General features: G+C 39.1%; 411 protein-coding genes, 10 tRNA genes, 3 rRNA genes, 3 pseudogenes and 1 riboswitch (1 of these 428 only partly in view). Of the genes and pseudogenes, 184 read left to right on the top strand and 243 right to left on the bottom strand.

Annotated features, from left to right (window positions below):
• Together yihA and SOI76_RS02140 are read left to right on the top strand one after the other, a co-directional pair.
• Positions 1-585, top strand: the 3' portion of a protein-coding gene (gene yihA / locus SOI76_RS02145; RefSeq protein WP_104079803.1) for a ribosome biogenesis GTP-binding protein YihA/YsxC. It extends 192 nt beyond the left edge of the window; 585 of the gene's 777 nt are visible here — the last part of the coding sequence; its start codon lies beyond the left edge, outside the window; it ends in the stop codon at positions 583-585.
• Between the two features lie 124 nt (positions 586-709).
• Positions 710-1660: a metal-dependent hydrolase gene (locus tag SOI76_RS02140; protein WP_080631032.1), complete on the top strand. Its 951-nt coding sequence runs from the start codon at positions 710-712 to the stop codon at positions 1658-1660.
• Positions 1661-1705: 45 nt separating this feature from the next.
• On the opposite strand, the gene SOI76_RS02135 is transcribed toward SOI76_RS02140, so the two are convergent.
• The gene (locus SOI76_RS02135) at positions 1706-2971 is read right to left on the bottom strand and encodes a dicarboxylate/amino acid:cation symporter (protein WP_104079833.1); all 1266 of its coding nucleotides are present in this window, start codon (positions 2969-2971) and stop codon (positions 1706-1708) included.
• Positions 2972-3080: 109 nt separating this feature from the next.
• Entirely contained in the window at positions 3081-3953 is an 873-nt protein-coding gene (gene tesB, locus SOI76_RS02130; protein ID WP_104079802.1) for an acyl-CoA thioesterase, read from the bottom strand.
• Positions 3954-4229: 276 nt separating this feature from the next.
• On the opposite strand from tesB, the gene plsB reads away from it, so the two are divergent.
• Entirely contained in the window at positions 4230-6803 is a 2574-nt protein-coding gene (plsB, locus tag SOI76_RS02125; RefSeq protein ID WP_104079801.1) for a glycerol-3-phosphate 1-O-acyltransferase PlsB, read from the top strand.
• Positions 6804-6849: 46 nt separating this feature from the next.
• Here plsB and SOI76_RS02120 read toward each other — a convergent pair whose 3' ends face one another.
• Entirely contained in the window at positions 6850-7833 is a 984-nt protein-coding gene (locus SOI76_RS02120; RefSeq protein ID WP_104079800.1) for a putative solute-binding protein, read from the bottom strand.
• Positions 7834-7912: 79 nt separating this feature from the next.
• The gene (locus SOI76_RS02115; RefSeq protein ID WP_104079799.1) at positions 7913-8728 is read right to left on the bottom strand and encodes an NAD(P)H-binding protein; all 816 of its coding nucleotides are present in this window, start codon (positions 8726-8728) and stop codon (positions 7913-7915) included.
• 20 nt (positions 8729-8748) lie between these two features.
• Between SOI76_RS02115 and recG the strand changes: the two genes are divergently transcribed.
• Together recG and comF are read left to right on the top strand one after the other, a co-directional pair.
• Positions 8749-10794 (top strand): ATP-dependent DNA helicase RecG, encoded by a 2046-nt coding sequence (gene recG, locus SOI76_RS02110; RefSeq protein ID WP_104079798.1) that lies wholly within the window; start codon positions 8749-8751, stop codon positions 10792-10794.
• The gene (gene comF, locus SOI76_RS02105; RefSeq protein ID WP_104079797.1) at positions 10787-11416 is read left to right on the top strand and encodes a ComF family protein; all 630 of its coding nucleotides are present in this window, start codon (positions 10787-10789) and stop codon (positions 11414-11416) included. The genes recG and comF overlap by 8 nt, the downstream gene beginning before the upstream one ends.
• A 1-nt stretch (position 11417) precedes the next feature.
• On the opposite strand, the gene mutT is transcribed toward comF, so the two are convergent.
• Together mutT and SOI76_RS02095 are read right to left on the bottom strand one after the other, a co-directional pair.
• Positions 11418-11819 carry an NUDIX hydrolase gene (gene mutT, locus SOI76_RS02100; RefSeq protein WP_002116701.1) on the bottom strand — a complete coding sequence of 134 codons (402 nt, stop codon included), beginning with the start codon at positions 11817-11819 and terminating at the stop codon, positions 11418-11420.
• A 14-nt stretch (positions 11820-11833) separates the two neighbouring features.
• The gene (locus tag SOI76_RS02095; protein WP_104079796.1) at positions 11834-12415 is read right to left on the bottom strand and encodes a TIGR00730 family Rossman fold protein; all 582 of its coding nucleotides are present in this window, start codon (positions 12413-12415) and stop codon (positions 11834-11836) included.
• Between the two features lie 158 nt (positions 12416-12573).
• Between SOI76_RS02095 and SOI76_RS02090 the strand changes: the two genes are divergently transcribed.
• Positions 12574-13587, top strand: coding sequence for a magnesium and cobalt transport protein CorA (locus SOI76_RS02090; protein ID WP_016142961.1), 1014 nt, complete (start codon positions 12574-12576; stop codon positions 13585-13587).
• A gap of 72 nt (positions 13588-13659) precedes the next feature.
• On the opposite strand, the gene SOI76_RS02085 is transcribed toward SOI76_RS02090, so the two are convergent.
• The 9 genes from SOI76_RS02085 to dxs all read right to left on the bottom strand — a co-directional run bounded on the left by SOI76_RS02085 (position 13660) and on the right by dxs (position 22432).
• Positions 13660-13947, bottom strand: a complete 288-nt coding sequence (locus tag SOI76_RS02085) for a lipid asymmetry maintenance protein MlaB (protein WP_016142960.1) — start codon at positions 13945-13947, stop codon at positions 13660-13662.
• A gap of 11 nt (positions 13948-13958) precedes the next feature.
• Positions 13959-14600 carry a phospholipid-binding protein MlaC gene (locus SOI76_RS02080; protein WP_032054643.1) on the bottom strand — a complete coding sequence of 214 codons (642 nt, stop codon included), beginning with the start codon at positions 14598-14600 and terminating at the stop codon, positions 13959-13961.
• A gap of 25 nt (positions 14601-14625) precedes the next feature.
• Positions 14626-15309 carry an outer membrane lipid asymmetry maintenance protein MlaD gene (locus tag SOI76_RS02075; RefSeq protein WP_014207762.1) on the bottom strand — a complete coding sequence of 228 codons (684 nt, stop codon included), beginning with the start codon at positions 15307-15309 and terminating at the stop codon, positions 14626-14628.
• Positions 15309-16085, bottom strand: coding sequence for a lipid asymmetry maintenance ABC transporter permease subunit MlaE (gene mlaE / locus SOI76_RS02070; protein WP_002117010.1), 777 nt, complete (start codon positions 16083-16085; stop codon positions 15309-15311). The genes SOI76_RS02075 and mlaE overlap by 1 nt, the downstream gene beginning before the upstream one ends.
• On the bottom strand, positions 16082-16900 hold the full coding sequence (locus tag SOI76_RS02065; protein ID WP_002116999.1) for an ABC transporter ATP-binding protein: 819 nt from the start codon (positions 16898-16900) through the stop codon (positions 16082-16084). Before SOI76_RS02065 ends, mlaE begins: the two co-directional genes overlap by 4 nt.
• Positions 16901-16990: 90 nt before the next feature.
• Positions 16991-17200, bottom strand: a complete 210-nt coding sequence (locus SOI76_RS02060; RefSeq protein WP_104079795.1) for a hypothetical protein — start codon at positions 17198-17200, stop codon at positions 16991-16993.
• Between the two features lie 106 nt (positions 17201-17306).
• Complete coding sequence (deaD, locus tag SOI76_RS02055; protein ID WP_016143582.1) at positions 17307-19169, bottom strand: DEAD/DEAH box helicase; 1863 nt, start codon at positions 19167-19169, stop codon at positions 17307-17309.
• A gap of 406 nt (positions 19170-19575) precedes the next feature.
• The gene (gene suhB, locus SOI76_RS02050) at positions 19576-20406 is read right to left on the bottom strand and encodes an inositol monophosphatase family protein (protein WP_002117045.1); all 831 of its coding nucleotides are present in this window, start codon (positions 20404-20406) and stop codon (positions 19576-19578) included.
• A gap of 121 nt (positions 20407-20527) precedes the next feature.
• On the bottom strand, positions 20528-22432 hold the full coding sequence (gene dxs, locus SOI76_RS02045; RefSeq protein ID WP_104079794.1) for a 1-deoxy-D-xylulose-5-phosphate synthase: 1905 nt from the start codon (positions 22430-22432) through the stop codon (positions 20528-20530).
• 303 nt (positions 22433-22735) lie between these two features.
• On the opposite strand from dxs, the gene ribA reads away from it, so the two are divergent.
• From ribA to aroE, 3 genes are all read left to right on the top strand, one after another.
• Positions 22736-23338: a GTP cyclohydrolase II gene (gene ribA, locus SOI76_RS02040; protein ID WP_002116908.1), complete on the top strand. Its 603-nt coding sequence runs from the start codon at positions 22736-22738 to the stop codon at positions 23336-23338.
• A 126-nt stretch (positions 23339-23464) separates the two neighbouring features.
• Complete coding sequence (hemF, locus tag SOI76_RS02035; RefSeq protein WP_014207767.1) at positions 23465-24415, top strand: oxygen-dependent coproporphyrinogen oxidase; 951 nt, start codon at positions 23465-23467, stop codon at positions 24413-24415.
• Positions 24416-24595: 180 nt separating this feature from the next.
• Positions 24596-25384, top strand: a complete 789-nt coding sequence (aroE, locus tag SOI76_RS02030) for a shikimate dehydrogenase (RefSeq protein WP_104079793.1) — start codon at positions 24596-24598, stop codon at positions 25382-25384.
• 47 nt (positions 25385-25431) lie between these two features.
• On the opposite strand, the gene SOI76_RS02025 is transcribed toward aroE, so the two are convergent.
• Entirely contained in the window at positions 25432-27774 is a 2343-nt protein-coding gene (locus tag SOI76_RS02025; RefSeq protein ID WP_104079792.1) for a hypothetical protein, read from the bottom strand.
• Positions 27775-28031: 257 nt separating this feature from the next.
• Here SOI76_RS02025 and mmgC point away from each other — a divergent pair, with 257 nt between their 5' ends.
• Positions 28032-29855: an acyl-CoA dehydrogenase C-terminal domain-containing protein gene (gene mmgC / locus SOI76_RS02020; RefSeq protein ID WP_104079791.1), complete on the top strand. Its 1824-nt coding sequence runs from the start codon at positions 28032-28034 to the stop codon at positions 29853-29855.
• Between the two features lie 69 nt (positions 29856-29924).
• Here the strand turns inward: mmgC and SOI76_RS02015 are convergent, their stop codons facing one another.
• On the bottom strand, positions 29925-30572 hold the full coding sequence (locus SOI76_RS02015) for a hypothetical protein (RefSeq protein WP_104079790.1): 648 nt from the start codon (positions 30570-30572) through the stop codon (positions 29925-29927).
• A 248-nt stretch (positions 30573-30820) separates the two neighbouring features.
• Between SOI76_RS02015 and SOI76_RS02010 the strand changes: the two genes are divergently transcribed.
• Complete coding sequence (locus SOI76_RS02010) at positions 30821-31075, top strand: PspC domain-containing protein (protein WP_104079789.1); 255 nt, start codon at positions 30821-30823, stop codon at positions 31073-31075.
• Between the two features lie 63 nt (positions 31076-31138).
• On the opposite strand, the gene SOI76_RS02005 is transcribed toward SOI76_RS02010, so the two are convergent.
• From SOI76_RS02005 to SOI76_RS01990, 4 genes are all read right to left on the bottom strand, one after another.
• Positions 31139-32239, bottom strand: a complete 1101-nt coding sequence (locus tag SOI76_RS02005) for an HPP family protein (RefSeq protein ID WP_057074650.1) — start codon at positions 32237-32239, stop codon at positions 31139-31141.
• Positions 32240-32371: 132 nt separating this feature from the next.
• Entirely contained in the window at positions 32372-33169 is a 798-nt protein-coding gene (locus SOI76_RS02000) for a TIGR03915 family putative DNA repair protein (RefSeq protein ID WP_104079788.1), read from the bottom strand.
• A gap of 2 nt (positions 33170-33171) precedes the next feature.
• Entirely contained in the window at positions 33172-34434 is a 1263-nt protein-coding gene (locus SOI76_RS01995) for a putative DNA modification/repair radical SAM protein (RefSeq protein ID WP_104079787.1), read from the bottom strand.
• 109 nt (positions 34435-34543) lie between these two features.
• A complete protein-coding gene (locus SOI76_RS01990; protein WP_104079786.1) occupies positions 34544-34960 on the bottom strand; it encodes a lysozyme inhibitor LprI family protein in 417 nt (138 codons plus the stop codon).
• Positions 34961-34989: 29 nt separating this feature from the next.
• Here SOI76_RS01990 and SOI76_RS01985 point away from each other — a divergent pair, with 29 nt between their 5' ends.
• The 4 genes from SOI76_RS01985 to SOI76_RS01970 all read left to right on the top strand — a co-directional run bounded on the left by SOI76_RS01985 (position 34990) and on the right by SOI76_RS01970 (position 39605).
• Entirely contained in the window at positions 34990-35415 is a 426-nt protein-coding gene (locus tag SOI76_RS01985; RefSeq protein WP_104079785.1) for a hypothetical protein, read from the top strand.
• A gap of 89 nt (positions 35416-35504) precedes the next feature.
• On the top strand, positions 35505-36482 hold the full coding sequence (gene glyQ / locus SOI76_RS01980; protein WP_104079784.1) for a glycine--tRNA ligase subunit alpha: 978 nt from the start codon (positions 35505-35507) through the stop codon (positions 36480-36482).
• On the top strand, positions 36482-38551 hold the full coding sequence (gene glyS / locus SOI76_RS01975; protein WP_104079783.1) for a glycine--tRNA ligase subunit beta: 2070 nt from the start codon (positions 36482-36484) through the stop codon (positions 38549-38551). The genes glyQ and glyS overlap by 1 nt, the downstream gene beginning before the upstream one ends.
• A gap of 223 nt (positions 38552-38774) precedes the next feature.
• Positions 38775-39605 (top strand): hypothetical protein, encoded by an 831-nt coding sequence (locus SOI76_RS01970; RefSeq protein WP_104079782.1) that lies wholly within the window; start codon positions 38775-38777, stop codon positions 39603-39605.
• A 58-nt stretch (positions 39606-39663) separates the two neighbouring features.
• Here the strand turns inward: SOI76_RS01970 and SOI76_RS01965 are convergent, their stop codons facing one another.
• Both SOI76_RS01965 and ydfC read right to left on the bottom strand, forming a co-directional pair.
• Positions 39664-39948 carry a YciI family protein gene (locus tag SOI76_RS01965; protein ID WP_104079781.1) on the bottom strand — a complete coding sequence of 95 codons (285 nt, stop codon included), beginning with the start codon at positions 39946-39948 and terminating at the stop codon, positions 39664-39666.
• 67 nt (positions 39949-40015) lie between these two features.
• Positions 40016-40918: a DMT family transporter gene (gene ydfC / locus SOI76_RS01960; RefSeq protein WP_104079780.1), complete on the bottom strand. Its 903-nt coding sequence runs from the start codon at positions 40916-40918 to the stop codon at positions 40016-40018.
• A 108-nt stretch (positions 40919-41026) separates the two neighbouring features.
• Here ydfC and ilvY point away from each other — a divergent pair, with 108 nt between their 5' ends.
• From ilvY to SOI76_RS01945, 3 genes are all read left to right on the top strand, one after another.
• A complete protein-coding gene (gene ilvY / locus SOI76_RS01955) occupies positions 41027-41893 on the top strand; it encodes a LysR family transcriptional regulator (protein WP_104079779.1) in 867 nt (288 codons plus the stop codon).
• A 147-nt stretch (positions 41894-42040) separates the two neighbouring features.
• Complete coding sequence (locus SOI76_RS01950) at positions 42041-42460, top strand: hypothetical protein (RefSeq protein WP_032054665.1); 420 nt, start codon at positions 42041-42043, stop codon at positions 42458-42460.
• 94 nt (positions 42461-42554) lie between these two features.
• Positions 42555-42986, top strand: a complete 432-nt coding sequence (locus SOI76_RS01945; protein WP_104079778.1) for a hypothetical protein — start codon at positions 42555-42557, stop codon at positions 42984-42986.
• Between the two features lie 101 nt (positions 42987-43087).
• Here the strand turns inward: SOI76_RS01945 and SOI76_RS01940 are convergent, their stop codons facing one another.
• The gene (locus SOI76_RS01940) at positions 43088-44443 is read right to left on the bottom strand and encodes a S8 family peptidase (protein ID WP_104079777.1); all 1356 of its coding nucleotides are present in this window, start codon (positions 44441-44443) and stop codon (positions 43088-43090) included.
• 35 nt (positions 44444-44478) lie between these two features.
• Positions 44479-44787: a hypothetical protein gene (locus SOI76_RS01935; protein WP_104079776.1), complete on the bottom strand. Its 309-nt coding sequence runs from the start codon at positions 44785-44787 to the stop codon at positions 44479-44481.
• Positions 44788-45377: 590 nt separating this feature from the next.
• Between SOI76_RS01935 and SOI76_RS01930 the strand changes: the two genes are divergently transcribed.
• Positions 45378-46211 (top strand): hypothetical protein, encoded by an 834-nt coding sequence (locus SOI76_RS01930; RefSeq protein ID WP_104079775.1) that lies wholly within the window; start codon positions 45378-45380, stop codon positions 46209-46211.
• A gap of 62 nt (positions 46212-46273) precedes the next feature.
• Here the strand turns inward: SOI76_RS01930 and astE are convergent, their stop codons facing one another.
• The 8 genes from astE to SOI76_RS01890 form a co-directional block, all read right to left on the bottom strand.
• The gene (gene astE / locus SOI76_RS01925) at positions 46274-47248 is read right to left on the bottom strand and encodes a succinylglutamate desuccinylase (RefSeq protein ID WP_104079774.1); all 975 of its coding nucleotides are present in this window, start codon (positions 47246-47248) and stop codon (positions 46274-46276) included.
• Positions 47249-47260: 12 nt separating this feature from the next.
• The gene (gene astB, locus SOI76_RS01920; RefSeq protein WP_002116805.1) at positions 47261-48604 is read right to left on the bottom strand and encodes an N-succinylarginine dihydrolase; all 1344 of its coding nucleotides are present in this window, start codon (positions 48602-48604) and stop codon (positions 47261-47263) included.
• A gap of 18 nt (positions 48605-48622) precedes the next feature.
• A complete protein-coding gene (astD, locus tag SOI76_RS01915) occupies positions 48623-50092 on the bottom strand; it encodes a succinylglutamate-semialdehyde dehydrogenase (protein WP_104079773.1) in 1470 nt (489 codons plus the stop codon).
• Complete coding sequence (gene astA, locus SOI76_RS01910; protein ID WP_104079772.1) at positions 50092-51123, bottom strand: arginine N-succinyltransferase; 1032 nt, start codon at positions 51121-51123, stop codon at positions 50092-50094. Before astA ends, astD begins: the two co-directional genes overlap by 1 nt.
• Positions 51124-51141: 18 nt before the next feature.
• On the bottom strand, positions 51142-52356 hold the full coding sequence (gene astC, locus SOI76_RS01905) for an aspartate aminotransferase family protein (RefSeq protein ID WP_005078409.1): 1215 nt from the start codon (positions 52354-52356) through the stop codon (positions 51142-51144).
• A 135-nt stretch (positions 52357-52491) separates the two neighbouring features.
• Positions 52492-53763, bottom strand: coding sequence for a Glu/Leu/Phe/Val family dehydrogenase (locus SOI76_RS01900; RefSeq protein WP_032054674.1), 1272 nt, complete (start codon positions 53761-53763; stop codon positions 52492-52494).
• Between the two features lie 1033 nt (positions 53764-54796).
• A complete protein-coding gene (locus SOI76_RS01895; RefSeq protein ID WP_104079771.1) occupies positions 54797-56230 on the bottom strand; it encodes an amino acid permease in 1434 nt (477 codons plus the stop codon).
• A 413-nt stretch (positions 56231-56643) separates the two neighbouring features.
• On the bottom strand, positions 56644-57921 hold the full coding sequence (locus SOI76_RS01890; protein ID WP_104079770.1) for a hypothetical protein: 1278 nt from the start codon (positions 57919-57921) through the stop codon (positions 56644-56646).
• Positions 57922-58048: 127 nt separating this feature from the next.
• Between SOI76_RS01890 and SOI76_RS01885 the strand changes: the two genes are divergently transcribed.
• Positions 58049-58837 (top strand): class I SAM-dependent methyltransferase, encoded by a 789-nt coding sequence (locus SOI76_RS01885; RefSeq protein ID WP_104079769.1) that lies wholly within the window; start codon positions 58049-58051, stop codon positions 58835-58837.
• A 26-nt stretch (positions 58838-58863) separates the two neighbouring features.
• A complete protein-coding gene (locus tag SOI76_RS01880) occupies positions 58864-59394 on the top strand; it encodes a hypothetical protein (protein WP_104079768.1) in 531 nt (176 codons plus the stop codon).
• Between the two features lie 52 nt (positions 59395-59446).
• On the opposite strand, the gene SOI76_RS01875 is transcribed toward SOI76_RS01880, so the two are convergent.
• Positions 59447-60010 (bottom strand): hypothetical protein, encoded by a 564-nt coding sequence (locus SOI76_RS01875; RefSeq protein ID WP_104079767.1) that lies wholly within the window; start codon positions 60008-60010, stop codon positions 59447-59449.
• A gap of 138 nt (positions 60011-60148) precedes the next feature.
• Complete coding sequence (locus SOI76_RS01870) at positions 60149-60616, bottom strand: Holliday junction resolvase-like protein (protein WP_104079766.1); 468 nt, start codon at positions 60614-60616, stop codon at positions 60149-60151.
• A gap of 158 nt (positions 60617-60774) precedes the next feature.
• On the opposite strand from SOI76_RS01870, the gene parA reads away from it, so the two are divergent.
• From parA to yccS, 4 genes are all read left to right on the top strand, one after another.
• Positions 60775-61419, top strand: a complete 645-nt coding sequence (parA, locus tag SOI76_RS01865; RefSeq protein ID WP_104079765.1) for a ParA family protein — start codon at positions 60775-60777, stop codon at positions 61417-61419.
• Between the two features lie 123 nt (positions 61420-61542).
• Entirely contained in the window at positions 61543-62661 is a 1119-nt protein-coding gene (locus SOI76_RS01860) for an AI-2E family transporter (RefSeq protein WP_104079764.1), read from the top strand.
• Between the two features lie 125 nt (positions 62662-62786).
• On the top strand, positions 62787-63356 hold the full coding sequence (sodC, locus tag SOI76_RS01855) for a superoxide dismutase family protein (RefSeq protein ID WP_079284299.1): 570 nt from the start codon (positions 62787-62789) through the stop codon (positions 63354-63356).
• 203 nt (positions 63357-63559) lie between these two features.
• On the top strand, positions 63560-65710 hold the full coding sequence (gene yccS / locus SOI76_RS01850) for a YccS family putative transporter (RefSeq protein ID WP_104079763.1): 2151 nt from the start codon (positions 63560-63562) through the stop codon (positions 65708-65710).
• Between the two features lie 41 nt (positions 65711-65751).
• Here the strand turns inward: yccS and cmr are convergent, their stop codons facing one another.
• Both cmr and SOI76_RS01840 read right to left on the bottom strand, forming a co-directional pair.
• Positions 65752-66981, bottom strand: a complete 1230-nt coding sequence (gene cmr, locus SOI76_RS01845; RefSeq protein WP_104079762.1) for an MFS transporter — start codon at positions 66979-66981, stop codon at positions 65752-65754.
• Between the two features lie 372 nt (positions 66982-67353).
• On the bottom strand, positions 67354-67722 hold the full coding sequence (locus SOI76_RS01840) for a hypothetical protein (protein ID WP_014207798.1): 369 nt from the start codon (positions 67720-67722) through the stop codon (positions 67354-67356).
• 237 nt (positions 67723-67959) lie between these two features.
• Between SOI76_RS01840 and mdaB the strand changes: the two genes are divergently transcribed.
• Positions 67960-68547, top strand: a complete 588-nt coding sequence (mdaB, locus tag SOI76_RS01835) for an NAD(P)H-dependent oxidoreductase (protein WP_014207799.1) — start codon at positions 67960-67962, stop codon at positions 68545-68547.
• 13 nt (positions 68548-68560) lie between these two features.
• A complete protein-coding gene (locus SOI76_RS01830) occupies positions 68561-68875 on the top strand; it encodes a putative quinol monooxygenase (protein WP_104079761.1) in 315 nt (104 codons plus the stop codon).
• Positions 68876-68921: 46 nt separating this feature from the next.
• On the opposite strand, the gene SOI76_RS01825 is transcribed toward SOI76_RS01830, so the two are convergent.
• Both SOI76_RS01825 and SOI76_RS01820 read right to left on the bottom strand, forming a co-directional pair.
• Entirely contained in the window at positions 68922-69290 is a 369-nt protein-coding gene (locus SOI76_RS01825) for a hypothetical protein (RefSeq protein ID WP_017400479.1), read from the bottom strand.
• Positions 69291-69385: 95 nt separating this feature from the next.
• Positions 69386-70795: an FAD-binding oxidoreductase gene (locus SOI76_RS01820; RefSeq protein ID WP_104079760.1), complete on the bottom strand. Its 1410-nt coding sequence runs from the start codon at positions 70793-70795 to the stop codon at positions 69386-69388.
• 378 nt (positions 70796-71173) lie between these two features.
• Here SOI76_RS01820 and serA point away from each other — a divergent pair, with 378 nt between their 5' ends.
• From serA to SOI76_RS01805, 3 genes are all read left to right on the top strand, one after another.
• Positions 71174-72406 carry a phosphoglycerate dehydrogenase gene (serA, locus tag SOI76_RS01815; RefSeq protein ID WP_004705258.1) on the top strand — a complete coding sequence of 411 codons (1233 nt, stop codon included), beginning with the start codon at positions 71174-71176 and terminating at the stop codon, positions 72404-72406.
• Positions 72407-72504: 98 nt separating this feature from the next.
• Positions 72505-73389, top strand: a complete 885-nt coding sequence (locus SOI76_RS01810) for an EamA family transporter (protein WP_104079759.1) — start codon at positions 72505-72507, stop codon at positions 73387-73389.
• Positions 73390-73482: 93 nt separating this feature from the next.
• A complete protein-coding gene (locus SOI76_RS01805; protein ID WP_104079758.1) occupies positions 73483-74346 on the top strand; it encodes an EamA family transporter in 864 nt (287 codons plus the stop codon).
• A gap of 7 nt (positions 74347-74353) precedes the next feature.
• On the opposite strand, the gene SOI76_RS01800 is transcribed toward SOI76_RS01805, so the two are convergent.
• The 3 genes from SOI76_RS01800 to truB all read right to left on the bottom strand — a co-directional run bounded on the left by SOI76_RS01800 (position 74354) and on the right by truB (position 76711).
• A complete protein-coding gene (locus SOI76_RS01800) occupies positions 74354-74797 on the bottom strand; it encodes a hemerythrin domain-containing protein (RefSeq protein WP_001019905.1) in 444 nt (147 codons plus the stop codon).
• A gap of 212 nt (positions 74798-75009) precedes the next feature.
• Positions 75010-75786: a sulfite exporter TauE/SafE family protein gene (locus SOI76_RS01795; protein WP_000525218.1), complete on the bottom strand. Its 777-nt coding sequence runs from the start codon at positions 75784-75786 to the stop codon at positions 75010-75012.
• Positions 75787-75805: 19 nt separating this feature from the next.
• A complete protein-coding gene (truB, locus tag SOI76_RS01790; RefSeq protein WP_104079757.1) occupies positions 75806-76711 on the bottom strand; it encodes a tRNA pseudouridine(55) synthase TruB in 906 nt (301 codons plus the stop codon).
• A 153-nt stretch (positions 76712-76864) separates the two neighbouring features.
• Here truB and SOI76_RS01785 point away from each other — a divergent pair, with 153 nt between their 5' ends.
• Both SOI76_RS01785 and lip read left to right on the top strand, forming a co-directional pair.
• Positions 76865-77896, top strand: a complete 1032-nt coding sequence (locus SOI76_RS01785) for a lipase secretion chaperone (protein WP_104079756.1) — start codon at positions 76865-76867, stop codon at positions 77894-77896.
• 115 nt (positions 77897-78011) lie between these two features.
• Complete coding sequence (gene lip, locus SOI76_RS01780) at positions 78012-78953, top strand: lipase family alpha/beta hydrolase (protein ID WP_104079755.1); 942 nt, start codon at positions 78012-78014, stop codon at positions 78951-78953.
• 51 nt (positions 78954-79004) lie between these two features.
• Here lip and rplS read toward each other — a convergent pair whose 3' ends face one another.
• The 12 genes from rplS to ispH all read right to left on the bottom strand — a co-directional run bounded on the left by rplS (position 79005) and on the right by ispH (position 89934).
• Entirely contained in the window at positions 79005-79373 is a 369-nt protein-coding gene (rplS, locus tag SOI76_RS01775; RefSeq protein WP_002116654.1) for a 50S ribosomal protein L19, read from the bottom strand.
• A gap of 219 nt (positions 79374-79592) precedes the next feature.
• Positions 79593-80348, bottom strand: a complete 756-nt coding sequence (gene trmD / locus SOI76_RS01770) for a tRNA (guanosine(37)-N1)-methyltransferase TrmD (RefSeq protein ID WP_104079754.1) — start codon at positions 80346-80348, stop codon at positions 79593-79595.
• Between the two features lie 42 nt (positions 80349-80390).
• Entirely contained in the window at positions 80391-80939 is a 549-nt protein-coding gene (gene rimM, locus SOI76_RS01765) for a ribosome maturation factor RimM (RefSeq protein ID WP_104079753.1), read from the bottom strand.
• 19 nt (positions 80940-80958) lie between these two features.
• Positions 80959-81210, bottom strand: a complete 252-nt coding sequence (rpsP, locus tag SOI76_RS01760; protein ID WP_000260334.1) for a 30S ribosomal protein S16 — start codon at positions 81208-81210, stop codon at positions 80959-80961.
• Positions 81211-81356: 146 nt separating this feature from the next.
• Positions 81357-81821: a type IV pilin protein gene (locus tag SOI76_RS01755; protein ID WP_104079752.1), complete on the bottom strand. Its 465-nt coding sequence runs from the start codon at positions 81819-81821 to the stop codon at positions 81357-81359.
• Positions 81815-82285, bottom strand: a complete 471-nt coding sequence (locus tag SOI76_RS01750; RefSeq protein WP_250621809.1) for a type IV pilin protein — start codon at positions 82283-82285, stop codon at positions 81815-81817. The genes SOI76_RS01755 and SOI76_RS01750 overlap by 7 nt, the downstream gene beginning before the upstream one ends.
• 21 nt (positions 82286-82306) lie before the next feature.
• On the bottom strand, positions 82307-86083 hold the full coding sequence (locus SOI76_RS01745) for a PilC/PilY family type IV pilus protein (protein WP_250621808.1): 3777 nt from the start codon (positions 86081-86083) through the stop codon (positions 82307-82309).
• An 11-nt stretch (positions 86084-86094) separates the two neighbouring features.
• On the bottom strand, positions 86095-86859 hold the full coding sequence (locus tag SOI76_RS01740; protein WP_104079750.1) for a PilX N-terminal domain-containing pilus assembly protein: 765 nt from the start codon (positions 86857-86859) through the stop codon (positions 86095-86097).
• 2 nt (positions 86860-86861) lie between these two features.
• Positions 86862-87836, bottom strand: a complete 975-nt coding sequence (locus SOI76_RS01735) for a PilW family protein (protein WP_104079749.1) — start codon at positions 87834-87836, stop codon at positions 86862-86864.
• The gene (pilV, locus tag SOI76_RS01730) at positions 87836-88339 is read right to left on the bottom strand and encodes a type IV pilus modification protein PilV (protein WP_104079748.1); all 504 of its coding nucleotides are present in this window, start codon (positions 88337-88339) and stop codon (positions 87836-87838) included. The genes SOI76_RS01735 and pilV overlap by 1 nt, the downstream gene beginning before the upstream one ends.
• Positions 88339-88812 (bottom strand): Tfp pilus assembly protein FimT/FimU, encoded by a 474-nt coding sequence (locus SOI76_RS01725; protein WP_104079747.1) that lies wholly within the window; start codon positions 88810-88812, stop codon positions 88339-88341. The genes pilV and SOI76_RS01725 overlap by 1 nt, the downstream gene beginning before the upstream one ends.
• Positions 88813-88983: 171 nt before the next feature.
• Positions 88984-89934, bottom strand: a complete 951-nt coding sequence (gene ispH / locus SOI76_RS01720; RefSeq protein ID WP_016143645.1) for a 4-hydroxy-3-methylbut-2-enyl diphosphate reductase — start codon at positions 89932-89934, stop codon at positions 88984-88986.
• A gap of 122 nt (positions 89935-90056) precedes the next feature.
• On the opposite strand from ispH, the gene gmk reads away from it, so the two are divergent.
• The 5 genes from gmk to SOI76_RS01695 all read left to right on the top strand — a co-directional run bounded on the left by gmk (position 90057) and on the right by SOI76_RS01695 (position 93882).
• Entirely contained in the window at positions 90057-90686 is a 630-nt protein-coding gene (gene gmk / locus SOI76_RS01715; RefSeq protein WP_002116973.1) for a guanylate kinase, read from the top strand.
• Positions 90687-90758: 72 nt separating this feature from the next.
• Entirely contained in the window at positions 90759-91037 is a 279-nt protein-coding gene (gene rpoZ / locus SOI76_RS01710) for a DNA-directed RNA polymerase subunit omega (protein ID WP_002116990.1), read from the top strand.
• Between the two features lie 38 nt (positions 91038-91075).
• The gene (locus tag SOI76_RS01705; protein WP_014207816.1) at positions 91076-91231 is read left to right on the top strand and encodes a hypothetical protein; all 156 of its coding nucleotides are present in this window, start codon (positions 91076-91078) and stop codon (positions 91229-91231) included.
• Positions 91232-91246: 15 nt separating this feature from the next.
• Entirely contained in the window at positions 91247-93352 is a 2106-nt protein-coding gene (gene spoT / locus SOI76_RS01700) for a RelA/SpoT family protein (RefSeq protein WP_032057263.1), read from the top strand.
• 146 nt (positions 93353-93498) lie between these two features.
• Entirely contained in the window at positions 93499-93882 is a 384-nt protein-coding gene (locus SOI76_RS01695) for a RidA family protein (protein ID WP_002116996.1), read from the top strand.
• Between the two features lie 32 nt (positions 93883-93914).
• Here SOI76_RS01695 and SOI76_RS18670 read toward each other — a convergent pair.
• Positions 93915-93998 (bottom strand): annotated as a pseudogene (locus SOI76_RS18670) (hypothetical protein); the annotation flags it as partial.
• A gap of 102 nt (positions 93999-94100) precedes the next feature.
• On the opposite strand from SOI76_RS18670, the gene bfd reads away from it, so the two are divergent.
• Together bfd and bfr are read left to right on the top strand one after the other, a co-directional pair.
• Positions 94101-94295 carry a bacterioferritin-associated ferredoxin gene (gene bfd, locus SOI76_RS01690; RefSeq protein WP_009392016.1) on the top strand — a complete coding sequence of 65 codons (195 nt, stop codon included), beginning with the start codon at positions 94101-94103 and terminating at the stop codon, positions 94293-94295.
• Between the two features lie 243 nt (positions 94296-94538).
• The gene (bfr, locus tag SOI76_RS01685) at positions 94539-95003 is read left to right on the top strand and encodes a heteropolymeric bacterioferritin subunit Bfr (protein ID WP_016143648.1); all 465 of its coding nucleotides are present in this window, start codon (positions 94539-94541) and stop codon (positions 95001-95003) included.
• 43 nt (positions 95004-95046) lie between these two features.
• On the opposite strand, the gene SOI76_RS01680 is transcribed toward bfr, so the two are convergent.
• From SOI76_RS01680 to pilM, 16 genes are all read right to left on the bottom strand, one after another.
• Positions 95047-96675, bottom strand: coding sequence for a PglL family O-oligosaccharyltransferase (locus SOI76_RS01680; protein WP_104079746.1), 1629 nt, complete (start codon positions 96673-96675; stop codon positions 95047-95049).
• A gap of 148 nt (positions 96676-96823) precedes the next feature.
• Positions 96824-97306, bottom strand: coding sequence for a pilin (locus SOI76_RS01675; protein WP_104079745.1), 483 nt, complete (start codon positions 97304-97306; stop codon positions 96824-96826).
• 347 nt (positions 97307-97653) lie between these two features.
• Complete coding sequence (locus SOI76_RS01670) at positions 97654-98214, bottom strand: TPM domain-containing protein (protein WP_104079744.1); 561 nt, start codon at positions 98212-98214, stop codon at positions 97654-97656.
• The gene (locus tag SOI76_RS01665) at positions 98208-99290 is read right to left on the bottom strand and encodes a TPM domain-containing protein (RefSeq protein WP_104079743.1); all 1083 of its coding nucleotides are present in this window, start codon (positions 99288-99290) and stop codon (positions 98208-98210) included. Before SOI76_RS01665 ends, SOI76_RS01670 begins: the two co-directional genes overlap by 7 nt.
• Positions 99291-99314: 24 nt before the next feature.
• Positions 99315-99905, bottom strand: a complete 591-nt coding sequence (locus SOI76_RS01660) for a LemA family protein (protein ID WP_002117090.1) — start codon at positions 99903-99905, stop codon at positions 99315-99317.
• Positions 99906-100035: 130 nt separating this feature from the next.
• Positions 100036-100923, bottom strand: coding sequence for a metal-dependent hydrolase (locus SOI76_RS01655; protein ID WP_104079742.1), 888 nt, complete (start codon positions 100921-100923; stop codon positions 100036-100038).
• Between the two features lie 173 nt (positions 100924-101096).
• Positions 101097-102518 carry a glutamate synthase subunit beta gene (gltD, locus tag SOI76_RS01650; RefSeq protein ID WP_104079741.1) on the bottom strand — a complete coding sequence of 474 codons (1422 nt, stop codon included), beginning with the start codon at positions 102516-102518 and terminating at the stop codon, positions 101097-101099.
• A 69-nt stretch (positions 102519-102587) separates the two neighbouring features.
• The gene (gltB, locus tag SOI76_RS01645) at positions 102588-107063 is read right to left on the bottom strand and encodes a glutamate synthase large subunit (protein WP_171293229.1); all 4476 of its coding nucleotides are present in this window, start codon (positions 107061-107063) and stop codon (positions 102588-102590) included.
• A 461-nt stretch (positions 107064-107524) separates the two neighbouring features.
• Positions 107525-108409: a hypothetical protein gene (locus SOI76_RS01640; protein WP_104079738.1), complete on the bottom strand. Its 885-nt coding sequence runs from the start codon at positions 108407-108409 to the stop codon at positions 107525-107527.
• A gap of 16 nt (positions 108410-108425) precedes the next feature.
• Positions 108426-109508: a 3-dehydroquinate synthase gene (gene aroB, locus SOI76_RS01635; RefSeq protein WP_104079737.1), complete on the bottom strand. Its 1083-nt coding sequence runs from the start codon at positions 109506-109508 to the stop codon at positions 108426-108428.
• Between the two features lie 28 nt (positions 109509-109536).
• Positions 109537-110106, bottom strand: a complete 570-nt coding sequence (gene aroK, locus SOI76_RS01630) for a shikimate kinase AroK (RefSeq protein WP_016142884.1) — start codon at positions 110104-110106, stop codon at positions 109537-109539.
• Between the two features lie 11 nt (positions 110107-110117).
• Positions 110118-112283 (bottom strand): type IV pilus secretin PilQ family protein, encoded by a 2166-nt coding sequence (gene pilQ, locus SOI76_RS01625; RefSeq protein WP_104079736.1) that lies wholly within the window; start codon positions 112281-112283, stop codon positions 110118-110120.
• A gap of 63 nt (positions 112284-112346) precedes the next feature.
• Complete coding sequence (gene pilP / locus SOI76_RS01620; protein ID WP_104079735.1) at positions 112347-112874, bottom strand: pilus assembly protein PilP; 528 nt, start codon at positions 112872-112874, stop codon at positions 112347-112349.
• An 11-nt stretch (positions 112875-112885) separates the two neighbouring features.
• A complete protein-coding gene (locus tag SOI76_RS01615) occupies positions 112886-113665 on the bottom strand; it encodes a type 4a pilus biogenesis protein PilO (RefSeq protein ID WP_104079734.1) in 780 nt (259 codons plus the stop codon).
• Complete coding sequence (gene pilN / locus SOI76_RS01610) at positions 113662-114303, bottom strand: PilN domain-containing protein (RefSeq protein ID WP_104079733.1); 642 nt, start codon at positions 114301-114303, stop codon at positions 113662-113664. The genes SOI76_RS01615 and pilN overlap by 4 nt, the downstream gene beginning before the upstream one ends.
• Positions 114303-115361, bottom strand: a complete 1059-nt coding sequence (pilM, locus tag SOI76_RS01605) for a pilus assembly protein PilM (protein ID WP_205668420.1) — start codon at positions 115359-115361, stop codon at positions 114303-114305. The genes pilN and pilM overlap by 1 nt, the downstream gene beginning before the upstream one ends.
• A 161-nt stretch (positions 115362-115522) precedes the next feature.
• Here pilM and ponA point away from each other — a divergent pair, with 161 nt between their 5' ends.
• Positions 115523-118084, top strand: a complete 2562-nt coding sequence (ponA, locus tag SOI76_RS01600) for a penicillin-binding protein PBP1a (protein ID WP_146065068.1) — start codon at positions 115523-115525, stop codon at positions 118082-118084.
• 53 nt (positions 118085-118137) lie between these two features.
• Here the strand turns inward: ponA and rrmA are convergent, their stop codons facing one another.
• The 9 genes from rrmA to sbp all read right to left on the bottom strand — a co-directional run bounded on the left by rrmA (position 118138) and on the right by sbp (position 127719).
• A complete protein-coding gene (gene rrmA / locus SOI76_RS01595; protein ID WP_104079731.1) occupies positions 118138-118962 on the bottom strand; it encodes a putative RNA methyltransferase in 825 nt (274 codons plus the stop codon).
• Positions 118963-118964: 2 nt separating this feature from the next.
• A complete protein-coding gene (locus tag SOI76_RS01590; RefSeq protein ID WP_104079730.1) occupies positions 118965-119297 on the bottom strand; it encodes a hypothetical protein in 333 nt (110 codons plus the stop codon).
• Positions 119298-119356: 59 nt separating this feature from the next.
• Positions 119357-120475 carry a phospho-N-acetylmuramoyl-pentapeptide-transferase gene (mraY, locus tag SOI76_RS01585; protein ID WP_002116751.1) on the bottom strand — a complete coding sequence of 373 codons (1119 nt, stop codon included), beginning with the start codon at positions 120473-120475 and terminating at the stop codon, positions 119357-119359.
• Complete coding sequence (murF, locus tag SOI76_RS01580; protein WP_104079729.1) at positions 120476-121876, bottom strand: UDP-N-acetylmuramoyl-tripeptide--D-alanyl-D-alanine ligase; 1401 nt, start codon at positions 121874-121876, stop codon at positions 120476-120478.
• A gap of 8 nt (positions 121877-121884) precedes the next feature.
• Positions 121885-123384, bottom strand: a complete 1500-nt coding sequence (gene murE, locus SOI76_RS01575; protein ID WP_104079728.1) for a UDP-N-acetylmuramoyl-L-alanyl-D-glutamate--2,6-diaminopimelate ligase — start codon at positions 123382-123384, stop codon at positions 121885-121887.
• A gap of 3 nt (positions 123385-123387) precedes the next feature.
• Positions 123388-125220 (bottom strand): penicillin-binding protein PBP3, encoded by a 1833-nt coding sequence (gene ftsI, locus SOI76_RS01570; RefSeq protein WP_104079727.1) that lies wholly within the window; start codon positions 125218-125220, stop codon positions 123388-123390.
• Between the two features lie 11 nt (positions 125221-125231).
• Positions 125232-125564, bottom strand: a complete 333-nt coding sequence (ftsL, locus tag SOI76_RS01565; RefSeq protein ID WP_016142872.1) for a cell division protein FtsL — start codon at positions 125562-125564, stop codon at positions 125232-125234.
• A complete protein-coding gene (gene rsmH, locus SOI76_RS01560) occupies positions 125564-126487 on the bottom strand; it encodes a 16S rRNA (cytosine(1402)-N(4))-methyltransferase RsmH (RefSeq protein WP_016143670.1) in 924 nt (307 codons plus the stop codon). Before rsmH ends, ftsL begins: the two co-directional genes overlap by 1 nt.
• Positions 126488-126717: 230 nt before the next feature.
• A complete protein-coding gene (sbp, locus tag SOI76_RS01555) occupies positions 126718-127719 on the bottom strand; it encodes a sulfate ABC transporter substrate-binding protein (RefSeq protein WP_104079726.1) in 1002 nt (333 codons plus the stop codon).
• Between the two features lie 399 nt (positions 127720-128118).
• On the opposite strand from sbp, the gene SOI76_RS01550 reads away from it, so the two are divergent.
• From SOI76_RS01550 to SOI76_RS01515, 8 genes are all read left to right on the top strand, one after another.
• Positions 128119-128418, top strand: coding sequence for a hypothetical protein (locus SOI76_RS01550; protein ID WP_104079725.1), 300 nt, complete (start codon positions 128119-128121; stop codon positions 128416-128418).
• A gap of 116 nt (positions 128419-128534) precedes the next feature.
• Positions 128535-130043, top strand: coding sequence for a glutamate--tRNA ligase (gene gltX / locus SOI76_RS01545; RefSeq protein WP_017400508.1), 1509 nt, complete (start codon positions 128535-128537; stop codon positions 130041-130043).
• Positions 130044-130100: 57 nt separating this feature from the next.
• Positions 130101-130176, top strand: a tRNA-Ala gene (locus SOI76_RS01540).
• 25 nt (positions 130177-130201) lie between these two features.
• Positions 130202-130277 (top strand) — tRNA-Glu (locus tag SOI76_RS01535).
• Positions 130278-130405: 128 nt separating this feature from the next.
• Positions 130406-131827: an amino acid permease gene (locus SOI76_RS01530; RefSeq protein WP_104079724.1), complete on the top strand. Its 1422-nt coding sequence runs from the start codon at positions 130406-130408 to the stop codon at positions 131825-131827.
• A 120-nt stretch (positions 131828-131947) separates the two neighbouring features.
• Entirely contained in the window at positions 131948-132847 is a 900-nt protein-coding gene (locus SOI76_RS01525; RefSeq protein ID WP_104079723.1) for a hypothetical protein, read from the top strand.
• A 121-nt stretch (positions 132848-132968) separates the two neighbouring features.
• Positions 132969-133044: transfer RNA gene (locus SOI76_RS01520), tRNA-Glu, on the top strand.
• 28 nt (positions 133045-133072) lie between these two features.
• Positions 133073-133148: transfer RNA gene (locus SOI76_RS01515), tRNA-Glu, on the top strand.
• A gap of 90 nt (positions 133149-133238) precedes the next feature.
• Here the strand turns inward: SOI76_RS01515 and SOI76_RS01510 are convergent.
• Positions 133239-134186, bottom strand: coding sequence for a hypothetical protein (locus tag SOI76_RS01510; RefSeq protein ID WP_104079722.1), 948 nt, complete (start codon positions 134184-134186; stop codon positions 133239-133241).
• A 275-nt stretch (positions 134187-134461) separates the two neighbouring features.
• Between SOI76_RS01510 and SOI76_RS01505 the strand changes: the two genes are divergently transcribed.
• On the top strand, positions 134462-134800 hold the full coding sequence (locus SOI76_RS01505; RefSeq protein WP_104079721.1) for a hypothetical protein: 339 nt from the start codon (positions 134462-134464) through the stop codon (positions 134798-134800).
• An 18-nt stretch (positions 134801-134818) separates the two neighbouring features.
• On the opposite strand, the gene SOI76_RS01500 is transcribed toward SOI76_RS01505, so the two are convergent.
• The 5 genes from SOI76_RS01500 to SOI76_RS01480 all read right to left on the bottom strand — a co-directional run bounded on the left by SOI76_RS01500 (position 134819) and on the right by SOI76_RS01480 (position 142141).
• Positions 134819-135769, bottom strand: a complete 951-nt coding sequence (locus SOI76_RS01500; RefSeq protein ID WP_104079720.1) for a cation diffusion facilitator family transporter — start codon at positions 135767-135769, stop codon at positions 134819-134821.
• 132 nt (positions 135770-135901) lie between these two features.
• Positions 135902-139060 (bottom strand): efflux RND transporter permease subunit, encoded by a 3159-nt coding sequence (locus tag SOI76_RS01495; RefSeq protein WP_104079719.1) that lies wholly within the window; start codon positions 139058-139060, stop codon positions 135902-135904.
• Positions 139050-140270 (bottom strand): efflux RND transporter periplasmic adaptor subunit, encoded by a 1221-nt coding sequence (locus SOI76_RS01490; RefSeq protein WP_104079718.1) that lies wholly within the window; start codon positions 140268-140270, stop codon positions 139050-139052. The genes SOI76_RS01495 and SOI76_RS01490 overlap by 11 nt, the downstream gene beginning before the upstream one ends.
• A gap of 2 nt (positions 140271-140272) precedes the next feature.
• The gene (locus SOI76_RS01485; RefSeq protein WP_104079717.1) at positions 140273-141688 is read right to left on the bottom strand and encodes a TolC family protein; all 1416 of its coding nucleotides are present in this window, start codon (positions 141686-141688) and stop codon (positions 140273-140275) included.
• A 54-nt stretch (positions 141689-141742) separates the two neighbouring features.
• Positions 141743-142141: a cation efflux protein, CzcI-like gene (locus tag SOI76_RS01480; RefSeq protein WP_205668419.1), complete on the bottom strand. Its 399-nt coding sequence runs from the start codon at positions 142139-142141 to the stop codon at positions 141743-141745.
• Between the two features lie 158 nt (positions 142142-142299).
• Between SOI76_RS01480 and SOI76_RS01475 the strand changes: the two genes are divergently transcribed.
• Both SOI76_RS01475 and SOI76_RS01470 read left to right on the top strand, forming a co-directional pair.
• The gene (locus SOI76_RS01475) at positions 142300-142992 is read left to right on the top strand and encodes a hypothetical protein (protein WP_104079715.1); all 693 of its coding nucleotides are present in this window, start codon (positions 142300-142302) and stop codon (positions 142990-142992) included.
• A 331-nt stretch (positions 142993-143323) separates the two neighbouring features.
• Positions 143324-143707 (top strand): tetratricopeptide repeat protein, encoded by a 384-nt coding sequence (locus SOI76_RS01470; RefSeq protein ID WP_016142857.1) that lies wholly within the window; start codon positions 143324-143326, stop codon positions 143705-143707.
• Positions 143708-143752: 45 nt separating this feature from the next.
• Here the strand turns inward: SOI76_RS01470 and ettA are convergent, their stop codons facing one another.
• Positions 143753-145414 carry an energy-dependent translational throttle protein EttA gene (gene ettA, locus SOI76_RS01465; RefSeq protein WP_005067029.1) on the bottom strand — a complete coding sequence of 554 codons (1662 nt, stop codon included), beginning with the start codon at positions 145412-145414 and terminating at the stop codon, positions 143753-143755.
• 295 nt (positions 145415-145709) lie between these two features.
• Between ettA and metY the strand changes: the two genes are divergently transcribed.
• Together metY and SOI76_RS01455 are read left to right on the top strand one after the other, a co-directional pair.
• Positions 145710-146987: an O-acetylhomoserine aminocarboxypropyltransferase/cysteine synthase family protein gene (metY, locus tag SOI76_RS01460; RefSeq protein ID WP_104079714.1), complete on the top strand. Its 1278-nt coding sequence runs from the start codon at positions 145710-145712 to the stop codon at positions 146985-146987.
• 273 nt (positions 146988-147260) lie between these two features.
• A complete protein-coding gene (locus SOI76_RS01455) occupies positions 147261-148151 on the top strand; it encodes an SDR family NAD(P)-dependent oxidoreductase (RefSeq protein ID WP_002116932.1) in 891 nt (296 codons plus the stop codon).
• Positions 148152-148220: 69 nt separating this feature from the next.
• On the opposite strand, the gene ychM is transcribed toward SOI76_RS01455, so the two are convergent.
• Entirely contained in the window at positions 148221-150407 is a 2187-nt protein-coding gene (gene ychM, locus SOI76_RS01450) for a SulP family inorganic anion transporter (protein WP_068564004.1), read from the bottom strand.
• Positions 150408-150705: 298 nt separating this feature from the next.
• Entirely contained in the window at positions 150706-153054 is a 2349-nt protein-coding gene (tex, locus tag SOI76_RS01445) for a Tex family protein (RefSeq protein WP_104079713.1), read from the bottom strand.
• Between the two features lie 667 nt (positions 153055-153721).
• Here tex and ompR point away from each other — a divergent pair.
• The 5 genes from ompR to ypeA all read left to right on the top strand — a co-directional run bounded on the left by ompR (position 153722) and on the right by ypeA (position 158229).
• On the top strand, positions 153722-154486 hold the full coding sequence (gene ompR / locus SOI76_RS01440; RefSeq protein ID WP_000060753.1) for a two-component system response regulator OmpR: 765 nt from the start codon (positions 153722-153724) through the stop codon (positions 154484-154486).
• Between the two features lie 17 nt (positions 154487-154503).
• Positions 154504-155961, top strand: coding sequence for an ATP-binding protein (gene envZ / locus SOI76_RS01435; protein WP_057074855.1), 1458 nt, complete (start codon positions 154504-154506; stop codon positions 155959-155961).
• A 33-nt stretch (positions 155962-155994) separates the two neighbouring features.
• Positions 155995-156117 carry a hypothetical protein gene (locus tag SOI76_RS01430; RefSeq protein WP_078210314.1) on the top strand — a complete coding sequence of 41 codons (123 nt, stop codon included), beginning with the start codon at positions 155995-155997 and terminating at the stop codon, positions 156115-156117.
• Between the two features lie 35 nt (positions 156118-156152).
• On the top strand, positions 156153-157667 hold the full coding sequence (locus tag SOI76_RS01425; RefSeq protein ID WP_016142851.1) for an acetyl-CoA hydrolase/transferase family protein: 1515 nt from the start codon (positions 156153-156155) through the stop codon (positions 157665-157667).
• Between the two features lie 130 nt (positions 157668-157797).
• The gene (gene ypeA, locus SOI76_RS01420) at positions 157798-158229 is read left to right on the top strand and encodes a GNAT family acetyltransferase (protein WP_104079712.1); all 432 of its coding nucleotides are present in this window, start codon (positions 157798-157800) and stop codon (positions 158227-158229) included.
• Positions 158230-158406: 177 nt separating this feature from the next.
• Here the strand turns inward: ypeA and SOI76_RS01415 are convergent.
• The 3 genes from SOI76_RS01415 to SOI76_RS01405 all read right to left on the bottom strand — a co-directional run bounded on the left by SOI76_RS01415 (position 158407) and on the right by SOI76_RS01405 (position 159174).
• Positions 158407-158482 (bottom strand) — tRNA-Phe (locus tag SOI76_RS01415).
• 126 nt (positions 158483-158608) lie between these two features.
• A tRNA-Phe gene (locus SOI76_RS01410) sits at positions 158609-158684 on the bottom strand.
• A 106-nt stretch (positions 158685-158790) separates the two neighbouring features.
• The gene (locus SOI76_RS01405; protein WP_002116928.1) at positions 158791-159174 is read right to left on the bottom strand and encodes a GNAT family N-acetyltransferase; all 384 of its coding nucleotides are present in this window, start codon (positions 159172-159174) and stop codon (positions 158791-158793) included.
• Between the two features lie 102 nt (positions 159175-159276).
• On the opposite strand from SOI76_RS01405, the gene hisB reads away from it, so the two are divergent.
• The 5 genes from hisB to hisA all read left to right on the top strand — a co-directional run bounded on the left by hisB (position 159277) and on the right by hisA (position 162740).
• A complete protein-coding gene (hisB, locus tag SOI76_RS01400; protein ID WP_002116767.1) occupies positions 159277-159870 on the top strand; it encodes an imidazoleglycerol-phosphate dehydratase HisB in 594 nt (197 codons plus the stop codon).
• Complete coding sequence (hisH, locus tag SOI76_RS01395) at positions 159870-160487, top strand: imidazole glycerol phosphate synthase subunit HisH (RefSeq protein ID WP_104079711.1); 618 nt, start codon at positions 159870-159872, stop codon at positions 160485-160487. The genes hisB and hisH overlap by 1 nt, the downstream gene beginning before the upstream one ends.
• 150 nt (positions 160488-160637) lie before the next feature.
• Positions 160638-161186, top strand: a complete 549-nt coding sequence (locus tag SOI76_RS01390; protein WP_104079710.1) for a DUF805 domain-containing protein — start codon at positions 160638-160640, stop codon at positions 161184-161186.
• A gap of 86 nt (positions 161187-161272) precedes the next feature.
• Positions 161273-161914, top strand: coding sequence for a 3'-5' exonuclease (wrn, locus tag SOI76_RS01385; protein WP_104079709.1), 642 nt, complete (start codon positions 161273-161275; stop codon positions 161912-161914).
• A gap of 94 nt (positions 161915-162008) precedes the next feature.
• Positions 162009-162740 carry a 1-(5-phosphoribosyl)-5-[(5-phosphoribosylamino)methylideneamino]imidazole-4-carboxamide isomerase gene (gene hisA, locus SOI76_RS01380; RefSeq protein ID WP_000905538.1) on the top strand — a complete coding sequence of 244 codons (732 nt, stop codon included), beginning with the start codon at positions 162009-162011 and terminating at the stop codon, positions 162738-162740.
• 55 nt (positions 162741-162795) lie between these two features.
• Here the strand turns inward: hisA and SOI76_RS01375 are convergent, their stop codons facing one another.
• Both SOI76_RS01375 and SOI76_RS01370 read right to left on the bottom strand, forming a co-directional pair.
• Complete coding sequence (locus tag SOI76_RS01375) at positions 162796-164487, bottom strand: ATP-binding cassette domain-containing protein (RefSeq protein WP_104079708.1); 1692 nt, start codon at positions 164485-164487, stop codon at positions 162796-162798.
• A gap of 154 nt (positions 164488-164641) precedes the next feature.
• Positions 164642-165193 carry a helix-turn-helix domain-containing protein gene (locus SOI76_RS01370; RefSeq protein ID WP_104079707.1) on the bottom strand — a complete coding sequence of 184 codons (552 nt, stop codon included), beginning with the start codon at positions 165191-165193 and terminating at the stop codon, positions 164642-164644.
• A gap of 99 nt (positions 165194-165292) precedes the next feature.
• On the opposite strand from SOI76_RS01370, the gene SOI76_RS01365 reads away from it, so the two are divergent.
• Positions 165293-166195 carry a DMT family transporter gene (locus SOI76_RS01365; RefSeq protein WP_104079706.1) on the top strand — a complete coding sequence of 301 codons (903 nt, stop codon included), beginning with the start codon at positions 165293-165295 and terminating at the stop codon, positions 166193-166195.
• A 33-nt stretch (positions 166196-166228) separates the two neighbouring features.
• Here the strand turns inward: SOI76_RS01365 and SOI76_RS01360 are convergent, their stop codons facing one another.
• From SOI76_RS01360 to thrB, 3 genes are read right to left on the bottom strand one after another with little or no spacing between them, the layout of a single operon-like run.
• Positions 166229-166624: a DUF4870 family protein gene (locus SOI76_RS01360; protein WP_009391942.1), complete on the bottom strand. Its 396-nt coding sequence runs from the start codon at positions 166622-166624 to the stop codon at positions 166229-166231.
• 36 nt (positions 166625-166660) lie between these two features.
• Positions 166661-167290 (bottom strand): DUF1294 domain-containing protein, encoded by a 630-nt coding sequence (locus SOI76_RS01355; protein ID WP_104079705.1) that lies wholly within the window; start codon positions 167288-167290, stop codon positions 166661-166663.
• 12 nt (positions 167291-167302) lie between these two features.
• Positions 167303-168253 carry a homoserine kinase gene (gene thrB, locus SOI76_RS01350; RefSeq protein WP_104079704.1) on the bottom strand — a complete coding sequence of 317 codons (951 nt, stop codon included), beginning with the start codon at positions 168251-168253 and terminating at the stop codon, positions 167303-167305.
• 112 nt (positions 168254-168365) lie between these two features.
• On the opposite strand from thrB, the gene hisF reads away from it, so the two are divergent.
• Entirely contained in the window at positions 168366-169124 is a 759-nt protein-coding gene (gene hisF, locus SOI76_RS01345) for an imidazole glycerol phosphate synthase subunit HisF (RefSeq protein WP_000880078.1), read from the top strand.
• 40 nt (positions 169125-169164) lie between these two features.
• On the opposite strand, the gene SOI76_RS01340 is transcribed toward hisF, so the two are convergent.
• Positions 169165-169803, bottom strand: coding sequence for a hypothetical protein (locus SOI76_RS01340; protein WP_104079703.1), 639 nt, complete (start codon positions 169801-169803; stop codon positions 169165-169167).
• A 109-nt stretch (positions 169804-169912) separates the two neighbouring features.
• Here SOI76_RS01340 and SOI76_RS01335 point away from each other — a divergent pair, with 109 nt between their 5' ends.
• The 3 genes from SOI76_RS01335 (at position 169913) to SOI76_RS01325 (ending at position 171945) form a co-directional block, all read left to right on the top strand.
• Positions 169913-170917 carry an AraC family transcriptional regulator gene (locus SOI76_RS01335; RefSeq protein WP_104079702.1) on the top strand — a complete coding sequence of 335 codons (1005 nt, stop codon included), beginning with the start codon at positions 169913-169915 and terminating at the stop codon, positions 170915-170917.
• A 132-nt stretch (positions 170918-171049) separates the two neighbouring features.
• The gene (gene aqpZ / locus SOI76_RS01330) at positions 171050-171739 is read left to right on the top strand and encodes an aquaporin Z (protein ID WP_016803075.1); all 690 of its coding nucleotides are present in this window, start codon (positions 171050-171052) and stop codon (positions 171737-171739) included.
• Positions 171740-171780: 41 nt separating this feature from the next.
• The gene (locus SOI76_RS01325; RefSeq protein ID WP_080749798.1) at positions 171781-171945 is read left to right on the top strand and encodes a hypothetical protein; all 165 of its coding nucleotides are present in this window, start codon (positions 171781-171783) and stop codon (positions 171943-171945) included.
• Between the two features lie 10 nt (positions 171946-171955).
• Here SOI76_RS01325 and SOI76_RS01320 read toward each other — a convergent pair whose 3' ends face one another.
• From SOI76_RS01320 to SOI76_RS01310, 3 genes are all read right to left on the bottom strand, one after another.
• A complete protein-coding gene (locus SOI76_RS01320; RefSeq protein ID WP_000476055.1) occupies positions 171956-172198 on the bottom strand; it encodes a hypothetical protein in 243 nt (80 codons plus the stop codon).
• 45 nt (positions 172199-172243) lie between these two features.
• Entirely contained in the window at positions 172244-172843 is a 600-nt protein-coding gene (locus SOI76_RS01315; protein ID WP_205668418.1) for a LysE family translocator, read from the bottom strand.
• A 98-nt stretch (positions 172844-172941) separates the two neighbouring features.
• Entirely contained in the window at positions 172942-174021 is a 1080-nt protein-coding gene (locus SOI76_RS01310) for a DNA/RNA non-specific endonuclease (protein WP_005804493.1), read from the bottom strand.
• A 255-nt stretch (positions 174022-174276) separates the two neighbouring features.
• Between SOI76_RS01310 and SOI76_RS01305 the strand changes: the two genes are divergently transcribed.
• On the top strand, positions 174277-174711 hold the full coding sequence (locus SOI76_RS01305) for a hypothetical protein (RefSeq protein WP_032054442.1): 435 nt from the start codon (positions 174277-174279) through the stop codon (positions 174709-174711).
• A gap of 55 nt (positions 174712-174766) precedes the next feature.
• On the opposite strand, the gene trkD is transcribed toward SOI76_RS01305, so the two are convergent.
• Positions 174767-176644, bottom strand: a complete 1878-nt coding sequence (gene trkD, locus SOI76_RS01300) for a potassium transporter Kup (protein ID WP_032054443.1) — start codon at positions 176642-176644, stop codon at positions 174767-174769.
• 118 nt (positions 176645-176762) lie between these two features.
• Here trkD and SOI76_RS01295 point away from each other — a divergent pair.
• The 3 genes from SOI76_RS01295 to elbB all read left to right on the top strand — a co-directional run bounded on the left by SOI76_RS01295 (position 176763) and on the right by elbB (position 178553).
• Positions 176763-176852, top strand: a tRNA-Ser gene (locus tag SOI76_RS01295).
• A 136-nt stretch (positions 176853-176988) separates the two neighbouring features.
• Positions 176989-177801: a helix-turn-helix transcriptional regulator gene (locus SOI76_RS01290; RefSeq protein ID WP_104079701.1), complete on the top strand. Its 813-nt coding sequence runs from the start codon at positions 176989-176991 to the stop codon at positions 177799-177801.
• A gap of 89 nt (positions 177802-177890) precedes the next feature.
• The gene (elbB, locus tag SOI76_RS01285) at positions 177891-178553 is read left to right on the top strand and encodes an isoprenoid biosynthesis glyoxalase ElbB (RefSeq protein WP_104079700.1); all 663 of its coding nucleotides are present in this window, start codon (positions 177891-177893) and stop codon (positions 178551-178553) included.
• A 58-nt stretch (positions 178554-178611) separates the two neighbouring features.
• Here the strand turns inward: elbB and SOI76_RS01280 are convergent, their stop codons facing one another.
• Positions 178612-178953: a DHCW motif cupin fold protein gene (locus SOI76_RS01280; RefSeq protein ID WP_104079699.1), complete on the bottom strand. Its 342-nt coding sequence runs from the start codon at positions 178951-178953 to the stop codon at positions 178612-178614.
• 130 nt (positions 178954-179083) lie between these two features.
• Positions 179084-179641 (bottom strand): NAD(P)H-dependent oxidoreductase, encoded by a 558-nt coding sequence (gene ywrO / locus SOI76_RS01275; RefSeq protein WP_104079698.1) that lies wholly within the window; start codon positions 179639-179641, stop codon positions 179084-179086.
• 116 nt (positions 179642-179757) lie between these two features.
• On the opposite strand from ywrO, the gene SOI76_RS01270 reads away from it, so the two are divergent.
• Both SOI76_RS01270 and SOI76_RS01265 read left to right on the top strand, forming a co-directional pair.
• The gene (locus SOI76_RS01270) at positions 179758-180093 is read left to right on the top strand and encodes a winged helix-turn-helix transcriptional regulator (RefSeq protein WP_104079697.1); all 336 of its coding nucleotides are present in this window, start codon (positions 179758-179760) and stop codon (positions 180091-180093) included.
• A gap of 27 nt (positions 180094-180120) precedes the next feature.
• Positions 180121-180339: a DUF6500 family protein gene (locus tag SOI76_RS01265; RefSeq protein WP_104079696.1), complete on the top strand. Its 219-nt coding sequence runs from the start codon at positions 180121-180123 to the stop codon at positions 180337-180339.
• A 64-nt stretch (positions 180340-180403) separates the two neighbouring features.
• On the opposite strand, the gene SOI76_RS01260 is transcribed toward SOI76_RS01265, so the two are convergent.
• The 3 genes from SOI76_RS01260 to SOI76_RS01250 are packed head-to-tail and all read right to left on the bottom strand — an operon-like array spanning position 180404 to position 182357.
• On the bottom strand, positions 180404-180760 hold the full coding sequence (locus tag SOI76_RS01260; RefSeq protein WP_061874375.1) for a hypothetical protein: 357 nt from the start codon (positions 180758-180760) through the stop codon (positions 180404-180406).
• Entirely contained in the window at positions 180760-182004 is a 1245-nt protein-coding gene (locus tag SOI76_RS01255) for a hypothetical protein (RefSeq protein WP_104079695.1), read from the bottom strand. The genes SOI76_RS01260 and SOI76_RS01255 overlap by 1 nt, the downstream gene beginning before the upstream one ends.
• 2 nt (positions 182005-182006) lie before the next feature.
• Positions 182007-182357, bottom strand: coding sequence for a hypothetical protein (locus SOI76_RS01250; RefSeq protein ID WP_104079694.1), 351 nt, complete (start codon positions 182355-182357; stop codon positions 182007-182009).
• Positions 182358-182437: 80 nt separating this feature from the next.
• On the opposite strand from SOI76_RS01250, the gene SOI76_RS01245 reads away from it, so the two are divergent.
• Positions 182438-183088 (top strand): hypothetical protein, encoded by a 651-nt coding sequence (locus SOI76_RS01245; RefSeq protein WP_104079693.1) that lies wholly within the window; start codon positions 182438-182440, stop codon positions 183086-183088.
• A gap of 58 nt (positions 183089-183146) precedes the next feature.
• Here the strand turns inward: SOI76_RS01245 and SOI76_RS01240 are convergent.
• A pseudogene (locus tag SOI76_RS01240) lies at positions 183147-183695 on the bottom strand (TetR/AcrR family transcriptional regulator).
• 772 nt (positions 183696-184467) lie between these two features.
• Here SOI76_RS01240 and SOI76_RS01235 point away from each other — a divergent pair.
• Positions 184468-185370 (top strand): helix-turn-helix domain-containing protein, encoded by a 903-nt coding sequence (locus SOI76_RS01235; protein ID WP_104079692.1) that lies wholly within the window; start codon positions 184468-184470, stop codon positions 185368-185370.
• Between the two features lie 111 nt (positions 185371-185481).
• The gene (locus SOI76_RS01230) at positions 185482-186483 is read left to right on the top strand and encodes an aldo/keto reductase (protein WP_104079691.1); all 1002 of its coding nucleotides are present in this window, start codon (positions 185482-185484) and stop codon (positions 186481-186483) included.
• A gap of 45 nt (positions 186484-186528) precedes the next feature.
• Here the strand turns inward: SOI76_RS01230 and SOI76_RS01225 are convergent, their stop codons facing one another.
• The gene (locus SOI76_RS01225) at positions 186529-186921 is read right to left on the bottom strand and encodes a hypothetical protein (RefSeq protein ID WP_104079690.1); all 393 of its coding nucleotides are present in this window, start codon (positions 186919-186921) and stop codon (positions 186529-186531) included.
• Positions 186922-186946: 25 nt separating this feature from the next.
• A complete protein-coding gene (locus tag SOI76_RS01220) occupies positions 186947-187690 on the bottom strand; it encodes a hypothetical protein (RefSeq protein WP_104079689.1) in 744 nt (247 codons plus the stop codon).
• A gap of 228 nt (positions 187691-187918) precedes the next feature.
• Here SOI76_RS01220 and SOI76_RS01215 point away from each other — a divergent pair, with 228 nt between their 5' ends.
• Complete coding sequence (locus SOI76_RS01215) at positions 187919-188803, top strand: DMT family transporter (RefSeq protein WP_104079688.1); 885 nt, start codon at positions 187919-187921, stop codon at positions 188801-188803.
• Positions 188804-188901: 98 nt separating this feature from the next.
• On the opposite strand, the gene SOI76_RS01210 is transcribed toward SOI76_RS01215, so the two are convergent.
• The gene (locus SOI76_RS01210) at positions 188902-189519 is read right to left on the bottom strand and encodes a TetR/AcrR family transcriptional regulator (protein ID WP_104079687.1); all 618 of its coding nucleotides are present in this window, start codon (positions 189517-189519) and stop codon (positions 188902-188904) included.
• A 133-nt stretch (positions 189520-189652) separates the two neighbouring features.
• On the opposite strand from SOI76_RS01210, the gene SOI76_RS01205 reads away from it, so the two are divergent.
• Positions 189653-190780 (top strand): efflux RND transporter periplasmic adaptor subunit, encoded by a 1128-nt coding sequence (locus SOI76_RS01205; protein ID WP_104079686.1) that lies wholly within the window; start codon positions 189653-189655, stop codon positions 190778-190780.
• Positions 190777-193821, top strand: a complete 3045-nt coding sequence (locus tag SOI76_RS01200) for an efflux RND transporter permease subunit (protein WP_104079685.1) — start codon at positions 190777-190779, stop codon at positions 193819-193821. The genes SOI76_RS01205 and SOI76_RS01200 overlap by 4 nt, the downstream gene beginning before the upstream one ends.
• A 449-nt stretch (positions 193822-194270) precedes the next feature.
• Here the strand turns inward: SOI76_RS01200 and SOI76_RS01195 are convergent, their stop codons facing one another.
• The 3 genes from SOI76_RS01195 to sxtR form a co-directional block, all read right to left on the bottom strand.
• On the bottom strand, positions 194271-195065 hold the full coding sequence (locus tag SOI76_RS01195; RefSeq protein ID WP_104079683.1) for a TauD/TfdA family dioxygenase: 795 nt from the start codon (positions 195063-195065) through the stop codon (positions 194271-194273).
• Positions 195066-195098: 33 nt separating this feature from the next.
• Complete coding sequence (locus tag SOI76_RS01190) at positions 195099-196061, bottom strand: isocyanide synthase family protein (RefSeq protein ID WP_057068927.1); 963 nt, start codon at positions 196059-196061, stop codon at positions 195099-195101.
• Between the two features lie 897 nt (positions 196062-196958).
• A complete protein-coding gene (gene sxtR, locus SOI76_RS01185) occupies positions 196959-197858 on the bottom strand; it encodes a multidrug efflux pump transcriptional activator SxtR (protein WP_104079682.1) in 900 nt (299 codons plus the stop codon).
• Positions 197859-197998: 140 nt separating this feature from the next.
• Between sxtR and sxtP the strand changes: the two genes are divergently transcribed.
• The 3 genes from sxtP to SOI76_RS01170 all read left to right on the top strand — a co-directional run bounded on the left by sxtP (position 197999) and on the right by SOI76_RS01170 (position 199780).
• Positions 197999-199243, top strand: coding sequence for a multidrug efflux MFS transporter SxtP (gene sxtP, locus SOI76_RS01180; RefSeq protein WP_104079681.1), 1245 nt, complete (start codon positions 197999-198001; stop codon positions 199241-199243).
• A gap of 23 nt (positions 199244-199266) precedes the next feature.
• Complete coding sequence (locus SOI76_RS01175) at positions 199267-199593, top strand: gamma-glutamylcyclotransferase family protein (RefSeq protein ID WP_104079680.1); 327 nt, start codon at positions 199267-199269, stop codon at positions 199591-199593.
• 111 nt (positions 199594-199704) lie between these two features.
• Positions 199705-199780: transfer RNA gene (locus tag SOI76_RS01170), tRNA-Thr, on the top strand.
• Positions 199781-200272: 492 nt separating this feature from the next.
• On the opposite strand, the gene SOI76_RS01160 is transcribed toward SOI76_RS01170, so the two are convergent.
• Complete coding sequence (locus SOI76_RS01160) at positions 200273-207139, bottom strand: Ig-like domain-containing protein (protein ID WP_414017394.1); 6867 nt, start codon at positions 207137-207139, stop codon at positions 200273-200275.
• Positions 207140-207927: 788 nt separating this feature from the next.
• Between SOI76_RS01160 and SOI76_RS01155 the strand changes: the two genes are divergently transcribed.
• On the top strand, positions 207928-208086 hold the full coding sequence (locus SOI76_RS01155) for a hypothetical protein (RefSeq protein ID WP_005134555.1): 159 nt from the start codon (positions 207928-207930) through the stop codon (positions 208084-208086).
• Between the two features lie 16 nt (positions 208087-208102).
• Positions 208103-208330: a helix-turn-helix transcriptional regulator gene (locus SOI76_RS01150; RefSeq protein ID WP_017402813.1), complete on the top strand. Its 228-nt coding sequence runs from the start codon at positions 208103-208105 to the stop codon at positions 208328-208330.
• A gap of 30 nt (positions 208331-208360) precedes the next feature.
• Here SOI76_RS01150 and SOI76_RS01145 read toward each other — a convergent pair whose 3' ends face one another.
• Positions 208361-208615 carry a helix-turn-helix domain-containing protein gene (locus SOI76_RS01145; protein ID WP_017402814.1) on the bottom strand — a complete coding sequence of 85 codons (255 nt, stop codon included), beginning with the start codon at positions 208613-208615 and terminating at the stop codon, positions 208361-208363.
• 118 nt (positions 208616-208733) lie between these two features.
• On the opposite strand from SOI76_RS01145, the gene SOI76_RS01140 reads away from it, so the two are divergent.
• From SOI76_RS01140 to SOI76_RS01115, 6 genes are all read left to right on the top strand, one after another.
• Positions 208734-209273 (top strand): hypothetical protein, encoded by a 540-nt coding sequence (locus SOI76_RS01140; protein ID WP_104080813.1) that lies wholly within the window; start codon positions 208734-208736, stop codon positions 209271-209273.
• A 62-nt stretch (positions 209274-209335) separates the two neighbouring features.
• Complete coding sequence (locus tag SOI76_RS01135) at positions 209336-209662, top strand: hypothetical protein (protein ID WP_020753523.1); 327 nt, start codon at positions 209336-209338, stop codon at positions 209660-209662.
• Positions 209663-209718: 56 nt separating this feature from the next.
• Positions 209719-210168, top strand: a complete 450-nt coding sequence (locus tag SOI76_RS01130; protein WP_020753524.1) for a hypothetical protein — start codon at positions 209719-209721, stop codon at positions 210166-210168.
• A gap of 77 nt (positions 210169-210245) precedes the next feature.
• Positions 210246-210776: a hypothetical protein gene (locus SOI76_RS01125; protein ID WP_020753525.1), complete on the top strand. Its 531-nt coding sequence runs from the start codon at positions 210246-210248 to the stop codon at positions 210774-210776.
• Positions 210763-211104: a hypothetical protein gene (locus SOI76_RS01120; RefSeq protein WP_020753526.1), complete on the top strand. Its 342-nt coding sequence runs from the start codon at positions 210763-210765 to the stop codon at positions 211102-211104. Before SOI76_RS01125 ends, SOI76_RS01120 begins: the two co-directional genes overlap by 14 nt.
• Before the next feature lie 60 nt (positions 211105-211164).
• Entirely contained in the window at positions 211165-211443 is a 279-nt protein-coding gene (locus SOI76_RS01115) for a hypothetical protein (protein WP_038346619.1), read from the top strand.
• A 105-nt stretch (positions 211444-211548) separates the two neighbouring features.
• Here the strand turns inward: SOI76_RS01115 and SOI76_RS01110 are convergent, their stop codons facing one another.
• Positions 211549-212031 carry a hypothetical protein gene (locus SOI76_RS01110; protein ID WP_104080814.1) on the bottom strand — a complete coding sequence of 161 codons (483 nt, stop codon included), beginning with the start codon at positions 212029-212031 and terminating at the stop codon, positions 211549-211551.
• 224 nt (positions 212032-212255) lie between these two features.
• On the opposite strand from SOI76_RS01110, the gene SOI76_RS01105 reads away from it, so the two are divergent.
• From SOI76_RS01105 to SOI76_RS01095, 3 genes are all read left to right on the top strand, one after another.
• The gene (locus SOI76_RS01105) at positions 212256-213026 is read left to right on the top strand and encodes a hypothetical protein (RefSeq protein ID WP_104080815.1); all 771 of its coding nucleotides are present in this window, start codon (positions 212256-212258) and stop codon (positions 213024-213026) included.
• 229 nt (positions 213027-213255) lie between these two features.
• Positions 213256-214452 (top strand): tyrosine-type recombinase/integrase, encoded by a 1197-nt coding sequence (locus SOI76_RS01100; protein WP_104080816.1) that lies wholly within the window; start codon positions 213256-213258, stop codon positions 214450-214452.
• A gap of 70 nt (positions 214453-214522) precedes the next feature.
• A complete protein-coding gene (locus SOI76_RS01095; RefSeq protein WP_104080817.1) occupies positions 214523-216643 on the top strand; it encodes a DEAD/DEAH box helicase in 2121 nt (706 codons plus the stop codon).
• A gap of 128 nt (positions 216644-216771) precedes the next feature.
• Here SOI76_RS01095 and SOI76_RS01090 read toward each other — a convergent pair whose 3' ends face one another.
• Positions 216772-218106: a putative phage abortive infection protein gene (locus SOI76_RS01090; RefSeq protein WP_104080818.1), complete on the bottom strand. Its 1335-nt coding sequence runs from the start codon at positions 218104-218106 to the stop codon at positions 216772-216774.
• Positions 218107-218245: 139 nt separating this feature from the next.
• On the opposite strand from SOI76_RS01090, the gene SOI76_RS01085 reads away from it, so the two are divergent.
• The 5 genes from SOI76_RS01085 (at position 218246) to SOI76_RS01065 (ending at position 222696) form a co-directional block, all read left to right on the top strand.
• Positions 218246-219298 carry a nucleoid-associated protein gene (locus SOI76_RS01085; protein WP_104080819.1) on the top strand — a complete coding sequence of 351 codons (1053 nt, stop codon included), beginning with the start codon at positions 218246-218248 and terminating at the stop codon, positions 219296-219298.
• 41 nt (positions 219299-219339) lie between these two features.
• The gene (locus tag SOI76_RS01080) at positions 219340-220317 is read left to right on the top strand and encodes a GTP pyrophosphokinase family protein (RefSeq protein ID WP_104080820.1); all 978 of its coding nucleotides are present in this window, start codon (positions 219340-219342) and stop codon (positions 220315-220317) included.
• 171 nt (positions 220318-220488) lie between these two features.
• Positions 220489-221268, top strand: coding sequence for a hypothetical protein (locus tag SOI76_RS01075; protein ID WP_104080821.1), 780 nt, complete (start codon positions 220489-220491; stop codon positions 221266-221268).
• A gap of 531 nt (positions 221269-221799) precedes the next feature.
• Positions 221800-222198: a lysozyme inhibitor LprI family protein gene (locus SOI76_RS01070; protein ID WP_104080822.1), complete on the top strand. Its 399-nt coding sequence runs from the start codon at positions 221800-221802 to the stop codon at positions 222196-222198.
• Positions 222199-222225: 27 nt separating this feature from the next.
• The gene (locus SOI76_RS01065; RefSeq protein WP_104080823.1) at positions 222226-222696 is read left to right on the top strand and encodes a hypothetical protein; all 471 of its coding nucleotides are present in this window, start codon (positions 222226-222228) and stop codon (positions 222694-222696) included.
• Positions 222697-222740: 44 nt separating this feature from the next.
• Here SOI76_RS01065 and SOI76_RS01060 read toward each other — a convergent pair whose 3' ends face one another.
• From SOI76_RS01060 to SOI76_RS01040, 5 genes and pseudogenes are all read right to left on the bottom strand, one after another.
• On the bottom strand, positions 222741-224069 hold the full coding sequence (locus SOI76_RS01060; protein ID WP_104080824.1) for an McrC family protein: 1329 nt from the start codon (positions 224067-224069) through the stop codon (positions 222741-222743).
• A gap of 2 nt (positions 224070-224071) precedes the next feature.
• Positions 224072-226114 carry an McrB family protein gene (locus SOI76_RS01055; protein WP_104080825.1) on the bottom strand — a complete coding sequence of 681 codons (2043 nt, stop codon included), beginning with the start codon at positions 226112-226114 and terminating at the stop codon, positions 224072-224074.
• Positions 226115-226222: 108 nt separating this feature from the next.
• Complete coding sequence (locus SOI76_RS01050) at positions 226223-227140, bottom strand: helix-turn-helix transcriptional regulator (RefSeq protein WP_064479365.1); 918 nt, start codon at positions 227138-227140, stop codon at positions 226223-226225.
• 215 nt (positions 227141-227355) lie between these two features.
• Positions 227356-228672 carry a hypothetical protein gene (locus SOI76_RS01045; RefSeq protein ID WP_064479366.1) on the bottom strand — a complete coding sequence of 439 codons (1317 nt, stop codon included), beginning with the start codon at positions 228670-228672 and terminating at the stop codon, positions 227356-227358.
• A gap of 894 nt (positions 228673-229566) precedes the next feature.
• A pseudogene (locus SOI76_RS01040) lies at positions 229567-229698 on the bottom strand (hypothetical protein); the annotation flags it as partial.
• Between the two features lie 174 nt (positions 229699-229872).
• On the opposite strand from SOI76_RS01040, the gene SOI76_RS01035 reads away from it, so the two are divergent.
• Positions 229873-230256 (top strand): hypothetical protein, encoded by a 384-nt coding sequence (locus SOI76_RS01035; RefSeq protein ID WP_032054466.1) that lies wholly within the window; start codon positions 229873-229875, stop codon positions 230254-230256.
• 228 nt (positions 230257-230484) lie between these two features.
• On the opposite strand, the gene SOI76_RS01030 is transcribed toward SOI76_RS01035, so the two are convergent.
• The 4 genes from SOI76_RS01030 to SOI76_RS01015 form a co-directional block, all read right to left on the bottom strand.
• A complete protein-coding gene (locus tag SOI76_RS01030) occupies positions 230485-230910 on the bottom strand; it encodes a GFA family protein (protein ID WP_205668444.1) in 426 nt (141 codons plus the stop codon).
• 8 nt (positions 230911-230918) lie between these two features.
• A complete protein-coding gene (chiG, locus tag SOI76_RS01025; protein WP_104080067.1) occupies positions 230919-231746 on the bottom strand; it encodes an SAM-dependent methyltransferase in 828 nt (275 codons plus the stop codon).
• A 4-nt stretch (positions 231747-231750) separates the two neighbouring features.
• Positions 231751-233049, bottom strand: coding sequence for an FAD-dependent oxidoreductase (locus tag SOI76_RS01020; protein WP_050598812.1), 1299 nt, complete (start codon positions 233047-233049; stop codon positions 231751-231753).
• Between the two features lie 440 nt (positions 233050-233489).
• Positions 233490-234362 carry a pirin family protein gene (locus SOI76_RS01015; RefSeq protein ID WP_005066907.1) on the bottom strand — a complete coding sequence of 291 codons (873 nt, stop codon included), beginning with the start codon at positions 234360-234362 and terminating at the stop codon, positions 233490-233492.
• 277 nt (positions 234363-234639) lie between these two features.
• Here SOI76_RS01015 and ycaC point away from each other — a divergent pair, with 277 nt between their 5' ends.
• Positions 234640-235266 (top strand): isochorismate family cysteine hydrolase YcaC, encoded by a 627-nt coding sequence (gene ycaC, locus SOI76_RS01010; RefSeq protein WP_104080065.1) that lies wholly within the window; start codon positions 234640-234642, stop codon positions 235264-235266.
• 20 nt (positions 235267-235286) lie between these two features.
• Complete coding sequence (locus SOI76_RS01005) at positions 235287-236261, top strand: LysR substrate-binding domain-containing protein (protein ID WP_104080064.1); 975 nt, start codon at positions 235287-235289, stop codon at positions 236259-236261.
• 104 nt (positions 236262-236365) lie between these two features.
• Here SOI76_RS01005 and SOI76_RS01000 read toward each other — a convergent pair whose 3' ends face one another.
• Together SOI76_RS01000 and gabT are read right to left on the bottom strand one after the other, a co-directional pair.
• Positions 236366-237814 (bottom strand): NAD-dependent succinate-semialdehyde dehydrogenase, encoded by a 1449-nt coding sequence (locus SOI76_RS01000; RefSeq protein WP_104080063.1) that lies wholly within the window; start codon positions 237812-237814, stop codon positions 236366-236368.
• Complete coding sequence (gene gabT / locus SOI76_RS00995; RefSeq protein WP_104080062.1) at positions 237811-239103, bottom strand: 4-aminobutyrate--2-oxoglutarate transaminase; 1293 nt, start codon at positions 239101-239103, stop codon at positions 237811-237813. The genes SOI76_RS01000 and gabT overlap by 4 nt, the downstream gene beginning before the upstream one ends.
• A 156-nt stretch (positions 239104-239259) precedes the next feature.
• Between gabT and SOI76_RS00990 the strand changes: the two genes are divergently transcribed.
• The gene (locus SOI76_RS00990) at positions 239260-240759 is read left to right on the top strand and encodes a PLP-dependent aminotransferase family protein (RefSeq protein WP_205668443.1); all 1500 of its coding nucleotides are present in this window, start codon (positions 239260-239262) and stop codon (positions 240757-240759) included.
• 60 nt (positions 240760-240819) lie between these two features.
• Here the strand turns inward: SOI76_RS00990 and SOI76_RS00985 are convergent, their stop codons facing one another.
• Both SOI76_RS00985 and ydcN read right to left on the bottom strand, forming a co-directional pair.
• A complete protein-coding gene (locus tag SOI76_RS00985; RefSeq protein WP_104080060.1) occupies positions 240820-242262 on the bottom strand; it encodes an amino acid permease in 1443 nt (480 codons plus the stop codon).
• A gap of 305 nt (positions 242263-242567) precedes the next feature.
• The gene (gene ydcN, locus SOI76_RS00980; protein WP_002117406.1) at positions 242568-243116 is read right to left on the bottom strand and encodes a helix-turn-helix domain-containing protein; all 549 of its coding nucleotides are present in this window, start codon (positions 243114-243116) and stop codon (positions 242568-242570) included.
• A 68-nt stretch (positions 243117-243184) separates the two neighbouring features.
• On the opposite strand from ydcN, the gene SOI76_RS00975 reads away from it, so the two are divergent.
• Complete coding sequence (locus SOI76_RS00975) at positions 243185-243880, top strand: AzlC family ABC transporter permease (protein ID WP_104080059.1); 696 nt, start codon at positions 243185-243187, stop codon at positions 243878-243880.
• Positions 243877-244200 carry an AzlD domain-containing protein gene (locus tag SOI76_RS00970; protein ID WP_104080058.1) on the top strand — a complete coding sequence of 108 codons (324 nt, stop codon included), beginning with the start codon at positions 243877-243879 and terminating at the stop codon, positions 244198-244200. The genes SOI76_RS00975 and SOI76_RS00970 overlap by 4 nt, the downstream gene beginning before the upstream one ends.
• Before the next feature lie 44 nt (positions 244201-244244).
• On the opposite strand, the gene ssb is transcribed toward SOI76_RS00970, so the two are convergent.
• From ssb to SOI76_RS00955, 3 genes are all read right to left on the bottom strand, one after another.
• Positions 244245-244832 (bottom strand): single-stranded DNA-binding protein, encoded by a 588-nt coding sequence (gene ssb, locus SOI76_RS00965; RefSeq protein WP_005066890.1) that lies wholly within the window; start codon positions 244830-244832, stop codon positions 244245-244247.
• Between the two features lie 51 nt (positions 244833-244883).
• Positions 244884-246248 (bottom strand): MFS transporter, encoded by a 1365-nt coding sequence (yajR, locus tag SOI76_RS00960; protein ID WP_005066887.1) that lies wholly within the window; start codon positions 246246-246248, stop codon positions 244884-244886.
• A 146-nt stretch (positions 246249-246394) separates the two neighbouring features.
• Complete coding sequence (locus SOI76_RS00955; protein ID WP_104080057.1) at positions 246395-247477, bottom strand: DUF475 domain-containing protein; 1083 nt, start codon at positions 247475-247477, stop codon at positions 246395-246397.
• A gap of 262 nt (positions 247478-247739) precedes the next feature.
• On the opposite strand from SOI76_RS00955, the gene tenA reads away from it, so the two are divergent.
• Positions 247740-248414: a thiaminase II gene (tenA, locus tag SOI76_RS00950; protein WP_032057178.1), complete on the top strand. Its 675-nt coding sequence runs from the start codon at positions 247740-247742 to the stop codon at positions 248412-248414.
• Between the two features lie 49 nt (positions 248415-248463).
• Here the strand turns inward: tenA and glpM are convergent, their stop codons facing one another.
• The 4 genes from glpM to ydhM all read right to left on the bottom strand — a co-directional run bounded on the left by glpM (position 248464) and on the right by ydhM (position 250859).
• Positions 248464-248805: a GlpM family protein gene (glpM, locus tag SOI76_RS00945; RefSeq protein WP_104080056.1), complete on the bottom strand. Its 342-nt coding sequence runs from the start codon at positions 248803-248805 to the stop codon at positions 248464-248466.
• A 52-nt stretch (positions 248806-248857) separates the two neighbouring features.
• Complete coding sequence (locus SOI76_RS00940; protein WP_104080055.1) at positions 248858-249211, bottom strand: DUF1304 domain-containing protein; 354 nt, start codon at positions 249209-249211, stop codon at positions 248858-248860.
• Positions 249212-249275: 64 nt separating this feature from the next.
• The gene (mecR, locus tag SOI76_RS00935) at positions 249276-250253 is read right to left on the bottom strand and encodes a zinc-binding dehydrogenase (RefSeq protein WP_001256580.1); all 978 of its coding nucleotides are present in this window, start codon (positions 250251-250253) and stop codon (positions 249276-249278) included.
• A 3-nt stretch (positions 250254-250256) separates the two neighbouring features.
• On the bottom strand, positions 250257-250859 hold the full coding sequence (gene ydhM / locus SOI76_RS00930) for a TetR/AcrR family transcriptional regulator (RefSeq protein ID WP_000826320.1): 603 nt from the start codon (positions 250857-250859) through the stop codon (positions 250257-250259).
• A 296-nt stretch (positions 250860-251155) separates the two neighbouring features.
• Between ydhM and uvrA the strand changes: the two genes are divergently transcribed.
• Positions 251156-253990: an excinuclease ABC subunit UvrA gene (gene uvrA, locus SOI76_RS00925; RefSeq protein ID WP_104080054.1), complete on the top strand. Its 2835-nt coding sequence runs from the start codon at positions 251156-251158 to the stop codon at positions 253988-253990.
• Positions 253991-254022: 32 nt separating this feature from the next.
• On the opposite strand, the gene SOI76_RS00920 is transcribed toward uvrA, so the two are convergent.
• A complete protein-coding gene (locus tag SOI76_RS00920) occupies positions 254023-255732 on the bottom strand; it encodes a GGDEF domain-containing protein (protein ID WP_104080053.1) in 1710 nt (569 codons plus the stop codon).
• 1012 nt (positions 255733-256744) lie between these two features.
• Between SOI76_RS00920 and omp33-36 the strand changes: the two genes are divergently transcribed.
• Positions 256745-257653, top strand: a complete 909-nt coding sequence (gene omp33-36 / locus SOI76_RS00915; protein WP_032054482.1) for a porin Omp33-36 — start codon at positions 256745-256747, stop codon at positions 257651-257653.
• A gap of 61 nt (positions 257654-257714) precedes the next feature.
• Here omp33-36 and SOI76_RS00910 read toward each other — a convergent pair whose 3' ends face one another.
• The 4 genes from SOI76_RS00910 to SOI76_RS00895 all read right to left on the bottom strand — a co-directional run bounded on the left by SOI76_RS00910 (position 257715) and on the right by SOI76_RS00895 (position 262759).
• The gene (locus SOI76_RS00910; RefSeq protein WP_104080052.1) at positions 257715-259682 is read right to left on the bottom strand and encodes a BCCT family transporter; all 1968 of its coding nucleotides are present in this window, start codon (positions 259680-259682) and stop codon (positions 257715-257717) included.
• Positions 259683-259849: 167 nt separating this feature from the next.
• Entirely contained in the window at positions 259850-260542 is a 693-nt protein-coding gene (locus SOI76_RS00905) for an ion channel (protein WP_205668442.1), read from the bottom strand.
• A 167-nt stretch (positions 260543-260709) separates the two neighbouring features.
• Positions 260710-262425: a cation acetate symporter gene (locus tag SOI76_RS00900; RefSeq protein ID WP_068564525.1), complete on the bottom strand. Its 1716-nt coding sequence runs from the start codon at positions 262423-262425 to the stop codon at positions 260710-260712.
• Between the two features lies 1 nt (position 262426).
• Entirely contained in the window at positions 262427-262759 is a 333-nt protein-coding gene (locus tag SOI76_RS00895; RefSeq protein ID WP_016142785.1) for a DUF485 domain-containing protein, read from the bottom strand.
• Between the two features lie 182 nt (positions 262760-262941).
• On the opposite strand from SOI76_RS00895, the gene luxQ reads away from it, so the two are divergent.
• Both luxQ and SOI76_RS00885 read left to right on the top strand, forming a co-directional pair.
• Positions 262942-266439 (top strand): PAS domain-containing hybrid sensor histidine kinase/response regulator, encoded by a 3498-nt coding sequence (gene luxQ, locus SOI76_RS00890; RefSeq protein WP_104080051.1) that lies wholly within the window; start codon positions 262942-262944, stop codon positions 266437-266439.
• A 388-nt stretch (positions 266440-266827) separates the two neighbouring features.
• Positions 266828-267595, top strand: a complete 768-nt coding sequence (locus SOI76_RS00885; protein WP_005066850.1) for a hypothetical protein — start codon at positions 266828-266830, stop codon at positions 267593-267595.
• A gap of 43 nt (positions 267596-267638) precedes the next feature.
• On the opposite strand, the gene agmR is transcribed toward SOI76_RS00885, so the two are convergent.
• Positions 267639-268289 carry a response regulator gene (agmR, locus tag SOI76_RS00880; RefSeq protein WP_002122041.1) on the bottom strand — a complete coding sequence of 217 codons (651 nt, stop codon included), beginning with the start codon at positions 268287-268289 and terminating at the stop codon, positions 267639-267641.
• A 376-nt stretch (positions 268290-268665) separates the two neighbouring features.
• Between agmR and msuE the strand changes: the two genes are divergently transcribed.
• Positions 268666-269403, top strand: a complete 738-nt coding sequence (gene msuE, locus SOI76_RS00875) for an FMN reductase (RefSeq protein ID WP_002122062.1) — start codon at positions 268666-268668, stop codon at positions 269401-269403.
• Between the two features lie 44 nt (positions 269404-269447).
• On the top strand, positions 269448-270560 hold the full coding sequence (gene sfnG / locus SOI76_RS00870; RefSeq protein ID WP_104080050.1) for a dimethylsulfone monooxygenase SfnG: 1113 nt from the start codon (positions 269448-269450) through the stop codon (positions 270558-270560).
• Positions 270561-270654: 94 nt separating this feature from the next.
• On the opposite strand, the gene lrpB is transcribed toward sfnG, so the two are convergent.
• Positions 270655-271068 (bottom strand): Lrp/AsnC family transcriptional regulator, encoded by a 414-nt coding sequence (gene lrpB / locus SOI76_RS00865; protein WP_005066843.1) that lies wholly within the window; start codon positions 271066-271068, stop codon positions 270655-270657.
• Between the two features lie 105 nt (positions 271069-271173).
• Here lrpB and ywoC point away from each other — a divergent pair, with 105 nt between their 5' ends.
• A complete protein-coding gene (gene ywoC / locus SOI76_RS00860; protein WP_104080049.1) occupies positions 271174-271716 on the top strand; it encodes a cysteine hydrolase family protein in 543 nt (180 codons plus the stop codon).
• Positions 271717-271762: 46 nt separating this feature from the next.
• Here the strand turns inward: ywoC and acs are convergent, their stop codons facing one another.
• The gene (gene acs, locus SOI76_RS00855) at positions 271763-273712 is read right to left on the bottom strand and encodes an acetate--CoA ligase (protein WP_104080048.1); all 1950 of its coding nucleotides are present in this window, start codon (positions 273710-273712) and stop codon (positions 271763-271765) included.
• Between the two features lie 294 nt (positions 273713-274006).
• On the opposite strand from acs, the gene SOI76_RS00850 reads away from it, so the two are divergent.
• Together SOI76_RS00850 and SOI76_RS00845 are read left to right on the top strand one after the other, a co-directional pair.
• Positions 274007-274582 carry a DUF805 domain-containing protein gene (locus SOI76_RS00850; protein WP_104080047.1) on the top strand — a complete coding sequence of 192 codons (576 nt, stop codon included), beginning with the start codon at positions 274007-274009 and terminating at the stop codon, positions 274580-274582.
• A gap of 113 nt (positions 274583-274695) precedes the next feature.
• Positions 274696-275676 carry a mechanosensitive ion channel family protein gene (locus SOI76_RS00845; RefSeq protein ID WP_057075508.1) on the top strand — a complete coding sequence of 327 codons (981 nt, stop codon included), beginning with the start codon at positions 274696-274698 and terminating at the stop codon, positions 275674-275676.
• Here the strand turns inward: SOI76_RS00845 and SOI76_RS00840 are convergent.
• From SOI76_RS00840 to prfB, 5 genes are all read right to left on the bottom strand, one after another.
• Complete coding sequence (locus SOI76_RS00840; RefSeq protein ID WP_104080046.1) at positions 275656-276363, bottom strand: 16S rRNA (uracil(1498)-N(3))-methyltransferase; 708 nt, start codon at positions 276361-276363, stop codon at positions 275656-275658. The genes SOI76_RS00845 and SOI76_RS00840 overlap by 21 nt on opposite strands.
• The gene (gene kdtA, locus SOI76_RS00835) at positions 276360-277652 is read right to left on the bottom strand and encodes a 3-deoxy-D-manno-octulosonic acid transferase (RefSeq protein ID WP_104080045.1); all 1293 of its coding nucleotides are present in this window, start codon (positions 277650-277652) and stop codon (positions 276360-276362) included. Before kdtA ends, SOI76_RS00840 begins: the two co-directional genes overlap by 4 nt.
• Before the next feature lie 156 nt (positions 277653-277808).
• Positions 277809-278867: an alkene reductase gene (nemA, locus tag SOI76_RS00830; RefSeq protein WP_104080044.1), complete on the bottom strand. Its 1059-nt coding sequence runs from the start codon at positions 278865-278867 to the stop codon at positions 277809-277811.
• Between the two features lie 28 nt (positions 278868-278895).
• Positions 278896-279198: an ArsR/SmtB family transcription factor gene (locus SOI76_RS00825; RefSeq protein ID WP_017399836.1), complete on the bottom strand. Its 303-nt coding sequence runs from the start codon at positions 279196-279198 to the stop codon at positions 278896-278898.
• Positions 279199-279419: 221 nt separating this feature from the next.
• A protein-coding gene (prfB, locus tag SOI76_RS00820; RefSeq protein WP_099475557.1) for a peptide chain release factor 2 occupies positions 279420-280515 on the bottom strand; the annotation gives its coding sequence in 2 pieces (ribosomal slippage) (positions 279420-280442 and positions 280444-280515; 1095 coding nt in all).
• Positions 280516-280723: 208 nt separating this feature from the next.
• Here prfB and SOI76_RS00815 point away from each other — a divergent pair.
• Together SOI76_RS00815 and SOI76_RS00810 are read left to right on the top strand one after the other, a co-directional pair.
• Positions 280724-281584 (top strand): putative porin, encoded by an 861-nt coding sequence (locus tag SOI76_RS00815; protein WP_104080043.1) that lies wholly within the window; start codon positions 280724-280726, stop codon positions 281582-281584.
• 334 nt (positions 281585-281918) lie between these two features.
• On the top strand, positions 281919-282686 hold the full coding sequence (locus SOI76_RS00810; RefSeq protein WP_005078653.1) for a putative porin: 768 nt from the start codon (positions 281919-281921) through the stop codon (positions 282684-282686).
• Between the two features lie 45 nt (positions 282687-282731).
• On the opposite strand, the gene recJ is transcribed toward SOI76_RS00810, so the two are convergent.
• The 6 genes from recJ to SOI76_RS00780 form a co-directional block, all read right to left on the bottom strand.
• Complete coding sequence (recJ, locus tag SOI76_RS00805; RefSeq protein WP_104080042.1) at positions 282732-284432, bottom strand: single-stranded-DNA-specific exonuclease RecJ; 1701 nt, start codon at positions 284430-284432, stop codon at positions 282732-282734.
• A complete protein-coding gene (pdxH, locus tag SOI76_RS00800) occupies positions 284433-285089 on the bottom strand; it encodes a pyridoxamine 5'-phosphate oxidase (RefSeq protein ID WP_104080041.1) in 657 nt (218 codons plus the stop codon).
• Positions 285090-285098: 9 nt separating this feature from the next.
• Positions 285099-286436, bottom strand: coding sequence for a phosphoglucosamine mutase (gene glmM / locus SOI76_RS00795; protein WP_104080040.1), 1338 nt, complete (start codon positions 286434-286436; stop codon positions 285099-285101).
• A gap of 149 nt (positions 286437-286585) precedes the next feature.
• Entirely contained in the window at positions 286586-288052 is a 1467-nt protein-coding gene (guaB, locus tag SOI76_RS00790) for an IMP dehydrogenase (protein ID WP_104080039.1), read from the bottom strand.
• Positions 288053-288187: 135 nt separating this feature from the next.
• A complete protein-coding gene (locus tag SOI76_RS00785; RefSeq protein ID WP_104080038.1) occupies positions 288188-288553 on the bottom strand; it encodes a YkgJ family cysteine cluster protein in 366 nt (121 codons plus the stop codon).
• An 89-nt stretch (positions 288554-288642) separates the two neighbouring features.
• Positions 288643-289440, bottom strand: a complete 798-nt coding sequence (locus SOI76_RS00780) for an MBL fold metallo-hydrolase (RefSeq protein ID WP_104080037.1) — start codon at positions 289438-289440, stop codon at positions 288643-288645.
• Positions 289441-289667: 227 nt separating this feature from the next.
• Here SOI76_RS00780 and SOI76_RS00775 point away from each other — a divergent pair, with 227 nt between their 5' ends.
• Positions 289668-291824: a TonB-dependent siderophore receptor gene (locus SOI76_RS00775; protein ID WP_104080036.1), complete on the top strand. Its 2157-nt coding sequence runs from the start codon at positions 289668-289670 to the stop codon at positions 291822-291824.
• A gap of 58 nt (positions 291825-291882) precedes the next feature.
• Here SOI76_RS00775 and SOI76_RS00770 read toward each other — a convergent pair whose 3' ends face one another.
• The 5 genes from SOI76_RS00770 to SOI76_RS00750 all read right to left on the bottom strand — a co-directional run bounded on the left by SOI76_RS00770 (position 291883) and on the right by SOI76_RS00750 (position 298766).
• Positions 291883-292458, bottom strand: coding sequence for a TMEM165/GDT1 family protein (locus SOI76_RS00770; RefSeq protein WP_005804434.1), 576 nt, complete (start codon positions 292456-292458; stop codon positions 291883-291885).
• 15 nt (positions 292459-292473) lie between these two features.
• A riboswitch (yybP-ykoY riboswitch) is annotated at positions 292474-292659 on the bottom strand.
• A gap of 28 nt (positions 292660-292687) precedes the next feature.
• On the bottom strand, positions 292688-292966 hold the full coding sequence (locus tag SOI76_RS00765; protein ID WP_104080035.1) for a hypothetical protein: 279 nt from the start codon (positions 292964-292966) through the stop codon (positions 292688-292690).
• A 147-nt stretch (positions 292967-293113) separates the two neighbouring features.
• Positions 293114-295105, bottom strand: coding sequence for a 2-oxo acid dehydrogenase subunit E2 (gene aceF / locus SOI76_RS00760; protein WP_104080034.1), 1992 nt, complete (start codon positions 295103-295105; stop codon positions 293114-293116).
• Positions 295106-295107: 2 nt separating this feature from the next.
• Positions 295108-297825, bottom strand: a complete 2718-nt coding sequence (gene aceE, locus SOI76_RS00755) for a pyruvate dehydrogenase (acetyl-transferring), homodimeric type (RefSeq protein WP_104080033.1) — start codon at positions 297823-297825, stop codon at positions 295108-295110.
• Positions 297826-298073: 248 nt separating this feature from the next.
• Positions 298074-298766, bottom strand: a complete 693-nt coding sequence (locus tag SOI76_RS00750) for a M23 family metallopeptidase (RefSeq protein WP_016142757.1) — start codon at positions 298764-298766, stop codon at positions 298074-298076.
• 100 nt (positions 298767-298866) lie between these two features.
• Between SOI76_RS00750 and SOI76_RS00745 the strand changes: the two genes are divergently transcribed.
• The gene (locus SOI76_RS00745) at positions 298867-299313 is read left to right on the top strand and encodes a DciA family protein (protein ID WP_081039217.1); all 447 of its coding nucleotides are present in this window, start codon (positions 298867-298869) and stop codon (positions 299311-299313) included.
• A gap of 97 nt (positions 299314-299410) precedes the next feature.
• Here SOI76_RS00745 and lpxC read toward each other — a convergent pair whose 3' ends face one another.
• From lpxC to gshB, 8 genes are all read right to left on the bottom strand, one after another.
• On the bottom strand, positions 299411-300313 hold the full coding sequence (gene lpxC / locus SOI76_RS00740) for a UDP-3-O-acyl-N-acetylglucosamine deacetylase (protein ID WP_104080032.1): 903 nt from the start codon (positions 300311-300313) through the stop codon (positions 299411-299413).
• Positions 300314-300423: 110 nt separating this feature from the next.
• Positions 300424-301599 (bottom strand): cell division protein FtsZ, encoded by a 1176-nt coding sequence (ftsZ, locus tag SOI76_RS00735; RefSeq protein WP_104080031.1) that lies wholly within the window; start codon positions 301597-301599, stop codon positions 300424-300426.
• A 164-nt stretch (positions 301600-301763) separates the two neighbouring features.
• On the bottom strand, positions 301764-303026 hold the full coding sequence (ftsA, locus tag SOI76_RS00730; RefSeq protein ID WP_002122057.1) for a cell division protein FtsA: 1263 nt from the start codon (positions 303024-303026) through the stop codon (positions 301764-301766).
• A 60-nt stretch (positions 303027-303086) separates the two neighbouring features.
• Complete coding sequence (ftsQ, locus tag SOI76_RS00725; protein ID WP_086394796.1) at positions 303087-303941, bottom strand: cell division protein FtsQ/DivIB; 855 nt, start codon at positions 303939-303941, stop codon at positions 303087-303089.
• A gap of 2 nt (positions 303942-303943) precedes the next feature.
• Entirely contained in the window at positions 303944-304870 is a 927-nt protein-coding gene (ddlB, locus tag SOI76_RS00720; protein ID WP_032054508.1) for a D-alanine--D-alanine ligase, read from the bottom strand.
• 37 nt (positions 304871-304907) lie between these two features.
• The gene (murC, locus tag SOI76_RS00715; RefSeq protein ID WP_002122011.1) at positions 304908-306356 is read right to left on the bottom strand and encodes a UDP-N-acetylmuramate--L-alanine ligase; all 1449 of its coding nucleotides are present in this window, start codon (positions 306354-306356) and stop codon (positions 304908-304910) included.
• 11 nt (positions 306357-306367) lie between these two features.
• Positions 306368-307465 carry an undecaprenyldiphospho-muramoylpentapeptide beta-N-acetylglucosaminyltransferase gene (murG, locus tag SOI76_RS00710; protein WP_045900539.1) on the bottom strand — a complete coding sequence of 366 codons (1098 nt, stop codon included), beginning with the start codon at positions 307463-307465 and terminating at the stop codon, positions 306368-306370.
• Positions 307466-307702: 237 nt separating this feature from the next.
• Entirely contained in the window at positions 307703-308647 is a 945-nt protein-coding gene (gshB, locus tag SOI76_RS00705) for a glutathione synthase (RefSeq protein ID WP_001265491.1), read from the bottom strand.
• Between the two features lie 160 nt (positions 308648-308807).
• Between gshB and SOI76_RS00700 the strand changes: the two genes are divergently transcribed.
• Both SOI76_RS00700 and SOI76_RS00695 read left to right on the top strand, forming a co-directional pair.
• Positions 308808-309020 (top strand): DUF1737 domain-containing protein, encoded by a 213-nt coding sequence (locus SOI76_RS00700; RefSeq protein ID WP_000781166.1) that lies wholly within the window; start codon positions 308808-308810, stop codon positions 309018-309020.
• Between the two features lie 228 nt (positions 309021-309248).
• Complete coding sequence (locus SOI76_RS00695) at positions 309249-311438, top strand: TonB-dependent receptor (RefSeq protein ID WP_205668441.1); 2190 nt, start codon at positions 309249-309251, stop codon at positions 311436-311438.
• A gap of 236 nt (positions 311439-311674) precedes the next feature.
• Here the strand turns inward: SOI76_RS00695 and SOI76_RS00690 are convergent, their stop codons facing one another.
• Both SOI76_RS00690 and pyrE read right to left on the bottom strand, forming a co-directional pair.
• Positions 311675-311869 (bottom strand): hypothetical protein, encoded by a 195-nt coding sequence (locus tag SOI76_RS00690; RefSeq protein WP_104080030.1) that lies wholly within the window; start codon positions 311867-311869, stop codon positions 311675-311677.
• 240 nt (positions 311870-312109) lie between these two features.
• A complete protein-coding gene (gene pyrE, locus SOI76_RS00685; protein WP_000211305.1) occupies positions 312110-312760 on the bottom strand; it encodes an orotate phosphoribosyltransferase in 651 nt (216 codons plus the stop codon).
• A 38-nt stretch (positions 312761-312798) separates the two neighbouring features.
• Between pyrE and crc the strand changes: the two genes are divergently transcribed.
• Both crc and yffB read left to right on the top strand, forming a co-directional pair.
• Complete coding sequence (gene crc, locus SOI76_RS00680; RefSeq protein ID WP_002122009.1) at positions 312799-313623, top strand: exodeoxyribonuclease III; 825 nt, start codon at positions 312799-312801, stop codon at positions 313621-313623.
• Positions 313624-314075: 452 nt separating this feature from the next.
• The gene (gene yffB, locus SOI76_RS00675; protein WP_069141335.1) at positions 314076-314426 is read left to right on the top strand and encodes an arsenate reductase; all 351 of its coding nucleotides are present in this window, start codon (positions 314076-314078) and stop codon (positions 314424-314426) included.
• 37 nt (positions 314427-314463) lie between these two features.
• Here yffB and SOI76_RS00670 read toward each other — a convergent pair whose 3' ends face one another.
• Positions 314464-314901, bottom strand: coding sequence for a DUF2147 domain-containing protein (locus SOI76_RS00670; RefSeq protein ID WP_002121971.1), 438 nt, complete (start codon positions 314899-314901; stop codon positions 314464-314466).
• A gap of 152 nt (positions 314902-315053) precedes the next feature.
• Here SOI76_RS00670 and est point away from each other — a divergent pair, with 152 nt between their 5' ends.
• Together est and SOI76_RS00660 are read left to right on the top strand one after the other, a co-directional pair.
• Positions 315054-315965, top strand: a complete 912-nt coding sequence (gene est / locus SOI76_RS00665; RefSeq protein WP_104080029.1) for an alpha/beta hydrolase — start codon at positions 315054-315056, stop codon at positions 315963-315965.
• A gap of 174 nt (positions 315966-316139) precedes the next feature.
• Positions 316140-317333, top strand: coding sequence for a GGDEF domain-containing protein (locus SOI76_RS00660; protein ID WP_205668440.1), 1194 nt, complete (start codon positions 316140-316142; stop codon positions 317331-317333).
• Here SOI76_RS00660 and dsbD read toward each other — a convergent pair.
• From dsbD to SOI76_RS00640, 4 genes are all read right to left on the bottom strand, one after another.
• A complete protein-coding gene (gene dsbD / locus SOI76_RS00655) occupies positions 317328-319154 on the bottom strand; it encodes a protein-disulfide reductase DsbD (RefSeq protein WP_104080028.1) in 1827 nt (608 codons plus the stop codon). The two genes, SOI76_RS00660 and dsbD, sit on opposite strands and share 6 nt — an antisense overlap.
• Positions 319155-319172: 18 nt before the next feature.
• A complete protein-coding gene (locus SOI76_RS00650; protein ID WP_104080027.1) occupies positions 319173-319940 on the bottom strand; it encodes a transporter in 768 nt (255 codons plus the stop codon).
• A 12-nt stretch (positions 319941-319952) separates the two neighbouring features.
• Positions 319953-320498 carry an ankyrin repeat domain-containing protein gene (locus SOI76_RS00645; RefSeq protein WP_032054517.1) on the bottom strand — a complete coding sequence of 182 codons (546 nt, stop codon included), beginning with the start codon at positions 320496-320498 and terminating at the stop codon, positions 319953-319955.
• A gap of 153 nt (positions 320499-320651) precedes the next feature.
• Positions 320652-321002, bottom strand: a complete 351-nt coding sequence (locus SOI76_RS00640) for an HPF/RaiA family ribosome-associated protein (protein WP_001019316.1) — start codon at positions 321000-321002, stop codon at positions 320652-320654.
• Between the two features lie 252 nt (positions 321003-321254).
• Between SOI76_RS00640 and puuE the strand changes: the two genes are divergently transcribed.
• The 5 genes from puuE (at position 321255) to tsx (ending at position 325382) form a co-directional block, all read left to right on the top strand.
• Entirely contained in the window at positions 321255-322220 is a 966-nt protein-coding gene (gene puuE, locus SOI76_RS00635; RefSeq protein WP_205668439.1) for an allantoinase PuuE, read from the top strand.
• Between the two features lie 99 nt (positions 322221-322319).
• Positions 322320-322823 carry a 2-oxo-4-hydroxy-4-carboxy-5-ureidoimidazoline decarboxylase gene (gene uraD / locus SOI76_RS00630; RefSeq protein WP_104080025.1) on the top strand — a complete coding sequence of 168 codons (504 nt, stop codon included), beginning with the start codon at positions 322320-322322 and terminating at the stop codon, positions 322821-322823.
• On the top strand, positions 322820-323143 hold the full coding sequence (gene uraH / locus SOI76_RS00625; RefSeq protein ID WP_104080024.1) for a hydroxyisourate hydrolase: 324 nt from the start codon (positions 322820-322822) through the stop codon (positions 323141-323143). Before uraD ends, uraH begins: the two co-directional genes overlap by 4 nt.
• A 24-nt stretch (positions 323144-323167) precedes the next feature.
• Positions 323168-324535: a nucleobase:cation symporter-2 family protein gene (locus SOI76_RS00620; protein ID WP_104080023.1), complete on the top strand. Its 1368-nt coding sequence runs from the start codon at positions 323168-323170 to the stop codon at positions 324533-324535.
• Positions 324536-324656: 121 nt separating this feature from the next.
• The gene (gene tsx / locus SOI76_RS00615; RefSeq protein WP_104080022.1) at positions 324657-325382 is read left to right on the top strand and encodes an outer membrane protein OmpK; all 726 of its coding nucleotides are present in this window, start codon (positions 324657-324659) and stop codon (positions 325380-325382) included.
• 53 nt (positions 325383-325435) lie between these two features.
• Here the strand turns inward: tsx and hpxO are convergent, their stop codons facing one another.
• Positions 325436-326593 carry an FAD-dependent urate hydroxylase HpxO gene (gene hpxO, locus SOI76_RS00610; protein WP_104080021.1) on the bottom strand — a complete coding sequence of 386 codons (1158 nt, stop codon included), beginning with the start codon at positions 326591-326593 and terminating at the stop codon, positions 325436-325438.
• 199 nt (positions 326594-326792) lie between these two features.
• Here hpxO and alc point away from each other — a divergent pair, with 199 nt between their 5' ends.
• Positions 326793-327803 carry an allantoicase gene (gene alc, locus SOI76_RS00605; protein WP_104080020.1) on the top strand — a complete coding sequence of 337 codons (1011 nt, stop codon included), beginning with the start codon at positions 326793-326795 and terminating at the stop codon, positions 327801-327803.
• Positions 327800-328303 carry an ureidoglycolate lyase gene (allA, locus tag SOI76_RS00600; RefSeq protein ID WP_104080019.1) on the top strand — a complete coding sequence of 168 codons (504 nt, stop codon included), beginning with the start codon at positions 327800-327802 and terminating at the stop codon, positions 328301-328303. The genes alc and allA overlap by 4 nt, the downstream gene beginning before the upstream one ends.
• 124 nt (positions 328304-328427) lie before the next feature.
• Here the strand turns inward: allA and parE are convergent, their stop codons facing one another.
• The gene (gene parE / locus SOI76_RS00595; RefSeq protein WP_104080018.1) at positions 328428-330311 is read right to left on the bottom strand and encodes a DNA topoisomerase IV subunit B; all 1884 of its coding nucleotides are present in this window, start codon (positions 330309-330311) and stop codon (positions 328428-328430) included.
• Positions 330312-330325: 14 nt separating this feature from the next.
• Positions 330326-330907 carry a YqiA/YcfP family alpha/beta fold hydrolase gene (locus tag SOI76_RS00590; protein WP_104080017.1) on the bottom strand — a complete coding sequence of 194 codons (582 nt, stop codon included), beginning with the start codon at positions 330905-330907 and terminating at the stop codon, positions 330326-330328.
• Between the two features lie 211 nt (positions 330908-331118).
• Here SOI76_RS00590 and SOI76_RS00585 point away from each other — a divergent pair, with 211 nt between their 5' ends.
• Entirely contained in the window at positions 331119-332462 is a 1344-nt protein-coding gene (locus SOI76_RS00585; protein WP_032054527.1) for an alpha/beta fold hydrolase, read from the top strand.
• A 62-nt stretch (positions 332463-332524) separates the two neighbouring features.
• Here SOI76_RS00585 and SOI76_RS00580 read toward each other — a convergent pair whose 3' ends face one another.
• From SOI76_RS00580 to gshA, 6 genes are all read right to left on the bottom strand, one after another.
• A complete protein-coding gene (locus SOI76_RS00580; protein ID WP_104080016.1) occupies positions 332525-333250 on the bottom strand; it encodes an SH3 domain-containing protein in 726 nt (241 codons plus the stop codon).
• 511 nt (positions 333251-333761) lie between these two features.
• Positions 333762-334490, bottom strand: a complete 729-nt coding sequence (locus SOI76_RS00570) for a hypothetical protein (RefSeq protein WP_104080015.1) — start codon at positions 334488-334490, stop codon at positions 333762-333764.
• Position 334491: 1 nt separating this feature from the next.
• A complete protein-coding gene (locus SOI76_RS00565) occupies positions 334492-336639 on the bottom strand; it encodes a LysM peptidoglycan-binding domain-containing protein (protein WP_104080014.1) in 2148 nt (715 codons plus the stop codon).
• Positions 336640-336641: 2 nt separating this feature from the next.
• Entirely contained in the window at positions 336642-339968 is a 3327-nt protein-coding gene (locus tag SOI76_RS00560; RefSeq protein WP_104080013.1) for a type VI secretion system Vgr family protein, read from the bottom strand.
• Between the two features lie 157 nt (positions 339969-340125).
• A complete protein-coding gene (locus SOI76_RS00555) occupies positions 340126-340647 on the bottom strand; it encodes a disulfide bond formation protein B (RefSeq protein WP_002121896.1) in 522 nt (173 codons plus the stop codon).
• A gap of 16 nt (positions 340648-340663) precedes the next feature.
• Complete coding sequence (gene gshA / locus SOI76_RS00550) at positions 340664-342241, bottom strand: glutamate--cysteine ligase (protein WP_104080012.1); 1578 nt, start codon at positions 342239-342241, stop codon at positions 340664-340666.
• Positions 342242-342409: 168 nt separating this feature from the next.
• Between gshA and SOI76_RS00545 the strand changes: the two genes are divergently transcribed.
• The 5 genes from SOI76_RS00545 to ypnP all read left to right on the top strand — a co-directional run bounded on the left by SOI76_RS00545 (position 342410) and on the right by ypnP (position 347553).
• Positions 342410-342949 (top strand): DUF924 family protein, encoded by a 540-nt coding sequence (locus tag SOI76_RS00545; RefSeq protein ID WP_032054534.1) that lies wholly within the window; start codon positions 342410-342412, stop codon positions 342947-342949.
• A 59-nt stretch (positions 342950-343008) separates the two neighbouring features.
• Positions 343009-343572, top strand: coding sequence for a CC0125/CC1285 family lipoprotein (locus SOI76_RS00540; protein ID WP_002122008.1), 564 nt, complete (start codon positions 343009-343011; stop codon positions 343570-343572).
• 13 nt (positions 343573-343585) lie between these two features.
• Positions 343586-344896, top strand: a complete 1311-nt coding sequence (locus SOI76_RS00535; protein WP_104080011.1) for a DUF445 domain-containing protein — start codon at positions 343586-343588, stop codon at positions 344894-344896.
• Positions 344897-344924: 28 nt separating this feature from the next.
• Complete coding sequence (gene ybdL / locus SOI76_RS00530) at positions 344925-346079, top strand: pyridoxal phosphate-dependent aminotransferase (protein WP_104080010.1); 1155 nt, start codon at positions 344925-344927, stop codon at positions 346077-346079.
• Positions 346080-346185: 106 nt separating this feature from the next.
• Positions 346186-347553 (top strand): MATE family efflux transporter, encoded by a 1368-nt coding sequence (ypnP, locus tag SOI76_RS00525; protein ID WP_032054538.1) that lies wholly within the window; start codon positions 346186-346188, stop codon positions 347551-347553.
• Positions 347554-347610: 57 nt separating this feature from the next.
• On the opposite strand, the gene SOI76_RS00520 is transcribed toward ypnP, so the two are convergent.
• Positions 347611-348444 carry an SDR family NAD(P)-dependent oxidoreductase gene (locus tag SOI76_RS00520; protein ID WP_002121857.1) on the bottom strand — a complete coding sequence of 278 codons (834 nt, stop codon included), beginning with the start codon at positions 348442-348444 and terminating at the stop codon, positions 347611-347613.
• Positions 348445-348654: 210 nt separating this feature from the next.
• Here SOI76_RS00520 and SOI76_RS00515 point away from each other — a divergent pair, with 210 nt between their 5' ends.
• From SOI76_RS00515 to phoR, 3 genes are all read left to right on the top strand, one after another.
• Entirely contained in the window at positions 348655-349326 is a 672-nt protein-coding gene (locus SOI76_RS00515; protein WP_000224580.1) for a TetR/AcrR family transcriptional regulator, read from the top strand.
• Between the two features lie 254 nt (positions 349327-349580).
• Positions 349581-350291: a phosphate regulon transcriptional regulator PhoB gene (gene phoB / locus SOI76_RS00510; protein ID WP_000650776.1), complete on the top strand. Its 711-nt coding sequence runs from the start codon at positions 349581-349583 to the stop codon at positions 350289-350291.
• A gap of 9 nt (positions 350292-350300) precedes the next feature.
• Positions 350301-351659, top strand: coding sequence for a phosphate regulon sensor histidine kinase PhoR (gene phoR, locus SOI76_RS00505; RefSeq protein WP_002121907.1), 1359 nt, complete (start codon positions 350301-350303; stop codon positions 351657-351659).
• A 66-nt stretch (positions 351660-351725) separates the two neighbouring features.
• On the opposite strand, the gene SOI76_RS00500 is transcribed toward phoR, so the two are convergent.
• Positions 351726-352922: an alpha/beta fold hydrolase gene (locus SOI76_RS00500; protein WP_205668438.1), complete on the bottom strand. Its 1197-nt coding sequence runs from the start codon at positions 352920-352922 to the stop codon at positions 351726-351728.
• A gap of 241 nt (positions 352923-353163) precedes the next feature.
• On the opposite strand from SOI76_RS00500, the gene SOI76_RS00495 reads away from it, so the two are divergent.
• Positions 353164-353922, top strand: a complete 759-nt coding sequence (locus SOI76_RS00495) for an AcfC family putative adhesin (RefSeq protein ID WP_104080009.1) — start codon at positions 353164-353166, stop codon at positions 353920-353922.
• Between the two features lie 26 nt (positions 353923-353948).
• Here the strand turns inward: SOI76_RS00495 and SOI76_RS00490 are convergent, their stop codons facing one another.
• The 4 genes from SOI76_RS00490 to pncB all read right to left on the bottom strand — a co-directional run bounded on the left by SOI76_RS00490 (position 353949) and on the right by pncB (position 358654).
• On the bottom strand, positions 353949-355169 hold the full coding sequence (locus SOI76_RS00490) for an acetamidase/formamidase family protein (protein WP_104080008.1): 1221 nt from the start codon (positions 355167-355169) through the stop codon (positions 353949-353951).
• 426 nt (positions 355170-355595) lie between these two features.
• Positions 355596-356447, bottom strand: coding sequence for an archaetidylserine decarboxylase (gene asd / locus SOI76_RS00485; protein ID WP_032054543.1), 852 nt, complete (start codon positions 356445-356447; stop codon positions 355596-355598).
• A complete protein-coding gene (gene rhdA / locus SOI76_RS00480) occupies positions 356444-357292 on the bottom strand; it encodes a sulfurtransferase (protein ID WP_032054544.1) in 849 nt (282 codons plus the stop codon). Before rhdA ends, asd begins: the two co-directional genes overlap by 4 nt.
• 147 nt (positions 357293-357439) lie before the next feature.
• The gene (gene pncB / locus SOI76_RS00475) at positions 357440-358654 is read right to left on the bottom strand and encodes a nicotinate phosphoribosyltransferase (protein ID WP_005078724.1); all 1215 of its coding nucleotides are present in this window, start codon (positions 358652-358654) and stop codon (positions 357440-357442) included.
• Between the two features lie 168 nt (positions 358655-358822).
• Here pncB and dtd point away from each other — a divergent pair, with 168 nt between their 5' ends.
• A complete protein-coding gene (gene dtd / locus SOI76_RS00470) occupies positions 358823-359266 on the top strand; it encodes a D-aminoacyl-tRNA deacylase (RefSeq protein ID WP_016142711.1) in 444 nt (147 codons plus the stop codon).
• A gap of 44 nt (positions 359267-359310) precedes the next feature.
• On the opposite strand, the gene SOI76_RS00465 is transcribed toward dtd, so the two are convergent.
• The 3 genes from SOI76_RS00465 to serB form a co-directional block, all read right to left on the bottom strand.
• Entirely contained in the window at positions 359311-359790 is a 480-nt protein-coding gene (locus tag SOI76_RS00465; protein WP_025470417.1) for an SCP-2 sterol transfer family protein, read from the bottom strand.
• A 251-nt stretch (positions 359791-360041) separates the two neighbouring features.
• A complete protein-coding gene (aciT, locus tag SOI76_RS00460) occupies positions 360042-360377 on the bottom strand; it encodes a ciprofloxacin tolerance protein AciT (RefSeq protein WP_002119105.1) in 336 nt (111 codons plus the stop codon).
• Between the two features lie 409 nt (positions 360378-360786).
• The gene (gene serB / locus SOI76_RS00455; protein WP_104080007.1) at positions 360787-362010 is read right to left on the bottom strand and encodes a phosphoserine phosphatase SerB; all 1224 of its coding nucleotides are present in this window, start codon (positions 362008-362010) and stop codon (positions 360787-360789) included.
• A 59-nt stretch (positions 362011-362069) separates the two neighbouring features.
• On the opposite strand from serB, the gene SOI76_RS00450 reads away from it, so the two are divergent.
• The 8 genes from SOI76_RS00450 to glmS all read left to right on the top strand — a co-directional run bounded on the left by SOI76_RS00450 (position 362070) and on the right by glmS (position 370333).
• Positions 362070-363377: a hypothetical protein gene (locus SOI76_RS00450; RefSeq protein ID WP_104080006.1), complete on the top strand. Its 1308-nt coding sequence runs from the start codon at positions 362070-362072 to the stop codon at positions 363375-363377.
• Between the two features lie 240 nt (positions 363378-363617).
• Positions 363618-364739, top strand: a complete 1122-nt coding sequence (gene ribBA, locus SOI76_RS00445; protein ID WP_016142707.1) for a bifunctional 3,4-dihydroxy-2-butanone-4-phosphate synthase/GTP cyclohydrolase II — start codon at positions 363618-363620, stop codon at positions 364737-364739.
• Positions 364740-364750: 11 nt separating this feature from the next.
• Complete coding sequence (gene ribE / locus SOI76_RS00440; protein ID WP_002119264.1) at positions 364751-365221, top strand: 6,7-dimethyl-8-ribityllumazine synthase; 471 nt, start codon at positions 364751-364753, stop codon at positions 365219-365221.
• Positions 365222-365224: 3 nt separating this feature from the next.
• On the top strand, positions 365225-365674 hold the full coding sequence (nusB, locus tag SOI76_RS00435; protein WP_032054550.1) for a transcription antitermination factor NusB: 450 nt from the start codon (positions 365225-365227) through the stop codon (positions 365672-365674).
• Positions 365675-365690: 16 nt separating this feature from the next.
• Positions 365691-366608 carry a thiamine-phosphate kinase gene (gene thiL, locus SOI76_RS00430; protein ID WP_104080005.1) on the top strand — a complete coding sequence of 306 codons (918 nt, stop codon included), beginning with the start codon at positions 365691-365693 and terminating at the stop codon, positions 366606-366608.
• Positions 366586-367101, top strand: a complete 516-nt coding sequence (pgpA, locus tag SOI76_RS00425) for a phosphatidylglycerophosphatase A (protein WP_104080004.1) — start codon at positions 366586-366588, stop codon at positions 367099-367101. Before thiL ends, pgpA begins: the two co-directional genes overlap by 23 nt.
• Positions 367102-367117: 16 nt before the next feature.
• Positions 367118-368482 carry a bifunctional UDP-N-acetylglucosamine diphosphorylase/glucosamine-1-phosphate N-acetyltransferase GlmU gene (glmU, locus tag SOI76_RS00420; protein WP_104080003.1) on the top strand — a complete coding sequence of 455 codons (1365 nt, stop codon included), beginning with the start codon at positions 367118-367120 and terminating at the stop codon, positions 368480-368482.
• Positions 368483-368494: 12 nt separating this feature from the next.
• The gene (gene glmS, locus SOI76_RS00415; RefSeq protein WP_104080002.1) at positions 368495-370333 is read left to right on the top strand and encodes a glutamine--fructose-6-phosphate transaminase (isomerizing); all 1839 of its coding nucleotides are present in this window, start codon (positions 368495-368497) and stop codon (positions 370331-370333) included.
• Positions 370334-370550: 217 nt separating this feature from the next.
• On the opposite strand, the gene SOI76_RS00410 is transcribed toward glmS, so the two are convergent.
• From SOI76_RS00410 to hutC, 9 genes are all read right to left on the bottom strand, one after another.
• Positions 370551-370835: a hypothetical protein gene (locus SOI76_RS00410; protein WP_104080001.1), complete on the bottom strand. Its 285-nt coding sequence runs from the start codon at positions 370833-370835 to the stop codon at positions 370551-370553.
• Positions 370836-371614: 779 nt separating this feature from the next.
• Positions 371615-373441 (bottom strand): DUF885 domain-containing protein, encoded by a 1827-nt coding sequence (locus tag SOI76_RS00405; RefSeq protein ID WP_104080000.1) that lies wholly within the window; start codon positions 373439-373441, stop codon positions 371615-371617.
• Positions 373442-373696: 255 nt separating this feature from the next.
• A complete protein-coding gene (gene hutG / locus SOI76_RS00400; RefSeq protein ID WP_104079999.1) occupies positions 373697-374617 on the bottom strand; it encodes a formimidoylglutamase in 921 nt (306 codons plus the stop codon).
• Positions 374618-374627: 10 nt separating this feature from the next.
• Positions 374628-375833 (bottom strand): imidazolonepropionase, encoded by a 1206-nt coding sequence (gene hutI / locus SOI76_RS00395; RefSeq protein ID WP_104080072.1) that lies wholly within the window; start codon positions 375831-375833, stop codon positions 374628-374630.
• 51 nt (positions 375834-375884) lie between these two features.
• Positions 375885-377297 carry an amino acid permease gene (proY, locus tag SOI76_RS00390; protein ID WP_000081461.1) on the bottom strand — a complete coding sequence of 471 codons (1413 nt, stop codon included), beginning with the start codon at positions 377295-377297 and terminating at the stop codon, positions 375885-375887.
• Between the two features lie 64 nt (positions 377298-377361).
• Positions 377362-378900: a histidine ammonia-lyase gene (gene hutH, locus SOI76_RS00385; RefSeq protein WP_000421598.1), complete on the bottom strand. Its 1539-nt coding sequence runs from the start codon at positions 378898-378900 to the stop codon at positions 377362-377364.
• 87 nt (positions 378901-378987) lie between these two features.
• Positions 378988-380655: a urocanate hydratase gene (hutU, locus tag SOI76_RS00380; protein ID WP_014207979.1), complete on the bottom strand. Its 1668-nt coding sequence runs from the start codon at positions 380653-380655 to the stop codon at positions 378988-378990.
• A gap of 261 nt (positions 380656-380916) precedes the next feature.
• Positions 380917-381492, bottom strand: coding sequence for a HutD family protein (locus SOI76_RS00375; RefSeq protein WP_205668437.1), 576 nt, complete (start codon positions 381490-381492; stop codon positions 380917-380919).
• A complete protein-coding gene (hutC, locus tag SOI76_RS00370; RefSeq protein WP_086376018.1) occupies positions 381489-382241 on the bottom strand; it encodes a histidine utilization repressor in 753 nt (250 codons plus the stop codon). Before hutC ends, SOI76_RS00375 begins: the two co-directional genes overlap by 4 nt.
• 352 nt (positions 382242-382593) lie before the next feature.
• Here hutC and SOI76_RS00365 point away from each other — a divergent pair, with 352 nt between their 5' ends.
• The gene (locus SOI76_RS00365; RefSeq protein ID WP_104079998.1) at positions 382594-383706 is read left to right on the top strand and encodes an acyltransferase family protein; all 1113 of its coding nucleotides are present in this window, start codon (positions 382594-382596) and stop codon (positions 383704-383706) included.
• A 31-nt stretch (positions 383707-383737) separates the two neighbouring features.
• Here the strand turns inward: SOI76_RS00365 and zigA are convergent, their stop codons facing one another.
• The 3 genes from zigA to aroP form a co-directional block, all read right to left on the bottom strand.
• A complete protein-coding gene (gene zigA / locus SOI76_RS00360; RefSeq protein WP_104079997.1) occupies positions 383738-385003 on the bottom strand; it encodes a zinc metallochaperone GTPase ZigA in 1266 nt (421 codons plus the stop codon).
• Positions 385004-385151: 148 nt separating this feature from the next.
• Entirely contained in the window at positions 385152-385832 is a 681-nt protein-coding gene (locus SOI76_RS00355; protein WP_104079996.1) for a D-Ala-D-Ala carboxypeptidase family metallohydrolase, read from the bottom strand.
• A 162-nt stretch (positions 385833-385994) separates the two neighbouring features.
• Positions 385995-387383 carry an amino acid permease gene (aroP, locus tag SOI76_RS00350; RefSeq protein WP_104079995.1) on the bottom strand — a complete coding sequence of 463 codons (1389 nt, stop codon included), beginning with the start codon at positions 387381-387383 and terminating at the stop codon, positions 385995-385997.
• A gap of 356 nt (positions 387384-387739) precedes the next feature.
• Between aroP and fahA the strand changes: the two genes are divergently transcribed.
• From fahA to araD, 4 genes are all read left to right on the top strand, one after another.
• Positions 387740-389047 carry a fumarylacetoacetase gene (fahA, locus tag SOI76_RS00345; protein WP_104079994.1) on the top strand — a complete coding sequence of 436 codons (1308 nt, stop codon included), beginning with the start codon at positions 387740-387742 and terminating at the stop codon, positions 389045-389047.
• Positions 389034-389666: a maleylacetoacetate isomerase gene (gene maiA, locus SOI76_RS00340; protein WP_104079993.1), complete on the top strand. Its 633-nt coding sequence runs from the start codon at positions 389034-389036 to the stop codon at positions 389664-389666. Before fahA ends, maiA begins: the two co-directional genes overlap by 14 nt.
• A 17-nt stretch (positions 389667-389683) precedes the next feature.
• On the top strand, positions 389684-390232 hold the full coding sequence (locus tag SOI76_RS00335) for a VOC family protein (RefSeq protein WP_002119119.1): 549 nt from the start codon (positions 389684-389686) through the stop codon (positions 390230-390232).
• A 295-nt stretch (positions 390233-390527) separates the two neighbouring features.
• Positions 390528-391307 carry an IclR family transcriptional regulator gene (gene araD / locus SOI76_RS00330; protein WP_005066619.1) on the top strand — a complete coding sequence of 260 codons (780 nt, stop codon included), beginning with the start codon at positions 390528-390530 and terminating at the stop codon, positions 391305-391307.
• A gap of 70 nt (positions 391308-391377) precedes the next feature.
• On the opposite strand, the gene hppD is transcribed toward araD, so the two are convergent.
• Positions 391378-392433 (bottom strand): 4-hydroxyphenylpyruvate dioxygenase, encoded by a 1056-nt coding sequence (hppD, locus tag SOI76_RS00325; RefSeq protein ID WP_002119157.1) that lies wholly within the window; start codon positions 392431-392433, stop codon positions 391378-391380.
• A 528-nt stretch (positions 392434-392961) separates the two neighbouring features.
• On the opposite strand from hppD, the gene ybbK reads away from it, so the two are divergent.
• Positions 392962-393432, top strand: coding sequence for a DUF523 domain-containing protein (ybbK, locus tag SOI76_RS00320; protein WP_104079992.1), 471 nt, complete (start codon positions 392962-392964; stop codon positions 393430-393432).
• Between the two features lie 4 nt (positions 393433-393436).
• Here the strand turns inward: ybbK and SOI76_RS00315 are convergent, their stop codons facing one another.
• Both SOI76_RS00315 and pncA read right to left on the bottom strand, forming a co-directional pair.
• Positions 393437-394399: a bile acid:sodium symporter family protein gene (locus SOI76_RS00315; protein ID WP_104079991.1), complete on the bottom strand. Its 963-nt coding sequence runs from the start codon at positions 394397-394399 to the stop codon at positions 393437-393439.
• Between the two features lie 52 nt (positions 394400-394451).
• Positions 394452-395096, bottom strand: a complete 645-nt coding sequence (gene pncA / locus SOI76_RS00310; protein WP_104079990.1) for a bifunctional nicotinamidase/pyrazinamidase — start codon at positions 395094-395096, stop codon at positions 394452-394454.
• Between the two features lie 329 nt (positions 395097-395425).
• Between pncA and dapA the strand changes: the two genes are divergently transcribed.
• From dapA to yfdC, 5 genes are all read left to right on the top strand, one after another.
• Positions 395426-396319: a 4-hydroxy-tetrahydrodipicolinate synthase gene (gene dapA, locus SOI76_RS00305; protein ID WP_005300412.1), complete on the top strand. Its 894-nt coding sequence runs from the start codon at positions 395426-395428 to the stop codon at positions 396317-396319.
• Between the two features lie 15 nt (positions 396320-396334).
• The gene (locus tag SOI76_RS00300; RefSeq protein WP_081039214.1) at positions 396335-396937 is read left to right on the top strand and encodes a lipoprotein-34 precursor (NlpB); all 603 of its coding nucleotides are present in this window, start codon (positions 396335-396337) and stop codon (positions 396935-396937) included.
• Positions 396938-396973: 36 nt separating this feature from the next.
• A complete protein-coding gene (purC, locus tag SOI76_RS00295; protein ID WP_002119240.1) occupies positions 396974-397693 on the top strand; it encodes a phosphoribosylaminoimidazolesuccinocarboxamide synthase in 720 nt (239 codons plus the stop codon).
• A 190-nt stretch (positions 397694-397883) separates the two neighbouring features.
• Positions 397884-398087: a hypothetical protein gene (locus tag SOI76_RS00290; RefSeq protein ID WP_104079989.1), complete on the top strand. Its 204-nt coding sequence runs from the start codon at positions 397884-397886 to the stop codon at positions 398085-398087.
• Positions 398088-398236: 149 nt separating this feature from the next.
• Positions 398237-399073, top strand: a complete 837-nt coding sequence (gene yfdC / locus SOI76_RS00285; protein ID WP_104079988.1) for a formate/nitrite transporter family protein — start codon at positions 398237-398239, stop codon at positions 399071-399073.
• A gap of 13 nt (positions 399074-399086) precedes the next feature.
• Here the strand turns inward: yfdC and rarA are convergent, their stop codons facing one another.
• From rarA to SOI76_RS00270, 3 genes are all read right to left on the bottom strand, one after another.
• Complete coding sequence (rarA, locus tag SOI76_RS00280; RefSeq protein ID WP_104079987.1) at positions 399087-400352, bottom strand: replication-associated recombination protein A; 1266 nt, start codon at positions 400350-400352, stop codon at positions 399087-399089.
• Between the two features lie 105 nt (positions 400353-400457).
• Positions 400458-401630, bottom strand: a complete 1173-nt coding sequence (gene yliI / locus SOI76_RS00275; RefSeq protein WP_205668436.1) for a PQQ-dependent sugar dehydrogenase — start codon at positions 401628-401630, stop codon at positions 400458-400460.
• A gap of 110 nt (positions 401631-401740) precedes the next feature.
• Positions 401741-402199: a YcgN family cysteine cluster protein gene (locus tag SOI76_RS00270; protein WP_104079986.1), complete on the bottom strand. Its 459-nt coding sequence runs from the start codon at positions 402197-402199 to the stop codon at positions 401741-401743.
• Between the two features lie 194 nt (positions 402200-402393).
• Between SOI76_RS00270 and SOI76_RS00265 the strand changes: the two genes are divergently transcribed.
• The 8 genes from SOI76_RS00265 (at position 402394) to ahr (ending at position 407679) form a co-directional block, all read left to right on the top strand.
• Complete coding sequence (locus SOI76_RS00265; protein WP_000490267.1) at positions 402394-402552, top strand: DUF1328 domain-containing protein; 159 nt, start codon at positions 402394-402396, stop codon at positions 402550-402552.
• 170 nt (positions 402553-402722) lie between these two features.
• Complete coding sequence (locus SOI76_RS00260; protein WP_016142672.1) at positions 402723-403460, top strand: dienelactone hydrolase family protein; 738 nt, start codon at positions 402723-402725, stop codon at positions 403458-403460.
• 183 nt (positions 403461-403643) lie between these two features.
• The gene (locus SOI76_RS00255) at positions 403644-404006 is read left to right on the top strand and encodes an HIT family protein (protein ID WP_005066600.1); all 363 of its coding nucleotides are present in this window, start codon (positions 403644-403646) and stop codon (positions 404004-404006) included.
• Positions 404007-404147: 141 nt separating this feature from the next.
• Entirely contained in the window at positions 404148-405182 is a 1035-nt protein-coding gene (gene mutY / locus SOI76_RS00250) for an A/G-specific adenine glycosylase (protein ID WP_104079985.1), read from the top strand.
• A gap of 47 nt (positions 405183-405229) precedes the next feature.
• Positions 405230-405766: a M23 family metallopeptidase gene (gene lytH / locus SOI76_RS00245; RefSeq protein WP_104079984.1), complete on the top strand. Its 537-nt coding sequence runs from the start codon at positions 405230-405232 to the stop codon at positions 405764-405766.
• Between the two features lie 9 nt (positions 405767-405775).
• Entirely contained in the window at positions 405776-406021 is a 246-nt protein-coding gene (locus SOI76_RS00240; protein WP_001287364.1) for a hypothetical protein, read from the top strand.
• A gap of 30 nt (positions 406022-406051) precedes the next feature.
• Positions 406052-406612 carry a DNA-3-methyladenine glycosylase I gene (gene tag, locus SOI76_RS00235; RefSeq protein ID WP_104079983.1) on the top strand — a complete coding sequence of 187 codons (561 nt, stop codon included), beginning with the start codon at positions 406052-406054 and terminating at the stop codon, positions 406610-406612.
• A gap of 38 nt (positions 406613-406650) precedes the next feature.
• Positions 406651-407679, top strand: coding sequence for an NADPH-dependent aldehyde reductase Ahr (gene ahr / locus SOI76_RS00230; protein WP_104079982.1), 1029 nt, complete (start codon positions 406651-406653; stop codon positions 407677-407679).
• 2 nt (positions 407680-407681) lie between these two features.
• On the opposite strand, the gene SOI76_RS00225 is transcribed toward ahr, so the two are convergent.
• Positions 407682-409106, bottom strand: coding sequence for a PLP-dependent aminotransferase family protein (locus SOI76_RS00225; protein WP_039766637.1), 1425 nt, complete (start codon positions 409104-409106; stop codon positions 407682-407684).
• 90 nt (positions 409107-409196) lie between these two features.
• On the opposite strand from SOI76_RS00225, the gene SOI76_RS00215 reads away from it, so the two are divergent.
• Positions 409197-409571, top strand: coding sequence for a hypothetical protein (locus tag SOI76_RS00215; protein WP_104079981.1), 375 nt, complete (start codon positions 409197-409199; stop codon positions 409569-409571).
• Here the strand turns inward: SOI76_RS00215 and SOI76_RS00210 are convergent.
• Entirely contained in the window at positions 409555-410457 is a 903-nt protein-coding gene (locus SOI76_RS00210) for a LysR family transcriptional regulator (RefSeq protein ID WP_104079980.1), read from the bottom strand. The two genes, SOI76_RS00215 and SOI76_RS00210, sit on opposite strands and share 17 nt — an antisense overlap.
• A gap of 120 nt (positions 410458-410577) precedes the next feature.
• Here SOI76_RS00210 and dkgB point away from each other — a divergent pair, with 120 nt between their 5' ends.
• The gene (dkgB, locus tag SOI76_RS00205; RefSeq protein ID WP_104080069.1) at positions 410578-411381 is read left to right on the top strand and encodes a 2,5-didehydrogluconate reductase DkgB; all 804 of its coding nucleotides are present in this window, start codon (positions 410578-410580) and stop codon (positions 411379-411381) included.
• A 4-nt stretch (positions 411382-411385) separates the two neighbouring features.
• Positions 411386-412576 (top strand): MFS transporter, encoded by a 1191-nt coding sequence (locus tag SOI76_RS00200; protein ID WP_104079979.1) that lies wholly within the window; start codon positions 411386-411388, stop codon positions 412574-412576.
• A 40-nt stretch (positions 412577-412616) separates the two neighbouring features.
• Here the strand turns inward: SOI76_RS00200 and SOI76_RS00195 are convergent, their stop codons facing one another.
• Positions 412617-413270 (bottom strand): START domain-containing protein, encoded by a 654-nt coding sequence (locus SOI76_RS00195; protein ID WP_104079978.1) that lies wholly within the window; start codon positions 413268-413270, stop codon positions 412617-412619.
• Positions 413271-413320: 50 nt separating this feature from the next.
• Entirely contained in the window at positions 413321-414142 is an 822-nt protein-coding gene (dapB, locus tag SOI76_RS00190; RefSeq protein WP_002119175.1) for a 4-hydroxy-tetrahydrodipicolinate reductase, read from the bottom strand.
• 183 nt (positions 414143-414325) lie between these two features.
• Between dapB and SOI76_RS00185 the strand changes: the two genes are divergently transcribed.
• Positions 414326-414688 carry a hypothetical protein gene (locus SOI76_RS00185; RefSeq protein ID WP_032054586.1) on the top strand — a complete coding sequence of 121 codons (363 nt, stop codon included), beginning with the start codon at positions 414326-414328 and terminating at the stop codon, positions 414686-414688.
• 114 nt (positions 414689-414802) lie between these two features.
• Here the strand turns inward: SOI76_RS00185 and dnaJ are convergent, their stop codons facing one another.
• From dnaJ to SOI76_RS00165, 4 genes are all read right to left on the bottom strand, one after another.
• A complete protein-coding gene (gene dnaJ, locus SOI76_RS00180) occupies positions 414803-415915 on the bottom strand; it encodes a molecular chaperone DnaJ (RefSeq protein ID WP_002119101.1) in 1113 nt (370 codons plus the stop codon).
• Between the two features lie 103 nt (positions 415916-416018).
• Complete coding sequence (locus SOI76_RS00175) at positions 416019-416396, bottom strand: membrane protein (protein WP_002119294.1); 378 nt, start codon at positions 416394-416396, stop codon at positions 416019-416021.
• Between the two features lie 139 nt (positions 416397-416535).
• Positions 416536-419661 (bottom strand): efflux RND transporter permease subunit, encoded by a 3126-nt coding sequence (locus SOI76_RS00170; protein WP_104079977.1) that lies wholly within the window; start codon positions 419659-419661, stop codon positions 416536-416538.
• Complete coding sequence (locus SOI76_RS00165) at positions 419658-420764, bottom strand: efflux RND transporter periplasmic adaptor subunit (protein WP_104079976.1); 1107 nt, start codon at positions 420762-420764, stop codon at positions 419658-419660. Before SOI76_RS00165 ends, SOI76_RS00170 begins: the two co-directional genes overlap by 4 nt.
• 150 nt (positions 420765-420914) lie before the next feature.
• Here SOI76_RS00165 and SOI76_RS00160 point away from each other — a divergent pair, with 150 nt between their 5' ends.
• From SOI76_RS00160 to SOI76_RS00145, 4 genes are all read left to right on the top strand, one after another.
• Positions 420915-421538, top strand: a complete 624-nt coding sequence (locus SOI76_RS00160; RefSeq protein ID WP_104079975.1) for a TetR/AcrR family transcriptional regulator — start codon at positions 420915-420917, stop codon at positions 421536-421538.
• 171 nt (positions 421539-421709) lie between these two features.
• Positions 421710-424394, top strand: coding sequence for a phosphoenolpyruvate carboxylase (gene ppc / locus SOI76_RS00155; RefSeq protein WP_104079974.1), 2685 nt, complete (start codon positions 421710-421712; stop codon positions 424392-424394).
• A 297-nt stretch (positions 424395-424691) separates the two neighbouring features.
• Positions 424692-425987, top strand: coding sequence for a solute carrier family 23 protein (gene ycdG / locus SOI76_RS00150; RefSeq protein WP_104079973.1), 1296 nt, complete (start codon positions 424692-424694; stop codon positions 425985-425987).
• 80 nt (positions 425988-426067) lie between these two features.
• Positions 426068-426970, top strand: coding sequence for a LysR family transcriptional regulator (locus SOI76_RS00145; RefSeq protein WP_104079972.1), 903 nt, complete (start codon positions 426068-426070; stop codon positions 426968-426970).
• Here the strand turns inward: SOI76_RS00145 and SOI76_RS00140 are convergent.
• The 3 genes from SOI76_RS00140 to ilvD form a co-directional block, all read right to left on the bottom strand.
• The gene (locus tag SOI76_RS00140) at positions 426967-427698 is read right to left on the bottom strand and encodes a sulfite exporter TauE/SafE family protein (RefSeq protein ID WP_205668435.1); all 732 of its coding nucleotides are present in this window, start codon (positions 427696-427698) and stop codon (positions 426967-426969) included. The two genes, SOI76_RS00145 and SOI76_RS00140, sit on opposite strands and share 4 nt — an antisense overlap.
• A gap of 78 nt (positions 427699-427776) precedes the next feature.
• Positions 427777-429066, bottom strand: coding sequence for a hypothetical protein (locus tag SOI76_RS00135; RefSeq protein ID WP_104079971.1), 1290 nt, complete (start codon positions 429064-429066; stop codon positions 427777-427779).
• A 313-nt stretch (positions 429067-429379) separates the two neighbouring features.
• A complete protein-coding gene (gene ilvD / locus SOI76_RS00130) occupies positions 429380-431209 on the bottom strand; it encodes a dihydroxy-acid dehydratase (protein ID WP_104079970.1) in 1830 nt (609 codons plus the stop codon).
• 347 nt (positions 431210-431556) lie between these two features.
• On the opposite strand from ilvD, the gene fmt reads away from it, so the two are divergent.
• Positions 431557-432519: a methionyl-tRNA formyltransferase gene (gene fmt / locus SOI76_RS00125; RefSeq protein ID WP_104079969.1), complete on the top strand. Its 963-nt coding sequence runs from the start codon at positions 431557-431559 to the stop codon at positions 432517-432519.
• Positions 432516-433820 (top strand): 16S rRNA (cytosine(967)-C(5))-methyltransferase RsmB, encoded by a 1305-nt coding sequence (gene rsmB / locus SOI76_RS00120; RefSeq protein ID WP_104079968.1) that lies wholly within the window; start codon positions 432516-432518, stop codon positions 433818-433820. Before fmt ends, rsmB begins: the two co-directional genes overlap by 4 nt.
• A gap of 40 nt (positions 433821-433860) precedes the next feature.
• Here the strand turns inward: rsmB and SOI76_RS00115 are convergent, their stop codons facing one another.
• Both SOI76_RS00115 and SOI76_RS00110 read right to left on the bottom strand, forming a co-directional pair.
• Complete coding sequence (locus SOI76_RS00115; protein ID WP_002119126.1) at positions 433861-434004, bottom strand: methionine/alanine import family NSS transporter small subunit; 144 nt, start codon at positions 434002-434004, stop codon at positions 433861-433863.
• A 12-nt stretch (positions 434005-434016) separates the two neighbouring features.
• Positions 434017-435495: a sodium-dependent transporter gene (locus tag SOI76_RS00110; protein WP_017481897.1), complete on the bottom strand. Its 1479-nt coding sequence runs from the start codon at positions 435493-435495 to the stop codon at positions 434017-434019.
• Between the two features lie 639 nt (positions 435496-436134).
• Here SOI76_RS00110 and SOI76_RS00105 point away from each other — a divergent pair.
• Positions 436135-436839: a TIGR04219 family outer membrane beta-barrel protein gene (locus SOI76_RS00105; RefSeq protein ID WP_104079967.1), complete on the top strand. Its 705-nt coding sequence runs from the start codon at positions 436135-436137 to the stop codon at positions 436837-436839.
• Positions 436840-436887: 48 nt separating this feature from the next.
• Here the strand turns inward: SOI76_RS00105 and SOI76_RS00100 are convergent, their stop codons facing one another.
• The 7 genes from SOI76_RS00100 to tyrS form a co-directional block, all read right to left on the bottom strand.
• A complete protein-coding gene (locus SOI76_RS00100; protein ID WP_104079966.1) occupies positions 436888-437484 on the bottom strand; it encodes a glutathione S-transferase family protein in 597 nt (198 codons plus the stop codon).
• A 188-nt stretch (positions 437485-437672) separates the two neighbouring features.
• Positions 437673-437787, bottom strand: a 5S ribosomal RNA gene (rrf, locus tag SOI76_RS00095).
• A gap of 183 nt (positions 437788-437970) precedes the next feature.
• Positions 437971-440861: ribosomal RNA gene (locus SOI76_RS00090) — 23S ribosomal RNA — on the bottom strand.
• 362 nt (positions 440862-441223) lie between these two features.
• Positions 441224-441299 (bottom strand) — tRNA-Ala (locus SOI76_RS00085).
• A 55-nt stretch (positions 441300-441354) separates the two neighbouring features.
• Positions 441355-441431, bottom strand: a tRNA-Ile gene (locus SOI76_RS00080).
• A 59-nt stretch (positions 441432-441490) separates the two neighbouring features.
• Positions 441491-443028: ribosomal RNA gene (locus SOI76_RS00075) — 16S ribosomal RNA — on the bottom strand.
• Together the 16S, 23S and 5S rRNA genes with 2 tRNA genes alongside form the textbook arrangement of a ribosomal RNA operon.
• A gap of 828 nt (positions 443029-443856) precedes the next feature.
• Complete coding sequence (tyrS, locus tag SOI76_RS00070; RefSeq protein ID WP_017481201.1) at positions 443857-445089, bottom strand: tyrosine--tRNA ligase; 1233 nt, start codon at positions 445087-445089, stop codon at positions 443857-443859.
• Between the two features lie 61 nt (positions 445090-445150).
• Here tyrS and anmK point away from each other — a divergent pair, with 61 nt between their 5' ends.
• Both anmK and SOI76_RS00060 read left to right on the top strand, forming a co-directional pair.
• Positions 445151-446278, top strand: a complete 1128-nt coding sequence (gene anmK / locus SOI76_RS00065; RefSeq protein ID WP_104080768.1) for an anhydro-N-acetylmuramic acid kinase — start codon at positions 445151-445153, stop codon at positions 446276-446278.
• A 127-nt stretch (positions 446279-446405) separates the two neighbouring features.
• A complete protein-coding gene (locus tag SOI76_RS00060; RefSeq protein ID WP_104080769.1) occupies positions 446406-447248 on the top strand; it encodes an alpha/beta fold hydrolase in 843 nt (280 codons plus the stop codon).
• A gap of 58 nt (positions 447249-447306) precedes the next feature.
• Here SOI76_RS00060 and erpA read toward each other — a convergent pair whose 3' ends face one another.
• From erpA to SOI76_RS00040, 4 genes are all read right to left on the bottom strand, one after another.
• Complete coding sequence (gene erpA, locus SOI76_RS00055; RefSeq protein WP_002115421.1) at positions 447307-447642, bottom strand: iron-sulfur cluster insertion protein ErpA; 336 nt, start codon at positions 447640-447642, stop codon at positions 447307-447309.
• Between the two features lie 124 nt (positions 447643-447766).
• A complete protein-coding gene (locus SOI76_RS00050) occupies positions 447767-448771 on the bottom strand; it encodes a putative solute-binding protein (RefSeq protein ID WP_104080770.1) in 1005 nt (334 codons plus the stop codon).
• Between the two features lie 351 nt (positions 448772-449122).
• Positions 449123-450130: a putative solute-binding protein gene (locus SOI76_RS00045; RefSeq protein ID WP_002115480.1), complete on the bottom strand. Its 1008-nt coding sequence runs from the start codon at positions 450128-450130 to the stop codon at positions 449123-449125.
• Positions 450131-450385: 255 nt separating this feature from the next.
• Positions 450386-451390 carry a putative solute-binding protein gene (locus SOI76_RS00040; RefSeq protein WP_104080771.1) on the bottom strand — a complete coding sequence of 335 codons (1005 nt, stop codon included), beginning with the start codon at positions 451388-451390 and terminating at the stop codon, positions 450386-450388.
• Positions 451391-451643: 253 nt separating this feature from the next.
• Between SOI76_RS00040 and yheS the strand changes: the two genes are divergently transcribed.
• A complete protein-coding gene (yheS, locus tag SOI76_RS00035) occupies positions 451644-453572 on the top strand; it encodes an ATP-binding cassette domain-containing protein (protein WP_104080772.1) in 1929 nt (642 codons plus the stop codon).
• Between the two features lie 50 nt (positions 453573-453622).
• Here the strand turns inward: yheS and SOI76_RS00030 are convergent, their stop codons facing one another.
• The 6 genes from SOI76_RS00030 to dnaA all read right to left on the bottom strand — a co-directional run bounded on the left by SOI76_RS00030 (position 453623) and on the right by dnaA (position 461313).
• Entirely contained in the window at positions 453623-454549 is a 927-nt protein-coding gene (locus SOI76_RS00030) for a hypothetical protein (protein WP_104080773.1), read from the bottom strand.
• A 125-nt stretch (positions 454550-454674) separates the two neighbouring features.
• The gene (cybC, locus tag SOI76_RS00025; RefSeq protein WP_104080774.1) at positions 454675-455067 is read right to left on the bottom strand and encodes a cytochrome b562; all 393 of its coding nucleotides are present in this window, start codon (positions 455065-455067) and stop codon (positions 454675-454677) included.
• Between the two features lie 35 nt (positions 455068-455102).
• On the bottom strand, positions 455103-457571 hold the full coding sequence (gyrB, locus tag SOI76_RS00020; RefSeq protein WP_002115497.1) for a DNA topoisomerase (ATP-hydrolyzing) subunit B: 2469 nt from the start codon (positions 457569-457571) through the stop codon (positions 455103-455105).
• 52 nt (positions 457572-457623) lie between these two features.
• Complete coding sequence (gene recF / locus SOI76_RS00015; RefSeq protein WP_104080775.1) at positions 457624-458706, bottom strand: DNA replication/repair protein RecF; 1083 nt, start codon at positions 458704-458706, stop codon at positions 457624-457626.
• A gap of 14 nt (positions 458707-458720) precedes the next feature.
• A complete protein-coding gene (dnaN, locus tag SOI76_RS00010) occupies positions 458721-459869 on the bottom strand; it encodes a DNA polymerase III subunit beta (protein ID WP_104080776.1) in 1149 nt (382 codons plus the stop codon).
• Between the two features lie 97 nt (positions 459870-459966).
• Entirely contained in the window at positions 459967-461313 is a 1347-nt protein-coding gene (gene dnaA, locus SOI76_RS00005) for a chromosomal replication initiator protein DnaA (protein WP_414017398.1), read from the bottom strand.
• Positions 461314-461373 lie beyond the last annotated feature (60 nt).

Raw genomic sequence — 461373 nt, 5'->3', positions numbered from 1 at the left:
GCTTTTGCAGGGCGCTCAAATGCTGGTAAATCTAGTGCTATTAATGCCTTGACCAACAAAAAACAACTCGCACGTGCCTCAAAAAAACCTGGTCGCACTCAGATGATTAACTTCTTCAGCTTAGGCAACCCCGATCAACGTTTAGTCGATCTTCCTGGCTATGGCTATGCAGCTGTACCTGAAGATATGAAACGAGTATGGCAAAAAGAATTAGAAAATTATCTAATCCATCGTAAAAGCTTACAAGGTTTAGTATTACTGATGGATATTCGCCATCCATTACAGCATTTCGACATGATGATGCTAGAGTGGGCTTATTCACGTCATCTATTTGTTCATATCCTTCTAACAAAAGCGGACAAGCTTAATCGTGGTCCAGCAAACAAAGTGCTATTAGAAGTTAAGCAGCAGCTGAAAAAAATGAAGCTTGATTTCTCGATTCAACTTTTCTCATCGCTTAATAAATTAGGTTTAGAAGAGCTAGCAAGTGTTATGGCTGGACGATTACATTTTACGCTTGATCAAGAGTCCGAATTTGACGTTGATGCGATTCCTGAAGCATCAGATGAGGACACTGAAAGCTAAATTTTCATAGCAGATACAATTTCTTCATTAAATTTATATTCAAATTGGCCCCTATTGCTAAACACAAATGTAGGGGCTTTTTTTATACTCGTTATAACTTCATCGAGTTAAAAATCAGGACTAAATGATGAAATTGTTATCTTTTTTGAAGAACAAGGCTTTAGGTTCTTCTATTGACTATAAAATTCTTCCACGTAAAGTAAAATTTGACTGGAAAGATACCCCTGTTGACTGGATTCCAAATCAGCCTTTCGCAAGTTATTTTATTAATGAAATTAATAACATTTTACCTGCCGGAGAATTCTGGTTTTGCCGTTTGTACAATAAAGTTTTACCGCAAATTAAAGACGAAAAACTTAAACAGGATGTACAAGCATTTATCCGCCAAGAAGCTATGCATGCCAATGCGCATACTTCTGCCAATAAAGAATATTTAAGTGCGCGTAATATTGATATCCAGCGAAATCTGGACATTATGAATTATCTATTTACAACCGCCTTAGCAGATAAACCTTTTGACAAAGAAGTTCCTCAATTTCTACAAGGGCAATGGGACCTTTTCCGTTTAGGCGTTATTGCAACTGTTGAGCATATGACCTGTGTATTAGGGAAATATGCACTTTATAACAAGCGTTGGGAAGAATTAGGCGCTGACCCTGAAATGGTCGATCTGGTTAAATGGCATGGTTCAGAAGAAATTGAACACCGTACCGTTGCTTTTGATTTATACCGCCATTTGGGTGGTGGATATATTCCACGCTACTATTTAAGTCTTGCAGTGATTGTACTGGTGCTTGGATTATGGGTAGATGGCGCTGCGCATATTATGAAACAAGATCCCCGTTTTGCTGATGCTGCTAAATCTAGATTTTTCCCAGTATGGGTTGCTGTAGAGTGGTATAAAATTAGCAGAAAAGATAATCAGGTTTTACCAAACCCAATCTGGCTTATTGCTCAACAAATTGATTACCTCATGCCTTGGTATGATCCAGTTAAAGAAGGCAGTACTGAAGATGCGGTAAGTTATTTATCTCAATCTCCAGCAGCAAAAAGAGCCGAGCTTCAAGCCGCTTAAAAATATAAAAAGCAGGATTTTAAATCCTGCTTTTTATATAGGAGATTAGACACTGATATCTTTATCTTTTGTATAACGATCTACAACAACACTAATCATCATATCCCCTTGCACATTTACCACTGTTCTTACCGTATCTAATAGACGGTCAATCGGAAGTAAAATGGCGATTGCTTCAGCTGGTAAACCTACCGATTGTAAAACCATAATCATGGTGACCATCCCCGCACTCGGAATTCCTGGCGCACCGAGTGATGCAATCATTGCGGTTAAACACACGATAATTTGTTGTGTCAGGTTTAAGTCTAGCCCCACTAAATTTGCGACAAACAATGCAGCTGCTGCTTCATATAGTGCTGTGCCATCCATATTAAGCTGTGTACCTAAAGGAATTACAAAACCAGCTGTTTGCGGACGAACGCCCAAGTTTTCCTGTGCGCATTTCATACTAAGTGGCATCGTGGCAGAACTAGAGCTGGTTGCAAATGCTGTAATTAGCGCTGTACGTGTTCCTTTGAAAAAAGTCCAAGGACTCATACGGCCAAAAATCCAAAGTAGTAACGGTAAAACAACAGCACCATGAAAAATGGTAGTTCCCGTCACTACAACAGCAAACTCAGCCAAACGACTAAGTACCGAAATATCTTCCGTTGCCATTAACTTTGCTAATAAAGCAAAAATACCCAAAGGTGCTAGCTTCATTACCCAGCCGACTAACATCATCATCATTTCAAAAAACTGATGACTTAATACGTGAATACTTTTGAAACGCTCACCGCCATGAACTAAAGCAACACCAACAAATAAAGCAAAGACCACAACAGCTAAAACATTACCGTCGCTAAACGCTTTAAATGGGTTAATTAATGTATTTTGAATAAAATTGGTGAAAAAACTTGCAGGGTTTAAACTATCTGGCGCCTGATAATTTTGCATAGACGTTTGGAAAATAGAGATATCTATACCACGTCCTACTTCAAATAGATGAGCACAACTTATACCTAAAATTAAAGCTAGTGTTGTTGTGGTCAAACAACATAAAAAGGTAATTTTCCAGACCGGACCTAACTGCCCTCCCGCCTGCAAATTAGAGACGCCCACAACAATTGAGCTAAAAATCAAAGGCACCAACAACATTTTAAGTAGCCCAATAAAGACACTACTTAATATGCCTAACCCATATAAACTATGTTTTACAAACGCAGTATCGGGATACAACGTTAATAAGAAACCAAAGGCTAAGCCTAAAATGGCCGCAATAAGAATTTGTGTGTTTAAGTTCATATCAGCATTATTTTTTTCAGTTGGCAATCCTTTTGCAAATATGACATGAGCTCGCTTTTCATACGAGCAATTTTTTGTCACATCGTTTCAATTAAAAATAAAAAAGCCATCTGATGAGATGGCTTTATAAATGAGTTTATTGCGTTTCAATTTCCCGCAAACGAATTAAACCCTCTTGCACGGTACTGCATACAAGTTGGCCATTTTGCCACATACGGCCAAAGTTTAAGCCGCGAGAAGCTGCGCTAACGGTTGCTTCCATATCGTAAAGCATCCATTCATCAGCACGCAGCGGGCGGTGAAAATAGATGGCATGATCAATACTTGCACACTGCAAACTTGGAGAAATATAGCTGAGCCCATGCGGTCTCAAAGCAGTTGTCATTAAGGTAAAGTCTGAATAAAACGCAACAATCGCTTGATGCAGAGCAATATCACCTAATTGTTTTGGAATACGGTCATGTGTGCGGATATAGTGCGCATTATAAGGAGCTTCAGGTTGCGGTTGAAACGGATTTACCGGATCAATTGGGCGGATCTCTACATGACGCTCACGCATAAAGCTAGCGCGAACATTTTCCGGTACGAAGTTTAAAATACCTTCTTTGAGTTCATTTTCAGATTTAAGAGCCTCTGGTGCAGGGTACTCTGGTTCTTGATGTTGATAATTCAGTCCTTCTTCTGGATTAGCAAAAGAAACCATCGCCGAAAATATAACTCGTCCGTGTTGAATGGCACGAACCTGACGACTTACGAAACTTTTCCCATCACGTAAACGGTCTACTTCATAGATAATTGGGGCATTAATATCGCCACCATATAAAAAATATGCATGCAAAGAATGCGCTGGGCGATCGGTTGTATAAGATGCCGCACGTAAAGCCTGACCCAAAACCTGCCCACCAAAGACACGTTTACCGACAAGATTACGGCTTATGCCACGGTAAATATTTTCTTCTAGCTTCTCTAAAGTAAGAAGATCGACAAGTTCTTGGGTTAACGCATTCATGAGAGATACCTTCATATTTCAGGTAAAAAATCGTATTAAAGTACAGATGTGTAGAATCTATTGTGCCATAAAAAACTATTTGAACATGGAACAATCAGTCAACTTCTGACGAAGATTGCTCATATAACAGCTAAAAATACGATTTTTAACGATAAAATATGCCAAAAGCATTATAATTTATAAGAAAGTAGCATATTGTTTTTTTTAATAAATGCCGCAAAATAATTACCCTCTGCATTTGGTGCTGGGATTTGTCTTTAAGAAGTAGGAGTTCTTATGTCCAAGAGTGGGTTTGGTCAAATGTATCGTCGGCTTTCGAGTAAACTACTTGACCTCGTGGTAACACCACATGTTCTTGGGGAAGTTCCTACTGAACCAGTATCAGAAACAACAGAAACAGAAGCAAAGACTGAGCGCCAAAAAGTGGTTTGCTATGTCTTGCAAAACCACTCTCGAAGCAATGCTCTGGTGGTTGATGGAGAAACGCGTCGTTTAAATTTAAAACCTGCGTTAGACCCACTCATTGTGGGTACTCATCAGGAAAAAGCATCAGTTTTATTTTTACAGCACAATGATGAAAATAATTTACTGAATCCGCCTCCTCATGCTTTTCCACCACGCTTATTAAAACTGATTGAAGTTTTACAAGAAAATCCTGAACTTGATATAGAACTTGTTCCGGTTACAGTTTTATGGGGCCGTTCGCCAGATAAAGAAGATTCTTGGTTTAAATTATTATTTTCCGACACATGGGCAACACCAAGCACAGTTAAGCAACTGGTTAATATTGGTTTGCATGGGCGTCAGTCTTATTTAGAATTTCATGAACCACAATCGCTACGTGAATTGGTTGAATATGCACAGCAGCATTATCCAAATCTTTCACCAGCAACTTATATTGTAAGTACGTTAAATGATTATTTAGACCGTCAGCGTGAAGTCGTGTTAGGCCCCGATTTGTCGGATCGCCGCAATGTCATGCAATCGGTTGTTAAATCTCGTGATGTGCAAGAAGCAATCCGCCGTGAAAGTATTCGCGGGAAAGTGAGCATACTTGAAGCTGAACGCCGTGCGATTGGCTATGTGAATGAAATCGTATCGGATTATTCACACTCAGCAGTGCGCTTTGCCGATCTTGCCTTAACACGCCTATGGACCCAGCTTTATGACGGCGTAGAAGTACATAACTTTAGTACCGTTCGTGAATTAGCAAAAGACTATGAAGTTGTCTACACACCTTGCCACCGCAGTCACATTGACTATTTACTATTGTCATATGTGATCTATAAACGTGGTTTGATGGTTCCGTATATTGCTGCAGGTGATAACTTAAACTTACCATTTGTTGGGCAGCTTTTACGTGGAGGCGGTGCATTCTTTATTCGCCGCTCTTTCCGTGGAAATGGTCTATACACCACTGTATTTAAAGAATACCTATATAGCATCTTGTCACGTAATACCCCACTTGAATACTTTATTGAAGGTGGACGTTCACGTACTGGACGTTTATTACCGCCTAAAACCGGTATGCTTGCCATGACAGTTCACAGCCATTTACGTGGCCGTGCTAAACCGATCGTTTTCTTACCAACTTATATTGGTTATGAACGACTCATGGAAGGCTCAACTTACGTAGGCGAAATGCAAGGTAAGCCAAAAGAAGCCGAATCTATTTTTGGTATTGTGAAAACCTTACGAAAAATTGAACGTATCTTTGGTAAAGTCCACGTAAACTTTGGTGAACCCGTTTTCCTTGATGATCTGCTTAAGCAACATAATGCTGAAAATGTTTACATCGAGAAAAATGACGACCCAATTCCTCAAGCCGTTTCAGATGCAGTAAATAGCTCAGCACATGCAATTTTAGAAAATATTAACCGAGCTGTGGTGATTAACCCTGTTTCTTTACTTTCTATTATTTTGCTTGCAACTCCAAAGCATACGCTTGATGAAGAAATCTGTATTAAACAACTTGAAGCTTATCGTAACTTGGCATCGAACTTCCCATATGATCAACGTATGGAAGTAACACCACTTTCTGGTAAAGAAATTATTGCGTATGGTTTAAAGCTTAAACTCATTAAACGCGTTCAGCATGCACTTGGCGATATTATTGCGATTGAAGATAACCAAGCGGTTCTTCTGACTTACTTCCGTAATAACATCTTGCACGCCTTTGTTTTACCTTCATTAGTGGCATCACTTGTTGAACATAATGGAAAAATCAGTCGTTCAGATTTAACTAATGTCATCTATACGCTCTATCCATTCTTGAAAGCTGAATTATTCCTTAAATGGAAAAGCAGCGAGCTTAAGGCACAAGTTGAGCAATATGCAGATGCTCTAGTTCAATCTAACCTTATTCAACAAGATGATGAAGGTAATTTGATTAGCTCTGCGCCAAATACTGAAGAGCATAATCAGCTTGTTGTTTTAGCGACACCAGTTAAGCAAAGTCTTGAGCGTTACTACATGACGCTTGCGCTCATTACTCAACGTGGTTCTGGTAATATTTCTGCTAAACAAGTTGAAGAATTAAGTCATTTATTAGGGCAACGTTTATCAGTTCTCTATGAATTTAATTCGCCAGAGTTCTTCGATAAAGCTTTATTCCAAAGCTTCTTAAAAGTACTTACACAACAAAATTACATTCGTACTAACGATCAAGGCCAAATTGAGTTTGATGATAATTTCCGTCAAATGGCTGCTGGCGCACAGTTGGTGCTTGATGAAGTAACCTTGCAAATGTTGCAGCACATCACCACCTTTACTGACGAAGAATTGAAAGATGCTCTTGAAGCAATGGCATCTCAACAAGCTAAACGCCGTTTAAAACGCAAAAAAGCTTAAAGTCTTTAGTCAAAATAAAAGGCAACTTCGGTTGCCTTTTATTTTATTAGCGAACTGGACATTCAAAATAACGTGGATCGTCCATACAACGTAAGCGCTTCATAAGCTGAACAAAATAAGCATCGTAATAGCCAGAAAGAACATACTGATTACGTATTTTGGCAACCATCACGTCATAACTTTGCTTTTCATAAAAAGAGACATCCACCCAATAATAAGCAGGTAAATGATTTTCCCATTGTGTCGCACGGTTAGTTAGCAATTGACTATTTTGAACAAACCACCCGCGAATTTTTCGACCAAAATTAGCAGGATAAGCTTGCGGTTTAATAATTAAATTAACACTGAAATATGCCAAAGGAAAATTGATGACTTGAGTATCCGGCCCAAATTCCTTTTGCAAGTTATATGGCAATAACCCATACACTGGTGCAGGAACAATATCGATTTTATTTTGCTTAAACTGCACAATCGCGTTAGACAAATCGACATAGACTGGCCGAGCACCTACACTTCGTACCAATGCTTGTTGTGGTGGATTATTAGGTAGCACCCCAATACGCTGATTTCTTAATTGAGCGACTCTAGAGAGGTTCTTATTTTTTAGAACCATATAAGCAGTTCCAATGGGAATCATTCCTACAGCTTCATAATTCTTAGAAACCAGCCTTTTCTCAATTGTAGGGTGATTTAAAAGTTGCAAGAAGCTTTTGGCTGTACGATTATTAGGAATAAGCCCTATACCGGCGGTACTTCCCATAAATTGGTTATAACGATAAGTATTGAAATTGGATGCCGCTAAACCTGAACATTTCCCATCATCAAAAGCTTGTATGGCCTGCTGTTCTTTTTGATAGGTAACTACTTTAAATTTGACTTGATATTGCTGGGCATATAGCCGAATGTCATTTAAACGGCGAGTAATATCCCCTTGGGACCCAATGGGATCATAGGCACACCACACCTGATCCTCAGCCCAACTCGCAACAGCTGTTATGCTCAAGATAAGAGCTAAACAAATTTTTTTCACTTTCAACCTTTTTATCTTTATCGGCAATTTGACTGCCTCATCAGGTATTTATGTTCTTATTTAAAGTTTAATCAAAATTTCATTTAGTGCTATGAACATTTAAACATAATAAATAGTCATTAAAGCAAATCGGATGTTCTAACTGAAAACCTGTTGTAGATAAATGTTTTGCATAAATTCTTTTACCTGAAATTTGGTTTGATTCTAAAGTTAACTCTGGTAAACCCAATTGTTTTTGAAACCACACAATAACTTCATGCAAAGGTAATGGTTGATTATTAGTCACAATATAGCTTGCTTGATGATTTGCATAATCAGCCATAAAAGCTAAAAATCTTGCTAAATCATCAATATGTATTCGATTGCTATAATGTATATTTGGATAACTTTGATTATTTTCAGCCATTTTTTTTAAACGGGCAATAGAAGTTCCATAAATACCTGTAGGGCGAATAATTACACATTGAGCTGGATAATGTTTCTGCCAAAGGAGTTCCATATTACGTAATATATGGCCTTGCTCATCACTTGGATGAATTTCACTAAAATCATCAATAATCTCTCCTCTATTTTCACCATATACCCGCGTAGAAGAGACAACGATTATTTTTTTCACTGGATGTATTTTTAATGCTTCTCGAATCGGTTCAATACTATCAACATAAGTTTGCTGATAGCCCTCAACCGTACTCTCGTTTGGAGAAAGTAAAATATATACAACATCTACAGGTTCAATTTTACTTAAATCGAGCGAAAAAATATCCTGAACAAGATGTGTTGCGTAACTATCCGTTTTTACACTACGGCTGATTGTGGTAATTTGATGTTCTTTCTCAAATAGTTGTTTAGCAACACGATGAGATGTTTTACCATAACCGATAAATAATATATGCATAGAAAACTCGTTGAGGGGACATGACTTCAGTCCATCAGTTACAAGGCGTTGGATCGGCTTCAGCAGCCCTGCTCGAAAAACTAAATATTTTTACCACAGATGATTTACTGTTTCATCTGCCACGTGATTATGAAGATCGAAGTACGATTATTCCAATGAATCAACTTGTGGTTGGACGGAGCTATTTACTCGAAGGAGAAGTCAAATCAATTGATTTCCCTCCGGGAAAACGAAAATCTATGGCAGCCTTGGTGCAAGATGAATTCGGTAAAGTCACCTTACGCTTTTATCATATTTATAAAAACCTGACTGATAAAATAAAACCCGGTCATCGCTTACGTATTTTTGGTGAAGTCCGTGTAGGTGCTCGCGGCCTTGAGATGTATCATCCTGAAATTCAGCTCATTCATGAACATACGCCCCTCCCAAAAACTCAGCTTACAGCAATTTATCCAAGTACGGATGGGTTAACTCAACCCAAATTACGCGAATATGTTAAACAAGCTTTAAAACATCATAGTGATGTCCTACCAGAGCTACTCCCAAAACAATATACCAATGGCTATGCGCTAAAAGAGGCTTTGTATTACATTCATGAGCCTCCAGTTGATGCCAACATGCTCCAATTGGCTCAAGGCTCACACCCTGCACAGCAACGGCTTATTTTTGAAGAGTTGGTTGCGCACCAAATTAGTTTACTTAATCGCCGTGCTTATATTCGTCAAATTGCGTCACCTGCTTTTTCAAGCAGTAAAGTATTAGCTAAAAAACTATTAGAAGCTTTACCATTTCAAATGACCAATGCACAAAAACGTGTATCTAAAGAAATTTTAAATGACTTAAAACAACATCAACCTATGCTACGTCTAGTACAAGGCGACGTAGGTGCTGGAAAGACCCTTGTTGCAGCTGTAGCCGCTTGTCATGCGTTAGAAGCAGATTGGCAGGTTGCATTAATGGCTCCGACTGAAATTCTTGCAGAACAGCATTATTTAAACTTTAAACGTTGGTTTGAACCATTAGGTATTACCGTTGCATGGTTATCTGGCAAACAGAAAGGTAAAGCCCGTGCCCAAGCAGAACAACAAATTAAAGAAGGCCATGCGGAACTTATTGTCGGTACACATGCCTTATTTCAAGACAATGTTGGCTTCGCTAAATTGGGGCTGGTAATTATTGATGAACAACATCGTTTTGGTGTAGATCAACGTTTAGCTTTACGTAATAAAGGTGCTGAGCAATTCACCCCACATCAACTCGTGATGACAGCTACTCCGATTCCGAGAACACTGGCAATGAGTGCGTATGGCGATTTAGATACGTCAATTATTGATGAGTTGCCACCGGGCCGTACACCAATTCAAACCGTTACGATTCCACTTGATCGTCGCGAAGAAGTACTTCAACGAATTGCTTCGAATTGTAGAGATGGGAAACAGGCCTATTGGGTATGTACACTGGTTGAACAATCTGAAACTTTAGATGCTCAAGCCGCCGAAGCAACTTACCAAGAGATGAAAGAACGTTTTCCTGAGCTCAACATTGGCTTGGTGCATGGCAAAATGAAAGCCGATGAAAAGCAAGCCGTAATGCAAGCATTTAAAAATAATGAATTACAACTTCTTATCGCAACAACAGTGATTGAAGTTGGAGTAGACGTTCCTAACTCTTCCATTATGGTGATTGAAAATGCCGAGCGTTTAGGGCTTTCTCAGCTACACCAATTACGAGGTCGCGTAGGTCGAGGTGCTCAAGCTAGTTTTTGCGTACTTTTATATAAAACGCCTCTCTCTCAAAATGGACAAGAGAGACTTTCTATTTTAAGAGAAAGTAATGATGGCTTTGTAATTGCGGAAAAAGATCTGGAATTACGTGGGCCGGGTGAATTACTAGGAACTAAACAAACTGGGGATATGGGATTTAGGGTGGCCCGATTAGAGCGAGATGATCATCTACTGAGTCAAGCCCACTATGTGGCACAGCAAGTTTTAAAAGATTATCCAGAACAGGCAGATGCTCTATTAAAACGTTGGCTTCCTGAGGCGCCTCGCTACGCCTATGTTTAATTTTTTAAACTTCCAGCATCTTATTCAGTTATTTTCACCTTGCTCATTGTGCGAGTTAGGCATGCGAGAAAAATACTCGCTCTGTAAAGACTGTTGGGAACAGCTACCTTGGCTTAAACAAACGATTCAACGTAATAATCTATCTGTTCTTGTGGCCTGTAATTATGCTTATCCAGTTAACCGGATCATTCAGCAGTTTAAATATGAACAAAAGTTACATTATCAGATCTTATTAGGTGAAATTTTAAAACAATTAAAATTTCCCAAGGTACAAGCGATCGTACCTATGCCCATTTCCAATCAACGTTTAATCGAGCGTGGTTTCAATCAGTCATTATTACTTGCCAATATCTTAAGTAAACACTTAAAAATACCTGTTTGGCAACCAATTCAACGTTTAAATGAGCACTCTCAAAAAGGACTTTCTCGACTGGAGCGCTTTGAAAATATAGAACAACAATTTTTACCTCATCATCAAGAGAAACGACGTTATCGCCGCGTTCTCATTATTGATGACGTGATAACTACAGGAAGCTCTGTTCATGCGCTCAGTCAAGCCCTTAAACCATTAGGCTGCACATCCATTCATACGGCGTGCCTAGCAGCGACGCCGAAGAGTTAAGCTATTGCACTGTAGATAAATACTCTTCACACCAAGGAATGACAATTTCTCGGGTCAATGGTGCAAGTTGAGTTTCCGAATCATTTAAATCTATCCACTTCATTTCTGCAATTTCGGCTGCAATTTTAGGGGCCTGATCAAGCTGAACTAGATATAAATGACTCACCAGAATATGATCTGGCTCATTGGCAGCTGCTGTTTCGAAATGACCAATAAATTGCTCAATCACACAAGAGCTTCCGACTTCTTCTAAAATTTCGCGTTGCATGGTGATCTCTGGTGCCTCATTAGGTTCCAGCTTGCCACCTACTTGCATAAAAGCGTGTGTATTACGCTTTCTTACAAGCAACAACTGATTTTGCTCATTTAAGATCACTGCGGCAGCGACCGTAATTGTTTTCACCTATTTAACCTCGTTTATGGTTGGACGTCTGCGTTTGTCCATTTTGGAGCAGGAGCCTGATATTGCTCAAATTGCTGAAGGATATCTTCAATTTCGTCTGATGCGATCAATTTATCAACGAACCGTGCTTGGCTGAATCCATTATCCACCGTTCCTTGAATCATTTTAAGTAAATCTTCATAAAAGCCCGCTACATTTAAGAAAGCACATGGCTTTTGATGAATCCCTAATTGCGCCCACGTCCATTGTTCAAAGATTTCTTCCAATGTACCAGCGCCCCCCGGCAAAGCAATAAAGCCATCTGAAAGATCCGCCATCTTGGTTTTACGCTCATGCATATTTTCAACCACATATAATCTGGTTAGGCCCGGATGAGCTAACTCACGATCAACTAAAGCACGAGGGATCACGCCAATGACTTGTCCACCTGCTTGTAAGGCGCTATCGGCCACCACACCCATTAGGCCTGAGCGACCACCACCATAAACCAAAGTCTTACCTTGTTTTGCAATAGCCTCGCCTGTAGCTTGGGCAATTTGTTGGAAAATTGGGTTTGAACCAAGAGATGAACCACAGAAAATACAAATTGATTTCATAGTGTAAAAAACCGTTTTATTGAACTGTCATGCTGACAAACTAAACTATCGATAGAGTTTTTTTTTGCAAAATAGCGTATTGGCAAGTGTTTTTCGGCAAATCCTTGTCTAAAATACACCCATCCATTTCCATCAGACTGCGTGAGGAAAAAAGACACATGCTTGAAGCCTTTTATGCCACAGAACGCGGAAGTCTGGAAGATGCCACCATCAATGGTGGATTTGATCTACATCCCGAATTAGTCTGGCTTGATCTTATTGCACCCTCACAAGAAGAGCAACAATGGGTATTAGATGCCTACGACCAAAATCTACCAACACTAAAGTCGCTTGAAGATATTTCATCTTCTGCACGATTTTACCGTGATGATGACGGTATTTTGCATATCAGTACTTATTTTTTAACGAAAAATAAAAACTATCAGGTGGACGGCGACGCAGAAGATTCATCACACATTTTAGCAATGGTGCAAACGGTCGCTTTCATTTTACATAAAGACCGCCTGTTCACAATGCGCGGCGAAAAGTTAGTTGCTTTTCGCGCCTTTCGTGCACGTGCTCGTCGAAATGACTATGATATGGACTATAAAGACCCTACATGGATTTTATTGGGCCTTCTTGAAGCAAAACTCGATGAGCTTGCGGATATCTTAGAAGATATCCACAAAGATTTAGAAAAATACTCCACCGAGGTTCTTAATAACCATCAACGTGAAAAAATTCTAGATCTTGATGACATGATTACACGCCTTGCTCAGCAAGAAGACATGCTAGGAAAAGCGCAGCTCTGTCTGATTGATTTACGACGTGTACTTACTTTCTTATCGCGTCCACGTGCTTTAGGCAGTCATATTTATGATGCAGACATTCGAGAGCTCAGTGAAGATGTACGCTCACTGGTAGAACATGATGCGTTCTTATTCCAAAAAGTACGATTCTTACTTGATACGACGTCCGGATTTATTAACACCGAACAGAATGACACGATTCGTCGATTCTCGATCTTACCAAGTATGTTGGCGCCTCCGATGCTTATTGCCAGTATTTATGGCATGAACACAGATGTATTACCTTTCGCACATGGTACGACCAGTTTCTTCGTTGTATTACTGATTATTATGGGTTTCTTTATCGGTCCAATTATTTACTTCCGCTGGAAAAAATGGATCTAAGCTTTGTAATAAAATGCTAATTTCGAGCATAAAAAAGCACCTAAATATAGGTGCTTTTTTACATCAAAAACATCAAATCAGATGCAGATCTTCCTGCAAATGACAGGCTTGAATGATCTTCAGCATTTTTTCAGGGACATTTTTAAAATGCAAACCAGTATTTTTTGGAGTTTCTCGTAACCACTGAACTAAAACAGCTAATGCCAAGGTACTACCATGCTCAAGCTCAGTTAAATCTACCACTAGAGGGAAGCTTTGTTGCTTCTTTATGATAGCTAAACCTGCTTGATACTGTTGTTCGGCATTTTCAAAATCTATTTTTCCCGAAACAACCAATTGTTGGTTGAGATACTGAACCACTCGTCACCTACTTATTTCTGTTTGTTTTTATTAACAGCTGCGTCTGCATCAGGTTGGAACGTTGCAATTGCTTTATTTAAATCACCGCCATTGCGTTTCACTGTTGCAGCAAACTGATTACGGAACTGTAATCCTAGATCAATACCAGAAACATTGATATTGCGGATTTTCCATTGAGTACCTTTGTCAGCTAACTGGAAAGAGACAGGAATTTTTTCACCATTGTGATTAAAGTCCAATGTCACTACTGGGTTTTTACCCGCAGTTGCCTTGTAAGGACGCATGGTATAGCTTTGATTCGTATATTTAGCAAATGCACTGCCGTAATTTTCAATTAATGTATTACGGAAATTCGTTTCAAACTGAGCACGTTGTGCAGCTGTACTATACTGATTCGTCGCATAAGTACCCATCACAATACGAGTGAACGCTTGTGAATCAACATACGGGTCCAAATTCTGACGTACGATCGTTTTCACCAACGCAGGATTGCTTTGTAATTTTGCATGATCTGCTTTTAAACGAGCGATCAAACCATCAGCAACACGCTTAATAAAATCAGGTGGTGCTTCTGAAGGCGCAGCAAATGCTGTACCTGCAATCATCGTAGACAAAAGACTTGCTGTCAGGGTTTGTTTAAACAACGTATTCACCTGGAACTACTCCTCAAATAATCTTTTACTCAACAAATGATGTTTGTGCACTATCATTATTAGTGCTTGCAGGAGTACCTGCATCTGTTGAGGCTGAACCAGCGGCAACTTTACCTGCACCACCGCCAGTAATGAATTTACTAATTAAATCTTCTAAATCCATGGTTCCTTGAGTATTTGAAATCACATCGCCACGTTTAAGATAGTTTAAACCACCACCCGGAACGACTTTCAAATATTTCTCACCCAACAAACCATTTGTTGCTACCATTATATAAGCATCTTCATCAATACTTGTGATGGAGTTCATGTTACTGGTCAGTTGCTGTTCCATTGCTTTTTGTTGCTCTGGAGAAGCTTGCGTGTAGTCAGAACTATAACGGAGTTCGTCTAAAGCATTTTTCTGAACTTCTTTTAGCTGTTCAGCATTAAAACTTGTCAACTTCCCATCTAAATCAAATGTTACGGTAGCTAAACGCGTAACTGGATCAAGAGTAATTGAATCAACACGACCAATCGTGACACCGCTCATCGTTACTTTAGCACGAGGCTTTAAACCATTGACATTATCAAACTGAGCCTTCATGGTATAACTATCATTTAAGTTGGTACCCACAAGGCCACTAACTTTCATGGCTAAAAAGAACAAGGCAATACCGAAGATAATAACAAAGATACCTACGGCCAGCTCACTACTACGTGATTTCATTAAATCCCTCCGAACATGACCGCAGTCAACACGAAATCAAAACCTAAAACACATAATGAAGAATATACAACTGTTCTCGTCATTGCAGTTGCGATTCCTTCTGGAGTTGGATCACACGCATATCCTTGATATACCGCAATCCATGTACATAACAAAGCAAACACAATACTTTTAATAATGCCATTTACGACATCATGCCCAAATTGCACGTTGTTTTGCATTCCGCTCCAGAATGAGCCTTCATCGACGCCAAGAAAATCGACACCTACCATTTTACCGCCCACAATACCAATCGCAGCAAAAATGACAGTTAGCATCGGCAAACTAACCACTCCCGCCCAAAGACGTGGTGATACGATTTGTTTTAATGGGTCAACCCCGATCATTTCCATGCTGGCAAGTTGTTCACTTTGCTTCATTGAACCAATTTCTGCTGTTAATGCAGAACCCGCTCGACCAGCAAATAATAAAGCAGCAACCACAGGTGCCAATTCACGCAGCAATGTTAAAGACACCATTGTGCCTAGCATTGATTCACTGCCGACGTTTACTAAAATTGAATATCCTTGTAACCCCAGTACCAACCCAATAAATAGGCCCGATACAGTAATAATTAACAAAGACATCACCCCTACCCGATGCATTTGGTAAATAAATCGACCAAAACCACCAGATGAAGGAAAAGAAAAAACAATTTGTAAGAGCATTAGTGCTGCAACACCAATCCCTCGAATCCGCTCAATAACGAGTCTACCTAACCAGGCAATCGTATTCATGGACGAACCTCGTTATCTAAATAGGCTTGATGACTAAATTGGTATTCAACCGGTCCTTCTGCCGAACCTGTTAAGAATTGGCGCACAAATGGAGAAGCATATGCCTGTAACTCTTCTGGCGTTCCTTCCCCTTGAATTTTTCCTTCTGCTACAACGTAAATGTAATCAGCAATAGAAAGGGTTTCAGGAACGTCATGCGAAACAATAATTGTGGTTAAATCTAAAGCTTCTCGCAATGAACGTATTAAACGTGTCAATACACCTTTTACAATGGGGTCTTGCCCCGCAAAAGGTTCATCGTACATGATTAAATCAGGGTCAAGCGCTATCGCACGTGCTAAAGCAACACGACGGTTCATACCACCTGAGAGTTCTGTAGGCATTAATTGTTCAGAACCACGCAAACCAACTGATTCCAGTTTTAATGCAACCAGTTCAGCAATTAGATTTTCAGGAAGCTTGGTATGTGCTCGAATCGGAAATGCCACATTTTCATAGACCGACATATCCGTAAATAAAGCACCGCTCTGAAATAACATTCCCATACGTGCACGGGCTGAAAAAAGTTCCTGACGAGACATTTTTGCAATATCTTTACCGTCGAGCAAAACTTCCCCCTGATCAGGAACTAACTGTCCACCAATCAGACGTAATAATGTTGTTTTACCTGTACCAGAAGGTCCCATAATGGCCGTAATCTGGCCTCGACGTATATTTAAACTAATATTGTCATAAATGACGCGTTCCCCTCGATTAAAACTCAGATTTTTCACTTCAATAAGTGGTTGAGTCGAGAGAGGAGTTTTATTATTCATAATGGCAATCGTTCCTGCACTTTTATGCACGCATACTATAACACTGAAAATTGGCAAACTTGTTGTTATTTTGACAAAAGCAAAGCTAACTTAGTTGGTAGGAATGGATGAGGTATGTTCGTAAAAAGAGGTTAATTCAGAAATTTGAAACTGCTCAATAGAACTTCCAGTTATAAAAGCATAGGCAAAATAAACCCCATTACACAAAACAAGTGCAATAAAAAGATAAGGCAAGCCGTGTTGAACCAGTAAGTTCTTCAACTGTGCCATTATTGTTTCTTTTCGTTTAATTTTACTCATTATTTAATAAAAAATTGAACCAATTCACACTTTGTTATTTTATAACAAAACTGAAAAATAAAAAAGGCCAGTATTTCTACTGGCCTTTCTTTAAACGAACTTTTGATTAACGGTCGAATTTACGACGCGGTTTATCATCAAAACTACGACGTGGACGATCTTCACCACCGAAGCTACGTTTTGGACGATCTTCGCCACCAAACGCTGGACGCTCACCACGTGGTTTATCATCAAAGCTACGACGTGGTTTATCGTTAAAACCACCTTCGCGACGTGGACGATCTGAGTTGAACTCACGACGTGGACGATCTTCGCCACCAAATGATGGACGCTCGCCACGAGGTTTATCATCAAAGCTACGACGTGGACGATCTTCACCACCGAAACTACGTTTTGGACGATCACCAAAACCATTTTCACGACGTGGTTTGTAATCTACGCGGTTACCACGATTGTCATCATTTGAGTCAAAACGCGGTTTATCATTGAAACCACCTTCACGACGCGGACGATCTGAGTTGAACTCACGACGCGGACGGTCTTCAAAACCACCTTCACGACGTGGACGATCTGAATTGAACTCGCGACGTGGACGATCTTCGCCACCGAATGGGCGTTCACCACGTGGTTTGTCATCAAAGCTACGACGTGGACGGTCATCACGACCACCTTCACGGCGTTTGAAGTTGCTTTCGCCTTCAAAACGACGACCACCGCCAAAACCGCCACCACGACGACCATCACGACCACCGTTGCCGCCACGACCACGACCACCGCCATCACGACCTGAACGAGCAGGAGGTGGAGATGGTTCTAAGCCTTCAATTTCAGAAACACTTAAACGTGCATCTAAATAGTCTTCAAGCGCACGGATTTTACCGCGTTCACGATAAGTCGCTAAAGTAATTGCTTGACCTGTACGACCAGCACGACCTGTACGACCAATACGGTGTACATAGTCTTCGTGTTTCATTGGTAAACCGAAGTTAATTACGTGTGAAATTGTCGGTACATCAAGACCACGTGCAGCAACGTCTGTCGCTACCAAGATTTTTGCACGACCTTCACGAATACTACGTAAACGACGGTTACGAACTGTTTGTGGCATTGCACCGTGAAGTGCAACTACAGAGTGACCTGCTTCTGCAAGTTCTTCAGCCAACATATCTGTATCTTCTTGAGTGCTCGCGAATACAACCGCTTGATCAAGAGTTTCATCAGCCAACCAGTGAGTCAGAAGTTTCTTCTTGTGTTCGAAACCATCTGTCCAGTGTAAAGTTTGGGTGATGTCAGTGTTTGTACTATGACCTGTTTCAATTGCAATACGCTCAGGTTCATTCATCATGCGCTCAGCAAGACGAATAATACGGTCAGCGAAAGTAGCAGAGAACATTAATGTTTGACGACGGTTACCAGCTAAATCGCTGATTGCTTCTAAATCTTCAGAGAAGCCGAGGTCTAACATACGGTCAGCTTCGTCAACGATTAAAGCTTCAACTTTATCTAACTTTAATTGACGACGGTTAACTAAGTCTAATAAACGGCCAGGAGTCGCAACAATAACTTGCGCGCCTTTAAGTTGTTGGATTTGCTTACCAAAAGGCATACCACCCATGATTGCAGCAATACGGACACCTTTCATGTGACGTACGAAAGCAATCGCATCTTGGCTAACTTGTTGAGCCAATTCACGTGTTGGGCATAAAACTAAAATGTTAGGTTGGGTCACAGCTTTCATACGTTCTTTGAACGGAACAAAAGTTTCTTGACCAGCTAAATTATGTAATGTCGGTAATAAAAATGCCGCAGTTTTACCAGAACCAGTCTGGCTAGATACTAGAAGGTCTTTTCCTTCTAAAGCTGCAGGAATAGATTGTTCTTGCACAGGAGTCGGGGTAGTAAAACCTAAACCTTCAAGCGCTTGTTGTAAGGTTTCATGCAAAGAAAATTCGGCAAAAGTTTTGCTCATAGAGAGTTTCACCCTAGTGGGTGCTCCATTTTTAATAAATACAAAATAGACATCGGCACAAAGCGGCAAAGCAAAGTTAGCTGAAACGTTTTTTCAGCAGCAATCCGAGTAACGACGATGTGGACTAAACGCACGCTTGATTACGGCCGAACCTGAAGAATCGCTGAGCGATCGGGGCGCAAGAAATGGTCCTCTCTATGGACAGCGTGCGCTTACAATGAATAGAACAGAATGTTCAGGTAATGAACGGAAATTTAAGTGCGTGGGCGGATTATAGCAGAAAGAAATTAAAAGTCATGTGTTTTAATCAACTTTCTTCATATTTATTGAACTCAGTAAAATTTACCCATGGCTTAAAAAAATAAAACCCTCTGATAATAGAGGGTTTTATTTATAAATAATTAAATTATTTTGCGGCTTGACCCCAAGCTGGGACTACAGTTTGCATTAAAGGTTTTAGCATTTTGAGTGAACTTGCAAGCACTTGACCATTTTCAAGAGACTCATTACCACCGCGCGCATCAACCACTACACCGCCTGCTTCTTTAATAATAAGTTCACCAGCAGCGATATCCCATGGTTTTAAACCAAGCTCAAAGAAACCATCAAAACGGCCAGCAGCAACATATGCTAAATCTAGGGCAGCTGAACCACCACGACGAATTTGTGCGCCTGCTTGAGTCACAGCTAATAATGAAGCAAAGTGTTGTTCTGCATAAGATACAATCTCACCAGCACGTTTAGCACGGTAAGGATGGCCTACTGCCAAGAATGTATTTTCTAAAGTATCTTTTACATTTACACGAATACGGCGTTGATTCATCACCGCACCGCGACCGCGACTTGCAGAGAATAATTCGTCACGTACTGGGTCGTAGATTACGCCGTGCTGAGTAACGCCTTTATGCTGAACTGCAATAGAAATACAGAAATGAGGGAAACCATTAATAAAGTTTTGCGTGCCATCAAGCGGGTCGATTACCCAGCACCAGTCTGCATCGTGGCCTTTGCCCTCTTGCAAACCGAACTCTTCACCTAAGAAGCTATGGTTTTTATAACTTTTACGTAATGTATCAATCGTCAATTGTTCCAAATAACGATCTACACGTGTTACTGGGCCATCAATGCCTTTCTCTTCAACTTGCAAATCGAGTTTATGACGATTTTGATGCGCTTTTAAAAGCTCTTGACCAACTGTTTGAGCCGCACGCGCAGCCATAACCACCATAGGTTCCATTGAACACCCACTACAATACAAATTTGAAGATTTTGACAAAGAATAATGCATAAAAGCGCATACATTTTAGCAAATGAATGCGCTTTAGGGGAAAAAATGTTTCAAAAATTTTATTAAAGGCTTAAACCACCTGATTTAGCTTAAGCCAAGCTTGCTCAATTGAGTTTAAAATACCTTTAGCATCTAACCCACAATCTTTTAGCATTTGACCATGTGATGCCTGTTGTAAGAACAAATCTGGCAGACCTAAATTGATAATAGGCTTCACAATTTGTTCTTGTGCCATGAACTCATTTACCGCACTGCCTGCACCACCCATAATTGCGTGCTCTTCAACAGTGACAAATAAATGTGTGTGTTCAGCCAAATCACGAATAATTTTTTCATCAAGTGGTTTCACAAAACGCATATTTACAACACGTACGCCGACATCGTGTTTCTGTGCAAATTGCTCAGCAGCTTCTATGGCAACCATAACGCGGCTACCAAATGCCAGAACCGTAATCTGCTCATCACAAGCAGGCTTAATTTCAGCAACTACTTCTGCCTTACCTAACTCAATAGCAGTTAACTCTTGCTGAATTTCAACCCCTACCCCTGCACCACGTGGGTAACGTACTGCCGCTGGACCATTATAGGCATAGGCAGTATGTAGCATTTGACGGCATTCATTTTCATCTTTTGGCGCCATGATGACCATGTTTGGTACTGTACGCATATATGCATAGTCATATGCACCTGCGTGAGTTGGTCCATCTTCACCCACCAAACCAGCACGATCAATACCGAAAGTTACATCAAGATTTTGTAATGCAACATCATGAATAAGTTGGTCATAACCACGCTGTAAGAATGTTGAATAGATTGCAACAACAGGTTTTAACCCTTCACACGCCATTCCCGCTGCAAGTGTTACTGCATGCTGTTCGGCAATTGCAACATCGAAGAAACGTTTTGGAAATTCTTTAGCAAACTTAACCATGCCTGAGCCTTCGCACATAGCTGGAGTAATCGCTAATAAACGTTCATCTTGTGCAGCTTCATCACACAGCCATTGACCAAATACATCTGAATATTTTGGCGGTGTTTTACCCGCTGAAGTCGCATTAATTTTGCTAATTGCATGATAGGTAATTGGGTCAGCTTCTGCCGGAGTAAAACCTTTACCTTTTTTAGTATAAACGTGGACTAAGCGTGGACCTTTACGTTTTTTTAATGCGTTAAATACTTTAACGAGTTGATTTACATCATGTCCATCGAAAGGACCAAAGTAATCGAAACCAATCGCTTTAAATAAATTATCGGCCGCATCTGTTGCCGATTGATGTAAGCGAGAGTTGTACGTCCATTTCGGATGTGGCTGTACATAAGCCTCTCCATGTTCATCGACATTAACTAAATGACCTTTTTCCCAAATTGCAGCTAAATGCTTAGCAAAACCACCTGTACTGCAAGAAATTGACATGTCATTGTCATTAAGTACAACAATTAAATCAGCATCATGTGCGACAGCATCGTTCATGGCTTCAAATGCCATACCTGCCGTCATTGCACCATCACCAACAATACATACCACATCACATGGGTCGTTTTGATAGCGACGCGCTAAAGACATTCCTAAACCTGCTGAAATTGCAGTTGATGAATGCCCTACACCAAAAGTATCAAAAACTGATTCTTCTCTAGCTGGAAATGCTGCTAAACCGTTCTTAGCCCGGATTGTTGTCATTTGCTCACGGCGACCAGTCAAGACTTTGTGTGGATACGCCTGATGTCCTACATCCCAAACTAATCGGTCATTTGGAGTATTAAAGCAATAATGCAGCGCAACCGTCAGCTCAACCACGCCGAGGTTAGCACCGAAATGGCCACCACTCTGGCCTGCTGCATATAAAATATATTGACGCAACTCATCAGCCACTTGAACCAATTGGCTATGCTCGAGCTGACGTAATTGTTGAGGATGATCAATTGCATCTAACAATGGCGTAACAGGGCGTTGAGTTGGAATTTCGGTATACAACATATGTGGCAAAGCCTTTATAAGCCTGGCAAATCCTAAGCTGGGTCAAAATGGGTCGATCATACAATCGAATGAAGTCACCTTCAATCAGCCACATTTGCGAACGAGGTCATGCAAAGCAGTCTCTCATACAGTATGGGTATGGTTGGCAGATTATCCTGAATAATCTGACTATTTATCAACTATTATCGTCTTCTTTATACAAAAAAGAAAACCTTAGTGCTCAAAATGATTATGACAATTCGACCAATCTCCCAGCATTACGCTATACTTTAAACCGTTTTCGGTTAAAAGATGAGTTAATCTGTGCCTATAGAGTTCATTGCAACATCAAAACTCCCGACTGCTTTTGGTGAATTCAATATTTCTGTGTTTCAAGATCCAGTATCAGGTGAAGAACATGTGGCACTTTCTAAAGGGTTAGAAAATCCACCCACAGGCCCTGTTTTAGTACGTGTTCATTCAGAATGCTTAACAGGTGATGCTTTTGCGTCATTAAAATGTGACTGCGGCCCTCAATTACAGGCAACTCAAAAGCTCATCAACGAAGCAGGTCAAGGCGTTATTTTATATTTACGCCAGGAAGGCCGTGGTATTGGGCTCACAAATAAAATTCGTGCGTATGCCTTACAAGATCAAGGTCATGACACGGTAGATGCAAATTTACTTTTAAATTTACCCGCCGATGCACGCCGTTACGACATGTGCAGCATTATGCTCGATCACTTAAAAGTAAAAGAAGTTAAGTTAATTACTAACAATCCTTTGAAAATTCAGGCACTCAAGGATCAAGGTATTAATGTGGTTGGTCGTGTTCCATTAACGGTTGGACGTAACCCCTTTAATGAACAATATTTGAAAACTAAACGGGAACGTATGGATCACCTTTATCAAAAAGATGATTTCTAAAAAAATTATAAATTTAAAAATAATTGGAAGGGATTTTTAAGACATTTCTTAAAAATCCCTTACTTTTTTTATGGTTTTGTGTTTTGATGTATCTATCTCCTATCTCAATCATCTTTGAGGGTCACTATGCAGCATCCGACTTCAACAGATATTCAACGTGTCCGCGAATTTCTCCTCGATTTACAAGCTCGTATATGTGCTGGTTTAGAACAACAAGAAAAAGCTGGCGGCGGTACGAGTGAATTTATTATTGATGATTGGGAACGCCCAGAAGGTGGTGGTGGTCGTTCACGAGTTTTGCAAAATGGCACTGTGATTGAAAAAGGTGGTGTGATGTTTTCTCACATCAATATTAGTAAACTGCCCGCTTCTGCTACAGAAAGACACCCTCAAATTGCTGGTGCTAAAGCTCAAGCGCTTGGTGTGTCATTAGTGATTCACCCTAAAAACCCAAATATTCCAACTTCTCATGCCAATGTACGTTTATTCGTTGCAGAACGTGAAGGTCAAGATCCGATTTGGTGGTTTGGTGGTGGTTTTGACTTAACACCGTTCTATCCAGATGAACAAGATGTTATCGATTGGCATCAAGCCGCATACGACCTATGTCAGCCTTTTGGAGACAATGTCTATGCTGAACATAAAAAATGGTGTGATGATTATTTTTATTTAAAACATCGAGATGAACAGCGTGGTGTCGGTGGTTTATTCTTTGATGATTTAAATTGCTGGGATTTCGAAACCTGCTTTAAATATATTCAAGCTGTAGGTAATGGTTATTTAAATGCCATTCTGCCAATTTTTGAAAAACACCGTGAACAGCCTTACACCGAAGCTCAAAGAGAGTTCCAGCTCTACCGTCGCGGTAGATATGTCGAATATAACTTAGTCTACGACCGCGGAACATTATTTGGCTTACAAACAGGTGGACGTATCGAATCTATTTTAGTCAGCCTCCCTAACCTTGCAGGTTGGTCGTATCGTCCAGAATGGGATGAAGACTCACCAGAGAAACGTTTAACCGACTATTACTTAAAACCTCGTGACTGGTTAAACCTAAAAGAAAAAGTCGCTTAATTTTTTGCTTTTTTGGAGATTCTTTGGCTTCCACCCTAAAGAATCTCCTTTTTTATTTTCAATTTTCTGAATCTCATTCAAATATTTTTTCTTATTAAAATTTGGCTTATAGTGAGTCCTGCTGAAAATTCAGTACAGACTTTATCTGCCTCATGCCATTTTAAAATTTTGGATATAAGAATGACCAAACAGTTTGCAGTAATTGGCAACCCAATCGAACAATCACGCTCTCCTGAATTGCATCATGCTTTCGCTCAAAAAACAGGTATTGACCTAGACTACCAAAAACGTCTTGCTCCTCTTGATGGTTTTGAGTCGAGTATGCGTAGTTTCTTTGAGAATGGCGGAAGTGGCATGAACGTTACCGTGCCGTTTAAAGAACAGGCATTTGCTTTGTGTGATGTGCTGACTGAACGTGCTCAAATTGCCAAAGCTGTAAATACACTTTGGATGGAAAATAACAAACTGCATGGTGACAATACAGATGGCCAAGGCTTAGTTGCCGCAATTCAAGCTTTAGATTGGAATCTGGAAAATACAACCATTTTAATTTTAGGGGCTGGTGGTGCAACTCGCGGCGTTATTTACCCGCTTGTGCAGGCTGGCGCTAAAAAGATTGTGATTGCAAACCGAACTCTTGCTCGTGCTGAACAACTTGTAGATGACCTAAAAGCAGCAGTTCCGCAAGCTCAATTACAAGCAATTTCTCTAAATGAGCTAGAAGGGAAATTTGATATTGTAATTAATGCAACTTCTGCAAGCCTGTCTGGTGATGCATTACAACTACCAGAAAATTTAGAGTTCAAATATGCCTATGAGATGGCCTATGGCAAGCCATCTAGCTTCCTTGATCAAGCTAAACAACGCAATGTGCCTTATGCAGAAGGTTTTGGGATGTTAGTGGGTCAGGCCATTGAAGCCTTCTATATCTGGAATGGCGTAAAGCCAGAATTAAAAGATTTTCTATAAGTCAAAAAAAGAACCTACACGAAGTAGGTTCTTTTTTATTTCATCTATTATTTTTTAGCTGTAACCATCTGCTTATAAACATCTCGGAAAATCTCATAATCAATAAATTCATTATGTTCAGGTTTTAAATTCTGAATTGTTTTTTCCGTAAGTTGCTGTTTGCGAGCATCGACATAGGCTTTACCTAAAATATCAGCTGTTTCTGACAATAAGTGTTTTTCTTCATCAGAAGTACCATTTTGTTTTTCAAACTCTAATTGATACTGTTTTGAGAAAAGCTGTTCAGGTTGCTTATATTGTTTCTGTAGTTTTTGCCATGCTTCACGCCCAGCTTCACCTTGTATTGTTGTGATCACAATATGGTCCACAGCTCGACCTAAGTCATTATCAAACTGATCTTCTTGTTCAAGATGATGCTTTTTCTGCAATGTCTCAATACGTTCTAAAGCTTTACCTTGAGGGTTATAAGTTTCCTCTTCAGAGAACCAGTAAGCATAAACCTCTGCAATTTCTTGCAACTGTTGAACTGAATAATAATGAATATATGACGGTTTTTCGGCAGTCAATTTTGCAATAAACACAGCCTTATACGTTTTGTCATAAGCACGTGTTGCATCATAAGTCTGGTTAGCCAACAGCGCCAGACTAGAATCTAAATCTTGTACATCGCTATGTGCACCAACTGGATGCTCAGAAACATCACCCTGTCCAAGTTTTTCACTAAATCCTTTTACGAAGTTTTCAAATAAAGAACCTTTGCTTGCCTCTGCAACTGATTTAGCCTGTTTAAGCTGCTGCTGATTAATTGGGGTCGCTTTACCATAATTGAGAATTTGCATGTCTGCTTTAATATTAAAGCGATGGTTAAATTCAGCTGGTGTATACGCAATATCATAATCCGCGTTGACTAAACGGCCCTTTTCATCCAGTCCGACATCAATCGCAACCGGATTTCTTTGTTTTGGTAAAGCTTGTTCAATTTCTGCCTTATGCTTGTTCCATAGAGCTTTGAATGCTTCATCATCAACAAACTGGTTTTGATCATAAGCAGCAAAAGTTTGTTTCAACGCAGCTTGACGAGCTTTAATCTGAGTTTTTTCGGTATTTCCAGCGCTCTGATCAAGCACATCAATACCGTAAATTTGACAGTAATTAATATCACCTAAGGCAACGGAACTTTTTTGAGACTGTAATTCAACACACTGATCTTCTGTAAGTGAAGCCACTTCTTCATCTTGTGTGACTTCTTCAGCATCTGCTACAGCAACATCTTCGGCTTGGGCCGTATCAGAAGCATCCTCTTCGGCTGCACCAGCTTGAACTGCACTTGATTGGTCTTCATCACCATATTCTGAATCTAGAGCATTACCGAAATGAGCATTAATCAGTGAGTAAAGTTGTTGGCTAACTGCGGCTGCATCTTCAGAAGAAACTTTTTGCCCATCAGCATTACCTTCTTTACTCTTCGCTTCTGAAGCAGCTAATTCAGTTGCTATAGTTTCGGCAATCTTTTCTTCATCAAAACCGAAAACATTTTTTTGCAGATATTTAGCATTGACCTGACTATAGAGCTCCGATTGTAGCAATAACGCTTCAACCGTATCTTTTAAACGAATTTTTTCTACAATTCCCGCTTTACGCTCAGCGTCACTAACTGATAAACGCTGTAAATTTTGTGGTTCAGCCAAACGATAAGATACAGCGCCAGAAGCTTTCGCATATTCAACGAATTTCTTCATATCGACATTCGTAAACAGATTTTTATACTTTGAAAAATCGACATACGCTAAATTATTTTGATTATCTTTATTGACCAGATAAGGCATTAATCCGAAATAATTAACGTAAAATTTATAATCCTTCAGATCAAGTACCATTGGCAATTTTGCCTGTACCAAAAGTGTCGGTTTTTCATACCTTGCTGTAAGGTTTAAAGACCCCATTTTTTGACGATAATGAACCGAACCATCATAACTAAATTGAAGATCATTTAATAAATTAATTAATACGGCGTTTACTTTTTCTGAGCGTGATTCACCAGAAATGCCTGAATCCGCTTGCTCATTTGCAATTGCGGCATACAGCGCCTGCTTCTGTTTTTTATTCAAATTAATTTTTTGTTCACGTAAATATTGATCTACTTTTTTTTGCACTACAGCATCTAGCTGCACTGTTTTTTCTACATTATTTATTTTTTTTGACTGATTCGGATCAACACTAACTTTAAAATGCCCACGATAGTCATAGCTTGGGTATTCATATATTGCATTCATACCCTGAATGACTTTTTGATCTAACTGAGTAGATGCTACCGATGGACGTAGGTTATGCTGCGCACAAGCGGTCAAACCCAAACTAAATAAACATAAACTGAGATATTTTAGATGCATAACCTTTTTTAAAACCTTATCGCTTTATCTTTTTAACAAAACTTGCTAAAAATAAGAAAATTAGTTGTTTTTTCACATAAAAGTATAAGTCCTGAATGTAGCAGAAATTATAATTTCAGGTGTATTTATTTTCGACAAAATTCGCTTTTCTGACATTTCTTTCGGGTGCGATTAACATTGTATTTTTATCATGCGAGTGAATAATCAAATCATCGATACAGATAATCCCACAATGATTCAAAATTAGGATTAAAGCCATGCCAGCATATAAAGCTCCGCTACACGATATCCGCTTCTTAATGAATGAAGTACTAGATTACCCTGCTCACTATAAAACTTTATCAAATGGTGAAAATGCTGATCCAGATACTGTTGATATGATTCTTGAAGGTGCGGCAGATTATTGTGAAAACGTATTATCGCCACTTAACCAATCTGGTGATGAAGAAGGTTGCCATTTTGACAACGGCGAAGTAACTACTCCTAAAGGCTTTAAAGAAGCTTATGACCAATTCGTAATGGGCGGTTGGCAAGGTCTTTCTTACCCAGAAGAATTTGGTGGTCAAGGCCTACCAATGTCTTTAAACCTAATTAAATCCGAGATGATGGGTACTGCAAACTGGTCATTTACCATGTACCCAGGTTTAAGTTCTGGTTGTATGAACACTATTTTGCAATTCGGTACTGATGAGCAAAAACAAACATATATGCCTAAGCTTGTTGAAGGCACTTGGAGCGGCACAATGTGCTTAACCGAACCTCAATGTGGTACAGACTTAGGGCAGGTAAAAACTAAAGCTGAACCTCAAGCAGACGGTAGTTACAAAATTACCGGTACAAAAATCTTCATTTCTGCCGGTGAACATGATTTAACTGAAAACATCATTCACATTGTACTTGCTCGCCTTCCAGATGCACCTGCTGGTACTCGCGGTATCTCATTATTCATCGTACCAAAATTCATACCTACAGCTGATGGCGGTGTTGGTGAGCGTAATACAGTCGCTTGTGGTTCAATTGAACACAAAATGGGGATCCGTGCGTCTGCAACTGCGGTACTCAACTTTGATAATGCAACTGGTTATTTAATCGGTGAAGTGAACAAAGGCCTACATGCAATGTTTACCTTCATGAATACAGCACGTATTGGTACTGCTGTTCAAGGTATTGCACACGCTGAGTTATCTTTCCAAGGCGCATTACCATATGCCAAAGATCGTATGTCAATGCGCGCGCTTTCTGGTAAAAAAGATCCAGATAAAGTTGCTGATGCAATCATTCACCATGCAGACGTACGTCGTATGTTGTTAACTCAAAAAGCAATCGCTGAAGGCGGTCGCTCTATGATTTACTACGCTGCTCAAATCGCTGACAAAATGACAGATGCTTTAGCACGTGGTGACCAAGCTGCTTTTGAAGACTACGATGATAAACTTGGTTTCTATACACCAATTTTAAAAGGTTTCTTAACTGAACTTGGTTTAGAAGCTGCTAACCACGGTATGCAAGTTTACGGTGGCCATGGCTACATTAAAGAATGGGGTATGGAGCAAATCGCACGTGATGCACGTATTGCGACCTTGTATGAAGGAACAACTGGTGTTCAAGCACTCGACTTGATTGGTCGTAAAGTGTTGTTAAGTTCAAAAGGTAAAGTAGTTCGTGAATACACTGCTGAAATCTTAAAGTTCTGTGCTGCACATGCACGTAATAAGTATTTACGTCGTTTTGCTTGGGACTTAACTAAGCTTTGTGCTCAGTGGAACACTTTAACAGTTCGTATCATGCTTGCTGCACGTAAAGACCGCGACATCGTATCTTCTGCTTCTGTAGATTTCTTGATGTTCTCAGGCTACGTGATGATGGCTTATTTCTGGGCTCAACAAGCTGTGGTTGCTTCTGAAAAATTAGAAGCAGGTAACGGCCAAGAAACTGCTGAGTTCTATAAAGCAAAAATCAAAGTTGCTGATTTCTACTTTGACCGCTTATTGCCACGTGCTCAAGGCCATGCAGAGTCAATGGTGACTACATCTCGCACATTAACATCATTACCAGTTGAACACTTTAGCTTCGACTACTAATGATTTTTAAGTCGTGAAATGAAAAAGAGCGCAATTTATATTGCGCTCTTTTTTATATTTATCGGATATCTATTCTTTAGTTAAAACATAAGCCTGATTTGGAACAAAATAGTTTTGCTCTAAAAATTCACGATTTTTTCCATAATCACTATAAAATAGTTTTTCTAAATTCGTGACCAATCTTTTCTTTGAATCAAGATTAAAATAAAAATTAACTTTAGATAATGGGCATTGAATCGTTAACTCACGCTCTTTTTCATCTACTTTCCAATTTAGTGTAGGACATAACTGATTTACAGCGGCACTTTTAGCCCCGTCTTTACTTCCTACACGACCAAAATGGACAACATTCCAATAAGCCGATCCATTTGGTAATAAATTTAAAATATACTCTGCTTCGCCCGATTCACAATCAGCAAAAGCATCTTCACATGAAATACGCGTATGATACCTTCCTACATATTGCAATGAGGCGGCACTTAGTTTTTTAGTCTGATCTGAGGTATCTTCGGGTAAAAAAGTACGTCCAGCAACATAGTCTAATGTTTTTATAGATGCGCTACTTTTTATTAAATTTTCTTCATGATTAGAATTAGAACTTGTAGCAGAGTGATCTTTTGAATTGGTATGGTTTATATCGCAAGCACTCATTGTCATGCACATCGCAGCCACTACAACTACATGCTTAACTGAAAAACGAGACCACTTCAAAGTCATATACATTATTCACAGATAACAGCAACAGCTATATTTACAATTCAAATCAAGTATTAGCTAATTGCCGCTTTAAACTCTTAAGCCCTGAAAGGGTGCATTTTAGTAGATGTTGGTTTCGTTCATTTCAATCCTTTACATATTTTAACTATTTTACTTTTTAAAAGACTTTAAACGCGTTATTTCGTCTCCATATTTTTATTAAGCAAGAGCAATAGCTTCTTGTAAATTTTATCTTTAAGGAGAATTAGATGGCCAGTTCTGGTTTATATCGCTCGAACCGACACAGCATGATCGCCGGTGTAATGGGTGGTATTGCTGAACGTTTTGGTTGGAACATAACTTTACTACGTGTCATTTTTGTTTTGATCTCAATTATGAGTGCTGCCTTTCCAGGAATTTTAGTTTATCTGGTTTTATGGTTAGTGATTCCGAAAAAACAGCCAGAACATATTGAAGGCTATCGACAATCCGTCCGGACAGTAAATGAAGAACAAGTACGTTAATTAATAACTTTGGTCGCTACGGTTGCATCCCCTAATCAACCGTAGCTTTTTTTATTATAAAAGTTATAGCTTTCGATTTAACTGTTGCTGTAATGCAGCAATCATATCTGCACGGCTAATCATTCCTATAAGCTTACGATCTTCAACCACAGGAATGTAGTTAAAAGACTTTTCGACAAAGTACGGCACTAAATCTTGAATAGGTTGAGTTGGTAATACCGTGACCACTCGACGGCTCATAATTTGTTTTACGTAATGCTGCCAAGAATTTCTTGGGTCGGCTGCCCCCTTAAACCATTCTACGACTTCATATAACGCTAAAGTTCCGACCAGATGGTTCTCTGCATTGACTACAGGCAAGCTCATTAGGTTCACTTGTTTAAACTTATCGAGTGCCTGATGAATATCATCATCTTCATGTAGTTTAATCACGTCGCGACTCATAATATCCTGACAGACATATTGATTGACCATGCGCTCATTGGCATGCTCTTGCGCTTCTAAAATGATTTTTTCTAAGTCATATTGGCTAATATCTAAAAGTTCAGTGTGATGCTCTAATGCGTACTCAATATCTTTTGGTTGAATCGATACCTTTTGAGTAGGCGTTGGGTCCTTGCTACGCTCATTCAAATGTGCAGTCACCGGATAATGTCGCCCAATTAATCGGTTAAAAAATACGGCAAAACCTAATAGAAGCAATGAGTTGAGTAAAACTGGGTAAAAAATAAAATAAAAGCCTAACTTATGAATCGCAGCTCCACCTAGTACGGCTGTAATCGCAACCGCTCCACTCGGTGGATGTAAAGAATCGGTGGTCATCATTAAAAAAATGGCAAAACCTACCGCAACACTAAAAGCCGTTGTTAAATCAGGAATCCACTGTGCGCAGGCAACGCCAATAATTCCGGCTAAAGTATTACCAACAATCACATTCCAAGGTTGAGCCAAAGGACTGGTCGGCACAGCAAACAATAGAACAGATGAGGCACCCATTGGAGCGATGTACCATGCATTAATCCCCCCTAGAACATACCAACTAATTAAGGAAGAAATTGCTAAACCACACAACGCTCCAATACCGCAAAGTAATCGTTCTTTTAAAGGTAAAACCTTAAAATTTGGTTTTAAAATCTGTAACCATTGTCGCTGTATAACACTCACAGTACACCTTTAGGGATATGCCGTCATTTATAACGGGCAAAAGTATACGCCCAAAGCCACATAAAATGCATTTAAATTATATCTTTGAATAATAAGAAAACCTGCTGAACTATTTTTTATGATTTTAAAACTTTAATATTCCATCAATTTTTCATTTAAATAACGCCAGTAGCGTTTAGGTAAATATTGCACATGGAGTTTTATATTTTGGCGTTCAGTAATATTCACGCTCTTAAAATAATCTTTCCAAAGCTGGTCATATAAAACTTCCTGCTCATCAAGCTCAAGCTGAAAGCTTTGACTCATTCCATTTTTTAAATTACGGTCAACTTCAGAAGCCTCGAGTGAAACTTCATGTATTTCTCGTAAATCATAATAAAGCCCGAACTTACGTTTCTCATCATAAATCAGCCAACGCTGATCTTGATAACGCCGTTTAAAATGCGGCTGAATAAGCGGCAAAACATTAAAATCGGGACGTACTAGACTCAAAAAAAGCTCATCTTTGGTTTTCTTAAAACGAATAAAAGCTTCCATCCGATGCTTCTCTCGTCCGACCTTTTTCGTCCACTGTGCAATCGCTAAAACACTAGGATTTGAATAATCTTTTTCTATGGAAACATGGCTAGTAAACACATAAATACAATAATTAAATAAATGTTGATAGGCATCTAAAGATTCAGATAAAGAGGCAAAATAGAATTGTTTTAATGAAGAAGATGAAAGCTTTTTTTTCAGGGCAGACCAAACACGCTCGGCATGTTGCTCGTTATTTGAAACCTCAATTTTATCAGCAAATAAGCCATGCTGAGCTGCATCATTCAAACAGAGTTTGACCTGTAATTCTTTAAATTGAAATGCACGAAACACACAGCTTAGCAGCCCAACCATTGAGCCATCAAAATAGTAAGCAACTTCCTCATTAAACATGACTAAAACCCAAGGCTTAATTGTGGCGAGAGTTGCTGCACATATTTCGAGGAACCCTGCGTTAAAATCTGCTGCCGAATAAAACTTGAAGACAATTCTTTTTGGAATTTTGGACTGTCTTCACATCGAATAAAGAATTTTGCTCGCTGATAAGCCACACCGAGTTTTTTAAGTAAATCGATATGGATTTTTCCAAAACGGCGAGCTTGCACAATTTTCTTCGCCGACTTCACACCTATGCCTGGTACACGCAAAATCATCTGATAATCGGCACGATTTAAATCTACCGGAAACTGTTCGGGATGCCTTAAAGCCCAGCTTAATTTCGGGTCTACATCAAGATCTAAGTTTGGGTGTTTTTCATTGACGATTTCATTAACTTCAAAACCATAAAAACGCATCAACCAATCGCTTTGATAGAGACGATTTTCCCGTAGTAATGGCGGTGCAGAACCCACTGCTGGTAAATAATTATTTTCAGTATTAATTGGGATATAACCAGAAAAATAGACGCGTTTAAGTTTAAACTCTTTGTAGTGCTTGTCTGCCATAAACAAAACATCTTGATCTGATTCTTGATGTGCACCCACTACCATTTGAGTGGTCTGCCCTGCTGGCACATACTTTGGGACATGCTTAATAATTTGTCGCTCATCTTTAAGCTGAATCAATCTATCACGGACCAAACCTAAATCTTTTTGCACTTCATGATGTGATTTTTCTGGTGCAAAAGTTTTTAGCCCCACCTCGGTCGGCATCTCTAAATTAATACTCATACGGTCAGCATATAAACCTGCCTCATGAATCAGTTCAGGTGATGCTCCCGGAATAGTTTTTAGATGAATATAGCCATTAAAGTTTTCTTCAAGACGCAACTTCTTTACGACTTGAAGCATACGCTCCATCGTGTGATCTGCCGATTTAAAAATGCCTGAGCTTAAAAATAAGCCTTCGATATAATTACGGCGATAAAAATTAATGGTTAAATCTACAACCTCTTGCACAGTAAATGCTGCACGCTGGACGTCATTAGAACGACGTGAAACACAATAGGCGCAGTCAAAAATACATACATTACTAAATAGAATTTTTAAGAGAGATACACAGCGCCCATCTTCAGTATAGCTATGACAAATACCCGAATGGCTGGCATCGCCTAGGCCTTTATCTTTATTTTTACGGTCACTGCCACTTGATGAACAAGACACATCATATTTAGCAGCATCAGCAAGAATCTGTAATTTTTCTCGAATGCGATCAGACATATCAAACGACTCATTTATGGCATCGTTCAAAAAATATCATTTTGCATTCTTAAATTTAATCCAGTGAAGTATGCTAAGCGTCATGAGGTGACGTTTAAAATAATTCGTCTTAATTAACGTATTCTTCAAGCTGTTTTACACGCGCTGCATACTCTTGCATTGGGCAATACGAATACATCGGTGAGCCAATGTATGAGCCTGCATTACTACATTCCTGATCTACATAAGCTTTCCAAAGTCGCTGAGATTTTAAAATATCTTGATAACGCTCTGGCTGTTTATATTCTTCGCTTTGTGTGCGAATTTGATCAATGAGAGCAACAATTTTTTCTTCATAAGTCTTTTTAGCTTGTTCAGAACAGCTATGCACGACCATGTTGTTAATACTCTCAAGCTTCATTTCTTTAATGGTCTGTTCTACACATTGGTTGTATTCATCTTGCTCATCAGTTTCCGTCTGCGCGTAAAGCCATGGACTACAAAAAAGGCTGGATAAAACAATGAGTTTGCAGCAAAATTTCAGCATAATTTATTCTCGATTCTATAATTTTTAATATGCTTCAATATAACAAAAAAATGATTATTCACGCACTTGCGCTTGCACCCATCCCATTGCTGAGTTTATCTGCCTTAGGGGTCATGACATTAAATGCTGAGTTCAACCTTTATTCGATTGGAGTTATTTTTCTAGCCCACTTCTTATTTTATTTACTTTTTTATGGCCTTCTGGTTATTCCTTTTGCATATATCATTTCCTATTTTCTCGCCCGTAAAAATCGTTTAAATCTGATGAGTATTTTCATCAGCGCAACTGCGATTTGGATTTTGATAAGCCCTATTGCACGTTTGATTTTTGTCGGATCGTTTCCTTCTCCTTGGTGGGATATTTATAAGATTTACAGTTTTTATCTCATGATTTTGTTTACTGGCTTTTGCTACTGGTTAAGCTTGAAGTGGCTAAGCCGAAAACAAATAAGCTAATCGCGCATTCCTTTGATTAAGCCTTTGCCACTCCCCTACAAAATCCTTATACTTAGGGGCAATTTTTCTCATAAATTCGTGGATGCTACATGAGTCGCGCCATCTCGCACATTGATACATTTCAGGGCTTAATTCTTGCCCTACAAAACTATTGGGCCGAACAAGGCTGCGTCGTATTACAACCTTACGACATGGAAATGGGCGCTGGAACATTCCACACCGCAACATTCTTACGTGCTTTAGGGCCTGAGACTTGGAACGCAGCATACGTTCAACCTTCACGTCGTCCAAAAGATGGCCGCTATGGTGAAAACCCGAACCGTTTGCAACACTACTACCAGTTCCAAGTAGTACTTAAGCCAAACCCAGACAACATTCAACAGCTTTATCTTGATTCTTTAAAAGCAATCGGGATTGATACGCTTACTCACGACATCCGTTTCGTAGAAGACAACTGGGAGTCTCCAACGCTAGGTGCTTGGGGCTTAGGTTGGGAAGTTTGGCTTAATGGTATGGAAGTGACTCAGTTCACTTACTTCCAACAAGTCGGTGGCGTTGAATGTTACCCAGTAACAGGTGAAATCACTTACGGTTTAGAACGTCTTGCTATGTACCTTCAAGGCGTTGACTCGGTTTATGACCTTGTTTGGACCAAAGGCCAATTCGGTACTGTAACTTATGGCGACGTATTCCATCAAAATGAAGTTGAACAATCGACTTACAACTTTGAATACGCTCCGGTTGAAAAACTATTTGAACTGTTTGATTTTTACGAATCAGAAGCAAACCGTTTAATTGAAGCAAAACTTTCTCTTCCTGCTTATGAGCAAGTGGTTAAAGCGTCTCATACCTTTAACTTGCTTGATGCACGTGGCGCAATTTCTGTGACTGAGCGTCAACGTTACATTTTACGTGTACGTACTTTAGCGCGTGCTATTGCACAAAGTTATGTACAAGCACGTGCAGAGCTTGGCTTCCCAATGGCAGAACCACACTTACGTGATGAAGTATTGGCACAGCTAAAAGCACAAGCTGAAAGTGAAACAGCAAAGGCGGAGAAAAACTAATGAGCAAACATACTGTTTTATTCGAACTTGGCTGTGAAGAGCTTCCACCAAAAAGCTTGAAAACTTTACGTGATGCATTACAGGCAGAAACGGTAAAAGGCTTAAAAGATGCGGGCTTAAACTTCGCATCAATTGAAGCTTATGCAGCTCCACGTCGTTTAGCGCTTAAAATTGTTGATATCGATGCTGCTCAAGCAGATACACAAAAACGTTTTGACGGCCCTGCTGTTCAAGCGGCTTACGATGCAGAAGGCAAACCGACTAAAGCACTTGAAGGCTTTATGCGTGGTCAAGGTATTACTGTTGATCAGCTTTCTACTTTCCAAGCTGGTAAAGTTGAAAAAGTTTGCTATTTAAAAGATGTAAAAGGTCAAAACCTTGACGCTTTACTTCCACAGATTTTACAAACTGCATTAGACAATTTACCAATTGCGAAACGTATGCGTTCTGCTGCAAGCCGTACCGAGTTTGTACGCCCGGTTAAATGGGTTCTTTTACTCAAAGACGACCAAATTGTCGACGCAACTATTCAAGATCACAAAGCTGGTAATGTGACTTATGGTCACCGTTTCCATGCCCCAGAAGCTGTGACTTTAGCGCATGCAAATGACTACTTAGAGGCTTTAGAAAAAGCTTACGTTGTTGCGAACTTTGAAAAGCGTCAAGTAACCATTCAAGAACAAGTGAAAAAGTTAGCTGATGAAGTGAATGCGACTGCGATTGTTCCAGCTGACTTACTTGATGAAGTAACAAGTTTGGTTGAATGGCCTGTGGCTTTACGTGCAACTTTTGAAGAACGCTACTTAGCTGTTCCTCAAGAAGCTCTTATTACGACAATGCAAGACAACCAGAAATATTTCTGTTTGATCAATGCGGAAGGTAAATTGCAGCCTTACTTCATTACTGTTTCAAATATTGAGTCTAAAGATCCGACTCAAATTATTGAAGGTAACGAAAAAGTTGTTCGTCCTCGTTTGTCTGATGCTGAATTCTTCTTCTTACAAGATCAAAAGCAACCGCTTGCATCACGTAAAGAAAAATTAGCAAACATGGTATTCCAAGCACAGCTTGGCACGCTTTGGGATAAATCAACACGTATTGCAAAACTTGCGGTTGCACTATCGCCAATCACTGGTGCAAACCCAGCCGATGCTGAAAAAGCTGCATTACTTGCTAAATGCGACTTAACCTCTGAGCTTGTTGGTGAGTTCCCAGAACTTCAAGGTATTGCAGGTACTTACTACGCACGTATTGAAGGTGAAAACACTGAAGTTTCAGAAGCTTTAGGTGAACAATACTTACCAAAATTTGCGGGTGATGTTTTACCAAAAACCAAAACAGGTACAACTATTGCCCTTGCTGACCGTTTAGATACGCTTGTTGGTATTTTCGGTATTGGACAAGCGCCTACAGGTTCTAAAGACCCGTTTGCTCTTCGTCGCTCAGCAATTGGTATCTTACGTTTAATCATTGAAAATGAATTAGATGTAACAATTGAAGAGTTAGTGAATCTTGCACTTCAAGGTTATGGCGATATCGTTAAAGACCACGACAAAACTCGTGCTGATGCGGTTGCATTCTTGGAAGGTCGTTACCGTGCTAAGTACGAAGACCAAGGTGTTGCTGTTGACGTACTTCAAGCTGTTCAAGCACTTGCACCGAAGTCTCCACTTGATTTTGGCAAACGTGTAAATGCAGTTAACCACTTCCGTACATTACCTGAAGCTGCTGCACTTGCTGCTGCAAATAAACGTGTTGCTAATATTCTTGCGAAAGAAGCAGCACCAGAAGGTTCTGTAGTTGAAGCAAACTTAGTTGAAGATGCTGAAAAAGCATTATTTGCTGAACTTCAAGCAGTTACCCCTGTAGTTGAACCATTACTTGCAGCAAAAGACTACACAGCTGCTCTCTCTAAGCTTGCAGCACTTCGCGCACCGATTGATGCATTCTTTGATGGTGTAATGGTTATGGCAGATGATGCTGACCTGAAGGCAAACCGTTTACGTTTATTGGCTCAGTTACGTAACTTGTTTACTGCTGTGGCTGATGTGAGTGTGTTGCAGGGTTAAAATTATATAAAAATTAATTTTTGTATAATTAAGCTTTAATAAAAACCATGTTTTCACTCTAGTTGGAAACATGGTTTTTTATTGAAGAATTTCATGTAGTATAATTATTAATGATTATTTTATATTCAATTAATAAATAAGAATTATTTACTTCCTTCACTTTTTATCCACAATTCAATAAACTAAAACAAATAATTACCAAACTTAACAAAGTACCATTGCAATGAAAAACTTAAATTTATTACTCATATCAACATTATTATTTACTGGATGTGCAACGACTAAATCGATTCAATATCCAGCTGCGGGTAAACAAACCTCTCTTTCCGTTTCTTCAGAACAATTATCTTCAATGACTGAATCAGGTGCAGGTGATTACTTTATAAAAGACAGCCAAATATTAGTTGGTGATTCAAGCAATGCTTCTACCAGCCCAGTTTCTGGAATGTTCGGTCTTATCGGAGTAGGTGTTGCAATGGCAATTGATAAAAATGCAAATAGTTCAGCCATTGAAAAAAGCTCTCTCAATCAGCCTATTAAATTTGACCAGTTAATACATCAAAAAATTACTGACTCCCTCACCCAAAATAAAGCTGATCCTACAATCAAATTACTAGATTTAAATCAGGCATCTGAAGTTAAAATTGTGCCTTATTCACGTCTTTCTTTCCGTGAAAAGCCAATTGTAAAAGTAAATTTTGGTTTAAAGACCCAATTTAAAAATGCGGCAGACAATAATGCAGATACAAAACGCTTATATCACTATGTAAGTAAGGATCGTATTTCTTTAGCTGAATGGGAAGCTCAAAATAATTTATTATTTATGAAAAAAGCAGATCAAGCATTTAGCGCTCTTAGCCAAGTATTCACTTTAGATTTACAACATCAATTAAATTTAAAAGCATTTGATGAGAGCAAGCAAAAGAACTGTAAAACTAATGCAGATACATCCTTAGTTTCTTTTATCCAAACTCCTGACAATTTATGTGTTGGTGTAGTTAAAACAAATAAAGGAGATGTATTCGAAAATAGTATTTATATTGTTGAGCAATAATAAATATTAACCAAATACATTGGAGAACTACTTAAATTTAAGTTGTTCTCTAATGTAATCAAACAAATGCTTTAATTTCTTCTAAAATTTTCGACGGCTCAAACCACATAAAGTCATAATCAGCTACATCATGAATATAAAACGGATCATTTTTCATGATTTCTTCAGCTTCTTGAATCGAAGAGCTTAAAACCAAAATCACCCCACCTACTCTATTTTCCCGGCGCCCTGATGCCAGAAATTTCTTTTGCTCATAATAATGATCTAAAAATGCAATATGTTCTTTCAGTACAGCATCAACTTCAGCTAATGGTTTTTTATAGGTTAAGGTAACAACAATCATCTCATTCTCTTAAAGTAAGCAGCACATGACATAACATCAATCTACAGATAGTTTAATGATCTATAGCTTATTCGATAGTACGCCTATTCCCCCAATTCATCCACACCAAACTTCCCACAATAATTACTCCACCTAACAGCACCATCATTGATGGTCTTTCATTTAAGAAAAGCACTGCCAAACTCATTGCGACAATGGGCGAACAATATAAAAAATTCGATGCAATCGTTAACGGTATATTTTTAAGAACATAGCCCCAAAGCACATACGCCATCGCACTTGGGAAAATACCCAATAGCACAACCGACATATTGGCTTGCCAACTGGCATGTAAAATTTCACTAGGCAAATGAGCACTATAAAAAAGTAAAGGAATGGTTCCGAACCAGATGATGTAGCACATCATGCTCAAGGCATCGTAATTTAAAGCAAATTTCTTATATAAATTAAAGTAGAGACCCCATGCAATTGCAGCTAAAACAATCAACAAACTATAAGGACTCGGTATACCAAAACCATGGTCACCACTGACCACTAACACCGCTCCGCAAAGCCCCAATAAAATACATAACCATTGTTTGAAACGAATTTTTTCTTTAAAAATTAAAGCCGAAATAATAAATGTAAATAATGGAATAGACTGACTTAAAATGCTGGAGGCCACCGCAGTCACATATTGCTGCCCTGTATTTATCAGCAAGTGATGCAGAGTTACAGAGAAAAATCCTAATAAAGCAAGCGCAGGAGCATCTTTCCAATTTAAAGGCTGAATTCCTTTTTTTATGACTAGAAGTAATAAAAAAAATGAAGCAATTAAAAAGCGAAGCAAGGCTATATGCTGCGGTGTATATGAATGTAAAGCACTATGCACGCCAATAGGTGAATAGCCCCAACAAAAGACAGTCACAGCAATACATAAATAGAGCTTAAATGTGGGAGGCTGGGTTTCGGCAGCAAGAGAAATTGCCATGTTAAATCTGCACTAATGAAATGGAACTCTTTCATCATATGCACATGGATAGTTAAATAAAATTAACTTATATTAAGTCAAATATTCATTAAAAGTGAATGATAAAATATGGATATCGCTCAGTTAAAAATGTTCCAAACCGTGGTTGAATGCGGATCAATGGCTAAGGCATCAATGCAACTACATTGTGTACCCTCCAATATCACAACGCGCATTAAACAACTCGAAGAAGAACTAGGATCACCGCTATTTTATCGTGAAGGAAAAAGTTTAAAACTCACTCCATCTGGTGAGATCTTTCTTAATTATTGCCATAAAATTTTAGCGCTATGCGATGAGGCAAAACGAAGCATTCACCCAGATGCTCCCCCCTCTGGTCCATTAAAAATTGGGGCTATTGAATCTTCTGCTACGACTCGCCTACCCAATTTACTTGCGAAATATCATCAACGTTTTCCAGAGGTTTCCATTCAAATTATTACAGGCACATGGAAACAGCTCTTAGTCAATATTTCTCAGCACAAACTTGATGGTGCAATTGTCGCGGGTAATATCGAGTTTCCTATGCTCAATAAACTGAGTATTTATCAAGAAGAAATGGTCTTGATTGCATCTCAATCTTTAGGAGAAATCTACAACCAAGAAGACTTGATTGGTAAAGAAATTTTTATGTGGACTGAAGGCTGCCCTTACCGAGCAGCTCTTGAAGAATGGCTTAAGCTCAAAAATATTTCACTGCCAATTACTAGCATTACCAGTTACGCCACTATTATTGGTTGCGTGAGTGCAGGTTCTGGCGTGTCTTTGGTACCGAAGAGTATTTATGAACAATATAAAAATTTAACCAATATTCGAGGCTATAAATTTGAACATCTTGCCTTTATGCAGAATCAATTTTTTTGGCATAAAAATGTCAGCAACCATAAAGCCAGAGACATGTTTTTAGATTTGATAAAGTCTGAGTTTTGTTTATGAGTCATTGGGAGAATTACTTTATTGCAATCAAGTGATGATTTATCGTAATCAAATCGTATGGGTTTTATCTCATTGCAGTACAAGCTATATTTTTAACAGTAAGATCACCACTTCATCTTTTGATTCTGGTTGGGGAGATTGATCCATATGAAAACCTTACAAGTGTTATGCGTTGCAAGTTCTATATTGGCTTCATCAACCTTATTTGCAGAAACAACACAGCCACAACAAATTGGTGAAACGACACCTAAAACACAACCTTATGGTGATAATCCTAGCTTAGGACGCGTACTGTTGTATAAAACAGGCAAAGGCATACAAAATTTAGGAAACTCTATTCAAGGTGCTTCTGAAAAAACATCGAATAAAATTAGTGAGAAATGGCAAAACACCAAAGAATTTACTGCTGAAAAAGCAGAAGTCGTTCAACAAAAAGCAGATACAGCTAAAGTATTTACTGAACAGAAAATAGAGCAAGCTAAACAAAATATTACCAGTAGTCGAAATGGTGAAAACATTCCGATTGAGCAAGGTGAGTTAAGTAAATCAAGCACAACAGCTAACTAATTTTTTGGATAGCGCGATAACTTCGCGCTTTTATAAATACAGATATTCATTTAGAACTTTGATCATCAACTATAAAGAGCTAGGAATCTGCCTTATGAATAGTCAAAAACTTCTCTTTTCAACACTATGCTGCTTAGCATTAACTGCATGTGCAACTTCAGCACCTGTCTCTTCTTATTCTCAGGCACAAGTTTTAGAGCAAGATACGAATATTGAAGCTTATCCATCAACTACTGGTAATGTAGCCAAACTCATTAAACAAGATAAGCAAGCTTGTATGATTGAATTTACGGGATATTTAGGCGGTGGACACGTTACTGAACACTGGGTATTTAATGATAAAGGTCTAATTTCAGCCACTTCATTTACCCAACAATACCCTGATGAGTCAGGTATATTAAATCAGGCAACCAACTCTACAACCAAAAGCTCAACGACTTTTAATATTCAAGATCCAGAAATTCAGAATAATTTCAAAAAACTCCAAAGCAACTTTAATCCAGCTAATTTAGCAAAGTGTAATTAATACTTATCCATAAAAAACCCGTTGCAGAAGTTATCCTTTGCAACGGGTTATAGCCATTTATAAATTTCTTGGACCTAATTTAAAAATTATAAATAAGCTATTTAATTAATGGTTAGACCATTTGTTGCCGCTAACAAATCAATACGAGGGAAAACCAAGCCTGTTCTTGAGTCAGTAATTGGCTTACCTGTCGTTTTTAAACGACTAATCGTTTGATCAATACTTTCTGTTGGACTCACACGATTTGCTCGTAATAAAGCAATCGCACCAGCTACATGCGGTGTCGCTTGAGATGTACCGCCCATGGTGTAGCCACCCGCCGTAATCATTGCTCCCGGTGCCAATAAAGTCACAAGGCTACCACCATTACTAAAGCAAGCTACCTTGTCTGCTGCGGTTGTCGGGTCAGAACATTTCACCGGATTACCCCATGACACGCCACCAATATTACTGTCATAAACAGCACCGACTCTTACAGCACCAGCAACACAGGCAGGTGATGAAATCCCATCTGAAAATGCATCATTACCTGAAGCGACTACTGGAACCACACCCGCAGCTCTGGCATTGGCAAAGGCAGTTGCATAACTGCTATTACTACATTCTGAAGTGTATTTAACACCTGGCACGCCAAGGCTTAAATTAACCGCTTTGATGTTATAAGTCTGAGCATTATTCACAGTCCAATTTAAAGCCGCCAGAATATCGCTGTCATAGGCCGTACTCCCCCACTGACCATTCACCCGAACACGTCGGAAGGTATCAATACCAATAATTTTAGTCTTAGATGCAACTTTAGACACAATGCCAGATACGTTACTTCCATGACCATCATCATCTAAAGTGCCATCATCTGGTGCACTATCAAATGAGTAAATCACCCGACATGTGTTTGATGGTGTGTTTACTGCCGTACAACCAAAATCAGAGTGGAGATAATTTACCCCTGTATCAATCACTGCCACACTAGAGCCTTCACCCGTAAAACCATTGGTATTTGCTTGTGGTTGATTAATTAAAGGTAAACTTTCATTGGTCGTAGTCTGGTTAATACGGTTCGGATAAACCGCTTTAACATTCGGATCATTTAATAAAGTGACCAAAGCTTCGCGGTTACTAATCCGATAAAAAGCTAAAGGCAAATTATTGTAGTCTCGCAGTACTTGCACACCGCCCGCCCGATTAAACCTTGCCTGTATATTCTTTTTATTTGTTGCAATATAACTCCGCCGTTCTAAACCGGAAGGCACACTCACCGAAGGAATATTGTATTCGACGATTAAATCATTCGAATCATTATTGACCAAGGCATCCAAATCGATTTTGCTCTGAAATACTTTTTGTTTTGCTGCTTGATTTAACCGCTGTTTAGCATCTTGAGAATCCAAAGGAAGAGCGGATGCAGTTGTACTTAATATCGTACATAGACCTAATAGAAATAACATTTTACTTTGCATTATTTTTCTCCGTAGTTTTTCAACTAACAATTTGCTTATTTCGCTTTTATTTCATTTGCTGGATCTTTTTCTGGATCAATCGGCTGAATAGAAAGATCACTTTTTGTGTCATAAAAAGGAACGGTATCAGCTGATACTGATTGAGGATGAGTTGAAGGTTGAGATAGATTTTTAGTTTGAGCAGGCTCCTTAAGTTTAGAAAGAAAGGACGATGTGTCTGGTTGTGGTGAATTCGATTCATGTAAAGCAGAATTGAACACATCAGATGCACCACTTGTGGGTTTAAAGTAGAAAACAACGGCGATTAAGCCGACCAATACAAGAAGGGAAGCAATAATTTTCATCTGTCATATCTCTGTTTTTTTGTTTATAGACATCTATTTTTATTTTTGATTATTCGAAATAAAGTGCTATTTCTTTAGATATATTTCATGTGAAATTTCTATTTCATGGAATATATAAACATGAGAAAAGCTAAATTACCTTTTCCCGAATAAGCAAAAATACTGTTCTGCCCTGTACATTTATATTTCTGGCAGAATATGGTTCAAAAAAGTGCTAAAAAAACACCCTATTCTCATAATAAGCAATTAGTATGCCGTTTTCTTCAATAAATAATGAGAACTACATCACATATAGAGATATAAGCAAATATCTTATGAATAATGATAAAAAATTTAGGAGATGGAGTTAAAAAGCTGTAAGAGGGAAATAGGGCCAGCTTAATAAGAATAACTAAAAAATAAATGTTCTTTTTCACTTTATTATTAATTTTTATTAATCTTCACAATTCATCCCTAGTCTGTTTACTCAATGTAACACTGTTGTAACATTTTGATGAAGACAGTTCACAAGACTATATTTCCTTGGCTATGATGCGATTGCGTTTATGAAATACCTCACTAAAAGGGTATATTCTTTGAAGGATATCGCAATGAAAATGATGAAAACAGCTATCGTTACTGCAAGTGTTCTTGCTTCTGCCTCTATTTTTGCACAAAGTGCGGGCGTTAATGCAGGTGCTTCTGCTCAAGTAAATGTACAACCGGGTGGTCTTGTTAGTGGCGTAGCCAATACAGTCAAAAATACTGCACACACTGTAGGCAGCACAGCAAAGCATGCGGGTCATGTAGCTGCTGACACTACGGTTAAAGCAACTAAAAAAACAACAGGAAAAGTGACTGAACTTTCTTCTAAAGCTGCAAATGGTACAAAACACTTAGCTACTGAAGCTGCGACAGGTACTAAAAACTTTGCTACCGAAGCTGCAACAGGTACTAAAAATGTAGCGACTAAAGCTGCAAATGGTACTAAGCATTTTGCTACCGAGGCAGTAACAGGTACTAAAGATGTAGCGACTAAAGCTGTAAATGGTACTAAAAATCTAGCAGTTGAAGCTAAAGCTGATACTAAAGCACGTGTTGATGCTGTAAAAACTAAAGTTGCAGAAAAACAAGCTGACCAAAAAGAATTTACTGCTGAAAAACAAGCTAATGCCCAAGCGCATGTAGATGCAGTAAAAACTCGTGTAGCTCAAAACCAAGCTGAGCAAAAAGAATTTGTAGCTGACACAAAAGCAGATGCTCAAGCAAAATTAAATGCAGCTCAACCTGCACATGCCGTTAATGCTCAAACTGGTGTAAATGTTGGTGTTAACGTTGGTCCTGTTGGAGTTAACACAAACGCAAATGTAAATGCTGGTGCTCAAACTTCTACACAAAAAGCTGAAAAGAAATCTTGGATTAAAGGTCTTTTCGGTACTAACTAATTTCTTAAAAATAAAAAAAGGGCAATTAATTGCCCTTTTTTTATTTCTCAAAAATCAAGTATTCAACTCGCTTCAGTTAAAACTAAGCCCGCACGCAAACCAAGCTTCACATTTGGATTTGGAAATAAAATCCAGACCTGATCTTGCTCAACCACATAATTACCAGAAGGTTGAGTCGCAATGATTTCACCCTTGGTAAAAGTTGAAAAATTTGGGGCCTCAGCCGATAAATTCATCTGAAAATCTTCATCTTTTTTAATTAAAGAATCCGATACATTAAAGACCCGAATTTTTGTTTTATTACGTGGTGGTAATGCTTGTTCAGAAACCACATTACGAATGACTTCGTCAATTGCAGCAAACTGGCTCAAGTCATTTTGTCCAAATGGCAAAGCTTTACCTAACTCTAAAGTTGCACTCGCAGCTTTAAAATTTTCACTCGTAAAATGTGTAAACGTTTTACCTACCGCATTGTGATAAACCAAAGCATCTAAATCAGCTGCTTCAAGGCTCGCTTTCAAATCTGCATCATAAGCATGCGTTTGGTATGGAAATAAAGCAAATGTTGGTAACAATGAAGCACGAATTGCTGTGTGTAAATCGTAGTGATAGCGTTTAGCGTCACTTGCACTTTCTTGAAAGAAGTTTGTGACAACTTGCTCTAAAACTTCAGCACGCTTTGATTCTTCAGTCACGGGTAAATTTTTATATCCACCACAAAACATTCGATTTACATCGTCATGCACATAGCGTTTGCCTTGACACATTGCATAAGGGTTACCCAATACAAGCAGCAACCTCACAGCAAGGTTTAAACGCCCTGCAAATAAATCTGTGCAAAGATGAGATAATAATTCAATTGGTGCTGTTTCATTACCATGCACTCCAGCTGACAGTACGACAGCTTTGTCGTACTGTGCGTTTGGCGTACATTCAAGAAGTCCTTCACCCAACCAACGCCAAGAAAAATTATCTTGTTTTCCTTCGCAGGTGTTAGGCTGCTCACCTTGTAAGGTTAATGCTAGAAAATCTTGCATGTCACCTCCTCATTATTTTTGGAAAGGATAAACCGAACCTAAACCTAAAATTTTGGTCAGTTCGTCAAGTGCCATACGGCTTTCCATTAACAAATGCGGATCAGCCAGATCTTCTTGTGCTAAACGATCACGATAATGCTTATCTACCCATTGATTGAGTGTGCCAAACAATTGATCGTTCATCAGTACTTTTGGATTTACAGCATTTAACTCAGTTTCGTTTAAAGCTACACGTAAACGTAGACAAGCTGGACCACCACCGTTACGCATACTTTCGCGTAAGTCATATACCTGAATAGCATCAATTGGTGTACCCATTTGAATCATATCGTTCAAATAGCCCCACACTGCTGCATTTTGGCGAGACTCTTCTGGTACAACAATGGTCATTCCACCATCTGGACGAGTCAAAATCTGGCTATTAAATAAATAGGTTGCTACAGCATCGTCAACCGTAACGCGGTTTTCAGGAACTTCAATCGAGATAAAATCTTCACCGATGCTTGCCATTTTTTGACGAATTTCAGCAAAAGCCTGATCTTGATTTAAAAAGGCATGTTGATGATGGAATAAAACCTGTTGGTTACTTACCGCGATCACATCATTATGGAAAACGCCCTGATCAATTACATCCGGATTTTGTTGAACAAAAACAGTATGTGCATCATCTAAACGGTGCAAACGTGCAATTGCTTCACTTGCCTCACGCGTTTGACGAGCCGGATAGCGTTTTGGTCCCGGCAAGCCATTATTTAAATGTTGTTGACCATAAACAAACACCTGAACACCGCGCTTAGCATAATCACCACCTAAACGATTGTGATTGGCTGCACCTTCGTCACCAAACAACGCCACTTGTGGTAAAGCTTCATGGTGTACAAAGTGGCGTTCATTTTTAAAGATTGCTTGTAAAACTTGGCTTGTAGTTTCAGCTTCAATTGAACGGTGAAACTTATTGTTCAAGTTCGCTGCTGTAAAATGCACGCGCTCATCTTGACTATCTGCCGAAGGTGAAACGGTAGCCGCATTGGCAGTCCACATTGGAGAAGCTGAACTTAAAGATGATAATAGTTCAGGTGAATGACGCATTGCTTGAGCAACAACGCTAATGTCATCCCCAGTAAAACCTAAACGGCGTAACATTGGAACATGTGGACGCTCATGCGGAGCAAGTACACCTTGTTTCATTCCCATGTCAGCCAAAGCTTTCATTTTTAGCAAACCTTGTTTAGCTGCTAATTTTGGATTCGAGGTATTATTACGGTTTTTTGTCGATGCTTCATTACCAAACGACAAACCCGCGTAGTGATGTGTTGGTCCCACTAAACCATCGAAATTTACTTCATATCCTTTCATTTTTTCTTTCCCTAGTGTTTAAGGCAACACAATCCCTGGAGATAATTTTTCTGGTAAGGTTAAGCTGTCACTTTCAAGTGATGCCATTGGCCAAGCACAATAATCAGCTGCATAAAAAGCACTCGCGCGGTGATTACCTGACGCTCCTACACCACCAAATGGCGCGGCACTTGAAGCCCCAGTTAATGGCTTATTCCAATTCACAATACCGGCACGTGCTTCAATGAGTAAGTCATCAAACAGTTCACGTTTTGGTGAAACCAAACCAACTGACAAGCCAAAACGAGTTGCGTTAGCAATTTTTAATGCTTCATCAAAGTTGTCATAACGTTGAATGGTGGTAAGCGGACCAAAATATTCTTCATCTGGAATATCTTTCACGCCTGTGACATCAACAATACCCGGAGTAAGTAACGAGCTGTCTTCTTGAGGACGTGTCATGGCTAATAAACTTTTTGCACCCAGCTCAAGTAACTTTTGCTGAGCATTCATCATGTTTGTTGCAGCAACTGACGAGATTACCCCACCCATAAATGGTTGTTGCTCGTCATTCCAACGGCCAACTTTTAGGTTTTTAGCAACTTCAACAAAACGTTGAATAAATGCATCACCTTCAGCACCATTTTTTACCAAGATGCGGCGCGCACATGTACAACGCTGACCTGCCGAAACAAAAGCAGATTGAATAGCAAGATTAACTACTGCATCGACATCAACAATTTCATCAATAATCAATGCATTATTGCCGCCCATTTCAAGCGCAAGAATTTTTTCAGGTGCACCTGCCATTTGCTTATGCAAGTGATAACCCGTGTTTGCACTTCCGGTAAACAATAAACCATCAATTTCATGTGAAGCAGCTAATGCTTCACCCGTGGTGCGTCCACCTTGAACCAAATTCATCACACCATTTGGCAGACCAGCTTGTTGCCAAAGTTTTACAGTTTCTTCAGCAGTCCAAGGCGTTAATTCACTTGGTTTAAATACAACTGTGTTGCCAGCAAGCAATGCAGGAACAATATGCCCATTTGGTAGATGGCCTGGGAAGTTATATGGACCGAAAACTGCAAGCACACCATGTGGACGGTGACGTAAAGAGGCTACGCCATCGGCCATTTCAGTTGAGCTTTCACCTGTACGCTGATGATAAGCACGGATTGAAATCGCAACTTTGCCAATCATTGATTGAACTTCAGTTAACGTTTCCCAGAATGGCTTACTGGTTTCTTGGCTAATGACTTCTGCTAAATGCTTTTTATTTTCTTCAAGCAAAGCGGCAAATTTTTCAACAATCGCTACACGCTCTGCAAGTGGTAAACGCGCCCAAGCTGGAAAAGCAGTACGCGCTGCCTGACAAGCTTGTTCTACATCAGTAGCAGTAGCCTCGGCACCTGACCATACAGTTTGGTTATCAACAGGATTTGTTTTTTCAAATGTTGCGCCGCTGCCTTGTAACCAGACACCGTTTATAAATAAAGATTTTGACATCAGGATACTTCCATTGGATTTAGTGATAACACACGAACAACGTGACCTTCTTGTACACCGAGTTTTTCAACTTGTTCATGCGTTAAATTTATTGTGTTATCAACAAGATCAAGCTTTAACAACATTGCCTTATAGTCATGATAATTATCATTGGCAATGAGATATTGGGTCTTACCGACCACAGCTTCACTTGTAATTTTGACGTTTAGTAACTGACTTTCTTTTACTGCTCGCAATTCATCAATATTGGCTTCAATGGTTGGACCAGCATCAAAAATATCGACATATCCTTGATAGCGTAAGCCTTCCGACTCAAGCACATGATAAGCAGGCAAAGTTTGTGGATGCATTTTTCCAATCACCTCTTGCGCATCTTTTGGCAAGAGATCTACATAGACTGGGAAACGTGGCATAAGCTCTGCAATAAACACTTTTTGCCCAATTCCACTTAAATAATCTGCTGTTGAAAAATCCATATTAAAGAAATGGTGACCAATCGCATCCCAAAATGGAGAACATCCATTTTCGTCTGAGAAACCACGCATTTCAGCAATTAACTTTTTCTCGAAATATTGCTTAAAGGCAGCGATAAACATAAAACGGATTTTCGATAAGAATTTACCGTTTTGGTTTTCACGACGCTCTGGATCTAAAAATAGTGTACAGAGTTCGCTACTACCTGTTCTGTCATTACTTAAAAATAAAGTAGGTAATGACTTATAGACATTTAATGCTTTTGAAGCGTGTACTTGAGTACCAACATGAAAGTTGTACCAAGGTTCAATGAGCCCTACAGCAACTTCGATTGCACTTAACCCAATAACACGTTGAGCTTCTGTATCTTCAAGAACAAACAAATAACCTTGTTCACTTTTATGGACATTGCCATTTAAAGTATTGCGAGTACGTGAAATTCGAGCCGAAAGTGTATCCATATTTTGTGGCAAGGAAGTCAGGCCTACACCTGACTTACCTGCTAATTTATAAATATCTTCGAGGTCTCGAAACTCGGCATGACGGACGATCATCATGGCTAGCTTTCCTTTTTTTTATTTAGCCAACTTTGCCAATGCGCGTTTTAAACGAGCAATTCCCTCATCAATATCTTGTTCAGGAATAATTAGAGACGGTGTAAAACGAACCACGTTTGGTCCCGCGATTAAAGCAAGCAAACCTTCTTCGCCCGCCCAAGTCGTAATGTCTTTCGCTTTCCCTGCATACTCAGCTTTTAATACGCAACCAATGAGTAAGCCTTGACCACGAATTTCTTCAAAAATCGGGTATTCAGTATTTAATTTATTTAATGCGTCTAGGAAATATTGATGACGATGTTTTACACCTTCAAGTACTTCAGGCGTATTAATAAACTCAAATACTGCACCAGCAACCGCACTTGCTAACGGGTTCCCACCATAAGTCGTACCATGTGTACCCACTGAAAAATGTGGAGCAAACTTATCGGTTGTTAACATTGCGCCGACTGGGAAACCACCACCTAGTGCTTTTGCAGTGGTTAATACATCTGGAATAACGCCAGAGTTCATGTAGGCATATAGTGCACCTGTACGGCCAACACCAGTTTGTACTTCATCAAAAATAAGTAAGGCACCAAACTCATCACACAGTGCTCTTAAGCCTTTTAAAAATTCGATGTCAGCAGGAATAACACCGCCTTCACCTTGGATCGGCTCAACAATCACGGCACAAGTTTGTTCATTAATGACCGCTTTGGCAGCTTCTAAATCATTAAAGGCAACATGGTTGATACCATTTGGAAGTGGTGCAAAGTCTTGTGAATATTTAGGTTGACCACCCGCTGAAACGGTAAATAAGGTACGGCCGTGGAACGCATTGTTAAATGCAACGATACCGCTTTTACCAGCAACGCCGCTGTCGAGTCCAACTTTACGAGCCAATTTTAATGCGGCTTCGTTCGCTTCTGCACCTGAGTTACAGAAGAATACTTTATCTGCAAATGTATTTTCAGTGAGTTGTTTAGCAAGGCGTAGAACAGGTTCATTTGTATAACCGTTACCAACGTGCCAAAGTTTTGTTGCTTGTTCTGTTAAAGCATTTACTGCCACTGGATGCGCATGACCTAATGCGTTTACTGCAATCCCGCCTGCAAAATCGATATATTCTTTATTTTCTTGATCCCAAATACGTGAACCTTCACCACGTACCGGAATGAAATTTGCCGGTGCAAAAACTGGAACCATCCAGTCATTAAAGTTGCTTCGAGTTACAGAAATTGGCTGTTCCATGCTTACCTCAGTATTTATTTAATATATTCGATAACACTTAAATTTGAATAATTCAGAAAAAGGGACTGAACAAATAAATCCTATAACATCCTTTATATTTGCTCAGACCACTTTTTCTAATGTAATTTCCGCAGATTAGCCTGGGAAAATACCGCGCTCTTTACGAGCTTTTAAGATACGCTCACATGCCAAGATGTAAGCTGCTGTACGTAAAGTACAAGCGTTGCTGTTTGCTGTATTCCAAACGTCATCCATAGCTTGAACCATCAATTTATCTAAACGCTCATTGATTTCTTCTTCAGTCCAGAAGTAGCTCGCCATGTCTTGAACCCATTCGAAGTAACTTACAGTTACACCGCCGGCGTTACATACCACGTCAGGAACGACAACAATGCCACGCTCAACTAAAACGTCTTCCGCTTTAGGATAAGTCGGGCCGTTTGCACCTTCTAAAATCAACTTAGCTTTAAGTTTTTGGGCGCGTTCAACAGTGATTTGGCCTTCCAATGCAGCAGGAACAATAATGTCAACTTCAGCTGTCCAGAAATCTTCGTCAGCAATTGATTGAGCACCAGCAAAACCACCAACACCTTGGTTTGCATTTACGTGATCACGTAATGCTTCAAGATCAATACCATCAGCATTGAAAATGGTGCCAGTATGGTCTTGTACGTGTGTAACTTTCGCTTTTGATTCAACAAATAAGAAAGCTGCTTCACTACCTACGTTACCAAAACCTTGAATAGCGATTTTCGCACCTTCAATTGGTAAATTGATTTTTGCAGCTACTTCACGACCTGTAACGAATACACCGCGACCAGTCGCTTTTACACGACCTAAAGAACCACCTAAGTGAACTGGTTTACCCGTTACAACACCTGTTACTGTGTAACCTTGGCTAGTAGAATAAGTATCCATCATCCAACCCATGATATTGGCATTCGTACCAACGTCTGGAGCTGGGATATCTTTTTGAGGCCCGATAATGTGACCGATTTCAGTCGTATAACGGCGAGTTAAACGTTCTAATTCACGATTTGAAAGTTTACGTGGGTCAACACGGATACCACCTTTTGCACCGCCAAATGGCAAGTTCAAAACAGCAGTTTTAATTGTCATCCATGCAGATAACGCCATCACTTCATTTAAATCAACGTTTGGATGGTAACGTACACCACCTTTACCAGGACCACGAGACAAGTTGTGTTGTACACGGTAGCCTTCAAAGTGCTGAATAGAACCGTCATCCATTACGATTGGCACGTCAACAATAAGCGCACGCTTTGGACGTTTTAATGTATCGATAAACTCAGCTAAGTGGTCTAAGTACGGAGCAACACGGTCAATTTGTGCCAAGTAAGTTTGCCATGCATCGCTATGTTCGTTTACGTATGAAAGATCTGACATCTTTTTTCCTATATACCTTCATAGACTCAGATTTGATAAATCTGTAGTCTTTATTATTCAGCAACCAAAACCTTGCAATAACAAAGTCTTAGTTTATTTACTAAACCTTCTGCTCTTCTAAAGCATTAGGTTTTTTAAATTCCATTTGTTGATACTAAAAGTATGATCTACTTTTATATATCGATATCTTTTACAAGCTTTCTTTCATTTAACTTACTGTTTATAAAGCTATCTTTATAAAAGCAAAGTTTAACCACAACCCACTTAATCCAGTCGGCTGAAATATAAATATAAAAGAAATGACATAACCGTTTGGGAGTTAAAAAGAACGATGATTTATAAGAAAATCATGTGTCCATAAAAATTATTTTGACTAATCGATAGATCCCTCCATTAGTCTTTTTAAAAATAAACATTGTTCAATAATGCTACAGATTAATTATCTCTACAGATACCGCTTAAAATTAAACCGGAACATAGCTATAAAATCTTCCATCAAATATAGCATAGAGCGTACTCATTTAGAACATTTTAAAATAAATAAGCAGAGAAAAAATAATCAAATCACCATGATAGTTATAATAAAAAAACAACAAATATTAAAAAAACCTCAACTTTAATAAAAATTTTTTATAGAAAATAAATATCCATAAATAAAAAAAATGTATTAAATTTAAATTATAAAGAACAATAACTTAAAAATTAAATACTCATAAAAACTTATCAAAAAATTATGCGTTCTTCACATTAAATCCATATTAAATTCATTTCCAATTCATATTCCATAAAACCCTAAATTTCTTATTATTAAATAATCAGATGAAACATAGACTTAATCAAATATTAATAATAAATAAATATTAATAAGAATCCGATAAATGGTAATTTTATAAAACAATATTTGTTTCTATGATTAAAATTAAAAAAACATTTTTAAAAAAAATATATAAATTTTACTTTTAGAGTTTCTTCTCATCCATAAAAAAGGCCCCATATGGGACCTCTAAAACTACATTTCTGTATGCTTACAAACTTAGCTCTGCACTTCATCTTTGTTTCGATAAAAAATGAAATAACTTAGATAACAGAGAAGAATAAAAATAATGCAACAGATAAAACCAACTTGCATAGAGGGATCAAACACCATACTGATACAAGTAACGATACAGAACAGTCCACCTACAATTGGAGTAAGAGGGAAAAGAGGCGCCGCGAAACGTAAGTCTTTTGCTGTTTTGCCTGACTTATACCACTGTCTACGGAAGTTAAATTGTGAAACACAAATTGCAATCCAAACCACAACCATTGTAAAAGCTGCAACACCCAACAAATTCTTAAAAATTGTTTCTGGTGCAAATTGTTCTGAAAGCAACCCCGGAATTGCACCAAACATAGTTACAGTAATGGCAACAATAGGTGTTCCAGAAGGAGTTAATTTAGAAAATATTTTTGGTAATTGATTTTTCGCCGAAAGTGACCACATCATGCGTGAAGCAGCAAACAAACCAGAATTTGCAGCAGATAGTAAAGCTGTAATAATTACAAAGCGGATAATATCTTCTGCATATGGAATACCAATATAGTTAAATACCGTCACAAAAGGGCTATTACTTACTTCATTCGCGCTAAGTCCTGCGAGTTGATACGGTAGTAATGAACTAATCACTACAATTGTACCCACAAAGAAAATTAATAGTCGCCAAATAGCCGCGTTGATTGCTTTAGGAACTGTCTGTGCTGGATTTTCAGCTTCCCCCGCCGCCACTCCAATTAATTCTGTACCAGAAAAAGCAAAGTTAACAATCAGCATAGTCGCAAAAATTGGGAAGAGACCATTTGGAAACCAACCGTGAGCCGTTAGGTTGCTAAATAATGGCGCTGTTTCATGTCCGTGGTAAGGAATAAAACCAAAAATTGCCAGTAAACCTAAACCAATAAAACAGATAATGGTGATAACTTTGACGAGCGCCAACCAAAATTCAGACTCGGCAAATAAGCGGGTGGAACTGATATTAAGAAAGAAAACCAAGGCGCCAAAAAAAAGAGTCCACGCCCATACCGAGGTAGATGGAAACCACTCCTGAACCAGTAAAGCCGCAGCGGTAAACTCAGTTCCTAAAGTTGCAGTCCAAGTTAACCAATAGAGCCAAGTAATCATATAGCCCGTACCTGGACCAATATAACGACGAGCGTATTCCCCAAAAGAACCTGATTCCGGCACATGAACCGCAAGCTCACCAAGGCATAACATCACGGTATAGGCAATTAAACCGCCCAAAAAATAAGAAATAATTGCGCCAATTGGGCCTGCTTGGGAAATTACATCACCAGACCCTAAAAAAAGACCTGTACCTATGGCACCGCCAAGGGAGATCATCACCAAATGTCGAGTACTCATTGCTCGTTTCAAAGGTGCAGAACTTCCATGTTGCGATGCATCATTATTCCGATAATTTAATGATTGCATATAAAAAACTGTAACGACAATTTAGTAAAAAATCATTTTAGGAGAAAAAAATAAATATGCAATTATCTTTGAATAGTGAACTTATTTTAACCAAGCTCTTCAGGTAAAAATAAAATATATAGTAAAAACATTTAGTTATATTTTTTTGTAGCTATAACTGTATTTTAATTAATCTTACATTATTTCTATAATTTATATATTAGAAAAACCCATTTATTTTTAAATATAATATTTATATACATTACTAGTTATGCCTACTTTAAATACAGTAGATCACCATATAATAAACCTACTATTTATTTAAATAATGAATTTTAAAATAATATACAAATAAGTTTATAAAAAAATATTTTTTAAGCAAAAAATAAAGCCCAAACCTAAAGGTCTGAGCTTTATTTAAACACTATAAAGTTTTAATAGCTGATGGTAGTCAACTGTTCTGTAGGTTGAATTGAACCTTCCGTAAATTCACACAGCCCTTGTTCATCACAAGATAAATTCAGTTGCTTATAGCTAATCGCAAAGCAGTCGGAATATTTTTTGATTACAAATGGGCTCATATCAGATGATAAAGGCTCTTCACTCTTGAACAATTTAATAACCTTACGATCATTCATCGCTAACAAATAAATTTCATTATTTAATTCAATATGCACTACACCAGTTTGCTCAGCCACAATTGGAACCAAATAAGATTTATTTGCCAGTAGAGTGTCTACCGTGTAACTTTCAAATTTTGAGTTGATGAGGTTGAATACCAAAATTAAACCAAAGCTATTCTGCAAGCCTTCTTTATAATTTGCATCTTCTTGAATTCGAAGCACTTTAATACCAAGCTTTTGAAAGTCTAACTCAGTTGCTTGATTTGTTTTTATCAGACTACGTGTAATAGCCTGTTTAAGTGGGTTATCAAAATAACGTTCATCTAGCTGAAAATCATTTTGACGTAATATTTTTAACAGCATGTCATCATGATGAGTAAGAACATGCGCAAGTACATTACGGAAGTAAAACTTACTTTGTTTTTTGACCTTACGAACTTGCTGATAAAAATAGATTTCATCGAAATCATGTTCAATAAAATCATGTAATAAACTTGAACTAGCCAATACAGACAATGCTTCATGACCAGTAAATGGCAAATGAATCGTATGTAAGCTTGGTAACAGCTCTTTTATTTTTAAGTAATGTTCGCGGTCAATCGAAAAATATGGGTCATAAACAATAACGTATTCACGCGCTGCGTCGACATCTTGCGGCTGAATCTGCATGTCTTTATTTGCAATAGCATCAAAAAACTCAGCGTAGCGTCGGTCTTCAACATGCTCTGGGTCAATTGAATATTGAGGCACAAATGCAATCACACGGTTCATATTCAATAAATTAGAATATTTGATTGCCGCATAGCCGCCCATTGAACCGCCATAACCCACAATATTTTTAAAGCCTTTTAGAATAGGCGAAATTGCTTTTGCCAGCTCAATCATGCTTGCTTGAGGAAACCATGATTTTTGTTTTGGCATTACCCCAATAACATTATATTGGTATTTAATTAGAGACTTTTCAGCATTGATAGATAAGCCACTCGCTCGGGTAATCAAATCGCCAAAAGAGAGAACTAATGTATTAGAATCGCCTGGTAAAAAAATGGCTCTAATGTGTTCGTCTTCAAAAATAATTTGCTTATCCATGCTCACACCGAAAGAAAATTTACTCCCACATACAACGTCAAAAATGAAACAAAATAGGTGTTTTGCCAATTTATGATTGCGGAGTATCTTATTTTATAGATGCCAGTCAGATTAAAAAGCGCAAAATATGACACAATCCTTACATCCTGCCGCTCAAAAAGGCTTCAGCTTAGCTGCTGAACTTTATCAGCAAGTTAGACCTAATTATCCCGCAGAAATAGTAAGTTGGCTGCAAAATTGCCTACAAATACAGGAAAACTATACTGTTATTGATCTTGGATCGGGTACTGGCAAATTCTTACCCTACTTAAAACAAACACATGCAGATGTTATTGCAGTTGAGCCAATTGGCGAGATGTTACAGCAGCTCCAACAAGTTTATCCTGATATCAAAACATTACAGGCTTTTAGCCATTCAATTCCTGTAGCAGACCATATAGTTGATGCCATTATTTGTGCGCAATCTTTTCACTGGTTTGACAACCTCGATACCCTAACAGAAATGCATAGAGTATTAAAACCAGAAGGACATTTAGGGCTCGTTTGGAATCAACGCGACGAACGTACAGATTGGGTCAAGGCTTTAGCTGACTTCCTACTTCCACTTGAAGGTGACACACCTCGTTATCATAGTGAAAAGTGGGAACGCGTATTTGAACAGCAAGATTTATTCGTATTTGATAGCCTACAAACATTCACACAGTCACAACACGGTTCTGTCGAACAAGTCGTGAGTAAACGTTTACTCTCTACCAGTTTTATTGCTGCAATGACTGAAAAAGATCAATTACAACTCAAAGCACAGTTTGAAAAAATTGTTTATGATTTTACGGGATTAGGTCCTCAAGATCAGATTGATTTTCCATATATTACGTATGCATATCACTTTCAGAAAAGTACGTTACCCATTAAATAATTAGTGAATAGGTTTGGTTGAAAGTTATGAAGAAAACACCTCAAATCATATTAATGTCTTTGCTTTGCTCTAGCCTATTTCTGACTGCTTGTAAAAAAGCGGATGAGCCTGCTAAGACGGAGCAACCTTCTAGCACCTCATCTACCGATCAGGTTTTAGAAAAACTGAATGAAAGACCTGTTAAGACCTTCCCTGCCACTGCTGATGATGCACACGATATTGCGCTGTTAGAGGATTATGACCGTCGCTTTACAGAAATGAGTGACGAGATGGAAAGTGAATTAGCAAAAATGCATGAAGCTGGAACCCTCACTACAGAGTTTGAGCAACAGCGTACTCTCGATAATGTGCGCTCTGCTCTAACCATGTTAAAAGATTTAGATCTAAAAACTGAGCAAGGCCGTTACATTCAGGGTCTATTTTATCAATATTGGGAAAACCAAGAAAAACACTTGAGTGATAAGCAAGCCAATAAAGATGAACAGATCAATGATCTTGCCGACTATTTACAAGCGCAAAATCAATTAAAATATTGGAAAGCATCGCAACAGAAATAAGCAAATTAGTGCCTATAAAAAAGCCTTCAAACTTATGAAGGCTTTTTTCAAATTATATATTTTGCTTTTCAACCCAATGAATTGCCTGAACGCGGAATAACTCACATGCACCATCACCCGTATCAGTCGGCGTAAGTGAAGATTTCCAGACTAAATTTTTGTCCTTAATCTCGACAAGGTCACCCTTTAGATAAACTAAATCACCACGTTTAACCTGATTAATCTGCTGAGCAATTTCAGGATTTGCAGGAATGATGTGCATGTTAGACACCATTTGCATTGCTTGCTCTGCTGGAACAGGTAATTTAGGAATTTTCCAGTTTAAATAACGGTCATATTGTTTCACTGAAATATGACGTGCGATTTCAGGCTGTGCAAACAATCCCCAACTTACGGCATAGTCAATAGGAGAAAATTTAGCTTGTTCATCATTTTGATAAACTTTTGAACCCAAGATTCTGAAATTGCCTTGAAAAGGTTGTAATACAGAAATAGATTGATCTTTTTCTATCGGGCTCAAACCATTGGCAATATTATATTCACTTGAGGTCGATGCAAATGTTGAACTCATACCAATCGCGGCGAGTAAGCCCATCATCAAACGTTGTTTTTTCATCGTGTTACACCTCAAATATTGCTAGATCAAAGTGAATAGATCTTCAATTTATAATAGCTTTAAGCGATGAAAAAAATATCGAAATTTAGTAACAATACAGATCAATTTCGTCTATTTTTGTGCTGAATAAACAGCTTGTTAATCTTCGAAATCTATTCTCAAAGTTTCAAAACGAACCTTGCCTTGTTGAACAGCTTGAGCAATTGCCTGTTGACCTTTCGTAAGTCTAGCTCCACCACTTTTTACATCGAGCAAAATAATATTGATGTCTTCTGCCGTACCATCGCCATCACGAAAATCGGTATATCTATCAAAAATAATATAGTCCACCGGATCGCCCATGAATTTTGCATCGCTTGGTAAATACTGAAATTCAGGCAAAATCGGAGCAAATTGTTCTGCCATTTTTCCTTTCAATACCGCACGACTTGTATTTACACTTCTCTTTTGTGCTTGAGTAAGCGCTTGTTGATGCTCTAGTTCAAGTTCAGCAATATATTGCTCATATTCCGCCTTAATTCGTCCATTACGTGTATTTGATAAAATAAGAGTAGTGATAATGATGCCAATACCAGCACCAATAAGCATGGCAAGCCATACAGACATAAATTTTCCTTAAAAAGCGCGAATTAAGATTACAGATCTAATCATATCTAAAATAACGAAACAGCTTAAACTTTTGTCAAATGTGGTCATCTCCTTCACACAAAAAGATGCTAAGGTATAAAACATAAACAAATGTGCTGCTGAAAATAACTGGATTTATGAAAACGATACTTATTGCAAATCAAAAGGGCGGATGCGGAAAAACCATGACAGCCATTACGTTGGCAACAGCATTGGCACAAAAAGGATATAAAGTAGCATTAGCAGATTCAGATAATCAAAAATCGGCTTTACAGTGGTTAAAACAGCGGCCCAACACGGTCGCAACAATTCAAAGCCTCGACTGGCGTCATGAAAAATCAATTGGTGACGCGCCTAAAAATCTGGATTATTTAATTATTGACGCGCCAGGTGCTCTTTCAGGTGAGCATGCTGAACAGCTCATTAGTGAAGCTCATGCCATTATTACTCCACTTCAGCCTTCATTTTTTGATATAGACAGTACTCGTCGCTTTTTGAAGCACTTACAAGATATTAAGCGTATTCGTAAAGGCAAAGTTCAGATTTTACTTCTTGCAAATCGCGTAAAACCAAACAGTGCCAGCTCAAAAGATATTCAACAGTTTTTTGAAAAAATTGAACAGGAGCCTGTTGCATGGATTGCTGAACGCACTGCATATGGTAGCTTAGCAATGCAAGGCTTAAGCATTTTTGATAAGCCACAAAAAAACTTTATTACGATTCAAAATCAATGGCAACCTGTTCTAAACAAGTTAATTGAAGATAAAGCAGAGTGGTTTTAAAGAAATTTTAGTACTGAAACTGAATGTATAAGGTTCTTTACATTAGGGCCCTAAAATTTGCCTCAGGTTATTTTTCAGTTAAGATGACTTTATTCTATGTAGAAAATTAGAGAAATATTGTTCGTGCATCCATACGCTCCTAATTTACAGCGCGTTTTATTGTTTGGGCTGTTTTTTATTTTAATTTTTTTGGGATTTAATATCCTGAAATATTTTATTGTTCCTGTGCTTTGGGCTGCCATCATCGCTTATATGACTTGGCCTATTTATTTAAGAATTCAACGTTTTTTTGGAGAAAGCCGTAATACTTTAAATGCAACACTCATGATTAGTCTGGTCATTTTGGTTGTGGGTGTTCCTTTTACGTGCGCTATTTTTATTTTGCAGCATGAGGGGCGTAACTTATATTTTGATTTACAACGTCAGGTTTTTTCGGGCCATTTAAGCGTTCCTGATTTTATTCGGGATCTTCCTTTTATAGGAAAAGAAATTTCCCGCACACTCAATGAATTAAATAATGATCCTAATAGCACGATTCAAAATATCGCAGCTTGGGTACAAAGCCATTTAAGTTATGGTCGTGTGCTTCTCGGTGAAATTAGTAAAAATATTGTCAAACTTGGCTTTGCGGTATTTAGCCTATTTTTCTTCTATCGTGATGGGCAACTGATTTTATCTCAGGTGAGTAAAGCTTTAGAAATGGTGATTGGTCCTCGTATTCATCATTATCTTGATACGATTTCTGAGACAACCCGTGCAGTCGTATATGGTGTGGGTTTAACTGCAATTGCTCAAGCTGTTTTAGCTGGTTTAAGTTACTTCGTCGCGGGTGTACCGAACCCTATGGTACTTACTATTGCTACTTTCTTATTGGCTTTAATTCCATTTGGTACTCCAATTTCTTATTTAGGCGTTGGCTTATGGTTGTTCTCTCAAGGACAAACCATGGAAGCAATTGGCGTGGTTGTTTGGGGCGTAGTCATTGTCAGCAGTTCAGATAATGTCATTCGTCCACTTGTGATTTCTGGTGCCACCAAAATTCCATTCTTATTAATTATGTTTGGCGTATTAGGTGGTATTGCGAGTTTCGGTTTAGTCGGTCTATTTATTGGTCCTGTAATTTTGGCTATTTTGCTAGCAATTTGGCGTGAATGGTTACATGAAACGATTGAACCAGAACCTATGCCAAAAACCACCATGATTTATGATTCTGATCATGAATCTTCAACAGATAAAGAGTGATTTATTTATTTAATTTAAAAATGTTTCTAGATACAAATTAACTATTTAAATTAACTTGTAGGTTAACCCTGTGTTTGTTTGAATCAAACGATCATACATATTTATAAGGACATCCAATCATGCAGATGTTTAATAAAATTGGCGCAGTCTGCGCGCTTACGGCTCTTTTTACGGTTGGCTGTAGTTCGGTAACAAAAACTGTATCTGACACAGCTCAAGCATTAACCACAATGCATACAAAAAAAGTGGTTGATGTAAATGAAGTAACCGCTAACGGTATTGGTAAAAAAATAGGTACGGTTAGCTTTCAAGATAGCGACAAAGGTTTAATTATTACCCCTGCTCTTGCTGACTTACCAAGTGGTACTCGTGGTTTCCATATTCATGAAAATGGTTCTTGTGCACCTGCTGTAAAAGATGGAAAACCTGGCGCTGCTTTAGCTGCTGGTAGTCACTATAACCCGAACCAAGCACCTCATCATGGTACACCAACTACAGGCCATCTCGGTGATCTACCTGTTTTAGTTGTCGATAACACAGGTGTTGCAACAACAGCCGTAATCGCACCTCGATTAAAACTTGCTGATATTCAAGGTCGAGCTATTATGATCCATGCGGGTGGTGACAATTACTCAGACTCACCTCAACCTCTTGGCGGTGGCGGAGCACGAATTGCATGTGGTGTAATTAAATAATTTATATATTTTTCAAATTGTGGGTATCTAAAAAGATATCCATAATTTTGTTAATTTATTGATCGTTACAGCTTGGTTTAAGTCTAATAAAATCTTAAAAAATGACTGACTTTTGTAGATAAAAAGAATAATATTTTTGAAGTAATAAAAATTTAAAGTTACATACTGCGTTCTCACGTATTCTCTAATTTAGAACAAAAGCCGTGAATTATCTGACCCAAATATTTAATAGCTTTAAGACAAACTCTATTTTAATTTATTGCCTGCAAATTCTGATTGTACTCACTGGCACAACTTTAGGTTTGCTGTGGCTGGGCTATAATCAACTTATTGTTCCCGTGACCTTAGGTGCAATTGCAGCAGCATTAACAGACTTTGATGATCGTTTAAGTATTCGATTACGCAACTTGGTTTATGTTTGCCTGCTGTTTTTTACAGTCAGTAGTATTCTTGGCTTTTTAGCTCCTTACAAAATTTTCTTTATTTTATATCTCTCTATCTCAAGCGCTTTTTTCATATTACTAGGCGCCTTAGGGCAACGTTATGCCACGATTTCTTTTGGCACGATTCTGCTCTCTATTTATAGTATGTTCGGTTTAAGCGAATATACATATTGGTATCAACAACCTACCTATTTTGTTTATGGTGCTCTGTGGTACGGTTTAACTTCTATTTTATTTTTTATTATTAAACCGACACTTCCCTTACAAGATAAGCTCTCACAAATTTTTAAAGAAATTTCTGTTCTACTACAAGCAAAAGCTCGTTTGTTTGATCCGGACAATAAAGAGAATGTTGAACAGCTTTTATATGAATTATCTCTACAAAATACGCAAGTTGCTCAAAGCCTCAATCAAATACGCAGTTCACTACTTACTCGACTCAAAGCCTCCAGAGTCAGTAATAAAAGCATCTATTGGCTGAACCTATATTTTTTCGCACGAGATATTCACGAGCAAGCCACTTCAAATTATTTACATTACGAACATATTCAACAGAATTTCAGCCGTAGTGATCTTATTTTCCGTTTCCAAAAAAACCTGCGTCTACAAGCACAAGCATGCCAAGACTTAGCTCAATGTATTTTATATAACCAGCCATATCAGCCTTCGCAAGAAAGTCAGAAAGTATTAGGACATTTGGAAAGTTCTTTAAAAGATTGGATACAACAACATCCACAAAATTTTGAAGTTAAAAATTTAAAACTTATTTTTGATAATTTAAAAGGAATGCATGAACAGTTTGAACAACTGCAATATGCCCAACCTATTCCTGAAAATAGCACTCAAACAAGACAAGAACACTTAAATTTACTTGATGACGATATTCAAGGATTTTCAGATCTTATCTTAAAACTTCGGCAACAACTGACGCCACAATCGGCGCTATTTAGACATGCAGTACGAATTGCGGTTGTATTTGCCGCAGGTTATGCCATTTCCCTCTTACCTTTTGCCCAACATGGTTACTGGATTTTGCTCACCAGTTTATTTGTTTGCCAAATTACTTACTTTGCAACCAAAAGTCGTTTAAAGCTTAGAACGATTGGGACTTTACTCGGCGTTTTATTGGGTATTCCCATTTTATATTTTGTTCCTAGTATTGAAGGTCAGCTCATTCTTACCATTATTTGTGGAGTTAGCTTTTTCTACTTACGCCAGAAGAAATATGCCCTAGCAACACTGATGGCAACCTTAATGGTATTGCTCATTTTCAACTTAAAAGGTGCAGGTTACAGTATTATTTTACCTCGCCTAATTGATACCTTATTAGGCTGTTTGATTGCATGGCTTGCCGTAAACTTCATTTGGCCTGATTGGAACTTCCGTAATATTCCAAACAATATTAAGAAAAGTAGCAAAGCCACCTTAGATTATTTCAATGTGATTGTTGAACAATATCAATATGGAAAAAATCAGGATATAGAGTACCGCCGAATTCGTCGTGCTGCACATAATGCTCAAATCGAGCTATCCAACATGATCTCGAGCCTAAGTGCCGAACCAAACCCTGACCCTCAACTCATCCATTATGCTTTTCGTTATCTGGTTTATAGCCACAGCCAACTGAGTTACGTAGCAGCGTTAGGAAGTCAGCGTCAAAAAATTGATGATGAGCAGATTTTGCAATTATTGTTATGCTGCCAGCAAATTATAAGCCAGAGTGTTCTTGAGCAGTCACTTCCCGACCCGAAGCTTATTGAACAAACCTTACAAGAAATTCAAAGCATAACTGCACATGAACACCTTTCCGAAAAATATATATTAGTCTTGAAACAAATCACTTTATTGTTAGAAACTTTGCCTGAACTTTTAACGCTTAAAGGCAAGCTTTTAGAACAAGAAATGATGTAAAACTAAAAAAATACCGGAATATTGATTCCGGTATTTTTAATTTAATCATTTCCTTCGAGCTTTCTTTCTTGCATTTCCTGCTTTAGAGCAATTCGCGGTTGGCTAAACCAAAGAGCAATAAAAGTAAATGCAGATAATGCAAAAGCCCATAAATGAAATTGTGTATAGAGATAACGTACAAGTTCAATCATTGCAAAGAAGCTCATCATCAGTAACATCGAAACTGCTGCTGCAACAGTTCCTTTTGATACCTCAGATGACATGAGTGCAAAGCGATATAAGACTGAAAAGCTAATTCCCTCACCAAAACAGATGAGCGTCATCCCTGTAAGCAAACAAGGTATGAGATAGGTTTGCCACACCACACCTAATACTAAAATGAGTGTCCCAATCAGCATAATAGGCAAACCCATCATGACCGTTCTACCTAAAGCCAGACGATCGATAATTTTAATTAAAACGATGTTACCTACAATCAAACCCAAAAATACAGGGAATTGAGCTAAGCCATATTGCACACTGGTGAGCTTTAACTCATCTACTAAAATGATTGGAGATAAAGCAATCCAGAGCATTAAAGGCATACCCACTAAAGGTAATGCGAGGCTTAAACCTAAAAAACGGCGGTTGGTAAACACCTTCTTAAAATCATCAAAAAGATAACTAAAAGGTTGCTTGGTTACACTGAATTGCTGGCTTGGCATCTGTTTTTTCAACCCGATCCAACTGAGTAATGCTAATACAGCGATGGCGACAAAGCCCCAATGCCAAGACACATAATCAATTAAAAAGGCTCCAAGTACAGGCCCCAACAATGGGGCAAGTAACGAGATATTCGCCATGAGTGCCATAACTTTAATTGCATCACGCTCAGCAAAGCTCTCTTGAATAGCAGCATAACCGACTGCTGAAATGACGGTTAAGCCAATTCCCTGCAAAAATCTTAAAGCTAGAAATTGCTCGATTTGTGTCGTCAGTAAAATTAAAAAACAGCATAGAGCAAAGAATAAAACTCCAGCTAATAGTACTTTTTTACGTCCGAGACGGTCCGACAAAGGACCAAGTAACCATGCAACTGTAGCACCGCCTAATAAATAAAATGACATTGAAGAGGGTGCCCAAGTTGCACTTACACCAAAATCTTCAGTAATTGCCAACATGGCTGGCTGAATCAGGTCATTACCAATATAAACCGCAAATTCAAATAGCACTAAGGCCAAAGGAAACATCAACGTTGTACGGTTCAACGTTGTCGTTTGAATATTTTTCATGAGTTGTACACTTCAAAATAGCGGCCAAAATGTCTCAGTAGCTACATATTGAAATAAATAATGTAGTCATGACGATGACATGTATGGTCAATCAATCTTTAGTTAAGTTGTTATATGCCGTGAGAGTGCATGTTTAGAGTGTGAAACACCGTATTCACGAGGTGTCTAAAACGAGAAAAAATATATGACGTGAGATTCGGTAATTTTTACCAATTGGCACAATTGCCGAGCGCAACAATAGCACTTTTTAAATTGATCAGCAATCATGCAATTTCAAGAAGCTTAAATTTTAGTTTTTTGCACAAAAGGGCATGCAAATTATGGTTGTGCACAAACTTAAAGTTATCCACATATTCGATAAAAAATTAAGCATTATGGGCAAGGATTAACTTGAAAATCTGTAGTTTCCTCTCCTTTTGTACATTGATAGCTTTGCTTTTTATTCACAATTTTCCAGATTTGCTGATCTCGTTTTAATAAATATTCAGTACGTGTTTTCGACACCGCATCTGGACTAGGCTCTGTTTGCAAAATAGTAACTTGAGCATTGGAAGGATCATCCGAAGCATTCATTTGCTGTGAAATATCTAAATTGCTTGCATCATTTAAAAGATCTGGTTGATCGAGTAATACAGCCTGTATAGGACTATCAGCAAGTTGAGCAGAAGAATTTTGAGGTGGAGCACAAGCTGTTAATATGCTTAAGCTGAAAATAATCAACAAACCATTCTTTTTCATCACTCTTCCCCTCTATTTACTCAAAATTAATGCTAAAGATAATAGGCCACTTTTTCCTTTTGAGCTTTGTAAAGAGCTATAAATTTATTGATATTAATGAGATAGATTAATTTTAAATAGAAATCCAATAATAATTATTGATTTTTTATCAACAATATTTTTCCTATTCATGCATTTTTCTACAACAGTAAATCTCATAGAGTATGCGTCAAATACAGGAATTTAATGAGAGCAACCTCCATGAGTAAGATTTTAGTGATTAATGGTGCTAAACAATTTGCCCACTCAAACGGTGAATTAAATGACACATTAACCACCCTAGCAACCACACACCTCACGGAACTCGGCCACGAAGTTCAAGTCACCCGTGCAGACAGCAATTATGACGCTGAAAGTGAAGTTGAAAAATACTTATGGGCAGATGTTGTTATTTATCAAATGCCAGGCTGGTGGATGGGCGCACCTTGGACAGTCAAAAAATACATTGATGATGTCTTTACCACTGGTCATGGTTCACTTTATGCAAGTGATGGGCGTAGCCGTTCTGATGCCTCAAAAAAATATGGTTCAGGTGGTTTAATTCATGACAAAAAATATATGCTGTCATTGACTTGGAATGCTCCAATGGAAGCATTTGAAGATGCAGATCAATTCTTCCACGGCGTAGGTGTAGATGGTGTTTATTTACCATTTCATAAAGCCAATCAGTTCTTAGGCATGAGCACCCTTCCGACATTTATCGTAAATGACGTAATTAAAATGCCTGACGTTGATAGTTATGTTGAAGAATATAAAGCACACTTAAATACTGTATTTGCAGCAGCCTAATAAGGAGAAATCCATGCTAACCATTATTGCGGAAATTCGTACTAAATCGGGTGGACAGCATCGCCAGAACGTATTGGATGCATTTCAAAAAATCATTCCAACTGTTTTAGCAGAAGATGGTTGTCATGGTTATGAGCCTTTAGTTGATCACAAATCAAATGCGAGCTTCCAAACTAAAGAGCCTGACATGATTGTCATGCTAGAAAAATGGGAAAGTGTTACTCATCTTGAAGCGCATTTAGCTACACCGCATATGCAAGCGCATCATGAAGCCGTTAAAGATGATGTAGTTGACGTCAAAATTAAAATTTTAGAAAGCGGCGTATAATTTAGACTATAAAAAAAGACGATATATTTATCGTCTTTTTTTATTTTTAAGAGCAAAGCTGGGTTTGAAAACCTCTAGAGCCTTTCCCTCTCGCGCATTGATAGCTCTTTTGCTTATTTTGCAATTGCCACTTTTCATCAACTAGCTTAAATGAATATTCTGTTCGGATTGCAGAAACAGAATCATCCATTAAACCTGTTTGGATAACGGTAATACGGGAAACTGTTGGAGATTCCACTCGATTAAATACTTGCTGAACTGAGGTATTGTTATGCTCTTTTACGATCTCAGGCTGGGCTTTAAGTACTTGTTGCATCGGGGTTTCAGAACCCACAAAAGGGATTAATTTACTGGTCGTCGCACACCCAGTGAAAAGTCCAGCACAGAGCGCTGAAATTAAAAATAAACGTTGCATTTTTATCACCAAAAAACAAAAGCCATAGCTTTATGATGCTATGGCTTTGTCGGTTACTCTGTAGAAACTATGTAGTCCTACAAAATAGATCTAATTTAAAGATCAAATAATTTACCCGGATTCATAATGCCATTTGGGTCAAATACTTTTTTCAAAGCTTTCATATATTCAATTTCTTCAGGTGAACGTGAATATTCCAAATATGGCTTTTTAGTCATACCTACGCCATGCTCAGCAGAAATTGAACCATCGTATTTTTTCACGGTATCAAACACATATTTATTCACCACCTGACACTTCGCAAAAAACTCATCTTTGGTTAAGTTTTCAGGTTTTAAAATATTTAAGTGTAAGTTACCGTCACCGATATGACCGAACCAGCAAATTTCAAAGTCAGGATAGTTCTCTTGAACAATCGCATCAATCTCACGAATAAATGCAGGTACATGAGTAATTAATACTGAAATATCGTTTTTATATGGAGTGAACGGCGCGATTGATTCAGAAATATCTTCGCGTAAACGCCATAAACTTTCTACTTGGTCAAGGCTCTGGCTCATTACACCATCAAGTACCCAACCCTGCTCCATACAATGCTCGAAGATTTCCATTGCTTTATCGAGAATCGGCTCATATGGCGCTTCAAACTCAAGTAATACATAGAATGGGCATTGAGTTTCAAATGGACGTTGTACATGCCCGTGGTCTAAAACTTTTTGCATTGCAAGTTCACCAAAGAACTCAAATGCAGTTAAGTCGATGTCTTTTTGGAAAGCATGTAACACAGGCATTACTGCATCGAAGTCTGGAACACCTAAAACTAAAACTTGTAAGTTTTGTGGTTGACGCTCAAGTTTAATTTCTGCTTCGGTCACTAAACCTAATGTACCCTCACCACCAATAAACAAATGCTGTAATGCATAACCAGTTGCATTTTTAACCATGCCTTTGTTTAAACGCAGGATGTCACCTTTACCAGTCACTACAGTTAAACCAAGTACCCAGTTACGTGTCATGCCATATTTAATAACTTTAATACCACCAGCATTGGTACCAATATTACCGCCAATCTGGCTAGAACCTGCGGATGCAAAGTCCACTGGATAATACATACCTTGTTCTTCTGCATAATTTTGCAATTGCTCAGTCACAACACCAGCTTGCACTCGAACCATACGATCTGCCGGGAAGAACTCAAGAATTTGGTTCATTTTGTCCATGCTAATGACAATTTCACCATTGGTTGCTACCGCACCAGCAGAGAGACCAGTACGACCACCTGACGGTGTAATCGCAACATTAAACTGGTTCGCAAGCTTTACAACTGCCTGAACTTGTTCTGTCGTTGACGGAAAAACGATGACCGATGGGTTCGGATTAAAATGCTTGGTATGATCTTTACCCCAGTTTTCGAGACTATCAGCATCAGTTTTAATACGGTTTTCACCGACGATTGCTGTTAATTGGGTGAGTAACTCAGGTGTTAAAGCGACTGGAGCATTCATCGTTTGCAGACCTAGCAAGAAGTAAACTGTGGTGGGACTATGACCTCATAATTCTCAAGGTTCTCACCTGAGCAAAGCCATAATGTTCAAGGAACTCCTATATTCTACATGTATCCGCGCAAGCGATAAAGTTCAGAATAGAGATACTGTCACTACAAAACATGTTTAACGTAAATAAATGCTTTCTATGGGGCTTTCAGAGAAAAATCACATTTATCCCCCTACCAAGCATATTTTAAAATGCTCGACAAGCCATAAACAGAAGTGATTAGACATAGATAAAATTGCCATAAGGCGATGGTATAAACGAAATATCTATAGCGCTGCCCAGTATGTTATTATACCGCCACCAAATTTGGCCTTTGTAGCGGAGCCGTAATGAGCCAACATCTTTCACTACCTAAAGATAAAATCCGTTTCCTTTTGTTAGAAGGCGTTCACCAAAACGCAGTCGATACTTTAAACGCTGCGGGTTACACCAATATTGACTATCGTAAAACTGCTCTTGAAGGCGAAGCGCTTAAAGAAGCAATTAAAGATGCTCACTTTATTGGTATTCGTTCGCGTACCCAATTGACTGAAGAAGTTTTCGAAGCTGCAAATAAATTGATCGCAGTAGGTTGTTTCTGTATCGGAACAAACCAAGTTGATCTTAAAGCAGCAATGGCACGTGGTATTCCTGTATTCAACGCACCGTATTCAAATACGCGTTCGGTTGCAGAGCTTGTACTTGCTGAAACGATTCTTCTTCTTCGCCGTGTTCCTGAAAAATCGGCGGCTTGTCATCGTGGTGGTTGGGACAAGTCTGCTGTCGGTTCTTTTGAAACTCGTGGCAAAACTTTAGGTATTGTGGGTTACGGTTCTATCGGTTCTCAACTTTCAGTTCTTGCTGAAAGCATGGGTATGCATGTTATTTATTATGATGCAGTAACCAAATTACCAATGGGTAATGCTCGCCAAGTTGGTTCTTTAGATGAACTTTTAGCAACTGCAGATGTTGTAACGTTGCATGTGCCAGATGTTCCGTCTACACGTAACTTCTTCACTAAAGAACAATTTGCGAAAATGAAAGAAGGCGCGATTTTCTTAAATGCTGCACGTGGTACATGTGTAGTGATTGAAGATTTAGCTGATGCAATCAAATCTGGTCATATTGCTGGTGCAGCGGTTGACGTATTCCCGAAAGAACCAAAAGCAAATGGTGAAGAATTCCAGTCTCCACTTCGCGGCTTAGACAACGTGATTTTAACTCCTCACGTTGGTGGTTCAACCATGGAAGCGCAAGCAAACATTGGTTTAGAAGTTGCAGAGAAATTTGTTGCTTACTCTGACAAAGGTATGACACTTTCTGCGGTTAACTTCCCGGAAATCGCATTACCATTGACAGCTGGTCAACACCGTTTATTGCACATCCACAAAAACGTGCCAGGTGTATTGTCTAAAATCAACAACTTGTTTGCTGAACAAGGCATCAACATTTCTGGTCAGTCACTTATGACTAAAGGCGACATCGGTTACCTCGTCATGGACGTTGACGCTTCTGCTTCTCACGAAGCTTTAGATATGTTGCATGAAGTTGAAGGTACAATTCGCGTTCGTGTATTGTTCTAATACGAACTGTAAATTTAAAAGCCACAGCAATGTCTGTGGCTTTTTTATAGGCATTTACATTATCATGTGAAAAGTATACCAATCGATCAAATAATAAAATGTCCAGTTCGAACCAGAAATCTCAGCTGCATGCTTTGGGCTTTCTCATTCTCGCTATGCTAAGCGTACAAAGCAGTGCATCTTTAGCAAAAATTCTGTTTCAGAACTTTCCTGTGCTCACTGTCTCTGCAATGCGCCTATGTTTAGGTGCAATTATTCTTGCGATTATTTTTCAAATTTGGCGAATTAATTTTAGTCAGGTCCGCTGGAAAGCAATTTTAGCTTATGGATTTGCGCTTGCAGGCATGAACGCACTGTTTTATCTGTCGATCGAACGCTTACCGATTGGGATCGCGGTTGCTTTTGAATTTATTGGCCCTTTAAGTGTGGCGTTATACCACGCACGCCAAAAATATGATTTTGTTTGGGTGAGCTTCGCAATTATTGGGCTGATTTTACTTTTCCCTTTCAATCAGGCCCATAGCTTAGATTGGATCGGCGTTTTATTTGCAATTAGTGCAGGGTCTTGTTGGGCGCTTTATATTATTGCCGGCCAGAAACCTTCTGGTATTTCAGGTAATCATACGGTGTGTTTAGGAATGAGTGTAGGTGCATGCATCTTATTACCCATTACCTTTTTTTCAGGCTCGATTGGTCAAGTGATTGAACTTCCCTATCTTTTTTATTTTATTGGTTTGGCCATTTTAGCCAGTGCTCTTCCATTCTCTTTAGAAATGTTAGCACTGCGCAATTTGACACCTTTAAGCTTTGGAACATTGATGAGCCTAGAGCCCGCAGTTGCAGCACTATCTGGATTTATCTTCTTGGGTGAATATCTTTTATGGAACCAATGGTTGGCACTTGCAACCATTATTACCGCTTCTGTTGGTTGTACCATAACCACCCAAAAAGCTCGTCAAGAACGTGAAAAAGTGGTGAGTTAATTTAATGATCGCTGCCAGTTAAAACTCAGTATTCGTTATAATTGACTCTTATTATTTTTTAAATATCAAATGAAGCGCTAAGGTTTTTTTTCCATGCAAAATCTTCCAATTATTGCTGTGCTGTATATGATTTTGTCGATGGTTTCATATCAAATCAGCGCTTCATTTGCCAAGCAACTCATTGCTACATTAGATCCGCTCACTGTCACAATTTTAAGACTCTGTTTTGCAGCAGTTATTGTTGCCGTCATGTTTCGTTCATGGAAAATTTGGTCTCGCTTACCCTACTTAAAATGGCGTGATTTGTTAATGTACTGCGCATCTTTAGGGTTAATGAATATCCTATTTTATACATCACTTGGAAAATTACCCCAGGGAATTGCTGTTGGCTTAGAGTTTATTGGTCCATTAGGCCTTGCGCTTCTTTCTATTAAACAAAAGAGTGACTACATTTGGGTAGCGCTTGCCATGTTAGGCATCGCACTCATGGTGCCTTGGCAAAACCCAGTTCAACACCATTTTTCGTATGTAGGTGCAGCTTGTGCCCTAGGAGCAGGGCTTTGCTGGGCCTTCTATATTTATTTCGGCCATAAAGTTGTGACTCAAAATATAGGGATGCATGCATTAACAATTGGAATTGGCGTATCTGCACTTGCATTATTACCAATTGGGATCTGGCATAATGCTCCTGCATTACTTGAGACCCAGTACTGGGGTAAAGCATTACTTATTGCGGTTTTAGCGACTGCTATTCCCTATGCACTCGACTTAATGGCTCTCAAACAACTCAATAAATTAACTTACGGGACTCTAACGAGTTTAGCACCAGCATTGGCAGCATTAACGGGTTTCTTATTACTTCACGAAGAAATCAGCACGCTGCAATGGGTGGCTTTGGCTTGTGTAATGTTGGCCTCGATTGGGGTTACTTTAAGAAGCACTAGAAAAGCTGCGTAGGTTTGTTCTACTGCTGCTTTTTATACTTTTTATATTCCTTTAAATATTTATTACCCAGCGTTTCTTTTTCGCTATCTTTCAGAATTTTTCCAGCTTGCTGGAAAAATTTATGCTCTTCTTCTTTTAAATGGTGATGGACTTTTTCACTCAACTGTTTGGCGGTTGCTAACCAGCTAGGGCTACTCATATCGGTTTTTTCAAGCTGTTCAACCAACTCATCCATTTCATGATGTTCGGATAAAGCATGTCTCGTAATATCCAAACCCACATCATCAAACATTAAAGGAATATAGAGATAACGGTCTTCGGCAACTGAATGGGCATAAAGTTCATTTTTTAATGCATCAAATAATTCTTTTCGTTCTTCGGTTAAACCATGTGTCTGGATTAATTGCTCAGAAAGGTTTCGTTGATTTTCATGGCTTTCTCTTAATGCTTCGAAAATATTCATTCTCTTCCTCATTTTTAGCTAAAAAATCTTTTTTATTTCAAGGTTTATCATACGTTGAAATTTATATTATTTAAGTAGCTTAAAATGAGACTATTTTTTACACAGTTTTCTTTCTAGTAAGTTTCTGTAATGATTTTTATATTTTCAATGAGGAACGATACATAAAAAGTATGAACTGCTCCTTAAGACCAGTTCATACTTTTTTATCTTATTTAGCCTGTAACAAACATTTGATAGCCCAAACGGCAAATCAGAATACTCACCAAAATTAAAAAGATAATTCGCACAAAACCACTACCGTATTTAAGCGCGGTACGCACCCCAACAATAGAACCTAGCACGTTAGCCGCCGCCATCATTAAACCAATATGTAAAATAGCGTGACCAGTTGGGATGAGGAAACTCAGCGCAGCTAAGTTCGTCATAAAATTACCGATTTTTGACAAAGCTGAAGCATGTAAGAAATCAACTTGTAAAAAACGGATAAAGAAGAAAATAAAGAAACTACCTGTACCTGGCCCAAAAATACCGTCGTAAAAACCAATAGCCAAACTACCGATACCAGCTAAAATTAACATTTTCGTGGTAATTTTTTGCTCGGTATGAACTTGACCGAAGTTCTTTTTAACTAGGGTATAAATCGCAATCACAATCAACATTACGAAAACGAAAGGACGCAATACCGATTGAGGAATAAGTGATAAGCATGCCGCGCCGGCAAAAGAACTAATCAAGGCACAAATGGCAATAACTGCTAGAAGCTTCCATTGCAACTTTACTTTTTTAGCAAATGTATAAGCCGCCGATGCAGTACCAAAAATGGATGAGACTTTATTGGTACCAATCACCGTAGCAGTCGACATGTTAGGAAAAGTGCTCATGATCCCGGGAATCTGGATAAGTCCACCGCCGCCTACAGCAGCATCAATTGCTCCTGCAGTAAACGCAAAAAAGATCAAACTAAGGATAACGTCCCATTCCATGCCCATGCTCTATACTCTACATCTACTACAAATTTAAGATACGCTTAGGTACCAACCGTTTTTTATCGGTAATCTCGGCTAAGCCTAAACAGCGCTCACCCGAAAACACCAAAACTTCTGCTTCTGCAGAATGCTCAATATTGCTTTCTAAACCGTTGCAAAAATATTTTTCACGCCCTTCCGGAACCAGAATTTTTAAGAAATGGTCAACTGGTGCATAAACTGGAAGTAGCAAAGCTTCTCTTTGCTCTTCTGTTAAACTTTCCAGATATTCAATGGTATAGCTCGGTATAAGCTCAAAATGTCCTGTTTGAGTCCGGTTCAGCATCGTTAAATGCCCACCACAACCAAGTGCTTCACCAATATCTTCACCTAATACACGGATGTAAGTCCCTTTAGAACAGGTTACATCCAGAGTGATACTATTTTCGGTAAATTCAATAAGCTCTAAAGCATAAATCGTGACTGGACGCGCTTCTCGCTCAATCTCTATACCTTTTCTCGCCAACTCATATAATGGCTTACCTTCTTTTTTCAAAGCCGAATACATGGGCGGAACTTGTTGAATATCGCCTCTAAACTTTTTTAAAGTTTGTTCAATAAGTTCTTGGTTAAGCACAGGAATAGGACGCTCTTGTAAAATCTCCCCTTCCACATCACCTGTTGTTGTGGTCTGTCCCAATCGAACAGTGGTTTGATAACGCTTTGTTGAGTCCAGCAAATAATGTGAGAACTTGGTTGCCTCTCCCAAACAAATCGGGAGCAAACCTGTCGCCAAGGGGTCTAACGCTCCAGTATGGCCTGCTTTTTGGGCGCGATATAACCAACGCACTTTTTGCAAAGCGGCATTTGAACTTAAGCCTAATGGTTTATTTAAAAGAAATACACCACTGATATGGCGACGAGAAATTTTTTGATTTTTTGTCGTCATTTTTACTGGAACACAAAGCTAGAAAAAAGTGCCGACATGTTAGCAAATTCGGCAAGATATTTTCACAATATTTAGGTGCCTTTTCACTTATTTTATGGCACATTAATGATCGAGTAAAAAAACAACAAATTAAAACTTAAGGAAGATATCTTTATGCAAGGGATGCAGAAGAAGGTATTGTGGTGCGTGCTCGGATTTTTTATTTTGAGCCTCATTGCATGTGTATATTGGTTAAGTCCTGATTCAAAAAACACATCAACCCAAGTCAGTGAAAAGACAGCTCAAAATTTAGCATCTATTCCACCTACAAATCACTCATCGCTAAATGCAGATGCTTACCATAGTAAAAGTCAGCAAGATACTGAAGTTAACTGTCAGTTAAAAATTGATAATTCCCAACATTTGGTCGTTAACAGTCAAACTCGTGACTGCTTTGAATATTTTATTACTCAATATGGAGAAAATGATTTAGAGCAAATTAAAAATCACTTTAGACAATTTATTCAGGGAAAATATTTAGAACCCGCTCGCTCACAGATTTTGGATTTATGGACCCGCTACTTAAGATATCGCGAACAGCTTGCTCAAATCCAAACGCCTCCATCAAAACAACAAGATAAAAATTATTTTCAAAAAATCTTTAATTCAATTCAAGATCTAAGAAAACGTTTCTTTTCGGCCGCTGAAATTGATGGACTCTTCTCAACTGAAGATATTTATCAGAACTATACGCTAGATCGTATGCAAATACTTGAGGACTCTTCTTTAAGCGAAATTGAAAAGGCTCAAAAGCTTAAAGAACGCTTTGAACAACTACCAGAAGACTGGCAACAAAACCTACAAGAACTTTCTAAACTTGATGACTTACATGCACTGACCAAACAAATTAAAGCACGCCATGGTTCAGCAGAAGAACTTAGACAAATGCGTACGGCACTCGTCGGAGCTGAAGCAACTCAAAGGCTAGAAACTTTAGATACACAGCGTAGTGCTTGGCAGCAAAGGGTCACAAGTTACTTGAGTGGACGAGATGAAATTATTAAAAGCAATATGAGCGATAGTGCTAAAAACCAAGCTATACAACAATTACGGCAACAACAATTTAACTCATCACAAGAGCAATTAAGACTTCGAACTTTTGAAACGGTCCATGATCAGGGAGGTGAACTGCCATTTAATTATTAAGCCTTTTCTTTTAGGAATAGGCTAAACATTCACTAGCAGTAAGAAGCTGCTTTTCATACAAAATAAAAATAGTGAGTAAAAAATGAAAAGGAAGTTAAAGTTTTTTTGCGCTGCAATGCTCTCAGGACTGAGTATTTCGGCGGCCCATGCCACAAATGCTGAACAAGTTAAAAACTCGTTCGTTTATTCATCTTATGCACAAACCAAATATCCATTGGTTTTTAACCACGGTATGGCAGGTTTTAACCGAGTTGGGACAGATACACTTGGTCTCGATTACTGGTACCAAATCCTTCCGGATCTTGCTCGTAATGGTGGAAATGTCTGGGCTACCAGAGTGTCACCTTTCAACTCAACAGAAGTGCGTGGTGAACAACTTGCCCAGCAAGTAGAAGAGATTATTGCCATTACTGGTAAGCCTAAAGTCAACTTGATCGGTCATAGCCATGGGGGCCCGACAATTCGCTATGTGGCCGGTATCATGCCAGAAAAAGTGGCGTCACTTACCACGATCGGTGCGCCTCATAAGGGATCACCAATGGCAGATGTGATCCTGAACGTTGAGGGTACTCCTCTGTCTGGACTGGCAACGTTAGTAAACTGGTTTTCAGCTGCAATTACTTGGGCAGGAGGCCTTGATCCGACAAGCTATCCGCACGACTCTTTAGCCGGAGCTCATAGCTTATCTACGCAAGGTTCTGCAAAATTTAATGCTCAGTTCCCAATGGGTATACCGACCACTTCTTGTAGTGAAGGAGCATATCAAGCGAAAGGCATTTATATGTATTCTTTCTCGGGGAATAAAGCGCTGACCAACCCATTAGATCCATTTGATATTGCGCTTACAGGCAGTAGTTTAGTAGTCGATCCATTTGGTGATAATGATGGACTTGTTTCCCGATGCAGCGCCAAATTTGGTAAAACAATTCGTGATGATTACAACTGGAACCATTTAGATGAAGTAAACCAAGTACTTGGTATACGTTCTATTTTCGCTTCCGATCCTGTATCAGTTTACCGTCAACACGCAAACCGTTTGAAACTTCAAGGACTATAGTTTTTAAACAAAAAATGCGCCAAAAGGCGCATTTTTTTACTCGCTATAAGCTTACGCTTTACGAGCTGGTAATTTTTCACGAATACGTGCAGCTTTACCAGACAAGTCACGGAGGTAGTAAAGTTTAGCACGACGAACGTCACCACGACGTTTCACTTCGATTTTAGCAACAACTGGTGAGTGAGTTTGGAATACACGCTCAACACCAACACCGCTAGAAATTTTACGTACTGTGAACGCAGAGTTCAAACCACGGTTTTTCTTAGCGATTACAACACCTTCAAATGCTTGAAGACGTTCACGATCACCCTCTTTTACTTTTACTTGAACGATGACAGTGTCACCAGGAGCAAAAGCAGGGATATCAGATTTTAACTGTGCATTTTCAACAGCTTGAACTAAAGGATGTTTACCACTCATTGTGGGAATCTCCAATATGTGCGGAGTCAGAAGAGGTCTGAATTTCCGCTGGGGATAGAGGCTAAAGCGCATATCAACCCGTTTATCTTTCCCTTTACGACAATATGTCTATAAAGAGCCTTTAAATTTACATAAAACTATTCATTAAATAGAATTATGCTTTAACTCGAAGCATTGCTTCTCGTCTTGTTGCAGAACTTTCGTTCTTGAGAATAACGATTAAGAGTTACCATTATTCAATTGCGTATCTTTTAGCCATTTTTTTTGCTGCTTAGTCAACTCAACCTTTTCGACCAACTCTGGTCGGCGCTCTAGAGTTCGTTGATATCGCTGCAAAAAGCGCCATTTTTCAATGTTGCCATGATGTCCAGATTTTAATACCTCTGGCACATCCAGCCCTTCAAAATGATCAGGCTTTGTATATTGTGGACAATCTAAAAGACCGTCAACAAAAGAATCTTGTACTGCTGATTGTTCATCTGACATTACATTCGGCAAACGGCGAATAATACTGTCAAGTAACACCATAGCGGGCAGTTCACCACCAGATAGAACATAATCACCAATTGACCATTCTTGATCAACATAATGCTGGATCAAACGTTCATCTACTCCCTCATAACGTCCACACAGTACGATTAAGCCGTCATAATCGACAAACTGCTGTACTGCCTGTTCATTTAAGGTTTTGCCTTGTGGGGACATATACACCACAGGGACATTAACATGTCCTGCTTGTGAGGCAAGTTGTTTGGCATGTGCAATTGCTTTCGCCAAAGGCTCAGCCATCATCACCATACCGGGGCCACCACCAAATGGACGTTCATCCACTCTTCTGTAGTTTCCCTCAGCAAAATCACGAGGATTAATACAAGTGACTTGTACAATATCTCGTTTTGCCGCACGTCCGCTGATGCCGTAGGCTGTAATCGCTTCAAACATTTCAGGAAAAAGCGTAATGACTGCAAAAAACATTACAGACTCCTCTATTTTCCTGCTGTATTAATCCTAAAAGGATTAATAATCTACGCCCCAATTGACGTAAATACGACCAGCTTCAAGATCAACACGTTGTACTACATCTTTGTGCCAAGGAATCATGCGCTCTTCTGAATCAATGCTGTCTGGGGTAGCATGCACCACCATCACATCATTGGCTCCAGTTTCAAACAACTCATGAATTTTTCCTAAGTTTACTTCCTGTTCTTCCTCATCAAGACCTAACACAGTTAAGCCCTTTAAATCTGACCAGTAGTATTCATCTACATCTGCTTTTGGCAGTTGAGACTTAGCAATCCAGATATTAGCGCCAACCAAGCTTTCCGCCCCAGTGCGATCACTCACACCTTTCAACGCAACAACTAGGCCTTTGCCATGTGGTTTCCAACGTTTTACATCTATTGTTTGCCAACCGGCCTTGGTCTCAATGTACCAAGGCAGGTAGTCAAACATGTTGCTCATAGGTTCTGTATTTGAATACACCCAGAGCCACCCATTCAATCCATAAGCTGAACGTAACTGTCCAATCTGAATACGATCTTCGGGAACATTCTGTGTTGATATCATGGGCTACCTACTACAAAAATTATGCAGTAGCTTTTTTAGCTTGAGCAGCTAAAGAAGCAACACGTTCAGAAGGTTGAGCACCTTGAGAAACCCAGTGAGCAAAACGGTCTGCATCTAAACGAAGTTTTTCTGCTTGACCTTGTGCAGTCGGGTTAAAGAAACCGATACGCTCGATGAAACGACCATCACGTGCATTGCGGCTGTCAGTCACAACGATTTGATAGAATGGACGTTTTTTTGCGCCGCCACGTGCTAAACGAATAACAACCATGATAAAAGCCTTATAATTCTTACGGATTATCCCTGCGCCGACCATCGGCAACACTTCAAACCCCTTTCATAGAGGGCGACATTCTACGTGATTTTCGCCCCGAAAGAAAGATTATTTTTTGAGTTATCCGCAGTTTTGAATTTAAATTAACGTCCATCCCAATTCGAAGTAGCAGAAGGAACACAAGCCGTACCATTGTTAATATCGGTACCCTTTGTCCAACAGCGCTCACCACGATAATTTAAGACGATATTTCCGTCTCCAGTCTGTGAAGTATTTGCAAGCGGTGTTGCAATTAACACCCATGTTTCAGCGGTTAAAGCACCAGAGGTAACTGGGGCCAAATTGACTGTATATAGACGAGTGCCATTTGTAGGATAAGATGAGGCAACACCCAAATCTAAAGCCGTAGCTCCACTAACTTTAAAATTAGCTACTTTATAACGTTGAATCTGCATAGCAATCTGTTGCAATGTAGTTTGCATATCCACACGCTTAGTATGACGAATATGCTCTTTATATGAGGGGTAAGCTATCGCTGCTAAAATCGCAATAATTGCCACAACAATCATTAACTCAATTAAGTTAAAGCCTCTGATTTTATTTACCATGGCTCAACTCCAGTGCCACAAGTTGTATAAGTAACATTACTAGTAGCTTTGTTCTTACAAATTAACCCACTACTATTAAACAAAAAAGTAAAATTATTAGGATCGGTAGCCTCTGCGCGGATAACCCAGTTTTGTCCTAAAGCTATAGTATCTGTTAAGGTTTTTGAAGGATCATCGCCATCTCTTACCGTTATTTTATATTTAACAGTACTAGCAGTCGCACCAACAGGCAAAACTACAGGTGCGGTAGCACCTATAGAAAAACCTTTATAATTAAAATTTCTAGATTTATGACGATTGAGCTGTATGGAAATTTGTTGGATTTCCTGTTCTGCGCGAGAAGCATCAGCACGCAAAACATAGGCTCGATATGAAGGAAGTGCAATTGCTGCAAGAATAGCTACTCCAGCTACTACGATCATTAGCTCAATTAAAGTAAAACCTTTGAAATATGACGTTCTCATTTGTTTCATGCCAACTTCCTACTAGTTTTTCTCATACCAACGCTGTGGAATTAAAGCTAACTTTGTACCATATCGCTTATCCTTAATTAGATTACCCTGTATATTCGAAGTATCAACGTTTGCAACAATAAGACGAGTAGATCCCGCTGTATCTGCTGCCCCGATAGAAGCTGATGTAATACCCGCCCCCAGACTTAAACGATAAGTATCTTTTGTACCACTTGCGCACTGTCCATAAGGCATACAGAATAAGTTTACAAAGCTTTCTCCTTTTACTCCTGCACCGCAATCACCAGCCAGTCCCGACTTACTCGCATCAAAAGTACTAACAAATAGATCATTATTAATAACTAACGGCACGCTCATTATCTTTTCGCTTTGCTGCTTATTTGACTTAAATCGATAAAACCACCCATTACTGCTATAGGATGCAGCTAAAGTCTTATTAGAAAAACGATTTGTATCAGTGATTTCAGCTAAGGGATTTGCAGCCGTTGTATTTTTAGCTTCTGTATTTAATGTAATATCTGCATATAAATCACGACGAGCAACATCTTTATCATAAATATTATAAATTGCATCATAATCATATGACGAACCAACAGTATACTCTGCCAAAGGTTTACTTCGATTACCACTGCCCAAAGTAATTACAGCAAATGGAGTTCGTTCATAGTCATAAATTGAAAAAGCGGGCTGTTCATAAAAGCGAGGACTATATTGTCCATTATGTAAATTTAATAATCGAACCACACGAGTTGCAAAGCCACCTATCGTAGAAGAAGAATTATTCAAATCTATGCGAAAAGCTTGCCCCCCCAAGTCTCCAAAATAAAGATGATCCACCAAGCCATCAGCATCACGATCAATGGCTTTAATTTCACTAACAACGCTATATTGAAGATTACTATTCTTTGTCGCAATCAAACCTGAAGTTGTTGTAGCAGCACTTGATGCAGTGGCATTATCACTCGCCCACCAAAGCAAATCGCCATTCTCAGCATCAAACATATATACACCAGCACCAGTTTTGTTTGTCTGACTATAGCTATCATTTTCATAACCAGCGTCATACCCTCCACCAACAAACATAACTAACTTACGTACTCCCCCCCACTTTACCCAAGCAATTGTTGGCTTGGACCAACTTTGTCCCATGTACTGTAGAGCCGAAACTGTCTTTGAAGTACCATTTGCATATATTTTCTGATTAAGAGGATCAATATGAAATTTGAGCTTTGGATTATTTATATCTGCTAAATCAAGTGCGTAGTAACTATTTCCTCCCATACGTAAACCACCATATACGTATTGTTTTCCTTTTAAGTTACCCTTACCTGTTCCTACTGTTAAGTTACCGCTACTATCCGCTACGAACTCTGTATAAGCTTTCCAAGGGCCATCTACACCATAAAATAGATTCTGCATTCCCCCATTCGTTGAATCAAATTTTGCGAAAGCTTTATATTGATTATCAACCATTTCATTTGGAACAAAAGCAAATTTTTCTTTACCAGTTGAGGCATCAACTGCGTGTAATAATCCTTGTGTTGAGCCAAAGACAATATAATCCTCTCGATTTTTTGAACCCAAGGTATTATTGCTATATGTAATTTCACCTTTGTTTGTAATCAATATAGGTGATGAATGCATTACAGCTCCAACTTGACGAAGTTCGGATGCCGTAGAAAGTAATGTTGCATTAATTGTTTCTGGCTTAGTTGCATCAACTGCATAGCCAAGTAAATTCATTAAATAACCACGCTGAGGATCTTCCTTGTAACTATCCTCAGTTAAGTAACTTAAATTTATTTGCTTTAATGCATTTGCCGAACTTTCACTTATTGTTAATGTAGCCCCCGTTCCACTTATACTTCTGTTAGTTAATAACTTACGATTGGCTGTATCTGTATTTGTTGCAGATGTACGTAATGCTAACTGTGATTTAACTCCCCCCATCCATGCAAACTTTTGACTTCCATAAGTTGTCTCATCTGCATCTTTCACATCATCTTGTACATCAGGTGACCACAAATCATTATTTGCCAGTAATTTACCCTGGCTATCAACGATTAAAGTATTATTTTTATCCGTCAGACGGCCACTATTATTTACATTATATTTTTTAAGGTTTCCAGCCCATAGTTGATAATTCTTATCTGGAGTAGGTTGAAACTGAGGATAATAGGCATAATTTTGAATAGCAGTTGGATTCAGCTCATCTTGGGGTATGGTAGGTGTACCTGTAGTCACCGCAGGAATGTCTGTACTCAAATTATCAATAAAATCATTTACGCTATTTACAATATCCTCAGAACTTGATCCTGAATACCACCCTCCCTCTCCAATAATTCCCCAATAAGCGGCTTTTTTTACATTGGTATCAATCGTACCGAGATTAGCAATATTCTGTCCTTGCGTAAGCGTTTTATTATAAGAAGGAGCATCATTAAATTCTGAACCAAACCCAACAACAGCAGTTCTTATTTTTAAACCTAAAGGATTTGCAGTTGCATCAAGTAACTTTAAAGCAAAATTATGAATGCAATCCCAGCCATCATCAGTATTTGCACAGCTAAAACTACTCCCTTTACTTGATAAAGCAGTTTGCATCAAATTTTGAGAACCCAAATTCTTATTTGGTACACCATCTGTTAGGACATAAATACCCTGTCCACTACACTGCTTAATACTATCGGTTTGAATTAAAGAATCTGGTATTTTATAAGATAGAATATCTATTTTTTTACTTTCAGCAACCGATAATGGAAAACCACTATAGGGATGTGGACCATAATAGTAATATCCACTATATCCCCCTAAAGTGCCACTGCTTCCTTTTGTATAATTAGAGGGCAGAGCTCCACTATACCAGCCATCCCAAGCTCCAATACATGCACCGTTTGCATCCCAATTATCACAGACAGCATAAGAGCCATAGTTATTCTGGAAATATACCTGCAAGTTTGCACCATTCGTTGCTGTTCCCATTAAATAGGACGCAACCTCTGCATAAGAACGAGCTGTAGGTGTATAAGTTTGTGCTGGCAGCCCTGAAACTGCAGAAAGTAGTAATGCCCGTTGAGTAAAGCCTCCCACTAAATCCCCTAATGGTCTTGCTGGTACAAGAACTCGCCCCATATTATAAGACTGATTGTTATATACAACTCCTAAAGTTGATAATCCAATTACTTTATCATCTGATAAAGCATTGATTCCTTTAGCGGTATTGCCTTTTAATAAATCAAATACCCCATCTTTCACACGGGTAATACGATCATAATATCTGACCGTATCAGAGCTATAATAGTTAGTATAAGTTCTACCACCAGAGCTATTGGATGTACTGCTTGTATATGTAACACCTGACGGTTTAGAACCTTTGGTCTCATTACCCCAAATACATGAAGTATAATCAACAGCTTTATTTGAACATTCTTGATAATAAGTCGTACCTAATTTTTTATAGGTTCTGTACAGATAAATTCTATTATTTCCTGTTGCTTCACAAAAAGCTCTTTCGTAAGGAATACTAGTTGTAGCGGCTTCTGTACCTGAGCTGATATAAGTTGCCCCACTTGGTAGATCACATGCTGTTTGACCTTTCATACTCCCCGAAATATCCAGCATTAGCATTAAGGTAATTTTTCCAGATCTAGCTTGTTGATAAATATCAATATCACTAGCCTGTACCACACTAGAACAGATGAGCGTTGTTAGAAAAAATGTTCCCGTCATTACTCCTAACCCACTAAGATTCTGAAAGATAGAATCTCTTTCTTTTTTATAATTTTTCATGATTTCCCCAATTAAATAAAATCTTGTGCAATCGTGTATTCAGCCACTTGCGTTGTATACGGTACATTTAATCTATGTAAACAGGCTGAAACGCTTTCTGTCGCTCCTGCAACAGCCGTTAATACATCAGATGGCTGAATAACTTGATTCATTTTGCTTGAAAGACACTCGTCTATATCGGCCTTGGCCGCAGTCGACAAAGATGGAATAAAAGATGTAGCAAAAACAACAACTTTTTCAGTGTCTTCCATTTTGACATTTTTAGTATCTGTGCCACGTAAACTATGCTGAAATGGATCACTTGTAGTGGATGCAAACTTTACTGCTACCTGCGTCATCACGACACTACGACCACTCGTAAAATAATTTTTTGTACTATCAATAGAATTAGATTTACAGTAGCCATCAGTTCCTAAAGCACTTCCTGTTGGAGCAGATGCCCCAGCTATCCATTGCATAATGCTGGCATTTGCTAGGCTAAAAAACTGGCTCTGATCACCTCTGTAGCAAAACACTAATTCTTTATCTTTATTGGCATCCCCGCGAATATAACCAAACATTCCATCACGGGCTAAATTACGCAGTAAATTACTACCATCTTCTACATTAAATAAGGCGGCATCCGAGTTTTGTATAAGTAACTGCTGTGCCTGACTATTTGTGACAATATTTAATGACATCAAACTTTGACGGATAGCTAATGTGCCAATTATCGTAATTACAAGCAATAAGACCAATACAACGATTAAGGTTGCACCTGTTTGAATTTTTTTCATTTTTATCTGCTCCCAAAACCATTTCTCAAGGCGATTGTCTGGGAAATAACCTGCCTAATATATTTTGGGCTATTTGACTGTGGGGTCTTAACGGTTACTGTACGATCAAGCACATTAAATGTTTGATTATCCTTAATAGCGGTATCTCGTCCTACAGACTGTGTAGAACGGGTTAGCATTCCTAATTGAACTGATAAAATACGAGGTCTCGGTGAAGCATAATTCGTTAAATAATCATGAGAACTAATATAACGATACTGTCCATTTCCAATATCAATACCTAATAGAACTCTAAAATAATCAACGCGTTTCATAATGATCTGTCCAGCATCTCCAAAATCCGTAATTTCTGTAGGTGAACCAGATTTTGGATAATGACCAGAGTCACAAGCTAACGCCAATGCCTTATTGGATTCACTTGTTAATGCTCTTGTATCAACTCTTAAAAAATATCGCTCTACAATATAATTATTTGTTGTATTAATTGACTGTCCTTCACAATCAAAACCACCTATTTCAGTAGGAGCAAACTGAATAACCAACTGATCACTGGTAAAATCATTAACATTTGATGCGCCCGCCCATGCCGGAGCAGTGCCGACACTATCTCCATCGCTTTGAGTTAGTAAGGTTAAAGGAACTTTTGCCTCTAAAATAGAATTGGGTAAATTAGCAATTTTTGTATTGCCATTTAATGTATCAATAAAGGCATTCGCTGTAGAAGTAAGTACAACTCCACCATATGTTGTTTGATCATTCATAAATGCCCGACTAGCATCTAGATTAGCTAGTCTGATATCTTTAACTATGTAGTTCAAACCAAAATTAGCATTATCCTGTAAATCTGTCGCACCGTGCTGTAGCGTTAAACTTTTTTGTCCAGTAAAAAATAATAAAATTGCTGCGGCAGTAATAATCAAACCTAAGGTTAAGGACAGCATTAACTCAATTAAAGTAAAACCATATTGGTTTTTCATTAATAAACCTCCATGATTAAACAAGTTGATGCCGCGTTATAACTTGTGCCATTAGTACAATCTGTTACACCATCACCATCTGTCGCACTAGTATCTGCCCATGCAACATAAATACAATTACGCCCATTATTATTACCTTTGCACGTCATCATATTTATAGTCATACCTAAGGCATCTGCATTTTTTGCAACCTGAGAAACATCGAAATCTGCTAACTCAGTTAAAGTACAATTACTTGTTGAACAATTTTTTTGAGATATTTTTTGATTTTCAGCTGTGCTGATTTCTGTTTTATATTTATTTAAGGCTGAGCGGTTTACTCTTATTCTTTCTGCTAAATCACGTGCAATATTAATTCCCTGTGCACGATATGTAGCCTCCGAAGTAGCTTCTATTGCCCGATATTGCAAAGCCACATATCCCAAAACACCTATTGCGAGTAAAAGTAAGGCAACTAATATCTCCACCAATCCTATACCTTTTTGATTTTTATAATTTTGCATTAACAAGTTTCCTTTGGATTCATAAAGATGGAACCCAGTTTTGATAAAACAAAACTTTTCTTAACGTGTAATTGAGAATTGCACATAGAAATAAGCAAATCTTGTGAAATACTAGAAACCGTCCCATTTGGTATAAATATGATGTTTGAGGTAGATAGTGATGTTGTAGTTCCATCCGTTGCTAAAAGTTTTAGCTCAAGACTATTATCTTTGTCTGCAATCCAGTTAAAAGTTGTTAAAGTATTAGCAGCATTTGAGTTTAGATTTACAGAAACATTTGCATGACTTAGTACAGCCTGACTTTTCGCATCAGATAGTGTGTTGATTAAGTCTCTTTGATTAGTATCAAACCTTATACTTTCTAATAAATTCGACATAGATGGCGCGGCCATCATCGCGATAATCGCCATGACCGCAATCGTCACCATAAGTTCAACCAAGGTGAACCCGTCTTGCGGAGTAATTCCCCTCATCCCCAGAACCCCAAATAAACTTAAAAATTTTTTATTTATTAATTAAATTTTACGCCTTATGTTTACAAAACAAATACAAAGCAGATAAAGGGTATAAAAAAACAGATAACTGTCATATCAACAATTATCTGTTTAACTATTTTAAAATCAGTATGTTAAATAAGTCACACTTTATGCTTGAGTCACATGAATGCGTAATTCTTTAGGAAGACTAAAAGTAATATTCTCTTCACGTCCCTCTAACTCTTTCGGTGCTTGAGCACCCCAATCTTGTAAACGTTGAATAACTTGTTTAATCAAAATTTCTGGCGCAGAAGCACCAGCGGTAACACCGATCTTGCAAGTCTCATTGAACCATGACTGCTCTAACTGATCAGCATTATCTACAAGGTAAGCAGCTTTACCCATACGTTCTGCAAGCTCACGCAATCGATTTGAGTTTGATGAGTTAGGTGAACCTACAACTAAAACCACATCACACTTTTCAGCTAAATCACGCACAGCATCTTGTCTGTTTTGAGTTGCGTAGCAAATATCATCTTTACGCGGCCCCTGAATATGTGGAAATTTTGCACGCAAAGCATCAATAACCTTAGCTGTATCATCAATAGAAAGCGTTGTTTGTGTTACGAAAGCAAGTTTTTCAGGATGTCGTACGGTAAGTGCAGCGACATCTTCTTCATCTTCAACCAGATAAATATCACCGCCTTTTAATTTGTCATATTGCCCCATTGTGCCTTCGACTTCTGGGTGCCCTTCATGACCAATTAAAATAGCTTCAGTACCTTCACGCGCATATTTAGTCACTTCAATATGAACTTTAGTCACTAAAGGACAAGTCGCATCGAAAACTTTTAAACCCCGGCGTTCAGCTTCTTGTTGAACTGCTTTTGAAACCCCATGCGCACTAAAAATTACAATTGAGTCATCCGGAACCTGATCTAGTTCATCAACAAAAACGGCCCCTCTCTGACGTAAGTCATCAACCACAAATTTATTGTGTACAACTTCATGACGTACATAAATAGGAGGGTTGAAACATTCTAAAGCCCGATTGACGATTGCTATGGCTCGATCAACACCGGCACAAAAACCACGCGGATTAGCTAACACAATTTCCATAACAGCCTCAAAATTAATAAAACAGGGGAATTTCTCTTGAATATTTGCAATTAAAACTATTCAGTTTAAACGCACGGTACACTACAATAGCGAAGATATTTTATCATATCAGGAAAAATATCATGTCGGGTCTATTGTTTGTCGTTTCTGCTGCATCAGGAACGGGCAAAACATCTTTGGTAAAAGCCCTGCTTGACCGTGTGAGCAATTTACATGTTTCAGTCTCGCATACAACCCGAGGTCAACGTCCCGGTGAGTTAGATGGTGTTCACTATCACTTTACTACAAAAGATGAATTTCTAGACCAAGTCAACCATGATGGCTTTATTGAATACGCTGAAGTATTTGGTAACTACTATGGCACTTCTCAAGCTACGGTAAAACAACAGTTAGCTCAAGGACACGATGTCTTACTTGAAATTGATTGGCAAGGCGCAGAACAAGTCCGCAAACTTTTCCCTGAATCCAAGCAAATATTTATTTTACCTCCAACTCAATTTGACCTACGTCAGCGTTTATCTAATCGCGGCACTGACTCAGTTGAAGTCATTGAGCATCGTTTAAGCTGTGCAGTAGAAGATATGCAGCACTACACGAACTTTGATTACATCATTATTAATGATGATTTTAATAAAGCCTTACATGAGCTTGAAGCGGTGATTACAGCGAACCGTTTGGTGCTATCTCAGCAAGCAAAACGTCATCAAACTTTAATTCAGGACTTGATTACTCCTCAACCAAAACAGGAATAACTTGAGTCTAGATCGAAAGCCTTTTATACTATTTAGTCTGTTCAAATTCACCATTCCAAAACGAGAACTTTTATGGCACGCGTCACCGTTGAAGATTGTTTAGATCATGTAGACAACCGTTTTGAGCTTGTGCTCGTTGCAAGTAAACGTGCTCGTCAATTGGCACGTCAAGGCATGGAGCCAACTGTAGAATGGGATAACGACAAACCGACTGTAGTTTCTTTGCGCGAAATCGCGGCAGGGCACGTTACGAAAGAAATTCTTAAACAACGTGAGCAAGATTATCAAACTTCTAGTCTTGATCTTGCCCTTTCTACAAACAGCTTAAATTTAGAAGGTTTTTCTTTCTAATTCACTCTGTTTCATAAAAAAACCATCGTTTTTCTGCGATGGTTTTTTATTTGGCTTTGCGCCATATTCAAACATATTGGGAAAAGCAATTATTTTCATTGAAAAAAAAATACACTTTTTCAAATGAAAAAATTGACAAGTTCCGCAATATGCTTTTCATTAAGAAGCAGATAGATTTAGTTTTTCAGCAATAGGAAAAAGGGTGATTTATGCCAGGCGAAGAGGTCAGCCAAGCCAAGCAACAGCTCAAATTAATTATCGACCCTTACTTATCGGTAAGCGAAGTCGAAAAAGTGCTTGCTGCCTGCGATTTTGCCGATCTAGCGCACACTGGCATTACACGTAAAAGTGGCGAACCCTATATTTTGCATCCGATTGCGGTAAGCTGCATTCTTGCAAACATGCGTTTAGATGCTGAAACTTTAATGGCAGCACTTTTGCATGATGTTATTGAAGATACTCAATATACAAAAGAAGATATTATTGAGAAGTTTGGCTTAACAGTTGCAGAGCTAGTTGATGGTGTAACCAAACTTAGCCAATCAAGCGATAAAGAATATAACAAGGCAGCTTCATTCCGAAAAATCTTGCAAGCGACCTTACAAGATCCACGTGTCATCATTATTAAATTAGCAGATCGCTATCATAATATGACAACTCTAGGTGCTCTACGTCCAGATAAACGTGCCCGCATCGCTCAAGAAACTTTTGATATATTTGTACCGATGGCGAGATTAGTCGGCATGAATGAAATGGGCGATAATCTAGAGAACCTCTGTTATCAAAACCTTGATCTAGATATGTTTGATAACGTCCAAAATGCTTTGCTTCAAACAAAGCCAGAACGCTGTAAATATCAAAGTATTTGGGAACAAAACCTCGCAGAACTTCTGCATAATTATCATATTCAAGGCCGTATTAAAAAGAAAAATAACAATATCGAATTATTACGCCATTTCGTTAAAAACGAGATGGATCTCCAAGAACTTACTCATAGTCATGCTTTTGAAATTGTTCTACAAAGCATTGCCGACTGTGACCGCTTAGAAGAAGCATTAAGAGAAAACTTTCAGGTTATCCAGTACCAAGACCACATTCGTCGCCCATTACCCGGCGGTAATCAGTCTTTACTGATAAAGCTTAAAGGCGAAAAAACAACACTATCACTTACCATTCAAACCGAGCTCATGCGTAAAGCTGCCCGTTTTGGGGTAGTATTAGGCGAAAATGCGCCGCAAACTTGCCGTTCTGCCATTCAGGCTTCAATGCAGAACTTAAATACATTGATTGACGGCGAATGCGCTAAAACAACTTTTAATGATTTGCTTGATTATCTACACCAAGAAAAAATCTGGGTATATACGCCCCATGGTCAACTGCATGAGCTACCGCAAGGCGCTACCGTAGTTGATTTTGCTTATTCAGCAAGCTTATTTTTAGGTAACCATGCGGTTGGTGCAAAAGTCGATGGAGAGATTAAACCACTCTCTACACCATTAGTTAGCGGTCAGGTTATCGAGATTATTACGGATGTTTTAGCAACACCAAACCCAGACTGGCTAAGCTTTATTAATACGCAAAAAGCGCGTCGCGCATTACAGCATGTGCTTAAAGATCAAGATATCGAAGAACAACGTCTTGTTGGTGCACAAGCACTTTCTCGTGCACTAAAACTTTTTAATCGTTCAATCAATGATCTTTCTGAAGCGGACTGGTTAGATCTATTGCAATGGCGCCACATCGATAATAAAAATACATTGTTTGAACAAATTGCGGTTGGCGATTTACTACCTCAACTTGTAGCAAACCACCTGTTTGCTCATGATAAACATCCGCAAGTAGAAAACTCAGATCGACTTATTCAAAGTACGGAAGGAGTCGACGTTAAATATGCACACTGCTGCAATCCTATTCTAGGCGATCCAATTCAAGGACATTTAACACGTCGCGGGTTAATTGTGCATCGAATTCGCTGTCATAACTTGCTACATGAACAACATTTACACCCTGAAAATATCATGCCGCTTCAATGGAAAGCAGATGATGTAGATGATGTCCGTTTTACAGCATACCTCGCTATTTATATGGCAATGAGTGACGAACAGGTATCAGACCTAATCTATCAATGTCGTAAAAATAACGCTGGGGTAGAGATGGTTCACTCAAATGAGCAAAGAACTTTTGTGAATATTGTAGTGAATAACCGAAAACATATTGCAAAAGTCATTCGTGATTTACGCATGCACTATGGTTTCCCACGGATTGAACGTTTAGATGCTCCTGCTCCACAAATGGAAATTTCAAAAGTAAGTTAAATCTTTATAGAGACTATTGGTTATAAATTTATGTTTCCTTAACAAAATCAAACTTTCCAAATTCACTTAATCAATTAAATCGATGATACTTTTGTCCAAAGCTATCATCGATTATGATGGAAATAGATTTAATCAAGGAGAACCAAATGTCCCGCCAAGTCATTCATACTGAAAATGCCCCTGCTGCTATCGGCACATACTCTCAAGCTATTTTAGTAGACAATACGCTATATCTTTCAGGGCAAATTGGTTTAGACCCATACAGTATGGAACTTGTAGAAGGTATCGAAGCTCAAATTCGCCGTGTATTTGATAATTTAAAAGCAGTTTGTGAAGCTGCTGGTGGTTCACTTGCAGATATTGCTAAGCTCAATATTTTTTTAACTGATCTATCAAATTTCCAACTCGTAAACCAAATTATGGGTGAATATTTTGCTCAGCCCTACCCTGCACGTGCAGCTCTTGGTGTAGCAAGCTTGCCAAAAGGCGCATTAGTAGAAATGGACGGAATTGTAATTATTAATCAATAAGATATAAAAATTAAAATATCTAAATTTCACTATTTAGTTTTAAAAACATGAACCACCTTGGCATAAAAATCTAAATTCTTTTTAGATTTCCGCTTAGGTGGTATTTTTTTATCCAAAATCCCAATAATGATAAATGAGATTTTAAATGAATTTCATTGACAAACGATAATAATTATCAATAATATCAATTATCGCATTTATATTTGGGGATCACTCCCATGTACGTTTGCTTGTGTCGTGGCATTACCGATCAGGATATTAAAGACGCTGTTGAAAATGGCGCTGAAAGCTATCGTGAAATTCGCGACTTGCTTGATCTTGGTACATGCTGTGGACGCTGTGCACCAGAAGCTCGCGCTATCATTAGCGAAGAATTAGCAGAAATCGCTGCTCGCATTTCTGTGGCTGCATAATAAAAATTAATATCTAACAAAATTTATTGACTCCTCCACCGCTTTTTGCTGAACCTTTATAGTTCCTCATTCAAGCGGTTTTTTTTGACATAAAAACATCCTTTCTAATATTGTGTTGTTTTTGATTGCGATTTTCATTTGCTGTTCCATAAATTACTCGCCATCTCCATGATTGTTCACTAAAATGGATTTATAGATTGCCTTAATTAAGTTTGAGGCAGAAATTGTTTTGGAGTAGCTACAATGAAAGGCAATCGTGATGTCATTAATCAGCTCAATCAAGTGCTGTATCATCATTTAACTGCAATTAATCAATACTTTTTACATTCGCGCATGTTTAATGACTGGGGAATTGAGCAGCTTGGCTCTGCTGAATATAAAGAATCAATTCGTCAAATGAAACATGCCGATAAAATCATTGAACGTATTTTATTTTTAGAAGGACTACCTAACCTTCAACATTTAGGTAAGCTTTATATTGGTCAACACACAGAAGAAGTTTTGCACTGTGACATTCGTAAAGTAAAAGAAAATATAGAAGCAATTCAAAAAGCGGTTGCTTTAGCTGAAACAGAGCAAGATTATGTCACTCGTGACCTTGTTCAAGAAATTCTAGAAAAAGAAGAAGAATACTGGGACTGGCTAGATACTCAAATTGATCTTATTGGCAGCGTAGGTATTGAAAATTATATCCAGAGCCAAATGTAATTTCTCATAAAAAAATCCCCTTATACTTAAGGGGATTTTTTTATTACTTCTCTTTTAGTAATTCCGATAGCGTTATTTTCTGTCTATAGAGATGCTGTAAAATAAATATCTGCTGCTGTGCCTGCTCTACTTTTCCATTATAAGCAAGCAATTTTGCATATTTACGTAAGTTATATGGAGTAGGCTTATTCTTTATAAAATTTCCCCATTCAACCAAATCAGCTTCAGATAAAACATTTTGGGGATTAAGTTCAATCCACTTTAAACGCTGCTCAAACTGCGTTAAAACAAAAATTTTACCGCTTCCCATAAATTCAGCGTTTGGACGCTTTTTATTAAAAAGCAAATTACTATTCAGAACATAGACATTGTAATCACGTAGAATTGCAATAATAAGCAATAAACTTACAACCAATGATAAGCGAAGAAGATGTTTGTTGAGGATAATTCCTTTAAGCACAGGAGTCTGAGCTTGCACAATACCAAGTAGGAACCCACAAGTAAGCAAGAAATAAGCATAACGTTGTGGAAACTCTAACATGGCATGAATAAGTACTGTACATACCATCATAATCGCAATGATTGAGATGGTATTTTTAGCTTGTTGGTTTAACCAAATAAACCAGCAAGCAAAGTAGGTAATGATTACAGTACCCAGTGGAATACCATTCCAGATAATTAAATCGAGCAGCACATTATGAGCACTAGTCGTCCACTCTCCTGTTGGGAAAGCATGATAAACCGTCATTTGTGCCACACTGGTTTGATTCCAACCATAACCCAACCAAGGGTGCTGCTGTACAGCAAGCAACATTTGTGACCAGATATTAAAACGTAAATACCCAGAGCTTGCTCTTTCAACCAAACTACTTGCTTTGGTTACATCAGTACTTGACCATGCTTCAATTAAATTAGTAGCAAATGGTAGAATTACACCAGCCATTACGAAAAAACCGACGCACCACAAAAAACCTTGAAAAACTCCAAATCTTTTTTGTTTCCCAAATTTTTTAACCATCCAGTAGATAAATAAGAATGGAAAAACAATCCATGAAGTGCGTGACTGACTCAAGGCAATCGTAAATAAAATAATAAGTGCTGAAGGCAATAATAACCACAATGTTACTTTATTCTTTTCATATAAGTATAAACATCCTAACAACCCAATAATTAAGAATGTCGCCATGTTGTTGGGTTGACCAAAATTACCGTAAGGACGATTACCAATTAGATGAAGTGTATAAATTAAATGTGATTCAATATTCAGCCACTGGAAAATTGCTATAAGACTAGTTAATAGCGATGTAATAATTACTAGTAAGCTAAAACCTGAAAAAATTTGATCTCTCTTTTTTTGTTCTAAAGATAGGTTGTAGCCAGCCAAGACCATAAACCAAAAACCAAATAAGTAAAATGTACTTAATAAAGCCGTACTTAAATCAAAAACTAAACCGAAACCCCACTGGACAATAGGAATTAAAGTAAATGGGAGCAACAATATCTGTGCTCTAGGAATTTTAATATTTTGTTGAATTAGGGCAGCTAATACGCATAACCCAGCCCCAAAAGTACTCACTTCACTTGAGAACATGACCCAAGGGCTGTAGTGAAATGGAGACAACCATGCAGAACCTAACAGGATTGCAGCGAGAAATAGGAAGAATACTTGCATAGTAAGAGGTTAGAGACCAAAACTTGTGGGAATTATACATGTAAATAGTGAAGGATAATCTTAATAAAAATAGGTGATAAACTACAATTTATAAAATAAAAAAAGCACCTTGCTTAAGGTGCTTTTTTTATTTTTAATTAGATATAAATTAACGCTTACTACCCTTCATATATTTATCCAAAGTATCAGTAGAAGTTTTAGTACACTCGAAATTACCACCAGCATTCACACTACAATCTGCATTAAAAACTAGAGATTTCACTTCAGATGTTCCTGTAAATGCAATATTTACCTTACCTGGCGTTGCTGGAGTAGTCCCTGCTGCTGCTGCTGGAGCTGTACCAGTAATTGTTACAGCGCCTGAAGCATAGTTAGGAGTAGGTAAAGCTGTGCCAGGAAAATCATATCCCTGAAGCTCAGTTAGTGTATCGCATTTAGTACCATCTGTTGCTTGGTCATTTAAGCAATTCTTAATAGCCGACTTAATACCTTCCACATCTGCTACATTAGAAGCCCATTTTGTTCTAACCGTATAATCCTGATAAGCAGGAATCGCAATTGCAGCCAAAATACCAATAATGGCAACTACGATCATGAGTTCGATTAATGTAAAACCTTTTTGTGCATTCATAGCCTTTTCCCCAAAGATTGTATGTATGTTTTTATATAAGCTTTTTCAGCTATCAACTATATAGCAGCATCCATGCCAACTTTTATTTTAATTAAAAAACAGATACTTACACTATAATTAACTATTCTTAAATATTAAATAGGTGTAAGTAATTGACAAAAAATGTCATATAAATTTTTATAAAAACAATTCACGCATTAAAAAAAATAAATTACACAATTCAAATTTTATGTTTATTTATGTGAATAAAATCTCTTTAAAAATAAATATGTAGGTGACATTTTTTGTCAGTCACCTTTAAAAGTAAAATTATGAAATTAGCTAATACTGGAATGTTACAAGGCGAGTTAATTAAGAATAATCGGAGCATTCCCCAATTCATTGGATTGATCAGTCATGTTTTCGTCATAAAACCGTGACATCACTTCTCCAATTTGTTGTACGCCAATCACTACAGCTTGCTGATATTCTTTTTGCTTAAGCTTTTGTACTATTACTTCACAAATCTGTTGCCAGACTTGCTCGTTAGTCGCATTTCTAATACCACGGTCAAATATAATTTCTACTGTTCGCTCACATAAATTTAGGTATAACAATACACCACTATTTAATGCAGTATCCCAAACACCTAATTCTGCAAATAATTGCTGTGCTCTTAATCGAGTATTTTGTCTGTAGGCTTGTGATACTGGAATATGGCCTTCAATTACAACCTGTATTTCTCCAACATGGCCATGTTCTGCTTGTTGTACAGCATCGGCAATAGCTTGCTTATCTTGTTTTGAAAAATAACGACTACTAGCAGGTAAATAGCATAGATGTTTAAACCAACGTTTTATGCTTGGCTCTACAGATTCCTCAATTTTTGGTTGAGTAATAATTTGTGTTGTTTCTGATGTTGTTACCATGAGCCTGAAGCACCTCCACCGCCAAAACGGCCTCCGCCGCCGCCATAGCCTCCGCCACCTCCGCCGAAGCCTCCTCCACGTCCACCGCCACCAGAACCACTCAGAATGGCCTGTAAAATAAATTGGGCAATTGATGTAATGAGTAAAAAGAAAATACCAAAACCAAGTAGTAAGCTAGTGACTAGTCCTGCCCCATTTACGAACCCTGCTACTGCAGCAGCAACACCTGCTGTAGAGGCACTAAGCGGACGACCAACAATAAACGAACCCACAATTCCAGCAACAAGAATAAATAAAGCCATCGTCAGCGTTGTCTGCTTGGCTTGCTGTTCTTCTGCAGCTTGATGTTGGCGCTCTTTCAAGTCTTGGGCAGCTTGCTGTGCTACTTCTGGGTCAAGGTTTAAAATTCTTCCGATTTCATCAAGACCTGCACTCAAACCTTGCGCATATTGGGCTTGTTTAAAATAAGGTGTAATTTGGTTTCGAATAATCCGACTTGCCACAATATCCGGCAATACCCCTTCTAAGCCATAACCGGTTAGTATTTGTATACGGCGGTCATTTACAGCGACTGCAATGAGTAATCCATTGTCACGTTTAGATGATCCCAATTGCCACTTTTCGCCAACACGTAACGCATAATCAAAGATATCTTCTTGACCAGTTGTGGGAACAATCACAATACCAATCTGCGCTTTGCCTTGTTGATATAAACTTAGAATTTTTTGATTAAGTTGCTGCTTCTCAGCCTCGCTTAAGATATTGGCTTGATCAATCACAGGCTGGTTTAAAGTTGGCAAACCACGAATTGATTCACCATCAGCCATATCATTCGCAACTTGGACTTGAGGAGCAGGACTTGAAGCAGCTTGCCCCTCTAGTTTAGTTGCAGCAGCTTGAGTTTGTTGCTTTTGAATAATTTTGCCAGCAACTATTGCATCAGCCTCATCGGTAGCAGTTGCAATATTAGTTTCACTGCATGCCGTATTCTGAAAAAGAACACCACAACAGAGCAAAATTAAGGTCGAAATAAAGACCTTAATTTGCTTTGATTGAAGCAATAGAGTATTTCTCATACGGCACTCCTTTGATTTATAAAATTAATCAAAAGAAACTTTTGGAGCCTGTTGTGCAGATGCTTCTGCAGAGAAATTGGCTTTTGGATGCATACCAATTACTTTTGCTGTTACTGCCTGCGGGAACTGACGCACATATGAGTTATAGTCTTGTACTGTTGTAATATAACGATTACGCGCAACAGCAATACGGTTTTCAGTACCTTCAAGCTGAACTTGTAGTTCTTGGAATTGAGTATTAGCTTTCAAATCTGGGTAATTTTCCGAAACAGCGATGAGTCGAGATAACGCCCCTGTTAATTGACTTTGAGCCTGTTGATATTTTTCAAGTAAAGCTGGGTCTTCTAAAACTTCTTTATCAACTTTTAAACCTGCCACATTAGAACGTGCCTGTGTCACTTCAGTTAATACTTGCTCTTCATGCTTAGCATAGCCTTTAACGACGTTTACAAGATTTGGTACCAAATCTGATCGACGTTGATATTGGTTCTGTACTTCAGACCACGCTGCTGTTACAGCCTCATCTTTTACTTGTAGAGTGTTATAACCACACCCCGAAAACAGTAAGGTACTGGCAAGTGTTGTTGCGATCGCAAATTGTTTCAACGTTTTCATCGTCACATTATCCTCAAGTTTTTCTTTATATTTTTAACCTCTTTACCTGATTGTATGATGAATTAGGCATTATTGTGTTGCTTTTATTTTATTGATTTTAAAAAACCGGACTTTTAAGTCCGGTTATCTATTAGCTCAATCGCTGATCTTTTTCTTGTTCAAAACTTGCCATTTGATATTCTTCTGCTAAAGAGCTTTTCCAATAATTAACCATCCTGCCATAATCTTTTTGACTCGGATGAAAGTCTTTTTTGTAATATGCGAAGTATTCCGGCATTAACTGAACAAGCATCTTCATCAGCAAATATAATCCAAATAAATTACCCCCAATTTTAGGTAAGCTATTCCATTTATCTTGCCAAAATAAACGAGTTGTCCCATAAAAAGCGAGACTCGCAAATCCAGTAGTGACGCTACGCATGAGTAAGCGACGGATACGATCATCACCATATACATGTTGATAAACATCAAATGCAACCGAACGGTGTTCAATTTCTTCAATCGCATGCCATACCCAAAGTTTTAGCGCATCTTCATCTAGCGTCTTTAATAACTCTGGATGCTGTAAGACATATCCCCCAAGTAAAGCAGTGAAATGTTCAAACGCACAGGTCAATGCCAATTGCAGCTTAGGTGGAATTGTTCTTAAATATTTATCACGCTCATTTAGCCAATTTTGAAAACTGTCAAGATTATAATTATCCCGTCGCCAAGCTTCATTAAACTCACTATGAGCTTTGGAATGCATGGCCTCTTGTCCAATGAAAGCCGCAATTTGTGCTTGTAGTTGAGGATCTGAGACTTTATCACGCACATTACGAACGCTATTTACAAAAAACTGCTCTCCTACAGGAAATGTTGATGAGAGTGCAGTTAAAAAATGCGACATGAGGGGTGAATTTGCAAAATAGTGCCGCTTAATTGCCTTTGGATTAAATTCAAGACGACGCACTGTAATACCCAACGCTTTTCGACGATTTAAATATGATTTTTCTGCCGTCATACCTGCGATGTTCATATTCAACACCTACTGTATTGAAGAAGGAAGTTTCGAGTATGTCGCGAGCTTTAAACGCTAAAAAGGGCAAAAAAGCTTATTATATTTGCCAAAAACATCAAAGTGACTAATGGTAGACAATAAAAAAGCCTACTTGAAGTAGGCTTTTTTGAGTGTTTTAACAAATGTCTTTATTAAACACCAAGATAATCCAAAATGCCTTCAGCAGCTTGACGACCTTCCCAAATCGCGGTCACGACAAGGTCTGAGCCACGCACCATATCACCACCAGCAAAAATTTTTGGGTTTGATGTCTGGAATTTGAATTCTTGCTTTTCAGCTGCGACAACACGACCTGAACCATCAAGATTAATATTCACATTACCAAACCAGTCTGCTGGGCTTGGGCGGAAACCGAAAGCAAGTAAAACTGCATCAGCTGGTAATACTTCTTCAGAACCCGGAATTGGCTCAGGGCTACGACGGCCACGACTATCTGGTTCACCCATTTGTGTCGTTACCACTTTTACGCCTGTCACTTTGCCATTTTCACCAACGATTTCGACCGGTTGACGATTGAACAGGAATTTAACGCCCTCTTCATAGGCATTTTTTACTTCGCGCGCAGAACCTGGCATGTTGCTTTCATCACGACGGTATGCACAAGTTACATCGTGAGCACCTTGACGTAAAGAAGTACGGTTACAGTCCATAGCGGTATCACCACCACCTAGAACAATCACTTTTTTACCATCTAAGCTGATGTAGTCACTTGGATCTTTTTCCCAACCTTGGCAACGGTTCACGTTAGAGATTAGGAAATCAAGTGCATCATAAACACCATCAAGATCTTCACCTGGGAAACCACCTTTCATGTAGGTATAAGTTCCCATACCCATGAATACCGCATCATATTCTGCAAGTAATTCATCAATCGTGATGTCTTTACCAATTTCAGTATTTAAACGGAATTCGATGCCCATACCTGTGAAAATTTCACGACGGCGTTTCATTACATCTTTTTCCATTTTAAATTCTGGAATACCAAATGTAAGTAAGCCACCAATTTCAGGACGCTTATCAAATACAACTGGTTTAACACCACCGCGAGCTAGAATATCCGCGCAGCCTAAACCAGCAGGACCTGCACCAATAATTGCAACTTTTTTGTCAGTCCATTTTACGCCTGACATATCTGGACGCCAGCCTAAAGCAAAAGCTGTGTCATTGATATATTTCTCAGCATTACCAATGGTCACTGCGCCAAAACCATCATTTAAGGTACAAGCACCTTCACACAAACGGTCTTGTGGGCATACGCGACCACATACCTCAGGGAGTGTGTTGGTTTGATGACAAAGCTCAGCAGCTTGGAAAATTTGGCCTTCAGCGATCAGTTTTAACCAGTTTGGAATGTAGTTATGTACAGGACATTTCCATTCGCAATATGGATTACCACAGCCTAAACAACGGTGTGTCTGATTAGTGACAGTTTCCGATGTAAAAGGCTTATAAATTTCCACAAATTCTGCTTTGCGGACAGTAATATCTTTTTTCTCTGGATCTTGACGTGGTACATCCAGAAATTGAAAGTCATTATTTAGGCGTTCTGCCATGTCTCTCTCCGTGGGTAGGCGCGGATTTCCTTGTTGCCCGCACCTGCCTATGTCTTTGCAGTCGTGGAATTATTGTGGGTCAGCTTGTGTTGTTTTCAAAAGCGTTTGCAAGTTAGCAGCTTTTGGTTTCACAAGCCAGAATTTACGGCTGTAGAAATCGAACTCATTGCGGATTTTATAAGCCCAAGCACTACCAGTTTCTTTAATGTGCTCATCGATAATACGCAACAAGAACTCTTTATGATCTTCCATAGATTCTGTTGAAATACGATTTAAATCGATCAATTCGTGGTTGTAGTAATCTACGAAGTCATTATCGAGGTCAAGTACATAAGCAAAACCACCGGTCATGCCCGCACCAAAGTTATGGCCTACTTTACCAAGTACAGTCACAACACCACCTGTCATATATTCACAACAGTGATCACCAGCACCTTCGATTACAGCAAATGCGCCAGAGTTACGAACTGCAAAACGCTCACCCGCTGTACCTGCTGCAAAAAGCTTACCGCCAGTTGCGCCATACAAACAGGTATTACCAATAATTGCCGTGTTTTGTGTTTGGAAAGGCGAACCTTGTGGCGGGAAAATCGAAATACGACCACCAGCCATACCTTTACCTACGTAGTCGTTTGCATCACCCTCAAGACGGATATGTAAACCACCAGCATTCCAAACACCAAGAGACTGACCAGCTGTACCAGTTAAGTTCATTACAACCGGATGTGCTTCCATACCCAAGTTGCCATAGCGACGAGCAATTTCACCTGATACACGAGCACCGATCGAACGGTCACAGTTCACAACCTTGAAGTTAAACTGACCACCTGCACTTGATTCAATTGCAGGAAGTATTTCAGCAACCATTTTCTCAGCTAAAACGCCTTTATCAAATGGTGCATTACCTTCTACTTGACAGTATTGTGCTTTACCTTCAGCAGAAGGATGCGAAGTTAACAGAGCACTTAAATCAAGGTGAGCATGTTTTTCAGTCTCGCCCGGTAATACTTCAAGCAAATCAACACGACCAATTAAGTCTTTCAATGAAGAAACACCTAATGCAGCCAGCCATTCACGAGTTTCTTCCGCAATAAAGTGGAAGAAGTTGATGAGCATTTCTGGCTCGCCAATGTAGTGCTCTTGACGTAAATGATCTTGTTGAGTTGCAACACCAGTTGCACAGTTATTTAAGTGACAAATACGGAGGTATTTACAACCTAGAGCGATCATTGGTGTTGAACCAAAGCCGAAACTTTCAGCACCTAAAATTGCTGCCTTGATTACATCAAGACCAGTTTTTAAACCACCATCAGTTTGTACACGTACTTTGCCACGTAAGTCATTTACACGAAGAGCTTGATGCGCCTCACTCAAACCTAATTCCCATGGAGAACCCGCATGGTGAATTGAAGAAAGTGGAGATGCCGCTGTACCACCGTCATAACCAGAAATGGTAATGAAGTCTGCATATGCTTTAGCAACACCTGCTGCAATTGTTCCTACACCCGGCTCAGATACCAATTTCACAGATACCATTGCTTTCGGGTTAACTTGCTTCAAGTCAAAAATTAACTGAGACAAATCTTCGATTGAGTAAATGTCATGGTGTGGTGGAGGTGAAATTAGCGTTACACCCGGTACCGAGTAACGTAAACGTGCAATTAAACCATTTACTTTACCACCTGGTAACTGCCCGCCCTCACCTGGTTTTGCACCCTGAGCAACTTTAATTTGCAATACTTCAGCAGAAGTTAGGTATGCAGGAGTTACACCAAAACGACCAGATGCGATCTGTTTGATTTTTGAGTTACGAATTGTTCCGTAACGAACAGGATCTTCACCGCCTTCACCAGAGTTTGAACGACCACCGATCGTGTTCATCGCGATTGCGATTGCTTCGTGTGCTTCTGGAGAAAGAGCACCTAAAGACATACCTGCCGAGTCAAAGCGAGGTAAGATATCTTCAACTGATTCAACTTGCTCAACTGGAATTGAATTCGTTGTTTTTAACTTAAATAAGTCACGGATTGTCGCTACTGGGCGGTTATTCACCAGCTCAGCATATTCTTTAAAGTCTTCGTATTTACCAGAGCGAACGGCTTTGTGTAATGCATTAATTACATCTGGGTTGAACGCATGGTACTCTTTATCAAATACGAATTTAAGTAATCCACCTTGATCAATTGGCTTACGATTTGACCAAGCTGCCACTGCTAATTTTTTCTGGTCTTTTTCAAGGTCAGCAAATGTTGCGCCCTGAATACGGCTTGGGACACCTAAGAAACATTGATCAACAACTTCAGATGACAAACCTACTGCTTCAAAAAGCTGACCGCCGCGGTAAGAAGCAACTGTAGAGATACCCATTTTTGAAAGAACTTTTAATAAGCCTTTTTCAATACCTTTACGGAAGTTTGCTTGCGCATGGATTGGGTCACCTAAAAGCTCACCTTTAGCAATCAAATCATTGATCACGTCATATGCAAGGTATGGATAAACTGCGGTTGCACCAAAACCAAGTAATACCGCAAATTGGTGCGGATCACGTGCAAAACCAGTTTCAACCATGATATTTGCATCAGTACGCAGGCCAGTTTTGATGAGGTAATGATGTACCGCACCTGTTGCAAGTGCTGCGTTCGCAGGTAATAAACCTTGGCGGATATTTTTATCTGTTAAAACAATTAAAGTTTTGCCATCACGAACTGCTTGCGCCGCTTCTTCACAGATACGCGTGATCGCCGCTTGTAAGCCTTCTTCTTCGGCATAGTTTAAATTGATATCAACTGCTTCGTAACCCGGACGCTCAATGCTACGGATTTGCTGCATTTTTGAATTTGATAATACAGGGCTAGAGATGATGATACGATCAGCATGCTCAGGACCTTGCTCAAATACATTCTGCTCACGACCTAAACAGGTTTCGAGCGACATTACAATTGACTCACGTAGCGGGTCAATTGGGGGGTTTGTCACTTGAGCAAACTGTTGACGGAAATAATCAGTCACATGGCGTACTTGACGAGACAATACAGCCATTGGCGTATCATCACCCATAGAACCTACAGCTTCTTGTCCACTTTCAGCAATTGGACGTAACAATTGGTCGCGCTCTTCAAATGTCACCATAAACATTTTTTGAGCTGCTTTTAAAGCATCGCCAGTTAAACCTTTATCGACTAATTGTTCTTCAAGCTCTGGATTTGCTTTTAGTCGAATTGCATGGTCACGCAACCACTCACGGTACGGACGCATGTTTTTCAAATGCGTACTAACATCTTTAGTATCAAGTACTTTACCTGTTAAGGTATCAACTACTAAAATTTGGCCAGGGCCTACACGACCTTTAGAAATAACATCTTCAGGCTCATATCCCCAAACACCAATCTCAGATGCCAAGGTAATGTAATCATTTTTGGTAATCACCCAACGTGCAGGACGCAAGCCATTACGGTCAAGCATACAAATCGCATGACGACCATCTTGAATAACAAGGCCAGCTGGACCATCCCAAGCTTCCATATGCTTAGAGTTGAACTCATAGAAAGCACGTAAATCTGCATCTAGAGTTTCTACGTTTTGCCAAGCTGGTGGCACGAGCATACGTAAGGCACGGAATAAATCCATACCACCACCCACCAAGATCTCAAGCATATTATCTAAGCTTGATGAGTCTGAACCCGTACGGTTAACGATTGGGTCAAGCTCAGTAAGGCCTGGTAATAATGGGTTTTCAAATTTAGGAGTACGCGCCAACGCCCAGTTACGGTTTGCTGTAATTGTGTTGATCTCACCATTATGAGCAAGATAACGGAATGGTTGAGCCAAAGGCCAACGCGGTAATGTATTAGTAGAGAAGCGTTGGTGGAATACCACGATATGTGATTTTAAACGCTCATCTGCTAAGTCTGTATAGAACTCAGCAATTGCAGCCGGCATCATCAAGCCTTTATAGCTGATTACTGTCGAACAAAGCGTAGTCACATAGAATGACGGATCATTTTGTAATTGTTGTTCTGCACGACGACGTGCCAAGAATAATTTACGGTTAAATTCAACTTCAGTCACACCCATTGGACAGTTCACAATGACCTGTTCAAAAGCTGGTAAAGATTGAAGCGCAATTTCACCTAATGCATCGTTATTTGTAGGGACAACACGCCAAGCCAGTACACGTAGGCCATCTGACTCGATTTCTTTCGTTAAAATATTTTTAGAATGTTGCGCTAATGCCGGATCAGTATTTAAAAATACAGTACCCACAGCAAAAATTTCACTCAGTGTAATATCACTCAGTTTTTTTGCTTCATCACGGAAAAATTGCTTTGGCATCGCCAATAATAAGCCGCAACCATCTCCCGTCTTGCCATCTGCGGCAATACCACCACGGTGCGTCATGCAACTTAAACTGTGAATCGCGGTTTCCACAAGATGATGACTTGATTCACCCTTCATATGGGCGATCAGTCCAAAACCACAGTTATCCTTAAACTCATCAGGTTGATATAAACCTTGAGCGGGAGCTACAGTATTAGGCGATGGCATGTGCATAGCGTACCCTTCTTTCAATAAGGCTCTTTCGAGCGTCAAACAAACAACTTCTTTTTGCGATAGTGCCTACGGACGACAGTTAGCTCAATGTTTCGCAAAAAAAAATTTTGGGCTGATAAGCCAATATACGCTGTTCCATTTTTACGTACACTGGTTTTTGCTAGAAAAATGTTTTGACTTATTTCGCACTCTTTTAAAGCAGTTCGACCCCACGACTCTGCATAGAATTCACTCTTTAGAGCGCCAAAATAGTTTGCAGCACATTAATAAGCACAAGAATAAAGCAAAAACTATGCCAATATAATTTTTAGAGGTTAAGTGTTTATATTTGTTAAAAATAGGTAGGTTTTATTCAGGCTATCATTTTAATAAATGACCAAATATGCACCACTGTCGATCAAAATATATATATGCTTTTTGTTTTCGCACCATATTTGTGCAATTTAACCTTATGATTAATTGCCTCGTGTGCCCTCATTTGTTGCATTTTTTGCAGAAGCTTCTGTTGTGCGATTTTGTTGGGTCTTTTTAGCCGCATCAGCTGCACCAGAATTAGACTGATGTACGTCCACCACATTTCCTTCAGCATCTCGACGAATAATTGTTGTTCGAGTTGTAGAGTTTGTTGCTGGAGTAGCTGCTTTAGGTTGTGTATTCACGGTTCCACCTACGCCGCCCCCTATGAGCAAGGACTCATCAATTTTAGGCAGGGCAGCTGGACGTAATCGCACTTCATAAGTTTGACTCATTCCACCTTTCATTTCGTCCGCACCTAAATCATTAACTAAGGGTGCATAGGTCGAGAATTGTTGCGGATGAGGTTTAACCGACTCAGGCAAATCAAGATTTAGTTGGGTTAACTGCTGAATTGCATCTTCAGAACGTTTAAATACACCATATGTCAAAACATATTGTTCAGATTGCTTATCTCCACTTAAACGGAAGTAGATAAATTTATTTCGTTCTGGACGATTTTTTAAAAAGTTTTTAATAATATCTTCATCAGACGCACGGAAAAGCTCAAGCGTCCATTGTTTCTTGTTTTCATTAATAAATTTTGTACCGCGGAACTCTACCTCATGTTGACCAGAAGCAACCGTACGGGTTGTTAAATCAAGAGGTCTAACTTCATCAGCTAAAGCCCCTAAATTAGCCGTTGTTGCTACTTTTTCAGGCTGAATCTGCACTGGCGCATCCGAATCAGCTGATTTTTCAACTTCAACCAGCTTTTTACTATCGGTCATTATCCAAAAAATAAAAGCCAGCAACAAGCAGACGATACCACCCACCAACCAGATATATTGTTGAACATTCTGCCAAAGTGTACGTGATACAGTCATGTGTTACCTTAATTTATTATCCGTGTTGATTTGCCAAAATAGCTTGTTTCATGAGTTTGACATCAAAGTCTTTGGTAATTACTGCTTGTCCAAGTTGCTTTAACAATACTAATCGTAATTGACCATTGAGAACTTTTTTATCATGCGCCATATATCCAAGGAATTCATCCAAGGGAATTTTTGGACATGATATCGGCAAATTAGCGCGTTGAATAATTTTTTTTGTACGCTCTACATCATCGCTTGAAATCCAACCTAAACGTTGTGATAAATCAGCGGCCATTACCATACCTGTTGCTACTGCTTCACCATGCAACCAAGTGCCATAGCCAAGATAAGATTCAATTGCATGACCGAAAGTATGCCCTAAGTTGAGTAAAGCTCGTTCGCCTTGCTCTTTTTCATCGTTAGCAACAATACGCGCTTTATGAGCACATGAACGATAGACAGCTTCTGCTAAAAGTTCAGCATCCCGCCCAATTAACCCATCCATATTCTGCTCTAACCAAACAAGAAAATCAGCGTCACCCAACAAGGCATATTTAATGACTTCCGATAATCCAGCCGATAACTCTCGATCCGGTAAAGTATCGAGTTGCGCCATATCAGCCAAAACAACTTGAGGTTGCTGAAATGCACCCAGCATATTTTTACCGAGTGGATGATTAATACCAGTTTTACCGCCTACACTTGAATCTACTTGTGAAAGGAGCGTAGTTGGAACCTGAACAAAATAAACACCGCGCTGGAAACATGCCGATGCAAAGCCAGCCATATCACCAATAACACCACCACCCAAAGCTAGAACCGTACAATCACGATTAAAACCAGCTTCAAGTAATGCATCAAAAATCAAATTTAAATGCTGAATATCTTTATATTTTTCACCATCAGGCAAAATACAGGTCGCTACAGTTTTACCCAAACTTTTTAAAGCTTCTTGATAGTGAGATAAATATAAAGGAGCAACCGTTTCGTTACTCACGATCATGACCTGTTGACCATGAAGATAAGGCTCAAGCAACTGCTTAGGATCAAGTTGACTGCCAATAAAAATAGGATAACGGCGTTCGCCTAATTCAACATGTAAAGTTTGCATGAGTTTATAAAACCACAAGTAAGTTTGGCTATTTTAGCGGGTTGGACAAAATAAGTTGCAAAATCTTTTGAGCAAGATCACGAGCAGCGCCTTGATTGGTTTCAATCGTGTAATGAGCAACTTCACGATATAAAGGGTCACGTATTTTTAACAAATCTCGTAATTTTTGTTCAGGATTTTCAACTTGTAATAACGGTCTGTTTTTATCGCGATAAGTTCGTTGTAATTGTAGTTCTACAGGGGTGTACAGATAAACAACTATACCACGTTGCTTTAGAAATTCGCGATTGGGTGCTTGAGTAATCGCCCCTCCTCCTGTCGCCAACACTAAGGCCTTACGAGAAGTCAACTCGTTTATGACTACGGTTTCACGAGTACGAAATCCAATTTCCCCTTCTTTCTCAAAAATCCAGGGAATAGTGGCGCCTGTTTTGCGTTCAATTTCATGATCACTATCTAAAAATTCACGCCCTAATAGTTCGGCTAAATGACGTCCAACGGTTGTTTTTCCTGCCCCCATGGGCCCTACCAAATAAATATTTGGCAGGGTTTCAAACGCTTTGCTTGGCAAGGCGCCACCTATTTCAATTGCTTTCATTAAAAAATATATTAATGATTTCTCACCAAAGTGTCATTAACAATTCGTGGCGTAACGAAAATCAGTAACTCTTGCTTATCATCAGATTTCACATCTTTTCTAAATAAACGTCCAACGACAGGAATGTCTCCAAAGAAAGGAACCTTGGTTTGTGAGTTAGAAGTCGTCTGCTCAAATACTCCTCCTAAAATAACAGTCTCACCATTATTGACGAGTACATTGGTATTAATTTGATTCTTATTTAAAATTAACTCGCCATTAGGGGCCGCGCCAGCAACAGAATCCTTTGAAATATCCAATTTCATTTGAATTTTGCCATCAGGCGTGATGCTCGGAGTAACATCCAAACTTAAAAGCGCATCTTTAAATGATGTACTTGCTGTAGCTCCGGCAGCAGAATTCGTCGTGGTTTGATATGGGACCTGTTGACCTGTTGCAACTTTTGCAGGTTGTTTATCTGCAGTCATCACTTTAGGAGTGGAAATCACCTCACCATAGCCATCAGCTTGAAGTGCAGAAAGTTCGAGATCAAGCATAAAATCCGACATACTAATCAAACCAAAGGCAATACTTCCAGCTGGGTTAGTGACCCCTAAATCGACATTTAAATTATCTGGGCGTTCAATCGTATATTTATAACCGCCTGTTGTTTCATCTTTTTTAGGTTCTCTTAAATTCCACAAGGTTGTTTCACTACCACCCACTAACAAATTATTATTATTGGTAATCCCTTGCGATAATATGCCCCATTTAACACCGAGTTCTTTAGTAAAAGAAGTAGAAGCTCTTACAATACGCGCCTCAACCATAACCTGTTTAACTTGTACATCCAAAAGATCAATCATTTTACGAATTTGATCAATCGACTGAGCCGTATCATTAATAATTAAGGTATTGGTACGGTCATCTTGAGTAATTGTTCCACGTGGACTCAATAAACTCCCTACATTATTACCTAAACTATCAACACCAGTATTTAAATTGGTTGAGGTTGAAGTACCCCCGCCAGACGTACTCTGCAAACCATTACTATTGTTTGAGCCTTTGGTAACTAAGCTCATAATATCTTGAGCTCGTGCATATTTCAGTTGAATATACTCAGTTTGTAATGGCGCTAATTTTACACTCTGTGCAACAGCTTTTGCCTCTTCTTCTTCGGCCTTAATCAATTCTGTAACTGGAGCAATCCAAATTACATTTCCATTTCTGCGTTTATCTAAATTTTTAGTTTTTAAAATAATATCAAGTGCTTGATCCCACGGAACATCTTTTAAACGCAAAGTAATATTACCTTGAACGCTATCAGCCGCAACCATATTAATACCAGTAAAATCAGCAAGTAACTGTAAAACGCGACGAACTTCAATATCTTGGAAATCGAGAGAAAGCTTATTACCAGAGTAGTTAGGTGTCTTATATAAAGAGGTTACATTTTTGTCCTGCGGACGCTTTAAGCTAATGGTCAATTTATTTTCTGCCTGATAAGCCATATATTCATAGCTACCAGTAGATTGAATCGTAATAACGCCATTGCCTTTTTCGTTATAAGATTCAATTGTCGAAACAGGCGTAGCAAAATCATTTACATTTAAGCGTTTAGCTAAGTGTGTAGGAATTTTAGAACCTAACGTTCTCACCACGACCTTGCTCCCTTGTTGCTGGACATCAACAGGGGTGTTACTTCCCAGCAAGTCAATAACAATAAGGCCTTCACCTTGACTACCGCGCTGGAAACCAATATTTGAAACACCTTGGGGTTGCACGACGCTTGTTGGTACGGGCTTCGCTATAGCTTGAGCTGAATTAATTTTTAAAATAAAAGTATTGCCTTCAATACGAGTTGTAAAAGCGCCTGCCTCATTTAAATTTACTGTTAAACGTGAACGCTGATCATCAGAGCTTACATCGACCGAGCTCGCTTCATTGGTTCCAATCGCTACTTTTGACTGCGTGAGATTCTGCTGCGCTTTATTAAAATCTAAAATCAAACGTGAAGGATTTTCAAGTTGATATGCTTGTGGTTGCGGTGGCAAACCATTAAACATCACTCGAATTTCCGTACCCTGACCCGCTATTTGCGTCGGTACAATATTGGTCATGCTGACCTGTGCAGATGCAACCTGCATAATTGCAACCGCTACAGCCCCCATAGAAAACTGACTGAATACGTGATTCATTGTCTAACCATCCCCAATTAAATAATCTTTAAAAAATACTTTTTCTTTGTTATTCCCTAAATTTTAGGGTGCAGGTCCAATTAACACTAAAGTTCTTGGTCTCTCAACATAGCCTTCTCGTCCATCAGGAACAATTTCCACCAGATCAATCTGAGTCGGACCAATATGCGTAATCCGACCTTGATTCATGCCGATATAGTTCCCCACCTGTACTCGCTCAATTTGATGATCAGGTGTTTGGATAAGCGCCATGACTTGCCCTCGGTTGTTACGCATACTTCCTTTCATATTTAAAGATTCTAATGCATAGCTTTCGAGTGGCTGAGATGCGCGTGAGAAATTCGGATACACCCGTTTTCCCGCCATAATTTTGAGCTCAGCCGCAAGTGAGCTTGGTAAAAAAGGACTCTTTAACTGATGGGCTGCATAATTGAACTGGGGCACAGGTGTAAAAACAGGTGCAGGTTCTATAGCTTGTGGTGGCTGATTACGTATATCGGCCATTTGCTGATTTACGGCATCGATTCTTGAGTCGCATCCAACTAAAACCAAGCCAATCCCCAGAGAAAGTAAAATTTTCTTTAGTTTCATTAGTTATCCTCCTACTTTCGCTTTGACTTCTTTATAGAAGGAATATGTACATTACGGCTATCGGAGGCGTTTATCTGACTTTCACCATTTATCACTTGAGGATCACTATTATTTTGGTTTTCAACCACGCCCATATAGCGATAAGTTTTTGCTTTAATAGCGTAATTAAGCACGGGAATATCTGATTTACTATCTTTAACAGGAGCAGCTTCAACTACAAAATCATGCATCGTCACAATACGCGGTAATGCCGCAATGCTGCTAACAAAAGCACCAAAAGCGTGATAATCGCCTGTTGCCTCAATCGTAATTGGCTGTTCAATAAAAATTTCCTGCTTCACTTCATCTTCTAAGCGGATATTTTTAAACTTCAGACCAGAATTCACCCCCGTTAAGTTAATATCTTCAACTAAACTTGGAATTTCAGTTTCTTTTGGCAATTGTTCTAACTGCTGATTAAAATTGGCTTGCATCTCTTGAAGTTGAAGCTGGTATTGCTGCAAGTTACGTAATTTTGAGTCTTTTTCCCGAAACTCATTTAATAAGTTACTTTCTTGTGCCTGAGCATTATCAATTGCTTCGAGCTTTGGTTGAATAGCAACAAAATATCCCAAGGCCAATACAGCAAAGAAAATAAAAATCCAGCACGTAATTTTCACAGATAATGGCCAGCTGCCATAACTGTTCATATCTAGCGTGTTAAATTGCTGAAGAAATTTTTCTAAGGTGATCTTTTTTTTCTTAGATGGAGCTTGTTCTAAAGACAGCTCATGAAGTTCATCAGGACTCATTTTGCTACCTCCTTATCCGTACTTACAGACGCATTGGCGGTATCATCTGTTGCTGTCACTCCCATTTCCCCTAAATCAACAGTAACAACAAAACTGCCATAGCTATCTTCCACTCGCGGAAGCAAAGAACTCATTGCTTTATCTTTTTTCTCTTCAGTCGCCAAGAAAGAATTCATAAAAGCATTGCGATACCATGGAGATGCTTCAAGATTACGTAATAACTCTGCAACTGTATTTGGACTTTCTGCTTTACCTTCAATGGTAAATTTATCTCCAGTTCGGCTGAATTTAGTCAAATACATGGCTGCCGGAGTCACGCGCACCAATTCATCCACCAAGCGCACGACAACTGGACGCTGACTTTGCAAACCCTGAATGAGTTTCATACGCTCAATAATGGCATCGCGCTGTTCTTGCAAACCGTTTAAGGTTTTAAGTTGTTGATCTAGATTCTGGTTTGTACTGATGATGAGCTGATTCGCTTGTTCTTGATCATCTAATTTTTGATTCAAATAAAACCACCCTGCAAATACAGTGGTTATCCCCAAAACAACGACCCCAAAACATAAAATAATAAATTGTTTTTTTCGCTGCTCCCTAAGCCCATCACGCCAAGGGAGTAAATTAATTGTTGCCATTAATCAAAACTCCTTAAAGCCAAGCCACATGCCACCATTAGTGATGAGGCATCATTTTCAATTTTTTGAACGTCGACTTGAGGAGAGAAACCCATTTGTAAAAATGGATTGGCAATAGTGACTCGGTAACCGAGTTTTTGCTGCAACAATTTAGCAAGACCTGGAATGTTGGCATTCCCGCCTGCTAGCAAAATATGGTCAATTTCGTTGAATTGAGATGAAGAAAAGAAAAATTGTAGAGATCTAGCAGCTTGCTGAACTACAGCATCTAAAAATGGTTCTAAGATTTCGATGTCATAATCATCTGGCAAAGAACGTTCTTTTTTAGCGCGTCCCGCTTCTTCTAATGACAAACCATAACGGCTTTGAATTTCCAAAGTAAGCTGTTTGCCACCAAAGACTTGTTCACGGGTATAAATGATTTTGCCATTTTGCATAACCGATAATGTTGTCATGGTATGGCCAATATCTAAAATACCAATGGTATTTGCACCCATAGGCAAGCTATCAGCAAATACACTAAAAGCACGCTCGACAGCATAACTCTCGACATCAGCAAGTTTAGGCGTTAAATCTACCAGTTCCAGTACTTCTACGCGTGTTTCAACATTTTCTGTGCGTGTTGCGACTAAAAGTACATTTACACGATTTGGATTTGGCAGTCGATCTGGTAAAACCTCAAAATCAAGGCTCACCTCATCCAAAGGGAACGGTATATATTGCTCCGCATCTAATCGAATCTGAACTTCACGTTCATCATCGTTCATATCTGCATCCATTTCGATGGTTTTATGAATAACCGTCGATGTCGGAACAGCAATTGCAGCGTTACTGGTTTGGGGATTTGCTAAATTCATCGCCCGTTCCAAAGCTTCTGCAACTGCTTCTGGATTTAAGATATTTTTTTCAACTACACTGTTCTCAGGTAAAGGCGTTAAAGCATAGCTTTCTACACAATATTTACCGTTCTTAACAGAGAGCTCTAACAACTTAACAGAAGTCGAACTAATATCGACGCCCATTAACCCCTTATTCGGTTTACGATATAACCTGAGCACACTATTGTCCTATTATTTTTTTATCCCCAAAAAAAATTACAAACCAATAATCTAGGTCTTTATTTTTACACGGATACAATATCTCATCTAACAATCCGCATGTCTAAAGGCTATACTGACCACAATTAGTTTGTATTCGATCTTATTAAAGCTTACTTATCATGAAAAAGCTATCCAGTTTGGGCTTCGTGCGTCCAATTTTTTTGATCATTATTATTATCTTAGTCTCACTTCCGATGGGCTTTTATGGCATGTATCTCTATATCGCCCCATCGCTTCCAGAAATGAGTTCACTAAAAAAAGCTCCCCTTTTAAAACCATTACAGGTCTACACTTCAGACAATCAACTGATTGCCGAGTACGGTGGTAAGCTTTCTATTCCGGTTGAATACAAACAAATTCCCCCTGCTTTTATTCATGCATTTTTAGCAGCAGAAGACTCTTCTTTCTTTGAACATAGCGGGATCAGTTTTAAGGGTTTAGGTCGTGCTTTGAGCGAAAGTGTGACGGGTTCGGATGTGCAAACTGGTGGTTCAACGATCACCATGCAAGTTGCAAAGAACTATTATTTGAGTCCAGAAAGAACTCTAAAACGTAAAATAACCGAAATCTTTTTGGCTCGAAAAATTGAGCAAAATTTATCCAAAGAAGAAATTCTCAGCCTCTATGTGAATAAAATCTTCTTAGGGAAAAATGCGTATGGTATCGCGGCAGCAGCTAAAATTTATTATAACAAAAGCATTAATGAGCTCAGCATTGCTCAAATGGCGATGATCGCTGGTTTGCCCAAAGCACCATCTAAATATAACCCTGTAGTTAATCCAGAACGCGCTCTCGAACGACGCAACTGGATTTTAGGCCGTATGTTACAGCTGGGTTATATTTCTCAAGCAGAATATCAAAAAGGTGTAGCAGAACCGATTAACCTAAACATGCCCAATCGGGATTTAAATAATATTCACCCGTACGCTGGTGAAATGGTTCGTTCAGAACTTGTAAAGCATTTTGGTGAACAAGCCATTGATTCTGGCTATAAAGTCTACACAACAATTAATGCTAAACGCCAAGCGATTGCAGAAAAAGCTGTGCAAGATGGCCTTGAAGCTTATGACCGTCGTCATGGCTGGCGTGGTGCAGAAGCACATGACAAACCATTAAGTGAATTTAGAGCATATGCCAACACTTATCCTGCACAAGTTACTAAAGTAAATAGCAGCTCTTTTGAAGCATTAATGCAAGATGGCTCAACTGTTACTGTTCAGTGGTCAGGCATGTCATGGGCACGCCCCTATCGCAATGCAAATAGCGTAGGTGGCGCTCCTTCACGTGCATCTCAAATTGTTAAAGTTAAAGATATTGTTCGTTTACGCCCAAATGACAATAAAACAGCTTGGTCTTTAGTTCAGGTTCCAAAAGTTCAAGGTCAACTCATTGCAATTAACCCGAATGATGGTTCAATTGAAGCAATTGTAGGTGGCTATAACTTCTACCAATCAAAATTTAACCGTGCCTTACAAGGGTGGCGTCAACCAGGTTCTACAATCAAGCCATTCCTCTATGCTTTAGCATTAGAAAGAGGCATGACACCTTATAGCATGGTGAATGATAGCCCAATTACGATTGGCAAATGGACACCGCGAAACTCTGATGGGCGTTACTTAGGTATGATCCCATTACGTCGTGCTTTATATTTGTCTCGTAACACCGTATCAGTAAGACTTCTACAAACAGTAGGGATTGAACGTACTCGCCAATTATTTATGGATTTCGGTTTACAAGAAGATCAAATTCCTCGCAACTACACCATTGCTTTAGGTACTCCTCAAGTATTACCAATTCAAATGGCAACTGGTTATGCAACGTTTGCAAACGGCGGTTACCGTGTTCAACCACATTTCATTCAACGTATTGAAGATGCTTACGGCAAAGTCATTTATGAAGCCAAACCAGAATACGCGTGTATTCCATGTATTAATGCACCTGACACGACAGGTGATGAGCAAAAACCTACAACAACTGATGACGAAGTCATTGAAGTTACGAATAAAGACGTAGAGCAGAAGGAAAAAGCCGCTAAGCAGCTTAATCTCAAACAGACTGATAAAAACAACAGTCAATATCGCCAAGCTCAACGTATTTTAAAATCGAGCTCTGCTTATGATATGGCGAACATCTTACGTGATGTAATTGAGCACGGTACAGGTCGTGCTGCACTTAAAATTGGCCGTAGTGACTTAGGTGGTAAAACAGGTACTACGAATGATGCAAAAGATGCATGGTTTGCAGGCTTTAACGGCAAGTTAGTGACTGTAGCATGGGTTGGATTTGACCAACCGACTACGCTTGGCCGCCGTGAATATGGTGGTATTGCTGCATTACCAATCTGGATTAACTTCATGGGTCAAGCATTGCAAGGCACGCCAGCAGCTTGGGTTCGTTTAGATAAAGATGCTCAAGGTCCTATTTCTCGTGACAAACAACAAACCGTTACTGAAGTAGGCGATAAGAAAACTTATCGTGCTGCTCCACCATTAGCGCGTCCGCTCTATCGTCCAGCACCGCCGCAACCAAAACTGAGCAATGACAATGACTTCTCTGATTTACCGGGTGAAGAAATTGTGATTCCATCTAAGGCTGCACCTCCTGTTATGAAACCTTCACAGGAGCCTGCACCTAAGCGTGAAAAAGATGAATTAGAAAATCTGATTAATCAGATTGAATAGCAAAAAAAAGCCATCGTATGATGGCTTTTTTTTGCGCTTTTTAAAACAGATCATCAGATGGCTTCTTTTTTGCGTTTCTGAAAAACATAAATTTGAAAAGACGCTGTTACTTCTAATTGTGAGTGCTGCTCTAACTGCGAACGGCGCTCAGGAGAAGCTTTGTAAGCATAAGGCGTCATAGCAATCAGATTTTTTAAAGCCTGCTGCTCAAGCAAAAAAGGTGCATCAATAATTTGCTCTTGTTTTAGCTCAAACAAATCTTGCAACTGCTCTACAAATTTTTCTGGTGTGTGAGGGTTCACTTGTTCAAAAAGAGCTTCACGCATGGCATACAAATGTTCAGAGGCAGGCGTAACAACTATTAAATAACCATCTTCTTTTAAAACACGCGCAATTTCGGCTTGCGGAATTGGGCTAAATAAACTGGTGCAGGCATTCATGCTATGGTCTAGCACCGGTAAAGTTGCTCCTGTTCCCACCACCCACGTTACTTCAGTGTTGAGCTTTGCTGCACGTTGTACCGCGTTTTTTGCAATATCAACTCCAACACACTGCTCAACAACTTGCTGCATAGCACTTGTATAGTAGCCCTCACCACACCCGATATCGAGTATTGCTTTTACATCGAGTTGCTTTAATAAAGCGACTACAGCTTGCTGTAAAGGCTGATAGTAACCACCTTGTAAAAAAGCTCGGCGTGCATCTACTGACTCAGGTGTATCCCCTGGGTTTTTACTATGTTTATGTTGCACAACATGTAAATTGACATAGCCTTGTTTAGCCACATCGTAACTATGCCCTTGCTCACATCGCCATGTTCTTTCAGTTAAATTTAGAGGCTGACGACACACAGGACACATTAAAATTTGCTTAGCCACGTTTAATTATTCTCTTGTTCTTTTTGTTGTAAATAAGCCTTTGCATGCAGTCCAACGAAGGTACGACCTGCATTTGTTCCATTAATCCATTCATCTACCTGAAACAAATCAAACAGACCTACTTTGATCAAAGTTGGAATTGCAATTTTCAATTCTTCCTCAATTTGTCCTCTTTGCCCTGCATTATATAATTTAATATTGTGCAGCATTGTCGCTACAGTTCCTGTTTGAACTTGACTTCCATCTTTAAGTACAACTTGAGGTAATACTTCGCCCTCTCCAACTACTTTTTGATTAATCACAGATAATTGGTCTAGACCAGCAACTTTTGTCATTCACCTCTCCAATAAAAAAAGCCAGTAGAACTGGCTTTATATTGACACTAAAATAAGATCTATCGCAATTTTAAAGTCATTAGACCTAAAACTACTAATATAATTGTAATAATCCAAAAACGGATCACAACTTGCGTTTCTTTCCAGCCCTGCTTTTCATAGTGATGATGCAGCGGCGCCATTAAGAACACACGTTTATTACGCATACGCAAAGAGCCAATTTGCAAGAATACAGATACTGCCTCCATTACAAATACACCGCCCATAATTGCAAATACGATTTCTTGACGAACCATAACTGCAATTGTTCCAAGCATCGCACCTAAAGCTAAAGCACCGACATCACCCATAAATACTTGAGCAGGATGTGCGTTATACCAAAGGAATGCCAAACCGGCACCAATCATGGCAGAACAGATTACTACGAGTTCAGAGGTGTATTTCACATACGGAATATGTAAGTAGTTAGCGAAACGGATGTCACCAGACAAGTAAGCAAATACGCCCAAGCCCGTAGCTACCATGACAACTGGCATGATTGCCAAGCCATCTAAACCATCTGTTAAGTTAACTGCGTTAGAAGCACCATTAATCACTAGATAGGTAAATACAATAAATGCCAAACCTAAAGGAACAATTGAGAGTGGAATTGAAAGATTCTTAAAAAATGGAATCAATAAATCCAGCATGTTTGCCGTATGTTCTGCATTAGACTGTTGAGTTGCGATCAAATATAACGCAATACCGGCACCCAGCGATGCAACAGAAGTCCAGAAAAACTTCTTACGTGCAGGTAAACCCGCATTGTCTTTATAGCGAATTTTAATCCAGTCATCTGCCCAGCCTACAGCACCAAACACAACCATTACACCAAGCACAATCCAGACATAAGGGTTAGATAAATCAGCCCATAGCAAGGTACTAATACCAATTGAAAGCAGAATTAAAATCCCGCCCATGGTTGGCGTACCCATTTTTTTAGCATGATTTTCAGGAGCAAACGAACTTACTGCCTGACCGTATTTTAACGCTTGTAATTTACGAATCATGATCGGCCCAAGGACCAGACCAATGGTCAGTGAAGTTAATACACTGAGTAAAGAACGTAATGTTAAATAACGAACGACCTGAAACGAGCTGTGATAGCCCGCAAGTTGTTCAAACAACCATAACAGCATTTAAAGTTTCTCCATCAAATCAGCCATCAACGTTTCCATATGAGTAAAGCGAGAACCTTTAAACAGGAAACTCATGGACTGGGGTTGATGTGTTTGGATTAGATTGATTAAAAATGGAAGCGCCTCAGCTTGTGTCTGAAATGCTTTCACTTTATTAGAATGAGAGTCTGCACCCTCGAGAGCAGCTGGAGCGAACTGTCCAACTGCAATAATATGATCTAAAGGAAGTTCGGCAAGGTCACGACCCAAATCATGATGCTCTTGCCAACTGCTATCACCTAACTCACCAATATCCCCCATGACCATCACTTTTACGCCTTGTTGCTGCAACAAAACTTGTGCAGCAGCGCGCATAGAAGTCGGATTGGCATTGTAGGTATCATCAATAAATAAGTAAGGTGACTTTTGAATAAAGTTAAGACGACCTTTGGCTCCCTGAGCTTGCTCTAAACCTTGGACAATATCTTCTAGTCCAATACCAATTGCTAAAGCAAAAGCTACAGCTGCGGTCGCATTTTGAACATTATGCTCACCTGCAAAAGGGAGTTTAACGGCACTACTACCTTGCGGTGTATGAAGGTTAAAATTTGTTGATTGAGGCAATAACTCCACATCTGTTGCATAGACATCACCTCCTACACCAAATGTAGAAATACGATGAGCTTTCGTAGCATCAAGAATCTCAGCAGTAAAGTCATCTTGTTGCGGCACGATTGCAACGCCATTTGGTAAAATATGACGATAAATTTCCGATTTTGCGCGGCAAATACCTTCACGGCCACCAAATTCGCCTAAATGAGCTGTACCAATATTTAATATGCCCGCAACATGAGGCTGAACGAGTTTTGATGTGTAATCAATCTCGCCTTGATGGCTTGCACCCAACTCCATCACCGCATATTGGTGTTCCTTGCGAAGCTCTAGCAGCATCATTGGTACACCAAGGTCATTATTTAAATTTCCTCGGGTGATTAGTGTCGGTGCTAAGCGCGACAATATACTTCCCAGCATTTCTTTGGTGGTGGTTTTACCACTACTTCCCGTTAAGGCAATCACCTTTAATTGTGAGTTTTGCTCACGGCGATAAGCGCCGAGTTGCCCTAAAGCCAATCGAGTATCGGCAACAACGAGTTGTGCAATATCCACATCTAGCGGACGTTCAACAATAGCTATTTGACAACCATTAGCAGCAACTTGCGCAATGAAATCATGCGCATTAAAACGCTCGCCTTTTAGCGCTAAAAAGGCATCCCCAGTTTCCGCATGACGCGAGTCCGTCAAAATACGTTTAATTTCAGTTTGAGGGATCTGATCTTTATGCCAGTAGCCCTGTGTTGCCTGTTGTAATTGTTGAGCTGTCCACGGTTCCAAAGGCACGGTACTGGTGGTTGAAGTATGCATAATTTGTCCTATTGTGCAGGGTAAGCAGCGTCTACAGTATGATGTTGCGCAGCAATCGCAGATTGAACTTCGACAACATCATCAAACCAGTGACGCACACCATTAATTTCTTGATAATTTTCATGTCCTTTACCGGCAATCACAACGATGTCACCAGCCTGAGCCTGCTGTGCAACAAATTTGATAGCTTCACGGCGGTCATGAATTTCATGCATACGGTGCCCTGAAAAATCGATTCCTTGCTTCATGTCAGCAAAAATTTGTTCAGGGTTTTCTGTTCTTGGATTATCCGAAGTCAAAATAATTGGGTTTGCGCCGTCTAAAGCTGCTTGAGTCATGAGTGGACGCTTACCGCGATCACGGTCTCCGCCACATCCAAAGACTGCCCAAAGTTGATTCGAAACATGGCGTTTTAATGTTTTAAGTACTTGAATTAATGCATCTGGTGTATGCGCATAATCAACAACAAATAAGCGATCACCATCGCGAATGACCTGCATTCTGCCTGGTGCACCAATCAGTTGAGGAACGAAAGCGACTAGTGCATTTAAATCAAAACCTGCTTGCTCAGCAGCAATAAGTGCTGCAACTAAGTTTTCGACATTAAAATGCCCTAACAATGGACTTTGCACAGCAAAAGAACCTTGCGGGTTCACTAAATTAAATGCCGCTCCTGCTAAACTGTAACTCAGGTCATTAATATAATAATCAGCAGTATTTTGAGTAAGTGAATACGTTAAAATTTTCGGTTGAGCAGGATTTTGCTTTGCTGCATTGATCATGAGAGCAGCATGCTCATCATCTAAATTAATAACAGCTACTTTTAAAGTATTAAAACGGAATAAAAGAGCCTTTGCTTCTGCGTAAGCCTCTAAAGTGCCATGATAATCCAGATGATCACGACTCAAATTACTATAAACAGCAATTTCAATCGCACAACCATTTAAACGGCCTTGCTCTAAACCATGTGAACTTGCCTCTAAAGAAGCAAAAGCCGCACCTTGTTTTGCATAATCATGCAATGCATTTTGTAGGTGTAAAGCATCAAGCGTAGTATGAGTTGATGGCGTTAAGTCTGGCAAAATACCATTGCCTGTAGTGCCCATCACGGCACAACGCTGTTGTTGTGAGCTAATTAATTCAGCTACTAGACGCGAAATTGTGGTTTTACCATTTGTACCTGTCACGGCAATAATACGTGTTGGCGTCACAGGATCTATACGCTGTAAATAACGCTCTTGCCACTCACCCATACGTTGACGCACATCAGGGCACACCCACTCATTTGCTACGCCCAACTCAGTCTCGCTAATAACGGCAAGTGCACCATTCCCTAAAGCCGACTCAGCAAATGTACGCGTTTTTTCAGGTTGGCTATAACTGGTCAAAGCGATAAAGATCTGGCCTGACTCAACCTTACGGCTGTCTAAACTAAAACCATGAAAAGGCTGCTTAGACCAGTGTGCATCAATCTCGACTGGATTAATTTCTTGAAAAGAAACAGACATAGCTTACCTGCGAATAGGATTTACTGAAGTATCAAGGGGCTTATCAAGCGGCACATTCATTAAACGCAATGATTCTTGCATAATGCGTGCAAAAACAGGAGCTGCAACCAAACCACCGTAATAACGGCCTTGTGGATTTTCAACAACGACAATAACTGCTAAACGAGGATCGCTAATCGGAGCTACACCTGCAAATAAAGCACGGTATTCATTATTTGAATAACCTTTACGGTCTGCACGAAGTTTATGAGCCGTACCTGTTTTACCACCAACGCGATATCCCGGGATATTAGCTTGTTTAGCAGTACCACCCGGCATCGTTACTTGCTCAAGCATAAGCAAGACCTGATCAGCAATTTTTGGAGCAAGAACTTGCTCACCTTTAGGTGCTTGATCGAGCTTATGCAAGCTTAGAGGCATTTTTACCCCATGGTTTGCAAGCATTGCATAGCCTTGCGCCAACTGAAGAATAGTTGCATTTAGACCATAACCATAAGCCATGGTACCAATTTGAGAAGAGTTTAATTTGCTTACGGGAAGTACTAAACCAGAGCTTTCACCTGGGAACTTCACAGCAGAACGCTTACCAAAGCCCGCACGGTTAAAGAAACTTGGTAATGTTTCCTTAGGAAGTGACAACGCAATTTTTGCCGAACCTACGTTTGATGACTTGATAATTACGCCACTAACAGTCAAAGCACCATAGTTATGCGTATCACGAATAGTATGCCAACCTAAACGCATTGAACCAGGTGAGGTGTTGACAATCGTATTTGGTGTATATTGTCCAGTTTCGAGTGCAGCAGAAATTGTAAAAGGCTTCATGGTAGAACCCGGCTCGAACATATCAATCGCACCGCGGTTACGCATGGCATCTTTATTAGATAAGCCATTTTTATCATTCGGGTTATAGGATGGCCAACTGGTCATGGCCAAAATTTCACCTGTTTTAACATCTACAGCAATTGCTGTCGCCGAACGGGCATTATTTGCAACACCAGCAGCAGTCAACTCACGGTACATAATATATTGCAAACGAGAGTCGATACTTAAAGTGATGTTTTCGCCTGGCTCACCCTCACGAATAACCTCTGAAACTTTTAAGCGATTACCACGTTTATCACGAATAATTTTTTGTTCGCCATCTACCCCAGACAGTTGTTTATTCAACTGCATTTCCAAGCCTTCAATCCCTTGGCCTTCACTATTGGTTAAACCAATAATCTGAGCATTTGGCTGCGGTTGAGGATAATAACGTTTATATGTTTTCTCAGCATAAACGCCTTGGAAGTTACCCTTTGTAATCAGGTCTGCCTGTTGTGGTGGTACTTCTTTTTTCAAAACTAAATAACGAGAACGTGGACGCGCATTCATCTGTTTTTTAAGATCTGCACGGTCTAGGCCAACCACATCCGCCAATTCATCAAGATTCAGGTTTTTATCTGGTAATTGTCGTTTTAACTTACGATTATTCGGATCTTTCTTTAATTCTGCCGTAATTTCGTCATATAAATGCTTGGTATCAAAGTAATCACGCGGATCCATTACAATTTTCATAATAGGCGTGCTGATCGCTAAAGGCACGCCATGGCGGTCGCTAATCACCCCACGCATTGCCTCAAGACGTTCCGTACGCAAAATATTGGCATTGGCCTTGTTTTGTAAAAAGTCTTTATTAATGACTTGTACATAAAAAGCACGTGCAATTAATACAACAAAACAGAGCAGTACTGTTGCCCAGAGCAGATAAAACCGCCACATGTCAAAGGCAAGAGTTGGTTTTTCCGAAATAGACTGCTGTTTTTTCCGTGTTTGCTTTGTTCGCTTATCTACCATACAGCAAGGCCTTACTTATTTTGCTCTGAGGTCATCGGTAAAGAAATTACCACCGTTTCTGCAGCAGGTGGCGAAAACATGCGTAGTTGGGTTACAGCACGCGTACCAATCTGTGCTGTTGCACCGAAGGTTTGTTGCTCAATAAGCAAACGCCCCCATTCAGCATTGAGATCATCACGTTCACGCATATAAGAGCTAAGCTCTCTATAATCATGACGATATTCAAATACTTGAAATACGACCATCATGGCACTGATAAAAACAAGTGCCACTAATACGGTGTATACCACAACTTTTTTCACCACTTTATTTTCGGTGGTTTCAATTTCATCACTGCTTTTCATTACGCGCCTTTTTGTTCCAAGCGTTCAGCAACCCGAAGCCATGCACTACGTGAACGAGGGTTCGCTTTTACTTCTTCTTCACTCGCACGAACCCGTGAAATTTTCTTTAATCTTCTTGTATCTACCTGCTGCTGTGGCATTCCCCAGCCAAAATCTTCTGCCAAAGTCGATTCTTTTTGAATAAATTGTTTGATCAAGCGATCTTCAAGAGAATGAAAGCTAATCACAGACAAACGTCCTTTTGGTTTTAGCAAGTCTACAGCTTGTGGTAAAAATACTTCAATATCATCTAGTTCTTTATTAATAGCAATACGAATTGCCTGAAATGTACGTGTTGCTGGATGCTTATGTTTTTCCCATTTTGGATGAGCCGTTTTAACAAGTTCTGCCAATTGGGCTGTCGTATCCAATTTTCCAGCTTGTTTAATCGCTTTTGCAATACGTCGACTATAACGTTCTTCGCCATATTGATAAATAATATTTGCTAATTGTTCTTCTTCAATTTCAAGTAACCACTCAGCTGCGGTTAACCCCTTAGAATTATCCATTCGCATGTCTAGAGGACCATCCTGCATAAAACTGAAACCACGTTCAGCTTGGTCGAGTTGAGGAGATGACACTCCTAAGTCAGCCATAATGCCATCAACACTCATCACACCAATTTCCTGCATTTTTTCTTTAATATCAGCAAAACTGGCATGAATAATAGTAAATCTCGGGTCTTCTTGTGCCAAAGCAGCCGCAACTTCCAAAGCTTGAGGGTCTTTATCAAATGCATATACTCGTGCATTTTCATCAAGTTTCGAGAGCAATAAACGTGTATGCCCACCTCGTCCGAAGGTTGCATCGATATACACCCCTGTTGTGCGATCTGCCAATAAGCTCTCAACGGTCTCAAAAAGTAAGACAGAAATATGCGACATAGGTGTTAAATCATTGCGTAAAAATGTAACTGCACATTATCACCTTGTTTATGTCCAACACCAAACGGCTTTTTGTAGGAAAATATTAATTTTTCATAGATAAAACCGTTTTATTAGCATTTTTTAAGCAAAAAAAGAAAGCAAGCTCACTTTTTTAAGTTTGCTTGCTTTCTTTATACATATTTAGCTTTTAACTTTTCTTTTGGACTACTGTTTTTTAGACATTCTATTTACTGTTTGCCACCATAAATTTGATCAAAAATAGCGCCATTCGCAAAGTGAGTTTTCTGTGCTTTAGCCCAACCACCGAACACATCATTAATAGTAAATAATTTAATTTTTGGGAATTGCGCTGCATATTTCGCAGCCACTTGAGCATTACGCGGTCGGAAATAATGTTTAGCAGCCAGCTCTTGACCTAAAGGTGAATATAAAAAGTTTAAATAGCCTTTTGCTAAAGTTCGGTTCCCATTTTTATCTACGGTTTTATCTACAATCGCGACAGATGGTTCAGCTAAAATTGAAATTGATGGATAAACAATTTCATATTTATCTTTATCTAGCCCTTTAGTTGCCAATAAAGCTTCATTTTCCCAAGACAATAAAACATCACCAATTCCACGCTCAGCAAATGTGGTTAGTGATCCACGGGCTCCCGAATCAAGCACTTTTACATTGTGATAAAGTTTTTTAACTAGCTCTCGAGCTTTCACATCATTCCCACCCGGCTGTTTTAAAGCATATCCCCACGCAGATAAATAAATCCAACGAGGTGCTCCCCCCGTTTTAGGATTAGGGGTGATAATTTCAACACCTGGTTTTGTTAAATCATTCCAATCACGAATATTTTTTGGATTACCTTTCCGTACTAGAAATACAACAGTAGAAGTATAAGGTGCCGAATTATTTGGGAATTCTTTTTGCCAATTCGGCTGAATAAAACCCGCTTTCACAATCTCATCAATATCATTTGCTAATGCTAACGTTACTACATCAGCTTCCAGTCCTGTAGCTACTGCACGAGCCTGTTTGCCTGACCCACCATGTGATTGTTTAAATTCAACATCCTGTCCTGTGCGCTGCTTCCAAAACTTACCAAAAGCCTGATTATATTCTTGATAAAATTCACGAGTAGGATCATAAGAAACATTTAAAAAAGAGGTCGCTGCCTGAGCTGCTGTTACTGCCATTCCCATATACATAGCAATAGCCATTATTGATATTTTTTTCATTTACAAAATCCATCATTGGTTTTAGTTTTACTATATTTTTAATTTTATAATTTACAATCAATTACTTATATTAATATATTTTTTATTAATCTCTTTAAAAGATATAGATTAAGATCACTAAGTTATTTCATTTTTGAAAAATTTTGTAATTATTCTTACAACTTAATGAGGGCATTCACTTTATCTACACATTAATTTGTTAAATAATGAAGCGTAAAGGATACATATGGTCTACATTTGCATCGACCAGATTAAAATATAGCTAAATTTTGTAAAAAGTGTGACACAGTTCCACTTTTTTATTAAGATTTATGTTTAAATCGTAGCATTACCGTAATTTTACATTTTGTTAAACTCAAAAAAAAGATGAAATGTAATGAACAGAGGGGATGATTAATAATGAAAATTCATTATGGAAAAGCGTTAAGCTTAAGTTTGGTGCTAGGTTTTGCATCACAATTTTCTGCAGCAGCAGTACTTAAAGATACTCCAAACAAAACTGGATCAGATAAGCAAACTTCGCTTATTGAAAAAGCTTTAGATCAGCAGAAACGTAATCCTATTGTATTACCTTCTACAAATGATGAACTTAAGGTTCTAAATACGATTCGCGTTACACCAACTCAAAATTTTCTTGCTGCACAACATGAACGTTTTTCACGTTTTGTTCAGGCAATCTTTCAGCCGCATGCTTCTTAAAATCTGAAACACCCCCTCTACGTTTCAGTTTTAGCCCAGACTGACGTTAAATAAAACGTCAGAATACTGGGCTTTTTCGTTATAATAGTTTCAATTTTTATTTTGACCCTTTATCTATGAAAGTTCGTACTCGTATTGCACCTTCCCCTACTGGTTTTCCTCATGTCGGCACAGCCTACATTGCTTTATTTAACATGTGTTTTGCAAAACAACATGGTGGAGAATTTATTTTAAGGATTGAAGATACAGACCAACTTCGTTCTACACCAGAGTCTGAAAAAATGATTTTGGATTCATTACGTTGGTTAGGTTTGAACTGGTCTGAAGGTCCAGATGTAGGTGGTCCGCATGCACCATATCGCCAATCTGAACGTATGGGAATTTATAAGCAATACGCATTAGAACTTGTTGAAAAAGGTCATGCTTTTTACTGTTTCGCAACAGCAGAAGAACTTGACCAAATGCGTGCTGAACAACAAGCACGTGGCGAAACACCAAAATATGACGGCCGCGGTTTAAAACTTTCTCAAGAAGAAGTGACTCGACGTCTTGAAGCGGGTGAACCTCATGTCATTCGTATGAAAGTGCCTGAAGAGGGTGTTTGTAAATTTAATGACTTGCTCCGTGGCGAGGTTGAAATTCCTTGGGCACAAGTCGATATGCAAGTCCTTCTTAAAACAGATGGCTTACCAACTTACCATTTAGCTAACGTTGTTGATGACCATTTAATGGAAATCACTCATGTATTGCGTGGAGAAGAATGGCTTCCATCTGCACCGAAGCATCAATTGCTTTACCAATATTTTGGTTGGGAAATGCCAACACTTTGCCACATGCCATTGTTGCGCAACCCAGATAAATCAAAACTATCTAAACGTAAAAACCCAACATCAATTAACTACTACCGCGATATCGGTGTATTACCAGAAGCCTTGTTAAATTATTTAGGCCGTATGGGTTGGTCAATGCCAGATGAAAGAGAAGTTTTCACATTACAAGACATGATGGATAACTTTGACATTCAGCGTGTATCACTAGGTGGACCAATTTTTGACGTTGAAAAATTGAACTGGCTTAACGGTCAATGGATCAAAGGGTTAACTCCAGGTCAATTACTAGACCGCTTATTAACATGGAAAAGTGATCGCAGCACTTTAGAAGACATTGCTGCCGCTATTCAACCACGTATTAATTTACTTTCAGAAGCTGTGAATTGGGCTGGTTTCTATTTTAACCATATGCCACAAATCACAGCGGAAATGTTTGAAAGTAAAAAATTGACTCAAGAGCAAGTTCGTCAAAGTTTGCAATTTGCAATTTGGCGTCTTGAAGGTCAATTTACTTGGAATAATGACACCGTTAGCCAAACCCTAATGGATCTTGCGAATCAGATGGGCATTAAATTACGTGATTTTATGCCAGCGTTCTTCATCGCAATTGCCGGTTCAACGAGCTCAACACCGGTGATGCAGTCGATGGTGACCCTTGGGCCTGATTTAACTTTTGCTCGTTTACGTCATGCCTTAGAAATTGTGGGCGGACCGAGCAAGAAAGAAGTTAAAAATTGGGAAAAACTCAATGAGAGCTTAAAATTGCCGAAAAATGACGCAACTAGCGAAGTTTAATTCATTTTTTTGTTGACGTGTGAGCGCATTCACCCTAAGATTGCGCTCACACAAACTGGGGTCATAGCTCAGTTGGTAGAGCGCTACAATGGCATTGTAGAGGTCAGCGGTTCGATCCCGCTTGACTCCACCACGCTCCTTTGTGTTTGCCTCATCAAGTCCCTATCGTCTAGAGGCCTAGGACATCGCCCTTTCACGGCGGTAACCGGGGTTCGAATCCCCGTAGGGACGCCATATTCTGCTTTAAAAATTATAAAAAGACTCTATCGTCACCTTACTGTTTATTCTTTATCTCTTTCTAGATTGCACATTTGTCTATTTTATCTAAAATAGCGTCTTTCTTAATTCTCTCAATGTGTAATATGCAGCCATCTGACAATCAACTAGATGCTCATCAGCATCAGAACAGTACTGCACCTTTAAAAAGAGCCATGAGTACTCGCCATCTTGTGATGTTATCACTGGGCGGAGCGATCGGAACTGGTCTATTTTTAGGTTCAGGGGAAGTCATTTCACAAACTGGAGCTATTGGCGCAATTATTGCCTATATTCTTGGTGGCGCGATCGCTTACATGGTCATGCTTTGCCTAGGAGAACTCGCTGTACACATGCCTGTTTCAGGTTCTTTCGGTGCATATGCCAAAAAATATATTAGTCCAAGTACGGGCTATATGATTTCTTGGATGTACTGGCTAACTTGGACGGCAACGCTTGGAACCGAATTCACAGCCGCTGCTCTACTCATGCAAGAATGGTTCCCGCAGATTTCAATGTGGATTTGGACAATTATTTTTGCGGTTACTATTTTTGGCTTAAATATTAGTTCAACGCGTATTTTTGCTGAATCTGAGTTTTGGCTGGCTCTTGTTAAAGTCGTTACCGTCATTGCCTTTATTGTGCTTGGCTTATTAGCAATTTTTGGTTTAATTCCATTCCATGGTTCCCAAACTGCCCCCCTATTTAGCAATCTAACAGCTCAAGGCTGGTTCCCTCATGGTTTAATTCCTATTTTTACAACCATGTTAATTGTTAACTTTGCTTTCTCAGGAACCGAATTAATTGGTGTAGCAGCAGGTGAAACAAAAGACCCAGCTCAAAATGTTCCAAAAGCGATTAATGCTGCAATCTGGCGCCTACTTATTTTCTTTGTAGGTACCATCATTGTTATTAGTGCCTTACTTCCTTTCCAACTTGCTGGCTTAGGCGGTGACGGCGTAAGTAGCAGTCCTTTCGTTACTGTATTTAATTATATTGGCATTCCATATGCGGATGACATTATTAGGTTTGTAATTATCACAGCTCTGCTTTCAGCAGCCAATTCTGGCCTATATGCAGCTTCACGTATGATGTGGTCTCTGTCAGAACAAAAATTGCTACCTAGTGTGTTTGCAACTTTGTCAAAAAGTGGAACACCGATCGTAGCTCTAGTGGTAACGATGTTCGGTGCAATTCCAGGTTTATTATCAGAGCAATTTGCACCTGAGACTATTTTTAAGAATCTGCTTGGTGTAGCAGCTTTTACCATGGTCATTGTATGGATGAGTATTTGTTTAAGTCAGTTCAATTTCCGTCGCCAATGGTATCGATCAGGTCATACAGTTAAAGATTTACAATATGCTGCCCCTCTATTCCCTATTGTGCCAATTTTAGGTTTTGTTTTCTGTTTCATTACTTGTTTAAGTATGGCAGCAGACCCTGAAATGCGTGCTGGTTTTGTAGGCTGTCTTATTTTTACAGCTCTATGTTATGTCAGTTATTTTATTTTTTATCGTACTAAGGCCTAAACTTATTGTTGTGAAGTTAAAGTGTAGCAAAAAGCTACACTTTTTTTTGCCTACATACTGGTTTTCGACAAGATACCGTTGTAGATTGAAATTTATATTAAAAACAAAATCTTGTATAGAATGAAAATTATATTTATCCACGGGATGAATCAACAAAATTACACAGCACATCGCTTGAAAGAGCATTGGTTAAAAGTATTTAAGCTTGGCCTAAAACAAATGCCTTGCAAAATTAATGTCCGCGATCTTCATATTCATATGCCATTTTATGGCGACTTAATGACCAAGTACCAATTAAGCAACCAATTAGACCTTAATACGTTATTACCTAAATCATTTTTAAATAATTATTTACCGATTCACTTCCATCACAACAATCCCCCAGCTAAAGAACACACCCCATTTGTTCCCTTATTACCTCCAGCAACAGACCCATCTGAAAAAAGCTTTTCGGAACGACTTTATCTCACTTCTCAGCTTGTAAAAGACCGCGTACTCAAAGAGTTAGTTGTTCTTTTAAATAACTTCCCTAAATTGCATGAAAGTTTGATTCAGCAATTTCTGATTGAAACGTATATGTATTTGTCTAATCCTGAGTTTATGCAGGAAGTGAATGAGCGGATTTTAAAAAAAATGCGAGAAGACGAAGATTATATTATCGTTGCTCACTCTCTCGGCTCAGTTATTGCTTTTAACCTTCTTTCGAATCCTACTTATCAGTTTTCGATTAAACGATTTATAACGCTAGCTTCCCCTTTATCTTTCCGCGTCATTCAAAGCAAGCTGGCCAGTCCAATTTCTAGACCATCCTGTATCTATGGTGATTGGTTTAACTTTTACTCTCAAGATGATTTTTTGACCGCATTTCCATTATGTGAGGCTCCATTTAATTTTGAGCCTCCTATTATTAATCAGAAAATTTATACTTTCGCTAACCAACCCCACGAGATTTTAGGGTATCTACAACACCCCTCGGTTATAAAGGCAATTATTGAGCCTTTTCAGAAAAATGAAGGCTAAATGTATATATTTTCTACAATTTGAGTTATTTTTAATCGCTTGACTGTTTTTTTTAATATTTCTTCAGAAAACTATTTGACACTTTTATTAAATCGACCTAATATACGCCCACCTCTGAAACGTCCCTATCGTCTAGAGGCCTAGGACATCGCCCTTTCACGGCGGTAACCGGGGTTCGAATCCCCGTAGGGACGCCAATATTTTTCAGATGTATGCCTCATATAAGTCCCTATCGTCTAGAGGCCTAGGACATCGCCCTTTCACGGCGGTAACCGGGGTTCGAATCCCCGTAGGGACGCCAAATTCTAAAAAGCCACTGCATAACGTCAGTGGCTTTTTTCTTATCTTAAAAATAAAAAGCTAATCAATAATTAGCTTTTTATATGCTCTATTAGCCTGCAATTCCTACTTGTACTTCAAGACGACCCGACTGTACTCGAAGTCCTCTAATTTCAAACTGATCTACCAGCTGCTGCACAAGCTCCCGACTTTCTCTTAAAATATTCAAGCCCGGTAAAATACTAAAATCAGTCAAACTTAAAAGCTTTTCAACCATCCATGAGCGGTTATTAATAAAGTCAATAAATCCCGCTTGCTCTAAGTCAATAAACCACATCCGGTGACCATCGCGTTGGATTCCAGGAATATCGCCAATCAAGTGATTAATAAGTGATGGAATAGGCAACATATTTACGACTTCAAAACCCACTCGACCAATACGGCGTACCGCCCAATTGGATAAGGTTCCCCCATGTCGAATCTGGACATCGAGACTCTCATCCATTTGACGTAGACGCAAGAATTTTTCCTGCCCAATACGACATTCCAATACTTTAAAATCTAAACTCAAACGATACATGAAACGATGGTAATGCCCATCGATCTCGACTTGGAAATTATCATTACCACACTTGATTTTAATATCATCAATTTCAGAGCGGTCAATGCGCTTTCGGATTTGATTATTTAATAACATTTCAGGTAAGTACAACGTTAAGGTACTTTTCCCCAAAAAAGTCCGCGCCATAATCAACGCGACTTGGCGTGCTGTTTCACTGGTTTCAGACACCATGTCTCTTACAGTACCTGCTGCCAGATTTGTCATGCCCACAACGCCACGTCTCGTCTGAGTAGTGACTTGATCAAGTGCATCCAAAGCCGCGTCAGCAACCCCGGCGATATTACGTGTTGTGTCACTCGCAAACCCAACTGCATCTTGGGCATGTTGCAATGTCTTATGCAGTAATCGACGAGATAATGACGGTTTCGCGGTATCTGGGGTAGCTAAAACCGATGCTGTCGTTGTAGGCTGCGACTTATTGTCATCTTGTTGACCCAAGTCCCTCTCTCCTTTTTATATTTATTCCACATCCTATTTACGAGTATTTAAGCTCATTTATCGTGCTAATCACACTTCATTTTTCTGTAGATTAGCATGCTCTACAATATTATTTTAATTTTTATGTGTACGGATAAATCGTCAGTTTTTTATATTTCTTTGTTTATTCATAAGTAATTTTTATGCTAACTCAAAGCATCTCATCGATATCTTACAAATTTTTTTCTTTCTGCACATTTCCGTTAGAATAGATTCAAACTAAATGTGGAGTTCTCATGCAATATCGTTGCCCTAAATGTCAAAGTGTTAAAATTATGCCTGTGAGCCAAGGCGTTAACAGCGCGAAACCTGTCGTTCCTAAAAGTCTGGTTATCTTGATTCCTGCAATTTTTGTGCTTTTGCTCTTAGTAGTGATTAGCATTTTTATGTGGATTTTTGGCAATGGTGCAGGTAGTTCTCTTCAAATCGCAACGGTAGTTGCTTTTGTTGTAGCTGTAGGGGCAGGTTTTATGTTCTGGCGTGATTTGCCTGATTTCAAATTATCTATGCAAGCATTTATGCAGTCACAAAAGCACTGGAAATGCCGTGACTGCAATCATGAGTGGGAAATCTAACGGGTTACTCACATCAGTTTAATGCTGATGTGAGTGTTTTTCGTCAGCATGTTCATGTGAAGCATGTTGATTAATATGCTGGCAATTGATCTCGGCATCATCTTCAATTTGTAATGTCACTTCACCAATACCATGTTCATGAGAAAGCATTTCAACCGCATCTTGATAGAGCTTGTTACGGTCAGCTTCAGGCGCAAATAAGTGCACCGTTAAATGGATATTTTTAGAAGTAATCGCCCAGACTTTAAGTTGGTGAATACTTTCCACACCATTTAAAGAAAGTAAATCTGCACGTAGCTTCTCAATATCGACCTCTTCTGGCACACCTTCGAGTAAAATATTAATACTTTGCTTCAGTAAAACCCATGTTCTTGGTAATACCCAAAAGCCAATCAATACCGCAATAATCGTATCGACCCAGTACCAGTTGGTGAAGTAAATGATGAGTGCCCCAATAATTACCCCTACTGAGCCTAGTGCATCACTCAATACTTCTAAATAAGCACCTTTCACATTTAGACTGCTATTGGCACTCGACATGAGAATTTTCATTGAGATGAGATTAATCACCAAACCAATGGTCGCCACAATGAGCATTCCCATACTTTGAATTTCAGGTGGCTTAGAGAAGCGGATATAGGCTTCATATAAAATATAAATTGCCACCACAAAAAGCATGAGTGCATTAAATAAAGCAGCCAGAATTTCAAAACGCTGATAACCGAAAGTGCGTTTATTATCAGCAGGACGTTTGGAAATTTGTATGGCAACCAAAGCAATGGCTAAAGCAGCTGCATCTGTAAACATATGCGCAGCGTCAGAGAGCAACGCCAGACTTTGTGTGATTAAACCAGCAATCACCTCAACAATTAAAAATGTCGTGGTAAGTGCTAAGGCAATCGTTAATTTTTTAGCATTACCTTCAGTTACTACAGCATGACTATGATCATGACCATGATGTCCACCCATTTTGCGGACTCCTTTTTATTTATCTTTATGATGAGTTAAAAGTAACGATGAAGACACCTTTACCTTTAACTCTTACAAACACTTTTTCGACTTAAATTTTGTAATCAAAAAAGATATCTCAAATCGATGACATTATGAATGCTCAACACTTTTCATCTTGTCTTCATTCATCCATCGATAAATGACCGGTAATAAAACCAAAGTTAATATCGTAGATGAAATAATGCCACCAATAACAACTGTTGCCAAAGGCCGCTGAACTTCTGCGCCAGTTCCCGTTGCCAAAGCCATTGGAATAAAACCAAGTGAAGCCACGCAAGCCGTCATGAGTATAGGTCTTAAACGTAAGATCGCCCCATTCCACGTGGCTGTTTGGATATCAAATTTTTCTCTAAGCTCTTTAATAAAGCTCAGCATCACCAGACCATTCAAAACAGCAACACCTGATAAGGCAATAAACCCAACACCAGCAGACATGGACAGCGGAATATCTCTTAGCCAAAGCGCAATCAGACCACCTGACAAAGCAAACGGCACGCCGCTAAAGACCAATAGACTTTCTTTAACATTATGGAATACAGCCATGAGCAGAATAAAAATCATAGCAAGCGCCAATGGAACAACAATTTTCATTCGCGCAGCAGCTGAAGCGAGATTTTCAAACTGACCTCCATATTCCAACCAATAGCCCGCTGGCAGTTGTTCTTTTGCGAGCGTTGTCCTTAACTCTTGAACAAATGACCCTAAGTCACGGCCTTCTACGTTTGCAGTAATAATGACACGGCGCTTACCATTTTCACGTCCCACCTGATTTAGGCCTGAGGTACGCTCAACTTTAGCGACATCTTGAAGCTGGATCAGTCCACCATTTGGCAATTGAATCGGAAGTTGAGCTAAGTTTTGGATGGTACGCTGCTGATCTTCTAAACGAATTTCAAAATCAAATCGTCTATCGCCTTGTAAAATCTGCCCAACATTTTGTCCACCAACACTTGCCGCCACAATATCTTGAATAGCTTTTGCAGATATTCCGTACTGTGCGGCCAGAGGTCGGTTAATTTCAACACTCAGCACTGGTAAACCGCTCGTTTGTTCTACCTTAACCGCGGTAGCGCCTGAAATTTTTTGTACTTTCTGAGCGAGTGCTTGAGCCTGCTCATTAAGTACTTGCATATCATCACCAAAAATCTTGACGCCAATATCACTCCGAATCCCTGAAATTAGCTCATTAAAGCGTAGCTCAATCGGTTGAGAGAACTCACTGTTATTACCCGGTAAGGTTGCCAAGAAAGCTTCCATACGTGAACGTAACTCACTTAGCGTCTCTTTCGGGTTTGGCCATTGATCATGCGGTTTAAGTAAAATGACCGCATCAGAGATATTAGGCGGCATCACATCAGTTGCAACCTCAGCCGTTCCTGTCCGAGCAAAAACAGCTTTTACCTCGGGAAAGTTTTTCAAAATGAGTTTTTCAGTATTTTCCTGCATTCGCAGTGATTGCTCGAGCCCAGTACTCGGTGAACGCATTTGCTGTAAGGCAAAATCACCTTCGCTGAGTTGTGGAGCAAATTCACTACCCATTTGGATAGCTAACACGCCTGTGAGCACTAAAATACTTAATGCAAAACTAACAACCACTATCTTAAGCTGATAAGCCTGATCGAGAATATTTTGATATTTCTGCTTTAAAAGCAACATCCAACGTGTTTCTTTTTCTTTCACTTCACCCGTAACAAAAAGAGCAACTGCGGCAGGTACAAATGTCACAGAAAGAATCATGGCACCCAATAATGCCATCACCACAGTCATTGCCATTGGATGGAACATTTTGGCTTCAACACCAGATAAAGCAAAAATAGGTAAATAGACCACCAAAATAATCATTTGCCCAAAAATAAGAGGTCGACGGGCCTGTTTTGCTGCAAGGAATACTTCTTTAAATCGCTCAGCTCGTGTAAGGGGGCGATGTAAAGCATGCTGTGCTTCTGCTAGACGTCGAATACAGTTTTCTACAATAACGACTGCACCATCTACAATAATCCCGAAATCGAGCGCGCCTAGGCTCATTAGATTGGCACTAATGTTTTGCTCAGCCATACCTGTCAGGGTAAATAACATCGAAAGTGGAATAACGCAGGCTGTGATTAAAGCAGCTCGAAAATTTCCTAGAAAAATAAACAAAATCACAATAACCAGAATTGCACCTTCAACAAGGTTCTTCTGTACGGTTGCAATTGCTTTGTTTACTAAACTTGTTCGGTCATAAACCGTTTCGATTTCCACACCTTTAGGTAATGTAGGCTGAATTTCCTTAATTTTGGTATCAACCGCCTGAGCAACGGTACGGCTATTTTCTCCCATCATCATCATGGCAATGCCAAGAACCGTTTCCTCACCGTTGTAAGTTGCGGCCCCTGTTCTTAAATCATGCCCAATAGAGACATTCGCCACATCTGCCACGCGAATGGGTAACCCATTTTTGGTGCTCACAGTAATGTTTTGAATATCTTCGACACTACTTAACATGCCTGGTACACGAACAGTAAGTTGCTCTCCGTTTTCTTCGATAAAACCTGCACCGCGATTTTCATTATTTTCTTGCAGAGCAGTTTGAAATTCATTGATTGAAATTTGAAGCTGCTGCAAACGTTTTAAATCAGGTGACACAATATAGGTTTTATTGTAGCCACCGATACTGTTGATTTCCGCAACGCCTTTCACACGTTGCAATTGAGGACGTACAATCCAGTCCTGAATTTCACGCAAATCCATCGCTGTATAGGCCGTTCCATCTGTTTTCTTAGCACCTGATTTTGCTTTTACCACCCATTGGTAAATTTCACCTAAACCTGTAGAAACAGGAGACATGACTGGATCGACTGATTCAGGCAGTTGCCCGTCCGCCTCTTGTAAACGTTGGTTAATCAGTTGTCTTGCCCAATAAATATCGGTTCCATCTTTAAAAATGATGGTGACTTGGGAAAGCCCATAACGTGAAATAGAGCGGGTTTGTTCCAGATTAGGAATTCCAGCCATCGCATTTTCAATAGGATAGGTAATCCGCTGTTCAACCTCTAAAGCGGTATATCCATTGGCTTGAGTATTAATCTGGACTTGCGTATTAGTAATATCTGGAACCGCATCAATAGGAAGCTTTTGATAACTCCAGATCCCGACTCCAATCCAAGTCAGTACAAATAACATAACCCAAATGGCATTTTGAATAGCAAACTGAATAACTCTATCAAACAACCCTTCTGGTTTAGGTAGCTCAGGTTTATTAATGTCCATGCTCCGCCTCTCCCTTTTCCAGTTCGGATTTCAGCAAGAAGCTGCCTTCTGCCACATAGCGCTGGCTTGGATTAATACCTTTTACAACTTCGACCCACTGACCATCTTTAGAACGTTGCCCCAACTGCACAGTGACAGGTTCAAATTCAAAGCCTGTTTTCACCATTTTTGGGGTAAAGATAACGTCTTTACCTTCGACTTGTTGAATCGCCTGAGCTTTTACACGGGTCACTTTTTGCGTTGTGCCTGAAGAATTCAGCTCAACATTAACCATCAAGTTTGGACGCAATTCACTACTATTTGCCAAGACCTTGGCACGCACTTGTAAACGTCCCGTTTGAGCATCGGCCTCTGTTATTAAACTTTGAACCTGAGCGTTAAATACATTTCCAGTTTGTAAAGATTTAAATTCAATCTGCTGATTTGGCTGTAAATTCAGATTTGCGGTACTTGGTAAAATAAACTCCAACCACAACTGATCAAGCTGATTAATAATAAAAAGCTGGTCTGCTAGCTGTACGTTTTCACCCACCACAATATCTTTATTACTGACCATACCAGCAATTGGTGCGGTTAAGGTGTAGCGTCCTCCTGAGCCTGGACCCGCCCCGAAAGCACTTAAGCGCGAACGAGCTGCTTTCACTTGAATTTGCGCTTGTTTATAGGCGTTATAAGCTCGTTGATAATCTTGTTTAGCAGAAATTCCTTGAGACCATAAGCTACGTTCACGTTCATAGTCCTGACGCGCTAAATCAAGATTAGACTGTGCAATTTGCAAATTTGCTTGTTGATCGACCAAATCTGGAACCAATAAGCTTGCAAGTGCCTGACCTTTCTTAACCTGTTGCCCCAATTCAACATATACCGCTTCGACACGACCACTAAAACTTGGCGAGACATGGGCTTGTCGGTCAGTATTCACCACCAGTTTTGCTGGATAAGTTTGAAGTTGGGGCACTTCACCTAGTTCAGCTTGTTCAATTTTTAAATTTTGTTCCTGCATTTGCTGAGCAGTGAGTAGCAGTGGTTTTTCACCTTCTTCATGGTGTTCTTCACCCTCTTCTTCAGCATGTCCGTGGCCTTCTGATGCTTCCGAAGAATTAGATTTATTTTTTGAATTTAAAACCAGTAAACCAATTAATATTGCAGTGATTGCAGCAATTACCCCTACCCAAAGCCATTGAGAATTTTTCTTTAAATTTGTAGACATTATTATTCTCCTGCCTGAGTTGAGAATGTTTGACTTTGTTGCCAAGCACGTTGATTGAGTTGCATTAAGGCATCTTTCGCCATGATTTTTTCTGGTTCTAACCCAAAACGCAAACTTTGAATTTCAATTGAATTTTGCCAAGCTTGTTTTAATAGCTCGACTTTACGTAAGCGCACCTCTTGCAATTGCATGGTCGCTTGCTGAACATCGGTAACGGCGAACTTACCCAAACGGAAACCTTGCAATGTTTTTTGCTGAACTTGAATGGCAAGAGGAACTTGCTGATCATTCAGTTGTTTAAACTGAATATGTAAGCCTTTTAACTCTGACATTAGGGTTTCAATATCAACCTGATTTTGCTGTCGATAAAAGGTTTGCTGACGTTGAGATAGCTCTTGTTTGGCCTGAGCAATCTTGATTCCGTATTGCTGGCGATTAAAAAGATTTAAAGGAATTTCCACACCTAAACGAATTTGGTTATCTGTACTCTGTTCCGGAGAACGAGTGTTATTAACACCCAAAGTTACAGTAGGTTGCGGTCTTGCTTTTGCTTTAAGCTGTTGAATATTGGCTTGCTGCGCAAGAGCATCTAGCTGGAACGAGCGCTCTAATAAATTATTTTGCGCATCTTGGCTTGGTTCTAGATTCGCTGCCAATGCCCATAACTGATTTGGACTTTGGAATAGCTGAAACTGACTTGAACCACCTCCCCATAAGTTCACCAATTGTTGTTTCGCAACTTGAAGTTTTAAATCAACTTGTTGGTATAAACGCTGATTTTCCAAGTGAGACATCCGCACTCGGTCTACATCAACTTGCGCAATACTTCCTGCTTGATAACGCTTTTCCGATGCCAACAAATTTTCTTGGCTGACTTCTAACTGCTCTGCAATAAGAGATTTTTCAAGCTCAAGCAAAGCCACTTGTGACCAGAAATATTTAACGATTAATCCAAGTTCAGCTTGATAACGCTGCTCAGCCAAATCAATTTTTGATATTTCCACTTTTGCTAAGTTTTGCGCAGCCTTACGTTGTCCAAAAATATCTAAAGGCTGAGAAATACCAATCGCAAGTTCTTTTTCTTGATCACTTTGGAAGCCAGTTTGTTCAATGGAAAGACTTGGGTTGGTCCATAAACGACTTTGTTTTAAATTGGCCTCAGCCATTTGCTGCTGTGCTTGCCAAACACCTTGCTGACTTTGATATTTTTGTACCTGCTCTAAGGCTTGGTCAAAAGTAAACGCTGCTTTTTGAATATAACGTTCTTGTTGAGTCTCAGACTGAGCCATCGTTACTTGTCCAGCCAATAGCATGGCAACAGATAGGCTTGAGATTGTTAAAACCTTTTTTAACGTTATCTTAACGTTACTCTCTAAGTGAGAAGTAGAACCCACTCGAGTTGAAAAAATAGAAGACATGTTTTTGCCCCGCAATAAATAAGAGATGCGGTGGGCTTGTTTTGGCTACCCCACCTATAGCGGGGTTAAAACAGGAGGAGGTTTTAAAGCAGTAAGATGGGGCGACTGGTAAGAATTAGACCAGTGATAAATTTGCGAAAGCTCATGTACATGCACTACAGGTGTTTCAGCTTGCTTTGCAACTTCAGTCATCACCACATGAAAACATGAAGGCAAATGATCATGATGATCTTGCAAATTTAAAGGTGCTTTATGAGAGGTATTTCCGGCATCTTTCTGTTCAGTATGAGCTTGATGTGAAGGTTGATACACATCTAAAGCTGCGTGATGCCCGAAATGATGCAATGCTTTTTCCTGATTTTCATGCGCGCAAAATGCAGCAGCTACATTCCATAAACTCTGGAATATGAGCAAACTAAACAAGACGGGCATAAAAATTGCGGAACGTGGCAAAAGCACACCATTAAACTAAAAAGTTGAACAAAGGCACTATAACAGGCTCTAGGCATGTAATAAAATTACAAAACCTCGATTCATAAATCTCCGTTTTTTAATTTAGAACTTATCTCACGTTATACGAGACAAAAATAATTTCTTTTTGAGTAATCATTATGTACAAGCTTTTTTCTATGTCGATATTAACCATTTGCCTTAGCTTAACAGGCTGCGCAACGAATCTATTGTCCACCGCTTTACCAAATGAAACAACTGAAATTAAAACTACTGTTTTAAAAAATGATCAAATTATTGCCTTAGGTCAAACAGTTAAAAATGACCAAGAACAAGGTTTTGTATTTGTGGGGAAAGACTATAACTATTTAATGACTGACGGTAGCTCAAACCTTTTAAATATTATCAAAAGTATTCCAGCAGAACAGAGAACCTTAAAGACACCATCACCCCTTGTACTTGAGATGGATGATTCTACTCATTTTCATGGTGAAATAACGATTCGTTATAATATTCCAACTTATCAAATAGATGAGAAACAAAAAGAACTTTTAAATACATTAGGTTTTAAAAATCAATTTATGGTGATGGAAAATCAAAAACAAGTTTTCTACCCTTTCACCATAATCCGCTTTAAAGGAAAGATTTATCAAAAAGCAGATAATCAAAAGATTCAACAGCAGCTCCCAACTCCCTACCCAGTCGCTCTACAACAAAAAGATGAAATAACCAAGAAACATCCGTTTAAACGTGTAACACGCATGGCTTTGTATCCTCTAGCAATGACCTTTGACGTAATTACAGTAGCCCCATCATTAATCTGGTCAGATTTGCATGGTGATTTTAATAAATAAATTCATTCACTCTTAAACAAAAACCAGCCCATAGGCTGGTTTTTGTTTAAGAAAATTTCTTTTGTTTGATATTTATAAATTTTCTTATATTAAATAAAAAACTATTTTCTAGTTTTAAAGATTTCTTGATTTAACTGGGAATACTCTATTCTTATACTAATTCCACTATACGTAAAAACAGATGTAACTTTTATGTAAGCTAAAACCTCATCTGTTTTCATCCAAATGCGCTATATTATATTTACAAAAAAAAACATAATGTTTCAATATAAGGGACTAGCTTAAAAGTGTGAGTCAATTCAATCAAATTGAGGAACAAGGGAGAACTATCATGAATATGAAATCAATCAAGCATGGGCTTAATCACTTGTTTGCTTTTGAAAACTTAACCGCTGATATGCATTCGCAAGCAGTTGATGAGATTGAACAAGGTTTACGCTTTGAAGAGTTAGCCGAGCAAGATCATGAACGTATGCAAAATTGGTTAGATATAACTCCTAATGACCGAAATGCCATGTGGTGCTATTTACGCGCAGCTTTACGTGGTAGCCCAGATGCTTCATTTAAACTAGGTATTGGTTATCTAAATGGACAATTTGGACTAGATAAAAATTATAGTGAGGCTGAGAAATGGCTACAAAAAGCCGCAAGTCAGGGACATCCTGATGCAGATCGCTGCTTACAGGAAGCCTTTAGTAAATTAGCTTTTTCATAAATAAAAAAACCAGCCCGTAGGCTGGTTTTTTTAAATTAGCAAAAATTATCCGCTAATTTTTTTGTATTTCGTACGTTTTTGAACAGCATCTTCACCTAAACGTGACTGTCGATATGCTTCGTATTCTGCATAGTTACCTGTGTAGAATTCTGGCTGTTCATTTTCAAATGACAAGATGTGTGTCGCGATACGGTCAAGGAACCAACGGTCATGCGATACCACCATTACTGTACCTGGGAACACAAGAATTGCATCCTCAAGCGCACGTAAAGTTTCAATATCCAAGTCGTTTGATGGCTCATCCAGTAAGATAACGTTTGCGCCTTGCTGTAAAATTTTCGCAAGTTGTAAACGGTTACGCTCACCACCAGACAATTCGCCTACGCGTTTTTGCTGATCTTGACCTTTGAAGTTAAAGCGGCCGATATAAGCACGTGAAGCAATTTCATAATCGCCCACTTTCAAGATATCTAAACCACCAGACACTTCTTCCCAAACAGTTTTGTTATTGTCTAAAGTGTCACGAATCTGACCTACGTAAGCCACTTTAACTGACTCACCTAAAGTCACAGTACCTGTATCAGGTTGCTGTTCGCCAGTCATCATACGGAATAAAGTCGTTTTACCCGCACCGTTTGGACCAACAATACCTACAATTGCTGTTGGAGGTACAGTAAACGATAAGTTTTCGTACAATACACGGCCGTCAAATGATTTGCTGATACCTTCCACTTCCACAACTTTATTACCCAAACGAGGGCCAGGTGGAATGTAGATTTCAGACGTTTCATTACGTTGCTGGAATTCTTTAGAGTTAAGTTCTTCAAAACGCTCCATACGCGCTTTGTTTTTCTTTTGCTGACCTTTCGCATTTGAACGAACCCATTCAAGTTCTTTTTTCAATGCTTTAGCAAAAGATTCTTCTTGTTTCTGCTCTTGTTCTAAACGAGCATTTTTCTGTTCCAACCAAGAAGAGTAGTTACCTTGGTAAGGAATACCGTGTCCACGGTCAAGCTCCAAGATCCACTCGGCCACGTTATCTAAGAAATAACGGTCATGCGTAATTGCAACGATTGTGCCCGGGAAATCTTTCAAGAAGCGTTCTAACCAAGATACAGACTCTGCATCCAAATGGTTCGTCGGTTCGTCAAGAAGCAACATGTCCGGTTTAGAAAGCAATAAACGGCAAAGTGCTACACGGCGGCGTTCACCACCTGAAAGCTTAGTTACGTCTGCATCCCAAGCTGGAAGGTTCAAGGCATCTGCCGCGATTTCAAGCTGGTTGTTTAGGTTGTGCGCATCCCAAGCATGGATAATTGATTCTAATTTTTCCTGCTCTTTCGCAAGTGCATCAAAATCAGCATCCGGGTCTGCATACTCTGCAAAAACCTGATCAAGGCGCTCTAATGCATCTAAAGCTTCACGCACGCCATCTTCAACGTTACCACGAACATCTTTAGTCGGATCAAGTGGCGGCTCTTGCTCTAAATAGCCGATTTTAATTCCAGGCTGTGCACGAGCTTCACCAGAGAAATCTTTATCTACGCCAGCCATAATACGAAGCAAGGTAGATTTACCTGCACCGTTCAAACCGAGTACACCAATTTTGGCACCCGGGAAAAATGATAAAGAGATGTCTTTTAAGATTTCGCGCTTTGGCGGAACCATCTTAGACACTCGGTTCATCGTATAAATATATTGGGCCACGCAGGACTCCTCAATTGAAAAACCAATACATCGCATAAGCGATAAATAATCGCGCGTATTATACGCTGAAAACCCCAATAACTTGAAGTTATGATTTCCATCGTACGGATTTATCAAACAATTTTCTTTTTCAATAAGTTGCAAAATGTTTATGGATAAGATTTATACAACGTTTCAGCGTATATTTTTCTATCTTTATTCCTAAAATTAGAAAACAAACCAGAATTTCTGCAATTTTCTATTTAACTTTTAAGCTAGACTCGCTCAATATTTAACTCACGAAGATGAAGTAATCATGACTTATAAAGATGAAACCTTAGCAATTCATGCTGGCTACTCACCCGAAGCCACAACAAAAGCGGTTGCGGTCCCTATTTATCAAACCACTTCATATGCATTTGATAATACACAGCACGGTGCCGACCTTTTCGATTTAAAAGTTCAGGGCAATATTTATACTCGCATTATGAACCCGACCACGTCTGTGCTTGAGCAACGTCTTGCTGCACTTGAAGGTGGAATTGGCGCTTTAGCCTTGGCTTCTGGAATGGCAGCGATTACCTATGCTGTCCAAACGATTACAGAAGCAGGAGACAACATTGCCTCCGTCTCAACTTTATATGGCGGAACTTATAATTTATTTGCCCACACCTTACCAAAACAAGGTATTGAAGTTCGCTTTTTTGATTATCAACAGCCTGAAAACTTACGTAATTTAATTGATGATAAAACTAAACTTGTTTTTGTTGAGTCGATTGGTAACCCACTCGGAAATATTATCGATTTAGAAGCAATTTCAAAAATTGCACATGAATATGGCGTACCTGTCATCGTCGATAATACGGTTGCCACCCCTGCCTTATTAAAACCGTTTCAATATGGCGCCGATATCGTTATTCATTCTCTTACCAAATATATTGGTGGACACGGTAATAGCATTGGTGGCGCGATTATCGATAGCGGCAAATTCCCTTGGGGTAAATATCCGGAGCGCTTTAAAGTTTTGAATACACCTGACCCAAGTTATCACGGGGTTAATTATGTCGAAGCATTAGGTGAAGCTGCTTATATTGCACGAGCTCGCGTTGTACCTTTACGGAATACAGGCGCGGCGATTAGCCCGCTGAGTGTTTTCTTAATTTTACAAGGTTTAGAAACTCTAAACCTCCGCATGGAGCGTCATACTGAAAATGCGCAAAAAATTGCGGAATATTTACAAACTCATCCGAAAGTAAAGTGGGTTAACTACGCAGGTTTAAAAGATCATCCGCAGCACCAGCTTGCGCAAAAATATGTAAAAGGTAAACCTTCTGCAATTTTATCTTTCGGTGTGCAAGATGGACGTGAAGGAGGTACTCGTTTCATCGATGCACTTCAGCTATTTACTCGTCTTGTGAATATTGGTGATGCGAAAAGTTTGGCTTGCCACCCTGCAACTACAACTCACCGTCAGCTCAATGAGCAAGAACTTAAATCTGCCGGTGTGAGCGAAGATATGGTTCGTCTTTCCCTTGGAATTGAACATATTGATGACTTAATTGCCGATTTAGACCAAGCACTTTCAGCTGTATAAATTTTAAACCATTCAACAAGCCTCTGGAAATAGAGGCTTTTTTCATTTTTTTGTTCATTCTATAACTAAAATAATTAATGGATTAAGATACTATTTTAGAGTTTTTACTCTAAATAAATTGTTAAATTTCATATATTTACAGACTAGACAATTTTTAAACATCTATTAAGATAAGGACAATATTTATGAGTTCATTTGGATGAACCTACGGTTGTAAAAATAAAAATTACATACCGGAATAAATAGTCCCTGCCCCTACTTAGGTAAAATGCTGTGAATAAAAAATTAGAAGCTCTGTTCCAGGAAAAGGTACAAGATAAAGTCATTTTAGTGACAGGCGCCTCGAGTGGAATCGGATTAACGATTTCAAACAAACTTGCTGATGCTGGTGCCCATGTTTTACTGGTTGCCCGTACTCAAGAAACTTTGGAAGAAGTAAAAGCAGATATCGAAAAACGTGGCGGTAAGGCATCAATTTTCCCGTGTGATCTCAACGATATGGAAATGATTGACCAAGTATCTAAAGAAATTTTAGCGACTGTTGATCACATTGATATTTTAATTAATAACGCAGGTCGCTCTATTCGCCGTGCTGTACATGAATCTTATGATCGTTTTCATGACTTTGAACGCACCATGCAATTAAATTATTTTGGTGCGGTTCGTCTAGTTCTCAATATCTTGCCGCATATGATTCAGCGTAAAGACGGACAAATTATTAATATTAGCTCGATTGGTGTTTTAGCAAACGCGACTCGCTTCTCTGCATATGTCGCATCTAAAGCAGCGCTTGATGCATTTAGCCGCTGTCTATCTGCCGAAGTTCATGCACACAAAATCGCAATTACTTCAATTTATATGCCATTGGTTCGTACCCCAATGATTGCACCAACTAAAATTTATAAATATGTTCCAACCCTTTCACCTGAGCAGGCTGCTGACTTAATTGCTTATGCAATTGTAAAACGTCCAAAACGTATGGCAACCAACTTAGGTCGCTTAGCTTCAATGACTTATTCTGTAGCGCCAGGCATCAATAATATGTTTATGTCGATTGGTTTCCGTTTATTCCCAAGTTCAGATGCAGCGAAGGGACAAAAAACTGAGAAATTAAACTGGGCACAAAAAGCTTATGCTCGTATTTTCCCAGGTGAACACTGGTAATTCTGAGTTAATCGCATAACGAGTAAAAAAGCGCCTTAACTAAGGCGCTTTTTTTAACTAAAGGACTGATCAATCAAGAAATTGAACGTGCCCTGTTTTTACATCATAAATTGCACCCACAACTACGATCTCACCTCGATCAACCATATCTTTAAGCACACTGCTGTTATTAATAATGTACTGGATGTTGTAATGAACATTCATTGCTGTGACTTGGCTAATAAAAGCATTACCTAATTCACGTGGCTGCATAATGTCATATACGCTATCAACCGAATGCATTAATGGTCCAAGCACATATTGAATGTGTGGCATTTCCTTCACATCAGACACTTGCTTTTGCTCTAAACGCAATTGACATGCACTCGTCACCGCACCGCAATCGGTATGTCCTAAAACAACGATGACTTTAGAACCTTTGGCCTGACATGCAAACTCAAGTGAACCCAATACTTTTTGTCCAGCAATATTACCTGCAATTCGCAAGCTAAAGAGATCACCAATACCCACATCAAAAATCATTTCGGTGGGTGCACGTGAGTCCATACACCCAAGAACGGCTGCGATCGGGTGCTGTCCTTCATCTGCAGTCACACGAATTTGTCGGTAAATATCTCGTTGTAGACGTTCATTTTTTACAAAACGTTCGTTCCCTTCTTTAAGTAGGTTAACGACCTGTTGTGGACTCAGCTTTTGTTGCAAATCATGCGTACTAATATCAATATCAAGTACCGCATCATCAACATCTTGATAGTGCTGTTTGAACCCGACCAATTTAAGGTTTACCTGACGTTTAATAGCCGTTTCACTTTGATAATCTTGAATAACTTGATAGATATCGGGATCAATCGAATCACACTGAGTTGCATCAATAATGAGTTGTTGATGTTTATGCACATGTTCCAATGCCGAAATAAGCGCAGAACGATTAAGAAAGGTGACTTGTGAAGGAAGCTCAATACGAGTCACTACGCCATGCAAACGCTTCTCTCTATAAACACGAATACCTTTATTAAAATTGCCATAAAGAATAAAAGCACTACTGGTGAACAGACCAATTAAGATTCCCATTAAAAGATCGGTCAGTAAAATTGCAACTAAAGTAATAATAAAAGGTAAAAACTGTTTCCAACCTTTTTGATAAAGCTGTTTAAATAGTTTTGGATGAGTAAGCTTAAAGCCTGTGACAATAAGGATCGCGGCCAATGCAGACAAAGGAATCATGTTCATTAATGGCACAAAGAACAAAACCGCCAACAGCAACAATACCCCATGAATAATGGTAGAGCATTTACTACGCGCACCTGTATTCGCATTCACCGAACTACGTACAATCACTGAAGTCACGGGCATACCACCTATTAAGCCCGAAACGATATTCCCTGTGCCTTGTGCCCAAAGTTCGCGATTAGGAGGAGAAGAACGTTTTTGAGGATCGATTTTATCTGCTGCCTCTAAATTCAATAACGTTTCTAAAGATGCAACGACAGCCAGAGTGATTGCCCCTGTGTAAATCATAGGCTCAGCTAAATAGCTAAAATCAGGAAAAATTAATACTTCTTCGGGTGCTTGTAAGATATTCGGTAACTGAATGAGATTATCTATTTGCACTGCCCATGCAGAGCCGATACTCACTAAAACAAAATTTAAAACTGCTGCTAGCACAACTGCGATTAAAGCCGAAGGTAAAGCTAGTTTTTTAAGCGGACTGCTATCCCACGCTAAAATTAGAAATAAACTGAGCAAACCAATCAGTGCCGCTCCCCCATCAAAACGTTGAAGGAATGCGTCTGGTGTTGAAGTCCAAACCTGTTTCCATGAAAAATCAGAAAGTCCGAACAGGTAAGGCAATTGTGTCGCAATTAGGATGACACCAATAGCGGCTAATAACCCTAAAATGACATTATTTGGAATAAAGTTAGCAAAAAAACCTAACTTGAATAATCCAAATAGAATTTGTAGGACACCTGCAAAAATAATACATAATAAAAAGGCGGCATAATTGCCGCCTAGTTGTTCTAACTGTACAAGAATTACGGCAGTCAGCCCTGCCGCTGGGCCTGCAACGCTAATGTGGGAACCACTGAGTAAACCCACAATAATACCGCCGACAATACCTGCAATAATACCAGAGATGATGGGAGCACCTGAGGCTAAAGCGATACCTAAGCACAGCGGTAATGCCACGAGGAATACGACAACTCCGGATAAGAGGTCTTTTAAATGAAATCTATTTTTCAGGTTTAAAACCGACATAAAACAACCATTTATAATAAAAAGAAATAAGCAAAGTTGTACTATTACAGCCTGAAAGAGAATAAAAGCTTCAAGGCTGGGTTGATGATGTCGGACAACTGAATCTCATTAAAGTTTAGTTATGCTATAACGTTGTGTATTTAATTGTGTGTTTAACAACGATTTGTTGATCTTAAGATTCACCTCATCTTCACGACTGCGATTTTTTCTTAACTGCTCTTTAAAGTCTATTAAAAAATTATATTTCACTAATAAAGAAAGCCCCCGAATGGAGGCTTTTTTATTGTTTTAAAGGCTCTTATTTAGAACCTTTAATTCCAGCTTGTAATAACAATGCACCTAAACCACCAATCTTTTGTTCTTGTGGCTTTTCTTGCTTGTTACGCTGAGGACGCTCAGCTTGATCTTTACGTGGTTGAGGACGTTTACCTTGAGGCTTACGTTCAAAACGCTGTTCTGTATTTTGTTCACGGCGTGATGGACGCTGTGCTTTTACAGGTGCAGAACCTTCAGCACGCATACTTAAGTTCACGCGGTTACGTTCAACATCAACCTGCATAACACGCACTTGTACGATCTGACCTGGTTTTACAACTTTATGCGGATCAGAAACGAACTCATTCGCTAACTCAGAAATATGAACTAAACCATCCTGATGTACACCAATATCAACGAAAGCACCAAAGTTTGTGACATTAGTAATCACACCCTCAAGTTGCATACCTTCAGTTAATTGACCAACTTCAGTGATATCTTCGCGGAATTTAGCTGTACGAAACTCTGGACGCGGGTCACGACCCGGTTTTTCAAGTTCAGCTAATACGTCTTGAACAGTTGGCAAACCAAATTTGTCATCAACAAATTCATCAGCTTTTACTTGGCGAATGATTTCGGTATTACCAATAATGTCTTTCACAGTTGTCGCTTTTGCTGCAACAATTTTCTCAACAAGACCATAACTCTCAGGGTGAACCGCAGAAGCATCTAAAGGTTCAGAACCATTTTGGATACGTAAGAAACCAGCTGCTTGCTCAAAAGTACGCTCGCCTAAACGCGGTACGCTTTTCAAAGCTTGACGGTTATCAAAACGACCATGCTCTTTGCGGTATTCAACAATTTGCTGAGCAATTGCTTTGTTTAAACCCGCAATGTAAGCCAAGATTGCTGGAGAAGCGGTATTTACATCAACACCAACCGCGTTCACACAGTCTTCTACTACAGCGTCAAGTGTTTTTGCTAAACCAGTTTGATTTACGTCGTGTTGATATTGACCCACACCAATTGATTTCGGATCAATCTTAACAAGTTCAGCAAGAGGATCTTGTAAACGGCGAGCAATCGATACTGCACCACGAATTGAAACATCAAGCTCTGGAAGTTCTGCCGCAGCAAGTTCACTTGCAGAGTAAACAGATGCACCCGCTTCACTTACAGTCACGCGTGTTAATTTAAGGTCTGTATTAGCAGCCATCATTTCAGCCACAACAGCTTCCGTTTCACGGCTAGCTGTACCATTACCAATAGCAATAAGCTCTACATTATATTCACGGCATAGACGCGCAAGTTCAGCAATAGAACCTTCTTTATCTTCTTTAGGCGCAAATGGATAAATCGTGCTGTGAGCAAGTACATCTCCAGCATCGCTTACTACAGCCAGTTTCACACCAGTACGAATACCAGGGTCAACACCTAAAGTAGTACGGCTACCCGCTGGTGCCGATAATAATAAATGACGAAGGTTTTCAGCAAATACCTGCATTGCTTCTGCTTCGGCAGTAAGACGCTTCTCTGTCAGCAATGAATGCTCGATTTGAGGGCGAACTTTACCCAACCAGAACAATTTAGCAGTTTGCTTTAAGAAGTCCTGACGTGCTTGCGGCTGAATTTGCTCAAGGTTGTATTCAGTTTCAATACGTGCCAATGGTGCATCATCTTCACCATCTACTTTTAAACCTAATACATTTTCTTGACGACCACGCAACATCGCCAATAAACGATGTGAAGGCAGTTTATTTAAACCTTCAGAAAATTCAAAGTAATCACGGAATTTTTTACCGACTTCTTTCTTTTCTTCAGAAGCAACTGTACTTTTTAAAACTGCAGTTTTTGCAAAAGTTGCTTTTAATTCTGTAGTAAGCGCAATATTTTGTGCCCAGTCATCAATTAGAATATGCTGAATCGCATCTAACTGACTTTCAACATCTGGATAGTCTTCATGACTAAAACCAGCTAATGCTTCTGTCGGGTCAACTTGTTCTGCAATAATTTTTTCAGCAATCGGTCCTAGACCTGCTTCTTTTGCTTTAAAAGATTTACTTGTACGCTTAGGACGATACGGTGCATAAATTTCTTCTAAAGCATTTTTTGTTTCGGCTGCATTCACCCGCGCCAACAAGTCATCACTCAATTTATTCTGTTCTTGCAATGACTGAATAACCTTTTCACGGCGCTCATATAAATCACGTAAATACGCTAAACGAGTATCTAATTGGCGTAACTGCGTATCATCTAAACCTTGTGTTACTTCTTTACGGTAACGGGCAATGAATGGAACACTGGCACCTTCATCAATTAAGCGGATGGCAGCTTCTACTTGGTTTGGACGTACGGCAAGTTCACTTGCCAACTGCTGAACTAAGTCAGTCATCGTGTTTGATCCCACAAGGATAAAGTTTAAAAGCACTGATTATAAAGACCAAGCCCATAAAATCCACACTTGTTTGCGTATTCAAAACGTTTTTTTGTATTGACTCTGAATATTTATACTTTTTTCGACGACTAGAGCACAAAAAAACATGCGTTTAAGTATGAAAAAATTAATACTGAACTCAGCCTTTTAACCTTTATAAAATTTAAACGTATGACTTATGTCATAAATGTGACAAAAATTTAATATAATTTACGAGAAAATGATCATATTGATACATGACCCAAAAGATAAAATATTGAGATTGATCACTGTTTTATTCTCGTAATTTGTTATCAAATTTGGTTATTTGCTCAATTCAACTATTAAAAAGCCTATAGAGGGGCGTTAAGATTGATTTAAAGAATCTATTTAAAACAAAGAGTTATTACTATTGAGAGATTATAAAATCATTGAACATTTAAGTATTTGTTTTTTCTGAACGGTCTTTGCTAAATTATGGGCTTAAGATGTTGTTTTTTGGTTTCAAACCACCTTGAAAATTGTAATTTTGAGCAAATTGATACATAGTCTAAACAAGAACATCAGCATTATACTGAGGGCTTGTTGGCAATAAGCCTATCCGACCCAATAATATATAAATTATGACTTTAAAAGGGAGTACATCATGAGTTTAGTTGTACCTGCTGAACATCCTGAAACCGTACACAACGAAACGGATCGTGTCGAACGTATTTTAGTGGTCGATGACGATGTGCGTTTACGTACCCTCTTGCAACGTTTTTTGGAAGATAAAGGCTTTGTTGTAAAAACTGCCCATGATGCTTCACAAATGGATCGTTTATTACAACGTGAGTTATTTTCACTGATCGTACTCGACTTTATGTTACCGGTTGAAGATGGTTTAAGTATTTGCCGTCGTTTACGTCAATCAAATATTGATACGCCAATCATCATGTTAACAGCACGTGGTAGTGATTCAGACCGTATTGCCGGTCTTGAAGCCGGTGCAGATGACTACTTGCCAAAACCATTTAATCCAAATGAGCTTTTAGCACGTATCCGTGCAGTATTACGTCGTCAAGTTCGTGAAGTTCCGGGTGCACCAAGCCAACAAGTTGAAGTAGTAAGCTTTGGTCCATGGTCTTTAGATTTGTCTACCCGTACACTGACACGCGAAGGACAAATCGTTACCTTAACCACTGGTGAATTTGCAGTATTAAAAGCATTGGTACAACACCCACGTGAACCATTAACACGCGATAAACTGATGAACTTAGCGCGTGGCCGTGAATGGGGCGCAATGGAACGTTCAATTGACGTTCAAGTCTCTCGTCTACGTCGTTTAATTGAAGATAACCCTGCACGTGCACGTTACATCCAAACTGTATGGGGTGTGGGTTATGTATTCGTTCCGGATGGTGCTGAATAAGCTTGAGATAAGATAGAGTGAGTTTAGAACCAATCGCCCCACAGAACTTTACTGATTACGTTACCTACTCAGAACGTAAACGGACTCGATGGGAACGTTTTCTCGACAAAATAAAACCACGTTCTGCTGCCATGCGTACCACTATTCTGGTACTGCTGGTGGTGTTCTTTAGCTTATTTATGTCGTTATGGTTCTTTTGGCGCACTCTTTACTTACCTGAAATTCAACAACATGCACGTTATCTTGCTGTTGAGCTTGAACTCGTCAACAATCCTGATATACGAATTTTTCATCGTGAAAATGAAGTAGATGTTGATGCGTGGTTACGTAATCGAGTCGGTATCGAATACGTCACTAACCCCAAAGAATATCCTAGTGTTCGAGACAAGGTTATTGCCGAGTTTTTTACCAATCAGGTTGAAGAAAAACTTGCCAATGAGATCGGGACTAAAGACGTTACTGTTTACTTCCAGTTTAAACCGAGCCCACGCATTTGGATTCAAACTCCTGAAATGCATGGAAACTGGGTTCGTGAACCTTTAAAAACCTATGCCAACTACAGCCCTGAGCTCTTAGTAGGTTGGGTTGTAGGTGTTCCTTTACTGTCGGCTATCATTATTTTGATTTTGGTCAGACAGATGAACCGCCCTCTGCGTCGTTTGCAGAATGCTGCCAATGAATATAGTAAATCTGGAACAGCGCCCTACCTTGATACCAATCATGGACCACTAGAAATTCGTCAAGTAAACCAAGCCTTTAATCGCATGGTCTACACACTCGATCAGACTGAGCGCGAACGACGTATTATGTTGGCGGGTATTTCACATGATTTACGCACCCCGCTTACACGCATACGCTTAACAGCAGAGATGCTGCCTGATGAGTTTTTACGTGAAGGCTTGGTCTACGATGTAGATGATATGGATGCAATTCTTAATCAGTTCATTTCGTATATGCGCGATGGTTCAGACGAGGAATTGAAAGACACCAATATCAACATGCTTTTGCAAGAATTAGTTGTGCAATTTAAACCTCTCGATATTCAATTCGAGATGCAAGATGTGCCTATTATTCCGGCACGTAGTCTTTCTTTAAAAAGATTGATTGCCAACTTGATTAATAATGCAAAACGATACGGTGCTGAACCAATTGAGCTCAGTGCAAAAGTTGAAAATGAATATATTTTAATTACCGTTGCTGATCATGGTGAAGGTATTCCGGCAGATCAAATTGAAGAGTTGATGCAACCTTTTGTTCGCGGAGACTCAGCAAGAACGATTCAAGGTAGTGGTCTTGGGCTTGCGATTGTTAAACGTATTGTCGATATTCATCATGGTGAGATTCAAATTCATAATCGTGAACAAGGTGGTCTAGAAGTTATTATTTCTTTACCAATCCCAAAACCGAGTACCGAAGAAAGTACCACGACGAATCCTTTGGAAAAAATAAAACAAACATTAAGTGAGCGCTTTTAATTTGATCAATCAGCAATTAAAAGCCTTGTTTCGATAATAAATAAAAGCAATAAAAATCAATTAAATAAAAACCATAAATATAATTTATACCGCCATTTATTTACAAAATTAGACCTTAGCCTAACACCTATGCACTTTTCAATTTTTCATAGCTAAAATCCCCTATGTTTTGACAATATTGAGGATGTCCAATGTCTTTAAGTCGTATTCGCCTAGCTTCTCTTCATGACAAGGTCATCAGTGCTGAACAAGCTGCGCAATTCATCGAAAATGGAATGACCGTTGGTATGAGTGGTTTTACTCGTGCCGGTGAAGCTAAAGCTGTTCCACAAGCACTTGTAGAGCATGCAAAGAAAAATCCGTTAAAAATCACGTTAATTACGGGTGCTAGCTTAGGTAATGACTTAGACAAACAACTCACGGAAGCAGGTGTTTTATCTCGTCGTATGCCATTTCAGGTAGACAACACTTTACGTCGTGCGATCAACAACGGCGAAGTTATGTTTATTGATCAACATCTATCAGAAACTGTTGAGCAAATGCGTAACCAGCAGCTTAAACGTCCAGATGTTGCGGTGATTGAAGCAATTGCGATTACTGAAGATGGTGGCATTATTCCAACAACTTCTGTAGGTAACTCTGCAAGCTTCGCTATTTTTGCCGAAAAAGTTATTGTTGAAATCAACACCTCTTTAAGCGAAAGCTTTGAAGGTTTGCACGATATCTATATTCCAACTTACCGTCCAACACGTACTCCAATTCCATTAACTAAAGTGGATGAGCGTATTGGTACAACAGCAATCCAAATCGATCCTGCAAAAATTGTAGGTATTGTATTTAACGATACACATGACTCACCATCAACCGTAACTCCTCCAGATGATGAGACTCAAGGCATTGCAAACCACTTAATTGCTTTCTTTAATAAAGAAGTTGCGGAAGGTCGTTTACCGAAAAACCTTGGTCCATTACAAGCAGGAATTGGCTCTATTGCCAATGCTGTATTAACAGGTTTAAAAGATTCTGATTTTGAAGACCTCATCATGTACTCAGAAGTACTACAAGACTGTACTTTTGAACTCATTGATGCAGGCAAAATGAAATTTGCTTCTGGTAGCTCAATTACACTTTCTGCAAAATGTGGCGAAAAAGTTTTTGGCAATATCGAAGCTTACAAAGACAAATTAGTGCTCCGTCCACAAGAAATTTCTAACCACCCTGAATTGGTACGTCGTTTAGGTATTATCGGCATTAACACTGCGCTTGAGTTTGATATTTACGGTAACGTGAACTCAACTCACGTGTGCGGCACTAAAATGATGAACGGTATTGGTGGTTCAGGTGACTTCGCTCGCAACGCACACTTGGCAATCTTTGTGACTAAATCAATTGCTAAAGGCGGCGATATCTCTTCTATCGTGCCAATGGTGAGCCACGTTGACCACAGTGAACACGACGTTGATATTTTAGTGACAGAGCAAGGTTTAGCAGACTTACGTGGTTTAGCACCTCGTGAGCGTGCTCGCGCTATTATCGATAACTGTGTACACCCACTTTATCGTGGTGCATTAAACGACTACTTTGATCGTGCATGTGCTAAAGGTGGACATACTCCTCACTTACTTCGTGAAGCATTGTCTTGGCATGCAAACTTCGAAGAAACAGGTCAAATGCTTCAAGCAGAACCAGTTGCAAAATCAGCTTAAATCACTGGTTTAATTCAAGCACTCCTTCGGGGGTGCTTTTTTATTTGTTTAAATTATTGATAAAACACTGCTCAAGTCCTAATTTTTATTTTATCTTTTCAGCACATCAAAACAAAAAGTAGAAATCCATATGTTTATTATTCGTCAATTTACAAATGCAGATCTGGATGATGTCGTTATTTTATGGGAAAGCTGTGGCCTGACGCGTCCTTGGAATAATCCTGAAACCGATATTTTCAGGAAAGTCTCACAACAGGATGATTTGTTTTTGGTTGCTATTAAAGATGAGCAACTCATTGGCACGCTTATGGGCGGCTACGACGGTCATAGAGGCTGGATTAACTATTTAGCTGTTCATCCCCACCAACAACGCTTAGGAATCGCTACAGCGCTCGTTCAGCAGCTTGAAAAGCGATTGATCGCCCGCGGTTGTCCAAAACTACAATTACTCGTCCGCAAAGACAATTTAAATGTACTGAACTTTTATGAACAGCTTGGCTATGACGAAGTAGAAGCAGTGTGTCTAGGAAAACGACTTATTAGCGATAATTCACCCGACTAGCGCAATAAGCCCACAATTTCTTTTTCAGTATTCCTAAAACCCATTTAAGCTTGGGGATAAATAACTATACTTGTGGATAAAATGAGATTTATACACAAGTGAAGTAACGATGTGTTAGGGCAAAACAGATAGACATAAAAAAAGCCCCATACATTATGTATGAGGCTTTTTCGAATATGGTGGCGAGACCCAGGATCGAACTGGGGACACACGGATTTTCAATCCGTTGCTCTACCTACTGAGCTATCACGCCGATGGCCTGTATTAAGCCGTATCTCAGAACAATAGTCAACTATTATCCTGAGTTTCTGATTTAAATGAGTATTTTTTATACTTAAAAAAAATCCCTGATGGGATCAGGGATTGAAAACACAAATAATGGTGGCGAGACCCAGGATCGAACTGGGGACACACGGATTTTCAATCCGTTGCTCTACCTACTGAGCTATCACGCCGAAGTGGGCGTATTAAACAATGTTTATAAGAAGACGTCAAGCAACTTCCGTGTTTTTTGTAACAAGTGATTATTTTTAAATCACAACCACAAAATAATAGAAGCTTTTAGTGATGTAGTTTACCAATGTGAGCCAAACAGCGATGAATCGCGCCACAGCCTGGTTCAAAAGTTTTAACACCTTTTGACTCTTCTATGCGGCAAGCTTCTTCAACTAAGCGCTCAGCTACACCACGACCACGGTTAGCAGGGTGCACAACAATATATTCAAGAACCTTGCTTTCGCCTTGTCCTGAAGACCAAATTGCACCTATAATTTTGGTATTAAATTCGGCAGTGTATAGCGTGGTATACTGTTGTAAATCTTGTTCAAGTTGTTCAATCGCATCGTGCCCGTCACCAAACTCCGGACTTGTATCATACAAACGCTCAAGCTGATCGCGGATCTCTGAATTATCTAGAGAACTATAAGCATGTACGGTAATAGGCATTGATTAACCCTCCTGAGCAAACTATGATGCTGTCACGAATTCGTCACAGCGAAATTGTCGTTAACATCCAATCATTTTTGACGTTTTTTGAGGAACGTGTCCATGACGCAACGTATCAGTGAAGTGGTTAGAAATACCAATGAAACCAAAATTCGAGTTCGTTTAAATCTCGACGGTACTGGTCAAGGCACACTAAACACTGGAGTTCCATTTTTAGACCATATGATTGATCAAATCAAGCGACATGGCTTATTTGATATCGATATTCATTGTGACGGAGACCTCGAGATTGATGATCACCACACCGTAGAAGATTGTGGTATCACGCTTGGACAAGCTTTTGCACAAGCTTTAGGTGATAAAAAAGGTTTAAAACGCTATGGTCATTTTTATGCACCATTAGACGAAGCTTTATCTCGCGTTGTTGTAGATTTATCTGGTCGTCCAGGTTTATTTATGGATATTCCATTTACTCGTGCGCGCATCGGTACCTTTGATGTTGATTTATTTTCTGAGTTTTTCCAAGGTTTCGTAAACCATGCGCTTATGACCTTACACATCGATAACTTAAAAGGTAAAAATAGCCACCACCAAATCGAAAGTGTTTTTAAAGCACTTGCTCGTGCTTTACGTATGGCATGTGAAGTTGATCCACGTGCAGAAAACACGATTGCATCGACAAAAGGTAGCCTCTAATGACACGTATCGCGTTACTTGATTATGGCATGGGCAATCTACACTCAGCAGCTAAAGCACTTGAGCATGTGGGCGCTACAGTCGATGTGACCAATGATCCAAAACTAATTGCACAAGCCGACAAAATTGTTTTTCCGGGTGTTGGCGCAATGCGTGACTGTATGCAAGGCATGCGTGAAGCAGGGATTGATGAAGTTGTACGTAAAGCTGCTTTTAATAAGCCAGTTCTTGCGATTTGCGTAGGCATGCAAGCATTACTACAAAGTTCTGAAGAAAATGGCGGTGTAGACGCATTAGGTATTTTTGACGGCGCAGTAAAACATTTCCCTCAAATGGAAGGTTTAAAAGTACCACACATGGGCTGGAACCAAGTTCACCAAATGGACCCAAGCCATCCAATGTGGAATAACATCGAACAAGATGCTCGCTTCTACTTTGTACATAGCTACTATGTCGAACCAAAAGATGAAAGCGTTGTGGCTGCGACTTGTGAGTATGGTGTGAATTTCTGCACAGCAATTCATAAAGATAATTTATTCGCGACTCAATTCCACCCAGAGAAAAGTCATACTGCTGGTTTGCAGTTACTTAAAAACTTTGTGGAATGGAATATTTAATCTGATTTAAAACTGAAAAAGATCAGGTCGAGATGGTCTGATCTTTTTTTTATTTACAATAATAACTAATCATTTATAGAATGATGTTTTATTCAACAAAATATTGAATATTTATACTTCTAAATAAAACTAAATGATCAGGAAAACAAAATGAATTCACCTTTCGAAAATCAGCCACTTCAACACGATTCCCCCTTTAAAGCTAATGGTCGTTTTGGACGACTCTCTTATGCTGCTTGGACATTCTTATTTTCACTCGTCATCGGTATCGCTGTTGTCATCATCGCTTTTACTTTTGGATTTACATCTAGTCAAGAACTAACAGGTCTTTCTACGGCAGGCATGATTGTTATCGCCATTCTCTATATTGTTTGTCTCTATGTAAGTTTTGTATTTACCATCCGCCGCTTGCACGACCGCAATAATACAGGATGGCTATCATTACTGATGCTGATCCCCGCCGTAAACCTGATTTTTATGATCTATCTCTTTGCAGCAAAAGGTACAGAAGGCAATAATGATTACGGCCCACAGCGCCCTACCCCTGGTTGGGAACGTGTTTTAGGCTGGATTTATATTATCCTAATTCCACTTGCTTTGGTTTTTGCTGTCGTTGCCACAATCATGTCTCCGACCTATGAAGGCTATGTCGAGAAAAGTGAAAGTGTGGTCATTGGTACACCTTCTCAGTCTCAATAATTTTTAAAGACATTCATAAAGCCTAGTTCTCTAGGCTTTATTCATATATAAAGTGAATAGCCCAATTCTTTTGTACGCTGTTAAATATGTCCGAAGCCGTTGCCCTCCTTGATAAAGCCTCCATTCAGCAGCTTCCTCCTTTTGAAAATCTTAACCACCATAATATTGTGGTGATTGAAAATATTGAGCAATGCAAAAGTATTGAAGAAGAATTAAAAAACGCTGCAATTTTGGGATTTGATTCTGAATCTAAACCTACATTTAAAGTGGGTGAAATCTCAACTGGTCCACACTTAATTCAGCTTGCCACAGCAAAAAAAGCCTATTTGTTTCATGTAAATTCATCAACTTTAAAATTTTTACAGCCCATTTTGTCTAACTCTCAGCAAATTAAAGTTGGCTTTGGCCTTAAAAATGACAAACACATTTTTCATAAAAAAGGCATTGAGCTGGAAAGTTGTGTCGATCTAGCTAAAAGCTTTAGTCACTTTGGTTTTACCCAGCAAATGGGGGTTCAAAAAGCGATTGCACTACTATTTGGGCAGTATCTTGCAAAGTCGAAAAAAGTTGGAACTTCAAATTGGGCACGAAAGCCACTTACATCACAACAAATAAGCTACGCTGCTGCCGATGCCTATGCTGCATTATTGGTATTTGAAGAGCTCAGAAAGCAAGAACTATTACCGGCTCACATTTCACAAACGATTCAAACCGCACTTCAAACGTAAAGTTATAAAAGTCTTTTCTAAGGCTTAGCGATTGATCAATACTTTGCTAAGATGTGCACAATTTCATAATCATGATGAAGCAAGGAGCGGAAGCATGCTAATCATTCCAGCAATTGACCTGAAAGATGGTAAATGTGTGCGTTTAAAACAAGGGCGTATGGAAGACGATACCGTTTTCTCTGACGATCCGGTTGCAACTGCCCAGCATTGGGTAAATGAAGGCGCACGTCGTTTGCATTTGGTTGATTTGAATGGCGCTTTCGCAGGTACCCCAATTCATAAGCCTGTTGTTGAAGCAATTGCTAAAGCTCAGCCAGAATTACCAATTCAAATTGGTGGTGGTATTCGTTCATTAGAGACTATCGAACACTATCTAGAAGCTGGCGTGACTTTTGTCATTATCGGTACAAAGGCAGTTCAAGAGCCTGAATTCGTAGAAGAAGCTTGTAAGCGTTTTGCAGGTCACATCATTGTTGGTATTGATGCCATGAATGGTATGGTTGCAACTGATGGCTGGGCAAACGTTACTGATGTGAAAGCAACAGATTTAGCGAAACGCTTTGCAGATGCAGGCGTGTCTAGCATTGTTTATACAGACATTGCTCGTGACGGCATGATGCAAGGTGTAAATGTTGAGCAAACTGTAAACTTGGCTCAATACTCAGGCTTACCAGTAATTGCTTCTGGTGGTGTTACCAATCTTGATGACGTTCGTAACTTAAAAGGCCAACCGGGCATTTTAGGCGCGATCACAGGCCGCGCAATTTATGAAGGTACTTTAAACCTTCGTGAAGCTCAGCTTTTGTTGGATGAAAACCGTCTTTAATTTTTAAGATGTAAAAAAGAGCCTGATTAGGCTCTTTTTTATTTTTTGATTATTTTTAGTTTAATAACTTTTCTAAATCGATTATCTCATCCGCAATTTCCATCGCATACGGTGAATGCGTAATCATGATCACGGATGGAACAACCTGCTGAATATATTCAAGTATCTTTTTTGCAGTATCTACATCCAAGGCGGCAGTCGGTTCATCTAAGATCATGAGTTGAGGACGAGCCAATAAACCACGAAGAATACAAATTCTTTGTTTCTCTCCTCCTGAAAAATTCTTATAAATTTCAGTTAGATCATCGTCGAGCGTTAGTTGATGCTTTTTCAAAATATGTAATAGATTAAATTGATCAAGCATCTGAAGTAAGTAAGAATCCTCATATATGTGCGAGGAGTTATAAACTAAATTATCCCTAAGGGAATAAGGGAAAATAACTGGTTGCTGTGCAACGTAAACAACCTCATCAAAAATATGTTTAGAGAAATTTTGGCTAATATCAATATTCTTATAGCAAAGCTGCCCTGATTGAATCTGATAGACGCCCATTAAATAATTCATTAGAGAAGTCTTTCCCAAGCCAGTCGGCCCAATCACGACATACGTTTTATTGGCTAATATTGTTAAATTAAAATGATCTACAGCTCTTTTCCCAAGTAAAAATTTAGCATTTATAAATTGAAAGAGAACGTTGGAGTCTTGAACGATAGAATGCGTATAATTTTCTTTATCGAGATTAAAGTATTTTCGATATTTTGCTAAAGCGACAAAGTTACCATTTAAACGCATCAAGCTTTGAGAAACTGCTAAAAATGGATTGGTGAGTTGAATAATATAAGTACTTATCAATACGAAAGCACCCGGTGTAAGCTGCTTTTCAGTCGAAAGAAATACTGTAAATAACATAAAAATGAGCAAAAATAGAAAGATCAGGAACAATTGGGAAATCATAAGTAGCCCTATTTTTTTATTCCTATCTTTAGCGGTTGTGATGTATGAATTTAGTGTGTCATTAAACTTTGATAATTGAAAAGGAACCGCATTTTTCACCTTAATTTCATACGAGTTTGAGATCTGATGTATCAAATGGCTATTTACTTGATTATCTTGTTGATACATAGCATCGAATAGTGAACTACTTGTTTTATTTATATGAAAAGAAATTACAAAAATAACGATAGCGACCAATAAAAAACTGATACTAAAAAGTAAATTAATGGTCGTAAATAAAACTGCAAAAATCATAACCAATTGAAAAACTATTGGTCCTAAATGAAGAAGTAACGTTAGATTAATCTCACCAAAAGCAGAACTTCCTCTTGCCAGATCACTAATCACGGTTCCAGTTTCAATTTGATCTTGTTCATCTTTTTTAAGATTTAAATAATTCTTTAAGCCTGCAAAAATTAGTGCGCCTTTGAAATCTACTATCAGATAAGCACTAAAAATATTTTTTGTCCAATTACATAACTCATTTGCTAACCATGCTGCGGCATAAGCAAGTGCGATTAGATATAAAAAATTGAATGGAAGTCGAATATCAAGTGGAAAGTCATATTTCTGTGCAGAATAATCAATAATAAGTTTTAATAAGTATGGCAATAATGTTGTAAAGAATGCGGTAAACATTACTAATAAAAACATAAGAAACATACTTCCCTTCTGCTTCTTATATTTTTCTTTAGAAACCTGCCATAAAAATTTATAGTTTTTAATATCTTGTGAACTTAATAAAAATTTCATTTCTGTATCTTTTTTCTATTAAAACGAATTAAAAAATAATTTCCTTACATAAGAAATATCATAACTTCTCTTATTTAGTCTTATCCGTGTTTTTTGTTTAAAATTACATCCATAAAATTTTAATTTTTTTTATAAAACCTTAAAATCTAATCAATCAATATACCACATTACGAATAAACTTAAGGACTTGGTTACCACTATTAATATAAGTGTAAGTTACTGAACTGGCATATATAAATGAAGAACCAGCAGCAATAGTTTTTGAGCTATCTGCAAATTGTATGGTCAATTCACCTTCTAATACGTAAATAAGCTCTTGCCATCCTTTTGCATCTGGCTCAGCAATATAAGATTCCCCCACTGCCAATGACCATGTCCAAAGCTCAACTTGGGAGCAAGAAGGGACTGAAGCCAATAGCGTTGCATTACTTTCTTCTTTTTCACCCTGCCAAGCGAGTACATTTACTAAGGCATGTTCTTTATGCTCAGGTGCACTCACAATCGTTTTAAAATCCACACCCAACACTGCTGCAATCGAATCGAGTTTAGCCAAACTAATATTGACCTGCCCTGTTTCCAAAGCAGCAATGGTTCGTCTACTCACACCTGCCTGATCGGCCAAGTCCTGTTGGCTTAATCCACGCTCATCTCTTAATGAACGAATGTTTGTGCCTACGTGCTGTAAAACGGTGCTCGACTGGCTCATAAAATAAAATAGCAAATAAAATATGAGCAATATATTGCACAAAATAGAAGAATAGCGCAATATGTGCAATATATTGCACAATTTCTAATGATTTTAAGTATGTCACCAATTTCCCTGAGTTCAAGCAAAGCCCCACAGTTAGCACTCATTTTGATTACGATCATTTGGGGTGGAACATTTCTTACTGTGCAATATGCACTGCATTTTTCGTCACCTATGTTCTTTGTAGGCTGCCGCTTTGCTGTCGCAGCGCTTACCTTGCTACTTATTTCTTTCAAGAGTATGAAAGGTATTACATTAAAAGATTTAGGCGCGGGTTGTGCGATTGGTCTTGTTATTGCAGCAGGCTATGGCACCCAGACCATTGGCCTGCAAACCATTCCAAGTAGTGAGTCGGCTTTTTTAACAGCGCTATACGTTCCACTTGTACCTATTTTAATGTGGCTCATCTTTAGAAAAACTCCACACATCATGACTTGGGTAGGCGCTGCTCTTGCTTTTACTGGCCTTGTGTTATTGACGGGCAATGGTTTTGAGCAAATTTCCTTAAGTTTTGGGCAACTTTTAACAGTGCTCGGGTCATTTGCGATTGCTTTAGAAATTATTTTTATTAGCTACTTTGCTGGAAAAGTAAATTTGCGTCGCGTTACGATCATTCAACTTGGTGTCGCTTCTCTACTTTCTTTCGCGATTATGCCTGTGGTGGGTGAACATACGATTCCAGTATTTTCATGGCCCCTAGTACTCATTGCTGTCGCATTAGGTTTAGCGAGTGCACTCATTCAATTTGTAATGAACTGGGCTCAACGTGTGGTTGATCCTTCACGTGCTGCAATTATCTATGCTGGCGAACCTGTTTGGGCAGGCATTATTGGCCGAATTGCAGGTGAGCGTTTGCCATTGATTGCCCTTTTGGGAGGTGCTTTAGTGGTCTTAGGTGTTTTAGTCAGTGAGTTAAAAATTAATTTACCCATTAAGAAAAACAAAAGAATTAGAAAATAAAAAAAGAGAGCTTGGCGCTCTCTTTTTTATTTATTAAGGCTGATACATCGGGCGATTATCGTTTAACGCAATCAAACCACGAATTGCACGATATACAATCCAGATCCACGCAGCACCAATTACGCCCACACAGAATACGGTCGATGAAACGGCAACGCCTGCAAATAGATTAGTATTTTCGCCCGTAAAGAACAGGAAAATAAACGGCAGAAAGGCAATAATATTCCAAGCCAGATACCACCAGAATGTTCTGATTTGCCATGTAAAGTGGCTCGCAAAAATTGAACCCTGTACATCAGAACGTTTTACGTAGTTAATAATTAAAGCAATAACCGCAAGTAAGCCGCCTGTAAAAATGGCAACAATATAAAGTACATATAAAATAAGTGTTAAAGTACGATTTGGATCTTGGTCGATAGAACTATTCATTTTTATACCTCTCAAGTTTATTAAAACGATTTACTTTTATGAGCCCCGCAATACGTTTAAGGGAGAAATTAGCCACAAAATCAAAAGTAAATGAAAGAATATGGTACAAAAATAAATCCTACGAAAGGGTTGTTTTTGTGTTTTATGTCTCAGTTTTTGTTGTGCCCACCATGCAGCTGGCCAGCCTCCTAAAAAGCTAACAATGTGCAGTGTTTGTTCAGGCACACGTCGATTACCCAATTGTGCGGCTTCTTTGTCTTGTGAATAAAGCCAATAACTTAAGGCATTCATCATTAAAACAAATAGCAAGGTGTAAGCGGGTAAAATATGAATAAAACTCATAATTCCCATTAAAACGAAATAAAACACGATCCCCATTTGCATTGCAGACCATGGACTGGCTTGAAAAGAAGATTCTGCTTTTACAGGCTTTGACGCTTTTCGGGTTTGAGATGCTTTTAAATAGGTGACCTGCTGAGCACGAAAACGGCCTCGTTCATCGAGAATCACCCGATATTCCAGTGCACAGCCAATAATTGGCCGAGGTCCGGGGCGTGCAAAATCTTTGATATGCAAAAAGACTCGCTCTTTTTCAGCATCATCTGGCTGAATAAAGCCATAACCTTTTTCGTCGAACCATTCGACTAAACGCCCCTGATCTCGCATCTTTATTCCCTTTTATGCTTTTACATGACTTAAACGGTCTTGCATCATTGCTCGCATTTCTTGCGGATCTTTTTGCAAAATGTCATCGCCGGTACGTCCTTCTTCTTTATTTTTTTGAGCAACTTGCAAACGCATTGACCAAAAACGGCAAGCCGCCATTGCCAAGAATACATCTAAACACTCAAGTTCATCTGAAGTCAGCGCACGAACTTTCTGGTATGCCGCTAAGTAAGCTGCTACCTTATCTGAGTTTAAATGCGCTGCTGGATATTCGGTACAAAAATCATTAATGGTAATCGCAATATCAAATAGCAATTCATCTTGATTTAACTCGTAAAAATCTAGAATACCTTGTAATTGCTCACCTTCAAACAAAGTATTGTCGCGGAACAAATCAGAGTGAATAAAACCTGTTGGTCGATTTGAGTACTGCGTTGTTTTCGCATTAAAAGCTTGATAGACCTGCTCAAGTAACGTTTGGTCATCTTGAGTCATGCTTGGTTTCAGCTGTTCTGCAACACCTGTCCAGTATTGATGATCACGTCGATATTCACGTTCAAGGGGAAAATCTTGTAAAGCCACATGCAGTTTCGCCTGTGCATCTGCAATCGCGGCAACTTGCGCTACTGTGGTTTGCATGGGATGGTGACCCATTAAACGTGGTGCAATTTGTGCAGGCTTGTCTGCAATCACATGAACCGCTTGTCCGCTGTGTTTTAATGGCACGGCAACGGGTACATCATGAGTCCCTAATTGTTCAAGTACAGGAATGAGTTCACCTGCACCTTGTGCATCTAACTCTTCAAATACAGTCAATACATATTGTTTGCGGTTTACATCAACCAAAAAATAATTGGTGTTTTGAATACCTCCCTGAATTGGGTTCAGCTCCAACACCTCTAATCCATAAGGTGCAGCAAAGGTGCGAACTTCATCTAAACTCAACGGGGTATAAACCGACATGGAAAACCTGCAAAAAACATCTGTGAAGTTTGATAGAATACCTCTTCCCTCCATGAAGGTGTAGCGCCTGTGTAGGAACTTTCACCAACGGCGATTATTTTTGGAAAAAGCTATGCTTGCTAAACGTATTATTCCTTGCCTAGACGTTGATAACGGACGCGTAGTTAAAGGCGTTCAATTCCTCGATATTCGTGATGCTGGCGACCCTGTTGAAGTGGCACGTCGCTATAACGAACAAGGTGCAGACGAAATTACTTTCTTAGACATTACCGCTACACATCATGGACGCGATACCACTTACCGTACTGTTGAACGTATGGCCGAGACTGTATTTGTGCCTTTAACTGTCGGTGGTGGTGTACGTAAGGTTGAAGATATTCGCGCATTATTAAATGCAGGTGCAGACAAAGTGAGTATTAACTCGGCTGCTGTGTTTAACCCTGAATTTGTTCAAGAAGCTTCTCAGCACTTTGGCGCGCAATGTATTGTGGTTGCGATTGATGCCAAAAAAACTGGCGACAACAAATGGGAAATCTTTACTCATGGTGGCCGTAAACCAACTGGAATTGATGCCATTGAATGGGCTGTAAAAATGGCTGACTACGGTGCGGGTGAGTTGCTGATTACCAGTATGGACGCCGACGGTACTAAAGCAGGTTATGATATTGCCTTAATGCGTGCCATTAATGACCGCGTTACCATTCCAACGATTGCCTCAGGCGGTGTGGGTAACTTACAACACCTTGCAGACGGTATTTTACAAGGTGGTGCCGATGCAGTATTGGCAGCAAGTATTTTCCACTTTGGTCAATATACGATTCCAGAAGCTAAACAATATTTAGCTGAACAAGGCATCGAAATGCGCTTGTAAGCTTAATCATAATTAAAGGGGCGATATGCCCCTTTATTTTTTATGCCGCACCATCTACTTCTTTCACTTCACTAGGAAGTTCTAGTTTTTCTTTTTTCTCGACCCATTTTGTAGGAAAGATTTTTTCTACAGCTTGAGACAGTGATTTAGCAAGCGCTGTAGGTAACCGTATACCCAAAGGGTTTTGTTCTTTTAAATCTGCCGAAGACACCACTCGTGTTCCCATCACATAATCAAACCAAGGCTTGGTCACACACCAATTAGCATCTTGATTGGAGTTCATGTGGTGGTCGTAATGCCATGGAATTTTACGCTTTGCCCATTCAGGCTCTAAATGTGCACGGCGATGAATATAATAATAATTTCCAGCACTGTACCAAGCTGCGAGTGCCATGCCTTTTGAAAAAGGGTAAAAAATTGCACTTGAAACAGTTGCCACCACAGCAAGCGAAATTAACTCATTTTTAGTTCGCCAGTTTCCAACGCCCTCAACATAACAATCATCATGAAACTGTTGTTTACGGACTTCACGATGGTGTGCCCAATGCGACTCCATACTTTTTGGTACTGGGCTATAACGTGGTTTTCCAGCACGGTGTACACCATGCAAAATATATTTGTGTGCTACCCATTCAAATGCATTCGCAACTGCAATTCCTGCAATAAACCCTTTTAACATCACTTAACTCCTTTTTCTTTTTATTCAGCATATAAAATTCGTTATGCTAGGTATTGACCAGAATTTATGGTTTCATTGACAAATCACGACAAGAAAGAGGTGGTTAGGGATGCCACAGCTAAAAAATTATACAGGCTCAGTGTATGGAGGGCTGGGACATCTATTAAAAGCTTATTGCGAAGCCAATCAGTTAGCTATTCCTGAACAATTAGAACAAGTTCAAAATCTGGAACGCTTTGACTATGTGGTTTGGCGTGATCTATTAGAAGTGATTTATAAACTAGACCCGAAGCCGGGTTTAGGGCTAGAAATTGCCAAATATGTGCAACCCAAACACTTAGGGATTATTGCTTACCTCGCGCTCTCTTGCGACAACTTAGGTGAAGCCTTAATTCGCTATCATGATTTTCACCGTCTGATTTATGACGGGAGCCCATTAGTGGTTGAGCTACAAGGGAGATATGGTTCTATTCGCTGGGAAGCGACTGAGCTACACCCTACCCAGCTTACCGATGAAATCGCGATTGCGTTGGTGATTCAGTTCTTACGTCTTTTTATGTCTCATGAAGACGTGCATTTACATGAAGTACGTTTCTTAAATGCTGCTCCTAAAAATATCAGGGTCTACGAACAATACTTTCAATGTCCCGTTCATTTTAGCCAGCCGCGTACAGAATTACTCATCCCAATTACGGAAATTCATAAGCCACTCAGCAGTGCCGACCACACTCTACAGCAGCTATTGGTTCAGCAGGCCCAAGCGCTGTTAGAGCAATTGCCAAATTCGACCCAACTTGATCAGCGTTTACAGCATTCAATTTTGACTGGGCTACAAAAGAATCAATATCAAATTGAACATATTGCCGCTCAATTAGGCCTATCAGTTCGGCAACTCCAAAGACACTTACAGCAACAAAACACCACCTTTCAGGAACGTGTTCAGCAAGTACGATTTATGCTCGCAACCGAGTATCTAAAAGACCCGCATTTAAGCCTACAAGAGATCGCACTTTTACTTTGTTATTCAGAACAAAGTGCCTTTCAAAGAGCATTTAAACATTGGACCAATCAAACACCCCAACAATGGAGAGATCACTTTTTAGACAAAGAATAACCAACCAAAACTTACAAATCTTTTCTTGATTAAAACAACACTGAAAACAAAAATTTCATATAGTCACATGCTTCAAATTTATGTGACGTAATTCACATTAATTAAAATAGATTAAATAAATGAGTAATCACAATGAATAAATATTTTGCTGAATTTCTAGGTACGTTTTGGCTAGTCTTTGGTGGTTGTGGTAGCGCAGTATTAGCCGCAGCTTTCCCTGAACTTGGTATTGGCTTTGCAGGTGTAGCCCTTGCCTTTGGTTTAACCGTACTAACAGGCGCCTATGCTCTAGGGCATATCTCAGGTGGACATTTTAATCCCGCGGTAAGTGTTGGCCTTTGGGTCGGCGGCCGCTTCGATGTTAAAGATTTAATTCCCTATATCGTTGCTCAAGTGGTCGGTGCGACTGCTGCTGCATTTGTTCTTTATATTATTGCTCAAGGCCAAGCAGGCTTTAGTGGTGTTGGTGGTTTTGCTTCAAATGGTTTCGGTGATTTATCACCAAACAAGTTTGGCTTAGGTTCAGCTTTCATTATTGAAGTCGTTCTTACAGCTTTCTTCTTAATCATTATTTTAGGTGCAACTGACCGCCGTGCGCCTGCTGGCTTCGCTCCTATTGCAATTGGTTTGGGCTTAACACTCATTCACTTAATCAGTATTCCAGTGACGAACACTTCGGTGAACCCTGCACGTAGTACAGGTGTTGCGTTCTTTGCTGAAACGGCTGCGTTAAGTCAGTTGTGGTTGTTCTGGGTAGCGCCGATTTTAGGGGCTGTGATTGGGGCAATTATTTATAAAGTGGTAGCTGGAGATAAGGATTAACTCTTCCTAGATGTAATCTACTATCGCGGAAGGTGACATGGATGTCACCTGTTGAACAGGGGTACATGGATGTGCCCTCTGATCAACAAAGCCTTTTGTTTACTTTTGGGCTTTCAAAAGTAAAAAATGTCTATACACATTTAATAAAGTCTAACGTGGTATTAAAGACTGTATGGCAGCATGACCATACTAAATATCACGCATAGCATGCATAAATTATAAAAACGGATTATTAATTTCTTGTTCAGCTGGACGTTCAATTTTCTCAGGCAATTCTTCTTTTTCCAAAGCTGCAACCACATCGTTTAAAAAGCTCTGTAAAGCCTTTGCCTGTTCTAACCCGACTTTGTCTTTGGTGATTTGCAAGTTGCCATAAATGCTGACGCAATCGACATCATTTTCTAATGTTAAATCTTCAATTGATGAAGACTCTGTACCCTTTTCAAATGGCTTAAACATAGGTCTTGTCTCGTTGTTATATATTCACAGTGTAATACGACCAATTTAAAAAAAATCAATCAAAATTAAAAGAGCCGATAAAATTAAAAAAGTGCCCATCAAGATATTAAAATATTTCAAACGGTTGCCCTGATTGAGCACAACTGAAAATTTATCACCACAAAACCCCCAAAAGAACAAACACGCATAGCAAGTGAAAAAATAAATAACGATAAAGATCGGCAACGCCTGCGGGTTTTCAATGCTAGTAAACATGGTAATGCCTGACACACAAGCCAACCATGCTTTGGGATTCAGCCATTGTAATAAGAACCCATCTTTAAAATTGGGAATAATCATTTGCTCTACAGGAACACTGGAAATAGAAATATTTGCAGCAGAAAGAATAATTTTAATCCCGATATAGCAAACAAATAGTGTTCCACAGACTGCAAGAATTTTTAATACAACAGGAAACTGAGTTAATAAACTCTGAAGACCAAATGCCATAAAAATTAAAAGCAAGGTAAAACCAATTGTGGCGCCTGAAATATAGGGAAGCGATCTTTTTAAACCGTGATTTAAACTGGTCGATAAAATGACAGTATTTACTGGCCCTGGGGTAATAGACATTGCAAATGAAAAAAGAAACATCGAGGCAAACATTGTTATTGTCCTTATTAAAATAAGATCCATAGACAGATCTGTCTATAGATTCTATTTTAATCAATTACGGTGTTGCAATAACAATCAAAAAAAGCTGCTTATTTCATTATTTGCAAGAAATAGTTCACCAAGGCTTCTACCAGTTGTTTCACAATCGCCTTTCTCGTTTCTTCATCAATTGTTGGAACTTTTGCTTCCATTGGCTCGGAAGAACCAGTTTTTTGCTTTTTAAATTGGTCTTGTAGCGCTTGAATTTGGTCAGCGTTTAAGTCTTGCTCACACTGACTTTCGCCATCCCAATGTAAATAGTCTAGCTTTTGATTTGGCTTAACTTGGCTCGCTGTTAAAGGTAGACGATAGACATTACGTTTTTGTTGCTCAGTTAACTGCGGGAACAGGTTAACGCCTAAGCGCTCCTCAAGGTAGCAAACACTCACAACTTTCACTTGTAGAGAGTTATTGTTAGGTGCGTAATAAGCGCCGATCGCGCCAGTTTTTGGCATATACACCGCTTTATAAACTGCGGTAGGAACAATTACACCCTGACCAATCGTCTTGAGTCGCTTACCTTCAAAAACAGGACCTGTCACTACATAAACATCTTGTTTTTGTTTAGTGGCAATAGCACGGGTCGCTTCTTCGAGCTTACGCCATACTTCTTGGTTATTTTTAGGCGCTTGAGGCACCATGTTACTGAGCGAGAAACTATCAGATTGGGATTCTTTATTTGGCATATCACCATTTGGCGCCATATGCCCACGATCATAGCCTGAACCACGATAATCACTTAACAGTGCCCGATGTCTTTGAGCAACACGGGTTTCTTCATGAAAATTATCTTCACGCTTAATTTTGGTACTCAAACGTTCTGCATTTAAATGCTCAGCCGACCACAACGGCGTTTTAGAAATGCCCGAATACAAAACGTTAAAGCCATTAAAACACAGCGGATAACTGTCTTTTTTTAAGCTTTCTTTATTTAAAGCAGGTGGAACTTCACGATAGAACTGATTAAGACAAGTCGAGTTAGTCGTTAAAGGTGAAAACCACTGCGAAATCTTTTCACTACCAAAAGCAATCGCAAAACTTCCAGCCGCAATACAAGCAAGAATAATCTTGCCAAAATGCTGACTTATAGAGAATGAGTTTGTACCTTTACTACGTTTTTTACTTGCCATGTTTCTATCAATACCACTGTCCACACGCAGCTTAACAATCCTGCTTTTTTAAGTATATCTCTTATCTTTCATATGGTTAAAACATGGTCATCTTTTTTGTAACTCTATTCCGTTTTACGTAACAGTCTGTTGGAATTATGAGAGCCTTTGGCTATTGAATTGCGCCAATTGCGTATCTTTCGTTGAAATGCACTGTTTGCTTATGACATGGTTAGCTCCACAAATTTGGATAAAAATATAATCGGAGTCCACTTAATGATCCATTCAAAGATTATTGGTATTGGCGTAATCACGGGATTATGTAGTATGGCCGCTTTGGCTGAGCCAGCAGTCCAGCCAGGAGATACTTTAGAAAGTTTGTCTAAAGTAAAAGTAACCACAACCGTAAATGGCCAACCAGGCTCTATTAGCGATTTAGTCAATAGCGGACAAGTACAGCAAGTTTCTGCTGCACCAACAAATGCAGCACCTACAGGTGCTCCTATTCCTGCGGACGTTCCACCAGCGCCTCCAGCAGGCGGTGAAATGGCGCCACCAGCAGCACCAACTGATGCAGTACCACCTGCACCGAACCAAGCGCCACAAGATCCGAACACTCCACCGCCTCCGGCAGATCCAAGTCAGTCGGCAGACCCGATGGCAAAAGACGGTGCTTTACCAGCAGACGCACCTATGCAACAAGCTCAATAATCAGAGCCATAAAAAAACCAAGACTTATGTCTTGGTTTTTTTATTACATCAATTTTTATATTTCGATTTGACTACCTAACTCAACCACACGGTTGGTTGGAATCTGGTAGAAGTCACTGACCGGACTGGTATTACGCTGCATAGAGATAAACAGTTTTTCTCTCCATGGAGACATACCATCGCCCACCGAATGAACAATACGATCACGGGAAATAAAGAAGCTGATGTGCATCAAGTCATATTCAAGACCGAGCTGCTCATAGGCTTGTATCAGCGCTTTTGGTACATTCATTTCATCTTTAAAACCGTAGAAGATTTTAATACGGAAGAAATGTTCAGCTAAAGTTTCTGTCGTAATACGCTCTTCTGGCGCAACGAACGGTACATCTTCAATCACTACTGTCACCAAGATATTACGCTGATGCAGCACTTTATTGTGCTTAATGTTATGTAGCATGGCATGTGGCACAACGTTCGGTGTACCTGTCATAAAGACTGCATCACCCGGCACCCAGTGCACGCTATTACCAATACTTTTTACAAACAAATCTAGAGCCAAAGTGTCATGTTCAAGCTTAGCAAAAGTAAGCTCACGACCACGTTTCCATGTCATTAAAATGGTCACGGCAATCGCACCAATGAGTAACGGCACCCAACCGCCAGACAAGATTTTAAGTGAAGTTGCACCGACCAATACCGACTCTAAAACAAAGAACGGAATAATCAGAAGAAGTACTTTTGGCAGGCTCCACTTCCAAGCCGAGTAGATAAACACCGCAACCAAAATCGTGTCACAGAGCATCGTCAAAGTCACAGCTAAGCCATACGCACTTGCAAGGTTCGAACTGCTTTTGAAGATCAAGATTAGGATAATAATTGCGATTAAAAGTAACCAGTTTAAGAAAGGAATATAAATCTGGCCTTCTTCAGACTCAGACGTATGTTTAATACTTAAACGAGGTAAATAACCCAATTGAATCGCTTGGCGCGCAAGAGAAAATACCCCAGAAATTACAGCTTGAGAGGCAATTACTGTTGCCATGGTTGCCATAATAATCATTGGGTAAAGTGCCCATTGCGGAACCAATAAATAGAACGGGTTTTCAATTGCCGCTGGGTCTCTGAGCAATAATGCACCCTGTCCTGCGTAGTTTAAAACCAAGCACGGCAACACCACAAAGAACCAAGCTAAACGAATCGGAACCGGTCCGAAATGTCCCATATCGGCATAAAGTGCCTCACCACCTGTTACTGTTAACACTACAGCACCCATCACAAAGAATGTCATGATTGGGTGGTGATAGATAAACTGAATGGCCCAATGCGGACTGAACATGCCTAACACCACAGGAGTCTGAATGACGCTGTGAAGACCTAATAATCCTAAAGATAAGAACCATACCATCGTGATTGGGCCAAAAAACTTACCGACAAAGGCCGTACCGTGTTTTTGTACTAAAAACAAAGAGATGATAATGGTAATCGCAATCGGCATGATGAATGGGTCAAACACATCGGTTGCAATCGACAAGCCTTCAACGGCTGACAATACCGAAATGGCTGGGGTAATAATACCGTCACCAAAAAACAGCGATGCACCGATAAAACCAATGGCAATCATGTAGATTTTTTTGTTATCGGCAATTTTGGCTTTACGTAAATTCAATGCGAGTAAGGCCATGATCCCGCCTTCGCCGTTGTTGTCTGCACGCATGACAATAGCGATATACTTGATGCTGATGATCAGCATTAAGCACCAAAAAATAATGGATAAAATTCCTAATACGTTTTCAGGCTGAATTCCCAACCCATGCGCTACATGGAAGGACTCTTTCAAGGCATAGAGCGGACTTGTTCCGATGTCTCCAAAGACCACTCCAAGAGCTGCCAAAGCCGTGGCAGGCAAGGTCGCTTTTTTGGCCGTATTTTGCATTGTGTAATTAAACCAATATGATTTTTAGCGCAATCTTATCACCTCTATTATTTTTTTTCTGTAATGCTCGTCTTAAATCTTGGCAGGACTCGTTTTTTTAGTTACTATCGCACGCCTTGGTGAGGTGTCCGAGTGGCTTAAGGAGCACGCCTGGAAAGTGTGTATACGTTTGCGCGTATCGAGGGTTCGAATCCCTCTCTCACCGCCAGAATTCAAATTTAAAGAAGCTTAAACTTAGTCGGTTTAGGCTTTTTTATTGGCTCAAATATTAAAAAATAGCCAAAAAATATTGATAATTTTTACATCCATCACAACATCTAAATTTAAGTAATCATTTAACTTCAATGAAGAATCTTATTTCTTTAGCTAAAAAAAGCCTGCTCAAGCATAGCAACTTAAACCTGCCTTTTGCGGTCTATTCAGCCTACGAAGAGCAAAAAATTACAAACGTTCCGATTTCTAAGCCCTTACTCATTATCGTTTTAAATGGTTATAAAGAACTTGGAAAAACGGAAAATATTAACTGTGAAGCTGGTTCTTTTATTTTTTTAGCCAACAGCTCCAGCATTGATATGCGTAATATTCCAGATCAAGAAGAATATTTCGCTCTTCTTATCGAGTTTGATTTTGAAGATTTTAATGATCTACCTCAAAATGCTGGCATTTCTCAAAACTATATTCAAGGCCAGCTGAATCCTCTTTTAGAAAGTGCCCTGCATCAGTTTATAGATTTCTCTTTAGTTGCCCCTCCTTCTGCATTTAAATTTAGAAAAAGAGAGCTTGTAGAGCTTATTTATTATTCAGGCTATACCGACATTGCTAAACTCAACATGAATAAAAGCTTGAGTGAAAAAGTTCAGACTTTGATTTCCGATCATTTGTCTACAGAACTCACCGCTGAATTTATCGCGGCTCAACTTTTTATGAGTTCATCGACGCTAAGAAGAAAACTAAAAAGCGAAGGAAATAGCATTCAGGACATTCGTAATAGAGTAAGGCTGGGACACGGATTACACTTACTTCAAACCACCAATAGCAGCATTGGAAATATTGCTTTTGAATGTGGCTATCAATCCCAATCTCGATTTACTGAACAATTTAAAAATTTGTTTGGAATTACCCCACGTGAACTACGTAAAACAAAAATGCTCACTTAGGGCGAATTTATGGCAAATCTGCGTATAAAAAATTTTTAGAAAAAAACTTAAGATCTTTTACACATTTAAAAAGGTTCTTGAGAAAGCAAATGAAAAAAGTAGCAGTAATTTTATCGGGTTGTGGTTATTTAGATGGTTCTGAAATTAGAGAGTCTGTTTTAACCCTATTAGCTTTAGATACAGTCAATATTGAATATCAAATTTTTGCACCTGATGAGCCTTTGTTTCATGTCATCGACCATGTGAGTGGTGAAATAAACATGACTGAGCGGAGAAATATTTTGCAAGAAGCAGGACGAATTGCCCGAGGTAAAATTTCCTCACCCGATCAACTTAATGAAAATGAATTTGATGGTCTTATTTTGCCAGGTGGTTTTGGTGTCGCTAAAAATTTATCAACTTTTGCGTTTAAAGGCGCAGAGGCACGAGTACATGGTACGGTAGCTTCAATTTTAAAAGCGTTTCATCAGAGCAAAAAACCTATTGGGGCAATATGCATATCTCCTGCACTATTAGCACTTACTTTTGGAGAGTTACACCCAACTATTACGTTAGGATCTGACCTTAACATTGCTAAGGAGATTGAAAAAACGGGTTCAATTCACCATGTTTGTCAAACCTCAGACTGTGTGGTCGATAAACAAAATTTATTTGTTACTACGCCTGCCTATATGGATGATCAAGCTAACTTAAAAGATATCTATGCAGGTATTACAAGCTTGGTTAATACAATGACAGCTTTAGCAAATTAAAATGTTTAATGAGGGATAGAAATTTCTATCCCTCATTTGATGTGTTCTTTGTATAAGTCTAATCAACGATAAGTAACTTGGCACCATTCAAGCTATAAGACTGATGTGGCTCCGAGTTATCCCCTACTTGATAACTCATGCCTGAAGTTAAAGTAAATGTTCGTCCGTCTTTCAATCTACTTTCTAGCTCGCCTTCTAGGCAAAATAATATGTGCCCTTTTTCACACCAATGATCAGCCAAGTAGTTTGCTGAGTACTCCACAAGTCTCACTCTAATCTTATTTGTTTCTTCACCAAAAAATTGAGTTTTCCAATAAGCCTTTCCAGTTTCACCACTATATTCAGTGACTTCTATTTCTTCCCAATTTGTGATTTGAAATGGAAAAGGTGTGATATTCATAGTTTTTCCAACGAAGTATTATTGTATTTTCAACTTATAGACAAATTTAATTTTTGCAAATGATTTATTAATAAATCATAAAGATACCAGCAGACCCAAACCTCACGTTCAGGCCTCCTCCTTTTTAAACTTACTCAGACAATGCTAATAACTTCTGAACATACTGAACGGCACTGTTATCAATTTCTTGGTGAGTTGGAATAGCATCATCTGGTGAAGGGTTTGTGTCTAAACCATAAAATGCATAAAGCGGTTGATAGACTGCCCCAACATATAAAGCGGTGAGTTCAAAAGAACTAAAAATCTGCTCTAAAGAAAGCTTATATTCGCCTTGCTTTGAATAAACTTTTTCTTGAGCACCCGCAGACACCGCCAGCATAAATTTTTTATTTTTAAGCTTGTCACCTGTTGAACCATAAGCCCAACCATACGCCAAAACTTCATCAAGCCATTGTTTCAAAAGCGGCGGACAGTTAAACCAATACACTGGAAATTGAAAGACTAAATTTTCGTGTTCTTCTACAAGCGCTTGTTCTTTGGCAACGTCAATTACGCCATCTGGGTAGGCTTGATAAATCTGGTGAACTGTAAATTGGTCTGGGTGTTTTTCTAACTCCTCTACCCATCTTTTATTAATTACAGACTGGTCTATGTGAGGATGTGCAACGATGACTAATGTCTTTTTCATTATAAAAACACTCTTATCGAAAAGTAGATAAATCGATTATAGAAGTGTGCTTTCCTAAATATAAGTACGGTAATTTTTGTTATATACTATACTAAAAGATAGTGTAGATTTTAAAAATGACTGACTGCCTTCCATCAAATACGCCATTAGAAGAAACAGGTTTTGGCTATACGCTTTCTTTAATTAATGGCAAATATAAGATGATCATCATGTATTGGCTGTATGGAAAAACCGTTATGCGTTTTAATGAAATGCAACGCTGCATTGGCAATATTTCGTTTAGAACGCTCAGCAATACACTTAAAGAGTTAGAAAGAGACCAGCTTATTATTCGTAAGGAATATCCTCAAATTCCGCCTAAGGTTGAGTACCGTCTTTCAGAAAGAGGACAGTCTTTAATTCCTTTGTTAGATATGATGTGCGATTGGGGCGAGCGAAATATGAATTCTTAGTTTTATAGACTGAAAGTGATACTCAATATGAGAAATGAATTAAGAGAAATTTTTATTAAGGGATGCGACGAAAAAATTGAAAAGAAGGGAGACAATGTAGGTCTATCTTTTTATGCGTTTTTTAAAAATAAGAATGATAACCCTGAGCTACTTATGGAAGCAGCGCATTGGTGGATTATGGAGCATAAGTTAGATCACTTCGAGAAAGCTGTGAAGATTAAACAGTTGATTTTGAGTGAGCGCTAAAATTAAGATTATTCGAAAAGACTTAAATTTAAACAGTTTAAGTCTTTTTAATTAATTTTATTTACTAATTTTGGACAGTAAAGGTGTAGTTTTTGTTGATTTCAGCATCCCCTCCTCCAAAAAAATCAGCTTTTATATTTATAGTATATTTTCCAGTGTACTTCGGAGTACCTTTTATTTCTATAACATTATAGCCATCTAATTCATTAACAGGCTTTACTGTTACACCTAGATTTTCTGGAATATTTGTTTCTAATTTAGCGTATTGATCAACAACCTTACCACCAGAAATTTTAATAATTTGTTGATATTCTTGATTAACATGAGCAACTGGTAAATTTTCAGGAGTAATTTTATATTTCTTCCCACAACCTGTAATTATAAGAATAGCTGAAAAGATAAATATTAACTTGTATTTCATTAGAACTTTTCCTTTTTAATAACAAGAGCAAAAAATACTTTTCTTTTGAAATTATATAAAGATATTTTTGTACCTAATCTTTGTGCGTTTTCTCCCCAAGTAAACATTTTTAGCTTTACTTCAGAAGTATAAGGGTTTGAAGTTTTTGATACAGGTTGCCCACTGTTATCTCGTAATTTATCTGTCCATACAATCCAATGATCGGGAAATATTTGTGTTCCAGAACTTGTTCCACTACTAAGAAGACTGGCTGAAATTAATGTTACTACATAATAGTCTGGTCCAGCATACCTATTGAGATCAGAAATCAGGTCTAAACTATAGCCTCCCATTTTTATGGGGTAAGAAGCTACAATATTAAAACCAGATTTTCTATACCAACGTTCTAACTCCATTGGAGTTGTAATACCAGGAACTTCTTGATCAGGGTCAGTCAGTGTAAGAGCAATATTCTCAGACTCACGTAAACTTGCAAGTGTCATCCAATCAATTGATGGAACCTTTGGCTCTCCACTAGGACGATAGAAATTCTTTACACGTCTACTCCCATTAGGTGAAGGCTTTATTTCAAGGTCTCCAATTTTAGTTTGCCCCATTTCCCAGAGTTGTTTTACTGCTAATCTATATCTAGAGGTACTCAGATTAATTAAGCAAAAAAAGTATGCAGCAGGCCCACATAATGATGTTCTATCTTGGTTGGGTAAGGGCTCATTCAATCTAGACTGTAATGCGGCTTCAATTTGTGCTTTAGAAAAAGGATCTTTGGGTTCTCCAGGTTTACAACCAGGATCAATACATTGAAAAATTCTATTTCTATTTAAAGCTAGCTCAAAAGTATTTTTTGAAATATTCTTTTGAACAATTTTTGTCACTGCTTGTGCTTCATAATATTTTGTTATTGAAATATTGTTGTTTTTATTATGATCTGGATAAGCATATGCCTCTATTTTATCTGGAATAATATAATGATTAATTACTAAACTTTCTTTCCCTGAAGCGCTTAGTCGATATAAATTGAGAATAATGACACAATCTCTGAGTCTCTCTAATCCTATCCTTGAACTATCAATTTCTACTGATTTGGTTTGATAAAGCTGATCACCTACTTTTTTAAATGCAGTATCTTTAAAAACAATAGCTGTTTCAGATTTATTTAAAACCGTGTTATACAAATAAATATTGTATTTTAATAGTTTAGGACTTACATTGGTCTTTAATACTATATAGGGATAAAATTTTGTCATAACTAGTCTATATCAATTTGCTCATTTTTATATAAATGAATAGAGATTTCTTCGGGGTTAGTGGTATTGAAAAGCTCCGTATACCCATCTTTATCAGTGGAACCCTCAACTACTTCACCACTAGGCAAAAAAGCAATATACTTATGATTAGAATAAATTTTTTCTTCTTTATCTTTTAACAAATAACGTAAATTATATTGATTCGTCTCTCCCAAAACAGGTAAATTAGGAACTACATTTTTTATTTCAGCCCCACCTTTAAATAGATGCTGCCCAGCTTTTACTTCAAACTTTGCGGGTGTAATTAATGTAATACCATTTTTATTAATAATAATCTGGGAACCACCTGCCATATACACAACCTTATCTAGCAAAATTTTATTTATGTTTCTAAAATAGATTAAATTAAGATTAATTTATTTTTTCTAATATTATGACATTTATTCTTGCCATTCAACTTGAGGATAGTATTGTAATTGCGGCAGATACTCGCAGCACTATACCATATCAGAATAATGGCTCATATTTATATCAAGATGGTATTCAAAAACTCTTTCCATGGAAAAACGGTATTATTACAGGAACTGGAGAATTAAACCTTATCCAAAATGTTATGCATTCTTTCGATAAGTTTACGAAACAGAATATCTTTGAGCTACCAAATTTATTAAAAAAATCTAAATTAAACCGTGAACAAGAAATCAAACATTCACAGTTAGAAATCACAAAATTGCTCTATTCAACTTATAGTGAAAATGGAGCACAACTTTACTCAATTCAACCCAAAAAACTAGACGAATATGAAGTAATTAGATGTGAGAAAAATGAAATTTTACTATGGACATTTAATCCAGATATTCGACCTATTATTAATGCACTAACAGAGTTATATTCCAACTTAAAACCATTGAACTTATTTAATAATACGACTGACTGTATCTATTACTATTTAAACCAAATATCTCCTATCTTTCATAAACAAGCGCAACATGATCCTATGATGAGTAAAGAATTTAACTTCTTTTTTCAAACTAAAGATGAATATTTTTTTGGTGAATATTTAAATCATGACTCTAGTACATAGAGTAATAAAATAAATAATTTTTAAAAGCCGACCCAACTCCCGTTGGGCCTCTCCCCTATCAAACCCGACTTAAAAAATAGTCGAGCAATACCTCTCTTTCATCAGTACTATTCGCTCCTAAAAGCTGAACCATGGCCCCATCAATCACAAATAAAAACATGTGTGCATCTTCAACCGTAGCAGTCGCTTTTACAGTTAAAAGGAATTTATGAATTTCTTTAATGAACTAGTTTCGGTAGTCAATCACGAGTTTATAAGCCGTGGGATAAAGCTTTTCAATTTCAAAAATGGCTTTAAATGGCAACCGATAAAAGCCCTCTAAGTTTGCATGTAAGAGGTAAATTTTCTTGAGTTTATCGAATGCCATGAGTTCGCGGTACGAATGAATAATTGAAAATACCTCATGTCTTAAGGCATCTATTTGAAAAGTTAAGCTCATCTGAATAAGCCTTTCTTTGGAGTGAAAGTAGTTATAAAAAGTGGCTTTGGGAATTTTGGCTTCCTCAATAATTCGATCGATCCCGATGTAAAACCCATGTTGATTAAATAAATCTTTTGCTGCGTGGAGCACGCGTAATGCTCTAAATGATGCTTCTAAATTTGGCATTTTTATACCGTTTAAAATAATTTTTTGTTGTAAGTTAAAGAGATAGAAATGCCGTCGCTCTTAAATTGAGCGCTAAAAACAGGCATGCAAAAGCCGCACAATAATGGTGTGCTCGCCTATCTCGGGTTTTATTGTTGCTATGATTTTTTAGTCGTAATGACCTATGGCTTAAAACCTAGAGTCGGTTAAACCGTTTTAAAGACCAGTTGGGTATTGAGTCAAAGATTTTGGCAAAGGTTGCCAATGAGAGAGATAAAATAGTACACATATGACGGATTCCTGTACAAATAAGGATTCTGCCAATCTCTGCTAAAAGATGGTGGCAGAACGAAAGGGGGTTAGCAGACTGGGTACAGAACCAGCACACCCGAAGGTGTCCCCCCTCCGCCCTACCATAACGTAACGTCAGGGAGACGAGTGGAATACAAGCAGATTCCATCCTCAGAAGGATTAAATCTGATGCACTGTACCGCGGTCTGCTAAAACCGACTGGCAATGTGGCCAGCAGGCAAAGGATAATCCGCGTGTTTTGGAGTGTCAATGTGATATTGGCTATTCATTTATAAAGATTATTTTTATTTTTCATTGGCCTAGTGATTTAAGAATATATTTTCTTAAAGTTTAGTTTCTCTGATCATTTCATTGTTAATTTATCGTTCATTTTCAAACCTATTTAAATGAACAGATTGATCACGCTATAAATAAAAGCTACAGTAAATAAAGTTTGAATTTTATAACTTTAAATAAATTGATAACACATACAGGCAAAGACATGGAAACCATACATGATTTTTATCGCCGCTTTTCTTTAACCAGAGATAGCGATTACTCGGTTCCATCGACTTCGTTTGGACATTTTAACGTGTTCCAACGTGATGCCTGCTCGTTCCTCACCCCTTATAGCCGCCGCGATTATTATAAAATTTCATTAGTTTTAGGCACAGGCGAACTTCACTACGCCAACCGCTGGATACGTGTAGACCGCCCTGCTTTACTGTTTTCAAACCCAATGGTGCCCTATGCATGGGAAATTAATTCGCCCGAACAGGCAGGCTGGTTTTGTCTATTTACCGAAGAGTTTGTAAACCAAGAATCGAGACAAAGTTTTTTAAAAGACTCACCGCTGTTTAAAGTCGACGGCGACCCGCTATATTTTTTAAATGACCAACAAGTTGAAGAAATTTCATTTATTTTCAAAAAGATGATGACTGAAATAAATTCAGCCTACATTCATAAATACAATGTTTTAAGAAACTATTTGCACCTGATTGTGCATGAAGCCATGAAAATGCAACCGACCCAACAGTTTGAAAAACATAGCAATGCTGCGGTTCGGATTTGCCATTTGTTCTTTGAATTATTAGAGCGCCAGTTCCCCATCGACTCGCCCCATTTTCAGCTTAAACTCAAAACGGCAAATGACTATGCATACGGTCTGTCTGTGCATGTGAACCACTTAAACCGCGCTGTAAAAGAGGCCACAGGTAAAACCACTTCTGAACATATTAGCTCGCGCATTACGCAAGAAGCTAAAGCGCTACTGCAACACACCAGTTGGAATATTTCCGAAATTGCCTATAGCTTAGGCTTTGAATATTCAGCATATTTTACCAATTTCTTTAAGAAAAATACGGGCTTTTCGCCTAAAAAATTCCGCGAAGACTGTGTAGCCTAAAAACAGATTGTTTGAATTTTATAATTATTGGTTTGAATGTTATATGTCAGTTTGAGCCAAAGCATTTTATAGTTTTTCTACTCAAGTGATTTTGCAAAAAGAGTGTGAAAAATGAAATATAGAACTTTAGGACAAACAGGCGAAAAAGTATCAGCACTTGGTTTAGGTTGCATGGGAATGAGCTTTGCCTATGGTGCCTCAGACGACACACAAAGCATTGCCACTCTAGAAAAGGCATTAGACCTAGGAATTAACTTTTGGGACACCGCCGACATGTACGGCAACGGCGCAAACGAAGTTTTGCTCTCAAAAGTTTTAGAAAAACATCGCGACAAAGTATTCTTGGCGACCAAATTTGGCTTCCGCTATAAAGAAGACAACCTTAACCCACAAAACTCTTTAGAGTCTTATATCGACGGCTCACCTGAGTGGATTAAAGTCGCGGTCGAAAACAGTTTAAGACGCTTAAATACAGACGTGATTGATTTGTATTATGCGCACCGCATTGACCCGAATGTTCCAGTTGAAGACACGATTGGTGCAATGGCGGACTTGGTCAAACAAGGTAAAGTTCGTTATTTAGGACTCAGTGAAGCATCGGCTGAAACCATTCGTAAAGCACATGCGATTCACCCGATTGCAGCGGTTCAACATGAATATTCACTACTTACCCGTGAGTTTGAGCAAACCCATTTGCAAACAATTCGTGAGTTAGGAATTAGCCTTGTGCCGTATTCACCGCTATCGCGTGGTTTAATCACCAATACGCTTGATGTGAGCAGCCTAGACGAAAGTGATTTCCGTCGTCAGTTACCACGCTATCAAGGTGATAACTGGAAAAATAACCAAAGCTTGGCGCAAGCATTTAGTGACTTTGCTCAAAGCAAAAACGCGACAGCGGCTCAACTGGCTTTGGCTTGGATTTTGGCGCAAGGTGACGACATTATTCCAATTCCGGGTACGCGTAAAATTGAGCGTCTTGTGGAAAATGCGGGTGCTGTAGACCTTCATTTAACAGCAGCAGATTTGGCAGAAATTCAAGCGATTATTGCGAGATATCCAAACATGGGCGCACGCTATAACGCTCAGCAACTTGCTGCGGTGAACCACTAAAATCTAAGCTATAAAAAAGTCCGACTTAGTGTCGGACTTTTTTATTTAGTCTTTGCTATATGTACCTTGCTGGCGTCCACCTTCCCAGATCGCATCTAATGATTTATCTGAAATATTCAGCCTTCCAGGGAAAATACTTAAATCCTTTTTAAATTTAGAGTCTGGTTTTAAACCAATACAGTCTCCATTTTTCCACCATGTGCCTTCGGCATATTGGTCTAAAGCACCCACAGCAAGCATCCATTTAAACTTACCATCTGGTTGAAGTAAAAGTTCCGAACCCACTTCCATCACGCCATTTAAATAATAGTGCCCACTCCATACCTGATCAGCTTTTTGGAATTTCATTTCCTTACAGGTACTAGTCGGCTCTGCATAAATTTGAGCAGAAAAAATAGCTGTAGAAACAAGTAGTAAAGGTACAAATATATTTTTCATTATTTAGTTCCTATAACTTTTAAGATTATTTCCCAGACTCAACTTTTAAATACGTTCCATCGGCATAAACGTTATGTCCAAAGCCACAACCCGACTCACCTTCGCTTTGTTTAACCTGAATATAATTTCCTAATTTTGCATTAGATTTAAAATCGAGCTGAATACGGCAGTCTTGATCTTTATAAATGGTTTGCTTGGCATTGGCAGGCATTGTCGTGCCAAACTCACCCATATTTGGGCCATAGATCAAACTTCTAAGTCCCATATATAAACCGGCATAGCTAATTGCATATTGGCCCTGTTTACGATTTACCGTGATGTGATCCCACTCACCAAAACCTGAATAACGCACATATTCACCAGACAAATCATTTGAGGCTTTAGGCGCAGGTAATTGCTTAAGATTAAACTGACTAGATTTTGATTTTTCATCAAGCATAAACCATGCTCTTGCCCAAAGTGGCTGACCCAATTTGGCATAGGCTAAGCCCACGTTATTGTTGGCAACTTCAATATCTCGGTCGGTAAATTTAACTGTAGTTTCATCTTCATTGGCTTTACAAAATGCAGTCCAAGAGGCTTGGTTTTGGAAATTTTCGAGCGCTTTTTTATATTGTTTTTGGTCGTAAAATTTCTTACCTAAGCTCGCGTATTGCTTCACTTTATTACAGCTTTGTTGTAGTTCTTGTTCAAAAGAAAACTCTGCATGCGTGACCGCCAAAGCCGAAAGTGTAAGAACCACGCAACCTGAAATAATCGATTTAATCATTTTTAAAATTCTTTAATAATTAACTAATTATATAATATGAGTTGGCGCTATAAATCACAATTCTCTGAAACAAAAGTCTATTAGAAGCATTTAGATTTTTATAAAAATAGTTAAATCCATACAGAATAATTTTTTGAAAATATTCAACCTTAACTGGTTATTTTAATTGAATATTCAACCAAAAAATAATGTAGACTGCATGCGTAAAAATTAGGAAGAATTATAAGAGTGAATAATTTAATTATTGGAACCCTATTTGCACTTTGTGCAGCGGCTTTAAATGCCTCTATTGGCGTGATTAGCAAATTACTCATGCACAGCGGTTTAAACCCACAAGATATTGCCTTTTTAAAAACCATTATCGCCTTTTTCTTTTTAAGTGTTTTTTTATTTAAATTCCCTGTTAGCCAAAAGATTGCATACATTAGCAGCACGACAAGTAAACTCAGCGTTTTTACTCAAATTGCTATCTGTGCTTTTTTAGGGATTTTCTCTTTATTCTTTTTCGAAACCATTGCCTACAACCACGGTGCCGCCGCCAATGTGGTGGTGGTCCTCATGGCTTCGGCTGCCATCTCCGCCCTATTTTTTGGTCGATTCATTTTAAAAGAAAGCATCTACATTCATTCGCTTATTGGAACATTATTGGCTGTCGCGGGGATTAGTATCATTTCATGGAAAGGTGAAAATAGCCTTTTAATGCTGATCAATGCTTCTGTTGCCGGCACGGGTTATGGCCTATTTTCGGTTTTAGTGAAAAAGTTCAAATTAAACGGCGGGCTGTTTCTTACCAAATATTTATTGTTATTTGGCAGTGTTTATCTTGCCGTTCCGTTTTTAATTAATTTTCACAGTATTAATTTTAATAGTGACATTGTTTTAGGCTTGATTGGTTTAGCTGTTCTACCAACCATCCTCGGCTTTTTCTGTACAACCAAAGCGTTGTCTTATATGAGTGCCGCAAAGGTACAAGTGACTGAACTTTCTGAACCGATTTTTGCAGCGCTTATGGCTTGGGTTTTCATTCATGAACAGCCGACTTTATCGTTTTTATATGGCGCGATTTTTATTATTTTAGGCATCTTTTTAATGAACACGGCGCCTAAACATTGATATCAATTTTACGGCTATATTACTGAAAAATAAAATCTAAGCTCTCTTTAAACATACATAATAAATTTTAGAGAGCTTTAATTTAAACCGAATTTTTCTTACGCAGGACAAAGTATTTTAGAAACTGAAAGTAATAATTCTTCAATTTGCTGTAAATTCAAACCCGCTCTAGCTCGAATACCAATACTATGTGCGGCAGAAGTCATTAAGAAAGCTAATGCATCAATATCAGTATCATGAGGCAATTCTAGATTTTGTTTAGCTAGGCTCAATCGTTGATAAAGCTGTTCATTCATTTCTGTTAAAACTTCTTTTAATACAGCTTGGATTTCATTATCAGCCAACGCATCAGCCATGGCTGTTGATATAACTGCACATCCGCTCAAATCGATATCTTCATGATATCCATCTACTTCGAGAGCTGTTCGCAAATATCTCAAAATAACATCGGCAAACGACCTATCCGTATCTTTATGTTCCAATGCTTTGCCAAATTCTGTCTGGGCATATTTTTGGAAATAATGCATAGCTTTAATATAAATCGTGCGTTTATCTCCTAAACCTGCATAAAGACTTGGTCGATTTAATCCTGTGACTAAGGCCAAAGTGTCTAAAGAAGTCCCAGAAAATCCACCTTTCCAAAATGCATGTAAAGCACGCTCTAGTACTTGTTCAGGATCGTAAGAACGCGGTCTTCCTCGTGATTTAGTTTCCATTACCCATCACCTTGAAAAATTCATTGACTATTTTATACAAATCAGTACAAAATTCAAATATTTTGCGAACCAGTACAAAAATATTTCTCTGAAAACTTTAGTTATTTAAAAACTCCCTTTAAGGACCTATGAAATGCCTCCAATAGAGTTTAAAAATCAATTGAAATCATTAGAACAAAATATCTATATGATTTTTATAGTTTTAATTTTTATAAGTTTTATTTTCTTCGTTGGCTGTAGCCATAAAACCGAGGAGCCAGAAAAGGTTATTGCGGTTCAACTCACCACAGCATCTCCTGCTGATGAACTCTCTAATTTATCTTTTTCCGGAAATATTGTGCCTCGAGTTGAAAGCCAACTCTCTTTTCGGGTAGCAGGTCGTGTCATAAAACGTTTAGTTGATACAGGCGCAACCATTAGCAAAAATCAGCCATTAGCACAGTTAGACGATACTCCTTTTAGACTAAGTATTCAGGAAGCATCTGCTGAATTGCACCAAGCTCAAAGTACCCTTGCAAGAGTACAAAGAGATCTACATCGCAATCGTAGCCTGGTCGAAATAGGTGCTATTTCACGAGCCGATCTCGATAGTCTTGAAAACCTATATCAAAATACTCAAGCACAGGTAAATGCAGCTCAAAGCCGACTTGACCGAGCAAAAAACGATCTAAGTTATACGACTTTGCGTTCACCAGCAGCGGGAACAATTGCGGAAGTTCAGGCAGAAAGTGGGCAGGTTATCTCAGCTGGAACTCCTATATTTAAACTGGCTCAAAACGGTGAAAATGAAGTACAGATAGATGTTCCAGAAAGTCAGATTAATCAACTTAAAATAGATCAACAAGCTAGCATCAAATTACTTAGCTTTTCCGAGCATACATTTACAGGACATGTGCGTGAGATAGCGACTGTTGCAGACCCGAACAGTCGAACTTATCGTGTTCGAATTTCTATAACGAATTTACCTGCTGTAGCTAAATTAGGTATGACAGCAACCGTCTATTTTTTAAATAACAATATAAATCAGGAAATTATTTTACCTATTGGTGCCCTGTTTCAAAAAGGACAGCAAACCGCTGTTTGGGTACTCCCTCATGGCGCTAAAAATCTCCAACTCCGCCCCGTCTTATTGAGCAAAATCAATACTGAAACCATTACGGTTGCCAAAGGAATTCTGGCTGGCGAACGAATTGTCACGGCTGGGGTACATCGCATAGACTGTAAGATGGCTGTAAAAGCATGGGATGGGAGGTTGCCGTGAAAGGATTTAATTTATCCAGCTGGGCCCTCGAGCATCGAACATTAGTTATTTTTGCGATGCTACTTTCCCTGCTTTTAGGTACCGTGGCTTATTTTAAATTAGGGCGAGCTGAAGACCCTAATTTGACGATCAAAGTCATGACCATAGACGTCAATTGGCCAGGTGCTACCACACGTGATCTAGAACAACAGGTTGTCGAAAAGATTCAGCGTACACTGCAAGAAGTACCTAATTATGATTATGTACAAAGTTATGTACGCCCAGGTCAAGCAACTATCTTCTTAGTTCTGAAGGATTGGACCCGTAAAAGCCAAATTGAAGAAAGCTGGTATCAAGCACGTAAGCGTGTAAACGACATACGACAGAATTTACCTAAAGATATTCAAGGCCCTTTTTTTAATGATGACTTTGGAGATACCTTTGGATCTATTTATGCATTTCATGCTGATGGATTTGACGATGTCAAAATGAAGCAGGTGCTTCTTTCTACAAGAGACCATCTTCTTCAGGTTCCTGATGTATCAAAAGTCATGTTGTTAGGTATTCAAGAACCTCGCTTTTATATTGAATTCAATTATGCAAAGTTAGCTCAGCTGGGTATTTCACCCTTAGACCTAGTCAATGATTTACAAAAACAGAATGCGGTTGAGTCAGCAGGAACTTTTGAAGGTCCTCATGCACGTATATATGCTCGTGTTGATGGAGATGTAAAAAACGTACAAGACTTAAAAAATATTGTAGTTCAGGTTGGATCCCGCAATATTCATTTAGGAGATGTTGCCCATATCAGTAAAGGGTTCATTGACCCTCCCCAAGTCTCTATGAGACGAAATGGTGAACGAGTTACTGGACTTGCTGTTTCAATGACAGAAAAAGGCGATATTCTTGCTTTAGGTAAACATCTAGACCAACGTATTAAAGAGGTACAAGAAGCCTTACCTGCTGGGATTACTATTGAAAAAATAGTAGACCAACCTAGTCTTGTCGAACATTCGGTGAATGAGTTTCTCGGACACTTTGTGCTAGCACTAGCCATTGTTTTAGCTGTTAGTTTATTTGCTTTAGGTGTGCGAACAGGGATTGTGGTTGCTTTATCTGTACCTCTAGTTTTAGGTATTACCTTTTTCTTGATGTGGCGCCTAGATATCAATTTACAACGAATCTCGTTAGGTGCTCTTATTATTGCCTTGGGCTTGTTAGTTGATGACGCGATTATTGCAGTCGAAATGATGCAAGTCAAAATGGAAGAAGGTCTGGACCGTTTTAAAGCTGCCAGTTTTGCCTGGAGTAATACAGCTTTTCCAATGCTAACAGGTACTTTAATTACAGCAGCTGGCTTTGTCCCAGTTGGCTTTGCATTATCTTCAACAAGTGAATTTACCGGATCAATTTTTTGGGTCGTTGGGATTTCTTTAATTGTTTCGTGGTTGGTGGCAGTATTATTTACACCTTTTTTAGGCACAGTTTTACTTCCTAAAATACAAGCCCATGACTCTCATTCCGCACAAAACTCCCATAGAGATAAACTCTCACAATGGTTTAGCCGTAAAATTATGTGGTGCGTCAAAAACAGGAAATGGGTTTTACTAGCAACCATTCTCAGCTTTATTTTATCTTTAATTGCATTTCAATTTGTTCCTCAACAATTCTTCCCTGATTCTCCGCGTGAAGAAATTTTAATTGATGTACAACTCGAAGAAGGCGCTAGCTACACAGCAACTTTAAATGCAACGAAACAGGTTGAAAAATTACTTTCCAGCGATCAACGAGTTCGGGATTACACAGCTTATGTGGGAACTGGTTCTCCTCGTTTTTATTTATCTCTCGATCCGGAAACACCTAAAAATAATTATGCTCAGTTAATTGTTTATCCTAAAGACATTAAACAAACGAGTCAGCTAACTTCTGATTTGCATAATCGTCTTACTCAACAATTTCCGCATATTCGCACACGGGTTTACCGACTAGAGTTAGGACCAACAGTCGGCTACCCTGTACAGTTTAGGGTTCGTGGTAAAGACCCAGAAAAAGTTCGTGAAATTGCTGGCGAAGTCCGTGACATTATGCGTCAGCATCCAAATGTACGCGACGTCAATTTTCAATGGAATGAACGCAGTAAAGCTATTAGATTTATTATTGATCAGGAACGTGCTCGTAGTTTGGGTATTAGTTCGCAAGATATTTCCCGTACCTTACAAATGTTATTAAGTGGTTATACGGTCACTCAAATTAGAGAAGGTACCGAATTAATTGATGTGGTAGCAAGAGCGAAAGCAGATAATCGACTTGATACAGCTCAAATGGGCCAAATTACGATTCGTGCATCAAACGGAAGAAATATTCCTCTCGACCAAGTTGCTGAACTTAGACCCGTATTAGAAGAAGGGGGAATTTGGATACGTAATCGCTTACCAACTCTCAGTGTTCGTGCTGATGTAAATGATGCTCAAGCGCCAGATGTTTCAAAGCAAATTGAATCGAATTTAAATGACCTGAGTCAAAAGTTACCTATTGGCTACAGTATTGAAACTGGTGGAACAATTGAAGAAAGTGCTAAAGCAGATGCAGCTATTCAATCTGTTATGCCTGTTATGTTCTTACTGTGGGTAATATTTCTGATGTTACAACTACAAAGCTTTAGTCGCATGTTTATGGTGGTATTAACGGCACCACTTGGCATGATCGGAGTAAGCTTGGCCTTATTAATTACTCGTGCTCCTTTCGGTTTTGTTGCAACATTAGGTGTAATTGCCCTAGCGGGTATGATTATGCGTAATTCGGTTATTTTGGTTGATCAGATAGATAGAAATATTTCTACTGGTCAAACACCAGAACAGGCGATTATTCAAGCCACTGTAGGACGTACTCGTCCTGTTCTATTAACAGCTTTGGCTGCAATTTTAGCAATGATTCCCCTGACGCTTTCCACATTATGGGGTCCAATGGCAATTGCAATTATGGGCGGTTTAGCAGTCGCAACTGTACTTACCTTATTCTTTGTTCCAGCACTTTATGCTGCTTGGTTTAGAGTGAAAAGCTAAATTTATTTAGTTTGATAGAACTAAAAATTTATAGCTTAAAAGCACAAATAGATTTTTCTATTTGTGCTTTTTATTTTTTATAAAATAATTTTTTCATCTATTATGCGTAGGTCTGACGACAATTTTTTATTTAAAGTTACTCTTTATTTTCAACACCAGACTGCTCAGAATTTTCAATTTCCGCAATTCCTATACGTAAAATTTTTACTACACGTCACTTCAAAATGAGACAAATGCATTTGGGAAAAGAGTCCCCGTATACTAAGCACTCATGTAATTCTGGCTTCCACATACTGATTTCATTTGAGCTAAAACATTTGAGCATTCTAGGCAATGATTCTGCTGATAAGCAGAACCACCACCCACTCAATGAAAAAAGTGTCGTAATAACTTCAGCTGAAGCACTTGATCCGTTAACATTTTCCATCGATTTGTTTTCTATCGATTAGTTACAGGATATGGACACGTTTTAAATGTCGATTCACATTACCCTCAACTTTTGCACGGCCATGTAATACTGAATTGTTATCAATTAACATGTAATCGCCACTAACCCACTGATGTCGATACATATATTTAGGGTCATATAAAATCTCTGTAATTGACTGAACAATTTCTTGTGATTCTACTGGTTGATGATTTAAATCTTTAATGGAGAGCTGTACAGGATTCACTTCCTGATTATCTTCATTTTCGATTTCAATAAACCGGATAACTGAATGGCCTTTATGAGGATGGGTTTCAATGAGATTTACATCAATTGAGCCACCATAATGTGCTTTCTTTTCAGTCGAATAAGATAGCTTAATCTTCTTCCAGTCTTCTAATTGGCTAGAAGGGATGTCCTTCAAAATACGTGTAGTATCAACAAAAAGTGTTTCCCCACCTCGCCCATCTTCTGAGGATACGGTACACTGAAAAGCATTAATTCTTGGAGTTTGTTGCGCAAAAGCTCCATCCCAATGTAATTCAACCCGACCTTTTGAGAAAATATGGTTTTTAGGATCTTGTTCCATTTTTACATTGAGTAAAGCACCGAACTCCCAATACATCAGATTGCCCAATGACTCGCAAAAGTTAATATATTGTGGATCTAGTAACGCTTTAAATCCACGAAATACTAAAACCTTGTATTGAGATAATAAGTTATTTAAAACCTCGGCACCGATCTCATTAATATTATCATGTTCACTTGATGCCGTTATTAATGCTCCAAATGGAGATAAATCTTTTATACTAAACATTATTTAAATCTCTAAATATAAAGCTATATTTACTTACATTTCTTGTTGGTTATTACGCAAATAATGGCTAGCTTTACCATTTTTAAAGATTAATAAAGCATTTTCTTCCTCCGCTTTGTGTCGTGGAACCAAAGTAAATCCATCATCATCTTGTATAACGACCGAATGCCAAGGTGTACGCCAATTGTCATCAGAGTCCATCAAAAATATTCCAATTTTTTCTGAAACTCGCGGTTGTGGATGAATACTAAGACGAACCGAATTTGGGAATTGCTCCTTCAATAAATTAGTCCATGCATTACTTCTTTGAATTACCCGGTAAGCATTCATACGAGCTACATTTAATATCTGGTTTTTTGACCAGCCTTTGAATTCATTAAGACCTGAAAAATCCTCAGTCAAAAAGCGACAAATCCCGCGGTACATTTCAGCTGCTGGTTTCTCTTGCTTACATCGGTGTTTTAAGCTTAATAATGACTCTCCATATTGAACCATCAACTCTTCACGCAGTGTGCTATATTCTGGTATATCTTGAAAAACATCATCTAAATCAAAGTAATCAATATTATCTGCATAAGGTTTTCCCACTCTCTCTATAAGGTCATATTTATAAGAAGATATGGCCTCATCCGGGATTCGTACGAGTTCAGCAAAAACCCTTCCATCCGAACAAATCGTTAACTTTGCTCCAGGTGCATAAATATTTTTTATTTTTTCGCATAATTTATTCAATGTTGCTAAAGCTAATTCCTCACCCTTATCAGGGAAAATATCTAAAGTTTTTTTCCTATTTGGTGATTTAGCTGGAAAAGCAGGTAAAATCATATGAATAGGTTGTTTATTTTTGACAAAATTCAATACTTTTTGAATATGTAAAAAAGCTTCTTCTTGAAAGTTCTCTTGCTCTGAATCATTTGCTAATAAACGGCGCTTATGAAAAATTAATTTTACGATCTGCTCAGCTATCATTAAATCATTATTTAAAATTTGTTCCACAAAAAAATCCTTAAATACTGTTATAAATGTAAAAAACTTTTAAATTAAACTTATTTTTAAGCTTTAATTTATATTTTCAATATTACTTTATAAATAATTTTCAACTAGTTCATTTCAATTACTCTCCAACAACAACTTCTATAGTGATTACCTCTATTTTTGATGACATTAACTTTTTTTACTTAACATAACAAAACCTTCATATAATTTAAATTAGTCAATTAGCTTTATATAAACCATTAATAATTAATAACATCTAACTTATATATATCTAATTTTAATTATCAAAATAAATAACTATTGACTATTTAACCACTAATAAAAAAATATCTATTAGTTAAAATCTCATTATTTTCTTTGATTATAAAATTTTATTTATATTAAGCTTCCTAAATCAATCACAAGTGTAGCATTTACTTTAACGCAAATCCATAATCTAAAAACTGATTAAAACACCCACCAATACAATATAATTATTTAGTTTAATTTAATATTAATTTTTTGATACAGGATAAAAATTAAATAGATATAAAAATAAAATTTTATTTTCTTTAAATTAAATAAAATTATAAAACCCTATAATAAACCTTTGCTTAAATTTAAATTATTAAAAACCCCAAACAATAGATTGATTATTTACAATTAAGTATAAATTTAAATTGCCAAAAAATTTATTAATAAAACTAATATAAAAATTTTATAATTTCACCGAATATTTAATATTATTAAGTTTTCATAAATTCTATTAAAAAAAATAAAATAATAATTTTTATAGTTTATAGATAAAAATCTTTGTTCATAAGCCTATTTTTCAACCAAAATTAAATAGTTTTTGTATAAATAAAGAACTATAAATAATTATATAGTGAATAAATTTTAACTTCCTCTTTATAACATTTAATTAAAATGGAGAATATCTTGCACCACACTGGCAAAGTTAATCGCCATTTGTGAAGGGGCATGTTTTTTATAAGCAAGCCCTAAGCCCACCGTAGGGACAGGCGCTTTCAAAGAGCGATATGTCACACCCTGAATTTGCAATTGTCTGGTCGACTCCGGCACCAAAGATACACCTAAGTTTGCAGATACTAACGATAAAATCGACACAATTTGCGGGGCGTTTTGTCCAATTTTGGGTTCAAAACCACGCTCATGACAGGCTTGTTTAATCGCATCAAAAAGCCCTGCACTAATGGAAGGTGGCGAGACAATAAAATCAAGCTCTCGTAGCGCCGTTAAATCAATTTCTGGTGATGCATGGTCGAGTTGAAAAGTCTCGGAAGGCAAAGCAGCAATGAGGGGTTCTGCTAATAATTCTTGAATAATTAAACTATCTGGAATATTTCGTGGTGAACGAATAATCGCGACATCTAAGCGATCTTCAAGCAGCAAATCAATGAGTAGTAAGGTATTGGCTTCTTCAAGCTTTAAATTCACTTTCGGATATTGCTGCTGAAAATAGCGAACGCATTTAGGAATTAAAGGGTTCAACATTGAAGTCCCTGTAAAGCCTAATCTTAATTGACCGACTTCGCCATTTGCCACTTGCTTAACAAGGTTCGCTGCATCTTCTACACGCTGCTGTACGGGCTGAATTGCATTTAAAAAGGCAAGCCCAGCTTCGGTCAGCTCCACCCCATGTGGCGAACGAATAAATAAATCTGCACCCAGCTCTTCTTCTAAATCTCGTATTTGCATGCTTAAAGGTGGCTGGCTCATGTTTAAGCGTTGCGCAGCTTTGGTAAAGTTTTTTTCTTCTGCTACCGCTAAAAAGTAGCGTATATGTCTGAGTTCCATTGCTATATATAAAACATATCATGACCTATTGTTAAATATATTAGAAAAATACCTTTCAAATTGCTAATTTTAATTTATCGAATTTTCTCGATGCAGTATGCCCCTAAAGCACTGCACTTTCTTTCTGTCATGGTCATGATATGAACTCTTCATCTACACACAGTACCTTAGGCACTGAGACGACTTCTGTTCTGTCCCGCGAGTGGATTCACAAAGGGACTAAAGCCTATAAACACGCAGGATTTGCTTTATTCTTGGTTGGCTTTGCCAGTTTCTCACTGATTTATTGTGTACAGCCACTCTTACCTGCATTTAGCCAAAGTTTCCAAATTAGCCCTGCGAGTAGCTCTTTAGCACTGTCATTAACGACTGCTTTTTTAGCAATTTCGATTGTACTATCAAGTGCCTTTTCACAAGCCCTTGGCCGTCGCGGTGTAATTTTTACATCAATGCTGTGTGCCGCAATTTTAAATATTGTCTCAATGTTTACCCCTAACTGGCACAGTTTGCTGATAGCACGCGCTTTAGAAGGTTTGCTGCTCGGTGGCGTACCCGCAGTGACAATGGCTTGGATTGCCGAAGAAATTGCACCTGAACACCTCGGTAAAACTATGGGTTTATATATTGCAGGTACGGCTTTTGGTGGCATGATGGGCCGTGTCGGTATGGGTATCTTGGTTGAATATTTTTCTTGGCGAACTGCTTTAGGCTTACTTGGAGCAATCTGTTTTATTTGCTCAATTGCCTTTTTAAAACTACTGCCTGCTTCGCGTAATTTTGTGCAGAAAAAAGGGCTAAATTTAGATTTTCACATGCAAATGTGGCGTGCTCATTTAAGCAATACTAAATTATTACGCCTGTTTGCGATTGGTTTCTTGCTCACCAGTGTTTTTGTCACCCTGTTTAACTATGCCACTTTCCGTTTAAGTGGAGCACCTTATTCACTCAGTCAGACGCAGATTAGCCTTATTTTCTTGTCGTATAGCTTTGGCATGGTGTCTTCATCGTTGGCAGGAACGCTAGCCGAGCGTTTCGGTAAAAAAACCATGATGATGAGTGGCTTTGTTTTAATGATTGTGGGTAGCCTCATGACCCTGCTCACCTCTCTTTTCGGCATTATTATTGGCATTGCATTTATTACTACGGGTTTCTTTATTACCCACTCACTTACGAGTAGTTCTGTAGGTGCTGAAAGTCAACAAGCGAAAGCCCATGCCAGTTCGCTGTACTTACTTTTTTACTATATGGGTTCAAGTATTGTCGGCTCAGCAGGCGGTTGGTTCTGGCTGCACGGTGGTTGGAGTGCCATTGTTGGCTTAACCGTTGTACTGTCATTACTTGGAATATTTTTAGTCATTTATACAAAACACGCGAAAACATATTAATTTTTAAGGTAAAGGAAAATCACATGTCGACTTTATTTGTTTATGGCACTTTAGGCCCGGGTCGTCCTAATGCACATATACTTGAGAATATTGGCGGACAATGGTCAGAAGGCTGGGTCAATGGAACCTTGCGTAATGAAGGTTGGGGAGCTGATCTAGGCTATCCGGGAATTGTACTTGATGAAAGTACCAATCAAGTTCAAGGTTTTGTTTTTAGCTCAGAGCATTTAGACGCAAACTGGAAATTACTCGATGACTTTGAAGGCGAAGGGTATGAAAGAGTACCTGTGCAAGTCACTTTAAATAGTGGCGAACGTGTTAATTCGTTTATCTATGTGTTGAAGTCTTAAGTTATTTCTAGAGCTTAACAGTATAGGCAATTAAAAATTGATAGAAAAAATTTAAATGCTCATTTTTTGGCTTGTAATTTTTTTAAGAAACTGTAAAATTCACTCCACGTTGCCGGCATAGCTCAGTTGGTAGAGCAACTGACTTGTAATCAGTAGGTCCACAGTTCGAATCCGTGTGCCGGCACCATCATTAAACCTCATGAATATTTGATTTATGGGGTTTTTTGTTGCCTGTAGGTTTTGTACAGTGCTAGCCCAACGGACTATTTAACGGTCCATTTGATCGATAGTCTGTTGGTCCAAATAGATCATTGGGCCTACTCTTTTTCCTTATCCAACATGTTCCCCATATCGTTTCCAGCTCTTTGGCCTTCCATGCGAATTGCGATGTCGATATACCAACTTTCATAGTTGCTATCGCAGCACAGAGCAGAACGCATGGAAAACTTAAGACGTTAGGGGAATTCTAAAAGTTCCTTGCATTTCCTGTTTCGGGCTGGACATCTAAGGGGAATGCCTGATGGTTGTGGGGAATTTCCAAGTATAAAAATCATTAATATTGGATATGCTATTAAAATCTATAGATAGCAGCCTCGTCACTAGAAACAAAGCTGCCTTTCCTCTAATAAAGATCCGATAAATCTAAGTCAATTTACTATTTGACTTGCGGTAAAATAAGTTAATGAATAAATACATTTGATGCGATCAAATCATTTAATGAACTATGATTATCTACAAGCAAAATCAATTCTTGAGAATTATACATAGAGTGACTTGAACCATCCCTATCAACAGAAACAATTAATCCAGACTGAGTATCTTGTACAGATACATAGCCTTGAAGATTTCCACTGTCATTTATGAGTAATTGAGATAAATCAATTTTATCTTGCTCAGCAAGATTAAAATCCGTCCACTCACTCTTAGCATTTCCGCCTAAATTATCTATATTATCAAGAACATTGAAAATCAACGTATCTGCGCCAGCATCTAAATTATAAGAGTAAGTTTGATCTGCTATAATTGTCTCAATTACATCATTACCAGTTGTACCAAGCACAGTTTTGGCAATATGTTGCTCAATTTGAGCTTTATCCCAAACAGTTTCATCATCAAATACAATAGAAGATAAATTATCCTTACCAAAACGTATTGTTGATGCTGAATCATTGAATGATATTATGATTAGTGAATCCGACTGCTTAAGTGAAATATCACTAGAAAGCACTGATTTTAAATGAAGAATATTTTCTTCATTTGTATTATCTAAAATATGAATATAACTTGATGTACCAAGTAATGTTTTATCTACAATATAAATATCATTACCTGCTTGACCCAATAAAGCCGTATACGCATTTGAATTACCACCATAAACCAACGTATCACTACCAGCCCCACCATATAGATAGTCCGAACCTGTATTAGAAATTAACGTATCATCTCCATCACCACCATACAGATAATCATCCTGTACACCACCTTGTATCGTATCATTACCATCTAGACCATAAATTATGGAATAATTAGCATCTGCCAGTAAATGATCATCTCCATCTGTACCTAATAATCTACCGATAATATTGGCTTCAATTTGTGCTTTATTCCAAACTGTTCCATCGTCAAACACAATTGAGGATAATTGTCCCTCACCAAAATGTATGGTGGCAGTTAAATCATTAAATGTAATAATTCTATCCGCACTAGCTTGTTTTAAGATAATTTCATCAGCTGAAACTGATTTCAAATAAAGTGTATTTTGTTCATTTGTATTATCTAAGATATGAATATAACTTGATGAACCAAGTAATGTTTTATCTACAATATAAGTATCATTACCTGCTTGACCTAGTAAAGCCGTATAGCCATTTGAATTACCACCATAAATCAACGTATCACTACCAGACTCACCATATAGATAGTCCGAACCTGTATTAGAAATTAACGTATCATCTCCGTTCCCGCCATATAGATAATCATTTCCAGTAGATCCTTTAATAATTTGAGTAAATGTAGGGTCTGTTGGTTTGTAAGTTCCTGATACAGTATTAATTATAGTGGTTAGTGGTTGAGAACTATTCCCAGCTTGATCTGTAGCAGTTACCCTATATTCTACATTTAACCAATCGAATTTTTCCTCAATATTTACGTGAACCCAAGCCCCATCAATTTTTTGCTCAACAGCATAACTATCACTTGGCGCATTAAAAATAATTTTATCTGTACTAGCATCGTAATTAAACAAATTAGCCAATATAGGTGCCGTAGTATCAGGTGCATTTATATTAATTGAACTTTCATTACCTTTAGCATCCGCAGCAATTACTTTTAATAATTCACCATCTTCATAAACTGTATTCAAAATTACATTGTAATACCCGGATGCATCAGCTATTGCCGAACCGATTACATCACCTGCAGTATTTTTAACAATTATTGTGGTATTTGCTTCAGTTGTACCTTGTACTGATTGCCCTTCAGCCCATCCACCTTGAATAGTTGGTTGATGCAAAATTGGTGGCGTACTATCTGGTGCAATAACCTCTTTCGCTTCAGTTTTATTATCCGATTGATCTGCTGCCGTTACGCTTAAGCTTTCACCATTTAAGTAAGCTTTATCAAGAGTAATAGAATAATTTCCTGCCTCATCTGCATTAGCTGTGCCTACAACTTTTGTTTCGTAATGGTCTACTTCTAAAATAGTTTTTGGCACTTCTTGCGTTACATTTACATTTATAACGGGGACCATTGAACTAGAATAATTTACTGTCAAAGTATAGGTTCCAGGCGGTAATACCGAACCTTTTGCTAAATCAATACTGTAATTGCCGTCTCCAACTTGGGAAATACTACCATTTAGACTTGTATTTAAACTCGCACTAGAAAGAGTTGAACTATAACTACCAGAAAGTGAATTAGTCGAAGAACTCAAATTTAAAGAAACATGTGCATTTGTGCCTGTAACTTCGAAAGAATATGTTTTCGATAAAGAATTTGACTGTACTGTCTCACTCAAAACAGATTGGGTTTCTAAAACAGTGACTTCTTTATAAATAGCAGTTATTTGTTCTACTGTCACTCTTGCACCTACTTCAGTCGTACCTGTAACCACTTTACCTGCAGCATCTATAATTGCAGTTAAACTTGATGGTGCCGTGGTGTCGGGTGCATTAACTGTTTTTGGTGCGGTAGCATTACCAGATTGATCTGATGCTGTAGCACTTAAGCTTTCGCCATTTAAGTAAGCTTTGTCTAGGGTAACTGAATATTTACCTGTGGCATCAGCAGTACCTGTACCGATTATAGTTCCTGCAGTATTTTTAATTGTTACAACAGCATTCGCTTCAGTTACACCTGTAACCACTTTACCTGATGAATCAATCGTTGCAGTTAAACCTGTTGGTGCCGTGGTGTCGGGTGCATTAACTGTTTTTGGTGCGGTAGCATTACCAGATTGATCTGATGCTGTAGCACTTAAGCTTTCTCCATTTAAATAAGCTTTATCTAGGGTAATCGAGTATTTACCTGTGGCATCTGCGGTAGCCGTACCAACTACGGTTCCTGCAGTATTTTTAATCGTTACAACAGCATTGGCTTCAGTTACACCTGTAACCACTTTACCTGATGAATCAATCGTTGTAGTTAAACTTGAAGGTGCAGTGGTGTCGGGTGCATTAACTGTTTTTGGTGCGGTAGCATTACCAGATTTGTCCGCAGCCGTTGCACTTAAAGTTTCACCATTTAGATAAGCCTTATCTAGGGTAATCGAGTATTTACCTGTAGCATCAGCTGTAGCTGTACCGATTAGGGTTCCCGCAGCATTCTTAACTGTTACAACAGCATTTGCTTCAGTCGTACCTGTAACCGCTTTACCTGATGAATCAATCGTTGCAGTTAAGCTTGAAGGTGCAGTGGTATCTGGAGCATTAACTGTTTTTGGTACTGTGATATTACCTGCTTTATCTGCCGCTGTTGCATTTAAGCTTTCGCCATTTAAGTAAGCTTTGTCTAGGGTAATTGAATATTTACCTGTGGCATCAGCAGTACCTGTACCGATTATGGTTCCTGCAGTATTCTTAACTGTTACAACAGCATTCGCTTCAGTCGTACCTGTAACCACTTTACCTGATGAATCAATCGTTGCAGTTAAGCTTGAAGGTGCCGTGGTATCCGGCGCATCAACTGTTTTTGCTATTGTGGTATTACCCGATTTGTCTGCCGCCGTTGCACTTAAAGTTTCGCCATTTAGATAAGCTTTATCTAGGGTAATTGAATATTTACCTGTGGCATCAGCTGTAGCTGTACCGACTACGGTTCCTGCAGCATTCTTAACGGTTACAACAGCATTCGCTTCAGTTACACCTGTAACCACTTTACCTGCAGCATCAATCGTTGCAGTTAAGCTTGAAGGTGCTGTGGTATCTGGCGCAACAATAGTTTTTGGTGCGGTAGCATTACCTAATTTATCTGCTGCAGTAGCACTTAAGCTTTCACCATTTAGATAAGCTTTATCTAGGGTAATTGCATATTTACCTGTAGCATCAGCTGTAGCTGTACCGACTACGGTTCCTGCAGCATTCTTAACGGTTACAACAGCATTCGCTTCAGTTACACCTGCAACCACTTTACCTGCAGCATCTATAGTGGCAGTCAAACTTGAAGGTGCAGTGGTGTCCGGTGCAACTATTGTTTTTGGTACGGTAGTATTACCTGATTTATCTGCCGCTGTTGCACTTAAGCTTTCACCATTTAGATAAGCTTTATCTAGGGTAATTGAATATTTACCTGTAGCATCAGCTGTAGCTGTACCAACTACAGTTCCTGCAGCATTCTTAACGGTTACAACAGCACCCACCTCAGTCGTACCTGTAACCACTTTACCTGCAGCATCAATCGTTGCAGTTAAGCTTGAAGGTGCTGTGGTATCTGGCGCAACAATAGTTTTTGGTGCGGTAGCATTACCTAATTTATCTGCTGCAGTAGCACTTAAGCTTTCACCATTTAGATAAGCTTTATCTAGGGTAATTGCATATTTACCTGTAGCATCAGCTGTAGCTGTACCGACTACGGTTCCTGCAGCATTCTTAACGGTTACAACAGCATTCGCTTCAGTTACACCTGCAACCACTTTACCTGTTGTGTCGATAGTTGCAGTCAGACTTGAAGGTGCAGTGGTGTCCGGTGCAACTATTGTTTTTGGTACGGTAGTATTACCTGATTTATCTGCCGCTGTTGCACTTAAGCTTTCACCATTTAGATAAGCTTTATCTAGGGTAATTGAATATTTACCTGTAGCATCAGCTGTAGCTGTACCAACTACAGTTCCTGCAGCATTCTTAACGGTTACAACAGCACCCACCTCAGTCGTACCTGTAACCACTTTACCTGCAGCATCAATAGTTACAGTCAGACTTGAAGGTGCCGTGGTGTCGGGTGCAACTATTGTTTTTGGTGCGGTAGCATTACCTGATTTGTCCGCAGCCGTTGCATTTAGGCTTTCGCCATTTAAGTAAGCTTTATCTAGTGTAATTGAGTATTTACCTATGGCATCAGCTGTAGCTGTACCGACTACGGTTCCTGCAGCATTCTTAACGGTTACAACAGCATTCGCTTCAGTTACACCTGCAACCACTTTACCTGTTGTGTCGATAGTTGCAGTCAGACTTGAAGGTGCAGTGGTGTCCGGTGCAACTATTGTTTTTGGTACGGTAGTATTACCTGATTTATCTGCCGCTGTTGCACTTAAGCTTTCACCATTTAGATAAGCTTTATCTAGGGTAATTGAATATTTACCTGTAGCATCAGCTGTAGCTGTACCAACTACAGTTCCTGCAGCATTCTTAACGGTTACAACAGCACCCACCTCAGTCGTACCTGTAACCACTTTACCTGCAGCATCAATAGTTACAGTCAGACTTGAAGGTGCCGTGGTGTCGGGTGCAACTATTGTTTTTGGTGCGGTAGCATTACCTGATTTGTCCGCAGCCGTTGCATTTAGGCTTTCGCCATTTAAGTAAGCTTTATCTAGTGTAATTGAGTATTTACCTATGGCATCAGCTGTAGCTGTACCGACTACGGTTCCTGCAGCATTCTTAACGGTTACAACAGCATTCGCTTCAGTTACACCTGCAACCACTTTACCTGTTGTGTCGATAGTTACAGTCAGACTTGAAGGTGCCGTGGTGTCGGGTGCAACTATTGTTTTTGGTGCGGTAGTATTACCTGATTTATCTGCCGCTGTTGCACTTAAGCTTTCACCATTTAGATAAGCTTTATCTAGGGTAATTGAATATTTACCTGTAGCATCAGCTGTAGCTGTACCAACTACAGTTCCTGCAGCATTCTTAACGGTTACAATAGCATTCGCTTCAGTCACACCTGTAACCACTTTACCTGAAGCATCAATAGTTACAGTCAGACTTGAAGGTGCCGTGGTGTCGGGTGCAACTATTGTTTTTGGTGCGGTAGCATTACCTGATTTGTCCGCAGCCGTTGCATTTAGGCTTTCGCCATTCAAGTAAGCTTTATCTAGGATAATCGAGTATTTACCTGTGGCATCAGCTGTAGCTGTACCGACTACGGTTCCCGCCGTATTTTTTATTGTTACTGCTGCATTAGCTTCAGTTACACCTGTAACCGCTTTACCCGCAGAATCAATAATCGCTGTTAAACCTATTGGCGCAGTTTTATCGTCAGCCAAAATTGTTTGAATCGTTGATTTATTACCAGCTAAATCTTCAGCAGAAATAGTAAGCTTTTCACCATTTAAATAAGCTTTATCTAGTATGACTGTATATTTTCCATCACTATCAGACTTTGAAGTTCCAATAATTTTTCCAGATGAATCTTTGACGGTGACAGTTGAATTAGCCTCTGTCAAACCTGTAATAGTTTTACCGTTAGAAGAAATAGCATGTGTTAAAGTAGGAGCTGTAATATCAGAAGCGATAAGTTCTTGTTTAACAGTACTATTACCAGCAGTATCTTGAGCAGAAACTTTTAGTATTTCACCATTAATATAGGCTTTATCCAAATTAATTAAATATGTCCCATCTGCTCCGGCTTTGGCAGAACCGATTACTTTTCCAGCCGAATTTTCAACTATAACAGTTGCTCCAGCTTCTGTTAAACCACTTACCGTTTTACCATCTTTAGACAATATTTTAGTTAAACTTGCTGGAGGAGTTTGATCAGAAGGTGCTGAACCATCACTACCACCACTACCTGATGCTGCTACCGCAATACCACCAAGTGCGATCGCAGCACCACCCCATAACATTGCTTGTGAATCCAATAAACTCTTTTCTTTTAAAACTTCTTCTTTTTCAACTTCCTCATCAGCTTCAGAATTATTTTCTACTTGCTGACTAGAAACTTGCTCCACTGGTTGAGTATTAGGAGTAACGCTATAGGACTCAGCTTGAATTATCTCACCACTTTTAAGAGTGATTTCAAAACCATTTCCCGTATCTCTTACACTTTTAATATTGCTTGCATCTAACGTAAATTTTTGACCATTTTTAATAAAAGTAAGTATGTTTTGCATTTTTGTAAATAATCCAAAAAAATAAACAAAAATCTACCACAAAAACATAAGAATAATTACACAATAATTAAAAATTAATTATTCTACTAACTAGTTCACACTTTTATTATAAATTTTATCTAAAAAAATCTTCAAGACTATAAGTCTAGAGGCCATTTTAAGGTTTCAACTACTTTACTTATTCAACATTTTTAGGATGTGTCGCATAGACATCAAATTGCTTGTATAAGGCTCATATTTACCAATAAATTCATCCAGAGTTTTATTAAAAAAAAACATCTAAATTTTTAATTTAACTTTAAATATCTTCTATAAAAAAAAACCCATACCTTGGGGAAGTTATGGGCTATAAACTGATAACTATTTCTAATATTTTCAAAAAAACCTAATGCCATTCAATATATTTTAACTTATTTTCAAAATCAAGAAATATTTTCACTTAAAATATCCAAACACTATTTCCCTCTCAATATAAAATTTCTAAAAACCAATTTTATTCTTAATTATTATAGCAATGGCTATTCACCTAAATTTATTAAAAAAATGCTCTTATCCACTTTAAGTTTTCTAAACTCTATTTAAAATCATGTATAGACAGCTTACATCAAAGAACAGAAGATACTATCTACACAACCTATTTGTACTTGTCTCAATTACTGATCCTCAATCAGATATATGCTTAGAGTCAATTATATTTCTTAGTTATCTTCCATAAAAATAATAATGCCTGTATTTGTCTTGAATTTGCATAGATATTATCTACATGGTCTATTAACCAAGGAGTGACCATGAAGAAATACTTTCCTGAGCTTGATACAGTTTCCGATCTTCTTGCATCAATTCCTCATCCACAAATCCAGTCCATTGCACATGCTATTCGTATCTGCAATGACCAAGATACGCATGTTCTCACTAAACTACATGCTGTAGTTGGAGTTATGATCTAAGTACATGGAGATGAAAATGAAAGCTTTGAAAGAGTGGCTCAAACAGCAACGCGAATTCAATGATCTAACTCAACAGCAATTAGCTCATAGGCTGGGCAAACCTTTGCAATACATTGAAGATGTGGAACATGGTGATTATCGCTTGGAGGTCATTGAATTTATTTATTATTGCCAAGCCTTGAATATTGACCCTCATCAGGGTATTCGCTTAATTGATCTTGATCCTCAAGAGCAAAACAAGTAAATCTCTTCTTAATAGTTATTATGATCCATATCAATTTTTTGATGCTGGAATCGCTTGCCTAATCTGCTCTAACCCCTCCTCTGGGGTAATTCCAAGTATACGGCAATACCAAACATACTCGACAACATCTAACCGACGCTCGCCTTGTTCAACCTTTTGAACATACGAGTGTGGTTTACCCATGCGTTCAGCTAATGCTCGCATAGTGAGGTGTTGTTCTTCCCGCATTTGCTTCAACCACTTAGTTAAAGCCTGCATTTCAGGGGTATTGATACTTGCTGTCATGTACCTATTATCGATACAATATATTTTGTACCCAATATAGATACATTTAATATGTAACTAATCCTGAATTCAGAACTAAATCTTCACTTTCTAACGAGAAAATATAAGGTGCATAAAGATGGGGTTTTCAAATCTACTTAGCTCTGCACTGACTGCAGTGGCTACATTCTCTGGTAATCCAGATGTTCAACAAGTTGCTAATTCCGCTAATGAATTGGTGGTTTCTTATCAATCTCAGCAACAACAGGAAATGGCTCAACGAATCATGAGTTCACCTGACGGTATAATCCCCGTATCTGAAAAAGGTAAAACTGTATGGCGGGCTTTGAAATACAACGCTGACGGAGAAATTACTGGCTTTGCTGACTTTAATACTAAGGAAGAATATTTAGTGTTAAAGCAGCAGGAACTTCGCGCTCAACAAGCATTGGAACAGCAAAGGAAAGCTGAACAAGCTACCCAACGTCAGTATTCAGCTCAAACCAAACGTGCAGGTGATGTCTCAATTGCTGATATTGATGCGTATGGACAAATGCTTGGCACCATGCAACAGGCTTCTATGGGTGCTTTAAGAAACTGCTCTCAATATGTTGAAAGCTCGCCCCCTTGGAATGCTTGCGTACAGCGTGAGGTACAAAAGGTTGAACAGCGCCGATAATGTATCGGAATTGATATCAACTCAAAGGACTTACTTTCATTCATCTATCAGGAAGAACAATCATGAAAACCATAAAAATGGTTCAGCTACTGACTTGTGGCTTACTTAGTTTATTGATGTGCTCTGTAGCAACGGCGAAAACTGAAAAAATCACCTTGAAACAACCCATTGATTTTGGTGAAGAAGCAGTCGTATTCTATACCACTAAAGGTGAAGTCACCCTCAATCTGTATGCACTTCCCGTAAAGGTTGCAGAACAGCTTAAACCCTTTAAAAAAGGTCAATGTCTGGAAATTCAGTCAAAATATGGTTTCTTTCACGACACGGGAGATGGTCAATACATTCAAAGTATTCGACCATGCAAACGTACTCCCTCTAAAGTAAGTTAACCTACACGAATAGATGAGGGAGACTCCCTCATCTAAAATTCTTTTCTGGAATAACAATGAAAAATATATTACTTGTTTCATTACTCACTTTTGCTGGCTTTGCCCACGCGACACCGAATGTATGGCAATCAAGCTATGCTCAAGGTTTTATTGAATATTCGATTCAAGATACTAAGGGTAATACACTTTGGGTAGCCTGTAATGAAGGTGCAGGTGATGATTATGATCATTCTGCAAATCTACAAACAAAGAAAAATCGGTATGAAAATACTGACTCTAAATACCCATTATCCTTCCTATTGGACGGAAAAACTTCTGTTGCTCCTGCGGGTTCAACCAAATGGCGCAATGGAGCTAATGCTTGGTATGATTTTTCTCATGGTATTGCCAAAGCCAAGAAAATTGATGTCTTCGTGAATAATAAGAAGATAACAACTTTTACGCCTAATCCTCACAGTATTAAAGCTGTAGCGAAAGACATAGCATCATGTGATGCAATGTTTTAACCAAACCCATTATCAATTTATCAATCCCGATGATCTTTAAAGGTCATCGGGATTTTTTATTTCTAAGGAATTTCAACATGCAACAACGCGTATTCGATAAGGTTAATCAAACCCTCATCAAAACCTTTATTTGCAATAAGCTTTCGGAACGCTCTAAAGGCCAATTGCATTACCAACTTTGGCAAGACAATGATGATTTATCTCTTGGTATTGCTTTGAGCCACAATGAATCATCTGGTGGATTTAGTTCTGAACTCATCAAGGTAGATGACATCCTCAAAACGATCAAAGAATTATTGCAGTCTGGGAAACCTTTCCATGCAACTGCCTTGAAGGACTTATTCATAGGAAAATCAGTTAATAACTATAGTTTCTTGGGTGCTGCTTTAGTTGATCAACAGGTCATTCGCTTACACCCCCAAACAGCCCGTTTACTGGAAGTGATAGAGGAATATGAACTATGGCCTCTTCGCCTTGAAGAAATGGTAGGTAAAACTGATATTCAAGAGAATATAGTGACTAAGATTCCTGCCAAACGTGGTCCAAAACCTAAGAATCAATCTATCGAATCCGAAGTTGGGGAAGAAACGCATGATGAAGTGCATTAAGACCAAAGATGATTTATCACATCTAGAGAATGAAGCGATTAAGGACAGTATTTCCAATCACATTCTGACTTTAGAGCAACAGTACAATGAGCCTTATCAAGCCACCCTACATGGGTGGTTTATTATTTGTGAAGATGAATCTGATTTATCTGAACCACTTGCCAATCTGACCTTTAGTCTGAGCGATAAGCTTCACTTAGGTGAAGTGGAATATGTCGAAAAGAAAGAGAATTGGTATGAGGTTTATGTATTGCTTAATGATAATGAAGGCATATTAATCTATGTTCCGAATGACATATTCAACAATCATTCTTTGACAGCGATCTAAAGCTGTTTACAGCACCCTCTCCTACAAAACCTCTTTCTAACTTTTATCTAAGGCTATTTTATGACAAGGCATATCTTATTCGCTTTGGGAAAAGTCGTGACTACTAAAAATGCAGTAGAGTTCATGACTCAAAAATGCATTACTCCTTTCGATTTACTTCATCGACATCAACATGGCGACTGGGGTAATTTAAATGAACCTGACCTTGAAGCAAATGAACAGGCTTTGATTGAGGATCTCCGGATTCTCTCAAGCTACAATTTTGACAAGGAGAAAATTTGGGTTATCACTGAAGCAGATAGGACATTAACAACGATTCTATTACCTAGTGATTACTAACAGAACCGTAGATAGACCTTAAAGCTTTAATAGCTTAAGGTCTTTTTTTTATTAAGGCACATCAATCAAACACGAATGAATTTTAAGAATAAACAGGCAAACGTTTTAGCAGTCCGAAGATCCAAAATTGGGATTCTCGACAGTATGGAAACCTATCTTTACCATGTGAGATTTTCTAATAAATAATTTATAAGATATCTTCTGCCTTTCCAAATCATCGCGCACCATTTTAAAGTATTTATTAAAATTATTTTTTGTTTGACCTCTATATATTGGATATTTTTTATAAAATTTACTTATTAAATCAGCAGTTGATATAAACCCATTATCTTGCAATAAAGACTCGATAAAACAACTTAAATCTTTTTTCTGATTATTGTTTTTTCTAAAGCCTGAAATATTTATTTTCTCATATTTGTGAATTAATTGAAAATTATTTGGATTCCCTTTTAATTTTTTATAAGCAACTTTATATCTATAAGCAGTTGCTCTTCCCCTTTTAGAAATTTCCATAATATTTTTAATTGATAAATTATGATTATCTTCTAAAGCGAAATAAATATTTTCTGGTAAATAAATAAACTGCATAGATATATAACCACAGGCAAAACAATGTTACCAAATGTAACTTAAATTATTCATTTAAGTAAATACCTTCCCGATTTCCCTCAGGTAATTTGGGGTGAGAAACCAAAAAAAATAAATAATATCAATATCTTATAAAAAAAACCTACTTGACGAAAATCTTAACCCAGTCTAACCTCTCTTCATCCCATAACCCCTGCTTAAACGCTTTAGGAAAGCAGAAGGTTATGAAACTTAATTTAACTAATCTGAACAATCATTCAGAAGTAGAGGGAAAAATGTCTAATTATTTTTATTTTAATAAATTAATACTTTCTGGTTCCTTAGAATATCTCAACCTTCAGAATGAGCATGTTCTCGCAAATGAGAATTCTTCTAAGGAAATACAAAAGCGCATTAATAAAGAAAATGGTTCAATTGGTAGAAAGATTAATGAAGCAGCATTTACAAGATTTTTTAATAGTGATGGATATCAAAGTTTGAATACTATTGATTTTGAAAATATAGAACCTACCAAGGCCTTTAAAATTAAATCAGGTAATCCTAATGATAGATTTTGTATTTTATATTTATACAGTGTACTTAAAAATATATGTATGGTTTATTTCTATAATAATAGATATGAAAAAGCACATGCTTTTTCATTAAGAGAGTCTGACTTTCATCTATGGGATGATGCTATATGTCCAAATTATATGGAAGAGCTTAAAACTGCCGATGATATTACTTCAATGTTAGAGAAGTTTAAGCCAAATCATATTAGGCTTTCTAAACTTTTTTACGGTGATCTCGCTGAGCCTGGTAAAGAATTCGTGAGTGGATTTGGAGTAATTTTATTCAATGAATCTGGCGAACTTTTAAGTAAAGCCAATTTTAAATTTTATGATCTAAGTAATGCTCCTCAAAATACCTTAAGATTAGATACTGCCAAAATTCGAGAATGCTTAACGCAGCCTTCAACAAATAATCTGCCGTTTCTTCTCTCGCAAGATATTTAAATTATTACATTATTCATTCAATTTAGATTAAATCAACTTACTGTTTTCAGCGTACTACTCCACTACTTATACATGATTTAACAATCAGGGATTAGTGCGCCTTATTTTTAAATAACAGTAAGTAACCACACTCAATTAAAAAGATTAAAAAACATAATTAAAGCTTGGTTTTTTAAAGATTTTTTAAACAGATATTATTTTTTTGGCACATCAATCAGAGGACCAAAAAATGGTAAAGTTTTTAGAGAAAAATACCCAACTCAATCAATTTGAATCGGGTAAAGAATTCGATATTCGCAAGTATCGTCCAGACCTAAAAGTGATTGGATTACGCTTTGTGGTTACTGCACAACATGTACGTACTCTAGCTCGTTTAACCTTTCAAGGTAAGAAAGCCTCAAAAAGTTTAGGTACATTTTCTCATGCTGATTTTGATCAAAACTTAGAGAAACTGGTCTCTCAAATGCAGGGATTTCATCAACGAATCGCTCAAGGCCTAGCGCCATTCGAAGATGAGGTCAAACCTACAAATACATTGCGTGAGTTTGCTTTAACGATCTATATGCCAAGTGCTGAGATGCGTAAAAAGTCTTATAAGGATGATGAGGCAAAATTACGGATGCATATTTTACTAGTCATTGGAGATTATCCATTTGAGGATATCAATGCTGGAATGCTCAATAAGCTATTGACCGAACTTCGTTCAAAAGGCTTAACGAATGCCTCGATCAATCGGGTTCGGGCACTGCTCTCTGTCATGTTCAACATGGCAATTAATCATGACTTGATACATGTTAATCCTGTAAGCAAGGTATCCAAGTTTAAAGAAAACAATCAAATTGAGCGTTATCTCAATGCTCAAGAGATCAAGCGTTTAATGGATGTACTGAATGCACCGCATCAGCATGGCATAGACAACTTGATTATTGTCGCTATCGTCAAGTTTTTACTGCTTACAGGAGTACGTAAGCGTGAAGCAATGGACATGAAGTGGGCTGATATTGATCTCACTACAGGGGTTTGGCTTTTAGGTGAAAACAAGTCTGGAAAGGCTCGACGCATTACTTTGAATCAGGATGCATTAGCGATACTGCATTCACTATCACGGCAGCATTTATTTATTTTTGCGAACCCGATGACAGGTCAACCGTTTAACGACATGCGAAAGACCTTCCAACGCATCATGAAAGCTGCTTCGATTCGAAATATCCGTATCCATGACTTAAGGCATAACTTTGCCAGTTTAGCTGTGAACAGTGGCCAAAGCCTATATGTCGTTCAGCATCTGTTAGGTCACGCCTCACCACAGACTACTCAGCGCTATGCACATTTGCAGTCCAGCACATTGAAACAAGCTTCAGAGGAAGTTGCTGCGGCTATACGTGCCCAGAGTAATCACCCAATTCCAACGGCGAATGTCGCTTAGTTAAACCTCTTCTCACTTATTTTAAATTTTGAATGGATATGCCCTTACAGGCATATCCAGAGGATTTTTTATGTCAAATTTACCTAAACCAATAGAGTTTCATCTTAATTCTAAGCAGTTTATTGCTGATGAAATCCCAGCACTACTACATGGAAATACTTTAATTGTTGGAGGTACTGGAACAGGCAAAAGCTCCTATGTATTAGAAACCTTATCTGAGTCGAAGCAAGTTATTCTCTTATGCCCTTTAGTCGCACAGGTAAAACAGTTAGAAGAGCTATATCAAAGTGATCGGTTCGTTTTTATTCATGGTAAGAAAAATATACCTAAAGATGAAATTAAGTCGATTACCAAAAAACATTTGGTAATGACCTACGATCAATTTTCTAAATTCGCTCCTCATTTATCAAAGGATGCTGTCATCGTCGTAGATGAAGCTCAAAAACTATATGCCGTAGGCTACTATAGGGAACAGGCTATTCAATCTATACTGCACATCATTCAATCTCAAAAATTTGATCATGTACTCTTTCTAACGGCGACATTAACCAAGTATCTTTTTGAAAAATTAGATATTCAAATCAGTCACTTTTATAGTTTTTCAAAATTATCTAATAATAAAAGAAGTATCAGGATTATAAATCCACAAACGGCAGAACCTCTCTCATGGATATGGGAAGTACAAAAACGTTTAGAAAAAAATCGCAAACAAAATGTGAAAAAGGTTGTCATTGCACGTGTTAATGACATCAAGTTAGCCAATCAAGTCAAAGAGATGTATGAGCAAAAAGGTTATAAAACCCAGCTGATTAATCGTGAGCAGATTACTAGTCATAGCTGTATGGATTTATTGAGTCTTGAGCGTATTAACACTGAATTTGATGTAGTTATTTGTACTTCTATATTAGATGAGGCAATTAACCTAAAAAATAGCAATGATGAGGTCGATAGCGTACATATTATTGGCAACAATGCTCATCCAGAAGAAATTGTGCAATTCATTGGGCGATTACGGGCAGCAACACCACCTGTATATATTCACTTACCAAGTCCCATTGATGATTATGAAACTAATTGCGATAGGCTATTTGCAAAATATAGAAAATCGAATAAAAGTAACTATATGGGACTAATTGCTTTTTTACATGGCATAGAACTTTCATTAGATAAAGAAAAGTTCAAAGAATTTTCGGATATTATTAATACTAAAATTGATAAAACTCAAATCATGAACGGTCTGACAACTGACCTCATCGAATGTAAGGGTTTTTGGTCAGATAACAATATTATCAGGCACAATACCGCAAGTATCGTGGCTCGCTTCTATCGATTAGATATTCAGCAATGCTATAGCAATCTCAATTATCTTAAATATCGGCTATTACAGCTTTTACCAAATGGAACAGTCAAGATCATCAGTTCAGATGGATTAATTCCTGACGCAATAAGGAATGCTTTTGAACAGAGTGAGAAAACATTAAAAGATCGTCGTGAGGAAGGTATTCCAAAAGTCATAGATCTACTTTTTGAGTGCCTAAGAACTACTAAAGGCTTTAAAAACCTAAGAGAAAAAATAGAGGATTCAATATTTGATGACGACAGTATTTACTATGAGATACAAGAGGAACCTATCTATAAAGGTATTTTTGATGAAGCCATGATTCTTTCAGAAAAGTTAGATAATCTAAAAGATGTACAAGAAAGCCTTGTAGCAAATAGAACAAATCAGGTTATTAAGATAGCTCATGAATATGAAAATAATCCTATAGTCCTCAGCGTCATCCAACACTTACGAAAAGCTTTTGATCGAAAAGATTTTAGAAATAAAACTCACAGCTATTATGATATTACGCAGCTTATGAATGCGGCACTTCATAAAATTGCTAACACAAAGCCTCTTCTTGAAACACTAAGAAAATATCCATCTAAGTACGTTGAGGTATTTAATGATGATTCGATACTTTTCCAAGACGGGAAATCTATCAACTTTCTTAAGAAGTATTGTCACGTAAAGATTTTTAATGACAAGAAACATTACAAGCATAAGAAAATTAAATTCTTAAACCTAACAGCATTTGGATATAGCTTTTATGATGTTTCAGTCAGACAGAAAAAATTTATCACAATTAACAATATAAGGTATAACGCTCGTACAGGTTATGAAGATGAATTATTAGATGATAGTGATTGATCTTATGAAGAAATGGCCCATTATGGGCCATTTCTTCTTTAAATATTAAAATCAAAAACAGTAAAAATAGGCTTAATCTAATCAACATTATAAATAATTGATATAATTGAAGGTTTATTTCAAGTTAACTAATATGTAGTAGTAAGTCTAGACTTGACGTATTCCTCATAATTAATATTATACTTCACAATATAATAAATAGTTTCCAAGTCTTCTATACTATCCAAAATTTGGATATACCTTTCAATATATTCATTATCAACACTCTCACTTAGATTTTTTTCATTTAATATTTGTTTCTCATATTCGCTTTTTTTCTTAATAAATTTGGCATAAAAATCTTCATAATCATCTCCAAGTACTTCATCATCATAAAGATCATTACGAATATTTTTATTTACAAGCCCCATCTTATTCAAAAATATAATATTAAGATTAATATCTTTACTATTTAAATTGCAATTAATTTTCTCAAGATCATCAAAATATTTTAAAAAAAACTTATTTCTATCAAAAGCACTTCTATCATACATATAAGCAAACTGATTTATTAACTTACTATAATTATCATACCTTAGGATAAACAAAGGCTCAAAAATCCCATATTTTTCTAATATTCTCTTATACTTACTATAACCATTCAAACAATTATAAAATAATGCTTCAAGTTCTGCTTGCTGTAAAGTTGCTTTAAAAATATCAAAATATTGTTTCTGTTTATTAGAAAAAGGTTTATTTTCAATTTTATCTATTTCTCTTAAAGTTGTATTACTATCTATTAATCTAACTATTTGATAACAAACTCTAAAATAACTACTAAAAGTACTGATTAACATACTCTCATAATATTTTTTCCAGCTTCCTGAAACATGCTCTGAAAAATACTTTAAATGCAAATTAATCGCTTCCTTACCATATACTGTTTCAACCTCTATATTACCCGTAGAATATGATCCTCTACGGGTTTTAAAGTAAATCCCCTGAATAGCCTCATTTTTCGTTTTCAATAATTCAAAAAAAATATTTTCAAAATTTTGAATAGCAATTTGTTGCTGCTGTTGTTGTGATGCCTCAATCTGCATTTCTAAACTACTTTTTTGGAGTTTTAAAATTTCTTGCTGTGTGTTTACATTTTTTTCATCTAGTTCAGCTATTATTTTCTGATGTTCTGCTGACTCTTGTAGAACAATACGTGTATCCCTTAACTCCTGAATTTGTAATCGTATTGATGATGTTAGCCAATAAAAAGCTAATGCTGCTAGTACAGGGTTTAAAGTTCCACCAACAAAATCGCCAAACGTCCCCCATTTATCAGGATCTTTTTGAAAGTCCCCATTGAAATGAATAAAGTACATTACTAATACTAAAGCTATTAAAACTAAAGCAATAAAAATTGACCATTTAATTTGTTTTTCAATTTTTGAAAGTTGTTTATCAGGTGGTAACAAATTTGAATCATTCATAAGATTATTTAATATTAATTAAAGTAAACGACACAAAATGTCGTAGCCCACTTATAAATTATATAATTTTTTTATTGAGTAAGGCATTATTATAATGCAATATTATTTAAATTATTTTAAATAATAGGGCTTTAGTTAAATGTCGATCACCAATCTTTCTGTTCATCGAATTATTATTCATCAAATTTTTCAAAAGAAATCAGATACTATGGAAACACCAGAGAAAAGTACTGAATATACAAGATTCGATACATCTGCTCAGATGGATTTTGATAGTCGTGTAATAGGAGCATTAGGCTCAGACTCTAAAGCTGTAACAATGCATATTGTTGATCTAGAGACTGATAGCTTACCAAATATCATAGATAAAGCGATTGATGATAATTCTGAAGACTTCATTGAGTCTTCGTATAAAATTGCCTATAAATTAGCTAAAGCACAATTTGAAAAAGGAAGGAATATTATAGGGGGTATTGTTGTTGTTTTTACGGGTACATATGGAGTATCTAATAAAAAAATTTTAGGTGTAATGAAAGCAGATATTCATAGTGGATATGAAAGAGTTACCACAGAAAATGGACAAATTTCATTAAAACATATTAAACATCTTTTATTAACACCATCTTCTAAACTCTATAAAACGGTGGGTTTTTGTGAGAAAGAAGATTATGACCCATCTTCAACAAATCTTAATGATAAATGGTTGGTCTTGATTTCAGATAATCAAATTAGCCAAGTTGATGGTAAAGCTTCTGCTGAGTATTTCTATAATACATTTGCTGGTTGTGGGTATCCAGAAACAAGTGCTCGTACTACAAAAACTTTCTATGAAGCAACGAAGAAATTTATTCTGGATTTAGATGGTAAAACAACAGAAGAAAAATATGAACTCACCAATGCATTAACTACTTACCTTAAACTCGGGCAGTCCTCGACTGTAAGCCCTATTGAATTTGCTGAAAGTTTTTTTGATAAAAAAGTAATTGATGACTATAGAAATTTTCTTAGAAAAAGAGAAATTCCTATTACTCCTTTTACAAAAGATATCGAGCATATAAAAAACCAGTTAAAACTTCACAAAGTCACTTTCGGCAATAATGTTAAAATTGAGGCTGATCCTGATACTTTCAGTAAAGATATTACTATCGAACCTATTCAAGGAGAACCAGATGAAAATGGAAGCCCTACATAGTGGACAAAAATTATTATCAAATCCAGACTGATTCATAAGAAATGACAGAAAATGAATTTTTAGAAAGATGGCTTACTGAAGAACCTATCTATACTGCATGGGGAGAGTATATCGTCTCTCAAATAGTTAATTCTTTGGTAACCCATCAAATTGAATCGGACGTATTTTTAAAAATTCCAGTTAAAGTAAGGACAAAAAATCGGAAATCTCTAATTGATAAAGCTTTTTATAGAAATAAGCCTTATATAGACCCCTACCTAGAAATAGAAGATAAAGTTGGAATTCGATTTGTAGTTTTATTAACTGATGAGGTTGCAAAAATAGGTCAAATTATACAATCACATGAAAAATGGACAACCTTAGTAGCTCGAGACTTTGAAGAAGAGAAAAGTAAAGACCCTCTACTTTTCTCTTATCAATCAATGCATTATATTTTAAGACCTAAAGATGAGATAGAATATAAAGGAATAAAAATAACTTCAGATATTACTTGTGAAGTGCAGATACGCACTCTTTTACAACATGCACATGCTGAGTTAACTCATGATGCTGTTTATAAAAGTAAACGAAAGGTAAAGCCTACAGTTCTCCGGACTGTAGCTAAGTGTATGGCTTTAATTGAAACAACCGATAATTTCTTTGTTGAAACTACTAATGATCTTAATGCGGGACCTATTACAGAATTTAAAATTATTGAGAGATTAGATTCCTTATATCTATCAAAAACTGGTTTATATTCTAAAAATCAGAAATCATCTTTAATTGTTTTTGACACCTTTGAAGAATTTATTAATGATCAACTTATAGATAATATTTCAAGTCTTTTAGAAGTACATCCATACTTAGTCAATAAAATTAAACAGCGATATGCTTCTTTCAATTTCTATCAACAAAGTTACATTCTATTTGTCTATTGGTTAATAGAAAATAGAAAATATTACGTAACTGAACAATGGCCACTAGATTATAAAATTATCGAGTATCTGGCGACAGATATAGGTATTAGCTTATTAAATTAATATTGAATTAAATTTAATTTATCTATCGATCAACTAAAATTTATCTATTACGTTATTCTTAATATAAATATTACCACGTCAAATATTGGCGTAGACATTCAATTATCTATTGTTCCTAAATTAAAGTTTCAGCTACCTTATTATCTATATTAACAAGGAAAAGATAAAAATATGCCTTTACATGAACAAGCTGTATACGAAAAAGATGGTCTCTGGATAACAATTACACCTCAGGAATTAAGAGATCCAGAAAAACTAGCACTTGCTAGAACTCAGCAATTATATGACTCAGAAGATTGTAATTATGAATTATTCATTAGAAATAGAGAGGATCTACCTCATTTCTATAGAAAAGGTGTTGTACGCCATAATTTAGACAGACAAAAAGACTCTCAAGAACATGATCGTACTATTAGGAATCTTCTCTCATACTTAAAGGCAAATCCGTCTATAAAATTAAAAACCTATTTCTTTCGTAGCTTTACAGATAAAAAACTTCATACCATAAAAACTATAAAAGATTATGAATGGAAGGATGAAGTTTCTTTCGCCGTATCAGAAAATGGCTATGTACGATTTGATTTATTAGGTAGACCTAATTCGTTGAATTGCACTAACCACAGCCCATTTATTGCAATTGAAGTTGTAGATACACATTTCTCATCAAAAGCATCATTCTTAGCATTACTAGAACTAAGTAGAAAACTTCCATTTGTCATTGGGTACTTTTTTGTCAAATCTGCCCCTTATTACAATGCCCCATACAAAGCAGAAGGTAGAAAACTACCATTTGTTAGAGTCTCTTGCTACATCTTTGATGGAGATTTTTGGATTCGAGATGAACGTGTTAGTGACATCGTTAGTATCGAAATTAGAAATAATCCTGATGCATACTATGAATATATTTTTGAAAAAGTTAAGACTGAATACATGATAAAAGTATCTAAATAAACTTTATTAAAAATCGATAGCCGTTACAGAATTTCGATTGCTCTAATGGCTATATTTTTAATTTTATAAAATTCTATCTACTAATAAAAATAAGTATAAAAGAAAACTTAATATAAAAAATTTCTCAATTTCAAAATAATCTTATTTTTGAAGACATAACCTGTCAATTATATATGCTTTAATATAAAAGTTAGTTGCCTATAGCAATAACACACAGAAAATATTGAAATTTCTTATCCGGAAATGAGCAATCAACTTCACTATTAATAGGCAATTTATGGCTAGAGTAGTTTCTCAAAAAATGAAGATGTGTAAAGAATGTGGTTATAGAACTTTACATCAAAAAAACTCAAAACAGATGAGTTGGTTAATGCACTTATTCTTAACTATTTGCACACTTACTATTTGGATATGGATTTGGCTGCTTATGTTACTTTGGCATACTTTTGCTAAACCCATGACAGCTCTAACAAATAGATGGACCTGCTCAAAATGTGGTCACTAATTTAACTTTATTAATTGGATATCGTCATGAAAATACTTATTGCCCTAAGTTTAACTACTATTCCATTTGCAACCTATGCAATGTGCGAAAATGAACGCAACAATGGAACTACTATCTCAATTAATGAATGTTATAAAAAAGAAGTTCAAAAATCAGATAAAAAAATAATGCAGGTTTATACAAACTATAAAAATACTCTCAGCGCTAATGAACAAAAAAATTTATTAGAAGTCCAACGTTCTTGGATAAGTTATAAAATGAAACAATGTAATTTTGAAGTTGCTTCCTACGGAACTATCGCTGGACAATTACATGCTCAATGTATGATTAATATGAATAACAGAAGAATTAATGAACTCAAATATATGCAGGATTGTGGCTTAGAAAGTTCATCTAACTTCTGTATGAACTACAGACCTGCTTAAAAGTAAATTTATTAGGAAAAGTACTTCATGAATCGATTATTAACCTCAGCTATAACCTTAACTTTAATTTCTACTACTTCTATTGCCTCTACAGATAAACAGCCTCTTGAACAAATAAATTTCGTGAAAAAAGTATATATGAGGGCTGTAAGTGATAAATATATGGGAGTAGATATTCTTAAGCAGAATAGTTCTTCTGAACTTAAACAACTGCTTTCTCGCAGAGATACAATTGCTCTTCGTCATAACGGGGAGATGTGTGAGTGGGTCCGTAATGTTCTTATACCCGGCAATGATTATGATGTACGTGTAAATCAGATGAAATTCTCTGCACTTAGTAACGGATTAATTCGAGCTCAAGGGAAAAACTTTGGGGAAAGCTTTCAAGTAGATTTTAAAGTTCAGTGTGATGGGAAAAATTGTCAAATTGATGACATTTACATTCCTGATAGCTATAAAAAAGAAGTAATGGCGATTGTCAAAAATAATCAGTGTTAATAAATATTATTCAGAAGTAAAAGCTACGCTAAGTAGCCTTTACTTCATTTAGAATGCAACCCAGCAATCGTCAAATTATCTAAAATAAGCTCGCTACGTTCTAAGTCAAATGGAACTACCCAAATTTTTGGTTGCAGTCCAGTCTTCAATAATTTATGAATGTTCAACTCAAACGGTTCTAGTGCTATCTGGAAATTTTTATTTTTTGGATAGATTAATACAATATCTGATGTGTGGCCCTGATACATATGGTTATAGGCAAACATCTGATACATATCGCTTTGTTTTAATCCAAACTTATCCTCTATATTATTGCTATTAATAAGCTTCCATTTAGTATCAAGGATCAAATATTTTTTAGACTTTGAGTGTTCACAATAATATTGGATAGCTAAATCTGGTATTAAATTAAATATATCTTTTGAATTATATTGAGCTAAGTATTTGCTAGATTTCTGAGCCACAAGCTTTGCTCCTTTTATAAGTTGCTTTGATAATTGTATTTCTACATATTTTTCAAATAACTTTTCCATAGGAAATAGAATACTTCTTGCCTGATTAATACCTTTTACAGCAAATGGGATTTCATTGCCTAAAATCAATTCACACCAATACCTTATATCGGAATAATGTGACATTAGTCGATCATTTTTCCATTTTTTAAAATCTTCCCTATAATTTGTAGATTGAGGCACTTCTGAGAACAGTAAATGAAACTCATGTGATGTTCGCCACAAATTAGCAGTCTTAGCTCTTTTACAGACCACATCAATACATGACCGAATCAACCGATTCTCTGCCCGATTTGACGTAAAAATATCATGTTTTATACTTAATTGATGTTGCCTCGTTAAAGGTTTTCGCATTTGTTGTGCTGTATCTAACTGTCCTCGTAAGAAGTTTTCTTCAGCCTCTACTCGCTGATAATCAAATCGCACCCCTGTACGATAAAGTTTCTGCAAAGCATCTAAAAATTGTGCATAGAACCAGTCTGTTAGAGGTACTTTAAATTTTTCAATCGAGGCAAGACCTGTATCACGCTGTGGCAACTGTAAAACCTGTTTCAAGATTTTAATCAAGATAGCCCTAGCATTACCATTATCCTCTACTGAATCAGCATGCTTTGGTAAGATCTCAATTTCTGTACCGCATGGGGTTTCAATAACCCCAACAAAATTCTGTACTTGAATTTCCGATGCTGTTCTACCTAACTTTAAAATTCGCTGCCCATTTCTGAGCAGATCCTGATTCAGTTGAAATAAGTAATCAAATCCACTCTGTGAAATTTCCGCAAAATCTAACTTGTGATTCTGCAGAGGAGGATTCTGTGAAACTCTTAAATATGCATATTCACGGATAGTGATATTCGACATAATCAATATCCATTTAAATCATTTTCAACTTCGGATGTTTCGTTATAAATTGCAATATAATTCTTCACGTTATTAAATGCTTCAGGCTTAATCTCCCAAATACTGCGATTAATCAAGCTTTGATCTTTAAATAATCTATTTTGTGAACTTGGATCATACTTTTTATGAAGCATTCCATTTCCATTTAAAACTGCGTCGATCTTTTCCCAATCCTCAAAGAAATATTCCTGTAATTGTGGGATAATTTTTTGCTGGAAAATTTTTGATAATTTTTCGATTCTTGGTTCCACCTTTAAAGGCATAAAATTGGCATGCCCTATACAGTGATCTCTATCTAATAGTATTTCGATGCGTTGATTCATTACAGTCAGTAATTTCACAATATTAATGCCATCAATCTCTATCTCGTTCTCTTCCTGATCTCTTAACAACTCAGGTTTTGGTGGCATTTCAATAAACTCAAAACGTCGACGCAACGCAACATCCAGCCCGGTTAGTGAACGGTCTGAACTATTCATTGTCCCGATAATATAAAGATTATTGGGAATACTAAATTCTTCTTTTGAGTAAGGCAAAATTGTACTTAACTCTTCATCATTGCCTTGACGTTTAGAATCTTCAATTAGAGTAATCAACTCACCAAAAATACGGGAAATATTCCCCCTATTAATTTCATCAATGATAAGAATAAAACGTTCATTATTTTCTTTGCTTGTATTAGATCTATAATCAATTACTGTACGTAAAGATTTAGCGATTGCCCATTCATAACTTCTTTGATCAATTATTTCGTCAGACTGATTTAATAGATAGTTAGTGATATAGCTTTTTGCCAATGTTACTTCGGTATCTTTAGAAGTAGTCGCGATTAGCGTACCACTTGAATTACTTTTAACTTTAAATTCAGCTCCCTTTTTTGTATAAAAAGTAATTTCCTCATTTTTTGCCTTTTCAGTTAATTCTGAAATAGCAATTTTTATACTTTCATCAGTCGCTTTTTTATTAATAGCCGCTTTTTCACACAGCTCTTTAAAAACACCTGGTTTAATACTATAGCTAAGACCGCCATTGCTTACTTCTGCACGAATACCTTCTATAAAATCTTCATAGCTAAAGCTCTGATGGAAGGTAACAAACTTAATGTTGCCATTCTCTTTATATTGATCAAACCTATTTTTCAGTTCTATACGTTCTACTTTTTCCAGCTCTTCTAATGTTTCATCATCTAGAATACTAAGTGCATGATTAATTGTATGATATGTTTTCCCTGTTCCTGCTGCACCAAATAAAATACGGTTTAATGGCTGAACTATCTTTTGCATTTTTTTCTCATCATATCTATTGGTTTCTGATACACCCTCATCGGTATCCACTTTATTTGGTACTGAAATTTTCTGCTTTGAAAGCTCGACTTTTTTTACATATATTTCCCATATAAATATATTTATCCAATACTTATCAATCTCAACTATACCTTTAAGATCACTTAGTATTTCACGAAATTTACTTACTAAGAAAATATTCTGGGCATACCAATTTTTATCTTTTACCTCTTGAGGAATATCAAGAATTTTCTCTTTATCAAGATATTTAAATAATTGATGAAATTTACTTTCATCTACAACAGTGGACAAATCTAGATTACAGGCTGCGACCGCTCTATTAAAAATTAAAGGAAAATTATTGCTACCCACTAAAGTTAATATACGCTTACTAACTCTTCTAAAATTAATATAATTTTCATAGGTTGGTTCTTTGATTACATTTTCTAAAATCTCAAGAAATTCCTTATTATTTATTAATTCGTTATAAGCTACATCACTAATATTAGACTGTCCTCTTGAAGCTATTCCATTTTTTTGAATTTTTAATAAAGATAATAAGAACTTCTCATCACTTTGAGGATTTAATTTATAGCCTTTAGTCATCTTTTCTCTCATTTCTTCAACTTCGGAAACTCGAGATTTGTAACTCTTATACCATCCTTCTAATTGATCAATATTTATCAATTCTTTATATAATTCCTTTAATAACTCAACGTTCACACTATTTCTCGTACTTTAAATTGATAGACTATAAATAATCATAAATGAGCGGTTAGACAGGATATGTCCCTCTAAGAACTCACCTGATTCAAATTTTCTAAAAGTAAGCTAAAAACTTATCTCTAGATATGACTTTAGATCATTCTCTACACTCTGTTGGAGCTCTACAGGGGAAATTACCTTAACATAAGGTATCCAGAATCTAATTAAGGATTTAATCTGATCTTGATGCGCAATACGACTTGAAATAATCAAACTTCCATCATCGTTTTTTTTCATAATTTGCTGCTCAGGAAAAAGCTGTCTTTGTTCGAAATGTTCAGCAGCTTGATATTGAACTGACAATACTATTTCTTTTTTTTCCTTGCCAAACCAAATACTCTCTTCATTTTTTAATTGTTTTATTATTTCCATATCAGGTTCAAATTGATCTAAATGATGTTGTATTTGACAATCGTTACCAATTCTACTCAAGCGATATGCTCGTAGCTCTAACTGATCATTTCTTACCGCTGCTAAGTACCAACTACCGTGATGATGTATAAGTTTATATGGCTGTACTGTACGTAACTTACTGTTGTATTGAAAAGCTATATGTTTTCGATCTTGTATTGCTTCGCGAATTAATTTAAATAGCTCTGAAAAATGAGTTGTATTTTCAAAAAAATAACCTTTTGCCGCATAGACCTCAGATGAACGACTATCGAGTAACTCTCTTAGAAATGATAGATCCAAATTAGGATATAAACCTGTAATTCCCGAAAGCTGAGCAAAATTTTGGATATCCTTAGGGCTGATTTTGCCAACATAATTTACTCCTAAATGAAACTTCTTTGTTTTTTCATCTATAACTAACGGTAAACCTGCGATTGACAGCCTTTCTATATCTCGTTGTATAGTCTTTTTAGTTACACCAAAATCTAAAGTCAATTCATTAGGGTCTAAATACTCTCCTCTATTTAAACGGGTTATAATATTTGCAAGCCGTTCTGCTAAACGTTCATGAGCTTTTAACTTTTTTACCATGCTTACTGACCAAATATTTTTCAGCTAACTAATTTAAACTATTTAAAAGCAATATTACCCTTAAAATTAAAGAAAAATAGAAGAAATCTTCCTAAATAAAATAATCTGTACTATAGTTTTTTTGCTAATAATTATATTTATTGATTCTCTATCTACATGTAAGAATTAGCGAGTAATTACTAATTCTTACATGTTTTAATTCCAAATATATAGAATTACTGCTCTCTACAAGTTGTACTCACCCCAATATTTATACAATTAAAAGTTGATTTCTGTTTATTTAGTATTGGAGCAGTAGAATTTGGCATACTATTTCCAAAGCTTCTATACAAATCAGCTTGTTGCTTATAACCATCAGCAACACCATTACTTACTTCAGTAAGTGCATTCAATAAAGTTGTCCAACCTTCTTGAGATCTTTTCTGCTGTTCTATTCTCATTTGTTGAGCTTGTTGAATATTAGCTTTTTGTTGATCCAGATATTGTTCTACTTCTTCCGATCTTTTTTGTGCTTGCTGGTTTGCAAATTCTTTTCCTTGTTGAATTTGATTTTTAAAAATTCCTAATGATTTATAAGGTGAACAGATTGCAAAATAATTATCTTTCCCAACCTCTTTTATATAGTTGGTCGAAGTACAAGTTAAATTAACATACGTATTTACTTTCTTATCCGCTTTTAAAGATCTTTGCAGATCTAAATCATTTTGATTAGTTACTTTACTATCAATTAAAGATAGCTTTTTCGTAAGAAATTCCTTTAAATTCTCTGAAGGGATTGCTAGAACTGGCGAACCAGAAGTCATATCAACAAATAATTTTCTACCATCTTTAAATGCCTCAAATGAGTATAATTTATTATTTTGTATTTGAACGAGCATTTGCTTTTGTAGCATTGGGTCAGCAGTAAAAGTTTTTTCTATTACATTTAAACCACCTGAACTTGTATAACCTATCCCTTGCATCCCTACATCATCGTAAGACATTTTTTCATACATGTCTTTTTGTTTAAAATCATAAAAAATAATACTTTTTTTGAACATGTTATTGTTATCTAAGGTTCCTTGAAAAAGTAGTGTATTTTCAGGATTGTTTGGCAAATATCCTATAACGAATATTTTCTTAACTTTATTAAAATTGTAGAAGTATTCAGGTAGCTTTTTTCCTCCTTCATACTCTCCAATTGCTTCTACATAAGTTTGTTTTCCAATCGAAAATTCCCTACCTAAACCTATAGCATAGCCATCTTTACACTCCCCATCCCAATAAAATTTTACTGTTGGATCTTCTTTTTTAAATTGAGACGAAGCAAAAATTTTGCAATTAGCCTTTTGAGTATCTACCCATGTTTCATCTAAAATTTGTGGTTGAGGAATATTAATCTTAGATTTTGCTTGGATATCTTCATCCAGATATTTTTTAAAATCCGTATCTGATATAGATTTTATCTGTGCTTGATTTCTTAAAGAAGTAGAAGAAACACACCCATATAATGAAAGAATAGTAGAGACACCAATTACAATATTTTTAATCATTTTATATCCCAATTACATAAAATGGCTTATTAAACCAAAAGTTAATGCTTATAGATAGAATAAATTTCTGTATGCATAAACCACGCAAGTATTTAGCTATTTACTACTATTAGAATGGGGATTATTCAACTGTAAAGACAATGCTTCTAATGAATAACCTATACTCTTTATAGACAAATAACATTTTACAAATTTAGTAGTTATATTTGAATTTCATCGCACATGTACCTCAGTATTTCCTCTTTTCATTTGTATTCTCTGATCATAGAGACTTCTCACATCAATCTCTCGGAGAGCAGAGAATACAAATGCGGAAAAGCTTTTCCGCATTGTAAATATTAAAATTCCTTTGAAAATTATGAAAAAATAGTAAAATTTAGGGGGAGGAAATCATATAAAAGAAAAATTAAATCCCGTGCTCCCCCTATTACTCATCCCTAACCACAAAAAATTTGATCAAGTTAAACTCACTGTATTTCTATTTGAAGGCAGAAACAGAACTTAAGGTACTATCTCATTTTCCTTAATAGCTCTACGCTTTAATCAAGGTCCGTTACGGTACTCTATGAAAAGTGTTAGTTTTCTTCAATTTTCTGTTTACGGTCCATCAACTCAAAGTCAAAAAAGATATGGTCTAGTGATGGTCTATCTTTAATTATGCGTGTTATTTTTCTTCTACTTAACCATCATCGCTTTACAAGAGACTTTGTTCTCCATCCGTCTACTTTCTTAACTTTCAACACCTTAGCGACAATATCACGGTCTCATTGTTTTTATTGAATTTCTTATCAACCCATACACTCAATCCATTGTTTTTATTATTAAAAATATAGGTACTTGTTCGTACTTGTAATCAGTAGGTCCACAGTTCGAATCCGTGTGCCGGCACCATCATTAAACCTCATGAATATTTGATTTATGGGGTTTTTTGTTGCCTGTAATTTTAGGCATAGTATATTCATACTGTTTTGAATGAAGGTATTTAACTAAAATTTTATTATAAACTTGAGCTTCAAAATATTTTTTCTAAAACCAATTTATTCTTTTAACAGAAAAATATACGTTCTTAATTTATAAAAAATATAATTTTAAAATAAGAAATATGAAAAAGATAAGATTATAATGCGCCACCAAATAAGGTCATATAAATAAGACCTATTTTATAAACTTTAATTCATTAAGATACCTATACGGAAAAATATGAAACTTCGTTTTATTTTACCTGCTTTATTTCTAGCATTCCCTTTAACAACATATGCTCAAGAAACTACATCTCAACCTCAAATTCAAACTACTATAAACCCACCCATTTGCTTAATTGAAGGTACTCCTTCAGCAGAGCACTATAAATCTATTAAACGTATTAAAGCTGCGAAAGGAACTTATGGTGGTTTTGAAGAAGTAAAACCTAAATTAGCGATCGTTGCCCGTAAATATGGTGCAGATGTGGTAATTAATTATCACCAAAGCCAAAGATTTGGCTTCTGGCCTTGGCGTATTGTTCGCCCAGTACTTACAGGTACTGCGGTGAAATGGAATACACCTGTTGATTGTGCTGCCTTAGGCGGTAAAGAAATTCGTTAATAAGAAATGAAAAAAGCCCAACATCCTGTTGGGCTTTTTTCGTATTTCGTTACTAGGTACACTTCCTGTAATACCTCACGTCCTGATGCTTAAACTTATTATTGTTGTTTTACGTTTCGGAACTTCCTGTTCCTGATGAGTTCATCATAGGCAATTCATCACGTCATAAAAAGACGCCAATTTTCCGAATGTATGTAAGAAAAAGCGTACGAGCTTGTCAGAATGCCTCTATCCTTCTTTCTTCTTCTCTATCATTTTTTCAAAGTGTTTAAGATTTGGATTCAACGTATCCCATGCGTAGGCTTGGCTCACAAACACCTCTGCTCTAGGCTGATAGAGACTCGGGTCATCCAAAGTACCTGCACGTATTGAAATCATTTCAGGCGCAATTTCAGGTAAGCCAAAAAGCTGAGAACCACACGTCGGACAAAACGCTCTTTTAATAGATCGGCCAGAAGATCCCAAAGTCTCAAAATATTTCAGCTCACCACTTACTTTCAATTCAGATTGGTGAAAAAAAGCAATTGGTGCATATGCTGAACCTGTGGCCTTTTGGCAATCCCGACAGTGGCAATTAAAGCTATAACGTGGCTCTGCTTCACTTTGGTAGCTCACAGCTCCACACAAACACGATCCTTGATATTTGGCTGACATGGTTCATCCTATTTTTTTATTGCTGTGATTTGAATATAACGTACATATCCATTTTGGTAGAGTTGTTGGCATAACTTTGCAGTCATTTGAATTTTAAAATTTGCCAATCCTCGGCTTTGCTTTTGTCCTTGTTGATTTTGAATATATTTCGAAAAACCGAGTAACACTTGCTCAGATAAATCTTCAATTTGAATATCGACAAAACCTTGTTGTTCCAAGGTAGTTCTCAGCATTTTTTCATTTGGCACAGCATCCCAAGCGACATTTGCTGCTTTGAGTAAATAACGATGCTTTTGTTCTTGTAGAGCGGTCATGTTTTGACATGAATCGGAACGCATTAGGTAGTGAAAACCTAATCGTCCTTTTGAATTTAAAACTAGAGCGATGGAATCTAGAAATGAATTTAAATTGCTGTGATAAGCCGCATCAATACACATCACCACATCGAAGCCTTGTTTAAATTCAAATTGTTTTAAATTTAAAAATGAACCGCAAAAAATCTGGCTTATTTCGGGAATAAGATTTTGAATTTTATAAACACATTGGGCTTGTAAGTCAACTGCACTGAGGCTTTTAGGCTGATAATGCTGTAACCAGTGCAACAAACTTGCACCCTGTCCGCAGCCTAAATCTAAGAGATGATCTTTTGAATTTAAATTGACAGCTTGTGCCAAATGGTCAGCCAATTGGCGACAAGCTTCACGGTAGTTTTGAGTATTTTTCCAAAAACCCAAATTTGTCCAAGCAAGCTCTTGATCATCCCCTAAGCTTGATGCATCAATTGCATATTTATGAGGAATGAATCGAGAGAGAGCTGCTCGAACTTTTGTTTTCACAATTTTAGTAGCCGAGTTCTGGAGCAACTTCCACTTTAGGTTTTAAGCCTACAAATGGTAAAGGTGCACCTAAAATTTCAGCAATATGCATGGCAGAAGTAACTGCTGACTCTAAAATTGGCAAGCCATCGCATGACCATGAACCACAGTAAAATACTTTACGGCTTGGGTCTAAATGGCGTTGTTGCAATTCTTTGTTTAAAGCAACCGTTTGTGAATCTACAACCGCACGCGTTAAAGTCACTTTTGAAATAACTTTTTTAGGGTCGATATCAACCACTGGACGCCAAGTTTGGAATACAGGATTTTTACCCACGAGTGTTGGCTCAACCGCATTCATCCAAACTGTAAATTGCTGACGCGTAAACTTACGGTCCATCATGTAGCTCAACACTGACCAGTCTTTACGGCGTGGCGGCATGACTGTCGCATCGGTATGAATTACAAGATCGCCTTGTTCAAAGCGGAATTGCTTAAGCAAGTTCATATCTTCTGCAAACTGTTCAGGATTTAAAAACTCATCGATTTTAGATGTTGGCGTTGCAACAATTACTCGATCAAATAAGTTCTGTTCACCTTGGCTATTTTCAACCAGTACTTTTTCGCCTTGTTGCTCAACTTTCTTAATTGCCGATCCGCTATGAATATCGATGTCTTTAATCAAGCTATCTACAAATGCAGGTGTACCACCTTTCATGCGCAATAACATGTCGCCATCAGTTAAGTGACGTAAAAACTCAAGTAAGTTTTTTGCAGGCCAATCGCCAATTGTTTTTGGATTACATGTACAGATTGTATAGAGCACTGGCATAACCACACCATGCCAGAATACTTCCTCAATATCGTTCTGATTAATAAATTCAGCGAGGGTAATATCTTGATTTTTAGATTTGAAAAACTGGTGAATCGCAGTTTTTAATTGCAACATCCCTTTCACAAGACGCCAGCCATATTGCTGGATGCCTTTACGGTTATTAATAATCGGGAAATTACCAATACGGCTACGAGAAGTCGTTAACCATGTTTCCGTACGATCTTCGAATAACCAGCTACAAGACATATAAGTACGAACTGGGAAAGTTTTAATGCCTAAATGAGCAGCAAGGCTAAGTGTATTTTTCCATAAGTGAGGATTCATCACACGTAGCGGTGCATCAATAATTCCACCATCGAACTCAATGCTATGGCTATCCATTCCCCGGCCAGGAAGTGCTTCAAATATCGTGATCGTATGCCCTGCATCTTTCAGAATTCTTGCTGCCGCAAGCCCTGCCATTCCACTGCCAATAATTGCGATATTCAAAATGATGTCCCATTTTTCGAGAATTTTTTTGATTATCACTCATACCCTAAAAAAACACCGTATTAAAAACTACCAGATTTTTATTTTTTGCATCAATTTATATAGAAAATATTTAACTGCTCACTTGTCTCATTTTTTATATTTTTTTACAAAACCAGAGAACTCTATAAGACCTTATATTTTTTCAAAATTTAAAAAAAATCTTTTAAATAAAATAAGATAATTTAACTATATTTATATCATTTGTTTTACAAGTATCTTTTTTTAATATATTATTAACTCATAATAATGAGAAGCAAATCACACAAAACAATGCCGAAACAACAATACAAACCATCATAAAAATAGAACCTTTACAGCGAAAAAGCCCGCTATTCACACTTGATAGCGGGCTTTTTATTACTTTGCTTTTAGAGCTTAATCAAACGCAGTTCGGCAATTTATGCTTCTTGCATGATTGAACCGAATTTTCCACGATTAAAATCATTAATCGCTTCCATAATCTCAGCTTTGGTATTCATTACGAATGGACCATAACCTTCGATTGGTTCATTGAGTGGTTGTCCAGTCAACACTAAGAATTTAGTGTCTTCTTCTGCATTTAAACTAAACTCGACCCCCTCACGAGACAAAATCGCAACGGTTTTACCTTCAAGACGATTTGCATCATTAACCACAACCGCGCCATCTAATATCACAACAAGCGTGGTGTGACCTTCAGGCACATAGAGGGTATGTTTTTGGCCTTTAGCCAATTTACCATCCCATACATTTAATGGACTAAATGTAGTTGCAGCACCTTTTGCATCTGCATATTCACCAGCAATCACACGTAAATGACTACCGTGCTCGTCTAGTGCAATGTCTGGAATATCTTTCGCTTCAATTGCTTGGTATTTTCCAGGCGTCATTTTTGAATGAGCAGGTAAATTTACCCACAATTGCACCATTTCAAACAGACCACCATGCTCTGCAAATTCAGGAGAATGGAACTCTTCATGCAACACGCCTGCACCCGCAGTCATCCATTGCACATCACCAGTTTTAATGGTTCCGCCGCCGCCGCTTGAATCTTTATGAGTTACTTCACCTTGGTAGGCGATGGTCACTGTTTCAAAGCCACGGTGAGGATGTGAACCTACACCTTGCTGTTCAGTTGTTGGCGAGAATGTATAAGGCGCTGCATAATCTAGTAGCAAAAATGGGCTTAGGGTTTGGCCTAAACGGTCATAAGAGAATAGGTTATATACAGGGAAACCATCACCCACCCAATGCATGTGGTTATTTTGATATGCACCAAGAAATTTCTTCATCTGATCTCTCCTATATATGTAGGATTTTCTTGAACTGGTATTGATTTTACGCCTCAATAATTGCAGTTTATAGATCAGGATTAGCAACACATTATTTCATCTATGAGACAATCATAAAATTTAATGTGCTCTTTTTAAGATCGTCCTATTTTTAAAATTCTTAATCCTATTTTTTAGACTTAATCACGACATAAAACTCAACTAGCATAATTTTAGGCAATAACGACCTACTCAATAATTTTTGATTATTTATTTTGATAACACGAGGACATAAAAAATGGCTCAAGATTACGTGCGTTTAGACAAGGATAATGCTGCGGTTCTTTTAGTTGACCACCAAGCAGGTTTGCTTTCTTTAGTTCGAGATATCGATCCAGATAAATTTAAAAACAACGTACTTGCTGTTGCGAATGCAGCAAAATACTTCAACCTTCCAACAATTTTGACAACCAGTTTTGAAACTGGTCCAAACGGTCCTTTAGTTCCTGAGTTAAAAAAAATTCATCCAGATGCACCTTTCATCCCTCGTCCAGGCCAAATCAATGCATGGGACAATGAAGATTTCGTAAAAGCGGTTAAAGCAACTGGTAAAAAACAACTGATTATTGCAGGTGTGGTAACTGAGGTTTGTGTGGCATTCCCAGCTTTATCTGCTTTGGCCGAAGGCTTTGAAGTATTTGTGATTACTGATGCTTCGGGTACTTTCAACGAATTAACACGTGATGCTGCTTGGGACCGTATGTCAAAAGCAGGTGCTCAGCTGATGACTTGGTTTGGCATGGCGTGTGAATTACACCGTGACTGGCGTAACGACATCGAAGGTTTGGGTACATTGTTCTCAAATCACATTCCTGACTACCGTAACCTGATTTCAAGCTACAATCACAACACTAGCCAAAAATAAGTTCTGTTGCCAAGATTAGAGTGCTTAAGCACTCTAATCTTAAATTTAAATGGATTGATCGGACATTGATAAGTTCTTTTGATGATTTTTATTATTTCTATTTAGTCGTAAAACACGGCGGCTTTAGTGCAGCCAGTGATGCTGAAAATATTAGTAAATCTAAGCTCAGCCGACGCATTATTGAACTTGAAAATAAATTTAATGTCAGCCTGATTCAAAGGACAACACGTCATTTTAAGGTGACCGATTTAGGCCAAGAGTTTTATGAGGAATGCTGTAAGGTTATTACTCAAGTTGAATGTGCAGAAAACGTGTTATTAAAGCAAAAAAGTGAACCTCAAGGATTGGTCAAAATTAGTTGCCCACCTCTGATGATGCATTTTCAAATTAGAAAAATTTTAAATCAGTTTTTAAAAACTTACCCAAAAGTTGAGATCTCACTCGAGCTAACAAGCCGTCGGGTAGATATCTTGCACGATGACATCGACCTCGCGATTCGTACCAATTTCGAACCCAATGAAGATTCGAATTTAATTGTTCGTGATGTGATTAAAACGGATCATTGTCTGGTGGCTTCGCCTGAATTACTGCAAGGTCGCATCATTGAACATTATTCTGAATTACAAGATTTCCCAAGTATTAGCTTAGGTACGCAAAAGCAAAATCCTATTTGGCATTTATGCAATATTCGTAACGGCGAATCGGTTGATGTGCCTTATCAACCACGAATCAAAAGTAATGATTTGGCTGGTGTGTATTATGCCGTGATGGATGGTTTAGGCATTGCCGACCTTCCTTTTTTAACCGTCGAATCTGAAATTCGTAAGGGTACGCTTATCCATATTCTTCCTGACTGGAAGTCGAATATTGGAACGCTGCAATTGGTTTATGTTTCGAGAAAAGGCCAACGTCTTGTGGTTGAAAAACTCATTGAAACGCTGATTGATGAACTTAGGCGTTTGCCTGAAAGTCGTGATGGCTATCTATCGACTTAAAATAAAAAACCGGTCATGAATGGGCATGACCGGTTTTTTGTGAAACATCACATACAGCATAACTGTATGTTTTCGTTCAGAACAAAACGAACTCGCTTTATTCCTTACTCAGATAAGTCTACGCAAAGGTATTTCATCTCGACATATTCTTCGATGCCGAATTTTGAACCTTCACGACCTAGACCTGACTGTTTTACGCCACCAAACGGAGCAACTTCATTTGAAATTGCGCCCGTGTTAATGCCGACCATACCGTACTCAAGTGCTTCACCCACTCGCCATTGACGAGCTGTGCTTTGAGTAAACAAATAAGCAGCTAAACCAAACTCGGTATCGTTCGCCATTGCCACTGCTTCATCTTCAGTTTTAAAGCGGAATAGTGGTGCAAGCGGACCAAAAGTTTCTTCTTTAGACACTTTCATGTCTTGCGTTACGCCAGTTAAAACTGTTGGCTCAAAGAATGTGCCGCCAAGTGCCGAGCGTTGACCACCAATACGAACTGTTGCGCCTTTCTCAGTTGCATCTGCAATATGAGACTGAACTTTTGCAATCGCATCTTCATCAATTAAAGGCCCTTGAGTTGAACCTTCTTGACGGCCATCGCCAACTTTAAGCTTAGACACAGCTTCAACCAAACGCTCTGCCAATGCATCGTAAATACCGTCTTGAACATAAATACGGTTAGCACAAACACAGGTTTGACCGCTGTTACGATATTTACTTGCCATAATGCCCTGAACTGCTTGTTCGAGGTTGGCATCGTCAAATACCACAACTGGCGCATTACCACCGAGTTCAAGTGAAAGCTTTTTAATAGTTGGCGCACATTGTTGCATCAAGATACGGCCAACTTGCGTTGAACCAGTAAAGCTTAACTTACGAACAATATCGCTTTCGCATAGAGTTTTACCGACTTCAACTGCATCACCACTAATGTTAATTAAAACATCTGCTGGTAAGCCTGCCTGTAATGCCAATACTTCAAGCGCATAAGCGGTTAACGGCGTTTGCTCTGCTGGTTTAACCAACATTGAACAACCCGCAGCAATCGCTGGGCCTGCTTTACGCGTAATCATGGCAGCTGGGAAGTTCCACGGCGTAATTGCCGCTGTAACGCCAATCGCTTGTTTAATCACGAGCAGACGTTGGTTTGGCAACGTAGGTGTTAAGACTTCACCATCAATACGGCGCGCTTGCTCGGCAAACCAGCGAATGAATGATGCTGCATAACCAATTTCACCACGTGCTTCTGCTAATGGCTTACCTTGCTCAGCCGTTAAGATTTGAGCCAGATTTTCTTTGTGCTCAAGCATGAGGTTGTACCATGCCAATAGCACATCAGCACGAGCCAAGGCAGTTTGCTTTTTCCAAGCAGTCTGCGCTTTTGCTGAACGGTTAATTGCGGCTTCAACCCCTGCACGGTCATAGGTTTTTACCCATGCCAAAGTTTCACCCGTAGCAGCATCATTAACCTCGATATAGTCATTTGATGCAGGTGCTTCTAATGAAATATCAGGATGTTTTAATAAATACTGCAAATTATTTTGAATCATGCAGATTGCTCCATTGCTTTTGCACTACCTGCTTTGAGTGTCGCAAAACCTTGTTTCAAGATATCAAGGCCTTGACGGAATTGTTCAGCAGGAATGGTTAATGGATATAAGAAACGAATTACATTACCGTATTTACCACAAGTAAGAAGTAACAACCCGTTTTCCATTGCATAGTTTTGTACAACTTTTGCTTGTTCAGCTGTTTCAAGCTCTACTGCAACCATTGAACCTAATGCACGAATATCAGTTACGACATCGCCTGTTGCTTGCTGAATATCTTTAAGGGTAGCGACTAATTCTGCACCTAATTCATTTGCACGGTCGCATAAGTTTTCTTCTTCAATTGCATCAATTACCGCGTGCGCAGCAGCAACCGCAATCGGGCTACCTGCGTATGTACCACCTAGTCCACCTGGGTTTGGTGCATCCATCACTTCTGCACGGCCCACAACACCTGAAATTGGGAAACCGCCGCCTAAGCTTTTCGCCATCGTGATGAGGTCTGCTTTAGTCTCGTAATAGTTCATTGCAAATAATTTACCAGTACGGGCAAAACCTGATTGCACTTCGTCAGCAACCAATAAAATGCCGTGCTTGTCGCAAATTGAACGTAAACGTTTTAAGAACTCAGCTGGCACAACATTGAAACCACCCTCACCTTGTACTGGCTCAAGCACAATTGCAGCAACATCATGTGGTGCAATATCTTCACTGAAAATATCTTCAACGCTTTCAATTGCTGCCTCTACTGAAATACCTTTAGCTGGTACTGGGTAACGTGCATGGAACACACCCGCTGGCATTACGCCGAAATCACGTTTGTAAGGCGCAGTTTTACCTGTCATTGCCATGGTCATGAATGAACGACCGTGGAAACCGTTACCAAAAGTGATAATGCCGTGACGACCTGTATAAGAACGCGCAATCTTCACCGCATTTTCAACTGCTTCTGCACCAGTTGTGAAAAAAGCTGACTTTGCAGGACCAGCAATTGGCGCGCGTTCATTAATACGCTCAGCTAAAGCGACATAGCTTTCATATGGTGTTACTTGATAGGCAGTATGCGTAAATTTAGTAAGTTGCTCAGTCACCGCTGCAATGACTTTAGGGTGGCGATGGCCTGTATTTAAAACCGCAATACCACCAGCAAAGTCGATAAATTGGTTGCCTTCCTTGTCCCAAAGCGTGGCATTTTCAGCTTTTTCCGCATACCACTGGCACATCACGCCTACACCACGTGGAGTTGCTTGCTGTTTACGTGCGTTAAGTGCAGAATGTTGATTATCCATTTGATTCCCTCATATTTTCATCATCAGTTGCAGCTTTGGTTTCTTGCATCCTGTGCTTAATTTTCAGGGTGCTTTACAACGACTGCCTATGCATGTAATTTCGCTCGTCTGATGCCAACTGACGAGAGCCACTTTTTAACTGTAGGAGAGAGCCAATTGCGTAGTTTACTTGGAGATCATTTGCTGCAACGACTCCAACAGGACACTGAAGGGAAACTACATCAACGCCTTTTCCGTTGCCTGCGTGGTGCCATTATTGATGGAGTCATCCAGCCCAAGACTCGTCTACCTGCGTCACGCGATTTAGCCAGTGAAATTCATGTTTCTAGAAATACAGTGCTCACTGCCTATGAACAGCTACAAGCTGAAGGCTACTTAGAAGCCCGTACAGGGCACGGCACTTGGGTTGCCGAAAAATTACCAGAGAGTTTTTTAAATACACAAAACAAGAAAAAAGTAGTTTCTAGCCCGAAAGTTCAAAGCTCTTATGCGCTCTCAAATCGTGGTTCCAACTTATTGGGCTATGCCGCAGCGTCGCCACACCAATGGGGCGCTTTTGTGCCAGGTGCGCCTGACGTAACCGAGTTCCCACATCATATTTTTAGTCGTATTCAAGCACGCTTAAGCCGCGAACCTGACATTAACCGCCTGATTTATAGCAATGCTGGTGGCTGTATCGAGCTTCGAAGTGCGTTGGCAGATTACTTACGTGTTGCACGTTCAGTCCAGTGCGATGCGGACCAGATTATTATTACCGAAGGCATTCACCAGGCAATCGACTTAGTCTCACGTGCGCTCAGTGATATGGGAGATAAAATTTGGATTGAAGATCCTGCTTATTGGGGAATGCGTAATACGTTACGTATCAATGGGCTTGATATTCAGCCAATGCCTGTCGATGCTGAAGGTATTATTCCTGAGGAAAATCCAGCAAAGCCTCCTAAACTCATTTTTGTCACACCTTCCCACCAATATCCGCTTGGCTCTCATTTAAGCCTAAACCGCCGACGTAAATTGATTGAGATTGCCCGTCAGCACAATAGCTGGATTGTAGAAGATGACTATGACAGTGAGTTCCGTTTCTCAGGCCAACCGTATCCATCATTACAAGGCTTAGAAAATGATGCGCCTGTGCTGTACATGGGTACGTTTAGTAAAACTATTTATCCATCTTTAAGAATTGGATATTTGGTGGTACCTAAACCACTCTTTTCACCCCTACGTATTGTGGCAGCCGAGCTGTATCGTGGTGGGCACTTGCTTGAGCAAAAAGCCCTCGCTGAATTTATTCGTGAAGGCCATTATGAAGCGCATATTCGCCGTATGCGGCTACTTTATGGCAAACGCCGCGACTACTTGGTGAGCTTAATTCAACGTTATCTTGGCCCCGAGTTTATTCATGAATATGATGAAGCGGCAGGATTACATTTAGTTTTAAAACTGCCAAACGCTTGTGACGATGTTGCGATTGCAGCCACAGCGCTTGAACGTGGTGTCAAAGTTCGTCCTCTTTCACAGTACTACATGCAGTCACATGCACATGCAGAACGTGGGCTGCTGATGGGCTTTGCCTGTGTAAATGAAAAAGATATGGTGATGGCTTTTGGTGTCTTGCTCCAGTGCTTACGTGAAGCAGGTGTACCCACACTGAATTGATCTTTTTATCTGAGCAAAATAAAAAAGAGCCTCACTGTGAGGCTCTTTTGATTTAAAAATTTAAACTAACTTTTCTTCATGGCTATGAGTTAAATGGGTTGCGCGACGATCTTTACCCCAACCCAATTTTTCAGATAACAATCCGAAGAACACAATAATGCCGAACAGCGCTGTGGTGTAAATCACTTCTTTAAAATAGGTGCCTTCAATCAACATGGTAAGAATTGCACCAATAATTGCAAAGATCACCACATAAGTTAGATAAGGGAACATCCACATTTTAAAGTCAATTTTTACGCCTTCAGCCTCTAATTTTTTACGCATACGAAGCTGAGAATACGCAATGGTCAGGTAAACATACAGTGTTGCCGCACCTGTTGTTAGCATGAAAAAGTCATAAACATTCATACTCTCGGTTGCAGTTAAAACTACCGCAATTACAGAGAAGAAGCATGACACAATCACGCCCACCCAAGGACTGCTTTTACTGTTTACAGAGCCAAAACTTTTCGGTGCATCACCACGTTTAGCTAAAGAGAACAACATACGTGAACACGTATAAAGTGCTGAGTTAAAGCAACTACATACTGAGGTTAGAACCACAAAGTTTACGATATGGCGCGCGCCCGGAATACCAAGTGCAGACAGAGTTACACTATAAGTACCCCAAGTCGAATCTTTTAAAAGTTCATTGTTGTGAGGAATAAGACATACCGCAACGAACATTGAACCAACGTAGAATAAAATAATACGCCAAACCACCGAGTTCGAGGCTTTACGAATTTCTTTAGATGGATTTGCCGACTCTGCTGCAGCTACCGTAACAATTTCGGCGCCAATATAGGCGAACATCACCCCAAGCAAGGCGGTAATCACTGAAGAACCGCCATTTGGCATAAAGCCTTGAGAGGTTAAGTTACTAATACCAGATGCAGCCGGATTGCCCCAAGGCCACAAATGCATGATGGCTAAACTACCAATCACAAGGAAAACAACAATCGCGATAACTTTGATGAGCGCAAACCAGAACTCAAATTCACCATAGTTTTTCACGTTTTGTAAATTAACAACAACCAGTGCGCCAATCACCACGACCATATAGACCCAGATCGGTATAAACGGGAACCAATTGTTTAGAATTTTACCTGCCACATAGGCTTCCCAGCCCATGAGCATGGCCAGAGTACACCAGTACAACCAGCCAATTGAGAAACCTGCCCAACGGCCAATCGCACGGTCAGCATAAGTTGAAAAAGAGCCACTATCAGGGTTTAAAACGGCCATCTCGCCTAACATACGCATGATGAACCAAACAAGTAGACCACCTAAAGCGTAAGTTAAGAAAACTACAGGTCCGGTATTGTAAATAATACTGCCTGAGCCGACGAATAGAGAACCACCAATAACCCCTGCAATCGAGATCATGGTCAGGTGGCGTGATTTGAGTCCATGTTTTAAACTTTGGGAGTGATTGGCTTCAGAACCATTTTGATGAGCTGCCATATCATTTTCCTTAATATATGGAGGATATCGGCTAGTCTCGGAAATCCTCCGAAGCCAAAAAATATCCCCTAAAAATTTAGCCGTTCTGCCCAATTCCTAAAACAGAAAATTCACTGAGCTTATCCGGCGCTTCCGTATGCATACTTCCAATAGCTTTAATTTGTCGTTTCGGCACTCAAGAAACGAGAGCCATTTTTGTAATAAAAGAGAGAGCCAATTGCAAAATTTATACGCAAAATTGGCCCTTTTTGTAGGGGATGCTGGTAAATGGCTTTTAGTTTTTATTTTAATCAGATTGGAATTCTTTAGTTTTGTTCTGAAATTAATAACGCCTTTGTGCCTGTTTCTAATGCTCTAAATATATGTTTTTGGTCAGCTGGATAACAAATATAGTCTCCAACTCCAAGCTCAACAGCTTCATCAATTAAGCCCACTAAAGCTTTACCTTCAACCACAATAATATGTTCCACAGAGCCAACTGGATGTGGTTCTGAAAGTCGGTCTTCGCCCGGCTCAACAATCAATAAATACACATCGCGGCGCGCATGAGGTGGACAAGTCGCCAGCAAAATTGCTTTGTAATTGGCAATCTCAGAACTCACCGTTGGCCCATCACCACAGCGAATCACTTGTACCTGATTGCTCGGTTCTTCCATCAGGCGTGCAAATGGAATATTGAGCGCAACACAAAGTGCCCATAAAGTTTCAATGCTAGGGTTACCTTGCCCTGCCTCTAATTGTGACAGTGTAGATTTAGCAACACCTGCACGACGAGCAACCTCTGCCAATGAAAGCCCTGCTCTTTGACGTTCACGCGTTAAACCTTTGGCAATAATTTCAATTGGCTGAGACATTCACCACATCCGTTCTATAAAAAAAACGATCGTTCGTTTTGACAAAACGATCAGACTTATTCATTATAATGGAAAATCGTTCGTTATATCATGCTATGTCCACATACTCTCTGATTAAAAAACTTAGTAAAGACACTACCCGCTCGATTTTCTTTGTGTGCCTAGCAACGAGTGTTGTTGGTATGTCTTTAGGTTCACTCGCTGCAAGTTATGGCTTAGCGCTCTGGATCCCGCTTTGTCTATCCGTATTTGTGCTCGCAGGAACTGCTGAATTTATTTTTATTGGTTTCTTGGCTGTAGGTGGTAGCCCAATTGCAGCTGCGATTGCAGGACTACTCGTCAATTTAAGACATCTACCTTTTGGTATTGCGGTTAATGAACTAATCCGTGGTAAATATTCTCGATATTTCGGGACTCATATCATGAACGATGAAAGCGTTTTGTTTGGTATGGCACAGCCCGATTTTGAAACAAAAAAAGCTGCTTACTGGTTATGTGGGATAGGCATTATGCTGAGTTGGCCACTGGGTGTAACGGCGGGTTATTTTATTGGAAGTGCTATTCCAGACCCTAAAACATTTGGCTTAGATGCCATTTTCCCAGCAATTTTAATTGCACTTACTTTTAATGCTTTAAAGAATAAATCCACTCGAAAAGCTGCTTTTGCCGGATCAACTTTAGCACTAATTACTACACCTTTTTTGGCCTCAGGACTTCCAATTCTGATTTCACTTTTTGGTTTGATATTTGGTAGAAAGAAATGAGTCAACAATTACTAATTATGTTAGGTATAGGCTTACTAGCACTTGGAACATATGGGATTCGTTTCGCTGGGTTTCACTTGGGTGCCAAGTTCTCTTTTTCTGAAAAATACCAAGTTTTACTCTCAAACGGTGCGACTGTTTTGCTCTGTGCGATTGCCGTGACCACAACATTTTTTGAAGGTCAACATTTTGCGGGCTTCGCGCGTATATTTGGTGTTGGCTTAGCACTGTTCTTAGTTTGGAAAAAAGTACCGCTTTTATTGGTGATTTGCTTGGCAGCTGCGGGCACGGCACTGATACGTTTGCTTGGAATTGAATAATAAAAAAGGCGAGATAAACTCGCCTTTTTTGAAACTTTGATTGATTAGAACGGTAAATCGTCGTCTAAATCAGCTGGTGCAGAAGCTGGTTGTTGCGGAGCTTTAGGTGCAAAACCACCCGCTTGAGGGTTGCTTCCACCATTACCGAAACCACCTTGGTTACCATAACCACCGCTGTTTTGGCCATAGCCGCCACCTTGGTTGTTATTATTTTGATAACCATTACCACCTTGTTGAGGTGCGTTAAAACGTGGTTGATTAAAATCATTACCACCAGCGAAACCTTGTTCACCTTGTTGACGAGCATCTAACATTTGCATCTGATCGCCACGGATTTCTGTAGTGTAACGCTCTTGGCCATTTTGGTCTGTCCACTGACGTGTACGTAGTGAACCTTCAATATAAACCTTAGAACCTTTACGTAAGAACTGCTGAGCAATTTCCCCTAAACGGTTATGCAAAACAATACGGTGCCATTCTGTTTGTTCTTTACGTTCACCAGTATTTTTATCAGTCCAAGCTTCACTTGTCGCGATTGAAAATTGGGTCAACGAGCCCCCATTTGGAAAAGTTTTTGTTTCAGGATCACGACCCAAAGTACCAACCAAAATAACCTTATTTACACCACGCATTAGCTGTCTTCATCCTATACATTTCTATGTTTTACTTTATAAGAGTTATGCTTAAATGGCTACCTCTTTACCGAACAACTGCGTTAAATCACGTCGCGCAGCATCATCTAGAGACTGTTTATCGACTTTAATATAAGCAACTTGCTGGTCAGGCATCACCACAACTTCTTCGATACCACGAATTGCCAATAGCTGTGTGGTCCACTCATTCACCTGTTGCACTTGCGGCAATGGCAACACAATCGATGACAAATACCGCGGCTGAGCTAAACCAAAACTAATTAGCAACCATATTATAGCAATCCCTGCCAAGACACTCCATCCAATCGCAGTATTATGTAACATCAATAATTGACCCCCTAGTGTGCCACCGAAAAAAGCGCCTAAAAACTGACTACTGGCATTTACGCCCATAGCCGTTGCTTTTGACTGGATTGGAGCAGACTTTGACAGCCAAGAAGGCAATAAAGCCTCCATCACATTAAATGCAATAAAGAAAATTCCTAAGCCAGCGAGTAACACATATTTTGATTGATAACCAAATATGAGCAGCAGTAAACCGACAATAATGCCTGTAATGGCTGTTAAGAAAATCCCGCGCATTTTGCGATATTTTTCAGCAATGATAATGCTTGGGAATGCAAAGAACAGGCTAATGACTAACAGGGGTAAATACACCAAACCATGACTTGCTAAAGGAATATGTGCAAACTCGATGAGCTGTGAAGGCACATAAATAAACATGGCAGTCAGTAATAAATGCAATGCAAAAACCGAAACGTGTAAACGGTTTAAATCACCCATTTGAATGACTTGCTTAAGCTGTGCCATGTAGCCTTGCTGATAATTACGATGATGGCGAGTGACTTTAGGTACAAGCAATAACATCGCAATCGCAATTAAGCCCATAATGGTCGTAACAAAGAATAAGCCAGAAATGCCGACAAGGCTTGTGAGCCAAGGCCCAAGGCTAAACGCCACTACAAAAGACAGACCAATACTCATGCCCATCGCAGCCATGGCTTTAGTACGCTGCTCTTCACGCGTCACATCGGCTAAAAGCGCCATCACGACCGCTGAAACTGCACCAGCACCAGCGATAGCACGGCCAATAATTACGCCATAAATCGTGTCAGATAATCCCGCAATTGCACCACCAATCGCAAACAGTAATAGACCAAATACTACAAGCGGTTTACGGCTAAAACGGTCTGCCAGTAAGCTAAATGGAATTTGTAAAATTGCCTGACTTAAGCCGTAGACCCCTACAGCCAAACCAATGAGTGCTGGAGTCGCATATTGATATGACTGCCCAACTACAGAAAAGACAGGAATAATCATGAACAAGCCCAACATGCGTAGCGCAAAAATACTACTTAAGGCAAAAGTTGAGCGACGTTCCAAAGCATTCATCATATCAATACACGTTATCAAACTAGGTAAATTATAAGCCGATTCGTTTCTAAAAATACGGAACACCTTATTTAAAATAACGATTTGGGCTTAAAAAAATAAAGAGGCATTTAGCCTCTTTATTCTATCGAAGTTTGCTGAAAATTAGCTTAAGGCAATTGTTGCTCACGCTTCGAATATTGAATTGAAGCAATAACCGCCCAAACAATAAACGCTACACCAATTAAACCTGTAACAACTTCCGGCACATGCACACCTGTACCACTTGCAATCATAATGAATGCTAAAGCACCAATTGCATAATGCGCCCCATGTTCCAAGAACACATAGGCATCTAGTGTGCCTTTTTCTACAAGGTAAACTGTCATTGAACGGACAAAAATAGCACCGATTGCAAGACCAAGCATAATCACAACAACGTCGCTAGTAATTGCAAAAGCACCAATTACGCCATCAAAACTAAATGATGCATCTAACACTTCAAGATATAAGAAACCACCTAAACCTGCTTTCACCACACCAGAAGCAGCACCTGATCCATCTTGTAATACAGCATTACCATTTTCATCAATTTCAGGCTCACCACCTAACAAATGACTTAACACTTCAACGCCAATATAAACCACAATGCCCCAAATACCAGCCATGACCACAGCTAAGCGGTGAATTTCGTCCACATAAGCAGCCATCACGATTAAAGCAATTAAAGCAATAAACACAGACATTGCCGGTACACTTGCCAAACTCGCAAGTTTAGATTCAAGCCATCTAAACCAATGAGTTTCTTTTTCGTCATCAAAGAAAAAGTTCAAGAACACCAATAATAGGAATGTTCCACCAAAAGCTGAAATTTCAGCATGGTGTGCCATTAAACGATCAGAGTAAGTTTTCGGATCATTGAGTGCCAATTTAGCCACTTCAATAACACCCATATCTGCAGTCACTGCAACAATTACAACAGGGAAAACTAAACGCATACCAAAAACGGCGATTAAAATACCTACCGTTAAAAAGATCATTTTCCAGAACGGGTCCCAATTACGTAGAACCGATGCATTTACGACAGCATTGTCAAAAGATAAAGAGACCTCCATTACAGCTAAAATGGCTGTAATGGTTAAAGCTTTAAGCATGGTAGACACGCCCGCTTCAGGTCCGTGGGTAAAACCCCAATACGCGGATAGTGCTAAACACACCACCGTAAAAAATATCGAAAATCGGAAATGCTTCATGGATCAGACCTATACCAAGAATAAATTTAATCTTTCTTAAAAACCGCGGCTATTATATCGATAATTAACCACAAAACGATGATGTTTTGTGCCGTTATTCAATTTCCTTTATCTATATGTTTAATAAAGAAATTTATAATATTTAATTAACTCATTAATCGCATTAAATATTTTCTTTCGATATATCTATCATTATTATTTTTGTATTTTAAAATTGATTTAAAATCTGGTTCAGCTGTCTTAATTTAAATGGAATGTTTTTATGCTTTTTTCTCAAGAACTTTGGCAACGCAATTTAAATTTATATCAAAAAATTCTCGACCTGCCTTTTAATCAGGAACTTGCTAACGGTACTTTAGATAAAGAAGCTTTTTGTCATTATGTTATTCAAGATGCTCAATATTTAGTGGCCTATGGTCGTGTGCTTGCTGTTGCAGCAGCAAAGGCGTTTGAAGCTGACGATATTATGCAATTTTCAGATGCAGCTAAAATTGCGATTGTGGTGGAGCGTAGTTTGCATGATGACTTCATGAAAAACTTTGGTGTCACCAAAGAAGAATTTAAAAATACACCGTTGACCTTGGCAGGCCATCATTACACTTCATTTTTGACAGCAACTGCTTGGTCTGAAAGCTACCCTGTTGTACTTGCTGCACTTTTACCTTGTTTCTGGATTTATGCTGAAGTCGGTAAAGACATTGTAAGTAAGTCTGTCCCGAACAATCCTTATCAGGCATGGATTGATACCTACGCAGGTGAAGAGTTCCATACAGCGGTTCGTAATGTGATTGCGACAGTAGACAAGGTTGCCGCACGTTGTGATGCAGATACTTTAGAGAAAATGCATGCAGCCTATACCATGGGTGCAAAACTTGAATGGTTATTTTGGGACAGTGCTTACCATCAAAGACAATGGTTAGGTTTAGATCAGATTTAAATCAAGATGAGCTCTGACCATTTACTTCGTTAAATGGTCAGCCTTAAATTTAACTTTGAAACCACTGCCAGCCGTAAATCAAACCTGCCGCGGCGACAACCCAACATAAGGTTGCCACTCCTAGACACGACCACATCGACATGCGCGTTGCTAGCACATAAACAGCAACTAAATAAATGGCATAAGGAATCAGTGACCATAGACCAAACAGAGCCGTTTTTTGTAACGCTTCCGCCCCTTTTTGCTGGTAAACAATCACGTGGGCAATCAAAGCGAATGTAGGAAAAAGCGGGACCAAGCCTGCAATATAAAATGCCTTACTTTTCGATAAAATTGAAATGATGAGGACAACCCCGGCCCCCAACATACACTTTAAAAATAACGCCCACATGCGCTGATCCTATCTGGTCATTTCCATTTCAAAACGCTGTATTTTGCGCTTTTTAAAGAAAATTAACAGCGACTAAAGCAATCAATGCCGGAACCGCCTGAATATAAATAATCTTTTTACTGGCAGTCAGACCACCATAAATACCAGCAATCAGTACACAGCCTAAAAAGAAGTTGGCAATTGATGTCGCAAATGGCTCATCAGCCAATAAAGACCAGAATAAACCTGCCGCTAAAAAACCATTATAAAGACCTTGGTTTTGTGCCATCACTTTAGTGAGTTTTGCTTTTTCGGCACTATTTCCAAAAGCTTTCATGCCATAAGGTTTGTCCCATAAAAACATCTCTAACACTAAAATATAGACATGTAATATTGCGATAAGCGCAATTAAAATTTGTCCGATCATACATTTTCCTTTTTATTTTAAAGATATGAAAAAAGATCAGTCTCTTGACTGATCTTTTAGTGTTTTACGGCTTTAATAATACTTTGCCTTGACGAGCACCTTGCGTTGCTCTTTGAGCGGCAGTTTTAATCTCATCAAAACTAAATACACCTTCTACAGGAAGGATTAATTTTTTCTGAGTCGCTAATGTTAGCAGCTCAACGATCAATTCCTTTTTACGAGCTGCTGGCATTTCTTTATTAACCACACTCGCCCAGAAACCTTTTACTGTCGCTTGTTTGAAAATTAGATCACCCGATGAAATCTGCATGGTTTCACCCGTCATACTACCGAACGAAACGAGCAAGCTATTTTCACTGAGTAAATTCAGCATTTCGCCACTTGCGGTTCCACCAATCGAGTCCACACCGGCAATAAGAGGTTGGTCACCGTGAATCTGTTTAACTTGCTCTTTCCAGTTAGGCTGATCAGTTGCCACAACATGTTGAATGCCTAATGCCTGCATCTCGGCAATTGCATCACTACGACGAACCAGATTAATCACAGGTAAACCACGTGCCTGCGCAATCATGGCAACTGTTTTACCAACTGCACCATTCGCCGTATTTTGAATGAGCCATTGACCCGGCTGAACGTTAACAAAGTCGAGTAGCATGAGTGCACTAATTGGCATACCAATCAGCTGCGCTGCTGTTTCATCATCAATTTCATTATTGAGTGGAATAATCCCTTGCGCTGGCGCAATAAAGTATTCAGCCCAACTGCCATGCACAGCCGCAACGGCAATACGTTGCCCTACCTGTACATGTTCAACACCTTCACCCAACGCATCTACAATACCAACTGCCTCACTGCCACCAATCGCAGGTAAGGTTGGTTTATAGCCATAACTTCCTCGTACTGTCCATACATCATGATTATGGATCGGAGACATGATGGTTTTAATACGCACTTCGCCTGCTTTTGGTTCAGGCTTTGGCATATCCGCCTGCTCTAAAACGTCTACAGGTTCGCCAAAATTACGATGGATAATACTTCGCATGCTTTATTCCTCTATCGGTTTTAAGAGTTGTTGGGTGGTTTCTAAGGCTAGATGTAGATGTGCTTTGTCTTGCGACAATTTTGTGAGTAAAGCAGCACCTAACCATAACTGATACATGACTTGCGCAGTTTTCAAAGGTTCAATATGTTTTGGAATTGATCCTTCTTGTTGCCCTTCTTTGAGTAGCAAAGCTAGACGCTGCGTTAATTTGTGCACACCGTCATTGAGAATTTGACGCATATCTTCTGATAAGTCCGAAACTTCAGCTGCCAATTTCACAATCAAGCAGTTTTCAGCCCAGCTACCATGGACCGGATCATCAATCCACGCCTGCCATAAAGCCATTAAACGGGCATGGGCACTTTGCTCACTGTGTTGCCAAAGCTGTTCCATACGGACTTTATAATTGGCCATGTATTGTTCTAACAATGCACAGCCAAATGCCTCTTTCGAGGCAAAGTAGTGATAGAACGAACCTTTAGGTACGTCACAAGCTTTTAAGATCTCTTGCAAACCAACACCAACAAAACCTTTATGTAGTACCAGCTCAAAGCTGGTATCCAAAATGTGTTGTCGCGTGGTTTCACTTTTATTTAAACGTTTCATGCCTACATCATAAACAACTATTAGACCAGTCGTCTAGTAAAGTTATGTTGCTGGTTTAATTTTGTCTAGAGTAGAAATCTGAAGTAAGGAATGTTAAAAATACAACCTGCTTATTTAAACAAATTTTGTCGATTGTCGTTTAACCGTCACAATTTGTCGCTTTAAATCATTTTGTACCACTTGAACAATTTTAAATCGTTATCATATATAAGGTCTGTTGTTTACCACTAGTCACACCTCCCTGCGGCTGATCAAACAACACCTAAATTTTCATCAATACATAATTGAGATGTTTTATGAGCCAAAGTCATATCCGTATTCGAGGCGCACGTACCCATAATTTAAAAAATGTGTCTCTCGATATTCCACGCGACAAATTTGTGGTAATTACGGGGTTATCAGGTTCAGGAAAATCTTCTCTAGCCTTCGATACCCTGTATGCCGAAGGACAACGCCGTTACGTCGAATCGCTTTCAGCATATGCCCGTCAGTTTTTATCGCAAATGGAAAAGCCTGAAGTCGACTCGATTGAAGGTTTATCACCAGCGATTGCTATTGAGCAAAAATCTACCAGTCATAACCCGCGTTCAACCGTTGGTACGATTACCGAAATTTATGACTATTTGCGTTTGCTTTACGCACGTGTCGGCACCCCTTACTGCCCTGAACACGACTTGCCAATGGTTGCGCAAACTGTTTCTGAAATGGTCGATGCGGTAAAAACCCTTGAGGAAGGCACAGCACTCATGTTGCTTGCCCCTGTCGTTCGTGAGCGTAAAGGTGAATACAGTAACCTGTTCGAGCAGTTACAAGGTCAAGGTTTTGTTCGTGCTCGTGTAGATGGTGAAATCATTGATATTGATACGCCACCAGAACTCGACAAAAAGAAAAAACACACCATCGAAGTTGTAGTTGACCGCTTTAAAGTGCGTGAAGACTTAGGTAACCGTATTGCAGAATCATTTGAAACCGCACTGCGTTTAGGTGGAGATATTGCTGTTTTATCATGGATGAATGGCGAACATCCAGATCGCGTTTTTTCTGCAAAGCACTCGTGTCCTGAATGTGATCGCGCAGTCGCAGAGCTTGAGCCACGTTTGTTTTCATTTAACAACCCGTTCGGTGCCTGCCCTGTTTGTGATGGTTTAGGTACACGCAGTCATTTTAGTTCTGAAAAGCTGATTCCAAATCCTGACCTTGCGATCAGTGAAGGTGCTATCCGTGGTTGGGATCGTCAGCGTCCATATTATTATTCGATGCTGCAAAAAGTTGCCGATCATTTTGGTTTGAAACTTGATACGCCTTGGAATCAGCTAGATAAAGATACTCAAAAGAAATTCTTACAAGGTACGGGTAAAGAAAAAGTCGATTTAAGCTATATCGACGAACGTGGCCGCAAACATACTCGTGTGCAACCATTTGAAGGTATTTTGCCGCACCTTGAACGTCGTTACCGTGAAACTGAAAGTAACTATGTACGAGATGATTTAGCTCAATATCTCTCTAATGCAGCGTGTGATGCATGTGATGGTTCACGTCTCAATGAAATTTCACGCAACGTTCGTGTGAAAGATAAAACGATTGCTGACATTACTCGCATGTCGATTGGTGATGCTGAAAGCTACTACCAAGGCTTAAACCTTGAAGGTGCTAAAGGCGAAATCGCAGATAAAATCTTTAAAGAGATTCGTGAACGTCTACACTTCTTAGTGAGTGTAGGTCTGAACTATTTAAGTCTAGCTCGTTCTGCCGAAACGTTATCGGGTGGTGAAGCCCAGCGTATCCGTTTAGCCTCACAGATTGGTGCAGGTTTAATGGGCGTAATGTATGTGCTCGATGAACCATCAATTGGCCTACATCAACGCGATAACGATCGTTTATTACAGACCCTGATTCGCTTACGTGATTTAGGTAATACGGTATTAGTCGTGGAACACGATGAAGATGCAATCCGTGCTGCTGACCATATTATTGATATCGGTCCAGGCGCTGGTGTACACGGCGGTGTGATTATTGCTGAAGGCACGTATGATGAATTGGCTAAACATGCAGATTCACTTACAGGACAGTATCTTTCTGGCAAACTCAAAATTGAAGTGCCAAAAAAACGTACTCAATCCCCACGTCCAGATGAGGTCATCAAACTCTCTGGGGCAAGTGGTCACAACTTAAAAAATGTCGATTTAACGATTCCGCTTGGCATTATGACCTGCGTAACCGGGGTTTCAGGTTCGGGTAAATCAACACTAATCAACCGCACTTTACTTCCATTAGCGGCAACACAGCTCAACGGCGCAACGACATTAACAGCTGAGAAGTTTGACTCAATTGATGGTCTTCAACATCTAGATAAAGTTGTCGATATTGACCAAAGTCCAATTGGCCGTACACCGCGTTCTAACCCAGCGACCTATACAGGGTTATTTACGCCAATCCGTGAATTATTTGCTCAAACGCCAGAGGCAAAAGCCCGTGGTTATAGTGCTGGTCGTTTCTCGTTTAACGTGAAAGGCGGACGCTGCGAAGCGTGTGAAGGCGACGGCATGATTAAAGTCGCAATGCACTTCTTACCAGACATGTATGTACCTTGCGATGCTTGTCATGGTAAGCGCTATAACCGTGAAACACTTGAAGTTGGCTATAAAGGCAAAAACATTTCTGATGTTTTAGAAATGACTGTTGAAGATGCTGCTGAGTTCTTTAGTGCCATTCCAGTCATCCACCGCCGTTTAGAAACCTTAACTCAGGTGGGCTTAGGCTACATCCGTTTAGGTCAAGCTGCTACCACTCTCTCTGGTGGTGAAGCGCAACGTGTAAAACTTGCACGTGAGTTAGCAAAACGAGATACGGGTAAAACTTTATATATCTTGGATGAACCAACAACAGGTCTACATTTCCATGATATTGCTAAGTTACTCGATATTTTGCATGAGCTACGCAACAAGGGTAATACCATTGTTGTGATTGAGCATAACCTTGATGTGATTAAAACAGCCGACTGGGTTGTTGACTTAGGTCCTGAAGGTGGCTCAGGTGGTGGTATGATCATTGCTGAAGGTACACCTGAACAAGTGGCTGAGGTTGAGATTTCCCATACGGGACGTTTCTTAAAACCGATGTTGAAGCAATAAAATAAAAAGCCGGAAATCATTTCCGGCTTTTTTTACCCCTCAACTGCATTTCGACCTCGGGCTTTTGCTCTTAAGAGTGAACGGTCAGCTTTTTCTAAAAGCTCAATCCAACTCGTCGCTCCGATAGCAAAACCAATACTGACAGACACATGCAACTTTTCTTCTGAACCCGATAAATCAATCTCTTCTAAAGAAATCGCCATCCGTATTTTCTCTGCTAAAAGACGAGCATCTACAAATTGCACCTGCTCTAGCAATATTAAAAATTCATCTCCCCCATAACGGACAATTAAATCTGAACTACGAATATTTTGCTTTAATTGCTCGGCAATACTGACAATGACACGGTCACCAACAATATGGCCATATTGGTCATTCACCTGTTTAAAACGATCTATATCGATGATCATTAAACAGGTCTGCATAAATTTTTGAGGATAACTTTCAACAATTTTTAGATATTCAGATAAAGCCAAACGGTTAGACACACCGGTGAGTGGATCAGTATTAGCAATATTCTTTAATTGAAACTCAAAAGCATCTCGCTGTTGCAACATACGTTGTAATCGGTCTATCGCTTCAAATAAAGAAAAAAATTCACCTTTTGTGGTGACATTCATGTCATCTGTACAATGATCAGAACTATGAGATAAATCTAAAATTAAAGTTCTCGCTTTAATTAAAGGAGAAAATACACGTCTTTGGGCATATATCAGAGTAAGTAATGCTGTAGCCAAAGAAATTAAAGAAATAAATAAAGTTAAAAAGAAATCATTTCGAGCAATCGCATTTTCTTGAGTCGCAATGACTACACTCTCATCAAGAATATAACTTTGTAAATCAACGACAGTAGTAAATTTACCTACGATTGCTTCAGTTAACTGTGTACCATTTAGAAAATATGGTTCGCCCTTTTGGCTTTCTTCCAATAACTTTTCTACAATCGGAATACCTTTGTCTATAAACTCCGTTTTTACCTGTGAATATAATCGACGATATTCTAGAGTTTTTGCCTGTTCAGGCTGTAAGGTATCGACCAAAATCCATAAATATCTAGCTTGATGCTGAGTTTGTAGAGAGCGTGCCCGGTTATTACTTGGAATCTCTTCATTAAAACTAACAGGAGCAATAATGTTAGAGGCCATGCGACCAGCCTGATCACGCATATCAGTTAGAACTATAATGAGCGTAAAATAATTAGAAATACGGCTGTCTTTACTTTTTAGCTGCAACATCAGTTTTTGCAGGATTCCCCTACAATGATCCCATGCGCCAAACATCCCTAAAATAGCATTATCCATTTGAACGGAAGTCCTTGCTGCATAGGGAGTTTCACCGTAATAATCAACGACAGCTCTCGCCTGTTTAATATTTTCCTTTAAACTGGTTTGCAACTCATTGGCTAATGAAACATAACCCGCTTGTTTTAAAATAAGAATAGTTGAATCAATTTGCTCATCGACAATTAAACGAAATTTTTTTAATTCTTGTTGATTCTTTAATAAATCCTCCGGAGCACTCGACATCATTTTGTTAGCAGGAGCACGTTCCTTAGAAATTTTATAAGCAATATCTGCTACTGCTCTTAAACTTTTTATTTCAGCTAAGGCTTGTCTTGTTTTTATATAATCCTGATAGCTTCCCACAATAAGTGGTATTGCCATGAATAATAAGGACAAAATAATAACCAGCATGAAAAGAAACAGTCGATTACTAATATGTTCTGAACGTAATCCTGACATTTCTAGCTGGTACTCCGTAAATGTCCTGCCATTTTTAATACGATATAAATTAGGCTTAAAATTTATCCTAGCATTTTAATAACTAGAATTTCATCCATAAACCTTTCTTTTCTCTTTTTAATAATTATACGGGTCCTACACTTTGTAAGCTTAAATAATAAACTGGATCGAAAAATTGAATAATTTTTATAAAAAAACTCCATTTTACAGATTAAGATTTTTTAGTGATGATAATAAAACATATTCACTTATCCTCTTGGATGCTTTCTCCCAGCATCCATTGCCCAGCTTGTTTAAGCTGGGTTCTTTTTAATCTACTGTTTTAAAATAAACTTCACATAATTCTTATTAGAATTTTTAGATTTTCTTATAGATAAAAAAAAGCTCAACCTTGGGGAAAGCTGAGCTCGTAAAGTCTGATGTGGTATACACATCGTATCTGGGCAAGCACTTTAAATCCTAAAAACGTTAGGCAGTGAACTTTGCCACTGAATTATGTGATTTATCTCTACTTTTGTAAAGTTGATTAAATTAATCAGAATTAAAACTTTAATCGTTTTTTTAACTTAAAATAGAGATTTCTTTTACTTTATTCACTTATATAATAATTAAGAATAGTTAAATTTTTTAGCTAAACTAATCTAAATATTGTTAACTATTCCTCAAAATAAAACAAATTAGATAATAAAATGGCCATTTTTTACCCACTTTGTAAACAAAGCGATACTTTTATTAATGTTAAAACCGATCAACATAATCTGTTTTTCCAATAGCAATTGTAATATCTTTTTAATATTTACTTCTTAATTCATAACGAAATATAATTATTAGCTTATTGTAAATGTTCATTTTTTTATCAGGTTGACAATTCACTTTTCATTTGATTAGTTTTTCACCAATTTTAACATAAGTGTCAAATATCTTTAACATTACCTTTTCTATATTATTGACTTCATAAATTGTTACAATACAATGACCCCAGCTTTATCTCTTGTTAATGCTGGAAATGATTATGAAAAAACTTGGTTTAGCCACTGCTGTATTATTAGCCATGACCGGTGCTCATGCTTATCAATTTGAAGTTCAAGGTCAATCTGAATACGTTGACACAACTGCAAATGATAAAAACTTCACTGGTGACGTTGCTGGTACATTCTATTTAAAAAATGTTGATACCGCTAAAGGTCCTTTAGCTGAAGCAGCTTTCTTGAACCAAGCTTCTAGCGTATCTTTAGGTTATAGCTACCAACAGTATGACCAAAACAACGGTTTAAACTACCACGTTGGTACATACGGTGTTAAAGGTGAGGCTTACGTTCCTACTCCTTACCTTCCTGTATACGCTAGCGCAACTTATAACCACACTGATGTTGATGGTAAAAACGCTATCTCTCGTGATGACAACGGTGACCGTTATGCATTAGAAGTTGGTGCTATGTTGCTACCTAACTTCTTGATGACTGTTGGTTATACAAGTGTTGCTAACCAATTCGCTTTAGACAACTTTGGCATCATCAGCAACGGTATCTACTCTGCTGTGAACCAAACTGCTGCGATCCAAGACGACCAAGATGCTGTTACAGCTCGTGCTAAATATGTAGGTCCAATCGATGGAACTAACATGGCAATTGGTTTTGAAGCTGCTGGTGCTTTCGGTCAAGAAAATCAATATGGTTTAAAAACTGACCTTTACTTAACTCCTAAGTTAAGCGTTGGCGCATCGTTCATTGGTAACGATGGTTCAGCTGACATCAAAGGCAATGATCTTGGTGAATTCCGTCAAGCTTGGGGTGGTAACGTAAACTACTTCATTACTCCAGCTTTAGCAGTTGGTGCATCTTACATGAAAGCTGACGTTAAAAATGCGTCTACTAGCTACGATACACAAACTATCGGTTTAAATACTAAATTCCGTTTCTAATTTAAATTAGAAATCGAATTAAAAAAAGGACTCATTTGAGTCCTTTTTTTACAGCTAAAGATTAACTTCGTACAATATTTAAGAAATATAAATGACGTTCATACTGATCAATAATGTCTTGAATTAAATCTTCTTGAGTCCAATCCATTACATCATAGTTCTGCCCACCCTCTCTTAAAAAGACTTCAGCTTGGAAATATTGCCCATCTTCAGCCTCAGTACGTCCGATTAAAAAACTTGGCGGCACTGTTTCACGTGAAACAACTTTATAAATAAAATTAATTTCATTGTGATGATCGACTCGAAGTTGCATCCCATCCTCAAGTTGAGTAATTGAAACTTCTAAATGACGGCGTCTAAATTCATGTTTGATATTTTCAAACGCACGAGCCACTTGTTTTTCGATATATTCTCTAACCTCTTCTTCACTATGAGGATAGTGCATGATTAAACCTAGCCGCTGTTGCCAGCTTCTTGGATTATGAATGGCACGTGGTGTAATACGTGCTTCCTGAATTGCCTGCATTTTCGTAACATCAAGATGTAATGCTTTTATTAATCCCCAACTCATGAACAGCATAACCACAGTAAACGGCAATGCGCTCATAATGATTGAAGATTGAAGTGCAGCCAAACCACCGACTAACAATAAAATAATGGCGAGTACAGCCATTAGTACTGTCCAGAACAAACGCTGCCAAGTTGGTGAATTTTCAGTTTTTGCAGTTAAGTAGTCTGTTACCAATGCTCCCGAATCAGCAGAGGTCACAAAGAATAAAACCACTAGAACGGTAGCCAGAATATTCATGACACCTGACCATGGCAAGTGCCCTAAGAATTCAAACAGTGCAACTGATGAGTCTTGCTGAACAGCCTGAATGAGAGTGGTTTGATGTTCATGAATAATGCTAAATAATGCAGCGTTTCCTAAAAAGCCCATCCAGATAATGGTAAAGCCTGTCGGGATGAGGAGAACCCCTACAATAAATTCTCGAATGGTACGACCACGTGAAACCCTTGCGATAAACATACCCACAAATGGCGACCAAGAAATCCACCAAGCCCAATATAAAATTGTCCAACCACCAATCCATCCATTCGGCTGATAAGCGTATAAATTGAATGTCATGGTAAAAAGATTAGAGATATATTGCCCAGTGTTTTGAATAGTGGTTTGGAGTAAATAGATACTTGGACCGGCGATAAAAACAAATAGTAATAAGATTAAGGCTAAGACTAAGTTTAGCTCTGATAAGCGTTTTACCCCTTTATCAAGACCTAAGAATACAGATAAGGAGGCTAAAATACTCACAAAAATAATGAGTAAAACTTGAATATGGGTGCTTTGCTCAACACCGAACAAATAATGTAAACCCGAGTTAATCTGAGTAACACCGAACCCGAGAGAAGTCGCTACACCAAATACCGTACCAATGGTCGCGAATATATCGATGCTGTCGCCCCATGGTCCATAAATCTTTTTACCAATGAGCGGATAGAGTGCTGAACGGGTCTTTAAAGGTAAATTATGTCGATAAGCAAAATAAGCCAATGCCAATCCCACTACTGCATAAATTGCCCATGCATGTAAGCCCCAGTGGAAGAAGGTTACTCTGAGCGCTTGCTGAGCTGCATCAATAGTCTGGGCATCCCCACTCGGTGGATTAACATAATGCATGACGGGTTCGGCAACACCGAAGAACATGAGACCGATTCCCATCCCTGCTGTAAACAGCATGGCAAACCAAGACCCATTATTATATTCAGGCTGGCTGTGATCAGGCCCTAACTTAATCCGGCCTATTGATGAGCAGGCGATATAAATCAATAAAATGAGAAAGAAGGCAACAGATAAAACATAAAACCAGCTAAATGAATCGGTAATCCATTGTTTTAATTGCTGCGTTAGAAGTTCAAAGGAACTCGGGGCGATCACCACAACTGCTAAAAATAAGGCAATAATAATGACCGTACCAAAAAATACGTTAGGATTAACGTTTGCGAACCAACCTGGTTGTTTGGAAGGCATAACTCCTCCATGTTATTTTAATGAAAAGTGACAGGCATTAAGCCAATAAAGATATTCACGGAATGAACAAAGTTAAATCTTTCAATAGAGAAAGCCGATAATACTCTAAATAAACTTAAATAATATTGCAGTTACAAAGGTGTAAACAAATTGAAACACCTTCTTCTTTATTTGTCGGTATTTCTCCTTGGAGGATGAGCAATATACTGTAGAGCAATCAAACGTGTAACAATCAAAGCGAGATACATCACGCCGCAAAACATTTGTAGCATCGCTAAAACGCGTGCTGGCGGACTAAGCGGCATTAAATCAGATAAGCCTGTCGCTGACTGTAAGCTAAAACTCAGGAAGAGTAGATCTAACCACGTCTGTAAATGATGAGTATTATTTGGATTTTGGAAGCTAGCAGGAATCAATAGCTGACAAATGTTATAGAGAAATGCAAAGCCCCAAGCCAGCAGAGTAAAAACTGCAGCCGCTGCAAATAATTCATCTCTTGTTAAATATCGGTCAGCAAACATATAACGAAATAAACCATACGCTGCCGAAAAATAAGCTAACGCTTCACAACTATGAGCAAATATCTGGATCGTTAAATTGCTATAGCCTAATAAAATAAAGACCGAAGATATAATCGCTCCACTGACAAAGCTTAGACCCAGAAAAGTAAACATGGGGGTTTGGCGAATCACTTTGGCAATAATGAGTAAGGCAAGTACTCCTAATGCCCAAGTGAGAGTTCTATAAGATGCATCGTGAAAGGTCAGCATAGCTAAGATCAATAAAACAAACTGAACCAGCAACAGCCACGCAGAAGGTAGCAATCGAAAGCTCGCCCAGAACTCGATAATAGAGCGCATTTAATTATTTTCCTTTTTCGTTATATTTTGAATTATAGAAAATCATACTGTACAAAAAATAGGATAAACAAGTTGTTCTTTATTAAAAAACTCTTTCATCTCAGTATATAAGATAAACAAAAAAAGCCCCTAAGGGCTTTTAATGAGGTAATTACTCAGTATTGATTTTAGTGATCTGACGCACCAGAAGCACCGATACCTGTCATTGAACGAACATATTGGGCATCGAATGCAGCACGCTCTTGTTTAGCACGTGCAGAGTTGTCAGTCACCGAGAAGAACCAACAGCAAAGGAATGACAATGGCATCGCAAATAATGCAGGACCATTGAATGGGTTAACTGGTGTATCAGAGATTTTTAAAGTATCTACCCAAACCGCTTTAGACAGAACAATAAGTACTACCGCTGTTACAAGACCAACTACACCACCGATAACTGCACCACGAGTGGTTAAACCTTTCCAGAACATTGATAGAACAAGAATAGGGAAGTTCGCACAACATGCCACAGAGAACGCTAAGCCCACCATGAATGCTACGTTTTGTTTTTCAAACAAGATACCCAAAATCATGGCAAAGATTGCTAAACCAAGTGTCGCAATTTTTGACATACGAAGTTCTGAAGCTGGAGTCGTTTGACCTTTTTTGAATACGTTAGCGTATAAGTCGTGTGAGATTGCAGATGCACCTGAAAGTGTTAAACCAGCAACAACAGCAAGAATCGTTGCGAACGCTACTGCTGAAATGAAGCCCATGAATAAGTCACCGCCTAAAGCGTCACTTAAATGCACGGCTGCCATATTATTACCACCAACGAGCTCAAGCTTGCCTGATACCGCCATTTTCGCAACATCAAGGAACTGTGGGTTGTTTGATACGAAAAGGATCGCACCGAAACCAATAATGAAAGTTAAAAGATAGAAGTAACCAATGAAACCTGTCGCAACCACAACCGATTTACGTGCTTCTTTTGCGTCTTTTACAGTGAAGAAACGCATAAGAATGTGTGGAAGACCCGCTGTACCAAACATGAGTGCTAAGCCAAGAGACAATGCATCAATCGGGTTTGCGGCAAGTTTACCTGGACCCATAATTTTTGCAGCTTCTTCAAAGCTTACGCTGTGAACTTTACTGAATACTTCAATTGATTGAGTGAACATGTTGCTGAAGCTGAAACCAACCGCTTTCATCACCATGAATGCCATGAAAGTCGCACCACTAAGCAACATAACCGCTTTAATGATCTGTACCCATGTTGTTGCCAACATGCCACCAAAGATCACATATGCCATCATTAATAGACCAACGATGACAACAGCGATGTTGTAGTTCAAACCAAATAGTAATTTGATGAGCTGGCCCGCGCCTACCATTTGAGCAATCAAGTAAAATGCAACAACAACAAGCGAGCTTAAGGCAGCTAAGGTACGGACCGGTTTTTCTTCGAGACGGAATGACACTACATCTGAAAGATTGTATTTACCGAGGTTACGTAAACGCTCTGCAACCAAGAATAAAACGATTGGCCAACCTACCATAAACCCAAGAGAATAAAGTAAGCCATCAAAACCCGAACTAAACACCATCGCGGAAATACCGAGGAAAGATGCAGCTGACATATAGTCACCGGCAATTGCCAATCCGTTTTGGAAACCGCTGATTCCGCCCCCTGCGGTATAGAAATCTTGTGCTGATTGAGTTTGTTTTGCAGCCCACTTAGTAATAAACAAAGTGAAACCAACAAAGATGACAAACATGATGATAGCGTGCCAGTTGGTAGCTTGTTGCTCTGCTTCACCTAAGTCCGGGCTTGCCATAGCAACAGTTGAATATAGCGATGCTGCTGCCAATAAGGCTTTCGCTTTTAATGAATTCCATTTCATATTAGTGTAATCCTTTCTCATGCGTGATGGCTTCAACTTCCTTCAACGCTTCTTCACTCAACTGGTCAAGGGTATTGTTTGCGATATAGGAATACACGCCACACAGTAGGAAAGATAAAACGATAATTCCTAAGCCTAGTGGAATACCCCATGTCGTTACACCACCACTAAATGAACTCATCAAAAATTCTTTGTTGTAGCCAACAAGTAGCATAAAGCCCACATAAAGCACTAACATAATGATTGTGAGCGTCCAGCTTAATGCACTTTTTTTCTTGACCATTTTCTGAAACTTTGGATTGTGTAGAATCTTTTCTACTTGGCTTTGATCCATAACCAAACTCCTTGCCCTGTGCCCAACCTTGGTCACTTTTTTAATAGTAGTTTCTCATTATTCAAATTAGCAAAATTACGTGTAATTCGTAACTTAGACTTTGGTCGTTAAAATTTAATCAATTTATAGCTTTGTTCCTGCTTGGGGTATGATAGGCACAAGGTTTTAATCATGTAGGTCATATGAACAGCTGGCTGATTATTGGGGTACTCACACTTTATATAGCACTCTTATTCATTTGTGCTTTTTTTGGCGAAAAGCATGCTAGTCGCCTGAGTACACGTGGCCGGATGTTCCTGTTTAGTTTGACCTTAGGTGTTTACTGTTCATCTTGGACATTTTATGGTGCAACCGGAGCTGCCGTCCGAGAAGGTGTTATTTTCTTACCTATTTATTTAGGTCCGCTGTTATTTGTCTGGTTTGGTTACGATATCTGGCGACGTTTAGGCCGAGTACGTCAGCACCACGCGATTTCCTCAATTGCCGACTTTGTTGCTGCACGTTATGGCAAAAGCGGCGTATTGGCATCGCTGGTTACGATCTTGGCAGTTATTGCGATTATTCCCTACCTCGCCCTACAGTTACGTGCAATTGCCTTAAGTACATCAGTCATATTGGAACAAAATGCTCATATTCATACGACCACCAATAGCGTTTTGCTTTTAACCAGTGTCCTTGCGATCTTAGCCATGATTTTTGGTACAAGGCAAATTGCAAACACCGAACAGCATGGCGGCCTCATGTTAGCTGTCGCTTTTGAATCTTTTGTAAAATTATTCGCACTGATTTGTGTCGCTTTATTTTTTATTTTTGAGGCACCCGCGAACTTAGTTCAAGTCACAGCCGACGTAAACCAAACCTTTCAAGAGGTTCAATTATTTGGGGTCCCTGAAACTTTCTGGATTCAGACATTATTGGCAGGCCTCGCAATTATCTGTTTACCCCGACAGTTTCATGTAGCGGTTGTTGAATTACGTGATGAAAAGCATATTCGCGGTGCACGTAAATGGTTTGCGGCTTATCTCATTTTAACGATTCTAGCTATTATCCCGATTGCAAGCTGGGCTTTACATGCAGCGCCAAAATTCCTAACAGTGCCCGATGTTGCAGTACTCTCATTACCCCTCAGTTATAATCAAGAGTGGTTAGCCCTACTGGCCTTTTTAGGTGGGTTTTCTGCCTCAACAGGTATGTTACTTGTTTCATCTGTTGCATTATCTATCATGCTCAGTAACGACTTGATTATGCCTGCCCTGTGGCGGTTCAAGTTGCTTTCGCGACACGATAAACACTTACCGAAAGTTCTTAAATTTAGCCGTCGTATTAGTATTGTCGCAGTAATGCTTCTTGGCTTTTTATTCTTCCATTTCTTTAACGATATTAACCAGCTTTCAGTATTTGGTTTATTAGCATTTAGTGCGGTTGCCCAGTTTGCACCGGCTCTCATTGGTGGCTTGTATTGGCGAGGCGGAAGTCGTCAAGGTGTCTATGCTGGTCTTATTGTTGGATTCTTAATGTGGAGTTACACATTACTGTTTCCAACGATCTTACGTAGTTTGCCGGAAGCCTATCAAGAAACAGCCCAAAGTATTTTGCTTTTTGGTCCTTTGGGAATTAATGCATTACGTCCAGAATCACTTTTTGGTTTTGAATCATTTGCACCTTTAACCCACGGCGTTATTTGGTCTCTCGGTTTAAATATTGTTTTATATATCTGGATTTCTAAACTTTACCGCCCAAGTGTGGCAGAACAAATTCAGGCAGAAAGCTTTTTTTATTATGAAACTAAGCCTCTGCCATCACCACATACTTCTACCGATTTGACCTATTTACCCCACGATGCTGCACGTTTAAAAGTAGGTGATCTGTTCGCCCTTGCTAAAAGAATTACGGGTGAGCAACCCACAACACAAGCGTTCGAGAACTTTTGTGAGCAAAATCATCTCACACTCAATCCGAATAGTATTGCCAATGGCATGTGGTGGCGATTCACCGAGCAATATCTAGCTGGCATTATCGGCGCAGCCTCTGCACGTACGTTACTGACCACAGCAATGATCAATAATGGTTTGGCATTAGGCCAAGTCGCCAATATTTTAGACCAAGCCTCACAGTGGCAACGGTTTAATCAAAACCTGCTGATGACCATGATTGACCACATGACCCAAGGGGTAAGTGTGGTCGATAAAAATATGTGTTTGGTCGCTTGGAACAACCAATATTTAAAACTATTTGGCTACCCAAAAGATTTAGTCTATGTGGGTTGTCCAATTGCCGATCTGATTCGTTATAACGCTGAACGTGGCGAATGTGGCCCCGGTTCAGTCGAAGAACATGTTCGTAAACGCTTACACTGGATGAAAGTCGGAAGTGCGCATGAGTTTGAACGTATTCGTAAAGATGGACGCGTTATTCAAATGCGTGGTAATCCTATTTCAGGTGGAGGCTTCGTTACAACGTTCGCCGACATTACTGCTTTCCGTGCAAATGAGGCAATACTCGAAGCCCGCGTAAAAGACCGAACCCAACAACTTGCCGATGCTTTAACCGAGCAACAGCTGGCGCGCGAACAAGCCGATATGGCCAATATGTCAAAAAGCCGCTTTATTGCTGCGGCCAGTCATGACTTATTACAACCCATGCATGCTGCTCGTCTCTTTAGTACTGTTCTTGAGCAAAGCATTGCAACCGAAGAAGATCGTCAAACTCTACAGCAACTTGACCGTGCTCTGTATGGTGCAGAAAGTATGCTCTCTGCCCTACTCGATATTGCACGTTTGGAAGGCGGCACCATACAACCAAAAAGACAGCCTTACCCTCTGCACGATTTATTAAGCGATCTTGAACTCCAGTTTAAATCGATTGCTGCACAGCGAAATATTTCATTAAAAGTTCATGATGTATCATTCTGGATTGACACAGATCCACAGTGGATTCGACGCATTATTCAAAACTTTGTGAGTAATGCACTGCGTTATACCGCCAAAGGCCGAGTGATTGTTGGCGTATTACGCTCAGCTCAAAAACCTGGACACATTCGAATTGGTGTCTGGGATACAGGTCCCGGAATTGCCGAAGAGCAACGTATTAAATTATTTCAAGAATTTGAACGCTGTGGGCATTTATCGCCTTGGGGCGAACAAGGTTTAGGTTTGGGGCTTGCTATTGTGCAGCGTATGACGGGTTTGTTGAATTATCCAGTCCATGTCTATTCGCAACTCGATAAAGGCTCCTGCTTTATGATTGAGGTTCCGGTGGTAGAAGCTCCAAAAGTGATAACCCCAACCGTACAGGCAGTACCTTTAAAAACTAAGGCTTACCGAATTTTATGTTTAGACAATGATGAAACCATTCTTGAGGGTATGAGCAGCTTATTAGGTCGATGGGGTTATGAGGTTTTTAAAGCCACTGAACCTGAACAAGCACTTGAAATTATTCAAAAAGAGAATATTCAGGTCTGGCTTATCGATCAGCATTTAAATAATAACCAACTCGGTGTCGATTTTATTTTGCAAAATCGTCAACATGATGTTCCGGTTGCTCTGATTACAGCCGACTCTCATCCTGAGTTACCTCAACAATTGAAAGAACTGAATATTGTTTTACTCAAAAAACCGCTTAAGCCAGCTTCTTTAAGAGCATGGCTATCGGGTCTTAAAATTGCCAGTGAGACAGATTAATTTTTTTCTCTCCCAAACCTTTAATAAGTTTGGGAGGAATTTTTGGCAAAAATTATAGGACTAATTTAAGCCAATAGGCAGAACTGCTCAAAAAGTCTACTTTTGATGATTAAATAATTGGCCAAACTTTCCAATAGTCCTTTTTCTATGGCAAAGCTCACCTTTTTTGTAAGTGAACACTTGTATACTTAGTTACAATTTCATAAGCTTCTGTTTTTTAAAATTATAATTAGATAAAAACAACCATATACGACTTTAGTCGTATTCTACTTGCATTCTTCATGACACATAAATATTCAAAACCAATTTATTCTATGTACAGCTATTTTTATAAGCCATTTCCATATTAAGCACCCCTGCTCACGAATTAATGCAAAGGACAATTGCCATGAATATTTCTGATAACAGCCCACAAGGCCAACTTTCGTCTCAACAGTTTTATCGTCAATACAGTGCCAATGCTTTACTTCCTGAACTAGATTGGCAAAGTATTTTCCCCCACAGCAAGCTCAATGAAGCCCATATCAAAGCGTTAAATACAATTTATCAATGTGCCGTCCCCCTCGCACTCAATGTATTCCACGACCTAAATTTTGATGTATTTGCACCTGCGGCTTATCATCCTCAAGGTTTAGGCTTATTTGATAAATTGGCTCAACAAGAAGAGAACTTTTTAAAAGTTCTTAGCGCTGAAAGTGAAAATCTTGACCATGACACACGTCATCAAATCTGGAGCATGCTACTCCGTGGCGGTGCTGTACTCGTTTTCAAAGCTTGGCTTGGCCATGTCAAACTCGGCGAGAATCAGTTAGATATGACTCAATTTGATGAATTATCTGATTTACTCTTTATTAAAACGCACCCCGATCAACTTGCTGAACGACTACATGTTGATGAAAAAGCAAAACTCGACCATATCTTCTTAATGTATGGCAATGACATTTTCCTTGATCGCTTCAACAGCCTAGAAACAGCTGCACTTTTTGTAGATTTAGGCGTTTATGACGCAGCATTCTTAAGCCTACGTGATGACCGTGTGGCTGAATATTTAAAAATGAAAGGCTACGTGACTCAAGAACAAATTGATGATTTGCAATGTGCACTTAATCCGTTGTACTGCGACAGCCTAACACCTAAGCAAGATTGCCTCGCTTAAGTGACACCTATAAAAAAGACCTCAATCGAGGTCTTTTTTCTTTTTAGATTTTCTTATCTTCAATATTGAGTGCACTAATCGCCAATACGGCTTGTGTACGGTTTTGCACACCTAACTTTCTAAAGATAGCCGTTACGTGAGCTTTAATCGTTGCTTCTGAAACATCTAGCTCGTATGCAATCTGCTTATTTAACAAACCTTCCGCAACCATCATCAAAACACGGAATTGTTGAGGTGTTAATGATTGAATACGTTCAGCTAAAGCAGTTTCATCTGCTGCTCTTGGGTCAAGGTTAAGATTAGATGGCAAATTAGGTGGTAACCAGATATCACCTTCTAAGACTTGACGAATCGCTTCGCCAATATGACTTGGATGAGCCGACTTAGGAATATAACCCATCGCACCATGAGCGATTGCACGCTGGATGATTGAAGTTTCTTCATGTGCAGAAACAACAATAATCGGAATAGATGGATACTGTGCTCTTACATAAACCAGAGCCGAAAATCCTGAAGCACCCGGTAAATTTAAATCGAGTAATACTAGATCAGGTTCTGCCCCATTTTCCAAACGCTCATAAAACTCATCAACCGAGGCTGTTTCATGAATTTGTGCCTGTGGCAGGCTATAACGTACTGCTTGAATTAAAGCATGACGAAACAAAGGATGATCATCAACGATTAAAATATTCATAAGCGATTAAAGTAATCTTGAGCATAAGTATGGCCTATTGTAACCCTACTATTTAGATGAAAGATACGTTCATCTTATCCATTTTTATGCAAAATGTTGATAAATGCAGAACTTAGCCAAGATTTTGAGATGTTTTTTAACTTTTAATCAAAATTAATCTTTTTTTTATATAAGCTTCCTTTTTATTATAAAAAATATATCACCTATAATTATATAAAATAAAAACAGCAACTTAATAGAAAAACAAAGTATAAAAATCCACTATTTATCTTTTATATTTAAAACTGATAAGGTTGACCAATTTCGTTATTTTACAGTTTACCGTCGTTGTTGATTAATAAGTCCAATCTCTTGTTTTAGGCTTAGGAACCAAATTATGACTGGTATCACATCACCAAAACCTTTAAATATCGTTGCTGTTTCTGGTGGCTTAAATACCCCATCTAAAACGGAAAGTCTGGTTCAAGCCATTCTTGATGAATTATCAGAAGCAATCGATATTAAAGTTCACTTTATTAAATTAAGCGAAATCGGACCTCTATTAGGCGGCGCATTTTATCGCAACCAACTTCCACAGCGCGTACAAGATGACCTTGCAGCAGTTGAAGCAGCAGATGCTTTAATTGTAGGTACACCCGTTTACCGTGCATCTTTTACAGGTCTTTTCAAACATTTCTTCGATTTTGTTGAACAGACTGCTTTAGTCGATGTGCCTGTACTTTTAGCAGCATCAGGCGGTAGTGATCGTCATGCACTCGTACTTGAACATCAACTACGTCCATTATTCAGTTTCTTCCAAGCACAAACTTTACCAATTGGCGTATATGCGACAGATCGTGACTTTACCCCTGAATATACGGTGAAAAGTGAGCAATTATCAGATCGTATTACGTTAGCAGTGGCACGCGCATTACCAATTTTAGAATGGGCGCCAGCGAAAGGTAAACGCGCTGAAGTGATCAAATCTAAATCACAGCAAGCAAATCAAGAGCTTGGTATTAACAAGCAAATTGAGCAAGAAGAAGTATTACCTTCAGCGGCTGTACCAGACCTTGATGCAGCAGAATCTCGTTTGCATCACAAGTCTGGCAAATCATTAACGCATGTTGCCTAAGCGCAATGTAGCTAAATAAAAAGAACGAATGGGGAGAGCGAACCATGACGCAATTACAACAACTAATTAAATTTGCTTATTGGGTACCAAACGTAAGCGGTGGCCTTGTAGTGAGTAACATCGAACAGCGTACAGACTGGAGTTATGACTACAATGTCCGACTTGCACAGGCTGCCGAAAACAATGGTTTTGAATATGCGCTCACCCAAATTCGTTTTACGGCGGGGTACGGGGCAGAAAACCAACATGAATCGGTAAGTTTCAGTCATGCATTATTAGCAAAAACTGAAAAACTTAAAGTCATTGCGGCTATTCTGCCCGGCCCCTGGAAACCAGCGTTGGCGGCAAAACAACTTGCAACGATTGATTATCTAACTGAAGGCCGTATTGCGATTAATGTGGTGAGTGGCTGGTTCAGAGGTGAGTTTGATGCCATTGGTGAAGAGTGGCCTGAGCATGATGAACGTTATATTCGCTCCGAAGAATTTATTCGCACACTAAAAGGAATCTGGACCACCGATAACTATAGTTTCGATGGTAAATACTATCAGTTTCAAAACTACACGCTTAAACCAAAACCTCTGCAAAAACCGCATATTGAAGTCTTTCAAGGTGGCAGTTCACGTGCCGCACGTGACATGGCTTCACGTGTATCTGATTGGTATTTCACCAACGGCAATACTGTGGAAGAAATTCAAAAACAAGTCGAAGATATTCGTACTAAAGCAAAAGCAAATAATCACCATGTCAAAATTGGGGTAAATGCTTTCATTATTGCTAGAGATACTGAAGAAGAAGCAAAAGCGGTACTTCAAGAAATTATTGATAAAGCCAACACTGAAGCCGTAAATGCATTTGGAGATGCTACACGTGAAGCAGGTGCTGCTTCACCAGAGCAACAAGGTAACTGGGCAAAATCAAGTTTTGAAGACTTAGTGCAATACAACGATGGCTTTAAAACCAATTTAATTGGTACGCCGCAGCAAATTGCAGAACGTATTGTGGCACTCAAAAATGTAGGTGTTGATTTGATTCTTTCCGGATTTTTACACTTTATTGAAGAGGTGGAATATTTCGGTGAAAAAGTTCTGCCGCTCGTTCGTCAGTTAGAACTTCAACAGGAAAAGGAGGTAGAAATCCAAGCTAAATCAGCCTAAAAAACCCCAGTTAAAACAGCGCAAGATAATAAAAACAATAAATTAAAAATAAAGAATTTATTGGCTCCAAGACTCGGCTTGGAGCCTTTATTTTTTAAGATTTTTCGACTTCTCGAATCACAGTTTCAACTGAGTAACGGCACCATTTTGAAAGTTTTTCGATAAATTCATTTAAGGCAGCGGGTTCAAAATGGCTGACAATCATATAGCAAGCATTGCCCATGACTTTAAAGCATTCATCGATTTGTTCATATTGCTTAACCAAATTTTCAATTTCTTCAAATGCGCGTTGTTCATTTAAATGCAAGTGAATAAATTGTTTATGCGAATATTGAACAGCAATGGTGTAGTTTTTGATAACACCAGCATCCATTAACTGAGCAATTCGAGCGCCCACCGCCTGCCCTGTTCGATGGACACGCTGCCCAATTTCTTTATTTGTCAGACGGGAATCTTGTTTAAGCAATGCAATAATTTTTAAATCGATCGGGTCTAATTCAATATTCATTTTTCATGGCGAAAGAAAACTGGCGATAATGCTTTCATCTGACTATAGCCGATTTTTCAAGCAGAGATTACTCTTGTTTTATCTCATATCAACAAGAGTAATCTCATGAAACAAGCACTATTAGTTATCGATGTTCAAAATGATTATTTTAAAAATGGCAAAATGGAATTGATTGGGCCAGATCAAGCGCTAGAAAAAATAAAGCAGCTTGAACAATATTTTAACGAGAAAAACTTGCCGATTATTTATGTGCAACATATTAACCCGCCACAAGCGAGCTTCTTTCAAGAAAATACCGACGGTGTTTTACTTCACCCTGAACTTAGTGCTGATAGTGATTCATTAATCGTGACAAAGCATTATCCAAATAGTTTTTTAGAAACCAATTTAGACGAGCTTTTAAAAGCACATCAAATTGAGCAACTCGTGATTACAGGTATGATGACTCACATGTGTATTGATTCAGGTACACGTGCAGCCAAAGAGTTAGGTTATCAACCCATCTTAATTGCAGATGCAACCGCAACTCGCGATTTAAGCCATGACGGAAAAACTGTAAAAGCTGAAGATGTACAAACTGCTTTTCTGACTGCGCTGAGTACATTTGCAAATGTACAAAATACTGTTGACTTTTTAGCAAGCTCTTAATAAAGATTAATAAAAAAGCCCCGCTAGGGGCTTTTTTATTAAAACGTTATTTTTGTCTATCGGGATAAACCGTTGCAATTAACTGATCTACCACTGCTGGTTCAGCCAAAGTTGAAGTATCACCCAAACTATCAAGCTCGTTTGCCGCAATTTTTCTTAAAATACGGCGCATGATTTTACCTGAACGCGTTTTAGGTAATGCTGGCGCCCAGTGCAGGGCATCTGGTGAAGCCACTGGTCCAAGTACTTTACGGACCCAGCTAATTAACTCTTTACGTAGTTCTTCCGACTCTGGAACGCCTGCTTGCAAGGTCACAAAAGTACAAATACCTTGTCCTTTAATATCATGCGGCATGCCCACCACTGCTGCTTCTGCTACAGATTCATGCGAAACCAAAGCACTTTCAATTTCAGCAGTACCTAGACGATGACCTGAAACGTTTAAGACATCATCAACACGGCCCGTAATCCAGTAATAGCCATCTTCATCACGGCGAGCGCCATCACCCGTAAAATAAGTATTTTTAAAGGTCAAGAAGTAAGCCTCAATAAAGCGGTCCGGATCACCCCAAATGGTACGCATCTGGCCTGGCCATGAATCTTTAATCACTAAATTACCTTCAACCGCACCTTCTAGTTCATTGCCCTCGCCATCGACAATCGCGGGTTGAATACCAAATAACGGACGAGTTGCTGAACCCGGTTTTAAGGCTGTTGCGCCTGGTAATGGAGCAATCAAAATACCGCCTGTTTCGGTTTGCCACCACGTATCAACAATCGGGCAGCGACCTTCACCAACAACGTTGTAGTACCAGTTCCAAGCCTCAGGGTTAATAGGTTCACCGACCGAACCGAGTAAACGCAAGCTGCTACGGTTACTTTCGCGTACAAACGAATCACCTTCTCGCATCATGGCGCGAATCGCAGTTGGGGCCGTATATAAAATCGAGACTTTGTGCTTATCGACCACATGACCAAGACGTGCCCATGTTGGGTATTGAGGCACACCTTCAAACATTAAGGTCGTGGTACCATTTGCCAGTGGTCCATAAATTAGATAACTGTGGCCTGTAATCCAGCCTACATCGGCCGTACACCAGTACACATCATCTTGTTTTAAATCGAAGACTTCTTTAAAGGTACTCGCCACATAGACTAGATAACCGCCAGTAGTATGCAAAACACCTTTAGGTTTTCCTGTCGAACCTGACGTATAAAGAATGAATAATGGGTCTTCCGCCTTCATCGGTTCTGGAGGACAGTTTGCATCCACCTCCATAATAATAAGGTGATACCACAAATCACGACCCGGCTTCATTTCAATCGGGTTGGCATTACGGTAAACCACCACTACATTTTCAACACATTCTGTGCCGGGCAATGCTAAAGCCAAATCGACGTTTTCTTTAAGTGGTAAGAGTTTACCAGCACGTAGACTTGAGTCTGCAGTAATCACCAGTTTAGCTTGGCTATCCTCAATACGACTCGCTAAAGAGTCTGGCGAGAAACCACCAAACACTACACAGTGAACAGCACCAATACGGGCACAGGCTAACATGGCAATTGCAGCCTCAGTGACCATCGGCATATACAGCACAACGCGGTCACCTTTACCAATGCCATATTTCTTCAAAACGTTGGCAAAGCGGCAGACTTCGTCGTGTAACTCTTTATAAGAGACAATTTTATGACGAGAAGGATGGTCACCTTCCCAAATAATTGCAGGTTTATGTGGATGTTCTTTAAGATGCCTGTCTAGGCAGTTTGCTGATACGTTCAACTCGCCATCAGCAAACCATTCAATTTTGAAATTGTCTTTGTCAAAACTTGTATTTTTAACTTGGGTAAATGGCTTTATCCAATCGACAATTTTAGCTTGCTCTGCCCAGAATTCATCTGGGTTCTCGATAGAGTGTTGATAACGTTTAAAGTAGTCTGCTTCAACAGTACGAGCTGTCTTTTTAAATTCCTCTGGTACTGGATAGATCTCATTCATACGCAACTTCCTTGATCTTGTGCATCCCATCTCGAGACTGTGGCTATTATTTTACTGGATCTTATTTGTATGCCTTTTCAGTATGATGACTCTTTCAAAGCCTAGACAATGCGACTTTGGTCATATATTAACCACTTACTCAAGCATACGAAATTATGAACATTTTTATAAAATTAAGTTGATTTAAAACATTTGTCTATAGCTTTTACTTTTATAATTTTTTCAAGATTTGATGGTTTTGATCATCAACAAAGATTATTTTGTCTCTCATATGCAACCTAGGAATAAAATAATATGTTTGCCCAAACTAGCTCCTCACGCCCCCCCCAACTCCCTTTTAAAGATAATCCGTTTTCAATTCATGGGCGCTTTAATCGCATGAGCTATTTAGGCGGTTATGGGTTGATTTATTTAGTCACCCTTGTGGGCTATTTCATTTTGGCCTCATTTCTTGGAAGTTTTCAGCTTTCAAGCAATTTATTTAATTTTGAGTTTTATAGCTCTCTTTCTGGGGCTAGTGCTTGGATCGTCTGGGCTTTTTGGCTATTCCTGATTTACTTAAATGTTGTTCTCGTCGTGCGACGTTTGCATGATCTAAATAAAAGTGGTTGGATGGGATTGCTGTTATTCATTCCAGTTGTTCAATTCTTTTTTATGATTTATTTACTGCTTGCCTCAGGTACAGCAGGTCCAAATCAATATGGTCCATCTCGACCATCAACGTTCATAGAAAAACTCATGGCTTGGTTTATTTTATTGGCCATTTTAATTAGCCTTATTTCTACCGCAGGCTTTTTCTACTACTTCTCTGGTACCGATACTATAGAAACTCCGTCACAAATCTTACAAAAAGGAACGGAATACTTTTAATTAAAAAACACTTTATTATTTAGATGAACTCATTATAGTAGGCGCACATTTTATCTCCTACTATAATGAAGGCCGATCATCGCTTTCATAATTTTTTTAAATAGAGACTTGTTGTGGCTGATGAACAAAAATCCTTAACGGATGTTGCAAAAAATACAGGCGAACTTTTGCAAGAAGCAGGTACTAAAACCACTCAAACGGTTTTAGCCCATACCGAAAAGTATCATGATGCCTATACCACCATTGATAAAATCGTGGATAGCTTCTGGGAACGCGTGCCTTATATTTGTATTGCGATTATCGTCTTCGTTATTTTTTGGCTACTCACCAAATTATTTAAATTCTTTGTTCGTAAAACCTTAGAAAATCGTTCTTACACGCGCCAAAACCTAGTCTTGGTTCTAAACCGTGTAGGAAGTACGACAATTTTATTTTTTGGATTCTTAATTGCACTTGTCATCATGATCCCAGGTTTTACACCAGGACAACTTATGAGCGCGTTAGGGATCGGTTCGGTCGCAATTGGTTTCGCATTTAAAGATATTTTTCAGAACCTGCTGTCAGGTATTTTGATTTTATTGAGCGAACCATTCCGTATTGGTGATTCAATCGTAGTCAATTCACTTGAAGGAACTGTTGAAGATATTCAAATTCGTGCAACATTTTTACGTTCACCAGATGGACGCCGTATTGTTATTCCAAATGCCACTGTTTATACGAGTGCTTTAACTGTAAATACGGCTTATCAGCAACGACGCTGTGAGTTTGTAGTCGGCATTGGCTATGACGACGATGAACAAAAAGCTAAACAGATTATTTTAGATATTCTTAATAATGACCGAAATGTACTCAGTCAGCCGGCTTTCTCGGTTAACGTTACAGCTTTAGCAGATTTCTCGGTTAACCTGACTGTACGTTGGTGGGTTGATACTACTGAAACTGATATGTCCTCATCTACAAGCACAATTCAAGCTCAAGTAAAACAAGCTTTCAATGAGAACGGAATTAATATTCCTTACCCAATTCAGGAATTAAAAATGGCTTCAAACCAGCCGCTTTTAAACCCTGAAGCATCAACTAAACAGACGACCTAAAATATAAGAAATAGACGTTTCAGTTCTTAAAATACGGTTGCCTAAGCTCACAGCTTGGCAGCCGTTTTTTGTGAGCAAATCAACTTCATAGGGAATAAAGCCGCCTTCGGGTCCAACGACTACACTGCACGCATGCGGAATATTAACGGGCATGCTCTGCTCTACATACGGATGAGCCACATAGGCGGGACTTTCCTTTGAAATTAAGTTTGGTAGAACATCTTCAACAAAAGGTTTAAAGCGTTTATATAATTGAATTTCAGGAACAATTGTATCGCCTGCTTGCTCAAGCCCTAAAGTCACATAGTTATCAAGTTGTTGCAAAAATGGAGTTTGCCAATAGCTTTTATCTACACGATAACTATGAATCAAACTAATTCTTTCAACCCCCAAAGTCACACTGTCCATAATTAAACGGCGTAAAACTTTGGGCCTTGGTAAAGCTACAATTAAATGTACTGGAAGTTTTGCAGGTACAACTTCCTCAGTGATAGGCCGTATACAAACCTCATGCTCGTTAATCGAAACAATTTCAGTGATATAACGTGCCCCGTTACGAATACCAACTTTTAGATTTTGGCCAACCCTAATATCAAGATGTTCATCTAAATGCTGTAATTGACGCTTTGAACGAATTGACCATAATTCTGACTGAACATCTTCAGGTTCTAGCAAAACGATATTCATGGTTTTTCGGCCAAATACCGGTTAATTACGCCAATATGTTTCTGTAACGAACCTTGGTTACGCTGCAAGACTTTATGCGCCTGCTCAACCACTTGTTGAGCCTGGTCAGGTTCAGCTAAACATGCCATCCAGATTGCCACAACTTGCTCAGCGTCTTGGGCAATGAGCACACCATTTTCATCAATGAATTCATCAACAATAGTTTGAAAATTAAAGTAACGAGGTCCAATTACAGTCGGCACATTTAAGACCATAGGCTCTAAAATATTATGCCCACCGCCCGGTTCATTAAGTGATCCACCCACAAAACACACCTGACTTAAGGCATACCATAACCAAAGCTCACCCATACTATCCGCCAGATAAACCTGTGTACTAGCATGAATACTATGATTCATACTTCTACGATGAGTGACCAGATCTAAGTTCTGACAAATTTCAAATACTTCATCGAAACGTTCAGGATGTCGAGGCACAACCATACAAACTAACTCTGGATCTGACTTTAAATAAGGCCCAAGCACTTCTAAAATTTGTTGTTCTTCCGGTGCATGCGTACTGGCAATTGTCAGAACTTTACGCTGTCCCAAATACCATTGTTGTTGTAATTGCTCAGCCTGATTTATAAAAGCTTCTGGTGCGTGAATATCAAATTTAATATTTCCAACCACCTGACTTTTTTGTTGATCTAAACCAAGTTCTACATAACGTTGTCGAGTCGCATTATCTTGTGCCAGCACCCAGTCAATTTGTTTCAGCATTCCTGCTGTTAGACCTGAAACACGGCTATAACCTTTCGCTGATTTTTCTGATAATCGCGCATTTAATAATAAACAAGGAACCTGTTGTAGTTTGGCTTGATCAATTAAATTTGGCCAAAGTTCAGTTTCCACCAATGCTAAAAGTTTTGGCTGGTACAACTCAAAAAATTGTTTTAAAAGATGTTTTTGATCAACAGGCAAATAAACTGCTTGAAATAAATCTAAATAAGGCGCTTTTAAAAATAATGATTTGGCACGCGCTTGCCCAGTTTTAGTGGTATTAGTCACTAGCACAGGCTGACCGAGTTTAAGATAATGCTCGATTAAAGGCTGCGCAGCATTGGTTTCTCCAACCGAAACAGCATGGAACCAAATTGCTCTCACATTTTTCGGAGATTCAAACGGCCCAAATCTTTCAAGACATTCCTGATGATATAATTCCTGGCTTTCTGCACGTTTTTTTATCCGCCAGTGGTAAAAAGGTTTTAATAAATGGAGTGCGGTGTTGTACCAAAATGGGGTCGCCAAGCGGTTTGCCTCAAATAGTCAAAGTTTAAAACTGGGGAAAATATAACATAGATAGAAAAAATGGCAGAGTTTCGATACCTAAACTCTACCATTACAAGAAAAGCGATTTACTGAGCCCATAAATTAAAGAGGTCAGTAAATCATCTGTTCAAAAAATTACGAAGCTTCCAGCGTTGGATAGTCTGTATAACCTTCAGCACCTTTCGCATATAAAGTCGTTGGTTGAAGTTCATTTAATGGCAAGTCTTTTTCTAAACGCTGTAAAAGATCTGGGTTAGCAATATATGCCTTACCAAAAGATACAGCATCTGCCTGACCTTCACGCAAGATACGTTTTGCTGATTCTGGTGTTAGGTTCTCATTGGCAATCCATACACCATTAAATTTTTCGCGAAGTTTAGGACTAATGCTGTCAGCAGCTTCATATTCACGAGAGAAAATGAAAGCAACATTACGTTGGTTAAGTTGTTCCACTACATAACCAAAAGTTGCTAATGGGTTTTCATCACCCATATCGTGTGAATCACCACGCGGTGCAATATGTACACCTACTCGACCAGCGCCCCACACTTCAATAAAGGCATCAACCACTTCTAATAACAAGCGAGCGCGGTTTTCAACCGGACCACCATACTCATCATCACGTTGGTTGGTATTGCTTTGAAGGAACTGGTCAATTAAATAACCATTTGCAGCGTGTAACTCAACACCATCAAAACCTGCTGCTTTAGCTAATTCTGCTGAATGTTTATATTGAGCGACCACCTCTTTCACTTCTTCTAAGGAAAGCGCACGCGGTTTTACATACGGGCGTTTAGGGCGTAATAGGCTCACTTCACCCGCAGGTTGAATCGCACTTGGTGCAACAGGAATATCGCCATCTAAAAGCTCAGGATGCGAAATACGACCTACATGCCAAAGTTGAACTACAATTTTTGAACCTTGAGCATGAACCGCCTCAATAATTTTATTCCAAGCTTGTGCTTGCTCTTCTGACCATAAACCCGGGGTATCTGCATAACCCACAGTTTTTGAACCAATTACTGTTGCTTCAGTCAAAATTAGACCAGCATTTGCACGTTGTTGATAGTATTCAACCATTAAATCATTAGGCACTCGGCTTTCACCACTACGCGCACGCGTTAATGGAGCCATGACCAATCGATTTTTGATTTCAAAATCACCAACCGTTAAAGGAGTATTGAGTTCAGCCATAATCGCCTCGACTTACACTTTTAATAATTTAAAGTGTTTGTTTTAAATGTTCGATATATTGCTGAATCAAAGCTTCGTTACGTGAAAAATAAGACCATTGACCATATTTTTGGACTTGAATAAGCCCCGCCTGTTGTAACACAGACAAATGATTAGACATCGTAGACTGAGCTACTTTACCCAAACGTTCAATATGACCTGCACAAACACCCTTCTCAAAACTACCACCACATTCTTCAATCGGTAAATAATGTGCAGGTTCTTTTAACCATTGCAAAATTTGCCGACGTAGAGGGTTGGAAAGGGCTTTGCTAATTGCATCAATATCCATAGGCTCAACACGTCTTTTAAACGAACAAAGCTTTGTTCAGCATTTCGAAAACATAATATCGCATTTTTTCGATATTCATATCTATTTTTTTCGATATTCATATCGTATTTTTTCGATTAACATTCGAAGGCTGAACTACTTTGCCGTTTTAATCGCTAAAAATCCAAGAGTTCTACATATTCATAAATGAAATGTATTTAAACTAAAAGTTCAGCAGACTCTTATAAACCTTGCTTTAAACTCGCTTCGATAAAACGATCAAGGTCACCATCAAGAACAGCACCTGTATTAGAGTTTTCTACACCTGTGCGTAAATCTTTAATACGAGAATCATCTAATACATATGAACGAATTTGGCTTCCCCAACCAATATCAGACTTCGAGTCTTCTAGAGCTTGAGCCGCTTCATTACGTTTTTGCATTTCTAATTCATACAAACGCGCACGTAACTGTTTCCATGCGTGGTCACGGTTAGCATGTTGCGAACGTTGGTTCTGACACGCTACTACAATACCTGTTGGGATGTGAGTCAAACGCACAGCCGAGTCGGTTTTGTTAATATGCTGACCACCTGCACCAGATGCACGGTAAGTATCAGTACGAACATCAGAAGGGTTAATATCAATTTCAATATTGTCATCAACTTCTGGTGAAATAAATACCGCAGAGAATGAAGTGTGACGACGGTTGCCACTGTCAAATGGGGATTTACGAACTAAACGGTGTACACCTGACTCTGTGCGTAACCAACCGTAGGCATATTCACCTTCAACACGTATCGTTGCTGATTTAATACCAGCTACGTCACCGTCAGACACTTCCATAAGTTCTGCTTTAAAACCATGACGTTCAATCCAGCGCATATACATACGTAAAAGCATAGACGCCCAATCTTGTGCTTCCGTACCACCTGAACCTGATTGAATCTCGACATAGCAAGGATTCGGGTCCATCGGGTTACTAAACATACGACGGAATTCAAGTTTAGCCAGTTCATCTTCGGCAGCACCAAGCTCAGACTGAACATCTTCAAGCAGGCTTTCATCGTCGGCTTCTACAGCCAAATCCAACATCGCTTTTGCATCTTCAAGCTGTGTAGATAAGCCATCCAATACATTAATAACGTTTTCTAGTTCGCCCTTTTCTTTCGCCATCGCCTGAGCGCGACTTTGATCATTCCAGATCGCAGGATCTTCTAACTCACGTAAAACTTCTTCTAAACGTTCTTTTTTCAGATCGTAGTCAAAGATACCCCCGTAGTGTTTGGCTACGATCAGTTAAGTCTTTCAATTGGTTTAGATAAGGATTAATTTCCACGCGAGTGTTCCCATAAGAGCAGATAAACAGTCAATTATTTTAGCATAGCTTGCCATACTCAAACAAAAAGGCTCAAACATGTTGATTTTTATTATCTTATTGATGAAAAACAAATATAATATTATTGATTTATTTATTAAAAATACATTAAAATTAACAACTTAAATCTTAATAACTTTATAACATATATTACTCTAGAGTTTTACCCATGAAAAAATCAAAATTTTTGTTTGCACTCGTAACAGCTGTATGTGCTTTCAATGCGAATGCCTATCAAACTGAAGTTGGTACAATGTATGAATTTACAGATATGGATGAGGGAGAAAATAATAGCTTCGGAATTAATGGCAAATATTATTTTAATCCGGTAGAAGCAAAAACTTTCCCTTTAGCTGAAGCTGCTTTTTTAAATAAAGCTTCTAATATTGGTCTTGGATATGCCTATAGCAAGTTAGAAGATGATGAAGACTCTGGAAAACTCGAATTTAGTTCGTTAGGGGTTACAGGAGAATACTTTATTCCAAGTACCTCATTCTATTTATCAGGAGCATTTAACCGTACAAAAACTGAAGTCACTGCAAGTGGTTTTGGTTCGGTTGATGATAGTGGTAACGGCTATGCTGTAGAAGTCGGTTTCTTACCAACCGATGGCTTGTTATTGGCTGCTGGTGTAACAGACTTGTCTGAAAGTTTTGATCCACTACAAGCAGCTAAATATGGCTTCATTACTTCGCTTTCAAATACCGTAGCCGTAACTGGTGAAGATGATGATGATACTGCCATAACTTTACGCGCCAAGTATGTTACTCAAATTTCAGGTTTTTATACTAATTTTGAAGGACAAACCTATATTGGGGATGAAACCACTTATCGTTTAGGTGCAGATCTTTATCTTGATCCTACTTTAAGTGTTGGAGCATCTTTTGCAGATTCAACAGCAGAAGATTCAGATACAATTTTTAGTGTTCGCGCACAGAAATTCTTTACGCCTCAAGTAGCAGTAGGCTTAACTTACACAACTGTTGATGATGCTGACTCTTTTGGTATTAATGGAACATTCCGTTTCTAATTTATAATTACTTATTATTAAAAATATGAATGCTCAAGGGATTTCCCTTGGGCATTTTTCATTTTATTTTAAGTTTAATTGGTAACATCCTCATACAAAATTGGGTACTTTTACAGCATTCTTTATGATCTACACAAAATATCCTCAATTTTAATAAAATAAAACATTATGTTTTTATATTTTAAAATCAATATCTTAAATTAAATTAGTTTACATAAATATCACACGGTTACAGTACGGTTACTTGCGCAAGATTGACGACAAAGCTTTTTCGTCTAGACTAAAAGTTGTAACAAAACATTTATAAAATCGCTTTTTAGAGGGGAGAGATTCCATGAAAAAACTAGCAATTGCATCAGCTCTTTTATCTGCACTCGCAGTGAGTGGCGCAGCAAACGCTTACCAAGCTGAAGTTGGTGGTTCTTACAATTATCTTGATCCAGACAACGGTAGCAGCGTAAGTAAATTCGGTGTTGACGGGACTTATTACTTTAATCCTGTTCAAACTCGTAACGCTCCACTTGCTGAAGCAGCTTTCTTAAGCCGTGCAAGTAACGTTAACGCCCTTATCAACTATGGCGATAACAGCGGTACAAAAGATACTCAATATGGCGTAGGTGTTGAATATTACGTTCCTAACTCAGATTTCTACCTTAGCGGTGATGTAGGTCGAAATGAGCGTGAAGTCGACAACACCAATATTGATAGCAAAGTAACGACTTATGCAGCTGAAGTAGGTTATTTACCAGCTCCAGGTTTATTACTTGCTTTAGGTGTTAAAGGCTACGACGAAAAAGACGGTAAAGACGGCGCTGATCCAACAGTTCGTGCTAAATACGTAACTCAAGTAGGCCAACATGACGTAAACCTTGAAGCGTTCGGTGCATTTGGTGATCTAGACGAATATAAAGTTCGTGGTGACTACTACATCGACAAAACTTTAAGTGTTGGTGCTGATTACTACAACAACGACTTAACTGATAAAGATGAATTTGGTATCAATGCTAAAAAATTCTTAAATCAGCAAGTAAGTGTTGAAGGCCGTGTTGGATTTGGTGATAACGACAACACTTATGGTGTTCGTGCAGCATACCGCTTCTAATCAAGCCTAAAGTCATAAAAAATCCGCTCAATTGAGCGGATTTTTTTATTGGTTTAAATGTACGATGCGTAATTGTAAATTCACATTGCCATTAAATGCATTACGATCTATTTCATAGACTAAATGTACATAATCCCGCATTGGGTCAAATTCAAAACGGCCTGCTGCATTAAAAGCAATTGCATCAAAACTGTATTGGTCGAGTGCTAATTTAAGCTTCAAATGCGTTTCTTTAAGCCAGCGATAATCAATAACTTTAAAATGCCCCTCAAACTGAGGAAAAGGGAATTTTTGTCCCCAAGGCCCCAACTGTTCTATCCAATCTAATGTATTTAGTTGCAAAGCCGAAGCAGGGAGTTCTCCATCCGTCCATAGCGTTGCTTGAAATAAAGATTCTTCCATTGCTGCAATGCAATTGGTAAATGCAGTTTTAAAAGCTTCGAAGTTTTCTTTACGTATAGTTAAACCCGCTGCTGCTGCATGACCACCGAAATGGCTCACCAATTCTGGATGTTGTTCAGCAACCTGTTCAATCGTATCTCGAATATGCACTCCATCAATTGAACGTGCAGATCCTTTTATATGAATACCATCTTCATCAGGTGCAAACACAATAGTGGGGCGATGAAATTGTTCTTTTAAACGCCCTGCAACAATCCCAATCACACCTTGATGCCAGTTTTCTTCGAAGAGTACAAGAGCTGGAGGAATGTCTTCTTTTGAGAGCTGCAAGCTATCTAAAGCAGATAAGGCTTGTTGCTTCATTTCCCCTTCGATTTGACGGCGCTCTATATTTAATTGATTTAATTGTCTCGCGATCGGATAGGCAGATTCCATAGTGTCAGCTAACAAACATTCAATGCCTATACGCATGCTCTCCATGCGTCCAGCAGCGTTAATACGCGGGCCTAAAACAAAACCTAAATCTTGTGCACGCAAAGATGAAGCCTCACGGCCAGCAATATCTAGCAACGCCAATATTCCGATTCGACATTGATGTTGCTGAATACGCTTCACGCCTGCATCAACCAAAATACGGTTGTTATAATCTAGGACAGCAACATCGGCATACGTTCCCAAAGCAACCAAGTCTAGATATTGAGTGACTTTACTCGTACTTTTACCTTGCTTACTACGTAAACTTGCTAAATTGGCCAGCACATAAAATGCAACGCCAACACCTGCAAGTGCTTTACTCGGAAAATCACAGCCTAACTGATTTGGGTTTACAACTGCTTCTGCAAGCGGTGTTTCTTTAGTAGTTAAATGGTGATCTGTAATAACTACTTGCATGCCCAGTGCCTGTGCCGCATCAACACCAGCATGGCTGGAAATCCCATTATCAACAGTAATTAATAAATCGGGTTGATAAGTTTGATGTGCAAGCTCTGCAATTGCTGGGGTAAGTCCATAACCATATTTAAATCGGTCTGGAACCAAATAGTCGACTTGTGCTCCCATATCGCGAAGCACCAATACCATTAACGCTGTACTGGTTGCTCCATCGGCATCGTAATCACCGACAATAACAATTTTTTTCTGCTCATCAATAGCTTGATCTATTAATGCCACAGCAGTTTCTAGCCCCTTGAGCTGTGGGGCTAATAAATTCTTAAGCTTTAGCTCTAATTCCTGTTCAGATTGTACTCCACGCCTTGCCAAAATTTCAGCAATAAACGGAGGCACGCCCTGAAACTGTTCAGGGCGTGTTAATAAAGGTCTTTGTTTGATTTGTATTTTTGTCATTTAAGGCATCAGTCGGTGCAGCGTCCATTGACCATCGATTTTTTCATAACTTAAGCGGTCATGTAAACGATTTGGTCTTCCCTGCCAGAATTCATAATAATCTGGTTGCAGACGATAGCCTCCCCAGAACTCTGGCTTATCAAGCACTTCACGGCTTTGAACTTGTTGTTGCAAGTCTTGAAAACGCTGTTGTAACAACTCGCGACTTTCAATTTTACCACTTTGTGGAGTACTGATATGTGCTGCAATCTGGCTATCACGTGGTCGTTTAAGATAATAATCTGTAGATTCTTGCTCAGCAATTTTAACTACATGACCACCAACTCTCACCTGACGCTCTAAACTTGGCCAGTAAAATAATAATTCGGCATATGGGTTTTCTGCCAAATCTATACCTTTTTGACTGTCATAGTTAGTATAAAAATCATACCCAGATTCTGTGGCCCCACGTAACAAAACTGTTCGAACATGGGGTCTGCCATTCGCACCTGCTGTTGCTAATGACATTGCATACGGTTCATGTAAATTCGCTGCTAGAGCATGGTTAAACCAACCCAAAAACTGCTGATGAGGATTAGATTCAACCTGCCCCTCATGCAATTCTCCTTGCTCATAACTTAAGCGCAACTCACTTAAATCTTTAATGACATCACTCATGTCATCACCTTACGCAACTTGTGCTTGTGAACGTACCGCATTTGCCAAGTGCTCAGCCAAAGCATTTACTTCTTGCTCGTTATCACCTTCAACCATGACACGAATCACAGGCTCAGTTCCTGATTTACGAATCAAGATACGACCACGGCCTTTAAGCTGCTCTTCTGCTTTATCAAATTCAGTAACCAATGCCGGAATTGAATACGGGTCAAGCATTTGTTCTAAACGTACATTCACAAGAATTTGCGGGAATAGTTTAAAGTCTTGAACCAGTTCATGAAGAGCCTTATTTTGCTCGACCATCACGGTTAAAACTTGAAGCGCTGCAATAATCGCATCACCAGTTGTGCTCTTGTCTAAAGTTAGAATATGACCAGAAGGCTCACCACCTGTTACCCAGCCGTTTTCTTCTAAAGCTTGTAATACATATCGGTCGCCAACCTTAGCACGTACAAAACCAACATTCGCTTTTTCAAGTGCAACTTCAAGTGCCATATTACTCATGACAGTACCAACAACACCTGCTGGTTTTTTCTGAGCTTGAGTCGCTAAAATATATAAAATATGGTCGCCATCAATTAAGTTACCAAACTTATCGACCATCACTACACGGTCAGCATCGCCATCAAAGGCAATCCCTAAATCTGCTTCGTGCTCAACTACTGCTTTTTGTAGGTTTTCAGGGTGAGTTGAGCCACAGCCTTCATTAATATTTAGGCCATCTGGCTCATTATATAAAGCAACAACTTTTGCCCCTAACTCACGAAAAACTGAAGGCCCAACGCTATATGCAGCGCCATGAGCACAGTCCAATACGATCTTTAAATTATTTAAGTCGAAATGGTAAGGGAAAGTAGATTTACAAAATTCAATATAGCGACCGTTTGCATCAGTTACGCGAACACTTTTACCTAAGTTTGCAGTATCCTCAATTAATAAATCTTTTTCTAATTCAAGGTTAATTTCTTCTTGCAACGAATCTGGTAATTTTTTGCCTTCGCTTGAGAAGAATTTAATACCATTATCAAAATATGGATTATGCGAAGCAGAGATAACAATACCTGCATGGGCATGTAAAGCACGAGTAAGGTGTGCAATTGCTGGTGTTGGTAATGGACCAAGTAAATGAACATACACGCCAGCAGCGTTCAAACCTGCCTGCAAAGCAGACTCTAAAATATAACCAGATAAACGAGTGTCTTTTCCTAATACAACAAGTGGCTTATTTTTCGGACTCGTTCGTTTTAATACCTTCCCTGCAGCAAAACCGAGTTTTAAAGCAAACTCTGGAGTAATAGGCATTTGCCCAAATTTTCCACGAATACCATCCGTTCCAAAATAACTCATAGCTTATCTCATTCTTACGCCACTTCAACCGTGGCTTACTTCATATATGGCAATTCCGCCATATTTCTTTTCGTCAAATTTACTTTACACCAAAAACAAAAAGCCGTCAGTGTAATGACGGCTTTCTTGATTGTTTTGGTTACCAAAATCTAACCAACACGATAGTTTGGAGCTTCTTTAGTAATCGTTACATCGTGAACATGTGACTCAGACATACCCGCTGAAGTAATTTTCACAAATTTCGCATTTTGGCGAAGGTCTTCAATTACTGATGAACCTGTATAACCCATTGATGAACGTAGACCACCCATCATTTGATGAACGATGTTACCCATTGGACCTTTATATGGAACACGACCTTCAATACCTTCTGGTACTAATTTTTCAGCACCCGCTTTTGAGTCTTGGAAATAACGGTCAGCAGAACCAGTTGCTCCCGCCATTGCGCCTAATGACCCCATACCGCGATATGCTTTGTAGTAACGACCTTGGAAAAACTCAACCTCGCCCGGTGCTTCTTCAGTACCAGCCAGAAGTGAACCCACCATGATCGTACTTGCACCTGCACCGATTGCTTTTGCCATATCGCCAGAGAAACGGATACCGCCATCTGCAATTAAAGGAATTTGATCTTTTAGTACATTAGCAACGCTGTCAATCGCAGAAATCTGTGGCATACCAATACCCGCCACAATACGTGTGGTACAGATAGAGCCAGGACCGATACCAACTTTTACAGCATCTGCGCCTGCATCTAATAATGCTAATGCAGCATCACCAGTTGCGATATTACCGCCAATCACTTGTACTTGTGGGAAGTTTTGTTTTACCCAACGTACACGTTCAATTACACCAGCTGAGTGACCATGTGCTGTGTCAACAACAATAACGTCTACGCCAGCTTCAACTAACGCTTCCACACGACTTGGAGTCTCAACACCTGTACCTACCGCAGCACCAACACGTAAACGGCCAAGATCATCTTTACAACTGTTTGGATAACTCTCAGCTTTACGGAAGTCAGTTACTGTAATTAGGCCTTTAAGCTCATTGTTTTCACCAACGACCAAGACTTTTTCAATACGATGCTTTTGCAATAATGCTTGAATATTTTCTTTAGATTCGCCTTCACGTACAGTCACCAAGCGATCTTGGCCTGTCATGATGTTACTAACTGGTTGTTCTAAATTAGTTTCAAAACGCGTATCACGGCCTGTCACAATACCAACAACCTTGCCGTCTTTCACAACAGGTACACCGCTAATGTTATTAGCATTGGTAATTGCAATTAGTTCACGTACTGTAGTTTCAGGCGTTACAGTGATAGGATCTTTCACCATACCCGCTTCAAATTTCTTAACACGGCGTACTTCTGCAGCTTGAGCAGCAATATCCATGTTTTTGTGCAAAATCCCGATACCACCATTTTGTGACATTGCAATCGCCATACGTGACTCAGTCACTGTATCCATTGCCGCTGAAACTAATGGGATATTTAAATGAATGCCGCGAGTTAAACGTGTCTTTAAAGAGACATCTTTTGGGAGAACAGTAGAGTAGGCAGGAAGTAATAAGACATCATCGAAGGTTAGCGCTTCTTGAACGATGGTCAGCATAACAATCTCACTGGTAAATTCCGTGAGCTATTATAAACAAATTTCGATGCAATTTTCATATAATCTTTGCCTTTTTCAGCAATAGATGTCCAGCTACTCTAAATATTTCCCACTTATTATCATGTTAGCTGATATTTAACTCACCTGATCATAGTCGTGATCATTCTCTGAATCTGCTAGGCTAACTTGAATAAGAGGAATAAGCTGATGCGCTAAACGAGCCTTATTACATTGCTCATCAGCAATCTGCACCTCTCTACAGGTAGAACTACGTGCAGCATAGATGGTACAACCCACCTCTTTACCAATTTCACCCGTCAAAGCCTGACACCGCGGCTCAGGCTGATTGGTTCCACGCATACAAGAATAAACAGGTGTCAAAGGTTCAACTAGATGTTCATCTATTACCTCGGCCTCGGCCCAGTAAAATGAAACCCGAAAATGTGCACAACATGCCCCACAGCGTAGGCACTCATCTGGAGTCGCAACTTGAGATAACATTTTATTCAAATTCTCGTCATCAAAAATTTTTCTGCGACGGAAAATACTAAAAAAATTCAAATTGGACTCAAGATAATGAATCGCATTTTTTAGGTTGGACAACTAAAAACCTGTTCTGTCATCAAATCAACACCACAAGCTAACGTTTCAATCCAGTCTAAAAACTGATTGACCATTTCTTTACCCATAAATGGACTACCGTGCTGAGGCACAATCATTTCGATATCCATCTGGCGCACCATATTGACCCACAAACGGATAACCTTATTAGAGCACATATAACGTTGATGAAAGGCTTTCATTTTCATGACGTGCGTATCGAAATCTTTTAAAGGCTGATTAGCATCTTCAACAATCGAGGCGCCCATATCACCCGAAAATAAAATTTTAGCGACTGGATCATAAAACTGGAAATTACCCACCGAATGTAGAAAATGTGCAGGAATCACCACAAGCTTTGACTCGCCCAATTGAATCACTTGGCCACGGTCAGGCAATTCAATAAGGCGGTCTTCCCAATTACCTTTCATACGATCACTCATAAATGAGGAATTTAGGTGCGGTAAGAATCGTGCCCATAATTTTGACGCCACGACTTTAGCGTCGGTATAGACTAACCAGCGTGGCATTGAGGTAATAATGTCCGGATCCTGATGCGAAGCCATCACATAGTCCAAATTTTTTAATCGAGTATATTTATTTAATTCCATTGTTAATGGAACATAGGTCAAATCGCCACCTGGGTCGATTACAGCAGCACGTTCATGGTCAATAATTAAAAATTGATTGGCTTGGATACCTTCCCCTTTGACCAAACTGGTAAAACTAATACATTTATGTACGCCATTATCAAATAATATCTGCGACGTTGTTTTTTCAACCCCCATAAAATTCCCCAAAAAAGCTTTGAATATTAAATATTTTTATATCCATGATAAAATAAAGGGATTCAACAACTCTTGCAATGAATTGTTTGATTTTTCTCATAATATTTTAAAATGGATTTGGATTTTCTTATTTTAGAAATGAATCATAATGTTATTTAAAATTAATTCGCAATAAATTAAAATAATTCTCATTATCAAATTTACTTTTTGTGCTGCTTAGGCCTCCCATGACTCAACCCTTCCGTTTTTCGACTTCAAAAACATTGTTAGCAGTTGCTATTTTTACTTCGATGACAGCAAGTCACGCTGAAGAAATAACAGAACAAGGAAATTCAACCAATGTCCTACCCACAATTTCTGTTCAAGCGCAAAAAGAAAGCACTTCACCTTATGTCGCAACGAAAGCAAACTCTGCCTTAAAATCAGATGCACCCTTATTTAAAACTGCTCAGTCGGTTTCGGTAGTAACCCGCGAACAGCTTGACCAGAAACAAGCAAGAACTTTAGCAGATGCACTTGAAGGTGTCGCAGGCGTAGAAGCTGGGAAACTTGGTCGTCGTGGTTGGGATGATTTTGTTATTCGAGGACAAACTTCTTCTGATTCAGTTTATGTAGATGGCTTAAGAGTAGGCCAAAATACGTATGTTGCTACTGAGTTATCAGGCATGGATCAGGTACAAGTTTTAAAAGGGCCTGCATCTATTAATTTTGGTTTGGTTGCTCCAGGAGGCATGGTCAACTTAGTGACTAAACGCCCTCAAGCTGAAAGCTTTGCTCGGGCCAGTATGACTTATGGCAGCTACAACCTTAAAGAAGGAACGTTCGATTTAAACTATAGCCCTAATAATAGTGAAAAAGGTGCTTTCCGTTTAAATGGTCGTATCTCGGATCAAGATGACCCAACAGATTATGTATATTTTAAAAATTACTACATTTCCCCCTCTTATAACTTTGACTTAGGGGATAACACTGATCTATCTGTCATCGCAAGCTATCAGCATCGCGAATACATTCGTCAACAAGGCTTACCTGTCATTGGTACATTAAAAGATAACCCTAACGGCGCTATAGACCGAAGTTTATATATTGGCGATCCTAATTTTGGTAAATATGAAGCAGATGTTTACCGCACAGGTTATACCTTTAAACACGCTTTTGATAATGGTTGGAACTTTAATCAGAACTTTGCCGTACAAAAAACTGAAATGGATGGTACTGCTGTCTTTGCTCGCACGGGCAGCAACTTTTGGGCAAAAAACAAACAAGGTGAAATTGACTACACAACCATTAGCCGTAAAAATAATAGCCGCCACCAAATTATTGATAATTTAAGCTTTGCCATCGATAACCGTTTAAATAAACAGTTTGATTTATATGGCATGCAACACGACCTTAATATTGGGGTAGATGGTTTTCAGGAAAAAAGTGATTACACCAATGATAAATACGATATTGGCGATTTAAATATCTATGACCCCGTTTACGGTCAAAATGTAAAATTGACTCAAAATGTTCGTGATATCAACCGTCTCAAATATTTAGGGCTTTATTTACGTGACCGCATTCAGCTTAATGACCAATTACTTTTAAGCTTATCTGGTCGTCAAGACTGGGCTCAAACTCAAACTACAAGTTTGGTTAATAGCAATACGAGTAAACAATCAGACAATGCATTTACGGGCAGTGCCTCTGTCATGTATACCCTTAATGACATTGTGGCTCCTTATGTCAGCTATGCCACTTCATTTACCCCAAATAGCGGTACTGATGTAAATAATAATCCATTCAAACCTGAAGAAGGGAAACAGGTTGAAGTCGGAATGAAATTACAAAGCCCAGATCAACGAGTTCAAGGTGCTATCGCTTGGTATGATTTAAAACGTCAGAACGTAGTAGTTAATGATTCAGTAAATCCAAATGAAAAAGTACAACGTGGTGAACAGTTAACTCGTGGTATCGAGACTGAGCTCAGCGCAGAAATTTTAGAAGGTTTAAAATTAACAGCTGCTTATACCTACACAATTGATGCTGAAATTAGTAAAGATGCAAACGTGAGCAATGTAGGAAAAGCACTCGACAATATTCCTGAGCATGCTTATAGCTTATCAGTGCGTTATAAATTTGACCCTGCCTCAAAACTTGGTTGGTATGTCGGCGGTGGATTCCGAGGTGAAACCTATAAAACTATGGATAAATTAGATGTCCATATTCCAGGCTATACCGTATTTGATACAGAAGCTGGCTATGATGCAGGACATTGGGGTGCTCAACTTGCGATCCGTAATCTATTCGATAAAGATTACTATGCAGGCGCCTTAAATGAAAATTTGGTGACTTTAGGTAATCCACGTCAAATTAACTTTACTGTGAAATTTAACTATTAAAATTAACTATAAAAAACGCACTCGATTCGAGTGCGTTTTTTTGGCGGCTTAAAATGTGTTAAAAGAAATAATGCTGTACTAAAGTAGAGATACCTACAATTAAGAAAATAGCAGCACCAATTTTATGAATGAGCGAGATAGATAAACGTTCAGCCAATTTATTACCAATAAATACAGCAGGTGCATTAGCAATCATCATTCCTAAGGTTGTACCTAACATCACCCAAAAGATGCTGTCGTAACGTGCAGCTAAAGCGACTGTTGCTATTTGGGTTTTATCGCCAATTTCAGCCAAGAAAAATAGAATAAAGGTTGCGCCAAAAACACCAAACTTTTGCCATCTATTAATACTATCTGTTTCATCATCGAGCTTATCTGGAATAAGCATCCAGAACGCCATACCAATGAAACCAGCTGCAAGAACCCAGACTAAGATTTCGGGGCTCAACACGGTCGTAATCCACTGTCCAAGTACAGCAGAAATACCATGATTAATTAGAGTCGCTAAAAGAATCGCAATAAGAATAGGGATTGGCTTACGGAAACGTGCAGACAGTAAAAGGGCCAATAATTGGGTTTTATCGCCCATTTCAGCGAGGGCAACAATTGAAGTAGAAATCAGAAATTCTTGCATGTCGTTTCTCTGGCTAGCATAAATGCCCATGACCTACCTCTCCTGCTAGCCAAATATCTGCAGAGTGGTAAATCAAAGGTCTTGCCAACTCGGAAACGATGAGACGTTTAAGCTATGATGACCATGTTCTGTTGAACAATTATGTTGATCATCACCTATTCATTTAGAAATGAATAGCGGCTACTCCCCAATGAAGTATGTGCTCATTATATTCGAGCAATTCTATTTTTCAAATAAAAAATTTTATCCATGCCCAAACCAACAGTCGACCTAAACCCAATAATAAAGCTAAACAAATACTTAAGTTAATAAATCCAAAATTATTAATACCAGTTACGTGCTGAGACTGAAATTCAAATGGCAAAATAAGCATAGCTACAAATATTTCCAAGCCCATTGCAACGTAAGTCATCCATTCCCAAGGAAAGTGTAAAATACTCACCCACAATCCCATTAATAAAAATACAATTAATAGAATCGGCACCATGATTTTTAAAAATCCTACCATTTATTCTTTCTCCTTTACCGACTAACGAGAAACTTCTCCTCTCTCGACACTTCATTTTTCGTCTTTAGATTAACTTAAAACCAATTAAATTAAATATCAAAATAAAACCCCGCCGAAGCGAGGTTTTTAATGATTCATTTAAAAATATTAGATTAATAAAGTACGAATATCTTTAAGCAGTTTCGTAAGTTTATTAGTAAAGCGAGCAGCATCTGCACCATTAATTACACGGTGGTCATAAGACAACGACAATGGCAACATTAAGCGTGGATCAAAGTCTTTACCATTCCAAACAGGCTGCATTGTTGCAGGTGAAATACCTAAAATTGCAACCTGTGGCCAGTTCACAAGTGGTGTAAATGATGTGCCACCAATTGAACCCAAGCTTGTGATCGTGAAGTTCGCACCTTGTAAGTCTTTCGGTGTTAATTTCTTATCACGTGCTTTTTTACTCAACTCACCTAACTCAATAGCGATTTGCTTAATTGATTTTTGGTCAGGATTACGTAGTACTGGTACTGTCAAACCATCTGGTGTTGCAACAGCAATACCCATATGGATTTCATTACGGAGCAATACAGATTTCTGATCATCTGCTAAGTGGCCTGCAAAATAAGGCTCTTCTTTCAACAAGTGCGCTAACGCTTTTGCAATGAATGCTAAGATTGTTAAGCTAATACCTTGTTTCTTAAAGCCGTCTTTTAACTCACCACGCCAAGCTTCTAACTCAGTAATATCAGCAAGATCAAACTGAGTTACCTGTGGAATATAGTTGTTTAAAGACAACTGTGGCACAGAGACTTGCTGTAAACGAGTCATCGGCTTCACTTCACCGCCACCAAAAGCAGTAAAGTCAGGTAATGATGGTAATCCAGCTGGCGCTGCAGCAGCTTGAGCAACAGGTGCTGCTTGTGGTGCAGTTAAACGAGTCTTCACATATGCAAAGATATCTTCTTTAACAACACGACCATGTTCACCAGAAGTCTTAACTTGAGATAAAACTACACCAAGCTCACGAGCAAGCTTACGCACAGCAGGGCCTGCATAAACTTTAGCGTTTTCGGCTTCTTGTTCTTTGGTTAATTTATCATTACCAGAAGAGGCTGGAGCAGACACTGCTTGAGTCGGAGTAGGAGTTGCCGCTTTAGGCGCTGCTGCCTGTGGAGCTGGAGCTGATTCTGCTTTCGCCGCTGGTGCAGCAGCAGGCGCTTGGCCTTCAGCTTCAATTGTTGCCAGCAATACACCTTGTGAAACTTGTTGGCCTGCTTGCAAGTGAATTGCTTTCACAACACCAGCAACAGTACTTGGAACTTCCACAGTTGCTTTATCTGACTCAACAACAACAAGGCTTTGGTCTACATCAACTTTATCACCAACTTGAACCAAGATTTCAGCAACAACAGCTTTATCTACACCCAAATCAGGAACATTGATATCAACTGAACCAGACTGAGCTGGAGCCGCTGCCACAGTTTCTTGCTTTGCAGCAATCGGTTCTGCTACCGCAGCTGGAGCTGGTGTAGTACCAGGAGCTTCTGCTTGCGCATTAGATGCAGCTGCTGTTTTCACTTGAATAAGAACAACACCTTCTTTAACTGTATCGCCTTCTTTAACTTGAATGCTTTCTACAGTACCTGCAACACTGCTTGGTACTTCTACAGTTGCTTTGTCAGACTCAACCACAACGATGCTTTGTTCAACATCGATTTGCTCGCCAACTTTTACTAAAATTTCACCAACAAGTGCTTTTTCAACACCAATATCGGGAACTTGAACTTCAACCACTTGACTAGTTGTTGCAGTTGCTGGTTGAGCTGCCGTTGTAGACTGTTGTGCCGCTGCTGGCGCTGCAGTTTGTTCAGCTGCTGGTGCAGTCTTTGGAGCCTCTTCTGCTTGAGCTGCAGGTGCAGCTCCTTCAGCTTCAAGTTCAAGCAATACCGTACCTTCAGTTACGCTATCACCTTCTTTGATTAGGATGCTTTTTACTACACCTGCTGAAGTGCTAGGCACTTCAACAGAGGCTTTATCTGACTCAAGCAAAACAAGGCTGTCATTTTCTGCAATGCTGTCGCCAACTTTTACTAAAATTTCAGCAACAACTGCTTTATCTACACCAATATCAGGGGTCTTAATTTGCATGCTTAGTTCCCCTCACCTGTTTGCGTTTCATTATATTCAGCAACTGCTTGAACTTCTGGATGCGCTTGAGGAGCCCATGCCACCGGACGGTCAGTATCTAACTCAAAGTTAGAAATTGCGTCTTTAACCAAACGTGCATCTACTTCACCTTCGTCAGCTAATTTTTTCAAAGTAGCAACAACGATATGTGCAGCGTCAACACCAAAGAAACTACGTAAGTTAGCACGTGTATCTGAACGACCGTATCCATCTGTACCTAATGCAACAAATGGACGGCCATCTGGAAGATAAGCACGGATTTGTTCGCTATAAGCACGCATATGGTCAGTTGCTGAAACAACGATACCTTCTGTACCACGTAACTGTTTAGATACCCATGATTCTTTCACTTCTTCAGAAAGTGGGTGTAAACGGTTATATTCTTCACATGCCATACCATCACGTGACAACTCATTGAAGCTTGTTACACTCCAAACGTTTGAATGGATTTGGTATTCATCACGTAAGATTTTCGCAGCTTTGATCACTTCACGAAGAATCACACCTGAACCAAGTAATTGGACAGTTGCTTTTTCATCTTTTTCGAACAAGTACATACCACGTTTAATGCCTTCCTCAGCGCCTTCAGGCATTGCAGGATGCTCGTAGTTTTCGTTCATTACAGTTAAGTAGTAGAACACACGCTCTTGGTTCACATACATACGTTTTAAACCGTCATGTACGATTACAGCTAACTCATAACCAAAACATGGATCATAAGATACACAGTTTGGAATCGTGTTCGCCAAGATATGCGAATGACCATCTTGGTGCTGTAGACCTTCACCGTTCAACGTTGTACGACCAGCAGTTGCACCTAACAAGAAACCTTGAGCTTGCGCATCACCAGCTGCCCACGCAATGTCACCAATACGTTGGAAACCGAACATTGAGTAGTACATATACATTGGAATCATTGGCAAGTTATTCGTTGAATAACTTGTTGCCAACGCAGCCCATGCACTCATCGCACCAGCTTCGTTAATCCCTTCTTGAAGCATGTGACCGTCACTTGCTTCACGGTAATGCATTAACTGTTCTTGGTCTTCTGGCGTATATTTTTGACCATGAGCGGCATAGATACCGAGCTGACGGAACATACCTTCTAGACCAAAAGTACGTGCTTCATCTGGAACGATTGGTACTACGCGGTCTTTAATCGCTTTTTCTTTGAGTAAAGAAGCAATTAAACGAACCATGACCATAGTGGTAGACTGTTCTTTACCACCTGAACCATTTAATACAGCATCAAATACAGATAATTCAGGAATCGCTAAAGTTTCACTCTCACGACGACGTGCAGGTAGGTAACCACCTAATGCTTCACGACGCGCCTTCATATACTTCATTTCTGGAGAGTTTTCACTTGGGCGGTAGAATGGAAGCTCTTCTAACTTATCGTCTGTAAATGGAAGGTTGAAACGGTCACGTACATATTTTAAAGAGTCGATCTGCATTTTTTTGATTTGGTGAGTTTTGTTCACCGCTTCAATTTCTTCGGACAAACCGTAACCTTTAACAGTTTTCGCAAGAATAACTGTTGGTTGACCTTTGGCTTTCATTGCTTCTGCATATGCAGCAAACACTTTGTAAGGGTCGTGACCACCACGGTTGAGATTATCGATGTCTTCATCGCTTAAATCTTTTACAAGTTCCGCAGCTTCTGGGTACTTGCCAAAGAATTTCTCACGTGTATATGCACCACCTTTCACTTGATAGCGTTGGTACTCACCATCAACTGTTTCTTCCATTACCGCTTTCAAAGCGCCTGAGGTGTCTTTTGCAAGAAGTGGGTCCCAATGACGGCCCCATACAACTTTAATTACACGCCAGCCTGCGCCACGGAATAAAGATTCTAACTCTTGAATGATTTTACCGTTACCACGTACCGGACCATCTAGACGCTGTAAGTTACAGTTAACAACCCAGATAAGGTTATCAAGCTTTTCACGACCAGCAAGTGAAATTGCACCAGTACTTTCTGGCTCATCCATCTCACCGTCGCCAAGATAAGCCCAAACTTTACGATCTTCTTCTTTGATCAAGCCGCGGTTCATCAAATATTTTTGAATGTGCGCTTGATAAATTGACATGATTGGACCAAGACCCATTGATACGGTTGGGAATTGCCAATAGTCAGGCATTAAATATGGATGTGGATAGCTTGGTAAACCGTTACCGCCAACTTCACGGCGGAAATTACTTAACTGTTCTTCAGTTAAACGTCCTTCAAGGAATGAACGTGCATAAATACCAGGAGCACAGTGTCCTTGGTAATAAATCATATCTCCGCCAAAATTATTGCTGTTTGCGCGGAAGAAATGGTTAAAACCTACGTCATATAATGTTGCACTTGATGCGAAGCTCGCCAAGTGTCCACCTAAATCATCACCTGTTTTATTCGCACGAAGTACCATTGCTAAGGCATTCCAACGAATCAATGCACGAATACGGCGTTCCATATCTTGGTCGCCTGGCATTGCAGGTTGTTCTTCAACAGAAATTGTATTTAAGTAAGGTGTATTGAGACGTTGAATTGGAACATGCTTAGCAATTGCTTGTTGGTAAAGTTTTTCCAACAAGAATGCCGCTCGTTCAGTTCCCATATGTTGTAAAACTGAATCGAATGCATCTTGCCATTCTTGGGTTTCTTGTGCGTCGGAGTCACCGTAAAACGCCATAATTCACCTGTTCCTTGTTCTCTAATCTACTTTGTATTTTTACCACGTTTTACCCCTTTCAAGTTATTGCCTCGGGTGAATGTGAGGGGGCTCTATTATTTTCTGAATGAATAGTCATTGACCGAGCATTAAACAAAATAACAAAAAAACGCCAATAATGGCGTTTTTTTATACAATCTTTACGTTAAAAAAGGTTTAGCTTAGTTTTAGATTCATAAATTTAATAACCTTACTTTTTTAACTATGTTTTATGGAAGCATCGCTAAGTAAGTCGTTGGGTTCTTACGTTGACCATCTTTCACTACTTCATAATGTAAATGTGGGCCAGTACAACGACCTGTACAACCTACATTAGCAATATGCTCGCCTGCTGACACTTGGTCGCCTACACGAACCATTAAACGTGAAGCATGAGCGTAACGCGTTAAGTAACCATTGCCGTGGTTAATTTCAACATATTGACCATAGCCAGTGCCCCAACCAGATTTAGTTACGATACCTGGGCCTGTAGCATAGATTGGTGTGCCACTCGGAGCAGCCATATCTAAACCACCATGATGTTCTGCACGACCACCCATGGTGCGACCACCAAAGTTTGAAGAAACTCGTACAGTATCAGGAAGAGGATGAGAAACTAACCAAGAGTAAGAATTTGAAGAAGAGGCATTAAAAGAATTCTTTGCAGTCGCATTACCGTACTTCTTTGCAAGCGACTCATTGTTGAGTTCAACTGTTTTTTGGCGTAAGGTCACTGAAACTTTCGCACTCGCCGGAAGATCTAAATCGTCAGGATGAGTATATGAACCTTGAGATAATGTTTTTGATAGCTGTTCCAATCGATCTGAGTCAGTAGATTGGTTAATTGTTTGATAATCTGCAAAAGCAACTGATGCTGCCGAAGCGGCAAGTGAAAACGCTAATAAAATACGACGCGTGTGCATAAAAACCTCTTGAAACTGTTCTTACTCAAGTTCCTTATGATCTCTTCCTTGATATCGATTGAAATGAACGCTTAAGATGAAGACAATAATCCATCCGAGAATGAACATGTCTAAACCCGATAACGTTTTTCAACAAACCGGAAAACACATAAAAACAGGAAACCTTACGTTTCTAACAACGCAAGTCGCGCAATGGCAAAGACTTACGAAAATTATCCAACCCTTATTACCCCAACCGGAACAATGGCAGGTCGTGTGTTATCAAAATGGTTCTTTAATCATTACTGGTGAAAATCAAGCGATGATCAGTCAACTCAGTTACTTACAGAACCAATATGTATCTAAATTATCTCAACTTGAAGGGTTGAAAGACTTACAAAGAATTCAGGTTCGCTTGAGAAATAAAAACACTCCCAATACACCCTCATCTGAGCCCTCTAAACCCATCCCCCCGGAAACACAAGAAATGTTACGTAGTGCAGCCGACTTCGTGAGCGACCCTAAGCTTAGCCAAGCTTTACTACGTTTGGCAAGCAATAAAAAATGATCAGCTTTCTATTTCTTAATTAGAATCGTTCTTATTATGTGATTATAATCACACTTTTAAATGTTACATTATAACATAGCCAAGTAAAGACAATGACTTATGTCACGCTGACATATGGAATTGGACACTGATTCTCGTCATCAAATGTTACAATTTCATAACTACTCGGATCACTTTGAACATTGCGTAACAACTGATTATTTAAAGCATGTCCTGATTTATAGCCATCAAACTTGGCAATAATTTGATGACCAAGCAAATACAAATCACCAACTGCATCTAAAATCTTATGTCTAACAAATTCATCGGCGAAACGTAAGCCTTCTTCGTTGACGACCCCTGTATCATCTACACCAATCGCATTATCCAAACTTGCGCCTAGCGCTAAATTGTTTGCTTTCAGATAATCTAGATCTTTCATGAAACCAAATGTACGTGCTTCACTAACTTCATAAACAAAAGTTTCTGTCGAAAAGTCAATCGTCGCGGATTGATATTCTTTGGCAAACGCCGGATGGTCAAAATCAATCGTGAAATTTAATTGAAAACCATTATGAGGACTGAAAATTGCTTTCTTATCATCAATCAGTGCTTCAACTGGTTTTAATATTCTTATAAATTTTTTCGGTGCATCTAGTTCACGTAATCCACCTTGCATTAAAAGGTAAATAAATGGACCGGCACTACCATCCATAATTGGAACTTCAGAAGCAGATACTTCAACAATCAGGTTATCAATTCCTAAACCTGCAATTGCACTCATTACATGCTCAATTGTGCCTACTTTTATATCTCCGGTTACCAAGTTGGAGCACATAAAAGCTTCTTGGATGAGCAATGCATTAGCAGGGATATCGACTGGCGGATCCAAATCGATACGGCGAAATACAATACCTCCATCCACGGTATGTGGAATGAAATTGATCATCACTTTTTGACCGCTATGAAGACCTATTCCACTCGCTTTTACCACACGATTGAGAGTACGCTGTTTCACCATGCTTTGTAACTTCTTTTTTAAAACCGCTATACGTTAGCATATTTAGTCATTGATCAAAAATAAAAAAAGGCAGTGTTTAAACACTGCCCTTCATTAAATCTAACGATAATTTACTTACGTTGCTGATTTTTCAAGTAATCTTGAATACTCATTGGAGAAGAACGCGGAGTAGAACTTGCTGTGCTACTGACTTCATTATCGGCGTTTTGACGCTTATTAATTGCAGGAACATCATCTTCATCAATAGATTGAGCTGATTGACTCGATGCATGGCTTACCGTGTTACGCTTTCTCGGTTCAGCGTCTGCTGCATTACGAGTTAAACCAGTTGCAATCACTGTTACACGTAATTCATCACGTGCATCTGGATCAAATACTGTCCCGTAGAAGATTTCGCCTTCATCAAGGTCAACAATCTGGTTCACAACATCAGTAATGATTTCTGTTTCACGTAACGTAATATCATCACCACCCGTAATGTTAATTAACACACCTTTGGCATTAATAATATTAACATTATCAAGTAATGGACTACGGATCGCTTGTTCAGCAGCTTGACGTGCACGATCTTCACCACGACCTAAACCAGCACCCATCATTGCGTAACCGCGAGTGCTCATTGCAGTTTTCAAATCGGCGAAGTCAAGGTTAATGTGACCACGGTTAACAACCAAGTCAAAGATACTACGTACAGCGTTTAACAATACATCATCAGCTTTTTTATAAGCATCTTTCATTGAAATATCACCATATACGCTCAATAAGCGTTGGTTAGGGATAATAATCAATGAATCAACATGTGCTTCAAGTGCTTCAATACCGCGTTCAGCAGATTTTAAACGACGACGGCCTTCAAAGTTAAATGGAGTTGTAACTACGCCAACGGTCAAAATACCCATTTCTTTAGCAACTTCAGCCACAACAGGCGCTGCACCAGTACCTGTACCACCACCCATACCAGCGGTAACGAAAACCATATCGGTACCTTCAAGGTGGTGACGAATGATTTCACGGCTTTCTTCTGCTGCAACTTGCCCTACTTCAGGGTTAGCACCAGCACCTAGACCACGTGTACTTTGCTCGCCTAACTGAATTTTGAAAGGTGCATTCATACAGTCCAGTGCTTGTTTGTCTGTATTGGCACAAACGAATTTAACACCTTGAATATCAGACTGCACCATATGTTGAACGGCATTACCGCCACCACCACCTACACCAAATACAGTGAAACGGGCTTGACCGTTGCCATCGTTTAGTTCATCTTCTATAAATTCAAATGAGGCCATGACCTTTAGGGTTCCTAATACATTATGGCAGTCACTTCAGCCCGTATACTGCCTTGATTTTCAAAAATAACTAATTTTAAGAATGCTGTGCAATACCAACCTTGTCAAGTACAGCGGTTTTCTCTTACAACTTCCTAACAATTCTACCAATAAATACATACATCCTAAAAAATGGCTTTTAACTTGCTATTAAACGCATTCCAGCCATTTACCATTCGTTCCCATACCGAACGGTCATTTGCCTCTTCAGGCTCTTCAACAGCATCTTGCAACTCACTTTGGCTAAACATGAGCAAACCAGCTGCTGTTGCATACATAGAACGACGTAAGGCTGCTTGATGTTGATCATCAGCATAAACCTGTAACGGCGGATTACCCAAATGTGCAGATACACCCAACATACGACGAGCTAAACTCACCATACCTTCTATTTGACAAGCATCCCCTGTCAATACTACCCCATGGTATAAACCATGAATTGCACCGCTTTGTTCGAGTTCATCGCGAATCTGGCTAAAGATCTCTTCATAACGGGCAATAATAATTTCTGACAACTCAATCCGGCTAATGGTTTGAGGGCCATCAATTCCTTCTACTTGAATCATGTGATCTGGCTTAACAGCACTTAAATCGACGCAACCATGTAGAATTTTAATTCGTTCAGCTTCTTCTGTCGTAGTTTGCAATACAGCAGCAATATCACGTGTGACATGCTCACCACCACGTTGCAATGTACGCGCCAGAGCTAAACGTCCATCAAGATAAACTGCAAGATTGGTAATGCCTGCGCCAATATCAACCAGACAAACACCGTACTCTTTTTCATCTTTCAGCAAGCTTGCCTCAGCGGTTGCCAGACAAGACACCACCATTTTTTCAACCCCGATATTTGCACCTTTCATGGCACGATCAAGGTTTTGCATAGTCGCTATAGGCATCATCATTAACTGATAATGTCCAGTCATACTATGGGCAGTCATATTAATTGGATTCTGCACCCATTCAGCAGAATCACCCAATTCAAAACCTAACGGCACTGCACTTGCTAAATAGTAATCCGAAGTCACATGACTTGCTTTTGCCAATTCTAACGCGCGCACAACTTCATTTGTTGTAATCACATGTGCTGGATTAGATACTGGTGTGCGACCAGAGGCATAAAAGCTTTGCAGCTCGGTACTCGGAATAGATACCCAGGCGCTATGAATGCGACATTCGGCCATATTTTCCGCTTCTGCAACAGCATTTTTAATCGCAGCAATGACTTTATCGAGGCTTACAATTTTTCCTTTATTCATGCCTCGATTGCGAGCAGTTGCCATACCGATAACTTGAATGTTATCCGGCGCATGAATTTTTCCAATCAAAACTGAAACTTTATGCGTCCCAATGTCAATCGCAACAACTGAGGGAACAGCTTCACTCATCACTCATACCATTTCTTTGTTGTTTAATACCAGGCAAATTGCCTATTTTAAAGCCACGTATTATGGCTTTGCTTTTGTTCCACCTGCAATGCTTGTGTCATCAATCGTTACAACAAACTGACCATTCACAATTTTAGGTGGTGTTGCGTTCTTCCATTGAATAGATAATCCATTACGATATCGCAAATCAATGGCTGAGATTTTCGGCCACACTTGTTTTAAGTCAGATTGTGCCAAATGACTTAAACGTTGCAACTTATTCATTGTTTGATCTTGGTCAACAATAATGCGTAAACCAGAGTCAAACTGCATAAACCAAGTCATTCGCTCAGTCAGATATAACTCTTTTAAGCGTAAATTGACAGGATGGAATAATTGATTAATTTCATTATAGCGTCGCATCATCATTTTTGACTGACTTACCGGCCCATGAAGCAACGGAAGTTCAGGATGAATTGTTGGCTCCGCCTCACTAAATACATCGCCTCCATCGCTTAACAAGCGACCTGTTCCCCAACGGGCGATAGCATGTCGAGGCATGACACGAACACGAATACCATTGGGCCAAGCACGAGATACAACAACTCGGTCTACCCATGAAATTTCTAATGTTTTGTCACGAATCTGCTCTAAATCAGATGTGAAATAATTTGCTTTTATAATTGGAGCAACATGTTGCATCACTTGTTGGGTTTCAACAGAAGATGCTGAACCTACAACTTCTAGTTTTGCAACTGTTGCATCTGTAATAACTTTATATAACCCATAAATCCCGACTGCCAGCACTACAAAAGCAATAACCAACAGCACCCATCCACCAGCATTCGCAAGTTTCTGCTTACGCGTAGGCGGTTTATCATGAATAGAGGTGATGGCCGCACGTTTACGGCGCATGGAAGCCGGAAGTTGTGCCATATTTAAGCCGTACCTTCCAATGTTTGCTCAAGAATCGCAACACACAATTCATCAAAGCTATAACCAACCGCTTTAGCAGCTTTTGGAACTAAAGAGTGACTGGTCATACCTGGAACAGTGTTTACTTCTAAAAGCCAGAAATTACCTTGCTCATCCTGCATCGCATCAATACGACCCCAGCCTTCTGCACCCACCGCCTGAAAAGCACGTAAACACAATGCTTGTAGGTTTTTCTCTTCAGCCTCACTGAGACCACAAGGAATACCATACTCTACATCATTACGTTGATATTTCGCTTCATAGTCGTAGAAAGCTACATCTGCTGGTGGTTGCAAACGAATAACCGGCAAAGGCTGCCCATTGAGGAATGAAATTGTGAATTCACGACCAGTGATCCATTTTTCTGCCATCACCACAGCATCGTGCTGAGTCGCTTTTTCAATTGCTGCTGCAAAGTCTTCTGCTTTCTCAACCTTACTCATGCCGACACTTGAGCCTTCATGTACAGGTTTAATAATGACAGGTAAACCTAACTCAGCAATCACCGCATCTAAATCTGTTTCTTTAGTAATAATACGATATGGCGCTGTAGGTAAATCGCTACCTTGCCAGATTTGCTTGGTTTTAACTTTATCCATGCCAATAGCAGAACCTTGCACGCCTGTTCCTGTATAAGGCAGATTTAACCATTCAAGCACACCTTGAATTTGGCCATCTTCACCGCCGCGACCATGCAATACAATAAATGCACGATCATAATTTACAAGTTCAGTCACACTGCGGTCTTGTGGATCAAATGCTTCAGCCTGAACACCTGAACGTAACAAAGCGTCCAAAACTGCCTGACCACTATCCAAAGACACAGCACGCTCAGCCGATTTCCCACCAAACAACACGGCAACTTTGCCGAATTTTGTAGCATTTGACACGTTTAAATCCTTAACCCGATTATTCAATACTTTTTGTTTATTTCACATACAAATGGTGTTGTGCAAGTTCTACTGAAATTGCTCCCACGTTACCCGCACCTTGTGTTAATAACAAGTCATTTGGTTGTAACACATTTTGCATGATGTTTTGCAAATTACCTTCAACCGGATCGACCAAAATCGGCTCTACTTGTCCACGTAAACGAATACTACGCGCTAAAGTACGGCTGTCTGCACCCACAATAGGTTTTTCACCAGCTGGGTAAACTTCCAATAATAATAATTGGTCGACTTGAGAGAGCACTTCAATGAAGTCATCAAAACAATCGCGAGTACGAGAGTAACGGTGTGGTTGGAACAACATAACCAAACGACGATCCGGATGGCTTTGGCGAGCAGCTTTAATAGTTGCTTCTACTTCTTTCGGATGATGTCCATAGTCATCAACTAACTTAACGTTGCCATCAGCAAGTTCAAATTCACCTTGCACTTGGAAGCGGCGACCTACACCACTAAATCCTTCTAATGCACGGCTAATTGCATCATCAGAAACACCTTCATCTGTTGCAACACCAATTGCTGCTAAGGCATTTAAAACATTATGTAAGCCTGGTTGATTAATTGTTAAACGCAATGGTTCACGACCTTTACGCAACACAGTGAAGTGCGATTGCATACCATCTTGTTCAATATCAACTGCACGAATGTCATTATCTTCATTAAAACCATAAGTAATAACCGGACGGCCTACACGCGGCAAAATTTCACGAATGTTCGCATCATCACCACAAACTACAGCCAAACCATAAAATGGTAAGTTATGAAGGAACTGTACAAACGTATCTTTTAATTTATCAAAACTACCTTCATAGGTGTCCATATGGTCAGCATCGATATTGGTTACAATCGCTGCCATTGGTTGCAAATAAAGGAAAGATGCATCCGATTCATCAGCTTCAGCTACGATAAAACGGCTTTCACCTAAAGCCGCATTTACGCCTGTACTGTTAAGTAAGCCGCCAATAACATAAGTTGGATCAAGGTTTTCTTCCGCCAACATTGTCGTCAAAAGACTTGTGGTTGTAGTTTTACCATGTGTACCAGCCACAGCAATACCGTGACGGTAACGCATAAGCTCACCTAGCATTTCTGCACGACGTACAATTGGAACACGCTGTTCAATTGCAGCTTTAATTTCCGGATTTTCTGGATCAATTGCTGTAGAAACTACAAGCACATTGGCATTTTTAATATTTTCCGGTTGATGGCCAATATAAACTTTGATGCCATTTTTCTCTAATTGTTCTGTAGTTTTAGACGCTTTAATGTCTGAACCGGAAATTTTATAGCCTTGGTTGCCCAATACCTCTGCAATGCCACACATCCCAGCGCCACCGATCCCCACAAAATGAATGTGTTTGATACGGCGCATTTCAGGCACTTTAATCAGTTTTTTTGCTTGGTTCGCAGCTGTTGATGGAGACATAGTAAATCCGATTACATTTTTTGGATAAGATCAACCACATGCTGAGTTGCATTTGGTTGGGCATGTTGACGCGCTTTCACTGCCATTTCTGTAAGTAATTGGCGATTCATCAGCGTAGTAAACAATTGATTTAAAACTTCTGGTGTCATAGTCGATTGCTGGCAAATTTTTGCAGCACCGACATCGGCCAGAAATTTGGCATTTGCAGTTTGGTGGTCATCCACCGCAATAGGAAGCGGTACAAAAACTGCTGCAACACCAGCTGTTGCTACTTCTGTCACAGTTAAAGCACCAGCACGGCAAATAATCAGGTCTGCTTCGCTATAAGCTTTCGCCATATCTTCAATAAACGGCAAAACCTGTACGGTCAAATTTGCTGGTACGTCTGCGTACAAAGCTTGAGTTGCTTCAACCTGTTGCTGACCACATTGATGGAAAATATTCAGTGGAACTTCAAGTTGTTTTAATGCCGGAGGTAAGCGTTCATTCAGTGCTTTTGCACCTAAAGAGCCGCCCACAATTAAAATATTTAACGGCTTACCCGCTTGCTCGCGTTCATCATAGCGCCACTTTGGACTTAAGATATCAGTGATTTCACGACGTACCGGATTGCCGGTTGTCACTACTTTTTCGCTAGCAGGAAATGTATTTGGAAACGCTTCACATACCACTTTAGCAACACGGGATAACTGTGCATTGGTAAATCCTGCAACCGCATTTTGCTCATGGATGAGAACAGGAATACCTAATAAACGCGCTGCTAGCCCACCCGGGCCTGCCACATATCCCCCAAAGCCTGCAACAGCATCCACTTTAAGCTGTTTCATATAGCGCATTGCACTAAAAGTTGCTTTTAAAATTTTAAAAGGTGCAGCAAGTTTACGGATCACTCCGTTTCCACGCACACCTTGAATATCAATTTGATAAATTGGAATATTTTGATCTTTTAATAAACGATTTTCCATACCTGTTGGCGTGGCTAACCATGAAACTTGACAACCTTGTTGTTGAAGTTGTTTGGCTACGGCGAGGGCTGGAAAAACATGTCCACCAGTACCGGCAGCCATCATCATGACATGTTTAGGTTTGCTTTGCTGTGAATCGGTCACGGTCTAATTCTTCAACTCAAAAAACAATGGAAATTGTCATCTATTTTTGTAGCCGTTTATTTTAATCCTAAAGCTTCATTAACGAAAAGCGAATTTCACTCGTTTATAACAGAAAGATGTGCTTTTTTGAAAATATGCCTACAAAGCGCTAGCGTATTTCATATTGTGATTTTATTAATTCATATATTTTCGGGTGATTTCCAATAATAAGCTTAGGAAACCGCCCGAACTAGACCCTTATGCTGGACGACCGGCTTCTAATACATCAAATAGGTCATCGGCAATTGATGTACCAAATTGCGCATCAATTTCACGAATACAAGTTGGGCTTGTCACATTAATTTCAGTGACATAATTCCCAATTACATCAAGACCTACAAATACCAAACCTTTTTCACGTAAGAAAGGACCAACTTTAGCAGCAATGAGTTTGTCATTTTCTGTGAGTGGACGCGCTTGACCTAAGCCACCAGCTGCCAAGTTACCGCGTACTTCACCATTTTGCGGAATACGTGCCAGACAGTAAGGAATAGGCTCGCCATTTACCATTAAAATTCGTTTATCCCCTTCTACAATTTCAGGAATATAACGCTGAGCCATAATTGGGCGGGTACCTAATTCCGTAAGCATTTCTAAGGTAGAACCAATATTTACACCGTCTTGGTATAAACGGAAAATACCCATACCACCCATACCATCAAGTGGCTTAACGATCACATCACCGTGCTCGGTAATAAATTCGCGAATCAAACTCTGCTGCGATGTTACAAGTGTTGGCACCTGTAATTCAGGAAATTGCGTAGCAAACAATTTTTCATTGCAGTCACGCAGTGATTGGGGCTTATTAATAATCCATGAACCTTCACGCTCGGCTTGTTCAAGCACATAAGTTGTGTAGACAAAGTTCATGTCAAAAGGCGGATCTTTACGCATAAGGACAACATCATAAGCCGCGATAGATTCTTTTTTCTTTTCGCCTAACTCATAATAATGGTTGTAATCTTCGAAAACTTTTAACGGAGAGATGAGACCGTAAGCCTTACCTTGATCGATATATAAATCTTGTTGTAATGCATAACCTAACTCATGTCCACGACGGCTCGCCGCCCACAACATTGCCATGGTTGAATCCTTTTTCAGATTTACGGTTTCAATCGGATCCATGACGACAAGTACACGCATGCTCAAGCTCTTCTTAAAATTTAAATTAGCATGAGTATAGCTGAGATTTTTCACTCGTTTTTCTTAATTTTAGTAAAACCTTATCGGTTATTTCTTTATCTTGAATTAAGGTAAATTCAGTTAAACTACTCCCATAAAATATTATTTTTAAAGGCTAAAGATGAAACTTTATCGCTATTTAACCGGACCTGATGACTCTGCTTTTTGTGCACGAGTGACTAAAGCACTTAATCATGGTTGGGAGCTCTATGAAGCACCTACTATGACTTTTAATGGCTCTCAAGTTATTGTAGGCCAAGCGATTTGCAAAACAATTGATGAAAATTATGATCCAGAAATGGATATTTTAGATGTTCTCAAAAATAATGCGTGATTTTAGAGGGGCATTTTTATCAATAAAAAGCCCCCTCTAAAACCTAATTAACAAGAAAAACTAATGAGTCAACCCAACAAGTCCTTTAATTTTCTAATTAACTTCTTAAAAATCAGTTAATAAAAAATAAATATGCCATTTTTTAAGTTAATAGTTCTTTTATTCTAAACAATTAAATGATTATAATTATCATTTATACTTTTATTTTTGTTAATTGATTTTATTTTTATGTTAAGAATTTCTATATCATCTCCCCAAATTAAGGGTTCATTCCCGCTCAGCTTACTCAGTTTAATGATTTTAAATATTCAAGGTGCTAACGCCGAGGAATTGATTGGCTCCTCATCAAAAGCCGCAGCCACCATGCCAACCATAAAAATCGAGGCCATGAGTGAGCTCGACCCGATTAAAAGCTATATCGATTATGACAAGGCCAATGTCACTCGTAATGGTTTAGATAAAAAAGATATCCCTCAAACCGTTGATACCATTGATGTTCAGAAATATAAAATTTATGGATCGAATGACTTAAGCGTCATGCTGCAAGGTACACCAGGGGTATCAACCAGTTACGATATGCGCGGCGATGGGATCACGATTCGTGGTTTTGGTGCTGACACAGGTGATATTTACCGTGATGGCATACGCGAAAGCGGACAAGTACGCCGCAGTACAGCCAATATCGAACGTATAGAAATTTTAAAAGGCCCTGCTTCGGTTTTATATGGCCGTAGTGCTGGCGGCGGGGTTGTAAATATGGTGAGTAAATTCGCCAATTTTGACTCTAAAAGTTCAGTTGGCGCATATGCGGGTTCATACAATAACTACGGAACAACCGCTGACATCAACCAAGTACTTAATGACAATTTAGCAGTGCGTTTGACTGGAGAATATGGCGAGGCAGGCAGCTTCCGCTCTGGTATTGAAAATAAGATTGAGATGTTTTCCCCAAGCTTTACCTATAAGAATGACGATGGAAAGCTGACCTGGACCACACAATATACCTATGACAAATTAAATCGTGTACCTGACCGTGGACCAACACGTGACAACTTGCCTGCGGGAACTTCTATTAAAATGGGATTTGCCCAAGACGGTGATTATGTTGATGATATTTTGCAAGTCGTTCGTACCGATGTGAATTATGAATATGCGCCTGATTGGAACTTCCACTGGGCGGCAAGTTACCGACAAGCAGAACAGAACTTTGACCACTTTTATTTTGGAAATTATTGTGGTTTAGATGGAAAAAACTCAAAGAATGAGGCTTGTACAAAAAAAGGTTACATCGACCAAATTTACTACTGGCAACAAACCAGCAATAAGACCACAACCAATACATTTGATATTAAAGGAAAGTTCAAGACAGGCCAGCTTGAACACCAAATTATGGTTGGTACAGACTGGACTTATGAACAACGAGAGCCACGTCTAGCCAATAAAACTCAAAATGGGTCGGCCATTTATGGTTACGTTAATCCAATCACTGGTGAACGAGAGTACAGTCGTGGCAATGGCCCATTAAAGATTAGTCAGCATAACTATAATGAAGGCACAACTTACGGCGTATTTATTCAAGATTTAATTGGTCTAAATGACCAACTTAAACTTATGATGGGACTCCGCTACGATTACTTCGACTTTTCAACCACCAATAAGCTGACAAAAGAACACCGTAATGTAAAAGATGGCAGCTTTAGCCCAAATGTTGGTTTGGTATGGCAACCGCTTCCTGAACATAGCTTTTATACGTCTTACTCTAAAAGCTTTGCTCCATTTGGCGGACAAATGGGTGTTAACCAAGTTACTGGAAACACCGATGTCACAAAAATGGATAAAGAGCCTCAATATAACGAGCAATATGAAGTGGGTGTAAAAAGTGAATGGTTAGATAATCGTTTAAATACTCAATTTTCTGTTTTTGATATTCGTAAAAATAATATCCGCTATAAACCAAATCCTAATGAACAACCAGATGTATGGGCAACTGCTGGTCAGCATCAATCTCGTGGTCTTGAATTTAGTTTTATTGGTCGCGTACTTGATAACGTCTTTGTTCGCGGTGGTTATGGTTATACCGACGCCAAGGTAAAAGAAGACAAACAAAAGCCTGAACAAGAAGGTAATTATTTAGCAAACACATCTAAGAATACTGGTAATTTATTTGTTCGTTATTTACCAACCGAACAGTGGTATACCGAGGTGGGCGTGACTTATGTCGGGTCTTATTATCCAAATATTAATAATCAAGTAAAAATGGAAGGCTTTAATCGTGTCGATGCAGCGATTGGCTATAGTGCAGATCCGTGGAATGTCACGCTTGCAGTGAATAATTTGACTAATAAAGAGTACTGGCGTTCAGACAGTATGCCAGGCACACCACGTAATGTATTATTGCGTTTGAATTATCAGTTCTAAGTAAATATTAAAAAGGCATACCCTTATTTAGAAGTATGCCTTTTTATTTTTAGATACCGTATTTCTCGCGATAAGCTTGCATGTTCGCTAGCGCTTCTTTTTCGCCTTTGGTGATGACTGAACAAGGACAATAAGACAAGTTGGGCATGGCATTGGTAAGAAGTGGGGTGTAAAAAATTTTAAATAAATAAAATTAGAGGATTTCGCATAATGTCCCATTATATTAAATGGAGGAGTTACTCTGTTGAGTTTTCACAGTTCAGTAACATACATTTTCCATCAATTTTACTAACTAAGCTTATAGGTTTAGATGTTTCTCCATCATCAAAAGATAGCTCAACTAATAAATTTTGATCTTCAAAAGATTCTAATTCTTTAATTAATTGTTTGATGCTTTTGCCCCGTATTATCCACTTTGGCTGTTTAGTCATATTATTCCCAGCTATTAAATATTTCTAAAATTAACATAATACGAGTTATACGAAATACTTTAAATTTTTATTTTAACATTATAATCTTATTCTAATCCGTTCTAGGTTTCAGCGCATTAGAACGGTTTTTTATAATTTTTAACGCCCCCAACTATCATTTAACCAATGTCATTAATTAGATCAAATCAATAATTAAATTATGTAAAAGGAAGCCTTAGCTTCCTTTTACATACCTAACTCTTAGATACCATATTTTTCGCGATAAGCTTGCATGTTCGCTAGCGCTTCTTTTTCGCCTTTCGCCTCTAAATAATCCATTAAATCTTTCATGGTAATCAGTGCGTGTACAGGAATTTCTAATTCTTTTTGAACTTCTTGAATTGCAGAAAGCTCACCTTGACCACGTTCTTGACGATCTAATGCCACCAAAACACCTGCAATAGTTGCGCCAGCATTTTTCAAAATCGTTACAACTTCACGAATCGCTGTACCTGCGGTAATTACGTCATCAATAATCCAGACCTTTTTACCTTCAACCGCAGCACCAACTAGAACACCGCCTTCACCATGATCTTTCGCTTCTTTACGGTTAAAGCCCCATGGCACGCTTTTGTTATGGACTTGAGACAAAGCAACAGCAGTCGCAGCTACAAATGGAATACCTTTATAAGCTGGTCCAAAAATCACATCAACATTTTCACATTGTGTTAATTTATCGGCATAGCCTTGTGCTAAAAGAGATAAAGCTTCACCATCGTTGAGTAGGCCTGCATTAAAAAAATAAGGACTCACGCGTCCAGATTTTAAAGTAAACTCACCAAATTTAAGCACACCGCGTGATAATGCGAGTTCGATAAATGCTTGCGGGTGAAATGACACAGGCGTTGTCATGAGGTGCTCCAAATTCACAATTGAGGTTAAATTTTCGCATGATACCAAAGGATCAGTATCCAAGTGATGTAAAAATTCTTCGAGTCGTTTCCATTAACGTAAATGGCTTACGTTCTTCAGTAACGAAAGGCTTACTTGAATGGTTAGAACAATCAGATGCCGATGTCGTATGCATGCAGGAAAGCCGCATTACCCATGAACAATGGACTGAAAAATTTAGACCCGAAGGATGGCATACCCATCTCTTTCCAGCAGAGCGTGCAGGTTATGCGGGGACTGCAATATATAGCCGCCTACCCTTTGTCTCTGTTAAAGATGGTTTAGGGTTTGAGTTAGCTGACAGTCAAGGCCGCTTTATTTCTGCGGAATTCGATTTAGGTTTGTCACATCCGGTACATATTGCATCATTATACTTACCTTCGGGCTCAAGTGGTGAAGAAGCGCAAGCACGTAAAGATTTATTTTTAGGTGAATACGCAAAAATCCTGAAACAATGGCGTGATGAAAACAAGTCAGTCATCATTTGTGGTGACTACAACATTGTTCATAAACGTATTGATATCAAAAACTGGTCAGGTAACCAGAAATCATCTGGTTGTTTACCACATGAACGTGCTTGGCTTGACCATATTTATGATGAACTTGGCTATGTCGATACTTTCCGTGTTGTAAGAACAGAAGCGGAACTGTATTCATGGTGGTCAAATCGCGGTCAAGCTCGTGCAAAAAATGTAGGGTGGCGTATTGACTACCATGCATGCTCGCCAGACTGGAAAGCACGTACAATTAATGCTTGGGTTTATAAAGATCAATGGTTTAGCGACCATGCGCCCGTTATTATCGACTATAAAATTCAAGAGTAAGTGAACAACCGTTCACTTACATTGTCGTTTTCGCTTACAGCATATGTCGTTTTTGAGTATTTTTCTTACACAGCTTTAACGGCATTATAGCCCCACGGCACAGGGAAGCAGTCAGGATGACGCAAAAGGATAGGACGCCGTAGGAAGATAAAATAAACTTATGATAAGTTTATTTGCAAGGATGTGACAATGGACGTTGAAATGAGACCCGCATGATCAGGATGATTAAATGCGGGTTTTCTCTTTTCTGTCTTTTATTTTGCGCTAAGTTCTTTTAGTTTTAACTTCTTCTTATTAAGCTCATTATTACCTTGTCTTATGACAATAACATGACATTTCTCTTTCGATTAATCATTAATTTTCATTTGTTTTAAAAGTATCGGTATAAAGTAGTGATTAAAAGCATTTTGGGTTAGGCTGTGTGCTCTCTCTTTTTGACATGGTCCGATAAAATGTTAAAAATTTATGGAATTAAAAACTGTAACTCAATGAAAAAAGCATTTGATGCCTTACAGGCTAAAGGGCTTAACTATGATTTTCATGATTATAAAAAACAAGGCATTGATGCAGATACTTTAAAAATCTGGTTAAAAGAAATTGGAAAAGATACCGTTCTCAACAAAAAAGGAACGACTTGGCGCAAGCTTTCAGAAGAAGAACAAAATCGTGCTCTAAGCAGTGAAGATCACCTGATTGAAGCACTCATTGCTCAACCAAGTTTGATTAAAAGACCTGTTTTAAAAACTTCACAAGGTTTCATTGTAGGTTTTGATGAAACCACCTATCAAAATATTCAAGCCTAAAAAAACGAGCCATTTGGCTCGTTTTTTATTAAAACTTTTAGTTCGCGCGAATCCATGTTTGGTTACGACCAAGTGCAGAAACGCCAATATAACCACGTAATTTAAGCTTTTTGCCGCCATCAGTTAACTCACCTTTCAGTTTGTAAGTTTTACCTGATTTTGGGTCTAAAATCGTACCGTTTTCATAACTGTTACCACCTACATTTTTTAAATTATGTACAATGGTGACACCTTTAAGCGGTTTGTTTTTGTACGGACCTTCACATTTTGTACAAGCGTTTTCTTCACCTGGTGTCAAAATGTTTTGGATGGTTGCTGTTAAGGTTCCGTCCTTCTGTTCCGTAAATTTCACTACGGCTTTTGGCTTGTTGGTCTGATCATCAATCGTTTTCCATACCGTTCCATTGAGTGAATCAGCCGCATTGGCAAATGCAGCCATACCAATGAGTCCTAAAGCTAAAGCAATCTTTTTCATTTTTGTAATATCCTTGGGTCTTTCAAGATTTTTAGTATTCAGAAGTCGCAAAGATATTGCAATTTTTGAATGTGACTGTTTCGTGTAACCTTGTAATCTTGCAAAATAAAATTTACAAGAAAACAAGAAACTAGCATAAAAATGGATGCTATATGAATATATCAAATGTTTGGAAATATTATTTTACAGAAACTTTTCTTAAAACAACAATTCGCAAGCCAAGCCAGCTAAATTTGCCGGCTACTGCCTTACGTCCTGTACTAGATAAAATGTGTCGTGCTTTTCCACGACAAAAAAATGTTTCTGTGCGCCCGATTCGATTAGCAGGCATTAAAGGTGAAGAAATCAAACCACAAGATTCTGCGACTCAACTGATTTTTCACATTCACGGCGGTGCTTTTTTCCTTGGGAGTGTCAAAACACATCATGCTTTTATGACGGATTTAGCTGCCCGTACTCAAATGCAGATTATTCATGTGGACTATCCACTTGCACCTGAACATCCCTACCCTGAGGCAACCGAAGCTCTGTATGACATCTATCAATCTTTGGTGGTGCAAGGCATTCAGCCGAAAGATATTATTTTATCGGGTGATTCATGCGGAGCAAATTTAGCGCTAGCCCTTTGCTTACGTTTAAAAGAACAACCTGAACTCATGCCGAGTGGCCTGATTTTATTGTCTCCATTTTTGGATTTAACACTCACAAGTGAGTCTCTTCGGTTTAACAAAAAACATGATGCTTTATTATCAATTGAGGCCCTACAAACAGGCACTCAGTACTATATAGGCAATCATATCGCAGCCGATGACCCACGCGTTTCGCCTATTTTCGAGGACTTGCATGGCCTACCACCAACTTTGGTTCAAGTAGGTTCTAAAGAAATCTTATTAGACGATGCCAAGCGTTTTAGAGAAAAAGCTGAAGAGGCTGGCGTTAAAGTTCAATTCAAACTTTATACGGGCATGTGGCATAACTTCCAGATGTTCAATGCGTGGTTTGATGAAGCAAAACAAGCATTGGCAGATATTGCTGAATTTGCCCACGAACTGGATAAAACTTAATTTATTTATAAATGATGTGAATAGGCTTCAAAACTTTTCACATCATTTTCTTTATAAAAAGTCATCATATATAAATTGAAAATCATGTTATGTTTAAAATATAAATTATTGAAAAAATCCAATTTTAGGATGGTCTAACAAAGAGGCATCTATATTTAGGAGCCCTTATTTATTATGAAAAATCGTTTAATCACTTATCTCGTAAATAGTATAAAACAGGTGATAATCGATTTCATCCACAATAATCACATCATCAACTGGACGCCATTACAAAAAAGCGCACTGATGCTCACACTTGCTTGCGCAATGAATTTCAGTTGGATTTTATGGAAGGGCTATATTTTAATTACACCAAGTGTTTGGCAATGGGCAAATCTGCCTTTAGTTGAATCACAAATCTGGCTTAATTTATTGACCCTATTTTTATTAGTCCTTTTGATTATTCCATGTTACCACTACAAAAATGATGAGTGGGCTCAAAAAGTTATTCCTTTCATTAGCGTGCAGTTCTTTGCACTTATGCTATGTCATGATGGATATTTAATTGGCAGTATCAGCCCAGCCACTATGGTCGGTTATGTGGGTACGATTGGAGTGGGTCTGGTGTTATTTGATCGAAAAATTGTTTATAGCGCCCTTGTACCTGCCACGATTATTTTAACTGTATGTACATATTTAAGTATGAGCGGTACTGTGCCTTATGCCCCTCTATTTAATTTTAAGGCTATGGAACATGCTCAAACTAACCCCTTTTGGTTAGGGAGCATGGCTTTTTTTATTATGCCGATTTTATTGGCTTGTTTTATTTTATTTGAAATATTACTCACCCAATGGCGTCAGCGAGAAACTTATATTCAACGTTTAAGCCAAATCGACCCATTAACTAATGTATTAAATAGACGTAGTTTAAACATGCATTTGGAGTCGCTACACCAACAACAATTTGATTATGCTGTGGTACTTCTTGATATCGATCATTTTAAAAAAATTAATGATATATACGGCCACCACCAAGGTGATCAGGTCTTAATTGAAATTGCTCAATGTCTTTCTGAGAATTTACGTAACGAGGATATTATTGGACGTTTTGGTGGAGAGGAGTTCATTTTATTACTCCCTCACACCGATATTATTCAAGCAGAGAAAATTGCTGAGCGTTGTCGTCTTGCTTTGCAAGAACTGCCTGTTTGTAGCGCTCAAAACAATCCTATTCATATTAGTGCAAGTTTTGGAATTAGCAGTTCAGCTTTTGCACAAGATCCTTATCTCGTTATTCGGCAGGCTGACCAAGCTCTCTACGCGGTGAAAGCTTCAGGCCGTAATCAGGTACGTACATTTCATCAGACTGAAGCTGTTAATAGCTTATGATTGTTTTAGTTTTGCCAAGCTCGCAAGTTGTTGCAAAAGTTCTTGCTGACTAAAAGCACCAGTTAAACGTAAAGCACGAATCTCTTTTTGTTCTGGGCTTAAAAATAGATAGGTCGGTGGACCTAAAATATTCCATTGTTTGAGTAGTGCTTCATGTGACTGGTCATAATGACTCAAATCAAGCTTAATTAAATAATAAGGTGAAAGAGCAGATTGAACCTCAGGTGCTTTTAAAATACGGTGCTCAATTGGCTGGCAGGCAACACACCAATCTGCATAGACATCAACCACAATAGCCCGATCTGTAGGCGCTGCTGCTAAAATTTTCTCAAAGTCCGCTGCTGTAGTTGCAATATGCCACTCGGCCATATGATTAGAACTTTGCAAAGTTCGATTTTGAATATGTTGATATTGGTTATAGGCCACAAAAGGTGTAACGATTAATAATAAAATCGCGTAGAGCCATTGTAGTTGCCCTTTTTTCCAGAAAAACTGATAAACAGCATAGGCTATAAAAGCAAGGCCTAATACAAGGCTAAGCACTTGCATGCCCCAATCTGGCAGCAAAGGACGAATAAAATAAAGACTTAATCCCAACATCAGAAAAGCAAAAATTACTTTAATCTGATGCATCCAGTCGCCCGCTTTAGGCAAGAATTTTGCCCCTAAAATACTTGCCAGCAATAGCGGAATTCCCATTCCAAAGCCTAGGCAGAATAAAAGCAAAGCACCTTGCCACTGATTTTGCGTTTGAGAAATAAATAATAAAGTTCCAGCGAGAGGTGCGGTCATACAAGGACCCACCAAAAGCGCAGAAACGACACCCATAACCCCAGCACCGACCAACGTGCCGCCTTGTTGCATTGACTGAATACGATCAAGTCGGTTTAACCATGTTTGCGGTAAATGAAGCTCAAACAGACCGAATAAATTCAGAGCAAAGACAATAAACAGCAAACTAAAAGCAATTAAGGTTGCTGGCTGTTGTAACCAGCGCTGGAAATTTAAACCTGCCGAAGAAGCAATTAAACCTAAGCCTGCGTAAACCAATGCCATGCTACACACAAAAGTAAGCGCAATGGTCCAAGCCTTTAGCCCTTTATGATCCCGAATGATTAGTGAAGTTAAAATAGGCAGCATCGGTAAAGAGCATGGTGTAAATGCGAGCAACATGCCTAAACCTAAAAATAATAAAACTCCATACCAAAGCGAGTGTTCAATTAACTTGGCTGACCAGATCTGATCTTGCGCAATTTGAGGTGTAGTTGGATCAGCTGCTGTCTCTGTACTCTGCTCTTTTTCTAAAGATTCTGAACCCGAGGAGGTGTCGGATTGTGTATTCGCTAAATCTAGTAATCGTTTTGGTGCTGTTCCTGCTTGGTTTTGCACACCCACCAAGCCATCTGCATCGGTTTGAAACTCAATGGTCTGGGGTGGATAACAAATACGGTCTTTGGCACAGCCCTGCCAAGTCACACTATAGTGCTCTGAAGGCTTAGTCTTAATTTGGAAATTGACTTGATTGTAATAAACTTGGCTTTGCCCATAATTTTCATCATATTGGGCAATCGCTTTCGGTAACTTCAAAACTAAAGGTTGAGTACCTTGTTGTACGGAAAATTTATGCTGATAGAGATAGTAATTTGGCTGAATCTGCCAAGACAAACTCGCAGTATGCGGCTCAGAAGATTCAACCGAAAATGAAAAAGCTTGTTCGGGTGAAAGTAGCTTATCTTGCGCAGAAACCAACTGGCTAAACACACAAACAGCAACTGCTAGAAAATAAAGAATTCCCTGATGAATCAGCTTTTTCATTAACATAAATTTAAATTGCTTTATTTAGAACAAGAACGCCACGCCTAAGCCACCATTGTAGCTCTTGTCTTGACCATTCAAATCAACCCCGATACTTGCATCGAGTTGTGTACGATTATTTACGGCGTAGACTAAACCTGTACCTAAACCATACTCATAATCCTGGCTTTCAGCTTTACGGTAAATGAACTCAGAATAACCTGATAGCTTACCTGCGATTTTATAGTCAATCGTTGGAATTGCAGTTACTGCCCAGTTACTATTTTGTACTTCGTAGCGCATGGTAATTGATGTGCCGACTAAGTCATTATATTTATAAGCGACTGCTGAACTTAAGCTATAAATATCGTCATGCGCAGTAAATTCATCATTTCCAGTGGCAATGATCGCTTCAGCTAACACAGCCATTGATAAATTTTCATCGTTTAGATCAATTGCTTTTTTCAAACCGATGCTGACATCACCAAAGCCTGAAGTGTCATGTTTTTTACCAGCACGTTTGGTTTGAGTCCATGCTGGACCTTGCCATCCTAATTGTAATTCTAAATCACGCGCTAAACCTGTACGGAATAACATATCCTGATTTAAGGTTACGGTCTTTTCTTTAACACCGTCAACAGTCGACTCAGTATAGGTTACGCTTGGTAAACCTTGCTCCCACGCCAAATTACCTACAGGAGTAATTCCCGTTCCCATTCCAGCACCTGGACGATCAAACGAGAACTCTGCGGCAAAAGTACTTCCTGCAGCAACAGTGGTCAGAGCAAAAGTTAAAATTTGAAATGTTCTCATTCTATTATCCATTCAAGTAGTTAGTTCTTTTGACATTTTTGCCCCATGTTGGCGCAATAACTCGAGTGTTTCACGCTCTTCTTGAAGCGCTTCTGACCAATCTATTTCATCAAAGTCACAATCAAAGAATAACTGACTGATTGAAGATAAAATAGTGAGACCCTCTTCATCACGTGTGTTTGGGTCAACTTTTTCATCGAGTAAACGTTGAACGGCTGGAGCACATGCCGAGCTTGCTGCATCCCATAAAGGACCATAAAACTCTTCTGCATCCCAAAGGTGTACGTTGGCTTTGGCTTGAATTAAAGCTTCAAGAATATCGAGATAAACTTGTAATCTTTGTTGCTTTTCTTCTTTTGATAACGGTGTACCCGCTTCATAAGCTTCTGATACATCTTCCCACCATTTGAAAATTCCGTCACAAATGATTGATACAGGTGGTCCTTGTTCTGGATCAATAAAGTTCGGATCAAGCCCGTCAGCAAGTAATTTTTGCACTTGCGCGAGTTCTAATTCTTCTATGGCTTTAATTAAAGCTTGCTGCTGGGTGGTTAACATGACCATCTCTCAAAAATATATTAGGACTATTATGCCTAATCTCATCTGAAGATTTTAGAGGTTGATTGCATCGCATTGCAAACCTAATGTTGTGAATAGTTTTATTTTTATCAAATATAAAAAAAGCCCCGAAGGGCTTTTTAGCGTTTTCAATTAGACTTCATCATCAATGAATTCTGGTTGTCCACCTCTCGGGTGTTCTTTTTTCTCAAAAGTATGTTCAAGGCTACGTTTTAATTTTTCAATCGCGCCATGAATAGAGGCATCAATATTTCCTGCTTTATGGTGCACTGCAACTGGTTTCAAACCTGAAGGACGCGCTTCAATCATACAGTGGATATCTTTGTCACCACCTTTGTCCCCATTTTCATCACTAAAATGAACCGAAAAATGCGTAATACGTTCGCTATGACGTTGGAATTCTTGAGTAAGTTCTGCACGTACATAAGTAATTAAACGTTCACTGTTATGGATGTTTTTATCTGTGCGGATTTCAATATTCATAAATACCATCCTCTCTTTCTTACTGTGGATCTTTTCTATGCAAAACTTTTTTATGTTGGCATGTTTTAAGCATGCATGAACTGACTTCAATTGTACATTTTGATGGTGTAATGGTTTGTTATCTCCTGACTTAAACGTACTGGTTTTAATTTATTTTGAAGATCTTCATATCTTCAATATCAGTCCATCTATAAAAATATGCAAGCTGATTTTTTAAATTTTTATGAAAAATTGAACAAAAGGAGAGCAATCGTGTCCAAATCTTATCTATCTGGAGCCGAGCTCATTGAGCAAATTCAAAAGTCTCCTTATTCACGTGATTTGATCGGTTATCACGGACAACCTCCACAGGTTAAATGGCCTAATAATGCCAAGGTTGCTGTGCAATTTGTTCTTAATTATGAAGAAGGTGGCGAAAAACATATTGAGCACGGCGATGATGGTTCAGAACAGTTTTTATCAGAGATTATTGGCGCTGCAAGTTACCCAGCCAAACATATGTCGATGGACTCGATGTACGAATATGGTTCACGTGCTGGTTTTTGGCGCATTCATAATGAGTTCCAAAAGCGCAAACTTCCAATGACCATTTTTGGAGTGGCAATGGCGCTTGCCCGCAACCCTTATATTGTAGAAGCGATTAAACAAGCTGATTATGACGTGGTTTCTCATGGCTACCGCTGGCTTCACTATCAAGATACCGATATTGAAGTCGAAAAACAGCATATGGAACAAGCCTTATCTGTTTTAGAAAACTTATTTGAAAATAAAGTGATAGGTTGGTACACCGGACGTGACAGTCCCAATACACGTCAGTTACTCGCAGAGTTTCCGCAAATTCAATATGACTCTGATTATTATGGTGATGACCTGCCTTTTTGGACAACGCTCACCGATGCTGGTGGTGCATCACGCCCTCATCTGATTATTCCTTATACTTTGGAATGTAACGACATGAAATTCTGCTCACCGGGTGGATTTAATAGCTCAGAACAGTTTTTTCAATATTTAAAAGATAGTTTTGATGTGTTGTATGCCGAAGGAGAAACTGCACCAAAAATGATGTCAATTGGAATGCATTGCCGTATTTTAGGGCGTCCAGGCCGTTTTAAAGCACTACAAAAGTTTCTCGACTATATCCAAATGCATGATCGAGTGTGGGTATGTCGTCGTCAGGATATTGCCGAACATTGGTATAAAAATCACATAACTAAATAATTGATTTTTAATTTTCAAAATCCTTAAGCGAATTAAAACTCGCTATTGGCACTGTTATTGCTAAAACTTTATATCAAGACAACGAGTTTAGGAATAACAGTGTTTTTAGCCGAGTTTAATCAAGCCTCACCAGAACAGCTCAAGACTTTGTTAAAAAACTGTGTCCACATTCAAGCATGGGCCGAAAAAATCATCTCAAATCGTCCCTATTCAACAAAAGCATCTCTTTTGGAATATGCAGAACAGTTAAGTCAAATGTGGTCATGGCAAGAGATACTAGCGGCATTAGCCACCCATCCAAAAATTGGTGAACGCCAAGCTAAAAAACAACTCAATGCAAAAGAGCAAGATTTTTCAAATCAGGAACAAGCTGGCATTTCTTTAGATGAACAAACCCAACAAGCTCTGCTGCAAGGTAATCTTGATTATGAACAAAAGTTTGGCTTTATTTTTTTAATTAAAGCGGCAGGCCTCAGTAGCGATGAAATTTTAAAAAAGCTACATGAACGACTAAAAAACGACTTGGCTATCGAAAAAACAATTGTACATGAGCAACTCGCAGCGATTGCTCTATTACGTCTATCTCAGGAAATACAAGCATGATCAGCACTCATATTTTAGATACGAATTTAGGTAAACCGGCTGCAGACGTAGAAGTGAAGTTGTTTCATGCAGCAACCCATGAGCTGATAGCGACAGCAACCACCAATCAAGATGGTCGAGTGAGTGATTTTGGAATAACAGACTTTGCAGAAGGTGCTTATCAACTTGAATTTGAAATTGCGCCTTATTTTTCATCGCAGCAAGTCAAAACTTTTTTCCCGCGTGTTTGTATCCAATTTTTTATAGAAGACCCCAATCAGCATTATCACATTCCATTACTGATCAGCCCATTTGCTTACTCCACTTATCGCGGCAGCTAACTCAAATATAAATAGGAGAAAAATATGAATCATCAGCAAAAAAATGCGATTTCTCCAGAGCATGAATATTTAGGAATTTCCAAAAGTTTTGCTTACGGTTTGCAGCATGTGCTTACCATGTATGGTGGCATTGTGGCTCCGCCCCTCATTATTGGAACAGCGGCAGGATTAAGCTCAGCACAAGTCGGAATGTTAATCGCAGCAGCCCTATTTGTAGGTGGATTGGCAACACTGATTCAAACAATCGGAACCAAATATCTAGGGGCAAAGTTACCTTTAGTTCAGGGGGTATCCTTTGCAGGTGTGGCGACCATGGTTGCCATTATCACTACAGGCGGTGGTTTGCCTGCTGTCTACGGCGCGGTCATTGCAGCCTCTCTAATTGGACTATGCCTTGCACCTTACTTTTCAAAAATTATTCGGTTTTTCCCACCTGTTGTGACAGGATGCGTTATCACGATTATTGGTCTTTCTTTGTTGCCTGTTGCGATTCGCTGGATGATGGGTGGCAACAACAAAGCGCCCGACTGGGGTAGCGTAGAAAATATCTCTTTGGCCTTACTGACCTTAGGCATTGTGATCGTTCTAAATATGCTGCCGCAAGCAAGTATTCGTCGTTTATCAATTTTGTTGGCTATTGTGGCTGGTACCACCCTCGCCTACTTCATGGGTTTTGGTGATTTTAGTCAAGTGAGTTCAGGCGCATGGCTTCAATTTCCACACTTATTTGCATTTGGTTTACCGACTTTCGAGCTCAGTGCAATTTTATCGATGCTAATCGTTACCTTAGTGATTATGACGGAAACCACAGCCGATATTATTGCTGTCGGAGACATTGTAGGAACTGAAGTCGATTCTAAACGAATCGCCAATGGCGTACGTGCCGATATGTTTTCGAGTGCTTTTGCGCCTATCTTTGGCTCTTTCATGCAAAGTGCTTTTGCCCAAAATGTTGGACTGGTTGCGATTACAGGCATCAAAAGCCGCTTTGTAGTCGCAGCAGGTGGTGTGATTCTTATTATTTTAGGCCTACTACCTGTTATGGGTCGTTTGATTGCAGCGATTCCAATGCCCGTACTTGGTGGTGCAGGTTTGGTCTTGTTTGGGTCGGTTGCAGCGAGTGGAATCCGCACTTTGGCAAAAATAGATTATAACGATCAGAAAAATTTAATTATTGTCGCAACCGCTTTATCAGCTGGGATGATCCCAATTATTAACCATGAGTTTTATGCTCATTTCCCTGTTTGGGTACAAACTTTGTTCCATTCGGGCATTAGTTCAACTTGTATCTTTGCTATCTTATTGAATTTATTATTTAATCATTTACCTTCATTTCGTAGCTCGCGTACCCCGCATTTGAGCCAAACAATAAACACAAGAAATACTCATTAAAGATTTACTTTTTAGCGCCCCACTTCGGTGGGCTTTTTTTTAACCGTTGATCAAATTTGGCTTCATTTTTGCTTAAGACCCTGTATCCTTAGCGTGCTTTATTTGGGGGGAGATCATTTAAATGCAATTAAAGCAACTTGCGGCGACTTGTACCTTGTTATCTGCAACTGCCATGGTTCAGGCAAAACCAATCTGGCAAGATTTTAGTGTGACTGGACTTTATGGTGAAAACTATGAAGTTGTAGATGACAAAGAAACCACGATTACTTTGGAATATGCAGCGAAAGTTAAATACGCTGATGTATTCTTTTTCTTAGACCGCATGCGTGGCGAAGATGACTATAAAAGTACTTATTTTGAGTTATCACCACGTTTAAGCTTAGGTGAAGTGTCTGGTAAAAAACTGGCATATGGCCCAGTAAAAGATGTGTTGATTAGTACGACTTGGGAGAGTAACTCTCAAAACGGCAATAACTTCGACAATTTCTTGTATGGTTTTGCAGTTGATTTAGATATCCCATATTTCCAATATGCGAATTTAAACTTCTACCGTGCAAATAATGAGAAAACTGACGACGATTATCAAATGACATTCGTTTACGGCATTCCATTAAAATTAGGATCTGAAGATTTCTTGGTAGATGGTTTCCTTGACTGGTCAACCGCTGAAGATGACCATGCAAGCGAGTTGAACTGGACAACTCAATGGAAATGGAATGTAGGTAAACACATTTCTCCTGATACGCGTTTATACCTCGGTATCGAGCACTCAGTGTGGAATAACAAATTTGGTATTAAAGGTGCCGACGAAAATAACGTTAGTGCATTGGTTAAATACCACTTCTAAAATTTTTATTTAGAAGATAAAACAGCAAGGAAAATTCCTTGCTGTTTTTGTTTTTAATCAAGTGGATTACCTACAATATTGCTAATAATCCCCTGCATAATATGTCCGCCTTGTTCACGGCGTAATTCTGCATACCACGCTTGTGTAACGGCTTCATCTTTCATATGTGTCACATCACAACGTTTGCGTGCACGAAGCACCAACTCATTGGCACGTTCATTGCGCTTGTTTTGATAACGTCGTAAAGCATCCTCTAGCCCCAAAGTATTAATTTGCAGAGAACGCGCTAAATAAATCGCATCCTCCATCGCTTGGCAACCGCCTTGTCCAATATCAGGTGTCGTGCTGTGCGCAGCATCACCCAAAATCACCACGCGACCTTTATAAAATTGAGTGAACGGTTCAATATCATGTATTTCTACCCGATTGGTCTTTTGCGGGTCTAAGCGTTCAATAAGCTGCTGTACGGGTTGGCACCAATCAACAAAATATTGTTTTAAAAGTTTTTTATATTCATCTCGATTATTATCTAACCCTGCTGGTAAAGGGACATCTAAAAAGAAATAGAACTTTCCATCTGCAACTGGCATTAGGGAGGCACGCTTGCCTTCACCCACATAAGTCGTCCATTGCTGTGCCGGAGCCAAATCTTCAGAGATCTCAACCAAACCATTCCAATTTACATAACCTGCGTAACGACGCTGTACTTGCTGCCCCAACACATAGGTTCGTGTAAGTGAATGAGTGCCATCCGCCCCAATTAATAGATCGGCCTGCGTCGAGCTACCATCTGCAAAATGAACCTCGACATAATCAGCTTTGTCCTCAAGGCTGACCATTTTTTTGCCTAGATAAATCTGATCACGACCAAATTCATCCATCAACATATTTTGTAAATCAGCACGTGCAACTGGATAAGGTCTTTGGCCCACTTCTTCAATTAATGGCAGTAAACTGAATTGTGTCATCACATCTCCAGTTAGACCGTCCACATAGGCCAAATCATCCATTTGTCCACCAAGTTTGGCGATTTTGTCAGTTAATCCCAGATAGTTCAGACATTTCACACCATTCGACCACAGCGAAATTGCCGCGCCGACAGGAAGAATTTTTTCAGTTTGCTCAAAAATGCGAACTTGGTGACCAAATTTCTTTAATGCAATGCCTGTGGTTAGACCTCCCATTCCTGCACCAATAATCACCACATTCATAACACTCTCCTATAGATATTCACCTATAGGGTGCTTATGCTAAAAACATGCCATCGTTCAAAATTTATTTAGCTTTTCCACAAAACTGGCATGCACCATGCTTATATATTTATGTATAAAACTCGTTTCGGCACGCTCCGTGTTAGCGCAGTTTTAAATGAAAAATCATGTTTTTAACAAGAAATACGGATACTCCACTATGGCAACATTGCACGCTCCAGCTTTTGAACTTCCTGAGATTTTGAATACGAAAACCAATTTGGCAGATGCCCGAATTGGTGCACAAGTCATTGAGTGTTCAGATGATTTCTTTGCAGAAGCAAAGCGTATGCTGCAATTTGATGCACCTATTTTTGTTGAAGATAAATTTGATGACAACGGCAAATGGATGGACGGATGGGAAACGCGACGTAAACGTCACGCAGGCTATGATTGGTGTATCGTGAAGTTAGGTGTAAGTGGAAAAATCACTGCACTTGATATTGATACCAGCTTTTTTACAGGAAATTATCCTGCATCTGCATCATTAGAAGCATGTTATGCACCAAATGGCGACCTGTCAGGGGCAAAATGGGAGGATGTTTTAGGAAATACTGAACTAGGCCCAAGCCAGCATCATATTTTTATGGTCAATAATGATGCACTTTTCACTCATATACGTCTCAACATTTTCCCTGATGGTGGTATTGCCCGTTTGCGTGTCTATGGAGATGTTCATATTCAGGTAACTGACAGCCAACAAGCTCTCGATTTATTGGCTCTCGAAAATGGTGGTCGTGTAGTTGCCTATAGCGATGCGCACTTTGGACACCCGCGTAATTTGATTAACCCAGGCCGCGGAGTCAATATGGGCGATGGATGGGAAACCAAACGCCGCCGTGCACCGGGTTATGACTGGTGTATTCTTGCGTTGGGTAAAAGCGGAAAAATTGAAAAGCTTGAAATTGATACAGCTCATTTTAAAGGGAACTTCCCTGCCCAAGTATCTATTCAGGCGGTTTACCTCGAAAATGCAACCGATGCACAGTTAATTCCTCAAAGTATGTTTTGGTCTTACTTACTCGAAGCCCAACCGATGCAAATGGACCATATTCATGAATATGTGAATGAGATTTTACAGCATGAAAAAATCTCGCATATTCGTATTAACATGATTCCGGATGGTGGTATTAGCCGTGTTCGTTTATGGGGAAAAATTGCTAAGTCATGATGATGAGTAATATTCAAATTCAGCCCTTAACTATTGAAAACTTCCAGCCTTTCGGAGAAGTCATCTGTTGTGACGGGCATGACTTTTTTCATATTAATGATGCCCATACCGAGCGCTACCATGCGCTTGTTGAAACTGAAATTGAAGGTGAAGCAAAGGCAGGAATTAGTATTTTCCGTAATATTAAAGCTAGTGTGCTGCCTCTGGAAATTTCAATGCTAGAGCGCCATCCGAAAGGTTCTCAAGCATTTATTCCATTACAGCAACAAAAGTTTTTAATTATTGTGGCGCCCGCTTTAGACGAGAATACTCCCGAAATTTCAAAGCTATGTGCATTTGTTTCAAATGGGAAGCAAAGTATCAATTATCGGGCAGGCACATGGCATCATCCTTTGCTTACCTTCGAGGCACCCAGTGATTTTGCAGTGGTAGATCGAATTGGAGGTGGAGCAAATTGTGATGTTTTTCAATTTCAACAGGTTATAAAAATTACCGCCTAAATTAAAATATACAGATCTGTCTATTTTTACTTTAATGAATGGCAGAAACCGTTGTGGTGATTTCTAACAATTTAGGTTTATATAAAAAATCCCCGCCAATTGAGCGGGGATTTTTTATGCCTTTTTAGACAGTGATATCAGCTAAGTTACCCTTCTGCTCAAGCCACTGTTTACGATCTGCCGAGCGTTTTTTCGCAAGCAACTTGTCGAGTAAACCCGCCGTAAAATGGGCATCATCAAGATCTAATTGAACCAAGCGGCGAGTATTAGGATCCATCGTGGTTTCACGTAGTTGAATCGCGTTCATCTCACCCAATCCTTTGAATCGGGTAATTTGCGGATTACGATTACCTTTAATATTTTTCAAAATAGTTTCAAGTTCATCATCATCAAGCGCGTAATGAACATCTTTACCAATATCGATACGGAACAATGGTGGCATTGCCACATACAAATGTCCTTCTTCAACCAATGCTGGGAAGTGTTTAACGAATAAAGCACAAAGCAAAGTCGCAATGTGTAAACCGTCCGAGTCGGCATCGGCCAAAATACAGATTTTGCCATAACGCAGTTCTGATAAATCATCACTGCCTGGGTCTACACCAATCGCAATCGCAATGTCGTGGACCTCTTGAGAAGCCAATACTTCATCTGAAGAAACTTCCCACGTATTTAAGATTTTTCCACGAATTGGCATGATCGCTTGAAAGTTTTTATCGCGCGCCTGCTTGGCACTACCGCCCGCAGAGTCACCCTCAACAATAAAGAGTTCACTTTCTTCACGTGTTTGGCCCACGCAGTCCGCCAGCTTACCCGGTAAAGCCGGGCCAGAAACAATCTTTTTACGCTCAACTTTTTTCGCAGCTTTTAAACGGCGCCCTGCTTTAGAAATTGCCATTTCAGCAAGTTGCATGGCAATTTCAGCATGTTGGTTGAGCCAGAGTGCGAAAGCATCTTTAGCAATATTTAAAACAATATTTGATGCTTCACGACTCGAAAGACGCTCTTTGGTTTGACCTGAAAACTGAGGCTCTTGGAACTTGAGCGACAAGATATAGTTCACACCATCCCAAACATCTTCTGCCGAAAGCTTGAGGTTTCGTGGTAGCAAATTACGTAACTCACAGAACTCGCGCAATGCCTCGGTAACACCTGAACGTAAACCGTTCACATGAGTACCGCCTTGTGCAGTTGGAATTAAGTTGACGTAACTTTCTTGAACCTGCTCGCCGCCTTCTACATTCCAACAAATTGCAAATTCACACGCCGCACGGTCTGCCTGACCACTGCTCACAAAAGCAGGGTTTGGCAAGATTTCGCGGTCTTGCAATTCATCCATCAAATAATCGACGAGGCCATTTTCAAATTGCCATTCGATTTTTTCATCGTTAATTTGATCAATATAAATAATTTTTAAACCAGCCGCTAAAACAGCTTTGGCTTTTAAATTGTGTTTAAGCGCCTTTAAAGCAAATTTTGGACTATCAAAATATTTCGCTTCTGGCCAAAAATGTACAGTTGTACCTGTCGCACGTTTTGGTGCTTTACCCTCAAGAACAGCTAAAGGTGCTACGGGTTCACCTTGCTCAAAAGCCATTTGATATAGGTTACCCTGACGTTGAACTTCGACCTCAACACGTGTTGATAAAGCGTTTACAACCGAAATCCCCACACCATGTAAACCACCTGAAAATTGGTAGTTATCGGTACTGAATTTACCACCGGCATGCAGCTTGGTCAGAATGATTTCGATACCACTTTGGCCATATTCAGGATGTATATCGACCGGCATACCACGGCCGTTATCTTCAACCGACAATGAACCATCTTTATAAACCGTGACACATATTTTGTCGGCATGACCAGCTAATGCTTCATCAACAGCATTATCGATCACTTCTTGGGCTAAATGGTTAGGTCGAGTCGTATCGGTATACATCCCTGGACGACGACGAACAGGGTCTAAACCAGAAAGGACTTCAAGCGATTGAGCCGTATATTGTGTCACGTTGTACGTTTTCCTTATTTGATGGTGTGCGCAAAGAATTCGATCACTAACGGTAATTTTTCTTCAAAATCTTCCATAGCATGATTGCCATGAGCATCCGTCAAAATCAATGAGGATGGCGTTGCAGCACTATAATAGCGTTGTGCTTGACGATAATCCAAAATTTCGTCGCCTTGTTGCAATAAGACGAGTATTTTGTCGGCATTTTCAGGCTGTTTCTGTTCCAGTTGTTCTAACTGCCGTAACTGAACATGGTCAATTGACCATTGATCATTCACCACGTAGGGCATGCTTTCAACTTGGAATAACTCATCAAACAACTTCCATGGTTGCATAGCAGGATTAATCAGTACAGCTGGAATATTATATTTCGCGACAAAATATGTCGCAAAAAAACCGCCGAGGCTACTGCCCACTAAAGCCACGTCTTGTAAAGATTTAATCAGCGCTGAAACTTGCTCTACCACTAGATCGGGAGATCTGTTTAAGTCTGGCAAATGCACATTTATGCCCAATTCGCTACAATACTGCTTAAGGCTCAGCCCTTTAATTGAAAGAGAGCTACTGTTAAAGCCATGGAGGTAGATAATATTCATATATTTTCCCTCTAAATTGAGAATAAACTCACATTTTTGTTCTCAGTTTGTATATAAAAACACTATTGTCAGACAAGAAAAACCACTCAACTAACCATTCATCAGTATTTTAAAAACATGTGTTATTTAAACTACTAAGATGGAAACGTTAGCTGCCGTTGATAAAAAGTACAGCTTAAAACGTCGGTTATAACGTATATGGGGAAAAGATATGCCGAGCTTAACACCACTACATGAAACTTATTGTAAATGGGATCGTACGCCACCGAGTCAGGCAGACGTATTAGAAGGTTTAGCTCAACTGTTCAGTACCAGCTTAAATGGTGTACATGAATTAATTCAAGTTATTAATATTGAAGTATTAAAAAATGCTTTTGGTATTAGCACACAAAATGCTAAAAACTTTCAAAAACGACCATTTGTGCAAAAGGCATATCAGCTTTCTTATGGCGCTTTACAAAAATACGGTAGCTGTTTTTTAGCACCAAGTTTACGTCACATTATTGAAAAATATCCGACACTTCACGAAAAACCACTCACCCCAAGCCTACATTTTTTAGTCGGCATTTTGAATGGGATTTTTGGGGATTATCTACTGAAACAGCACAGCCCTCTCGCCTTACCCATGGTGCTATACGATCATTACGGTGCAATACAACAAGGGGAACTTGCGGGCCGTATTGTAATTTTGGTCCATGGTTTGTGTATGAACCATCTGACTTGGTCGAATGCCCATTATGGTGGAATTGGTGAGCGCCTGTTAGCGCAGCGTGACCATAACACTATGTTGTATTTAAATTACAATACAGGCCGACGCATTTCAGCCAATGGACGCAGTTTTTCGAACTTATTAGAAGATTTAGTACAACGTAATCCAAGAATTACCAGCATTGATATCATTGGCCATAGTATGGGCGGACTGGTCTCTCGCAGTGCCTTGTTTTATGGCAAACAAAATATGTATCAATGGATTCATATGGTCGAGAATCTAGTCTGTATTGGCTCTCCACATCATGGGGCAGTTTTAGAGCGCTTTGGCTTTACCATACAAGATAAACTTGGGGCATTCCCTTTCGTAGGTTTACTCGGTCAACTGGTTAATATTCGTAGTAATGGCATTTTAGACTTACGCCACGGTAGCGTTCGTGATGACGACTGGGAATATATGGATGCCCGAATTGGTATGATGGATGATAACCGTGCACCTGCTCCGCTACCTTCCCATATCAACACCTTTTTAGTGGCAGGGACCTTAGAATTTGAAAAGGTCCGCAATAAAGCGTTGACTGTCATTGGCGACTACTTAGTGAGTGTAAAAAGCGCGCTAGGCGAACACCCTAACCCACGTTTTCAGCTTAAAGTTCCAGACTCACATAAAGCCGTGTTTTATGGTTTAAATCACTTTGAAATTCAGTATCACTCAAGTGTTGCCGAACAGATCACTCGCTGGTTATATCCTCATGTGAATGATTATGTTCAAGAGGGTATTCAAACTCATATTATTGATATGCCGAACTATACGCTCGAAGATTTAGAAGGAATTGTAGAGACGTAAAAAAAGCCCAACTTTTGTTGGGTTTTTTTAATTAATTAGCTTTGTAGAAGAACGAAAATATTTTAAATTTCAACCTTCCAAGCTTTATTGGCAACTACTTTTCCATTTTTTATATTTAAAACAATATTATAAGCTGCTGCACCACTATTATTAAAAGTATTTAAAATATAAATATTATTATTTAAATAATATATTTTAAAATCAGCAAGCTCGTTCTTGTCACCATCTATACCATTTTTAGGAAAAAAGTATTGCTCTATATCACTTTTACCAATTTCTATTTTCTTATCTTTATCCTTAATTATGATTTTATCAAGTTGTAAAAAATCATTATTAGGTAAACTACCATCAGTACCAAAGAATTTTTTATCATTAAAATACTTATATTCACCTTTAAAATTTTTATAAAGTTTAGGATCTAATATAGCTTTTTTTGCATACACTTCTACTATTATATTTTTATCATTATAAACAGCTTTTTCTCTAGAATATTGAGATAGCTTAATAGAAGTGTAACCACTAAAATTATTTATTCTATTTTTGTAGACAAATCCAGTTACACCATTACTTGCATTAACTAAACAAAAATTATTTGTCCCCTCATCCATCACACAAGAAACAATTTCATTATTATTTAATTTGGACGTAACTTTAGAATTTAAACTTGAATTTCCTCGTACATTAACGTACCCATCCTTATCTTGAATAAAACCAAAGTCAGCATATGAAACCTCAACAGATCCAATCATGAAAGCAGTAAAAACGATAAATTGAAAATGTTTTTTCATTTGGGATAAACTCATTCTTTAGTGTGGATTTCTATTTTTCAGCCAAAAACGCTAAGTATCAAAAAGATGCTTAACTTCGCTTTTATTACTATTAATATAGCTTTTAACATCAAAATTTATACTATTCAACTCATGCTCACTTTTATTATATATTTTTTCATCTAACTATTACATTTTATATTCCACAGTATTTGAGCAGATCATCAAATTAAAGACTAATAGTATATTATTAAAATTGATAATTTATATCGCAACTCCTTTAATAAATAATAGATATTTACTATTATATCTTTTTTAAACTCAGATTTAAAAATTTTAGCTTTTAAATTATTCACTTTAATAGTTCCCTATAATAAACCTTATTTTAAGAGCCAACTAAACAATAATATACCTCAATACAAAATAATATAAAATAACAAAATAGAATTGATCAAAAAACAGCAAATATTGACTGCCTTTCGATCAATTACTTATTCTTAAAAATTTATATACTATATTAATTTCTATTATCTTATTTTAATTTTAATATTTTTTCTTTATTTCCTTCTTTATAAATTAAATTATAGTTTTTATCGATTATTACATTTTTGTTTGCAGATATAGTTTTTTGTTCTACCACACCAAAAGCATTAATAATAGAAATTTCTAACTGTGGACCTTCATCTTCATTGTCTTCAAAAGGAGAAACAATTATTTGTTTACTGTCATCTGTTTCAGGCAGAACAATGCTATCGCCATATGCAGGTGAAATAAATGGATAATATTTAATTAGATTAGATGATTTAACTAAATTAACTTTAGAACAACTATTTACCTCTTTTTTCATGATACATTTAAGATGATCATTCGAATTATATGGTAAATACGTTAATTCTAAACCATGAATATTTGTGTCACTTTTTTTAACTTTTCCCGTATTAATAAAAGAGAGTCTAGACAAATACTCTTCTCGATAACACTGATTTTTAATTAAACCAGCCCCCTCTCCAGAAGCATAGCTTATCTTACCTTCGCATTTATTTTTTATTTCTTTTATCCATTGATTATAATCTTTTCTTTCTTTATTTTTTTTATTATCCAGCTGATTAATTAATTTTTTATTTTCTTTCTCTAAGCATTTTAAATCTCTATAAACATTATTTGTATTACAATTCACTTTTGAATTATCTGCACATGCCGATACACTTAAACTCAAGGTTGCTAACAACCAACCTGTATAAAATACATACTTTCCAAACATATTAAATTCCTTTGAAATCCTTAGGTAGAACAATTTTAAACGGTTTTGGCATTTTATCTCTTAACTCTCGAACCGTTCCGTGGGCATGTATAGCTTTACCTGTACCAAGTATCATACCATTTTTCACCGCCTCATTATGAAATTTATCTACCCAAGCTTTTCTGTTCTTTTCATCTGAGTAATATTTATTTGCATAGTTTAGATTCTCTCCAATAATTGATTTTTTTCCGTTAGCTCGCTCTAAAAGATAACTATTAACAAAATTTCTAACTTTTCTGCTTACATGCGACATAGGCATATTTTCAACGCTACCATATGGGTCCAAACTCTTCGGTCCAGTAATTTTAGAAAATTGCCTATCAGCATTCACAACTTTTCTTACACTATTTCCCCATACTCCTGATTTAGTTCTATTCATAATAGTATCGACAACGCCAGCCGCTTGTTCTAAAAAATATTTTTCTGTCTTAAATTTTATAACTTCAGTTTCGGTTACTTTCATAATGTCTATAATATCTTCATTACTTAAAACTAGTTCATCTGTTATATTATTTTGAGATTTTGGTAATGCAACTATGCCCCCACAACTTAAAATACGTGACGAAGCCGCAAGATCAACTAGTTTAATTCCATTTAAGTCACTTACTTTTATTTTAAACATATTATTATTAAAATATTTATCTAGAAACATTGTAATATCAAAATGCACCCAAGAAGTTGCACCAGCCTCTCCACTTCTAAAGACTTTAGGTTCTAAATAAATTTTATCCCTGATTCTTTGTTCAGATGCCCCCATTTTTTTTGCCATAATATTTTTTCGAATAAATTCCATATCACTTAGTTCTCGTGTTCTAACTCCATTTTTATGAAAATGTATATCCAGAGCTAGCCCCATATGGTTTACAGATGTTCTCTCATGTTTCTTATTATTTTCAATGCATCTATAACCAGATTCTATATATGCCACATTAATTTTCTTATCTTTAAATTCATTTTTTAAATAAAAATTTAAGGATTTTAATATCCAAATTAAAGATCTATGAATACCTGGATATTCATTAGCAGTATTTATACCTGATTGCACTCCCATCTTTCCATTTCCAAAACCAGAACACTTACCACAATTACATGCAGCTTTTCCCATGAAGCTAGAAATGGGGTATTCATCATAAAATTGATCTAAAGCAACTAAAACAGAACCACAAATCTTCCCAGTGTCTGGAACCCCCATATAATCCCGTTGAAATTGTTTAATACATGTTGCAGTCAGTTCTGTAAATTCATCTGTTGGTAATGCTCCACCGAAACCTGCTAAGCGAATATTAACTTCTCTAATTAACTCACTTTTACCACTGGAAATACATTGAGGATTGGTCTTACAAATATTTGTAGTATTTGCTTTAGGAGTACCTCCATCTTGACTACGATCATCAACAGTCAAAATTTTAGAAGCTGAACTTGCAGCTTCATTCAGTGCTTTTTTAGTATCTTCATAAAGTTGATGTACTTTTTCTGGAAGCCCATTTTCTTGTTTTGTTTGGGAAGTAGGATTAGCTGGTCTTTTTGCTGCTGGAGCTGGAGTAGTTTTTGTACTGCTAGCAGTAGGTTTATTTACAGGTTGAGCTGAGTGCTTATGTTTAGATTTGTCTTGATGTGAATGGTTTCCAGAAGCAGGAATATGAACTGGCAGTTTAATTACTTGACCAATACTGATCTTATTTGGATCGTCTATTTTATTTAAACGTTCTAGTGCTCGAACGGTCGTGTGATTTTTTTGTGCTATTTCAAATAGCGTATCACCCTTTTTAACAATATGTGTTTTTCTTTTATATTGCCCATTATTACCTTGATTTGTTAATGTTTTTAAATTTAAAAGTACTTTGGGACTTGTAATTTTTACGACCATTCGGTCTTTATACATTACAAAACTTTGTACTTTAACCATTGAGCCTTTAAACATACTTTTAATATATACATCTAAAGCAGTTCCTTTATCTCGGCTGATTTCAACAATACATCCAGATGAGTTTGTTGTTCCAGCAGCGATAACTTGCCCCGTTCTCTGATTTTTTACTTCATATTGTGCTTTTGAAATTGGGCTACCAAATAAATCTAAGATTTGTATTGTAACTAATGATTTTTTATTCATTTTCAGCCCCTATCTTCAATATTATTATCAATTGCAGAGTTATTACTATTTATGCTCTGATCTTCCAAAATGTCATCTTCATCAAAACTATCAATTAAAAGCCCCCATTCATCATCAGAGCCAATTAAAACTTGAACATTTGTTGGATCAGGAGTACCGATTTTTCCTGTTCGTCCATGCTCATCTATAGCTCCTGAAGTAAATGAATTTGTATCTGGTATGAACGCTTTATAGCTAAGTTTGCTAAAATCACTTTCCCAAAATAGATCATAAATATCTAAACGGTTACTAAAAGTTGGGGTATTCGGTAACTCAGGTACCTCATAAGAAACCTTTGCCCCACCCGTAAATAAATGCTGCCCAGCTTTACTTTCAAACTTACCGCCTGTTGTTGAAAATACGCCATCCGCATTAATTTTGAGCTGTGACCCACCTGCTGTTAATACAATTTCTTTTGGACTGGTAAGCTCGATTTTTTCTTCAGTAGAAATAAGCTTAATCACCTTCTTCGCAATTGCTTCAATAGCATCGTCTTGTGCTTGTAGTTCGAGCTTTCCTTTCGCTGCATAAGCACGCAAACCCTTTTGCGCGGCAAACAAACTGATCTTGTCTTGCGCGTGCCCAATGATATTTTTCTGTGCACTTAAGTTAATTGAGCCACTAGCACTTTCTGCAATATCTTGCGAAGCTTGCAAAATGATATTTTCAGGTGTCGTCAATGCAATGCCATTTGGCGATGCTAATAACATCAAGGCTTGTCTAAAAATTTTGCCTTGTTCTTGCTGTTTAGTATCGGAACTACTTTCTAAACCTTGGGTATAACCTTCCATAAAGCCTTGCAAAGAACTTAATGCTTTAGAAGGTGATACTTCCAATTTACTGCCTTTACTAAACGTTCCACATACACTCATCATGTCAAAGTCTTTAGTCTCGACATTCGCTAAGACTTTTCCAACCTCTTGAATACTTTCAAATGGATTTTTATGAATGCGGTCTTTAATGCTAGCAAGTTTTCCTTTAATGATGTCAGCACCATGTTCTTCAACGTTTTCGATGAACACTTTTAAGTTTTCCACTGCATCTTTGGCATCGGTAAAGAAAGCATTAAATTCATCTACAACGCCTTTTGCATTTCCACCTAGTGCACCAATATCTTGAATAAAGCCACCACAGTCTTTTAAAGCGTGAATAGGATCTTTATTAATCCCTTCTTTAAATAGGTTCACTGTACTATTTAATGCCTGTCCTGTAGTTTTTAGCTCAAGTGACTGGATAAATTTGGGTAAGCGATTAATCACGTTCAAAGCATCAGTTTGTTGCTTTGCTGCAACTTCACTGAGCATTTTCATGCTTTCATAACCTTGTGAAAGTAAGGATTGTGCTTGTGCAGCCTCTAAGTGGTCTGCAATAGCTTGCTCTTGTGCATAGGTACTGATGAGCATGCCTTTACCCGCACGCACAGCTCCCCAAGCATCTGTTCTTAGCTCAAAGCCTTCACCACGACCCTGACTCGTCGCTTGTTCTTTCGGATGGCTTAAATTACCCAAATTCAGCTGTGTCGCTGCATGGCTACTTTGTAATTGGGTACTAATTTGCCCCGTTGTGTCATCAAAGCGTAATTGGTTAAAGCCACTACCACTGATTTCCTGACTGCGAATTCCGCTCAGTTTTTTAGTATCAGGAAGCTGCCCTTTCACATCGAACTTGGTTGGTGAGCGCTGCGCTTCATGGATGCGCCCAGTCACAAATGGACGGTCAATATTGCCATCAAAGAAGTCAATGACCACCACTTCACCAATACGTGGCAAGAAGCGTGCTCCATAGCCCTCGCCTGCCCAAGGAGTCAGTACATCCACCCAAGCCGAGTCGGTATCATTATCATTGCTACCTGCGCCACCATCATGCCCATGATCATCACTACGAGTAAATAGAAAACGCACCTTAATGCGCCCCCATTCATCAACATGAATAGCCTCTCCCTCTGGCCCCACGACTTTGGCTCTTTGCGGGTAAGCAATTGGGCGATGCTGTTCTGGATTATATTCAGGTGCCGTCTTGATCTGACAGCGTATTAGGGTCAGCTCATTACCTTGGCGCTCAATATCATTATAACCATGTTGATCCCAACGACTTTGGGTTAACAATTGGCTCACTTGCTGATGTAAATCTTTTGGTAAGTTATTTTGGTTATAGAAATTTTTAGCAATAATCAGGAACTCTTGATCAGCCCCTTCATGCTGATCAATTTCAGGATGCTCCTGTAAATTAAACCAATAGCCGACTTGACTATCACGGACGCTACTATAAGCCTTAAAATATTTGGCCCGACTCGCGTACATATCCGTAAATTGCTGATTCAATTTCTCTAGCTGATTACTACTTGAAGCAGTAGCCTGATCTTCCCCTTTCAAATCTTGCATCCAAGCTGGACTCATATGCCATGCTTGTTCAAGGCTCAAACTCGCTGAATCAAATTGCTCTGAATGTAGGTGTGTAGTGATCACTGAACCTACACCTTCTTCGTGTGCCAGAGCATCGGGTTGCCAACGCTGCACATGTACCGCTGTCGGTTGCAGAGTCCGCACCGCTACAAAACCCGTAATGCTATCTTGATATTCTGTCGCACTACTTCTGTGATAGCGAATACTACGACGTGCTAAAGCTTGGTACTGGCTATTGTCATCAATGAGTCTTAGTTTTTGAGGTTGTATAGGTACAGTAAAGTAAGGAACAAAAAGCTCTGCTTCATCAATTAGCCAGCTAACGCCTTCACTTCGCCACAAGCGTGTAAGAAAGTCATAATCAGACTCATTGTGCTGCATGATAAATGGGCGAATATCATAACTCTGGCTTAACCCACTGAGGTCGAGACTTAAACTTGTCGCAAAAAGTGGACTTCTTTCTTGCCATTCTTTAAATAAAACTTCCGTGACTTCAATAATGCTTTTATTCATAAAAACACGACTATTACGGCGCTTGTGCCATAAGTTTGTCGCGTCTTTTAAGGTGAGTTTATAAAGCGTTAAAGCACCGTCACTCTGGCCATAACTCGCTTCTGTCACAATTCCTGTAGTTCGGAATAATTGTCCAGAATCAGTGACCTGATCAACGGCAACTTGCACCCCTATAAACTGCTTCAATGCAATTTGGGCACTCGTTGAAAGGCAGATCAACTCAGCTTCCAATCCCCCATTTAGCTGATGTTGGCCTTCTATACGTTGTAAAAAAACTTGGCTATTGAGTAGTTCATTAGAAAATTGCACATGGACGGCACGTTTCTGCGCACTTAACCCTATTTTTTCCAAAACATTAAAGATATTAAAAAGCATTTTTTATAATCATAAGGATATATAAACGGCTGCACTTTATAAAAAACAGAACTATCTGTCTACATGATTATGCTTTTTTTTAATTCGTTTTTTTATATTTTGACCTATTCCAAAGCAATAAAAAGCCCAACATAGTGTTGGGCTTTTTTAAAGAGCTTTAAGCTCTTTTTTTGGTTGTCTTAAATACTGGATAAAAACGGAATAACTGCCATAAACAGACCAGTAATAGTAAGAGGAAATAGACCAATGACCAAACTGGTAAAGATTGACCTAAAAAGGTCCAATCAATTGCTGCACATTCACCTGAACCCGACAATACTTCTTGTAAAACCGTTTTCATTGGTAAGGCATCAATTAGATAATTTAAACCCGGGCCACAGCTTGGTACTTGATCTGGTGGTAAATGTTGCAACCAGACATGACGTCCTGCCACACCTACTGACCATAAAATTGCAATGCCTGCTAAAAATGCATAAAAACGTTTAACCGCATTGGAAACTGGGTTATGCAAAAAGGCTATGAGTGCTACAAGGCCCATCGCCATTAAGCCAACACGTTGAAAAATACAGAGCGGACATGGCTCTAAACCTTTTACATGTTCCAGATACAACGCAAAAGACATGCCGACTATACTTGCCAAAACAAGTAGTCCACTCACCAAACGGTAACTTAATCGCATGTAAAACCTCGTTTTATTATCGATATTGTTCAAGATATTGATCAAAACTGATCGTGGTATCTTGCTCAAGTTTTTCTTGCTGCTGTAAAGATTGCGCAGCCAACTGTTCAAAATGTTTCAAAGTTTCCACACTAAGCTCATGCTGTTCATAACTTTCAGCATGTAACTGAGCCATGTGACTACCAAAACTCCAAGTTCCACCATGCTTTAACGTATCGTCAATGACATGGGCAGATAAAGTTTCATCAACTTCATCAATTCGTGCTTGCATGACCGCCAAAGCTGAACCATACAAGTTCGTTGCATAGGTCTGATCGAGTAGCTGCGCACAATCTTGCATTTTTGCAATATATAAACGTGCCCAATCTTCGATGTGATACGACCCTGTTAAATCTGTAATGGTTGCGTTTGGCGCTCGACCTCGGTTGACCACCTCTGTCTGATTTTTCTCAACCAAGTCTTGCTCAGGACATAACAAGTCTGGACTATCACTTAACAGACAATAAAGTGCTAACACTTCAAGGAAGCCTGCCGTCGTTTCATCAACGCCAATTGCCGAGTATGGATTTACATCTACAGCACGTAACTCAACATAACCGACACCTCTATTTTTTAATGCTTGAGACGGTGTTTCCCCTACTTGAGGCACCTGTTTTGGACGTACGAGACTGTAATATTCATTCTCGATCTGCAAAACATGATCATTAATTTGCAACGGCTCACCAGATGCATCATTTAACCCTAAACGGCTAAATGGTGGGTAAGGAGAATGAACGGCTTTTTGTAAACCATCCAGATAGCCAGACAAATTGTTGTAATGAATACCCAAGCTTTTTTGTGCTGAGTTTTGATAACCCAATCGTCCCATACGCAAAGCTGTAGCATACGGTAAATAGTATGAACCTTTGATTAAAGGCAACAAATGATGTTTATGTCCGGTCAAGAAACAGCGACAGACTGTTGGGCTTGCCCCTACCAAGAACATAACCAGTGGTGTTAAACGAATAAAATTACGAATAAGGCCAAAATAACGATGGCTACGGTAATCCTGCAAACTTAATGATTTTAATTGTTTGTCAGTTTCATGAGCTTGTAGCTCAGCAAAAAGTGTATCTGGGAAAGATAGGTTGTAATGCACCCCTGAAATGGTTTGCATACGACGACCATATCGAATTCCTAACCCACGGCGATAGAGTGTTTTAAAACGGCCAATATTAGAAGTGCCATATTGCGCTAGACGAATCCGTTCTTCATTGTCGTCTAACATACATGGCATAGACAGCGGCCAGAGTTTTTCACCATTTTCTAAATGACGATGCACAACCGCATGAATATCGGTGAGCTCATGCAAAGCTTCTTCAATCGTTGGCTTAGGTGAGGTAATAAACTCCATCAACGCTTCTGAATAATCAGTCGTAATTTTTGGATGTGTTAACGCCGAACCTAATGCCTTCGGATGTAACTCTTGTGATAAGAACCCATTACTTTGCATACGTAGGCTTTCACGCTCTATTCCACGTAACATGCCTTGTAGTAGCGACGAATCCACCCAAGCAGGAATAACTGATTGAGATGGTGTAGTGGGTTGACTCATGCATTTGCTCGCTTATTAAAGATCACTATATACAAAATCGTGAGATGATACGGTTACTTATATAATCACATCATTCCAGTTTGGCAATTTTTATCACAATCTTGTTATTTAAGACACGAAAGAATTGTGATTTTATTGAAGAATAATTGCTAAAGAGTTGTCAATATCATGAACGATCAAGACATTTTAAACTTCTGGTTTTCACCTGAACACCGTTCACTTTGGTTTGCGAAAAGTGATGATTTTGACAAAAAAATCCGTGAAAATTTTTCTGATGTTCATCGACAGGCAACTCAAGCAGAACTCTGGTCTTGGCGAAAAACGGCTGAAGGTCGTTTGGCAGAGATTATTGTACTAGACCAGTTTTCTCGCAACATCTATCGTGATCAGCCCCAATCTTTTGCCTATGACAGCTTGGCATTAGCTTTGGCACAAGAAGCAATTAGTTTGCAACTCGATGCACAGCTTAATCCAGAGCAACGCTCTTTTTTATATATGCCATTTATGCATAGTGAATCAAAATTGATCCATGAGTTTGCCTTGAAACTTTTTCAACGCCTCGGCAATGAAATTAATTTAAGTTTTGAGAAAAAGCATAAAGTGATTATAGATCGCTTTGGACGTTATCCTCATCGCAATACCATTCTCGGACGTGTTTCTACTCCAGAGGAAACCGAATTTTTATTAGAACCGAACAGTAGTTTTTAAAGCTTCTTAATTTTTAATGCTGAGTCATCTTTGTTTTAATGCTCAGCTGGGAGTTCACCATGAAATATCTCTCTCTTTGTTTAGCATTAGGCACTGCCTTAACCTTAACTGCTTGTGCAACGACTCCAAGTAAACCAAAAACCTTTGATCAACTTGGTCAGTTTTCCGCATACCCTTTAAATGCGCAAACGTTTCGTATTAGTTTTCAAGCCGATCCGAATATGAGTTACGGTGCAGCTGAAGAAATCACTTTGGTAAAATCAGCGCAAACGACCGTACAAAAAGGTTTCCGCTTTTTTAAAGTACTGAATGACCCAAGTAACCAAAGTCAGAAACCACCACGTCAGGCTGTGGTTTATCCATCAGCTCCAAGCTTTTATCCTTATGGTTATGGTCGTCGCTATCCGGGTTTCTGGCATGATCCGTTCTATGATTTCCCACAAGTGGTCAATATCGACCCTGTTCAAGTGTCGTATACTATTGAATGTTATCGGGATCAAAAGCAGGCTCCTCAAGACGCTTTTGATGCAACCTTGATCTTGAAATCAATCGGACAAAAATATGGATTGAGTCCGACAGGAGCGCTGTTGCCACCACCCGAGCCTCCAGTAAAACAAAAATGAATAGGATAAATTTATGAGTATGGCAGAAGAAGTTCACCACGTGCCCAGTCTTAAACGTAGTAAATATTTTGCTACCCTAGCGCTGATCATCGTCGTTGTGCTGTGGATTGCACTGATGGTAGCCGACCGTTTTCTGCCAGAATACACAGGTTTTATTCATATTTTGATGCTAGGGGCCGAAGCAGGTGTAGTGGGTGGTCTAGCCGATTGGTACGCAATTACAGTTCTGTTTCGCAACCCTTTTGGTAAGTTACCAATTCCTAAGTTTTTACGGGACCATACCGAGATTATTCCGCGTAACAAGGCACGCATTGCAGAGTCAATGGGCCGTTTTGTACAGGAAAATTTTCTTTCGCCTCAAGTGGTCGAAAAAAGCTTAGAAAAAACAGACTTAAGCCTCGCAATCGGTCAATGGTTGGCAAGTCCGCAAAACAATACACAAGTGGTGCGGCTCATTCAACAAACTGTACCTAAAGTTTTTGAATTTGTTAGCCAAGAACAAATTGCCAATTTCGTGCAAAACAATAGTGTGCAATGGGTGCGTAACACTCAAGTCAATAAACTTGCGAGTGAAATGCTGCGTGCAGTATTGGAAAATGATTTCCATCAAGATGTACTGCAACGTGGCCTCGATATCGCGCATGAGTGGGTGGTACAAAATCCGGATAAAACTCGCGAATTGACAAGAAAAATGTTTAAAGCGCTGGGCGTCTGGTCTCTTGCAAAAGGTGCAAGCTGGATCGGTATTGATGTTCAGCAGCGCACCATTGATTCACTGGTTGAAAAAGTAGAATCAATGCTGGCTGACCATGAACACCCATGGCGACAGGAAATTGAAACTATTGCCCACTCGCTCATGCTGGAGTTGGCAAACCCTGAGAGTATTGCCAGCCAACGTCTAAATAGTGGCAAAGATGCGCTCCTTGATAGTCCTCAAGTTCTAAATTTCATTAGTGGTGCTGTCACTATTTTATGCGATGCCATTAAAGAAGATTTAATGAAAGAAGACTCTGGTATTGCAATGAACCTCAGAGCTGCCATTCAGCAGTTGGGTGAAAACCTTGTCCAAAATGTAAAAGTACGTGAAGTTCTCAACAAAGAAATGACAGGACTTGCCATGAACTTTACGGACCAATATAGCCATAAAATCATACGCTATGTGAGTGAGCGCATTCATGAGTGGGACTCACGTGAAATGATTGGAAAAATTGAAAACGAAGTCGGTGGCGACTTGCATATGATCCGAGTAAATGGTGTTGTAGTGGGTGCCTTTATTGGTTTGACACTTGGTGTAATTCGGGCAGTGATTGAGTCAATTTTATAACTTTAAATATTTTTAATAAGAGAACAATATGCTTCAGCTACAGTCAAAATTAGCCACTCAAGGCGTGACTATTTTTAGTACCATGACGGCACTGGCACATCGTCTAGGTGCACTCAACCTGTCACAAGGCTTTCCAGATTTTCCGGCGCCACAAGCCTTACTTGAAGCCTTATCTCAAGCGACTTTAGCTGGACATAATCAGTACCCGCCTGGCGATGGTATTCTCGGTTTAAGGGAGCAACTCGCTTTACAATTTCAGCAGCGTGATCAAATTCAACTTGATCCTGTTACTCAAATCACGATTACGCCCGGCGCAACCATTGCAATTTTTTGTGCCATACAAGCCTGCATCAATGCTGGCGATGAAGTCATTATTTTTGACCCAAGTTATGATAGCTATGGCCCTTCTGTCGAGTTAGCAGGCGGCAAAGCGGTTCATATTGCATTGCAAGCACCTGACTTTAAGGTGAACTGGCAACAAGTTAAAGATCTGATCAATGACAAAACCCGTATGATTGTGGTGAATACGCCCCATAATCCAACAGGTACGATTTGGGCAAAACAAGACTGGTTAGAACTCATTGAACTGATTCAAGATAAAAATATTTTGGTTTTATCCGATGAAGTCTATGAACACTTAGTTTTTGATGGTCAACAACACTTTAGTGCATTGCATTTTCCAGAGCTCAGAGAGCGTAGTTTTGTGATTGGGTCTTTTGGAAAAACCTTTCATGTGACGGGATGGAAAACGGGTTACTGCGTCGCTTCACCTGAGCTAATGCGTTTATTCCGCCAGATTTATCAATATGCGAATTTCTGTGGCACGACTCCTTGTCAGATTGCCCTAGCGCAATATATGGAGCAACATCCAGAACATATTCAAGAGCTTTCTCAGTTTTACCAAACGAAAAGAGACCGATTTAATCAGGCAATTCACAATAGTCGCTTTTTACTTAAACCTTCTCAAGGTACTTATTTCCAAAACCTTGATTACAGCCAAATTCGTCCCGACTTAAACGATGTGGAAATGTGTCAGTTTCTTGCCGAGCAACACAAGATTGTGGCAATTCCAGTTTCGGTTTTCTACCAGCAAGCCCCTAAGTCTTTACGCTTGATTCGATTCTGCTTTGCTAAAAACGATGAGACTCTGCAAAAAGCAGGAGAAATTCTGAATCAATGTTAATAAATTTAGCCACTTAGCACTGTAAAAATACTACAAGTCATTCACTCCAAATATGCTAAGTTGAATATCCGCCCAGCTCAACAAAGAGATGGGCGATGGAGAATACATGCCACCAAGACAGTCCTTAATTCAACAGCAAAATCTATGGAAAACATTTTTTGTTTTCTTGCTACCCTTGATTGCAACCAATATTTTGCAGAACTTGTCGGGAACTATTAACACCATCTTTGTTGGTCAAATGATGGGAGTAGATGCAATTGCTGCCGTCTCGGTTTTTTTCCCTATTTTGTTTTTGCTCCTCGCTTTTATTATCGGGATTTCAACAGGTACTACTGTTTTAGTAGGACAAGCTTGGGGCGCGCAAAATATAGAAAAAGTCCAAAGTGTGGTTGGTTCTACCCTGTTTATGACCATCATTGGTGGAATTATTACCGCGATTATCGGTGTGTTTTTTGCCCATGATATTTTAGAGTTATTGGGTACTGACCCCAAGGTGATGCATCTCTCTTTGCCTTATGTTCAGTGGATGCTAGCTGGTAGCCCGCTTCTGTTTGTCTATATTATTTACACTTCAATTTTACGTGGTGTGGGAGACAGTACGACCCCTTTACTGGCCCTTGCTTTAACCAGTGTGATTGGCTTGGTGATTACCCCAATATTACTTAAAGGTTATTTTGGTTTGCCTGCTCTTGGGATTATTGCTCCGGCAATCGCAACGATCACGGGTTATGTGGCTATTTTGATTTTTCTCGCGATTTATCTAAACAAGAAAAATCATCCACTTCGGCCGAATCGTCAGCTTCTGCAACATATCCGTCATAATCCAGAACTAAGCAAAATCATTTTACGCTTAGGCGTCCCAACTGGTATTCAAATGATTACCACCTCAATGGCGGGTTTAGTTATTGTTGGGTTGGTTAACCATTATGGTTCACATGCTACAGCAGCGTATGGAGCAGTGAATCAGGTGCTCAACTATATTCAGTTTCCAGCGATTTCGATCTCCATCGCAGCCTCAATTTTTGCAGCGCAAGCGATTGGTGCGGGTAAATCAGATCTCTTAGCACGAGTAACTCGCACGGCTCTGGGAATGAACTTTTTATTTACAGGTACCTTAATTGCACTTGGTTATCTATTTTCAAAATATTTAATGGCTTTGTTTATTACCGACCCAACTGTGGTGGTGTTAGGTCAACAGCTTTTGTTTATTGTACTTTGGGCGATTTTATTCTTTGGTGCAGGTGCCATTTTTGCATCTATCATGCGTGCGAGCGGTACCGTGACTGTTCCAATGCTGATTAACATCTCTGCCATTTTATTTATTGAAATTCCATGTGCTTATTGGTTTAGCTCAATGTGGGGCCTTAAAGGCATTTGGGTTGCGTATGCCTTGGCATTTGTGAGTTTATGTATTATCCAAGGCTTGTATTATCAATTTATTTGGAAGAAAAAGACGATCAAAGTTCTTATTTAGAACCATCCAAACCCCATAAAAAAAGCCATCATGTGATGGCTTTTTTTAATTTAAATCTTATTTCATCCATTTAGTCACAACGGTTGAAGCGCGTTGATATCCTGTTGGGAACAAACGCTGCAATGCATCAAGAAATTTTGCATCACTACCAATCAATAAACGGCGTTTATTTTTCAAAACTGCATCCAAGATTTGACGAGCCGCTTCTTCTGGTGGAGTACGTAGGAACTTATCAAAGTTTTGAATCGATTTAGCTGGGTCCATACCTAAAGTACTCAAGCTATCACTCATTTTTGCAGCTTTAGCAATATTGGTGCGAATTCCCCCCGGATGTACACACAACGAGCTTACACCACTTTTTTCAATATCTAACTCTTGGCGTAATGACTCGGTAAAGCCACGCACAGCAAATTTAGTTGCGTTATAGCCAGATTGAGTGGGTTGAGCAGTCAGACCAAATAAACTCGAGATGTTAATAATGTGCCCATCTTGGGTTTGCTTAATGAACGGTAAAAATTCTTTAGTACCGTATACGACACCCCAGAAGTTAATCCCAACAATCCACTCTAAATCTTCGTAGGTCGCGCCTTCGACAGTCGAACCTAACGCAACGCCAGCATTGTTAAAAATCAGGTTAACAGAACCGTGATCTTGCACAGTTTCTTGCGCCCACTGCTTTACCGCTTCACGATCAGACACATCAAGCTTTTTGGTGGTGACAGTAATATTGCTGTAAGGCTTTAAAAGCTCGACAGTTTGTTGTAATCCTTTTTCATTAATATCACTCAACGAAAGATGGCAGCCCTGTTTTGCCAAAAGAATTGCTAACTGTTGCCCAATGCCAGAACCCGCGCCCGTAATTGCAGCGACTTTGTTTTTAAAATTTTTCATTGTCCATCCTTTGTTTTTCGATTTGCACAATCGGTTCATTGCATGTGCACTTTAGACACCTTCAATATAATTTTGACAATACACATTGTCAATATAGTACACTGTAATTTCAGATAGAATGGCACAATTATGCAGAGGGCTTTATCATAGTGAGTATACTTGGCCAAAACCTATAAATTAGGAAACCATTCTTTAGGAAACAATTTATTTATGGCGACTAACGACTCAACCAGTAAAAAGAAAACAAAAAGTGTGAGTAAAGAACGTCAGTTCAAAGGGTTATCTCTATCTGAACGTAAAGAGGCACGCCGTGAAAAACTGATTGAAGCGGGTATTGCAACCTACGGAACTCTTGGTTTTTTTTCAGTGACGGTAAAAGATGTCTGCCAAGAAGCTAAACTCACCGAACGTTATTTTTATGAATCATTTAAAAAGAGTGAAGATTTATTCCAAACCATCTTTTTAAAAATGATTGAAGAATTACAGCAAAATCTGATGCAAGCCGTGATTAAAGCTGCACCCGATCCAGAAAAAATGGTCGATGCGGGTTTAAGAGCACTGCTGACGACCTTAAAAGATGACCCGAGATTAGCTCGTATTGTCTATGTCGATGCTGTTCTAGTACAAGAATTACATAATCAGGCTACCATTCAAGAAACACTCGCCCAGTTTGATCGCATGATTCAAGCCTTCGTTATGTTGACCATGCCCCAAATTCAGCACCATGAAAATGAGCTCTCTTTAATCGCAACGGGTTTGAATGGATATGTCACTCAAATTGCGATTCGATGGGTGATGGGAGGGTTTGAACAGTCTCTTGAGCAGGTTTTAACCGCATGCCGTATTGTTTTCTTATCTTTATTAGCTCAAGTTTCAAAATAATATTAAAGTTTTTTGACAGCTATAAATGGGACAAACCAGTTAAACCTTTAATGTAGTAACTTATTGAATGATTTTAAGAATTCTTTAGGTTATATGTCATAATTTGGTCATACGTTTGCCTTGGTTTTGTCACAAATTATTGCTAAATTCAATTTTATAGACTTTTCTGCAATGAAATTGTCATAATTAATCTTTGTAATAAGCCTGTCATAACTACAAAACGGTTCACCGTTAAATCTATAGGATATTGCGTTGTGAAAGATGACTATATTTTAATTGTCGATGATGAGCTTCCTATTCGTGAAATGATCCATACTTCTTTGGACATGGCAGGCTTTCAGTGTTTACAGGCAGAAGATGCCAAACAGGCTCATCAAATTATCGTCGACCAACGTCCGGCGCTTATCTTGCTTGATTGGATGTTACCTGGAGGCGTAAGTGGTGTCGATTTGTGTCGCCGCTTAAAACGCGATGAGAACCTAGCAGAAATTCCAGTGATTATGCTGACTGCTCGCGGAGAAGAAGACCACAAAGTACAAGGCCTTGATGCGGGTGCAGATGATTACATGACGAAGCCTTTCTCAACACGTGAATTGGTTTCACGTATTAAGGCAGTTCTGCGCCGTGCCAATGCATTAAGTGGTGAAAAAACAATTGATGCCAATGGTTTAATTCTTGATCCTGTAAGCCAGCGTGTTAGCTTTGGCAACAGCATTTTAGATATGGGCCCAACTGAATATCGCTTACTTGCGTTTTTTATGACCCATCCAGAACGTGCATATACGCGTGCCCAGTTGCTCGATCAGGTATGGGGCGGTAATGTATATATTGAAGACCGCACTATCGATGTGCATATCCGTCGTTTACGTAAAGTGTTAGAACCTTTTGGTGTTGACCGATTTGTTCAGACTGTACGTGGAACTGGCTACCGTTTCTCAACACGTGCAGATTTAGCCGCAGGTTAACCAAGATTTATGTATGAACCCTACCCCGTCCCTGAACAGGTACGTGAACAAAAGCTTTCTCGCTACAGTAGTTTATGGACGTTTGCCAAACAAGATTTACGGCTTTTATTATTTTTTCTAATTATTGCCGGTTTAGTCGGTTTCGGTATTGGGTATTTCTGGAGCTGTATTTTTATCGCCTTCGTGGTGTTTTTTACACTCCAGTTGCGTTCTTTATATCTGGTCAATGACTGGATTGCGAATAAACCTTATGACGTGCCTCCAAACCTTAATGGGATTTGGGGGGCATTGTTATTTAATGTTTACCGTGCTCAGCGTCAGGAACGAATAGTTCAGGCGGAAATGGTCGGTTTAATTGACCGTGCACAGTCTTCATTAGTTGCCCTTGCTGAAGCGGTGGTACTCATTGATGATCAACATCAAATCGAGTGGTGGAACCCTGCTGCCGAACGTTTGTTAGGAATCAGTCCTCTCGACCGTGGCCGAAATCTATTAACCATTTTACGTCAGCCGACCTTTATTGAATATTTTAACAATATTGATCAGGCACCCGACGGGATTAAGCTTCACTCAAATTTTGATGATGACCGTTATGTGCAGGTTAAACTCACAAGATTTGGTGGAGAAAGTCGTTTATTGGTGGCTTACGACGTGACTCGTATGCATAACCTTGAGCAAATGCGTAAAGACTTTGTCGATAATATTTCGCATGAACTTCGTACGCCATTAACGGTGCTCAGTGGTTATATCGAGACATTTACCGATCAGGAAGATATTAGTCCTCGCTGGAAACGTGCATTTGATCAAATGCAGTCACAAACCAAGCGTATGAATGCGTTGGTCAATGACTTACTGCTGTTATCTAATTTAGAAAATAATAAGAAAATTGCAAAAAATCAGATTATTGAAATGCCGAGCTTAATGAATCAATTGTTTGATGATGCTCAGGCCTACAATGCCGATTATGGACACACGCTCAATTTACACATTGATAGCCACTGTGACCTGATTGGTTCTGACATGGAAATTGCCAGCGCATTTAGTAATCTAATTACCAATGCCATCAAGTACACGCCAAAAGGCGGAACTATTACCATTGGCTGGCATGATGATGGTGAACATGCCTACTTTAGTGTGCAAGACACGGGCATTGGAATTAACCCTAAACATTTGCCACGACTGACCGAACGCTTTTATCGTGTTGACAGTGACCGTAGTCGCCAAACAGGTGGTACAGGTTTAGGCTTAGCAATTGTAAAACACGTGCTGATGCAACACGGCGCATATTTAGATGTGCAATCTAAAGAAAATGAAGGATCAACATTTACCGCAGTTTTTCCAAAAGAAAGACTCTATAACATGACCTAAAGTTGCCCTCTCACATTTAAAAGCCGACTCATGAAAAGTCGGCTTTTTTGTAGCATTTAAACCAATTTACTTAAAATTTGAGCAATAAGATTTTGTCTGATTTTTCTCTATGACATTTAAAAAGTGAGTGGCAAACGTATTACTTTGACGCAGTGCATCACGGTGATCTCCACCATCAATCGTTTGATAAATAGTTGGTTTTTTTAATTTACATATCTGCTGATAATAAGCAGATGTCCCTCTAGGATCAACTAAATGATCTTTAGAGCCTTGAACAATCATTAAGGGTACGGTAGGCACCATATTTTCAATAGACTGCTGTTTTAAATAAGCCAAAAGAGATTTTAAGTCTGCATTAGGGCGAAATATGCTAGAAGGAGATTTCTTCAAATCAGATTGAAGTTCAGATAAACAACGACTGCGCGCTTGAGTTAGCACCGCATTCATTTCTGCACTGACTAAATTTTCAGGAACAATGCTTGGCTCCGCTGCTTGCGCTCCCAATAATACAATCGGGAAAAATGCTGCCACACTTGGTTCTGGGTTCGGATTAGTTTTCACATATTCTGCAATGCCCTCATATTGATAGCCGCCTGGCGCAAGAGCGATTGCCCCTTTTAAATCTAGTTCGGGAGCATCTTTTTGACCATAGGCAGACACTGCAATTGCCGCAGCCCCGCCTTGACTGTGACCCATTACCAGCCACTGTTTATTGAAATCTTTCGGCTTGAGCATATGTAATGCCCGCACTGCATCGACCACCGTATGCAGTTGGCTCTTTGCATTCATATAGGGATGTGCACCTAATGTGCCTAAGCCTTGATAGTCAGGCGCGACAACTGCATAGCCACGTGCAAGCCAAGCATCTAAAGCTTTAGAAGCAACTTCTTGATATGAGTGAACTGGCCCACCCACATAATCGCCCGAAGGTGCACAAGTATCAGCGACTCCAGTCGTACCATGCGCCCAAGCAAGTATCGGCCAGCCATTCTTTGGTGGCGTTCCTTTTGGTAATAAAATAAACGCTGAGGCAACGATAGGCTCGCCATTCACACCTCGACTACGATAATTGACCAACAAACGCTGATCGGCATGAGGAAATAAATCCGTCACAGCTTGTTGTTCTAGCGACAATATTGAACCCGGTTTTTCGCTCACAATTTGCCTACCCAAATCTGTAATTGGAATAGCCATAGCAGAACCGGATACCAAACAAATACTGCTAAATAAAATTTTTAATAAAGAATTACTTTTTCTAATCAAGGGATTACTCCTCTATTATTTACATTACATCTATTTAAATAATTAATTTATAAAATATAAATTACCATAAAATTATCTATATTTATATTCAACTCAAAATAATTTACATTTATATAGTCACTTAAAATCTAATTAAAATATATTTTAAAGAAATGTATTATAAATATCGTTGCAAAAATTAATCCAATTTCAATAATAAAAAATATATGCTGATATTTTCTTAATTACGATAGCGATTAAAATGTCAAAACAAAAATTTATACCCTACCTGATTTTTCTTATTCTCGGTTCTCTATCCATCCATAGCTTTGCAGACGTACAAGTATATGGTCCGGGTGGCCCAGCACCCGCTATGAAAGAAGCCGCCAAACAATTCACTAATAAGACAGGTATAGTAGCCCATGTGACTTCTGGTCCTACTGCTCAATGGTCTGAAAAGGCGAAACTAGATGCTGATGTTATATATAGCGGTTCAGAAGCCATGATGTCTGATTTCGAAAATACCTTTTCTGAGCAAATTATAAAAGACTCGGTAGAACCTTTATATTTACGTCCCGCAGCGATTTTAGTGAGAAAAGGAAACCCTAAAAATATTAAAGGATTTAAAGACCTCGCTAAATCTGGCGTTAAGGTTTTAGTTACACATGGGGCAGGTCAAGTCGGTATGTGGGAAGATATCGCTGGCAGAACCGGAAATATTCAATTAACAAAAGCTTTTCGAAAGAATATTGTCACCTATGCAGCCAACACAGGTATTGCCAAGAAAAACTGGGAAGAAAATACCAGCTATGATGCTTGGTTAGTCTTTAATATTTGGGGAATCAGTAACCCAGACGTTGGACAAATTATACCTATCGAACCAGAGCTAGTTGTCTATCGCGACACAGGCGTAGCCTTGACTAAACATAGTTTAAAAGACGCTGGAGCAAAACGTTTTGTAGAGTTTTTATCGTCTCAGCAAGGTAATGCTATTTTCAAAAAATATGGTTGGACTAAATAAAAAAGGGAGCTTGGCTCCCTTTTTTATTATTTACTCTCAAACTCTTTAAAATCAGCTTTTCTGATTTTTGCATGAATACCTTTGGTTTTATCTACTACTTGTGAAACTTCAAAATCAGTTGCGGCACTTAAATAGGCATATGCTGTTGCTTCGTCAATACCATATTCTTGGTTTAAGAAACGAATGGCTTCACGTGTAGATTTCTTCATCGCTTCATCTAGATCTTCATCAAGTCCTGGTGTAATCCAAAACTCAGCATTTTCAGCTAAAGGTTGTTTTAAATCTTTGCCTGGTATTTTGTCCCTACCTGCTTTGAGCAAGGTAAATTTCAGCGTGGCGCGGGCTGAAGCTTCTAGTGCCGTTAATGCCACCTCTCCATCCCCTTGCGCGAAATGACTATCACCCGTATAGAATAATGCACCTTTAACCTGAACAGGATAATAAGCGGTTGAACCTGCACCTAATTCATTAATATCAATATTTCCGCCATACATTGCAGGTGGTACAGAGTGAACAGGCTCAGAAGTATTGGCTGCTACCCCCATAATTCCCATAAAAGGATATAGTGGAAAACGTATTGATTTACCCGATTCTGTTTTTAATACACCTTCGTACTCACCTTTAGCATTTTTTTCAATTGGTGTGAAAATTGAGACATTTCCATAGCGTTCAGGATGCTCAGCCGATGCATTTTCTTGTTTTTCTTTTTTAGGAAACTCCCCTACTAAAGCACCTTTACCATGTCGATTTGAAATAACGCCATAAGGAACACGCGGCTCAACTTTAAGTACTTCAACTTTTAGAATATCACCGGGCTGTGCGCCTTCAATTGCAACAGGGCCTGTCACAATATGCGGTCCATCTTTATGAAAATCATGCTTTAAATTTGATTGCGTAATTATTTTTGCATCTTCTAATATTTGATTAGAATTTACGCCTTTCGATTTAAAGAACTTTTCAGCATTACGCCCTTGGTCTTCAAGCAAACCTTCATGAGAAACCGTATCAAATGTTACGACACTACCCGACGGAACAGTAAGCACGGGTTTAGCATCTCGATTTGGTAAATAACCCCATGTAATGGTATTTAAAGTAGATGGAACATAATAATTCCCTTTATATTCCCCAGTTTGAAGTTGAGTAGGTTGTTTTGAAATTTGATTTAAAACTTTAAAATCATTGGCATGAGTGAGTGAAATACAAAGTACAGATAAAACCGAAGCTGTCAGACATTTAACTTTTAACATGATTTCAGAACCTAAAAAATATGAAAATTACAGTAAGGTCCTGAGTAGTTAGCAAGCATTGTGCCAAGGCTAAAGGCTGTGCAATATCTAAAAAGCGCCTCGTATTTATAAAATTAAATAAATTTTTTGTATTTAATTACTTATCTTCAAATAAAAGTAAAATTACGACTTAAAACTAACTTAAATATTCCTTTCTCTTTTTATTTATTAATTTTCAATCATATTAATATTTTTGCTCTTTTCAGACACATATTTATAGACTAGCTTCTATAACGTGCTATTTCAGATTACTTAACAATAATTATATTTCCATATAATATAGATAAATACATAGTTATATATTTTACTTTTATATAATTTAAATCAAAAAATAAACCCTGAATAATTAAACTCAGGGTTTGCTTTTTATACGAGCTCTATAGAAGACTAAATTGTATGCCCCATGCGCTCGCCCATTACAACTACAGATTCAGCTTTAAAACGTTGTTCCCATTCGATCTTATCTTTTTCAAATAAAATAACGGCTGTAGAACCTAAATAAAAACGTCCAAGCTCAGCACCTTTCTCTAGCTTTAACTGATGATGTTGCAATTCAATACGGCCTGAAGGTTTTACCTTGCCTGTTGCCACAGTTTCAATACCCGCAACAATCATCGCTCCTACTAGAACAACAGCCATACGGCCAAGTTCAGTATCAAACAAACACACCATGCGTTCATTACGAGCAAATAACCCCGGTACATTTTCAGCAGTGACCTGATTTACCGAAAATAGCTCGCCTGGTACATATAACGTTTCTGTTAATGTACCTGCAAATGGCATATGCACACGGTGGTAATCACGCGGTGACAAATAAACTGTTGCGAACTCACCATCTTGAAATGGCTGAGCAAGTTGTGGATCGCCAATGAGTTTCTCTACAGAGAAACTTTGACCTTTTGCTTGAAATACTTCACCCGCAGTAATTTTACCAATTTGGGAAATTGCACCGTCCGCTGGTGAAACAATGCTATCTGCATTTTCATCAACCAGACGTACACCCTCTTTTAATGCGCGGGTAAAAAAGTCATTAAAAGATTTATATTTCAATGCATTGCCTTGTTCAGCAATCGACAAATCAATTCCATATTTGGTTTTAAATGCATGAATAACAGCGGCTTTCACAACTGGATTTTCACTCGCCGCCACTTTACCTACCACACGGCTCAATTGATGCTGTGGTACAAGATTTTGTGCCTTAATAAATAATTCTTTTTTTAATCGAGATGTGAAACTCACGACGGTGATTCTCCAGTAATAATAGGACTATCGAGGCGATTGCCCCATTCACTCCACGCACCATCATAGGCTTTTGCTTCCCAGCCCAAGAGTCTAGCCAGAATATAGGCCAAACCGGAACGGTGATGTGACTGGCAGTACACAACTACAGGTTGGTGTAAATCAAACCCGAGTTGTTCAAGGCGCTGCCGCGTGCGTTCAAGCGGATGCAATTTTAGATGATTTTCACGATTAAGTGCAGTACTCCATTCAAAATGGAGGGCATTTGGAATGTGACCGCCGCGTCGCGCTGCTAAACGGACACCACTATATTCATCACTCGTGCGACAATCCCACAATTGCACACTTTCTTGCTCAACTTGTTTGCGTAACTCTTCATAGTTCACTCGGAACTGCGCAGCATGTGATAAATCAATCTGAATTAAGTCTGCAACAGGAGAAACTTTTTCAACTTCTGCTGTAGTTGGCAAGCCTGCACCTAACCATGCATGGATACCGCCGTTAATTAAACTGGTACGGGTAAATCCTAAACAGTGCAAATTCCAGATTAAACGCCCAGCCCATGCTCCGCCTTCATCGTCATAAACTACGACATGATGATTAGGTGAAATATTTAATTTTTCAATAAGTGCTTGTAAGCCCGCTTCATCTGGCAAAACACCAGTTGCTTCTTCATGTTGAGCCACTAACCATTTAGGTTGTAAGTGAATAGCGTGTGGAATATGGAGTTGTTCATAAACCGATGCACGGCTCAAATCTACAACGCGAATATATTCATTGCCTAAATAAGGCACTAACTCTTCTGCTTCTATTAATAAATCGAGTTTAAAATCAGGGAGGGTCATCGTCATGGTTACTTTTTATACCAGCTTATTTCCAATCTTAGCATAAGCATATATCTAAAAAACTCTGATTTTCTGCTACGCTTTAGCAGAAAATCAGATATCAGCATTCTCACTTTTAGAAATAAAAATAGCGAGATTACTTTTTACTTAAACCACTTCTTCAAGTTCTTCGATTTCAAAAACCTGACGTAAATAGGCCAAGAAAGTATCGTTGTCAGTCATGGTCTTACCCGGACTATCAGAGATTTTCGCAACCGACTGGCCATTACATTCAACAAGTTTCAATACAATATTGAGCGGCTTTTGTCCCATATCATTGGTTAGGTTAGTTCCAATACCGAAACTCACCTGAAAACGATCTTTAAAGTATTGATGTAATTCCCATGCCTTTGGCAAATTAAGACCATCGCTAAAAGTCAGCATTTTAGTTTTAGTATCAATTTTTAATTTACGATAGTGTGCATACGCCTTATCACCCCATTCATACGGGTCGCCACTGTCATGACGTAAGCCATCAAATAATTTGGCAAAATATAGGTCAAAATCACGTAAGAAGGCGTCCATCCCCACCACATCAGTTAGGGCAATTCCTAAATCTCCACGATACTCTTGTACCCATGTTTCTAAAGCAGCTTTTTGGAAATCACGTAAGCGGACATCAAGCGCCTGAAACGCTTGTAGGAATTCATGAGCCATGGTTCCAATTGGTGTAATGTTAAGCTCTTTAGCCAGTAATACATTACTTGTACCACGGAACACATTTGGTACAGTTTTATGAAAAGCTGCCACGACATGTTTTTGCCATGCAAAGCTATAACGACGACGTGTACCAAAATCAGAAACTAAAAACGGTGGATCGTTTGGCTGTTGAGATTTTTCATATTGCTGAATCAAATCGAGTTTTGCTTGTAAACGGCGTTCGCCTTCGGCCCAAACTTGATCTGTCTTGATACGGCTAAAATATAATTCGTTTACAATGGCCAGAACGAAAATCTCGAACATCATCGCCTGAACCATTGGTCCTTCAATATGAATATCTAATCGGCCTTCGGCATCAATACTTGCCTGAATAAAACGTCGTTTAAGTTGGAATAATTCTAAATAATCGACAAAGTCGCTTTTAATAAATCGTAATTTTCGTAAATATTGTAGCTCGTCTTCTTTATATTTGAGATTACATAAATGGTCGAGTTGCTCGTTTAAGTCATCCAAAATATCCACTAACGGATAAACTGTATCTTCTAAGTTTCTGCAACGAAAATGGTAGACACTATGTGTTTGCGGGAATTTATGCAAAACCACTTGTAGCATCGTAAATTTGTACAAGTCTGTATCTAGTAAAGAATGGATAATTGGAGACATAGTCAATGATTATTCGCTTGCTTCTTAGCATTAAAGCACATTTTTATGGATGAATTGCGAGGTTTTATACCATTGTTGCAGTTCCATGAAATTTCCTTTTAAAAATCATTTAATTTAAATTCTGCTAAACTACATTAATTCAATTAATTATAGAAATTTGCTTTAACTATGCGCGCTTTAATACAACGAGTTCTTGAAGCCAAAGTGGTCGTAGACGGTGAAACTACAGGCGAAATCCAACACGGCCTACTGGTGTTTTTAGGCATTGGCCGAGATGATACTCTGGCTGTTGGCCAAAAACTTATTGATAAGATTTTGAAATATCGAATCTTTGATGATGAGCAAGGCAAAATGGGCTGGAATGTATCTCAAGCAAATGGTGGAATCCTGCTCGTGTCACAATTTACCTTGATGGCACAAACACAAAAAGGTCTGCGTCCAGACTTTGGCCCAGCAATGCCACCTAGCGATGCAAAAGCTTTATACGAGCAATTGGTTGAATATGCGCATTCTCAATTTGAAAAAGTTCAAACTGGAATATTTGCTGCTGACATGAAAGTACATTTAATAAATGATGGTCCGGTGACATTCAATCTGGAAGTCGAAGCATAAATATAAAAAAACTCCCAAAATGGGAGTTTTTTTTTAGCTGGATATTAGCGACCAGTTTTCTCTTTAATGAAAGCACGCGCCTGACGTACTTTATCTTTTACTGGTTTTGGTAACTTAGGTGGAATGAGCTTAGCGACTTGGTTAAACCATACCAATAGGCTGAAGTCACCTTCCATTTTAATACTGCCTTCTTGCATACCCGTCATAAATGCTGTTGGGTCACCTTTGATCAAAGTTTTTACGCCTTGCTCACTGTCTGCAAATTGCAAAATAAAATCAGCCTTTTCAGGTGCACCTGCAACCGTGTCGATCTGGCCATTATTAATAATGATCTGACGTGCAACACCTAAATCTGTACCGATCTGAATACGGAAAGCGCGGTCATGAATCAGTTCAATAAACTTAGGGCTAGTACGCGCCAACTGCTTCATACGCAGCACTAAACCTGCTACCAATAAATCTAACGGGTCTGTACTGACATCAACGAGAGGTAACTTGACTACAGGTATAGAAGAAAGTTTCATGAACATTCACGCCTATTGTATTTTTATGAAAACTTTAGAGCAAAACTTAGCAAGGACATACCATTGCTTATGTTTTATGCATCAATTGATATTTTTTAGCTGGCAACGCAATCTAGATGAAACGTCAACAGACACATCTATCGTAGCATAACTGGCTATTTTTTAATAAATGCTTTGTATAATAAAAATCACGTTTCGTAAATGAAAAAGGCATGCTGTGCATACCTTTTTACCTTTAGATAACAATTTAATTATCGGCTAGAACATTGCTGCTGATCATCTTCATATACTGGCGTGTGTTCTATATATTGGCGATTTGCCAAAGCCTTTTGTGCTTGTTTATCCTCACGTAACAAAATAAATGTAACCATTACCATCGCTAGACTTAGTGCAGTTAAATAACTATATGTGACTGGCATTTCAAAAGTGACTTGAACTCCAAAACGGACCACTTCCAATAGCCCCCAAAAGAACATCCCTGCAAGCATAAAACCAAGCCAACGACGGTAAGGAGAAAAGAAAACAGCAACAAGCGCGACAGCAATTAAGCTGAATCCGGCGATAGCGGCAAAATTCGCTGTTACCATAGAAACCTCCGTCTTAATGAAAACGTCTAAAAACATTCGGTCTTTAATACCCGACCTCATTCCAAAAACAACTTTAATTCATGATTTGTGTTGAAGCTTAGGATGCATTATGTATGTTTTTTTTTAGAAAAAAAGACCCGTTTTTCCTTAATGCGACATACTTTGTCGCAACATTCTTTTGTCATTACATTTTTGTAAAATTCAAAAAGTTCGATTCCCTATATGGCATCAATTCTGGCGTGTCATTACAAAAAAATATGCTGTTTTTAAGACCCAAAATAAGTTTTTTTCAGTTTTTTTTATTGCCTTTTTTCTGTGCAAAATTCTGTCATAACTTGCTTGTTTTTATGACTATTCTGTATAAAAAAAGCGCTACTCTGAAGTAGCGCTTAAAGCTTATACATATAGGTTAAGCACGATTTAAATCTTTGTCATGCATACCGAGTAAATAAAGCACACCATCTAAACCAACACTTGAAATCGCTTGATTTGCATTTTGACGTACTAATGGTTTTGCACGATAAGCAACACCTAGACCTGCAATCGCAAGCATTGGTAAGTCGTTTGCGCCATCACCTACTGCCATCGCTTGCTCTAGAGAAATACCCATCTTATTTGCAAGCTCGCGTAATAGCTCAGCTTTACGGGCACCATCAACAATCGCACCTTTCACTTCACCTGTTACGAAACCGTCTTGCACATCTAAAATGTTAGCGTGAACTTCATCAATACCCAGTTTGCCTTGTAAATATTCAGCAAAATACTGGAATCCACCAGATAAAATTGCCGTTTTATAACCCAGTGCCTTTAAGGTCGAGATCAGGCGTTCTGCACCTTCGGTAATGGTTAAACGCTCGGCAATTTTAGGTAAAACAGCGGCATCAAGACCTTTTAATAATGCAACGCGCGCACGGAAGCTTTGCTGGAAATCAAGCTCACCTTGCATTGCTCTTTCAGTAATTTCAGCAACTTGTGCGCCTACCCCTGCTTCAATCGCCAACTCATCAATCACTTCTTGCTCAATTAAGGTTGAATCCATATCGAAACACACTAAACGGCGATTGCGTCGATAAGCGTTGTCTTCTTGAACAGCAACATCAATATTTAATTCGCTTGAAAGAAGTAAACATGCAGCACGCATAGCTTGTGCATCTAAAGTTGGGCCGCTACTTAAACCAAACTGTACACATGCACGGCGTGGGAATGCGCTATCCTTTTTAAAGTCGACACGACCTGATAAACGCGTTACTGTTTCGATGTTAAAGCCTTGGCTAGACACAATTTTTGTAACTGCTTGTAAGTGTGCCGCAGTGAGTTCTGGGGCTAAAGCCGTGACGATATAACGAGTCCGACCACCTTCACTTACCCATTGATCGTATTCTGCGCCCGTGATTGGTTTAAAGCGCACTGTTAAGCCAATATCATGTGCTAAAATCAGAATCTCTTTCATTGCCAATGCGGTCGCAGTTTCATTATTAGAAGCGACCACAATGCCTAATGTAAGTTGATTATGAATAACAGCCTGACCTACATCCAGTATTTGCAATGAATGTACGGATAGTACTTGCATTAATCGGGTAAACTGGTTTGGTTGGTCCGGTCCTAAAAAGGATATAAGAATGATTTCTCGCATGAATTGACTCTAGTCTGAGTGACAACTATTGTAAGAATCATAATCGAATTTCAATATAATTGCCTTGGAAGTTTAACTTGATTGCGCCTAGACAAGGGCTATTTGCTAGCCTACTGATCGTTAGTTTTGCATTGCATACCTTTTTATTGGTCATTGCAACGACACACCAGCTTAATGAAAACCGTGCGAGTCAAGGTCAGCTCATGACCAGTCAGCTCGTTGCAGACAGCTTATCTGAGCTTGAACCTGCCAATACGGTGTCTTTAGCTCTGATTGCCAATCGCTATGCGACCAATCCAAGTGTTGCGTCTATTCGCATTCTTGATGCTAACAAACAGGTTCTAGCAACGAGCGGAATTTCAAAAACCCGCCAAGGCGAGATTTTTGCTCGTGATGCCCTTCAAAATGAAAAGAAAGTGGGGTCTATCGAAGTTACGCTAATTCAGCCAAGTATTGGAGAAATTCTTCGTACACAATGGCTTGCAATTTTAGCCTCTCTGTTTTTGCATGCTTTATTATGGCTTGCCTATCGCGCGATTGCTCGTCCAACACGAAGCGAATATTTGGCACGCATTAATGAAGAAAACCACTTGAAGCATGAAATTCAGCAGTTAACTCAAGCATTGGCTCTAGAAAAACAAAATACGGTAACCTTGGTTGCACAAGCTCAGCAACAAGCTAAAGCGAAACCAGCAGCTCGCCAACAAACCGCAAGAACTTCAGATTCAGCTGACCAACATACGTTGGCACTCAATATCCAGTTTTATGATCCTAAACAGTTATTAAGCAGTGTTAACCAATCGGTCTCTGTTCCTTATTTCAAACTCTGCCAGCTCTTTTTAAACAAGAGTATTGAGTTGTGCGTTAAGCATTACCAATTGAAGCTCACAGATATTGAAGTGGTAGATGAGTTTAATGCTGAAGGTGCGACACTTGCGATTTCAACGTCGCATACGCATGCCGTAGAATGTCTGCTTATGATTGGAACCGTCTTCCAACTACTTTCAGATGTTTTATATAAACGTTACCGTGAAGATAAACGCTTTGCACTGCAAACTCGTAGTGCAACGTGTAATGCTGTAGAAGCCATGCAAATTGATGCGAAAGAAGCCGCTCAACGTTTAGCACAACATCTTCACGCTAAAGAGTCTGCTTTATATCTAGAGAATGAGCAGCTCAAGGCGATTCAAGATAGCTATCAACTTGTTGCAATGCCAAACCCAAGTAATGTGATGACACGTCATGCATTTATGATCAATGGTATGAATGCAGAGTGTGCTGAACTTGCTCAAAATATCCGCACTGAAATTTTGATGGGGAAAAAATCAATCCCACAAAATGATAGTCCAAGTAGTGCAGCTTCATAAAAAATAACTACGCGCATCAGAACCTAGCCTTTTGGCTAGGTTTTTTTATTTAAATTCATAGCTTTTATTTAAAACCTCTCCTTTTTCTTATGATTTATTTGTATAAATTAAATCTCGATCTATTCTTAGAGGTCACAAATTTGGATAAATCAGAATCATAGGCAAAATTATCTAAACAGCGTAAACTATGCAAAATTTATTAAATAGAAATTGTCTTACGACAAAAAAAGGTGAAAGCGAATGCCGCTGAGTCGTGTTGAAGATCTTGTCGCCGATATTCGTGCAGGCAAAATGGTTATCTTGATGGATGACGAAGATCGCGAAAATGAAGGTGATCTTGTCATTGCAGCAACGCATGTTCGTCCTGAAGATATTAACTTCATGATTACCCATGCACGTGGTCTAGTTTGCCTAACGTTAAGCCGTGAGCGCTGTAAACAGTTAAATCTTCCTTTGATGGTTGACCAAAACGGTGCCCAACACAGTACAAACTTTACGTTATCCATTGAAGCCGCTGAAGGTATTACCACAGGTATTTCAGCAGCAGAGCGTGCACATACAATTCAAACTGCTGTCGCAGCGCATGCAAAACCAACTGATATCGTACAACCTGGCCATATTTTCCCATTAATGGCACAACCAGGCGGTGTTTTACACCGTGCAGGCCATACCGAAGCAGGTTGTGATTTAACACGTTTAGCAGGTCTTGAACCGGCTTCTGTCATTTGTGAAATCATTAATGAAGATGGCACAATGGCACGCCGTGCAGATTTAGAAATTTTTGCTGAGAAGCATGGCTTAAAAATTGGTACAATTGCGGACTTGATTCACTACCGCATGACCAATGAGCAAACGGTTGAACGTCTGGATCAAAAAACGATTCAAACAGAATATGGTTCATTTGAACTCTATCGTTATCGTGAGATTGGTAACCCGGACATCCATTTGGCTTTAGTCAAAGGCGAGCCAAAAGAAGGTGTTACAACAGTACGTGTGCATGGTTTCAGTCCAATTCGCGATTTGCTTAAGCTAAATAAAGCTGATGGTGAACCTGCGTGGAATCTAGACCGTGCACTACAGACGATTGCAGCGAGTGATCGCGGTGTTTTAGTCTGGATCGGTCAAGATCATTTGCAAGACTTGGGACCAGCGTTGGATGATTTAAATAAGCCAAAACCGGTGAAATCCAATGCAGCACTTTCACATCAATATCAAACTATTGGTGTCGGTGCTCAAATTTTGCGTGATTTAGGTGTTGAAAAAATGAAGCTTCTTAGCTCACCATTACGTTTCAATGCCTTATCTGGCTTTAATTTAGAAGTAGTGGAATATGTCACTGCTGATCAAATCACAACGAAATAATCGAGGTTGCTATGGCAATTCGCCGTATTGAAGGTTTATTACATCTCGCAAGCGAAGGTCGTTATGCGATTTTAGTGGGTCGTTTCAACAGCTTTGTTGTTGAACACTTATTGGATGGTGCAATCGACACATTAAAACGTCATGGTGTAAATGAAGATAACATTACTGTTATTCATGCTCCTGGCGCATGGGAACTCCCGATTGTTGCTAAAAAATTAGCTACATCAAACCAATTTGATGCAATCATCGCACTTGGCGCAGTGATTCGTGGTAGCACACCACACTTTGACTTCGTTGCAGGTGAATGTGCAAAAGGTTTAGGTGTAGTCGCGTTAGAAAGCAGCTTGCCTGTCATCAATGGTGTATTAACTACTGATAGCATCGAGCAAGCCATCGAACGTTCAGGTACAAAAGCAGGAAACAAAGGTAGCGAAGCTGCGTTGACTGCTATTGAAATGGTTAATTTATTAAAGGCAATTTAAAGCATGTCTCAAACACTGCAAGCCGCTTATGCAGCAAAACGTAAAGCACGTCGTTTTGCTGTACAAGGTATTTATGAGTGGCAAATGAGTCACAATCCTGTACATGAAATCGAAGCACGCACTCGTGCTGAAAATGCAATGCACAAGGTAGACTTAAACTACTATCACGAACTGCTAACACAAGTGATTGCACAGCACGAAGATCTTGATGCATTACTTGTTCCGGTACTTGACCGTGAACTTAGTGCACTTGATGGTGTAGAGCTAGCAACATTACGCTTGGGTGCTTACGAGTTACGTGATCATTTAGAAGTACCTTATCGTGTCGTTCTAGATGAAGCTATTGAACTCGCTAAACACTTTGGTGGAGCAGATAGCCATAAATATATTAATGGCGTTCTAGATCGTTTAAGTTCAACACTACGTAGTGCTGAAAAACAACAAGCAAACTAATAGGTTTGAAGTTGATATGGCTGAGTTTTCTATTATTGACCAGTACTTTAACAGACAATCTTACACAGACGTCACCTTAGGTATTGGAGATGACTCAGCCTTAATTACCCCTCCCGCAAACCAACAATTAGTGATCTGTGCAGATACACTCGTTGCTGGACGTCACTTCCCTCTTGATACTTCTGCCCATGCGATTGGCTGGAAAAGTGTGGCTGTCAATCTTTCAGATATTGCTGCCATGGGGGCAAAACCGCATAGTATTTTACTTGCGCTCAGCCTACCTACCATTGACCATGAATGGCTTAAAGGATTCAGTCAGGGAATTTATGACTGCTGTAATCAATTTGGGGTTGCTCTCATTGGTGGAGACACGACCCAAGGCCCTCATCTCACCATTACCGTCACAGCCATGGGCTGGATTGAAACTGGACAAGCTGTGTTACGTTCAGGCGCCAAAGTAGGTGACTATGTCTGTGTGAGCGGTCAAGTTGGTGATGCAGCGTATGGTTTACAGCACCTAGGTCATCCATTACAAAAAAGACTGGACTACCCGACGCCACGTTGTCAGCTTGGACAACAGTTGAAGGGATTAGCTTCAAGTATGATTGATATTTCTGATGGATTAGCCCAAGATTTAGGCCATATTTTAAAAGCTTCAAAGGTCGGTGCCCGATTACTTTTAGAAAAGTTACCGATTGATTCAACACTACAAGAACTACCGGAACAGCAGCGCTGGCAATATGCGCTAGCTGGTGGCGATGACTACGAATTATGTTTTACAATAACACCGCAAAATTATGAAAAACTTTTGCAAAAACAACTAGACATTAAGATTACAATGATCGGAGAGATCGTTGAACAAACACAACTAACTTTTGAGCATTTGGGTTCAGATTACCCATTGCAAATTCATGGATACCAACACTTTGCATAAGCCACCGATTCATTTTAAGGACATGTCTTGGTTCAACCGCTGCATCGTTTTCTGTGGAGTTGGTTTCGGATCTGGTCTCGCACCTAAAGCTCCCGGTACTTTTGGCTCTGCCTTTGCCCTACTCTTCATTCCAATCTGGTTATCGCTTGGCTTTAACTTAAGCTTGATCGCCATTCTCATCATGTCCTTGGTGGGAATTTATATTTGTGGTCACACTGCAAAAGTGATTGATGTACACGATGATGGTCGAATTGTGTGGGACGAGTTTGCAGGTCAATCTATTACCTTTCTTCCTCTGCTTTATTTACAACAAATGAATTGGATGTGGGTGATCGGGGGATTTATATTATTTCGGATTTTCGATGTTTGGAAACCTTGGCCTATACGCGTTATTGATCGTCAAGTGCATGGTGGTTTTGGTATTATGCTTGACGATATTATTGCCGGTGTATGGGCTGCTCTTTGTACACTAATTATTATCCATTTGAGTTAAATCATTAGAGTTATACATGTCAACTACCGTCATTATTCTTGCTGCTGGCAAAGGAACGCGTATGCGTTCTCAGCTTCCTAAAGTATTACAACCTTTAGCGGGCCGTCCACTTTTAGGACATGTCATTCAAACAGCAAAACAATTACAAGCTAAAAATATTATTACGATTTATGGTCATGGTGGTGACCACGTCAAACAAACTTTTGCCCAAGAAAATATTCAATGGGTTGAACAAGCAGAACAATTAGGTACAGGTCATGCAGTACAAATGACCCTACCTGTACTCCCTAAAGAGGGTGTTTCACTGATTTTATCAGGCGATGTGCCATGTATTAATGCAAATACGCTACAAAAATTATTAGATGAATCGACCCAGACAGGAATTGGCTTAGTTACGCTCACTGTAGATGATGCAACAGGTTATGGCCGTATTGTGCGTCAAGATGGCAAAATTCAAGCCATTGTTGAACATAAAGATGCAAACGAAGCACAACGTCAAATTAAAGAATTTAATACTGGCATTTACTGTGTTAGCAACGCAAAACTTCATGAGTGGTTGCCTAAACTTTCAAATGAAAATGCACAGGGTGAATATTACCTAACTGACATCGTTGCAATGGCAATTGCAGATGGCTTAGAAGTTGCCTCTGTTGAACCAGAACTTGCTTTTGAAGTTGAAGGGGTTAATGACCGCTTACAACTTGCAGCTTTAGAACGCCAGTTCCAGCAAGAACAAGTCAAAAAGCTAATGCAGCAAGGCGTAATGTTCTTTGATCCAGCACGTTTTGATTTACGTGGCTCTGTAAAAGTTGGACAAGATGTTCGTATTGACATCAATGTGATTATTGAAGGTGAATGTGAGCTTGGTGATTTTGTAGAAATCGGTGCTGGTTGTATTTTAAAGAACACCAAAATTGCAGCAGGCACTAAAGTTCAGGCCTATAGCGTTTTTGATGGCGCAGTTGTAGGCGAAAATGCTCAAATTGGACCATTTGCGCGCTTACGCCCAGGTGCTAAATTGGCAAATGAAGTACATATCGGCAACTTTGTTGAAGTTAAGAACACAACAATTGGATTGGGTAGTAAAGCTAACCATTTCACCTATTTAGGTGATGCAGAAATCGGTGCTGAATCGAATATTGGGGCAGGTACAATTACTTGTAATTATGACGGTGCAAATAAACACAAAACCACTATTGGCGACGCCGTTTTTATCGGTTCTAATAGCTCGCTGGTTGCTCCGGTGACCATTGGGAATGGCGCTACAGTTGGTGCGGGTTCTGTGATTACGAAAGATGTAGCCGAACAAAGTCTCTCCTTTGAACGTGCGCAACAAATTTCAAAAGCAAATTATCAACGTCCCCAAAAGGTTAAAAAATAAGAGGATTGAAGTATGTGTGGTATCGTCGGAGGCGTTGCAGAACGTTGTGTAACCGAGATTTTAATTGAAGGTTTAAAACGTCTTGAATACCGCGGTTATGATTCTGCGGGTGTTGCTTTACTGAATAACCAACAAATTTTACGTGAGCGTCGTGTCGGTAAAGTTATTAATCTTGCCGATGCAGTTGCTGAACACCAGCTTACAGGAGCTATCGGGATCGCACATACCCGTTGGGCAACACATGGTAAACCAACTGAAAACAATGCTCACCCGCATATGTCTGGTAAGGTTGCTATTGTACATAACGGTATTATTGAAAACTACCAAGAATTAAAAGACGACCTTCAAGCTTTAGGTTACGTTTTTACTTCTCAAACAGATACTGAAGTTGTTGCACACTTAGTTGCTGAAGCTCTAAAAAGCACAGATAGCCTTTTAGAAGCTGTTGAAACTGTTGTACCTCAGCTTAAAGGTGCTTACGCGCTAGGTATTATCCATAGCGATTATCCAGATGAACTGATTACTGTACGTGAAGGTTCACCTTTAGTCATTGGTGTAGGTATTGGTGAAAACTTTATTAGTTCAGACCAACTTGCACTTTTGCCTGTAACTAACCGCTTTATGTACCTAGAAGAAGGCGATATTGCACGTCTTACACGTACTTCAATTGAAGTATTTGCAAATGGCGAACGCGTTGAACGTCCAGTAAGAGAGCTTGATGCAACCGTAAGCAGTGCATCAAAAGGTGAATACAAGCACTACATGCTCAAAGAAATTTATGAGCAACCAGAAGCAATCAAGCAAACGATTTCTCAAGCGCTTGATGGCAATAGCTTACGTGATGATTTCTTGAAAAATGCTGATGCAGATTTCAACAAAATTCAAAGCGTACAAATCATTGCTTGTGGTACAAGTTACCACTCAGGAATGATTGCGAAATATTGGTTTGAACAACTGATTGGCGTGCCTTGCCAAGTTGAAATCGCGAGTGAATTCCGCTATCGCACCCCTGTAATTGTTGAAAATACACTTTATATTTGTATTTCACAGTCAGGTGAAACTGCCGATACTTTAGCGGCACTACGTGAAACTCAAAAGCGTGCGAAAGCAAACAATATCGATATTCAGACTTTGACTATCTGTAACGTTGCGACGTCTTCAATGGTTCGTGAAACTGATCATCACTTATTGACGCTTGCTGGTCCTGAGATTGGTGTTGCTTCAACTAAAGCGTTCACGACTCAGCTCGCTGCGCTTATGTTGTTAATTTTGAAAATTGGTCAAGTTAAACAACGTATTAGCCCTGCTCTGCTTGAAGAAATTACACGTGAGTTATGGCACAGCCCGAAAGTTATTCTTGATACGCTTAAACATGATCCAGAAATTTTGCGTTTGTCTGAATTATTCGTTGAAAAAAATCACTGCTTATTCTTAGGCCGTGGTACGAATTATCCAATCGCATTGGAAGGCGCATTAAAGCTAAAAGAGATTTCATATATTCATGCAGAAGGCTATGCAGCTGGTGAGTTAAAACACGGCCCATTGGCACTTGTTGATAATGAAATGCCGATCGTGATTCTTGCTCCAAATGATGAAATGCTTGATAAGCTCAAATCAAATATGGAAGAAGTTCAGGCACGTGGTGGTGAATTATTTGTTTTCGCTGATGAAAATAGCGGAATCAGTGGAAAAGACCGTCAACACGTTGTACATATTCCAGCAGTAAACGAATGGCTCGCTCCAATCGTTTATAGCGTACCAGTTCAGTTGTTGTCTTATCACGTTGCTGTATTACGTGGTACGGACGTTGACCAGCCACGTAACTTGGCGAAGTCAGTAACTGTAGAGTAATTCAAAAAAGATCATTATTAAGGCATCACCTGCTTTAATAACTGATTGATTAAGCCCGATACGCATTAATTGCCTATCGGGCTTTTTTATTGCGTTCATACCAGAACATAGAGAACTCCCCCTCAGGCCTCTGCATCACAACAGACTTTTACTTTTGCGCTGATTTAAAGTTTGAGAGATCATTGCGACACAGAGATAAAGGAGCTAAGCGAAATACTTAGCTCATTTCATTTTTGTCGCAGCGTTGAATGCTGCTGAACAAGTTAGGGGCAAAGTCCTGTGGGAGAACAGGACTTTGCAAACTGGTGTGTTTTAAACGTTGCACGATTTGGGGTGAATACACTTGCGCGAGCTGTTGGCAAACACAATTACAACTGGCTTGCATGTGTTCACCTGACAAGCAAATTCTTTTAAATTCCTGCTGAGCATTAGCGTCATCATTTGTAATACCGTAAGTACCGACCACAAGGTTTAAAACTAATATAAATTTATGAAGTTTCATATTATTCTCATGATTATTTATATCTTTAAATAAAATAAAAATATTATTTGTTTAAATATTAAAATAATTTTTTAAATAACAGTTAATCCTCCCACACAAATAGGAAAATAAAATAATTAAGATTTTCAAATAAAAATAATTTATATATTTAAAAAATCAGGACATAGAAAATCCAAATTTTAAATATATAAAATAGTTAAATGAGAGAGAAAATGAGTTTAAATAATGGCATGGCCAACTCCTTAAAAATGGAGTCCTACCACCAAATCACCGTCAATTGATTAGGGTGGCAGAACGAAAGAGGGTTGACAGACTAGACTTAGCGACCAGCACGCGCGAACGCGTCCCCCTTCCGCCCTACCATAGAGAAAAAGGGGGCACAAAGGTTCCACATGGGAAATACTCAGAAAGTATAACCCATTTGCTAAGTACGGTCTGTCAAAACCGTCTGGCAATGTAGGCCAGCAACGAAATATTAATCTGTATAATAAAGAACGTCAATTTATTTTAATGAAAAAGTTTAAATATAATAATTTAATTAATGTTTATATAATATTTTCCTTATTTTATATTTAAAGCTTTTAATAAAATTTAAAATATAAACATGAGTTATATATATTTAGTTAATAAAATAGATTAATCGTTAATTCTAATTTAACAGTTTATATAAAAATATAAGATGATAAGCATATACCTCTTATCATCTTTTCTAGAGTTTACTTTTCTATAGCTTTTAAATCAGGCCCAACGAAGACCTGACCTAAATTTCGATTTTTGTTTTAAGCTGCCGCTTTTTGTTCCTTAATCCAATTTTTAATACGTGCATCTAATATATTTAAAGGCAATGTTCCTGCATTTAAAACCATGTCATGGAACGCTTTGATATCAAAACGATCTCCAAGCTCCTGTTTGGCTAGCTCTCGTAACTCTAAAATTTTCAGTTGTCCCATTTTATAGGCTAATGCTTGGGCAGGAATAGCAATATAGCGATCTGTCTCTGCCTGAATATCTGGTTCATCTAAAGCTGAGTGTTCCCGCATAAAATCAATCATTTGCTGACGGGTCCATTTTTTATAATGTACCCCAGTGTCAACCACTAGACGACAAGCACGGAACAACTCACTCGATAGTCTTCCATAGTCTGAAAGCGGGTCTTTATAGAAACCAACGTCTTTGCCCAGTTGCTCTGCGTAAAGTGCCCATCCTTCAATGTAGGCGGTGTGGTTGGGTTGCTTTCGGAACATCGGCAAATTTGGCAAGTTTTGGGCAATATCAATCTGCATATGGTGGCCGGGAATTGCCTCATGGTAAGCGGTCGCTTCCATTGATATTTTGGAACGTTCAGAGAAGTCGCCAGTATTTACATATACCTGTCCGGGGCGTGAACCATCAGGTGTGCCTTGGTGATACTCCGCACCTGCCGCTTCTTTTTCTCGGTATTGCTCTACAGGCAAAACTTCGACTTTATTTTTGGGTAATAAACCGAAGAGCTTCGGCAACTCTGGTTGCATTTGGGCAATATACCCGCGATAAATCTCTAAAATTTCTTCACGAGATTTTGGGAAAACCGCGGGATTTGTCTTTAAAGATTGTTGGAAACTTTTTAAATCATTGAAACCTTGTGCTTTGGCAATTTTCAGCATTTCCGCTTCTATACGAGCAACTTCTTTTAACCCGAGCTGATGAATAGTTTCAGGGCTTTCAGAGGTTGTCGTATTGTTTTCTACATAAAAGCGATAGAGTTCGTCACCGTTTGGCAAACTCCATATACCCTCGTGTTGTCGTCCATAGGGTAAGTAATCTTTCTGAATAAACGTCCCGAGCTTTTGATAGGCAGGCCGAACATTCTGATCTATGGCCTGTAGCATTTCACGGCTTAAACGTTCTTGTTCTGCTTTCGAAATATTTTTTGGAAATTGCTTTAATGGAGAGGCAAAAACACTGTCCTTCCCTACGGGAGTTGCAATACTATTAATCTGCTTTGCTACCTTTTCAATTAAATATTTGGGTGGCATCAAGCCATCTTTTTGGCCTTGTTTCGCTAACTGAATCCCTTGATCAAGAATAAGAGGAATCTGTTTTAAACGAGTAATATAGTCTTGATATTGCTTAGCATTATCAAATGGAATCGAACTAATAAATCCTGGAAATTGTAAATGTAGCCCCCACATTTGATTAAAAGGCATCTCATAGAGTTTCAAATCATAATTTTTAAGTGTTTCTTTCAACTGATAAATCATTAAATTTTTATTTAATTGATCAGTTGCTGAAAACCCTGTGCTATCAATTGCTTCAAAACGATTTAAAAAATTTTGCGTACTTTTTTTATCTTTCTCGATCTGATTTTTTGAAAGCTCAGTCCATCGATTGTTATAGCGTAAATCTCCTAAAACGGTTGCAGTTTCAGGACTATTTTTCAAAGTATATTCCCACTGTTCCTGTAAAAGTTGGTTTAAAGCTTTCACTCGAACAGAGACATTACTGTTTTGTTTAGATTGTGATTTTTCGATGCTATTTGTATTTATTTCGGGGGTTGTTGCATTAGAAGAATGAAACATCCAAAATAAAACACTGATACAAGCCAATTGTAAGGTTCTGTTTTTCATTTAATTATCCAGAAATATTTAACAAAGGTTAAAATAAAGACAAAACAAATTACGTGCCAAGCAGCATATAAAATGGTGTAAAAATCGAGTATTTTTTTAACTAAATGATTTTATAAATTAATTTTCTTTTTAATTATATTATTTATAGTTGCTATCTATATTCCACATCTGACTTTAATAGACCAAGAACTTAAAAAAAAAGTGCACATGAACGATCTCAGTGCACTTTTTCATTTCTACATTAAAAATTGTTTCTCAAGAAAACAAATATTGATAAACAATATACGCAGCCAGTTTTGCTGTTCTATTGTCCAAATCAAATTTTGGATTGCATTCAGCAATATCTAAAAGTTTGATTTTGCCAGTCTCTTGAATATGCTTAAAAAGTGCTTCAAAAGTAGCTAAATCAATTCCTTTTACAGCAGGTGCACTCACCCCTGGTGCAACCGCAGCCGCAAAGACATCTAAATCAATCGTAACGTACAAACAGTCTACTTTTTCAATAAAAGCATCAACCGCCGCAAGTACGTTTAATAGGTTAAAAATATTAACCTCATGATCGCGCAAATATGAACAATTCAGCGCATCGGCTGTATCAAACAAAACTTTAGTATTGGCATGGTTGGCGACCCCAATACATAAATAATTAAATTGTTTTTGATGCTGTTCTGAAAGTCGAGCTGCCTGTAAAAAAGGTGTTCCAGAGGTGGCATGTTCGGCTTCACGCAAATCAAAATGGGCATCGAAATTAATAATGCCTATTTTTTTATCTGGCGCGTGGGCTTGTACATATTGGAACAGACCGCTAAAGCTACCAAATGCAACCTCATGTCCGCCACCCAATACAATCGGCTTTAAACCATTTTGCAAGCTGTTTGCGACTTGTTCTGCCAACTCTGTTTGTGCTTGCTCTAAATTGTCATATTCACAAGTCACTGTACCCAAATCGACAATACTGACTGGGCGATGAATCGGTAAATTAGCCAGTTGAGTACGGATTGCATCTGGCGCTTCGGCAGCGCCAACTCGGCCTTTGTTACGCTTCACACCTTCATCAGAGCTAAAACCAATCAGGGCAAATTCAGCAGGTTGGGTTTTATTCATAATATGGTGAATACGTTGGTGTGCTTCACCCTCGCCATCATGGCGGCCTTGCCATTTAAATGTGTGATTCATATGCCACCGTCTAAAAAATAACTTCTTGTCCATGCTGAACGACTCGCTTAGGCAAATCGCCGCCAAGCCAGTAAACAATTTCAGATGGATGCTCAATATCCCAAGCCACAAAGTCAGCGACTTTACCCTGCTCCAGACTGCCGTGTGTGTACTCTAAACCGAGCGCTTGTGCAGCATGAATGGTGACACCCGCTAATGCTTGCTCAGGCGTTAAGCGAAAAAGTGTGCTGCCCATATTGAGCATTAAACGTAAAGAAAGTGCTGGAGATGTACCCGGATTTAAATCACTCGACAGCGCAATACGCACACCATGTTTAATCAGGCTTTCAATCGGTGGGTATTGTGTTTCACGTAATAAATAAAAGGCACCCGGTAATAACACTGCAACCGTGCCCGACTCTGCCATGGCTTTAACATCATCTTCGGTCATGTACTCTAAATGGTCAGCCGACAAAGCATGATAACGTGCTGCCAAACTTGAGCCACCTAGCGATGAGAGCTGCTCAGCATGAAGCTTAACGGGCAAACCTAATGATTGTGCCGTTTTAAAAACACGTTCAACCTGAGCTGGTGAAAATGCCAAATGCTCGCAGAATGCATCTACTGCATCGACTAAACCTTCAGCATGTAGTTTAGGCAACATCTCTGTACAGATATGCTCGATATAAGCATCGCTTTGGTCTTTGTACTCTGGCGGCAACGCATGCGCAGCTAAACAGGTACTTTTGACCGTCATCGGTAAAGCTTCACCAATTTGACGAATCACACGCAGCATCTTGCGTTCATTTTCATAATTGAGTCCGTAACCAGACTTAATCTCGATAGTTGTAACGCCGTCTTGTTGCATACAGCGAATACGTTTAAGTGCTGAGCTTAGTAATTGTTCTTCGCTTGCTTCACGTGTTGCACGAACAGTACTGGCAATACCGCCACCGCTTGCTGCAATTTCAGCATAGCTCACACCTTGCAAACGTTTTTCAAACTCAACACTACGGTTGCCACCAAATACGCTATGCGTATGACAGTCGATGAGCCCTGGGGTTACCCAAGCGCCATTTAAGTCAACTGTTTCGGAATACGTGTCGGCAGGAAGTTGTTGTTGTTTTCCAATCCAGTGAATCAGATGCCCTTCTGTGACGATTGCAGCATCTTCAATGTAGGAATATTGCCCATTTTGCATGGTCGCAATGTGGCAATTTTGCCAAAGTTTTTTCATTAGCCCTTCCTCAAAACTGCCCAATAGTTCAACCATTGGGCAGTTCATTTGTTAGCTTTCTATCTCAACATTTTGCTGGATAGGATTACTTTCCTTTCCCAAGCTCTGCTCTGGCTTGACCCAAATGCGATAAGCAATCGTTAACAGAGCAAGCCAAGTGATTCCTACATAAATTGCAGGACGTGAATCTGGGAAATATCCCATCATGACTAAGATGAACGCCATAAAACCAATTGCAAACGCAGGTGCATATGGCCAACCCCAGATAGGGAAATCAAGTGCTTTAATTTCAGCAGTAGATAACTTACGGCGCATTGCGACTTGCGAAAGCAAGATCATGAGCCACACCCAAACAGTTGCGAAAGTTGCAATCGATGCAATGATCATGAATACATTTTCAGGAATTAGGTAGTTCAGCACCACACCAATTAATAGCACACCAGCCATAACCACTACAGTCATCCATGGCACACCATTACGTGATAATTTCTGAAAAACTCGAGGCGCTTGACCACGGTTTGCCATACCATAAAGCATACGGCCAGCACCAAACACGTCACTATTAATTGCCGAGATTGCAGCGGTCACCACCACCATATTTAAAATATGCGCAGCAGATGGAATTCCTAGATTTTCAAAAATTTGTACGAATGGACTACCTTGGCTACCAATTTGATTCCATGGGAAAATCGACATCAGTACAAAAATGGTTAGTACATAGAAAAGTAAAATACGTACTGGAACTGCATTAATTGCTTTCGGTAAAGTAGTTTTCGGATCTTGTGATTCACCCGCTGTAATACCAATAATTTCGATACCACCGAAAGCAAATACAACCACAGATAAACATGCAACTAAGCCGGCAATCCCATGTGGCATAAAGCCATCATAAATCCATAAGTTTTGAATCCCTGGAACTACACTGCTATGGTCAGCATGGAAGCCGTAGAACATTAAGCCTATTCCACCTAAAATCATGGCAACAATGGCGCTCACCTTGACAATAGACAGCCAAAACTCGAGCTCACCAAAGACTTTAACGTGAATAAGGTTAATTGCACCTAAGAACATAATCAGGGATAAAATCCAGATCCACCGTGGTACATCGGGATACCAGAACCCCATATAAATACCAAAAGCAGTCACATCGGCAATTGCAACAATCACCATTTCAAAGACATACGTCCAGCCTGTCGTAAAACCAGCCAATGGACCAATGTACTGTGATGCATAGTGGCTGAATGAGCCAGAGACGGGATTATGGACAGCCATTTCACCCAAAGCGCGCATAACGATATAAATTGCAATCCCTGCAACGATATACGCAAGTAATACTGAAGGCCCTGCCATTTTAATTGCAGTTGCCGAACCATAGAAAAGCCCAGTTCCAATTGCTGAGCCCAATGCCAAGAAACGAATGTGGCGGGTGTTTAAACCCCGCTGTAGTGTGGAGTTTTGTGACATTATAATCTCCAATCCTTGAGGATATTTAGTTAGATTCGGCCACTCCATGTGACCGTTTTATCAATCACACTTCAGATAAACTAGGGAGTAGTTTTGGAATAATTAACTCGTTTAAGCAGCCGCTTGAGAGTAATTCACTTGCTTGCTCAATATCAGGAGCAAAGAAACGGTCTTCACTGTAGTAAGGCACTTGAGCGCGCAAGATTTTACGAGCTTGTTCAAGTTTAGGCGAGCTTTTTAGGCCTTCACGGAAGTCTAGACCCTGACAAGCGCCTAACCATTCAACAGCTAAAATGCCGCGGACGTTGTCAGCCATATACCAAAGACGTTTACCAGCATTCGGAGCCATTGATACATGGTCTTCTTGGTTGGCAGAAGTCGGCAAGCTATCAACACTTGCTGGATGTGCAAGCGCTTTATTGTCACTTGCAAGAGCAGCAGCAGTTACCTGAGCAATCATAAAGCCTGAGTTAACACCACCATTTGCCACCAAGAACGGTGGAAGTTGTGACATATGACGGTCCATCATCATCGAAATACGACGTTCAGACAGTGAACCAATTTCTGCAATTGCCAAAGCTAGATTATCGGCCGCCATTGCTACAGGTTCTGCATGGAAGTTACCACCAGAAATCACGTCACCTTGTTCAGCAAAAACAAGCGGGTTATCAGATACAGCATTTGCTTCAATTTCTAATACTTCAGCAGCCTGACGGATTTGGGTTAAACATGCGCCCATCACCTGTGGTTGGCAACGTAAAGAGTATGGGTCTTGAACTTTGCTACAGTCTTCGTGTGAATGTGCAATTTCACTCGAGTCTGTTAAGAGATCACGATAAGCCGCAGCTACATCAATTTGGCCACGTTGACCACGTACTTCGTGAATACGAGCATCGAATGGTGCACGTGAACCCAGCATTGCTTCAACGCTTAAGCCACCACAAACAGTTGCAGCTGCAAATAAATCTTCCGCTTCAAATAAGCCGCGTAAAGCATAAGCCGTTGAAACTTGTGTACCATTTAAAAGTGCTAAGCCTTCTTTAGCTGCTAAAGAAATTGGTTCTAAGCCTGCAACTTTTAAAGCTTCAACTGCGGGTAACCATTCACCTTTATAACGCGCTTTACCTTCACCAAGTAACACTAAAGACATGTGTGCAAGTGGTGCCAAGTCACCTGAAGCCCCTACTGAACCTTTCAGTGGAATGTGTGGGTAAACTTCGGCATTAATTAAAGCCAACAAAGCATCAATCACTTTACGGCGAATACCAGAGAAACCACGCGCCAAACTATTTGCTTTCAATAGAATAATTAAACGAACCATTGCATCATCAAGTGCTTCACCTACACCTGCCGCATGCGAAAGAACCAATGAACGCTGTAATTTTTCTAAATCTTCAGGAGCAATTTTAGTTGAAGCAAGTAAGCCAAAGCCCGTGTTAATACCGTAAGCTGTACGTCCTTCATTTACAATTTTCTCAACGCAAGCCACGCTTGCATTAATTGCAGATGAAGCACTTTCATCTAATTTAACTTTAATTGGGTTGAGGTAGGCTTGACGTAAATCGGCTAAGGTCAGTTTTCCCGGTTGGATTAATAATTCCATGTTGGCTTCCTAATTTTTTGCACTATATTCTGCTGAGACGGTGCTTTTCACAATTGCAAAAAGCACCGCTAGTTCTTCCGTGTATTTTTATTGCGTGATCATTGGCAAGTGTAGGCCTTGCTCTTTCGCACAGTTAATCGCAATTTCATAACCTGCATCGGCATGACGCATAACACCTGTTGCAGGGTCATTGGTCAGTACGCGAGCAATACGTGCAGCAGCTTCATCTGTACCATCACACACAATCACAACGCCTGAGTGTTGAGAGAAGCCCATACCTACACCACCACCGTGATGTAAAGACACCCAAGTTGCGCCGCCTGCTGTATTGAGCAACGCATTTAATAAAGGCCAGTCTGATACTGCATCTGAGCCGTCTTGCATTGCTTCAGTTTCACGGTTTGGACTTGCAACTGAACCTGAGTCTAAATGGTCACGACCAATCACAACTGGTGCAGACAATTCACCGCTACGAACCATTTCGTTAAATGCCAAACCAAGTTTTGCACGTAAGCCTAAACCTACCCAGCAAATACGCGCTGGTAAGCCTTGGAAGCTAATACGTTCACGTGCCATGTCTAACCAGTGATGTAAATGTTCATCATCAGGAATTAACTCTTTAACTTTGGCATCTGTTTTATAAATGTCTTCTGGGTCACCAGAAAGCGCAGCCCAACGGAATGGACCAATACCGCGACAGAACAATGGACGGATGTATGCAGGTACGAAGCCTGGGAAATCAAAAGCGTTTGCTACACCTTCTTCTTTCGCCATTTGACGGATGTTATTGCCATAGTCAAATGTTGGAACACCCATTTTTTGGAAATCAAGCATCGCTTGTACATGCTTCGCCATCGACTGTTTTGCAGCTTTTACAACAGCTTCCGGTTCAGTTTTCGCACGTGCACGGTATTCATCCCAAGTCCAGCCTACTGGTAAGTAGCCATTAAGGGGATCGTGTGCACTTGTTTGGTCAGTCACCATATCTGGACGTACACCACGGCGTACAAGCTCAGGTAAAATTTCAGCAGCGTTACCATGAAGCGCAATTGAAATTGCTTTACCTTCTTTTGTATAGCGGTCAATACGTGCTAAAGCGTCATCTAAATCAGTCGCTTGTTCGTCTACATAACGGGTACGTAAACGGAAATCGATACTTGCTTGTTGGCATTCGATGTTTAAAGAACACGCACCTGCAAGTGTTGCAGCTAAAGGCTGAGCGCCACCCATACCACCTAAACCTGCGGTAAGAACCCAACGGCCTTTTAAGTCACCGTTGTAGTGTTGGCGGCCTGCCTCAACGAAAGTTTCATAAGTACCTTGTACGATACCTTGGCTACCAATGTAGATCCACGAACCTGCTGTCATTTGACCGTACATTGCCAAAGCTTTAGCGTCTAATTCGTTAAAGTGTTCCCAGTTTGCCCAGTGCGGTACAAGGTTTGAGTTTGCAATTAAAACGCGTGGTGCATCTTTATGAGTTTTAAACACACCTACTGGTTTGCCTGATTGAACCAATAAAGTTTCATCAGTTTCAAGATTTTTTAGCGTATCTACAATTTTGTCGAAACATTCCCAGTTTCGTGCTGCACGGCCAATACCACCGTATACAACCAACTCTTTCGGGTTTTCTGCAACGTCCGGATCAAGGTTATTCATCAACATACGTAATGGAGCTTCAGTTAACCAACTTTTAGCCGTCAATTCAGTGCCGCGTGGCGCACGAATTTCTACATCACGAAATTTTGTTGTCATTGTTGTCACAGGCGGACTCCTTCCTTTGAGCTTACATCAGCAGAACATCACTTGTTTCTGCATTTGTATAGTAATGTATTAACTTGTATATACATCCATATACTACACAAATATTTTTCGGCGTGAAGAGGCTTGCTCATATTTTTTTAAAAAATTTGAATAAGCTCATGAATTAAATTAATTTATTTTTATAACAGGTATAAAAAAAGCACATGTCTTTTCAGTAGACATGTGCTTTTGAATAAGCAAATTACTTAGGTTTTAACGTTGAATTAACTCAATGATATAGCAACTTTTGAGCTGTTTTATTGGAAGATTGATTGATGTGACACCAGATTTTTTCTCAATTTTTAGCGTCTCGTGAGCAGCAAGCTGAACAAAATCATCATCAACATTCACTTCCGTTTCACCAACATGATTAAAAATAAAAATCAGATCTGCTGAGCTGATAAATGCCTGCTCTGCTGCCTCATTCAACCACTGAAAACGGGCATGAAACTTTGCAGGATCATAAATTAAATTTAAATCCCGAATTGCACCGTCTACCAGTTTACTTTGGACCTGACTCTCACCATGAAAAGCAAAAATATCACCTTGGTTCAGCGTCGTGGCAGGAAGATCATCGATATGCAATACCATGCCTTGTCCATCAATTACGCTAATAATTCGCTGCTTATTGGGAAATAGCGAAAATGGCCCAGAAGTGGTCACATCTGCCATCGAAATGCGCCAGTCAAAGTCAGCCTCACCTAGGCTTCGAGCAATTTCTAAAGTAAAGCCTGCACCATTTTTCCAAAGCATTTTTGTATATTGATCGGCCCTGATCAATTCAATCATGGGTTGAATTTCCCTTCGAGATAGTAGCGGCTACCCGGATAGATCAAACGCGCACTTGAAATGAGTTGTTTGTTTGACCATGTGCGGCGGCGAATGAGTAAGCATGGCTCAGCTTTAGTAATCTTTAACCACTTACACTCTTGAGGAGATGCTAAAACGGCCTCAACAATATGCTCGCCTTCTGTCACGGGAGCTTTTGCCATGAGGTAAGCATTTGGGGTAATGGTTTTAAAATCTTGTTCTAAATAATCTGGAATCAGTGCTGCATCGACTAAACGATCTTCGACCTGAACAGGTACATCATTTTCATAATGCACAATAATCGAGTGAAATAATCTTTGCCCTTCGCGAGTCTGCATTAACACGCTTTGCTCTGCATTTGCATAAATTTGTTCTAAGACTAAAACTTCAGCGTGGTGCTTATGGTTTCGTGCAATAATCTCATCGGCAATATTATTAATTTGAAAAAGTGCAGTTCGGCCTTGCCCTTCAGCAACGAAAGAACCAACGCCCTGAATTCGAACCAACAACCCTTCGGTCGTTAACTCACGTAGCGCACGGTTTACCGTCATACGGCTACAACCGAGTTGATTAACGAGTTCACTTTCCGAAGGAATTTTTTTATTTACAGCCCACGAGCCTTCATAAATCTTTTGTGAAATCAGCTGTTTTACACGTTGGTATAGAGGAACTGGACTATCAGCTTCAATCGAAAGCTCAGTATGTTCTTGTTTTGATGTTCTGGGCATAACAAATACTCAAAAAGGCAGCAGGCAAAAAGGTATTTTAGTTGACATGCTATGTATATACAACCACATACAACATGTTAATTTATGAAATAAATAGATTTTGAAAAGTTTAAAAAATAAACATATATCAATAAGAGCTAATTTAAAGTTTTATGTAGAGAAATTCAAATATATAAAGGCTTTATCAATATTTATTTAATAGTTATTTCTGGTAAGCCAGTGCCCCATCCAAGAAAACAAAAATATCATTTTTTCGGGTTTACGAAATGATGCTTAAAATTTTTATTTAAAATAACTGATCGATAGTATTCTTCTGCCACACAGTATATTAATAAAACTGGAAGCACATCGAATGCGTAATTATAAAATAGATATTCTTCGAGGAATTTCTATCCTTTTGGTTCTTTTACACCATTTTAATATTCCCTATAAACTTAAAGATACATGGTTAGGTTTTGATTTCTTAGGTGAAGCATTTAGCACAGTCATCGCAAGAAACGGAAATTATGGCGTGACCATGTTTTTTGTAATTTCGGGGTTCTTAATTACTCATCACACCTTAAAAAGAGATAAACAATTTTCTGCAATTAACCTCAAACATTTTTATATCCGACGAGCAGCGCGTATTTTACCGTGTCTGGTATTACTCATTTTAGGTGTAAGTGTACTTGGTTCGTTTGACTTAAAACCCTTTATGAACCAAGCCCCGAATGGCATTGAGGTCTCTTATCCTTTAACCATATTTGCAGCCTTAACCTTCTGGATGAATACCCTGATTATTAAATTCGGTTGGGTAAACTACGCTTTGGGCGTGCTGTGGTCGCTCTCTGTGGAAGAAGTTTTTTACTTTGTTTTTCCATTATTATGCTTGCTTACGCGTAGTAATAAGGTCTTTGTTGCTGTACTAATTGGCGTAATTTTATATGGCCCTTATTTTAGGTCATTGCATTTTGGAGAAGAAAGCGGTGCCTATTTATATCATTATTTTTCAAGTTTTGATGGTATAGCGGTAGGCTGTTTAACTGCCATTTTTTCTCATAAATATCAGCCAAATTGGCCCTATAAAAAACCTCTTTCATGGTTGATTATTTTGAGTATGACCGCTCTATATTTATATGCACCAATTAAAGAAATCAGTACATGGGGTATCAGCTTATTTGCTTTTGCTACAGGCTTACTTATTTTGTGTTTTCAACCTCATTCAGGAACACAAGCGCATAACCTATTTACCAAAGTGATGGTCTGGTTGGGGCAACGAAGTTATGAAACTTATTTGTTTCATCTGGTTGTGCTGGGGCTTATGAAAGTTGCTTTTATTCCGGCTCAGACCGACTCTAGCATTAAAATTATGCTTTTAATTGGCTATCTAATTCTGACTTTTATCATTAGCGCAGCGATTGAAAAATACTATTCCACCCCGCTTAACAGCTACATTCGAAAGGTTTTTATTAAAGATAAATCATAAAAAAAGCCCCTTGAAAATAGGGGCTTTTTTATTAAGCGATCAACATCGTTTCATCATCTTGCTTAAAAGGATTAGACCAGCTCTGCCATGCTTGTGGTCCTAAAGCCATTTCTTCATCACTTAATAAACAACAGTCTAAGCGTTCTATTAAAGCTTGCTCATCCATTTGCATACCAATTAAAACCAGCTCCTGACGCGCATCACCTGTGCGGGCATCCCAATTTTTCTTAATTTCTTCAATGCTGGTGAGGTCACTCGGCCAGTCTTCTTCTGCAACGGCCGCCCACCAATAACCAGCTAAACCGTGTCGAGCCATTGCTCCCGCTTGCGACCATGAATAAGCCAATGTCGGTTCGGCAGCCAACCAGAAAAAGCCTTTGGAGCGCACGACTCCCGGCCATTCAGCCTGTACCAAATCATAAAAACGCTCTGGATGGAAAGGTCGGCGAGCGCGGTAAACAAAGCTGCTGATTCCATACTCTTCAGTCTCGGGGGTATGCTCGCCACGTAACTCTTTTAACCATCCCGGCGCTTGTGCAGCTTCATCAAATTCAAATAAATGTGTATTTAAAATTTTATCTAAGTCGATCTTTCCAAATTGCGCAATTTCAATTCGGGCACGCGGGTTTAACGTTTTTAAAATGGCGATAAGCTGGTCTTGCTGAGCCTGATCAATCAAATCAATTTTATTCAGCACAATCACATCACAAAACTCGATTTGATCAATAAGAAGATCGACTACAGTTCTTTCATCTTGCTCACCTAATGATTCGCCACGTTGTTGCAGTGAGTCAACTGAACTATAATCTTTAAGAAAATTAAAAGCATCGACTACCGTGACCATGGTGTCGAGTCGAGCGAATTCATTGAGTGAGTTTCCATCTTCATCTTCAAAGGTAAACGTTTCTGCCACAGGTAACGGTTCTGAAATGCCAGTTGACTCAATCACCAATTGGTCAAAGCGCCCTTCATCGGCTAAACGTCTCACCTCAACCAATAAGTCTTCTCGTAACGTACAGCAGATACAACCATTGCTCATTTCAACCAGCTTTTCATCTGTTCTTGAAAGCTCCGCCCCACCTTCGCGTACTAATGCCACATCAATATTCACCTCAGACATATCATTGACAATCACGGCAATACGGCGGCCTTCACGATTATTTAAAATATGGTTGAGTAATGTGGTCTTTCCTGCACCCAAAAAGCCAGATAAAACAGTGACGGGAAGCTTGGCAAATGAGTTGGCGATTGCAGTGCGCATGGCTTGATCTCTTTGAATAATATTTAAACTGATCATGGCTGGCCATTTAAATATGGCCAGATCACAGGCGTAATCTATTTCTAAACCACAATAATGTTATGTTATAACATAACTATTAATCAAGTTTTTATTCCAGTTTTATTCAAACCAACTCAGTTAGTCTTTGAAAAAATTGATTTTATAGTTACTGACAAATCGAGGTTCTATAGTGATGGTCAGGTCCCCATGAACGGAATCCTTGGCTATCAATATGGATTTGTCCCGAGGCATAAACACCAAGACCCATATTAAGTGCTTGCCCTTTGGTTTCCCAGAACTGACAAAGTTTAGTTTTGGTTTGTTGAATATTGAACTGGTCTAAGTCGCTAGGCTCTTCTGGTCCAATTCGAAAATCAAGCGCTGCATTAAAGACATGTCGAGAAGCATCAGCACCACCTGCACAGCGGTTTAGAGATAACGCGCGGTAGACCGAAGTCACTTCAAAATCATTAATTACGCCATCGTCAACTAACGCTTTTAAAATGCTAAGTGTCGGAACGATATTGGACCAAATCTCTCTTGGTGGCACCGCATAAGGCTCAACTCCACATTTTTGCCAATCGCGAGCTGAGCTTAATAATTCATGGTCTGGCACTAAATCTGCAAGTCCCTTTTGCTTAAGAAATTGCTTGTAAGATTGCACAGCCTGTCGATGGTCTGCTGTTGCGACCCAAGCCACATAATCTTCGGGTTGCTGTTTTATTCTGACCACTGGTTTTGTAGGTTGAGGTAAAGATGTGGGGGTGTGCAGAGGGATTGTTGGCTGGGGTGTTTGGGTACTACATGCTGTGAGAGATAATAAAATTAAACCGAAATAACGCTTCATAAATATGCTCTATCTTCACCAAAAATGGGAAAATTGCTCATCATAAAATTAATGAAATGTTATATTATAACAATAATAAAATCCTTTAATTTCTGTTGCTAAATTTTAAAAATAAAAAGGACGTCTCTCAGACGTCCTTTTTAGATACAACTCAATAATTTATTAAATATCTGCTTCTAAGGCAGCTACAGATTGCTCAGCTTTTAATTTTCGGCGTTTAAATTGGTAAGCTACCATCAAACAGAAAATCCAGCCAGGAATCATCATGACCGCAACACGCATATCTGGTGTTAAAGACATCACGATCAAAATGCCAAGCATAAATAATATGCATAAATAGTTGCTAAACGGATACATAAAGCTTGGGAACTTCGTTGTTTGCCCTTGGCGCTGCATATATTTACGGAATTTTAAATGCGTCCATGAAATTACTACCCAGTTAATCACAATCGCTGCAACCACGAGCATCATGAGTAAACCAAATGCCTTTTCAGGAAAAATATAGTTTAACAGTACACATAAAATAGTGACTGCCGCAGAAAGAATCACTGCATTGGTTGGAATACCGCGTTTATTAATACGTGCAAATACTTTTGGTGCATTTCCTTGTTGCGCAAGGCCCAATAGCATACGGCTACTGCAATAACTTGTGCCGTTATAAACTGAAACCGCTGCTGTCAAAATCACAAAGTTCAATAACGTTGCAATGCCTTGGCTATCTAAAGAAGCAAATACCATCACAAAAGGGCTTCCGCCTTGTGCCATTTGGTTCCATGGGAATAGCGAGAATAAAACAAAAAGTGTCGCAATATAGAAAATCAAAATACGATAAATAATTTGATTCACAGCTTTAGGTAAAGTTTTATCAGGATCCCGTGCTTCAGCTGCAGTAATACCGAAAAGCTCAATACCACCAAAAGCAAAAATAATGACTGCCATTGCCATGACTAAGCCTTCAACACCAAACGGGAAGAAACCGCCAAGTGCCCAAAGATTGCTGATACTTGCCTGTGGACCTGCTGTGCCTGTTGCAAGTAAATATGAACCAAAGCCAATCATTGCAAGAATTGCTAAGATTTTGACAATAGAAAACCAAAATTCCATTTCGCCAAAAAACTTAACATGTAGCAAATTAATGCCATTAATTAAGACAAAGAAGGTTAAAGCAGATGCCCACGTTGGGATTTGCGGCCACCAATATTGAATGTAAAGACCAATTGCGCTTAGTTCTGCCATACATACGAGTACATTAAGTACCCAATAGTTCCATCCTGACATGAACCCTGCAAATGGTCCCCAATATTTGTAGGCAAAATGACTAAAAGATCCACTGACTGGCTCTTCAACCACCATTTCACCAAGCTGACGCATCATTAAAAAAGCAATAAATCCTGCAATGGCATAACCGAGGATGACCGATGGACCTGCTAATTTAATCGATTGTGATATACCAAGAAAAAGCCCTGTGCCAATCGCCCCACCCAATGCAATAAGCTGGATGTGCCGATTACTCAAACCATGTTTCAGGTTTCCTTGCTCTTGTGCTGACATATGATTATTCTCATCCGTGTCACGTAATTTTTTTCCAATAAATTACGTATATCATAAATTGATCAAACTTTCATAGAGATTCATGAAAAAATAATTGCGTGACTTTTCTCAAGAACGCGAATGAAAACAGAAAATACAAGAAATGACAATTATTATGAAATGTGTAATTAAATTATGTATTGCGTAATTTGATGAATTCAGTATTATAGAGACATGAAGCAATTGGTTGTGCTCGGTCTATATCAAACTCATAAGACAAAAGATGATCTAAGCAAAGGTTAAAACTTATTGAGTAGCTCAGTCCTAGACCGAACTTTTATTTGTATAAGACCCGAGATAAAGACAAGGAAGCGAAAATGGAACCAAAACTAAACTCTTTTATTGAAGTTTCACCTCAATCAGATTTCACTATTCATAATTTGCCTTACGGTGTTTTTAGCAGAGCTAACGAAAGTGAGCGTCAAGTTGGTGTAGCTATTGGTGATTGGGTGATTGATCTCGCTGCTCTTGAAAAGCATGGGCTTTTAAAACTTTCAGAACAAGACACATATTTTAACCAGCCTACACTGAATAAATTTATCGAGTCTGGCAAAGCCAACTGGTCAAAAGTTCGTAAGACATTACAGTCTCTTCTCTCGGTTGAAAATTTAACACTTCAAGAAAATGAAGCATTGCGTCAGGAAGTTTTGGTTAAGCAAGACAGCGTTACTTTGCATTTACCACTTCAGGTATCTGGTTATACCGATTTCTATTCTTCTAAAGAACATGCGACCAATGTGGGCTGTATGTTCCGCGACCCTAAAAATGCTTTACTGCCAAACTGGACTGAATTACCTGTGGGTTATAACGGCCGTGCTAGCTCTGTTGTCGTGAGTGGCACTCAAGTCGTGCGTCCATCTGGACAAATTAAACTTCCAAATGAAGAGCGTCCAGTTTTCTCAGCTACGCGTAAACTCGATTTCGAACTTGAAACAGCATTTGTTATTGGTAAACCAACAGAGCTTGGCCAGCCGATCTCGATTGAAAATGCTTGGGACCATATTTTTGGAATGGTATTACTCAATGACTGGTCAGCACGCGATATCCAGCAATGGGAATATGTGCCTTTAGGCCCTTTCAATTCAAAATCATTTGCTAGTGCCATCTCACCTTGGGTAGTCACACTTGAAGCACTTGAGCCATTTAAAGTGGAAGGCCCAAAACAAGAGCCTAAACCTTTAGCGTATTTACAAGAAAATATCGCGAATAGTTATGACATTAATTTGAGTGTTGAAATTCAAAGCCCGAAATCGGCACAAGCTGACGTGATTTGCCAAACTAATTTCAAATATATGTACTGGTCTATGGCTCAGCAGCTCACTCACCATACCATTGGGGGCTGTAACGTTCAGGTTGGTGATTTAATGGGTTCAGGTACCATTTCAGGTTCTACACCTGACTCTTATGGCAGCTTGCTTGAGCTTACATGGAACACCACCAAGCCTTTAACACTTGCCAATGGTGAAACTCGTGGTTTCTTGCAAGACGGCGATACACTCATTATGAAAGGTCACTGTGAGAAAAATGGTATTCGCATTGGCTTCGGTGAAGTTCGAAATACAGTCCTTCCTGCATTAAATTTCGATTTTGCAGAAACTTCGGAGCCTGACTATGAAGCTGTATAGTTACTTTCGTAGCTCTGCAGCCTACAGAGTACGGATTGGTCTAAACATTAAAGGTTTAGCTTATGAGACTGCTCCAGTTCATCTGGTAAAAAATGAACAGCAAAGCGAAGACTATTTAAAGTTAAACCGTAGTGCTCTAGTTCCGACTTTAATTGACGGCGATTTAACCTTGTCCCAATCGTTAAGTATTTTGGAATATCTGGATGAACAATACTCAGAAACCAAATTACTTCCAAGTGATGTGCAAGAGAGAGCAAAAGTTCGCGCTTTTGCTCAAGCAATCGCTTGCGATATTCATCCATTAAATAACTTACGCGTACTGAAATATTTAAAAAATGACTTAAATGTTTCAGATGAGCAGAAAAACTATTGGTATCAGCACTGGATTATTGAAGGCTTTCAAAATCTCGAACAGTTACTTCAAGATTCAAATGGACAATTTTGCTTTGGACAACAAGCAACTATTGCCGATTGCTGCCTGATTCCACAGGTCTACAACGCGAAACGCTTCAAGATTGATTTATCTGCGTTTCCAAAGATTGAATCGATTTATCACCATTGTTTGTCTATCCCAGCCTTCTATAACGCGGCGCCAGAACAACAACCAGATTGGGAATAGTAAAAAGGAGTTTTAATATGACATTTGCCATTAAAAAAATACATCACGTTGCATATCGTTGTAAGGATGCGAAAGAAACTGTTGAGTGGTATAAAAAAATGCTCAACATGGACTTTATTTTAGCTTTTGCTGAAGACCATGTACCATCAACTAAAGCCTTTGACCCATATATGCATTTATTCTTAGATGCTGGTCAAGGCAACGTTTTGGCATTTTTTGAATTGCCAACTCAACCAGAAATGGGTCGAGATGAAAATACGCCACAATGGGTACAGCATATTGCTTTTGAAGTTGAAGACTTAAATGCGTTGATGGCTGCCAAGCAACATTTAGAAGAAAATGGCGTGAAAGTCTTAGGTGTGACTAACCACGGTATTTTCCACTCAATTTACTTCTTTGATCCAAATGGCCATCGTTTAGAACTGACTTATAACGATGCTCATGCTGAAGAAAAAATTGCAAAAATTACTGAAGAAATGAAAACTGAAATGTTAGAGGAATGGAGCAAAACCAAACGCGCTCCGCACCACACTCATTTCTTGCATGAAGAAGAGTTAGGAACCTAATTTTTAAAGAGCGCACTAAAAAATCGGCATTGATGAGAATTGTTTTAACGAGCAGTCCTATATCAATGCCGATTTATATTATTTAAAACTGCTAAATTTCTAGAAAATTGCGCTATAAATGAGAGCATGGTGATTTTAGAAAATTGTTGATTATTAAACATGTCAATTTCGCTAATAGAAAAAGGTGATTTCTATTTTTCACTAGGCTCAGGCATGATGTAAAACGCGCCAATTTCAATTTATGTTTTGATCGTCACTGTTTAACAGCTGAAGTAAATTTATTAAGGGTATTTAAATGATTGAAGAAAAAGTATCTGGGGGGGTTCAATCACTTGAAGTCGGTTTATCTGTACTAAACGCCCTTTTGGAACACAATCAACCTATTATTCTCAAAGATCTGTCTAGCAAGCTAGAAATGCATCCTGCCAAGGTTCACCGCTATCTGGTCAGCCTTATTCGTATGGAATATGCAAAACAGCTTGATGATGGACAATATGCTTTAGGTGATCAGGCATGGCGCTTAGGTCTCAACTGTGTTCAACATAGCGACACACTACAGCTGGTACAGCATTTAATTTACGACCTACAAAACAAAATTGGTTGCGGTATACAAATTAGTAAATGGTCACCCAAAGGCCCTGTCGTGGTTCAATCGATTGAATCAAACCACCCTATTTCGATTGTAACTAAAGTCGGCTCGATTATGCCTTTAGTCAATTCTGCTGCGGGACGTCTATTTGCTTCTTATCTTCCAGAACATTTTGTTCGTCCATTAATGGAAGCCGAATGGCAAAAGCATCAAGAGCTTGGTCTAAACATCGCACCACAAAACTGGCAAGCATTTACAGAGCTTAAAGACACTATTCGCCAGCAACAAATGTCGGCAGCGAAAGGTGATTTACTGACGGGAATTAATGCCGTGGGTTTACCTGTGTTTAATTCAAACCAAAGCATTGAGTTTTGTATTGTCGCACTGGATAGCGAAATGTTTTTACCCGTCGACCCTCACAGTAAAACGATTGAAATCTTGAAAAATGAAGTGAATCTCATCAATCAATATATTAAAAGCCGCTAATCAATAGCCATAAAAAAACCAAGAGATCAACTCTTGGTTTTTTTAAGATCAGGAATAAAACTCAGCTTATTTATTTAGTTTCTAAAACACCACGGCGAATCTGGTCACGTTCAATCGACTCAAATAACGCTTTGAAGTTACCTTCACCAAAGCCATCATCATCTTTACGTTGAATAAATTCAAAGAAAACTGGACCAATCATATTTTCAGAGAAAATTTGTAATAACAGCTTCTTCTGACCGTCTTTAGTATTACCATCAAGCAAGATACCGCGCTGTTTTAATTCATCAGTCGGTTCACCATGCTCAGGTAAACGATCTTCTAACATTTCATAATACGTATTTGGCGGCGGAGTCATAAATTTCAGACCAAGGCCTTTTAACTTATCCCAAGTCGAGATTAAGTCATCACAAATAAACGCGATATGCTGAATACCTTCGCCATTAAAGTCAGATAGGAACTCTGCAATTTGGCCATTTCCTTTGTCTGAATCTTCATTTAACGGAATACGGATCTTACCATCTGGTGCTGTTAATGCTTTAGACGTTAAGCCAGTATATTCACCTTTAATATCAAAGTAGCGAATTTCTTGGAAGTTAAAGATTTTTTCATAGAAGTTTGCCCAATACTCCATACGGCCTTTGTAGACGTTATGAGTTAAGTGGTCAATCTCGTTTAAACCTGCCCCTACTGGACGTTTCTCCGCATCATCAAAGAAAACAAAGTCATTTTCATAAATATCACGGTCAACTAAAAAGATTGGCATACCACCAATACCTTTGATTGCCGGAATGTTAAGCTCCATTGGCCCAACTTTTGAATACATTGGTTCAGCACCAAGCTCTACCGCTTTTTGGAAAGCTTTTGCTGCATCACGTGTTTTAAAACCCATCGCACAAGCAGATGGACCATGTTCATTAAAGAAAAATGAAGCATAAGATTCTGGCTGATAATTCAGGATAATATTGATATTTCCTTGACGCCATAAGTACGCTTCTTTCGATTTATGCTTGGCTACTTTTGAAAAGCCGATTGTTTCAAAAACTGGATCTAATTCATTTTCTTTTGAAACAAACTCAATAAATGCAAAACCGCATAATTCTAATGGGTTCTCTAAAATATCCATCTAGTTTCCCTCTGGTGATTACCTGTTCCGTTTATCTCTATTGCTGATGAACTCAGCTCCTTTCTCTATAGAATACGTTGCTATTGGGTGAAGACTTGAACCGTCAAATTGGCTTAACCCAACGCATCCTATGAGAAAAAAACGAGTCATTAAAACGAAGATATGATGAGCGTAGAGCCTTTAATGATTAATTTCCGTTCCATGTGGTGTTTATTTTCCATACACACTGTCCTTTGTTATCTAAAAGTACGATTGAGATTTTTCAATAAACCCTTAAAAATCGTCTTTTCCTAAAATTCATTTATAGATTTATGGAGACCAACATCCTTGTTGGATCTCCAATGGCCATTTACCTTGAATTAGATGCTACTAAAAACAATTAAATTATGCAATACATAACTTAATTATGAATTGCATAATTTTAGTAATCTTTAAATTTGCCTGTTTTTAAAATCAATTGTCATATTCGATATTCTGTTTATGATTCTTTATCTTCAAAATTCTCTCTTGCTTTGAGTTTGGAAAACTATGCTTTTAGTCAGCGCATGTTTAATTGGTGAACCTGTTCGATATGATGGTAAATCCTGTCCAAATACCCGACTTAAGCAGCTATTAATCAATAAAAAAGCCCAAGCATTATGCCCAGAGCTATTAGGTGGTTTTACCACTCCCCGTTTACCCGCAGAAATTGTGGGAGGAACAGGTCAAGATGTGCTTGATGGCAAAGCAAAAATTATTGATTCATCTGGTTTAGATGTAACAGAGTTATATTTAAAAGGTGCTTACCGCGCCCTAGAAGTTGCACAGCAAATAAAAGCAACTTGTGTGGTTTTAAAAGAGAATAGCCCATCTTGCGGTAGCCAAAAAATTTATAACGGTACTTTTCAAGGTGAGAAAATTACGGGAGTTGGAATCACCACAGCACTTTTGCAACGCCATGGCTTTGAAGTAATTTCTGAAAACGAGATTGAAGATTGGTTAGCAACCAACCCTCTTTAAAAAATTAGTCAACTTTGCTTTTAGTAGTTTCATTTCCATCTTTACGACTTGCCCAATAAGTCGCAAGTGCAGGCCCAGAAATATTATGCCAAAGACTAAAAATGGCACTTGGTACGGCTGTAATTGGAGAAGCAGCAAAATGGACTGCTGCAAGTGCAACACCTAAGCCTGAGTTTTGCATCCCTACCTCAATCGCGATCGCCTTACTGTCCGCATAAGGTAATTTAAAGAAACGCGCTGCGGTAAAACCTAATAAATATCCAAGCCCGTTATGTAAGATCACCACAGCTAAAATAAGCAAACCCGACTGTAAAATTGCTGCTTTGCTTCCACCAATAATCGCGGCTACAATCGCTACAATTGCAATGACCGAAACTAAAGGCATGACTTGAATATAAGATTCGACCTGACGTTTAAGCCATGTTCTTAAAATTAGACCAACCACAATAGGAAGCAACACCACCTGCAAAATCGAAATAAACATCGAGGCTGCATCAATCTTTAGCCATTGGCTGGCAAGCAGATAGAAAATCGCAGGGGTTAATACAGGTGCTAAAAGTGTTGATACCGATGTACAGGCTACCGATAAAGCCACATTGCCTTTGGCCATATAGGTAATCACATTTGAAGCCGTTCCGCCTGGGCAACAACCTACCAAAATGACCCCAACCGCGATTTCAGGCGGTAAATTAAATAATTTACACAAAATAAATGCTAAGCCCGGCATCACCACAAACTGCGCTACGACGCCAATCAACACCGCTTTAGGGCTTTGTAATACCCCTTTAAAGTCGTCTACAGTCATGGTCATTCCCATGCCGAGCATAATAATGCCCAAAATCCATGGAATGTATGCTTTGAGCCAGACAAAAATTTCAGGCTGCCATAGCGCTAGCGCTGCAAAAACAATCACCCATAGGGCAAAAGTTTTTTGAATAAATTGGGTAAAGCGTAGGAATGCAGCCATACTTTCTATCCCTAAAAATTAAAATATAAAAGTAAAAACTAGAGCAATATACTTAGTGCTTACTCAACAGATCAGTCGACTGAATACGGACAACACCTTGCTGCTGCATGGTTTGCCAAGCTTGTTCTAACGAACCATTCAGATTAATCCCTTTACAAGCATCTTCAACCACTAAAGTTTTAAAACCTTGTTTAACTGCATCCAAAGCAGTCCATGCCACGCAAAAGTCCGTGGCAATTCCGACCACATAAACCGTATCAATGCCACGCTCTTTTAAGTATCCCGTTAAACCGGTCATCGTGACGTAATCTGCTTCCATAAAAGCCGAATAGCTATCAATATGCGCATGAAAGCCCTTTCGAATAATCAGTTGAGCGGTCGGAATATTTAAATTCGGATGAAATTCGGCATCTTGAGTACCCTGCACACAATGCTTAGGCCAAAGCACTTGTGGCCCATAGTCGAGTTCAATGGTTTCAAATGGCTGTTTGCCCGCATGGTTTTGTGCAAAAGATATATGATTATCAGGATGCCAATCTTGTGTCAGAACAATATTTTCAAAACAATCAGCAATTTGGTTGATTATTGGAATAATTGTATCGGCATCGGCAACTGCCAAGTTTCCACCCGGTGTAAAACCATTTTGTACATCAACTACGATTAAAGCTGCATTTTGGGGTTGTTTATTCATGCTCATGTCATCTTCAATCCCAACCGGGGAAATTGCATTCTATCTTGCCATAAAAAAAGCCTATATTAAGTAAGGCTCAGTCGAATCAGGCTGTATTGTTATATTTACTGGCCTCTCTTAGCTAACAATAATGAAAACATCCTATCTTTTCCTCAAGTTTACATCGCGATTATCCGTTAGGCGTATTGTTCTTATGCGTCTGATCAGTCATAATTTGCATAATTGTCATTCAACAATCTGTTATTGTTAGAACTGGACAATCAAAATACTGCAACCATCCCACATTTTGTTTTTCTTACCTCAGATTCGGATGGATAAATAGGATATTTTTAAAAATGACTCAGCAAGCACAGACCATTCAAGGCTCAATCGTCGCAATCGTCACACCAATGTTGAAAGACGGCGGTGTAGATTGGAAGGGTCTTGAGAAGCTGGTTGAGTGGCACATAGAACAAGGTACAAACAGTATTGTAGCCGTCGGTACAACCGGCGAAGCCTCAACATTGAGCATGGAAGAGCACACACAGGTTATTAAAGAAATTATTCGTGTAGCCAATAAACGTATTCCAATTATTGCCGGTACTGGTGCAAACTCAACCCGTGAAGCAATCGAATTAACTAAAGCTGCGAAAGATCTTGGCGCAGATGCAGCTTTACTTGTAACGCCGTACTATAACAAGCCAACTCAAGAAGGCCTATTCCAACACTATAAAGCGATTGCTGAAGCCGTAGAGCTCCCTCTTATTCTTTATAACGTACCTGGCCGTACTGGTGTAGATCTTGCAAACGACACAGCTGTACGTTTAGCAGAGATCCCTAATATTGTTGGTATTAAAGACGCGACAGGTGATGTGCCTCGTGGTAAAGCTTTAATCGAGGCTTTAAACGGCAAAATGGCTGTGTACTCAGGTGATGACGAGACTGCTTGGGAACTCATGCTTCTTGGCGCTGACGGCAATATCTCGGTTACTGCCAATGTTGCACCTAAAGCAATGAGTGAAGTATGTGCTGTTGCGATTGCTAAAGATGAACAACAAGCGAAAACCATTAACAATAAGATTGCAAATTTACACAATATTCTATTTTGCGAATCAAACCCAATTCCTGTGAAATGGGCACTACATGAGATGGGACTGATTGATACTGGTATTCGTTTACCACTCACTCCTCTCGCTGAGCAATATCGCGAACCTCTCCGCAATGCCCTAAAAGATGCGGGAATTATTTAATAAGAGCAATTTATGATGCAATTACGTCTTGGTTTAGTCCTTGCAGTTTCAGCCTTAAGTTTAGCTGGTTGTAGTCGCTTCGCAATTAATAATCATTCTTTAGATTATAAAAATGCCAAGCAACTTGCCCCGCTTGAGTACCCTGCCGATGCAACTGTACGACCAGCGACACCTTTGTATCCTGCACCAACTGTAGAACAGCGCGCTATCGATAACGCACCGAAGTTTGAAAACAAGCGTGGCAACCGTTTTGAATTGCCACGCCCTGAACAAACGCAAGGTAACGCTACAGCAGATGCGTCTGCTCAAACCACGACCACCCTTGGACGTCCTCAACTTGTGACTGACGGTAATAAAAACCCGTTATTAAAAATTGATGGAAATACGACCGAGATTTGGCAATACACCAAAGCAACTTTAAGTACTTTAAATTACAACATTATCGCTCAAGGCAGTAATCAAGCGACGATTAAAGTAAATGACAATACTTATGTGCTTAAACTTACTGGTGTGGGTTCTAGTCATACTCTTGCTCTATTTAATGTAGATAACACTTTTGCAAGTCCAGATGTGGCCGCTGAAGTGTTAAACCAGATTTACCAAAATTGGCCAGCCTAGTCGTTTACTAGGCATTTTTTTTAAAAAGGTTCCCTCATGTTAAAACAAACCTTGCTCTATACTGGTAAAGCAAAATCTGTATATGAAACAGACAATGCCGACCATCTGATTTTAGTCTTTCGTGATGATGCCTCTGCGTTCAACGGCGAAAAAATCGAACAACTAGATCGTAAAGGCAAGGTGAACAACCGTTTTAACGCCTTCATCATGGAAAAACTTGCTGCTGCGGGTATTGAAACGCATTTTGAAAAATTGCTTTCTCCAACTGAAGTGCTTGTTAAAAAACTTCAAATGATTCCAGTTGAATGTGTAATTCGTAACTACGCAGCTGGTTCTCTATGCCGTCGCTTAGGTGTAGAAGAAGGTAAAGAGTTAACTCCTCCTACATTTGAATTGTTCTATAAAGATGACGGTCTAGGCGACCCAATGGTTAACGAATCTCAAGCGATTGCTTTAGGTTGGGCAACTGCTGAACAGTTAGAACAAATGAAAGTTTTAACTTATAAAGTAAACGACGTATTAAAAGCATTGTTTGCTGAAGGCAACATGATTTTGGTGGACTTCAAGCTTGAATTCGGTGTTTTCCATGACCGTATCGTGCTTGGTGATGAGTTCTCTCCAGACGGCTGCCGTTTATGGGATAAAGACTCTAAGAAGAAACTCGACAAAGACCGTTTCCGTCAAGGTTTAGGCGGTGTTGTTGAAGCTTATGAAGAAGTTGCTGCTCGTTTAGGCGTAGATTTATCTGACATCTAATCAATTACTTCATAAAAAACCGGGCTAAAGCCCGGTTTTTTTTATATTCAGCGCCATGCGCCCCAAACAATGTAGACAGATTTGTCTATTTCAATAAATTAACACTTGCATAAGCTTAATTTAAAACACTAAAATCTAAAAAAACACAAAGTACTTCACAATAATTAAATATAAAAACTCGGGTGAACCTATGGAATTATCTAAGTTTGAAAAGAAATTAATCAATCATCCAGTCCATTTTGGTGAAAATCCTCTAGTCTTATTAACCAACTTTAGCAATTCTGCTTTAAAGCAAGGCTGGACTCAAATAGAGGTCGAATCCGTTATTTCTAAAGCCTCTCAAGGCGACTATATGGCACTCATCCGTACTTTAAGAGCTTATACTTTTCTTTGATTTTGTGATTGATGATCTGACCATTGTGCATTCAATTTATAAAAAGACACATAAAGCTGTTATGAATAGACTAGATTTATCCTGAACACTGCCTTAACAATAAATAAAACAATAAATATAAGATATTTATTCAGTGAGGAGTAAACCTGATGGACCATGAAATAGAGGAAAAGAAAGTCGAGAAAACTTTAAGCTGGCGTGAAAAAATGGCAGTCGAAGAACATGAGAAACTGTCACCCCGTCTAGTTTATGAAATTATCCGCCGTGATGGTGCCGAAGAGCTTGATCGTCCAACAACTGCACTGATCTTTTCAGGGATTGCCGCGGGTTTAGTCATCAGTTTTTCATTTGTATTTAAAGCCATTATTGCCGCTTATCTCCCAACTGATGCAGTCTGGACCGATTTAATCACTAATGTGGGTTATACCATTGGGTTTCTAATCGCTATATTGAGTCACATGCAACTCTTTACTGAGAATACTATCACCACAGTTGTGCCTTTATTTAATCCCTTTACTTTCGATAAATTACGAGCAGTGGGCCGCTTATGGGGTATTGTGATTCTATGCAATATCATTGGAACAGCTTTGGCGAGTTTATTTTTCCTAACTACTCACCTATTTACTCCAGATATTGATAAAGCACTGGATGAACTCGCCCTTCATGTGGGTTCCTTTTCTGCCACTCAGAATCTGCTCAAAGGTATTATGTCAGGACTTTTAATTGCTGCCTTGGTCTGGATGATGCCTTCAGTCAGCAATAAGTTTCTGCTCATTTTTTTCATGACGTATTTGATAGGATTGGGTGACTTTACCCATGTAGTGGTTGGTTCCACAGAAATGTCCTATCTAGTCTGGCAAGGAGAAGCTTCTATTAGCAAGTATCTGTTTAATTTCCTGATCCCAACCACTATCGGCAATATTATTGGCGGTACAGGCGTGTTCACTCTACTGATTTATGGGCAGGTCACTGAAGAGCTGGAATAGCATAAAGCAGGAACTATTGTTCCTGCTGCCATCTGCGTTGCTGTAAGCGCTCACCTTCAACCTCACGCTTATTTCTCGCAGACTCATAGAGTTTGGTTCCCTTCAACTCAGGCGGCAAATAGTCTTGCAGCACAAAGTGCTCTGGGTAGTCATGAGGGTAGAGATAATTAATACCATAGCCTTGTTGTTTCATAAGCTTGGTCGGCGCATTTCTCAAATGCAAAGGCACAGGTAAATTTGCCGTTTTTTCAGCAAGTTCCAAAGCCTTATTAATCGCTAAATAAGTACTATTACTTTTTGCACTTGTTGCTAGATAAACTGCTGTTTGACCTAGAATAATTCGGGCCTCAGGCATACCTACCGCTTGTACAGAGCGGAAACACTCACCTGCAAGCAATAGCGCATTTGGATTCGAATTCCCGATGTCTTCTGAGGCTGCGATCAGCATACGTCTTGCAATAAAAACGGGATCTTCTCCGCCTTTGAGCATACGTGCCATCCAATATAGGGTTGCATCTGGATCACTACCTCGAATTGATTTAATAAATGCAGAAACGAGGTCATAATGCTGTTCGCCAGATTTGTCATAACGCGCAATATTTTGCTGAGCGACTTTCACTACCACCGCATTGGTAATGGTATTTTCGATTTCAGGCTCAAAAGTACTGGCAATCAAGTCTAGTAAATTAAGCGCTTTACGAGCATCGCCTGCTGCGAACTGAATCAGCGCATCATATTCTTCAATATGGATATAACGGTCTTTTAAAAATTTGTCGGCTTGGAGCGCATTATTAATAAGAGTCTGAATTGCCTCTCCGTCTAAACTATTTAAGGTATAAACCTGGCAGCGAGATAAAAGCGCACTATTCACCTCAAAAGATGGGTTTTCAGTGGTCGCACCAATTAAGGTAATTTTGCCTTTTTCAACTGCGCCTAATAATGCATCTTGCTGTGATTTATTAAAACGATGAATTTCGTCAATAAAAACTACCGGTGTTAGTAAATCACCACTTTCTGCAATCACTTCACGTAATTCTTTTACGCCCGTATTCAGCGCAGACAAGCTCACAAATGGACGGTCTATCGCCTGTGCCAAAAGTAAAGCAATGGTTGTTTTACCAACGCCTGGTGGTCCCCAAAAAATAATAGAAGGTAAATGACCCTGATCAATCATTTGACGTAAGGGCGCATGTTCACCTAAAAGATGATCTTGCCCAATAATTTCAGACAAGTCTCTTGGGCGCAGGCGTTCGGGAAGTGGAATATGGGTGTCTGACATCTCAAATGGCTTTATCGTCTTTTCTCTATAGTCTATTGTGTCTCACAGAAATCTACAATTTGAATCTATGAGACACACCCTTTATTTACAAGCTATTTCCTAGCTTTAAGAGGATTTCTTACTGAGCTTGAGTAAACGTGCATTTGAGCCATCTTCAATCACCCAAATTGAACCATCTTGTGCTTCATGCAACCCACGAATACGTTGCTTCATCTCTAGTCTTTGCATTTCTTTCACAGGCTTTTGCTCTAAATCCACCACAATGATTGCTTCAGAAGATAACCCGCCAATTAAGGCTTTATTTTGCCATGCAGGAAGTTGTTGGCCGCGATAAATAATCATACTCGATGGAGAGATTACAGGAGTCCAATCAATTTCAGGTGCTTTAAATTCTGGGCGAGTGTGATGATCTGGAATAGGTTGGCCCGAATAGTGGTCTCCATTTGAAACTATTGGATAACCATAGTTTTCGCCTTTGGTAATAATATTAAGCTCATCACCACCTTTAGGCCCCATCTCCACTACCCAGAGCTGTCCTTTACGGTCAAAGGCCATTCCTAAGGGATTACGGTGTCCCAATGACCATATTTCAGCAGTAACCCCACCTTGCTTATAAAAAGGGTTACCTAAGGCTGCTGAACCATCCTCATTTAAGCGCAAGATTTTACCCAAGTTACTTTTCATGTTTTGGGCAGGATCAAATTTTTGTCGCTCACCTGAACTCACCCAAAGCTTACCATCTGCATCAAAAAGCATGCGATGCCCATAATGGCCTTGCCCTGAAACTTTGGGCACTTGCTGCCAAATCTGCTTCACATCTATAAGTTTTGGCTGATGAGGATTAGATAGATCTAGTTTCGCACGTGAAATCACTGCTCCAGATCCACCCTGTCCTTTCGTAGCATAGCTGAGATAAATCCAATGATTCTTAGCAAAGTCAGGATGTAAAATGACATCTCCTAAGCCGCCCTGTCCCCCATAGTTCACCGCTGGAACACCTTGCACATCCAACATTTGTTTATTTTTTGGATTAAAAATTTTTAATTTGCCCTGCCGTTCAGTCACTAATAAACGTTGATCAGGCAGACTGGTCACTGCCCAAGGTTCATTGAAATGGGCAAAGGTTTCAGTTTGATAAGGTTGTTTGGTTAAAGCCGGCTGCTCTGCTTTTACAGACGTATTTTGTTCAAGATTTTTTGAATTAGTATTATTAGACCCACAGGCCATTAACAAAAAAAAGCTACTACATAATAAGGGGGCTGCTAATCGTCTCATCATTCTTATCTCCTTTTGTTTTTATTGTTATATAACGGAGATGAGCAAAAAATTTACGATAAAAGTGTTACTTTATTATACGCTGTAATTAAAATCTCTCTTTTAAAAGCGAATTAACGCACCCATCGCACAATATAATCTTCAAGATCATCTTCATGGACCTCAACCTCAGATAGACAACGTCCTGCAACTGATTTTTTCGCCTTAACTACACTTTGTCTCGAACCCGTATTTAAATAATGCCATGAAGGTAAATTTTTTCCTTCATTTAAACGCTTATAAGCACAGCTTGATGGCAACCAGTGAATGGTCTTTAAAGACTCTACCGTTAACTGTAAACAGTCAGGCACTTGCTGCTGACGATTTGGATAATCCGAACAACGCCCCGTACCGCAATCGAGTAACTTACAGGCTACTTTGGTATAAGCTACCTCATGGGTATCTTCATCTTCTAGCTTAACCAGACAGCACAAACCACACCCATCGCACAAAGCTTCCCACTCAGCCTGAGTCAGTTGCTCAAGCGTGTAATTTTTCCAAAAAAATGGACGGAGTGAGGTCTCGGTAGACATAGGTTTTTAATAGCTGAATAGTTGAAACAGTGTATGAGTATAACATTGAAGTGTATGGTGCTAAAAAAAGAAGTCGTGTTTTTAGAATCACAAAATGATTGTTTAATATACATTTCAACCACATAAACGACACATTCGGTTCAAAAAACAAGCTTTATAGTTAAACAACAATGAAAAAATAAGGAGGACAGCATATGTTCCGTTGGGCAATAATTTTTGCAGTGATTGCACTCATTGCCAGTCTATTAGGGTTTGGTGGTGTTGCAGGGTTATCTAAAGACTTTGCCGTGATTTTATTAGTCATAGCTGTAATTCTCGCTGTTATTGGTTTCATTTCGCGAGGCAGAACCTAATCTAATCATTAGCACATAAAAAAGAAGGAACCGGTTTCCTTCTTTTTTATTGCCTGAGGTTTTCTAGCTTTTCTTTTGATGTAGATTCTTACATAGTTATTTATATTAATTTTACTTTTTATGCTTTAATCAAGCGTGTTTAAATCGAGTTAAATTTCAGGATTAATGTCATGAGTACAGCAATTAAAACCCGTGAAATTCAATATACTGCACCAGACGGCAGCCAATTAATTGGTTATTTTGCAGCTCCAGAGAGTGAAAAACCTGTACCAGGTATCATTATTGGTCCTGAGTGGTGGGGCCGTAATGAATATACTGAACAACGCGCACGTGAGCTTGCTGAACACGGGTATGCCGCTCTTGCTATTGACATGTATGGCGATAAAAAAGTCACATCAACTGCAGCTCAAGCCTATGAATGGATGATGCAGACATTTGAAGAATTAGACACAGTTACTGATCGTGCTAACGCAGCGCTACAAACGCTTGCCGCTCAACCAGAAGTAAATAGCGAAAAACTAGCGGCAATTGGCTTTTGCTATGGCGGTAAAGTTGTATTGGACCTTGCTCGCTCAGGTGCACCACTTAAAGCAGTCGTAACATTCCATGCGACATTAGCACCGAAGGCTCCTGCTCAAAAAGGTAACATTCAAGGTGAAGTTTTAGTTTTACATGGTGAACTAGACAGTATGGTCACCTTAGAAGATGTTGCTAATTTTGAAAAAGAGATGCAAGCTGCTGAGGTTAAACACGAAGTAGTGGTTTTAGAAGGTGCTAAACATGGCTTTAGTAACCCGCTTGCAGATGAAAAAGCTAAGGCAAACGGTGTAGATCTTGGCTACAGCAGCGAAGCGGAAAAACAAGGCCTTGCTAAAATGTACGGTTTGCTAGATCGTACTTTAAAATAAAAGAAGCAAATTTGGAGCAAATGTTTTTTTGCATTTGCTCCCTTAAATGTTTATGACTTTGCAATATTTTTACTGTATTTTTTAAACCATACTTCAATAACTATACTCCCGTTGAGCTAGAGCAAAGCCTAGTCTTATTTCCCGCACTCGGGGTTTAATGGAATAACATGAGAGGATACAACAATGACTGACAAGAAATGTCCGTATTGCGAATTTGATGAATATGACATCATTGATAAGAATGAATTTGCCGTAATTTTGCCTGATTCTAATCCGTTATCTAAAGGCCACTGTGTAGTAACACCACTGCGCCATGTTAGTTCTTTTTTTGACATTACGTCTAAAGAACACCAAGGCTTACTGACACTTCTTGAAATTGCCCGTCATGAGACACAGCTTCGCCATCAGCCAGATGGCTTTCATATTGGCTTTAATGATGGTGAAGTGTTTGGACAGACTTCTGACCATTTCCACATTCATGTCATTCCATACTACAAAAACCAGCCGTTGAAACTTGATCAACGTTGGGGTGTACAAAAGGATTAATCCTTTTTATACATGAAACAGAGGTTGCCCATTATCAGGTAATCTCTGTTTTAATATACTCTCGCTGTTCGCCTGCTTTAAACAAAATTTCATCTAAATTTCAGCTATAATTTAGCCCTTACTTCTCTTCTATAGCTGTTCATGCCTGAATTTTCTTTTTCTGATGCTCTCTTAAACTGGTTCGATCAACATGGTCGTCACGATTTGCCTTGGCAAGTTGCCGATGATCCGTACAAAGTTTGGGTTTCTGAAATTATGTTGCAGCAAACTCAGGTGAAAACGGTTCTACAATATTTTGACCGCTTTATGGAACGCTTCCCAACTGTAGAAGCTTTAGGTCATGCAACTTGGGATGAAGTAGCTCCTTATTGGGCAGGTCTTGGCTATTACGCTCGTGCACGCAATTTGCATAAAGCTGCTGGCCTTGTCACTCAGCAAGGTAAGTTCCCTGAAACGCTAGAAGAATGGATTGCACTACCCGGGATTGGTCGCTCTACCGCAGGCGCGCTCATGTCTTTGGGTTTACGTCAGTACGGCGTGATTATGGATGGCAACGTGAAACGCGTTTTAGCTCGCTTCTTTGCCATTGAAGATGACTTAAGCAAACCACAGCACGAACGTGAAATGTGGAAACTGGCTGAAGAGCTTTGCCCGACACATCGCAACCATGACTACACGCAAGCCATTATGGACTTGGGTGCAACTATTTGTACGCCTAAAAAGCCTCTTTGTTTATATTGTCCAATGCAAGCTCATTGTCAGGCTTATCAGCAAGGTTTAGAACAAGAATTACCTTTTAAGAAACCGAAAAAAACACCACCTGTTAGAACCGCAGATGTTCTTATCATCCAGTGCGAAGATGAATGGTTCTGGCAACAACGCCAAGCCCATGGTCTATGGGGCGGTTTATTCTGTTTACCTATTTTAGAAAATGAACATGAAAGACTGAGCTTAAGTCAGCAATTTAAATTACAACCTCAACCGCAAAATTTTCAGATCAGTCATAGCTTCACTCACTTCACATGGTTACTTAATACCCACATGTTCCACGTGGAACCTGATCAAAAAGAACATCTGTCAATTGAACTTGAAGGCCAATGGTTAAGCCCGGAACAGGCTATTGCTAAAGGAGTTCCAACTGCTATGAAAAAATTGATCTCGACAAGCCGTTCGTGACATAGTGAGCAAAATAATTTTGATATGGCTGTGACAGGGAGTATTTTGTGCGACGTTTTGTTTCTCATTTCTCACTTGGTTTTCTGATTATTCTATTGGCCGCATGTGCCAGTGCACCTAAAAAACCTGCCCCACTTCCATCTGCTCAAGTTAATAAACTTAAAAGTATGCAGCTTCCAAATCGACTGCCTGTACCCGTGAAAGGTGTCGATCGAGATGAATTAAAAGACACATGGGGTGCTGCTCGTAGTCAGGGGCGCAGTCACGAAGGAATTGATATTTTGGCTCCACGTGGAACCAAAGTTTACAGTGCAACCGAAGGACTGGTGGCCGATCTTCGCAATAATAATCTCGGTGGCAAAGTCATCTGGATTTTAGGCCCGGCAGGAACATGGCATTATTATGCTCATCTTGATGGACATAAACGTGGCTTAAACGTAGGCGACTATGTCAAAAAGGGCGATCTAATTGGCTATGTCGGCAATACGGGCAATGCGCGTTATACTTCACCTCATCTTCATTATGGTCTTTACCTCAACGGTAAAGGACGTGGTGCTGTTAATCCTTATTCATATTTACGCTAGGAACATTTTATGTCGGAAGCGCTGATCAATCGCTTAGTAGAGTTTGCCGAGTCTGGTAACCAGCAAAAGATCATTTTAAATGGCAATAGCTATCAAGGCTGGATCATGGAAATCAGCGATGATGCTCTATTAATCAGCACTGGTTTTTCAGATAAAGTAGGTAAAGACTTTTGGTTAAAGTTTGAAGACTTAACTCAAGCTGAACTGTATTATTGGGACACTCGCCCGAATGAATGGGTGTTATTCAAACTTTAAAATTCTAAGATAAATATAAGGAGCATCATCATGAAAATTCAACGCTGCGGATGGTGTTCCAATGATCCACTCTATATTACCTACCATGATGAAGAATGGGGTAAACCAGAACACGACGAAGCTCGACTATTTGAAATGCTTTGTCTCGAAGGTCAGCAAGCAGGCCTCTCATGGATTACCGTACTAAAAAAAAGAGAAAGCTACCGTCAGCATTTTTTTAATCATCCCATTTCAAACATTGCTTCATTCACAGATGACTTCTTAGAACTAAAACTATCCGATGCTGGTTTAATTCGTCATTTGGGTAAACTCAAAGCCATTCGTGATAATGCGATTGCATGGCAAGCACTCAAAGCCCAGGTTGGTGATGTTCCTACATGGCTTTGGCAGTTTGTAGATGCAACGCCTCAACACAATGATGTTGTAGATTATCGCAAGGCTCCTGCTCAAACTGAACTCAGCATAAAACTTTCAAAAACGCTTAAAAAGAATGGTTTCAAATTTGTTGGCCCAACCACCTGCTATGCTTTTATGCAGGCAGTAGGCATGGTCAATGACCATGAAAATGATTGTCAATTTAAAGCTTCATAACCCACCAGAACGGTTCAAAGCCGCTTAAGGAGTTTCCGATGAGCAATAATACGATTCAGGCTTATGCTGCAATGCAGGCAGGTGAAAAACTGGTTCCTTACCAATTTGATGCAGGTGAATTACAACCGCATCAGGTTGAGGTAAAAGTTGAATATTGTGGTTTATGTCATTCTGATATCTCTGTTTTAAATAATGAATGGCGCTCAACCGTGTACCCTGTGGTTGCAGGTCATGAAATTATTGGACGAATTGTTGCTTTAGGCTCAGAAGCCAAAGGACTACAAATTGGGCAACGTGTTGGTATTGGTTGGACAGCTGAAAGTTGCCAAGCCTGTGATGAATGTATTGGTGGTCAGCAAGTACTTTGTACGGGCGAAAATGTCGCAACAATCGTGGGGCATGCTGGTGGCTTTGCCGATAAAGTCCGTGCAGGTTGGCAATGGGCTATTCCACTCCCCAAAGATTTAGACCCAGAAAGTGCAGGTCCGCTACTTTGTGGCGGAATTACCGTTTTTGACCCACTACTCAAACACAAAATTCAGGCAACGCATCACGTGGGTGTGATTGGTATTGGTGGTTTAGGCCATATAGCCATTAAGCTACTTAAAGCATGGGGCTGTGAAATCACTGCTTTTAGTTCTAACCCAGATAAAACGGAAGAACTCAAAGCAATGGGAGCCGACCATGTGGTGAATAGCCGCGATACAGAGGCAGTAAAAGCTCAAAAAGGTAAATTTGATTTATTGCTAAGTACCGTGAATGTGACTCTAAATTGGTCTGCTTTTATTGCAACACTGGCACCAAACGGAACCTTACATTTCTTAGGTCTTACGCTTGAGCCTGTTCCTGTTTCTGTTGGCTCTCTTATTGGTGGTGCTAAGTCAGTGACTGGTTCACCTACAGGTTCACCTGCTGCACTACGTCAGCTTTTAAAATTTGCTGCACGCAAAAAAATTGCACCTCAAATTGAGCTATTTCCAATGTCACAGCTCAATGAAGCAATTGAACGTCTACACTCGGGTCAGGCACGCTACCGCATTGTACTTAAGGCAGACTTTGCAGAATAAGGCTAACTCACTGTTTTAATCTGTTGTCGTGACCAGTCCGCCAAATCTTTAATGGCTTGGCGGACATCTGCTGTTAGCTCATGACCTGCATTTAAACGAATAAAATGCCGATAGCGTTCATCTTCACCAAAAACATGACCTGGAACTACAGTAATTCCATGTGATTTTGCAGTGTAATAGAGCGCCAAGCTATCTACAGTTTTAGGTAACTGCATCCATAAGGCATAACCCCCTTCTGGTTGGCTCAGCGCAATTGGAATACCTTCAAAGGCATTTAAAATACAACTACGATACTCCTCGACTTGCCGCATCAAATTCGGTCTTAACTGCTCTAAATGCTCTCGATAACCGCGGCTATAAATAAAATCAGCTAGGCCTAATTGTAGCGGTGTATTGACCCCTATATTACTGGCTACAAGCTCAAGCCTTAAATGTTGTAGCTTCGCACTTAAACAGAACCACCCTACGCGATACGCACTCGACAATGACTTAGAAACTGACCCACACCAAATCACATAGCCTTCACGGTCCCAATAGCGTATAGGCAATGGCCGCTCACCACTGTAGCCACACTCTCCATAAATATCATCTTCGATAATAAAACACTGATACTTTGCTGCTAATTCGGCAATCTTTTGCTTTTCTGCATTACTTAAACAATATCCCAATGGGTTCTGATAGTTGGCTGTCATTAAACAAACCTTAGCCAAACCTTGCTTCATAAATGATTCTAAGCGCTCAAGATCGATACCACGATGATGCGCTGGAATTTCAATAATCTGCCGTTTTAAACTGGCTATAAGCTGTAGTTGTCCATTAAAAGTAGGCGTCGGGATTAAAATACTATCGCCGACTTCTGTTAGATGTTGAATCACCAAAGACAAAGCAGGCATGCAGCCATTGGTAATAAAAATATCTTCTGCTGCGATAAAAATCCCATCTTCACGCCAATGATCAGATAGCGCTTTTCTTAACTGCTCATGCCCTTGTTTATTACAATAAAGAAAGTCTTGAGGCTGACAATTTTTTAAAGCCCGTTGAATAGAGCGACGTAAACCTTCCACAGGAATAAAATGAGGCGTTAACTGAATAGAGCCTAATGGTACAAGATGGCTTTGTAAGGCAGCTTCCTGAATTTGATTATGCAATTCCAGATTTGAAACTTGTCGAGGTAAAGACAAGAAATCTGGACTTTCAGGAATGGGGCCCGATTGTGCACGAGCTACCACAAAATAACCTGACTTCGGCTTTACATAAATAAGCCCCCTCGCCTCAAGTAACTCATAACAACTTTTTGCTGTACTTAAACTAATGCTGTGCTGACGAGCAAAATCTCGTAAAGAAATAAGTTTCTGGTGAGGTTTAAGCTCATCTTGATAAATACGATGTGCTAATTGATTGGCAAGAACCTGATATTGGAAAGTCATTCTGTGCTGCTTTTTTAAAAATTTCTGTATCTGTACTGGTTTATAGAACACCTTTAGGCTATAGAAATCAACTTAGAAAGTAGCAAAGTCATGAAATTAAAAGCTATATTTTTATTTACTATTGTTTTAGCTGGTTGCCAACAACAACCAAAAGATGAGCAGTACAGACATACTGTTTGCCAAAGTCTGATCGAAGGTTATTTAAAAATGACAAATCAACAAGACTATAAAATGCAGCAACGCACTGATGACGAGACCAGTACGATTTCTCATTATCAATATAAACGGAATAGCTCAAATGAAGTTGTCATGGTGAACTCGGTTTATTCCAAATTATATTTTAGCTGCCGAGAACATCAAAAAAGCTATTTTCTGTCTCAACATTTATCCCAAGGACAAACGACTCCACTTTTAGAAGTTCATTTTCCAACTGACAGTTACACTACTTTTAGAGAGCGTTTTTAAAACCGTCTTTTAACTGTTCTGCCAAAAACTCAATAAATAAACGAATTCGTTTTGGTAGATGCTCTTGTTGATAATACACAGCATGGATGCTTTGGTATTGATGTTCAATTTGGTCCTCAAATAAAGCAATCAATCGCCCTTCTTCAATATCTTTCCAAACCATAAATTCTGATAAGCATGTAATGCCGTGTCCACGTAGTGCAAGCTGTCGGACAGTTTCACCATTTGAAGCTTTAATATGGGGTTGAGCTACAAAATATTCATTGCCTATCTTAAGCGGCCAAGTGTTTAAGTGAGCTGGCTTGGTAAAGCCTATCAGTTCATGTTCGTTTAATTCTTGTGGCTGCTGAGGATAATTAGTCTGGTTTAAATATTCAGGGCTAGCGACCATATACAGGCGACTTTTGCACACTAATTTGGCATGCATACTGGAATCATTAAGTTCACCAAATCGAAATGCGACATCGGTTTTATGTTGTAGTAAATCAATAATTTGATCATTACTATTTAACTCAATTTCAATATGGGGATATTGCTTGCGAAAAGCATGCATTAATGGAGCAACAACATGTAAAACAAAAGGTGTGGCCGAATCAATTCGTATAAGACCTGAAGTATCTTGATCAGATCTTTGTAGTTCTTCTTCAGCAGCATTTAGCTCATTTAAGATTTTACGGGCCTTTACCAGAAACTGCTGCCCTTCTTGTGTGAGTTTTAATTTTCGTGTCGTTCGTTCTAACAAAGTCACATCTAACTTCGCTTCCAAGCGTGTTAAAGATCGACTAACTCCTGAAGGCGTTTGTTTTAAATGTTCTGCCGCCGCAACAAAAGAGCCCGTATCAACGATTGCGATAAACGCGACCAGCTCTTCAATTGTTGATTTCATGTCTTATTCCATTATTGACTAATGATCAAAGATATTTTGCTTATTCATGTATTTTTTCGCAACAATAAAAAAAGCAAAATGCATCTCATGTTAAATGATTATTCAAATTTAGGTGAACACATGAATATTCCACGTTTTGGTCTAGGTACTTTCCGTCTTAAAGAACAAGCAGTCATTGATTCTGTGAAAACTGCTTTAGACGTAGGTTACCGTGTAATTGATACTGCTCAAATTTATGATAATGAAGCTGCGATTGGTCAAGCAATTGCCGAAAGCGGTGTATCACGTCAGGACTTATTTTTAACTACAAAAATCTGGGTAGATAATTTTGCTCAAGATAAGTTTACTCCGAGCTTAAAAGAGAGCTTAGAAAAGCTTCGTACTGACCATGTTGACCTCACTTTAATTCATTGGCCAGCACCGGACTTAAGCGTTTCGATTCCTGAAATCATGAAGCTTTTACTTGAAGCCAAAGAACAAGGTCTTACTAAACAAATTGGTATTTCAAACTTCAATATTGAGCTTACTCAACAAGCGATTGATACAATTGGTGCTGAAAATATTGCAACTAACCAGATTGAGTTAAGCCCTTATCTTCAAAACCATAAACTTGTAAATTTCTTACAAGAGAAGAATATTGATGTCACTTCATATATGACACTTGCATACGGTAAAGTGCTTCAAGACCCAGTTTTAACTGAAATTGCAGCAGCTCATAAAGCAACGACAGCACAAATTGCACTTGCATGGGCATTGCAACGTGGTTTTGCAGTTATTCCATCTTCGACTAAACGTGAAAACCTGATTAGCAACTTAAAAGCACAGGATATCGAGTTAACTTCAGCTGAAATGCAAATGATTGCTGAGCTCGACCGTAACAGTCGTGAAGTTAGCCCAGAGCCATGGGCACCAGCTTGGGACTAAACTCATGAACACTCAATCAAATACGGCGTTCTCGTTATTGGCATTGGCAATTGGTGCCTTTGCCATTGGCACCACTGAATTCTCACCAATGGGATTGTTGCCGAATATCGCTAATGATTTAGGGATTTCAATTCCAACGGCCGGAATGTTAATTACAGGTTATGCACTTGGCGTCATGCTAGGTGCCCCATTCATGACCCTATGGTTCGGTGGTTTTGCACGACGTAATGCGCTTATTTTGCTGATGGCGATCTTTACGGTCGGTAACCTAATCGCAGCGTTTTCACCAAGTTATATGAGCTTATTAGGTGCACGTCTTATCACAAGCTTAAACCACGGTGCCTTCTTCGGGATTGGCTCTGTTGTAGCGGCGAGCATTGTACCCGCACATAAACAGGCCAGTGCTGTAGCAACTATGTTTATGGGTTTAACCATTGCCAATATTGGTGGTGTACCGTTAGCAACATGGGTTGGGCAGAACATTGGCTGGCGTATGTCTTTCCTTGCGATTTCTTTGCTTGGGGTGATTACCATGCTCGCTTTATGGAAAGCGCTCCCACAAGGTATGGTTGCCCAAAAACCAAATGTGAAAGCTGAATTAAAGGTATTAACGCGTACTCCTGTGGTCCTTGCGCTACTCACCACCGTACTCGGTGCAGGTGCAATGTTTACGCTCTATACCTATATTGCGCCAAGTTTGACTGAGTTTACCCATGCTTCACCGACTTTCATTACGTTCATGTTAGTGCTGATTGGTGTAGGTTTCTCAATTGGTAACCATTTGGGTGGACGTTTTGCAGATTTGTCTATCAACAAAACTCTGATTGGTTTCTTGGTCCTCTTGATTGTGATGATGGTGACTTTCCCAATTCTTGCACAAAGCCAGATTGGAGCAGCCATTGCATTATTGATCTGGGGTGCAGCAACCTTTGCTTTAGTACCACCTTTGCAAATGCGTGTAATGTCAGTCGCTCATGAAGCACCAGGACTTGCCTCTTCAGTGAATATTGGTGCGTTTAACTTAGGTAATGCCGTAGGTGCAGCAACAGGCGCGTTAGTACTCGATTTAGGTTGGGGTTATAGCGCAGTATCATTTGCTGGAGCATTACTAGCTGGCTTAGGTTTATTATTGGTTTTATTTCAAATCAAACGTGAAAGTAGCCCTGCACAAGCTTTACAGCAGTGTTCAGATTAATAAAAAAAGCGCCTGATCTCAGGCGCTTTTTTTAAGCTATTTATTTTAAAATATCTGGTAATTTAGGGTGTTCATAAATCGGACTGGTCACTTCCCGCTTCATTTTAAGCAGCATCTGATAAGGTTGCTGTTGAACAAACATATTTACAAAGCTCAACGGAATTGCACCAGCAGGGTCAGCGTAACCACTGGTGGTTACTTTCACCTTATTATTTGCAACTTTCTGGAATGTCCAATCCCCTTCATAGCGTGTTAAGCGCACTACATCAGGTTGTAACGGATAATTTCCACTAATTGCAGTATTTTTAATTGTCACAACGCCATTTGCAGCCTTGCTCATTTTTCCTTTTACAACGACATCACGATCTTTCAAAGGAAACGGAAAATCCAACACCATATACAGTGTGAACTCACCTTTTTTCTCATCTTGAGACAACATTTCAACTTTGCCCATATAAGGCACCCACTGGTCAGCACGATTTACATCTAAAATCACAGCGACAGCGCGTTCAAGTGGCACATCAAATGTGGTTTCTGCTTTATATTGAAAGACTGGATTATCAGTTTTTTGATAGGTCCAGACTTTAATATTATTGCGGTCTAAGCTGAGTTTAGCTTTTTCTGTAGAAGCAGCCCCCGTCCAGAGGCTGCTTAAGCAAAGAAGAGTGGTCAAGGCAATTTGTTTTTTATTCATGTTCTGCTCTATCTTGTTTTTCTCGCTACACATGGAATACGGTCAGGGTTTTAAACCTGTACGTCGTTCAATCCTAAAACATCTTTCATGTCATATTTACGCGCTTCACGGCCTACAACCCATGCAGCAGCTCGCACTGCACCAGCAGCAAAGTTCATGCGGTTAGTTGCTTTATGAGTCACTTCAACGCGCTCACCTTCACCAATAAACATCACAGTGTGTTCGCCAACGATGTCACCACCACGAATGGTTTCAAAGCCAATCGTTTGACGGTCACGTGGGCCTGTATGCCCTTCACGGCCATACACAGCAACTTCTTTTAAGTTACGACCTAAAGTATCTGCAATTGCTTCGCCCATCATTAATGCTGTACCTGACGGCGCATCTACTTTATGACGGTGGTGAGCTTCAATCACTTCAATATCTACTGTATCGCCAAATACTTTTGCTGCAAGCTCAAGTAACTTGATTGATACATTTACGCCCACTGAATAGTTCGCAGCGTAAACCACTGGGGTATGCGTAGCAACTTCGTCTAACTCAGCTTTTTGCTCATCTGACATACCTGTTGTACCAATAACCATGGCAACCCCAGCTTCACGGCAAAGCTTTAAATGCTGAGCCGTTGCAACTGGTGCAGTAAAATCAATGATTACATCGCAGTCTTTAAGAACTTCTGCCAAGTTTCCTGAAACCTTCACACCCACTGAACCAATACCAGCAAGCTCACCTGCATCAGTGCCCACCAAACTACTTTCCGGACGCTCTACCGCAGCAGCTAATTGATAGCCTGCCTGTTGAACTGCTTGAATAAGCGTACGGCCCATACGACCGCCTGCACCTAAAATACCAATGCGTGGAGCTGCTGACATAATCTTCCCAATCTTCGGTTTTACGTAATTTACCTACTATATCAAAACTCTTTGCTCATCTTAAAAAGTAAAAATTATTTTTTGAGTTAGGACGAATTTTAATCTGTTTTCACAAAAGTTAAAGAATTGATCGGCAGACTACGGAGCCACGAATGAGAAAAAGATGACTATAAGGAGTTCAGCATGCATTCGAGAATTATTAGTTTTACAGTAATGATGGGGATTATGAGTTCAGTGGCATTTGCAGAGCCTGCAATCCAGCCAGGAGACACATTAGAAAGCTTATCTAAAGCACGTATTACAACTAATGTAAGCACTCAAACAGCAACGCCTACAGCTCAAACGAGCGTAGCAACCGATGCCAATATCGACGTCAAAGTTGAAGATATTGACCCTATTATTGGTGAAACTACAGCAGAGGCACCAAAAGTAGCTGTACAGGCAGAAGCAGTAGCCGCACCAGTGATCGAAAGTGCTCCGACTTTTGCTTCTAGCGAGCCTACTGTAAGTGTTGACGACATTGATGTTGCTCACCCTACAGAGTAAGCAGAGGTAATTTTCTTTTAAGCAGAATAAAAATAATAAGATGAATCAGCGCAATAAAAAGGCGGATAGTTTATCAATATCCGCCTTCTTTTTAATTTCTTGTCTAATCAAGCATTAATCGAACAAACGATCAAAGAATGATTTTTTCTTTGGTGAAGAAGCACTGTCTTCGCCATCAAAAGAAGCTTGCAACTCTTTAAGTAATTCACGTTGGCGAGAATTTAAGTTGACTGGTGTTTCTACCACAATACGGCAGAGTAAATCACCGACCATGCTGCTACGTACTGGACGAACGCCTTTGCCACGTAAACGGAATAATTTACCTGTTTGCGTTCCCTCAGGAATTTTCAGACTAACACGGCCTTCCAAAGTTGGAATTTCAATTTCTTTACCAAGTGCAGCATCAGCAATGCTTACTGGTACATCCATATAAAGATCTGCGCCATCACGTTGGAAGATTTCGTGTTCACGAACTACAACTTCAACGTACAAGTCACCTGATTGGCCATCACGAATTGCTTCGCCTTTACCACTCAAACGAACGCGGTCACCATTATCTACACCCGCTGGAATTGTAACTTCCAACGTTTGCTGGCGATCAGCGACACCTGAACCATGGCATGCCTGACAAGGGTTTTTAATAATTTTACCTTGGCCACGACAAGTACCACATGTTTGTTGTACAGAGAAGAAACCTTGCTGCATACGAACTTGTCCTGAACCATGACAAGTTTTACAGGTTTCAACATCTTTTGGATTTTTAGAACCTTTACCATCACACACATCACATGGTGCAGGAGCAGTAAAGGTAATGGTTTTTTTCACCCCTTTTACAGCTTCTTCAAGGGTAAGTTCCATTACATAGCGTAGATCTGATCCGCGACGTTGACGCTGTTGACGTCCACCACCACCGAATGCACCACCGAAGATATCACCGAACTGGCTAAAAATATCTTCTGCGCTAAATCCGCCGAAGCCACCACCGCCGCCGCCAAAGCCGCCTTCGAACGCATTATGCCCCATGCGATCGTACATGCTACGCTTTTCACTGTCCGATAAAACTTCATAAGCTTCAGCAGCTTCTTTAAATTTCTCTTCAGCTTCGGCATTGTCAGGGTTTCTATCAGGATGATATTTCATCGCCAATTTACGGTAGGCTTTTTTGATCTCATCATCACTTGCGGTTTTTGAAACGCCTAAAACCTCATAATAATCACGTTTAGCCATTTTTGGCGGTGCTCCTCACGGAATTTTATCAATACTCTATTGCCGACTAAATGGGGGGCTTTAGCCGAATTTACAAGGGGGAAATGTTTAAAAAATAGATATATTAAAAAACTGCCTTATTTTTTAAATATTTAGACAAGCCTTTTAACCATGCATTTAATAGAAATAACCACGCAATAGCGCTAAAAACTACGCCAGCAACCGTAGAGGCTGTGACCCAAAGATTACTATCCCATGCAAAGAAGAAGAGCGGAATAAACCAGACAACAGCAAAAATTGCCATAAATAGAAATAGAATCGCATTGCGCATAATCCATAGCGCATGCGCATGAATCCAAACTTCTGCATTATCTACAACTGCCACTTTACGAGCGACCAAATAAGCAAAGGCCGCAAAAATAACCGTAAACAATGCAAGAAACATAAACGCATAAGAAATTACTATATAACGGCGATGCTGTTCGATATGGTCTTGCCCCATCTGTATTTCACCTCAATTCACTGCATTTTGCCTATTTTTTATGCAGCGAAATAATCCTGTATTTCTTGTGTAAAGACAGGTGCTACTATATTGGAGTTTTCAATATTTCGCACCTTTATTCACAAAAAATTTATGTATTTTATGCGGTTTTTTTCACCTTAAACCACGCTGCGTAGAGTGCAGGTAGGAAAAATAATGTCAGTAAGGTGGCAACAATCAATCCACCCATGATCGCAACTGCCATCGGACCAAAGAAAATACTTCGAGAAAGTGGAATCATGGCCAGAACAGCGGCTAAAGCAGTCAAAATAATTGGACGGAATCGACGCACTGTCGCTTCAATAATTGCTTCCCAAGTTGGATGTCCCGCTTGTCGGTCCTGCTCAATTTGATCAATCAAAATAAGCGAGTTACGCATGATCATGCCAGAGAGCGCAATTGTGCCTAACATGGCCACAAAGCCAAATGGTTTGTTAAATAACAGTAAGAATAAAACAACACCAATTAAACCCAGTGGAGCTGTTAACAACACGATGGTCGCGCGAGATAAGCTTTTGAGCTGAATCATCAATAATGTCATGACCACTGCCAAAAAGAGTGGCATACCAGCATTCACAGAATTTTGCCCGCGTGCAGACTCTTCTACGGTTCCACCCACTTCAATGAGGTAACCACTTGGTAATTCAGCACGTAACTTATCCATTGATTCAGCTAACTCACCTACAACGGTAGCAGGCTGCAAATTGGTACGAATATCTGCGCGAACAGTAATCGTCGGCAAGCGATTACGATGCCAAATTAAACCATCTTCAAACTTATACTCAATCTTCGCAATTTGAGCTAAAGGTACAGTGGTCCCATTGTTCGTTGGTACAGCTAAGCTTGCCAATGAAGCCACTTCAACTCGCTCTGCTTGGTCTCCGCGTAAACGGATTTCAATGAGTTCACGCTTTTCACGATATTGCTCAATCGCACTACCTGTAATTGATGCATTAATAAAGTTTGCTAAATCCAGACTAGAGACACCCATTTGTCGAGCACGGTCTTGGTCAATTTGAATAGAAATGATCTTACTTGGCTCGCCCCAATCTAAATGCACATTGGTGGTATTCGAGTTTTCACTCATTACTTTAGCGACTTGTTGCGCTTCTTTACGTACCAAATTTAAATCTTCACCTGACACACGATATTGCAATGGATAACCCACAGGTGGGCCATTTTCGAGTAATGACACACGAGTACGAACTTGTGGGAGTAACTGCTTAATTTGTGTTTCTAACGAACGACGAATGTCATCACGATCATCCAGTGATGATGCGAGTACAACAAACTGTGCAAAGCTGGCTTGCGGTAATTGCTGATCTAACGGTAAATAAAAACGTGGTGAACCTGTACCCACATAGGCCACATAGTTATCAATCCCTTTTTGTTTAGACAGAAAGTTTTCAACCTTTTTCACAGCTTGTTCTGTTGCTGTTAAAGAGGCTCCTTCTTCAAGTTTTAAATCAACTAAAATCTCGGCACGGTTTGAAGGTGGGAAAAACTGCTGAGGTACCAGTTTAAACATCAGCACAGATAGCACAAAAATACCCACCGTAGTCGCAATTACAGTTTTACGGTAGGTCACACAAAACTCGACCATCTTTCTAAAACGTAAATAGAAACTAGATTGATAAGGATCGTAGTGATGGTCCTGAGAAATGGCCACAGTTTGCGGTTGCGGCTTTTTAGTTAATCTTGCCCATAAGCGAACATACCAAGGTGCCTGATGGCCTGTTTTGGTAAAATCGGGTAATAGCTTTTCACCTAAATAAGGCACAAATAAAACCGCTGCCACCCAAGAGACCAATAAGGCAATTGTTACCACCTGAAAGATAGAGCGAGTGTATTCACCTGTACCAGACTGAGCCGTAGCGATCGGTAAGAAACCAGCCGCAGTAATTAGTGTTCCGGTTAACATTGGAAATGCTGTGGTTTTCCACGCAAATCCGGCGGCTTTAATTCGGCTATAGCCCTGCTCCATCTTAATAGCCATCATCTCAACCGCAATAATGGCATCATCGACTAACAGACCTAGCGCCAGAATTAAGGCACCCAGTGAAATCTTATGCAGTCCGACATCGAATAGACTCATACCCGCAAAGGTCATTGCTAAAACTAAAGGAATAGAAAAAGCAACAACCAATCCCGTACGGAAACCTAAAGAGAAAAAACTCACTAACAAGACAATAATTACTGCTTCAGCAAGTACCTTCACAAACTCATGAATACTACGTTGTACGGCTACAGGTTGGTCGGAAACTTTTTGCAGTTTCATACCTAAAGGCAAAGTTTTTTGCAGTTGGGCAAACTCTGTTTCCAGATTTTTACCTAAGGCAATAATGTCACCGCCCTTACGCATGGATAGGGCAATACCAATACCGTTTTCACCCATAAAACGCATACGTGGTTGAGCAGGTTGGCTAAAACCACGATAGACATCCGCAACGTCCCCCAGTTGAATGGTTTTATCGCCGACCAACAAAGGTGTTTTTTTAATTTCCTCAATGTCTTGTAAATGACCGCTTACTCTAATTTGAATACGATCTGTGCCCGTTTCAAAAAAGCCAGCACTTGCCATACTATTTTGCTTTTGTAAGGCTTCTTGAATTGCTGTAACCGGAATTCCAAGCTGTACCGCTTTAGTGTTAGAAATCTCAATCCAGATTTTTTGATCTTGTAGGCCAATCAATTCGACCTTACTCACATCCTTGACTCTTTGAAGCTGTAATTGCAAACGATCTGCATATTCTTTTAAAAGCGCATAGTCAAAGTCTTTGCCTGTTAGTACATAAATATTACCGAAAGTGTCTCCAAATTCGTCATTGAAAAATGGACCTTGTACACCATTTGGTAGTTCATGGCGAATATCATTAACCTTCTTACGAACGTTGTACCAAACATCAGGAATCTTGTCAGAAGTCAGTGAATCCTTGGCAACAAAAGTGACCATTGACTCACCCGGACGGGAGTAAGCCATAATCTTGTCATACTGCCCTGTTGTCATGAGTTCCTTTTCGATACGATCAGTCACCAGCGTTGAAACTTCTTTCGCAGTTGCCCCCGGCCAGTAGGTTTGTACAACCATGACTTTAAAGGTAAATGGTGGGTCTTCACTTTGTGAGAGTTTTGAATAAGAGATCGCGCCGATAATGCCAAGCAAGAGCATAAAATAAAGGACGAGACCTTTATTTTTTAATGCCCATTCCGAGAGATTGAATTTCATGGCTGTTTCACTCCCTGAATTTTCACCGCACGGTTTTCACGGTCAATCGGGTGAATCTTCTGTTTATCACGTAGCAAATGTACGCCGCCAATCACAACCCAATCATTTGGAGCTAAACCAGATAAAATAGGTACGCTATCTTTGCCATATGCACCAATCGTTACAGGTACTTTACGTAAAGTTTGATTTGCATTAACTACCCACACATAAGGCTGGTTATCTGTTGCTGAAACACTCGAAAGTGGAACGCTCATCACGTTGGTTTGAGTCGAACTAAAAAATACGCGTGCACTTTGTCCAAGCTGAATAGCAGACTGGCCTTCTTTGAGTGCTACCTTAACTGTAAAAGTACGGGACTGGTCCGCTGCGGGAGAAACTTCGCGAACATATCCGGCAAATTTTTCATTCGGTTTAGACCACAAGGTAATCCAAGCAGATTGGCCAACTTTAATCTCGCTAACCGCTTGTTCTGGTACACCAATGACAACTTCACGCTCTCCATCAATTGCCAGTTGATAAGCAGCTTGTCCTGCTGCCACTACTTGTCCAATTTCTATGTTCCGCGCAGTAATAACACCATTTTTGTTAGAAACGAGTTGGTTATAACCTGTCTGGTTGGCAGAAACCTCATAGTTAGAACGAGCTTGCTGTAGTGCCGCTTGTGCCGCGTCGTATTGATTTTTTACAGTGTCATATTGCGAACGGCTTACAGCATTAATCGGGAGTAATTGCTGAAAACGTTTAAGTTCATCTGCTGCCGTTTTTGCTGAAGCCTGTGCATTGTCTAGCTGAGCTTTAGCAGCATTTAATTGTAGCTGAGCATCTGCTACATCGAGCTTTGCTAATACTTGTCCTACTTTAACCCGGTCGCCTACATCCACATAACGAGCCGTAACTTGTCCACCTACCCGAAATGCTAAAGCCGTTTGTTGTCTAGCCTGCACATCCCCTGCATAGCTTTTTTGTTCATTGAGTGTGGTTAAGGGCTGTGCCACCATCACATAGGGTATTTCTTCTGTTTTTGGAGTTTCTTTACTACACCCCATTAATGTGACCATACAAACAATCACCATACTCATGATGAGAGGTTTTAACACATTCATATCTTATCGCTCTTATTCAAACTGATTTTTTAAGGCACAATATGCTTGCATCATAGTTCGTTTATTTTTTAATTAATATACTCACGGGTACATTAATTAAAGAAAAATGTATAAGTGTTTATTTTTTAAAATTATTATTTAGAGGGTTTTGTGCAAACAATTAATCAAAGTGGTCGCCCAAAAGATCTAGAAAAACGTGCTCGTATCTTACAAGCCGCTAAAGCTATATTTTTGAAATCTGGCTATCACGGTACCAGCATGAACCAGATTGCACAGGAAGCAGGTGTAACTAAACTAACGGTCTATAATCACTTTCAAGACAAAGCCAACTTATTTATCTGTGCGATTACAGAAACCTGTGAAGAGACACTGTGTACTAAACAATTCGAATTAGATGCATCGGCAGATTTTTATCAAGCACTCTTTATTGTGTGTTCACGCGCCTTGCAAATTATTTACTCACCTGAGGCACTTAAACTTGAACATGTTTTATTTGAACTTGCAGCAGAACAAAGCCCTTTAGCTGAACAGTTTTTTGATGCATCACATACTCGACTGCAAAATCAGTTAACCGAGTTTTTGCAAAAAGCAGCTCAATTAGGTTTTATTCAAACCGATGACCCAACCTATCAAACCGAACTTCTTTTGTCCTTATTGCTTGGTGTACGTCACCAGAAGGTTTTACTTAGGATCATTACTGTACCCAATACGCACGAGCTTGAACAAATTATTCAAGATGCAATTCATTTATTCTTGCTCAAATACCAGAATTAAACCAAAGTCCGATTGTCAAAAGTTGTGCTGAGTGCATGTCATCTTTTCAGCCTCAACATGCGAATTAAATGTTATTTTTTAAGCAAAAATTCACATTTTCTTACGCTCAAAGCTTGGAATGTTCGCTAATCGCGCTATATTCGATAAGAATAAGAACAGGAGAAAAATAGCATGGTTCAGCAAATCGATGCGCCACTGCGTGAGGATGTCCGCTTACTTGGCAACTTGTTAGGTGAAACCCTAAAACAACATGCAGGACAAGAACTGTTTAATCAGATCGAGCAAATCCGTGCTCTTGCCAAAGGTGCACGTGATGGTCAAGCTGAAGCCGAAAAGCAACTAGAACAATTATTTTTAGAACTGCCCGATGAAGAGTTACTTCCTCTTACCCGCGCGTTTTCTCATTTCTTAAATTTTGCCAATATTGCTGAGCAATATCATGTGGTGCGTAGTCGCAGACAGGCAGAGTTTGATTCGGATGCAAACTCACCGAACCCGCTTGTTCACTTATTTCAAAAATTTAAAGATAAAAGTATTTCGACGGAAAAACTGTTCCAGCAAATTTGTGATCTTAAGATTGAATTGGTACTTACGGCGCATCCAACAGAAGTGAGCCGTCGTACTCTGATCCAAAAATATGATGATATTAATGCTTGTCTATCGCAGCTTGATCAGCAAAAACTGACGCCACGCGAACGTCAAAATGCACTTGCGAACTTAAAGCAACAAATTAGTTCGGCATGGCAAACGGATGAAATCCGGCAGCATCGCCCTACTCCAGTCGATGAAGCAAAATGGGGTTTTGCCACAATTGAGCAAACACTTTGGAATGCTGTACCTAAATTCATTCGCGAGTTAAATGAGTTGGTTCAAGAAAATTGCCAACTCAATTTACCACTGAACATTGCACCGGTACGTTTTGCATCTTGGATGGGTGGAGACCGTGATGGCAACCCAAATGTTACCCATCAAATTACCCAAGAAGTGCTGTGGTTATCACGCTGGCAAGCTGCTGACCTCTACCTAAGAGATATCGAAAACTTACGTTGGGAACTTTCAATCCAGACGTGTTCTGAAGAAATGATTCAGGCAATTGGTAGCCACCATGCCGAGCCTTATCGTGAATATTTACGTGCAACACGAGAGCGTTTAAAAGCGACCCGCCACTGGTTAGCTCAGCGTTTACAAGGCTTAGAAGCAGACGACAGCAATGTCATTAAAAGCAAAGATGAGCTTTTACAACCATTATTGCTGTGCTACCGCTCTTTAATCGATAGTAATCTGCCTGAAATTGCGAATGGTCAACTTCTCGACTTTATTTACCGTGTGAACTGTTTTGGTATTGAACTACTTAAACTTGATATTCGCCAAGAATCAGGTCGTCATCGTCAAGCCATTTCAGCAATTACCGAATATTTAGGTTTAGGTAATTTTGAGTCATGGACTGAACAAGCGCGCCAAAACTTCCTCATTCAGGAATTACAAAGTAAACGTCCGCTTTTACCGAAATATATTAATGAACCTGAAGGCAGTTTGATTGGTCATCCAGATGTACAAGAAGTATTTGCAACCATGCGTACTTTGGCTGACCAACCGCCTGAATCTTTAGGTGCCTATATTATTTCGATGGCTGAATATCCAAGTGATGTTTTAGCGGTGTTGTTATTGCAAAAAGAAGCAGGGATTCAGCACCCTCTACGTGTAGTTCCTCTATTTGAAACTTTAAAAGATTTAGATGGCGCTGCAACTACCATGAATACGCTGTTCAATATGCATTGGTATAAACAGCACATTCAGGGTAAACACGAAGTCATGATCGGTTACTCCGACTCTGCAAAAGATGCTGGTTTCATGTCAGCTAACTGGGCGCAGTATCGTGCTCAAGAAGAGCTCACTGCAATTGCTCAAAAACACGGTGTACAGTTGACGCTGTTCCACGGCCGTGGCGGCTCAATTAGTCGTGGTGGTGCTCCAACACAGCAGGCACTATTTTCACAACCCCCGGGTTCGATATCTGGTGCAATCCGTGTCACAGAACAAGGTGAAATGATTCGCTTCAAGTTCGGTTTAGAAGGGATTGCCATGCAAAACCTTGAAATCTATACCGCCGCAACACTCGAAGCGACCTTATTACCTCCACCAGAGCCCAAAGCCGAGTGGCGTGAAATCATGAACCGAATGACAGATCATTCTGTGAAGGTTTATCGCCAGACAGTGCGTGAAAATCCACATTTTGTGAAGTACTTACGGACGGTTACGCCTGAACTTGAATTACAAATGTTGCCATTAGGCTCACGTCCAGCAAAACGTAAAGTGAGTGGTGGTATTGAGTCGTTACGTGCGATTCCATGGGTATTTGCATGGACTCAAATCCGTTTGATGCTACCTGCATGGCTAGGTACTGGTGCAGCCATTAATGAAGTGATTGCCGATCAGCAAAAAGCGACACTTGATGAAATGCTCCAACAATGGCCTTATTTCCAAACACTCATTGATATGCTGGAAATGGTATTGTCTAAAGCCGATGCCAACATTGCCCTCTATTACGAGTCTCATCTGACTGAAGATGAAGATTTGAAAGTTCTTGGCAACCAATTACGTCAGCGCTTAAAAGATGCTGTTGAGACCTTGCTAGCATTAAAAGATGAATCAAAGCTTCTTAGCAATAATGAAGTTCTCGATCAATCTATGCAGGTTCGTAAACCATACTTACTACCTTTGCATCTTTTACAGGCCGAACTCATGAAACGACGTCGTGATTATCTCGCTGAACGTCAGGCTGAGAATACCCCTGTTGACCATGCACTTATGGTGAGTATTGCAGGTATCGCGGCTGGTTTACGTAATACAGGCTAAACTGATTTTACCGATTGTTTTATAAAGCAGTGCATCATGATGTGCTGCTTTTTACTTGCAAAGTTCTCTTTTTTTCTTAAATTTTCCTCGATTTTCTATTTTTTATAATATTTTTTTAAAATCAAAAAATTAATTTTTATGATAAAAAAATAACTAATTCCTTATATTTAGAAACCATTAAATTATACCGATCGTTAAAAAATAATTGCTTTTCACATACATACTTCTCTCTAGAGATTAAATGCATTCTCAAGAAAGAGTATCATTGCACCAATTAAAAAATAATGAGCTTATTTTATGTCCAACTGGTTTCCAAAATGGCAGCCTTACCAAGGTGATGTTGACCATCGGCCGGTCTCTACCAATGAATATCTCCCACCCGTTCAAAGTGCTATTTTAGGTATTCAACATGCGTTTGCCATGTTTGGCGCAACTGTTTTAGCACCTTTACTCATGGGGTTTAACCCTAACCTTGCTATTTTAATGTCTGGAATCTGTACCATCCTGTTCTTTTTAATTACAGGTGGTCGTGTTCCGAGTTATTTAGGATCAAGTTTTGCCTTTATTGGTGTGGTTGCAGCTGCAACCGGGCATATTACGGGTTCGGGTGCCAATCCAAATCTATCGATAGCTTTAGGTGGAATCGTAGCATGTGGTGTTTTTTATGCCATCATTGGTTTTATTGTGATGCTTACAGGTACGCGCTGGATTGAAAAACTCATGCCGCCTGTAGTGACTGGTGCCATTGTGATGATTATTGGTCTCAACCTTGCACCTGTTACTATTAAAGGCGTTGCAGGCCAACCATTTGAAATGTGGATGGCATTAATTACTGTACTTTGTATGGGCAGTATTGCAGTCTTTACACGTGGTTTATTACAGCGTCTACTTCTGTTGGTTGGTTTGATCTTGGCCTATGTAATTTATGCCATCACCACCAATGGACTAGATTTAGGTAAACCAATCGATTTTAGCCAGATCTCACAAGCCGCATGGTTCGGAATTCCAAGCTTTTCACATCCTACTTTTGACACCAAGGCTATGCTAATTATTGCACCAGTTGCGCTTATTTTAGTAGCAGAAAACTTAGGTCATATTAAAGCTGTTGGTGCAATGACTGGTGAGAACCTGACTCCACAATTAGGCAAAGCATTTGTTGCTGATGGTTTAGCAACCACTCTCTCTGGTAGCGTCGGTGCTCCGGGCATGACCACTTACGGCGAAAACATTGGAGTTATGGCAGTCACTCGTGTGTACTCAACCATTGTTTTTGTAATTGCGGGTATCTTCGCAATCTTCTTAGGTTTATCTCCAAAATTTGGTGCGGTAATTAGTACCATTCCAAGTGCTGTTTTAACAGGCGCCTCTATTGTCGTGTTTGGTTTGATTACCATTGCTGGGGCCAAAATCTGGATCGAAAACAAAGTTGATTTTTCTAACAATAAAAACCTAATTGTTGCTTCAGTCACGATTATTTTAGGTGCCGGTAACTTTGAATTATTGTTCGGTAATTTCAATTTAGGTGGTATTGGTACCGCAACTTTTGCAGCCATTATTTTAAATTGGCTGTTTAGTTTAAAAGATAAAACTTAAATTCAAAAAGGCAGCGCAAGCTGCCTTTTTTCATTACGATTTAGTATGATGACTGTTTACTCTTCAATACGTTTCCTGTCATGCGTTTTGATTTTTTTGATTTACAGCTGGTTCTTCATATTGTCTCTACAGGTAGTCTAACCAAAGGTGCAGACCGCTCTGCAATTTCACTTCAAGCTGCCAGCGAACGCATTAAAAAACTCGAACAATATTTTAAAACGCCCTTATTTATTCGCCACACGACGGGAGTGGAGCTCACCACAGCAGGACACGCTTTTGTAGAGCATGCTCGTCAGCTTTTAGCACAAAAAGAGCAGCTTGAACAAGAAATGCAGCGTTTTAGGCCGCCTACAACAGAGTCATTAACGCTTTGGTGTAACTCTTCTGCTCAAAGCGAATATTTGCCTCCGTTATTACCGCAATATTTGGTGCTTCATCCCGAAATGAACATTGATTTACACGAGGCAGAAAGTTCAGAAATTGTAGAGGCATTAACTCAAGGAGTTGCAAATCTTGGGCTGGTCTCAAGTTTTTTTGATACCAGACATTTGCAAACTAAGGAATTTGCTAGTGATCCATTAGTTCTGATTTGTCCTCCTACTCACAATTTAGCTCAACACCAACAGCTAAATTTGGTAGAGGCTTTAAGTTATGGTTTTATTGGTCTTAAGCCCCACCATTCGTTGCAACAGTCCATCGAAACTCAAGCTAAGCTATTGGGCTTTAACATACAGTACCGTTTGCGCTTACCTAATTTTGGGGCGATTGCTGAGGTAGTCGCCAAAGGTGTCGGAATTGCGATTATGCCGGCTCGTGCTGCCCAGCGTTTGCAATCGGACTATGATTTTCATTCCATTCAACTGCAAGGCGCATGGGCAAATCGCAAACTACTTTTGGCGACCCAAAATTTCAACCAGCTGCCTAGCACTTACCAACAGTTTGCAGACTTTTTATTGCAGCATCGTCCTGAAAAATTAGCTTAATGCAAAATCATATAAAGCCCTAATGACATCAAGCCAATAAAAAAGATACGGCGAAATAACTGCTCATTTAACCGATAACGGATTTTTTTACCTAACCACATTCCAACGAGCGCCGCCAACAATGCAGCGAAAGATAAACGATAATCCAATGTCATTCCCGACATCGGGTTGTGGTGTAAAAAGACTGCAAGACAAATGGTAGAAACAGTAAAGGTTAGTCCTAAAGCCTGAACCAACTCATCACGCTTTAAATGTAAAGACTGCAAATAAGGAACGATTGGAATAATAATGACACCAGTTGCTACAGTCACTGCCCCGCCGATATATCCAATAATCGGTGATAGCCAACGTTCATGCTTTCCTAAGTGTGGAAGTCTCTTTACGCACAGACCATAAAGTCCATATAAGGCCAACATACAGCCTAATAAAATTTCACTACTATGCCCATGACTTTGACTTAAAGTAGGTAAAAAGCTCCATATTGAACCTACTATAATGCCGACAAGCAACGTCCAGAAACGCCGAATAAACGCCCAGACATGTCCTTCAGCAAAAAGTTGCCAAACGTTGGTGACCATTGAAGGGACAATGAGCAGAGAGGCTGCCTGAAAAGGGCTCATTGCGATGGTGAGTAAACCCATCGATACTGCGGGCAATCCTAAACCGATCATGCCTTTAATCATGCCGGCAAAGGTAAACACCACAATAATAATTGCTAGAAATGTCACTGTTTATCTCCGATTCCCTACATGGTTATGCTACGGAAAAAACAGGTTTTGCCCTATTCTTGTTTTTAGAAGTGGGCCTCAATTAAAAGTTGAGGCTGTTTTATATTTTTCTTCTAATACATTGCTAAAAATACTTTCAATCATCCACACACGATACAAGCTATTAAATACATAAGTCTGACCATCAATACGCAGCTCTAAAACCGGTAAATCAGGCTGATGCTTGTCTTTGCAAAGTGCATCATTTTGCGCCAAAACAGATTGCACATCTTGGTCGGTTAGCTGCTCAATTCCCAACTGTTGCTGTAACTGTTGAAAATGCTTTAAGAAAGATAAATCTTTTCCTTTTGTCCAAACCGCTTGAAGGATCGTAAAAATCGTATCGATTTGCTGATTCTCTTGCACACTATAGAAAAGCTTTGCCATTTCCAGTGTACTTTCCTCGGTAGGACGACAAAATGGCGTAAAGGCCACACCTGTTCGTTTAGAAACACGGGTCGCCAAACTCCAGTCAAACCAGTCTCGACCTTGATAACTTAAAGGGTAAACTTTTAGTTGAATATCATAATAATCAGCCAGCTCTTCCTTGATATAGGCAAGTAACAACCAACTCATTGGGTCTTCTAAAGCAATATAAACATCAAGCTCAGGATGAAGCGTCTGAATCTCGGTAAGCGCCTCAGCATCGTTAATCAAATGTTCACGCCATTCGATATGATTAATTAAAAAAATCGGATTACCAATCAGTAGCTTTTGCTGCTTCAAACGACGAGTCAAACGTAATAAATCGTCTACTGCATGATATTTACGTCCACCAAATTCAAAGTAAGCTGCAGGTACAGGCTCATCCGTAAAAATACGTTCTGAAAAATGTTGAGGAAGCTGATGTTTAACTGCCATGGCATGTAAAGTACGCAACTTTCCATATTGTTGTTGCCAAAGCATGTGGAAAATATCTTCTAATAAATGGAAGAAATTCTGACCTTGTAATGGGGTTCTTTTTAATATGACTGCCGCTTGTTTTAAAGATTCTGGGCTTGGGATTTCTGGAAATTCATCAAAACCGAAACGATGTTGTTTGGCTAATATCTTGGCATCATTTAAACAATAATTTTGCCACTCTTCATGCGACATGCTGTTTGGAGGTTCAGAAGCTGTATGCGAAATAATAATTTTTAAAGGCTTAAGTTCATCACTTAAAATTTCATCTAGCTGAGACAATTGCTGAACAGCTAAGTAGCTATACACATCATCAAGTCGTAAATAAATACTTAAACCATTTTCCGTGGGTAACACCGCTTGACGAGAAGGCTTTTGGTAAAACCAGCTCGATCGAATAGGGTCAAACCAACGGCGTAGCAGTGACATGAGTTGTGCCTCTAAAAAATAAATCCTAAGCGAGATCAAAGATTGTTTTGATCATAGTGCAAGGTAAAACAGTAGTCGAGATTGAAATATAACTACCTTAGTTTACGCAGAAAATAAGACATGTTTTTAGCAAGTTTCTACGTAGGTGAAGATTTTATCACCATTTTATGGCAAACCCATAGAATGATCTAAAAACACCTTTTTCTACAAGCTGATTTTTTTTACCAGACATGAAAAATGCACCCTTAACATGATAGCAATTCATCGTGTTAAAGGGTGCATGATTCATAAACAATTATTAAAATTGAATATTTTATAGAACGCGTACAGCTCCTTTCGCTGCACTTGTTGTATGCATTGCATAAACTTTTAACGCTTTTGATACTTTACGTTTACGTTCTTCTTTCGGATGCCAGCCTTTCGCTTCTTGCACTGTACGGCGATGCGCCATAGTCGCATCATCAACGTTTAAGTGAATCGTACGGTTTGGAATATCGATTTCAATAGTATCGCCATCTTCCACCAAACCAATTGCACCGCCTTCAGCTGCTTCTGGTGAAACGTGTCCAATCGAAAGGCCTGATGAACCACCAGAGAAACGACCGTCTGTTACTAATGCACAGTCTTTGCCTAAACCTTTCGATTTAAGATAGCTGGTTGGGTAAAGCATTTCTTGCATACCCGGACCACCACGTGGACCTTCGTAACGAATCACAACCACATCGCCAGCTTTAATGTCATGACCCAAAATTGCATCTACAGCTGCATCTTGGCTCTCAAATACACGCGCTGTGCCCGTAAATTTCAAGATTGATTCATCAACACCTGCAGTTTTCACGATACAACCATCAAGCGCAATGTTACCGTATAGAACTGCTAAACCACCATCTTTAGAGAATGCATGTTCTGCATTACGGATAACGCCTTTTTCACGGTCGCCATCTAATGTTGAATAATAGCGATTTTGCGAGAATGCAACTTGAGTTGGAACACCACCTGGTGATGAACGATAGAATTCATAAACGTCTGCATCTTCAGTACGAATAATATCCCACTTATCCAACGCATCTTTTAAAGTTTTCTCGTGTACAGTCGGCACTGATACATCAAGCAAATTCGCGCGATCAAGTTCACCTAAGATCGCCATGATACCGCCAGCACGGTGAACATCTTCCATATGAACGTCTTGTTTTGCAGGCGCTACTTTAGACAGTACAGGAACTCGACGTGATAATTCGTCAATATCGTCCATTGTAAAATCAACTTCTGCTTCACTTGCCGCAGCCAATAAATGCAGAACGGTATTAGTTGAACCACCCATTGCAATATCAAGAGTCATCGCATTTTTAAATGCAGCCTTGGTTGCAATCGAACGAGGTAAAATACTTGCGTCGTTTTGTTCGTAATAGCGCTTAGCCAATTCAACAATGAGCTGGCCTGCTTTTAAGAATAATTTTTTACGGTTTGCATGCGTCGCAACAATCGAACCATTACCCGGTAAAGATAAACCTAAAGCTTCTGTTAAACAGTTCATTGAGTTTGCAGTGAACATACCTGAACATGAACCACAGGTTGGACATGCCGAACGTTCAAATTCCTCAACTTCTTCGTCTGTATAACTTTCATCAGCCGCAACAACCATTGCATCAACAAGGTCAATCGCTTTTTCATTACCGCGGAACTTAACCTTACCAGCTTCCATTGGTCCGCCAGACACAAAAACAACAGGAATATTCAGGCGCATCGCAGCCATGAGCATTCCCGGAGTAATCTTGTCACAGTTTGAAATACACACCATGGCATCTGCACAGTGTGCATTCACCATATATTCAACTGAGTCAGCAATCAAATCACGTGATGGTAAAGAATAAAGCATGCCATCATGCCCCATTGCGATCCCGTCATCTACTGCGATCGTATTGAACTCTTTAGCAACACCACCTGCTGCCTGAATTTCTGCTGCGACAAGCTGCCCTAGATCTTTAAGATGTACATGGCCCGGCACAAATTGAGTAAATGAGTTGACCACCGCAATGATCGGTTTGCCGAAATCCTCATCTTTCATTCCTGTTGCACGCCATAAGCCACGTGCGCCAGCCATATTTCTTCCGTGTGTCGATGTTTTTGAACGATAGTCAGGCATTAGTGTTTCCAACAAGTTGTGCTTGAGCGGAATTTTTCCCGCTCTGGCGAATGATACTGATATAGCGTTAGATCAGTCGGAATATTGACTCATCATCATAATTTGATCATTCTCCATTCTATAGAAGCAAATAATATTCGGAAAGCCAAGAACAGTAATAGACAGTCAATATTTAGCAAAACTTACATGAATAATTTTTTATTTTTTCATAACCTTTTTTTATCAATAAAAGTTTTTCAATAATTTTTTGTTCACTATTTAAAAACTAAAATGCTCAATCGCCATGATTTTAGGGCTTCAATCGTTTTTCACGTATACTACGCCTAAACTCTTTTTGGATTGCATTTGTGAAAATTATTTTTGCTGGCACCCCCGAATTTGCTGCAACAGCATTGGCGGCTTTATTAAAAACTTCCCATGAAATTATCGCGGTTTATACTCAGCCAGATCGTAAATCGGGTCGTGGACAAAAACTAACGCCATCTCCCGTAAAACAACTTGCACTTGAGCATAATATCCCTGTTTATCAACCCCTGCACTTCAAAGCTTCAACTGAAGAAGGTTTAGCAGCTCAACAAGAACTAGCTGCTTTAGGTGCTGATGTCATGGTAGTTGCAGCCTACGGTTTGATTCTTCCACAAACTGTGCTCGATACACCGAAATATGGCTGTTTAAATATTCACGGTTCACTATTACCACGCTGGCGCGGTGCAGCACCAATTCAGCGTGCAATTGCAACAGGTGATGAAGAAACCGGAATCACAATCATGCAGATGGCTGCTGGTTTAGATACAGGCGATATGATGTATAAAACATACTGCCTAATCACTGCCGAAGATACCTCAGCGACTTTGCATGACAAACTCGCAGCTCAAGGTGCAACAGCAATTTGTGCGGTACTTGAGTCAGAAGAAACACTACAAAAATATTTGTCAGAACGCGAAGTTCAAGACGAGGGCTTAACGGTCTACGCTCATAAGCTCGTAAAATCAGAAGCTCGTATTGATTGGTCAATTGATGCTATTCAAGTTGACCGAAATATTCGTGCATTCAACCCTTGGCCAGTTGCCTTCATTCCGTTAGATGAAAATAATGCTCTACGTGTCTGGAACTCAATAATTTCTAGTCAAAGCAAAGCGAATACTCAAGCTGGTGAAATTATTGCAATCGATAAGCAAGGTGTACATGTTGCTTGTGGTCAAGATTCATTTATTTGTTTGACTAGCGTGCAATGGCCGGGTGGCAAAGCATTAAATGCTCAACAAATTGCACAAACTCAAAAACTTCATGTAGGACAAATTTTGCCATGAGTCAGGTTACCTCAAATTCTTCACGTTTTAACCTGCGTGCTCAAGTCGTCCAGACGTTATTAAAAGTTCAGCAAGGCCAATCACTCGCTAGTATTTTAAATACACAGCTCAATCAAGTCGCGGAGCGCGATCGCGCTTTATTTCACGAACTTGTTTTAGGTACATTGCGCCAATGGTTTGCGCTTAAATCAATTAGCCTACCTCTACTCAGCAAGCCTTTAAATAATGAGACAGTAGAAACCTGTCTTTATGTGGGTCTTTATCAAGTTTTATGCACGCGTATTGCAGCACATGCCGCTATTTCAGAAACAGTAGATGCGACAAAACAACTTGGTTTCCCTGCACTCAGCGGTATTGTGAATGCTATTTTGCGCCGAGCTACTCGTGAAACTGATGACTTTCAGCAAGGTTTACAGCAAGCACATGGCTTACCAAGTTGGCTTTTCAAACGCTTAAAAAAGGATTGGGGTGAACAAACGGAATCTCTCTACCAATCTTTGAAGCAAGTCGCGCCTTTAACCTTAAGGGTGAACCAGCGTCATATTGGCCGTGATGCTTATTTAGCAAAACTACAAAGTTTAGAAATTCAGGCACGGGCATGTACTTTATCTGAAGCAGGTATTGTTCTTGCACAATCTGTGCAAATTACTCAACTACCTGGTTTTGAACAAGGTTGGTTTTCTGTACAAGATGAACACGCTCAGCTTTGCGCAACATTATTGCCAGATTTAAACGATAAAATAGTAGTTGATGCGTGTGCTGCCCCAGGCGGTAAAACTGCTCATTTACTTGAAAAGTTTAAACCTGCTCAGCTCATCGCGATTGATCAGGACCCAAGCCGTTTAGTGCGTGTAACTGAGAACTTAAATCGCTTAGCACTTGATCAAAGTCATACAGAGATTTTGGCAGCCGATGCAACTCAATGGACTCCTGCACAGCCATTAGATTGTATTGTGCTCGATGCACCTTGCTCTGCTACAGGGGTTATTCGTCGTCATCCTGACATACGCCTATTGCGCCAATCTACCGATATAGCTCAAACTATTGAACTGCAAAAGCAGATCTTGGACCACATGTGGCAACAGCTCAAAGTTGGTGGCACATTGCTTTACATCACCTGTTCAATTTTAAAAGCTGAAAATGAACAGCAAATGATGACTTTTTTTGCTGAAAATCCAAATGCAAAAGAAATTAAAATTGAAGCTAATTGGGGAATCGAGCAAACTCATGGACGCCAATTACTGCCGCAAGCGCAGTCTGGTGATGGATTTTATTATTGTAAAATTCAAAAAATTGCATAAAAAAAGCAGGCTTAAAGCCTGCTTTTTTACTTGATCAGCATTAAAGTGTGTGCTGATCTTTTACTTCTTCTAAGACATCATCTAACTCTTCAGGATGTTTCGATAAATGGATAATGGACAAAGCCAAGCCACCCCATAAAAACACCATCGAAATTACCATCATCACGATTGCTGAAGTATTCATTATTCTATCCTCCTAGCGATCTTTCATTTTGCTTAAAACAATTGCAACGACTGCACAGAAAATCACACTGCCCCAGCCGAATACACCTTGTAAGCTCATACTATAAGTATCATAGCCATTTTTGATCAAATTAAATACAGTCATACTGAGTGTAGTTAACAAGATTAATGATGTAATGACTGTTAAAGTGAAATCCCACCCCTTACCTAATTGAATAGTTGAGATGCGATTCACGTGATCACGAAGTTCCATTAAAGCAGAACGCTTAAACCAAGCCACGGTAATAATAGAAAGTAAAGCACCGCCAATAATACCGATGTTATTGATAAAGTGGTCAACGATATCAACTAACTTAATTGCGTTTACACTTGAGAATAAAATAATTGATACAAGCGCACTACCACCACCAATAATGGTTACAGCTTTTTTACGACCCCATTTCAATTTATCCTGCATTGCTGCAATAGGTACTTCCAAAATACTCACCATCGAAGAAATACCTGCGACGAAAAGTGAAGAGAAGAATAAGAAACCAAATAAATCGGCACCTGTACCTAAACTTGAGATAATTTTAGGGAATGCAATAAATGCTAATCCAATCCCGCCGCTCACAACATCTTTAACTTCAGTACCTGCCGCATGTGCCATAAAACCAAGCGCTGCGAAGATACCAATACCAGCCAAAATCTCTGTTGATGCATTTGCAAAACCGACGATTAAACCAGAACCTGTTAAATTCGTTTTTGGTTTCAAATAAGATGCATAAGTTACCATGATCCCGAAACCGACAGAGAGAGAGAAGAAAGTATGACCATAAGCCGCTAACCAAACTTTATAATCCATCATTGCTGACCAGTTCGGCGTAAAGAAAGCATTTAAGCCTTGAACCGCGCCTGGTAAACGTAATGATTGAATCACTAAAATAGTGAAGAGAATGAATAATAAAGGCATGAAAATCTTATTCGATAATTCAACACCTTTTTTCACACCACCATAAAGAATGATTAGAGTAAGTGCCCAAATCCCAACAATCGGCCAGAATAAATGACCTACAAACTGTAAATCAAAACCGGTTGCTTTTGTGGTCTGTAAATAGGTATTAAAGAAGAAACCTTCCGGATCACTTCCCCACATTTGGCCAATAGAGAAGTAAACATAACTACCCGCCCAAGTGAGTACACTTGCATAGTACAAACCAATGATGATACAGACACAAACCTGCCACCAACCTAATGTTTCCCCGCCTTTAAATAGGGCACGATACGCTTTAGGAGGTGAACCAGTACTACGATGTCCTACCGCATAATCTAAAAATAGTAGCGGTAAACCAGCAGTAATGAGGGCCAATAGATAGGGAATAAGAAACGCACCACCACCATTTTCATAAGCAACGTATGGAAAGCGCCAGATATTACCTAAGCCTACAGCCGAACCAACGGCTGCAATAATAAAACCAGATCGTGACGTCCAGTTTTCACGAGAATCTGTCATAGAACACCTAATGTTAAAAGATTACTTATTTTTACTGCTATTGTTGATTGTTATTCCGCATGCAAAAAAAGAACCAAAAAATACTTTTGTGTTTGTAGAAAATAAAATGCACCTTTTGAGTATTTTTATTCCCTTAACAAACAAGCAAAAATAGAAAATTCTTCCTTAAAGATTTTTGTCCATTTTTTGCCCCTATATAGCTGAACAATACCTGTTTTTATTTCTTTTTACTGTAATTTCCGTCAGAAATTTTACGAATTTTCTGAGTTTTTTTCACAATTGGTTATTTTTCAGCTAATATTTACGTTCTACTACTTGTAGATCAAAATTATTATTCAATGTAATTTTATTGCAATCTCTGCAAATACTTATTTAATTACTCAACTTATCCACTAATTTATTTTTAACTCCCCAGTTATCAATTAAAATTTAATAAGTTCGATACGATTGACAAAATTTATACTAAATTTTCTACAATATTAAATTCATTTAAATTAGGAATAAAACATTAATTATTTGAATTAAATAAACTTTTTTAAGGTTTAAAAATTTACTCATATCACACACCTCAGATCCTTATTTTTTATCAATGCATCTGTAGGAAGATGTCTATATCATGCGCTCAAAGATTTCTTTTATGTGGATGTAAAAATGAAAATATTAAAAATATCTTTATTAACGCTCGGGATGAGCTTAAGTGGCTTTGCTCAAGCAGACTTCGTAGGAGTAAAAGGCGACGTGGGCTACTGGTTTTATGATGGTAAAGCGAATATGTCTTCTCAATCACCTGAAGATCAAGATTTAGATCAAAAAGGTAGTGCTCAAATCTCATTAGCAGTAGAACACCCAATCCCATTTATTCCTAATGCAAAAATTCGTTATGTAAATTTAGATACCGAGACTAAATCAGAAACTTTAGGTCAAGCCAACTATAAAGTTGATTTAGATCATAGCGATTTTATCCTCTACTACGAGTTACTAGATAATATCGTAAGTGTGGATGCTGGTCTTGGTGCAACTGTATTAAATGGTGATATTACTGCATATACAGGTAAGCGCGTGGATATTGATAAAACATATCCTATTGCTTATTTGTCAGGTGAAGTAAAACTCCCGTTTACAGGCTTAAGTGCTAAAGGTGAAGCAACTTATACAAACTTTGATGATGCACGAATTACAGATGCACTGGCAGAAGTAAAATATAAATTTGCAGATAACCTACTCATTGATCTGGGTCTAACAGCAGGCTATCGCATACTTAATATCGACTTAGATGACTACGATAACAATGATCTTAAATTTGAGTTTAAAGGCCCATATGTAGGTCTAGAAGCACATTTCTAAATCAGAATTTCAGAAATAAAAAAGAACTCTATATGAGTTCTCTTTTATTTAAATCATATCTACATAACCTAAATATTCTCGAATCCTTTGACACCATACTTGAATATTTGGATATAACTTTAAATCAAAGCCACCTTCTTCAGCGACATGCGTGTATGCATATAAGGCAATATCAGCAATGGTCAGTTCATTTCCAACAAGATAGTCATGCTCAACTAAAGCGTTATCCATAATAGATAGTGCTTTATGGCCTTTTGGCTGTAAATTATGGTATTCCTCTATTCTTTCTGGTGGTAACCCTAAATATTTATTAATAAAACGAGCAACTGCAATAAATGGTTCATGACTATACTGCTCAAAGAACATCCATTGGTACATTTTTGCTTTAATAAAAGGATCTGTAGGAATAAATTTTGTTCCTTCAGCCAAGTAACCTAAAATAGCATTCGACTCACTCAAAACGCGACCATCTTCTAGGTCTAATACAGGTATTTTTCCATTAGGATTTAACGACAAAAAATCAGCTGTTTGAGTCTCTTTATTTAAAATATCAACGTGGATCCATCTATGATTAATATTTAATAAGGAAAGTAATAGTTTTATCTTATAGCAGTTACCCGAACCGACATCACCATAAATTATCATAGATGTTCTTCCCTTATTATGCGTACTTAAAAGATTAATTTTCTTATTATTTATAGCAGAACTCTTTCTTAGAATTAATATATATCTGTCTTTATTCTCTGCTATATCCAGAGTTTTATAGAATTTTTTTATTTTATCGCAATAAAAAAACACCCCCATTCATTGGAACGGGGGTGTTTAGAATAATGAGCTGGCGATGACTTACTCTCACATGGGTAACCCCACACTACCATCAGCGCTAAGAGGTTTCACTTCTGAGTTCGGGAAGGGATCAGGTGGTTCACTCTTGCTATGGTCGCCAGCACAACTGTTTATGGATACTTGCTTCGTTTTATTCACTGTGTGATACGTTGCGTTTTCCAAATCTTTACAGACGGGCTGATTGAATCTGATTTTGTTCATTTTAGCTAAGCGTTTAACTAAATCAAGTTGCTTTGCATGTTTATGAATCGATTGATGCTTCACATACAACTGCTTGGGTGTTGTATAGTCAAGCCTCACGAGCAATTAGTATTGGTCAGCTTCACATATCACTATGCTTCCACATCCAACCTATCAACGTCCTAGTCTCGAACGGCTCTTTAGAGGAATAAATTCCTAGGGAAATCTTATCTTGAGGTAGGCTTCCCGCTTAGATGCTTTCAGCGGTTATCCCTTCCGAACATAGCTACCCGGCGATGCGACTGGCGTCACAACCGGTACACCAGAGGTTCGTCCACTCTGGTCCTCTCGTACTAGGAGCAGATCCTCTCAAATTTCCAGCGCCCACGGTAGATAGGGACCGAACTGTCTCACGACGTTCTAAACCCAGCTCGCGTACCTCTTTAAATGGCGAACAGCCATACCCTTGGGACCTGCTTCAGCCCCAGGATGAGATGAGCCGACATCGAGGTGCCAAACACCGCCGTCGATATGAACTCTTGGGCGGTATCAGCCTGTTATCCCCAGAGTACCTTTTATCCGTTGAGCGATGGCCCTTCCATACAGAACCACCGGATCACTAAGACCTACTTTCGTACCTGCTCGACTTGTGGGTCTCGCAGTTAAGCGCGCTTTTGCCTTTATACTCTACGCGTGATTTCCGACCACGCTGAGCGCACCTTCGTACTCCTCCGTTACTCTTTAGGAGGAGACCGCCCCAGTCAAACTACCCACCAGACACGGTCCTCGTCCCGGATAACGGGACAGAGTTAGAACCTCAACATTACCAGGGTGGTATTTCAAGGACGGCTCCATTGGAACTAGCGTTCCAACTTCAAAGCCTCCCACCTATCCTACACAAGTAAGGTCAAAGTTCAGTGTCAAGCTGCAGTAAAGGTTCACGGGGTCTTTCCGTCTAGCCGCGGGTACACTGCATCTTCACAGCGATTTCGATTTCACTGAGCCTCTGCTGGAGACAGCGCCGCCATCATTATGCCATTCGTGCAGGTCGGAACTTACCCGACAAGGAATTTCGCTACCTTAGGACCGTTATAGTTACGGCCGCCGTTTACTGGGGCTTCGATCAAGAGCTTCGCTTACGCTAACCCCATCAATTAACCTTCCAGCACCGGGCAGGCATCACACCCTATACGTCCACTTTCGTGTTTGCAGAGTGCTATGTTTTTAATAAACAGTTGCAGCGGCCTGGTTTCTGCGGCTGTCGTCAGCTCAGGAAGCAAGTTCCATCACCAACAACAGCGTACCTTCTCCCGAAGTTACGGTACCATTTTGCCTAGTTCCTTCAGCAGAGTTCTCTCAAGCGCCTTGGTCTACTCGACCTGACCACCTGTGTCGGTTTCGGGTACGATTCCTGTGTAACTGAAGCTTAGAGACTTTTCCTGGAAGCATGGTATCAGCCACTTCACTGTACAAGTACAGCTTGCTATCGGATCTCAGTATAGAGTACCCCGGATTTGCCTAAGATACATACCTACATCCTTCCACCTGGACAACCAACGCCAGGCTGACTTAACCTTCTCCGTCCTCTCATCGCATTACACAGAAGTATTGGAATATTAACCAATTTCCCATCGACTACGCCTTTCGGCCTCGCCTTAGGGGTCGACTCACCCAGCCCCGATTAACGTTGGACTGGAACCCTTGGTCTTTCGGCGAACGGGTTTTTCACCCGTTTTGTCGTTACTCACGTCAGCATTCGCACTTCTGATACCTCCAGCATACTTCTCAATACACCTTCATCGGCTTACAGAACGCTCCCCTACCACTTGACTAATGTCAAATCCGCAGCTTCGGCACATAGTTTTAGCCCCGTTACATCTTCCGCGCAGGCCGACTCGACTAGTGAGCTATTACGCTTTCTTTAAAGGGTGGCTGCTTCTAAGCCAACCTCCTAGCTGTCTATGCCTTCCCACATCGTTTCCCACTTAACTATGATTTTGGGGCCTTAGCTGGCGGTCTGGATTGTTTTCCTCTTGACTACGGACGTTAGCACCCGCAGTCTGTCTCCCGGATAGTACTCATAGGTATTCGGAGTTTGCATCGGTTTGGTAAGTCGGGATGACCCCCTAGCCGAAACAGTGCTCTACCCCCTATGGTATTCGTCCGAGGCGCTACCTAAATAGCTTTCGGGGAGAACCAGCTATCACCAGGCTTGATTAGCCTTTCACCCCTATCCACAAGTCATCCCCTGGCTTTTCAACGACAGTGGGTTCGGTCCTCCAGTTAGTGTTACCCAACCTTCAACCTGCTCATGGATAGATCGCCTGGTTTCGGGTCTATACCCAGCAACTAAACGCCCTATTAAGACTCGGTTTCCCTACGGCTCCCCTATACGGTTAACCTTGCTACTGAATATAAGTCGCTGACCCATTATACAAAAGGTACGCAGTCACACCACGAAGGTGCTCCCACTGCTTGTATGCATGCGGTTTCAGGATCTATTTCACTCCCCTCACAGGGGTTCTTTTCGCCTTTCCCTCACGGTACTGGTTCACTATCGGTCAGTCAGGAGTATTTAGCCTTGGAGGATGGTCCCCCCATATTCAGACAAGGTTTCACGTGCCTCGCCCTACTCGTCATCATTATGTGTGCCCTTTCGTGTACGGGAATATCACCCTCTACGTTCGCACTTCCCAGAGCGTTCCACTAAAACACACATAACTTAATGGGCTGATCCCCGTTCGCTCGCCGCTACTGAGGGAATCTCAATTGATTTCTTTTCCTAAGGGTACTGAGATGTTTCACTTCCCCTCGTTCGCCTTGCAACACTATGTATTCATGTTGCAATACCTACCTTAAAGTAGGTGGGTTCCCCCATTCAGAAATCTCCGGATCAAAGGATATTTGCCGCCTCCCCGGAGCTTTTCGCAGGCTATCACGTCTTTCATCGCCTCTGACTGCCAAGGCATCCACCACATGCACTTAATTACTTGACTATACAACCCCAAACAGTCGTCAACACCTACAAGTGAGTGTTGTCCGTGCGATTCTTCATCGCTACTATCTGTTGTCTGTGTACTTAAACACTGTACAGCTTCAATCTAAATTCATATACCAAAACGCTTGATTCAGTTAATTTGCTAGTTCTCAATCAACTCCAAGATCAGAATTACTTCCTCTCTTTTTGTTATTGAGTGAACAATTTATTTCAGACTCAATTTTGCCAATCTGTTAATGAATAAACATGCCTTCGTCAGGTCATGCTTAATACCGTGATACTTAAATCACAGAAGTTAATAAACCAAGATCTTAAAATCTCTATTTACTAATTTCTGTAATCCGAACTTCTCTTAAGTTCTGGTGGAGACTAGGAGAGTCGAACTCCTGACCTCCTGCGTGCAAAGCAGGCGCTCTACCAACTAAGCTAAGTCCCCAGCTTACATCATCAGTCATGTATCTTTTATCTATAACTTCAACTAGTCAAAGTCATGGTGGGTCTGACAAGACTTGAACTTGTGACCCCACGCTTATCAAGCGTGTGCTCTAACCAACTGAGCTACAGACCCTCAGATACATCTATGAAGAACAACTTGTTGTGGATTCTTACCAATCGTCAATCTTTCGTTAAGGAGGTGATCCAGCCGCAGGTTCCCCTACGGCTACCTTGTTACGACTTCACCCCAGTCATCGGCCACACCGTGGTAACCGCCCTCTTTGCAGTTAGGCTAGCTACTTCTGGTGCAACAAACTCCCATGGTGTGACGGGCGGTGTGTACAAGGCCCGGGAACGTATTCACCGCGGCATTCTGATCCGCGATTACTAGCGATTCCGACTTCATGGAGTCGAGTTGCAGACTCCAATCCGGACTACGATCGGCTTTTTGAGATTAGCATCCTATCGCTAGGTAGCAACCCTTTGTACCGACCATTGTAGCACGTGTGTAGCCCTGGCCGTAAGGGCCATGATGACTTGACGTCGTCCCCGCCTTCCTCCAGTTTGTCACTGGCAGTATCCTTAAAGTTCCCGACATTACTCGCTGGCAAATAAGGAAAAGGGTTGCGCTCGTTGCGGGACTTAACCCAACATCTCACGACACGAGCTGACGACAGCCATGCAGCACCTGTATGTAAGTTCCCGAAGGCACCAATCCATCTCTGGAAAGTTCTTACTATGTCAAGGCCAGGTAAGGTTCTTCGCGTTGCATCGAATTAAACCACATGCTCCACCGCTTGTGCGGGCCCCCGTCAATTCATTTGAGTTTTAGTCTTGCGACCGTACTCCCCAGGCGGTCTACTTATCGCGTTAGCTGCGCCACTAAAGCCTCAAAGGCCCCAACGGCTAGTAGACATCGTTTACGGCATGGACTACCAGGGTATCTAATCCTGTTTGCTCCCCATGCTTTCGCACCTCAGCGTCAGTGTTAGGCCAGATGGCTGCCTTCGCCATCGGTATTCCTCCAGATCTCTACGCATTTCACCGCTACACCTGGAATTCTACCATCCTCTCCCACACTCTAGCTAACCAGTATCGAATGCAATTCCCAAGTTAAGCTCGGGGATTTCACATTTGACTTAATTAGCCGCCTACGCGCGCTTTACGCCCAGTAAATCCGATTAACGCTTGCACCCTCTGTATTACCGCGGCTGCTGGCACAGAGTTAGCCGGTGCTTATTCTGCGAGTAACGTCCACTATCTCTAGGTATTAACTAAAGTAGCCTCCTCCTCGCTTAAAGTGCTTTACAACCATAAGGCCTTCTTCACACACGCGGCATGGCTGGATCAGGCTTGCGCCCATTGTCCAATATTCCCCACTGCTGCCTCCCGTAGGAGTCTGGGCCGTGTCTCAGTCCCAGTGTGGCGGATCATCCTCTCAGACCCGCTACAGATCGTCGCCTTGGTAGGCCTTTACCCCACCAACTAGCTAATCCGACTTAGGCTCATCTATTAGCGCAAGGTCCGAAGATCCCCTGCTTTCTCCCGTAGGACGTATGCGGTATTAGCATTCCTTTCGAAATGTTGTCCCCCACTAATAGGCAGATTCCTAAGCATTACTCACCCGTCCGCCGCTAAGATCAGTAGCAAGCTACCTCTCTCCGCTCGACTTGCATGTGTTAAGCCTGCCGCCAGCGTTCAATCTGAGCCATGATCAAACTCTTCAGTTAAAATCATTTTGCACCTTATTAAAGACAAGGTGCCAATTCTGGCTCATCAATTACTGACTTAAATTTCGCTCAAATAAACTTCGAGTAATTTAAACCAATCAATCAATGAAAATTATTTCGATTAATCAATCAGTAAAAATCCACACAAGTTGTTCTTCAATTCTCTTAATGATCTTCTTCCTGGTTCGTCACCAGCAAGCTAGGTCGGCTATATTACTCTTAATCTCTTAAAAGTCAACAGGTAATTTCGATATTTTTAAAACTTATTCTCAAAACCAACTTACCATCAAATTCATCACTTAAAGCAACCAATCTAATCACAAGTAACTGTTTTTCAACAAGTTTCTATCTGCATCACCGCCGATGGATGTGCATTATAGACCATCTCATCCCCTTTGCAAGGGGTATTTCAGCCTTTTTCACTTGAGTGCCGGTTTTTTCTACTATTTTGCGAAAAAAGTGATATATATGGCTTTTTTTTAGGCATTTTCACTACCTTTTATTAGTTTTTATATTTAAGAATTTAGGACATTTTTAATTTTCTATGTCTTTAATAGAGTTTATAGACATATATAGTCCCTTAATTCTAAAGAATCTAAAGAATCTAAAGAATCTAAAGAATCTAAAGAATCTAAAGAATCTAAAGAATCTAAAGAAATGATAGAGTAAATACTCTATTTTTTTGATTAATACTTTCTATTCTTTACTTATTCTATTTTTCTACTTATTAAGTTAATTACAAATTGTTCCACGTGGAACGCTTAATTGATTTGTGATCAGAAATAAAAAAAGCAGGATTACTCCTGCTTTTTTCAATATATAACTTTCTTAGTCAGTGAAAATCACACGTGCAATCGCTTTTTTACCTGATTGAATAATAAAGCTTCCTTTTTCTTTTACAGAGAAGCTTGCATCAACGGCATTCCAGTCAACTTTTACCGCACCACGAGCTACCGCATCTTTTGCCGCAGCTGCATTCGGGTTTAGGCCTGCTACACGTAAAATCGTAGCAATAAAGATTTCTCCTCCAAACTCACCAAGTGAAATAGTCACTTCTGGTGTGTCTTCAGGTACTTCACCTTCTGTAATACGGTTACCAGCACTCTTATGGGCATTAGCAGCAGCTTCTGCATCATGGAAGCGTTCAACTAGCTCAAGCGCAAGGATACGTTTTACTTCCTGCGGATTACGACCAGCAGCAATTTCATCTAATAAAGCTTTGATCTCATCAAGAGATTTGAAGCTTAATAAATCGAAATAGCGTTCAATTAAAGAGTCTGGCATTGATAAAACTTTTTGGTACATTGCACCTGGTGTATCAAATACACCAATATAGTTACCTAAAGATTTAGACATTTTATTTACGCCATCTAGACCTTCTAGAATCGGCACGGTGATACACACTTGAGATTCTTGGCCATAACGGCTTTGTAAAGTACGACCCATAAGTAAGTTAAAGGTCTGGTCTGTACCGCCTAACTCAACGTCAGCTTCAAGCGCAATTGAGTCATAACCTTGAACTAAAGGATATAAAAACTCATGAATTGCAATCGGCTGGTGGTTGCTATAACGCTTTGTAAAGTCATCGCGCTCTAACATACGTGATACGGTTTGCTGACTTGCTAATTGGATAAGGTCAGCAGCAGACTTTTGATTAAACCATTCTGAGTTAAAACGTACTTTTGTTTTATTTGGATCTAATATTTTAAAAACTTGTTCTTGATAAGTTTTAGCGTTAGCTTCTACTTGTTCACGTGACAACGGCGGACGAGTTGCGCTTTTGCCAGTTGGGTCACCGATCATCGCTGTATAGTCACCGATCAAGAAGGTAACTTCATGGCCCAAGTCTTGGAAAGTTTTTAGTTTATTAATAAGAACCGTATGTCCTAAATGTAAATCTGGTGCTGTAGGGTCAAAACCAGCTTTAATTTTAAGAGGGCGATTCTCTTTAAGCTTTTTCAGTAAATCTTCTTCTGAAATAATTTCGTGCGTGCCTCGTTGGATGAGGGCAAGCTGTTCTTCGGCGGGCAAGAAATTTGACATCACAAAACCTAAACACATCAGTTATTCAATTTGTGCGATATACTAACATTTTTTCAGCGTCTTGCAGGGGAAGTTGCATATGAGCGCAATCTATATCGGCGTAATGACTGGCACTAGTATGGATGGTGTGGATATTGTAGCGGCTTCATTTGAGCCACTACAGCTTCATGCCACTCTTACAGTTCCATTCGAACCCGAGTTACGTGATGAGCTTATGGCATTGACTTTGCCCGATGACAATGAAATTGACCGTATGGGTAAAGCTGATGTTGCTCTGGCCCAAATGATTGGCCACGGGATTAATACTCTCATTGAAAAGCATCAATTAGACCGTAGCCAAATTAAAGCAATTGGGTCACACGGGCAAACCATTCGTCATCGTCCAGAACATGGCTTTACGTTACAAATTGGTGATCCAAACATCATTACTGAAATTACTCAGATTCCAGTCGTTTCAGATTTCCGTCGTAGAGATATGGCAGCAGGTGGTCAAGGAGCGCCATTGGTTCCGGCTTTCCATCAAGCATTATTTCAACATCCAAGTATTCATCGTGTAATTTTGAATTTGGGTGGTATTGCTAATGTGAGTATGCTGCCTGCCAATAACAGTGACAGCGTATTTGGTTTTGATACAGGTCCTGCAAATATTTTGATGGATGCGTGGTGCCATCGCCATACAGGTCATCCATATGATGAAAATGGCGACTGGGCTGCTTATGGTCACCCTATTCGCTCTTTACTCGACCGCCTTTATGCCCATGAGTATTTTTCTAAAGAACCGCCTAAGAGCACTGGACGTGAAGATTTCAATATTGACTGGTTAGATGATCAGTTAATCGATTGGCGTAATGATTTAACTTATGATGAGTTAGAAGATACACCTGAAAATATTCAAGCTACCTTATTAAAACTTACTGTACGTGCCATTCAAAAAGCGATCTATCGTTCTAACATGGAAACAGGTGAAGTTTATGTTTGTGGTGGTGGTGCTTATAACTCTTATTTACTAGAACAATTACGTTGGCGTCTTCGTAAGCACAATTGGTCTGTTCAACCTACTGATGTGTTAGGGCTTTCCCCTACTTGGGTCGAGGCTACAGCATTTGCATGGTTAGCGATGCGTTTTGTAGATGGTTTAAGTGGTAATTTGCCAGCAGTAACAGGTGCTTCAGATTTTAGAATCCTAGGTACGATTACGGCGGTATAAAGCTACCTTTGCGATTTAATTAGAGAGATTAGACCTCATAACACATTTACTGACCCGAAATGCTGTTATTAAATTGGACATAAAAATTCATGATAAATGCCAACAAAAATAAGTAAGGCATGTTGTTATGGATCTGACCAAACGTATTCATCAATACACACGTGGGACCTGGACATTCGATGTCATTGATTCAGGTCCTATAGATGGCCCTCTCGTGGTTTTATTGCATGGTTTTCCAGAAACTGCCCATAGTTGGGAGCAGACTTCGGAATTATTGCATGAGCATCAATTTAGAACACTTGCGATTCATCAACGTGGTTATAGTTTAAATGCTAGACCTCAAAGCCGATTTCAATATTCCTTGAGTGAACTTGTAGAAGACGTAGCAAGTTTAATTAAACAACTTGGCCAGCCAGTTTATTTAATTGGGCACGACTGGGGCTCGGCAATTGCTTCAGGCGTTGCTATGAAGTATCCACAATATATTCAACATCTCACTTTAGTTTCTGTGCCCCACCAAGCTGCATTTTTAAAAGCTTGTTTAAGCAGTAGACAACTTTTTAAATCTTATTATTTTGCAATTTTTCAACTTCCGATTTTGCCCGAACTTTTATTTAAAAAGATACCTAAATTGGGTGGTAAGTTTCTAAAGTCATCTGGCATGACTGAAAAACAAATTGAAATATTCGAGGCTGAGTTTATAAAGGAAAATAGATTAACCACGGCGTTGAATTGGTATCGTGGCTTTTTTTGGGACAAGCCTCAGAATCCGTTTAAAGCCATAGATGTTCCTACTCTCTTTGTTTGGGGTAAACATGATATTGCCGTTACAGAAAAAAGTGCCGAGCTAAACTCACATTATTTTAAAAATAGTTATGAAGCAGTTTTTATGGATGCGTCGCATTGGATTCCATATCAGAATGCACCTGAACTCGTGCAATATTTTTTAGAATCTGTCCGTGAAAAATAATAATTTGATCAATAAAAAACCTCTCGTTACGGAGAGGTTTTTAAATTCTAAAATTCTGTTAAATCGAGAATGAAGAACCACAACCACATGTTGTTGTTGCATTCGGGTTTTGTACGATAAAACGCGAACCTTCAAGACCTTCTACATAGTCAACTACTGAACCAATGAGGTATTGGTAGCTAAGTGAGTCAACCAGCATTTTTACATCGCCATTTACGAATTCTGCATCATCTTCATTTACGCTTTCAGCAAAATTGAAGCCATACGAAAACCCTGAACACCCGCCTCCCGTTACATATACACGTAACATGAGATCGTCATTCCCTTCACTATCACGGAGTTGGCGTACCTTATTGGCAGCATTATCTGTCAAAACTAGAGCTTGGGCATTCATGATGATTGTTCCTCGGATTTTGCTGTGCCTTTCAAAATAAAAAAGACCCTATATTGAGTATAGCATAATCAATATAGGGTCTGTCTTCGAAGTTTAAAGCGAATCTTGAGTATTTTTATCAAGATTATTTGTAATTCTCGTCTTGTAAGCCACATTCGAAGTTTTTAGCATCTTGCTTACAACGGAATTGCCATAATAGTTTCATCATGCGTTTATCGTACACACCGCGTTGTGTAAGGTTAATTCGAGACTCACGCATGAGCTTTTGGTAGCCCGGTTTATCGGCTGCCGGGACATCCATCCAGTATTTTTGTGGAATATCCGCTTTCATTTTACCCAAGATGGTAAAAGCACGTGGTAGCTGACCTGAAACCCACTCTCTAGATTTCTGTCCAAAACCAGCTGGGAACTTATCAGGGCGGATAATAATATTTCCTGTGACTTGTAAGATCGGATAGTTCACAATCGCACCCTTTGTTCCTAAACCTTTTTGTAGCTCTAACGGTTTAAATGCTGCTGCTGGTGCACCAATAATATCAACTTGATGGTTATTAAATTTCGCACCGAAATTTGTTACATCAGCACTAACCGCCTGTGCCCCGACCTGCTGAACCATAATTTTTTGTGCTTCATCATAATCAAGAACAGCAATTTTCTTACCGGCGGCTTTCGCTACTGTATTGATACTACGGTCATTTACTAAAAGATAAGCATCACCAACTGGAATAACACCGACAACCTCATAGCGACCATTAACCATATATTTACTAAAAGTCGGACTCGCTAAACCTTGCATCACTTTTACAGCAAGCTTGAGGTCAGGAATGGCCCCGATCGCGTCTAATGACCCAGTAAATGAGTTAAATTGGCGACCACGCATCCCTGACACGCTAATACCATCACATTTACCCGCTTTAAAATCTTCAGCAATCACGGCTTCGTTTTGGTTTACTTTAAGCTCAATATCAGCTCCCCAGTTTTTTGCGGCAAGTTGATAATCCTTCATTAGTGCATAAACGTCGCCATTTTTTCCAACGAAGTCAAAAACACATACTGTTTGTTTAGCCTCGGCTGCAAAAGAAACTGTAGTAAGTCCCATAGCAAGTAATAGTATTTTGGAAAATTGCATATTCTTTTTCCTTTCCTTGTGGAGTTTTTGTTTTTCGATACCAAGAAATTTCACACCAGCAGGTATGAATCGGATAGGCTTCACATAAAAATCATGTTGGAATATTTTTATAGACCGTTTTTGCTTTTATGATTTTATTTCCATGAAAAATAGATAGCGATTAACCTACCTATTAGCAATTATTTTAATCACTCAAGTCCTTGATCCATTTTTATACCTTCATGTTTCCTTATGAAGTTTTTATCTAAATTTAGCTTAACGTCTTTCTAACTAACCACAATGGCAGAACTGACAGCGTATATAAAACAAAAAGCCTAGAACTCAGTCTAGGCTTTTTGAAAGAAATTAGGATTATTCACCAGGCATTGAACATTCAAAGTTAGCTTTGTCTACAGAACAACGCGCTTTTTTGAGTACAGACATCATTCCAGCATCGTAAACACCGCGTTTAGTTAAGTCCATACGGCCATCACGCAACATTTTTTGATACTTAAGTTTGTCTTCTGCACTTAAGTTCATTTTGTATTTGCCAGGAATTTGCGCTTCTAAACGGTTGATCATTGCAAAGCTCTTCGGTAACTGTTTAACAAACCAGTCACGAGATTTTTGACCAAAACCAGCTGGGAATTTATCAGAACGTAATACTAGATCTGCTGTAACATGTAATACAGGGAAATTCCACATTACACCGTTTGCGCCTAAACCTTTATTTAACTCTAATGGTTTGTAAGCATAAGCAGGGGCACCTACCATATCTACCTGACCATTATTAAATTTAGCAGCAAAGTTTGAGATATCAGAAAGAACTGCTTGAGCACCTACACGTTGTACCATAATTTTTTGTGCATCGTCATAGCCAAGTACAGCGAATTTTTTACCCGCAGCTTTTTCAACAGAGTTGATGTTTTTGTCGCGTACGAAAATGAATGCTGAACCTAGCGGAGAAATACCAGCAACTTCGTATTTTTTACCACCCATATTCGTGGTCATTTTTGCTGCATTACGCGCATCTAATACATAAGTAATTGCACGTTGAGCGATTTGGTTATTTGGAACACCACCAAGTGAGTCGATAGATCCTGCGAATTTGTTATATTGGCGTGCACGCATTGCTGTCATTGCCACAGCATCACATTTACCCGCTTTAAAATCATTATCAGCAACAGCCTCGTCCTGACGAGGAACTAAGTTAATTTCAGTACCCCAGCCTTTTGCAGCAAGAGCCCATTCTTCCATCATTTTATATGAGTCGCCTGCTTTTCCTAAGAGGTCGAATACACATACGGTACTCGCTGCTTGCGCTGAAGCAGAAAAACCAACAACAGAAGCGGCAGCCATAGCAAGTACGATTTTTTTCATTTTCTTCATCCTTCCACGGAACAGATTTTTTGTTTGAAGTTTCCTTTCAAACACAGATATTAATCATGTTTTTTAGAAAAAAATAGAGCTTTTACTCAAATATTTTTATCTCATTGAACCATTGTTTGTTCAATTTAAATTATTTATTAAGGATAAAAATGAATAAGTTTCCATAAGTTACTTTTTATATTCACAATTTTCATACCCATATTCAGCTTTGAAATATATGTAGCGTTTTTGTGTTTAAAAAATAAACTACTCTCCATTAAGCGTACATTCAAAATTTGTCCGTTCAACTGTACAGCGGGCGCGCTTCAGCACACTCATCATTGTTGCATCGTATACACCTTGTTTTGTTAAGCTGAGGCGACCTTCACGTAAAATTTTTTGATATTTAGTTTTGTCTTCTGCTGAAAAATTAATTTTAATTTTTGAGGGTACACCCATTTCTAGCCGCTTTATCATGGCAAAATTCTGGGGTAATTTTTGTATAAACCAAGCACGTGACTTTATACCAAAATCTGTGGGGAACTTATCACTTCGGGCAATTAAATCACCTGTGACGTTAACTACGGGGAAAGTAAACATTGCCCCTTTTACTCCCACCCCTTTACCAATCTCTAAAGGTTTATAAGCATAGGCTGGTGCCGCAATTGCATCGACTTGGCCACTATTAAACTTTTTCACAAAATCGGTAATTTCTGAAGGAATGGGCTGAGCGCCAACGCTTTCTACCATAATTTTTTGTGCTGCGTCATATTGCAAAATAGCAAACTTAGTCCCACGTACTTTTTCAATTGAGTTGAGGTTTTTATCTCTTACAAATAAATAAGCCAATCCAATCTGAACAATACCAACGACCTCGTAATTGGTTCCAGTTTGTGTAGTCACCATGCGATGTTTATTACGCTTATCTAAAACATAACTAATAGCTTTTTGGGCGATTGCATTACTGGTTACCCCTCCAATCGCATCAATTGAACCTGCAAATTTATTATAATTTCGCGCCCGCATGGAGGTCATATAAGCAGCGTCACATTTTCCTTCACGCAGTCTACGGTCAACTAAGCCTTCATCTTGAAATGGAATTAAAGTGATATCTACTTGCCATTCTTTCGCTGCAAGCGCCCACTCTTCCATCATTTTATAGGACTCACCTGACTTTCCTAATAAATCAAACACACAGACACTTTGCCCAGCATGTACTGTCCCCACAGCACAGCAAAATACTGCACCAATTATCCCCAATCTTTTTTTCATTTGACTTTCCTTAGTCTAGTTTTATTAGTAGCTCATTAATCAACCAAATTTCAAACTGTTTTTATTTTAGCCATATTTTTTTAAAAGTATTCTATCTTGTTCAATATTTTGAAAATTTCGGATGAATAGCGAAATTTAGAATGTCTGGATATATCTAATTATTAATACCTGCTCACTAAAATCCGGAAAGTTTTGTTTTCATCGGCAGTTCTCTTTAAAATACAGCATCCCTAACTCACCTCGATACAATAAGATGATTCAATTTGACCAAGTTTCTTTACGCCGCGGTGGACGTGTTCTATTTCAAAAAGCGTCTATGCAATTACACCCAGGTTGGAAGATTGGTCTAACTGGTGTAAATGGCGCAGGTAAATCGACCTTATTTGCTGCATTACTTGGAAGTTTAGGTGCAGATGAAGGTTCACTCACTCGTCCTTCAGGTTGGACCGTGGCGCATATGGCGCAAGAAGTAAAAGCCCTAGATATGCCTGCAATTGATTTTGTTCTTTCAGGTGATGAAGAGTTTTGGGATATTCAAAATAAGCTTGCTCAACCAGATCAACTGACTGATTTTGAACTGGCTAAATTGCATGGCCGCTTTGATGAAATTCATGGTTATTCAGCGCCCTCTAAAGCTGCGCAGCTCATGGCAGGTCTTGGCTTTCTAGAAAATCAATTACGTTTGAACGTTGAGAGCTTCTCAGGTGGATGGCGTATGCGTTTAAATTTGGCGCGTACATTGATGAGTCGTTCTGATCTACTCTTACTGGATGAACCAACCAACCACTTAGATTTGGATGCAATTCTGTGGTTAGAAGATTGGCTTAAAGCCTATGAAGGTACACTCATTCTAATTTCGCATGACCGCGACTTTTTAGATGCGATTACAGATCATATTCTTCACATTGAAAATCAAGAACTCACACTTTACACCGGAAACTACTCTACATTTGAAACCACACGTAGTGAACGTCTTGCTCAGCAACAACAAGCTTTTGAGAAGCAGCAAGAAACACGCGCTCACTTACAAAAGTTTATTGACCGTTTTAAAGCAAAAGCGACTAAAGCTCGTCAGGCACAAAGTCGTATTAAACAACTTGAGCGCATGCAGCAACTTGCACCAGCCCATGTAGATACGCCGTTTACTTTTAGTTTCCGTGAACCGACTAAAATGAGTTCACCATTGCTGACTTTAGACAATGCCAGCATTGGTTATGGTGATAAACAGATAGCCGAAAAAATCAGATTACAAATTACACCAAACTCACGTATTGGTTTACTGGGTATGAACGGGGCAGGTAAGTCAACACTAATTAAGAGTTTGGTTGGTGATTTACCACTCTTGGCAGGTGAACGTAAAGCTTCCGAGCTGCTTAATATCGGTTACTTTGCGCAGCACCAGATGGATGCTTTAGATGGTCATGCTAGCCCAATGTTACAGCTTGCCCGTATAGCAGATAAGCAAATCAGTGAAGCCACTCTACGTTCATTCTTAGGTAGTTTTGGCTTTAGTGGTGAACGCATGGATACACCATGTGAAAGCTTTTCTGGTGGAGAACGCGCTCGTTTAGCCCTAGCACTCATTGTATGGCAGCGTCCAAATGTTTTAATTCTCGATGAACCGACGAACCATTTAGATCTTGATATGCGTCATGCACTGAGCATGGCATTACAAGATTTTGAAGGTGCCGTTGTTCTGGTTTCCCACGAACGTCAACTTATTGCAAGTGTATGTGATGAGCTTCTTTTAGTACACGGCGGTAAATGTACTGAGTTCGAGGGTGATTTACAGGACTATGCTAAATGGCTACGTGAAGCACGTCAGCAGCAAATCAATGCTCAGACTGCCGTCGCACAGAATAATTCGTCCTCTGCCGCTCCAGCGCCTGCTAAAGTTGATAAAGAAGCACAGCGTAAAGAAGCAGCTCGCCGTCGTGAACAGACTCGACCTATTCGTAAAAATATTGAAAAGGTTGAATCACAAATTGAAAAGCTACAACCGCAGCTCGCCAAAATTGAAGAATCCTTAGCAGACACATCTTTATATGATGCTGCACGTAAGGATGATCTACTCAAACTTATGAATGAGCAGACAGAGCTGAAAGCTAAACTTGAGCAACACGAAGAGCAGCTTTTGGAACTCATGATGGAATTAGAAGAAATGGAAGCTTCTTTTGATTAATCCATTTTCTAAAATAAAAAAGCCGATTTCTTAATCGGCTTTTTTATTGATTAGTAAGGCGTATAAAAAGCCCCTAATTCATTTAAATTGGTATTGATCGGTAAAGGCCAAATATTGCTTGATAAGCTGTCTGCAATATATAAATCGTATCCGCCTCGACTCCCTGTTTGTCCTGCAAGAGACACCACCATGTAACGCTGATCTAAAGGAGCTGGATCGGAAGTATCATAATTAATATTGTTAAATGGCAAACGTGTAGTTTGTTTATTAGCCATATCATAAATATAGATCTGGTCATGAGGATTTGTTGGGTTATACCAGCGCACATATAAGAACCGACTTCCTTGCCACCATACTGGATAATATGAAGCGATATTGGTCAGCTGTGTATCATAAGCACCCGACTGATCAATACTAAAAATTCTAGAATTATTTCCAGCACCTTTTGCATACAAAATTTGAGTGGTATTCACCATCGGATAAGGCATCGATTCTTCTATATCCCAACCATTTTGAGTCACAGAAGTCATCGTCCGATCCGTCATTTTAATGATTTTTAGATCGCCATTTTGTTTAAAAATAATACGCTGGTTATCTATAAATTTAGGGTCTTCATCGCGCTTATTATTGCCTTGAGTTAAGTTAATAGGTAACTCAGTGCTTCCGACCTTCCATACATATACATCCCATGCATCGCCATAATGCTGTCCAGAATTCACTCCCATAAACGTTAACCATTTTCCATCTGGAGAGAAATGGCCATTCATCATATGGTCAATTTTCCAATTTGTGCCGAGTAATGTGGTCTGCTGTGTTGTGAAGTTATAAAGATAAAGCTTACTGTCCCATGCCTCATAATCACTATAACGATGAAATACTAATTTTCCATAAAAGGTGGGGGCTATCGCAGCATGCAGTTGAAATAAACAATTAAAAAAAATGATCCCAATGCATAAGAGTATGTGAGTTTTTTTCAAAATTATATTCTCTTGATATAAATGAAAACTACCATTGAAATGGCAGGTTAAAAGTTCAGTTCTTACCAAAAAAAAGGCTTTGTCTTAAATTAAACAAAGCCTTTTTCTTTAATCATCATAAACAATTATCTAAATTTTTTATGATTTTCATTTCGTATTGTGACTAAATTGATTGCTTCAGTTTTGGCTTGATCTAATTGTCCTTGCTCAACCAAAGCAGTTACTTTATCAATCTCGGCAACAAGCTGATCTAAACCGGCTTGATACTCTTTTACCTGTACATTTTCTGATGGCAAACCTTCGATTTTATGCGGTAAATATTGCTTAGAAGAAACTGCTGCTTCACGCATTACCACAAGCTGTTGTTTCGCGTTATCAGTATCTTTCGCTTCAGCAAATGCTTTAGTACTCTTAGCTAAAGTTTTCATATTCGTTTCTAGGTCTGCCGCCGAAACAGCAGAACTTGCTAAAACCGCACATGAAATTAAAAGACTAGCTAATAATTTCTGACTCATCATTCTCTCCCTAGACTGATTTAGAATCATGTTATGAATTAAGCATCAATATCCGCATTTAAAGCATTCTCTTCAATGAATGCGCGACGTGGTTCAACATCATCACCCATTAAGCAAGAGAACATACGATCTGCTTCAATCGCATCATCAATTGTCACCTGCAACATATTACGGTTTTCAGGGTCCATTGTTGTTTCCCACAGCTGTTCAGCATTCATCTCTCCAAGACCTTTATAGCGTTGGATCATCATACCGCGGCGAGAATCTTGCAAAATATGTTGCCAAACTTGATGGAAGTTAGCCACTTGAATACGGCGGTCGCCTTTTTGTAAAAAAGCACCATCTTCAAGTAAAGTGAACCAACTCTTCGAGTTTTTCAACAAACGTGCATATTCAGCCGAATTCAATAAAGCTGCATCAAGCAAGTACGCATGTGGCAGATTATGTACATACACCGTAATACGTGGCCAGTAATGTGCAGATTTTTCACCTTGAGCATTTTCACGCTCAAATGCCTCTAAAGAGATTTCTGGACGTAAACTTGGCTGTAATCTGGTAATGATATCGCGTACCTGATCTGCCCATTGTTGTACATAAGCTTCATCATGGTTTTGATCGCTCTTGAATGCTTCTACTTCAAGTAAAGCATCCAGTAAGCTAGCTGGATAACGTAAAGTTAAGCGCTGCAAGCTCTTTTGTGAAACTTGATAGTCCTGAATCACTTTCGCAAGTGCTTCACCAGTAATTGCAGGTGCTTCAGCATTGGTATGTAAAGATAGCTCATCAATTGCATTTGAGATGAGATAAGTTTCTAACGCATCATTATCTTTGATGTATTGTTCTTGTTTACCTTTCTTCAATTTATACAAAGGTGGCTGAGCAATATAAATATGACCACGCTCAACCAATTCCGGCATTTGACGGAAGAAGAACGTTAATAACAAGGTACGGATGTGAGAACCATCGACGTCAGCATCGGTCATGATAATGATTTTATGATAGCGAAGCTTATCAGGGTTATATTCTTCACGACCAATACCACAGCCAAGTGCAGTGATTAAAGTACCGACTTCCTGACTAGAAATCATTTTGTCAAAGCGTGCACGTTCAACGTTCAGGATTTTACCTTTCAACGGTAAAATAGCCTGCATTTTACGATTACGGCCTTGCTTAGCACTACCACCAGCAGAGTCACCCTCGACTAGATATAATTCAGAAAGTGCTGGGTCTTTTTCCTGACAATCTGCCAATTTACCCGGTAAACCTGCAATATCGAGAGCACTCTTACGACGTGTCATTTCACGTGCCTTACGTGCAGCATCACGTGCACGCGCAGCATCAATAATTTTACCGGCAATTGATTTTGCAGCTTGCGGGTTTTCAAGTAAGTAAGCAGAGAACTCTTTGTTCATTGCTTGCTCAACCGCTGGTTTTACTTCACTCGATACCAGTTTTTCTTTCGTTTGAGAAGAGAATTTCGGATCAGGTACTTTTACCGAAATAATCGCCGTTAAACCTTCACGTGCATCATCACCTGTCACATTGACTTTTTCTTTCTTGAGAATATTTTCATTTTCAAGATATTGGTTAAGACCACGCGTTAAAGCCGCACGGAAACCTGCTAAATGAGTACCGCCATCCTTTTGAGGAATATTATTGGTAAAACAACGCACGTTTTCTTGATAACTTTCATTCCACTGCAATGCAACTTCTACACCAATACCGTTTTCTGTATCAGCAGTGAAATGGAAAATCTCGTTTAGATGAGTTTTACCTTCGTTAATGTATTTTACAAACTCAGATAAACCACCTTCGTAGTCATATACATGCTCAAGGTTAATACGTTCATCACGTAAAACAATACGCACGCCTGCGTTTAAGAATGAAAGCTCACGTAAACGACGCGCTAAAATTTCAACGTTAAAAATAGTTTGACTAAAAGTTAGTTCACTTGGCCAAAAACGTACAGTTGTACCACTGCTATCCGTTTCACCAATCACACGTAATGGATATTGCGGATCACCGTGGTGATACTCTTGTTCGTGCACTTGGCCAGCGCGATTAATAATTAAATGCAATTTACTTGAAAGCGCATTTACAACTGAAACGCCTACGCCGTGCAAGCCACCTGAAACTTTATAGCTGTTGTCGTCAAACTTACCGCCTGCGTGCAGGATCGTAAGAATTACTTCCGCTGCAGACACCCCTTCTTCAGGGTGGATATCTGTTGGAATACCACGGCCATTATCAGAAACACTTACCGATTCATCTTCGTGAATCGTGACAATAATTTCGTCACAATGCCCAGCTAAAGCTTCATCGATTGCGTTATCGACAACCTCGAATACCATATGGTGTAAACCGGTACCGTCGTCTGTATCCCCAATATACATACCCGGACGTTTACGAACTGCATCTAATCCACGTAATACTTTAATACTAGAGGAATCATAAGCCTTTTCATTGGTTTGTTCTGTTTGAGAGGCTGATTGAGACTCTGAACTCATGGTTTCTCCCTAGCAAATATAGGTTTATTCAAAGATGGGTAACATCAAAAAATTATGGTGAAGCAAGACTAACTTGACCGGATTCAACATTGAATAATTGATATGAAATAGACAGATCATGTAAGTGTTTTTTTACCGATGCATGATCTAAAGTTGTCATAAAAACCTGGCTACCAAGTTGGCTTAATCGTTCAATTAAACGTTGTTGTGCGGTTAAGTCTAATTCTGCTGTCAGATCATCTAATAATACCACAGTTTCCTTATTACTCGCATGTAACATTGCAATTTGTGACAGTTTTAAGGCAATAATCAAGAGTTTTTTCTGACCTCTTGATAAAACTACATCAGCATGTCCAAACGGGGTTTTTAAGCGCAAATCTGCACGATGTGGGCCATATTCGGTATAGCGTCGTTCGATGTCTTTTTGGTGTTGATTCAGCAAGTCTTGCATGAGTCCCTGCTCTGTATGAAAACCGGGACTATATTCCAGTTCAATCTCTAGATCAGGTAGCAATTGACTTAAATCATTTTGAAAAAAGACATTCCATTGTTCCACAATACTTAAACGCTGAGAGTGTAAAATTTCACCATAATCACTCAACATTTTATTCCACGGCTCTAAATCCGTTAGAGAAATATTTCGTCTGGTTTTAAGTAAAGTATTACGCTGCTTTAATGCACGAGAATAATATTGCCAAGCAAAATAAAACTCAGGTTCCACGTGGAACATCAGCCAATCTAAAAGCTGGCGCCGAGGTTTCGCCCCATGGTCAATAATATCTGTACTTTGTGGATCAATATGCTGCAAAGGAAGCAGTTTAGCGAGTTGTCCTTGTGTAGCCACTGTATCGCCATTGACCTTCATCAACTGCTCACCAGAGGCCAACTTTTGCATGCCAATTTTTTCAGTTGCAGATTGCGCGAAAACAATCGCATCTTCAGCAGAGTATTGAATATAATTTTTAGGTATATGGGTGCGGAACGACCGCCCTGTTGCAAGCAAATGAATTGCTTCCAGAATTGAAGTCTTTCCTGAACCGTTAGCGCCATAAAATACATTAAACGGTTGCAACCCTTGGAGTGCAACCGTTTTTAAATTACGCACACGTTCAATATTTAAACGCGTAAGATGCATATGAAATAGCCAGATTATACACGCATCGGCATAACGACATAAGTTTGATCAGGATGTGCCGGATCTTGAACCAATACAGACTGGTTTGCCTCAGTCATGCTCATATTTACATCATCACCATCAAGCACACCTAAAACATCTAGCAAATATTGCGCATTAAATGACATTTCAAGAGGTATGTTTTGATACTGAATTGCTAAATCTTCAATCGCTTCGTCTTGTTCAGGGTTATTTGCACGTAACTGTAAAGAATCTTGATTAAAATTCAAGAAAACGCCACGTAACTTCTCATTACTCAAAATTGCGACACGTTGTAATGATTGTTTGAACACATCATGGCTAATTAACACATGTTTATCGCCACCACGTGGAATTACACGACGATAATCAGGGAATTTCCCATCAATCAATTTCGTCGTAAAACGAACAATGATATCGCCCTGCTCTTTGTCACGGCTCGGCGTATTAATTGTAACATTTAACAATTCACGGCCGATGAGCAATGTTAATTGTTCATCTTCAATGCTAAGTAAACGCTGCAATTCACCCACAGCTTTACGAGGCACAATTGCTTGAACCAATTGAGATGATGTAGAAGAAGCAGTGATTTCACAAAGTGCTAAACGGTGACCATCTGTTGTTACCGCACGCAATTGATTTTCATCAATTTCTAATAAAGTACCAGTTAAATAGAAACGTACATCTTGTACGGCCATGGCAAAAGCAGTTTTTTCAAATAAACGCTTTAGCTCACGTTGAGTAACTTGTACTTGTGTACCTTGACTATTTTCAGTGGTTAATAACGGGTAATCTTCTGCTGGTAAAGTACCTAATACAAAACGGCTATTACCAGACTTTAAGATACATCTTTGATCTTCAGTAATTTGTAAATCAATCAATGCAGCTGTAGGCAATGATTTACAAATTTCCATCAACTTACGAGCAGGAACAGTTGTTTCACCTGCTTCAATGCATGCCCCTTCTGTTAAAACAGTACTGGCAACCAGCTCGACTTCTAAATCAGAACCAGTAATGGTGAGTGCCTGAGCATTAGTCTGAATTTTGACGTTTGAAAGAATATTCAATGTATGACGACGTTCTACCGCACCGACAACATGCGATAAAACATTGAGTAAGCTTTCTTTAGCGATTTTCAAACGCACGATTCATTCCTCTAGCAACTTGGAGCAAATATTTCATTTTTTAGCTGTGTACTATGCTGCACTTACGTAGACTTTGCAACAAGGTCTTATTATTTCATTAACTCTGAAGTAGACGTAGTAGATTTTTATAATCTTCGTCAAAAATTGGATCTTCCTCTCGAAGACTCACAACTTTTTCACAAGCATGCATCACCGTACTATGGTCACGCCCACCAAAAGCCATTCCAATTTCAGGAAAACTATCACCTGTCAATTCACGAGCAAGACCCATTGCTAACTGACGCGGTCGAGCATAGATTCGTGTCCGTTTGGGTCCTACCAATTCTTTTAAAGGAATTCGGAAATATTCACTCACCACACGTTGGATATTTTCTACACTAATTGTACGTGCACGGATTGCCAATACATCTTTTAAAGACTCTCGGACAACATCAAGATCGATTGGCGCACCTTTAAAACGAGAAATTGCGACGACTTTATTGAGTGCCCCTTCAAGTTCACGGACATTGGCAACTACTTGTTGTGCAATAAATAATGCACAGTTTCGAGGTAAATCAACGCCGCTATTTTCAGCTTTTTTCAATAAAATTTCGATACGAGTTTCAATATCTGGTGGTTCAACGCCTACAGAAAGTCCCCAAGAAAAGCGAGAAACCAAACGCGGATCTAACTCGGTCAATTCTTTTGGATAGCGATCTGAAGTTAAAATAATCTGTTTAGATTCATCAAGTAAAGCATTGAATGTATAGAAGAATTCAACCAAACTTGCTTCTTTTCCTGCTAAAAGATGAATATCATCGACCAATAGCAAATCTAAAGAACGGCAATTTTTCTTAAACTCTTCAACTTTGCCTTTTTGCAAAGAACTTACAAAATCCTGAACGAAGCTCTCAGAGGTCATATACATCACCCGTGCATTAGGCTTGGCTTGCAATAAAGCATTACCAACTGCCTGCATCAAGTGAGTCTTACCCAATCCTGTCGGACCATATAAGAATAAAGGGTTGTGCTGTGAAGCACCTAATTGTGTTAACACTTTTCTACATGTTTCAGCAGCCATCTGGTTCGAGCGGCCTTCAACAAATAAAGAAAAAGTAAATTGAGGATTTAATAGCTTCTTTTTCAGTGTTTTTGAGTTTACTACACTATTAGTAGGTGAATTGGAAATAGCATCCGGTTCTTTTTTTACTTTAATGCTTTGTTGAGGTGCAGTTTGTAAAGCAGCCGTTGTAGTTGCTGGCTGTTCACTCGATGACAAAATACTACCAGGACGAGAATCAACTAAAATCTCAACCTGACGCACACGCCCTTCTGATAACTGTTCGGCCAATATAGAAATTAATTCTAAATGATTCTCTTGAATGTAACGCGTCCAATAAGGGTTAGGTGCATAAAGACGCAGTATACCCTCTACTTCTTCAGCAACTAATGGGCGAATCCACATCGCAAAGACGTTATCAGAGAGCTCTTGTCGCAAGCGAGTTAAGCAGTCTGTCCACAGCAT

This window comes from Acinetobacter pittii, assembly GCF_034064985.1.
Classification (GTDB): Bacteria; Pseudomonadota; Gammaproteobacteria; order Pseudomonadales; family Moraxellaceae; genus Acinetobacter; species Acinetobacter pittii_H.
Note: the sequence above shows the minus strand (reverse complement) of the source record. Positions and strands in the feature narration are given on the sequence as shown.

Excerpts from the sequence above, each read along its gene's own strand:
- SOI76_RS01550 (WP_104079725.1), top strand. The coding sequence starts at position 128,119 with ATGAAAATTCATTATGGAAAAGCGTTAAGCTTAAGTTTGGTGCTAGGT.
- SOI76_RS00255 (WP_005066600.1), top strand. The coding sequence starts at position 403,644 with ATGACTGACAAGAAATGTCCGTATTGCGAATTTGATGAATATGACATC.
- dnaJ (WP_002119101.1), bottom strand. The coding sequence starts at position 415,915 with ATGGCTAAACGTGATTATTATGAGGTTTTAGGCGTTTCAAAAACCGCA.
- SOI76_RS01090 (WP_104080818.1), bottom strand. The coding sequence starts at position 218,106 with ATGAATGATTCAAATTTGTTACCACCTGATAAACAACTTTCAAAAATT.
- dkgB (WP_104080069.1), top strand. The coding sequence starts at position 410,578 with ATGAATATTCCACGTTTTGGTCTAGGTACTTTCCGTCTTAAAGAACAA.
- SOI76_RS00780 (WP_104080037.1), bottom strand. The coding sequence starts at position 289,440 with ATGGGGGTTGAAAAAACAACGTCGCAGATATTATTTGATAATGGCGTA.
- deaD (WP_016143582.1), bottom strand. The coding sequence starts at position 19,169 with ATGAGCAAAACTTTTGCCGAATTTTCTTTGCATGAAACCTTACAACAA.
- SOI76_RS01205 (WP_104079686.1), top strand. The coding sequence starts at position 189,653 with ATGCCTCCAATAGAGTTTAAAAATCAATTGAAATCATTAGAACAAAAT.
- ychM (WP_068564004.1), bottom strand. The coding sequence starts at position 150,407 with ATGTCGGTTTTAAACCTGAAAAATAGATTTCATTTAAAAGACCTCTTA.
- SOI76_RS01875 (WP_104079767.1), bottom strand. The coding sequence starts at position 60,010 with ATGAAAAAACAACGTTTGATGATGGGCTTACTCGCCGCGATTGGTATG.
- mlaE (WP_002117010.1), bottom strand. The coding sequence starts at position 16,085 with ATGAATACGATTGCCTGGTTAGGTAGACTCGTTATTGAGCGGATTCGA.
- mraY (WP_002116751.1), bottom strand. The coding sequence starts at position 120,475 with ATGCTGTTATGGTTGTTTGAACAACTTGCGGGCTATCACAGCTCGTTT.
- thiL (WP_104080005.1), top strand. The coding sequence starts at position 365,691 with ATGGCTGAGTTTTCTATTATTGACCAGTACTTTAACAGACAATCTTAC.
- zigA (WP_104079997.1), bottom strand. The coding sequence starts at position 385,003 with ATGATCAGTTTAAATATTATTCAAAGAGATCAAGCCATGCGCACTGCA.
- SOI76_RS00185 (WP_032054586.1), top strand. The coding sequence starts at position 414,326 with ATGCATTCGAGAATTATTAGTTTTACAGTAATGATGGGGATTATGAGT.
- SOI76_RS01590 (WP_104079730.1), bottom strand. The coding sequence starts at position 119,297 with ATGACAAAAGTTGCTGGTCTAGACCAATTATCTGTGATTAATCAAAAA.
- ilvY (WP_104079779.1), top strand. The coding sequence starts at position 41,027 with ATGGATATCGCTCAGTTAAAAATGTTCCAAACCGTGGTTGAATGCGGA.
- SOI76_RS01140 (WP_104080813.1), top strand. The coding sequence starts at position 208,734 with ATGGGGTTTTCAAATCTACTTAGCTCTGCACTGACTGCAGTGGCTACA.
- yajR (WP_005066887.1), bottom strand. The coding sequence starts at position 246,248 with ATGATGAATGCTTTGGAACGTCGCTCAACTTTTGCCTTAAGTAGTATT.
- glmS (WP_104080002.1), top strand. The coding sequence starts at position 368,495 with ATGTGTGGTATCGTCGGAGGCGTTGCAGAACGTTGTGTAACCGAGATT.
- acs (WP_104080048.1), bottom strand. The coding sequence starts at position 273,712 with ATGAATGAGATCTATCCAGTACCAGAGGAATTTAAAAAGACAGCTCGT.
- SOI76_RS00040 (WP_104080771.1), bottom strand. The coding sequence starts at position 451,390 with ATGAAAAAAAGATTGGGGATAATTGGTGCAGTATTTTGCTGTGCTGTG.
- SOI76_RS00555 (WP_002121896.1), bottom strand. The coding sequence starts at position 340,647 with ATGCGATTAAGTTACCGTTTGGTGAGTGGACTACTTGTTTTGGCAAGT.
- glyS (WP_104079783.1), top strand. The coding sequence starts at position 36,482 with ATGAGCAAACATACTGTTTTATTCGAACTTGGCTGTGAAGAGCTTCCA.
- aroK (WP_016142884.1), bottom strand. The coding sequence starts at position 110,106 with ATGAAAGCAATTGAAATAGGTGGCGCCTTGCCAAGCAAAGCGTTTGAA.
- araD (WP_005066619.1), top strand. The coding sequence starts at position 390,528 with ATGATTGAAGAAAAAGTATCTGGGGGGGTTCAATCACTTGAAGTCGGT.
- SOI76_RS01680 (WP_104079746.1), bottom strand. The coding sequence starts at position 96,675 with ATGCAAGTATTCTTCCTATTTCTCGCTGCAATCCTGTTAGGTTCTGCA.
- SOI76_RS01370 (WP_104079707.1), bottom strand. The coding sequence starts at position 165,193 with ATGAGCCAGTCGAGCACCGTTTTACAGCACGTAGGCACAAACATTCGT.
- gltB (WP_171293229.1), bottom strand. The coding sequence starts at position 107,063 with ATGCCATCGCCTAATACTGTAGCTCCCGCTCAAGGTTTATATCAACCT.
- SOI76_RS00920 (WP_104080053.1), bottom strand. The coding sequence starts at position 255,732 with ATGTCAGGATTACGTTCAGAACATATTAGTAATCGACTGTTTCTTTTC.
- ppc (WP_104079974.1), top strand. The coding sequence starts at position 421,710 with ATGGTTCAGCAAATCGATGCGCCACTGCGTGAGGATGTCCGCTTACTT.
- parA (WP_104079765.1), top strand. The coding sequence starts at position 60,775 with ATGAAAACGATACTTATTGCAAATCAAAAGGGCGGATGCGGAAAAACC.
- purC (WP_002119240.1), top strand. The coding sequence starts at position 396,974 with ATGTTAAAACAAACCTTGCTCTATACTGGTAAAGCAAAATCTGTATAT.
- sxtP (WP_104079681.1), top strand. The coding sequence starts at position 197,999 with ATGAACTCTTCATCTACACACAGTACCTTAGGCACTGAGACGACTTCT.
- SOI76_RS00650 (WP_104080027.1), bottom strand. The coding sequence starts at position 319,940 with ATGAGAACATTTCAAATTTTAACTTTTGCTCTGACCACTGTTGCTGCA.
- SOI76_RS01325 (WP_080749798.1), top strand. The coding sequence starts at position 171,781 with ATGTCACCTGTTGAACAGGGGTACATGGATGTGCCCTCTGATCAACAA.
- ponA (WP_146065068.1), top strand. The coding sequence starts at position 115,523 with ATGAAAAAGCTATCCAGTTTGGGCTTCGTGCGTCCAATTTTTTTGATC.
- SOI76_RS00940 (WP_104080055.1), bottom strand. The coding sequence starts at position 249,211 with ATGATCGGACAAATTTTAATTGCGCTTATCGCAATATTACATGTCTAT.
- omp33-36 (WP_032054482.1), top strand. The coding sequence starts at position 256,745 with ATGAAAAAACTTGGTTTAGCCACTGCTGTATTATTAGCCATGACCGGT.
- SOI76_RS01800 (WP_001019905.1), bottom strand. The coding sequence starts at position 74,797 with ATGAATATTTTCGAAGCATTAAGAGAAAGCCATGAAAATCAACGAAAC.
- lpxC (WP_104080032.1), bottom strand. The coding sequence starts at position 300,313 with ATGGTGAAACAGCGTACTCTCAATCGTGTGGTAAAAGCGAGTGGAATA.
- SOI76_RS01290 (WP_104079701.1), top strand. The coding sequence starts at position 176,989 with ATGAAGAATCTTATTTCTTTAGCTAAAAAAAGCCTGCTCAAGCATAGC.
- ycaC (WP_104080065.1), top strand. The coding sequence starts at position 234,640 with ATGGCTCAAGATTACGTGCGTTTAGACAAGGATAATGCTGCGGTTCTT.
- dapA (WP_005300412.1), top strand. The coding sequence starts at position 395,426 with ATGACTCAGCAAGCACAGACCATTCAAGGCTCAATCGTCGCAATCGTC.
- ycdG (WP_104079973.1), top strand. The coding sequence starts at position 424,692 with ATGTCCAACTGGTTTCCAAAATGGCAGCCTTACCAAGGTGATGTTGAC.
- trmD (WP_104079754.1), bottom strand. The coding sequence starts at position 80,348 with ATGTTTTTTGCAGTCATTACGCTTTTTCCTGAAATGTTTGAAGCGATT.
- SOI76_RS01355 (WP_104079705.1), bottom strand. The coding sequence starts at position 167,290 with ATGCGAGATCAGGGGCGTTTAGTCGAATGGTTCGACGAAAAAGGTTAT.
- SOI76_RS00240 (WP_001287364.1), top strand. The coding sequence starts at position 405,776 with ATGTCGGAAGCGCTGATCAATCGCTTAGTAGAGTTTGCCGAGTCTGGT.
- sfnG (WP_104080050.1), top strand. The coding sequence starts at position 269,448 with ATGACGCAATTACAACAACTAATTAAATTTGCTTATTGGGTACCAAAC.
- SOI76_RS00300 (WP_081039214.1), top strand. The coding sequence starts at position 396,335 with ATGCAATTACGTCTTGGTTTAGTCCTTGCAGTTTCAGCCTTAAGTTTA.
- SOI76_RS01995 (WP_104079787.1), bottom strand. The coding sequence starts at position 34,434 with ATGTCTGATCGCATTCGAGAAAAATTACAGATTCTTGCTGATGCTGCT.
- SOI76_RS00165 (WP_104079976.1), bottom strand. The coding sequence starts at position 420,764 with ATGAATGTGTTAAAACCTCTCATCATGAGTATGGTGATTGTTTGTATG.
- SOI76_RS01115 (WP_038346619.1), top strand. The coding sequence starts at position 211,165 with ATGACAAGGCATATCTTATTCGCTTTGGGAAAAGTCGTGACTACTAAA.
- glyQ (WP_104079784.1), top strand. The coding sequence starts at position 35,505 with ATGAGTCGCGCCATCTCGCACATTGATACATTTCAGGGCTTAATTCTT.
- msuE (WP_002122062.1), top strand. The coding sequence starts at position 268,666 with ATGACTGGTATCACATCACCAAAACCTTTAAATATCGTTGCTGTTTCT.
- SOI76_RS01970 (WP_104079782.1), top strand. The coding sequence starts at position 38,775 with ATGAAAAACTTAAATTTATTACTCATATCAACATTATTATTTACTGGA.
- metY (WP_104079714.1), top strand. The coding sequence starts at position 145,710 with ATGACTTATAAAGATGAAACCTTAGCAATTCATGCTGGCTACTCACCC.
- mmgC (WP_104079791.1), top strand. The coding sequence starts at position 28,032 with ATGCCAGCATATAAAGCTCCGCTACACGATATCCGCTTCTTAATGAAT.
- gshB (WP_001265491.1), bottom strand. The coding sequence starts at position 308,647 with ATGCGTGTACTTGTCGTCATGGATCCGATTGAAACCGTAAATCTGAAA.
- SOI76_RS00745 (WP_081039217.1), top strand. The coding sequence starts at position 298,867 with ATGAACATGTCTAAACCCGATAACGTTTTTCAACAAACCGGAAAACAC.
- SOI76_RS00585 (WP_032054527.1), top strand. The coding sequence starts at position 331,119 with ATGCCGAGCTTAACACCACTACATGAAACTTATTGTAAATGGGATCGT.
- ypnP (WP_032054538.1), top strand. The coding sequence starts at position 346,186 with ATGCCACCAAGACAGTCCTTAATTCAACAGCAAAATCTATGGAAAACA.
- ftsL (WP_016142872.1), bottom strand. The coding sequence starts at position 125,564 with ATGAAAAGCAGTGATGAAATTGAAACCACCGAAAATAAAGTGGTGAAA.
- SOI76_RS01225 (WP_104079690.1), bottom strand. The coding sequence starts at position 186,921 with ATGAAAAATATATTTGTACCTTTACTACTTGTTTCTACAGCTATTTTT.
- SOI76_RS00815 (WP_104080043.1), top strand. The coding sequence starts at position 280,724 with ATGAAAAAATCAAAATTTTTGTTTGCACTCGTAACAGCTGTATGTGCT.
- SOI76_RS01320 (WP_000476055.1), bottom strand. The coding sequence starts at position 172,198 with ATGTTTAAGCCATTTGAAAAGGGTACAGAGTCTTCATCAATTGAAGAT.
- rarA (WP_104079987.1), bottom strand. The coding sequence starts at position 400,352 with ATGTCAGACACCCATATTCCACTTCCCGAACGCCTGCGCCCAAGAGAC.
- SOI76_RS01030 (WP_205668444.1), bottom strand. The coding sequence starts at position 230,910 with ATGTCAGCCAAATATCAAGGATCGTGTTTGTGTGGAGCTGTGAGCTAC.
- dsbD (WP_104080028.1), bottom strand. The coding sequence starts at position 319,154 with ATGTTAATGAAAAAGCTGATTCATCAGGGAATTCTTTATTTTCTAGCA.
- mdaB (WP_014207799.1), top strand. The coding sequence starts at position 67,960 with ATGAGTAAGATTTTAGTGATTAATGGTGCTAAACAATTTGCCCACTCA.
- glmU (WP_104080003.1), top strand. The coding sequence starts at position 367,118 with ATGTCAACTACCGTCATTATTCTTGCTGCTGGCAAAGGAACGCGTATG.
- SOI76_RS00100 (WP_104079966.1), bottom strand. The coding sequence starts at position 437,484 with ATGATAATTTATGGTGATGTCGGTTCGGGTAACTGCTATAAGATAAAA.
- SOI76_RS01095 (WP_104080817.1), top strand. The coding sequence starts at position 214,523 with ATGTCAAATTTACCTAAACCAATAGAGTTTCATCTTAATTCTAAGCAG.
- SOI76_RS02115 (WP_104079799.1), bottom strand. The coding sequence starts at position 8,728 with ATGCATATATTATTTATCGGTTATGGTAAAACATCTCATCGTGTTGCT.
- SOI76_RS00970 (WP_104080058.1), top strand. The coding sequence starts at position 243,877 with ATGAGTCAACAATTACTAATTATGTTAGGTATAGGCTTACTAGCACTT.
- astC (WP_005078409.1), bottom strand. The coding sequence starts at position 52,356 with ATGGAACAGCCAATTTCTGTAACTCGAAGCAACTTTAATGACTGGATG.
- maiA (WP_104079993.1), top strand. The coding sequence starts at position 389,034 with ATGAAGCTGTATAGTTACTTTCGTAGCTCTGCAGCCTACAGAGTACGG.
- SOI76_RS01740 (WP_104079750.1), bottom strand. The coding sequence starts at position 86,859 with ATGAAAAAAATTCAAACAGGTGCAACCTTAATCGTTGTATTGGTCTTA.
- aceE (WP_104080033.1), bottom strand. The coding sequence starts at position 297,825 with ATGGCGTTTTACGGTGACTCCGACGCACAAGAAACCCAAGAATGGCAA.
- yfdC (WP_104079988.1), top strand. The coding sequence starts at position 398,237 with ATGGACCATGAAATAGAGGAAAAGAAAGTCGAGAAAACTTTAAGCTGG.
- aceF (WP_104080034.1), bottom strand. The coding sequence starts at position 295,105 with ATGCAAATTAAGACCCCTGATATTGGTGTAGATAAAGCAGTTGTTGCT.
- trkD (WP_032054443.1), bottom strand. The coding sequence starts at position 176,644 with ATGCAAAATACGGCCAAAAAAGCGACCTTGCCTGCCACGGCTTTGGCA.
- SOI76_RS00535 (WP_104080011.1), top strand. The coding sequence starts at position 343,586 with ATGAGTATGGCAGAAGAAGTTCACCACGTGCCCAGTCTTAAACGTAGT.
- ftsQ (WP_086394796.1), bottom strand. The coding sequence starts at position 303,941 with ATGGCACAACTTCCGGCTTCCATGCGCCGTAAACGTGCGGCCATCACC.
- aciT (WP_002119105.1), bottom strand. The coding sequence starts at position 360,377 with ATGGTAACAGCGAATTTTGCCGCTATCGCCGGATTCAGCTTAATTGCT.
- SOI76_RS00045 (WP_002115480.1), bottom strand. The coding sequence starts at position 450,130 with ATGAAAAAAATCGTACTTGCTATGGCTGCCGCTTCTGTTGTTGGTTTT.
- gyrB (WP_002115497.1), bottom strand. The coding sequence starts at position 457,571 with ATGAGTTCAGAGTCTCAATCAGCCTCTCAAACAGAACAAACCAATGAA.
- SOI76_RS01890 (WP_104079770.1), bottom strand. The coding sequence starts at position 57,921 with ATGGATAAGCAAATTATTTTTGAAGACGAACACATTAGAGCCATTTTT.
- SOI76_RS00850 (WP_104080047.1), top strand. The coding sequence starts at position 274,007 with ATGTTTGCCCAAACTAGCTCCTCACGCCCCCCCCAACTCCCTTTTAAA.
- SOI76_RS02095 (WP_104079796.1), bottom strand. The coding sequence starts at position 12,415 with ATGAAATCAATTTGTATTTTCTGTGGTTCATCTCTTGGTTCAAACCCA.
- SOI76_RS01015 (WP_005066907.1), bottom strand. The coding sequence starts at position 234,362 with ATGAAGAAATTTCTTGGTGCATATCAAAATAACCACATGCATTGGGTG.
- astD (WP_104079773.1), bottom strand. The coding sequence starts at position 50,092 with ATGTCAAAATCTTTATTTATAAACGGTGTCTGGTTACAAGGCAGCGGC.
- dtd (WP_016142711.1), top strand. The coding sequence starts at position 358,823 with ATGCGCGCTTTAATACAACGAGTTCTTGAAGCCAAAGTGGTCGTAGAC.
- mecR (WP_001256580.1), bottom strand. The coding sequence starts at position 250,253 with ATGCGAAGTATTATCCATCGTAATTTTGGCGAACCTGTAGACGTTTTA.
- spoT (WP_032057263.1), top strand. The coding sequence starts at position 91,247 with ATGCCAGGCGAAGAGGTCAGCCAAGCCAAGCAACAGCTCAAATTAATT.
- SOI76_RS01160 (WP_414017394.1), bottom strand. The coding sequence starts at position 207,139 with ATGCAAAACATACTTACTTTTATTAAAAATGGTCAAAAATTTACGTTA.
- SOI76_RS00840 (WP_104080046.1), bottom strand. The coding sequence starts at position 276,363 with ATGAATATCGTTTTGCTAGAACCTGAAGATGTTCAGTCAGAATTATGG.
- SOI76_RS01075 (WP_104080821.1), top strand. The coding sequence starts at position 220,489 with ATGCCTTTACATGAACAAGCTGTATACGAAAAAGATGGTCTCTGGATA.
- SOI76_RS01315 (WP_205668418.1), bottom strand. The coding sequence starts at position 172,843 with ATGTTTGCCTCGATGTTTCTTTTTTCATTTGCAATGTCTATTACCCCA.
- SOI76_RS01965 (WP_104079781.1), bottom strand. The coding sequence starts at position 39,948 with ATGATTGTTGTTACCTTAACCTATAAAAAACCATTAGCTGAAGTTGAT.
- SOI76_RS00060 (WP_104080769.1), top strand. The coding sequence starts at position 446,406 with ATGGATCTGACCAAACGTATTCATCAATACACACGTGGGACCTGGACA.
- aroE (WP_104079793.1), top strand. The coding sequence starts at position 24,596 with ATGACCAAACAGTTTGCAGTAATTGGCAACCCAATCGAACAATCACGC.
- SOI76_RS00110 (WP_017481897.1), bottom strand. The coding sequence starts at position 435,495 with ATGACAGATTCTCGTGAAAACTGGACGTCACGATCTGGTTTTATTATT.
- SOI76_RS00210 (WP_104079980.1), bottom strand. The coding sequence starts at position 410,457 with ATGAAATCAACAATTGAAGAGCTGGTCGCGTTTATCGCAATCGTTGAT.
- SOI76_RS00695 (WP_205668441.1), top strand. The coding sequence starts at position 309,249 with ATGTTAAGAATTTCTATATCATCTCCCCAAATTAAGGGTTCATTCCCG.
- SOI76_RS01070 (WP_104080822.1), top strand. The coding sequence starts at position 221,800 with ATGAAAATACTTATTGCCCTAAGTTTAACTACTATTCCATTTGCAACC.
- SOI76_RS00145 (WP_104079972.1), top strand. The coding sequence starts at position 426,068 with ATGCGTTTTGATTTTTTTGATTTACAGCTGGTTCTTCATATTGTCTCT.
- SOI76_RS01245 (WP_104079693.1), top strand. The coding sequence starts at position 182,438 with ATGACATTTATTCTTGCCATTCAACTTGAGGATAGTATTGTAATTGCG.
- nusB (WP_032054550.1), top strand. The coding sequence starts at position 365,225 with ATGTCTCAAACACTGCAAGCCGCTTATGCAGCAAAACGTAAAGCACGT.
- SOI76_RS01530 (WP_104079724.1), top strand. The coding sequence starts at position 130,406 with ATGCAGCCATCTGACAATCAACTAGATGCTCATCAGCATCAGAACAGT.
- SOI76_RS01220 (WP_104079689.1), bottom strand. The coding sequence starts at position 187,690 with ATGATTAAATCGATTATTTCAGGTTGCGTGGTTCTTACACTTTCGGCT.
- pilQ (WP_104079736.1), bottom strand. The coding sequence starts at position 112,283 with ATGAATCACGTATTCAGTCAGTTTTCTATGGGGGCTGTAGCGGTTGCA.
- ftsA (WP_002122057.1), bottom strand. The coding sequence starts at position 303,026 with ATGAGTGAAGCTGTTCCCTCAGTTGTTGCGATTGACATTGGGACGCAT.
- SOI76_RS00215 (WP_104079981.1), top strand. The coding sequence starts at position 409,197 with ATGAAATTAAAAGCTATATTTTTATTTACTATTGTTTTAGCTGGTTGC.
- hisH (WP_104079711.1), top strand. The coding sequence starts at position 159,870 with ATGACACGTATCGCGTTACTTGATTATGGCATGGGCAATCTACACTCA.
- SOI76_RS01265 (WP_104079696.1), top strand. The coding sequence starts at position 180,121 with ATGAGAAATGAATTAAGAGAAATTTTTATTAAGGGATGCGACGAAAAA.
- SOI76_RS00195 (WP_104079978.1), bottom strand. The coding sequence starts at position 413,270 with ATGAATAAAAAACAAATTGCCTTGACCACTCTTCTTTGCTTAAGCAGC.
- rhdA (WP_032054544.1), bottom strand. The coding sequence starts at position 357,292 with ATGACCCTCCCTGATTTTAAACTCGATTTATTAATAGAAGCAGAAGAG.
- SOI76_RS01335 (WP_104079702.1), top strand. The coding sequence starts at position 169,913 with ATGCCACAGCTAAAAAATTATACAGGCTCAGTGTATGGAGGGCTGGGA.
- gabT (WP_104080062.1), bottom strand. The coding sequence starts at position 239,103 with ATGGATAATCAACATTCTGCACTTAACGCACGTAAACAGCAAGCAACT.
- serB (WP_104080007.1), bottom strand. The coding sequence starts at position 362,010 with ATGCGAGAAATCATTCTTATATCCTTTTTAGGACCGGACCAACCAAAC.
- SOI76_RS01750 (WP_250621809.1), bottom strand. The coding sequence starts at position 82,285 with ATGAGAACGTCATATTTCAAAGGTTTTACTTTAATTGAGCTAATGATC.
- rpsP (WP_000260334.1), bottom strand. The coding sequence starts at position 81,210 with ATGGTTGTTATTCGTTTAGCACGTGGCGGCGCAAAAAAACGTCCATTC.
- SOI76_RS01950 (WP_032054665.1), top strand. The coding sequence starts at position 42,041 with ATGAAAACCTTACAAGTGTTATGCGTTGCAAGTTCTATATTGGCTTCA.
- SOI76_RS01145 (WP_017402814.1), bottom strand. The coding sequence starts at position 208,615 with ATGACAGCAAGTATCAATACCCCTGAAATGCAGGCTTTAACTAAGTGG.
- gltX (WP_017400508.1), top strand. The coding sequence starts at position 128,535 with ATGAAAGTTCGTACTCGTATTGCACCTTCCCCTACTGGTTTTCCTCAT.
- SOI76_RS01120 (WP_020753526.1), top strand. The coding sequence starts at position 210,763 with ATGAAGTGCATTAAGACCAAAGATGATTTATCACATCTAGAGAATGAA.
- recJ (WP_104080042.1), bottom strand. The coding sequence starts at position 284,432 with ATGACAAAAATACAAATCAAACAAAGACCTTTATTAACACGCCCTGAA.
- SOI76_RS00225 (WP_039766637.1), bottom strand. The coding sequence starts at position 409,106 with ATGACTTTCCAATATCAGGTTCTTGCCAATCAATTAGCACATCGTATT.
- ftsZ (WP_104080031.1), bottom strand. The coding sequence starts at position 301,599 with ATGGCCTCATTTGAATTTATAGAAGATGAACTAAACGATGGCAACGGT.
- SOI76_RS00375 (WP_205668437.1), bottom strand. The coding sequence starts at position 381,492 with ATGATTGAATTGATCAGGGCCGATCAATATACAAAAATGCTTTGGAAA.
- hutH (WP_000421598.1), bottom strand. The coding sequence starts at position 378,900 with ATGGAATTATTAATCCAACCGGGAAAACTGACCTTAGCCGATTTACGT.
- SOI76_RS01000 (WP_104080063.1), bottom strand. The coding sequence starts at position 237,814 with ATGATTCAAAATAATTTGCAGTATTTATTAAAACATCCTGATATTTCA.
- SOI76_RS01940 (WP_104079777.1), bottom strand. The coding sequence starts at position 44,443 with ATGCAAAGTAAAATGTTATTTCTATTAGGTCTATGTACGATATTAAGT.
- ywrO (WP_104079698.1), bottom strand. The coding sequence starts at position 179,641 with ATGAAAAAGACATTAGTCATCGTTGCACATCCTCACATAGACCAGTCT.
- SOI76_RS00355 (WP_104079996.1), bottom strand. The coding sequence starts at position 385,832 with ATGAAGCGTTATTTCGGTTTAATTTTATTATCTCTCACAGCATGTAGT.
- SOI76_RS00465 (WP_025470417.1), bottom strand. The coding sequence starts at position 359,790 with ATGAAACTTTCTTCTATACCTGTAGTCAAGTTACCTCTCGTTGATGTC.
- SOI76_RS00885 (WP_005066850.1), top strand. The coding sequence starts at position 266,828 with ATGAATATTTCTGATAACAGCCCACAAGGCCAACTTTCGTCTCAACAG.
- tesB (WP_104079802.1), bottom strand. The coding sequence starts at position 3,953 with ATGAATGCGTTAACCCAAGAACTTGTCGATCTTCTTACTTTAGAGAAG.
- hemF (WP_014207767.1), top strand. The coding sequence starts at position 23,465 with ATGCAGCATCCGACTTCAACAGATATTCAACGTGTCCGCGAATTTCTC.
- rplS (WP_002116654.1), bottom strand. The coding sequence starts at position 79,373 with ATGAGTGGTAAACATCCTTTAGTTCAAGCTGTTGAAAATGCACAGTTA.
- SOI76_RS02065 (WP_002116999.1), bottom strand. The coding sequence starts at position 16,900 with ATGAATAATAAAACTCCTCTCTCGACTCAACCACTTATTGAAGTGAAA.
- SOI76_RS00260 (WP_016142672.1), top strand. The coding sequence starts at position 402,723 with ATGAGTACAGCAATTAAAACCCGTGAAATTCAATATACTGCACCAGAC.
- rpoZ (WP_002116990.1), top strand. The coding sequence starts at position 90,759 with ATGGCACGCGTCACCGTTGAAGATTGTTTAGATCATGTAGACAACCGT.
- SOI76_RS01885 (WP_104079769.1), top strand. The coding sequence starts at position 58,049 with ATGACACAATCCTTACATCCTGCCGCTCAAAAAGGCTTCAGCTTAGCT.
- SOI76_RS00200 (WP_104079979.1), top strand. The coding sequence starts at position 411,386 with ATGAACACTCAATCAAATACGGCGTTCTCGTTATTGGCATTGGCAATT.
- SOI76_RS01310 (WP_005804493.1), bottom strand. The coding sequence starts at position 174,021 with ATGGCAAGTAAAAAACGTAGTAAAGGTACAAACTCATTCTCTATAAGT.
- SOI76_RS01045 (WP_064479366.1), bottom strand. The coding sequence starts at position 228,672 with ATGATTAAAAATATTGTAATTGGTGTCTCTACTATTCTTTCATTATAT.
- crc (WP_002122009.1), top strand. The coding sequence starts at position 312,799 with ATGATACCAAAGGATCAGTATCCAAGTGATGTAAAAATTCTTCGAGTC.
- SOI76_RS01795 (WP_000525218.1), bottom strand. The coding sequence starts at position 75,786 with ATGGGCATGGAATGGGACGTTATCCTTAGTTTGATCTTTTTTGCGTTT.
- hpxO (WP_104080021.1), bottom strand. The coding sequence starts at position 326,593 with ATGAATGTGGTGATTATTGGTGCAGGAATGGGAGGTCTAACCACAGGC.
- SOI76_RS00365 (WP_104079998.1), top strand. The coding sequence starts at position 382,594 with ATGCGTAATTATAAAATAGATATTCTTCGAGGAATTTCTATCCTTTTG.
- ribBA (WP_016142707.1), top strand. The coding sequence starts at position 363,618 with ATGCCGCTGAGTCGTGTTGAAGATCTTGTCGCCGATATTCGTGCAGGC.
- SOI76_RS00335 (WP_002119119.1), top strand. The coding sequence starts at position 389,684 with ATGACATTTGCCATTAAAAAAATACATCACGTTGCATATCGTTGTAAG.
- SOI76_RS01085 (WP_104080819.1), top strand. The coding sequence starts at position 218,246 with ATGTCGATCACCAATCTTTCTGTTCATCGAATTATTATTCATCAAATT.
- agmR (WP_002122041.1), bottom strand. The coding sequence starts at position 268,289 with ATGAATATTTTAATCGTTGATGATCATCCTTTGTTTCGTCATGCTTTA.
- SOI76_RS00410 (WP_104080001.1), bottom strand. The coding sequence starts at position 370,835 with ATGAAACTTCATAAATTTATATTAGTTTTAAACCTTGTGGTCGGTACT.
- SOI76_RS00825 (WP_017399836.1), bottom strand. The coding sequence starts at position 279,198 with ATGGATATTGATGCAATTAGCAAAGCCCTTTCCAACCCTCTACGTCGG.
- SOI76_RS00750 (WP_016142757.1), bottom strand. The coding sequence starts at position 298,766 with ATGCACACGCGTCGTATTTTATTAGCGTTTTCACTTGCCGCTTCGGCA.
- SOI76_RS01230 (WP_104079691.1), top strand. The coding sequence starts at position 185,482 with ATGAAATATAGAACTTTAGGACAAACAGGCGAAAAAGTATCAGCACTT.
- SOI76_RS00050 (WP_104080770.1), bottom strand. The coding sequence starts at position 448,771 with ATGCAATTTTCCAAAATACTATTACTTGCTATGGGACTTACTACAGTT.
- dapB (WP_002119175.1), bottom strand. The coding sequence starts at position 414,142 with ATGTCAGCAGCTCCACGCATTGGTATTTTAGGTGCAGGCGGTCGTATG.
- SOI76_RS02025 (WP_104079792.1), bottom strand. The coding sequence starts at position 27,774 with ATGCATCTAAAATATCTCAGTTTATGTTTATTTAGTTTGGGTTTGACC.
- hisA (WP_000905538.1), top strand. The coding sequence starts at position 162,009 with ATGCTAATCATTCCAGCAATTGACCTGAAAGATGGTAAATGTGTGCGT.
- ybbK (WP_104079992.1), top strand. The coding sequence starts at position 392,962 with ATGCTTTTAGTCAGCGCATGTTTAATTGGTGAACCTGTTCGATATGAT.
- SOI76_RS01210 (WP_104079687.1), bottom strand. The coding sequence starts at position 189,519 with ATGGAAACTAAATCACGAGGAAGACCGCGTTCTTACGATCCTGAACAA.
- pyrE (WP_000211305.1), bottom strand. The coding sequence starts at position 312,760 with ATGACAACGCCTGTGTCATTTCACCCGCAAGCATTTATCGAACTCGCA.
- SOI76_RS01470 (WP_016142857.1), top strand. The coding sequence starts at position 143,324 with ATGAATATGAAATCAATCAAGCATGGGCTTAATCACTTGTTTGCTTTT.
- hutU (WP_014207979.1), bottom strand. The coding sequence starts at position 380,655 with ATGACAACAAAATTTCGTGATGTAGAAATTCGTGCGCCACGCGGCACT.
- guaB (WP_104080039.1), bottom strand. The coding sequence starts at position 288,052 with ATGCTGACCATCGTTCAAGAAGCGCTAACCTTCGATGATGTCTTATTA.
- SOI76_RS01475 (WP_104079715.1), top strand. The coding sequence starts at position 142,300 with ATGTACAAGCTTTTTTCTATGTCGATATTAACCATTTGCCTTAGCTTA.
- SOI76_RS01670 (WP_104079744.1), bottom strand. The coding sequence starts at position 98,214 with ATGGTAACAACATCAGAAACAACACAAATTATTACTCAACCAAAAATT.
- uraH (WP_104080024.1), top strand. The coding sequence starts at position 322,820 with ATGATCAGCACTCATATTTTAGATACGAATTTAGGTAAACCGGCTGCA.
- ftsI (WP_104079727.1), bottom strand. The coding sequence starts at position 125,220 with ATGGTAGATAAGCGAACAAAGCAAACACGGAAAAAACAGCAGTCTATT.
- pilN (WP_104079733.1), bottom strand. The coding sequence starts at position 114,303 with ATGGCAACAATTAATTTACTCCCTTGGCGTGATGGGCTTAGGGAGCAG.
- SOI76_RS01805 (WP_104079758.1), top strand. The coding sequence starts at position 73,483 with ATGCAAAATCTTCCAATTATTGCTGTGCTGTATATGATTTTGTCGATG.
- SOI76_RS00660 (WP_205668440.1), top strand. The coding sequence starts at position 316,140 with ATGAAAAATCGTTTAATCACTTATCTCGTAAATAGTATAAAACAGGTG.
- SOI76_RS01375 (WP_104079708.1), bottom strand. The coding sequence starts at position 164,487 with ATGAAATTTTTATTAAGTTCACAAGATATTAAAAACTATAAATTTTTA.
- SOI76_RS01505 (WP_104079721.1), top strand. The coding sequence starts at position 134,462 with ATGCAATATCGTTGCCCTAAATGTCAAAGTGTTAAAATTATGCCTGTG.
- murC (WP_002122011.1), bottom strand. The coding sequence starts at position 306,356 with ATGTCTCCATCAACAGCTGCGAACCAAGCAAAAAAACTGATTAAAGTG.
- SOI76_RS01880 (WP_104079768.1), top strand. The coding sequence starts at position 58,864 with ATGAAGAAAACACCTCAAATCATATTAATGTCTTTGCTTTGCTCTAGC.
- hutC (WP_086376018.1), bottom strand. The coding sequence starts at position 382,241 with ATGCCCAGAACATCAAAACAAGAACATACTGAGCTTTCGATTGAAGCT.
- SOI76_RS01150 (WP_017402813.1), top strand. The coding sequence starts at position 208,103 with ATGAAAGCTTTGAAAGAGTGGCTCAAACAGCAACGCGAATTCAATGAT.
- SOI76_RS01270 (WP_104079697.1), top strand. The coding sequence starts at position 179,758 with ATGACTGACTGCCTTCCATCAAATACGCCATTAGAAGAAACAGGTTTT.
- SOI76_RS01945 (WP_104079778.1), top strand. The coding sequence starts at position 42,555 with ATGAATAGTCAAAAACTTCTCTTTTCAACACTATGCTGCTTAGCATTA.
- SOI76_RS00700 (WP_000781166.1), top strand. The coding sequence starts at position 308,808 with ATGAAACTTTATCGCTATTTAACCGGACCTGATGACTCTGCTTTTTGT.
- pgpA (WP_104080004.1), top strand. The coding sequence starts at position 366,586 with ATGGATACCAACACTTTGCATAAGCCACCGATTCATTTTAAGGACATG.
- suhB (WP_002117045.1), bottom strand. The coding sequence starts at position 20,406 with ATGGAACCTATGGTGGTTATGGCTGCGCGTGCGGCTCAAACAGTTGGT.
- SOI76_RS00315 (WP_104079991.1), bottom strand. The coding sequence starts at position 394,399 with ATGGCTGCATTCCTACGCTTTACCCAATTTATTCAAAAAACTTTTGCC.
- nemA (WP_104080044.1), bottom strand. The coding sequence starts at position 278,867 with ATGGCTGAACTCAATACTCCTTTAACGGTTGGTGATTTTGAAATCAAA.
- SOI76_RS01105 (WP_104080815.1), top strand. The coding sequence starts at position 212,256 with ATGAAACTTAATTTAACTAATCTGAACAATCATTCAGAAGTAGAGGGA.
- SOI76_RS01935 (WP_104079776.1), bottom strand. The coding sequence starts at position 44,787 with ATGAAAATTATTGCTTCCCTTCTTGTATTGGTCGGCTTAATCGCCGTT.
- SOI76_RS00975 (WP_104080059.1), top strand. The coding sequence starts at position 243,185 with ATGGAAAATCGTTCGTTATATCATGCTATGTCCACATACTCTCTGATT.
- SOI76_RS02000 (WP_104079788.1), bottom strand. The coding sequence starts at position 33,169 with ATGTTTAATGAGGAAGTTGCTTACTATTTTGATGGCTCAATGGTTGGG.
- SOI76_RS02060 (WP_104079795.1), bottom strand. The coding sequence starts at position 17,200 with ATGAGTAAAATTAAACGAAAAGAAACAATAATGGCACAGTTGAAGAAC.
- ydhM (WP_000826320.1), bottom strand. The coding sequence starts at position 250,859 with ATGAAACGTTTAAATAAAAGTGAAACCACGCGACAACACATTTTGGAT.
- tag (WP_104079983.1), top strand. The coding sequence starts at position 406,052 with ATGAAAATTCAACGCTGCGGATGGTGTTCCAATGATCCACTCTATATT.
- SOI76_RS01990 (WP_104079786.1), bottom strand. The coding sequence starts at position 34,960 with ATGCTGAAATTTTGCTGCAAACTCATTGTTTTATCCAGCCTTTTTTGT.
- hutG (WP_104079999.1), bottom strand. The coding sequence starts at position 374,617 with ATGAATCACACATTTAAATGGCAAGGCCGCCATGATGGCGAGGGTGAA.
- glpM (WP_104080056.1), bottom strand. The coding sequence starts at position 248,805 with ATGTGGGCGTTATTTTTAAAGTGTATGTTGGGGGCCGGGGTTGTCCTC.
- SOI76_RS01340 (WP_104079703.1), bottom strand. The coding sequence starts at position 169,803 with ATGTTAAAAGGGTTTATTGCAGGAATTGCAGTTGCGAATGCATTTGAA.
- SOI76_RS00570 (WP_104080015.1), bottom strand. The coding sequence starts at position 334,490 with ATGTTTGGAAAGTATGTATTTTATACAGGTTGGTTGTTAGCAACCTTG.
- SOI76_RS00770 (WP_005804434.1), bottom strand. The coding sequence starts at position 292,458 with ATGCAAGAATTTCTGATTTCTACTTCAATTGTTGCCCTCGCTGAAATG.
- fahA (WP_104079994.1), top strand. The coding sequence starts at position 387,740 with ATGGAACCAAAACTAAACTCTTTTATTGAAGTTTCACCTCAATCAGAT.
- SOI76_RS01655 (WP_104079742.1), bottom strand. The coding sequence starts at position 100,923 with ATGAACATCGCAGGTATGACGGCAGAAAAATCATATTTAAATCGTCGA.
- uvrA (WP_104080054.1), top strand. The coding sequence starts at position 251,156 with ATGAGCCAAAGTCATATCCGTATTCGAGGCGCACGTACCCATAATTTA.
- SOI76_RS01525 (WP_104079723.1), top strand. The coding sequence starts at position 131,948 with ATGAAAATTATATTTATCCACGGGATGAATCAACAAAATTACACAGCA.
- SOI76_RS00910 (WP_104080052.1), bottom strand. The coding sequence starts at position 259,682 with ATGCCTTCCAAACAACCAGGTTGGTTCGCAAACGTTAATCCTAACGTA.
- aroB (WP_104079737.1), bottom strand. The coding sequence starts at position 109,508 with ATGCAAACTTTACATGTTGAATTAGGCGAACGCCGTTATCCTATTTTT.
- SOI76_RS02140 (WP_080631032.1), top strand. The coding sequence starts at position 710 with ATGATGAAATTGTTATCTTTTTTGAAGAACAAGGCTTTAGGTTCTTCT.
- SOI76_RS01035 (WP_032054466.1), top strand. The coding sequence starts at position 229,873 with ATGAAACTTCGTTTTATTTTACCTGCTTTATTTCTAGCATTCCCTTTA.
- SOI76_RS01820 (WP_104079760.1), bottom strand. The coding sequence starts at position 70,795 with ATGAATGCTCCAGTCGCTTTAACACCTGAGTTACTCACCCAATTAACA.
- tenA (WP_032057178.1), top strand. The coding sequence starts at position 247,740 with ATGCTTTTTTCTCAAGAACTTTGGCAACGCAATTTAAATTTATATCAA.
- SOI76_RS00540 (WP_002122008.1), top strand. The coding sequence starts at position 343,009 with ATGAAATATCTCTCTCTTTGTTTAGCATTAGGCACTGCCTTAACCTTA.
- dnaA (WP_414017398.1), bottom strand. The coding sequence starts at position 461,313 with ATGTGGATTCGCCCATTAGTTGCTGAAGAAGTAGAGGGTATACTGCGT.
- SOI76_RS01500 (WP_104079720.1), bottom strand. The coding sequence starts at position 135,769 with ATGGGTGGACATCATGGTCATGATCATAGTCATGCTGTAGTAACTGAA.
- ywoC (WP_104080049.1), top strand. The coding sequence starts at position 271,174 with ATGAAACAAGCACTATTAGTTATCGATGTTCAAAATGATTATTTTAAA.
- SOI76_RS01900 (WP_032054674.1), bottom strand. The coding sequence starts at position 53,763 with ATGTCAGATCTTTCATACGTAAACGAACATAGCGATGCATGGCAAACT.
- sxtR (WP_104079682.1), bottom strand. The coding sequence starts at position 197,858 with ATGGAACTCAGACATATACGCTACTTTTTAGCGGTAGCAGAAGAAAAA.
- recG (WP_104079798.1), top strand. The coding sequence starts at position 8,749 with ATGACTTCAGTCCATCAGTTACAAGGCGTTGGATCGGCTTCAGCAGCC.
- dxs (WP_104079794.1), bottom strand. The coding sequence starts at position 22,432 with ATGTTGTATACCGAAATTCCAACTCAACGCCCTGTTACGCCATTGTTA.
- ydcN (WP_002117406.1), bottom strand. The coding sequence starts at position 243,116 with ATGTCTCAGCCAATTGAAATTATTGCCAAAGGTTTAACGCGTGAACGT.
- serA (WP_004705258.1), top strand. The coding sequence starts at position 71,174 with ATGAGCCAACATCTTTCACTACCTAAAGATAAAATCCGTTTCCTTTTG.
- rsmH (WP_016143670.1), bottom strand. The coding sequence starts at position 126,487 with ATGTCGCATATTTCTGTCTTACTTTTTGAGACCGTTGAGAGCTTATTG.
- sbp (WP_104079726.1), bottom strand. The coding sequence starts at position 127,719 with ATGAAAAAAATATCAATAATGGCTATTGCTATGTATATGGGAATGGCA.
- SOI76_RS01985 (WP_104079785.1), top strand. The coding sequence starts at position 34,990 with ATGCTTCAATATAACAAAAAAATGATTATTCACGCACTTGCGCTTGCA.
- SOI76_RS01235 (WP_104079692.1), top strand. The coding sequence starts at position 184,468 with ATGGAAACCATACATGATTTTTATCGCCGCTTTTCTTTAACCAGAGAT.
- comF (WP_104079797.1), top strand. The coding sequence starts at position 10,787 with ATGTTTAATTTTTTAAACTTCCAGCATCTTATTCAGTTATTTTCACCT.
- ssb (WP_005066890.1), bottom strand. The coding sequence starts at position 244,832 with ATGCGTGGTGTAAATAAGGTTATTTTGGTTGGTACTTTGGGTCGTGAT.
- SOI76_RS01810 (WP_104079759.1), top strand. The coding sequence starts at position 72,505 with ATGTCCAGTTCGAACCAGAAATCTCAGCTGCATGCTTTGGGCTTTCTC.
- SOI76_RS00985 (WP_104080060.1), bottom strand. The coding sequence starts at position 242,262 with ATGGCAGCTCATCAAAATGGTTCTGAAGCCAATCACTCCCAAAGTTTA.
- SOI76_RS01665 (WP_104079743.1), bottom strand. The coding sequence starts at position 99,290 with ATGAGAAATACTCTATTGCTTCAATCAAAGCAAATTAAGGTCTTTATT.
- tex (WP_104079713.1), bottom strand. The coding sequence starts at position 153,054 with ATGACTGACTTAGTTCAGCAGTTGGCAAGTGAACTTGCCGTACGTCCA.
- SOI76_RS01830 (WP_104079761.1), top strand. The coding sequence starts at position 68,561 with ATGCTAACCATTATTGCGGAAATTCGTACTAAATCGGGTGGACAGCAT.
- erpA (WP_002115421.1), bottom strand. The coding sequence starts at position 447,642 with ATGAATGCCCAAGCTCTAGTTTTGACAGATAATGCTGCCAATAAGGTA.
- SOI76_RS01675 (WP_104079745.1), bottom strand. The coding sequence starts at position 97,306 with ATGAATGCACAAAAAGGTTTTACATTAATCGAACTCATGATCGTAGTT.
- cybC (WP_104080774.1), bottom strand. The coding sequence starts at position 455,067 with ATGATGAGTCAGAAATTATTAGCTAGTCTTTTAATTTCATGTGCGGTT.
- SOI76_RS00520 (WP_002121857.1), bottom strand. The coding sequence starts at position 348,444 with ATGAAAAATTTTAAAAACAAAGTCGCTGCAATTACGGGCGCGGGTTCT.
- gmk (WP_002116973.1), top strand. The coding sequence starts at position 90,057 with ATGTCGGGTCTATTGTTTGTCGTTTCTGCTGCATCAGGAACGGGCAAA.
- SOI76_RS01155 (WP_005134555.1), top strand. The coding sequence starts at position 207,928 with ATGAAGAAATACTTTCCTGAGCTTGATACAGTTTCCGATCTTCTTGCA.
- SOI76_RS01490 (WP_104079718.1), bottom strand. The coding sequence starts at position 140,270 with ATGTCTACAAATTTAAAGAAAAATTCTCAATGGCTTTGGGTAGGGGTA.
- SOI76_RS01280 (WP_104079699.1), bottom strand. The coding sequence starts at position 178,953 with ATGAATATCACACCTTTTCCATTTCAAATCACAAATTGGGAAGAAATA.
- SOI76_RS00565 (WP_104080014.1), bottom strand. The coding sequence starts at position 336,639 with ATGAATAAAAAATCATTAGTTACAATACAAATCTTAGATTTATTTGGT.
- phoR (WP_002121907.1), top strand. The coding sequence starts at position 350,301 with ATGTATGAACCCTACCCCGTCCCTGAACAGGTACGTGAACAAAAGCTT.
- SOI76_RS01065 (WP_104080823.1), top strand. The coding sequence starts at position 222,226 with ATGAATCGATTATTAACCTCAGCTATAACCTTAACTTTAATTTCTACT.
- SOI76_RS00515 (WP_000224580.1), top strand. The coding sequence starts at position 348,655 with ATGGCGACTAACGACTCAACCAGTAAAAAGAAAACAAAAAGTGTGAGT.
- SOI76_RS01785 (WP_104079756.1), top strand. The coding sequence starts at position 76,865 with ATGCAAGGGATGCAGAAGAAGGTATTGTGGTGCGTGCTCGGATTTTTT.
- SOI76_RS00645 (WP_032054517.1), bottom strand. The coding sequence starts at position 320,498 with ATGTTAACCACCCAGCAGCAAGCTTTAATTAAAGCCATAGAAGAATTA.
- SOI76_RS01425 (WP_016142851.1), top strand. The coding sequence starts at position 156,153 with ATGTCTTTAAGTCGTATTCGCCTAGCTTCTCTTCATGACAAGGTCATC.
- yheS (WP_104080772.1), top strand. The coding sequence starts at position 451,644 with ATGATTCAATTTGACCAAGTTTCTTTACGCCGCGGTGGACGTGTTCTA.
- SOI76_RS00590 (WP_104080017.1), bottom strand. The coding sequence starts at position 330,907 with ATGAATATTATCTACCTCCATGGCTTTAACAGTAGCTCTCTTTCAATT.
- pncA (WP_104079990.1), bottom strand. The coding sequence starts at position 395,096 with ATGAGCATGAATAAACAACCCCAAAATGCAGCTTTAATCGTAGTTGAT.
- alc (WP_104080020.1), top strand. The coding sequence starts at position 326,793 with ATGGCAACATTGCACGCTCCAGCTTTTGAACTTCCTGAGATTTTGAAT.
- SOI76_RS01130 (WP_020753524.1), top strand. The coding sequence starts at position 209,719 with ATGAAAAATATATTACTTGTTTCATTACTCACTTTTGCTGGCTTTGCC.
- SOI76_RS00620 (WP_104080023.1), top strand. The coding sequence starts at position 323,168 with ATGAATCATCAGCAAAAAAATGCGATTTCTCCAGAGCATGAATATTTA.
- SOI76_RS01080 (WP_104080820.1), top strand. The coding sequence starts at position 219,340 with ATGACAGAAAATGAATTTTTAGAAAGATGGCTTACTGAAGAACCTATC.
- hisB (WP_002116767.1), top strand. The coding sequence starts at position 159,277 with ATGACGCAACGTATCAGTGAAGTGGTTAGAAATACCAATGAAACCAAA.
- gltD (WP_104079741.1), bottom strand. The coding sequence starts at position 102,518 with ATGGCAGAACGCCTAAATAATGACTTTCAATTTCTGGATGTACCACGT.
- SOI76_RS01870 (WP_104079766.1), bottom strand. The coding sequence starts at position 60,616 with ATGTCTGTATGGCTTGCCATGCTTATTGGTGCTGGTATTGGCATCATT.
- astE (WP_104079774.1), bottom strand. The coding sequence starts at position 47,248 with ATGCAAGATTTTCTAGCATTAACCTTACAAGGTGAGCAGCCTAACACC.
- SOI76_RS00405 (WP_104080000.1), bottom strand. The coding sequence starts at position 373,441 with ATGAAAAACAGAACCTTACAATTGGCTTGTATCAGTGTTTTATTTTGG.
- aqpZ (WP_016803075.1), top strand. The coding sequence starts at position 171,050 with ATGAATAAATATTTTGCTGAATTTCTAGGTACGTTTTGGCTAGTCTTT.
- hisF (WP_000880078.1), top strand. The coding sequence starts at position 168,366 with ATGCTTGCTAAACGTATTATTCCTTGCCTAGACGTTGATAACGGACGC.
- SOI76_RS02090 (WP_016142961.1), top strand. The coding sequence starts at position 12,574 with ATGCTTGAAGCCTTTTATGCCACAGAACGCGGAAGTCTGGAAGATGCC.
- SOI76_RS01250 (WP_104079694.1), bottom strand. The coding sequence starts at position 182,357 with ATGGCAGGTGGTTCCCAGATTATTATTAATAAAAATGGTATTACATTA.
- SOI76_RS01175 (WP_104079680.1), top strand. The coding sequence starts at position 199,267 with ATGTCGACTTTATTTGTTTATGGCACTTTAGGCCCGGGTCGTCCTAAT.
- SOI76_RS00580 (WP_104080016.1), bottom strand. The coding sequence starts at position 333,250 with ATGAAAAAACATTTTCAATTTATCGTTTTTACTGCTTTCATGATTGGA.
- rsmB (WP_104079968.1), top strand. The coding sequence starts at position 432,516 with ATGAGTCAGGTTACCTCAAATTCTTCACGTTTTAACCTGCGTGCTCAA.
- proY (WP_000081461.1), bottom strand. The coding sequence starts at position 377,297 with ATGTCACAAAACTCCACACTACAGCGGGGTTTAAACACCCGCCACATT.
- ribE (WP_002119264.1), top strand. The coding sequence starts at position 364,751 with ATGGCAATTCGCCGTATTGAAGGTTTATTACATCTCGCAAGCGAAGGT.
- SOI76_RS01825 (WP_017400479.1), bottom strand. The coding sequence starts at position 69,290 with ATGCAACGTTTATTTTTAATTTCAGCGCTCTGTGCTGGACTTTTCACT.
- recF (WP_104080775.1), bottom strand. The coding sequence starts at position 458,706 with ATGCATCTTACGCGTTTAAATATTGAACGTGTGCGTAATTTAAAAACG.
- bfd (WP_009392016.1), top strand. The coding sequence starts at position 94,101 with ATGTACGTTTGCTTGTGTCGTGGCATTACCGATCAGGATATTAAAGAC.
- elbB (WP_104079700.1), top strand. The coding sequence starts at position 177,891 with ATGAAAAAAGTAGCAGTAATTTTATCGGGTTGTGGTTATTTAGATGGT.
- gshA (WP_104080012.1), bottom strand. The coding sequence starts at position 342,241 with ATGAGTCAACCCACTACACCATCTCAATCAGTTATTCCTGCTTGGGTG.
- SOI76_RS01495 (WP_104079719.1), bottom strand. The coding sequence starts at position 139,060 with ATGGACATTAATAAACCTGAGCTACCTAAACCAGAAGGGTTGTTTGAT.
- SOI76_RS01735 (WP_104079749.1), bottom strand. The coding sequence starts at position 87,836 with ATGAAAAACCAATATGGTTTTACTTTAATTGAGTTAATGCTGTCCTTA.
- SOI76_RS01745 (WP_250621808.1), bottom strand. The coding sequence starts at position 86,083 with ATGAAAAATTATAAAAAAGAAAGAGATTCTATCTTTCAGAATCTTAGT.
- SOI76_RS01255 (WP_104079695.1), bottom strand. The coding sequence starts at position 182,004 with ATGACAAAATTTTATCCCTATATAGTATTAAAGACCAATGTAAGTCCT.
- cmr (WP_104079762.1), bottom strand. The coding sequence starts at position 66,981 with ATGAAAAATATTCAAACGACAACGTTGAACCGTACAACGTTGATGTTT.
- SOI76_RS00545 (WP_032054534.1), top strand. The coding sequence starts at position 342,410 with ATGAACGATCAAGACATTTTAAACTTCTGGTTTTCACCTGAACACCGT.
- murE (WP_104079728.1), bottom strand. The coding sequence starts at position 123,384 with ATGTCTGTTTCTTTTCAAGAAATTAATCCAGTCGAGATTGATGCACAC.
- SOI76_RS02015 (WP_104079790.1), bottom strand. The coding sequence starts at position 30,572 with ATGACTTTGAAGTGGTCTCGTTTTTCAGTTAAGCATGTAGTTGTAGTG.
- SOI76_RS01695 (WP_002116996.1), top strand. The coding sequence starts at position 93,499 with ATGTCCCGCCAAGTCATTCATACTGAAAATGCCCCTGCTGCTATCGGC.
- hppD (WP_002119157.1), bottom strand. The coding sequence starts at position 392,433 with ATGGATATTTTAGAGAACCCATTAGAATTATGCGGTTTTGCATTTATT.
- aroP (WP_104079995.1), bottom strand. The coding sequence starts at position 387,383 with ATGTCAGCACAAGAGCAAGGAAACCTGAAACATGGTTTGAGTAATCGG.
- SOI76_RS01485 (WP_104079717.1), bottom strand. The coding sequence starts at position 141,688 with ATGTCTTCTATTTTTTCAACTCGAGTGGGTTCTACTTCTCACTTAGAG.
- SOI76_RS01135 (WP_020753523.1), top strand. The coding sequence starts at position 209,336 with ATGAAAACCATAAAAATGGTTCAGCTACTGACTTGTGGCTTACTTAGT.
- SOI76_RS02010 (WP_104079789.1), top strand. The coding sequence starts at position 30,821 with ATGGCCAGTTCTGGTTTATATCGCTCGAACCGACACAGCATGATCGCC.
- SOI76_RS00265 (WP_000490267.1), top strand. The coding sequence starts at position 402,394 with ATGTTCCGTTGGGCAATAATTTTTGCAGTGATTGCACTCATTGCCAGT.
- SOI76_RS01405 (WP_002116928.1), bottom strand. The coding sequence starts at position 159,174 with ATGCCTATTACCGTACATGCTTATAGTTCTCTAGATAATTCAGAGATC.
- bfr (WP_016143648.1), top strand. The coding sequence starts at position 94,539 with ATGAAAGGCAATCGTGATGTCATTAATCAGCTCAATCAAGTGCTGTAT.
- SOI76_RS01705 (WP_014207816.1), top strand. The coding sequence starts at position 91,076 with ATGGTTTTTTATTTGGCTTTGCGCCATATTCAAACATATTGGGAAAAG.
- allA (WP_104080019.1), top strand. The coding sequence starts at position 327,800 with ATGATGATGAGTAATATTCAAATTCAGCCCTTAACTATTGAAAACTTC.
- SOI76_RS01895 (WP_104079771.1), bottom strand. The coding sequence starts at position 56,230 with ATGCAATCATTAAATTATCGGAATAATGATGCATCGCAACATGGAAGT.
- SOI76_RS01260 (WP_061874375.1), bottom strand. The coding sequence starts at position 180,760 with ATGAAATACAAGTTAATATTTATCTTTTCAGCTATTCTTATAATTACA.
- SOI76_RS00810 (WP_005078653.1), top strand. The coding sequence starts at position 281,919 with ATGAAAAAACTAGCAATTGCATCAGCTCTTTTATCTGCACTCGCAGTG.
- pncB (WP_005078724.1), bottom strand. The coding sequence starts at position 358,654 with ATGTCTCCAATTATCCATTCTTTACTAGATACAGACTTGTACAAATTT.
- SOI76_RS00765 (WP_104080035.1), bottom strand. The coding sequence starts at position 292,966 with ATGGTAGGATTTTTAAAAATCATGGTGCCGATTCTATTAATTGTATTT.
- SOI76_RS01390 (WP_104079710.1), top strand. The coding sequence starts at position 160,638 with ATGAATTCACCTTTCGAAAATCAGCCACTTCAACACGATTCCCCCTTT.
- SOI76_RS00955 (WP_104080057.1), bottom strand. The coding sequence starts at position 247,477 with ATGAAGCATTTCCGATTTTCGATATTTTTTACGGTGGTGTGTTTAGCA.
- astA (WP_104079772.1), bottom strand. The coding sequence starts at position 51,123 with ATGATGATCGTCCGTCATGCCGAGTTTCGAGACCTCGAAGATATTTAT.
- lrpB (WP_005066843.1), bottom strand. The coding sequence starts at position 271,068 with ATGAATATTGAATTAGACCCGATCGATTTAAAAATTATTGCATTGCTT.
- astB (WP_002116805.1), bottom strand. The coding sequence starts at position 48,604 with ATGAAAGGATATGAAGTAAATTTCGATGGTTTAGTGGGACCAACACAT.
- pilP (WP_104079735.1), bottom strand. The coding sequence starts at position 112,874 with ATGAAACTAAAGAAAATTTTACTTTCTCTGGGGATTGGCTTGGTTTTA.
- plsB (WP_104079801.1), top strand. The coding sequence starts at position 4,230 with ATGTCCAAGAGTGGGTTTGGTCAAATGTATCGTCGGCTTTCGAGTAAA.
- SOI76_RS01365 (WP_104079706.1), top strand. The coding sequence starts at position 165,293 with ATGTCACCAATTTCCCTGAGTTCAAGCAAAGCCCCACAGTTAGCACTC.
- SOI76_RS00895 (WP_016142785.1), bottom strand. The coding sequence starts at position 262,759 with ATGGATCAAAGCCAAGTAGAAAAGATTCTACACAATCCAAAGTTTCAG.
- murF (WP_104079729.1), bottom strand. The coding sequence starts at position 121,876 with ATGCATACTTCAACCACCAGTACCGTGCCTTTGGAACCGTGGACAGCT.
- SOI76_RS01660 (WP_002117090.1), bottom strand. The coding sequence starts at position 99,905 with ATGAAAACGTTGAAACAATTTGCGATCGCAACAACACTTGCCAGTACC.
- ispH (WP_016143645.1), bottom strand. The coding sequence starts at position 89,934 with ATGGAAATTGTGTTAGCTAATCCGCGTGGTTTTTGTGCCGGTGTTGAT.
- SOI76_RS00175 (WP_002119294.1), bottom strand. The coding sequence starts at position 416,396 with ATGGGGCAAGACCATATCGAACAGCATCGCCGTTATATAGTAATTTCT.
- sodC (WP_079284299.1), top strand. The coding sequence starts at position 62,787 with ATGTTTAATAAAATTGGCGCAGTCTGCGCGCTTACGGCTCTTTTTACG.
- rimM (WP_104079753.1), bottom strand. The coding sequence starts at position 80,939 with ATGATATCAACACAGAATGTTCCCGAAGATCGTATTCAGATTGGACAG.
- SOI76_RS01930 (WP_104079775.1), top strand. The coding sequence starts at position 45,378 with ATGAAAATGATGAAAACAGCTATCGTTACTGCAAGTGTTCTTGCTTCT.
- ilvD (WP_104079970.1), bottom strand. The coding sequence starts at position 431,209 with ATGCCTGACTATCGTTCAAAAACATCGACACACGGAAGAAATATGGCT.
- SOI76_RS00775 (WP_104080036.1), top strand. The coding sequence starts at position 289,668 with ATGACTCAACCCTTCCGTTTTTCGACTTCAAAAACATTGTTAGCAGTT.
- SOI76_RS00785 (WP_104080038.1), bottom strand. The coding sequence starts at position 288,553 with ATGTTATCTCAAGTTGCGACTCCAGATGAGTGCCTACGCTGTGGGGCA.
- ypeA (WP_104079712.1), top strand. The coding sequence starts at position 157,798 with ATGTTTATTATTCGTCAATTTACAAATGCAGATCTGGATGATGTCGTT.
- est (WP_104080029.1), top strand. The coding sequence starts at position 315,054 with ATGAATATATCAAATGTTTGGAAATATTATTTTACAGAAACTTTTCTT.
- truB (WP_104079757.1), bottom strand. The coding sequence starts at position 76,711 with ATGACGACAAAAAATCAAAAAATTTCTCGTCGCCATATCAGTGGTGTA.
- lip (WP_104079755.1), top strand. The coding sequence starts at position 78,012 with ATGCTCTCAGGACTGAGTATTTCGGCGGCCCATGCCACAAATGCTGAA.
- tyrS (WP_017481201.1), bottom strand. The coding sequence starts at position 445,089 with ATGTGTTTAGGTTTTGTGATGTCAAATTTCTTGCCCGCCGAAGAACAG.
- tsx (WP_104080022.1), top strand. The coding sequence starts at position 324,657 with ATGCAATTAAAGCAACTTGCGGCGACTTGTACCTTGTTATCTGCAACT.
- SOI76_RS01060 (WP_104080824.1), bottom strand. The coding sequence starts at position 224,069 with ATGTCGAATATCACTATCCGTGAATATGCATATTTAAGAGTTTCACAG.
- SOI76_RS01640 (WP_104079738.1), bottom strand. The coding sequence starts at position 108,409 with ATGACTGTATCACGTACACTTTGGCAGAATGTTCAACAATATATCTGG.
- SOI76_RS01110 (WP_104080814.1), bottom strand. The coding sequence starts at position 212,031 with ATGCAGTTTATTTATTTACCAGAAAATATTTATTTCGCTTTAGAAGAT.
- SOI76_RS00900 (WP_068564525.1), bottom strand. The coding sequence starts at position 262,425 with ATGAAATGGAATTCATTAAAAGCGAAAGCCTTATTGGCAGCAGCATCG.
- thrB (WP_104079704.1), bottom strand. The coding sequence starts at position 168,253 with ATGTCGGTTTATACCCCGTTGAGTTTAGATGAAGTTCGCACCTTTGCT.
- yffB (WP_069141335.1), top strand. The coding sequence starts at position 314,076 with ATGTTAAAAATTTATGGAATTAAAAACTGTAACTCAATGAAAAAAGCA.
- pilV (WP_104079748.1), bottom strand. The coding sequence starts at position 88,339 with ATGCAAAATTATAAAAATCAAAAAGGTATAGGATTGGTGGAGATATTA.
- SOI76_RS02075 (WP_014207762.1), bottom strand. The coding sequence starts at position 15,309 with ATGAAATCACGTAGTAGTGAGCTGGCCGTAGGTATCTTTGTTATTATC.
- pdxH (WP_104080041.1), bottom strand. The coding sequence starts at position 285,089 with ATGAGTGATGTCATTAAAGATTTAAGTGAGTTGCGCTTAAGTTATGAG.
- yliI (WP_205668436.1), bottom strand. The coding sequence starts at position 401,630 with ATGATGAGACGATTAGCAGCCCCCTTATTATGTAGTAGCTTTTTTTTG.
- SOI76_RS00690 (WP_104080030.1), bottom strand. The coding sequence starts at position 311,869 with ATGACTAAACAGCCAAAGTGGATAATACGGGGCAAAAGCATCAAACAA.
- ybdL (WP_104080010.1), top strand. The coding sequence starts at position 344,925 with ATGCTTCAGCTACAGTCAAAATTAGCCACTCAAGGCGTGACTATTTTT.
- SOI76_RS00135 (WP_104079971.1), bottom strand. The coding sequence starts at position 429,066 with ATGTCACTGCTACGCCGTTGGTTTGACCCTATTCGATCGAGCTGGTTT.
- SOI76_RS01725 (WP_104079747.1), bottom strand. The coding sequence starts at position 88,812 with ATGAGGGGAATTACTCCGCAAGACGGGTTCACCTTGGTTGAACTTATG.
- SOI76_RS01755 (WP_104079752.1), bottom strand. The coding sequence starts at position 81,821 with ATGGTAAATAAAATCAGAGGCTTTAACTTAATTGAGTTAATGATTGTT.
- luxQ (WP_104080051.1), top strand. The coding sequence starts at position 262,942 with ATGAACAGCTGGCTGATTATTGGGGTACTCACACTTTATATAGCACTC.
- SOI76_RS01195 (WP_104079683.1), bottom strand. The coding sequence starts at position 195,065 with ATGTTTAGTATAAAAGATTTATCTCCATTTGGAGCATTAATAACGGCA.
- SOI76_RS00905 (WP_205668442.1), bottom strand. The coding sequence starts at position 260,542 with ATGCGCTCTATTATCGAGTTCTGGGCGAGCTTTCGATTGCTACCTTCT.
- SOI76_RS00495 (WP_104080009.1), top strand. The coding sequence starts at position 353,164 with ATGTCAAAACAAAAATTTATACCCTACCTGATTTTTCTTATTCTCGGT.
- anmK (WP_104080768.1), top strand. The coding sequence starts at position 445,151 with ATGAGCGCAATCTATATCGGCGTAATGACTGGCACTAGTATGGATGGT.
- SOI76_RS01125 (WP_020753525.1), top strand. The coding sequence starts at position 210,246 with ATGCAACAACGCGTATTCGATAAGGTTAATCAAACCCTCATCAAAACC.
- ompR (WP_000060753.1), top strand. The coding sequence starts at position 153,722 with ATGAGTTTAGTTGTACCTGCTGAACATCCTGAAACCGTACACAACGAA.
- SOI76_RS00270 (WP_104079986.1), bottom strand. The coding sequence starts at position 402,199 with ATGTCTACCGAGACCTCACTCCGTCCATTTTTTTGGAAAAATTACACG.
- ahr (WP_104079982.1), top strand. The coding sequence starts at position 406,651 with ATGAGCAATAATACGATTCAGGCTTATGCTGCAATGCAGGCAGGTGAA.
- hutI (WP_104080072.1), bottom strand. The coding sequence starts at position 375,833 with ATGAAAAAACTTTGGCAAAATTGCCACATTGCGACCATGCAAAATGGG.
- SOI76_RS01050 (WP_064479365.1), bottom strand. The coding sequence starts at position 227,140 with ATGGTAAAAAAGTTAAAAGCTCATGAACGTTTAGCAGAACGGCTTGCA.
- SOI76_RS00670 (WP_002121971.1), bottom strand. The coding sequence starts at position 314,901 with ATGAAAAAGATTGCTTTAGCTTTAGGACTCATTGGTATGGCTGCATTT.
- glmM (WP_104080040.1), bottom strand. The coding sequence starts at position 286,436 with ATGAGTTATTTTGGAACGGATGGTATTCGTGGAAAATTTGGGCAAATG.
- SOI76_RS00490 (WP_104080008.1), bottom strand. The coding sequence starts at position 355,169 with ATGTTAAAAGTTAAATGTCTGACAGCTTCGGTTTTATCTGTACTTTGT.
- SOI76_RS00170 (WP_104079977.1), bottom strand. The coding sequence starts at position 419,661 with ATGAAATTCAATCTCTCGGAATGGGCATTAAAAAATAAAGGTCTCGTC.
- SOI76_RS01100 (WP_104080816.1), top strand. The coding sequence starts at position 213,256 with ATGGTAAAGTTTTTAGAGAAAAATACCCAACTCAATCAATTTGAATCG.
- SOI76_RS01305 (WP_032054442.1), top strand. The coding sequence starts at position 174,277 with ATGATCCATTCAAAGATTATTGGTATTGGCGTAATCACGGGATTATGT.
- SOI76_RS00290 (WP_104079989.1), top strand. The coding sequence starts at position 397,884 with ATGGAATTATCTAAGTTTGAAAAGAAATTAATCAATCATCCAGTCCAT.
- SOI76_RS01360 (WP_009391942.1), bottom strand. The coding sequence starts at position 166,624 with ATGAATAGTTCTATCGACCAAGATCCAAATCGTACTTTAACACTTATT.
- SOI76_RS00560 (WP_104080013.1), bottom strand. The coding sequence starts at position 339,968 with ATGCTTTTTAATATCTTTAATGTTTTGGAAAAAATAGGGTTAAGTGCG.
- SOI76_RS00640 (WP_001019316.1), bottom strand. The coding sequence starts at position 321,002 with ATGAATATTGAAATCCGCACAGATAAAAACATCCATAACAGTGAACGT.
- wrn (WP_104079709.1), top strand. The coding sequence starts at position 161,273 with ATGTCCGAAGCCGTTGCCCTCCTTGATAAAGCCTCCATTCAGCAGCTT.
- SOI76_RS01615 (WP_104079734.1), bottom strand. The coding sequence starts at position 113,665 with ATGAGTCCTGATGAACTTCATGAGCTGTCTTTAGAACAAGCTCCATCT.
- mutY (WP_104079985.1), top strand. The coding sequence starts at position 404,148 with ATGCCTGAATTTTCTTTTTCTGATGCTCTCTTAAACTGGTTCGATCAA.
- SOI76_RS00115 (WP_002119126.1), bottom strand. The coding sequence starts at position 434,004 with ATGAATACTTCAGCAATCGTGATGATGGTAATTTCGATGGTGTTTTTA.
- ydfC (WP_104079780.1), bottom strand. The coding sequence starts at position 40,918 with ATGGCAATTTCTCTTGCTGCCGAAACCCAGCCTCCCACATTTAAGCTC.